The organism is Rhodococcoides fascians A25f, assembly GCF_000760935.2.
Classification (GTDB): domain Bacteria; phylum Actinomycetota; class Actinomycetes; order Mycobacteriales; family Mycobacteriaceae; genus Rhodococcoides.
This window is the reverse complement of sequence record NZ_CP049744.1, coordinates 2,265,686-2,695,000: the sequence shown is the minus strand read 5'-3', so window position 1 is coordinate 2,695,000 and position 429,315 is coordinate 2,265,686. Positions and strand designations below refer to the sequence as shown.

At 64.8% G+C, this 429,315-nt stretch carries 410 protein-coding genes, 6 tRNA genes, 1 other RNA gene, 4 pseudogenes and 1 riboswitch; of the genes and pseudogenes, 169 read left to right on the top strand and 252 right to left on the bottom strand.

The window, feature by feature from the left end:
* Positions 1 to 456: 456 nt before the first annotated feature.
* Together tyrS and BH93_RS12825 are read right to left on the bottom strand one after the other, a co-directional pair.
* The gene (gene tyrS / locus BH93_RS12830; protein ID WP_032379501.1) at positions 457 to 1,731 is read right to left on the bottom strand and encodes a tyrosine--tRNA ligase; all 1,275 of its coding nucleotides are present in this window, start codon (positions 1,729 to 1,731) and stop codon (positions 457 to 459) included.
* 38 nt (positions 1,732 to 1,769) lie between these two features.
* A complete protein-coding gene (locus tag BH93_RS12825; protein ID WP_052065894.1) occupies positions 1,770 to 2,423 on the bottom strand; it encodes a DNA-3-methyladenine glycosylase in 654 nt (217 codons plus the stop codon).
* Positions 2,424 to 2,495: 72 nt separating this feature from the next.
* Here BH93_RS12825 and BH93_RS12820 point away from each other — a divergent pair, with 72 nt between their 5' ends.
* Both BH93_RS12820 and BH93_RS12815 read left to right on the top strand, forming a co-directional pair.
* Positions 2,496 to 3,227, top strand: coding sequence for an ABC transporter ATP-binding protein (locus tag BH93_RS12820; RefSeq protein ID WP_037177627.1), 732 nt, complete (start codon positions 2,496 to 2,498; stop codon positions 3,225 to 3,227).
* Positions 3,224 to 3,979 (top strand): ABC transporter permease, encoded by a 756-nt coding sequence (locus BH93_RS12815; RefSeq protein WP_037177625.1) that lies wholly within the window; start codon positions 3,224 to 3,226, stop codon positions 3,977 to 3,979. The genes BH93_RS12820 and BH93_RS12815 overlap by 4 nt, the downstream gene beginning before the upstream one ends.
* Positions 3,980 to 3,992: 13 nt before the next feature.
* Here BH93_RS12815 and BH93_RS12810 read toward each other — a convergent pair whose 3' ends face one another.
* The 17 genes from BH93_RS12810 to infC form a co-directional block, all read right to left on the bottom strand.
* Positions 3,993 to 4,199, bottom strand: a complete 207-nt coding sequence (locus BH93_RS12810) for a Trm112 family protein (RefSeq protein WP_032378947.1) — start codon at positions 4,197 to 4,199, stop codon at positions 3,993 to 3,995.
* A gap of 106 nt (positions 4,200 to 4,305) precedes the next feature.
* Complete coding sequence (locus tag BH93_RS12805) at positions 4,306 to 7,323, bottom strand: AMP-binding protein (RefSeq protein ID WP_037178009.1); 3,018 nt, start codon at positions 7,321 to 7,323, stop codon at positions 4,306 to 4,308.
* Positions 7,324 to 7,432: 109 nt separating this feature from the next.
* A complete protein-coding gene (gene argH, locus BH93_RS12800; RefSeq protein WP_032378948.1) occupies positions 7,433 to 8,881 on the bottom strand; it encodes an argininosuccinate lyase in 1,449 nt (482 codons plus the stop codon).
* Entirely contained in the window at positions 8,878 to 10,077 is a 1,200-nt protein-coding gene (locus tag BH93_RS12795; RefSeq protein WP_037177624.1) for an argininosuccinate synthase, read from the bottom strand. Before BH93_RS12795 ends, argH begins: the two co-directional genes overlap by 4 nt.
* Positions 10,078 to 10,128: 51 nt before the next feature.
* A complete protein-coding gene (locus BH93_RS12790) occupies positions 10,129 to 10,644 on the bottom strand; it encodes an arginine repressor (protein WP_032378950.1) in 516 nt (171 codons plus the stop codon).
* Positions 10,641 to 11,576, bottom strand: a complete 936-nt coding sequence (gene argF, locus BH93_RS12785) for an ornithine carbamoyltransferase (protein WP_037177622.1) — start codon at positions 11,574 to 11,576, stop codon at positions 10,641 to 10,643. The genes BH93_RS12790 and argF overlap by 4 nt, the downstream gene beginning before the upstream one ends.
* The gene (locus BH93_RS12780) at positions 11,573 to 12,778 is read right to left on the bottom strand and encodes an acetylornithine transaminase (protein WP_032378952.1); all 1,206 of its coding nucleotides are present in this window, start codon (positions 12,776 to 12,778) and stop codon (positions 11,573 to 11,575) included. Before BH93_RS12780 ends, argF begins: the two co-directional genes overlap by 4 nt.
* Positions 12,775 to 13,689, bottom strand: coding sequence for an acetylglutamate kinase (argB, locus tag BH93_RS12775; protein ID WP_032378953.1), 915 nt, complete (start codon positions 13,687 to 13,689; stop codon positions 12,775 to 12,777). The genes BH93_RS12780 and argB overlap by 4 nt, the downstream gene beginning before the upstream one ends.
* Positions 13,686 to 14,924 (bottom strand): bifunctional glutamate N-acetyltransferase/amino-acid acetyltransferase ArgJ, encoded by a 1,239-nt coding sequence (gene argJ / locus BH93_RS12770; protein ID WP_037177620.1) that lies wholly within the window; start codon positions 14,922 to 14,924, stop codon positions 13,686 to 13,688. The genes argB and argJ overlap by 4 nt, the downstream gene beginning before the upstream one ends.
* A complete protein-coding gene (gene argC / locus BH93_RS12765) occupies positions 14,921 to 15,976 on the bottom strand; it encodes an N-acetyl-gamma-glutamyl-phosphate reductase (protein WP_037177618.1) in 1,056 nt (351 codons plus the stop codon). The genes argJ and argC overlap by 4 nt, the downstream gene beginning before the upstream one ends.
* A 52-nt stretch (positions 15,977 to 16,028) precedes the next feature.
* Positions 16,029 to 16,580: a hypothetical protein gene (locus BH93_RS12760; protein ID WP_037177616.1), complete on the bottom strand. Its 552-nt coding sequence runs from the start codon at positions 16,578 to 16,580 to the stop codon at positions 16,029 to 16,031.
* Positions 16,581 to 16,649: 69 nt separating this feature from the next.
* A complete protein-coding gene (pheT, locus tag BH93_RS12755) occupies positions 16,650 to 19,136 on the bottom strand; it encodes a phenylalanine--tRNA ligase subunit beta (RefSeq protein WP_037177614.1) in 2,487 nt (828 codons plus the stop codon).
* A 55-nt stretch (positions 19,137 to 19,191) separates the two neighbouring features.
* Positions 19,192 to 20,259: a phenylalanine--tRNA ligase subunit alpha gene (gene pheS / locus BH93_RS12750; RefSeq protein ID WP_037177610.1), complete on the bottom strand. Its 1,068-nt coding sequence runs from the start codon at positions 20,257 to 20,259 to the stop codon at positions 19,192 to 19,194.
* 73 nt (positions 20,260 to 20,332) lie between these two features.
* Complete coding sequence (locus BH93_RS12745) at positions 20,333 to 21,139, bottom strand: TrmH family RNA methyltransferase (RefSeq protein ID WP_037177608.1); 807 nt, start codon at positions 21,137 to 21,139, stop codon at positions 20,333 to 20,335.
* Between the two features lie 38 nt (positions 21,140 to 21,177).
* Positions 21,178 to 21,567 (bottom strand): 50S ribosomal protein L20, encoded by a 390-nt coding sequence (gene rplT / locus BH93_RS12740; RefSeq protein ID WP_032378959.1) that lies wholly within the window; start codon positions 21,565 to 21,567, stop codon positions 21,178 to 21,180.
* Between the two features lie 86 nt (positions 21,568 to 21,653).
* Positions 21,654 to 21,848 (bottom strand): 50S ribosomal protein L35, encoded by a 195-nt coding sequence (rpmI, locus tag BH93_RS12735; RefSeq protein WP_008715923.1) that lies wholly within the window; start codon positions 21,846 to 21,848, stop codon positions 21,654 to 21,656.
* A gap of 116 nt (positions 21,849 to 21,964) precedes the next feature.
* On the bottom strand, positions 21,965 to 22,705 hold the full coding sequence (infC, locus tag BH93_RS12730) for a translation initiation factor IF-3 (protein WP_052058412.1): 741 nt from the start codon (positions 22,703 to 22,705) through the stop codon (positions 21,965 to 21,967).
* A 382-nt stretch (positions 22,706 to 23,087) separates the two neighbouring features.
* Here infC and BH93_RS12725 point away from each other — a divergent pair, with 382 nt between their 5' ends.
* Positions 23,088 to 23,474, top strand: coding sequence for a DUF1844 domain-containing protein (locus tag BH93_RS12725; protein ID WP_037178006.1), 387 nt, complete (start codon positions 23,088 to 23,090; stop codon positions 23,472 to 23,474).
* Positions 23,475 to 23,553: 79 nt separating this feature from the next.
* Here BH93_RS12725 and uvrA read toward each other — a convergent pair whose 3' ends face one another.
* Positions 23,554 to 26,484 carry an excinuclease ABC subunit UvrA gene (gene uvrA / locus BH93_RS12720; RefSeq protein WP_032379507.1) on the bottom strand — a complete coding sequence of 977 codons (2,931 nt, stop codon included), beginning with the start codon at positions 26,482 to 26,484 and terminating at the stop codon, positions 23,554 to 23,556.
* A gap of 260 nt (positions 26,485 to 26,744) precedes the next feature.
* On the opposite strand from uvrA, the gene BH93_RS12715 reads away from it, so the two are divergent.
* The 3 genes from BH93_RS12715 to BH93_RS12705 all read left to right on the top strand — a co-directional run bounded on the left by BH93_RS12715 (position 26,745) and on the right by BH93_RS12705 (position 31,228).
* Positions 26,745 to 27,434: an MBL fold metallo-hydrolase gene (locus BH93_RS12715; RefSeq protein ID WP_032404076.1), complete on the top strand. Its 690-nt coding sequence runs from the start codon at positions 26,745 to 26,747 to the stop codon at positions 27,432 to 27,434.
* A gap of 133 nt (positions 27,435 to 27,567) precedes the next feature.
* On the top strand, positions 27,568 to 28,758 hold the full coding sequence (locus tag BH93_RS12710) for a DoxX family protein (RefSeq protein WP_032378960.1): 1,191 nt from the start codon (positions 27,568 to 27,570) through the stop codon (positions 28,756 to 28,758).
* Between the two features lie 148 nt (positions 28,759 to 28,906).
* Positions 28,907 to 31,228: a HelD family protein gene (locus BH93_RS12705; RefSeq protein WP_037177606.1), complete on the top strand. Its 2,322-nt coding sequence runs from the start codon at positions 28,907 to 28,909 to the stop codon at positions 31,226 to 31,228.
* 71 nt (positions 31,229 to 31,299) lie between these two features.
* On the opposite strand, the gene BH93_RS12700 is transcribed toward BH93_RS12705, so the two are convergent.
* The gene (locus tag BH93_RS12700; RefSeq protein ID WP_032378962.1) at positions 31,300 to 31,752 is read right to left on the bottom strand and encodes a universal stress protein; all 453 of its coding nucleotides are present in this window, start codon (positions 31,750 to 31,752) and stop codon (positions 31,300 to 31,302) included.
* A 182-nt stretch (positions 31,753 to 31,934) separates the two neighbouring features.
* Here BH93_RS12700 and BH93_RS12695 point away from each other — a divergent pair, with 182 nt between their 5' ends.
* The gene (locus BH93_RS12695; RefSeq protein ID WP_037177597.1) at positions 31,935 to 34,787 is read left to right on the top strand and encodes an alpha/beta fold hydrolase; all 2,853 of its coding nucleotides are present in this window, start codon (positions 31,935 to 31,937) and stop codon (positions 34,785 to 34,787) included.
* On the top strand, positions 34,784 to 35,641 hold the full coding sequence (locus BH93_RS12690) for an ABC transporter permease (RefSeq protein ID WP_037177595.1): 858 nt from the start codon (positions 34,784 to 34,786) through the stop codon (positions 35,639 to 35,641). Before BH93_RS12695 ends, BH93_RS12690 begins: the two co-directional genes overlap by 4 nt.
* A gap of 6 nt (positions 35,642 to 35,647) precedes the next feature.
* Here the strand turns inward: BH93_RS12690 and BH93_RS12685 are convergent, their stop codons facing one another.
* Both BH93_RS12685 and uvrB read right to left on the bottom strand, forming a co-directional pair.
* Positions 35,648 to 36,514 carry an SCO6745 family protein gene (locus BH93_RS12685; protein WP_032378965.1) on the bottom strand — a complete coding sequence of 289 codons (867 nt, stop codon included), beginning with the start codon at positions 36,512 to 36,514 and terminating at the stop codon, positions 35,648 to 35,650.
* A 64-nt stretch (positions 36,515 to 36,578) separates the two neighbouring features.
* Positions 36,579 to 38,741 carry an excinuclease ABC subunit UvrB gene (gene uvrB / locus BH93_RS12680; protein WP_032378966.1) on the bottom strand — a complete coding sequence of 721 codons (2,163 nt, stop codon included), beginning with the start codon at positions 38,739 to 38,741 and terminating at the stop codon, positions 36,579 to 36,581.
* 78 nt (positions 38,742 to 38,819) lie between these two features.
* Between uvrB and BH93_RS12675 the strand changes: the two genes are divergently transcribed.
* Complete coding sequence (locus BH93_RS12675) at positions 38,820 to 39,365, top strand: DUF402 domain-containing protein (protein WP_037177592.1); 546 nt, start codon at positions 38,820 to 38,822, stop codon at positions 39,363 to 39,365.
* A gap of 16 nt (positions 39,366 to 39,381) precedes the next feature.
* Here the strand turns inward: BH93_RS12675 and coaE are convergent, their stop codons facing one another.
* On the bottom strand, positions 39,382 to 40,599 hold the full coding sequence (gene coaE, locus BH93_RS12670; RefSeq protein ID WP_037178003.1) for a dephospho-CoA kinase: 1,218 nt from the start codon (positions 40,597 to 40,599) through the stop codon (positions 39,382 to 39,384).
* A gap of 129 nt (positions 40,600 to 40,728) precedes the next feature.
* On the opposite strand from coaE, the gene BH93_RS12665 reads away from it, so the two are divergent.
* Positions 40,729 to 40,938: a hypothetical protein gene (locus BH93_RS12665; RefSeq protein WP_032378969.1), complete on the top strand. Its 210-nt coding sequence runs from the start codon at positions 40,729 to 40,731 to the stop codon at positions 40,936 to 40,938.
* Positions 40,939 to 41,100: 162 nt separating this feature from the next.
* Here BH93_RS12665 and rpsA read toward each other — a convergent pair whose 3' ends face one another.
* Positions 41,101 to 42,579 carry a 30S ribosomal protein S1 gene (gene rpsA / locus BH93_RS12660; protein ID WP_027497255.1) on the bottom strand — a complete coding sequence of 493 codons (1,479 nt, stop codon included), beginning with the start codon at positions 42,577 to 42,579 and terminating at the stop codon, positions 41,101 to 41,103.
* A 214-nt stretch (positions 42,580 to 42,793) separates the two neighbouring features.
* Here rpsA and BH93_RS12655 point away from each other — a divergent pair, with 214 nt between their 5' ends.
* Complete coding sequence (locus BH93_RS12655; RefSeq protein ID WP_037177589.1) at positions 42,794 to 43,621, top strand: class I SAM-dependent methyltransferase; 828 nt, start codon at positions 42,794 to 42,796, stop codon at positions 43,619 to 43,621.
* A 12-nt stretch (positions 43,622 to 43,633) separates the two neighbouring features.
* On the opposite strand, the gene BH93_RS12650 is transcribed toward BH93_RS12655, so the two are convergent.
* On the bottom strand, positions 43,634 to 44,731 hold the full coding sequence (locus BH93_RS12650; protein WP_037178001.1) for an isocitrate/isopropylmalate dehydrogenase family protein: 1,098 nt from the start codon (positions 44,729 to 44,731) through the stop codon (positions 43,634 to 43,636).
* Positions 44,732 to 44,741: 10 nt separating this feature from the next.
* Here BH93_RS12650 and BH93_RS12645 point away from each other — a divergent pair, with 10 nt between their 5' ends.
* From BH93_RS12645 to trxA, 3 genes are all read left to right on the top strand, one after another.
* Complete coding sequence (locus tag BH93_RS12645; RefSeq protein WP_037177998.1) at positions 44,742 to 45,248, top strand: 2'-5' RNA ligase family protein; 507 nt, start codon at positions 44,742 to 44,744, stop codon at positions 45,246 to 45,248.
* 206 nt (positions 45,249 to 45,454) lie between these two features.
* Entirely contained in the window at positions 45,455 to 46,453 is a 999-nt protein-coding gene (locus BH93_RS12640; protein ID WP_032378971.1) for a helix-turn-helix domain-containing protein, read from the top strand.
* Positions 46,454 to 46,539: 86 nt separating this feature from the next.
* Positions 46,540 to 46,911 (top strand): thioredoxin, encoded by a 372-nt coding sequence (gene trxA, locus BH93_RS12635; RefSeq protein ID WP_032394311.1) that lies wholly within the window; start codon positions 46,540 to 46,542, stop codon positions 46,909 to 46,911.
* Positions 46,912 to 47,021: 110 nt separating this feature from the next.
* Here the strand turns inward: trxA and polA are convergent, their stop codons facing one another.
* Positions 47,022 to 49,763, bottom strand: coding sequence for a DNA polymerase I (polA, locus tag BH93_RS12630; protein ID WP_037177587.1), 2,742 nt, complete (start codon positions 49,761 to 49,763; stop codon positions 47,022 to 47,024).
* Between the two features lie 260 nt (positions 49,764 to 50,023).
* Here polA and BH93_RS12625 point away from each other — a divergent pair, with 260 nt between their 5' ends.
* The 4 genes from BH93_RS12625 to BH93_RS12610 are packed head-to-tail and all read left to right on the top strand — an operon-like array spanning position 50,024 to position 54,251.
* Positions 50,024 to 51,364, top strand: coding sequence for a branched-chain amino acid ABC transporter permease (locus BH93_RS12625; RefSeq protein ID WP_052065943.1), 1,341 nt, complete (start codon positions 50,024 to 50,026; stop codon positions 51,362 to 51,364).
* Between the two features lie 7 nt (positions 51,365 to 51,371).
* Positions 51,372 to 52,361 carry a branched-chain amino acid ABC transporter permease gene (locus tag BH93_RS12620; RefSeq protein WP_032404006.1) on the top strand — a complete coding sequence of 330 codons (990 nt, stop codon included), beginning with the start codon at positions 51,372 to 51,374 and terminating at the stop codon, positions 52,359 to 52,361.
* Positions 52,354 to 53,448, top strand: coding sequence for an ABC transporter ATP-binding protein (locus tag BH93_RS12615; RefSeq protein ID WP_242459193.1), 1,095 nt, complete (start codon positions 52,354 to 52,356; stop codon positions 53,446 to 53,448). Before BH93_RS12620 ends, BH93_RS12615 begins: the two co-directional genes overlap by 8 nt.
* Entirely contained in the window at positions 53,448 to 54,251 is an 804-nt protein-coding gene (locus tag BH93_RS12610) for an ABC transporter ATP-binding protein (protein ID WP_032378975.1), read from the top strand. Before BH93_RS12615 ends, BH93_RS12610 begins: the two co-directional genes overlap by 1 nt.
* A gap of 145 nt (positions 54,252 to 54,396) precedes the next feature.
* Here BH93_RS12610 and BH93_RS12605 read toward each other — a convergent pair whose 3' ends face one another.
* Both BH93_RS12605 and BH93_RS12600 read right to left on the bottom strand, forming a co-directional pair.
* Positions 54,397 to 55,731 (bottom strand): ABC transporter substrate-binding protein, encoded by a 1,335-nt coding sequence (locus tag BH93_RS12605; protein WP_032378976.1) that lies wholly within the window; start codon positions 55,729 to 55,731, stop codon positions 54,397 to 54,399.
* A 173-nt stretch (positions 55,732 to 55,904) separates the two neighbouring features.
* The gene (locus BH93_RS12600; RefSeq protein WP_032378977.1) at positions 55,905 to 56,537 is read right to left on the bottom strand and encodes an ANTAR domain-containing response regulator; all 633 of its coding nucleotides are present in this window, start codon (positions 56,535 to 56,537) and stop codon (positions 55,905 to 55,907) included.
* 120 nt (positions 56,538 to 56,657) lie between these two features.
* On the opposite strand from BH93_RS12600, the gene BH93_RS12595 reads away from it, so the two are divergent.
* The 3 genes from BH93_RS12595 (at position 56,658) to BH93_RS12585 (ending at position 57,708) form a co-directional block, all read left to right on the top strand.
* Positions 56,658 to 56,734 (top strand) — tRNA-Leu (locus tag BH93_RS12595).
* Positions 56,735 to 56,796: 62 nt separating this feature from the next.
* Positions 56,797 to 56,973, top strand: coding sequence for a hypothetical protein (locus tag BH93_RS12590; RefSeq protein ID WP_165430221.1), 177 nt, complete (start codon positions 56,797 to 56,799; stop codon positions 56,971 to 56,973).
* 3 nt (positions 56,974 to 56,976) lie between these two features.
* Positions 56,977 to 57,708, top strand: a complete 732-nt coding sequence (locus BH93_RS12585; protein ID WP_037177584.1) for an AAA family ATPase — start codon at positions 56,977 to 56,979, stop codon at positions 57,706 to 57,708.
* Positions 57,709 to 57,724: 16 nt separating this feature from the next.
* Here BH93_RS12585 and BH93_RS12580 read toward each other — a convergent pair whose 3' ends face one another.
* Positions 57,725 to 58,699, bottom strand: coding sequence for an AraC family transcriptional regulator (locus BH93_RS12580; RefSeq protein WP_032404004.1), 975 nt, complete (start codon positions 58,697 to 58,699; stop codon positions 57,725 to 57,727).
* A gap of 120 nt (positions 58,700 to 58,819) precedes the next feature.
* Here BH93_RS12580 and BH93_RS12575 point away from each other — a divergent pair, with 120 nt between their 5' ends.
* Both BH93_RS12575 and BH93_RS12570 read left to right on the top strand, forming a co-directional pair.
* Positions 58,820 to 59,701 (top strand): NAD(P)H-binding protein, encoded by an 882-nt coding sequence (locus BH93_RS12575; RefSeq protein ID WP_037177581.1) that lies wholly within the window; start codon positions 58,820 to 58,822, stop codon positions 59,699 to 59,701.
* Entirely contained in the window at positions 59,698 to 60,189 is a 492-nt protein-coding gene (locus BH93_RS12570) for an anthrone oxygenase family protein (protein WP_080739277.1), read from the top strand. The genes BH93_RS12575 and BH93_RS12570 overlap by 4 nt, the downstream gene beginning before the upstream one ends.
* Here BH93_RS12570 and BH93_RS12565 read toward each other — a convergent pair.
* The gene (locus BH93_RS12565; RefSeq protein WP_032378984.1) at positions 60,165 to 60,368 is read right to left on the bottom strand and encodes a hypothetical protein; all 204 of its coding nucleotides are present in this window, start codon (positions 60,366 to 60,368) and stop codon (positions 60,165 to 60,167) included. The two genes, BH93_RS12570 and BH93_RS12565, sit on opposite strands and share 25 nt — an antisense overlap.
* A 56-nt stretch (positions 60,369 to 60,424) precedes the next feature.
* Between BH93_RS12565 and BH93_RS12560 the strand changes: the two genes are divergently transcribed.
* Positions 60,425 to 60,949, top strand: coding sequence for a DNA-deoxyinosine glycosylase (locus BH93_RS12560; RefSeq protein ID WP_037177578.1), 525 nt, complete (start codon positions 60,425 to 60,427; stop codon positions 60,947 to 60,949).
* Here the strand turns inward: BH93_RS12560 and BH93_RS12555 are convergent.
* The 12 genes and pseudogenes from BH93_RS12555 to BH93_RS12500 all read right to left on the bottom strand — a co-directional run bounded on the left by BH93_RS12555 (position 60,915) and on the right by BH93_RS12500 (position 77,512).
* Positions 60,915 to 61,841, bottom strand: coding sequence for an acyl-CoA thioesterase (locus BH93_RS12555; RefSeq protein WP_052065892.1), 927 nt, complete (start codon positions 61,839 to 61,841; stop codon positions 60,915 to 60,917). The genes BH93_RS12560 and BH93_RS12555 overlap by 35 nt on opposite strands.
* A complete protein-coding gene (gene pyk, locus BH93_RS12550; protein ID WP_080730620.1) occupies positions 61,842 to 63,260 on the bottom strand; it encodes a pyruvate kinase in 1,419 nt (472 codons plus the stop codon). It lies immediately after the preceding gene.
* A gap of 122 nt (positions 63,261 to 63,382) precedes the next feature.
* Positions 63,383 to 64,888 (bottom strand): glutamate synthase subunit beta, encoded by a 1,506-nt coding sequence (locus tag BH93_RS12545; protein WP_032403999.1) that lies wholly within the window; start codon positions 64,886 to 64,888, stop codon positions 63,383 to 63,385.
* On the bottom strand, positions 64,881 to 69,464 hold the full coding sequence (gltB, locus tag BH93_RS12540) for a glutamate synthase large subunit (RefSeq protein WP_037177988.1): 4,584 nt from the start codon (positions 69,462 to 69,464) through the stop codon (positions 64,881 to 64,883). The genes BH93_RS12545 and gltB overlap by 8 nt, the downstream gene beginning before the upstream one ends.
* Positions 69,465 to 69,732: 268 nt before the next feature.
* Positions 69,733 to 70,305, bottom strand: a pseudogene (locus BH93_RS28285) (TM2 domain-containing protein); the annotation flags it as partial.
* A 41-nt stretch (positions 70,306 to 70,346) separates the two neighbouring features.
* The gene (locus tag BH93_RS12530; RefSeq protein ID WP_037177576.1) at positions 70,347 to 71,189 is read right to left on the bottom strand and encodes a TM2 domain-containing protein; all 843 of its coding nucleotides are present in this window, start codon (positions 71,187 to 71,189) and stop codon (positions 70,347 to 70,349) included.
* The gene (gene lgt, locus BH93_RS12525; protein WP_037177575.1) at positions 71,182 to 72,189 is read right to left on the bottom strand and encodes a prolipoprotein diacylglyceryl transferase; all 1,008 of its coding nucleotides are present in this window, start codon (positions 72,187 to 72,189) and stop codon (positions 71,182 to 71,184) included. Before lgt ends, BH93_RS12530 begins: the two co-directional genes overlap by 8 nt.
* Positions 72,186 to 72,989 (bottom strand): tryptophan synthase subunit alpha, encoded by an 804-nt coding sequence (gene trpA / locus BH93_RS12520; RefSeq protein ID WP_037177573.1) that lies wholly within the window; start codon positions 72,987 to 72,989, stop codon positions 72,186 to 72,188. The genes lgt and trpA overlap by 4 nt, the downstream gene beginning before the upstream one ends.
* Complete coding sequence (trpB, locus tag BH93_RS12515) at positions 72,986 to 74,323, bottom strand: tryptophan synthase subunit beta (RefSeq protein WP_371829185.1); 1,338 nt, start codon at positions 74,321 to 74,323, stop codon at positions 72,986 to 72,988. Before trpB ends, trpA begins: the two co-directional genes overlap by 4 nt.
* Positions 74,324 to 74,392: 69 nt before the next feature.
* A complete protein-coding gene (gene trpC, locus BH93_RS12510; protein WP_032378991.1) occupies positions 74,393 to 75,202 on the bottom strand; it encodes an indole-3-glycerol phosphate synthase TrpC in 810 nt (269 codons plus the stop codon).
* Between the two features lie 82 nt (positions 75,203 to 75,284).
* Positions 75,285 to 75,947, bottom strand: coding sequence for a TIGR02234 family membrane protein (locus tag BH93_RS12505; RefSeq protein ID WP_032378992.1), 663 nt, complete (start codon positions 75,945 to 75,947; stop codon positions 75,285 to 75,287).
* Positions 75,944 to 77,512: an anthranilate synthase component I gene (locus tag BH93_RS12500; protein WP_037177570.1), complete on the bottom strand. Its 1,569-nt coding sequence runs from the start codon at positions 77,510 to 77,512 to the stop codon at positions 75,944 to 75,946. Before BH93_RS12500 ends, BH93_RS12505 begins: the two co-directional genes overlap by 4 nt.
* 88 nt (positions 77,513 to 77,600) lie before the next feature.
* On the opposite strand from BH93_RS12500, the gene BH93_RS12495 reads away from it, so the two are divergent.
* A complete protein-coding gene (locus BH93_RS12495; protein WP_032378994.1) occupies positions 77,601 to 78,062 on the top strand; it encodes a peroxiredoxin in 462 nt (153 codons plus the stop codon).
* A 153-nt stretch (positions 78,063 to 78,215) separates the two neighbouring features.
* Positions 78,216 to 78,737 carry a MarR family winged helix-turn-helix transcriptional regulator gene (locus BH93_RS12490; RefSeq protein WP_230594647.1) on the top strand — a complete coding sequence of 174 codons (522 nt, stop codon included), beginning with the start codon at positions 78,216 to 78,218 and terminating at the stop codon, positions 78,735 to 78,737.
* On the opposite strand, the gene hisI is transcribed toward BH93_RS12490, so the two are convergent.
* The 12 genes from hisI to BH93_RS12430 all read right to left on the bottom strand — a co-directional run bounded on the left by hisI (position 78,728) and on the right by BH93_RS12430 (position 87,703).
* Positions 78,728 to 79,084, bottom strand: coding sequence for a phosphoribosyl-AMP cyclohydrolase (gene hisI, locus BH93_RS12485; RefSeq protein ID WP_032378995.1), 357 nt, complete (start codon positions 79,082 to 79,084; stop codon positions 78,728 to 78,730). The genes BH93_RS12490 and hisI overlap by 10 nt on opposite strands.
* Before the next feature lie 15 nt (positions 79,085 to 79,099).
* Positions 79,100 to 79,873, bottom strand: a complete 774-nt coding sequence (gene hisF / locus BH93_RS12480; RefSeq protein ID WP_032378996.1) for an imidazole glycerol phosphate synthase subunit HisF — start codon at positions 79,871 to 79,873, stop codon at positions 79,100 to 79,102.
* Entirely contained in the window at positions 79,870 to 80,700 is an 831-nt protein-coding gene (locus BH93_RS12475; RefSeq protein WP_037177567.1) for an inositol monophosphatase family protein, read from the bottom strand. Before BH93_RS12475 ends, hisF begins: the two co-directional genes overlap by 4 nt.
* Positions 80,701 to 80,706: 6 nt before the next feature.
* Complete coding sequence (gene priA / locus BH93_RS12470) at positions 80,707 to 81,441, bottom strand: bifunctional 1-(5-phosphoribosyl)-5-((5-phosphoribosylamino)methylideneamino)imidazole-4-carboxamide isomerase/phosphoribosylanthranilate isomerase PriA (protein WP_037177565.1); 735 nt, start codon at positions 81,439 to 81,441, stop codon at positions 80,707 to 80,709.
* Positions 81,442 to 81,497: 56 nt separating this feature from the next.
* On the bottom strand, positions 81,498 to 81,704 hold the full coding sequence (locus BH93_RS12465) for a hypothetical protein (protein WP_037177562.1): 207 nt from the start codon (positions 81,702 to 81,704) through the stop codon (positions 81,498 to 81,500).
* Positions 81,701 to 82,330, bottom strand: a complete 630-nt coding sequence (gene hisH, locus BH93_RS12460; protein ID WP_037177559.1) for an imidazole glycerol phosphate synthase subunit HisH — start codon at positions 82,328 to 82,330, stop codon at positions 81,701 to 81,703. Before hisH ends, BH93_RS12465 begins: the two co-directional genes overlap by 4 nt.
* Positions 82,327 to 83,445, bottom strand: a complete 1,119-nt coding sequence (locus tag BH93_RS12455) for an MFS transporter (protein WP_037177982.1) — start codon at positions 83,443 to 83,445, stop codon at positions 82,327 to 82,329. Before BH93_RS12455 ends, hisH begins: the two co-directional genes overlap by 4 nt.
* A gap of 61 nt (positions 83,446 to 83,506) precedes the next feature.
* Positions 83,507 to 84,130 (bottom strand): imidazoleglycerol-phosphate dehydratase HisB, encoded by a 624-nt coding sequence (gene hisB / locus BH93_RS12450; RefSeq protein WP_032394340.1) that lies wholly within the window; start codon positions 84,128 to 84,130, stop codon positions 83,507 to 83,509.
* Entirely contained in the window at positions 84,127 to 85,257 is a 1,131-nt protein-coding gene (locus BH93_RS12445; protein WP_037177557.1) for a histidinol-phosphate transaminase, read from the bottom strand. The genes hisB and BH93_RS12445 overlap by 4 nt, the downstream gene beginning before the upstream one ends.
* The gene (gene hisD / locus BH93_RS12440; protein ID WP_037177555.1) at positions 85,254 to 86,606 is read right to left on the bottom strand and encodes a histidinol dehydrogenase; all 1,353 of its coding nucleotides are present in this window, start codon (positions 86,604 to 86,606) and stop codon (positions 85,254 to 85,256) included. Before hisD ends, BH93_RS12445 begins: the two co-directional genes overlap by 4 nt.
* An 89-nt stretch (positions 86,607 to 86,695) precedes the next feature.
* The gene (locus BH93_RS12435) at positions 86,696 to 87,214 is read right to left on the bottom strand and encodes a DinB family protein (protein WP_037177552.1); all 519 of its coding nucleotides are present in this window, start codon (positions 87,212 to 87,214) and stop codon (positions 86,696 to 86,698) included.
* 21 nt (positions 87,215 to 87,235) lie between these two features.
* A complete protein-coding gene (locus tag BH93_RS12430; RefSeq protein ID WP_037177550.1) occupies positions 87,236 to 87,703 on the bottom strand; it encodes an SRPBCC family protein in 468 nt (155 codons plus the stop codon).
* 81 nt (positions 87,704 to 87,784) lie between these two features.
* Between BH93_RS12430 and rhtB the strand changes: the two genes are divergently transcribed.
* The 3 genes from rhtB to BH93_RS12415 are packed head-to-tail and all read left to right on the top strand — an operon-like array spanning position 87,785 to position 88,952.
* Positions 87,785 to 88,411: a homoserine/homoserine lactone efflux protein gene (gene rhtB, locus BH93_RS12425; protein WP_032403982.1), complete on the top strand. Its 627-nt coding sequence runs from the start codon at positions 87,785 to 87,787 to the stop codon at positions 88,409 to 88,411.
* Positions 88,412 to 88,422: 11 nt separating this feature from the next.
* Entirely contained in the window at positions 88,423 to 88,572 is a 150-nt protein-coding gene (locus BH93_RS12420; protein ID WP_155289322.1) for a hypothetical protein, read from the top strand.
* The gene (locus BH93_RS12415) at positions 88,569 to 88,952 is read left to right on the top strand and encodes a YchJ family protein (RefSeq protein ID WP_037177547.1); all 384 of its coding nucleotides are present in this window, start codon (positions 88,569 to 88,571) and stop codon (positions 88,950 to 88,952) included. Before BH93_RS12420 ends, BH93_RS12415 begins: the two co-directional genes overlap by 4 nt.
* Here the strand turns inward: BH93_RS12415 and BH93_RS12410 are convergent.
* Complete coding sequence (locus BH93_RS12410; RefSeq protein WP_037177545.1) at positions 88,949 to 89,365, bottom strand: DUF5997 family protein; 417 nt, start codon at positions 89,363 to 89,365, stop codon at positions 88,949 to 88,951. The two genes, BH93_RS12415 and BH93_RS12410, sit on opposite strands and share 4 nt — an antisense overlap.
* A gap of 78 nt (positions 89,366 to 89,443) precedes the next feature.
* Here BH93_RS12410 and BH93_RS12405 point away from each other — a divergent pair, with 78 nt between their 5' ends.
* Together BH93_RS12405 and BH93_RS12400 are read left to right on the top strand one after the other, a co-directional pair.
* Positions 89,444 to 90,427, top strand: a complete 984-nt coding sequence (locus BH93_RS12405) for a LysR family transcriptional regulator (RefSeq protein ID WP_037177542.1) — start codon at positions 89,444 to 89,446, stop codon at positions 90,425 to 90,427.
* Between the two features lie 79 nt (positions 90,428 to 90,506).
* The gene (locus BH93_RS12400; protein ID WP_052065889.1) at positions 90,507 to 92,351 is read left to right on the top strand and encodes a DUF222 domain-containing protein; all 1,845 of its coding nucleotides are present in this window, start codon (positions 90,507 to 90,509) and stop codon (positions 92,349 to 92,351) included.
* Positions 92,352 to 92,404: 53 nt separating this feature from the next.
* Here the strand turns inward: BH93_RS12400 and BH93_RS12395 are convergent, their stop codons facing one another.
* The 5 genes from BH93_RS12395 to nadA form a co-directional block, all read right to left on the bottom strand.
* Positions 92,405 to 92,587 carry a hypothetical protein gene (locus BH93_RS12395; RefSeq protein ID WP_037177539.1) on the bottom strand — a complete coding sequence of 61 codons (183 nt, stop codon included), beginning with the start codon at positions 92,585 to 92,587 and terminating at the stop codon, positions 92,405 to 92,407.
* Between the two features lie 66 nt (positions 92,588 to 92,653).
* Positions 92,654 to 93,028 (bottom strand): RNA-binding S4 domain-containing protein, encoded by a 375-nt coding sequence (locus tag BH93_RS12390; protein ID WP_037177537.1) that lies wholly within the window; start codon positions 93,026 to 93,028, stop codon positions 92,654 to 92,656.
* Between the two features lie 28 nt (positions 93,029 to 93,056).
* Positions 93,057 to 93,932, bottom strand: coding sequence for a carboxylating nicotinate-nucleotide diphosphorylase (nadC, locus tag BH93_RS12385; RefSeq protein ID WP_037177535.1), 876 nt, complete (start codon positions 93,930 to 93,932; stop codon positions 93,057 to 93,059).
* Position 93,933: 1 nt separating this feature from the next.
* Positions 93,934 to 95,502 (bottom strand): L-aspartate oxidase, encoded by a 1,569-nt coding sequence (locus tag BH93_RS12380; RefSeq protein ID WP_037177532.1) that lies wholly within the window; start codon positions 95,500 to 95,502, stop codon positions 93,934 to 93,936.
* Positions 95,499 to 96,557, bottom strand: a complete 1,059-nt coding sequence (nadA, locus tag BH93_RS12375) for a quinolinate synthase NadA (protein WP_052065879.1) — start codon at positions 96,555 to 96,557, stop codon at positions 95,499 to 95,501. Before nadA ends, BH93_RS12380 begins: the two co-directional genes overlap by 4 nt.
* Before the next feature lie 79 nt (positions 96,558 to 96,636).
* On the opposite strand from nadA, the gene BH93_RS12370 reads away from it, so the two are divergent.
* Positions 96,637 to 97,335 (top strand): NUDIX hydrolase, encoded by a 699-nt coding sequence (locus BH93_RS12370; RefSeq protein ID WP_037177973.1) that lies wholly within the window; start codon positions 96,637 to 96,639, stop codon positions 97,333 to 97,335.
* Between the two features lie 14 nt (positions 97,336 to 97,349).
* On the opposite strand, the gene BH93_RS12365 is transcribed toward BH93_RS12370, so the two are convergent.
* The 3 genes from BH93_RS12365 to bioB are packed head-to-tail and all read right to left on the bottom strand — an operon-like array spanning position 97,350 to position 99,183.
* Positions 97,350 to 97,937 (bottom strand): DUF2567 domain-containing protein, encoded by a 588-nt coding sequence (locus BH93_RS12365; RefSeq protein WP_242459192.1) that lies wholly within the window; start codon positions 97,935 to 97,937, stop codon positions 97,350 to 97,352.
* Between the two features lie 6 nt (positions 97,938 to 97,943).
* On the bottom strand, positions 97,944 to 98,168 hold the full coding sequence (gene bsaP / locus BH93_RS12360) for a biotin synthase auxiliary protein BsaP (RefSeq protein ID WP_032379013.1): 225 nt from the start codon (positions 98,166 to 98,168) through the stop codon (positions 97,944 to 97,946).
* A gap of 22 nt (positions 98,169 to 98,190) precedes the next feature.
* Positions 98,191 to 99,183, bottom strand: a complete 993-nt coding sequence (gene bioB, locus BH93_RS12355) for a biotin synthase BioB (protein WP_037177969.1) — start codon at positions 99,181 to 99,183, stop codon at positions 98,191 to 98,193.
* Positions 99,184 to 99,306: 123 nt separating this feature from the next.
* Here bioB and BH93_RS12350 point away from each other — a divergent pair, with 123 nt between their 5' ends.
* Positions 99,307 to 99,894 carry a TetR/AcrR family transcriptional regulator C-terminal domain-containing protein gene (locus BH93_RS12350; RefSeq protein WP_032379524.1) on the top strand — a complete coding sequence of 196 codons (588 nt, stop codon included), beginning with the start codon at positions 99,307 to 99,309 and terminating at the stop codon, positions 99,892 to 99,894.
* A gap of 12 nt (positions 99,895 to 99,906) precedes the next feature.
* Here BH93_RS12350 and BH93_RS12345 read toward each other — a convergent pair whose 3' ends face one another.
* From BH93_RS12345 to BH93_RS12335, 3 genes are all read right to left on the bottom strand, one after another.
* Positions 99,907 to 100,314: an META domain-containing protein gene (locus BH93_RS12345; RefSeq protein ID WP_052065875.1), complete on the bottom strand. Its 408-nt coding sequence runs from the start codon at positions 100,312 to 100,314 to the stop codon at positions 99,907 to 99,909.
* Positions 100,307 to 102,610 carry an accessory Sec system translocase SecA2 gene (secA2, locus tag BH93_RS12340; RefSeq protein WP_037177529.1) on the bottom strand — a complete coding sequence of 768 codons (2,304 nt, stop codon included), beginning with the start codon at positions 102,608 to 102,610 and terminating at the stop codon, positions 100,307 to 100,309. The genes BH93_RS12345 and secA2 overlap by 8 nt, the downstream gene beginning before the upstream one ends.
* 74 nt (positions 102,611 to 102,684) lie before the next feature.
* A complete protein-coding gene (locus BH93_RS12335) occupies positions 102,685 to 103,257 on the bottom strand; it encodes a dihydrofolate reductase family protein (RefSeq protein WP_037177526.1) in 573 nt (190 codons plus the stop codon).
* A 76-nt stretch (positions 103,258 to 103,333) separates the two neighbouring features.
* Between BH93_RS12335 and BH93_RS12330 the strand changes: the two genes are divergently transcribed.
* Positions 103,334 to 103,903 carry a TetR/AcrR family transcriptional regulator gene (locus BH93_RS12330; protein WP_037177523.1) on the top strand — a complete coding sequence of 190 codons (570 nt, stop codon included), beginning with the start codon at positions 103,334 to 103,336 and terminating at the stop codon, positions 103,901 to 103,903.
* A gap of 39 nt (positions 103,904 to 103,942) precedes the next feature.
* On the opposite strand, the gene BH93_RS12325 is transcribed toward BH93_RS12330, so the two are convergent.
* Positions 103,943 to 104,332 carry a hypothetical protein gene (locus BH93_RS12325; protein WP_037177965.1) on the bottom strand — a complete coding sequence of 130 codons (390 nt, stop codon included), beginning with the start codon at positions 104,330 to 104,332 and terminating at the stop codon, positions 103,943 to 103,945.
* A 62-nt stretch (positions 104,333 to 104,394) separates the two neighbouring features.
* Here BH93_RS12325 and BH93_RS12320 point away from each other — a divergent pair, with 62 nt between their 5' ends.
* The 5 genes and pseudogenes from BH93_RS12320 to BH93_RS12305 all read left to right on the top strand — a co-directional run bounded on the left by BH93_RS12320 (position 104,395) and on the right by BH93_RS12305 (position 107,163).
* Positions 104,395 to 104,775, top strand: coding sequence for a helix-turn-helix transcriptional regulator (locus BH93_RS12320; protein WP_080739275.1), 381 nt, complete (start codon positions 104,395 to 104,397; stop codon positions 104,773 to 104,775).
* Positions 104,776 to 104,846: 71 nt separating this feature from the next.
* The gene (locus BH93_RS12315) at positions 104,847 to 105,248 is read left to right on the top strand and encodes a GntR family transcriptional regulator (protein ID WP_032379018.1); all 402 of its coding nucleotides are present in this window, start codon (positions 104,847 to 104,849) and stop codon (positions 105,246 to 105,248) included.
* 86 nt (positions 105,249 to 105,334) lie between these two features.
* Positions 105,335 to 105,658 (top strand): annotated as a pseudogene (locus BH93_RS28360) (ATP-binding cassette domain-containing protein); the annotation flags it as partial.
* Positions 105,659 to 105,667: 9 nt separating this feature from the next.
* Entirely contained in the window at positions 105,668 to 106,105 is a 438-nt protein-coding gene (locus BH93_RS28355) for a hypothetical protein (protein WP_442981236.1), read from the top strand.
* On the top strand, positions 106,102 to 107,163 hold the full coding sequence (locus BH93_RS12305; protein ID WP_037177517.1) for an ABC transporter permease: 1,062 nt from the start codon (positions 106,102 to 106,104) through the stop codon (positions 107,161 to 107,163). The genes BH93_RS28355 and BH93_RS12305 overlap by 4 nt, the downstream gene beginning before the upstream one ends.
* A gap of 47 nt (positions 107,164 to 107,210) precedes the next feature.
* Here the strand turns inward: BH93_RS12305 and BH93_RS12300 are convergent, their stop codons facing one another.
* On the bottom strand, positions 107,211 to 107,942 hold the full coding sequence (locus BH93_RS12300; protein ID WP_165712927.1) for an SIR2 family NAD-dependent protein deacylase: 732 nt from the start codon (positions 107,940 to 107,942) through the stop codon (positions 107,211 to 107,213).
* Between the two features lie 95 nt (positions 107,943 to 108,037).
* Here BH93_RS12300 and BH93_RS12295 point away from each other — a divergent pair, with 95 nt between their 5' ends.
* Entirely contained in the window at positions 108,038 to 108,634 is a 597-nt protein-coding gene (locus BH93_RS12295; RefSeq protein ID WP_037177515.1) for a CHAP domain-containing protein, read from the top strand.
* A gap of 3 nt (positions 108,635 to 108,637) precedes the next feature.
* On the opposite strand, the gene BH93_RS12290 is transcribed toward BH93_RS12295, so the two are convergent.
* Positions 108,638 to 109,585 (bottom strand): sensor domain-containing diguanylate cyclase, encoded by a 948-nt coding sequence (locus BH93_RS12290; protein ID WP_037177513.1) that lies wholly within the window; start codon positions 109,583 to 109,585, stop codon positions 108,638 to 108,640.
* A gap of 68 nt (positions 109,586 to 109,653) precedes the next feature.
* Here BH93_RS12290 and BH93_RS12285 point away from each other — a divergent pair, with 68 nt between their 5' ends.
* A complete protein-coding gene (locus BH93_RS12285; RefSeq protein ID WP_052065873.1) occupies positions 109,654 to 110,457 on the top strand; it encodes a MerR family transcriptional regulator in 804 nt (267 codons plus the stop codon).
* Between the two features lie 529 nt (positions 110,458 to 110,986).
* Here BH93_RS12285 and BH93_RS12280 read toward each other — a convergent pair.
* Positions 110,987 to 112,195 (bottom strand): MFS transporter, encoded by a 1,209-nt coding sequence (locus BH93_RS12280; RefSeq protein WP_037177511.1) that lies wholly within the window; start codon positions 112,193 to 112,195, stop codon positions 110,987 to 110,989.
* A 257-nt stretch (positions 112,196 to 112,452) separates the two neighbouring features.
* On the opposite strand from BH93_RS12280, the gene BH93_RS12275 reads away from it, so the two are divergent.
* Genes BH93_RS12275 through treZ form a run of 4 tightly spaced genes read left to right on the top strand, consistent with a single transcriptional unit; the run spans position 112,453 to position 121,087 of the window.
* On the top strand, positions 112,453 to 114,588 hold the full coding sequence (locus BH93_RS12275; RefSeq protein WP_037177509.1) for an acyltransferase family protein: 2,136 nt from the start codon (positions 112,453 to 112,455) through the stop codon (positions 114,586 to 114,588).
* Between the two features lie 56 nt (positions 114,589 to 114,644).
* Positions 114,645 to 116,936, top strand: coding sequence for a glycogen debranching protein GlgX (gene glgX / locus BH93_RS12270; protein WP_037177506.1), 2,292 nt, complete (start codon positions 114,645 to 114,647; stop codon positions 116,934 to 116,936).
* A 3-nt stretch (positions 116,937 to 116,939) separates the two neighbouring features.
* Complete coding sequence (gene treY / locus BH93_RS12265; RefSeq protein ID WP_037177503.1) at positions 116,940 to 119,315, top strand: malto-oligosyltrehalose synthase; 2,376 nt, start codon at positions 116,940 to 116,942, stop codon at positions 119,313 to 119,315.
* Positions 119,312 to 121,087: a malto-oligosyltrehalose trehalohydrolase gene (gene treZ / locus BH93_RS12260; RefSeq protein WP_080739274.1), complete on the top strand. Its 1,776-nt coding sequence runs from the start codon at positions 119,312 to 119,314 to the stop codon at positions 121,085 to 121,087. The genes treY and treZ overlap by 4 nt, the downstream gene beginning before the upstream one ends.
* Here the strand turns inward: treZ and BH93_RS12255 are convergent.
* Positions 121,060 to 122,607 carry an MFS transporter gene (locus tag BH93_RS12255; protein WP_037177500.1) on the bottom strand — a complete coding sequence of 516 codons (1,548 nt, stop codon included), beginning with the start codon at positions 122,605 to 122,607 and terminating at the stop codon, positions 121,060 to 121,062. The two genes, treZ and BH93_RS12255, sit on opposite strands and share 28 nt — an antisense overlap.
* A 137-nt stretch (positions 122,608 to 122,744) precedes the next feature.
* Between BH93_RS12255 and BH93_RS12250 the strand changes: the two genes are divergently transcribed.
* Positions 122,745 to 123,269 (top strand): TetR/AcrR family transcriptional regulator, encoded by a 525-nt coding sequence (locus BH93_RS12250; protein WP_032379530.1) that lies wholly within the window; start codon positions 122,745 to 122,747, stop codon positions 123,267 to 123,269.
* 1 nt (position 123,270) lies between these two features.
* Here the strand turns inward: BH93_RS12250 and ilvA are convergent, their stop codons facing one another.
* On the bottom strand, positions 123,271 to 124,626 hold the full coding sequence (gene ilvA, locus BH93_RS12245) for a threonine ammonia-lyase IlvA (protein WP_037177946.1): 1,356 nt from the start codon (positions 124,624 to 124,626) through the stop codon (positions 123,271 to 123,273).
* A 70-nt stretch (positions 124,627 to 124,696) separates the two neighbouring features.
* The gene (locus BH93_RS12240; protein WP_032379532.1) at positions 124,697 to 125,131 is read right to left on the bottom strand and encodes a nitroreductase family deazaflavin-dependent oxidoreductase; all 435 of its coding nucleotides are present in this window, start codon (positions 125,129 to 125,131) and stop codon (positions 124,697 to 124,699) included.
* A gap of 165 nt (positions 125,132 to 125,296) precedes the next feature.
* Between BH93_RS12240 and BH93_RS12235 the strand changes: the two genes are divergently transcribed.
* The gene (locus BH93_RS12235; protein ID WP_052065871.1) at positions 125,297 to 125,566 is read left to right on the top strand and encodes a hypothetical protein; all 270 of its coding nucleotides are present in this window, start codon (positions 125,297 to 125,299) and stop codon (positions 125,564 to 125,566) included.
* Here the strand turns inward: BH93_RS12235 and dnaE are convergent.
* The 4 genes from dnaE to lspA form a co-directional block, all read right to left on the bottom strand.
* Positions 125,537 to 129,073, bottom strand: coding sequence for a DNA polymerase III subunit alpha (gene dnaE, locus BH93_RS12230; protein ID WP_037177941.1), 3,537 nt, complete (start codon positions 129,071 to 129,073; stop codon positions 125,537 to 125,539). The genes BH93_RS12235 and dnaE overlap by 30 nt on opposite strands.
* A 146-nt stretch (positions 129,074 to 129,219) precedes the next feature.
* Complete coding sequence (locus BH93_RS12225) at positions 129,220 to 129,879, bottom strand: hypothetical protein (protein ID WP_037177498.1); 660 nt, start codon at positions 129,877 to 129,879, stop codon at positions 129,220 to 129,222.
* Entirely contained in the window at positions 129,879 to 130,805 is a 927-nt protein-coding gene (locus tag BH93_RS12220; RefSeq protein ID WP_037177495.1) for an RluA family pseudouridine synthase, read from the bottom strand. Before BH93_RS12220 ends, BH93_RS12225 begins: the two co-directional genes overlap by 1 nt.
* Complete coding sequence (lspA, locus tag BH93_RS12215) at positions 130,802 to 131,452, bottom strand: signal peptidase II (RefSeq protein ID WP_080739273.1); 651 nt, start codon at positions 131,450 to 131,452, stop codon at positions 130,802 to 130,804. Before lspA ends, BH93_RS12220 begins: the two co-directional genes overlap by 4 nt.
* Before the next feature lie 70 nt (positions 131,453 to 131,522).
* Between lspA and BH93_RS12210 the strand changes: the two genes are divergently transcribed.
* Positions 131,523 to 132,494 carry a hypothetical protein gene (locus BH93_RS12210; protein WP_242459191.1) on the top strand — a complete coding sequence of 324 codons (972 nt, stop codon included), beginning with the start codon at positions 131,523 to 131,525 and terminating at the stop codon, positions 132,492 to 132,494.
* Positions 132,491 to 133,234 carry a sensor domain-containing protein gene (locus BH93_RS12205; protein WP_037177489.1) on the top strand — a complete coding sequence of 248 codons (744 nt, stop codon included), beginning with the start codon at positions 132,491 to 132,493 and terminating at the stop codon, positions 133,232 to 133,234. Before BH93_RS12210 ends, BH93_RS12205 begins: the two co-directional genes overlap by 4 nt.
* A gap of 97 nt (positions 133,235 to 133,331) precedes the next feature.
* Here BH93_RS12205 and BH93_RS12200 read toward each other — a convergent pair whose 3' ends face one another.
* The 25 genes from BH93_RS12200 to BH93_RS12080 all read right to left on the bottom strand — a co-directional run bounded on the left by BH93_RS12200 (position 133,332) and on the right by BH93_RS12080 (position 161,735).
* Complete coding sequence (locus tag BH93_RS12200; protein WP_371828279.1) at positions 133,332 to 133,820, bottom strand: hypothetical protein; 489 nt, start codon at positions 133,818 to 133,820, stop codon at positions 133,332 to 133,334.
* A gap of 199 nt (positions 133,821 to 134,019) precedes the next feature.
* Positions 134,020 to 135,330, bottom strand: coding sequence for a DNA polymerase IV (locus tag BH93_RS12195; RefSeq protein WP_442981235.1), 1,311 nt, complete (start codon positions 135,328 to 135,330; stop codon positions 134,020 to 134,022).
* A 59-nt stretch (positions 135,331 to 135,389) separates the two neighbouring features.
* Positions 135,390 to 136,064, bottom strand: coding sequence for a peptide deformylase (locus BH93_RS12190; RefSeq protein ID WP_242459190.1), 675 nt, complete (start codon positions 136,062 to 136,064; stop codon positions 135,390 to 135,392).
* Positions 136,061 to 139,198 carry an isoleucine--tRNA ligase gene (gene ileS / locus BH93_RS12185; RefSeq protein ID WP_037177936.1) on the bottom strand — a complete coding sequence of 1,046 codons (3,138 nt, stop codon included), beginning with the start codon at positions 139,196 to 139,198 and terminating at the stop codon, positions 136,061 to 136,063. The genes BH93_RS12190 and ileS overlap by 4 nt, the downstream gene beginning before the upstream one ends.
* Before the next feature lie 285 nt (positions 139,199 to 139,483).
* The gene (locus tag BH93_RS12180) at positions 139,484 to 139,660 is read right to left on the bottom strand and encodes a hypothetical protein (protein ID WP_032379034.1); all 177 of its coding nucleotides are present in this window, start codon (positions 139,658 to 139,660) and stop codon (positions 139,484 to 139,486) included.
* A gap of 81 nt (positions 139,661 to 139,741) precedes the next feature.
* Positions 139,742 to 140,593 carry a DivIVA-like cell division protein Wag31 gene (wag31, locus tag BH93_RS12175; protein ID WP_032379035.1) on the bottom strand — a complete coding sequence of 284 codons (852 nt, stop codon included), beginning with the start codon at positions 140,591 to 140,593 and terminating at the stop codon, positions 139,742 to 139,744.
* Positions 140,594 to 140,752: 159 nt separating this feature from the next.
* Positions 140,753 to 141,040 (bottom strand): YggT family protein, encoded by a 288-nt coding sequence (locus BH93_RS12170; protein ID WP_037177485.1) that lies wholly within the window; start codon positions 141,038 to 141,040, stop codon positions 140,753 to 140,755.
* Positions 141,041 to 141,122: 82 nt separating this feature from the next.
* A complete protein-coding gene (locus tag BH93_RS12165; RefSeq protein WP_037150824.1) occupies positions 141,123 to 141,770 on the bottom strand; it encodes a cell division protein SepF in 648 nt (215 codons plus the stop codon).
* Positions 141,771 to 141,852: 82 nt separating this feature from the next.
* Entirely contained in the window at positions 141,853 to 142,611 is a 759-nt protein-coding gene (locus tag BH93_RS12160; RefSeq protein ID WP_052065936.1) for a YggS family pyridoxal phosphate-dependent enzyme, read from the bottom strand.
* Positions 142,612 to 142,630: 19 nt separating this feature from the next.
* On the bottom strand, positions 142,631 to 143,398 hold the full coding sequence (gene pgeF / locus BH93_RS12155) for a peptidoglycan editing factor PgeF (protein WP_037177482.1): 768 nt from the start codon (positions 143,396 to 143,398) through the stop codon (positions 142,631 to 142,633).
* Complete coding sequence (gene ftsZ, locus BH93_RS12150; protein WP_032403952.1) at positions 143,395 to 144,648, bottom strand: cell division protein FtsZ; 1,254 nt, start codon at positions 144,646 to 144,648, stop codon at positions 143,395 to 143,397. The genes pgeF and ftsZ overlap by 4 nt, the downstream gene beginning before the upstream one ends.
* A 172-nt stretch (positions 144,649 to 144,820) precedes the next feature.
* Positions 144,821 to 145,630 carry a cell division protein FtsQ/DivIB gene (locus tag BH93_RS12145; RefSeq protein WP_080739272.1) on the bottom strand — a complete coding sequence of 270 codons (810 nt, stop codon included), beginning with the start codon at positions 145,628 to 145,630 and terminating at the stop codon, positions 144,821 to 144,823.
* Positions 145,627 to 147,132 (bottom strand): UDP-N-acetylmuramate--L-alanine ligase, encoded by a 1,506-nt coding sequence (gene murC, locus BH93_RS12140; RefSeq protein ID WP_052065869.1) that lies wholly within the window; start codon positions 147,130 to 147,132, stop codon positions 145,627 to 145,629. Before murC ends, BH93_RS12145 begins: the two co-directional genes overlap by 4 nt.
* 66 nt (positions 147,133 to 147,198) lie before the next feature.
* Positions 147,199 to 148,341: an undecaprenyldiphospho-muramoylpentapeptide beta-N-acetylglucosaminyltransferase gene (murG, locus tag BH93_RS12135; RefSeq protein WP_197914606.1), complete on the bottom strand. Its 1,143-nt coding sequence runs from the start codon at positions 148,339 to 148,341 to the stop codon at positions 147,199 to 147,201.
* Positions 148,338 to 149,951, bottom strand: a complete 1,614-nt coding sequence (gene ftsW, locus BH93_RS12130; protein ID WP_052065867.1) for a putative lipid II flippase FtsW — start codon at positions 149,949 to 149,951, stop codon at positions 148,338 to 148,340. The genes murG and ftsW overlap by 4 nt, the downstream gene beginning before the upstream one ends.
* Positions 149,948 to 151,408 carry a UDP-N-acetylmuramoyl-L-alanine--D-glutamate ligase gene (gene murD / locus BH93_RS12125; protein ID WP_037177479.1) on the bottom strand — a complete coding sequence of 487 codons (1,461 nt, stop codon included), beginning with the start codon at positions 151,406 to 151,408 and terminating at the stop codon, positions 149,948 to 149,950. The genes ftsW and murD overlap by 4 nt, the downstream gene beginning before the upstream one ends.
* A 3-nt stretch (positions 151,409 to 151,411) precedes the next feature.
* Positions 151,412 to 152,497 carry a phospho-N-acetylmuramoyl-pentapeptide-transferase gene (gene mraY / locus BH93_RS12120; RefSeq protein ID WP_032379042.1) on the bottom strand — a complete coding sequence of 362 codons (1,086 nt, stop codon included), beginning with the start codon at positions 152,495 to 152,497 and terminating at the stop codon, positions 151,412 to 151,414.
* Complete coding sequence (locus BH93_RS12115) at positions 152,494 to 153,999, bottom strand: UDP-N-acetylmuramoyl-tripeptide--D-alanyl-D-alanine ligase (RefSeq protein ID WP_037177474.1); 1,506 nt, start codon at positions 153,997 to 153,999, stop codon at positions 152,494 to 152,496. Before BH93_RS12115 ends, mraY begins: the two co-directional genes overlap by 4 nt.
* Positions 153,996 to 155,597, bottom strand: coding sequence for a UDP-N-acetylmuramoyl-L-alanyl-D-glutamate--2,6-diaminopimelate ligase (locus BH93_RS12110; protein ID WP_037177473.1), 1,602 nt, complete (start codon positions 155,595 to 155,597; stop codon positions 153,996 to 153,998). The genes BH93_RS12115 and BH93_RS12110 overlap by 4 nt, the downstream gene beginning before the upstream one ends.
* A gap of 159 nt (positions 155,598 to 155,756) precedes the next feature.
* Entirely contained in the window at positions 155,757 to 157,613 is a 1,857-nt protein-coding gene (locus BH93_RS12105) for a peptidoglycan D,D-transpeptidase FtsI family protein (protein WP_037177470.1), read from the bottom strand.
* Positions 157,610 to 158,416, bottom strand: a complete 807-nt coding sequence (locus tag BH93_RS12100; protein ID WP_242459189.1) for a hypothetical protein — start codon at positions 158,414 to 158,416, stop codon at positions 157,610 to 157,612. Before BH93_RS12100 ends, BH93_RS12105 begins: the two co-directional genes overlap by 4 nt.
* On the bottom strand, positions 158,413 to 159,444 hold the full coding sequence (gene rsmH, locus BH93_RS12095; protein ID WP_037177468.1) for a 16S rRNA (cytosine(1402)-N(4))-methyltransferase RsmH: 1,032 nt from the start codon (positions 159,442 to 159,444) through the stop codon (positions 158,413 to 158,415). The genes BH93_RS12100 and rsmH overlap by 4 nt, the downstream gene beginning before the upstream one ends.
* A 219-nt stretch (positions 159,445 to 159,663) precedes the next feature.
* Positions 159,664 to 160,095: a division/cell wall cluster transcriptional repressor MraZ gene (mraZ, locus tag BH93_RS12090; protein ID WP_027497352.1), complete on the bottom strand. Its 432-nt coding sequence runs from the start codon at positions 160,093 to 160,095 to the stop codon at positions 159,664 to 159,666.
* Between the two features lie 519 nt (positions 160,096 to 160,614).
* Complete coding sequence (locus tag BH93_RS12085; RefSeq protein ID WP_032379047.1) at positions 160,615 to 161,052, bottom strand: DUF3040 domain-containing protein; 438 nt, start codon at positions 161,050 to 161,052, stop codon at positions 160,615 to 160,617.
* A 227-nt stretch (positions 161,053 to 161,279) separates the two neighbouring features.
* On the bottom strand, positions 161,280 to 161,735 hold the full coding sequence (locus tag BH93_RS12080; protein WP_032379048.1) for an SAV_6107 family HEPN domain-containing protein: 456 nt from the start codon (positions 161,733 to 161,735) through the stop codon (positions 161,280 to 161,282).
* A 197-nt stretch (positions 161,736 to 161,932) separates the two neighbouring features.
* Here BH93_RS12080 and BH93_RS12075 point away from each other — a divergent pair, with 197 nt between their 5' ends.
* Genes BH93_RS12075 through BH93_RS12055 form a run of 5 tightly spaced genes read left to right on the top strand, consistent with a single transcriptional unit; the run spans position 161,933 to position 166,966 of the window.
* Positions 161,933 to 162,550, top strand: coding sequence for a GNAT family N-acetyltransferase (locus BH93_RS12075; protein WP_037177466.1), 618 nt, complete (start codon positions 161,933 to 161,935; stop codon positions 162,548 to 162,550).
* A gap of 5 nt (positions 162,551 to 162,555) precedes the next feature.
* Positions 162,556 to 164,163, top strand: a complete 1,608-nt coding sequence (locus BH93_RS12070; RefSeq protein WP_052065865.1) for a phytoene desaturase family protein — start codon at positions 162,556 to 162,558, stop codon at positions 164,161 to 164,163.
* Positions 164,160 to 165,017, top strand: a complete 858-nt coding sequence (locus BH93_RS12065; RefSeq protein ID WP_037177464.1) for a carotenoid biosynthesis protein — start codon at positions 164,160 to 164,162, stop codon at positions 165,015 to 165,017. Before BH93_RS12070 ends, BH93_RS12065 begins: the two co-directional genes overlap by 4 nt.
* Positions 165,018 to 165,044: 27 nt before the next feature.
* Positions 165,045 to 165,800, top strand: coding sequence for an LppM family (lipo)protein (locus tag BH93_RS12060; protein WP_197914604.1), 756 nt, complete (start codon positions 165,045 to 165,047; stop codon positions 165,798 to 165,800).
* Positions 165,797 to 166,966, top strand: coding sequence for a glycosyltransferase (locus tag BH93_RS12055; RefSeq protein WP_037177462.1), 1,170 nt, complete (start codon positions 165,797 to 165,799; stop codon positions 166,964 to 166,966). The genes BH93_RS12060 and BH93_RS12055 overlap by 4 nt, the downstream gene beginning before the upstream one ends.
* A gap of 5 nt (positions 166,967 to 166,971) precedes the next feature.
* Here the strand turns inward: BH93_RS12055 and metF are convergent, their stop codons facing one another.
* Entirely contained in the window at positions 166,972 to 167,940 is a 969-nt protein-coding gene (gene metF, locus BH93_RS12050; RefSeq protein ID WP_037177914.1) for a methylenetetrahydrofolate reductase [NAD(P)H], read from the bottom strand.
* Between the two features lie 156 nt (positions 167,941 to 168,096).
* On the opposite strand from metF, the gene BH93_RS12045 reads away from it, so the two are divergent.
* Both BH93_RS12045 and crtI read left to right on the top strand, forming a co-directional pair.
* Positions 168,097 to 169,206 (top strand): polyprenyl synthetase family protein, encoded by a 1,110-nt coding sequence (locus BH93_RS12045; protein ID WP_032403940.1) that lies wholly within the window; start codon positions 168,097 to 168,099, stop codon positions 169,204 to 169,206.
* 11 nt (positions 169,207 to 169,217) lie between these two features.
* The gene (gene crtI, locus BH93_RS12040; protein WP_242459188.1) at positions 169,218 to 170,801 is read left to right on the top strand and encodes a phytoene desaturase family protein; all 1,584 of its coding nucleotides are present in this window, start codon (positions 169,218 to 169,220) and stop codon (positions 170,799 to 170,801) included.
* Between the two features lie 108 nt (positions 170,802 to 170,909).
* Here the strand turns inward: crtI and BH93_RS27935 are convergent, their stop codons facing one another.
* Positions 170,910 to 171,059, bottom strand: coding sequence for a hypothetical protein (locus tag BH93_RS27935; RefSeq protein ID WP_242459187.1), 150 nt, complete (start codon positions 171,057 to 171,059; stop codon positions 170,910 to 170,912).
* Here BH93_RS27935 and BH93_RS12035 point away from each other — a divergent pair.
* Both BH93_RS12035 and BH93_RS12030 read left to right on the top strand, forming a co-directional pair.
* Entirely contained in the window at positions 171,049 to 172,605 is a 1,557-nt protein-coding gene (locus tag BH93_RS12035) for an alpha-(1->6)-mannopyranosyltransferase A (RefSeq protein WP_242459186.1), read from the top strand. The genes BH93_RS27935 and BH93_RS12035 overlap by 11 nt on opposite strands.
* 10 nt (positions 172,606 to 172,615) lie before the next feature.
* Entirely contained in the window at positions 172,616 to 173,581 is a 966-nt protein-coding gene (locus BH93_RS12030; protein ID WP_037177455.1) for a phytoene/squalene synthase family protein, read from the top strand.
* Here the strand turns inward: BH93_RS12030 and BH93_RS12025 are convergent.
* Positions 173,578 to 173,949 (bottom strand): Rv2175c family DNA-binding protein, encoded by a 372-nt coding sequence (locus tag BH93_RS12025; protein ID WP_032379055.1) that lies wholly within the window; start codon positions 173,947 to 173,949, stop codon positions 173,578 to 173,580. The two genes, BH93_RS12030 and BH93_RS12025, sit on opposite strands and share 4 nt — an antisense overlap.
* Before the next feature lie 203 nt (positions 173,950 to 174,152).
* Here BH93_RS12025 and pknB point away from each other — a divergent pair, with 203 nt between their 5' ends.
* On the top strand, positions 174,153 to 176,135 hold the full coding sequence (gene pknB, locus BH93_RS12020) for a Stk1 family PASTA domain-containing Ser/Thr kinase (protein ID WP_037177452.1): 1,983 nt from the start codon (positions 174,153 to 174,155) through the stop codon (positions 176,133 to 176,135).
* A gap of 19 nt (positions 176,136 to 176,154) precedes the next feature.
* Here the strand turns inward: pknB and BH93_RS12015 are convergent, their stop codons facing one another.
* Together BH93_RS12015 and BH93_RS12010 are read right to left on the bottom strand one after the other, a co-directional pair.
* Complete coding sequence (locus BH93_RS12015) at positions 176,155 to 177,540, bottom strand: class II 3-deoxy-7-phosphoheptulonate synthase (RefSeq protein ID WP_032379057.1); 1,386 nt, start codon at positions 177,538 to 177,540, stop codon at positions 176,155 to 176,157.
* 45 nt (positions 177,541 to 177,585) lie between these two features.
* Entirely contained in the window at positions 177,586 to 178,077 is a 492-nt protein-coding gene (locus tag BH93_RS12010; protein WP_032379547.1) for a polyadenylate-specific 3'-exoribonuclease AS, read from the bottom strand.
* 80 nt (positions 178,078 to 178,157) lie between these two features.
* Here BH93_RS12010 and BH93_RS12005 point away from each other — a divergent pair, with 80 nt between their 5' ends.
* Positions 178,158 to 179,432: a glycosyltransferase 87 family protein gene (locus BH93_RS12005; protein WP_371832090.1), complete on the top strand. Its 1,275-nt coding sequence runs from the start codon at positions 178,158 to 178,160 to the stop codon at positions 179,430 to 179,432.
* A gap of 26 nt (positions 179,433 to 179,458) precedes the next feature.
* Here the strand turns inward: BH93_RS12005 and BH93_RS12000 are convergent, their stop codons facing one another.
* From BH93_RS12000 to BH93_RS11975, 6 genes are all read right to left on the bottom strand, one after another.
* Positions 179,459 to 180,187: a lysophospholipid acyltransferase family protein gene (locus BH93_RS12000; RefSeq protein ID WP_032379058.1), complete on the bottom strand. Its 729-nt coding sequence runs from the start codon at positions 180,185 to 180,187 to the stop codon at positions 179,459 to 179,461.
* A 178-nt stretch (positions 180,188 to 180,365) separates the two neighbouring features.
* Positions 180,366 to 181,340: an ROK family protein gene (locus BH93_RS11995; protein ID WP_037177907.1), complete on the bottom strand. Its 975-nt coding sequence runs from the start codon at positions 181,338 to 181,340 to the stop codon at positions 180,366 to 180,368.
* A 64-nt stretch (positions 181,341 to 181,404) separates the two neighbouring features.
* Positions 181,405 to 181,857 (bottom strand): hypothetical protein, encoded by a 453-nt coding sequence (locus BH93_RS11990; protein WP_037177450.1) that lies wholly within the window; start codon positions 181,855 to 181,857, stop codon positions 181,405 to 181,407.
* A gap of 73 nt (positions 181,858 to 181,930) precedes the next feature.
* Positions 181,931 to 183,172 carry an ArsA family ATPase gene (locus BH93_RS11985; RefSeq protein ID WP_080739270.1) on the bottom strand — a complete coding sequence of 414 codons (1,242 nt, stop codon included), beginning with the start codon at positions 183,170 to 183,172 and terminating at the stop codon, positions 181,931 to 181,933.
* A 32-nt stretch (positions 183,173 to 183,204) separates the two neighbouring features.
* Positions 183,205 to 183,639, bottom strand: a complete 435-nt coding sequence (locus BH93_RS11980; RefSeq protein WP_032379060.1) for an SRPBCC family protein — start codon at positions 183,637 to 183,639, stop codon at positions 183,205 to 183,207.
* Positions 183,640 to 183,772: 133 nt separating this feature from the next.
* On the bottom strand, positions 183,773 to 184,165 hold the full coding sequence (locus BH93_RS11975) for a hypothetical protein (RefSeq protein ID WP_032379061.1): 393 nt from the start codon (positions 184,163 to 184,165) through the stop codon (positions 183,773 to 183,775).
* A 169-nt stretch (positions 184,166 to 184,334) separates the two neighbouring features.
* Between BH93_RS11975 and BH93_RS11970 the strand changes: the two genes are divergently transcribed.
* Positions 184,335 to 186,143 carry an AMP-dependent synthetase/ligase gene (locus tag BH93_RS11970; RefSeq protein WP_037177447.1) on the top strand — a complete coding sequence of 603 codons (1,809 nt, stop codon included), beginning with the start codon at positions 184,335 to 184,337 and terminating at the stop codon, positions 186,141 to 186,143.
* A gap of 25 nt (positions 186,144 to 186,168) precedes the next feature.
* On the opposite strand, the gene BH93_RS11965 is transcribed toward BH93_RS11970, so the two are convergent.
* The 5 genes from BH93_RS11965 to BH93_RS11945 form a co-directional block, all read right to left on the bottom strand.
* A complete protein-coding gene (locus tag BH93_RS11965; protein ID WP_037177445.1) occupies positions 186,169 to 187,293 on the bottom strand; it encodes a glycosyltransferase family 4 protein in 1,125 nt (374 codons plus the stop codon).
* A 23-nt stretch (positions 187,294 to 187,316) separates the two neighbouring features.
* A complete protein-coding gene (locus BH93_RS11960) occupies positions 187,317 to 188,690 on the bottom strand; it encodes a hypothetical protein (protein ID WP_052065863.1) in 1,374 nt (457 codons plus the stop codon).
* A gap of 30 nt (positions 188,691 to 188,720) precedes the next feature.
* The gene (locus tag BH93_RS11955; RefSeq protein WP_155291132.1) at positions 188,721 to 189,698 is read right to left on the bottom strand and encodes an NlpC/P60 family protein; all 978 of its coding nucleotides are present in this window, start codon (positions 189,696 to 189,698) and stop codon (positions 188,721 to 188,723) included.
* 388 nt (positions 189,699 to 190,086) lie between these two features.
* Positions 190,087 to 190,641 (bottom strand): C40 family peptidase, encoded by a 555-nt coding sequence (locus tag BH93_RS11950; RefSeq protein ID WP_032403931.1) that lies wholly within the window; start codon positions 190,639 to 190,641, stop codon positions 190,087 to 190,089.
* 16 nt (positions 190,642 to 190,657) lie between these two features.
* A riboswitch (cyclic di-AMP (ydaO/yuaA leader) is annotated at positions 190,658 to 190,820 on the bottom strand.
* A gap of 115 nt (positions 190,821 to 190,935) precedes the next feature.
* The gene (locus BH93_RS11945) at positions 190,936 to 191,217 is read right to left on the bottom strand and encodes a hypothetical protein (protein WP_037177441.1); all 282 of its coding nucleotides are present in this window, start codon (positions 191,215 to 191,217) and stop codon (positions 190,936 to 190,938) included.
* 171 nt (positions 191,218 to 191,388) lie between these two features.
* Between BH93_RS11945 and BH93_RS11940 the strand changes: the two genes are divergently transcribed.
* Together BH93_RS11940 and BH93_RS11935 are read left to right on the top strand one after the other, a co-directional pair.
* The gene (locus BH93_RS11940) at positions 191,389 to 193,104 is read left to right on the top strand and encodes a DEDD exonuclease domain-containing protein (RefSeq protein ID WP_037177899.1); all 1,716 of its coding nucleotides are present in this window, start codon (positions 191,389 to 191,391) and stop codon (positions 193,102 to 193,104) included.
* Between the two features lie 154 nt (positions 193,105 to 193,258).
* Positions 193,259 to 193,534 carry an Lrp/AsnC family transcriptional regulator gene (locus BH93_RS11935; protein WP_037177439.1) on the top strand — a complete coding sequence of 92 codons (276 nt, stop codon included), beginning with the start codon at positions 193,259 to 193,261 and terminating at the stop codon, positions 193,532 to 193,534.
* A gap of 11 nt (positions 193,535 to 193,545) precedes the next feature.
* Here the strand turns inward: BH93_RS11935 and trpD are convergent, their stop codons facing one another.
* Together trpD and BH93_RS11925 are read right to left on the bottom strand one after the other, a co-directional pair.
* On the bottom strand, positions 193,546 to 194,607 hold the full coding sequence (trpD, locus tag BH93_RS11930; RefSeq protein ID WP_037177436.1) for an anthranilate phosphoribosyltransferase: 1,062 nt from the start codon (positions 194,605 to 194,607) through the stop codon (positions 193,546 to 193,548).
* Between the two features lie 50 nt (positions 194,608 to 194,657).
* Positions 194,658 to 195,134, bottom strand: a complete 477-nt coding sequence (locus BH93_RS11925; RefSeq protein WP_037177433.1) for a hypothetical protein — start codon at positions 195,132 to 195,134, stop codon at positions 194,658 to 194,660.
* A gap of 151 nt (positions 195,135 to 195,285) precedes the next feature.
* Between BH93_RS11925 and ctaE the strand changes: the two genes are divergently transcribed.
* The 5 genes from ctaE (at position 195,286) to BH93_RS11900 (ending at position 200,281) form a co-directional block, all read left to right on the top strand.
* Positions 195,286 to 195,897 (top strand): aa3-type cytochrome oxidase subunit III, encoded by a 612-nt coding sequence (gene ctaE, locus BH93_RS11920; RefSeq protein WP_032379071.1) that lies wholly within the window; start codon positions 195,286 to 195,288, stop codon positions 195,895 to 195,897.
* A gap of 83 nt (positions 195,898 to 195,980) precedes the next feature.
* Entirely contained in the window at positions 195,981 to 196,829 is an 849-nt protein-coding gene (gene qcrC / locus BH93_RS11915) for a cytochrome bc1 complex diheme cytochrome c subunit (protein WP_032379072.1), read from the top strand.
* The gene (qcrA, locus tag BH93_RS11910; RefSeq protein WP_052065861.1) at positions 196,826 to 198,004 is read left to right on the top strand and encodes a cytochrome bc1 complex Rieske iron-sulfur subunit; all 1,179 of its coding nucleotides are present in this window, start codon (positions 196,826 to 196,828) and stop codon (positions 198,002 to 198,004) included. The genes qcrC and qcrA overlap by 4 nt, the downstream gene beginning before the upstream one ends.
* Entirely contained in the window at positions 198,001 to 199,770 is a 1,770-nt protein-coding gene (gene qcrB / locus BH93_RS11905) for a cytochrome bc1 complex cytochrome b subunit (protein ID WP_037177430.1), read from the top strand. The genes qcrA and qcrB overlap by 4 nt, the downstream gene beginning before the upstream one ends.
* Before the next feature lie 235 nt (positions 199,771 to 200,005).
* Positions 200,006 to 200,281, top strand: a complete 276-nt coding sequence (locus tag BH93_RS11900) for a helix-turn-helix domain-containing protein (protein WP_032379074.1) — start codon at positions 200,006 to 200,008, stop codon at positions 200,279 to 200,281.
* 165 nt (positions 200,282 to 200,446) lie between these two features.
* On the opposite strand, the gene BH93_RS11895 is transcribed toward BH93_RS11900, so the two are convergent.
* Together BH93_RS11895 and ctaC are read right to left on the bottom strand one after the other, a co-directional pair.
* Positions 200,447 to 200,863: a cytochrome c oxidase subunit 4 gene (locus tag BH93_RS11895; protein ID WP_032379075.1), complete on the bottom strand. Its 417-nt coding sequence runs from the start codon at positions 200,861 to 200,863 to the stop codon at positions 200,447 to 200,449.
* Between the two features lie 18 nt (positions 200,864 to 200,881).
* Positions 200,882 to 201,961 carry an aa3-type cytochrome oxidase subunit II gene (gene ctaC, locus BH93_RS11890; protein ID WP_032379552.1) on the bottom strand — a complete coding sequence of 360 codons (1,080 nt, stop codon included), beginning with the start codon at positions 201,959 to 201,961 and terminating at the stop codon, positions 200,882 to 200,884.
* Between the two features lie 224 nt (positions 201,962 to 202,185).
* On the opposite strand from ctaC, the gene asnB reads away from it, so the two are divergent.
* Entirely contained in the window at positions 202,186 to 204,114 is a 1,929-nt protein-coding gene (gene asnB / locus BH93_RS11885) for an asparagine synthase (glutamine-hydrolyzing) (RefSeq protein ID WP_037177427.1), read from the top strand.
* Positions 204,115 to 204,205: 91 nt separating this feature from the next.
* Here asnB and BH93_RS11880 read toward each other — a convergent pair whose 3' ends face one another.
* The 3 genes from BH93_RS11880 to BH93_RS11870 all read right to left on the bottom strand — a co-directional run bounded on the left by BH93_RS11880 (position 204,206) and on the right by BH93_RS11870 (position 206,789).
* Entirely contained in the window at positions 204,206 to 205,180 is a 975-nt protein-coding gene (locus tag BH93_RS11880; protein ID WP_037150890.1) for a carbohydrate kinase family protein, read from the bottom strand.
* Between the two features lie 103 nt (positions 205,181 to 205,283).
* Positions 205,284 to 205,649, bottom strand: coding sequence for a HesB/IscA family protein (locus BH93_RS11875; protein ID WP_032379078.1), 366 nt, complete (start codon positions 205,647 to 205,649; stop codon positions 205,284 to 205,286).
* A 66-nt stretch (positions 205,650 to 205,715) separates the two neighbouring features.
* The gene (locus BH93_RS11870; protein WP_037177424.1) at positions 205,716 to 206,789 is read right to left on the bottom strand and encodes a glycerate kinase family protein; all 1,074 of its coding nucleotides are present in this window, start codon (positions 206,787 to 206,789) and stop codon (positions 205,716 to 205,718) included.
* Positions 206,790 to 206,890: 101 nt separating this feature from the next.
* Between BH93_RS11870 and BH93_RS11865 the strand changes: the two genes are divergently transcribed.
* Genes BH93_RS11865 through BH93_RS11850 form a run of 4 tightly spaced genes read left to right on the top strand, consistent with a single transcriptional unit; the run spans position 206,891 to position 209,986 of the window.
* Positions 206,891 to 207,550, top strand: a complete 660-nt coding sequence (locus BH93_RS11865) for a DUF3043 domain-containing protein (protein ID WP_032379080.1) — start codon at positions 206,891 to 206,893, stop codon at positions 207,548 to 207,550.
* A 5-nt stretch (positions 207,551 to 207,555) separates the two neighbouring features.
* Positions 207,556 to 208,125 carry a bifunctional adenosylcobinamide kinase/adenosylcobinamide-phosphate guanylyltransferase gene (gene cobU / locus BH93_RS11860; protein ID WP_052065859.1) on the top strand — a complete coding sequence of 190 codons (570 nt, stop codon included), beginning with the start codon at positions 207,556 to 207,558 and terminating at the stop codon, positions 208,123 to 208,125.
* Positions 208,122 to 209,222, top strand: a complete 1,101-nt coding sequence (cobT, locus tag BH93_RS11855; protein ID WP_037177421.1) for a nicotinate-nucleotide--dimethylbenzimidazole phosphoribosyltransferase — start codon at positions 208,122 to 208,124, stop codon at positions 209,220 to 209,222. The genes cobU and cobT overlap by 4 nt, the downstream gene beginning before the upstream one ends.
* Positions 209,223 to 209,224: 2 nt before the next feature.
* On the top strand, positions 209,225 to 209,986 hold the full coding sequence (locus BH93_RS11850) for an adenosylcobinamide-GDP ribazoletransferase (protein WP_037177418.1): 762 nt from the start codon (positions 209,225 to 209,227) through the stop codon (positions 209,984 to 209,986).
* Here the strand turns inward: BH93_RS11850 and BH93_RS11845 are convergent.
* Positions 209,983 to 211,086 carry a branched-chain amino acid aminotransferase gene (locus BH93_RS11845; protein WP_032379083.1) on the bottom strand — a complete coding sequence of 368 codons (1,104 nt, stop codon included), beginning with the start codon at positions 211,084 to 211,086 and terminating at the stop codon, positions 209,983 to 209,985. The genes BH93_RS11850 and BH93_RS11845 overlap by 4 nt on opposite strands.
* Positions 211,087 to 211,126: 40 nt before the next feature.
* Positions 211,127 to 212,227 (bottom strand): glycine cleavage system aminomethyltransferase GcvT, encoded by a 1,101-nt coding sequence (gene gcvT / locus BH93_RS11840; RefSeq protein WP_037177415.1) that lies wholly within the window; start codon positions 212,225 to 212,227, stop codon positions 211,127 to 211,129.
* A 129-nt stretch (positions 212,228 to 212,356) separates the two neighbouring features.
* Here gcvT and BH93_RS11835 point away from each other — a divergent pair, with 129 nt between their 5' ends.
* On the top strand, positions 212,357 to 213,880 hold the full coding sequence (locus BH93_RS11835) for a leucyl aminopeptidase (protein ID WP_037177412.1): 1,524 nt from the start codon (positions 212,357 to 212,359) through the stop codon (positions 213,878 to 213,880).
* A 49-nt stretch (positions 213,881 to 213,929) separates the two neighbouring features.
* Here the strand turns inward: BH93_RS11835 and BH93_RS11830 are convergent, their stop codons facing one another.
* On the bottom strand, positions 213,930 to 214,271 hold the full coding sequence (locus BH93_RS11830; RefSeq protein WP_032379085.1) for a hypothetical protein: 342 nt from the start codon (positions 214,269 to 214,271) through the stop codon (positions 213,930 to 213,932).
* 379 nt (positions 214,272 to 214,650) lie between these two features.
* On the opposite strand from BH93_RS11830, the gene sucB reads away from it, so the two are divergent.
* From sucB to BH93_RS11805, 5 genes are all read left to right on the top strand, one after another.
* Complete coding sequence (sucB, locus tag BH93_RS11825) at positions 214,651 to 216,426, top strand: 2-oxoglutarate dehydrogenase, E2 component, dihydrolipoamide succinyltransferase (RefSeq protein ID WP_037177409.1); 1,776 nt, start codon at positions 214,651 to 214,653, stop codon at positions 216,424 to 216,426.
* 150 nt (positions 216,427 to 216,576) lie between these two features.
* Complete coding sequence (locus BH93_RS11820; protein WP_032379087.1) at positions 216,577 to 217,467, top strand: TIGR01777 family oxidoreductase; 891 nt, start codon at positions 216,577 to 216,579, stop codon at positions 217,465 to 217,467.
* Positions 217,468 to 217,488: 21 nt separating this feature from the next.
* The gene (lipB, locus tag BH93_RS11815; RefSeq protein WP_037177406.1) at positions 217,489 to 218,268 is read left to right on the top strand and encodes a lipoyl(octanoyl) transferase LipB; all 780 of its coding nucleotides are present in this window, start codon (positions 217,489 to 217,491) and stop codon (positions 218,266 to 218,268) included.
* A 10-nt stretch (positions 218,269 to 218,278) separates the two neighbouring features.
* Entirely contained in the window at positions 218,279 to 219,292 is a 1,014-nt protein-coding gene (gene lipA / locus BH93_RS11810) for a lipoyl synthase (RefSeq protein WP_170944795.1), read from the top strand.
* A 62-nt stretch (positions 219,293 to 219,354) separates the two neighbouring features.
* Entirely contained in the window at positions 219,355 to 220,110 is a 756-nt protein-coding gene (locus tag BH93_RS11805; protein ID WP_037177403.1) for a DUF4191 domain-containing protein, read from the top strand.
* A 38-nt stretch (positions 220,111 to 220,148) separates the two neighbouring features.
* Here the strand turns inward: BH93_RS11805 and BH93_RS11800 are convergent, their stop codons facing one another.
* Positions 220,149 to 220,613, bottom strand: a complete 465-nt coding sequence (locus BH93_RS11800) for an RDD family protein (RefSeq protein WP_032379091.1) — start codon at positions 220,611 to 220,613, stop codon at positions 220,149 to 220,151.
* Between the two features lie 166 nt (positions 220,614 to 220,779).
* Between BH93_RS11800 and glnA (BH93_RS11795) the strand changes: the two genes are divergently transcribed.
* From glnA (BH93_RS11795) to BH93_RS11770, 6 genes are all read left to right on the top strand, one after another.
* Positions 220,780 to 222,216, top strand: coding sequence for a type I glutamate--ammonia ligase (gene glnA / locus BH93_RS11795; RefSeq protein WP_032368128.1), 1,437 nt, complete (start codon positions 220,780 to 220,782; stop codon positions 222,214 to 222,216).
* Between the two features lie 187 nt (positions 222,217 to 222,403).
* Entirely contained in the window at positions 222,404 to 223,054 is a 651-nt protein-coding gene (locus tag BH93_RS11790) for an ABC transporter permease (RefSeq protein ID WP_032379092.1), read from the top strand.
* Positions 223,047 to 224,246, top strand: a complete 1,200-nt coding sequence (locus BH93_RS11785) for an ABC transporter ATP-binding protein (protein ID WP_032379093.1) — start codon at positions 223,047 to 223,049, stop codon at positions 224,244 to 224,246. Before BH93_RS11790 ends, BH93_RS11785 begins: the two co-directional genes overlap by 8 nt.
* Positions 224,247 to 224,296: 50 nt before the next feature.
* The gene (locus BH93_RS11780; RefSeq protein ID WP_032379555.1) at positions 224,297 to 225,052 is read left to right on the top strand and encodes an ABC transporter permease; all 756 of its coding nucleotides are present in this window, start codon (positions 224,297 to 224,299) and stop codon (positions 225,050 to 225,052) included.
* Positions 225,052 to 226,035, top strand: coding sequence for a glycine betaine ABC transporter substrate-binding protein (locus tag BH93_RS11775; protein WP_037177399.1), 984 nt, complete (start codon positions 225,052 to 225,054; stop codon positions 226,033 to 226,035). Before BH93_RS11780 ends, BH93_RS11775 begins: the two co-directional genes overlap by 1 nt.
* 36 nt (positions 226,036 to 226,071) lie before the next feature.
* Entirely contained in the window at positions 226,072 to 227,055 is a 984-nt protein-coding gene (locus BH93_RS11770; RefSeq protein WP_037177395.1) for a glycine betaine ABC transporter substrate-binding protein, read from the top strand.
* Positions 227,056 to 227,068: 13 nt separating this feature from the next.
* Here BH93_RS11770 and BH93_RS11765 read toward each other — a convergent pair whose 3' ends face one another.
* From BH93_RS11765 to BH93_RS11755, 3 genes are all read right to left on the bottom strand, one after another.
* Positions 227,069 to 230,116 carry a bifunctional [glutamine synthetase] adenylyltransferase/[glutamine synthetase]-adenylyl-L-tyrosine phosphorylase gene (locus tag BH93_RS11765; protein ID WP_037177393.1) on the bottom strand — a complete coding sequence of 1,016 codons (3,048 nt, stop codon included), beginning with the start codon at positions 230,114 to 230,116 and terminating at the stop codon, positions 227,069 to 227,071.
* Between the two features lie 143 nt (positions 230,117 to 230,259).
* Positions 230,260 to 231,600 (bottom strand): type I glutamate--ammonia ligase, encoded by a 1,341-nt coding sequence (gene glnA, locus BH93_RS11760; RefSeq protein WP_032379097.1) that lies wholly within the window; start codon positions 231,598 to 231,600, stop codon positions 230,260 to 230,262.
* 102 nt (positions 231,601 to 231,702) lie between these two features.
* Positions 231,703 to 233,271: an alpha/beta hydrolase gene (locus tag BH93_RS11755; protein WP_037177389.1), complete on the bottom strand. Its 1,569-nt coding sequence runs from the start codon at positions 233,269 to 233,271 to the stop codon at positions 231,703 to 231,705.
* 83 nt (positions 233,272 to 233,354) lie between these two features.
* Here BH93_RS11755 and BH93_RS11750 point away from each other — a divergent pair, with 83 nt between their 5' ends.
* The 4 genes from BH93_RS11750 to pip all read left to right on the top strand — a co-directional run bounded on the left by BH93_RS11750 (position 233,355) and on the right by pip (position 237,494).
* Complete coding sequence (locus tag BH93_RS11750; protein ID WP_155291131.1) at positions 233,355 to 235,070, top strand: NAD+ synthase; 1,716 nt, start codon at positions 233,355 to 233,357, stop codon at positions 235,068 to 235,070.
* 133 nt (positions 235,071 to 235,203) lie between these two features.
* Positions 235,204 to 236,055 (top strand): 3-methyl-2-oxobutanoate hydroxymethyltransferase, encoded by an 852-nt coding sequence (panB, locus tag BH93_RS11745; protein WP_032379100.1) that lies wholly within the window; start codon positions 235,204 to 235,206, stop codon positions 236,053 to 236,055.
* Positions 236,056 to 236,086: 31 nt separating this feature from the next.
* Positions 236,087 to 236,536, top strand: coding sequence for a hypothetical protein (locus tag BH93_RS11740; protein ID WP_037177385.1), 450 nt, complete (start codon positions 236,087 to 236,089; stop codon positions 236,534 to 236,536).
* A gap of 1 nt (position 236,537) precedes the next feature.
* On the top strand, positions 236,538 to 237,494 hold the full coding sequence (gene pip, locus BH93_RS11735) for a prolyl aminopeptidase (RefSeq protein ID WP_037177382.1): 957 nt from the start codon (positions 236,538 to 236,540) through the stop codon (positions 237,492 to 237,494).
* On the opposite strand, the gene BH93_RS11730 is transcribed toward pip, so the two are convergent.
* The 5 genes from BH93_RS11730 to BH93_RS11710 all read right to left on the bottom strand — a co-directional run bounded on the left by BH93_RS11730 (position 237,484) and on the right by BH93_RS11710 (position 241,584).
* On the bottom strand, positions 237,484 to 238,914 hold the full coding sequence (locus tag BH93_RS11730; RefSeq protein ID WP_037177379.1) for an RNB domain-containing ribonuclease: 1,431 nt from the start codon (positions 238,912 to 238,914) through the stop codon (positions 237,484 to 237,486). The two genes, pip and BH93_RS11730, sit on opposite strands and share 11 nt — an antisense overlap.
* Positions 238,915 to 238,916: 2 nt before the next feature.
* A complete protein-coding gene (locus tag BH93_RS11725; protein ID WP_032379104.1) occupies positions 238,917 to 239,099 on the bottom strand; it encodes a hypothetical protein in 183 nt (60 codons plus the stop codon).
* Between the two features lie 57 nt (positions 239,100 to 239,156).
* Positions 239,157 to 239,598: RNase P RNA component class A (gene rnpB, locus BH93_RS11720), an RNA gene on the bottom strand.
* A gap of 25 nt (positions 239,599 to 239,623) precedes the next feature.
* A complete protein-coding gene (locus tag BH93_RS11715) occupies positions 239,624 to 241,027 on the bottom strand; it encodes an MFS transporter (protein WP_037177376.1) in 1,404 nt (467 codons plus the stop codon).
* Complete coding sequence (locus BH93_RS11710) at positions 241,024 to 241,584, bottom strand: TetR/AcrR family transcriptional regulator (RefSeq protein WP_032379106.1); 561 nt, start codon at positions 241,582 to 241,584, stop codon at positions 241,024 to 241,026. The genes BH93_RS11715 and BH93_RS11710 overlap by 4 nt, the downstream gene beginning before the upstream one ends.
* A gap of 89 nt (positions 241,585 to 241,673) precedes the next feature.
* Between BH93_RS11710 and BH93_RS11705 the strand changes: the two genes are divergently transcribed.
* Complete coding sequence (locus BH93_RS11705; RefSeq protein ID WP_037177373.1) at positions 241,674 to 242,198, top strand: DUF1697 domain-containing protein; 525 nt, start codon at positions 241,674 to 241,676, stop codon at positions 242,196 to 242,198.
* Entirely contained in the window at positions 242,195 to 243,445 is a 1,251-nt protein-coding gene (locus tag BH93_RS11700; RefSeq protein WP_037177371.1) for an SLC13 family permease, read from the top strand. Before BH93_RS11705 ends, BH93_RS11700 begins: the two co-directional genes overlap by 4 nt.
* 17 nt (positions 243,446 to 243,462) lie before the next feature.
* Here BH93_RS11700 and BH93_RS11695 read toward each other — a convergent pair whose 3' ends face one another.
* Both BH93_RS11695 and BH93_RS11690 read right to left on the bottom strand, forming a co-directional pair.
* Positions 243,463 to 243,936, bottom strand: coding sequence for a GNAT family N-acetyltransferase (locus BH93_RS11695; protein WP_037177370.1), 474 nt, complete (start codon positions 243,934 to 243,936; stop codon positions 243,463 to 243,465).
* Positions 243,937 to 244,033: 97 nt separating this feature from the next.
* Entirely contained in the window at positions 244,034 to 244,732 is a 699-nt protein-coding gene (locus BH93_RS11690) for an SDR family NAD(P)-dependent oxidoreductase (protein ID WP_037177369.1), read from the bottom strand.
* Positions 244,733 to 244,851: 119 nt separating this feature from the next.
* Between BH93_RS11690 and BH93_RS11685 the strand changes: the two genes are divergently transcribed.
* Positions 244,852 to 245,778: a helix-turn-helix domain-containing protein gene (locus BH93_RS11685; protein ID WP_080739268.1), complete on the top strand. Its 927-nt coding sequence runs from the start codon at positions 244,852 to 244,854 to the stop codon at positions 245,776 to 245,778.
* On the opposite strand, the gene BH93_RS11680 is transcribed toward BH93_RS11685, so the two are convergent.
* The 4 genes from BH93_RS11680 to cobC all read right to left on the bottom strand — a co-directional run bounded on the left by BH93_RS11680 (position 245,712) and on the right by cobC (position 249,887).
* Positions 245,712 to 246,821, bottom strand: a complete 1,110-nt coding sequence (locus BH93_RS11680) for a bifunctional RNase H/acid phosphatase (protein ID WP_037177368.1) — start codon at positions 246,819 to 246,821, stop codon at positions 245,712 to 245,714. The genes BH93_RS11685 and BH93_RS11680 overlap by 67 nt on opposite strands.
* A 5-nt stretch (positions 246,822 to 246,826) precedes the next feature.
* Entirely contained in the window at positions 246,827 to 247,564 is a 738-nt protein-coding gene (locus BH93_RS11675) for a zinc ribbon domain-containing protein (RefSeq protein WP_032379110.1), read from the bottom strand.
* A 125-nt stretch (positions 247,565 to 247,689) separates the two neighbouring features.
* On the bottom strand, positions 247,690 to 248,811 hold the full coding sequence (locus BH93_RS11670) for a Nif3-like dinuclear metal center hexameric protein (protein WP_037177366.1): 1,122 nt from the start codon (positions 248,809 to 248,811) through the stop codon (positions 247,690 to 247,692).
* Between the two features lie 14 nt (positions 248,812 to 248,825).
* Positions 248,826 to 249,887, bottom strand: coding sequence for an Rv2231c family pyridoxal phosphate-dependent protein CobC (gene cobC, locus BH93_RS11665; protein ID WP_052065857.1), 1,062 nt, complete (start codon positions 249,885 to 249,887; stop codon positions 248,826 to 248,828).
* A 56-nt stretch (positions 249,888 to 249,943) separates the two neighbouring features.
* On the opposite strand from cobC, the gene BH93_RS11660 reads away from it, so the two are divergent.
* Genes BH93_RS11660 through BH93_RS11650 form a run of 3 tightly spaced genes read left to right on the top strand, consistent with a single transcriptional unit; the run spans position 249,944 to position 252,042 of the window.
* Entirely contained in the window at positions 249,944 to 250,636 is a 693-nt protein-coding gene (locus tag BH93_RS11660; protein ID WP_032379113.1) for an HAD-IA family hydrolase, read from the top strand.
* Positions 250,637 to 250,689: 53 nt separating this feature from the next.
* On the top strand, positions 250,690 to 251,106 hold the full coding sequence (locus BH93_RS11655; RefSeq protein ID WP_277950845.1) for a low molecular weight protein-tyrosine-phosphatase: 417 nt from the start codon (positions 250,690 to 250,692) through the stop codon (positions 251,104 to 251,106).
* 18 nt (positions 251,107 to 251,124) lie between these two features.
* Positions 251,125 to 252,042 (top strand): SURF1 family cytochrome oxidase biogenesis protein, encoded by a 918-nt coding sequence (locus BH93_RS11650; protein ID WP_037177360.1) that lies wholly within the window; start codon positions 251,125 to 251,127, stop codon positions 252,040 to 252,042.
* Here the strand turns inward: BH93_RS11650 and BH93_RS11645 are convergent.
* The 3 genes from BH93_RS11645 to BH93_RS11640 all read right to left on the bottom strand — a co-directional run bounded on the left by BH93_RS11645 (position 251,983) and on the right by BH93_RS11640 (position 254,211).
* A complete protein-coding gene (locus tag BH93_RS11645) occupies positions 251,983 to 252,951 on the bottom strand; it encodes a cobalamin biosynthesis protein (protein WP_037177357.1) in 969 nt (322 codons plus the stop codon). The genes BH93_RS11650 and BH93_RS11645 overlap by 60 nt on opposite strands.
* Before the next feature lie 46 nt (positions 252,952 to 252,997).
* Positions 252,998 to 253,123, bottom strand: coding sequence for a hypothetical protein (locus BH93_RS28125; RefSeq protein ID WP_254925408.1), 126 nt, complete (start codon positions 253,121 to 253,123; stop codon positions 252,998 to 253,000).
* Positions 253,124 to 253,314: 191 nt separating this feature from the next.
* Positions 253,315 to 254,211 (bottom strand): LysR family transcriptional regulator, encoded by an 897-nt coding sequence (locus tag BH93_RS11640; RefSeq protein WP_032403895.1) that lies wholly within the window; start codon positions 254,209 to 254,211, stop codon positions 253,315 to 253,317.
* Positions 254,212 to 254,324: 113 nt separating this feature from the next.
* Between BH93_RS11640 and BH93_RS11635 the strand changes: the two genes are divergently transcribed.
* Together BH93_RS11635 and BH93_RS11630 are read left to right on the top strand one after the other, a co-directional pair.
* Positions 254,325 to 255,818, top strand: a complete 1,494-nt coding sequence (locus tag BH93_RS11635) for a CoA-acylating methylmalonate-semialdehyde dehydrogenase (protein ID WP_032379117.1) — start codon at positions 254,325 to 254,327, stop codon at positions 255,816 to 255,818.
* Positions 255,819 to 255,868: 50 nt separating this feature from the next.
* Complete coding sequence (locus BH93_RS11630; RefSeq protein ID WP_037177354.1) at positions 255,869 to 257,035, top strand: iron-containing alcohol dehydrogenase; 1,167 nt, start codon at positions 255,869 to 255,871, stop codon at positions 257,033 to 257,035.
* On the opposite strand, the gene BH93_RS11625 is transcribed toward BH93_RS11630, so the two are convergent.
* On the bottom strand, positions 257,032 to 258,441 hold the full coding sequence (locus BH93_RS11625) for an amino acid permease (protein WP_037177352.1): 1,410 nt from the start codon (positions 258,439 to 258,441) through the stop codon (positions 257,032 to 257,034). The genes BH93_RS11630 and BH93_RS11625 overlap by 4 nt on opposite strands.
* A gap of 127 nt (positions 258,442 to 258,568) precedes the next feature.
* On the opposite strand from BH93_RS11625, the gene BH93_RS11620 reads away from it, so the two are divergent.
* The 3 genes from BH93_RS11620 to BH93_RS11610 are packed head-to-tail and all read left to right on the top strand — an operon-like array spanning position 258,569 to position 260,589.
* Positions 258,569 to 259,156 (top strand): winged helix-turn-helix domain-containing protein, encoded by a 588-nt coding sequence (locus BH93_RS11620; RefSeq protein ID WP_037177350.1) that lies wholly within the window; start codon positions 258,569 to 258,571, stop codon positions 259,154 to 259,156.
* Positions 259,157 to 259,174: 18 nt separating this feature from the next.
* Positions 259,175 to 260,116 (top strand): NAD(P)/FAD-dependent oxidoreductase, encoded by a 942-nt coding sequence (locus tag BH93_RS11615; RefSeq protein WP_037177343.1) that lies wholly within the window; start codon positions 259,175 to 259,177, stop codon positions 260,114 to 260,116.
* A 44-nt stretch (positions 260,117 to 260,160) separates the two neighbouring features.
* On the top strand, positions 260,161 to 260,589 hold the full coding sequence (locus BH93_RS11610) for a hypothetical protein (RefSeq protein WP_037177342.1): 429 nt from the start codon (positions 260,161 to 260,163) through the stop codon (positions 260,587 to 260,589).
* Here BH93_RS11610 and BH93_RS11605 read toward each other — a convergent pair.
* The 4 genes from BH93_RS11605 to BH93_RS11590 form a co-directional block, all read right to left on the bottom strand.
* Positions 260,586 to 261,260, bottom strand: a complete 675-nt coding sequence (locus BH93_RS11605; protein ID WP_037177341.1) for a nitroreductase — start codon at positions 261,258 to 261,260, stop codon at positions 260,586 to 260,588. The genes BH93_RS11610 and BH93_RS11605 overlap by 4 nt on opposite strands.
* Before the next feature lie 96 nt (positions 261,261 to 261,356).
* Complete coding sequence (locus tag BH93_RS11600; RefSeq protein WP_032379123.1) at positions 261,357 to 262,244, bottom strand: MetQ/NlpA family ABC transporter substrate-binding protein; 888 nt, start codon at positions 262,242 to 262,244, stop codon at positions 261,357 to 261,359.
* 26 nt (positions 262,245 to 262,270) lie between these two features.
* Positions 262,271 to 262,888, bottom strand: coding sequence for a methionine ABC transporter permease (locus BH93_RS11595; RefSeq protein WP_197914658.1), 618 nt, complete (start codon positions 262,886 to 262,888; stop codon positions 262,271 to 262,273).
* Positions 262,889 to 262,971: 83 nt separating this feature from the next.
* Entirely contained in the window at positions 262,972 to 263,979 is a 1,008-nt protein-coding gene (locus BH93_RS11590) for a methionine ABC transporter ATP-binding protein (RefSeq protein WP_037177340.1), read from the bottom strand.
* Positions 263,980 to 264,149: 170 nt separating this feature from the next.
* Between BH93_RS11590 and BH93_RS11585 the strand changes: the two genes are divergently transcribed.
* Positions 264,150 to 265,541 carry an LLM class flavin-dependent oxidoreductase gene (locus BH93_RS11585; RefSeq protein WP_037177339.1) on the top strand — a complete coding sequence of 464 codons (1,392 nt, stop codon included), beginning with the start codon at positions 264,150 to 264,152 and terminating at the stop codon, positions 265,539 to 265,541.
* 514 nt (positions 265,542 to 266,055) lie between these two features.
* On the opposite strand, the gene BH93_RS11580 is transcribed toward BH93_RS11585, so the two are convergent.
* The 7 genes from BH93_RS11580 to BH93_RS11550 all read right to left on the bottom strand — a co-directional run bounded on the left by BH93_RS11580 (position 266,056) and on the right by BH93_RS11550 (position 270,445).
* Positions 266,056 to 267,189 carry a DUF308 domain-containing protein gene (locus BH93_RS11580; protein ID WP_037177337.1) on the bottom strand — a complete coding sequence of 378 codons (1,134 nt, stop codon included), beginning with the start codon at positions 267,187 to 267,189 and terminating at the stop codon, positions 266,056 to 266,058.
* Between the two features lie 430 nt (positions 267,190 to 267,619).
* Positions 267,620 to 268,099 (bottom strand): hypothetical protein, encoded by a 480-nt coding sequence (locus BH93_RS11575; protein WP_037177333.1) that lies wholly within the window; start codon positions 268,097 to 268,099, stop codon positions 267,620 to 267,622.
* Positions 268,096 to 268,971 carry a hypothetical protein gene (locus BH93_RS11570; protein ID WP_037177332.1) on the bottom strand — a complete coding sequence of 292 codons (876 nt, stop codon included), beginning with the start codon at positions 268,969 to 268,971 and terminating at the stop codon, positions 268,096 to 268,098. Before BH93_RS11570 ends, BH93_RS11575 begins: the two co-directional genes overlap by 4 nt.
* 39 nt (positions 268,972 to 269,010) lie before the next feature.
* A complete protein-coding gene (locus BH93_RS11565) occupies positions 269,011 to 269,208 on the bottom strand; it encodes a hypothetical protein (RefSeq protein ID WP_037177331.1) in 198 nt (65 codons plus the stop codon).
* Positions 269,209 to 269,367: 159 nt separating this feature from the next.
* Positions 269,368 to 269,442: transfer RNA gene (locus BH93_RS11560), tRNA-Val, on the bottom strand.
* Positions 269,443 to 269,529: 87 nt separating this feature from the next.
* Positions 269,530 to 269,991 carry a peroxiredoxin gene (locus tag BH93_RS11555; protein WP_037177329.1) on the bottom strand — a complete coding sequence of 154 codons (462 nt, stop codon included), beginning with the start codon at positions 269,989 to 269,991 and terminating at the stop codon, positions 269,530 to 269,532.
* Positions 269,992 to 270,022: 31 nt separating this feature from the next.
* Positions 270,023 to 270,445 (bottom strand): DUF3052 domain-containing protein, encoded by a 423-nt coding sequence (locus BH93_RS11550; RefSeq protein WP_032379129.1) that lies wholly within the window; start codon positions 270,443 to 270,445, stop codon positions 270,023 to 270,025.
* Positions 270,446 to 270,703: 258 nt separating this feature from the next.
* Here BH93_RS11550 and aceE point away from each other — a divergent pair, with 258 nt between their 5' ends.
* The 6 genes from aceE (at position 270,704) to BH93_RS11520 (ending at position 279,295) form a co-directional block, all read left to right on the top strand.
* Positions 270,704 to 273,523, top strand: a complete 2,820-nt coding sequence (aceE, locus tag BH93_RS11545) for a pyruvate dehydrogenase (acetyl-transferring), homodimeric type (RefSeq protein WP_037177890.1) — start codon at positions 270,704 to 270,706, stop codon at positions 273,521 to 273,523.
* Positions 273,524 to 273,610: 87 nt separating this feature from the next.
* Positions 273,611 to 275,005 carry a PucR family transcriptional regulator gene (locus BH93_RS11540; protein WP_242459185.1) on the top strand — a complete coding sequence of 465 codons (1,395 nt, stop codon included), beginning with the start codon at positions 273,611 to 273,613 and terminating at the stop codon, positions 275,003 to 275,005.
* 128 nt (positions 275,006 to 275,133) lie between these two features.
* Entirely contained in the window at positions 275,134 to 276,042 is a 909-nt protein-coding gene (locus BH93_RS11535; RefSeq protein ID WP_032379130.1) for an ACP S-malonyltransferase, read from the top strand.
* An 85-nt stretch (positions 276,043 to 276,127) separates the two neighbouring features.
* The gene (acpM, locus tag BH93_RS11530; RefSeq protein ID WP_052058428.1) at positions 276,128 to 276,472 is read left to right on the top strand and encodes a meromycolate extension acyl carrier protein AcpM; all 345 of its coding nucleotides are present in this window, start codon (positions 276,128 to 276,130) and stop codon (positions 276,470 to 276,472) included.
* Between the two features lie 8 nt (positions 276,473 to 276,480).
* On the top strand, positions 276,481 to 277,731 hold the full coding sequence (locus tag BH93_RS11525; RefSeq protein WP_032379131.1) for a KasA/KasB family beta-ketoacyl-ACP synthase: 1,251 nt from the start codon (positions 276,481 to 276,483) through the stop codon (positions 277,729 to 277,731).
* Between the two features lie 130 nt (positions 277,732 to 277,861).
* Positions 277,862 to 279,295 (top strand): acyl-CoA carboxylase subunit beta, encoded by a 1,434-nt coding sequence (locus BH93_RS11520; RefSeq protein ID WP_037177328.1) that lies wholly within the window; start codon positions 277,862 to 277,864, stop codon positions 279,293 to 279,295.
* A gap of 32 nt (positions 279,296 to 279,327) precedes the next feature.
* Here BH93_RS11520 and BH93_RS11515 read toward each other — a convergent pair whose 3' ends face one another.
* The 3 genes from BH93_RS11515 to BH93_RS11505 all read right to left on the bottom strand — a co-directional run bounded on the left by BH93_RS11515 (position 279,328) and on the right by BH93_RS11505 (position 281,325).
* Complete coding sequence (locus tag BH93_RS11515) at positions 279,328 to 279,774, bottom strand: cold-shock protein (protein WP_037177889.1); 447 nt, start codon at positions 279,772 to 279,774, stop codon at positions 279,328 to 279,330.
* 90 nt (positions 279,775 to 279,864) lie between these two features.
* The gene (locus BH93_RS11510) at positions 279,865 to 280,377 is read right to left on the bottom strand and encodes a DUF3145 domain-containing protein (protein ID WP_032402504.1); all 513 of its coding nucleotides are present in this window, start codon (positions 280,375 to 280,377) and stop codon (positions 279,865 to 279,867) included.
* A gap of 144 nt (positions 280,378 to 280,521) precedes the next feature.
* A complete protein-coding gene (locus BH93_RS11505; protein WP_037177327.1) occupies positions 280,522 to 281,325 on the bottom strand; it encodes a serine hydrolase domain-containing protein in 804 nt (267 codons plus the stop codon).
* Between the two features lie 83 nt (positions 281,326 to 281,408).
* Between BH93_RS11505 and BH93_RS11500 the strand changes: the two genes are divergently transcribed.
* Together BH93_RS11500 and BH93_RS11495 are read left to right on the top strand one after the other, a co-directional pair.
* Positions 281,409 to 283,544 (top strand): molybdopterin-dependent oxidoreductase, encoded by a 2,136-nt coding sequence (locus BH93_RS11500; protein WP_037177887.1) that lies wholly within the window; start codon positions 281,409 to 281,411, stop codon positions 283,542 to 283,544.
* A 69-nt stretch (positions 283,545 to 283,613) separates the two neighbouring features.
* Positions 283,614 to 283,687, top strand: a tRNA-Ile gene (locus tag BH93_RS11495).
* 43 nt (positions 283,688 to 283,730) lie between these two features.
* Here the strand turns inward: BH93_RS11495 and BH93_RS11490 are convergent.
* Positions 283,731 to 284,753 (bottom strand): site-specific integrase, encoded by a 1,023-nt coding sequence (locus tag BH93_RS11490; RefSeq protein ID WP_242459184.1) that lies wholly within the window; start codon positions 284,751 to 284,753, stop codon positions 283,731 to 283,733.
* A 133-nt stretch (positions 284,754 to 284,886) separates the two neighbouring features.
* Positions 284,887 to 285,513: a helix-turn-helix domain-containing protein gene (locus BH93_RS11485; protein ID WP_155291130.1), complete on the bottom strand. Its 627-nt coding sequence runs from the start codon at positions 285,511 to 285,513 to the stop codon at positions 284,887 to 284,889.
* A 110-nt stretch (positions 285,514 to 285,623) separates the two neighbouring features.
* Between BH93_RS11485 and BH93_RS11480 the strand changes: the two genes are divergently transcribed.
* The 17 genes from BH93_RS11480 (at position 285,624) to BH93_RS11400 (ending at position 293,783) form a co-directional block, all read left to right on the top strand.
* Entirely contained in the window at positions 285,624 to 285,824 is a 201-nt protein-coding gene (locus tag BH93_RS11480; protein ID WP_037177323.1) for a helix-turn-helix transcriptional regulator, read from the top strand.
* 115 nt (positions 285,825 to 285,939) lie between these two features.
* Positions 285,940 to 286,527, top strand: a complete 588-nt coding sequence (locus tag BH93_RS11475; protein ID WP_037177322.1) for a hypothetical protein — start codon at positions 285,940 to 285,942, stop codon at positions 286,525 to 286,527.
* On the top strand, positions 286,527 to 286,850 hold the full coding sequence (locus BH93_RS11470; RefSeq protein WP_037177321.1) for a hypothetical protein: 324 nt from the start codon (positions 286,527 to 286,529) through the stop codon (positions 286,848 to 286,850). Before BH93_RS11475 ends, BH93_RS11470 begins: the two co-directional genes overlap by 1 nt.
* Positions 286,851 to 286,861: 11 nt before the next feature.
* Positions 286,862 to 287,104, top strand: coding sequence for a hypothetical protein (locus BH93_RS11465; RefSeq protein ID WP_155291129.1), 243 nt, complete (start codon positions 286,862 to 286,864; stop codon positions 287,102 to 287,104).
* The gene (locus BH93_RS11460; protein ID WP_037177319.1) at positions 287,101 to 287,544 is read left to right on the top strand and encodes a helix-turn-helix domain-containing protein; all 444 of its coding nucleotides are present in this window, start codon (positions 287,101 to 287,103) and stop codon (positions 287,542 to 287,544) included. The genes BH93_RS11465 and BH93_RS11460 overlap by 4 nt, the downstream gene beginning before the upstream one ends.
* Before the next feature lie 210 nt (positions 287,545 to 287,754).
* On the top strand, positions 287,755 to 287,931 hold the full coding sequence (locus BH93_RS11455; RefSeq protein ID WP_155291128.1) for a hypothetical protein: 177 nt from the start codon (positions 287,755 to 287,757) through the stop codon (positions 287,929 to 287,931).
* Entirely contained in the window at positions 287,928 to 288,263 is a 336-nt protein-coding gene (locus BH93_RS11450) for a WhiB family transcriptional regulator (RefSeq protein WP_052065856.1), read from the top strand. The genes BH93_RS11455 and BH93_RS11450 overlap by 4 nt, the downstream gene beginning before the upstream one ends.
* A gap of 217 nt (positions 288,264 to 288,480) precedes the next feature.
* A complete protein-coding gene (locus BH93_RS11445) occupies positions 288,481 to 288,858 on the top strand; it encodes a hypothetical protein (RefSeq protein WP_037177316.1) in 378 nt (125 codons plus the stop codon).
* Positions 288,855 to 289,247 carry a helix-turn-helix domain-containing protein gene (locus tag BH93_RS11440; RefSeq protein WP_052065854.1) on the top strand — a complete coding sequence of 131 codons (393 nt, stop codon included), beginning with the start codon at positions 288,855 to 288,857 and terminating at the stop codon, positions 289,245 to 289,247. The genes BH93_RS11445 and BH93_RS11440 overlap by 4 nt, the downstream gene beginning before the upstream one ends.
* A gap of 5 nt (positions 289,248 to 289,252) precedes the next feature.
* A complete protein-coding gene (locus BH93_RS11435) occupies positions 289,253 to 289,870 on the top strand; it encodes a hypothetical protein (protein ID WP_052065851.1) in 618 nt (205 codons plus the stop codon).
* Positions 289,867 to 290,232 carry a capsid cement protein gene (locus BH93_RS11430; protein WP_037177312.1) on the top strand — a complete coding sequence of 122 codons (366 nt, stop codon included), beginning with the start codon at positions 289,867 to 289,869 and terminating at the stop codon, positions 290,230 to 290,232. The genes BH93_RS11435 and BH93_RS11430 overlap by 4 nt, the downstream gene beginning before the upstream one ends.
* Positions 290,233 to 290,245: 13 nt before the next feature.
* Positions 290,246 to 291,136: a major capsid protein gene (locus BH93_RS11425; protein WP_037177311.1), complete on the top strand. Its 891-nt coding sequence runs from the start codon at positions 290,246 to 290,248 to the stop codon at positions 291,134 to 291,136.
* Between the two features lie 3 nt (positions 291,137 to 291,139).
* Positions 291,140 to 291,553, top strand: coding sequence for a hypothetical protein (locus BH93_RS11420; protein ID WP_037177309.1), 414 nt, complete (start codon positions 291,140 to 291,142; stop codon positions 291,551 to 291,553).
* A complete protein-coding gene (locus BH93_RS11415; protein ID WP_037177307.1) occupies positions 291,546 to 291,986 on the top strand; it encodes a hypothetical protein in 441 nt (146 codons plus the stop codon). The genes BH93_RS11420 and BH93_RS11415 overlap by 8 nt, the downstream gene beginning before the upstream one ends.
* A 211-nt stretch (positions 291,987 to 292,197) precedes the next feature.
* Positions 292,198 to 292,593, top strand: a complete 396-nt coding sequence (locus BH93_RS11410; RefSeq protein ID WP_052065850.1) for a hypothetical protein — start codon at positions 292,198 to 292,200, stop codon at positions 292,591 to 292,593.
* Positions 292,594 to 292,743: 150 nt separating this feature from the next.
* Complete coding sequence (locus tag BH93_RS11405; protein WP_037177302.1) at positions 292,744 to 293,457, top strand: DUF4417 domain-containing protein; 714 nt, start codon at positions 292,744 to 292,746, stop codon at positions 293,455 to 293,457.
* Positions 293,457 to 293,783 carry a hypothetical protein gene (locus BH93_RS11400; protein WP_037177301.1) on the top strand — a complete coding sequence of 109 codons (327 nt, stop codon included), beginning with the start codon at positions 293,457 to 293,459 and terminating at the stop codon, positions 293,781 to 293,783. Before BH93_RS11405 ends, BH93_RS11400 begins: the two co-directional genes overlap by 1 nt.
* Positions 293,784 to 293,936: 153 nt before the next feature.
* Here the strand turns inward: BH93_RS11400 and BH93_RS11395 are convergent, their stop codons facing one another.
* Positions 293,937 to 294,101: a hypothetical protein gene (locus BH93_RS11395; RefSeq protein WP_155291127.1), complete on the bottom strand. Its 165-nt coding sequence runs from the start codon at positions 294,099 to 294,101 to the stop codon at positions 293,937 to 293,939.
* Positions 294,102 to 294,467: 366 nt separating this feature from the next.
* Here BH93_RS11395 and BH93_RS11390 point away from each other — a divergent pair, with 366 nt between their 5' ends.
* The gene (locus tag BH93_RS11390) at positions 294,468 to 295,088 is read left to right on the top strand and encodes a YdeI/OmpD-associated family protein (RefSeq protein ID WP_037177300.1); all 621 of its coding nucleotides are present in this window, start codon (positions 294,468 to 294,470) and stop codon (positions 295,086 to 295,088) included.
* A 36-nt stretch (positions 295,089 to 295,124) separates the two neighbouring features.
* Here the strand turns inward: BH93_RS11390 and BH93_RS11385 are convergent, their stop codons facing one another.
* The 4 genes from BH93_RS11385 to BH93_RS11370 form a co-directional block, all read right to left on the bottom strand.
* Positions 295,125 to 295,709 carry a hypothetical protein gene (locus BH93_RS11385; RefSeq protein WP_155291126.1) on the bottom strand — a complete coding sequence of 195 codons (585 nt, stop codon included), beginning with the start codon at positions 295,707 to 295,709 and terminating at the stop codon, positions 295,125 to 295,127.
* Positions 295,706 to 296,056, bottom strand: a complete 351-nt coding sequence (locus tag BH93_RS11380) for a hypothetical protein (RefSeq protein ID WP_037177298.1) — start codon at positions 296,054 to 296,056, stop codon at positions 295,706 to 295,708. The genes BH93_RS11385 and BH93_RS11380 overlap by 4 nt, the downstream gene beginning before the upstream one ends.
* Positions 296,053 to 297,843, bottom strand: a complete 1,791-nt coding sequence (locus tag BH93_RS11375) for a TIGR03767 family metallophosphoesterase (RefSeq protein ID WP_037177297.1) — start codon at positions 297,841 to 297,843, stop codon at positions 296,053 to 296,055. Before BH93_RS11375 ends, BH93_RS11380 begins: the two co-directional genes overlap by 4 nt.
* A gap of 104 nt (positions 297,844 to 297,947) precedes the next feature.
* The gene (locus BH93_RS11370; RefSeq protein WP_032379146.1) at positions 297,948 to 298,415 is read right to left on the bottom strand and encodes a universal stress protein; all 468 of its coding nucleotides are present in this window, start codon (positions 298,413 to 298,415) and stop codon (positions 297,948 to 297,950) included.
* A 113-nt stretch (positions 298,416 to 298,528) separates the two neighbouring features.
* Here BH93_RS11370 and BH93_RS11365 point away from each other — a divergent pair, with 113 nt between their 5' ends.
* Entirely contained in the window at positions 298,529 to 299,251 is a 723-nt protein-coding gene (locus BH93_RS11365; protein WP_037177873.1) for a GAF and ANTAR domain-containing protein, read from the top strand.
* Positions 299,252 to 299,261: 10 nt separating this feature from the next.
* On the opposite strand, the gene BH93_RS11360 is transcribed toward BH93_RS11365, so the two are convergent.
* The 3 genes from BH93_RS11360 to BH93_RS11350 all read right to left on the bottom strand — a co-directional run bounded on the left by BH93_RS11360 (position 299,262) and on the right by BH93_RS11350 (position 301,505).
* The gene (locus BH93_RS11360; RefSeq protein WP_032379147.1) at positions 299,262 to 300,728 is read right to left on the bottom strand and encodes an MFS transporter; all 1,467 of its coding nucleotides are present in this window, start codon (positions 300,726 to 300,728) and stop codon (positions 299,262 to 299,264) included.
* Positions 300,729 to 300,783: 55 nt separating this feature from the next.
* Positions 300,784 to 300,963, bottom strand: coding sequence for a hypothetical protein (locus BH93_RS11355; protein ID WP_032379148.1), 180 nt, complete (start codon positions 300,961 to 300,963; stop codon positions 300,784 to 300,786).
* Positions 300,964 to 301,037: 74 nt separating this feature from the next.
* Positions 301,038 to 301,505, bottom strand: a complete 468-nt coding sequence (locus BH93_RS11350; protein WP_032379149.1) for an NUDIX domain-containing protein — start codon at positions 301,503 to 301,505, stop codon at positions 301,038 to 301,040.
* A gap of 98 nt (positions 301,506 to 301,603) precedes the next feature.
* On the opposite strand from BH93_RS11350, the gene BH93_RS11345 reads away from it, so the two are divergent.
* Together BH93_RS11345 and BH93_RS11340 are read left to right on the top strand one after the other, a co-directional pair.
* Positions 301,604 to 302,437: an oxidoreductase gene (locus BH93_RS11345; protein ID WP_037177296.1), complete on the top strand. Its 834-nt coding sequence runs from the start codon at positions 301,604 to 301,606 to the stop codon at positions 302,435 to 302,437.
* A 57-nt stretch (positions 302,438 to 302,494) separates the two neighbouring features.
* A complete protein-coding gene (locus BH93_RS11340) occupies positions 302,495 to 303,136 on the top strand; it encodes a ScbR family autoregulator-binding transcription factor (RefSeq protein ID WP_037177295.1) in 642 nt (213 codons plus the stop codon).
* Here BH93_RS11340 and BH93_RS11335 read toward each other — a convergent pair.
* Together BH93_RS11335 and BH93_RS11330 are read right to left on the bottom strand one after the other, a co-directional pair.
* A complete protein-coding gene (locus BH93_RS11335) occupies positions 303,114 to 304,028 on the bottom strand; it encodes an AfsA-related hotdog domain-containing protein (protein ID WP_037177293.1) in 915 nt (304 codons plus the stop codon). The genes BH93_RS11340 and BH93_RS11335 overlap by 23 nt on opposite strands.
* Positions 304,029 to 304,252: 224 nt before the next feature.
* Positions 304,253 to 304,325: transfer RNA gene (locus BH93_RS11330), tRNA-Asn, on the bottom strand.
* A 149-nt stretch (positions 304,326 to 304,474) separates the two neighbouring features.
* On the opposite strand from BH93_RS11330, the gene BH93_RS11325 reads away from it, so the two are divergent.
* Positions 304,475 to 304,720 (top strand): hypothetical protein, encoded by a 246-nt coding sequence (locus tag BH93_RS11325; RefSeq protein WP_032379567.1) that lies wholly within the window; start codon positions 304,475 to 304,477, stop codon positions 304,718 to 304,720.
* Here the strand turns inward: BH93_RS11325 and dnaG are convergent.
* The 7 genes from dnaG to BH93_RS11290 are packed head-to-tail and all read right to left on the bottom strand — an operon-like array spanning position 304,717 to position 312,214.
* Positions 304,717 to 306,633 (bottom strand): DNA primase, encoded by a 1,917-nt coding sequence (dnaG, locus tag BH93_RS11320; protein ID WP_037177292.1) that lies wholly within the window; start codon positions 306,631 to 306,633, stop codon positions 304,717 to 304,719. The two genes, BH93_RS11325 and dnaG, sit on opposite strands and share 4 nt — an antisense overlap.
* A gap of 42 nt (positions 306,634 to 306,675) precedes the next feature.
* A complete protein-coding gene (locus tag BH93_RS11315; RefSeq protein WP_037177291.1) occupies positions 306,676 to 307,950 on the bottom strand; it encodes a deoxyguanosinetriphosphate triphosphohydrolase in 1,275 nt (424 codons plus the stop codon).
* Between the two features lies 1 nt (position 307,951).
* A complete protein-coding gene (locus BH93_RS11310) occupies positions 307,952 to 308,668 on the bottom strand; it encodes a YdcF family protein (RefSeq protein WP_032402426.1) in 717 nt (238 codons plus the stop codon).
* Between the two features lie 55 nt (positions 308,669 to 308,723).
* Positions 308,724 to 309,332 carry a response regulator transcription factor gene (locus BH93_RS11305; protein WP_032379156.1) on the bottom strand — a complete coding sequence of 203 codons (609 nt, stop codon included), beginning with the start codon at positions 309,330 to 309,332 and terminating at the stop codon, positions 308,724 to 308,726.
* Complete coding sequence (locus tag BH93_RS11300) at positions 309,329 to 310,438, bottom strand: sensor histidine kinase (RefSeq protein WP_037177870.1); 1,110 nt, start codon at positions 310,436 to 310,438, stop codon at positions 309,329 to 309,331. Before BH93_RS11300 ends, BH93_RS11305 begins: the two co-directional genes overlap by 4 nt.
* A gap of 46 nt (positions 310,439 to 310,484) precedes the next feature.
* Positions 310,485 to 311,288, bottom strand: a complete 804-nt coding sequence (locus BH93_RS11295) for an ABC transporter permease (protein WP_037177290.1) — start codon at positions 311,286 to 311,288, stop codon at positions 310,485 to 310,487.
* Entirely contained in the window at positions 311,285 to 312,214 is a 930-nt protein-coding gene (locus BH93_RS11290) for an ABC transporter ATP-binding protein (protein WP_037177289.1), read from the bottom strand. Before BH93_RS11290 ends, BH93_RS11295 begins: the two co-directional genes overlap by 4 nt.
* A gap of 122 nt (positions 312,215 to 312,336) precedes the next feature.
* On the opposite strand from BH93_RS11290, the gene BH93_RS11285 reads away from it, so the two are divergent.
* Positions 312,337 to 314,373 carry a TPM domain-containing protein gene (locus tag BH93_RS11285; RefSeq protein ID WP_037177867.1) on the top strand — a complete coding sequence of 679 codons (2,037 nt, stop codon included), beginning with the start codon at positions 312,337 to 312,339 and terminating at the stop codon, positions 314,371 to 314,373.
* Between the two features lie 65 nt (positions 314,374 to 314,438).
* On the opposite strand, the gene BH93_RS11280 is transcribed toward BH93_RS11285, so the two are convergent.
* On the bottom strand, positions 314,439 to 315,824 hold the full coding sequence (locus tag BH93_RS11280) for a glycine--tRNA ligase (RefSeq protein ID WP_032379159.1): 1,386 nt from the start codon (positions 315,822 to 315,824) through the stop codon (positions 314,439 to 314,441).
* A gap of 341 nt (positions 315,825 to 316,165) precedes the next feature.
* On the opposite strand from BH93_RS11280, the gene BH93_RS11275 reads away from it, so the two are divergent.
* Both BH93_RS11275 and BH93_RS11270 read left to right on the top strand, forming a co-directional pair.
* Positions 316,166 to 316,504, top strand: coding sequence for an ArsR/SmtB family transcription factor (locus BH93_RS11275; protein ID WP_032379570.1), 339 nt, complete (start codon positions 316,166 to 316,168; stop codon positions 316,502 to 316,504).
* Entirely contained in the window at positions 316,501 to 316,941 is a 441-nt protein-coding gene (locus tag BH93_RS11270; protein ID WP_032402421.1) for a Fur family transcriptional regulator, read from the top strand. The genes BH93_RS11275 and BH93_RS11270 overlap by 4 nt, the downstream gene beginning before the upstream one ends.
* A gap of 7 nt (positions 316,942 to 316,948) precedes the next feature.
* On the opposite strand, the gene BH93_RS11265 is transcribed toward BH93_RS11270, so the two are convergent.
* Genes BH93_RS11265 through recO form a run of 4 tightly spaced genes read right to left on the bottom strand, consistent with a single transcriptional unit; the run spans position 316,949 to position 320,014 of the window.
* Positions 316,949 to 317,941, bottom strand: a complete 993-nt coding sequence (locus BH93_RS11265) for an iron-siderophore ABC transporter substrate-binding protein (RefSeq protein WP_155291125.1) — start codon at positions 317,939 to 317,941, stop codon at positions 316,949 to 316,951.
* A 49-nt stretch (positions 317,942 to 317,990) separates the two neighbouring features.
* Complete coding sequence (locus BH93_RS11260) at positions 317,991 to 318,413, bottom strand: hypothetical protein (RefSeq protein ID WP_052065847.1); 423 nt, start codon at positions 318,411 to 318,413, stop codon at positions 317,991 to 317,993.
* Complete coding sequence (locus BH93_RS11255; protein WP_052058432.1) at positions 318,406 to 319,224, bottom strand: isoprenyl transferase; 819 nt, start codon at positions 319,222 to 319,224, stop codon at positions 318,406 to 318,408. Before BH93_RS11255 ends, BH93_RS11260 begins: the two co-directional genes overlap by 8 nt.
* Positions 319,181 to 320,014, bottom strand: coding sequence for a DNA repair protein RecO (gene recO, locus BH93_RS11250; protein WP_008715506.1), 834 nt, complete (start codon positions 320,012 to 320,014; stop codon positions 319,181 to 319,183). Before recO ends, BH93_RS11255 begins: the two co-directional genes overlap by 44 nt.
* 73 nt (positions 320,015 to 320,087) lie before the next feature.
* Here recO and BH93_RS11245 point away from each other — a divergent pair, with 73 nt between their 5' ends.
* Positions 320,088 to 321,509, top strand: a complete 1,422-nt coding sequence (locus BH93_RS11245) for an amidase (protein WP_037177287.1) — start codon at positions 320,088 to 320,090, stop codon at positions 321,507 to 321,509.
* A gap of 18 nt (positions 321,510 to 321,527) precedes the next feature.
* Here BH93_RS11245 and era read toward each other — a convergent pair whose 3' ends face one another.
* The 8 genes from era to hrcA form a co-directional block, all read right to left on the bottom strand.
* Positions 321,528 to 322,442, bottom strand: a complete 915-nt coding sequence (gene era, locus BH93_RS11240) for a GTPase Era (RefSeq protein WP_037177286.1) — start codon at positions 322,440 to 322,442, stop codon at positions 321,528 to 321,530.
* A gap of 17 nt (positions 322,443 to 322,459) precedes the next feature.
* Positions 322,460 to 323,782 carry a hemolysin family protein gene (locus BH93_RS11235; protein WP_032379165.1) on the bottom strand — a complete coding sequence of 441 codons (1,323 nt, stop codon included), beginning with the start codon at positions 323,780 to 323,782 and terminating at the stop codon, positions 322,460 to 322,462.
* 40 nt (positions 323,783 to 323,822) lie between these two features.
* On the bottom strand, positions 323,823 to 324,365 hold the full coding sequence (gene ybeY / locus BH93_RS11230) for an rRNA maturation RNase YbeY (protein ID WP_032379166.1): 543 nt from the start codon (positions 324,363 to 324,365) through the stop codon (positions 323,823 to 323,825).
* Between the two features lie 47 nt (positions 324,366 to 324,412).
* Positions 324,413 to 325,456 carry a PhoH family protein gene (locus tag BH93_RS11225; RefSeq protein WP_032379167.1) on the bottom strand — a complete coding sequence of 348 codons (1,044 nt, stop codon included), beginning with the start codon at positions 325,454 to 325,456 and terminating at the stop codon, positions 324,413 to 324,415.
* 94 nt (positions 325,457 to 325,550) lie between these two features.
* Positions 325,551 to 326,306 (bottom strand): alpha/beta hydrolase family protein, encoded by a 756-nt coding sequence (locus tag BH93_RS11220; protein ID WP_037177285.1) that lies wholly within the window; start codon positions 326,304 to 326,306, stop codon positions 325,551 to 325,553.
* Positions 326,303 to 327,076: a 16S rRNA (uracil(1498)-N(3))-methyltransferase gene (locus BH93_RS11215; protein ID WP_037177284.1), complete on the bottom strand. Its 774-nt coding sequence runs from the start codon at positions 327,074 to 327,076 to the stop codon at positions 326,303 to 326,305. The genes BH93_RS11220 and BH93_RS11215 overlap by 4 nt, the downstream gene beginning before the upstream one ends.
* Before the next feature lie 3 nt (positions 327,077 to 327,079).
* Positions 327,080 to 328,237: a molecular chaperone DnaJ gene (gene dnaJ, locus BH93_RS11210; RefSeq protein ID WP_032402415.1), complete on the bottom strand. Its 1,158-nt coding sequence runs from the start codon at positions 328,235 to 328,237 to the stop codon at positions 327,080 to 327,082.
* A 98-nt stretch (positions 328,238 to 328,335) separates the two neighbouring features.
* Positions 328,336 to 329,379: a heat-inducible transcriptional repressor HrcA gene (gene hrcA / locus BH93_RS11205; protein ID WP_032379171.1), complete on the bottom strand. Its 1,044-nt coding sequence runs from the start codon at positions 329,377 to 329,379 to the stop codon at positions 328,336 to 328,338.
* Between the two features lie 133 nt (positions 329,380 to 329,512).
* Here hrcA and BH93_RS11200 point away from each other — a divergent pair, with 133 nt between their 5' ends.
* Positions 329,513 to 329,818: a type II toxin-antitoxin system VapB family antitoxin gene (locus BH93_RS11200; protein ID WP_032379172.1), complete on the top strand. Its 306-nt coding sequence runs from the start codon at positions 329,513 to 329,515 to the stop codon at positions 329,816 to 329,818.
* Between the two features lie 45 nt (positions 329,819 to 329,863).
* On the opposite strand, the gene hemW is transcribed toward BH93_RS11200, so the two are convergent.
* On the bottom strand, positions 329,864 to 331,075 hold the full coding sequence (gene hemW / locus BH93_RS11195) for a radical SAM family heme chaperone HemW (RefSeq protein WP_037177283.1): 1,212 nt from the start codon (positions 331,073 to 331,075) through the stop codon (positions 329,864 to 329,866).
* Between the two features lie 368 nt (positions 331,076 to 331,443).
* Here hemW and BH93_RS11190 point away from each other — a divergent pair, with 368 nt between their 5' ends.
* From BH93_RS11190 to BH93_RS11170, 5 genes are read left to right on the top strand one after another with little or no spacing between them, the layout of a single operon-like run.
* Positions 331,444 to 333,162, top strand: coding sequence for a nitrite/sulfite reductase (locus BH93_RS11190; protein WP_037177860.1), 1,719 nt, complete (start codon positions 331,444 to 331,446; stop codon positions 333,160 to 333,162).
* Positions 333,159 to 333,869 (top strand): phosphoadenylyl-sulfate reductase, encoded by a 711-nt coding sequence (locus tag BH93_RS11185; protein WP_032379572.1) that lies wholly within the window; start codon positions 333,159 to 333,161, stop codon positions 333,867 to 333,869. The genes BH93_RS11190 and BH93_RS11185 overlap by 4 nt, the downstream gene beginning before the upstream one ends.
* Entirely contained in the window at positions 333,866 to 334,810 is a 945-nt protein-coding gene (gene cysD, locus BH93_RS11180) for a sulfate adenylyltransferase subunit CysD (protein ID WP_032379176.1), read from the top strand. The genes BH93_RS11185 and cysD overlap by 4 nt, the downstream gene beginning before the upstream one ends.
* Positions 334,810 to 336,114 carry a sulfate adenylyltransferase subunit 1 gene (locus BH93_RS11175; RefSeq protein ID WP_165712701.1) on the top strand — a complete coding sequence of 435 codons (1,305 nt, stop codon included), beginning with the start codon at positions 334,810 to 334,812 and terminating at the stop codon, positions 336,112 to 336,114. Before cysD ends, BH93_RS11175 begins: the two co-directional genes overlap by 1 nt.
* The gene (locus BH93_RS11170) at positions 336,111 to 336,884 is read left to right on the top strand and encodes a sirohydrochlorin chelatase (RefSeq protein WP_037177280.1); all 774 of its coding nucleotides are present in this window, start codon (positions 336,111 to 336,113) and stop codon (positions 336,882 to 336,884) included. The genes BH93_RS11175 and BH93_RS11170 overlap by 4 nt, the downstream gene beginning before the upstream one ends.
* On the opposite strand, the gene BH93_RS11165 is transcribed toward BH93_RS11170, so the two are convergent.
* The 6 genes from BH93_RS11165 to BH93_RS11145 all read right to left on the bottom strand — a co-directional run bounded on the left by BH93_RS11165 (position 336,812) and on the right by BH93_RS11145 (position 341,266).
* A complete protein-coding gene (locus BH93_RS11165) occupies positions 336,812 to 337,861 on the bottom strand; it encodes a sulfate/molybdate ABC transporter ATP-binding protein (protein WP_037177279.1) in 1,050 nt (349 codons plus the stop codon). The two genes, BH93_RS11170 and BH93_RS11165, sit on opposite strands and share 73 nt — an antisense overlap.
* On the bottom strand, positions 337,861 to 338,661 hold the full coding sequence (gene cysW, locus BH93_RS11160) for a sulfate ABC transporter permease subunit CysW (protein WP_037177277.1): 801 nt from the start codon (positions 338,659 to 338,661) through the stop codon (positions 337,861 to 337,863). Before cysW ends, BH93_RS11165 begins: the two co-directional genes overlap by 1 nt.
* Entirely contained in the window at positions 338,658 to 339,551 is an 894-nt protein-coding gene (cysT, locus tag BH93_RS11155) for a sulfate ABC transporter permease subunit CysT (protein ID WP_080739266.1), read from the bottom strand. Before cysT ends, cysW begins: the two co-directional genes overlap by 4 nt.
* A gap of 6 nt (positions 339,552 to 339,557) precedes the next feature.
* A complete protein-coding gene (locus BH93_RS11150; protein ID WP_037177855.1) occupies positions 339,558 to 340,580 on the bottom strand; it encodes a sulfate ABC transporter substrate-binding protein in 1,023 nt (340 codons plus the stop codon).
* A 186-nt stretch (positions 340,581 to 340,766) separates the two neighbouring features.
* Entirely contained in the window at positions 340,767 to 340,856 is a 90-nt protein-coding gene (locus tag BH93_RS28225; RefSeq protein WP_310180897.1) for an Ms4533A family Cys-rich leader peptide, read from the bottom strand.
* Between the two features lie 176 nt (positions 340,857 to 341,032).
* Positions 341,033 to 341,266, bottom strand: a complete 234-nt coding sequence (locus tag BH93_RS11145) for a hypothetical protein (RefSeq protein ID WP_032402409.1) — start codon at positions 341,264 to 341,266, stop codon at positions 341,033 to 341,035.
* Between the two features lie 93 nt (positions 341,267 to 341,359).
* Between BH93_RS11145 and BH93_RS11140 the strand changes: the two genes are divergently transcribed.
* Positions 341,360 to 343,405 carry a glycoside hydrolase family 15 protein gene (locus BH93_RS11140; RefSeq protein WP_032402408.1) on the top strand — a complete coding sequence of 682 codons (2,046 nt, stop codon included), beginning with the start codon at positions 341,360 to 341,362 and terminating at the stop codon, positions 343,403 to 343,405.
* 31 nt (positions 343,406 to 343,436) lie between these two features.
* Here BH93_RS11140 and BH93_RS11135 read toward each other — a convergent pair whose 3' ends face one another.
* Complete coding sequence (locus BH93_RS11135; protein ID WP_037177275.1) at positions 343,437 to 344,444, bottom strand: nitronate monooxygenase; 1,008 nt, start codon at positions 344,442 to 344,444, stop codon at positions 343,437 to 343,439.
* 165 nt (positions 344,445 to 344,609) lie between these two features.
* On the opposite strand from BH93_RS11135, the gene BH93_RS11130 reads away from it, so the two are divergent.
* Positions 344,610 to 345,995, top strand: a complete 1,386-nt coding sequence (locus BH93_RS11130) for an HNH endonuclease signature motif containing protein (protein WP_165712698.1) — start codon at positions 344,610 to 344,612, stop codon at positions 345,993 to 345,995.
* Between the two features lie 118 nt (positions 345,996 to 346,113).
* Here the strand turns inward: BH93_RS11130 and lepA are convergent, their stop codons facing one another.
* Positions 346,114 to 347,961: a translation elongation factor 4 gene (gene lepA / locus BH93_RS11125; RefSeq protein ID WP_371829190.1), complete on the bottom strand. Its 1,848-nt coding sequence runs from the start codon at positions 347,959 to 347,961 to the stop codon at positions 346,114 to 346,116.
* 150 nt (positions 347,962 to 348,111) lie between these two features.
* On the opposite strand from lepA, the gene BH93_RS11120 reads away from it, so the two are divergent.
* Positions 348,112 to 348,681, top strand: coding sequence for a type II toxin-antitoxin system PemK/MazF family toxin (locus BH93_RS11120; protein WP_165712695.1), 570 nt, complete (start codon positions 348,112 to 348,114; stop codon positions 348,679 to 348,681).
* Between the two features lie 47 nt (positions 348,682 to 348,728).
* Here the strand turns inward: BH93_RS11120 and BH93_RS11115 are convergent, their stop codons facing one another.
* The 3 genes from BH93_RS11115 to BH93_RS11105 are packed head-to-tail and all read right to left on the bottom strand — an operon-like array spanning position 348,729 to position 352,099.
* A complete protein-coding gene (locus BH93_RS11115) occupies positions 348,729 to 349,559 on the bottom strand; it encodes a transglutaminase family protein (RefSeq protein ID WP_032379187.1) in 831 nt (276 codons plus the stop codon).
* A gap of 8 nt (positions 349,560 to 349,567) precedes the next feature.
* Positions 349,568 to 350,542 carry an alpha-E domain-containing protein gene (locus BH93_RS11110; protein ID WP_032379188.1) on the bottom strand — a complete coding sequence of 325 codons (975 nt, stop codon included), beginning with the start codon at positions 350,540 to 350,542 and terminating at the stop codon, positions 349,568 to 349,570.
* The gene (locus BH93_RS11105; protein ID WP_242459228.1) at positions 350,543 to 352,099 is read right to left on the bottom strand and encodes a circularly permuted type 2 ATP-grasp protein; all 1,557 of its coding nucleotides are present in this window, start codon (positions 352,097 to 352,099) and stop codon (positions 350,543 to 350,545) included.
* A 356-nt stretch (positions 352,100 to 352,455) separates the two neighbouring features.
* Between BH93_RS11105 and rpsT the strand changes: the two genes are divergently transcribed.
* On the top strand, positions 352,456 to 352,716 hold the full coding sequence (rpsT, locus tag BH93_RS11100; RefSeq protein ID WP_027497522.1) for a 30S ribosomal protein S20: 261 nt from the start codon (positions 352,456 to 352,458) through the stop codon (positions 352,714 to 352,716).
* A 110-nt stretch (positions 352,717 to 352,826) separates the two neighbouring features.
* Here rpsT and holA read toward each other — a convergent pair whose 3' ends face one another.
* The 11 genes from holA to BH93_RS11045 all read right to left on the bottom strand — a co-directional run bounded on the left by holA (position 352,827) and on the right by BH93_RS11045 (position 363,527).
* Complete coding sequence (gene holA / locus BH93_RS11095; protein ID WP_197914595.1) at positions 352,827 to 353,834, bottom strand: DNA polymerase III subunit delta; 1,008 nt, start codon at positions 353,832 to 353,834, stop codon at positions 352,827 to 352,829.
* 18 nt (positions 353,835 to 353,852) lie between these two features.
* Positions 353,853 to 355,445 carry a ComEC/Rec2 family competence protein gene (locus BH93_RS11090; RefSeq protein ID WP_052065842.1) on the bottom strand — a complete coding sequence of 531 codons (1,593 nt, stop codon included), beginning with the start codon at positions 355,443 to 355,445 and terminating at the stop codon, positions 353,853 to 353,855.
* The gene (locus BH93_RS11085) at positions 355,442 to 356,335 is read right to left on the bottom strand and encodes a helix-hairpin-helix domain-containing protein (RefSeq protein ID WP_052065840.1); all 894 of its coding nucleotides are present in this window, start codon (positions 356,333 to 356,335) and stop codon (positions 355,442 to 355,444) included. Before BH93_RS11085 ends, BH93_RS11090 begins: the two co-directional genes overlap by 4 nt.
* A gap of 109 nt (positions 356,336 to 356,444) precedes the next feature.
* Positions 356,445 to 357,293, bottom strand: coding sequence for a DegV family protein (locus BH93_RS11080; RefSeq protein ID WP_037177271.1), 849 nt, complete (start codon positions 357,291 to 357,293; stop codon positions 356,445 to 356,447).
* Positions 357,290 to 358,060, bottom strand: a complete 771-nt coding sequence (gene octT, locus BH93_RS11075; RefSeq protein ID WP_037177270.1) for a diglucosylglycerate octanoyltransferase — start codon at positions 358,058 to 358,060, stop codon at positions 357,290 to 357,292. The genes BH93_RS11080 and octT overlap by 4 nt, the downstream gene beginning before the upstream one ends.
* On the bottom strand, positions 358,047 to 358,700 hold the full coding sequence (locus BH93_RS11070; protein WP_037177269.1) for a histidine phosphatase family protein: 654 nt from the start codon (positions 358,698 to 358,700) through the stop codon (positions 358,047 to 358,049). The genes octT and BH93_RS11070 overlap by 14 nt, the downstream gene beginning before the upstream one ends.
* On the bottom strand, positions 358,697 to 359,086 hold the full coding sequence (gene rsfS, locus BH93_RS11065) for a ribosome silencing factor (RefSeq protein WP_032379193.1): 390 nt from the start codon (positions 359,084 to 359,086) through the stop codon (positions 358,697 to 358,699). Before rsfS ends, BH93_RS11070 begins: the two co-directional genes overlap by 4 nt.
* Entirely contained in the window at positions 359,083 to 359,796 is a 714-nt protein-coding gene (nadD, locus tag BH93_RS11060; RefSeq protein ID WP_052058460.1) for a nicotinate-nucleotide adenylyltransferase, read from the bottom strand. The genes rsfS and nadD overlap by 4 nt, the downstream gene beginning before the upstream one ends.
* A 107-nt stretch (positions 359,797 to 359,903) precedes the next feature.
* Entirely contained in the window at positions 359,904 to 361,319 is a 1,416-nt protein-coding gene (locus BH93_RS11055) for a vWA domain-containing protein (RefSeq protein WP_032379194.1), read from the bottom strand.
* A 1-nt stretch (position 361,320) separates the two neighbouring features.
* The gene (locus BH93_RS11050) at positions 361,321 to 362,202 is read right to left on the bottom strand and encodes an AAA family ATPase (RefSeq protein ID WP_037177268.1); all 882 of its coding nucleotides are present in this window, start codon (positions 362,200 to 362,202) and stop codon (positions 361,321 to 361,323) included.
* Positions 362,203 to 362,246: 44 nt separating this feature from the next.
* A complete protein-coding gene (locus BH93_RS11045) occupies positions 362,247 to 363,527 on the bottom strand; it encodes a glutamate-5-semialdehyde dehydrogenase (protein WP_037177266.1) in 1,281 nt (426 codons plus the stop codon).
* A gap of 113 nt (positions 363,528 to 363,640) precedes the next feature.
* Between BH93_RS11045 and BH93_RS11040 the strand changes: the two genes are divergently transcribed.
* Positions 363,641 to 364,759 (top strand): NADH:flavin oxidoreductase/NADH oxidase, encoded by a 1,119-nt coding sequence (locus BH93_RS11040; protein ID WP_037177840.1) that lies wholly within the window; start codon positions 363,641 to 363,643, stop codon positions 364,757 to 364,759.
* 4 nt (positions 364,760 to 364,763) lie between these two features.
* Here the strand turns inward: BH93_RS11040 and BH93_RS11035 are convergent, their stop codons facing one another.
* The 9 genes from BH93_RS11035 to BH93_RS10995 all read right to left on the bottom strand — a co-directional run bounded on the left by BH93_RS11035 (position 364,764) and on the right by BH93_RS10995 (position 377,585).
* Entirely contained in the window at positions 364,764 to 365,720 is a 957-nt protein-coding gene (locus BH93_RS11035) for a D-2-hydroxyacid dehydrogenase (protein ID WP_052065838.1), read from the bottom strand.
* A gap of 2 nt (positions 365,721 to 365,722) precedes the next feature.
* Positions 365,723 to 367,150: an MFS transporter gene (locus tag BH93_RS11030; protein ID WP_230594656.1), complete on the bottom strand. Its 1,428-nt coding sequence runs from the start codon at positions 367,148 to 367,150 to the stop codon at positions 365,723 to 365,725.
* A gap of 114 nt (positions 367,151 to 367,264) precedes the next feature.
* Positions 367,265 to 368,461, bottom strand: a complete 1,197-nt coding sequence (locus tag BH93_RS11025; RefSeq protein WP_037177264.1) for a M20 family metallopeptidase — start codon at positions 368,459 to 368,461, stop codon at positions 367,265 to 367,267.
* Positions 368,458 to 369,816: an aminotransferase-like domain-containing protein gene (locus BH93_RS11020; protein WP_242459183.1), complete on the bottom strand. Its 1,359-nt coding sequence runs from the start codon at positions 369,814 to 369,816 to the stop codon at positions 368,458 to 368,460. The genes BH93_RS11025 and BH93_RS11020 overlap by 4 nt, the downstream gene beginning before the upstream one ends.
* A 2-nt stretch (positions 369,817 to 369,818) precedes the next feature.
* On the bottom strand, positions 369,819 to 370,943 hold the full coding sequence (locus BH93_RS11015; protein ID WP_242459226.1) for a M24 family metallopeptidase: 1,125 nt from the start codon (positions 370,941 to 370,943) through the stop codon (positions 369,819 to 369,821).
* Positions 370,944 to 371,221: 278 nt separating this feature from the next.
* Positions 371,222 to 371,935 (bottom strand): GntR family transcriptional regulator, encoded by a 714-nt coding sequence (locus BH93_RS11010; protein WP_242459182.1) that lies wholly within the window; start codon positions 371,933 to 371,935, stop codon positions 371,222 to 371,224.
* Between the two features lie 15 nt (positions 371,936 to 371,950).
* Positions 371,951 to 373,414, bottom strand: coding sequence for an NAD-dependent succinate-semialdehyde dehydrogenase (locus BH93_RS11005; RefSeq protein ID WP_037177261.1), 1,464 nt, complete (start codon positions 373,412 to 373,414; stop codon positions 371,951 to 371,953).
* On the bottom strand, positions 373,411 to 376,323 hold the full coding sequence (locus tag BH93_RS11000; protein ID WP_080739265.1) for an FAD-binding and (Fe-S)-binding domain-containing protein: 2,913 nt from the start codon (positions 376,321 to 376,323) through the stop codon (positions 373,411 to 373,413). Before BH93_RS11000 ends, BH93_RS11005 begins: the two co-directional genes overlap by 4 nt.
* Complete coding sequence (locus tag BH93_RS10995; RefSeq protein WP_037151288.1) at positions 376,320 to 377,585, bottom strand: aspartate aminotransferase family protein; 1,266 nt, start codon at positions 377,583 to 377,585, stop codon at positions 376,320 to 376,322. Before BH93_RS10995 ends, BH93_RS11000 begins: the two co-directional genes overlap by 4 nt.
* Before the next feature lie 92 nt (positions 377,586 to 377,677).
* Here BH93_RS10995 and BH93_RS10990 point away from each other — a divergent pair, with 92 nt between their 5' ends.
* The 8 genes and pseudogenes from BH93_RS10990 to BH93_RS10960 all read left to right on the top strand — a co-directional run bounded on the left by BH93_RS10990 (position 377,678) and on the right by BH93_RS10960 (position 385,023).
* A complete protein-coding gene (locus BH93_RS10990; protein ID WP_037177260.1) occupies positions 377,678 to 378,550 on the top strand; it encodes a ribokinase in 873 nt (290 codons plus the stop codon).
* A complete protein-coding gene (locus BH93_RS10985) occupies positions 378,547 to 379,014 on the top strand; it encodes a helix-turn-helix transcriptional regulator (protein ID WP_037177259.1) in 468 nt (155 codons plus the stop codon). Before BH93_RS10990 ends, BH93_RS10985 begins: the two co-directional genes overlap by 4 nt.
* A gap of 9 nt (positions 379,015 to 379,023) precedes the next feature.
* The gene (locus BH93_RS10980) at positions 379,024 to 379,428 is read left to right on the top strand and encodes a VOC family protein (RefSeq protein WP_032402394.1); all 405 of its coding nucleotides are present in this window, start codon (positions 379,024 to 379,026) and stop codon (positions 379,426 to 379,428) included.
* A gap of 72 nt (positions 379,429 to 379,500) precedes the next feature.
* A complete protein-coding gene (locus tag BH93_RS10975; RefSeq protein ID WP_037177833.1) occupies positions 379,501 to 381,618 on the top strand; it encodes a RecQ family ATP-dependent DNA helicase in 2,118 nt (705 codons plus the stop codon).
* Between the two features lie 103 nt (positions 381,619 to 381,721).
* Positions 381,722 to 382,246, top strand: a pseudogene (gene ectA, locus BH93_RS27930) (diaminobutyrate acetyltransferase); the annotation flags it as partial.
* Between the two features lie 96 nt (positions 382,247 to 382,342).
* Positions 382,343 to 383,620, top strand: a complete 1,278-nt coding sequence (gene ectB / locus BH93_RS10970) for a diaminobutyrate--2-oxoglutarate transaminase (protein ID WP_052058464.1) — start codon at positions 382,343 to 382,345, stop codon at positions 383,618 to 383,620.
* A gap of 40 nt (positions 383,621 to 383,660) precedes the next feature.
* Positions 383,661 to 384,059, top strand: a complete 399-nt coding sequence (locus BH93_RS10965) for an ectoine synthase (RefSeq protein ID WP_032379201.1) — start codon at positions 383,661 to 383,663, stop codon at positions 384,057 to 384,059.
* 97 nt (positions 384,060 to 384,156) lie between these two features.
* The gene (locus tag BH93_RS10960; protein WP_037177831.1) at positions 384,157 to 385,023 is read left to right on the top strand and encodes a Sir2 family NAD-dependent protein deacetylase; all 867 of its coding nucleotides are present in this window, start codon (positions 384,157 to 384,159) and stop codon (positions 385,021 to 385,023) included.
* Here BH93_RS10960 and proB read toward each other — a convergent pair.
* From proB to BH93_RS10900, 12 genes are all read right to left on the bottom strand, one after another.
* The gene (gene proB, locus BH93_RS10955; RefSeq protein WP_176458292.1) at positions 384,996 to 386,135 is read right to left on the bottom strand and encodes a glutamate 5-kinase; all 1,140 of its coding nucleotides are present in this window, start codon (positions 386,133 to 386,135) and stop codon (positions 384,996 to 384,998) included. The genes BH93_RS10960 and proB overlap by 28 nt on opposite strands.
* Positions 386,136 to 386,137: 2 nt before the next feature.
* Entirely contained in the window at positions 386,138 to 387,589 is a 1,452-nt protein-coding gene (gene obgE / locus BH93_RS10950; RefSeq protein WP_032368196.1) for a GTPase ObgE, read from the bottom strand.
* Between the two features lie 172 nt (positions 387,590 to 387,761).
* Complete coding sequence (gene rpmA / locus BH93_RS10945) at positions 387,762 to 388,025, bottom strand: 50S ribosomal protein L27 (RefSeq protein WP_032379202.1); 264 nt, start codon at positions 388,023 to 388,025, stop codon at positions 387,762 to 387,764.
* Positions 388,026 to 388,084: 59 nt separating this feature from the next.
* Positions 388,085 to 388,396, bottom strand: a complete 312-nt coding sequence (gene rplU, locus BH93_RS10940; RefSeq protein ID WP_027497555.1) for a 50S ribosomal protein L21 — start codon at positions 388,394 to 388,396, stop codon at positions 388,085 to 388,087.
* Positions 388,397 to 388,630: 234 nt separating this feature from the next.
* Positions 388,631 to 392,038: a translation initiation factor IF-2 N-terminal domain-containing protein gene (locus tag BH93_RS10935; protein WP_155291124.1), complete on the bottom strand. Its 3,408-nt coding sequence runs from the start codon at positions 392,036 to 392,038 to the stop codon at positions 388,631 to 388,633.
* A 502-nt stretch (positions 392,039 to 392,540) separates the two neighbouring features.
* Complete coding sequence (ndk, locus tag BH93_RS10930; RefSeq protein ID WP_032379203.1) at positions 392,541 to 392,954, bottom strand: nucleoside-diphosphate kinase; 414 nt, start codon at positions 392,952 to 392,954, stop codon at positions 392,541 to 392,543.
* A 67-nt stretch (positions 392,955 to 393,021) separates the two neighbouring features.
* Positions 393,022 to 393,411 (bottom strand): DUF4233 domain-containing protein, encoded by a 390-nt coding sequence (locus BH93_RS10925; RefSeq protein WP_032379204.1) that lies wholly within the window; start codon positions 393,409 to 393,411, stop codon positions 393,022 to 393,024.
* The gene (gene folC, locus BH93_RS10920; RefSeq protein WP_052065836.1) at positions 393,408 to 394,838 is read right to left on the bottom strand and encodes a bifunctional tetrahydrofolate synthase/dihydrofolate synthase; all 1,431 of its coding nucleotides are present in this window, start codon (positions 394,836 to 394,838) and stop codon (positions 393,408 to 393,410) included. Before folC ends, BH93_RS10925 begins: the two co-directional genes overlap by 4 nt.
* Positions 394,839 to 397,508: a valine--tRNA ligase gene (locus tag BH93_RS10915; protein ID WP_037177258.1), complete on the bottom strand. Its 2,670-nt coding sequence runs from the start codon at positions 397,506 to 397,508 to the stop codon at positions 394,839 to 394,841.
* Positions 397,509 to 397,517: 9 nt separating this feature from the next.
* Positions 397,518 to 399,509, bottom strand: coding sequence for a S9 family peptidase (locus tag BH93_RS10910; protein WP_037177256.1), 1,992 nt, complete (start codon positions 399,507 to 399,509; stop codon positions 397,518 to 397,520).
* 60 nt (positions 399,510 to 399,569) lie between these two features.
* Entirely contained in the window at positions 399,570 to 400,352 is a 783-nt protein-coding gene (locus tag BH93_RS10905; RefSeq protein ID WP_032379207.1) for a SigB/SigF/SigG family RNA polymerase sigma factor, read from the bottom strand.
* The gene (locus BH93_RS10900) at positions 400,352 to 400,783 is read right to left on the bottom strand and encodes an ATP-binding protein (RefSeq protein ID WP_037177254.1); all 432 of its coding nucleotides are present in this window, start codon (positions 400,781 to 400,783) and stop codon (positions 400,352 to 400,354) included. Before BH93_RS10900 ends, BH93_RS10905 begins: the two co-directional genes overlap by 1 nt.
* Positions 400,784 to 400,966: 183 nt before the next feature.
* On the opposite strand from BH93_RS10900, the gene malQ reads away from it, so the two are divergent.
* Complete coding sequence (gene malQ / locus BH93_RS10895) at positions 400,967 to 403,117, top strand: 4-alpha-glucanotransferase (protein WP_037177823.1); 2,151 nt, start codon at positions 400,967 to 400,969, stop codon at positions 403,115 to 403,117.
* A gap of 60 nt (positions 403,118 to 403,177) precedes the next feature.
* Positions 403,178 to 404,023: a formate dehydrogenase accessory sulfurtransferase FdhD gene (gene fdhD, locus BH93_RS10890; protein WP_037177252.1), complete on the top strand. Its 846-nt coding sequence runs from the start codon at positions 403,178 to 403,180 to the stop codon at positions 404,021 to 404,023.
* Here fdhD and BH93_RS10885 read toward each other — a convergent pair.
* Both BH93_RS10885 and BH93_RS10880 read right to left on the bottom strand, forming a co-directional pair.
* The gene (locus BH93_RS10885; protein WP_032379210.1) at positions 404,000 to 404,647 is read right to left on the bottom strand and encodes a CoA transferase subunit B; all 648 of its coding nucleotides are present in this window, start codon (positions 404,645 to 404,647) and stop codon (positions 404,000 to 404,002) included. The two genes, fdhD and BH93_RS10885, sit on opposite strands and share 24 nt — an antisense overlap.
* Positions 404,644 to 405,393, bottom strand: coding sequence for a CoA transferase subunit A (locus BH93_RS10880; RefSeq protein WP_196249160.1), 750 nt, complete (start codon positions 405,391 to 405,393; stop codon positions 404,644 to 404,646). The genes BH93_RS10885 and BH93_RS10880 overlap by 4 nt, the downstream gene beginning before the upstream one ends.
* 108 nt (positions 405,394 to 405,501) lie before the next feature.
* On the opposite strand from BH93_RS10880, the gene pcaH reads away from it, so the two are divergent.
* From pcaH to BH93_RS10850, 6 genes are read left to right on the top strand one after another with little or no spacing between them, the layout of a single operon-like run.
* Positions 405,502 to 406,218, top strand: a complete 717-nt coding sequence (gene pcaH, locus BH93_RS10875) for a protocatechuate 3,4-dioxygenase subunit beta (protein WP_032402390.1) — start codon at positions 405,502 to 405,504, stop codon at positions 406,216 to 406,218.
* Positions 406,211 to 406,849: a protocatechuate 3,4-dioxygenase subunit alpha gene (gene pcaG / locus BH93_RS10870; protein WP_032379212.1), complete on the top strand. Its 639-nt coding sequence runs from the start codon at positions 406,211 to 406,213 to the stop codon at positions 406,847 to 406,849. The genes pcaH and pcaG overlap by 8 nt, the downstream gene beginning before the upstream one ends.
* Before the next feature lie 23 nt (positions 406,850 to 406,872).
* Positions 406,873 to 408,222: a 3-carboxy-cis,cis-muconate cycloisomerase gene (pcaB, locus tag BH93_RS10865; protein WP_037177251.1), complete on the top strand. Its 1,350-nt coding sequence runs from the start codon at positions 406,873 to 406,875 to the stop codon at positions 408,220 to 408,222.
* Positions 408,219 to 409,388, top strand: a complete 1,170-nt coding sequence (gene pcaDC, locus BH93_RS10860; RefSeq protein ID WP_037177250.1) for a bifunctional 3-oxoadipate enol-lactonase/4-carboxymuconolactone decarboxylase PcaDC — start codon at positions 408,219 to 408,221, stop codon at positions 409,386 to 409,388. Before pcaB ends, pcaDC begins: the two co-directional genes overlap by 4 nt.
* On the top strand, positions 409,385 to 410,206 hold the full coding sequence (locus BH93_RS10855) for an IclR family transcriptional regulator (protein WP_037177249.1): 822 nt from the start codon (positions 409,385 to 409,387) through the stop codon (positions 410,204 to 410,206). The genes pcaDC and BH93_RS10855 overlap by 4 nt, the downstream gene beginning before the upstream one ends.
* Positions 410,199 to 411,410 (top strand): acetyl-CoA C-acetyltransferase, encoded by a 1,212-nt coding sequence (locus tag BH93_RS10850; protein ID WP_032379216.1) that lies wholly within the window; start codon positions 410,199 to 410,201, stop codon positions 411,408 to 411,410. The genes BH93_RS10855 and BH93_RS10850 overlap by 8 nt, the downstream gene beginning before the upstream one ends.
* Positions 411,411 to 411,444: 34 nt before the next feature.
* Here the strand turns inward: BH93_RS10850 and BH93_RS10845 are convergent, their stop codons facing one another.
* Complete coding sequence (locus BH93_RS10845) at positions 411,445 to 413,334, bottom strand: sugar phosphate isomerase/epimerase and 4-hydroxyphenylpyruvate domain-containing protein (RefSeq protein ID WP_037177248.1); 1,890 nt, start codon at positions 413,332 to 413,334, stop codon at positions 411,445 to 411,447.
* Positions 413,331 to 414,230, bottom strand: coding sequence for a shikimate dehydrogenase (locus BH93_RS10840; protein WP_037177247.1), 900 nt, complete (start codon positions 414,228 to 414,230; stop codon positions 413,331 to 413,333). Before BH93_RS10840 ends, BH93_RS10845 begins: the two co-directional genes overlap by 4 nt.
* A gap of 110 nt (positions 414,231 to 414,340) precedes the next feature.
* On the opposite strand from BH93_RS10840, the gene BH93_RS10835 reads away from it, so the two are divergent.
* From BH93_RS10835 to BH93_RS10825, 3 genes are all read left to right on the top strand, one after another.
* Positions 414,341 to 415,018: a TetR/AcrR family transcriptional regulator gene (locus tag BH93_RS10835; protein WP_032402382.1), complete on the top strand. Its 678-nt coding sequence runs from the start codon at positions 414,341 to 414,343 to the stop codon at positions 415,016 to 415,018.
* A 174-nt stretch (positions 415,019 to 415,192) separates the two neighbouring features.
* Entirely contained in the window at positions 415,193 to 416,554 is a 1,362-nt protein-coding gene (locus BH93_RS10830) for an MFS transporter (protein ID WP_052065833.1), read from the top strand.
* A gap of 6 nt (positions 416,555 to 416,560) precedes the next feature.
* Positions 416,561 to 417,358, top strand: a complete 798-nt coding sequence (locus tag BH93_RS10825; protein WP_165712689.1) for an N-acyl homoserine lactonase family protein — start codon at positions 416,561 to 416,563, stop codon at positions 417,356 to 417,358.
* Between the two features lie 68 nt (positions 417,359 to 417,426).
* Here the strand turns inward: BH93_RS10825 and clpX are convergent, their stop codons facing one another.
* The 5 genes from clpX to BH93_RS10800 all read right to left on the bottom strand — a co-directional run bounded on the left by clpX (position 417,427) and on the right by BH93_RS10800 (position 421,989).
* On the bottom strand, positions 417,427 to 418,707 hold the full coding sequence (clpX, locus tag BH93_RS10820; protein WP_032379220.1) for an ATP-dependent Clp protease ATP-binding subunit ClpX: 1,281 nt from the start codon (positions 418,705 to 418,707) through the stop codon (positions 417,427 to 417,429).
* Between the two features lie 294 nt (positions 418,708 to 419,001).
* Positions 419,002 to 419,643 carry an ATP-dependent Clp protease proteolytic subunit gene (locus BH93_RS10815; RefSeq protein WP_008715342.1) on the bottom strand — a complete coding sequence of 214 codons (642 nt, stop codon included), beginning with the start codon at positions 419,641 to 419,643 and terminating at the stop codon, positions 419,002 to 419,004.
* A gap of 46 nt (positions 419,644 to 419,689) precedes the next feature.
* Positions 419,690 to 420,277 carry an ATP-dependent Clp protease proteolytic subunit gene (locus BH93_RS10810; RefSeq protein WP_230592414.1) on the bottom strand — a complete coding sequence of 196 codons (588 nt, stop codon included), beginning with the start codon at positions 420,275 to 420,277 and terminating at the stop codon, positions 419,690 to 419,692.
* A gap of 145 nt (positions 420,278 to 420,422) precedes the next feature.
* Positions 420,423 to 421,802 (bottom strand): trigger factor, encoded by a 1,380-nt coding sequence (gene tig / locus BH93_RS10805; RefSeq protein ID WP_032379222.1) that lies wholly within the window; start codon positions 421,800 to 421,802, stop codon positions 420,423 to 420,425.
* Positions 421,803 to 421,915: 113 nt separating this feature from the next.
* Positions 421,916 to 421,989: transfer RNA gene (locus tag BH93_RS10800), tRNA-Pro, on the bottom strand.
* A gap of 170 nt (positions 421,990 to 422,159) precedes the next feature.
* Between BH93_RS10800 and BH93_RS10795 the strand changes: the two genes are divergently transcribed.
* A tRNA-Gly gene (locus tag BH93_RS10795) sits at positions 422,160 to 422,233 on the top strand.
* A gap of 110 nt (positions 422,234 to 422,343) precedes the next feature.
* Positions 422,344 to 423,134: pseudogene (locus BH93_RS10790) on the top strand (DUF1542 domain-containing protein).
* Here BH93_RS10790 and BH93_RS10785 read toward each other — a convergent pair.
* Complete coding sequence (locus BH93_RS10785; RefSeq protein ID WP_037177246.1) at positions 423,131 to 423,925, bottom strand: Fpg/Nei family DNA glycosylase; 795 nt, start codon at positions 423,923 to 423,925, stop codon at positions 423,131 to 423,133. The pseudogene BH93_RS10790 and the gene BH93_RS10785 overlap by 4 nt on opposite strands.
* Positions 423,926 to 424,405 carry a ribose-5-phosphate isomerase gene (locus BH93_RS10780; RefSeq protein WP_037177244.1) on the bottom strand — a complete coding sequence of 160 codons (480 nt, stop codon included), beginning with the start codon at positions 424,403 to 424,405 and terminating at the stop codon, positions 423,926 to 423,928.
* A 16-nt stretch (positions 424,406 to 424,421) separates the two neighbouring features.
* Between BH93_RS10780 and BH93_RS10775 the strand changes: the two genes are divergently transcribed.
* A complete protein-coding gene (locus tag BH93_RS10775; RefSeq protein WP_080739264.1) occupies positions 424,422 to 425,084 on the top strand; it encodes a DUF429 domain-containing protein in 663 nt (220 codons plus the stop codon).
* A gap of 62 nt (positions 425,085 to 425,146) precedes the next feature.
* Here the strand turns inward: BH93_RS10775 and BH93_RS10770 are convergent, their stop codons facing one another.
* Positions 425,147 to 425,764 carry a mycothiol-dependent nitroreductase Rv2466c family protein gene (locus tag BH93_RS10770; protein WP_032379226.1) on the bottom strand — a complete coding sequence of 206 codons (618 nt, stop codon included), beginning with the start codon at positions 425,762 to 425,764 and terminating at the stop codon, positions 425,147 to 425,149.
* A gap of 157 nt (positions 425,765 to 425,921) precedes the next feature.
* On the opposite strand from BH93_RS10770, the gene pepN reads away from it, so the two are divergent.
* A complete protein-coding gene (gene pepN / locus BH93_RS10765; protein WP_037177242.1) occupies positions 425,922 to 428,495 on the top strand; it encodes an aminopeptidase N in 2,574 nt (857 codons plus the stop codon).
* Positions 428,496 to 428,585: 90 nt separating this feature from the next.
* Here the strand turns inward: pepN and BH93_RS10760 are convergent, their stop codons facing one another.
* Together BH93_RS10760 and ctaJ are read right to left on the bottom strand one after the other, a co-directional pair.
* Positions 428,586 to 429,062 carry a DUF5130 family protein gene (locus tag BH93_RS10760; protein WP_037177240.1) on the bottom strand — a complete coding sequence of 159 codons (477 nt, stop codon included), beginning with the start codon at positions 429,060 to 429,062 and terminating at the stop codon, positions 428,586 to 428,588.
* Complete coding sequence (gene ctaJ / locus BH93_RS10755; protein WP_032379229.1) at positions 429,049 to 429,300, bottom strand: aa3-type cytochrome oxidase subunit CtaJ; 252 nt, start codon at positions 429,298 to 429,300, stop codon at positions 429,049 to 429,051. The genes BH93_RS10760 and ctaJ overlap by 14 nt, the downstream gene beginning before the upstream one ends.
* Positions 429,301 to 429,315 lie beyond the last annotated feature (15 nt).

The following is a 429,315-nucleotide window of genomic DNA, read 5'->3' as shown; positions in this document are numbered from 1 at the left end:
ACCACCACAAGCGGATGGCTGATACATCGAATGCTTTCACCAAACAAAAATTCGGCACTGACATTCATCGACACACTGTTGAGTTCTCAAAGAACACGCGCACACCATTCAGCGACGAGCAGATGCTCGTAAATGTCCGGGGCAACCGGTCCAGCTTAGATCAGATGATCGAGCACAGTCAAACTGGCTTCTCATCCAAGGAAGTCGAACCTTGCGGCTCCACTCTCCATGTCGTCGAAAGCAACCTCCGCTTTGCTCAGGCCTTGCGGTCTGGGCTGGCGTCCGTGTCGCTCTGACCTGGACAAAGTTACGCCCCGGATAACAACGCGTCAAATCCCCAGGTCGTTCACACGCGAATCGTGTGAACAGCCTGGTCGCAACTGTTCAACTACCCACCTAACGGGCGTCGTAACCAAATTACATGGATGTGACTCCGACCACTGACAACGCGCGAAGCTAGCTCGAGACCCGCGCGCCGGCGAAGTTCCGCTTTCCGCGTCGAACCACCAGCCACCGTCCGTGCAGTAGATCGTCCGCGGTGGGCGTCCAGTCCTCGTCGGAAATCTTGACGTTGTTGACCGATGCGCCGCCCTCCTTGACCGCACGCCGGGCCGCGCCTTTGCTTTCGCTCAGTCCCGTGGCGACAAGCAGATCCACGATGGTGTTCGGAGCACCGACCTCGATGTCGGCCACAGATGCTTCCTGCAACGCGGCGGCGAGAGTCTTCTCGTCGAGTTCTGCCAGTTCTGCACGTCCGAAAAGTGCCTGACTGGCGAGCTCGACCGATCGCGTCGACTCTTCCCCGTGTACGAGGGTGGTCATTTCTGCGGCCAGACGTTTTTGTGCCTCGCGCGCGTGCGGACGCTCCGAAGTGGCGACTTCGAGTTCGGCCAACTCCTCCTTCGACAGGAAGGTGAACCAACGCAGGTACTTCACGACGTCCGCGTCACCGGTATTGACGAAGTACTGGTACCAGGCGTACGGGCTCGTCATCTCCGGGTCGAGCCACAGGCTGCCACCACCGGTGGATTTGCCGAACTTCTTTCCATCGGCTGCGGTCACCAGCGGAACGGTCATTGCATGGACCGACTCGGCATCCTGGCGTCTGTTCAGTTCGACACCGGCAATGATGTTGCCCCACTGATCGGAGCCACCGATCTGAAGACTGCACCCGTACTCCCGGCGTAGCTGGACGTAGTCGTTGGCCTGCAACAGCATGTAGCTGAACTCGGTGTACGACATTCCGTCGCTCTCGAGCCTGTTCTTGACCGTCTCGCGGGCGAGCATCACGTTGATCGAGAAATGCTTGCCGATGTCGCGTAGAAAATCGATGGCGGACAGCTCGCCCGTCCACGACAGATTGTTCACCACAACCGCACCCGTGGGGCTGTCGTCCAAGTCGACGAAACGCTCGAGCTGACCTCGAATTCGCGTTGCCCACTCGGTGACGACCTCGGGAGAATTCATGGTCCGCTCCCCCACGTCGCGAGGGTCACCGATCAGTCCCGTCGCTCCGCCGGCGAGAATGATCGGCCGATGTCCGGCCCGCTGAAACCGCTTGAGAGCGAGCAACGGCACCAAGTGCCCTGCGTGCAGCGACGGACCGGTCGGATCGAAACCGGAATACAGCGTGATCGGACCCTCGGACGTCGCCTCCCTCAGCGCGTCCACATCGGTGGACTGCGCGATCAGTCCGCGCCAGGTCATTTCGTCGATGATGTTCTCACTCACGACGTCGATCTTCCCGCATGCACGCATCGACCCGTCGGTCAGGCCTCCAGGCCACCGGGCACCGCGGCGCGGGGACTGCGTTTGTAGCTCGATACCGCCGAAGATCCACGAATCCAGAAGCGCCACGGTCGATCGGCTGCCAGACTCACCCCGACGCGTGGGCCGGACGCGACAGCCTGCTCCGGCAGCGGGTGCGAGAGTAGCTGGAGGGTGACAGCGGACGAGGCGTCGAACAGTTCCGTTCCGTTGTCCGCCAGCGAGACGCCCAAGGCTCGACCGAGATTGCCCGGCCCGCGGGCCCAGCCGGCCTCCACTCGTGCAGACCGTGGACTGCGGCCGGCGCGCCTGCCCTCGACGATGTCATGACCGGCCACCACTTCACCTGCCCGGAGTAACACGGCGGCGGCCATCCCGTCCGGACCGCAGCTGACGTTCATGCACAAGTGCATTCCGTAGCTCAGGTAGACGTACAGCCGCCCCGCCGGCCCGAACATCACCTCGTTGCGAGGTGTCGAACCACGGAAGGAATGCGCCGCCGGGTCGGGCCACGGACCGTCGAGTGGACCGCCGTATGCCTCGACTTCCACGATGCGCAAAGACACTTCACCTGCGTGGACGGTTCCCCCGAGAATGCGTCGGGCTGCGTCTTCCGGCTCTCCGCTTTCCAAGTCAGCGACGTTCACCCATCCCATGATGCTGCGCCCTTGACCACGACGCGCCGACAGGGCTATGACTTCACCATCCGATGAAGTCTGGAGGCCCACATGGCGTTCACCGGGCAGCATGCTGTCGAGGTCACAGGGCTGACGGTTCGCCGAGGCAAGCGAACCGTGCTGCGCAATCTGTCCCTGTCAATCCCTCGCGGTGCCATCACCGGACTTCTCGGTCCTTCGGGCTGCGGGAAGACGACGTTGATTCGCGCAATCGTCGGCACCCAGATCGTGGCAAGCGGAACCGTGACGGTTCTCGGATCACCGGCCGGCTCCGCATCGTTGCGTCGCACAGTCGGGTACGTGACCCAGGCACCGAGTGTCTACCGCGACCTCACCGTTCGTGAGAACGTGCAGTACTTCGGGTCGCTGTACGGTCGCGGCCGCGCAGAGGTGGCTTCCGCGATCGAGGCAGTGGGACTCGCCGATCACGCGGCGTCGCGTGCAGGCGAACTCTCCGGTGGACAGTTGGGACGGGTCTCGTTGGCCAGTGTGCTGGTCGCAGAACCAGAACTGCTGGTACTCGACGAGCCGACCGTCGGATTGGATCCGGTGCTTCGTTCGGAGCTGTGGTCGCGTTTCGCCGATCTCGCGAACGCAGGTACGACGGTGTTGGTCTCGAGCCACGTGATGGAGGAGGCGGAGCACTGCAGCCGGCTCGTGCTGATGCGCGACGGCTCCGTGCTGGCTCAATCGAGCCCGGACGCGTTGCTCGAGCAGACGAACGAAACGAATCTCGATCGTGCATTCCTCTCGATCATCAGATCGGCGGGGCAGCAATCGTGAACGCGAGAATCTACGCAGCGGGCACGGGGCGAATTCTTCGTCAGCTCAGAGCCGACCACAGATCGGTTGCCATGGTTCTGCTCGTGCCATCTCTGCTGATGGTGTTGCTGTATTTCCTGTACCGCGACGTTCCCTCACCGCCGAACCAGCAGTCGCTGTTCGACAGGATCGCAATCACGATGCTCGGCATCCTGCCGTTCGTCGTCATGTTTCTGATCACGTCGATCTCGATGCAGCGCGAACGAACCTCGGGAACGCTCGAACGCCTGCTGACGACGCCGATGTCCAAGCTGGACCTGCTGGCGAGTTACGGCTCCGCGTTCTCGCTCGCCGCGGTGGGACAAGCCCTGCTCGCGTGCGCTGTCACGTTCGGATTTCTCGGGCTCGACATCGAGGGCTCCGTTGCCTGGGTTCTGGTGATCGCAGTGCTTGCAGCAATGCTCGGCGTCGCGATCGGCTTGCTGTGCAGCGCATTCGCTCGTACCGAATTTCAGGCCGTCCAGTTCATGCCGGTCGTCGTGATCCCCCAGCTGTTCCTTTGTGGACTCCTGGTACCTCGCGGTCAGATGCCGAGCTGGTTGAGCGCCATCAGCAACGTTCTGCCACTGAGCTACCTGGTGGACGCCCTGCAGGAGATATCCCATCACCCAGGCGTCACCGGCCGCACGTGGACCGATATCGCTGTGGTCGTGGCGTTCATCGTTGCCGCTCTGACCGGGGCGGCCGCGACACTGCGTCGACGAACCCCGTGAGCAACAAGGCGGTCTAGGACGTAGCGCGGGCCAGAATCGACTCGTGCTCGGCGTCGTCGACATCACGCGCATCGTCGGCGAGCAGGACCGGGATGCCGTTCTCTATCGGATATGCGCGACGCAGTCGCGGGTTGTAGAGCAGTTCGCCCTCGACCAGCAACAGCGAACCCTTGTCCACCGGGCACGCGAGAATGGAAAGCAGTGTCGAATCGATTGCCACAAGTGTCCTTCGTTCTGCTCCGACCGAGTCGGAGTGATGTACTCGACCACGCTACCGAACGAGCCGTCCCCGGCAGGCTCCACTCCTCATTTTCGAGTCGTTCCTCCTAGGAGGACTTTTCGGTGGACTCGCCCCCACCCACAAAACGCTCGGCAACAACGGCTTTGGTCAAACGGCGGTAACTGTTGGACTCCGAGTCGTAGAACCACGACCGGGCACTGGGCGTCGGGATGCCCGCTTCCTTCAGCGCCGTCGCATTGGGCCGATACGCGCGACCCACCGGGATTTCGGACACTACGTGCACGATGGCCGGACGCTCGGCAGGGAGCAGCGCACCGAGCGTATCCGTCAATGCACGAGCGGTGATCACTGCTTCGGGTTGCAGAGAGATGGCGCAAACAGCAACCTCGGTGGCAGCCGCATCGACACGAACCGACCGTGGACGATCGACGGCGACGTGTACGCCGTAGACCACAGCCGAATCCACCTGGTCGAGATCGCCGACAGCATCGACGATGGGCTGGGTGTAGACCGGGCCGCACGCCGAACGTACGACGGTGTCCTTGCGGTCGATCAGCCAGTAGTCTCCGTCGGAATCGCGTCGGAAGAGATTCTCGGTGGGAATCCATGCGTCCGTGGGCTCGAAGACACCGCGCATCACATGGCTGGTCGCTTCGCCCTCGCCGCTCGGTCGACCCAAGAGCAGCCCGATCTCGTCGTCGCGGCACTGCCGAACGAAACCGTCGTCGTCCTCTTCGAGTCGGCCGGTGATCGGGTCGTAGGCCGCAAGGGCAACCCGGGCACTGCCGGGCAGGGGGCGGCCTTTCGAGCCGATCTTCAATCCAGCCACGTTGGCCAGAATGACGTCGTTCTCGGTCGATGCGTAGAACTCGAGCACCCGAGCAGGGCTGAATCGTGCCAGCGTGCGGCGCCACAGTCCGACCGGCATGCCGGAGCCGATGAACAGGCGGACCGGATGGCCGGAATCTACCGGGAAACGACCGTCGTCGAGGATCTGCCGCATCATCGTCCACGTGTAACTGACCACGGTCACGCCGTAGCGGTAGACCTCTTCACTGAACCGCTCGGGGTCGAGACCACGGGAGAGCGCAATCCGCGACCCACCCGCGAGCGCGCCACCGATCGTGACCAGAATTCCCGCCGAATGATGCAGCGGAGCAAGGCAATACACGGTATCGCCAGGGCCGAGCGCGGCCGTGGTCGCGGTGCCGAAGGCCGAGAGTGCCCAGCGGTGATTGGTGATGTACCGGGGCTCGAGACCACGATCGGTCGTCGTGAACAGGACCATGGCCAATTCACGCGCGCGGCCCGGATCGGGCTCGTACCACTGAGGCAAGCGCACAGCATCGGGATCGATGGCCTCGAGATCGGTCACCTCGTATCCGTTCGGTATCTCGAGTCGACGCGTCTCACCGCCACCCAGTACCAGCACATTCGGTGTCACCGGGACTGCCGCCGCTACGTTCTCGGGATCTGCGATCACGGTATCGACATCGACCGTCCGCAGTGCTGCAGTCAGGTCGCTGCCCGGCTGCAGCAGAACCGGCACTGCCCCGATCCGCGACAGCGCAGCCATGGCGGCCAACGCACTGGGGCGCGTCTCCATCAGCACTCCGATGCGCGACGCAGGACGCACCCCGACACTGATCAGACCGCGAACGACGTTGTCGATGCGGACGTTTACCGCGTCGTAGGTGTGCACGCGGTCGTCGAACAGGAAGCACTCGCCGTTCGGCGATTTACGTCCCTGCTCGGCGATCAAGCGGCCCAACGAGACTCGACTGTGCGGCTGCATCTGTCCGAGCCGCGCGAGCCGCGGCAGCGTACGCACGGCCTCGGACGAAATCTCACGGGTACCTCGTACCGCGCCGGTCGCCGCCGATGCCAGCCCCCGGCCGACGCCGACACCGACCTCGGCAATGGAGGCTGCCGTGTGGATCAGTCGATTGGTGATCGACACACCGCTGTCGGAATCGCTGTGGTCCTCGCGCTCCATCACGCGGACAGCCTCGGGCTTCGGTCCGAGATCCTCACGCCACCGAATCCAGTTGCCCGTCGTCGGCCACGTCTGTGCAGCTGCCGTACTGCCGACAACGAGGCCGAAATGGCCTGCGCGCAAGGTAGTTTCGAAGACCTGTGCGCGCGGAGCCGCTCGCTGGATGCCGCGTACGGCCAATGGTTGACCGATGTCGTCGACCTCACCGACGAAGGCCAGCACCGGCACCGTCAGTTCGGCCAGAGTCAACAATCTGTCCTTGATGACGAACCCGCCGGTCATCATGCGGTTGTGCACGACGAACTGCTTCAGCAACTCCGCCACGGCCGGGCCGGACCATGCCACCCAGCCGTCCATCGCCAGAAAGCGTCGCTGCGGCTCGCGCGGCAACAATGCCTCACGGTCGTGCAACTGCCGCAGGAAATCCAGGCGGGATCGAACGGTTTTCGCCGGATCGAGGAGTTGAAATCCCGTCCGCGCCATCCAGCCCGAGACGGCCAGCCGGGTGAAGACATGATCGGCGAGAAACTCTGCACCCCGAGTGGCCACGCCGGCCGGGATTCCCAGCGGCAGCCCGGCCAACGTGTCGACGGGAGCCCCGAACGTGATGAGGCTGGCCAAGTTTCGTCCACCCCGGTAGGCAGCAGCCTGGTAGCAGAACATTCCGCCCTGCGAGTAGCCACCGAGGTGAACGTCTCGGCCGGTGTGCTCGTGCACCTTGTCGACGACCTCGCTGATCGCCACGACATGATCGGCGAGAGTACGGCTCCACCCGCCCTCTTCGGTATCGGGTGACCCGAAATCGACCACCCATGGGTCCAGGCCCATGCCGTGCAGAATTCCGGCCGCACCCTGATCGGTCGTGACGTCGTAGACGTCGGCGGACACCATCATCGGCGGAATGAGCACCACAGGAGGACTATCCGCAGGCACGTCGTCGGGGAAGTACCGGCGCAACCGATACATGGGCTCCCGGTCCATCACCCGGAACGGCGACGGGTCCACCTCGGTTTCGAGACCACCGAGACGAATGACCTCGAGACCGTTCTGGGCCGTGGCGATGGCACGGCGCAGTGGACCACGTACGGCGTCTGCATTCAGTCCCACAACTACACTCCTGCGTTCGGCCCCGACGGAAGGACCGGCATCGGTCTTCACGTGACGAAAGCTTCTCACATCACATTCGACGGAACCGGCGTGGATGTCCCTTGCTCACCTAGTGTTGCAACACCGGTTCCTCGGCCCACGCACGAAGCGTCGACGCTGTCGCCCGCACACCACCGAGCTGGTGCGCCACCTGCACCGCGGCGGTACCGCCGCGAGCATCACGCGATGAAATGGAACCCTCCACCGTGAGCACCTCGCGAACAGCCGGAGTGAGCGCCGGATCGATGGCGGCCAGCTCGTCATCGGTCAGATCGACCAGCCCCACGCCCCGCGCTTCCGCCGCCCGGACGCACGCTCCGGCCGCCTCGTGGGCAACGCGGAAGGCAATCCCCTGTCGCACCATCCACTCTGCGATATCGGTGGCGAGTGTGAAACCGGCCGGTGCCAGCTCGGCCATGCGCTCGGTGTGGAACTCGAGCGTCGCGGTCAATCCGGTGAGCGCCGGGAGCAACAACTCCAGCTGCGCCACCGAATCGAACACCGGCTCCTTGTCTTCCTGAAGATCCCGGTTGTAGGCCAACGGTTGAGCTTTGAGCGTGGCCAACAGACCGGTCAGATTGCCGATCAGGCGGCCGGTCTTGCCACGGGTCAGCTCCGCGACGTCCGGGTTCTTCTTCTGAGGCATGATGGAACTGCCCGTCGACCAAGCGTCGGCCAAGGTCACGTATCCGTATTCGGGCGTACTCCACGAGATGACCTCCTCGGCGAACCGAGACAGATCCACGGCCGTCATCGCCAGTACGAACGCCGCCTCCGCAGCGAAATCGCGCGAGGACGTGGCGTCGATCGAGTTCTCGGCGGACGACTCGAACCCGAGCTCGGCCGCGATCTTCTCCGGACTCAGCCCGAGCGACGAACCAGCGAGCGCACCGGAACCGTAGGGCGACACCGCCGCTCGCTTGTCGAAGTCCGCGAAGCGCTGGACGTCACGCAACAGCGGATGAGTGTGCGCGAGCAGATGATGCGCGAGCAGCACCGGTTGCGCCGCCTGCGAATGAGTCTTGCCCGGCATGACGGCCGTTGGATGCGCCGCAGCCTGAGTTGCCAGGGCGTCGACCACGTCGAGAACCCCGACCGAGACCCGGCGGACCGCGTCGCGGAGCCACATTCGGAACAGCGTCGCCACCTGGTCGTTTCGCGATCGGCCCGCACGCAGGCGTCCACCGACCTCGGGTCCGACGCGATCGATCAACCCGCGTTCGAGGGCACCGTGCACGTCCTCGTCGGTCTCGGCTGCCGCGAACGCACCCGAGTCGACGTCGTCGGCGAGGCGTTGCAAACCGTCGAGCATGGTCTCGAGGTCCTGCGGGGTGAGCAGTCCGGCACCGTTCAGCACGCGGGCGTGCGCCATGGATGCGCGGATGTCGTACGGCGCGAGCACCCAGTCGAAGTGCGTCGATTTGCTCAACGCTGCCATGGCGGCGGCCGGTCCGGATGCGAATCTGCCGCCCCAGAGCGAACCTTCGTTGGTTCCGTGCGAGGTCTCCGAATTCGTCACAGGCCCAGGTCCCGCTTCGCGGCGATCTTCGACGAGAGTCCGTGCAGCTGAACGAATCCCTTGGCCGCGGACTGATCGAACGTGTCACCCTCGTCGTAGGTGGCGAGATTGAAGTCGTACAACGACTCCCCGCTGCGACGTCCGTTGACGATGATCCCGCCCGCGTGCAGAACCAGGCGGATGTCACCGGAGACGTGTTCCTGCGTGTGCGCCACGAATGTATCGAGAGCACCCTTGAGCGGGGAGTGCCACAGGCCGTCGTACACCAGCTCGGCCCACTTCTGGTCGGTGTGGCGCTTGTAGCGGCCCAGTTCACGCTCGAGGGTCACGTGCTCGAGCTCCTCGTGCGCGCGGATGAGCACCATGGCGCCCGGTGCCTCGTAGATCTCGCGACTCTTGATGCCGACGAGCCGGTCTTCGACCACATCCAGGCGGCCGACACCCTGCGCTCCCGCGCGAGTGTTGAGCTCTCGAATCGCTTCGAGTACCGAGACCGGACGGCCGTCGATCGCGACGGGACGACCTTTGTCGAAGGAGACGATCAGCTCGTCCGGGGCCTGGAAGTTGACCGTCGGATCCTCGGTGTAGTCGTAGACATCCTTGGTCGGGGCGTTCCACAGGTCTTCGAGGAAACCGGTTTCGACCGCACGCCCCCAGACGTTCTGGTCGATCGAGAACGGCGACTTGGTGGTCACGTTGATCGGGATGTCGTTCTCCTCGGCGAACTTGATCGCCTTCTCGCGCGTCCACGCGTAGTCGCGAACGGGTGCCAGCACCTCGAGCTCGGGGGCGAGCGTGTTGAAGCCGACCTCGAACCGAACCTGATCGTTGCCCTTGCCTGTGCACCCATGTGCAACAACGGTTCCTCCGTGCGCCCGCGCGTTCTCGACGAGGTGCTTGACGATCAACGGACGGCTGATGGCCGACACCAGCGGGTACCGATCCATGTACAGGGCATTGGACTGCACTGTCGGCAGGCAGTACTCGTCCGCGAACTCGTCCCGGGCATCGACAACGACGGATTCGACTGCGCCGCAATCGAGTGCACGCTGACGCACGACGTCCATGTCCTCGCCGCCCTGCCCGAGATCGATGGCGACAGCGACGACCTCCTTGCCGGTCTCCCGCCCGATCCAGCTGATGGCGACAGAGGTGTCGAGTCCGCCGGAATAGGCGAGGATGACGCGTTCGGCCATGGTGTTCAAGCTCCTTCGTTGTTCTGGTTGCGCATGATGGGTAACCGGATCTCAGTTACCGCGTCGAGCAAGCTTTTCGATCTTGTCCGCGACCTGACCACCGGTGTGTGGCTCGCGGGCTATCAACAGAATCGTGTCGTCTCCTGCAATGGTCCCGACGATCTCGGGCATTGCTGCACGATCCAGAGCGCTGGCCAAGTAGTGCGCCGCGCCCGGCGGTGTTCGGAGCACGGCCTGGTTCCCGCTGTGATCGGTGGATACCAACAACTCCCCCAGCAACTTCAGGAGGCGGTCGGTGCCACCGGACACTCCGCGGACCGGACTGCCGTCCTCGGGCACGACGTACACGCCCACTCCGCCGTCAGGGGCACGCAGTTTCACCGCACCCAATTCCTCGAGATCCCGCGAGAGCGTGGCCTGAGTGGTGTCGATCCCCTCGGCTGCGAGCAACGACGCCAGCTGCGGTTGACTGCGTACCTGATGCGTGGCCAGCAGCGCAATGATTCGCGCCTGCCTGCCCGCCCGGGTCGACGCGGTCAACGGCACCGCACTGACGTCCTCGCTCATGGTCGCTGAGCCTTGTCGAGGAGCCAGACCAGCAGTGCCTTCTGCGCGTGCAGACGGTTCTCCGCCTCGTCCCACACGACGCTCTGTGGACCGTCGAGCACCTCGTCGGTGATCTCCTCGCCGCGATGTGCCGGGAGGCAGTGCAGCACAACAGCGTCGGACTGGGCTTTGGACAGGAGATCGGAGTCGATTCGATACGGCCGGAAAGGGGCGACACGATCGAGACCGTCGTTCTCCTGACCCATCGACGTCCAGGTGTCGGTGACCAGCGCGTCGGCACCGGCTGCGGCCTCGGCCGGATCCTCGGTGACGGTGATGGTGGCCCCGGTTTCCTCGGCGCGCGCACGGGCGGCGTCGAGAACGTATCCGAGCGGAACGAAATCCTTGGGCGCGGCGATCCTGACGTTCAGCCCTGCCGTCACTCCGCCGATGAGCAGCGAGTGCGCCATGTTGTTGGCACCGTCACCGAAATATGCCAACGTGCGCCCCTTCAGGTTCCCCTTGTGCTCGATCAGGGTCTGCAGATCGGCGAGTACCTGGCACGGGTGGAATTCGTTCGACAGGGCGTTGACGATGGGAATCGTTGCGCCGGTCGCCATCTGCTCGAGCCGCTTCTGCCCGAAGGTGCGCCACACGACGGCCTCGACGTAGCGCGAGAGCACCCGGCCGGTGTCCTGCAACGTCTCTTCGCGACCGAGTTGCGTATCGCTTCCGGTGACCACGACGGCATGCCCGCCCAGTTGCGCGATGCCCAGTTCGAAGGAGAAGCGAGTCCGGGTGGAGTTCTTCTCGAAGATGACGCCGATTCCCTTCGGCCCCTCGAGCGGGCGCTTCGAGAACGGCGCACGCTTGAGTTCGGCGGCCAGAGCGAGGATCTCGGCCTGCTGCTGTGGGGTGACGTCGTCGTCTCGGAGAAAGTGCTGAACGGTCATGGCTGATGAGCCTCCTGTGCTGCGTCGAGAATTGCCGGTAGTGCCGTCACGAACGACGCGGCTTGCTCTTCGGTGATGATCAGTGGTGGTGCGAGTCTCAACACATCGGGCTGCGCCGCATTGAGAAGAAAGCCTGCGTCTCGCGCGGCCGCCTCGGCCGCCGGTGCGATCGCCGCGGTGAGCACGACTCCCAGGAGGAGCCCCGATCCCCGGACATGGCTGACGAGAGGGTGTTCGAGGGCCTCGATGGAGTGAGCGATGGTCTTGCCGATGCTGTCGGCGTGAGAGAGAAGATCCTCGTCGGCGATGGTGCGCAACACCGCAAGCGCGGCAGCGGCACACACGGGATTACCACCGAACGTGGTGCCGTGCTTACCCGGATGCAGCAGTTCCCCCGCGGCTCCGATACCGATGCATGCACCGATGGGAAGGCCACCGCCCAGGCCCTTCGCGAGTGTGATCACGTCGGGCACGATGCCGACCGACTGATGTGCGTAGAACCATCCCGTTCGACCGATTCCGGTCTGCACCTCGTCGAGCACGAGCAACGCACCGTGTTTCGCGGTGATCTCACGCGCAGCAAGGAGGTATCCCTCGGGTGGTACCACCACACCGCCCTCACCCATGATGGGTTCGAGAAACACTGCGGCGGTATCGGAATCGACGACGGCCTCGAGTGCGGCCACATCGCCGTACGGCACGTGCTGCACGCCCGCGGGCATCGGCTCGAACGGAGTGCGCTTGTCGGGTTGTCCGGTGAGTGCAAGAGCTCCCATCGTCCGCCCGTGGAAGGACTTCTCGGCTGCCACGATGTTGGGACGACCGGTCAGGCGAGCGATCTTGAACGCTGCCTCGTTGGCCTCGGTTCCCGAGTTGCACAGGAACACTCGCCCGGTGGCCCCGGCACCGAGGTGCGCGAGCAATTGCTCGGCCAACGCGATACCGGGTTCTGTGGCATACAGATTCGAGGTGTGTCCCAGAGTGGACAGCTGCGTGTTGACCGCCTCGATCACCGCCGGATGGGCGTGGCCCAGGATGTTCACGGCGATACCGGCGAGAAGGTCGAGGTACTGCTTGCCGTCGGCGTCGGTCACCACTGCACCGTCACCGCGTACGAGCGCCACACGCGGCACACCGTAGTTGTCCATCAGCGAATTCGACCACCGCTGTTGAAGATCGAGCGTGGACTCCGTGCCGGTCATGGCGTGACTCCTGACGTAGAAGTGTGATCGGGGGTGACCATGGTGCCGATCCCCTGGCCGGTGAACAGTTCCACCAGAACCGAATGTTCGACGCGCCCGTCGATGACGTGTGCAGTCGGCACACCTGCTCGAACGGCGCGCAAGCACGCTTCCATCTTCGGCACCATCCCGGCGTCGAGCGAGGGCAGCAACGCATCGAGCGCAGACGCATCGATTTCGGACGTCAGCGAGGTGCGATCGGGCCACGCGGTGTACAGACCCTCGACGTCGGTGAGCACAACCAGTTTTTCGGCACCGATGGCACTCGCCAGTGCGGCGGCGGCGGTGTCGGCGTTGATGTTGTGCACGACGCCGTCGCGGTCGGGAGCGATGGTGGAGACCACCGGAATACGTCCGGCCGCAATGAGATCGAAGATCGCCTTCGGATCCACCGAGGTGACGTCGCCCACCAGACCGATGTCGGTCTGGTCGCCGTCGACGAGCACGGTTCGCCGGGTCGCCGTGAACAGGTGCGCGTCCTCGCCCGAGATGCCGACGGCATACGGCCCGTGACTGTTGATCAAGCCGACCAGTTCACGGCCGACCTGCCCGAACAGCACCATTCGCACGACATCCATGACCTCGGGCGTCGTGACGCGGAATCCGCCGCGGAACTCGCCCGTCAACCCGAGCCTGGTGAGCATCGCCGAAATCTGCGGGCCACCACCGTGTACGACGACGGGATGGATTCCGACGGTACGCAGGAACACCATGTCGGCGGCGAACGCCCGTTTGAGATCATCGTCGATCATGGCGTTTCCGCCGTACTTCACCACGACGGTCTTGCCCGAGAATCGTTGCAACCAGGGCAAAGCCTCGGCGAGAGTGAACGCCTTCTGCGCGGCCGTCAACTGCAGGGCTGCCGAGGTCATGACGAATACGCCGAATTCTCTTCGACGTATGCGTGCGACAGGTCGGTGGTTCGAATGGTGGCCGAACCGGCACCGAGACCGAGATCTATGGTCACGGCGATATCGACACCGGACAGGTCGACCTCACGAGCACCCGGCGCGCCGACGCCGTCGATGCACACGGGATTGCCGTTGAACGACACAGCAATTCGGTCGGGATCGAGTTCGATCGGCGCGATACCGATCGCAGCGAGCACCCGTCCCCAGTTCGGGTCCGAACCGAACATAGCCGTCTTGGTCAAGCTGTCCCTGGCAACGGTCCGTGCGCCGATCAGGGCCTCGTCCTCCGACACCGCACCCGACACGGTGATCTTGACTCGCTTGGTCACGCCCTCCGCGTCGGCCATCATCTGATCGGCCAAGTCGTCGCACACCGCCAGGACCGCGGCGTCGAGGTCTTCCTGAGACGGTGCCACTCCACTGGCCCCGGACGACAGCAGGAGCACCGTGTCGTTGGTCGAGGACGCGCCGTCGACATCGAGCCGATCGTAGGACAACCGAGTGGCCGCTCGCAGGGCCTTGTCGAGCTGTTCCGCGGTGGCGACGGCATCGGTGGTGATGACGCTGAGCATCGTGGCCAGCGAGGGTGCCAGCATGCCGGCACCCTTGGCCATACCGCCGACGTTCCACTTGTCGGCGTGATGAATCGCCGCCTGCTTCGGCACGGTGTCGGTGGTCATGATCGCGTACGCCGCATCGGTACCACCCGAAATGCCGCCTGCGAGTTCGTGCACCACCTCGGTCACACCGGGCAGCAGCTTGTCCATCGGCAGCCGATCGCCGATCAGACCCGTCGAGCACACGGCAACTTCGATGGCACCGGTCTCCGAACCCCAATTGCTCAGTGCGGACGCAACTTCCTCGGCCGTACGATGCGCATCCTGGAACCCGGGCGCACCCGTGCAGGCGTTGGCACCACCGGAGTTCAGAATCACCGCACGCAACCGCCCGGTGGAGAGCACCTGCTGGGACCACAGCACCGGAGCGGCCTTGACCTTGTTTCGGGTGAACACACCCGCTGCCGCGAAGTCGGGTCCTTCGTTGAACACCAGAGCGAGATCCGACCTGCCACTTACCTTGATACCGGCAGGAATTCCGGCCGCGCGGAACCCGGCGGGAGCGGTGACACCTTGGGTGCGGACCAGCTTCCCCGCGACCGTGCCGACGGTATCCGCCTCACTCCGAACGCTGCTCATGGCGCTACTCCTACGGTAGAGAGACCATCGGTCTCGGTGATTCCCAGTGCAAGATTCATGGACTGAACGGCGGCTCCCGCCGTTCCCTTGGCCAAGTTGTCGATGGCCGCAATGACGACGAGCAGGCCTGCGTCGGCATCGACCGACACGCTCATCTGTACGGCGTTCGACCCGATCACCGAACCGGTCTGAGGAAGACGGCCGGCGGGAAGCACGTGCACGAAGGGTTCTGCAGCGTAAGCCTTTTCGTACACCTCGACCGCCTGCTCTGTAGTGGCAGTGGTGATCGCGGTACAGGTGGCCAGAATTCCGCGGGGCATGGGCGCGAGAACGGGCGTGAACGACACCGCAACCGCGCTCCCGGCAACGGCCGACAAGTTCTGCACGATCTCCGGCGTGTGTCGGTGGGCACCCGCCACCGCGTACGCCCGAACCGAGCCCATCACCTCCGAGCCCAGGAGGTCGGCCTTGGGAGCCCGACCGGCACCCGATGTACCGCTCACGGCAACGATATTGACCCGCGGCTCGATGATGCCGGCGGCGACGGCAGGCGCGAGCGCGAGAGACGACACCGTCGGATAACACCCGGGAACCGCGATGCGGGTCGCACCGACCAACCGCTCTCGGAGGCCCGGCAGCTCCGGCAACCCGTACGGCCAGCTGCCTGCATGCGGACTCTTGTAGTACTTCTCCCAGGCCGCACCGTCGGTGAGGCGGAAGTCGGCACCGCAGTCGATGATCACCACCGACTCGGGCAGCGCAAGTGCAAGCTCGGCGGACTTGCCGTGCGGGAGCCCGAGGAACACGACATCGTGGCCGGCCAGCTCATCGACGGTGGTCGGACCGAGAACCCGGTCGGCCAGCGGCAACAGATGCGGATGGAACTCTCCGAGCGTGGACCCGGCATTGCCGCCGGCCGTCAGCGAACCGATGACCAGCGAACCGTCGCGCACCGCTGGGTGTCCGAGCAGAAGCCGAATAATTTCACCGCCGGCGTACCCACTTGCGCCCGCTACCGCAATGCGCCTCGGCACGGCCTCCGAAATAGTCATGCGGTTTATTATGCAGCATCATGCAAGCTCATTCATGAACGGGTCCGGTGTGTCAGCTTCCGCCCATGGACTTGCGGATCTCGTCGAGCTTCTTGCGGCCGGCTTCCTGACGGTCGTTCCACTGCTTGTCCAGATCCCGACCGGCCCGGGACTCCCGGTCCAACTCCTCCGCTCCGACGGCCGTTCCCGAGCGATGGTCCACTTTGTCGCGGACACCGTCCCAGGTGGGCACCCCGGATTCGGTGAAGCCGCCGACTGCGTCGCCCGTATACCCACCGCCTGCGCCGACGGGCATATCGTCGACCAATTCCGCATCGATGATGCCCGGCACCGTGCCGCCCAGTGGAGCCCCGGGCGGCGGATCTCCGAGCGGCTGATCGATCCGAGGCCTGGTGACCTGTGGAACGTCGACATCGGGCACCGTTCCCGGCGGCGCACCCCGATCGGGTCCAGCAGGTTCGGGCTCGACGGTGCCCAACTCCGCGGCCAATGCAGCGGCCGCAGCCGCTACCGGGGCCAGCCGCGGCCGACCGGCCACCGCCGCGAGGACGTCGTGCACAACCTGCAGATCGGACGCCGTGCCGTCTGCTCCGGATTCACTCATTCGTTGCTCCCGTCACCGTGGGCGTTCGTGACTCCACGCTACGGAACCGACGGTCCGGCCGCCGACAGATCAGCTACGCAGCTCGGCTCCGACGGCTTTGGCTGCGGCTTCGACCGCAGCATCGCGCGCAGCAGTGGCCTGATCCTCGGTCAACGTGCCGTCGGTTCCACGGAACCGCAACGCGAACGCCAGAGACTTGCGACCTTCGCCGACTTGTTCACCCTCGTAGACGTCGAACAACCGGATCGATTCGAGCAGATCGCCGCCGCCGATCGTGAGCGCCGCCTCGACGGTCGCCGCAGGCACGGAGGCATCGACCACAACGGCAACGTCCTGGAGCACCGCCGGATACGGCGACACCTCGGGGGCCGGGAGCGATTCGACAACAGGCAGAGCGCTCAGGCTCACCTCCACGGCACAGGTACGCGGAGGCAGGCCTGCCCGCTCGAGGACCGCCGGGTGCAGCTCGCCTGCATATCCCACGACCTCACCGTCGAGCAGTACCTCGGCACATCGACCGGGATGCCACGGAAGATGTTGGGCGGCACGAAGATCGACGTGAACGCCGGCCGCCTCGGCCACTGTGCGTACCGCAGCGAAAGCGTCGGCTGCTTCGGCGGCGCGGCCCGGGCCCCACGGACCCGACAGCTCACGCTGACCGGTGAGCACCACGCCCACATGTACCGGCTGCGCCGGCAACGACCCTCGAAGCATGGCGATCTGGTCGTCGGTGGGACGACGATCCACCGGCAGCGCGTCCACCGCAGCAGTGGCATCGTGCCGAAGCACAACCTGGGCAATTCCGAACAGCGACACGTCACGCTGACCGCGGGCGATGTTTCGGCTCAGCATCTCGAGCAACCCCGGCAACACTGTGGTCGCGAGCTCGGGGCGATCGGCCTCGAGCGGATTGAGGACCGAGGTGGTGGCGCGCCGTGGATCGTCCCTGTCCAGACCCCAGGTGTCGAAGACGCCCTTGGGCAGGAACACCGGGGGCAATACCTCGACGTATCCGGAGAACGCGAGCGCCTTGCCGACCGCTCGTCTGCGCTTCTGCTCAGCGGTGAGGCCACGACCGCCGGGGGCCGACGGCAGTACCGACGGGATCTTCTCGAGGCCCTCCAGTCGCAGCACCTCTTCCACCAGGTCGGCGCGTTGCACCAGGTCCGGTCGCCACGACGGCGGCGTCACGGTCAGTTGACCGTGCCCGGCATCGTCGACCGACACGTCGACTCTGCAGCCGATCTGCGTCAACCGTCGGGCAGCGGTTCCGTTGGGGTACTGCACGCCGGCAATTCGGTCGGGCAGATCGAAGTCCATCGTGACTGCCGGGTACTCGGCGGCCTCGCCGATGTCGGTCAACACCGGCTCGATCCGGCCACCGGCGATCTCGACCAGCAACTGTGCCGCACGATCGAGCGCTGCGACCGGAAGAGCAGAGTCCACGGTCCGTTCGAAACGCTTGCTCGCCTCACTGGACAGCTTGTGGCGGCGGCCCGTTCGGAACACCGCGAGCGGATCGAACGACGCTGCTTCGAGTACGACCTCGGTGGTCGCATCGTCCACTTCGGTGGACTCCCCGCCCATGACGCCGGCCAACGAGATGGCTCCCGACCCGTCGGCGATGACGACGTCCTCGGGATCGAGTGACCGCTCGACTCCGTCCAGTGTCGTCAGCTTCTCCCCCGCGTTCGCACGGCGGACGACGAGATCGCCGTTCAGCTTGGCCGCATCGAACGCGTGCAGCGGCTGGCCGAGCTCGTGGAGCACATAGTTGGTGACGTCGACAGCAGCCGAGATCGGGCGCACGCCGGCCAGAAGCAGGCGACGCTGCATCCACCACGGAGTGGTCGCCGTGGGATCGATGCCGACGATCTTGCGCAACGCGAATCGTGATGCGCCCGAGTTCGATTCGACGGTAACCGACCATGCCTCACCGGTGACCTCGGTAGGCATCGTCCGTGCCGGGTCCACATAGGGCAAGTCGAAGCTGCAAGCAAGCTCACGGGCCAGTCCGCGGACCGAGAAGGCGTAACCGCGATCCGGGGTCACGTTCAGCTCGATGACCGAGTCCTTCAGCCCCAGAACCTCTTTGGCGTCGTCACCCGGTGCGGCCGTGTCTGCAGGCAGCACCAGAATGCCGGAGTGGTCTCGGCCGAGTCCGAGCTCGAGCGTCGAGCAGATCATGCCGTTGGAATTGCGGCCGTACGTCTTGCGCGATGCGATGGCGAATCCGCCGGGCAGAACGCTGCCCGGCAGAGCGGCGACGATCAGGTCACCTTCGGCAAAATTTCGTGCACCACAGACGATTTCCTGTGGCTCGTCGGCCCCGACATCCACCAGGCAGAATCGAATCGGCTTCTTGAACTCGGTCAGTTCCTCGATCGAACTCACCCGGCCCACCACCAGCGGTCCGGTCACGTTGTCCAGCGATTCGAGTTCTTCGACCTCGAAACCGACCCGCACGAAACCGGCGTCGAGCTCCTCGGGCGAGACAGCCCAGTCGGGAGTCCCCGCGTGCAGGACCTCGGTCAGCCAGGATTGTGGGACTCGCACGTGTGCTCAGCTCTTTCTTGTATCCGAGAAGAAGTGGGGCGGGTGTGAAGCGGCGTCAGGCCCGAACACCGAAGGGCAGCGTGAATCTGATGTCGCCTTCGACGATGTCACGCATGTCCGGGATGTCGTTGCGGAACTGAAGCGTGCGTTCGAGGCCCATTCCGAATGCGAATCCGGTGTACACCTCGGGGTCGATGCCGCTGGCCTGCAACACCTTCGGGTTGACCATCCCGCAGCCACCCCACTCGACCCAACCGGCCCCGCCCTTCTTCTTGGGGAACCACACATCGACCTCGGCCGACGGCTCGGTGAACGGGAAGTAGTTCGGCCGCATCCGCGTGCGGGTGTCGTTGCCGAACAACGCTTTGGCGAACGCATCCAGCGTTCCGCGCAGGTGCGCCATGGTCAGACCCTTGTCGATGGCGAGACCCTCGACCTGATGGAAGACCGGAGTGTGCGTCGTGTCGAGTTCGTCCGTGCGGAATGTCCGCCCCGGGCAGACCACGTAGATCGGAAGTTCACGGGATAGCATCGACCGCACCTGCACCGGCGAGGTATGAGTGCGCAACACCTGCCGCGATCCCTCGGGCGCGATGTGGAACGTGTCCTGCATCGTGCGCGCCGGGTGGTCGGGCAGGAAGTTGAGCGCGTCGAAATTGAAGTGTTCGGTCTCGACCTCGGGGCCTTCTTCGACCTCCCAGCCCATTCCGACGAAGACGTCCGCAACCTGTTCGGCGATGATCGTGATGGGATGCCGAGCACCGACCGGAGCCCGGCCGGTCGGTAGCGTCACGTCGATGGTTTCAGCCACCAGGATTGCCGCGTCCCGCTCGGCCGAAAGAATGGCACGTCGCTCGTCGAAGGCCTTCTGCACCCGGTCGCGCGCTGCCTTGACGCGTTTGCCCGCGTCGGCCTTCTGCTCACCCGGTATAGATCCGAGTGCGCGCTGCGCCAGCGCCAACGGAGCCTTGCCCCCCACGTGGTCGATCTTGACCTTGGTCAAGGCATCGAGATTCGTTGCGTCGGCGAACGCCTGCTCCGCCGAGTCCACTGCGGATCCGAGCGCAGATTCCTCCAAAACGCTCGGATCTACCGGCTCGGGTCCGACATCTTTCTTCGCCACGACAGCTGCACTCCTCGAGTAATAGTCGGTGTCTGCACGAGGCAGACAGGTATCGATCCTAGGCGAAAGGTGCTCACGAGGTCTCGGAGCGTCGCTGGGCCCGGGCGCTCGCGTACAGGCAGATCGCTGCGGCAGTTGCCAAATTGAGGCTCTCGGCGCGGCCGTGGATCGGGATCCGGATGCGGTGATCGGCGTCGCGAGCCACCGACTCGGGCAGCCCGTGTGCCTCGTTGCCGAACAACCACGCGGTCGGCCGGCTGAGCAGTTCGTCGGCGTCGTCCAAGTCGACCTCACCGTCGGCGGCCGTCGCCACGATCGACAGACCCGCGCTGCGTAACGCCTCGATTCCGGATTCGATCGAGCGTTCCCGGGCGATCGGGAGATGGAACACACTGCCCGCTGACGCGCGGACGCACTTGCCGTTGTGAGGATCCACCGAGTCACCCAGCAAGACAACCGAATCCGCACCGGCGGCGTCTGCGACGCGGATGACCGTCCCTGCGTTGCCCGGCTCGGCGACCTCTACCGGTACCGCTACCAGACGCGGACCATCGGCCAACGCACGACCGAGCGAGACGTCGACCAGTCCGGTGACCGCGACGAGCCCCTGCGGGGTGACGGTGTCGGACAGCGCTTTCGCGGCTCGGTCGGTGATCGGAAAGACTCGTGCGCCGCCGGCCTCGATGGACGAAATCAAGGCGTGGTGACGCTCGAAGGCATCCGAGGTGAAGAACAGCTCGCGGACGAGCCCGGACTTTGCGGCCTCGGAGACCGCATTGAACCCCTCGGCGAGGAATTGCCCGGTCTTCTTGCGTTCCGCGGCACGCGCGAGCTTGACGGCCGAAACGACCCGCGGTGTTCGCTCGGTCAGCGAATCCACGGGTCGTTTCGGAGTTGAATCGTCGTACGGCGACTCGCTCAGGCTGCTTCTCCGGCAGGAGCGTTGACATCGGCAGGCAGTGCAGCCTTGGCGATGGCGACCAGGCTTGCGAAAGCCGCGGCATCCGACACAGCAAGCTCGGCGAGGATCTTGCGATCGACCTCGACGCCCGCGGCCTTCAGGCCCTGGACGAAGCGGTTGTACGTGATGTCGTTGGCCCGTGCTGCAGCGTTGATACGCGTGATCCACAGCTTGCGGAAATCACCCTTGCGCGCGCGGCGGTCCCGGTACGCGTAGGTGAGCGAGTGGAGCTGCTGCTCCTTGGCCTTGGTGTACAGACGTGAGCGCTGTCCGCGGTAGCCCTTGGACGCTTCGAGAATCGAACGGCGCTTCTTCTGGGCGTTGACGGCCCTTTTTACGCGTGCCACTGGTGAATCCTGTCGATCTGGGGGTGTGTGAAAACCCCGAATGGTAAGGGATGAAGCCGACCGAGATCAGTCGGCGGCGGGCCGGATCAGATACCGAGAAGGCGCTTGATCCGCGGCACGTCGGCCTTCTTGACAACGGCGACACCATCGAGGCGACGAGTCACCTTGGTGGGCTTGTGCTCGAGCAGGTGGCGACGGCCGGCCTTCTGGCGCAGGATCTTGCCGCTGCCGGACACCTTGAATCGCTTCTTGGCACCACTGTGGGTCTTCTGCTTGGGCATGAAATCCTCTTCTTCTGTAATAGCTCTTCGGTGTTGCATGGCACAGCCGTACAGCGCAACGGAAAACCTGTGCACCGAAGCAGTTGTAGGGCTGTCTTACTCGTAGAGCACGAAGCTCAGTTGGTCTGCGCCGGAGTAGCCGGAGCTGCTGCGGCCGGTGCCTCGGCAGCCGGGGCTGCATCGGCGGGCTGTTCCGGCGCGGGAGCCGGTGCGCGTTGCGCGGGCGGTGCCGCTGCGCTCTCCTGTGCCTTGACGCGAGTCTTGGCACCCTTGTGCGGCGCCAACACCATCGTCATGTTGCGGCCGTCCTGCTTGGCCGAGGTCTCCACGAAGCCGAGCTCCGCGACGTCCGCGCCCAAACGCTGCAGCAGACGGAAACCGAGTTCGGGTCGCGACTGCTCGCGACCGCGGAACATGATGGTGACCTTGACCTTCGAGCCGGCTTCGAGGAAGCGAACGACGTTGCGCTTCTTGGTCTCGTAGTCGTGCGCGTCGATCTTGGGGCGAAGCTTCTGCTCCTTGATGACGGTGAGCGTCTGGTTCTTGCGCGATTCGCGCGCCTTCTGCGCAGCCTCGTACTTGAACTTCCCGTAGTCCATGATCTTGCAGACCGGCGGACGTGCGTCGGGAGCTACCTCGACAAGATCGAGGTCGGCTTCGAGAGCCAAGCGGAGTGCATCTTCAACACGCACGATCCCCACCTGTTCACCGCCCGGTCCGACAAGCCGGACCTCGGGAACTCGGATGCGATCGTTGATGCGGGTCTCAGTGCTGATGGGGCCTCCTAGGTAGTGCGGTGTGGTGTGTAACCCGACCGCCTGCCACTGGCACAGCCCGTTGCCGTCGATCCTCGACATTCCCCGGCAGCGATACGAACCGCTACAAAGAAAAAACCCCGCTCTCGGTGTGAACCGATAGCAGGGCCCGATGTCGACCGGTCGACCCGCACGACAACTGTCGTCGTACAGTCTCCTCACTGGGAGGAAGCACGCCGGAAACCTGTGAAGATCTCCATCGTGCGACCGGACCGGAAGTAGCTTGTTGAAGGCTACGTGCCGGTGGGAGTCGGGCTCCACTTGCTGCCTCCGTGCGGTGAACTCCATCGAGGAGCGCACGCCGAAGACGGTCGTCAAATCACACTACCAGCAGATTCGACAAACCGACAATCGAGCCCGATTGCCCCCGAACTCGTCGGCACCCGATTCTCCCGGCCGCAGGCGGCGTGGGATTCTCGTAGGCATGACCAGCTCCCCCACTCCCGCCGATGGCGATCCCGCGGGTGTCGACCCAGTCGGCACCGAGCCCGAAGTCCGTGAACTCGCCGAGGTCCCCGCGGTCGAGGTCATCAGCCGCGCTGCGGTCATGCTGATGAGTTCCGCAGCCGAGAAGTTGGGACTCTCCGAGCCGGATCCCGCCGAGAGCCCCTACCTGGACCTCGACGAGGCACGACGTGTCATCACCGCACTGGCAGGCCTGGTCACCGCGTCGGTCGAGTACCTCGGCCCCCATGCCGGACCCATTCGCGATGGACTGCAAGCACTGCAGCGCGCATTCCGGGAAGCATCGGCCCACCCGGACGAGCCAGGAAAGGGCCCAGGCGAGAAGTACACCGGTCCGGCGCACTGAGCGAGAGCATCGACGACCACCCGAACACGAACGCCGCATCCGGTGCACTATCGGATGCGGCGTTCGTCGTTCGCGGGCGCTACCGGACTGCGGCGACCTTTCGCGGCCTGCGCTTCTTCGGGGCGGCTTTCACCGGCTGCGAAACAACCGACTCACGAGTGAGCGCTTCCTGCAGGAACTTACCCGTGTAGCTTTCCGGCACAGCCGCCACGGCCTCCGGATCACCCTGCGCCACAACCATTCCGCCACCGGAACCGCCCTCGGGCCCCATGTCGATCACCCAGTCGGAGACCTTGATGACATCGAGGTTGTGCTCGATGACTATCACGGTATTGCCCTTGTCCACCAAACCGTTCACCACGCCGAGTAGCTTCCGGATGTCCTCGAAGTGCAAGCCGGTGGTCGGCTCGTCGAGAATGTAGACGGTGCGGCCGGTGGACCGCTTCTGCAATTCAGCGGCCAGTTTGACGCGTTGCGCCTCACCACCGGACAACGTGGTGGCCGGTTGACCGAGCCGCACGTATCCGAGACCGACCTCGACAAGTGTCTTGAGGTATCGATGGATCGAGGTGATGGCCTCGAAGAAGTCCGCGGCCTCCTCGATCGGCATGTCCAGAACCTCGGCGATGGTCTTGCCCTTGTAATGCACCTCGAGTGTCTCGCGGTTGTACCGCGCGCCCTCACAGACCTCGCACGGAACGTAGACGTCCGGGAGGAAGTTCATCTCGATCTTGAGAGTGCCGTCGCCCGAGCATGCCTCGCACCGACCGCCCTTGACGTTGAACGAGAACCGCCCGGGCTGGTAGCCGCGCACCTTGGCCTCGGTGGTGGCTGCGAACAACGTACGAATCTTGTCGAAGACCCCGGTGTAGGTTGCCGCGTTGGAGCGCGGCGTGCGTCCGATGGGCGACTGGTCGACCCGGACGAGTTTGTCGAGTTGATCGAGTCCGTTGATCCGGGTGTGCCGCCCGGGAACCTGGCGGGCACCGTTGAGCTTGTTGGCCATCACGGTCGCGAGGATGTCGTTGACAAGCGTGGATTTGCCCGAACCGGACACTCCGGTGACCGAGGTGAGCACCCCGAGGGGGAAGCTCACGTCGATACCGCGCAGATTGTGTTCGCGGGCACCCACGACGGTCACCAGACGCTTCTTGTCGACGACGCGGCGGGTGTCCGGCAGTGGAATCTCCATCCGCCCGGAAAGGTACGCGCCGGTCAGAGATTCCTCGTTGGTCAACAGGTCCTCGTACGAGCCGCTGTGCACGACGCGGCCGCCGTGCTCACCGGCCAACGGCCCGATGTCGACGATCCAGTCGGAGGTACGAATGGTGTCCTCGTCGTGCTCGACGACGATCAGCGTGTTTCCGAGGTCGCGGAGCCGGGTCAGCGTATCGATCAACCGACGGTTGTCTCGCTGGTGCAGACCGATCGAAGGCTCGTCCAACACATAGAGAACGCCGACGAGGCCCGATCCGATCTGGGTGGCGAGCCGGATTCGCTGGGCCTCGCCGCCGGACAGGGAGCCGGCCGTTCGAGCCAGTGAGAGGTATTCCAGGCCGACGTCGAGCAGGAAGCCGAGGCGCGCCTGCACCTCCTTGAGTACCTGGCCCGCGATCGCCTCCTCACGACGACCGAGGGTGAGGCTGTTCAGGAAGTTCGCGGTATCGGCGATCGACAGCTCGCACACCTCGGCGATCGACTTCGGACCGAAGTCGCCTGCCGCGATCGTGACCGACAAGATCTCGGGCCGCAGCCTGGCACCGTTGCACGTGGGGCACGGCACATCGCGCATGTACCCGTCGTAGCGTTCCTTCATCTGCTCGGACTCGGTCTGCTCGAGACGACGATGCAGGAACGGCATCACTCCCTCGAACTCGGCGTAGTACGAGCGCGTACGGCCGTAACGATTCTTGTACTTCACGTGCACCTGGTGGTCGCTGCCTTCGAGGACCGCTCGCTTGACCTTGGCGGGCAACTTGTTCCACGGTGCATTCAGATCGAACCCCATCGCGTCGGCGAGCCCGGACAGCAGGCGGCCGAAGTACTCCGATGTCTGGCCCATCGACCACGGTGCGATGGCTCCGTCGGCGAGGCTGAGATCGCCGTCGGGAACGACGAGCTCGGGATCGACCTCCTTGCGCACGCCGAGTCCGACGCAGTCGGGGCAGGCACCGTACGGCGAGTTGAACGAGAAGGACCGGGGCTCGAGATCGTCGATGGACAACGGGTGACCGTTGGGGCACGCGAGCTTCTCGGAGAACCGGCGTTCGCGGTCCGGAGCGTTCTCGTCGCGGTCGACGAAGTCCAGAACGACGATGCCGTCCGCAAGTCGAAGGGCGGTTTCGACCGAATCCGTCAACCTCTGCTTCGAGCTGGACTTGACGGTCAGGCGGTCGACGACGACCTCGATGTCGTGCTTTTCCTGCTTCTTGAGAACAGGAGGACTGGTGAGCTGGTGTACGACGCCGTCCACGCGCACACGGGAGTAGCCCTGCGTGTTGAGCGAGTCGAACAGATCGACGAATTCGCCCTTGCGGGTACGGACCACCGGAGCGAGGACCTGAAACTTCAGACCCTCCTCCATGTCCAGCACCTGATCGACGATCTGCTGCGGAGTCTGCTTCGCGATCTGTTCACCACACACCGGGCAGTGCGCCGTGCCGGCACGGGCGTACAGCAGCCGAAGGTAGTCGTAGACCTCGGTGATGGTGCCGACGGTCGACCGTGGATTGCGGTTGGTCGACTTCTGATCGATGGAGACCGCAGGCGAGAGCCCCTCGATGAAATCGACGTCCGGCTTGTCCATCTGGCCGAGGAACTGCCGCGCGTAGGCGGACAGCGACTCCACGTAGCGACGCTGACCTTCGGCGAAGATCGTGTCGAAGGCGAGGGACGACTTGCCCGAGCCGGACAGACCTGTGAACACGATCAGCGCATCGCGAGGCAGGTCGATGTCGACTCCCCGCAGATTGTGCTCCCGTGCACCTCGCACTATCAGGCGATCCGCCACTGTGTTCCCTTCTTTCCGAACGAGCACGTCCAGTCGAGTCGCTGCTCGACGCAGCACTGCGCAACTGTCGAGTCGCATGATGACGTGTGGTGCCGATGCACCGGTTACACGTCGTGTAACCGACGACCCCACGTCGAAAACCTGTCTTGGTGAGGGACGAACCTCACGCAGTAGCAATGGTAGATCCAGGCACCGACACACTTTTCCACGTGCACGACCCCGACGCCCCTCGTCGGGCCGCCGACGGTAGCGTCCTCGAAATGGACGAGCACCTCATGGTCATCGACGACAACTACACCGGCGTCGTCTCTCAGGGTTCGCAGCCGCAGCGGCGCACGATTCCCGGCGCGACGATCACGAAGATGTCGGTCGGCCCCATGGACAACAACACCTACTTGGTCGTCTGTTCCGCAACGGGTCATTCGGTGCTGATCGACGCCGCCAACGAGGCCGAACGCATTTCGCTGCTCATCGACGAGAACGCACCGACGCTCTCGCTCATCGTGACGACGCATCAGCACGCCGACCACTGGCAGGCGCTGGCGGACATCGCCGGTGGCACGGAGTCACCGACGGCCGCTCACGCACTCGATGCCGAGCCGCTGCCCGTCGCTCCGGACCGCCTGCTCGCCGATCGGGACACGGTGACGGTGGGCGAGCTCACGTTCGACGTGGTGCACCTGACCGGACACACCCCCGGTTCCATCGCACTCGCGCTGACCGATACGGACGGCACCCGCACCCATCTCTTCACCGGAGATTCACTCTTCCCCGGGGGCGTCGGAAAAACTGGAAGCCCGGAGGACTTCACCCACCTTCTCGACGACGTGACGGCAAAGTTGTTCGACCGTTTCGGCGACGACACCGTGGTCTACCCGGGCCACGGAAAGGACACCACACTCGGTGCCGAGCGCCCTCACCTGGCCGAATGGCGCGAACGGGGCTGGTGACGATCGGCGCGCTTGAGACCGTCGAACACGGGGTATGAATAGTGTGACAAAAGGACGCACCCCGGTAGGTTTCCCCGACCGCTGTGCGATGTCCTAACGCCGATGACACGAGAAACTACGCAGGAGGCTGTCAATGCTGGTCCGCCGTATCGCCCGTCCGTTGATGTCTACGATCTTCATCGCCGGGGGCGTCGACGCACTCCGTAACCCCAGTGGCAAGGCCAAGGTTGCCGCTCCGCTGATCGAGCAGGGCAAGGACGCGCTGCCGAACGAGGTCACCGCGAATGTGCCCGAGGACCCGGAGACGCTGGTTCGCATCAACGGCGGCATTCAGGTTGCGGGCGGCATTCTGTTGGCGACCGGCAAGGCACCACGCATCGCATCGATCGCACTGGCCGGAAGCCTCGTTCCGACGACGCTGGCGGGTCACGCCTTCTGGAACGAGACCGACCCGGAGACCAAGGCTGCGCAGCGCATCCACTTCTTCAAGAACCTGAGCCTCCTCGGCGGACTGCTCATCGCGGCCGTCGACACCGAGGGCAAGCCGTCCGTCGCATGGCGCAGCAAGCGGGCAGCACGCCGCGCGCAGGAGACCGTCGTCTCGGCACTGCCGGGGCACTCCACCCACGAGACCGGTGAGCGCGTCAAGGAAATCGCAGCCGTCGCCGCGAGCCGCAGCGCCGATCTCGCCGAGGCTGCCCAGCCGAAGCTGGCCAAGTTCGCCGACGCCGCCCAGCCCAAGTTGGCCAAGCTCGCGGACATCGCTACCGATAAGGGCTCGGAGTTGGCCGAGGTTGCTCAGCCGGCACTGAGCCGCTGGGCTCATATCGCAGCCGACAAGGGCTCCGAACTGGCCGAGGAAGCACAGAAGCGCGGGTCCAAGCTCGCCGAGCTCGCCGCCGACCGCGGCAGCGACTTGGCCGACGAGGCCCAGAAGCGCGGGTCCAAGCTCGCCGACAAGGCAGCGCACCGCGGAACCGACCTGGCCGAACTCGCGCAGAAGCGTGGGTCGAAGCTCGTCGACGTAGCCGCGGATCGTCGCGTCGAACTGGCCGACGTCGCGCAGAAGCGGGCATCCAAGCTCGCCGATCTGGCCGCTGAGAAGGGCTCCGTCCTCGCCGACGAGGCTCAGAAGCGCGGAGTCACGTGGGCCGATCTGGCGTCCGATCGCGTGGAGACACTCGGCAAGCGCGCTCGCAAGCGCGCCGAAAAGCAGAGCAAGGAGCTGGAGAAGGTCACCGAGCAGGCCCGCGCCAAGCTCGAAAAGCGAGTCGCCAAGGCTCAGAAGAATCTGGACAAGAAGATTCAGCAGTACGCCAAGTAGTCCTCGCGGACACAACGAGCGCACGCTCGTGCACAGCGGCCCTGCCCCGGAACTCGAGGTTCTGCGGCAGGGCCGTTGTGCGGCGTAGACTGCTCTGGCTGATTTCGAGGCGATATCTTCGCCTCGGCCGAATCCCCGAGGAGACCCTTTGCCGGACGACGGCCACACATCGAGCGGTTCCGACATACCGATCGAAGAAGACCTCGAGCAAGCGCATCTGACGAGGCTGTACACGCAGCTCGACGCGCTGCGCGAATACGCGGCGAACCGATTGCGGGCCGTGCTGTTGGAGACCGGTGGAACACCACAGGCCCGAAGCGAACGCGAATCGTTCAACCAGATGTACACCGAGGACATCGCCAAGTACGACGCCGCAGAGAACGGACTGTGCTTCGGACGTATCGACCTCGATCCGGATTCTCTCGACCCCAAGGTCGACGATCGTCCCGAACGCTACATCGGCCGCGTCGGAATCCTCGACGACAAGAACGACTACGAAACACTGCTGCTGGACTGGCGAGCACCGATGGCCCGGCCGTTCTATCTGGCGACACCGGCCGCACCGGAAAACGTGTTGCGGCGCAGGCACATTCGTACCCGCGGCCGCCGCGTGACGTCGATCGCCGACGAATTCCTGGATCTGAACTCGGCTCGATCGTCGAGCGATGCTGCCGTCGCAGGCGGCGTCGCAAGCGAAGGTGCGCTGCTCTCGGCTCTGGATGCTGCGCGTACCGGCCAGATGAACGACATCGTCGAAACGATCCAGAGCGAACAGGACGCGATCATCCGGTCGCAGCATCGCAGTGTGCTGGTCGTTCAAGGCGGACCGGGCACCGGCAAGACGGCCGTCGCGTTGCACCGCGCCGCGTATCTGCTCTACACCTACCGCCAGCAGCTGGGTAAGAGCGGCGTGCTCATCATCGGACCCAACGCCACGTTCCTCGACTACATCGGACAGGTGCTGCCCTCGCTCGGCGAAACCGGTGTGCTGTTGTCCACGATCGGCGACCTCTACCCGGGAGTCCGTGCGCAACGAGAGGATTCGGCCCTGGCCACCGAGATCAAGGGCAGACTGTCGATGGTCGACGTGCTGACCCGAGCGGTACGCGACCGGCAGGAAGTTCCCGCGCAACCGAGGCGGCTGAAATTCGACACCTACGACATCACGCTCGACCGCAAGATCGTCACCCGAGCTCGCGGACGCGCTCGCTCGTCGCGGCGACCGCACAACCTCGCTCGGCCACTGTTCGTGTCCTCGGTGATCGATCAACTGGCCAACCAACTGGCAGCGAAGCTGGGCCAGAACCTGGTCGACGGATCCAGCCTGCTCAGCGCCGACGACATCGCGGACATGCGCGACGAGATGCGCGAAGACCAGGACGTCATGGCCGCTGTCGACGAGCTGTGGCCGGATCTGTCTCCCCAACAGGTTCTCCACGACCTGTTTGCTTCGCCCGAGAAGATCGCCTCGGCCGCACCGGAACTGGATGCGGAAGAGCGCGACTCGCTGAGCCGTCGGGGCCGGGGTTTCTCCGCCGCCGACGCTCCCCTGCTCGACGAGCTGGCCGAGTTGCTCGGCGTGGACGATGCGGCCGAACGTGAGCAGGCACAACGTCAGTGGCGCGGCCAGATCGCCGACGCCCAGGGCGCACTGGACATCCTGACCGGTTCGGCACCACAGGACCTCGAGGACGAACTCGATCCGGAGATCCTGATGGCCTACGACTTGATCGACGCCGATCAGCTTGCGCGACGGCAGAATTCGGGTCAACGCCTCACCACCGCCGAACGGGCAGCCGGCGACCGGACCTGGACATACGGGCACGTTATCGTCGACGAGGCTCAGGAACTGTCGACCATGGCGTGGCGAATGGTGATGCGGCGCATACCGAATCGGTGGATGACCCTGGTGGGCGATACTGCGCAGACCGGTGATCCCGCCGGAACGTCCTCCTGGAGTTCAGTACTCGAACCGTATGTGGCACAGCGCTGGAAGCGGACCGAACTGACGGTCAACTACCGGACGCCGTCGGAGATCATGGTGGTGGCGCACGACGTGCTGGCCGCGATCGATCCGGAGCAGTCCGAGCCCCGGTCCATCCGCAGCACCGGCGTGACACCGTGGGCGCTACAAGTGCTGGAGGCGGACCTGTTCACCGCAGTGGAGAAGCGGGTCGCAGAGCACCCACGACCTGGACTGAGCGCAGTGCTCGTTCCAGCCGGACGCGTCTCCGACTTCCGACATCTGGCTTCGGACGTGGTGACCGTGTCGTCGGTCAAGGACGCGAAAGGGCTCGAGTTCGACTCGGTTCTCATCGTCGAGCCGAGTGCCATCGTGGCCGAGTCGCCGAAGGGAATGAACGACCTCTACGTGGCACTCACCCGAGCCACCCAGCGACTCGGCGTGGTGCACGTCGACCCGCTACCGAAGGAACTCTCGGCGCTGCAGCCGTTCGAGCCGGAAGCCTAGAGACCTGCACACACCAACGGCCCGCTCCGTCGATTCGATGGAGCGGGCCGAAAGGCGTGCGCAGGGTGAAATCAGCGGACGGTATGCACGATCAGGACATCGCAGGTGGACTTGCGAGCAGCGTCCGACGGAACCGAACCCAACAGGCGCCCGGTCAACGAGTTCAGGCCGCGGTTGCCGACGACGAGCAGATCGCCCTTCACCTCGTCCACGAGTGCCAGCAGCGACTCGACGGGAGCACCGACGATCGCCTTCTCCTCGATGTTCTTCGCACCGGCCTTGGTGGCATGCTCGCGCGCAGTGCGCAGAATTTCACGCGTCGGTGCCGATCCGGTGATCTGGTAGGCGTCCTCGCGCAATGCGTCGGCGGCAGCGGACGTGTCCTTGGGATCGGCCGGGTAGTACGCGCAGGCGATCACCAGGGTGGCATCGGCGTCTCCCGCCAGAGCCGCGGCCTTCTCCACTGCCCGCAGTGACGATTCGGAGCCATCGGTCCCGACGACGACGGTGCGGTAGGCGCTCATTCATTCCTCCATTTGTCGGTCACACACAGATGTGACACTTCTGGTCGATCTCGATTGGTGCAAGTCACAGGACCGAATGACGTGGTCCGGAGACTGATTCGCTGACATTAGCCGGAACCGGCCGATCGGCACGTGAACTTGGGGAACAACACGATCCGCGCCACTCACATACATTGGTTTGCATGCCGATTCCCCGCCCGCCACTGTCGAGACGGGCCATGACTGTCGGTGCCGCTGTGATTGCAGTTCTAGCGGTAGCCGCTCTCGCATTCGTACTCCTCCCCCAGGATTCGAGCGCCGACACATCCACTCGTGATGCGCGCATCACGCTACCGGACAGCCCCGACTCGACGGGCACCGTCGACATCGACGCGCGGCTCTACGCCCCGGCTGTCACACCCGCGCCGACGGTGCTCCTCGCCCACGGTTTCGGCGGCAGCAAGGACTCGGTCGACGGTGAGGCACGCGACCTAGCGGCTCGCGGGTACACCGTCCTCGCCTACAGCGCACGCGGGTTCGGCGACAGCACGGGTTCGATCTCGATCAACGACCCCGACCGCGAGGTCGCCGACGCTCGCGGACTCATCGACTGGCTCGCCGAACAACCGGAGGTGGAACTCGACGCTCCCGGCGACCCGCACATAGGAGTCGCCGGTGGTTCGTACGGCGGCGCGCTGGCACTGAGTGCAGGCGGCACCGACCCCCGCATCGATTCCATCGCCGCCGCGATCACCTGGAACGACCTGGGTCAGGCCCTGTTCCCTAACTACGGCGTCACCTCGACCGAGGGCCGAGAAGCCCTCGGCGACACGACCACTCCCGCCGCGGCGGAGTACGGCGGACCCGGCGTGCTCAAGCGTGGCTGGGCCGGTGTGTTCTTCGGAGCGGGCGCATCGAGCACGCCGCCCGGCGACGGCGGTGATGCAGGGGCCGAAACATCGGGGACCGGCGAGGGCGCGTCTGCATGCGGCAGGTTCTCACCCGAGTTCTGCGACGCCTACGCCCAATCCGCGGTGACAGGAATCCCCAGCCAACAGCTCCTCGATCTGCTGACCGCACACTCACCCGTCGCGGTGGCGTCGAACATCACCGCACCGACTCTGCTGGTGCAGGGCACCCAGGACACACTGTTCGGCCTGGATCAGGCCGACGCGACGGCGCGTCAGATCGCGGCAGCCGGTGGGAACGTCACCGTGCGATGGTTCGACGGCGGCCACGACGCCGGCGGAACGGACGGCACGAGCGATCGGGCCATCGCCGACTTCTTCGACACGACGTTGCGTAACAACGACACTGCCACCGGTGGCCAGCCGTTCGTCTACTCCACTCAGCGGGCAGCCGACGAGCGCGGCGGCGACCGCAACCGCCGGATGACCGCTCCCGACTACCCGGGACTGGCGGCCGACTCCGACGCCACCCGGACCGAAGCCGTCACGTTCACTCCCAAGGCGGAGAACCAGTCGATCATCCGTCCGCCCGGAGCGTCGCCGTCGGCGATCTCGTCGGTACCCGGTTTGGGCTCGGTGCTCTCGACTCTCGGATCGACCGGGGCCGGAGCAGCCCTGACCGCGGACCTGCCGGGCCAGTCGGCAACGTTCACCAGCGATCCCGTCGATTCGTCCGTGACGATCACCGGTGCACCTCGAGTGAACCTACGGGTGGCGTCACTGGCCTCACCGGGTCAAGCCGTTCTGTTCGCGAAGCTCTACGACGTTGCACCGAACGGCACGAGAACACTTCCCGGCGGTGCGGTCTCGGCGATCCGCCTCCCCGACACCGAGGGCATCGATCCCGTCGATGTCACCGTTGCGCTGCCTGGCATCAGCTACACCGTCCAGCAGGGTCATCACCTCGAACTGAGCATTTCCACCACGGATCAGGCCTACGCCGTTCCGCTCGAACCGGCCCAGTTCAGCGTGGCCATGACCGACAACACCATTGCGTTGCCCACCGTCCCCGCAGAGGAGAGCGCCAACAGCACCGTTCCGGTGGGACCGCTGATCGGCATCGGGGTCGTCCTGCTCGCGGTCGCTGGTGCGATCGTGGCCGGAGTCGTGCGGACCAGACGCCGCGCGGTCGCCGAAGTGGACGAGAGTCTGATCGACACTCCGCTGGTGATCACCGATCTGGCCAAGACGTACTCCAACGGCTTCCGCGCGGTCGACGGCGTGAGCTTCGAGGTCAAGCAGGGCCAGGTTCTGGGTCTCCTCGGGCCAAACGGTGCCGGAAAGACCACCACCCTGCGGATGCTGATGGGCCTGATCACTCCCACCGGCGGTGACATCCGCGTCTTCGGCCACAAGGTGACGCCGGGCGCGCCGGTGCTGTCCAGACTCGGCTCGTTCGTCGAGGGATCAGGATTCCTTCCCCACCTGACCGGAACTCAGAACCTACGGTTGTACTGGGAGGCAACCGGGCGGCCGATCGAGGACGCCCACCTGGAAGAGGCACTGGAGATCGCCGACCTCGGCGCCGCAATCGAACGCAAGGTCAAGTCGTACAGCCAAGGCATGCGGCAGCGGCTGGCCATCGCCCAGGCCATGCTGGGGCTGCCGGATCTGATGGTCCTGGACGAACCGACCAACGGACTCGACCCACCGCAGATCAGGACGATGCGCGACGTGCTGATCAACTACGCGAAGACCGGGAGAACGGTGTTGGTGTCGAGCCATCTACTCGCCGAGGTCGAACAGACCTGCACACATGTGGTCGTCATGAACCGCGGATCGGTGATCAGTTCCGGCACGGTCCGCGAACTGACCGCAGCGGGCGGGCAAACGGAGATCAGGGTCGACGACGCCACCCGCGCGCGGTCGGTGCTCGACGCCTCCGGCCACGACGGCGCGGTGATCGTCGACGACGGAACGGTCACCGTCGACCTGACCGACGCCGACTCCGCCGTAGTCATCAGAGAACTCGTCACCGCGGGCGTCTCGGTGCGCGGCTTCTCCCAATCGACCCGCCTCGAGGATGTGTTCCTCGACCTGGTCCACCGAGACACCCCCGGGTTCGACACCAGCAAGGATCGCTCATGAGCACCGCACACGCCGACGGGCGCGCTGCCGGTTACACCGGCGGCAGTACCTTGCCCTTCCGTACCGAGTTACGCAGGCAGCTGGGACGCCGTCGCACTCAGTTGGCCATCGGATTTCTTGCCCTGCTCCCGGTGATTCTTGCGATCGCCTTCACCGTCGGCAGCTCGAGTGCCGACTCGGACGCCGGTGGACTGATCGAACTCGGAACTCGCGGAGGCATGAACTTCACGGTCTTCGCTCTGTTCATGTCCGTGGGGTTCCTGCTGATCGTCGTGGTGGCGCTGTTCTTCGGCGACTCGGTGGCAAGCGAAGCTTCGTGGTCGAGTCTGCGGTACCTGCTGGCCATCCCGGTACCTCGGAGTCGACTGCTGACGCAGAAGGCACTGGTGTCGGCCACGTTGTCGAGTGCGGCGATCGTCGTGCTTGTCGGCGTTTCGCTGTTGATCGGCACCGTGATGTACGGCGCAGAGTCGCTCATCACCCCACTGGGTGAGGGTCTGTCGTACGGAACCTCGCTGGTGCGGTTACTGATCGCAGTCGCCTACATCGGCATCAACCTGCTGTGGGTGGCCGGCCTGGCGATGCTGCTGTCGGTGCTCACCGACGCCCCGCTCGGGGCCGTCGGCGGCGCGGTGATGACGTCGATTCTGATGCAGATTCTCGATCAGATCACCGCACTGGGATCACTTCGCAACTATCTACCCGGGCACTACGCCAATTCGTGGATCGATGCGTTCGGAACGAGCATCGACTGGAACGACATGGTGGTGGGATCGTTCTCGGCCATCACGTACGCCGCCGTGTTCGGGTCGATCGCGTGGCGACGTTTCGCGACCAAGGACATCACCAGCTGAGGCGGCCTACTTCTTCTTGATCGCCGGTCCGAAGACGCCGTCGGGAATGACGCCCTGGCCGACGATCGACTCACGCCACGGCGTCGCGAGCGAGACCAGCCGAGCTGCGCCGTCCTCGCCGAGGGCGGCCCACGGCGCAACAGCGAGGTCGTTGGTGATGTCCTCGACCAACGTGCGGAGATCTTTGCCGTCCTGAGTCAGGGCACCGTCGGACGAGAGCAGTTCTCGGTCGGCCAAAGATGCGACCGCGCCGTCCCACTGCTCGGTCGACCAACCGCGACGCTTACGCGCGAACTCCTTCTCGAAGCCGTAGCCGGTGGCGGTGTGGGTGATCAGCGCTTCGAGACCGCTCAGGCCCGCCGTCTGCAGCGCCGCAATGTGACCGTCGCCGCGGTATTCGCGGATCAGGGTCAGGGCATGCCACAGCACCAGATGCGGCGCAGTGGGCCAGTCGAGCTCGGCGTATGCCGCGTACAGGGGTCGACCGTCGTCGCCGGGGATTCCACGGGCTGCGATCGATGCCAGGTCGGCAGCCTCGGCCATGTCCGCGGACGTCAGAACCTCGGGGCCGAGCAGTCGGCCGAAGGCAGCGTCGAGAGTCGCGTACCGGATGGCCATGATCTCGTCGGGTGACGCGATGTCCCAGGCGGCCGGGATCAGCGGTGCCACCAGTTCACGGTTGAAGTTGTAGAACGTGGCGGTGACGACACCTGCGCCGACCCGTCCCAGAGGCGCTGCCCGACCCGCGAAATAGCACGCCCGCGGCGGCAACCCCGCCGCGACCAGAGCATCCTGTGTCTCCGGAAGGAAATAGGTCATCGAGTGAATCAGTTCGAGCGCGCGAGAGGTGCGGCCGGCGGTGGTTGCGTCCATCGCTGAACCGTATCGCGACGCTTACGGCTCATTCCGCAGGCTCCACTCGCGTCGCCGGCCCGCCCTATTTGAGCCCGGCCGCATCCATCCCGCGCAGTTCCTTCTTCAGATCCTGAATCTCGTCTCGTAGGCGTCCCGCGAGCTCGAACTTCAACTCGCGGGCAGCGTTCATCATCTGGTCGGTCATGTTCTTGATCAGATCGGCCAGTTCTGCACGCGGCATCGACGAGACGTCCTGCCCCTCGTAGACCCCGGAGCTGACCGACCGCCCTGCTTCGCCCTGCGCGCGTCGGCCCCGGCTGGCGTTGCGACCGGACCCGCCGATCTCGACGACGTTGTCGGTGTCCTCGGCTTCCTGATAGACCTGATCGAGGATGTCTGCGATCTTCTTGCGCAGCGGCTGCGGATCGACACCCCGCTCCTTGTTGTACGCGATCTGCTTCTCGCGTCGACGTTCGGTTTCCTCGATCGCATAGGTCATCGAGTCCGTCATCTTGTCGGCGTACATGTGCACTTCGCCGGACACATTTCGGGCGGCACGACCGATGGTCTGGATGAGGCTCGTGCCGCTACGGAGGAAGCCTTCCTTGTCGGCGTCGAGAATCGCCACGAGGGACACTTCCGGTAGGTCCAGGCCCTCACGCAGCAGGTTGATTCCCACAAGAACGTCGTACTCTCCGAGTCGAAGTTGCCGGAGCAGCTCGACTCGGCGCAGCGTGTCGATATCGGAATGCAGGTAACGCACGCGAATGCCCAGTTCGAGAAGGTAGTCGGTGAGATCCTCCGACATCTTCTTGGTCAGAGTGGTCACCAGCACGCGCTCGTCCTTCTCTGCGCGCTCCCGGATCTGGTGCACCAGGTCGTCGATCTGGCCCTTGGTCGGCTTGATGACCACCTGGGGATCGACCAGTCCGGTGGGCCTGATGACCTGCTCGACGAATTCCCCTCCGGTCTGACCCAGCTCGTACTTTCCCGGGGTGGCGGAGAGGTAGACCGTCTGGCCGATCCGCTGCGTGAACTCTTCCCACGTCAAAGGACGGTTGTCGGTCGCCGACGGGAGGCGGAACCCGAAATCGACCAGGTTTCGCTTACGCGACATGTCACCCTCGTACATCGCACCGATCTGCGGCACGGTCACGTGCGACTCGTCGATCACGAGCAAGAAGTCCTCGGGGAAGTAGTCGATCAACGTCGCCGGTGCGGTGCCGGCCCCTCGGCCGTCGATGTGGCGTGAGTAGTTCTCGATTCCCGAGCAGAACCCGACCTGTTTGATCATCTCCAGGTCGTATTGCGTCCGCATCCGCAACCGTTGCGCCTCGAGCAGCTTCCCCTTGCCCTCCAGCTCCGCCAGACGGGCTTCGAGTTCGGCCTCGATGTCCTTGACGGCTCGTTCCATGCGCTCGGGCCCGGCGACGTAGTGAGTGGCCGGGAAGATGCGTACCGAATCGACCTGTCGGACGATGTCCCCGGTCAGCGGATGCAGGTAGTAGAGCGCTTCGATCTCGTCGCCGAAGAACTCGATGCGAATCGCCAGTTCCTCGTAGGACGGAATGATCTCGACGGTATCGCCGCGAACCCGGAACGATCCACGAGTGAAAGCCATGTCGTTGCGGGTGTACTGCACGTCCACCAGCAGCCTGAGCAGTGCATCACGCTGAACTTCGACATTGACCTCCAGCTCGATCGACCGGTCGACGTACGACTGAGGCGTGCCGAGGCCGTAGATGCACGACACAGAGGCCACCACGACCACGTCGCGTCGCGAGAGCAGAGATGCCGTGGCCGAGTGCCGTAGCCGCTCGACGTCGTCGTTGATGGACGAGTCCTTCTCGATGTAGGTGTCGGTCTGCGCGATGTACGCCTCGGGCTGGTAGTAGTCGTAGTACGACACGAAGTACTCGACTGCGTTGTTGGGCAACATGTCTCGCAGCTCGTTCGCCAACTGTGCAGCCAGAGTCTTGTTCGGTGCCATCACCAGGGTGGGGCGCTGCAGCTTCTCGATGAGCCAGGCCGTGGTGGCCGATTTACCGGTACCCGTGGCACCGAGAAGCACGACGTCCTTCTCGTCCGCCTTGATCCGCCGTTCGAGCTCGGCGATGGCGGTCGGCTGATCACCGGCCGGCACGTGTTCGCTGACGACCTCGAACGCCGGTCCGGTGCGCTCGATCGCGCCCACCGGACGGTGTTCGGAGTGCGCGACAACGGGATGTTCGGATGCAAACGCCATTGCACAAGCGTAGACGCGACCACCGACAAGTTCCGTCGGACAGACCCCGAAGGTCTGTTCCCGGTAGCTTCTACAGGCATGGTCGCTCACACGTCAGCCGGTGCGCACACCGTCGTACATGCTCCCAAGCACGAGACGTTCGACCTCGTCGCCAAAACGAACGTGGACCCCAAAGGTTTCGTACGCGTGGTCGACGAATATCGCGTCGAGCCGTGGGGGCTCTACATGGCCCGACCCTCGGACCACGCCCACTTCGACTACCTCGAGTCCTGGCTACTGCCTGCTCTCGGGCTCCGCGCCTCGGTGTTCCATTACCTACCCGCGCACGCACGCGACCAGGACTACTACGTCGACATCGGCGAGTACACGGCCGGCACCACCGAGTGGACATCCGTCGACCACTATCTCGACCTCAGCGTCCGCACCGGCCGTGATTACGACCTACTGGACGTCGACGAGTTGTTCGACGCGAGAGTGGCGCAGCACCTGGACACCCCGACGGCCGAGCGCGCGCTGTCCAGGTCGATCGCGGCCATCGAAGGACTGACGCGGCACGATTACGACCTGAACGCGTGGCTCGCATCCGTCGGAATGCCGACCGAGTGGAACGGCAAGCCGGCCTGATGCGCGCAGCTCTGCGTCAGGCTGTCCAGTTCGTCTCCTCTGCCCACTGCCACGCCCGACGGTAGGCCACGTCGAACCACGGTGCCTTGGCGTTCTCGTACGCGTCGATCGCCGCACGGTAATCCTCGATCCCTGCGGCCGCCTCCGAGGCGCGGCGCTTGATCCCCGAGTACTCGGTCGCAACAGACGAGTCCTCGCGCAGCCAGTCACGGAACAGCAGAGCGAACGTCTGGTTCGGCCAACCGTCGACCCGAATGTGCACGTTGGCCGGACGCCCGGGGTCCGCGTTGCCGTGAAAGCGCTTGCCCCACACCGCAGGATCGGCCTCACCGCCCATTCCGTATGCAGGCTTGGGGTCGTCGAAGTTACTGGTCTCGACTCCGGGGAACCCGGCAAGACGTAACCGATCACCGACCGCGTCCGCGTCGTCGAGAGAACGCACCGTGATCTGAATGTCGATGACGTCCTTGGCATCCAGGCCGGGCACTGCGGTGGATCCCACGTGGTCGATCCGGACGGCCTCGTCCGCACAGGCGAGAGCGAGGCGGCCGATGATCCGGCGGGCCTGCGACTCCCATGCCGGGTCTGCCGTCACCTGTTCCGGATGCGTGCGGGCGACGATGCCCTCTCTGATGTTGCGCTCGAAGGGAATCAGGCGCTCGTTCCACAGGAGTCGAACCTGCTCGTCGACGCTGCCCGGCGCACCGGTGTTGTCGATCCAGACGTCTGCTGCGGCTCGGCGTGCGTCATCGGTTGCCTGCGCGGCGATGCGTGCGCGGGCGTCGGCCTCGGGCATGTTTCGTTGCCCGGTGAGTCGACGTACGCGCTCTTCGGCGTCGACCCAGACGACCACGACCAGGTGGAAGAACGGACCCATAGAACCTTCGACGAGGAGCGGAATATCTTGCACCACAATGGCATCCGAGGCCGCACCGTCGATGATCTCGGCAGTACGCTGACCGACCAACGGGTGGACGATGCCGTTGAGCTTCTTGCGGGATTCCTCGTTCCCGAATGCCACGGCCGCCAACGCCGGACGGTCCAACGAACCGTCCGGTGCGAGAATGTCGGCCCCGAACGTTTCCGTCAGTTGTTGCAGGCCAAGCGTTCCCGGTTCCACGACTTCACGGGCGAGCACATCGGAGTCGACGAGAACTCCACCCAGCTCGGTCAGCACCTTGGCAACGGTCGATTTTCCGGCACCTATTCCACCGGTCAGTCCAAGTCTCAGCATGCACCCAGTCTGACACTCGAACACGCCGAAGCACACCAGCCACAAATGCACCGGTTTCGGAGGTCTGTCGGTTATCTTCGACGAGCGCGACCTCGATGTGCCGACCCACAGCTATTGAAAAGGACACCCATGCGAAGCAATCAGATCCAACCGGGTCGGCACCGCCTTGGCATGGATGCAGGCGTACATTGCGTTCTCATTCCGGAAGTTGCCTCGGCGTTGGCCGACCACCGGCGTAACTGGTTCACCAATCTCCTGACCCCCGCCCGCCACAGCTTCGCCAGCATGCGCAAGCGCACGGAGAGCGTCGGTCAGTGGAGTCCAGCCACTGCCGCGTAGTTCGCACTTCCCCCTCACACATGGGCCCGGTTCATCGGAACCGGGTCCATTGTCGTCTCGCGAGCCGAACGTGTCCGCCCGACTGCTTTCGAACGAGAAAGCCCCGGCTCTCACGAAGAGAACCGGGGCTGCGGTCACACCCTCACGGGTGGACAACTTCTATCAGGCGTTGCCGGACAGCTTCTCGCGAAGTGCAGCGAGCTGCGCATCGCTGGCCAGCGATCCACCGGTCGAGGCCGGAGCCGACGCTGCGGGAGCATCGCCTTCTGCATCGGCGGGGGCCTGACCCGACTCGGAGGAGTAGTTGGTGTTGGCGGCTTCGGCAGCTTCGTCCTTGGCCGTCTTCTCCATCTGAGCAGTGTGCATCTTGTGGCGACGCTCGGCCTCGGCGTAGCGACCTTCCCACTCTTCACGCTGCTTCTCGTAACCTTCGAGCCATTCGTTGGTCTCGGAGTCGAAGCCCTCGGGGAAGATGTAGTTGCCACCCTCGTCGTACGAGTCGGCCATGCCGTACTTGGACGGATCGAACTCTTCTGCGTAGTCCTCGTTGGCCTGCTTGAGGCTCAACGAAATCCGGCGACGCTCGAGATCGATGTCGATGACCTTGACGAGCGCGTCGTCGCCGACACCCACGACCTGGTCCGGAACCTCCACGTGGCGCTCGGCCAGCTCGGAGATGTGCACGAGGCCCTCGATGCCCTCTTCGACGCGAACGAACGCACCGAAGGGAACCAGCTTGGTGACCTTTCCGGGCACGATCTGGCCGATCGCGTGCGTGCGAGCGAACTGGCGCCACGGATCTTCCTGAGTTGCCTTGAGCGACAGCGACACACGCTCGCGGTCCAGGTCGACGTCGAGAACCTCGACGGTGACCTCGGTGCCGACCTCGACAACCTCGGACGGGTGATCGATGTGCTTCCAGGACAGCTCGGAGACGTGCACCAGGCCGTCGACGCCACCCAGGTCCACGAAGGCACCGAAGTTGACGATGGAGGACACGACGCCCTTGCGGACCTGGCCCTTCTGGAGCTGGTGCAGGAACTCGCTGCGGACCTCGGACTGGGTCTGCTCGAGCCATGCGCGGCGCGACAAGACCACGTTGTTGCGGTTCTTGTCGAGCTCGATGATCTTGGCCTCGATCTCCTTGCCGACGTACGGCTGGAGGTCGCGGACGCGACGCATCTCGACGAGCGAGGCAGGCAGGAAGCCGCGGAGACCGATGTCCAGGATGAGTCCACCCTTGACGACCTCGATGACGGTGCCCTTGACGGCCTCGTCCTTCTCCTTGAGCTCCTCGATCGTGCCCCAAGCGCGCTCGTACTGAGCTCGCTTCTTGGACAGGATCAGGCGGCCTTCCTTGTCCTCCTTGGTGAGGACGAGTGCTTCGATCTCATCTCCCACGGAGACGACCTCGTTGGGGTCGACGTCGTGCTTGATGGAGAGCTCGCGAGAAGGGATGACGCCTTCGGTCTTGTAACCGATGTCGAGTAGAACCTCGTCGCGATCGACCTTGACGATGGTGCCTTCGACGATGTCACCATCGTTGAAGTACTTGATCGTCGCGTCGATGGCTGCGAGAAAATCCTCTGCGGAGCCGATATCGTTTACGGCCACCTGCGGTGAGGTTGTGGTTGAGGGCATGTGTTGAGTTGCTCCGGACGGGTTGGGTATCGGTTGATGGATGTTCGGTCGGACTTGTAGAACATGTGCAGCACGAGTGTCGACGGCGATATTCCTGCCGACTCCGCGAACACCGAGGACGGGCGGACCCGACCTGAGCGCAGCATGAACACACTCGCGCTGATCAGGGTACGCGATGCCGCAGTACCAGCACAAACCCGGTTAGAGTCGGCGTGTGAGCGATCTTCCTGAGCCATCGTCCACTCCCGGCCGCAGCCGTGTCGATTCGGCCGCGAGCGACCGCGCCAGCAGACTTTGGTGGGACTCCGACGCCGACAACTACCACCGTACGCACGGCGCGTTTCTCGGTGTGTCGACCGACACCGGCGAGTTCGTCTGGTGCCCCGAGGGACTGCACGAGGGCGATGTGCACCTGTTGGGCGACGTCGCAGACAAGGACGTCCTCGAAGTGGGCTGCGGCAGCGCACCGTGCGCCCGCTGGCTCGGCGCTCAGGGTGCTCGCGCGATCGGTCTCGACATCTCGATGGGCATGTTGCAACGAGGCGTCGACGCCATGGCCGCGGGTGGTTCGACGGTTCCGCTGGTCCAGGCCAGTGCCGAGTCGTTGCCGTTCGGCGACGAACGATTCGACATCGTCTGCTCGGCCTTCGGCGCAGTTCCGTTCGTCGCGGACTCCGCCAACGTCATGAAGGAGGTCGCGCGAGTGCTCCGGCCGGGCGGCATCTGGGTGTTCGCCGTCAATCACCCGATGCGCTGGGTGTTCCCCGACGATCCAGGGGTCGGTGGGCTGACCGCGACGATTCCGTACTTCGATCGAACCCCGTACGTCGAATACGACGCCGATGGAGTCCCGAACTACGTGGAGCATCACCGCACGATCGGTGACCGAGTACGCGAACTGGTCGCTGCAGGCCTCGAGGTGCGAGACATCGTCGAGCCGGACTGGCCGGAGTGGCTGGACCGGGAATGGGGGCAGTGGAGCCCGCTGCGTGGGCAGCTCTTTCCCGGCACCGCGATCTTCAGCAGTCGAAAGCCGCGCTGAGTCCGTCGTCGATCAGCGCCGGTGCACCCGCGCCTCGACGGTCTCGGTGAAAGCGCTGGTAGACGCCTGCCCACCGAGGTCTGCTGTCGCCACGCCGGATTCGACGGTGTCGTCGACCGCGTGTCGGATCCGGCCGGCAGCTGCGGCGAGCCGGTCGTGCCCGTGCCGGTCGGCGAGCCACTCGAGCAGCATCGCTGCCGACAGGAACAGCGCCGTCGGGTTGGCGCGATTCTTGCCGGCGATGTCCGGGGCAGAACCGTGTGACGCCTGCGCCATGGCCTGTGATTGCGAGGAATTGATCGACGGGGCGGTACCGAGCGAGCCGGACAACTCTCCCGTCAGATCCGACAGGATGTCGCCGAACATGTTCTCGGCCACGATGACGTCGTAGTCCTCACCGCGTCGAACCAGGTGTGCGGCCAGCGCGTCGACATGTTCCTCGGTGACCTCGACGTGCGGGAACTGCTCGCCCACGGCGCGGCACGCATCGCGGAACAATCCCGTCGTCATCGACAGCACGTTGGTCTTGTGGACGATGGTGAGCTTGCGGCGGCGCCTGTCTGCAAGCAGGAAGGCCTCGCGCGCAATGCGTTCGCATGCCCTGCGGGTGAACACCCCGACCGCGAGTGCCACGTCGGGAGTCGGCATGAATTCTCCGCTGCCGACGAACATGTTGCGATCGGCATAGAACCCCTCGGTGTTCTCCCGCACCACTACCAAGTCCATGTTCGGCGACATCGCTCGCACGCCGGCAAGGGCTTTGGCAGGCCTGATGTTGGCGAACAGGTCGAAATCCTTCCGAATCCGTCCGCCTGGGGTCAGCTGTGAACGAAACGGCTCCGGATACGAGGCACTGTCGTGTGGCCCCAGAATCCAACTCTCGAGCTCGCCCAGTTCCTGCAACGTGCTCTCGGGTATCGGCGTGCCGTACTCGTCGATGGCACCGCGACCGAGCGGGAGGTGCACCCACTCGACCGCCGATCCCCCGACTGCCGCGATCGCCGCGTCGACCACTCGGATCGTGGCAGGCACGATCTCGTGACCGATTCCGTCGCCGGTCATCGCCCCGATCCGTAGCGTCGTTGCATTCCGGCCGTCCGTCTGCGACATCATGGCCTCCATGGTGCAGTCCGCAGAACTTCTACTCGACTCCGGCCTCGATGCTGCGGTTCGCCGCGAGTGGGCGGCGCTGTCGGATGCCGGCCTCCCGAGCCAGAATCGGCACCGAGGTGAATCGAACCGACCGCACATCACCGTCGCGGTGGCAGCGTCGATGCCCGTCGCGGTGGACGACGGCGCAGCCGTTCGTTTCGATCCGTTCGATGTGCGCCTCGGCGGCCTCGTCGTGTTCGGCGGTCGGGCGATCACCCTGGCACGCCTGGTCGTTCCGACCAGCGAGTTGCTCGATCTGCACGCCCGCATGCACGAGGCCGTGGGCGACGATTCGCTCGATCACCTCGACCCCGGCCGATGGACACCCCACGTGACACTGGCCCGGCGATTGACGTCCGAGGAGGCGGGAACCGCCGTACGGCTGCTGTCGACGAGCATCGAGGACCTGGTGGGCTCTGCCGTGGCCCTGCGTCGCTGGGACGGCGAGGCCAAGCGCGAGTGGCGAATCGGCTGACCGCAACATCAGAAGGTGAAGTCACCGAACTGTGTCACCTCCGCGTGGGTGTCGGGAGCAAAGCCTGCGACCACGAGAGCATCGATGGCCAGGAACGACAGCACAACTACCAATACAATTGTCATGCACCTAGCGTCCTACCTGCGGAGAGTCTCCACGAGTGGCAGTAACGCCACATATCCTCGAATTTCTGCCATACTCGTCGCATGCTGAAACGAGTGGTCGTTGCGCTGATGCCGTTGACCGAACAGTTCGAGCTCGGCGTCGCATGCGAGGTGTTCGGGTTCGACCGCTCGGACGAGGGCCTCCCGACCTACGACTTCTCCCTGATCGCGGGTGTCCCCCAACCGATCCGCACCCGCGTCGGCTACACCATCGACGTGCCACACGATCTCGACAGTCTCGACAGCGCCGACCTGATCATCATTCCGGCCGGCGGCACCGAGGCGGCGGACGACGGCAGCTATGTGTGCGGCATCGGATACAACTCGTCCATCGAGCCCTTGCTGGCCAAACTCCGTGCGGCGGTGGACCGAGGTGCCATGGTCGCCAGCCTGTGCAACGGTGCGTTCGTGCTGGGCCAGGCAGGGCTGCTCGACAATCGGCCGTGCACGACGCATTGGCGGCATTCGGCCTCGCTGGCCGCGAAATACCCGCTGGCTCAGGTGGATCCGAACGTCCTCTACGTGGACGCAGGCAACGTCCTCACCAGCGCAGGCACGGCCGCCGGAATCGACCTGTGCCTGCACATCGTGCGCAAGTACCAGGGCAGTGTCGTGGCCAACGGGATCGCCCGCAGAATGGTCGTCCCGCCGCATCGCGACGGTGGCCAGGCTCAGTTCGTCACCAGTCCCCTGCCCGCCACGCACACCGAGACATTGGCACCGCTGCTGGACTGGATGACCGAGAATCTCGACTCCGAGCTGACGATCGGGCGACTGGCAGCACGAGTGAACATGTCGGCACGCACCTTTGCGCGTAGGTTCGCGGCCGAAACCGGAACGACGCCCGCGCGGTGGCTCAACGATCAACGCGTGCTGGCCGCGCAGCAGTTGTTGGAGAACTCCGATCTGCCGATGGATTCGATCGCCGAGGTGGTCGGCTTCGGAAACGCCGCCGCTCTGAGGCAGCACTTCGTGAGATTGCGATGCACCACCCCGAACTCGTACCGCCGGACGTTCCGCGCCGCACCCCAGCCCGCCTGACAGGCCGCGCTCCGACGCAGCCGGGAAGATTCAGGCGAGTACCTGCGTTGAGACACACCAGAAGGCAATCAATCGAAAGGGACCGCGTGGCCACTCAGACTTTGACTCAGCAGAATTTCGACGAGATCGTCACCAGCAACGACGTGGTGTTGGTCGATTTCTGGGCATCCTGGTGCGGCCCCTGCCGCCAGTTCGCCCCGACATTCGAGAAGTCGTCGGATGCTCACCCCGACGTCGTGCACGCCAAGGTCGACACCGAGGCCGAGCAGGGTCTCGCTGCGGCAGCGCAGATCCAGTCGATCCCGACGATCATGGCGTTCCGCGAGGGAATCCTCGTCTACGCACAGCCCGGTGCATTGCCCGCACCGGCGCTGGAAGACCTCGTCGGACAGATCAAGGCACTCGACATGGACGTCGTACGCCAGCAGATCGCCGAGCAGGCTCCCGCAGCGGAGTAGTTCTGCACTCAGCACGACGCGAAGGGCCGCTCACCGAGTTCGGTGAGCGGCCCTTCGCTGTGCCATGGGTTGGATCAGTGAGCCGGCCCGATTCAGTGAGCTGGCCCGATTCAGTGGGCTGCGGCATCCCAGCTTCGGCCGGTACCGACCGACACTTCGAGCGGCACCGACAGTTCGATCGCCGACGACATCTTGTTCCGCACGAGCGCTTCGACTTCCTCGCGCTCGGAGTCGACGACCTCGAGCACCAGTTCGTCGTGTACCTGCAACAGCATGCGCGACTTCAGAGTCGACTCGGCGAGTGAGCGGTGCACATCGATCATCGCGACCTTGATGATGTCGGCGGCGGTGCCCTGGATCGGAGCATTGAGTGCAGCGCGCTCGGCTACCTCTCGACGCTGACGGTTGTCGCTGTTGAGATCCGGTAGGTACCGACGCCTGCCGTACAGGGTCGAGGTGTACCCCACCTTGCGCGCTTCCTCGACGGCGTTGCGCAGGTAGTCGCGGACACCGCCGAACCGCGCGAAGTACGCCTCCATCTGCTGCTTCGCCTCCTCGGTGGAGATCTTGAGCTGCGCGGCGAGGCCGAATGCGCTGAGCCCGTAGGCCAATCCGTAGGACATCGCCTTCACCCGACGACGCAGTTCGGGGGTGACCTCCTCGATCGGCACCCCGAACGCGCGGGAACCGACGAAACTGTGGAGGTCCTCACCGGTGTTGAACGCCTCGATCAGACCCTCGTCGCCGGACACGTGCGCCATGATGCGCATCTCGATCTGGCTGTAGTCGGCGGTGAGCAGAGTGTCGTAACCCGCCCCGACGACAAAACCGTCCCGGATGTGGCGTCCTGCCTCGTTGCGCACCGGGATGTTCTGCAGGTTGGGTTCGGTGGACGACAACCGGCCGGTGGCCGCAACGGTCTGGTTGAAGGTGGTGTGAATGCGTCCGTCGTCGGCAACGGACTTGAGCAGGCCGTCGACCGTCACCTTCATGCGTGTCGCGTCTCGGTGATCGAGCAGGAATTTCAGGAAGGGATGCTCGGTCTTCTCGAACAACCCCTGCAGCGCATCGGCATCGGTGGTGTAACCGGTCTTGGTCTTCTTGGTCTTGGGCATGTCGAGTTCCTCGAACAGCACCACCTGCAACTGCTTCGGTGACCCGAGGTTGATCTGCTTGTCGATCACGCCGTACGCGGAGTTCGCGGCCTCGTCGACCTGCGCGGCGAAACCGGACTGCAGCGAACGCAGGTGGTCGCTGTCGACGGCGATGCCGGTTGCTTCGACATCGGCCAAGACCGTCAGCAACGGCAGCTCCATCTCGGAGAGCAAGGTGGTCGATTCGATGGCAGCGAGCTCGGCGTCCAGGGCCTCGGCCAGGTCGATGACGGCCCGTGCTTTGAGGATCTCGCCCTCGGCGAATGCCGCGTCAGCGGTGTCCTCGGCATCGAGCAACGACATCTGGCCTTCACCCGCATCCTCGACACGGAGCTCTCGCTTGAGGTAGCGCAACGACAGGTCGTCGAGGTTGAACGAACGCTGACCGGGCCGAACGAGATACGCGGCCAGGGCGGTGTCGGTGGTCAACCCCCCGAGGGTCCAGCCACGCCCCCGCACGGCGTGCAACGCCCACTTGGCCTCGTGCAGCGCCTTGGGTTGCGCCGGATCGGCGAGCCAGGCCGCGAGCGCGCGCTCGTCGGATTCGTCGAGGGCTGTTGTCGTCACGAACGCGCCTTCCCCGTCGGCCGCGGCGATGGCCAGGGAAGTCGCGTCACTGTCGAAGGGCCTGCGCGGACCGAGAATGGACAGGCCGCTGCGGCGGCCGTCGGACGCGTGGTCTTCCAACCACTCGGCCAGCTCACCCGGGGCGACGATGCCACCGCGGACGTCGAAGCCTTCCTCGGCTTCGGGCTCGACCGACGCGAGCGTCTCGAACAGTCGGTCCCGAAGAATGCGGAATTCCAGATCGTCGAACAGCGCGTGGATCTTCTCGCGGTCCCACGGGGCAAGTTCGAGCTGATCGGGGGTGTACGGCAACGGCACATCACGCACCATTTCGGTGAGCTCACGATTGAGCACCACACTCGACAGGTTGGCGCGCAGCGCGTCTCCCACTTTGCCCTTCACCTTGTCCACGTTGTCGACGAGGGCAGTGAGCGAACCGTATTCGATGATCCACTTGGTTGCCGTCTTCTCGCCCACACCGGGAATGCCGGGCAGGTTGTCACTCGGATCTCCGCGCAGAGCAGCAAAATCCGGATACTGCGACGGCGTCAACCCGTACTTGCCGGCGACCTCCTCGGGGGTGAACCGGGTCAGGTCCGAAACCCCCTTGCGCGGGTACAACACCGTCACGTTGTCGGTCACCAACTGCAATGCATCGCGGTCGCCGGTGACCACGAGAACGCGGTAGCCGAGCGCCTCCGCCTGCGTCACCAGGGTGGCGATGATGTCGTCCGCTTCGAATCCGGCCTCTGCCATCACCGGGATGCCCATGGCCCCGAGCACATCCTTGGTGATGTCGACCTGGCCGGCGAACTCGTCGGGGGTCTTGCTCCGGTTGGCCTTGTACTCCGGGAACCGCTCGGCGCGGAAGGTCTGCCGCGAGACGTCGAAGGCCGCGGCGATGTGCGTCGGCTTCTCGTCTCGCAGCAGATTGATCAGCATCGAGGTGAATCCGTACACGGCGTTGGTGGACTGACCGCTGGTGGTCTTGAAGTTGTCCGCAGGCAGCGCGAAGAACGCGCGAAACGCCATGGAGTGGCCGTCGATGAGGAGCAGAGTGGGTCGCTCCCCGCCTGCTTTCGCATCGGTCTCGGCCGCGGGCGCTGCGCTTTTCTCGGTTACTGGGCTCACGGTTGACCAGTCTAGGTAGCGGGTCCGACAACGCGTACCCGGATGCTCGCTCGGCGACGCGCTCGCCCTCACGACGCGCGTCGTGCACCGCGAAACACAACCGATACTTTCCGGAAATCTCAGTCGCCGATTTTGCGTCGTTTCAACGGATAGAGTCCGACAATTGCAGTAAATCCCCAACCCGTGACTCAACGACAACCGTCCGGAGGACGTGCGTGGCTCCAAATGTTCGATGGACCAGAAAGGTGCAACCGCCGAGGTTGCGCGCAAGATCTGCCGTTCGGCTACTTCAGCGAACACTCCTACTCGCCGTTCTGAGTTCGATCGCCGCGCTGCTGTTCAGTGCGCCGGCGTTGGCCCAGGAACCTACGCCCACTCCCCCGGCTGCGCCGGGGACGAGTGCCGAGCAGGCACCGCCCGCAGACGCCGTCAGCGTCGCGGGATCTCTCAACAACGCCGGCGAGCGACTCGTCGGCGTCGATGTCGCGGCGCTCGACGCGAGCGGCACCGAAGTCGCTCGAACCACCAGTGAAACCGGCGGCCGCTGGACTCTCGAATTGTCTCCCGGGACATACACATTCCAGGTGGTCCAGGAAACGCTTCCCGACGGGGTGAGCGTCCAGGCAGAAGTCCAGCGTGACGTTCAGGCCGGGCGTTCGAACACCGTCATCTTCTCGTTCGGTGAAGCCAGAACTGCCACCAGCATTCCGTTCTACGAGAAGTTCGTTCGCACCACGGTCGACGGTTTCCGTTTCGGCCTGGTCATCGCTCTGGCTGCGGTAGGGCTGAGCCTGATCTTCGGCACCACCGGCCTGACCAACTTCGCGCACGGCGAACTCGTCACCCTCGGAGCCGTCGCGGCGTGGTTCTTCAACGTGAGCCTCGGAATACAGCTGATTCCGGCCACGGTGCTGGCAATCATCGTCGGAGTCGCGATCGGATGGCTCAACAATGCCTTGATCTGGCGACCACTGCGCAAGCGTCGAACCGGCCTGATCGCACAGCTCGTGGTGACGATCGGACTTGCGATCGCACTGCGCTACCTCATCCTGATCTTCTTCTCGGATCGCTCCGAGCCCTTCGACGACTACCAGGCCCAGACCGAGAACAACTGGGGCCCGCTGTCGATCACCAACGTCAATCTGGCGTGCATCATCATCAGCGTCGTCGTCCTGGTCGGCGTTGCACTGATGTTGCAGCGCACCAAGATCGGTAAGGCCATGCGAGCGGTGGCCGACAACCGTGATCTCGCCGCGTCCTCGGGCATCAATGTCGAGCGTGTCGTCACGTTCGTCTGGTGCCTCGGTGGCGGCCTGGCCGCGCTCGGCGGCGTGCTCTTCGGACTTTCCGAACTCGGCGGACGCGTCCAGTGGGAGATGGGCTTCAAGCTCCTGCTGCTGATGTTCGCAGGAATCACGCTCGGCGGACTGGGAACGGCCTACGGCGCATTCCTCGGTTGCGTCATCGTGGGTCTGCTCGTCCAGTGGTCGACGTTGGTCATCAATCCCGATCTCAAATACATCGGAGGGTTGCTCGTCTTGATTCTCATCCTCGTCGTCCGACCACAGGGCATCCTCGGCTCGCGACAAAGGATCGGGTGACCACCACATGGATATCATCGGCGCACTTCAGATCTCACTCGCTCAGCTGGTCGGACCGTCGGCCATCTTCTACGCTCTGCTCGCCATCGGCCTGAACCTGCACTTCGGCTACGCCGGGCTGCTCAACTTCGGGCAGATCGGCTTCGCACTGCTCGGCGGCTACGGCGTCGGCATCACCACGATCACCTACGAGCAGCCACTGTGGCTCGGCATTCTGGTCGGTCTCGCCGCGGCAGGCTTGCTTGCTCTGGTTCTCGGTATTCCGACTCTGCGACTGCGAGCCGACTATCTCGCGATCGTCACCATCGCAGCCTCGGAGATCCTGCGATTGGTGTTCCGTTCGACCGCAACGGATTCGGTGACCAAGTCGACCAACGGCATCACCGGCTTCGCCGGCCCGTTCACCAGCATGAGCCCGTTCGAGGGCGGTAAGTCGTACAGCTTCCTCGGCGTGCGCTTCCTGGGTAACGACCTGTGGGCCATGCTCGTCGGCTGGACACTGGTGCTGCTCCTGTGCGGAGTGATCTACCTGCTGACCCACAGCCCGTGGGGGCGTGTACTCAAGGCCGTCCGTGAAGACGAGGACGCCGCCCGCTCACTGGGCAAGAACGTCTTCGTCTACAAGATGCAGGCGCTGGTTCTCGGCGGCGTCATCGGCGGTATGGGCGGTGTGTTCAACGCACTGCAGACTCAGTCCATCAACCCCGATTTCTACTCGACGGCGCAGACGTTCTTCGCCTTCGGCGCACTGATTCTCGGTGGGGCGGCAACAGTGTTCGGCCCGGTACTGGGCGCGATGCTCTTCTGGTTCCTGCTGTCCATTCCCGATGCGATTCTGCGGCAATTGATCTCCGGCGACGACCCGGTGCTCAACCTCACCGGTGCCCAGGTCGGTGCCACGCGATTCGTGCTCCTGGGAATCCTGATCGCCGTGTTGATGGTGTTCAGACCTCAGGGCATTCTCGGCAACAAGCGAGAGGTTCAACTCAATGCCTGACCTGAGCAAGGATGCGGCTGCAACGGCTGCACCGAGCAAGAAAGCCAGCACACTCGAATCACGCGCTGCCCAGGCGTTGTCGAGCGATCAACGCGCCGCCCTGTTCGCCGGTGTGCCCAACGAACCCGGCGCACCGAAACCCGACGCCACCATGGTGGTCGACGGCGTGTCCCGCACCTTCGGCGGTCTCAAAGCCGTCGACGTGGCGCACCTCGAAATCCAGCGCGGCTGCATCACCGGTCTCATCGGTCCGAACGGTGCGGGTAAGACCACGCTGTTCAACCTGCTCACCGGATTCGATCGCCCCGACACCGGGACCTGGTCGATGGATGGCCAGGAGCTGGGCCGAATGCACCCGCACCAGGTGGCCCGCAAGGGCGTGGTGCGCACGTTCCAGTTGACCAAAGCGCTGTCGAAACTGACTGTGCTGGACAATGTTCGGTTGGGCGCAACAGGTCAGCGCGGCGAGCGCATGATCAACACGTTCATGCCGTGGACGTGGAAGGCCCAGGAGCGTCAGATCACCGAACGCGCCTACGAACTGCTGGGGCGCTTCAAGCTCGACGCCAAGGCCGACGACCTGGCCGGATCACTGTCGGGCGGTCAACGCAAACTGCTGGAGATGGCACGTGCGCTGATGACCGATCCGTCGGTGGTCATGCTCGACGAGCCGATGGCCGGGGTCAATCCGGCTCTGACGCAATCGCTTCTGGGGCACATCAAGTCGCTGCGCGACGACGGTATGACCGTGGTGTTCGTCGAACACGACATGGACGTCATCCGCGACATCAGTGACTGGGTGGTGGTGATGGCTCAGGGCAGCATCATCGCCGAGTCCACGCCGGAGGAACTCTCCAACAACGGCGCTGTGGTCGACGCCTACCTCGGCAGCCACCACGATCAGGCTCTCGAGTTCGACGCCGACGGCAATCCGGTCGGGGCAACCGCCGAACTGGCGGAGGCACTCAAACAGGCCGAGAAGGAAGAACTCGAAGCGGGAGGCGATCTTTCGGAACCGGAGTTCGTCAGCCCAGTGACGCCCGACGTCGCCGAGGGCGGCTCGCACCGGGCCAAGGAGGACAACTGATGAGCGAACAGACATTGACGCCGGCCGAATTCGCCGCCACACCCGAGGAGCACGCTCGCCTGGCCGAAGGCGCACTGTTGCGCGCCGACGGATTGGTCGCCGGTTACATCCCCGGCGTCAACATCCTCAGCGAATGCAACTTCTTCCTCAACGACGGCGAGATCGTCGGCATCATCGGGCCCAACGGTGCCGGTAAGTCGACATTGCTCAAAACGCTCTTCGGGCTCGTTGCCGTGCGCGAGGGCAGCGTGAAGCTACGCGGTGACAACATCACCTCTGCCGAGGCGCACGTGCTGGTCACTAAGGGCGTCGGATACGTTCCGCAGACCCAGAACGTGTTTCCGTCGCTGACCATCGAGGAGAACCTCGAAATGGGAATCTATCTGCGTCCCAAGAAGTTCGGCGAGCGCTTCGAGTTCGTCAGCGAGTTGTTCCCCCTGCTCGGAGAGCGCAAGAAGGTCAAGGCAGGCGCACTGTCCGGTGGCGAACGACAGATGGTCGCCATGGGACGCGCACTGATGATGGAGCCCTCGGTACTGCTGCTCGACGAACCGTCGGCCGGACTGTCGCCGATGTTCCAGGACGAGGTGTTCATCCGCTGCAAGAAGATCAACGCGGCGGGGGTCTCGATCATCATGGTCGAGCAGAACGCCCGTCGCTGCCTTCAGATCTGCGACCGCGGCTACGTTCTCGATCAGGGCCGCAACGCGTACACCGATACCGGTCCTGCGTTGATGAACGATCCGAAGGTGATCGAGCTGTATCTCGGCACACTGGCCGGAAGCAAGGAGAAGAAGACGTAGATCTTCTTCGTCGACGACGAAGCCCCGGTTCGACTCGATGTCGAGCCGGGGCTTTGTCTTTGCACGCGCGTCGACGGGTACACACAACACTGGGCCCGAGTCCTGATCGAGGACTCGGGCCCAGTGCCTGTGTGTCGGTTACAGATCACTCACCGACGACGATGTATCCGTCCGTCGTCAGCTTGTTGTCCGGCCCGAAGACCAGGTTGCCGTAGGAACCGGTGGCGGGCTCACCTGCGTCACTGAAGTTCAGCGCGCCCGTGATTCCGTCGTAGTCGATATCCGTTCCGGCCTTGACGAGCGGAAGGCACTCAGCGTAGCTGGTGCACTTGGTGCCGTCCTTGGTGATGCTGTTGATGTTGGCAGCTATATCGGTGCCTGCCGTCGACTTCGCCTGCTCGGCCGCGAGTGCCGAGATGACCACTGCGTCGTAGGACTCACCGGCGTAGTTGAAGTCCACCAGCGCCGGGTCGACTCCCTTGAGGCGGTCCTGGAAGGCCGTTCCGACATCGGTCAACGGGGTGGTTCCGCGCATGGTGTCCAGCAGACCTGCTGCCACAGACTCACCGAGCGCATTACCCATGTTGCCGTCGACGCCGAACACTGCCGTGCCGTCGGACGGTCCGATGCCGATCTCGTGCATACGGGTGATGATCTTCGCGGACTCCTCGAAGCCGATGATGGCAACGGCATCCGGGTTGAAGTTCTTCACGCCGTCGACCTCGGCGTTGAACGACTGTGCGTTCGGGTCGTAGATGGTCGTCTGAATCTGGTCTGCCGCGATGCCTGCCTCTTCGAGGTTGTCCGCGGTGTTCTTGGCCAGACCCGTGCCGTAGGGATCGTTGAGCGCGAGGATGGATACGCGCTGCGCGCCGTCCTCGGCGATCAGCTGTGAAAGGGCCTGTGCCTGCAGCACGTCGGTGGGAGCGGTACGGAAGTACTGTCCCTTGTCCGGGTAGCAGACGAACTGGTCCGAGGTGTTGGCAGGCGAGAACTCCACAACGCCTGCGCTGGCGATCTTGTCGATCACCTTGAGGGAGACCGAGGACGATGCTGCACCGACGATGACGTTCGCGCCGCCGGCGAGCAGGCGGTCGACCGTGGTGTTGGCGGTGTCCGTCGTCGTATCGCCGGAGTCACCGGGGATGAGGGTGACGGGCTGATCGAGGACGCCACCGGCACCGTTGACGTCGTTGACGGCCAACTGAACGCCGGCAACCTCGGGCGGTCCGAGGAAGGCCAGGGTTCCGGTCTCGGGGAGAAGGGTTCCCACCACCAGAGGCGACGTGTCGGGGGTTGCCCCGGCAGTGGCCTGCTCGGGCGTGCAGTCGGTGGAGACGGTCGTTTCCGCGGCTGCAGTGCCGCCGCTGGCACTGGTGGTATCGGTCGAGCCGGAGTCGTCGCTCGACGAACAGCCGAACAGTGCGAGCGAGGTGACGCTCAGCACCGCAGCCGTGCGGACATAGGTCCGAATTGCCATCTAGGTTCTCCTTGAAATTGCTCGTCGTTGAAGCGCACCTGAGTTACATGTGGCTCACGTGTGGATCAGACGCTAATGCTCGGAGTCGATTCGCAAGGCCTAGAACGACGCTCGTGACCTGACTGTGACCTAGAGAGACGAAGTTTTACGTGGCCGTAGCTTTCGCGAGCCGATCAGCCCTCTGCCGCAGGCTTGTTCGCAGGAGTACCGAGTGTCTCGATCACAACCTCTGCGACAGCCTTCATCGTCGTTCTGCGATCCATCGCTGCGCGTTGAATCCACTTGAACGCCTGCGGTTCTGTGAGCGATTGCGACTCCATCAGAATGCCCTTGGCCTTCTCGATCAACTTCCGCGTTTCCAGTCGATCCTGCAGATCGGCTATCTCGGATTCGAGTGCAGAGATCTCGCTGAAACGACTGGCTGCCAACTCCACCGCGGGCATCAGATCTGCTTTGGTGAACGGCTTGACCAGATACGCCATCGCTCCGGCGTCGCGTGCCTTCTCGACCAGCTCACGCTGACTGAACGCGGTGAGAATGACGACGGGGGCGATGCGCTTCTCGGCGATCTCCGACGCCGCATCTATCCCGTCTCGACGCGGCATCTTGACGTCCATGATGACCAGATCGGGACGCAGTTCGACGGCCAAGTCCACCGCCTGCTGACCGTCCGCGGCCTCCCCGACCACGTCGTAGCCCTCTTCGCGGAGCATCTCCACGAGATCCAATCGAATCAGGGATTCGTCCTCTGCCACCACCACCCGAAGCGGGGGCTTGCCAGTACCGTGCGCACCAGGAGCGTTCATCTGTATCGGTCTCCTTTGACAGTCATCGCCCATCAGGGCCGTCGAGCATCTGAAGGGTACCGGTGCGCGCCCCCGAAAGCGCATCTTCTAAACTCGTCAATCGTTGCTTGAAAGACGCCAGCCCTCGTATCCCAATTGGCAGAGGAAACGGATTCAAAACCCGTCCAGTGTGAGTTCGAGTCTCACCGAGGGCACCACAGCACAGCGTTCGATCGTCACGCCGGTAAAGACCGCCCACGATCGCGCCTACAGTGGAGTCATGTACATACCCAGCAGTCTTCGATGCCATGACACCAGCGCGGGCAAATTGTGCGCGCAGAAGGTCGACCACCGTTTCGGAGATTCCGCGGACCAGTCCGCTCAGTGGGTGTACTACACCTGCAGCGCGGACTCCGCTCACGAGACCGGTTACGTCGACCGCCTGGTCACCGCCTGAATCATGTTCGTAGAGCGCGCCTACGTCGATGCCGACGACGTCGGATCGAATTGGCCCTTCACTGTGCCTGCAGTCGCCGACCTCGCTCGCGACGGACTCGAATTCCTGGCACCGGTCACAATTCTGGTCGGCGACAACGGTTCCGGTAAATCGACCCTTGTCGAGGCGATCGCCGAGGGTTTCGGAATCGATGCCCGCGGTGGGCGGGCGGCGCAGCAGTCGCGTCGACTCGACGAGGTGACCAGCGCCCTCGGCGAGGTGCTCGAGTTGGAAACCACACCGCGGGGTTCTCGAATGCTTCGTGGCCCACGACTGCAGAAACGCGGCTTCTTCCTCCGCGCCGAAACCGCATTCGACATGGCCGAACATCTCGGTGGTATGCCGGGTTTCTGGGAAGAGAACACAGCCGAGATGAGTCACGGCGAAGGCTTCCTCGCCATGTTCGGTGCGATGTTGTCCGAACCCGGCTTCTATGTCCTGGACGAGCCCGAGTCGGCTCTGTCGTTCACCGCAAGCCTGCAGCTCGTCGCGCTGATGTCCGAACTGGGCGACGAGGGGGCACAGATCGTCTGTGCCACGCACTCTCCGATCCTGGCCTCGACACCGGGCGCTGACATCGTGGAAGTGGGCGAACACGGTCTGCGCCGAAGTACCTGGGACGAACTGGAATTGGTGCAGCACTGGCGTCGATACCTCGACGATCCGAACAGCTACCTCCGCCACCTGCTCGGCTGACCTGCAGCCCCGTCGCTCACCCTGCCGTCAGCGAGACCTCCTGACGACGACGCACGCTCCCCGGTGACACCCCCGTCGCGCGTTTGAACGCCTTACCGAACGCCGCCTCCGAGAGATAGCCACTGCGCCGGGCCAATTCGGCTACCGAGACATCTCCCGACCGAAGACTGTCGTGGGCGATCTGCATCCGCCACATCGAGAGGTAGCGCATCACCGATTCACCGACCAACTCGGTGAATCGGGCAGAGAACGCCGAACGAGACATCTTCACCTCGGCAGCCAATGCGGCAACCGTCCACTGCGCGTCGGGGTTTCGATGAATGAGGGCGAGCGCCGCGCCGACCTGAGAATCCGCGAGTGCGCCGAGCCATCCGGACCGTGCCCGCTCGTCGTCCGCCATCCACGACCGCAGAGCCTGGATCACCAGCACGTCGGACAGCCTGGTGATGACCGCTTCTCCCCCAGGCTCCAGCGAGGTTGCCTCGTCGGCGACCATGGCCAAGAGCGAGTGCATCCGAGACTGCCGCGGGCCCGAATCCGCATCGATGACGACGAGCGCAGGCAACACACCGATGAGTTGCTGCGCCGCCGGATGATCCAGTCGCACTGCGCCGCACATGAGCGTCGCGCTCGCTTCCCCACTGCCGCTTCGGATGACCGCGTATCGATCGCTGACGTAGTCGTGCGGAAGGTCGTAGACAACAGGCGCACTCACTGCTGCGTCGTCATCGCTGGCGAGCACGTGCCCGCGGCCGTGCGGAACCAGAGCGAAGTCACCGGGAAGCAGGTCGCGAGTGGGGACGCCCGGCACCGACAACCGACATCGCCCGCTGACGACGGTGTGGAACCAGAGCGCGTCTTCCATGGACGGCAACTCCAAACCCCACGACCCGGACAGCTCGGATCTGCAGTAGAAGGATCCTGTCATTCGCAGAAAGTGCAGCGCCTCCCCGAGTGGATCGGGCGACTTCCACGGGTCGAGTCCACGCATTGATCGATCGTCTCACAGCGTGGACGATCGGACATCTTTTCGAGCCGATAAGTCATTGTCCATCCAGCTCTGGACGTCCAGAGTGGATGCAGTGACAACGGACTCAACGGAAGGAACACCATGATCACGATTCTGGGAGCGACCGGTCAGGTCGGATATCGCGTCGCCGAGAGACTGCTGAAGGAGGGCAGGCACGTGCGCGCAATCGGCCGGAACACCGATCGCCTCGACGCGCTGGCGGCCGGTGGCGCGCACACCGTCCAGGCGGACCTGACGCCCGCGCCGGCCGCATCCTTCGACGGGAGCGAGGCCGTCTTCGCGATGCTGCCGAGCAATCCCTACGCCGAGGACTTCTCCGCCGAGCAGGCAATGTGGGGTGCCTCGATCGTCGATGCCCTCCGCGTGTCCGAGGTGGAGAGGATCGTGGCGCTGAGCAGCCTCGGTGCCGATCGACTCGACGCACCCGGCGTCATCGGCTGCCTCGCCGAACAGGAGGAACGCCTCAGGACATTGACCGATCGGAGCCTGCACCTGCTGCGTCCGGTCTCGTTCTTCGAGAACTTACTTCCGGCGGCGCAACAGCTGACCGACAGTGGTACACACGTGGACTCGGTGGACCCGCACCTTCCGATTCCGATGATCGCCACCTCGGACATCGCCGACGCCGCCGTACGGGCACTGACCGATTCGCCGTGGGACGGCGTACGCACCCAGGTTCTGCTGGGCGAGCGAGACCTCAGCTACACCGAGGCCACGGCAATTCTGGGTGACCGACTGGCAATCACAGCGGCGCGTTACGAGCGCCTGCCGTACGAGGCCATGGCAGACCTGCTCGTCTCGATTGGATTCTCGCGATCGTATGCACAGTTGTACGTCGACATGACCAGGGCATTCAACACCGAAGAACTGACCCGAGACGTTCGCCGGTCACCCGACAACAGCACCGAGACCTCCTTCGAAGAATTCGCGGACTCGATTCCGGCACCGGCAGCCGTGTCATGATCGACCGAATAGCTTCCGCATCAACACTTGTGGGCGCAATCGGATCAGCATTGATGGCGGGAGTGCTGCTGGCGTTCTCGATCAGCGTGCTGCCCGGACTGAAGACCCTTCCGGTTCCGGTCGCGATCTCCTCGATGCAGAGTGCCAATACGGCGATCCTCAATCCGCTGTTTCTCATCCTGTTCATGGGCACGGCGCTGTCCTGCGTGATCGCAGCCGTGTCGACTCCGTTCACCGACCGCGGCCACTCCGCACTGATCATCGCTGGGGCAGTGCTGTACGTGATCGGGTGCTTCGCGGTCACGGTCACACTGAATGTGCCCCTCAACGACGCGTTGGCTGCAGCCGACTCGACCACCGCGGCAGGAGCGGCGACGTGGGAAGAGTTCACGACGAAGTGGGTGCTGTGGAACAACATTCGTACCGCGGCCGCGACCGCCGCATGCGCGGTCCTGATTCTGGGTCAGGGCAGATCGGTACTGGGCTGATCGGACGTCGAATCCTGGTGTCGCTTGCGAATTTCTTCCTCGAACCGCGCGATGAGGTGGTCGGTGTCGGCGGTCGAGACGTCGCGTGCGCCCTCGTCCATCGCTGCGTCACGCCCCCGGCGCAGTGCGGCGAGTTCGGCTTCGAGTTCGTTGTTGTCGAGTACACGTGGATCCAACATCTCTCCATTGTGGTCCCCACTCCCGCACCCCCGCGGGGATTTGCTTCAATCGCGCCATGAACGTCGTGCACAGTTTCGAGCCGATCGTCGGCCCGGGCGCAACCACCCTGGTGCTGGGCTCCATGCCCGGCGTCGCATCGCTGGCGGCGCAGCAGTACTACGCCCATCCACGAAATGCGTTCTGGCCGATCATGGGAACGTTGTTCGGTGCCGGACCCGAACTGGCGTACGACGCACGCACCGAGCGTCTCCGAGGCCACGGAATTGCCGTCTGGGATGTACTGAAGCTGTGCACGCGCGCGGGCAGTCTCGACTCGGCAATTGTCGAATCATCCATCGTTGCAAACGATTTCGAGACACTGTTCGCACAGCAGCCGAATATCGACAGGGTGTTCTTCAACGGAGCCAAGGCGGCCGAGAGCTACCGACGTCACGTGGCGACGGGACTGCCACTCCCCCGCGTCGAATTCACCCGGTTGCCCTCTACCAGTCCGGCGCACGCCTCACTGGACCTTGCAGCCAAGACTCGGGCCTGGGCGAGCGCGTTCAGTCGCGGACCCGCTTCGGAAAATGTCGAATGAGGCCTTCTTGCACGACCGTTGCCAGCAACTGGCCGTCCATCGAGAAGAAACGACCGGTGGCCAGGCCACGCGAGCCGGCGGCGACGGGTGATTCGGTGGCGTACAGGGCCCATTCGTCGAACCTGAACGGTCGGTGGAACCAGATGGAGTGGTTCACCGTGGCGGCGACGATCCGATCGAGTCCCCACGACAGGCCGTGAGTGGTGATGATCGAATCGAGCACGGTGGTGTCCGACGCGTAGCCCATGGTCGCGGCGTGAAATATCGAGGCGTCGGGCAGATCTCCGTCGGCCTTCATCCAGACTCGATTGTGATTGAGCTTCTCACCGGTGCCGTGCATGATCCAGGCCGGATCGTTCGCGTAGCGCATGTCGATCGGCTTGAGAGCATCCACGAACATCTGAAGTCGATCCTCGTACCCGACGAAATGATCGCCCAGGGGTGGCAGCGCGTCGGGGTACGGAACCTCGGGAACTTCGACGCTGTGTTCCAGGCCTTTTCCGAAATCTTGGAACGCTGCGAGCATGACGAACAGCTCGTTGCCGTCCTGGACAGCAGTCACCTGACGGTTGGCGAAGGCGCGGCCGTCGCGCTGGCGCGAGACCCGGTATTCGATGGGCTTCTTGACGTCACCACCGCGGATGAAGTGGGCGTTGATCGCGTGTACGTCCCGCGACGTGCCGGACACGGTGCGACCCGCAGCGATCAGGCCCTGTGCGACCAGTTGTCCCCCGAACGTACGGCTCCCCACCTGCTCGGGGTGAACACCGACGAACACGTCCTCCTCGATCTCCTCCAGTGCGAGGAGATCGAGGAGCGTCTCGAGATCGGTCTTCACCGCTGTACTGCTCGGCGCGCTTTCGCTGACGCCGGTTCCCCCCGCTTCGACCACTTACCGGTCCTCTTCTCCGATTCGGTGCACATGGATCAAGTTGGTCGAGCCTACTGTGCCGGGAGGGGCACCGGCCACGATCACGACCTGATCGCCCTTGTTGTACCGACCGAGTTCGAGCAGCGCCTTGTCGACCTCTTTGACCATCGCGTCCGTGGATCCCACGTCGGGTACCAGGAACGTCTCGGTTCCCCAGCTCAACGACAGCTGGCTGCGTACCTCGGAGATCGAGGTGAAGGCGAGCAGAGGAAGCTTGGTGTGCAGACGGGCCAACCGTCGAACGGTGTCACCCGACTGCGTGAAGGCCACGAGAGCTTTGGCATCCAGCCGCTCGCCGATGTCGCGGGCGGCGTAGGAGATCACGCCACGCTTGGTGCGCGGCACATGCGTCAGCGGCGGAACGCTGTCGCCCTCGGTCTCGACCGTCTCGACGATGCGCGCCATGGTCCGCACCGTCTCCATCACGTACTTGCCGACCGAGGTCTCACCGGACAGCATCACTGCATCGGTGCCGTCGAGCACCGCGTTGGCCACGTCGGAGGCCTCGGCGCGCGTCGGACGGGAATTCTCGATCATCGATTCGAGCATCTGAGTCGCGACGATGACGGGCTTGGCGTTGGCGCGAGCGATCTGAATGGCGCGCTTCTGCACCAGCGGGACCTGCTCGAGCGGCAACTCGACGCCGAGGTCACCGCGGGCAACCATGATGGCGTCGAACGCGAGCACGATGGCTTCGAGGTTGTCGACAGCCTCGGGCTTCTCCAGCTTGGCGATGACGGGAACTCGGCGGCCGACACGATCCATGACGGCATGGACCAGTTCGACGTCCGCGGGCGAACGGACGAACGAGAGCGCGATGAAGTCGCATCCCAGAGCGAGTGCGAATTCGAGGTCCGCGATGTCCTTCTCGCTCATGGCCGGAACGGACACGTCCATGCCGGGCAGGGAGACGCCCTTGTTGTTGCTGACCGGTCCACCTTCGGTGACACGACACAGCACGTCGTTGCCTTCGACTCCGGTGACCACGAGGCCGACCTTGCCGTCGTCCACGAGGAGGCGGTCGCCTTCCTTCGCATCCTGAGCCAGTTCCTTGTAGGTGGTCGACACCCGGTCGTGGGTGCCTTCGCACTCCTCGACGGTGATCCGGATCAGCTCACCGCTGGCCCAGGTGGTCGAGCCCTCGGCGAAGCGGCCGAGACGAATCTTCGGTCCCTGCAGGTCGGCCAGAATGCCCACGGCTTTGCCGGTGGCATCCGACGCTGCGCGGACCCTCTCGTAGTTGGCCTGGTGATCGGGGTGATCTCCATGGCTGAAGTTCAGTCGTGCGACATCCATTCCACTCTCTACGAGTTCACGGATTCGCTCTGTGGTTGCGGTTGCGGGTCCAAGGGTGCAGACAATCTTCGTACGTCGGCTCACGAAAGCGAGCCTAGCCGCTGGACGCCACGTTCTCTATCGCAGACGTTCCCACTCGGATACTACCGATGGGTAGCCTCGCTACGCCGCTGCTGGGACGGTCTGCACCGATTCAGAGACGAGCGTCACACCACCGCGAGAGGCAGTGCCGTGGGGTGTACCGGAGACGGCAATTCCGAGTGCCCGGTGAGGAAAGCGTCGACTCCATGAGCCGCCGATCGTCCCTCTGCGATCGCCCACACGACCAACGACGCACCTCGATGCGCATCTCCGCAGACGAACACCCCAGGCGCGGTGGTCTGCCAATCGGGACCACACGACAACGCACCACGCTTGGTGAGCGCGAGGCCGTACTCGTCGAGCAACGGACCGTGCTCGACACCCTCGAAACCGATGGCGAACAGCGCCAGATCACAGGGCAGTTCGACCTCTTCACCGATCGGTGTGACGACGCGTCGACCGTCCGCGTCACGCTGCACCTCCACCTCGGCCAGCACCATGGCACGCACGTGTCCGCGCTCGTCACCGAGGAAGCGCTGCACGGCCACCTGATGACGCACAACGCCACCCTCGGCGTGCGCAGGCGAGGTGCGCAGCACCAACGGCCACGACGGCCAGGGCGACAGGCTGTCGTCACGGGCACCCGGCAGGGCGGGGTTGTAGTCCAGTTGGGTGACCGACGCGGCACCCTGGCGGTGCGCCGTACCCAGACAGTCGGCCCCGGTGTCGCCGCCGCCGATGATCACCACATGCTTGTCCGCGGCCGAGATCGACGTGGGACCGTCGCCCTCACATTCCTTGTTCGACGGCACCAGGTGCTCCATCGCCAGGTGGATACCGTCGAGTTCGCGACCGATCACCTCGGTGTTGTCTCGGGCCCGCAGAGCGCCGACCGCCAGGACGACGGCATCGAAGGATTCGCGGAGCTGCTCGACCGTGAAGTCGATCCCCACCTCGCAGTCGGTCACGAAATGCGTTCCCTCGGCCCTCATCTGCATCAGGCGCTGATCCAGCACCGACTTCTCGAGCTTGAACTCGGGGATGCCGTACCGGAGCAGCCCGCCCAGGCGGTCATCCCGCTCGTACACCGTGACGTCGTGTCCGGCACGTGTGAGCTGTTGTGCCGCAGCCAATCCCGCAGGACCGGATCCCACGACGGCGACTCGCTTCCCGGTGGTGATCGTCGGCGGCTGCGGAACGATGCTGCCCTCTTCCCAGGCCAGATCCGCGATGGTCTGCTCGACCCGCTTGATCGTGACGCTACCGCCGGTGGCCGCCTCGGAAATCGAAAGCACACAGGCCGATTCGCACGGTGCCGGGCACACCCGACCGGTGAACTCCGGGAAGTTGTTGGTCGCGTGCAGTCGGTCGCTCGCTGCATCCCACCGGTCACGACGAACCAGATCGTTCCATTCGGGAATCAGATTGCCCAGCGGACAACCCGCAGTTCCGGAGTGGCAGAACGGAATTCCGCAGTCCATACAACGACGTGCCTGATCGGAGACCTCCGCGGCCCGTTCGCTCGTGGGCTGGTGCGAATACACCTCATTCCAGTCCTTGACGCGCTCGCCGATCGGACGCTTGACAGCCTCGCGCTTGACGACTTTCAGAAATCCCTGTGGATCAGCCACGTGCAGCCTCCATGATCGCAGCATCGACGTCGCGCCCTTCGGCACGCGCCATTCGAGTCGCTTCCAGCACCCGCTGGTAGTCGACGGGCATGACTTTGGTGAACAGCGCAGACCGGCGTGGCCAGTCGGCCAGCAACGAGGTCGCGACGGTGGACCCGGTCCAGCGCTGGTGATTCTCGACGGTCTCGCGCAGCCACACCAGATCGTCCGGGTTGGGGACCTGCAGTTCGACCATGGCCATGTTCACGTCGGCCGGATCGAGACCGAGAACGAAGGCGATACCGCCGGACATTCCCGCGGCCATGTTGCGACCGGTCGGGCCCAGCACGACGACCCGGCCACCGGTCATGTACTCGAACGCGTGGTCACCCACGCCCTCGTTCACCGCGACCGCACCCGAGTTGCGGACCGCGAAGCGCTCCCCTGCCTTGCCCCGCAGGTACACCTCGCCCGAGGTTGCGCCGTACAGAATGGTGTTGCCGGCGATCACGTTGTCCTCGGCGACGAAGGGCGCATCGTCGGCCGGGCGCACCACGATGCGACCACCCGACAGTCCCTTGCCGACATAGTCGTTCGCGTCACCGACCAGATCGATCGTGATACCCGGCGGCAGGAAGGCACCGAGCGACTGCCCTGCCGATCCGGTGAACGCAACGCGAATGGTGTCGTCCGGGAGTCCACCCGCGCCGTAGCGTCGGGTGACCTCGGACCCCAGAAGCGTTCCGACAGTGCGGTTGACGTTACGTACCGGCAGCTCCAGCTTCACCGGATGCGCGTCCTCCAGCGCTCCCTCCGCCAACTGGATCAGCGTCCGATCCAGTGCGAGATCGAGACCGTGGTCTTGCCCGCGAAGGCGTCGACGCTGCGACATCGGGGCACCGTGCCGGTCGACGGGCATCGCGAAGATCGGAGCCAGATCCAGGCCCTTGCTCTTCCAGTGTGCGACGCCTGCCGCTGTCTCCAGTACGTCGGCGTGGCCCACTGCCTCGTCGATACTGCGGAAGCCGAGCTGCGCGAGGTACTTTCGCACGTCCTCGGCGATGAACTTGAAGAAGTCCTCGAGAAACTCCGGCTTCCCGGTGAACCGCTTGCGCAGCTCCGGGTTCTGGGTCGCGACCCCGACCGGGCACGTATCGAGGTGGCAGACACGCATCATGATGCATCCCGCCACGATCAGCGGAGCCGTCGAGAATCCGAATTCCTCCGCACCGAGAAGTGCCGCGACGATGACGTCGCGACCGGTGCGCATTCCACCGTCGCACTGCACGGTGATGCGGTCACGCAGGCCGTTGAGCACCAGCGTCTGCTGAGCGTCGGCCAGGCCGATCTCCCACGGAGCGCCGGCATGCTTGAGCGAGGTCAACGGTGCCGCCCCGGTTCCGCCGTCGTATCCCGAGATGAGGACGACGTCGGCGTGCGCCTTACTGACGCCGGTCGCCACCGTGCCGACGCCGACGGAACTGACGAGTTTGACGTGCACGCGCGCATTCTCGTTGGCGTTCTTGAGGTCGTGGATCAGCTGCGCGAGATCCTCGATCGAATAGATGTCGTGGTGCGGGGGCGGCGAGATCAAGCCGACGCCCGGCGTGGAATGTCGCGTCTTCGCGACCCACGGATACACCTTGTAGCCGGGCAACTGACCGCCCTCGCCCGGCTTTGCTCCCTGCGCCATCTTGATCTGAATATCGGTGGCGTTGACCAGGTAGTCGCTGGTCACCCCGAAGCGGCCACTGGCCACCTGCTTGACGGCACTGCGGCGCTTCGGGTCGTAGAGGCGATCGACGTCCTCACCGCCCTCACCCGAGTTGGACCGGCCGCCGAGGTTGTTCATCGCCACGGCCATCGTCTCGTGCGCTTCGGCGGAAATGGATCCGTAGCTCATCGCTCCGGTGTTGAACCGCGTCACGATCGATTCGACCGACTCCACTTCGTCGAGCGGAACCGGTGGCCGCACACCATCTTTGAACTCGAACAAACCACGCAGGGCACCGCCTTCACGGGCGAGCCGGTCCACCTCGTCGGTGTACTTCTGGAACACGTCGTAGCGCCCGGTGCGGGTCGCATGCTGCAACAGGAACACCGTTTCGGGCGTGAACAGGTGCAGTTCACCTTCCCGCCGGAACTGGTACTCACCGCCGATATCCAACCGACGGTGAACACGGTCGGTGGGGTTCTCGGGGTACGCCCGACGGTGGCGCAGCTTGACCTCCTCGGCGAGCACGTCCAGACCGACGCCGCCGAGCTTGCTGACCGTGCCCTTGAAGTACTCGCGCACCACCTCGCGATCGAGACCGACCGCCTCGAAAACCTGTGCGCCGGTGTAGGACCCGACGGTCGAGATGCCCATCTTGGACATCACCTTGAGCACACCCTTGCCGAGACCGTACAGATAGTTCCGTACTGCGACCGTCGGTTCGACGCCGGTCAGCTCACCCTCGCCGACGAGATCCTCGATCGATTCCATCGCCAGATACGGGTTGACCGCGGCGGCACCGAATCCGATGAGCAGCGCGAGATGATGGACTTCGCGTGCATCGCCGGATTCCACGACGAGTGCGATCTTGGTGCGCTCCTTGGTGCGCACCAGATGGTGGTGTACGGCCGAGGTGGCCAGCAACGACGGAATCGGAGCGCGGGTGTGGTCCGAGTCGCGATCGGAGATGATCAGCGTCGTGTACCCGGCAGCGATGGCTTCCGATGCCCGAGCACGCAGTTCCTCGATGGCCTCGGCGAGACCTTCGCCGCCGCGCTCGACCTCGTAGAGGCCACGCAACACCGTCGCCGACAATCCGGGGTGGTCGCCGTCGTCGTTGATGTGGATGATCTTGTTCAACTCGTCGTTGTCGAGCACCGGCCACGGCAACACGATCTGCCTGCACGACGCCGCGGTGGGCTCGAGCAGGTTCTGCTCGGGACCCATCACCCGCGCGAGCGAGGTCACGATCTCCTCCCGGATCGAATCCAGCGGCGGGTTGGTGACCTGGGCGAACAGCTCGATGAAGTAGTCGTAGAGCTGACGCGAGCGCTGCGACATGACTGCCGCAGGGGTGTCGGTGCCCATGGACCCCAGTGGCTCTCCCCCGGATGCGGCCATCGGCGTCAGTACGACGCGCAGGTCTTCCTCGGTGTAACCGAACGCGACCTGCCTGCGCACCACGGAGTCGTGGTTGTACTGAATGTGCGCGCGCTCGGGCAGGCTCTTGATCTCGAGCAGTCCGGCATGCAGCCACTCCTGATACGGATGTTCGGTGGCCAGTCGGAGCTTGATCTCCTCGTCGGGTACCAGTCGTCCGGCGACGGTGTCGATCAGGAACATCTTGCCCGGCTCGAGTCGGCCCTTGGCGACGACCTCGGATTGCGGCACATCGAGCACGCCGGCCTCGCTGGCGAGGATCACGCGACCGTCGGCCGTTTGCCACCAGCGACCGGGGCGAAGCCCGTTGCGATCGAGCACGGCCCCGACGTAGCTGCCGTCGGTGAACGTCACACAAGCCGGGCCGTCCCAGGCCTCCATCATCGACGAGTGGAACTGATAGAACGCCCGCACTCGCGGATCCATCGTGCGGTGGTTCTCCCACGGCTCCGGCACCATCATCATCACCACATGCGGAACACTGCGTCCACCGAGGTGCAGCAGTTCGAGCACCTCGTCCAAGGACACCGAGTCCGACGCATCGGGATTGCAGATCGGGAACAACCGCTCGAGGTCACCGGGGATCAGGTCGCTCGAGAGCAGCGCTTCCCGAGCCCGCATTCGGTTTCGGTTGCCCTTGACGGTGTTGATCTCACCGTTGTGGGCCACGTAGCGATGCGGGTGCGCCAGCGGCCACGACGGAAACGTGTTGGTGGAGAATCGACTGTGAACGATGGCAATAGCACTCGTGCACAACGGGTTCCGCAACTCCGGGAAGTAGAGCGGCAACTGCATCGTGGTGAGCATGCCCTTGTAGACGATGGTGCGCGAGGACAGCGACGGAAAGAACAACCCGGAGCCCTCGGCCTCGATCTCGGGGGTGACCCGTTCGGAACGCTTACGTAGCGCGTACACCAGCCGATCGAGCGCCAGACCGGCCGGCCGCACGCCGTCGACCTCGGGGGCGGTGACGAAGAGGTAGCTCATGTACGGCATACAGCCCAGAGCGGTGACTCCCACGTCGGCTCGATCGGGATCGACCTCGACCGGCACCCAACCCAGGATCTCCAGACCTTCCTCGGTCGCAACGGATTCGACACGTTCGACGGCGACCGCACGCTCCCGGATTCCCTGCGGCAGAAAACACACGCCGGCTGCAAAAGTATTGTCACCGTCGGCTGATGCCGTAGGTAGATCGAACGGCGCGAGAGAGACCAGAAGTTCGACCGGGAGCTGGATCAGAATGCCCGCGCCGTCGCCGCTGTTCGGCTCGGCCCCGGCAGCGCCACGATGTTCCAGATTCTCCAGTGCCAGAACGCCGTCGGCCACAATGGCATGAGACCGTCGTCCCGCGATGTCGGCGATCATCGCCACGCCGCAGGAATCCTTCTCCAAGCTCGGGTCGTACAGACCCTGCTCCGCAGGCATCCGAGAAAACAGCACCACGATCACCTCCACGTAGGCCGGTGGGTGCGTGAGGGCGAAGCAGCGACCTCGACCGCTGCGCCGTGAGTCTCGGCAACCCCGCCGGCTGGTTCGCCTCATGTCGACCGGAACGGTCTCACAAGCCGAAATCGAAACGCCTGTCGGGAATTCACCGGGACAGCCCTGGCCCGCGAAAGAATCCGAGATTGCTCCCGGATGGCGAAATCGTAGCAGTTGGAATTCGCAACGATGCAATCGCGAATGCCGGTGGCCGTCGAAACGGTCGTCAGTCGCGCAGCGGTCGACCGTGCTCGTCGCGCACGCTGCCGGTGAGCATCATGATCCCGTCGATCAACGGCCAGATGCCACCGATACCGCAGGTGAGCCACGTGACGGCAATCTGGGCCACTGCAATACCCGGCTGGTTGAGATAGAAGCGACCGGCTCCGAATGCGCCGAGGAGGATGTTGAGCAGGCCTGCCGTCAGCTTCTGCTTGTCGGAGAAGGGTTCGCCGGTGACCGGGTGCCGACCGTAGGGAGCCATCGGGTCCATGAAACCAGGCCCACCCGCGTACTGCGGCCCACCGTACTGACCACCCGCGTACGGCGGCGGCGGCGCGAAGTACTGACCCGAACCATCGGCGGGCGGTGGATAACCGACGCCGGGAGGAGGTCCGAACTGCTGACCTTGATCAGCGCCGCCCGGGGTGCCGTAGTTCGGTGTCGTGTAATTGGGATCGGGTGCGCCGTAGACGGGACCCGAGCCTGAAGGGGTGCCCTTCTCGAACGAGATCGTCGGTTCCGTGGAACCGGATGCGTCGCCCGGTGATCCGTCGGACGACGATGTACCTGAGTCACTCACTTCGGGCTCCCTTGTTCGAGTGCAGTGCGAACGAGGGCTCAGTCTCTCAGTTTTCGCCCCTGAGCGTCCGTTACATTGCCCACCAAAATGAGCACGCCGTCGACGACGTGCCAGACGAAAAGCCCGAACAGCAGAATCAGCCCGAGGCCGAACACTGCGGTGAGCAGAACACCGAAGAAGAACAGGAGCAACTGGGCGACACCGATCCCGGTACTGCCGAGGTAGAAGCGACCGACACCCAACCAACCGAGAAATATCTGCAGCAGGCCGCCGACGATCTTGGACTTGTCCGACAACGGCTCGCCGGTGACCGGATCGCGACCGTACGGAGCGTCTGGGCCGACGCCGAGCGGGTGTCCGCCCGCATAGCCCATGGGCGCACCGAAACCCTGCGACTGACCGAACCCTTGTTGCGGGTAGCCCTGCTGTGGGTAGCTCGGTTGCTGGCCGTACCCCGGCTGCGGGTAGCCCTGCGGCTGGCCGTACCCCTGCTGCGGGTAGCCCTGCTGCTGGCCGTACCCCGGCTGCGGGTAGTTCTGGGGCGGGTAATTCTGGGCCGGGTAGTTCTGGGGCGGCGGGAATCCTCCCACGGGATTGTCGATACTGCCGTCCGGGCTCGGAGCCGGGTAGCTCGGTGTGCTGGACCAACCTGGGCCGTTTCCGATACCCGAATACGTATCCCAGCCCGGCCCCGTGGGCCCGGTGGGACCGTGCGACGGTGCGGATTCCGAGGTTGCCGGAGGCTCCGAGAGCGACGCCTCGGCGGTGGCACCGTAGTCGAACGGAGTGCCGAACGGCGTGGTCGGCTTGGCGTCACCGTCACTGGAATCGCCTGTGCCGGAACCGGATTCGGGGCCGTGGGTCTTGTCGAAATCAACCACGTGTACTGCCTTCTTCCTCGGCTTTCTTGTCGGACGTCTGCACGTCCAGAGCATCGGCGGTTCGGTCGTTCACGTCGGTCTCGTCCGCATCGCCGGAGGCATCGCCGTCTGCGGCGTCGCTACCGCCGTCCACGTCGTCGTTCGATTTCAGAGTCGCTGGATCTTCGCGACCCTTTGTCGCGATCACGAAGTAGGCGACCGCCAGGACGAAGACGATGGCGGATGTGAAGGTGTTGACGCGAAGTCCCGCGATCTTCGTCGCGAAATCGTCACGCATGAGTTCCACCCAGAAACGTCCGACGCAGTATCCGGCGACGTACAACGCGAACAATCGTCCGTGACCGATCGTGTACTTCCGGTCGATCAGCACCAGCAGGGCGACGATCGCGAGGCTCCACAGCAACTCGTAGAGGAACGTCGGGTGGACGACCTTCTCCACGAACCCGGTCGATACGCCGTTCAGAGGGTCCAGTCGACCGTTCGAGTCGACTCGCTCGTAGATTTCCAGACCCCACGGCTGCGTGGTTGCGCGACCGTACAGCTCTTGGTTGAAGTAGTTGCCGATGCGGCCGATCGCCTGGGCCAGCAGAATCGGGGGCCCCACCGCGTCACCGAATGCAGGCAAGGGGATCCCTCGTCGACGGCAGGCAATCCAAGCACCGACTCCGCCGAGGAACACCGCTCCCCAGATTCCGAGACCGCCGTTCCAGACGTACAGAGCTTCGACCGGATTTCCGCCGGGACCGAAGTACGTCTTCCAGTCTGTTGCCACGTGGTAGAGACGTCCACCGAGCAAACCGAACGGAACGGCCCAGACTGCGACGTCGAGGACGGTGCCCTTGGTTCCCCCTCGAGCGACCCAACGGCGATCGCCCCACACCACCGATACGACGATGCCGATGATGATGAACAGGGCGTAGGCCCGCAGAGCAAGCGGTCCGACGTGCCACACTCCCTGCGCAGGGCTGGGAATGTAGGCCAGAATCTCGGTCGAGGTCACGACGCTACGTTAGCGGAACGGACACCCTCGGCGAGTTCCGTCGTCAGGTCACGCACCGCGTCGAGTCCGTTGTCCACGGCACTGACCAAGGCCGATCCGACGATGACTGCGTCGGCGTAGCGGGCGATCTCGGCGGCCTGAGCGCCAGAGCGAACACCGAGGCCGACGCCGATGGGGATATCGGAGTGCTTACGGATGCGAGCCGACAGTTCGGGGGCCATCGAGGACACCGCGTCGCGGGCACCGGTCACGCCCATCGTCGAGGCGGCATAGACGAAACCGCTGCTGGCCTCGACGGTGCTGACGAGCCGTTCCTCGGTGGACGACGGAGCTACGAGGAAAATGCGGTCGAGTCCGTACCTGTCGGAAACCTCGATCCATTCCTGCGCCTCGTCCGGAATGAGATCGGGGGTGATGATTCCGAGCCCGCCCGCACCGGCGAGATCGCGGGCGAAGTTCTCGATGCCGTATTTGAGGACCAGATTCCAGTAGGTCATGACGACTGCTTTTCCGCCCGCGGCAGAGACCTGCTCGGTCACTGAGAACACGTCCTTGACCCGAGCACCGGCTCGCAGCGCGACGTCGGCTGCGGCCTGAATCGTGGGTCCGTCCATCACCGGATCGGAATACGGAATGCCGACCTCGACGATGTCGCATCCGGCGTCGACCATGGTCTTGAACACCTCGACCGAGCGCGGCACTGTCGGAAAGCCCGCCGGGAGGTATCCGACGAGTGCTGCGCGACCTTCGGCGCGGCACTGCGCGAAGGTTCCCGACAGGCGAGAGTCGTTGTTGCTCATGGCTTGATACCCACTTCTTCGTCCACGTTCGCGTCGCCGTCTCCGTCGATCAGCCCGAACCACTCGGCCGCGGTGTCGACGTCCTTGTCGCCGCGTCCGGACAGGTTGACCAGAATGATCGCACCTTCGCCCAGCTCCTTGCCGAGGGTCAGTGCGCCTGCGATGGCATGTGAGGACTCGATGGCCGGAATGATGCCCTCGGTACGGCACAGCAGCTTGAACGCATTCATCGCCTCGGTATCGGTGATGCCCCGGTACTCTGCGCGCCCGATGTCATGCAGGTAGGAATGCTCGGGGCCGACGCCCGGGTAGTCCAATCCTGCTGAGATCGAGTGGGATTCGACGGTCTGGCCGTCCTCGTCCTGCAGCAGGTACGAGTACGCCCCGTGCAACGCTCCCGGAGTTCCACCGCTGATCGTCGCAGCGTGACGGCCCGTCTCGACGCCGTCGCCCGCCGCCTCGAGGCCGATCAGCCGAACGTCGGCGTCGTCGATGAACGCATGGAAGATTCCGATCGCGTTGGACCCACCGCCGACGCAGGCGGCGATGGCGTCGGGCAGCCTCCCCGTGGAGGCGAGCACCTGCTGCCGCGCCTCGAGGCCGATGATGCGCTGGAAGTCGCGCACCATGACCGGGAACGGGTGCGGCCCGGCGACGGTGCCGAAGCAGTAGTACGTGTTGTCCGCGTTGGTGACCCAATCGCGTAGCGCCTCGTTGATGGCGTCCTTGAGGGTGCGCGATCCCGACTTCACGGCCACGACGCTCGATCCGAGCAAGCGCATCCGAGCGACGTTGAGTGCCTGGCGTTCGGTGTCGACCTCACCCATGTACACAACGCATTCGAGCCCCATAAGGGCACAGGCCGTGGCGGTCGCGACGCCGTGTTGACCGGCACCGGTCTCTGCAATGACACGAGTCTTGCCCATTCGCTTCGCGAGCAGCACCTGTCCGAGAACGTTGTTGATCTTGTGAGAACCTGTGTGGTTCAGGTCTTCTCGCTTGAGCAGGATGCGAGCGCCACCTGCGTGCGCGGACAGCCGAGTCGCCTCGAAGACCGGCGAGGGTCGACCGGTGTAGTCGCGCTGCAGTCGATCGAGTTCGCCGAGGAATTCGTTGTCGCTGCGCACCTTCTCGTACTCGGCGGTGACTTCCTCGATCACACCCATCAGTGCCTCGGGTACGAACCTGCCGCCGTAGACGCCGAAATGCCCGCCCACATCGGGCTCGTGCGCGCTGCGATCGGTGAGGCCGATGCTGCTCTGCGGCAGATCAGCGCCCTTGAAGCGGACTACCTGCGGGGCGTCCGCGATGCCTGGAGAATTGCTGGTGCTCACCGGTCCAGTGTGCCCCAACGGCGGACTGCCGCCGCGCTCGGGTCGGGTGCCCGAGTCAACTCTGCAGGGTCAGCGTGCAGGCTTGGGGCACGACGGATGCGTTCCCGCCGTCACCAGGTCCGAGACGGCCGTCCGAGGATCGCCTGCGGTGACCAAGCCCTCGCCGACGAGCACTGCGTCGGCACCGGCACCGGCGTAGGCCAGCAGGTCGGCAGTTCCTCGTACACCGGACTCTGCGACACGAATGACCTCGCTGGGCAGACCGGGCGCAATTCGGCCGAAGCTGTCGCGGTCGATTTCGAGTGTCTTGAGGTTACGTGCGTTGATGCCGATGACGCGGGCACCGGCCTCGAGAGCACGATCCGCCTCGGCTTCGGTGTGCACCTCGACCAGTGCCGTCATGCCCAGCGACTCCGTGCGATCGAGCAACGACGCTAGCGCATCCTGTTCGAGTGCCGCGACGATCAGCAGGATGACATCGGCACCGTGGGCCCGAGCCTCGTGGATCTGATACGGACCGACGATGAAATCCTTGCGCAACACCGGAATCGAGACTGCGGCACGAACCGCGTCGAGGTCTGCGAGAGATCCGTGGAAGCGACGCTCTTCGGTGAGGACGCTGATGATGCGGGCACCGCCCTGCTCGTATGCACGGGCCAGAACCGCTGGATCACCGATGTCTGCCAACGCACCCTTGGACGGGCTGGCACGCTTGACCTCGGCGATGACGCCGATCCCGTCCTCACGAAGGGCTGCCGCTGCGTCGAGAGGTGCCGGGGCTGCTTTCGCTGCTGCTTTGACGGCGGCGAAATCGACCACCGATTCACGCGCGGCCACGTCGGCCCGCACACCGTCGAGAATCGAGTCGAGAACAGTCATGGTGCCCCCAGTCCTTTCTGAGCGTCGACTTCCGATGTGAGGAATCTCATCGGGGTCGGACCTAGCGTAGAGGGCGGTTTCATCACGACGAACGCGGGGTACCGGACTCGTCGGTAGGATCTTCGCCCGCGTCGAGCGCGTCCCACATCATGCGTTCGGTGAGGTCCTCGCCTTCGTCCTGCACGCCGTTGTCGGACGAGGAACTGCGAACGCGTCGAGCCACCTCGTCACGTCGCACCGCCGGAGCGTCGTACTTGGACGAGAGTACCTGCGAGGCAGCTGTTTTCCGAATCGACACCACCGCCGCAACAAGGGCGCACAACGCACCGATCAGGGTGACGATCGCCGGGAGAATCGACACCTCCGTCATCGAGACCTGAGCCCTGGCGGGGAGTTCGGCAAGGGCCGCCGACTCCGAGTCGGATGCTCCCGCGGTGAGCAGTCGAACGGCCGGAACAGCGGCCGACACGGCCACCACCGCGATCAACACAGCCAGCACCCGAGAGGCCCACCCGCGCACCGCGAACGACGCGGCCACCGCCGCCAGCAGCACCAGCGCGAGCGGTGTGGTGGCAGCGGCCCAGGTGCCACCGAGAAGGTCGTCCGTTCGACTTTCCCCGAGACCGTCGGAGGACGTCACCCGAACCCACGTCATTCGCGACGCTCCCCACAGGCATGCCGCAGCCACGATCAGCAGCGCGACCGGCACAGCGGCCGACGCGCGACGACCGGATCGCTCGGTCATCGCCCACCGACCTCGCGGAGCGATTCTGCGGCCGCAACTGCACCCAGTACGGCCATGGCTTTGTTTCGTGCCTCGTCGTCCTCGTATTGCGCGACCGAATCCGCCACGACTCCCGCACCGGCCTGAACGTAGGCGGTCCCGTCCTTGATCAGAGCGGTCCGAATCGAGATGGCGGTATCGGCGTCACCCGCGAAATCGAGGTAGCCGACGATGCCGCCGTAGATACCGCGTCGCGTCGGTTCCAGCTCGTCGATCAGTTCCATGGCGCGCACCTTCGGCGCGCCCGACAAGGTCCCCGCCGGGAAGCAGGCCTTGACCGCGTCGAGGGCACGCTTGCCCTCGGCCAGACGGCCCGTCACCGTCGAGACCAGATGCATGACATGGCTGTATCGCTCGATGTGGCGGTAGTCGCTCACCCGGACCGTGCCGGGGGCACAGACGCGCCCGAGATCGTTACGACCGAGGTCCACGAGCATCAGGTGCTCCGCGTTCTCCTTCTCGTCGGCGAGTAGATCCTTCTCGAGCAGCACGTCCTCTTCCTCGGAGGTACCGCGCCACCGCGTGCCCGCGATCGGATGCGTGGTGGCGAGGCCGTCGACCACGGTCACCAGGGCCTCGGGGCTCGATCCGACGATCGAGAACGCAGTCTCGTCGTTGTCTCCCGGAACGTGCATCAGGTACATGTACGGACTGGGGTTGGAGGCCCGCAGCATGCGGTACACGTCGAGCGGCGACGCATCGGTGTCCATCTCGAAACGTTGCGAGAGAACCACCTGGAACGCTTCGCCGGCTTCGATCTCCTCCACCAGGCGGGCGACGTCGGCACCGAATCCCTCGGAGGTTCGCTGCCGACGAAACTGCGGTGCAGGCTTGGAGACGGTGGAGACGGTGGAATCAGCCGGCTTGGACAGGTCGGCGCACATGCGGTCCAGTCGGCGCACGGCGTCGTCGTAGGCCTCGTCGACGTTGTCGTCGGTTCCGTCCCAGTTGACCGCGTTCGCGATCAGAGTGATCGCACCCTCGTGGTGGTCGACGGCCGCCAGATCGGTCGCGAGCAGCATGACCAGCTCGGGCACACCGAGGTCGTCCTGTGCATGTTCGGGTAGCTTCTCGATGCGCCGTACCGAGTCGTATCCCAGGTAGCCGACCATGCCGCCGGTCAACGGGGGCAGACCTGGCACCCGCTCCGAGTGCAACAGCTCCAGAGTCCTGGCCAGGACCTCGAGTGGATCGCCCCCGCTGGGCACCCCTGCCGGAACGTTGCCGCGCCAGGCCGCCTGGCCGTCGATTACCGTCAGCGACGCCGGAGCGCCTGCACCGATGAACGACCACCTCGACCACGAACGGCCGTTCTCCGCGGACTCGAGCAGAAAGGTACCGGGCCGGTCCGCACCGAGCTTGCGGTACGCCGACAACGGAGTCTCGGAGTCGGCGAGCACCTTTCGTGTCACCGGAACCACTCGGTGCTCGGCTGCGAGGTGCCGGAACACCTCGCGGGAGGTGGTGGAGTCCGAGTTCTCGGTACCGGAGGTGGGACTGGGGTCGGTGGTCGTCTCGCCGCGCATTGCCCCATCCTCCCAGGTTCGGCACAACGGGTCACTCCGCAGGCTCCGCTCCGGCGACAAGGCCGGCGCTCGCGGTAACCTGCCGAGCATGAAACCAGGCGAACTCGTTCCCGACTTTTCCCTACCGGACCAGACCGGACAGATCCGAACCCTGACCGAACTGCTGACGAACGGTCCGATCGTGCTGTTCTTCTACCCGGCTGCCTTCACCCCCGGGTGCACGGCCGAAGCCTGCCATTTCCGGGACCTGGCCTCGGAGTTCGCCGAGATCGGAGCCACCCGAGTCGGTATCAGTGCCGATGCCGTCGCCAAGCAGGCTGAATTCGCCGCGGCCAAGTCTTTCGACTACCCCCTGCTGTCCGACGAAGACGGTGCCGTCGCCACCGCGTTCGGCGTCAAGCGCGGTCTGCTCGCCAAGCTCTCTCCGGTCAAGCGGGCGACGTTCGTCATCGGCACCGACCGGAAGGTACTCGAGACCTTCTCGAGCGAAGTACGGTTCGAGGCTCATGCGGACAAGGCGCTCGAATACCTGCGCGCGCATCGCACGTAGAACATCTGTCCGACGTGGTGCCTCGGGTGGGGGGACCCTCGAGGCATCATGTGCAGACCACAACTATCTGGGCAGGAGTGAAGCCTGCAGGAACGACCCAGAGATAGGAGTGGAGCCTGCAGGAACGACCCAGAGATCGAGAGGTTCCCCGCGATGGACATGTCGGCGACACCGATGGAGGCGACACCGAGTGATGCGGTGGATCCCCAGTGGCTCACCGAGAGTCAACAGGAGGCCTGGCGGTCGCTCGTCGCCCTCGTCACTCGACTTCCGGCCGCGCTGGACGCGCAGCTGCAGCGCGATTCTCAGCTGACCCACTTCGACTACTTCGTTCTCGCCACCGTCAGCGAGAGCCCACAGCGGCGAATCCAACTTCGGGATCTGGCAGAGTTCGCAAATGCGTCGCTCTCGCGGCTCTCACATGTGGTGACCAAGCTCGAGAAGGCCGGATGGGTTCGCCGAGAGTCCATCCCGGGCAGCCGTGGTTCCTACGCGGTGCTGACAGACTCGGGTATGGCGAAGGTCGTGGAATCGGCTCCCGGGCACGTCGGCACGGTACAGGCGCTGGTGTTCGAGGGGCTCTCGGATGCCGAGGTCGAGCAGCTCTCGACCTTGAGCGCAACCCTGTTGGCCCAGTTGGACAAGGGAATCGCTGCGGGCACAGGTCACGCCTGAGAGTTCTCGGGCCCCATCAGCACGTCGGCGTCGAAGCAGGTGTGCGTGCCGGTGTGACATGCCGCACCGACCTGATCGACGACCAGAAGCACGGTGTCACCGTCGCAGTCGAGCCTGACCTCGTGCACGTACTGCGTGTGCCCCGACGTCTCACCCTTCACCCAGTACTGCTGCCGGGACCTGGAATAGTAAGTGCCCTTGCGGGTTTCGAGGGTTCGAGAGAGTGCCTCGTCGTCCATCCAAGCGACCATCAGCACCTGCCCGGTCGATCGTTCCTGCACGACCGCACTGAACAGTCCGGCCTCGTTGCGCTTGAGTCTCGCGGACAGACTCGAGTCGAGTGTCATCGGAAAACCTCTTTGCTATCGGACGACGATGCGCTCGACGCGCATCGCATCTTTGACCTGACCGATGGTGAGGTCACCGAAATGGAAGACGCTGGCGGCGAGAACGGCGTCCGCCCCGGCCTGCACTGCTGGTGCGAAATGCTCCACCCGTCCCGCTCCCCCGCTGGCGATGACCGGCACGTGCACCGCAGCCCGGACAGCCGCGATCATCGGTAGATCGAACCCGGCCTTCGTGCCGTCGGCATCCATCGAATTGAGCAGAATTTCTCCCACGCCCAGTTCCGCACCACGAACCGCCCATTCGACGGCGTCGATGCCGGTTCCACGTTTGCCGCCGTGGGTGGTGACCTCCCAGCCCGATGGGGTGTCCTGCTGCCCCTGAGGAACGGTACGAGCGTCGACCGAGAGCACGATGCACTGAGACCCGAACCGCTCACTGAGCTCGCGCAGCAACTCGGGTCGGGCGATCGCGGCGGTATTGACACTGACCTTGTCCGCTCCGGCCCGCAACAGACGATCGACGTCTGCGACGGTGCGTACTCCCCCGCCGACAGTGAGCGGAATGAACACCTGCTCGGCTGTACGGCTGACGACGTCCAGCATCGTGCCTCGATCCGAGGTGGACGCGGTGACGTCCAGAAAGGTCAGCTCGTCGGCTCCCTGTGCGTCGTAGGCAGCCGCTAGTTCGACGGGATCACCTGCGTCGCGGAGGTTTTCGAAGTTGACGCCCTTGACGACACGTCCGGCATCGACGTCGAGGCACGGAATCACTCTGACCGCGACGCTCATCGCGCAGGTCCTTCCAGGTAGTCGGCGGGGTCACCGAGTTCGGTGATCACCTTCAGTAGCTCCTCGTGCACCCCTGGCCCGGCCGCGAGCACCGACGTCGAATCGACCGTCCAGGGGTCGCCCGCGAGGTCGGTGACGATTCCGCCTGCGGCGCGCACCAGCAACGCACCGGCAGCGTTGTCCCAGGCCCGGTGGCCGAAGACCACAGCGCCGCCCAGTACACCGCTGGCCGTGTAGGCCAGGTCCACTCCGGTGGCACCGTGCATCCGCAGACGAGAGGACTGCATCGACAGTTCTTCGAGGATGCGGAACCTGAACCGTCCGGGCAGCGAGCCACGACTGGCGACGTTGAAGGCACCGAAGCCGATCATGGACTCGCGCAACACCTTCGGCTGCAGCGTCGGGAGCGCAACACCGTTCAGCAGAAGCGGACCGCCCGCCACCGCAGCGAAACGCTGGTCCACCAGCGGCAGCCACGTCAGGCCGAGGACGGGCACACCGTCGTCGAGCAACGCCAACAACGTTCCTGCCGAAGGCAACCCCGACGAGTAGTTGAACGTGCCGTCGATGGGGTCGAGCACCCAGACGAGCCCGGAGCTCAGATCCGGTCCGCCGAATTCTTCACCGTGAACTGCAATTCCGGTCGAATCGAACAGTTCCGCACCGAGCCGACGCTCGAGTTCCAGATCCACCGCGGTGGCGAAATCGTCGGGTCCCTTCTGCACTGCACTCGGTGCGCCGACGCCCGCGACGAACCGATCGTGGACGCCGTCGAGCAATCCACCGGCGATCTCGAGCAGACGAGTCGGTTCCTCGGGAAGGGTCATTCGTTGCTACCGAGACACCGCGGCGAGGGCGTCGGGCAGCGTGAAACGTCCGGCGTACAACGCCTTTCCGACAATGGAACCTTCCACGCCGCGATCGACCAGACCGGCAATCGCTTCGAGATCTGCGATGGTGGACACGCCGCCCGACGCGATGACCGGCTTGTCGGTCTTGGCACACACGTCGGCGAGCAGTTCGAGGTTGGGCCCCGTCAACGTGCCGTCCTTGGTCACGTCGGTGACCACGTAGCGCGAACACCCATCGCGCTCGAGCCGCTCGAGCACCTCCCACAGATCGCCGCCGTCGCTGACCCAGCCGCGGCCGCGTAGTCGCGGAGCTCCGTCGACGATCAGCACGTCCAGGCCGACCGCTACGCGATCACCGAACTCTCCGATCGCACGGGAGCACCACTGCGGATCCTCGAGGGCTGCGGTACCGAGATTGACTCGCGCACAACCGGTCGCCAGCGCCGCGCGCAGCGACTCGTCGTCGCGAATGCCGCCCGACAGCTCTACCTCGACGTCGAGTTCGCCGACGACCGACGCGAGCAACTCCCGGTTGGAACCCCGCCCGAACGCAGCGTCGAGATCCACGAGATGGACCCATTCCGCGCCGTCGTTCTGCCACGCGAGGGCGGCATCACGAGGCGACCCGTACTTGGTCTCGCTTCCGGCTTCTCCTTGAACGAGACGAACAGCTTCGCCGCCTGCGACATCGACAGCAGGCAATAAGACCAGGCTCACGTGCGGTTATGCTACGGGCCGAGCGGGCGTGAACTCAAAACGGGTCGTCTGTGGTCCTACCGGAGGTCCCTGCGCGTCATGCGCGTGGACACCACTCCCATTGCTGCGATCGCTCCGACCACACCGGCCAAGGCAATGAACAGCGCTATGCCGGCGCTCGGCTGCAGGACGGCGATCAGGCCAGTGACGAGAGCCAGCACCGCGACGGCGGCACCGAGTGCCCGGAAGGCCAACCTGCCCAGCGAGAACTCGCGGTCGCTCACACCGATCGAACCCAGTTCTCGAGTAGCGCGGCACCGGCGTCACCGGATTTCTCCGGGTGGAACTGAGTGGCCGAGAGTGCGCCGTTCTCCACGGCAGCGAGGAATCGGCCACCGTGATCGGCCCACGTGAGCAACGGCGCGGCGATGGTGTCGCTGGGTTCGAGCTCCCACTGCTGCGCAGCGTAGGAGTGGACGAAATAGAAGCGGGTCTCGGGATCGATGCCGTCGAACAGCACGCTTTTCTCCGGTGCCTCGACGGTGTTCCAGCCCATGTGGGGCAACACGTCGGCCTGCAGGCGCTCGACCGTTCCCGGCCATTCACCACATCCGTTGGCCGCGACACCGAATTCGACGCCACGATCGAACAGAATCTGCATTCCGACGCAGATTCCCAACACCGGGCGTCCGCCGGCCAGGCGACGCCCGATGATGCGGTCACCGCGCACCCCCAGCAGACCCTCCATGCACGCAGCGAACGCGCCGACACCGGGAACGACCAATGCCTCTGCATCGAGGGCTTCGTCGAAATCCGAGGTCACCGTCACGTCGGCACCGACCCGGGCCAACGCCCTCTTCGCCGAGTGCAGATTGCCCGAGCCGTAATCGAGCAACACCACAGAAGTCATGAAGGAAGTCTATCGGGGCGTGGTCGGGCGATGAGCGCCACCGCCGCAACGACGACCACCGTGATTGCGGCCGCGGTGAATCCCGCGGTGTACCCCACGCTCGTGGCGAGAACGCCCAACGCGAGCGCACCCGCACCGGTGCCCGCGTCGAAGCTGATGTTCCACACGGCGCTGGCGCTGCTGTAGCGAGCGGGCCCGGCCGCGTCGAACGCCATCACCAGACTGTCGTTCTGGCATGCGCCGTACCCGATTCCGAACAGAACGGCGGCGACGAAGAACAGTGCAGCGGGCATGTTGCCCAGCGCTGCGATCGCGAACAGCGCGATGCCGATTGCAGCCGAGACCAGCGCGGGAACGACGGAGCGTCCGATGCCGATTCGATCTGCAACCGATCCTGCGGTGTACCGGCCGACGAGCATCGCGGCACTGACGACGGCCAAGGCAAGACCGATCATGGCGGCTCGGTTCGATTCAGCGATCGGCAACAGACTGGTGATTCCGCCGTACGCCGCGGACACCGAGGCCACGACGAGACACGGCACGAGGAATTGCCGTACGTCGAGGCGAACCCGTTCGATTCTGGGCGGCTGCGGTGCGGGTCTGGTGGGCGGTAACAGTGCCACGCCGATCAAGCCTGCTGCAGGCACGAGAGCGCCGAGCACGAACACGGCCGTCGGATTCGCCGCAAAGATCACCAAACCCAGTGGCAGCGTGATCATCTGAGCCAACGCGACGGCGATCCCCTGCGCGCCCGTCGCACGGCCGAGCAGAGCAGTGGGGGCCAGCTCGGCGACGATGGCAGCACCGGCCACCGTCAGCATGCCGAAGCCTGTTCCTCTCAGGGCCGACACGGCCAGTGCCGGTACGGCATCGACCGACACGATGAACAGCAGAGACGGAACACCCAGCAGCAAGCACCCCGCGGCAAGTACCGCGCGGTGGCCGACGCGCATCAGCATCCGCGGCACGAACAGCTGCGTGATCACCGTGGTGGTCATGAAGATCGCGGTGCTGGCCGCTGCCACCGCGTCGGATGCCCCGGATTGCGACACTGCCAGGGGTATGACCGGAAGCAGCAAGCCCCAGCCACCGAACGACGCTGCCCCCATTGCCATCGCGGCCGGAAGCCCGCGAATCGCCAGCAGACCGCTCAAAGTACGAGCGCCGGTCGATCGATCACAGACTTCCCTTGGTGGACAGAACTCCGGTGACCCGCGGGTCGTACTCGGTGGCCTGACGCAGTGCCCGCGCGACCGCTTTGAACTCCGCCTCCGTGATGTGATGCTGGTCGCGGCCGTAGATCACTCGGACGTGCAACGCGATCCGAGCGTTCGAGGCCAGCGTCTCGAACACGTGCTTGTTGATCACAGTGGAATACGGAACACCGGGGTAGCCGCCGATCACCGAATGCACCATGTAGTCCGGCTCGCCGGTGTGCACGCAGTACGGACGACCGGACACATCGACGGCCGCGTGCACGAGCGTTTCGTCCATCGGAATGAACGAGTCGCCGAACCGGGTGATCCCCGCCTTGTCGCCGAGGGCCTGCCCGAGGGCTTGACCGAGCACGATGGCGGTGTCCTCGACGGTGTGATGTGCCTCGATCTCGATGTCGCCCTTCGCCCGAACCGTGAGGTCGAAACGAGCATGGGTGCCCAGCGCGGTGAGCATGTGGTCGTAGAACGGAACGCCGGTGGAGATGTCGACGATGCCCGTGCCATCGAGGTTCAGCTCGACCGAGATGTCGGATTCCTTGGTGGTGCGCTCGATCTTGGCGATGCGGGGAGCGGGTGTGGTCACTTCGGTGCCTCTGCTGTTTCGGTCGATGCGAGTGCTGCGCTGACGGTGAGGAATCGGTCGTTCTCGTGCGCCAGTCCGATGGTGACGCGTAGATATTCAGGAATTCCGACGTCCCGGATGAGGACGCCTTCGTCCAGGTACCGCGTCCAGGTTGCGGCCGCATCGGAGAACCGGCCGAAGAGCAGGAAGTTGGCGTCGGACGGGACCACGTCGTATCCCTGGCCGGCGAGTGCACGTGCAACCCGATCACGCTCGGCCGAGAGCTCGGCCACGCTGCCGAGGGTGTCCGAGGCATGCCGCAGTGCCGCGCGAGCGGCGGCCTGGGTGACCACAGACAGGTGATAGGGCAAGCGCACCAACAACATTGCGTCGACGACGGCCGGGGCCGCAACGAGGTATCCCAGCCGACCACCGGCGAACGCGAACGCTTTGCTCATGGTTCGGCTGACCACGATCTTGCTGGGATAGCTCTCGATCAGTCCGATTGCGCTTGTCGCGGAGGAGAATTCGGCGTAGGCCTCGTCGACCACCACGATTCCCGGTGCGGCGTCGAGGATCCGCCGCAGATCCTGCTCGTCGATGCTGTGCCCCGTCGGATTGTTGGGGCTGGTGACGAACACGACGTCGGGCTTACGCTCCTCGATCGCGTGCACCGCATAGTCGACGTCGAGCGAGAAGTCTGCCCGACGCTTCGCCGGAATCCATTCGGTCTGAGTTCCCGATGAGATGATCGGGTGCATCGAGTACGACGGCACGAAACCCAGCGCGGTGCGGTCCGGTCCGCCGAACGCCTGCAGAAGCTGCTGCAGAATTTCGTTCGATCCGTTGGCTGCCCACACGTTGGCGGTGGCGACTGCGAAGCCGGTCTGGTCGGTGAGGTAGCGCGCGAGGTCGGCACGCAACTCGTCGGCATCGCGGTCCGGGTAGCGGTGCAGTTGCGCAGCCGCGATCCGCACCGATTCGGCGACGTCGTCGATCAACGCCTGCGTCGGCGGATGCGGATTCTCGTTGGTGTTCAACTGAACCGGAACGGTGAGCTGCGGCGCGCCGTACGGCGACTTGCCGATCAGCGCCTCGCGCAGAGGTAAGTCTTCCAGCGAAACCGACTGTCCCAGAGCATCACTCATGACGCATCACCGGTGCGCAACCCTTCGAACCGCAGCCGCACCGCTTCGCCGTGGGCCGGCAGATCCTCCGCATCGGCCAGGGCAATGACATGCGCAGCAACATCTTTGAGCGCGGCTTCGCTGTAGTCCACCACGTGGATGCCCCGCAGGAACGTCTGCACGCTCAGGCCGGACGAGTGCCGAGCGCACCCGGCCGTCGGGAGCACGTGATTGGACCCGGCGCAGTAGTCACCGAGGCTCACCGGCGACCAGGCTCCGACGAACACGGCACCGGCGCTGCGCACCCGAGCCGCGACGTCGGACGCGTCCTTCGTCTGAATCTCGAGGTGTTCGGCGGCGTACGCGTTGACCACCGCCAACCCTTGCGTGACGTCGTCGACCAGCACGATGCCGGACTGGCTGCCGTTCAGTGCCGTGGTGACGCGTTCCGCGTGCCGGGTGAACGCGATCTGCGCATTGACAGCCTCGTCCACGGCCTCGGCGAGCTCCATACTGTCGGTCACCAGCACACTGGCGGCCATGACGTCGTGTTCGGCCTGGCTGATCAAGTCTGCTGCCACATGTATCGGGTCAGCGGTGCCGTCGGCGAGAATCGCGATCTCGGTGGGGCCTGCCTCGGAGTCGATTCCGATGAGCGAGCGGCACAGCCGCTTGGCGGCGGTGACGTAGATGTTGCCGGGACCGGTGATCAGATCGACCGGTGCCAGTTCGCCCCCATCGGTATCCACACCGCCGTAGGTGAGCAGCGCAACGCCCTGGCCGCCGCCGACAGCCCAGACCTCGTCGACGCCGAGGAGCTGCGCGGCCGCGAGGATGGTCGGGTGGGGCAGGCCACCGAAGTTCTTCTGCGGCGGTGACGCCACCACCAGCGAACCGACACCTGCAATCTGGGCCGGAACGACATTCATCACGACCGACGACGGGTACACGGCGTTGCCACCGGGCACGTAGAGCCCTACGCGATCGACCGGAATCCAGCGCTCGGTCACGGTGCCGCCGGGTACCACCTGAGTGGTGTGGTCGGTTCGGCGCTGATCAGAGTGCACCAGACGGGTTCGTTCGATGGCAACCTCGAGCGCGGCCCGGACGGCCGGATCCAGCTCCTCGAGTGCACGAACCAATTCCTGCTGAGGAACTCGAATGCGGTCCGGTCGGACTCCGTCGAACTTCTCGCTGAACTCGAGGGCCGCGTCGGTACCGCGCTCCTTGACCGCGTCGACGACGGGGCGAACCTGATGCAGCACCGAATCGACATCCACTCCGCCTCGGGGAAGTGCGCCGCGTAGTTCGGCAGTGGATGGAGTTCGTCCGCGTAGATCGACGCGGGCGAGCTCGATGCGGGCAGGCATAGTGGGCCCCTTCGTGAAGTCGGTTCGGTGCCGGGGTTCGGTCGAATCAGTGTTGTCCGAACTCCCAGGATAGTTCCACCGAATTCGGCTCAGCCCCGCACGTCCCACAGATGGTGAATCGGATCGTGGATGTAGTACGCGGCGAGTGATTCGACGGAGAAGTTCGACCCGTCGCTGCGTCGACCCGTCCGGTGGCGCTTCTCCGGCGGCACGGCGGCGAAATCGTCGGCGAGGGCCCGGGCAGCATCGCCGAGCTCCGCCGCCACCGCCGCAGGGTTCTGATCGTTGTAGTTCTCGGACACCGCGGTGGCGTCCTGGTCCCAGTTCGCGAACTCAGGATCGTCCTCGGTGAGCACCAGCTCCAGGCGGGTACGAAAAATCCGATGCGCGTCACGGACATGAGCGGCGTATTCGAGCGCAGACCACGTCGCGTCGTCGGGGCGCAGCGCTACGTCGTCGCGCCGAAGAACTGCATCCCAACGCTCGACGTCGGCGCGGATCAGGTCCGGGATGTCGTCGTAATCGACGGCACTCGAGTCGAACCCGCAATCCGGGCACGCTCGCTCCAGTACCCAGGTCCAGTTCTTGGTGTCGGGATCGATCGGCATGCCGGTCAGAATAGATTCAGGTCAGGCGTAGCGGGCAGCCAGGTTGTGCAACGTGCTCTTGATGCCCTGCGCGTTCTTCTGCGGCATCTTGAACAGCTCGAGCATCTTCGGGACCTTGGCGGTGCCGTACTTGAAGCTTTCGGTCACCGTGGTCAGGCCCGGCTGCGTCTCCACGAATTCCCAGCGCCAGCTGTGACCCATCGGGTGCTGCCACTCGACGACCTTGTGCCGATCGGCGTCGACGAATTCGGTGACGGTGCTGGTGATCTTGTACGGCACGCCGTACTGCTTCATGCCGACGGAGAACTTCGCGCCGGTGCTGAGGCGATCGGGACCGCGGACGGTGTCCTTGACCGTGCCCGATCCGTCGAGCTCGCCGTGCCGAGTGGGATCGGCGACGATGTCGAACAATTCGGTCGCCGACGCCCGCACCTCGGTCTGACGGGTGACTTGCTGCGGACCTGTGTCGATAGTTCTGATGTCTGCCATTCCCACGGCCTACCCCACAGCGCCTCGTTCGACACACCGGTCGAGACGAAAGCGAATTGACGGGCATAGTTCAATGAACACATGTCCTGGTCAGTGTGGCTCGCGTTTCTCGGCGCGAGCATCGTCATCAGTCTGTCCCCCGGTGCCGGTGCCATCGCATCGATGTCCACCGGGCTTCGCTACGGCCTGCGCCGCGGGTACTGGAACATCTTCGGTCTGCAGATCGGCTTGCTTTTGCAGATCGGCATCGTCGCCGTCGGACTGGGTGCAGTCCTCGCCAGCTCGGCGCTGGCGTTCACCGCGATCAAGTGGTTCGGTGTTGCGTACCTGGTCTACCTGGGTGTTCGTCAGTGGCGTGCAGCTCCCACCGACGTCGCCGACGCCCCCGCGGTGGCCGATCGCGGAACGACGATGCTGGCACGAGGATTCCTGGTCAACGCCAGTAACCCGAAGGCCGTCGTGTTCATGGTCGCCGTCCTTCCCCAGTTCCTCGATCCGGCGCGGCCCCTGCTCGCTCAGTACCTGGTCATCGCGGCCACGATGGTCGCGGTCGACATGCTGGTGATGACCGGATACACCTCGCTGGCATCTCGGGTGCTGCGGCTGATGCGCTCACAGCGCCAACAGAAGACGATGAATCGCACGTTCGCCGGGATGTTCTTCGCTGCCGCAACGTTTCTCGCGACTGTCCGTCGGGTGACACCGTGAGGAAGTACCGCGTGATCATGAAGAACGCGCTCGGCGGAGACCCGATCCCGTTGGGATTGTTCGACACTCTCCTCGAAGCCAACACGTGGATTCAGGATGTCGGTAAGCGCGACGAGCACGAACTCGGTACTTACACAGTGGAAGTGGAAGCAGCGGAGTGAGTCGACGGTGTCCATGTTCGAGTGGTGACACGTTCGACGCGTGTTGCGAGCCGTATCTGCGCGGCGATGCGAGCGCGCCGACAGCCGAGAAGCTGATGCGGTCTCGATTCACCGCGTTCGCTGTCGAAGACGTCGACTATCTGCGCGCGTCGTGGCATCCCGATACTGCGCCCACCGAATTGGAACTGGACCCCGATCAGCGGTGGTACCGACTCGACATCGTCGGGGTCGACGCGGGCGGCCTGTTCGACGACGGGGGAACAGTCGAGTTCCGAGCGCACTACAAGCACCCCGAGGGTGCGGGCACGATGAGCGAGGTAAGTCGATTCGTCCGCGTGGGCGGCCGCTGGCTCTACCTCGACGGAGTGGTCTCGCGCTAGAGGTTGCGCAGCTTGGTCGGCCGGTTCCCTGCAGTACGACGCGCTTCCTGCTTCTCCTTGATTCGTTCGGCATCCTTGCGAACCTGGATCTGCGTGCGGCGCTCACGAACGAGCCACTGCGGCGGGCTGGCGACGAGCTCGTCGATGGCTTCACTGGTCAATGCTTCGGTGACTCCGCCGCGGGCAAGGCCTGCGATGGACACGCCGAGCTTCTTCGCGATGACGTCGCGCGGGAACGGTCCGTTGGTCTGCAGTTCGGTCAGCCACTGCGGCGGATCGTTGCGCAACGCGTCGAGGTCGGACCTGCTGACCATCGAGTTCCGAAACTCTTCGGGCGCTGCGGGAAGGTAGATGCCGAGCTTGTTCGCCGCGGTCAATGGCTTCATGGTCTGCTGTTTGTTCTCCGGGCTCACCCGACCAGCTTATCCGGCATTCCGCGGTCTCGACGCCACCGTCCCGCACGGTGCGCGCCGTCCCATAGGCTCGACTCCGTGAACATCGACGTGCAGACACTGCGCTGGTACGCCGCAGTGGCGCAACAACTGCATTTCGCCCGCGCTGCTCAGTCGCTCGGAATATCGCGAATCCGCCTGAGCAAGACCATCGTGGAACTCGAGGAGCAACTCGGCGTCGACCTGTTCGTGCCGGGCGTCTCCCCCACCGAACTCACCGAGGACGGCCGCGCTCTGCTCGAGCGGGCTCTGGTGGAGATTGCCGAGGACGATCGGCGCTCGGAGCTCGCGCAGGCCGCCGCTACCCAGCCGACGACGTTCACCATCGGCTACGCCGAAGGTGTGACGCTGACGAAGTGGACGCGAATCTGGGCGGATCGGTTCCCGGACGTCACGCTGTCCGTAACGGCTACGACGCCGGAGACTCAGGTGTCGGCCCTGCACGACGGAACGGTCGACGTGAGCTTCGTACGACCGCCGTTGGATCGGGAGGGCCTCAATGCGATCGGCCTGTATCAGGAAGTCCAGGTTGTGGTGGTCCCGAAAGACCATGCCGTCGCAGCATTCGATTCTGTCACCGCGAGCGATCTCGCCGACGAGCATCTGCTGGCCGATCCCGCGACGGTGCCCGAATGGGCAGCTGTGGCAACGGAACTCGAAGCCGGCAACCGCCCTGCCCTGCCCCCGATGAATTCCACTGCCGAGACGTTCGAGTACGTGGCGGCCGGGCTGGGGGTGGCGATCGTGCCGCACTCGGTGGCCCGATTCAACGCTCGCAAAGATCTGGTCTACCGCCCGGTGACCGACATCGAGCACTCCCAGATTGCATTGGCGTGGGTCGCCGAACACGAGGACGACCGCATCGAGGAGTTCATCGGCATCGTTCGAGGACGGTCGACCCGAAGTTCACGAGGCTCGGCAGACGATGCGCCGGTCAAGAAGAAGAAGGCGCACCCCTCCAAGCCGGCCCGTCCGGTTGCGAAGACGAAAACGAACGCCCGCCGCAGCGGCAAGCGTCGCTGAGTCGGTCTCCCCACGTCGCTTCCGGTCCGCGGGAACGTGTGTTCGAAAACTTGTCGGTGGGTCGCGATAGATTCTGTTCATGCTTTCGGGGGACGGCGGATCAGGGGTGGACGGCATCGAAACGGTGCCGCCCGCCCCTGAGGTGTCCGATCCCGAGTTGTCGGTGTTGGTGAACCGTGTCGAGTCCGCGGTCGCCGAGTTGGCCGGGCAGGGGTCGGTGTCGTGGACGAACGCCGACCGGCGTGCGGTGATCCAACGCATGGAAACACTCACCCGATCGGTGACGGCCTACTCGTACACCTGGCTCAACGAGCTGATCCCCCAGCGCGGCCTCGATGTGTATCCGGGGTCGGTGCCGTGCTCGGTGGCATGGATGCTGCGGATCACCCCACGCGCAGCAGGCGCGCGAGTTCGACTGGCTGCGGAGTTGGGAGATCGGACGGCATTGTCCGGTGAGGTTCTGCCTCCGTTGCTGCCGCATACCGCGGAAGCATTGCGGGCGGGGTTGCTCGATGCCAAGCATGTGCAGATGATCCGCGAATTCTTCAAGCACTTGTCTGCCAGTGTCGATCTGCAGACCCGCGATCTCGCAGAACAGCAGTTGGTGGGCTACGCCTCGACCAGACGCCCCGACGATTTCGCGCCGTTGGTGGCGCACCTGGACTCCATCCTCAACCCCGACGGCGACTACGACGAGGACGAGGACGAGGACGGTAAGCCCAAGCCCCGGAAGCGACGCGATGCGTTCTTCTATCTCGGTGAGCAGGGTGCCGACGGTATGTCGGAAGGCAACTTCTGCGTCGATTCCGAACTACGCGCCTACCTCGAGGCCCTGTTCTCCAAAGCCGCGAAACCCGGCGTGAACAATCCGGCCGACCCGACATCGGTCGTCCACGACGATGGAGATGGCGAGAACGGCAGCGACGACGAGGGCGACGGGAGCGGCAGCGACGACGAGGGCGACGGGAGCGGCAGCGACGACGAGGGCGACAGGAGCGGCGGAGCCACAGCGCCGAAGCCCGAGCCGGCCGCCCACGAAGCAGGTGCCAGCGATGCGGGGTCCGGCGATGCAGGCCTGTGGGATGAGACGAACAACGACAGTGACGACGATTGCGGCATTGGTGTCGACTGTCGTTGTAGCACAACGCACGACGGCACAGCGGCACCCAAGGACCCAGCGGCACCCAAGGACGCTGCTGACCCGGACGGCATAACCGATACCGAGGGCGCACCCGACACCGCTACGCGGGATGCTGCCGCCGCGCGGGATCGACGCACCCAGAACGAACGCCGTCACGACGCCCTGAAAATGGCACTACGGCACACACTCGCCTCCGGGAACCTCGGCACCCACCGCGGCCTCCCCGTCACCGCCATCGTCACCATGAGTTTGAAAGATCTCGACGCCGGTTGTGGTTACGCGATGACCGGCACCGGATCCCGCGTGTCCATCCGCGATGCGATCCGTATGGCCTCCCACGCCCACCACTACCTGACCATCTTCGACGACCACGGCCGAGCCCTGTACCTCGGTCGGTCCAAACGCATCGCCTCCGCCGACCAACGCATCGTGCTCATCGCCCGCGACCGCGGCTGCAGCTTCCCCTCCTGCACCCGCCCCGCGACCTGGCGCCAAGCCCACCACCTCGACGACTGGACAGACGGCGGACCCACCGACATCGACTCCCTGACCTTCGGCTGCGACATGCACCACGCCCTCGTCGGCACCGGACCAGGAAAATGGGCAACCACCAAAACCACAGCAGCACATCGATATCCGGGCCGCACCCTATGGCACCCACCCACAGGAATGGACCCCAAGCGCCGCGGGCTCATCAATCACGCACACCACCCCGAAGAAGTCCTGTACCCACCCGACCAGCACGACGACACAGGCGACGAGGAACCACGACAACCCGCATGACGACCTACACCAGCATCACGGCACAGCTCTGCCTGGGCAGGCCCTCAAGCGCCTCAGCGAACAGGGTGACGCTTTCGATTGCGAATCAGAACTGCGATTCCGAGTCCCACCGACAGCAACAGAAGCGGTGCGGCAATGGCGAGGGACGCATCGATAGCCAGAAACAGAATGAGCAGCAACGCTGCTGCCACAAAGTACACAGCCGCGAAACGTGACGTCCACTGGACGGAGTCCATGCCACACCTCCTTGCGCGTACGAGCCTCTTGTCGTTACCTAAGGTAACTGAATAGGTTCGCGCGCACTAGAGACCCAGGCCCCGCAGTCGGTCGATCTCACGACGATCGCGCTTGGTCGGTCTACCTGCTCCTCGATCACGACGCGGTACGGAGGCCAGAACTTCCTTCGGAGGCGGCGGCGGACTCTGATCGATCAGGCACTCGGGGACGACAGCTGCACCGACACGCTTGGTGATCGCCCGCACGACCACGACGATCTTCTCGACTCCGTCGACCCGCAGCCGAACCTCGTCGTTCGGGCCGATTCGCAGACCAGGCTTGGCGGGGGTTCCGTTGACGCGGACGTGCCCACCGCGGCAGGCAGCGGCGGCCGCGGACCGCGTCTTGAACAACCGCACCGCCCAGATCCAGCTGTCGAGGCGGGCACTCTGTACTTCCATCTTCGAACGAATTCCTCACATCGCCTGACTACATGTCCAGACCGAGATCGAGCACTGTCACCGAGTGTGTCAGACCGCCCACGGCAAGAAAGTCGACCCCCGTCCGCGCGTAATCCCGTGCCACGTCGACCGTCAACCCACCCGAGGATTCCAGCTTGGTCTCGGGAGCGAACTTGTCACGACGCTGGACCGCCATCTGTGTCTGCCACAGCGCAAAGTTGTCCAGCAGAACGAGTTCGACGTTCTCTGCAAGCACCTGGTCGAGTTGTTCGAGGCTGTCGACCTCCACTTCACAGGCGATGTTCGGTGCAGCGGCCCGCACCGCGTTCAACGCAGCGACGACCGAACCGGCAGCCGCAACGTGATTGTCCTTGATGAGCGCAGCATCGCCCAACCCCATTCGATGATTGACGCCACCGCCGGCGCGCACCGCGTACTTCTGCAACGAACGCATGCCCGGCAACGTCTTTCGACTGTCTCGAATCTTGCACTCGGTGTCTGCAACCTCGGCGACCCAGCCGGCAGTCGCGGTGGCGATCCCCGAGAGATGGCACACGATGTTGAGCATCGTGCGCTCGGCCGTGAGCAACCCTCGAGTCGGGGCCTGAACCGTCAGAACGGCCTGTCCTGGTTCCACATTCGCCCCGTCCTCGACGCGATGCACGATGGAATACCCCTCGTGACCGATCACCTCGTCGAGAACCAGAAGGCCGACGTCGAGGCCCGCGATCGTGCCGAACTGGCGTGACACGACCGAGGCCGTCGCCACCGCGTCCTCGGAAACCGTTGCCGTGGTGGTGATGTCGGGCCCGTACCGCAAGTCCTCGTCCAGCGCCGTCCGGATCAGTGCGAGCACCTCCGCTCGGTCGACACCCGGGTTCACCTCGGTCGAGATTTCGGACATGTCAGCTCGCTCCCGTCATCACGTCGTCGTTCACGATCCCCAGCCGTCCGTCGGGATCTCGTTCGATGTGCAGGCTTCGGCGTTGCGCCGGCGCACTCTCGGGGAAATCGCGTCGGGTGTGGCACCCTCTGCTTTCGCGGCGGTGGTTCGCGGCCAGGACGATGACCTCCGCCGCGGCCGTCAACGCAGCATCCTCGACTGCACGTGCATCGACCGGCGGTTCCGATACGACACCCTGAGCCAGGACACGTTGTGCCGCAGCGAGTCCCACCGCATCGCGAACCACACCGACCTCGGCAGTCATCGTGCGCTGCAGCACGCCGCGGTCGATGCGGCGATAGGTGGGTAGCGCGAGGTCCGTGACCTCGACTCTCCTGCCGACCCGTTCGGCAGCCACAATTGCCGCACGCTCACCCACGACAAGACCTTCGAGCAGACTGTTCGACGCCAACCTGTTCGCGCCGTGCAAGCCCGTGCGTGCCACTTCACCCGCGGCGAGCAGGCCCGGAACCGAGGTGCGTCCAGCCGTGTCCGTCACCACTCCTCCGCATGAATAGTGCGCTGCGGGTGCCACCGGAATCAGGTTGGTCGCCGGATCGATGCCGGCCTCGAGGCACGAGGCGGTCACGGTCGGGAATCGCTCGTGGAAGTGCTCCACGCGGCGGGCGTCCAGCAGCACGTGGTCGTCGCCGCTGTCGTGCAGCAGTTCGGCAATGGCCCGGGACACCACGTCGCGCGGGGCAAGATCACCGAGCGGGTGCACTCCGGCCATGAACGCGCGGCCTGTGACATCGACGAGGTGGGCACCCTCGCCGCGTACCGCCTCGCTGATCAACGGACGGCGTCCCGTCGTCCCGGCAGCGAACAGCACCGTGGGATGGAACTGCACGAATTCGAGATCGGCCACGCGGGCACCTGCATCGAGGGCGAGTGCGATGCCGTCTGCCGTCGCGCCGGCCGGATTGGTGCTGCACGAGTACAGCTGTCCCAGTCCGCCGGTGGCCAGGAGAACCGTCGGGCAATGAACGATTCCGAGGCCGTCGGGCCCGCGGACGAGCAGACCGACAACCTCGCCCTCGGTGGTCAGCACCCGCAACGCGGTCGTGTCGAACTGCACCGTCGGCACTGCACCGTCGAGCGTGCGCTGCACCTCCGCACCGGTGGCGTCGCCCCCGGCATGGATGATGCGGCGCACACTGTGGCCGCCTTCCCTGGTGCGTGCGACGGAGCCGTCGGCAGCACGATCGAATTCTGCTCCCGCAGCTTCGAGCGAAGCGATCGCCGCACGCCCGCCCGCAACGATGGAGCGCACGGCGTCCTCGTCGCACAGTCCGGCACCGGCAGCACACGTATCGGCCACGTGCGATTCGATCGAATCGCCGAATTCTGCTCCGACGACCGCGATTCCGCCCTGGGCATACTGCGTCGCGGTGTCGGTGGAGCTGCCCTTGCTCACGGTCAGCACCCTGAGGCCGCGGGCGGCAGCGGTACGAGCCGCAGTGAGTCCGGCGATACCGCCGCCTACGACGACCAGATCAGCTCCCGTTTCCCACGCGACGGACGGATTCACTCTCCGCCGCCGGGGGTACCGATTTCGATCATCCGCTGCACCGACTTGCTGGCGATGTTCGCAGTTTCGAGGTCGACATGTACCTCGTCTCGCCCTTCGACAAGGCAACGAAGCAGCGCGGCAGGGGTGATCATCTTCATGTAGCCGCACGATGCACGGTCGTTGACAGCGAGGAAGTCGACGTCGGGTGCGGCCATGCGCAGTTGGTGCAGCATGCCGATCTCGGTGGCGACCAGAACCTGCTTCGACGCGGTGGTGCGGGCAGCGTCGAGCATGCCGCCGGTGGAGAGGATCTTGACCTTCTCGGCCGGAACGAACCCTTCGCCGGCGAGGTAGAGAGCCGACGTGGCGCAACCGCATTCGGGGTGCACGTACAGCTCTGCATCGGGATGGGTGCGAGACTTCTCGGCCAACTCGTCGCCGTTGATGCCGGCGTGCACGTGGCATTCTCCGGCCCAGATGTGCAGGTTCTCGCGTCCTGTCACGCGCTTGACGTGTGCGCCGAGGAACTGATCGGGCAGGAACAGGATGTCGCGGCTGGGGTCGATGGACTGCACGACCTCCACAGCGTTGGACGATGTGCAGCAGATATCGGTCAGTGCTTTGATCTCGGCGGTGGTGTTGACGTACGAGACGACGACAGCGTCGGGAAAATCTGCCTTCCATTCGCGGAGCTGGTCTGCGGTGATGGAATCGGCCAGCGAGCAGCCGGCGCGCTGGTCCGGGATCAGGATCGTTTTCTGCGGGCTCAGGATCTTGGCGGTCTCGGCCATGAAATGAACTCCGCAGAACACGATCGTGTCCTCGGAGACCTCGGCCGCCATACGCGAGAGCGCTAGGGAGTCGCCGACATGGTCCGCGACGTCCTGAATCGCGGGCAGCTGGTAGTTGTGCGCGAGCAGCGTCGCGCCGCGCAGATCGGCGAGCCGTCGTACTTCGGCCGCCCATTCCGGAGTTGCCTCCACTCCCCCGTAGCCACCTGCTCCGTCGACGATGTCGCGAACTCCGGCGAATGCCGAGTCCAGGATGTTCACCCGGGTAGCGCTGCTGGTCATGACGGTTCTCCTTCACCGATCATCCGGTCGTCGGTGACCGAATTTCCTCCGAGGGAGTTTTCGACCTATGATCGAAAACATGATTCATCGTAGCACCGTCCACGAAGTACTCATCGCGGTGTTCCAAGTTCGATTCTTTTCCGACCCGGATAGCCCCGAACTGGCGGTGCTGCTGTGGCAGCGCGCTCTCGACCCCGAGGTCGGCACCTGGTCGCTTCCCGGTGGGACCCTGCGCGACGACGAGAATCTCGCCGCGTCCGCGCGCCGTCAGCTCGCCGAGAAGGTCGATGTGCGCTCGGTTGCGCACCTCGAACAGCTGTCCATCTTCAGCGAACCCGACCGCGTACCGGGAGATCGGCGGATCGCGTCGACGTTCCTCGGCCTGGTGCCGATATCGGCCGAGCCGACACTCCCCTCGGACACCGCATGGCACCCGGTTTCCGCGCTGCCCGACATGTCGTTCGACCACGGAACCGTCGTCGCTCACGCCCGACACCGCTTGGTAGCGAAGCTGTCGTACACCAATATCGGCTTCGCACTGGCTCCGGTCGACTTCGCGATCTCGTCGCTGCGCGAAATCTACGGTGCGGCACTGGGGTATCAGGTGGATGCCACCAACCTGCAGCGGGTGCTGAGCCGTCGGGGCGTCATCGAACCCACCGGCCGTCGGGCACCGTCCGGCAAAGCCGGCGGCAGGCCGCCGGCTCTGTTTCGCTTTGCCGACAACAGCATTCGGGTCACCGACGAGTTCGCTGCGTTGCGTCCTCCGCAGGCGTGAACCTGGCCGACGTGTCAGTCGGCCCGATTCGAATCGAACGATGGCGGCGGGAACGGCTCGGCGTCCACGTCCTCGGGTTCGGGATCGGTATGTCGCAGATTGTCGTTGGGGTTCATTGCTGCCAACAGCAGGACGACCAACGACGCCGTCAGCGCCTGGACGATCAGCACCAGTGGAGTCTCGATGCTCGGTGCCACCGTGACGATCGAGCCCACTGCAGGGTCGGTGGCCTTCGGAAATCGCAGGGCGGCAATAGCATTGCCGACCACGATCGCAGCGATCGAACCGGCGAGCGCACCCACGAAGATTGCCACGAAAAGGCGTGGACCCCGCTCCGACTTCCACAGCCACCAACCGACCGGGAGGACGAGACCGAGCGCGAACGAGACGAGGGAGAAGATCGCGATGGCGTCGAATCGGTGCAGACTTTCACCGGTCAGAGCCGCCCCGCGGTCCTGCGCCACCACGAGCAACTGCTGCGCAGGCGCCAACAGGCCCCACAGCATGCCGCCCAGTGCGGACAGCGCCACCGATATCGCTACCACGACCGCCAGAACCCGGCGGGTGCTGTGTCGCGGCGGACTTTCGAGCAGTTCCGACATGGACACCTAGCGCCTGCCCGTCGCTGCCGAGTCGATCAGGCCGTGCCGCGAGCACACCGAGGACCACCCGTCGGGGACTATCTGCACCACCATGCGGCGACCGCATTCTGCGCAGAACCGCGGCGGCTCCAACCCGAGCCGGACGGCGACCGACAACGAATCCGCACCCACCTCGGCTCCGGCGTCGACAGGCCGACCGGTGTACGGGTCGTAGCGGGTCTCACTCGTCATTCGACCCACCCTAATACGCCCATCAGATAGTCGAGTTGAGCGCTTTGATCGGCATCTGCAGCTCGCCGAGAAGATCGAGATCCTGCTCGGCCGGACGACCGAGCGTCGTCAGGTAGTTACCGACGATGACGGCATTGATGCCGCCGAGAATTCCCTGCTTGGCACCCAGATCACCGAGAGTGATCTCGCGCCCGCCCGCGAATCGCAGAATCGTCCGCGGCAGCGCGAGACGGAACGCGGCGACGGCGCGCAGAGCGTCGGATGCCGGCAGCACGTCGAGGTCTCCGAACGGGGTTCCCGGTCTCGGATTGAGGAAGTTCAAGGGCACTTCGTCGGGCTCGAGTGCGGTGAGATCGGCCGCGAACTCGGCTCGCTGCTCGAGTGTCTCCCCCATCCCGAGGATGCCGCCGCAGCACACCTCCATGCCTGCCTCCCGCACCATCCGAAGCGTGTTCCACCGTTCCTCCCAGGTATGCGTGGTCACGACATTCGGAAAGTACGAGCGAGAGGTCTCCAGGTTGTGGTTGTAGCGGTGCACACCCATCCCTGCGAGCTGATCGACCTGATCCTGCTCGAGCATGCCCAGCGAACACGCGATGTCGATGTCCACCTCGCCTCGAATGGCTTCGATTCCCGCAGCGACTTGGGCGAGCAGCCTGGCGTCGGGTCCGCGGACCGCCGCGACGATGCAGAATTCTGTCGCCCCTGTCTTCGCGGTCTGCTTGGCCGCCTCGACCAGAGACGGGATGTCGAGCCAGGCAGCGCGCACCGGAGATGCGAAAAGTCCCGATTGCGAACAGAAGTGGCAGTCCTCGGGGCATCCACCGGTCTTGAGGCTGACGATTCCCTCGACCTCGACCTCGGGGCCGCACCACTTCATCCGTACCTCGTGCGCGAGCAGCATCGCCTCCTCGAGACGGTCGTCGCCGAGCTGGAGGACCTCGAGAACCTGAGATCGTTCGAGTGCAATGCCGTCGCCGAGCACCTGTGTACGCGCCGTGCGCAAAATGTCCATTCCGGTCCCCTCGTAGTCGAACGGCGACACATTGAACACCGTTCAAGTTGAACGGTGTTCACGTTAGGCACCGCGCTCGGCTACTGTCAAAGCGACGAGGCGTCGATCGACATGGGGGAAGCAGTGCAACTCAACAGGCAAGACGTCCTGGACGGCGCGATCGCCATTCTCGACGAGTACGGCCTTGCCGACCTGACCATGCGACGGCTTGCGACGTCCCTGCACGTGCAGCCCGGTGCGCTGTACTGGCACTTCCCCAACAAACAGACCCTGCTCGGCGCGATCGCCGACCATCTGCTGTCCAGCGCCGATGCACCACCGGCCGAGGGAGCGTGGGACACGCAGATCGAGCAGATCGCGCATCGGCTGCGCGACGCGCTTCTCTCCCGTCGAGACGGGGCCGAACTCGTCGCCGCGACCTACGCGTCGAGGATGACCACCAATCGAATTCGCGAACGCATTGCCGCCGTCTGCATTCGCGCGGGACTACCGCGACGCGACGCGGAACTGACCGCCGACACCCTGCTGTACTACGTTCTCGGCCAGACAGTGGACGAACAATCGCGTCTACAGATGGACTCCGCGGGAGCCCTCACCCCCGAGGCGTCCCCGATCTTCGAGAGTCCGGACCCGACCAGCAGATTCGATTTCGGATTGCGGCTCTTCGTCGACGGAGTACGCCACTCGACAACCGATCGGATCCGGCGCTAGAGATCCGGCCGATCAGGACTCCGCGAAGACGATCCGTTCGCTTCCGTTGTCCAGGGTCATGGTGCCGTCGTTCCGAGACCACCGCGGCGTGGACGTCAAGAATGCCGAGAGCCACGCGTCCTGATCCATCAATGCCTGTGGGCAGCCCATACGGGTAGAACCGAGAGAGTCGGTGGTGATCCTGCCCTGCGAGGTGTCGACCGTGCCGAACAATCTGTTGCACCCGGCCTCCGCCGAGATTCGGTCGTCGGCGAATTCGAGCCTGATCGTGGTTCCGTCCACCGGCGCATAGGAGTCGGAAGCGTCGATGGACGTGTAGATCTTGTCGGCCGGGAATTCGCCGTACGAGTCGGCACACCCGGAGGCCACCGCGCTCACGCCCAACGCGAGAGCGACCAACGCGCGCCGCGCGTCAGCCACCGAAGATCGGCCCCAGGCCGGCCGCACCGGCATTTCCGCGGGACGCGAACGGGTTGTCGTGCACCATGTACGTCCAGGTCGACGTCGGTCGACGCAAACCGGCATCGTCGAGATCGATTCCGTCGGAAGTGATGTCGGCCGACTCGAAGGTGGCGTGCGAGAGATCCATCGCCTTCGACGACACCGTCTTGAACGCTTCGACCGCAATGCGGTGATACTCGTCCAGCGGATTCTCGCGGCCCAATGCCCGAAGGTGGATGCTCTCACGCACGTCTGCGAGGTGCGCGAGGTAATCGGACCACGATCGATCGAGGTGGTACAGAACTATCTGGCGAGCGACCTCGATCAGCGTCTCCTCCGAGACTGTGTCGCGAAGCTCCTTCGAGCGCTTCGGCGAGTGCGCCTCGAGCAGGGTCAACGCCTCGTCCGAGTTGAGCAACGTCGCGCGGCTGCGATCCAGAATCTCACGATGCTGAGCCGTCAACTGGTTGTAACGCCAAGTGCGAGAATGTATTTCGAGCATCTGGCCCTCGGCGATGCGTTGTGCGTGATCGACACGGTCGGCCGCTGCCGGCGAGGTGAACATTCCGCTGTCGTCGATACCCTTCGGTGCGTCCTTTTCGCCGATGTTGTTCTTGACGACGTCGTCCTCCCAGCTGCCGAAGAACAGCGAACGACCCGGATCTCCTTGTCGACCTGCGCGTCCCCGGAGCTGGTTGTCGAGTCGCTCGGTCGTGTGGCGGCCGGTGCCGAGAACGAACAGTCCGCCGAGCTCGGCAATACGTTCGCGATCGGCACCGTCGGGACCACCGAGCTTGATATCGGTTCCGCGACCGGCGATCTGAGTCGACACCGTCACCGCGCCGTGCACTCCGGCCGCGGCGATGACCGCTGCCTCCTCAGCATCGTTCTTTGCATTGAGCACCACCACGTCCACGCCCGAGGCCGTGAGAGTCGCCGCCAACGCCTCGGACTCGGCGACATCATGGGTTCCGATGAGAATCGGCTGCCCGGTCTCGTGAATCTCCTTCACCTGCAAAGCAATTGCAGCGTTCTTGTGCTCGATCGTGTCGTACACACGGTCGTTTTCGTCGACGCGCACCGTCGGCACGTTGGGCTCGATGACCGAGACGCCGAGGCTGTAGAACGTCCGAAGCTGCTCCCCCGCCGCCATGGCCGTTCCGGTCATGCCGCACACCGTGGCGTACCGATTGATCAATGCCTGCACGGTGATCGTGTCGAGAATCTCGCCGGTCTCGGTGGGAGCAAGCCCCTCCTTGATCTCGACCGCCGCCTGCAGCCCGTCCGGCCAGCGCTGAAGTTCGGCGACACGTCCACGCGAGGCGTTGATCAGCTGAACCCGTCCGTCACGAACGATGTAATCGACATCGCGCTGCACCAGCACCTGGGCGTGCAGGGCCACGTTGACCGCCACCAGGGTCGATCCGACATGCTGTTCCGAGTACAGATCGATTCCGCCGAGCTCCTTCTCGATCCGCAGGGCACCCTCGTCGGTGAGGAACACGTTCCGCCCTTCGGCATCGGTGTCGTAGTGAACACCCTTGTCCAACAATCGGACTGCGTCCATCACGGTCGAGGTCGAGACGTCACCCGATACCGAACCGGCCAACACCAGCGGGACGAGCGCCTCGTCCACCAGCACGGAGTCGGCCTCGTCGATCAGTGCGACGTCCGGGACGGGCAAGACCAGATCCTGTCGATCGTTCACCAGATGATCACGCAGGACGTCGAAGCCGACCTCGTTGACCGAGGCGTACGTGATGTCGCAGGCATAGGCGGTGCGACGCTCCTGCGCGCTCGACGCCTCACCGATGGAACCGACCGTGATACCCAGAACCTCGAACAACGGCTTCATCCACTGTGCATCGCGTTGCGCAAGGAAGTCGTTGACCGAGATGACGTGCACCGCGCGCCCGGACAAGACGTACCCGACGGCAGCGATGGCGCCGGCCAACGTCTTGCCCTCACCGGTCGCCATCTCCACCACGTCGCCGGCGAGAAGTCGAACGGCACCGTGGAGTTGTACATCGAAGGGCCGCATGGACAGTGTTCGCTCACTCGCCTCGCGCACCAACGCGAGGTACCGCGGAACATCGAGCCGCGCTGCGTTGTCGACGCGAAGTGCGGTCGCCTCTGTCGCCAAGTCGCTGTCGTCCAGAGCAGCCGCCCACTCCGCGTGCTCCTGGGCTCGGTCGACGCGCTGACGGGACGTGCTCTGCGCCTTCTGCGCGGAGCGTCCGAGTACACGCCAGAACCGGTCGGAGCCCAAAGCCATGTGCAATCCCTACCTGAGAAAGAAAGAACGTTCCTTTCCACAGTACCGAGTGCGACGTCGTCCTCGGTTCCACATCATCGATCGACCGTGTACTCGTTCACCACCACGCCGGACTCGAAGGGGGTACTGGCCACGAGGCGACTTCGGATCGGTGAGTACGCACGCTCGGCGAAGAGACGCTTACCCGAGCCGAGGAGGATCGGGTTCACCTTGAGGATCAGCCTGTCAATTTCGCCCGCGACAGCCGACGCCAACATCCCTCCACCTGCCAGCCAGATCCCACTCCCCCTCTCGCTCTTCAGCTTTCGCACGACCGCTACGGGATCTTCATCGGTGAGAGTCACGGCCGCTTCCACGCCCGAGTGTTTGCGCGAGAAAACGTACTGCTTCAGGTGGCCGTACGGACCCTCCGGGGGATGGATTCCACCGGCCTTGTACGTGTTCCACCCCATGAGCACGGTGTCGAAACGACTCAGGTCGGGGGTCAGTCCCGTCGCCCGAAGTCCCAGCGTCGGAATGGTGTCGGTGTACTCACGCAGAATCATGTCGATGTGGTCGCCGTGCATCGGGAAGTCGGCGAAGGAGTCGTCGGGGGCAGCGATGTAGCCGTCGAGACTGACGGCGACGTAATAGACCAGTTCACGCATGAGTTTCTCCGATCACGACGGGTGTAGTGGTTGCCTCAGACTACGACATCCGTAGTGGTTCCGCTAGTCTGTTTCCATGGCTCGCAACCCGCTCCGACGCTCCGAACTGGCCGACGCCGGACTTCGCCTGCTCGCAGCGGAAGGAGCGCGCGGACTGACCCACCGCGCGATCGACGAGGAAGCAGCTGTGCCCAAGGGAACGGCATCGAACTATTTCAAGACCCGCGCCGACGTCATTGCCGGATTGATCGAGCGGATCGGCGAGAGACTCGCACCCGACGCGGAGGTCCACGAACCACTCGCCGCGCAACCTCCCAGCCCCGACCTGTTCGGCGCGTACATCCGCGACATCGTCGCCCGACTGCTCGCGAACAGCGACGTGACACTCGCCTTGTTCGAGTTGCGGCTCGAGGCATCGAGACGACCGGAGATCAGGGAGATGCTCGGCAGCTGGCAGCGCTCGAACTTCTCTGCCGACGTCGAATTCAACCTCGCCGCAGGATTACCCGGGGGTCGCAAGGAAGTCGCACTCTTCCACTACGCGATCGACGGACTTCTGCTCGACCGCCTGACCTACCCGATCGATCCGAACACCTCGACGGACGAGGTTGTCGACGCCCTGGTTGCGGGCCTCCTGCACCCCTGATCGCACGACTTCGACGCACGCGACCTCCACCTGCAGTTACTACGCGTCGAGGGGCGTCGTCACCGCGATCCGTCGTGTGCCGTCCTCGGCCGTCACGACCTGATAGGCATTGCGCTCGGTTCCCACCGGCGAGCCGTCGGAGTCGAGGTTCTCCAGCAGCAGATGACCGACCCACACCCCCGGCACCTCGATCTCGGTGACGATGTCGCGCGCTCGCACGCCCTGTATTCCGCGCGATCGATAGTAGGCCTGCCCCTGCTCGAAGAACTCTCGGGTTTGCTGAGGCGCGACGATAGCTGCGCAGCCCCGCGCCGTCACAGCCAGCGCAGGATAGTTGTAGATCTCTGCCAGATTGTCGAGATCACCCGAGGTCAGATACCCCGTGTAGCGAGCGAAGAAGCGGTCGATCGTTTCCGTTTCGGAGGTCATACCGAGAACGGTACGACTCATTCCCGTCAGGGCGGTGTCGGGAATCGGGAAGAATTCGGACAGTGCCCAAGGAGACCTCGCCCCACTCGCTCGACAGCGCCCTCACCCTGCGTCGCGTCGTGCGCCAGCACCGGATCGTCGAGTGGCTGAGTTCGGCAGCGACGCCGCTGACCTCACCCGAACTTGCGCAGCGATTGCGAGTGAGCGTGCGCACGGTCGAGCGCGATCTCGCCCGATTGCGTGAATCCGGCGTACCCATCGATGCGGCCTCGGGTGTGCACGGCGGATCACGGCTGGCGAGTGTGGCCGGTCCACGTCCTGTGCGTCTGACCGTCCCGGAGATAGCAGCCCTCATCGCCAGTCTCGCCGCCCTGGGACCCACCGAAACCGACAGTGCCGCATCGGCAATGAGCGCACTCATCGATGCCCTGACCATCCACTGACCGCAAAAACCTGGACAAACAGACGAGTCCGCATTACCGTCTTCCACTAATCAACTAGTGAAAGGGTCCTGGTGATCGCTTACCGTATCGATCGTCAGTCCGGCATCCCCACATATGTCCAACTGATACTGCAGACCAAACAGGCCCTGCGCCTCGGATCACTCACTGTCGGCGACAAGCTCCCGACGGCAAAAGACGTGGTCACGGCGCTCGCCATCAACCCGAACACCGTGCTCAAGGCCTACCGCGAACTCGAGCGAGAAGGCCTGGTCGAACCACGGACCGGATCGGGAACCTTCGTCGTCGCCTCCCTGGCGAAACCCGGCATGGCCGAACGATCGGCTCTCGAGAACGAACTGAGCCGCTGGATTCGCCATTGCCTGGCAGCAGGACTGGACAGACCGGACCTCGAGGCCATCGTCACCGCTGCCCTCGACACCCACTTCGACCGACCGGAAAGAGACGGATCATGACCGACGCAGTGCTCACCATGGACGAGGTGGTCAAGTCGTTCCGCCGAAAGACCGTCCTCGACCACTGCTCGTTTGCCATCGAAAGAGGAAGCGTCACAGCGTTGGTCGGCTCCAACGGCGCAGGCAAGTCGACTCTGATGTCGTTGGCGGTCGGACTGCTCACACCGGACTCCGGGAACATTCGAGTACTGGGCGAAGCCGTAGGCCAACGCGGCATCGCGCCCGGCCTCTCCTACCTCGCTCAGCACAAACCTCTCTATCCACACTTCACCGTCGCCGATACGCTCCGCTTCGGCCGAAACACCAACGTGCACTGGGACGATGCGTATGCGGCAGAACTCGTGGACGCAGCGGGGATCGCGGTCTCGGCACGCGTCAAGTCACTCTCCCCCGGCCACCGCACCCGGGTCGCGCTGGCCTTGGCCCTGGGTCGGCGACCGGAGGTACTGCTGCTCGACGAGCCTCTCGCAGATCTGGATCCGGTTGCCCGCCGTGCTGTGGCCCGGACATTGATGCGCGACGCGGCCGAGAACGGCACGAGCATCGTGCTGTCGTCGCATGTGTTGTCCGAACTCGTCGACGTCGCCGACCGACTACTCCTGTTGCGCGACGGACGCATTCGACTCGACGGTGAACTGGATACCATCACCGCCGAGCACTACCTGCTCGTCGGTAGCACCGAGGCCGAACCCACCGTTGACAACGGAACCATCATCTCCGACGTATCCGGTTCCAGTGCAGCAGTATTCGTCGTCCACGGCACTCGACCGGAGACAGCGCGACCGGGCTGGACCGTCGAGGACGCCACCGTGGACGACGTTGTACTCGCACACCTCGGCGCGGAGGTAGCGGCATGATCTGGGTGACATGGAGACAATTCCGCGCGACAATTCTGTTCGGGGTCCTGACTCCACTTCTGTTGGCGGCCATCATAATTGCCATCACACTGATCGACGGGGGTGTGGCACCCGTACCCGTACTCCAGCGCTGCCTCGGGATCGGTGAGGACTATTGCACGGCGGAGACCGCGCAGACCATGGCGATTCTTCTGACGATCGCCCTCCCCGTCGTGCTCGGCGCTTTTGTCGGGGTCACCGTGTTCTCCCGCGATCTCGAACGTCGAACTCACGTACTCGGTTTGACCCAATCGGTGAGCAGACGACGGTGGTACGGCGTGCGCGTACTGGTCGTGTTCGTTCCGACGATCCTCGCCATGGCGTTGCTCGGATGCGCCCTCTACTGGGCGAAATATCGCACCTCGCCTGGGTCGTTCACTTTCATGAGCACCGGCGAGTCCCGCCTGGACTTCCCCATTTTCGGCGCAACGGGATTCGTTTCGGGCGGGTATACGGCTGCCGGACTGATGCTCGGCGCAGCATGCGCACTGGCCATGCGGAACACCGTCGCCGCGATGATCACCACTGTCGTGCTGTCCACTGCCTTCCTGGCGCTGCTGCCGACGCAGATTCGCGAACACTACGCGACTCCCGCGGTCGAGACCCGAACACTCGAGCAGAAGATGAACGACATGTACGGCGGCACACCGGACTACTACCGGCCGTTGGATTCGATCTCGATGTATCCGCGATGGAACGTCTCGGCGGACTACGTCGACGGCCAAGGAACACCCGTAGCGATCGACCTGCTGAAGTGCACGTGGCCCGACAACTACCGGGACATGAGCGAATTCGAGACGGTCGCGCAATACGAGGAATACGCCGATCTCCGTGCCGCGGAGGACGCTCGCACACAGATCGACTGCACCCGAGCTCAGGGTGCCGAAGCCTTCGAGACGAAGTACCACGAGGATCGATTGTTCTGGCGGTTCCAGGCGATCGAGACAGCTCTGACGCTGCTGATCGCCGGTCTACTCGGAGGACTGTCGCTGCTACTGGTCAAGAGACTGCGGCCCTGAGGTCGAGCGGTCGGTGCAACGGCCACGGCGACAGCGTGTTTCGGCGTTCACAGTCGCGCAACGAGGGCCGGTAATCCCACCGCAGCACTGGTGCGCCACCGGTGATCGGCCATGTCCGAGACCTCGGTCTCGACCGGGTTGATCTCCACTACCGTGGCTCCGGCGCTACGAGCGATCGCAGGCAGTCCCGCGAACGGGTACACGACTCCCGACGTGCCGACAACGAGAACGAGGTCGGCACGTCGGACGGCGTCCTCGGCCGCGTCCCACGGGGCCTCGGGCAGCGATTCGCCGAACCACACCGCGCCCGGCCGAATCAGCCCACCGCACAACGGGCATTCCGGCGGCGGAACCCGCTGATCCGCCTCGGCCGGTGCGTCGGCGGAACCGGCGTCGAGTGCTGCTCGTGTCCCACAGTCGCTGCAGTACGGCTCGAACAGGGACCCGTGCACATGCGACAACACCGTGGCTCCGGCTCTCTCGTGGAGATCGTCGACATTCTGGGTTGCGATGTCGACGTGCGCCCGCTGCTGCCATTGCGCGAGAGCCACGTGACCGGCGTTGGGCTCGGAGCGTCGGACCAATTCCGCTCGCCATCGATACCAGCCCCACACCAGATCGCTGTCGGCCGTCCAGCCCTCGGGACTGGCGAGATCCTTGGGGTCGAAGTCCTTCCACAACCCGGTCTGGGCGTCCCGGAAGGTGGCGATCCCCGACTCGGCGGACATGCCTGCGCCCGTGAGTACGGCGATGCGCGACGCTCCGCGGGCAGCGTCCACCACAGGTTCCGGAACAGCATGGGCCGGCAGGTCACGAGGGAAGGTCACGGCCTCATTGTGCCAAGCTGTGTGTCCGGTCGCGCTACCGTGGTGGCATGAGCATCGACACCAGCGCGCGTACTCGACGACGGTGGCCACTGTGGGTGGCGGCGTGCACGGCGGTCGTCGTGGTTGCGGTCGTTGGTGTTCTGTGGCTGGCCCCGAGCCGGTACCTCCCGTGGGACACCGAGGCATTTCCCGAGGTGAACACCGGTGAGCTGACCGCCGATCAGGCCCGGGTGGTGGAACTGTTGCGCGCCGAGCACAAGCAGCAGCGCCCGGGAACGTTCTATGCCGAGGGTGTGGACGAAGCCTGGTGTGCCGACTTCGTCAGTTGGATCATGAAGGAAGCGGATATGCCGCTGTCGAACCCCAATTCGGGTTCGTGGCGCATACCCGGCGTCTACACCCTGCAGGAGTACTACCAGGAGCAGGGTCGGTTCGAGGCTGTCGGCAGCTACACGCCGTCGGTGGGCGACGTGGTGCTCTACGACAACAGCAGCTGGATCGGCCAGCACACCAACGTGATCGTGGCGGTCGACGGCGACGAGGCCGTCACCGTCGGTGGGAACGAGGCCGGCAAGATCCGAGTTCACACCCTGCACTACGGATCCGACTCCGGCGTGGTCGGATTCGGCCGACTGGCGAGCTGACGCTCACTCGCCGGATCGGCGGCTTCCGTCGCTGTACGATCGCGCGCCACCATCTCGCTTGGCCTGAAAGAGCAACATGTCTGCGCGATCGAAACAGTCGTCCACGGACTCGCCTCGCCGCAACGTCGTGTGCCCCGCGGAGAACGTCTGCCGGTCGGGAACGACGGCGGCAAGCTCGGTCAGCACGGCCGCCATCGTCGTCGATCCCACTCCCGGCATCGCGAGAGCGAACTCCTCCCCACCCCATCTCGCGATCGAGGCTCGGCCACCGAGCAGATCTGCCGCAGCAGCGGAGAACCGAACCAACAGTTGATCACCGCGGCCGTGGCCGTACTTGTCGTTGTACAGCTTGAAGCGGTCGAAATCGATCATGGCGAGCGCTACCACGCCCTCGGCCCCCGGCGGTGTGGTCAACTGGTGCAACCGATCTCGCCATCCGCGCCGATTGAGCAGTCCGGTGAGGGCGTCGGTCTGTGCGGCTACGCGCAGGTCTTCCTCGACGCGCCTTCGATCGGTGATGTCGTGCACAACGGCCATCGTCCACCGTTGTCCCTCCGGCCCAGGAACCTCGCTGGCCGAGATCCAACCCCACCGGACTGTGCCGTCGGCATGCAAGTATCGCTTCTCGACGTGAACCGATTCCCCTCGAGTCTTCGCGTCGTCCATGATCTGCTCCATGGCGGCGTGTTGGGCCAGGTCGTCGGGATGGGTGAATTCACGAGAAGATCTGCCGGGCAGGCGCTCACGAGGACATCCGACGATGGCTGCGTAGGCCTCGTTGGCGAGAACGAGCAGTCCGTCTTCGTCGGCGAGCGCCAATCCGACCGTGCTGGCCTCGAACATCTCCCGGTACCAACGATCGGCGTCGACCATCTTCAGCCAGGTCTCTTCCTCGAACGGTGCGAGCCACGACGACTCACACGACGACCCGACGATACGCCGCGCTGCCACGCCCGGCCCTGGGAAGGCGAGGCAGACGGTCTTGACGTTGACGTAGCGTCAAGGTTCACACTGAACACATGAGAATCGGATCTCTGGCGGAGGCCGTTGGAACGACACCGCGAACGGTGCGTCATTACCACCGCCTCGGCCTGCTCGACGAGCCGCGCCGTCTGTCCAACGGATATCGCGAGTACACGATCGACGACGTGGTTCGTCTGATGAGAATCCGGTGGCTGGCCGACTGCGGGATGCCACTCGGCGAGATAGCCGCCGCCCTCGGTGAGTCTCCGGCGGGCGAGACCGATGTGGTCGCTGATCTCAGGGCGCTTCTCGTCGGTTTGGAACGGGAGCAGTCCGCGCTCGCGCGCAAGCACATCCGCCTGTCGGCACTGCTGAACGACGCAGTCGAGCATCGTCAGCTGACCGCTCTTCCGCGCGAGGTTGCCGACGCCCTGAGCGCGCTGATCGACGCTTCCGCGGAGCCGGACCGAGAAGCATTGATCCGTGAACGCGATCTACTCGAGGTGATGGCGATATCGGGCGCCGTTCCCGCATCGTTCTTCGAGACGGTGACCACCACACTCGGCGACCACGGCCTTCGTCAGAGGTACCTCGGACTTCTCCGCAGGTTCAGCGCACTGGAGGGCCGAAATCCGGCCGAGGCCGAGAGCGATATCGCGTCGCTGGCCGCAGAACTGGAGTCGATGTTCGATCTCGATTCACTCGCCTCCGATCCGTCCGATACCACTGTGGACACCGAGGAGATCGGTTCGCTGAGTATCGACGACATCCTGCCCGATCCGGCCCAGCGCACCGTGATCGTCCGCGCCACCGCGCGCCTGCAGACGACCGAACACCCACGCTCCGGAGGCACCCGATGACGGTCGACTTCCCTGTCCAGGTCGGTAGATGGCACTCGTTGGCGCTCTGGACGCGCGGGCAGCACGCGCCGATCGCTGCGGACGCGACCGTGTTCACTGCTACCCGCGGAACACTCGGATTACCCCTGATGTTCGGTGCTGCCACCGTGATCGAGATGGTCGTTCTGCACCTGCTGATTCCGTGGCTGTGGCTCAGTGCGCTGGTCGCAGCCGCGTCGGTGGCGTCCCTGGTGCTACTCGCATCATCGGTCGCCCTGGCTCGGGCGCACCCGCATGTTCTCTCACCCGAAGCCCTCGTTATGCGCATGTCGGGCACGGTCGTAGCGAGGGTCGACCGTGCGAACATCGTGTCGGTTCGTATCCACCGTCGCTACGGCGTCGTGTCGCCCGCTCTCGACGGAGGCCGGCTCGTCCTACCGAACCAGGACGGCACCACGGTCGATATCGAGCTGTCCAGTGCCGCAGAGGTGGTGGTTCCCGCACTCCTGCCGCGATGGCGGATATCCGGCTTCGCTCACTCGTTCGGTGTTCAGGTGGACGATCCCGCAGCACTGGTTGCTGCGCTCACTCCGTCCACTGCGGCACCCGAAGCGGAGCGGCGCAGCAGACGAGTTGCGAACAACAGGACCAGCAACGCAAGCACGGTGATACCGGATCCGGCCCAGATGGGCGAGGTGTAGCCGAGGCCGGCCGAGATCGTCACGCCGCCGAGCCACGCGCCCAACGCATTTCCGAGATTGAACGCGGCGATGTTCGCACCGGACGCCATCGTCGGAGCGTCGGGCGCAAACGACATCACCCGCATCTGCAGCCCCGGCACCGTCGCGAAACCGAAAGCGCCCATGAGGACGAGAGAGGCAACAGTCGCCGGTCGACTCTCTGCGGTGAGCGCGAAGAAGACGAGAACGACGGTCAACGCGCCGAGCAACGTCAGCAACGTGGCGGTGAGGTTGCGGTCGGCGGCCCTGCCGCCGAGGTAATTTCCGATGAAGAGGCCTCCACCGAACAGCACGAGCAGCCAGGGCACCGAGCTCGACGCGAACCCGCTGACGTCGGTGAGGGTGAACGCGATATACGTGAACGCGCCGAACATACCGCCGAACCCGAGCACCGTCGTGGCGATGGAGAGCCACACCTGGGGAGACCGGAACGCACGCAATTCGCGGCGCAGATCGCTCTCCTCACCGATCCCGGTTTCCCGAGGAACGAGGGCCGCGATGCCGATCAGCGCAACGATGCCGATCACCGTGATGGCCCAGAACGCCGACCGCCATCCGTAACTCTGACCGAGGAACGTTCCGAACGGAACGCCGAGAACGTTGGCGGCGGTGAGGCCGGCGAACATCATGGCAATCGCTCCCGCCTTCTTTGCGGGCTCGACCAGACCTGCCGCGACCACGGCACCGATTCCGAAGAAGGCTCCGTGGCACAGTGCGGCGACCACACGACCGAGCAGCATCGTGTCGTAGCTGCCCGAGAGTGCAGAAATCAGGTTGCCTGCGATGAACAGGCACATCAGTGCAAGCAAGACGGTCTTGCGGGGAAGTCGCGTCACCGCAGCGGTGACCACCAGCGCTCCGACGACGACGGACAACGCATATCCGGTGATGAGCCAGCCGGCAGTGGCTTCGGCAACCGAGAAGTCGGCCGCGACCTCCGGTAGTAGGCCCATGATGACGAATTCGGTCAAACCGATGCCGAATCCTCCGATTGCGAGGGCGAGCAGGCCGAGAGGCATGTCGAATCTCCTGAGACGAAGTGGCGTAGGTAAATATCTGGCTATCGCGTGTAGTTGCACGCGCTTGGCAAATAGTTGCACACGCGCTCTATCCGCGCAAGAAGACAATGCGCCGGATCAGCCTCTACGCTCCCGAACTGGGACTATTGCCCCGAAGCAGACTCCGAGAAGTGCTTCACCTCGCGTACACGTATTGTTTGCCCGGTATCGCACATCCGACCGAGTAGTCGATCGACAGCCGGAGCCACTTCTCCTTCATGCATGTACACCCGACCGACAGCGACTCGGCCACCGATTTCTCGACACCGGTCCAGGGCGCTTCCGCTCCGGCACCCGGCCCACAGGGTCGACCACCGCAACGGCGAGATCTCAACGGCTTGCGCGGCGTCGCGATCGCACTCGTCGTCGTGTTCCACATCTGGATGGGTCGCGTGTCGGGTGGCGTCGACGTCTTCCTGACGCTGTCCGGGTTCTTCTTCACCGCATCCCTACTGCGATCGGCCGAGGCCGGGGCAAGCCTGAATCCGATCACCCGCATCACGCGCGTGCTGCGCAGGCTGGGTCCACCGCTGTTGATCACGCTGCTCGCAGTCGCCGTCGCATCGGTGTTCCTGCTGCCGCGCACCCGCTGGGCAGACCTGGGTGATCAACTCGTATCCGGTGTTTTCTACTACGTGAACTGGCAGCTGGCGACAACAGCGAACGACTACTTGGCGGCCGATCCCTCGGTGAGCCCCGTTCAGCATCTGTGGTCGGTCGCCGTGCAGTTCCAGTTCTATCTGCTGGCCATTGCCGTCGTGTTCGGTCTCGCATGGCTCCGACGCATCGCCCGACCCAAGGGGCCACGAAGTCTGCGACCACGCACCTTTGCCGTGATCTTCGCCATGATCGCTGTGGTGTCCTTCGTGTACGCGGCGGACGGTGTTCGACGGCATCAGGCCTGGAACTACTACGACACCGGTGCGCGCCTTTGGGAGATCATGCTCGGTGCGGCACTGGCGGCAGTGCTCGCCTCGCGATCCAACAGCGCGGTGGCCGCCGCCTCGCCCGGACGTGCCCGCTTGTCGTCGACGGCACGCGGAGTCCTTGCCGTTCTCGGCATGACCGTCATCGTCGCGTGCGGTTTCGTCGTCGACGGAGTGACTGCGTTTCCCGGTCCCCTGGCTTCGATTCCGGTGCTCGCGACCCTCGCGTTGATCGTCGCCGGGTCCGAGACCGCCGTAGCGGCAACGCTCTCCAACCGGTTCTTCGCCTGGGTCGGATCGATCGCATTTCCGCTGTACCTGTGGCACTGGCCGCTGCTGATCTTCTACTTGTCGGCCACCGGCAGATCCCATGCCGACGCGCTCGGGGGTCTCGGCATCGTCGGGGCGTCGGTCGCACTCGCATGGCTGACCGTGCGCCTGGTCGAGCGCCCCACGCAGTCGAACACGTTCACGCCGGGACGCATCGCGGTCACTGCCTGCGCGGGGATCGCCGCGCTCGCCGTCACGGCCGGTTCGGTCGGATGGAACGTCTACATCGACCGGTCGATCACCGCGGTGCAGGCCGATGAATCGGTCGACGAACTGACTCACCCGGGGGCGCTCGAACTGACCGACGGAATTCGCGCCGAACCGGCCGCCGTCCGTCCCCCGCTGTATTCGGCTCCCGAGGACCTCCCCGCCACTACCCTCGAAGGCTGCATCGCCGACTTCGAAACACGCGATGCGGTCTCGTGTAGCTACGGCGACCTCGACGCGAACCGAACCATCGTGCTGGCGGGCAGCTCGCACGCCGAGCACTGGGTGACGGCCCTCGACGCGCTCGGACTCCAGCACGGGTTCAAGGTCGTCACATTCCTGAAGATGGGCTGCCCGTTGAGCATCGACACGATGCCGATGCTCGGCCCCAACGAATACCCGGATTGCCTCGACTGGACGCAGACCGTGCTCGCCGACGTCGCAGCGATGGAACCTGCCTACGTGTTCACCACCGCCACCCGCCCGCGGGAGGACTTCCCCGGCGATTACACCCCCACCTGGTACGCCGCGGTGTGGCAGCAACTCGCTGCGGACGGTGTCGGAATTCTGGGCGTTCGGGACACCCCGTGGCTCGCGTACCGGGCGATCGATTGCCTGGCCGACGGCGGCGATGCCACCTCGTGCGGCATTCCCAGGGACGAAGCACTCGACCCCGTCAATCCGGCGCTTGCGGCCTCGTTTCGGCTCCCCGGGTTCTCCGCTCTCGACCTGTCCGATGCAGTCTGCGACGCCACCGTGTGCCGCGTCGAGCAAGGCAACGTACTCGTCTACCGTGACGAGCATCATCTCACTGCGACCTACGTGCGAACTCTGACCACCGAGCTGGGACGGCAGGTCGGATCGGCCACCGGGTGGTGGGCCGGACCGTGAGCCGAGCGCCTCGCGCTCGGTAAGCCCGGGCCCACCGGCCACAGTAGGGTTGATCCATGCTGCACGAAGCCTCCGACGACACGCCTGCCATCGCAGTATGGCCGGGATCCGCCTATCCGCTCGGCGCGACCTACGACGGAGCAGGAACCAATTTCGCACTGTTTTCCGAGGTCGCGGAGGCCGTGGATCTGTGCTTGATCGCCGACGACGGAACCGAGACCCGCATCCGCTTCGAGGAGTCCGACGGCTACGTCTGGCACGCATATCTGCCCACCGTGGTACCGGGTCAGCGCTACGGCTACCGCGTTCACGGCCCGTGGGATCCGGCAGCCGGGCATCGCTGCGACCCGAGCAAGCTGCTCGTGGATCCGTACGGCAAGGCGTTCGAGGGATCGTTCGACGGCGACCGATCGCTGTTCTCGTACAACATGGACGCGCCCGCTCCCGAACCCGAACCCGAGGTACAGATCGACGACGAATCCGCGGATTCACTCGACGCCGAGGCCCCGTTCGAGGACGCCACCGATCTTGCCGATCCCGACGACGAGATCATCGAGGAAGCTCCCATCGCGCACGACGACGTGCCGAACAACGATTTCCCGCAGCATGATTCGCTCGGTCACACGATGACCACCGTCGTGATCAACCCGTTCTTCGATTGGCAGGCGGATCGCGCCCCCAAACGCCCGTACCACGAGACCGTGATCTACGAGGCCCATGTCAAGGGCATGACGATCAACCACCCCGACATTCCCGAGGCCGAGCGCGGCACCTACGCCGGGCTGGCGCATCCGGCGATCATCGATCACCTCAACCACCTCGGAGTCACGGCCATCGAACTGATGCCGGTGCACCAGTTCATGCAGGATCAGGTTCTGCTGGACAAGGGACTGCGAAACTACTGGGGCTACAACACATTCGGCTTCCTGGCCCCGCACGCGGAATATTCCTCACTGCAGTCCCCCGGTGCGGCGGTCACCGAGTTCAAGGCCATGGTTCGCTCGTTCCACGCCGCCGGCATCGAGGTGATACTCGACGTGGTCTACAACCACACCGCCGAGGGCAATCACATGGGCCCGACCATCAGCTTCCGCGGCATCGACAACGCGGCGTACTACCGGCTCGTCGACGGCGATCTCGAGCACTACATGGACTACACCGGTACCGGCAACAGTCTCAACGCCCGGCACCCGCACACGCTGCAGCTGATCATGGACTCGTTGCGCTACTGGGTGACCGAGATGCACGTCGACGGGTTCCGATTCGACCTCGCATCCACGTTGGCTCGCGAACTGCACGACGTCGATCGCCTCAGTGCATTCTTCGATCTCGTTCAGCAGGACCCGGTCGTCAGCCAGGTGAAGCTGATCGCCGAGCCCTGGGACATCGGTGAGGGTGGCTACCAGGTCGGCAACTTCCCCGGCCTGTGGACGGAGTGGAACGGCAAGTACCGCGACACCGTGCGTGACTACTGGCGCGGGGAGCCCGCGACGCTGGGCGAGTTCGCGTCGAGGCTGACCGGATCCTCGGATCTGTACGAGTCGAACGGTCGTCGCCCCGGAGCCAGCATCAACTTCGTCATTGCCCACGACGGATTCACCCTCAACGACCTGGTCTCGTACAACGACAAGCACAACGAGGCCAACGGTGAGGGCAACAACGACGGCGAGAGTCACAACCGGTCCTGGAACTGCGGCGTCGAGGGACCGACCGACGATCCGGAAATTCTGGACCTCCGAGCCCGCCAGATTCGCAACATCATGGCGACCTTGCTGCTCAGCCAAGGTACGCCGATGATCGCTCACGGCGACGAGATGGCACGAACACAGCAGGGCAACAACAACGTCTACTGCCAGGACTCCGAACTGGCATGGATGGACTGGTCGTTGGCCGAGACCAATGCGGAACTGATCGAGTTCACGCGCAACGCCATCGCATTGCGCGCCGAACACCCGGTGTTCCGCCGGCGCCGGTTCTTCGAGGGCCGTCCCATCCGAACCGGTGAGCAGGCACGAGACATCGCCTGGCTGACCCCTGCGGGCGAAGAGATGACGCCCGAGGACTGGGACAGCGGCTTCGGCAAGTCGCTGACCGTGTTCCTCAACGGCGAAGGAATTCCGGAACCGAATCAGCGCGGTGAGCGAGTGGTGGACGACTCGTTCCTGTTGTGCTTCAACGCACATCACGAGACGCTCGAGTTCGTGACCCCGGACGGGAACTACGCCAAGGAGTGGACGGTCGCCTTGGACACAGCAGCCCGAACGGGAGCGGGTGAGAAATCGATAGAAGCGGGTACACCGGTGGAAGTCACCGCTCGTTCCTTGCTCGTTCTACGAAAGACTGCCTGACACATGCCGCTGCCCACCAGTACATACCGGTTACAACTGCGGGGCGATGCCTTCACCCTGGCCGACGCCTCCGACGTGGTCGATTACCTCCACGACCTCGGGGTCACTCACCTGTATCTGTCACCGATCCTGACAGCGACCGACGGATCGACACACGGATACGACGTCACCGACACCTCGACGGTGTCGGCCGCCCTGGGCGGCCGAGAAGCGTTGACGCAGTTGCATTCTCGTGCCGCAGAGCTGGGCATGGGGATAATCGTCGACATCGTCCCCAACCACGTCGGAGTGGAGGACCCGCGCCAGAACGCGTGGTGGTGGGACGTGCTGCGACGCGGTCGCGACTCCGAGTACGCGACGTACTTCGACATCGACTTCGGAGCCGACAACGGCGTCGACGGCAAGATCGCGATCCCCGTGCTCGGCAGCGCGAGCGACGTCGGCGAGCTGACCGTCGACCGCTCGGAGGAGCAGCCTCTGCTCGCGTTCTACGAGCACCGCTTCCCCATCGCAGACGGCACCGACGGTGACGATGCGCAGGCCGTACACGACCGCCAGGCCTACCGATTGGTGAGCTGGTCCGACGGGCTGATCGGATACCGACGGTTCTTCTCCGTGAACGGCCTGGCGGGAATCCGGCAGGAAGACCTCGACGTCTTCACCGACTCCCATCGTCAGGTGGCCGGTTGGATCGACGACGGACTGATCGACGGATTGCGGGTCGACCATCCCGACGGCCTGGCCGACCCCGCCGGCTACCTCACCGAACTGCGCGGACTTCTCGGGCCCGACCGGTGGCTCGTCATCGAGAAGATTCTGGCCGACGGTGAACCGCTGGACGAGTCGCTTCCCGTCGACGGAACGACCGGGTACGACGCGTTGGCCGCGGTCGGCGGAGTGTTCGTCGACCCTGAGGGCGTTCATGCACTCACTGCTCTGTCTCAGGTGCGCTCGGGCATCGCCTACGACGCCGAGACGTTGCACGAGACAGAGTTGGATCTCAAGACCGGCGTTGCGCGCGGCGACCTCTCCCCCGAGGTGCGACGCCTCGCTCGGGCCGTGGTTCGCGAGTCCGGCACCACCGTCGACCTCGAGTCCGTCATCGACGCGATCGTTGCCGTCGTCGCGGCCGTACCGGTCTACCGGACCGACTACGCGCCGCTCGCAGGCGTGCTGCCGGGCGTGATCGCTGCTGTCGGCGAGGAGCAGCCGGACCTGGCCGGCGGTCTGGGCGCACTGGCGACCGCCCTCGTCACCGGTGCAGAATCGCCGGTCCGCTTCGACCAGGTCTGCGGTGCCGTCACGGCCAAAGGCGTAGAGGACTGCCTGTTCTACCGCGCCAACCGGTTGATCTCCCTGCAGGAGGTGGGCGGCGACCCGAGCCGATTCGGTTGCAGCACAGCGTATTTCCATCTGACCAACGCCGATCGAGCGCAACGCTGGCCGGCTGCGATGACCACCCTGTCGACTCACGACACCAAACGCGGCGAGGATGTACGGGCGCGAATCGGCGTGCTGTCACAGACTCCCGAACTGTGGGCTCGCTGCATCACGGACTGGGAAGAACTGACCCCGAGTCCCGACGGTACAACAGGAATGTTTTTGTGGCAGAACCTTTTCGGCATCTGGCCGGTCGACGGAGTGATCACGTCCACGCTGCGTGAGCGCGTTCACGCCTACGCGGAGAAGGCAATCCGCGAGGCCGCCCTCCGCACGACGTGGACTGCTCCGGACGAGGAGTTCGAGTCCGCGGTACACAGCTGGCTCGACGCCATCTTCGACGGTGCCGTCGCTCGATCGATGACGATGCTGGTCGACAAGCTCGCTCCCCACGGCCATTCCGACGCACTGGGTCAGAAACTGTTGAATCTGGCCGGGCCCGGCATCCCCGATGTGTACCAGGGCACCGAGTTGTGGGAAGACTCGCTCGTCGACCCCGACAACCGCAGACCCGTCGACTACTCCGTCCGTCGATCGATGCTCGCCGCGTCGAACACCGATGCACTCTCGATCGATACGGGTGCTGCCAAGCTGGCCGTGGTTCGCTCCGCGCTGCACGTGCGCCGCGAGCGGCCGGAGAGCTTCGTCGGTGGCACCTACGCGCCGATCGTCGCGGACGGATCCGCGGCCGAGCACCTCGTCGGATTCGCACGCGGACCGGTTCCCGGAAACGCCGACGTGATCGCACTGGCGACCAGACTCTCGCTCGGCGTGTCCGAGACGGGCTGGGGCGAGACATCCGTGACGCTGCCCGACGGCCGATGGCGCGATCGCATCACCGGCTCCGAACACACGGGCACCGTCTCGGTAGCCGAGATGTTCGCCTCACTCCCGGTCGCACTCCTGGTGCGCGACAACGAAGAAGCGGTGACACAGTGACATCGACATCAGCGACATCGACGGCAGCGACCTCTTCGGCGACGACACGACGATTCCAGGTCTGGGCACCGTCCCCCGAGACGGTCCGATTGCAACTCGACGACACGGTGCATCCGATGCAGCGTTCCTCGGACGGGTGGTGGCACGCCGACGTCGATGCCGCACCGAACTCTCGATACGGCTACCTGCTCGACGACGCAGACAAGGCACTGCCCGATCCGCGATCACCGAGGCAGCCCGACGGCGTGCACGAGCTGTCCCAGGTGTTCGACGTCGATCCCACGCTGTGGACCGATTCGGCATGGACCGGGCGTCAACTACCCGGCTCCTCGATCTACGAACTGCACATAGGGACGTTCACCGAGGAGGGCACCTTCGAGGCGGCCATCGGCAAGCTCGATCACCTCGTCGATCTCGGCGTCTCGTTCATCGAGATCATGCCGGTCAACGGGTTCAACGGTGTGCACAACTGGGGGTACGACGGCGTGCTCTGGTACACCGTGCACGAGGCGTACGGCGGCCCGGAAGGGTTGCAGCGCTTGGTCGACGCATGCCACGGCCGCGGCATCGGCGTCGTCCTCGATGTGGTCTACAACCACCTCGGCCCGTCCGGCAACTATCTCGAACGTTTCGGCCCCTACATGACCGAAGGGGCCAACAGCTGGGGCCAGGCAATCAACTACGCCGATGCAGACTCGGGCGAGGTTCGGCGATACGCCCTGGACAACGCTCTGCGTTGGTTCTCCGAGTTCCACATCGACGCGTTGCGACTGGATGCAGTTCACGCGATAGTCGACCACACCGCGGTGCATCTGCTCGAGCAGCTCTCGATCGAAACCCGCACTCTGTCAGCGCATCTCGGTCGTCCACTGACCCTGATCGCCGAGAGCGACCTCAACGATCCTTCGCTGATCACGGCACGGTCGGGTGGCGGCTACGGACTCGACGCGCAATGGGACGACGACATTCACCACGCGATCCACGCGGCTGTCTCCGGTGAGCGGCAGGGCTACTACGGCGATTTCGGTTCCCTCCGGGGCTTGGCGAACACGCTGCGGCAGGGGTTCTTTCATGCCGGAACGTATTCGAGCTTCCGCGGTCGGATCCACGGCCGCCCGCTGGACACGCGCCGAATTCCGGCCAGTTCGCTGGTGACCTACACGACCACACACGATCAGGTCGGTAACCGCGCAATCGGCGATCGACCGGGTTTCTACCTCTCCCCCGGCCAGCTCGCTATCAAGGCTGCTCTGGTGTTGACCTCGCCCTACACACCGATGTTGTTCATGGGAGAGGAGTGGGGAGCGTCCACGCCGTTCCAGTTCTTCACCTCTCATCCAGAGCCCGAGCTCGGTAAGGCGACCGCCGAGGGACGCAAGGCGGAATTCGCCGAACATGGCTGGGACAAGAGCGATATCCCGGACCCACAGGATCCCGAGACCTTCACGCGGTCGAAGCTGAACTGGTCGGAACTGGGCGACGGCGACCATGCACGACTGTTGGCCGTCTACCGCGATCTGTTGACGCTGCGCCGCGACCGGACCGAACTGACCGACCCGTGGCTGGACCACGTGAAGGTGGACTACGACGAGGACGCGAAATGGATCGTCGTTCGCCGTAGCCGACTCAGCGTGGTGTGCAACCTGTCCGAATCCGCTGTGACCGTGCCGGTCGGCGGCTCACCACTGCTCGAGTGGGAGCCGACGACATCGGACGAAACTGGCTCTGCCACAACGGTTCCCGGTCACTCCGTCGTGGTACTGGAATCCTGACGCCTGCGTAGATTGACCAGGACGAACACGGCGGTGATCGCCAGCACCACCGCGGTGGCGACGGCCGCGACATGCATGCCCGAGACGAAGGCAGCATGCGCGGAGTCCAGTAGACCCGTCGCCACCGAGTCCGGCAGCTCACGGGCTACCGAATCGGCACCGCCGAGAGTCTCACCGGCCCTTGCCCCCAGTTCGGGGGTCAGCTGCGTGACGTCGATGCCGCGACGGAAGGTCGCCATGACAACGGTGCCGAGAAGTGCGACGCCCAGTGCGATACCCAGTTCGTATGCGGTTTCCGACACTGCCGAGGCAGCTCCCGCCCGTTCGGGTTCGACGGCGCTGACCACCAGCTCCGAGGTCAGCGTCAGCGCGACACCGACACCGGCCCCCACGAGGACGAACCCGGCAATGAACAGGGCCGGACCGCTGTCGGTTGCGAGGCCGACCAGGATCCCGGCACCCGCGGCGGCGACGAACATTGCGACCCCGAGAACCGTTCCCGCACTGAAGTATCGAACCAGGACCGCAACCAGCAGTGAGGTGACGATGCTGGCGGCGGTACCGGGAAGCAGCAACAGACCCGCCTCGAGCGGGCTGTTGCCGAGCACGAGCTGCAGATACTGCGAACCGAAGAACAGGACCCCGGCGAGGGCGAACACCGACAGGAAGTTCGTTGCGACGCCCGTCGAGAAGGCCCGGTTGGCAAACAGTCTCAGGTCGATCATCGGTGCCGCGAGGGTGCGCTGACGGCGGACGAACACGTATCCGGCGATCACACCGACCACCGCCGACAGCAGGTAGACCACTTCGAAGCCGTGTGCCGCGGTCTCCTTCACCGCGAATACCAGCGGCACGATGGCGAGCATCGACAGCGCCGAACTCGTCAGGTCGAACCGACCCGGGTTCGGGTCCTTCGACTCGGGAATCACCAGCGGTCCCAGCGCGATCAGCACGAGCATCACGGGGATGTTGATGAGAAACACCGATCCCCACCAGAAGTGCTCGAGCAGCCAACCGCCCACGAGCGGACCGGCAGCGGCACCGCCACCGGCCATCGCGCCCCATACTCCGATCGCGGCGACGCGTTGACGCGGGTTCAGGAAGATGGTTCGAATCAAGCCCAGGGTCGCGGGCATCAGTGTCGCACCGGAAATACCCTGCAACACGCGGGCCGCGATCAGCATCTCCGCGCTGGTCGACACGGCCGCTACGAGTGAGGCGATGCCGAAGCCCGCAGCACCGATCAGTAGCAATCGGCGACGGCCGATTCGGTCGCCGAGCGTGCCCATGGTGATGAGCAGGCCGGCCAGCACGAACGAGTAGACATCGATGATCCACAGCAACTGGTTGCTGGTCGGTGCCAAGTCCGAACTGATGAAAGGCAATGCCAGGTCGAGGACAGTGCCATCGACAGCGATGAGCAACACGGCGAACGCCAGTACCACCAGACCGAGCCAGTCCCGCGGGGTCGCCCGGTGCTCGGATCCCCCGGCTACCTCGTGCACCGAACCGGTGCGCATGTCACTCACTACATCTCCTACGTTCTGCGCCCGGTGCGCCGGCGATCGCCGGGTCCGAAACGCTCCACAGCACCAACCGTCCAGCCGGTACAGTGATTGAGAGTACCGCGAACCGTCCAGCCGGTAAAGTGGATTCCATGTCATCGGACACCCGCGACCGAATTTTGGACTCACTCGAGACGCTGCTCCTCGAACACGGCATGACAAAAGTGACTCTGGACAGCGTCGCCGCCGCCGCCGGGGTATCGAAGGGCGGCTTGCTGTATCACTTCAAGACAAAGGACGCGCTGGTTGCTGCCATGGTCCGGCGGCTCGCCGTTCAGGCCGATCTACAGCGTGCCGACGCTGCGGAGGGTGGCACCTCTGTGGCGGAGTGGTATCTGCAGCCACCCGATTCCATTTCGGACAAGGAAATCGCCCTGTATCGCTCCACGCTGGCGGCACTGCGCAGCGTCGACGGGAACTCGGGCGAGGTGCAGGATGCCGTCACCGACATGATGCAGCAGTGGGACGAGGGTCTACGCACAGAGATAGACGATCCGGTCCAGGCCGAAATCATCCGGCTCGTCGGCGACGGAATCTACCTCGGTGCCGTGCTCGACCTGCCGGCCGTGGACCCCGAACTGCACAAACGCGTCGTCGACCGCCTGCTCGGTCGCTGACTCAGGTCAGGTACCGGTACACCGGCGAACCCGGCTCCAACTGCTCCACCTGCAGGTGCGATGACCGCATACGTTCGAGGAGGGAAGAGAGGCCGTCCGCATCGCCGAGTTGAATGCCGACGAGCGCGGCACCCGTCTCCCGGTTGTTGCGCTTGACGTACTCGAACAGGGTGATGTCGTCCTCGGGCCCGAGCACCTCGTCGAGAAAACGACGCAGTGCGCCGGGCTCCTGCGGAAAGTCCACGAGGAAGTAGTGCTTCAGGCCCAGGTGAACGAGCGATCGCTCGAGAATTTCGCCGTAGCGAGAGACGTCGTTGTTGCCGCCGGACACCAAACACACGACTGTGCTTCCCGGCGCGATGTCGAGATGCTCGAGCGCCGCAACGGCCAACGCGCCTGCAGGCTCTGCGATGACGCCTTCGTTCTGGTACAGCTCGAGCATCGCGGTACAGACCGCGCCCTCGTCGATCTGGGTGATCAGGAATGCACCGGGGCCGGAACTGTCGAACACGGGCGCGGTGATCAGCGGCAACGAAGCATGGGACACCACCGTGGCACCGAGCGACTGCAACGCTGCGTACGGCACGTCGCCGATGCGGCGGACGGCGGCCCCGTCGACGAACGGATCGATCTCGGAGAGCGTCACCGGACCGCCGGCGATCAGCGCAGCGGTCATCGACGCCGCGCCGGACGGTTCGACACCCACCAGTGACGTCTGCGGTGCGCGCTCACGGAGGTAGCTGGAGATGCCTGCGATGCATCCGCCTCCGCCGACGGGCATCACGACGACATCGGGTGCCCCACCGAGCTGATCGATCATCTCGGCGGCAATGGTGCCCTGCCCGGCCACGGTTCGCGGATCGTCGAACGGCGGCACCATGGTGGCACCGGTGCGGGCGACATCTGCGGCTGCGGCAGCTGCCGCGGCATCGAACGTATCGCCGATGACGATGAGCTCCACGAAGTCACCGCCGTGCACTCGGATTCGGTCGCGCTTCTGCTTGGGGGTGTTCGCGGGAACGTAGATGCGACCGTGCACCTGCATCGAGCGACACGCGAACGCCACTCCCTGAGCATGGTTGCCTGCGCTCGCGGTGACCACGCCGACAGCCCGCTCCGCATCGGTCAGCTGGTCCATCAGGTTGTAGGCACCACGAATTTTGTACGACCGCACGATCTGCAGGTCTTCGCGCTTGAGGTAGACCCTCGCGCCGGTCTCGGCCGACAATCGCTCGCACAACTGCAGGGGTGTCGCGGCCACCACCGACGAAATCCGCACCGCAGCGGCATCGATATCGGCAGCGGTGACGGCTACCGACGATGGGTGCTGGGAGGCGAGGTCAGGGGATGAAGACACCAGCACATGCTGCCACCAGAGTGGAACGGTCACCCACTCGGGACCGTTCCACTCCTCTGACGGCTCGCGATCAGACGCGCGCGAGGACGAACACCGGGATCTCGCGATCGGTCTTCTTCTGGTAGTCCGCGTAATCGGGGTAGGCAGCGACCGAGCGTTCCCACCACACGGCTTTCTCGTCGCCGGTCACCTCGCGAGCGACGTAGTCGTGCTTCTCGGTTCCGTCCTGCAGCTCGACGAGCGGCTCGGCTTTGACGTTGTGGTACCAGACGGGGTGCTTCGGCGCTCCGCCCAGCGAGGCCACGATGGCGTACTCGCCGTCGTGTTCGACTCTCATCAACGGCGACTTGCGCAGCTTGCCGCTCTTGTTCCCCTTGGTGGTCAGCAGCACGACCGGCATCCCGTTCATGGTCGTGCCCTCGGTTCCGCCGGAGTTCTCGTATCGCTCGGCCTGCTCACGGGCCCAGTCGGATGAACTCGGTTCGTATTCTCCTGTCAATGGCATGACTTTCAGTGAACACCTCTCGTACGCGTGACGCCACAAGATCGGCCACATTGCCTGGTCCGGATGCCAAGTTCGGTGGACCGAATCTTTCGGTGGGTATAGTCTGAACTTCGCGCGCCGGACAGCCGAATCGTCACCACACCGGGCGCAGCAGAGGAGAACGCGATGACCTTCACGAGCACCCGGGTGAGCCACCGACCCACCGCTGCCCTGCGCAGCGTCGACGTCGCAGGCATCGCGTGGCCGGTCTACAAACTGGAAGCCCTCGCGCTGGGATCATTCGTGTTCGTCGCGACGCTCGTCATCGCCGGCTCCCTGCACGCCGCAGTACTCGCCGGTGCCGCGATCGCGGTCGCGGCCTGGTGGACGCTGCGCCTCACCGAGCTACACCCGACCGCGCCTGCATCACCCCGTCAAGCAGCCGGGTCCCAGTAGCGCCTTCAGGTCTCCCATCAACGCCGATGTCGGCGTGACGCGCAGACTGTCGTCCAGCTTCATCGTGGTGATCTTGTCACCGCTCACCAGCCGAAGGTGCACATCCGAGGTTCCCGGGTGGCTGGACAGGACTCGTTTGAGAGCACCGACCTTGTCCGCCGTGCACAGCCGCGTCGGCAGACTGACCGCGAGAGGCTTGTCGATACCGATCGCCGAAAGATCTGGTACCGCAAGGTCGTTCGCGATCAAGGAGACCCGGTCGTCGCGCACCGACACCCGACCCTTGACGAGTACCACCGAGTCCTCGGTGACATCGGCACCGAACACCGAGTACGCCTGTGGGAAGAACAGCACTTCGATACCACCGGCCAGATCCTCGAGCTGAGCCGACGCCCACGTCAGACCGTTCTTGTTGATCCTCCGGTTGACCGAGGCCAGAATTCCGCCGACGGTGACCTGAGTTCCGTCCTTGATGTCACCTTCGAGAATGGTCGGGATATTGCAGTCGGACTTCGCGACCAACATGTGCTCGACGCCCAGGAGCGGGTGGCCGGAGACGTACAGGCCGAGCATCTCGCGTTCGAGGGCGAGCCGATGCTTGGATTCCCACTCCTCGTCCGGCACCCGAACGTTGAACACCGCGGAGATGGACTCGTCGGCGTCCTCACCGCCGAACAGATCGAACTGACCTATCGCCTCGGCCTTCTTGGTGCCCATCACCGCGTCGATCGCGTCGGCGTGAATGAGCATCAGGCCCTTGCGCGGATGGTCGAGCGAGTCGAAAGCGCCTGCCTTGATGAGGGATTCGGTGACCTTCTTGCTGCAGGCAATTGCGTCGATCTTGCCCAGGTAGTCCGAGAAATCGGTGTACTTCGACTTCTCCGATCGCGCCCTGATGATCGAGGCGACCACATTGGTGCCCACGTTGCGCACTGCACCGAGACCGAACCGGATGTCCTTGCCGACCGACGCGAAGTTCAGCTCGGATTCGTTGACGTCGGGAGGCAGCACGGTGATGCCGAGCTTGCGGCAGTCGGCAAGATAGATCGCGGCCTTGTCCTTGTCGTCGCCGACGCTGGTGAGCAGGCCGGCCATGTACTCGGCCGGGTAGTTCGCCTTGAGATACGCGGTCCAGTACGACACCAGCCCGTAGCCCGCCGAGTGCGACTTGTTGAACGCGTAGCCCGCGAACGGCAGCACGGTGTCCCACAGCGCCTTGATGGCCGCCTCGGAGAAACCGTTGTCCAACATGCCCTGGCGGAACCCGGCGTACGCCTTCTCGAGCTCGGAGAGCTTCTTCTTACCCATGGCGCGGCGCAGCAGGTCGGCTTGGCCGAGGGTGTACCCGGCGACCTTCTGCGCGAGCTGCATGATCTGCTCCTGGTAGACCACCAGGCCGTACGTTTCACCGAGAATCACCTTGAGTGGCTCTTCGAGCTCGGGGTGAATCGGCTTGACCTCTTGCCTACCGTTCTTGCGGTCGGCGTAATCGTTGTGGGAGTTCATGCCCATCGGACCGGGGCGGTACAGAGCCAGAACGGCGACGATGTCCTCGAAGCCGGTGGGCTGCATGCGGCGTAGCAGGTCTCGCATGGCACTGCCGTCGAGCTGGAACACGCCGAGTGTGTCTCCGCGCGAGAGCAGATCGAACGTGGCCGGATCGTCGAGCGGCAGTGCGTCGAGGTCGATCTCGATCCCGCGGTTGGCCTTGATGTTGTCGATCGCGTCACCGATGACGGTGAGGTTGCGCAGACCGAGGAAGTCCATCTTGAGCAGACCGATGGCCTCGCACGACGGGTAATCCCAGCCGGTGATGATCGCGCCGTCCTGCGCGCGCTTCCACACCGGAATGGCGTCGGTGAGCGGTTCAGAGGACATGATGACCGCGCAGGCGTGCACGCCTGCGTTGCGGATCAGGCCCTCGAGGCCCTTGGCCGTCTTGTAGATCGTCGCGACGTCGGGGTTGGAGTCGATGAGCGCACGGACTTCGACGGCCTCCTTGTAGCGCTCGTGGGACGGATCGGTGATGCCGGCCACCGAGATGTCCTTGGCCATGATGGGCGGCGGCAGCGCCTTGGTGATCTGATCGGCGATCCCGAAACCCGGCTGCCCGAACTGCACTCGTGCGGAGTCCTTGATGGCCGCCTTGGTCTTGATGGTGCCGAAGGTGATGACCTGAGCAACGCGATCGCTGCCCCACTTCTCGGTGGCGTAACGCACCATCTCACCGCGGCGACGATCGTCGAAGTCGATATCGATATCGGGCATCGACACGCGCTCGGGGTTGAGGAATCGCTCGAACAGCAGACCGTGTGGCAACGGATCGATGTTGGTGATGCCCATGGCATAGGCCACCAGCGATCCGGCCGCGGAGCCTCGGCCGGGCCCGACGCGGATGCCGACGGCCTTGGCATGGTTGATCAGGTCGCCGACCACGAGAAAGTAGGCCGGGAAGCCCATTTCCAGGATGACCTTGATCTCGTACTCGGCCCGCGCGAGGTAGTCCTCGGCCGGGCCGTCGGGGAACCGACGCTCGAGCCCGGTCATGACCTCGTGGCGCAGCCAGGTGCCCTGGGTGTGGCCCTCGGGAACCGGGAAGATGGGCATCCGGTCTCGGTGCGCCCACACTTCGTCGTACGGCTGGACTCGCTCGGCGATGAGCAGCGTGCTGTCGCAGGCACCGGGCACCTGGTCGTCCCACAGTGCACGCATCTCGGCGGCCGACTTGAGGTAGTAACCGTCGCCGTCGAACTTGAAGCGGGTGGGGTCACTCAGAGTTTTACCGGTCTGAATGCACAGCAGCGCCTCGTGGTTCTCGGCAGCATCCTTGGTGACGTAGTGGCAGTCGTTGGTAGCGAGCGGCGGGATGGAGAGCTTCTTACCGATGTCGAGCAGACCCTCGCGGACGCGCCGCTCGATGGACAGGCCGTGGTCCATCAGTTCCAGGAAGAAGTTGTCCGGTCCCCAGATCTCCTGCCACTTGGCTGCAGCTTCGAGCGCCTCACGCTCCTGGCCGAGCCGGAGCCGAGTCTGTACCTCGCCGGACGGGCAGCCGGTGGTGGCGATGATGCCTTCCGCATGCGAGGCAATGATCTCCTCGTCCATGCGGGCCCACTTGCCCAGCTGGCCCTCGATGGATGCCAGCGAGGACAGCTTGAACAGGTTTCGGACGCCGGTGGCGTTCTCGGCGACCATCGTCATGTGCGTGTACGCACCACTACCGGAGACGTCGTCGGACTTCTGGCTCCGATCGCCCCACAGCACGCGCTTCTTGTTGAACCGAGACTCCGGGGCGATGTAGGCCTCGATACCGATGATCGGTTTGATACCGGCCTTCTTGGCCTCGTTGTAGAACTCGCTGGCTCCGTACATGTTGCCGTGGTCGGTCATCCCGACCGCCGTCATCTCCAACCGCGCCGCCTCGGCGAACATGGCCCCGATCTTGGCGGCACCGTCGAGCATCGAATATTCGGTGTGGTTGTGCAGATGAACGAACGAATCGGCCACGAAGGTTCTCTCCTGAAGGTCGTGCGTTTTCGAAATACGAGCCGCGAATGCACCCACTCTAAGCGGTGGAACCGACAGAATTTTCGTAGCTGTCGGTGTGTCCTGGGAGGACGTGACGCGTGTGACGAACGAGACTGGAGTTGCCCTCATTCCGCCGGAATCGGCCCGTCGTCCGGCAGCGGCCCGACGATGTCGACGTACTCCGGAAGCAACGGCTCGACGGCGAACTTCCCTGACACCGCGTCGGGCGGAAGCGCCTCCACAGCCCGTACGCCGTCGCGGCCGGCCACCTCGCTCAACTCGGCCGCGGTGCCCCGCACCACCAATGTCACCACGCACGCACACCCGCCCAGCAACCGGCGCTGCGACACCGCCTCTATCTGCGCCTGCCGGTCCCCTGCGCCGAACGATTCCTGTATCTGTCCGGCAGCGCGTGCGGTCGAGTTCAGTACCGACCGTTCACTGCCGGGAACACCGACCGTGAGTATCGGGGTTTGCACGCGATCGAGCGGTACTCGGAAGAGCACCAGCGAGATGCGCACACCGTTCGCCGCGGCGTAGGCCTGTTCGGCGGTGAGTTCGCGATCGAACGACACAGAGCCCCAGCGGGGTTCGGCACCATCGGCGAGCAGGCTCGTCTCGGCGCGAGCCAGGTAGTCGGTCACCTGCTCACCGCTGTCCGGGCCGAGCCGGTCGGTACCCACACCCAGTTGCCGTTGCGGGTTCAGGTTCCCGACGACGGCCAGGCCCCCGACCACCAGAGTGGCAGCGGCGACGAGACCGACCACGCCCGAGAATCCGCGCATCACGCCTTCCGGAGCACCTCGAGGGCGTGCTCGAGGTCGGCCGGATATTTACTCTCGATCTCCACCCAACGGCCGTCGGACGGATGCGCGAAGCCGAGCGAACGTGCATGCAACCACTGGCGTTCGAGGCCCAACCGTTCGGCCAGGCGCGGATCGGCCCCGTAGGTCAGATCCCCGCAGCACGGGTGGCGCAGGGCCGAAAAGTGCACTCGAATCTGGTGTGTGCGACCGGTTTCCAGGTGTACGTCCAGCAAACTCGCGGCCTGGAACGCCTCGACCGTGTCGTAGTGGGTCACGCTCGGCTTGCCGTCCGCGCGCACCGCGAACTTCCAGTCGTTGCTGCCGTGTCGCCCGATCGGGGCATCGATGGTTCCACTGCTCGGATCCGGATGTCCTTGCACCAGAGCGTGATAACGCTTGTCGATGGTCCGCGCTTTGAACGCACGCTTGAGCACGGTGTACGCCCGCTCGGACGTCGCGACCACCATCACCCCGGACGTTCCGACGTCGAGACGGTGCACGATTCCCTGACGCTCGTGTGCACCGGAGGTGGAAATTCGGAAGCCGGCAGCAGCCAGACCGCCGATCACCGTCGGGCCGGTCCAGCCCACGCTGGCATGAGCAGCGACACCGACGGGCTTGTCCACGGCCACGACATCGTCGTCGGCGTAGAGAATCTCCATCCCCTCGACCGGTTCGGCTTCGATCGTCAACTCACGGGCGGGCTCGGGCAGTGTCACTTCGAGCCACGAGCCTGCGGCCAAACGATCGGACTTGCCCACGGCCCCGTGATCGACCAGAACCGAACCCTCTTCGGCCAGTGAGGCGGCGACGGTACGCGAGAGCCCCAGCAATCGCGCGAGCCCGGCATCGACCCGCATTCCGTCCAAACCGTCGGGCACCGGCATGGAACGCGATTCCCTCACGAGTCGGCCTTCTCCGGGGCATCGGACGTGGACTTGGTCACGCGTTCGCCGTTCGGCTCGAAGCCGAACAGACTCAGCACGACGAGCAGAATCGCCCCGCAGACGATGGACGAGTCGGCGACATTGAACACCGGCCACCAGCCCACCGACACGAAGTCGACGACGTGGCCCTGGAACGGACCGGGAGCGCGAAAGAAGCGGTCGATCAAGTTGCCCAGTGCGCCGCCGAGAACCAGACCCAATCCCAGTGCCCACCACGGTGATCGCAGCGTCCGGCCGATCTTGATCACACCGATGACGACAGCGACGGCCACCACCGTCAGCAGCCACGTCATGCCGGTGGCCATGGAGAACGCCGCACCGGGGTTGCGCACCAATCGCAGCGTCACCACGTTGCCGACGATCTCGATCGGATTTCCGGGCTTCACGAAGTGCACGACCAGAATCTTGGTCACCAGATCGAACAGCAGAATCACCGCCGCGATGGCGATCAGCAGTCGAGTTTTCAGTGGCTTCACGGGCCTGGCGACAGCGCTGTCGGAATCGGTCCCCTTCGGGTCCGCGGTCTCGTTCGGTGCCGAGACACCGCTGCTCTCGGGTGTCGGGTCGTCGGCGCGGTCTTCACTCACCTGTCCATCATGGCGCATCGGCGGCGGCGGACACTCATCCGTGCCGCGCGGTACGGCTACCGGCAGGGCTGTCAGTAGCCTGGTGGCCGTGAAGTCGACCGATCGCGCCAGCACTGTCCACTCCAGCACCGTCCGTGCCGGTTTCCTCGCTGCATGCTGCGCGGTGGCTCTGGTGGCGGGATGTTCGAGCACCGACACCGAACCCGCAGCCGAGCAGACAGCGTCCACGAACGAGGTGACGATCGCGGTGACGCCGACGACCACCACCGTCGTCGACCCCGGGGCCGAGCCACGCCGCGTACTGGCTTTCGACACAGCCGACACCGACTCGCAGAACATCGACCTCACGACCACGTCCACCGTCCAGCAACAGATCGACGTCGGGGCGGCGCAGGACTTCTCCAGTCCCGAGTTGACGGTGCCGCTGAGCGCGTCGACGGCCGATGCCGTGCCGGAAGACGACGCCTCGACCGGGGCGACGCGGTCGATCGACCTGACCATCGGGGCCGCCACCTCACCCGACGAGGGCCTGACCGACGCACTGTCCGCGTCGGAAGGCTCCACGGCGCGGCTGGCGGCCACCGAGTCCGGAGCGATCACTGCGTTGCACATCACTCCGGCCGATGCCGCGCTCGATACCGCCAGGGCAGCCATCGAACGCTCGTTCAACGCCGCGGTGTACCGCTCCGTCGCCTTTCCCGACGCAGAAGTCGGTGTCGGTGCCGTGTGGACAATCGATCAGCAGGTGCTGAGCGGAATCACCCTGAACCAGCGCACGATGGTCACGCTGCGAGCACTCGACGGCGACCGGGCGACCGTGGATATCGCCATCACACAGACACCCGAATCACCGGTGTGGGACCTCCCCGACAATTCCGGCACGCTAAACATCGCGTCGTACACCTATACAGGCGCGGGAACCCTCGACATCGACCTGACGCAGCCGCTTCCCGTCGGTGGGACGATCACCGCGGGTGGCGATCAGATGTACACCGATCCCGACAGCACGACCGTGTTGCGGCAGACGGTCGGAGATTCGATCACCTGGGGTGACCGATGACACGAACCACCACGCGTCTGCTGGCCGGGCTGTCGTTGGTCGGACTCGCCGCAGCCGCCGGATGCAGCTCGGACGAACCGTCGCAGGCCACCGCGCCGGCACCCACTGCCGTCGCGGCTCCCGATCCCCTGCTCGGTGTGCCCATCACCGACAGCGCCGTTCTGACGGCATCGATGCTGGGGCTGGGCGATTTGCCGGACGGCTTCTCCTCGATTCCGGACCCGGTCCGAGATCTGGGATTGGACCCGGCCCCCGACTACGACTCACCCGACAAGTCCAGTACCGACCCGTCTGCGTGCGCGGCCGTACTGGCACCGGTCTCGGAACAACTCGGCGGTGCGGCGTCGTCCGCGGTGGCTCGCTTCTCGGGGCCGAACTTCTCGTCGATCGACGAGGACGCGGCGAGCTACACCGGGACCGGAACAGCAGAGGCATTCGCATCGGTGCAGCAGGCGTGGACCGGGTGCGCCGAGTTCACCGGCACGGATGCGGACGGGGTGAGCGTCGAGTACGCGCTGGCGGGCCGCGAGCAGCCGCAGATCGGTGACGCGTCCGCCTCCATTCGTCTGACCACCAGCAGCGAGGGATTCACGTTGATCTCCGACGTCGTGGTGGCCGTGGTCGATTCGACCGTCCTGCAGATCGTCGTCTCGGATCAGAGCGGACTCGAACCCGCGACTGTCACGGCCGTGGCCGAGGCCGCCGCCGACCGTATCCGAACGGCCACGCCCAGCGCCTGAGTCGGTACGAGCCTCCGAACGAAGAACTGCCGGTGACATGTCCCCGCGAGGAGATGTCACCGGCAGTTCAGGTGCGGTCAGAGACGATCGGCAGGACTCAGGGTGCGGGGCACGCCGGGCTGGTCAGCTGCGCGAGCGAAACGATGCCGCAGGCGTTCTCCTTGGAGAGCTTCCACACGCCGTCCTCGGGGACGAACTGGAACGTGCCGGGGTTGGCCTGCCCGTTGAGGGTGATGGTGATGCCCGCGTTGAGAACTCCGGTACCGAGGTCGTCGATGCTGGTGATCTCGATCTGAGCGTTGTTGGCCACAGCAGCGGCCGCAACCTGGTTGATCAGATCCGGGTCCTCGGACGCGCCCTGGATCAGAGCCGCCTTCTCCTCGACCGGGACGTTGGGATCGAGTCCGCGCATGAGCTGAGTGTTGAGCTCCTCGACCGTGGGTGCAGGCGGGTACGCGCCGCCCTCGGGAGCGGTGGAGGCCGAGGTGGTGACAGCCGTGGTCGTCGTCGCGGTGGGCGTTTCGTCGCCGCCGGAGCTGCAGGCGGTCATGGTCAGTGCACCGGCGATGGCGATACCGGCAACCATTGCCCGTCGGGTGTTGCGAAGCTTCAAGTGCTTGTCCTTTTCACTCTGAGTCACGTCTCGATCGTTCTGTGACTCGTCGGTCGTTGCGGGTAGTGGTCGTCTCGGACCGGAGTCCACTATGTCAGCTCGGATCGGTCGAGACACAACCCGTAACGCCTACCTGTGAAACCTCACAGAGTTTCCTCAGCTCTGCCACAACTCACTTCAGGCTGTCGAGAACATCGGCGACGACCAGGTTCTCGTCCGATTCGGCAAAGGTACGCGCGGTCCCGGGCCCGGTGGTGCGGGTCTCGAATCGCACGGTCACCACCGCGTGCCCGGCACCCTGCACCCAGCCGTGACCGAATTCGGGATGCCTGACGTCCATACCGGGCTGCCACCGCGGACCGTCCGGAACGACGACGTCCGCGGCGGCCGCCACCGGCACGGCCGACTCCTCCGTTGCGTCTGCCGCATCCACGACCGGTTCGTGTTCGAGTTCGGGAAACAGAGATCCCTGCCGAACGGCCGACAGCCCGGCCAGGCCGACCCCGACCAGCCGGATCGGTCCGACGTCGACGGGATCGACCGCCAGTCGCTGTGCGGTGGCCACGATCGTCTGCTTGTCCACGGTCGCGTAGGGCAACGTCGCCGATCGGGTGATGATGCTCATGTCGGACTTGCGCAGTTTGAGCACCACGGTTCTGGCACCCCGGCCGTCCTTCAGCAACCGGCGATGAGTCGATTCGACGATGGCTTCGATGGCAGGGCGTAGCTGAGCGAGGGAGATGACGTCCTGCGCGAACGTCGTTTCGGCGCTGACCTGCTTGGCCTCGGCCCGCTCGGCCACCACGCGATTGTCGATGCCGCGCGCCAGCTGATGCAGACTCGGCCCCATCGTGGCCCCGAGTATCGACGCCACCTCGGACTCAGGGGTGGCCACGAACTTGCCGATGGTATCGATTCCCAAGCGCCGCAACCGTTCTCCTGCCACCGGTCCGATACCCCACAGCTTCCGCACCGGCAGGGCCGCCATCAGCTCTGCTTGTATTCCAGGGGCGACGACGGTGATGCCATCGGGCTTCGCCAGGCCCGACGCGATCTTGGCGATCTGCTTTCCCGATCCGGCACCGATCGAGGCGACCAAACCGGTCTCGGCGAGTATCAGCGCGCGCAGCCCAGCGCAGAATTGCTCGACCTCACCGACCGAAGCTCCGGCCAATTCGAGCGGCTCGCCGAAGGCCTCGTCGATCGAGAGCTGTTCGAGAACGGGCATCGGTCCCCGTAGTGCCTCGAACCCCCGCCGACTCAACTCCGAGTACAGCGGGAAACGCGGCGGCAGCACCACCGCACTCGCACCGACCAGTCGACGTGCCTGATGCATCGGCATCGCCGATCGGGCTCCGAACGCACGCGCCTGATAGCTGCAGCCCGCCACCACACCTCGCCCGCCGGCTCCGCCGACGAGAACCGGGCGGCCCCGCAGCGTGGGCCGAGTCAGTTGCTCGGCGGAGGCGAAGAACGCATCCATGTCCAGGTGCAGCACCCATCGGCGACTCCGCAGGGTGTCGTCGGCGATGTTCGGCACAGTCAGCGAGGATCGACGGTGAAGCCGAGCGCCTGACCAGCGCGTTCGGGTGTCGGATCCGACCACAGTGCACCGTAGTTCTCGGTCGTGGTCAACGATCGGGTGTGCGCGATGTCGATGTACAGCGTTCCGCCGAGGTGGTCGGTCTCGTGAGCAACGATTCGGGCCGGCCAGCCGCGGACCACCTCGTCGACCTTTCGACCGAATTCGTCGGTGCACGCGAGCCGTACCTCGGCTGCCCGGCTCACGACGGCCTGGTAGCCGGGAACGCTGAGGCACCCCTCGTAGAAACCTGCCGTCCTCGACCCCACCGGCGCGTACCGGGGATTGACCAACACTCGGAACGGCAGCGGCGTGCGCTCTCTCGCACGAGCGACAGCCTCACCGACGTCGAACAGATCCTCGATCACCGCAATCTGCAGCGGAATACCGATCTGCGGCGCAGCGAGACCGACGCCCGGTGCGGCGTGCATCGTCGCCCGCATCACCTCGACCAACTCCGCGAACGTGTCGGCGTCGAGTTGCCCGTCGTACGCCGCTGCCCGCGACCGTAGAACCGGGTCGCCGGCCGCGACGATCGGCACTACGCCACCGCGAGCTCCGGCGAGGAGCTCGTGAACGGCACCGACCACCGCCTCCTCGGTCACATGCCCTTCACTCACATGCCCTTCACTCACGACGACTTCGTGACCGCTGCCCGAACTCCTTCACCGAGATCGCTGCCGTCGTCTCCGACGCGTCCGTCGACGAGGGAGTGTGCGAGCACCTCGCGCGCGATCAGATCCCGGTGAGTGTCCAGCCATGCCTGTCGGTGCTCGGGCACCTCGATGACGATGTCGATACGGTCCGAGACGTCGAGTCCGTGATTACGACGCGCGTCCTGTAGTTCTCGGATGCGATCCTTGGCCCAGCCCTCCGCCTCCAGCTCCTCGGTGACGGCGGAATCGAGCACCACCAGACCGGCGTTACCGGGCAGTGGTGCCGTCGATTCCGGCTCGGCCGCAACGAGTTTGCGGGTGTACTCCTCGGGCAGCAGCACTGTTCCTGCTGCGCTCACGACACCGTCGGCATCCTCTTCCCAATCGCCTGCCTTGACGGCCTTGATCACCTTCTGGACGTCCTTGCCCATACGCGGGCCCGCAGCACGCGCGTTGACGACGAGCTCGAACTTTCCGTGTACGGCAACGTCTTCGGTGAGGTCGACCTTCTTGACGTTGACCTCGTCGGCGATGATGTCGACGAACGGACGCAGGCGCTCCGCATCGGCGGCGGCAACCGTCACCTCGGGCAGCGGCAACCGCACTCGCAGGTTCTGCGCCTTACGCAGACCCAGCACGGTGGAGCACACGGTACGAACCTCGTCCATGCTCTCGACGAGTTCCGGATCCGACGGCAGTTCGTCGGCCTCGGGCCAATCCGTCAGGTGCACCGAGCGGCCACCGGTCAAGCCCCGCCACACCACTTCGCTGATCAGCGGAAGCAACGGAGCTGCGATGCGCGTGAGCACCTCGAGCACGGTGTGCAGGGTGTCGATCGCGTCGGCGTCCTCGCTCCAGAACCGCGAACGAGACCGTCGCACATACCAATTGGTCAGTGCATCGCAGAACGTGCGCAGCTCGTCGCAGGCACCGGCGATGTCGTTGCCCTCGAGCGCATCGGTGATCGCGTCGCGGGTGGCCGACAGCTTGGCGAGAACGTAGCGATCGAGCACGTGCGGCGAATCGGTACGCCACTGGCCGGGCGTCGAGGCGTAGAGCTGAAGGAAGCTCCACGCATTCCAGATCGGCAGCAGTGCCTGCCGCACGCCCTCGCGGATGCCCTGCTCGGTGACGATCAGGTTGCCGCCGCGCAGGATGGGTGACGACATCAGGAACCACCGCATTGCGTCGGAGCCGTCGCGGTCGAAGACCTCCTTGACGTCCGGGTAGTTACCCTTGGACTTGCTCATCTTCAGACCGTCGTCGCCGAGCACGATGCCGTGTGCGGCAACAGTTTTGAACGCAGGCCGATCGAAGAGCGCGGTCGCCAGCACGTGCAGCGTGTAGAACCAGCCGCGGGTCTGCCCGTTGTACTCGACGATGAAATCGCCCGGGTTGTGCGTGGAGAACCATTCCTCGTTCTCGAACGGGAAATGCACCTGTGCGTACGGCATCGAGCCCGACTCGAACCAGCAGTCCAGCACCTCGGGAACGCGACGCATCGTGGACTTGCCGGTCGGGTCGTCCGGGTTGGGTCGCGTCAGGTCGTCGATGTACGGACGATGCAGATCCGTCGGACGCACACCGAAGTCACGCTCGAGCTCGTCCAGGCTGCCGTACACGTCGAGACGAGGGTAGGCGGGGTCGTCGGACGTCCAGGCCGGAATGGGGCTGCCCCAGTATCGGTTTCGGCTGATGTTCCAGTCTCGTGCACCTTCGAGCCACTTGCCGAACTGGCCGTCCTTGATGTGCTCGGGCACCCAGGTGATCTCCTGGTTGAGCTCGACCATTCGATCACGGAACTTGGTGACCGCGACGAACCACGACGGAACCGCCATGTAGATCAGCGGCTGACCGCTGCGCCAGCTGTGCGGGTACGAGTGCTCGATGGTCTCGTGCCGCAGCAGGCGGCCCGAGGCCTTGAGGTCCTTGATGATCACCGGGTTGGCATCGAACACCATCAGACCCTCGTACGGCGGCACCAGCGAGGTGAACTTTCCGCCCGCGTCGAGGGGTTGCACCACCTCGATACCGTTCGCGGTGGCGACGTCCATGTCCTCTTCACCGAAAGCGGGTGCGAGGTGCACGATTCCGGTGCCCGAATCGGTGGTGACGTAGTCGGCCTGCAGCACGCGGTGCGCGTTCTCGTGGCCGAGAAAGAAGTCGTACGGCGGTGCGTAGGCGAGTCCGACCAACTCGGTGCCGGTGTGCTCCGAGAGCACCTCCGGCTCCTCCCCCAGTTCCTTCGCGTAGTGCGGAAGACGCGCAGCGGCAAGCACGTAACGCTCACCGTCCGTGCCTCGCACCTGCACGTAATGCACATCGGGGTGCACCGCGATCGCCAAGTTGGACGGAAGGGTCCACGGAGTGGTGGTCCAGATCAGTGCGTTCGCGCCGTCCAGCGGTGAGCCGGGAGCCGTCAACGGCATCGTGACGGTGACCGCGGGATCCTGACGCATCTTGTATGCGTCGTCCAGGCGGGTCTCCTGATTGGACAAGGGCGTCTGCTCGTACCAGCTGTACGGCAGAACTCGGTAGCCCTGGTAGATCAAGCCTTTGTCGTGCAGCGTCTTGAACGCCCACATGACGGACTCCATGAAGTCGACGTCGAGGGTCTTGTAGTCGTTGTCGAAATCGACCCACCGCGCCTGCCGGGTGACGTAGTCGCGCCACTCGTCGGTGTACTGCAGTACCGACTGCTTGCAGTAGGCGTTGAACTTCGCCAGGCCCATTTCGTCGATCTCGGACTTGTCCTTGATGCCGAGCTGCTTCTCCGCTTCCAGCTCTGCGGGCAGACCGTGGCAGTCCCAACCGAACCGACGCTCGACCTTCTTGCCGCGCATGGTCTGGAAACGCGGAACGAGATCCTTGACGTACCCGGTGAGCAGATGTCCGTAGTGGGGCAGGCCGTTCGCGAACGGAGGGCCATCGTAGAAGACGAATTCCTCGGCATCCGCGCGGTTGTCGATGCTCGCCCGGAACGTACCGTCCTCGGCCCACTCGTGCAGCACCATGCGCTCCAGATCAGGGAACGGAACACTTCCCGATCGACCCTCGGCCAGATCCACCAGCGGGTACGACGCGCTCGTGGGACGTGAGCTCGAATCTGTCATATCTGTCTCCTCCGTGCCGGACGCGTACGAGACGCGACATCTGTTGGCACGGGGACGACATTCGACGATCTGGACGCCGATACCGCGGTACCACCCCGCTTGCTCGCACTCGACGTTCCTGCCGTCGGAGCGAGCCACTCCACGTGAGCTGTGACGGGCTCACCCGTTCGGTTCTACTGAACGTCCATCCGAAACACCTCGGCGCTTCGCATCGACGTCGTTCTTCCGAAGGCTCCCCGGTGATGGCCGGATCGACGCCTGAACATACCTGTCCTGAAAGAGATGCTACCTGTCGAGTTCCGGCGGTGGTCGACGGCCGGTGAGCGCGCCGACCAGAAGCAGAATCGCTCCGAGGATGCACACCACTATGCACGCCCAGGCCCACACGACGGACCCCGTCATCAGGGCGAGAACCAAGAATCCGAAACCGATCGCCGCTGCGCCGAGAGTCAGGACCAACACGGGATTCCTCGCTCACCATTCGCCATGACAGCCGGGTCCGACGCTGCCGTCATCGGCAGCGTCGGCGGACGCAGTGGAGCGTCAGTTGCCCTTGGCGTACGACTGGCTGTAACCGGACGACTGGTTGTCCTGGTTGAAGTTGTCCTGGCCGTTGTCGACAGGCAGAGCCGACGAACGATTCTCGAGCTCTTCGAGCTGAGATTCGAGGTACGACTTGAGGCGCACCCGGTATTCGCGCTCGAACGTCTTGAGCTGCTCGATGCGGCCTTCGAGAACGGAGCGCTGCTGGTTGATCGTCGCCATGATCTCGGTGTGCTTGCGCTCGGCGTCGGCCTGCAGTGCGTCGGCCTTCTCCTTGGCCTGACGAAGCTGGGTCTCGGAGCGCGTCTGTGCATCGGAGAGCAGCGACTCGGACTTCTGCCGAGCCTCGGACATCATCGACTCGGAACGCGTGCGGGCATCGGACACCAGACGCTCGGCGTTGGTGCGAGCGTTGCCGAGCAGCTGCTCGGACTCCGACTTGGCATCACCGGTGAGACGATCGGCCATCTCCTGAGCGAGGCCGAGGATCTTGGCGGCCTGCATGTTGGAGTCGCCACTCTGCTGCGGGGCTGCGGCAACGGGTGCGACCGGTGCAGGCTGCTGAACCACAGGCGCGGGCTTCGGGGGATCCACCGGGCGCGGCGGCTCGACCTTCGGTGCCGCGACCTGAGCGGGCTGCGGGTTCTGCCGAACCGAGCTCTTGGCGTCCGCGAGCTCCTGATCGAGCTCACCGACTCGCTGGCGGAGGTCGGCGTTCTCCTCGATCAGTCGCGACAACTCTTGCTCGACGAGGTCGAGGAAAGCGTCGACCTCGTCTTCGTTGTAACCACGCTTACCGATAGGCGGCTTGCTGAACGCTACGTTGTGCACATCAGCTGGAGTCAGCGGCATGGAAGGATCCCTTCACGCGTCTTGGGGCGGTAGAGCAAGCATTCAGTTATATGCCATTCCGCGCGAGTGCAGAACAATCAAACTGTAACTGGCGTCCATTCTGTCACACAGGACACGCAGCTTGCGCGCGTCCTACGTTCTAACATTCCATCTTCGGCCTCAGGCCGCGAGACTGCTGGTCACATTCCACGCGATGAAGACGACGAACAGCAGGACCATGATGGACAGATCCAGCCGAACTCCACCGAGGTTGAGCGGCGGAATGATCCTGCGGAGAAGCTTCACCGGCGGGTCGGTAACCGTGAAGATCGCCTCGAGCAAGATGACGACCACTCCCGTCGGTTGCCAATCTCTCGCAAAAGTCCTGATGAACTCGACGATGATTCGACCGATGAGAAGGAGCCAGAAAAGAAACAATACGATGTTGATCACCGTGAACACGATCACGGCTATACTCTGCCTGACTTCGCCAGGCTGAGCAAAGTGCGCTGGTCACAGCCTCGAACTACCGCTCCGAACAGAGAAACTCTCACTGCTGACTGTAGAAACCGGTCTCAGCGATGCGCCTGCGCTCCTGCGGCGATACATCGACGTCGGCGGGCGACAGCAGAAAGACCTTCGTCGCTACCTTGTCGAACGAACCACGGAGCGCAAAGGCCAGACCGGCAGCAAAATCGACCAGTCGCTTGGCGTCCGCGTTGCTCATCTCCACCAGGTCCATGATCACCGGAGTGCCGTCGCGGAAACGCTCGCCGATGGTGCGGGCCTCGCTGTAGTCGCGCGGACGCAGCGTGGTGATCTTCGACAGCGGACCACCGTCGTCGACGATCGGGCTGCGCCGAGTTTCCGCCCGCACATCCATACGGGTGTCCATGGCCAGTGCTCCGCGAGTGGCCGTACCTCGGGTCGACGGTGCCGATGTACGTCCTCGGCCACCGATCGGGGCCAGGGTGGCCGCCGGCCGAGGAGCCTCGTAATCGTCGTAGTCGTCGTCGAGTTGAGCGTGCCGAGATCCACCGAACGACGGCTTCACGAACTCACGCTCGTCGATGTCGTCGTAGCTGTCACGCCCACCACGGGAGCTGCGCCGCGCGTCCGGATCGTCGAGGTAGTCGTCCTCGTAGTCGGCGAGCGGAACCATGCCGAAGTACGCCTTGAACTTGTGCAGGGTGCTCATCGTTCTGCCTTCCGTGGAGTGTGTCTACCGTCGATCCCCAGGTTCGCAAGTGTCTGTTGTGACTGATGTGATCCGTGGACTGTTATTGCGAGGTTATCGGCCGGGCCCCGAGTATTGCGGTACCGACACGCACGCACGTCGATCCGTGGCGCACAGCAGCTTCCAGGTCTCCAGTCATACCGGCAGACAGCTCGAGCGCCTCGGGATGATCGAGCAACAGACGATGGTGGAGATTCTCGAGGTCGGCGAACGCGGCCTCCGGTTCGGCGTCGAGAGGCGGCACCGCCATCAACCCCACCAGACGCAACCCTGCTGCGTTCGACACAGCCTCGGCCAGCTCGTGGAGTTCGTCACGTTCGACGCCTCCGCGGTGCACATCGCCGTCGAGACTGACCTGAAGAAGCACGTCGAGTTCCGACCGACGCACACCCTCGTCGAGCGCGGATACGGTCGCTTTCGACAGCGCCGCCACGAGCCTCGCACTGTCCACCGAATGGATGGAATGGGCCCAGGCCGCGACGGACTTCGCCTTGTTTCGCTGCAGGTGCCCGATCATGTGCCACCGCGGCGGATCGGGGAGAAAATCCTCGGCCGTCTCGGCAACCGTCGGCGATGCGTCCTGCTCTCGGGATTCGCCGAAGTCGCGGCAACCGAGCCGGTACAGGGTGCGCACGTCCGACGCCGGAAAGAACTTGGTCACAGGCAGCAGGGCCACGTCAGCGGGCGTCCGGCCTGCATCGACACAGGCGCGGCGCAACCGCTCGCGCACCGACGTCAACGCTGTCTCGATCTCGACCGCACGGTCCGCGACCGGCCCGCCATCATCGATGGGTTCGCTCATGACATCCCCTTCTGCCGTCTCAGCGATCGACCGCTGCGGGCCGATCGTCCGTCGATGCACTGTCCATCCACACCACGCTGGCGATCCGGCCGGTCGACCCTTCCCGGCGGTGGCTGAACAGAGTTCTGTCCTCGATGGTGCAGCGCGGATCCTGCGCCACTGCGGACACTCCCGCCGCGAGCAGTTGGGCCCGGACACCGGCGGGGATGTCGAGTCCCGGTGTGTTGCGAACCGTCGTCGTCGCGCTGCCGGGGAGATGCTTGTCGACGTCCGCGCGCATCGCTGCGGGCACCTCGTACTGGCGTCCACTCGCGGCCGGGCCGAGAAATGCACCGATCCTCGCGGGCACTGCACCGAGCTCGACCATGGCCTCCACGACCCGAGGAACGATGCCGATACGCGCACCGACCCGGCCTGCGTGCACAGCGGCGATCACTCCGGCCTCCTCGTCGGAGAGCAGGATCGGTACACAATCGGCGGTCAACACGACCAGCCCGAGGTCACGCTGCGTCGTCACCAATGCATCGGTCATCGCCACCGGCTCGGCTACGGGACCGTCGACCACCGTGACGGTGCGTCCGTGAACCTGTTCCATGAAGACGAGCCGCTCGACTCCCATTCCCAATCTCTCGCCGAGACGACGGCGGTTGGCCTCGACGGCCGACGGATCGTCGCCGACGTGATCGCCGAGATTGAAAGTGTCGAACGGGGGTGCCGAGACACCGCCCGCTCTCGTGGTCGAGACGCGTCGAACGCGGAACGGAACAGCGGATGCGGTACCGCTCACCGCCGCATGAAGGACGGCACGTCGACTTCGTCTTCGCCCTCGTCCTCGGCGATCGGCACTCGACGGCCGGAGCCGACACCCTCGCGGCCCTGCCCGCCGCCGGATTCCCGGCTGGACGACTCGCGGTTGGACGAGCTCGACGAGTTCAGCGGCGGCAGGCTGCTGCCACTCGGTGCACCGACCGGGTCACGGAACACAGCACCTTCGGAGCTCTCGTTCGTGCGCGAGGACACCTCACCGGAGCGGGCCGATCCGATCGGACCGCGTGTGGACGTTGCCGCTTCGACCGGGCGGCGCGTCGGGGTGCCGCCGTCGAAGCCTGCGGCGATGACGGTCACCCGAACCTCGTCGCCGAGCGAATCGTCGATGACCGTTCCGAAGATGATGTTGGCGTCGATGTGGGCTGCTTCCTGCACCAGCGACGCAGCCTCGTTGATCTCGAACAGACCGAGGTCCGAGCCGCCGGCGATGGACAGGAGCACTCCGCGTGCGCCTTCCATCGAAGCCTCGAGCAGCGGCGAGTTGATCGCCGATTCGGCGGCCTTGATCGCGCGACCTTCGCCGCGGGAGGAGCCGATGCCCATCAGCGCACTGCCTGCGCCGGACATGACGCCCTTGACGTCGGCGAAGTCGACGTTGATCAGGCCCGGGGTGGTGATGAGGTCGGTGATGCCCTGGACGCCGTTGAGCAGAACCTCGTCGGCGCTGCGGAATGCATCCATGAGGCTCACCGCTGCATCGCCGAGCTGGAGCAAGCGGTCGTTGGGGATGACGATGAGCGTGTCGCAGGACTCACGAAGCTGCTGGATGCCGGTATCGGCCTGTCCGCCGCGACGCTTGCCCTCGAAAGAGAACGGCCGAGTGACGACGCCGACGGTCAGTGCGCCGAGCTTGCGAGCGATGTTGGCTACGACGGGAGCGCCGCCGGTACCGGTGCCGCCGCCCTCTCCTGCGGTGACGAAGACCATGTCGGCACCCTTGAGCACCTCTTCGATCTCGTCCTTGTGATCGTCTGCTGCGCGGCGACCCACCTCGGGATCGGCACCTGCGCCGAGTCCGCGGGTCAGCTCGCGGCCCACGTCGAGCTTGACGTCTGCGTCACTCATCAGCAAGGCCTGAGCGTCGGTGTTGACCGCGATGAACTCGACTCCCTTGAGTCCCTGTTCGATCATGCGGTTGACCGCGTTCACGCCGCCGCCGCCGATGCCGACGACCTTGATTACGGCGAGGTAGTTGTGCGGGGGCGTCATGGGCTCTCGCCTTCCGTGGGTTGTTGCGTGAAATGTGGAAAACCCTCAACCTAAACCACAGGCTTAGAGTTATGTCAAGTACTGAACTGCCCGGAACGCTATTCATCCCCGACGGCTATCGCCATTAGGCGCGCCGACGCCGCGCCGGAAATATGCGTCACTCGCGCCGAAACTACTTCGTGGTGGGTAGATCCGGACTCGACACGTCGAAAATCTGGCCGGGCTGCGACAGCAACGCGATCGCCACCGCGGCCTTGCGTTCGGAGTTGTCCTTGCTACCCCACACCACGGTTCGCCCGTCGAGCAACAGAATCGAGATGTCGGACAAGGTGCTCGCGCGCAGCTCTCCCACTTGATCTCGCAACAGTGGCGGCAGCGTATCGAGCACCGCCAGAGCATCTTTCGTCACCGCATCACCGAACACCGGATTCTCGGTCACCAGCCGCACAACCCCGGGCGGCGGAGATGCGATCGCAAAATCCACGCCGGTGGAATCGAGCAGATGAGTGCCATCCGGAGAATCGAAGAACGCCACCGGCGTTCGCTCCTCGACAGTCACCTGCACGGTCGACGGGTACTTACGCTGCACGCGCACCGTCGCCAACGCCGGAATCGTCGCCACCCGCTGCGCCGCCGCAGCCGTGTCCACCCGAACCAGCGGAAGACCGGCGGGAACGTCGAGCAGATCCAGGATCTCCTGCTCGGACACCGAGGACTCCCCCGCGACCGTGACGCTCCGAACCGAGAGCAGCGGCGTGAAGTACACCAGCGCAGCCGATCCCACCACCACGACCACGACGGCAAGCGCAATCAGCACCGCCTTGCGACGCGACCGCTTCACCCGAGCGCGCTCGTGTTCCCTGGCCAGGGCGCGCACCTGCTTGTCGCTCAGATGCTTGTCACCGACCTGGGATGGCGAATCATCCTCTGCTGCAGCTGTTCCCGACCTCGAAGAACGAACTCGATCGGAGCGGCGGTTCACTGCGCCGGCCGATCCTTCGGTACGCCGCGGCCGGTCGCAGCACCGAAATCGGTTTTCGAGCGAAGTGCGTCCAGAATCGGACCACCGAGCATCGTCACGTCACCGGCACCCATGGTGATGACCACGTCGCCCGGCCTGCTCAGATGAGCGACCTGCTTGGCCACCAACGACAGATCCGGTTGATAGTTCACCGGTTTGGTCACCGAGGCGGCAACCAGTGCCCCCGTCACACCGGGCAACGGCTCCTCGCGCGCACCGTAGACATCGAGCACCACGATCTCGTCCGCCAACGACAACGCAGCACCGAACTCCTCGGCGAACGTCGCGGTCCGTGAATACAGGTGCGGTTGGAACACCACCACGACCCGCCCCCGCTCGAGACCTGCGCGGTCCTGGCCGGCGACGAGAGCCTGCGCTGCCGTCAACACCGCACGTACCTCGGTGGGATGGTGTGCGTAATCGTCGAACACTCGGACGCCGTGCTCTCGACCGGTGAACTGGAAACGTCGGTGAACCCCGCCGAAGCCGGTGAGCCCGGCCAGCAGTTCCTCCGTACCGGCACCCACCTGACGCGCCGCGACGAACGCCGCAAGCGCATTGAGCGCGGTGTGCCGTCCAGGAACACCGAGCCGAACCGTGCGCGCCGCATCCTCACCGGCGATCTGCAGCTGCGCGACGCCGCCGATGTCCTCGGGCTCCCACGCCAACAGACGGACGGCCATCTCGACCGGTCCGGCGTCTACGTCGGCCGACCCGTAGCCGAGCACGGTCACGCCGGGCAGGTTCTTCTCGACCACTCGGCGTGCCAGCGCTGCCGAACCCGGATCGTCCATGCATGCCACGAGCACGCCGCCGGGGCGCAGCACGGCGGCGAAGTCGTCGAACACCTGCACGTAGGCCTCGGTGGTGCCGAAGTGGTCCAGGTGATCGGCCTCGATGTTGGTCACGATGATCACGTCGGCCGTGTACTGCAGCAGCGAACCGTCGCTCTCGTCCGCCTCGGCCACGAACACGTCGCCGCTTCCGTGGTGCGCATTGGTCCCGGCCTCGTTGAGCTCTCCCCCGACGGCGAACGACGGATCGAACCCGCAATGCTGGAGCGCGACCACCAGCATGGAGGTGGTCGACGTCTTCCCGTGGGTGCCCGAGACCAGCAATGTGCGGTAGCCCTGCATGAGAGAGGACAGCACGGCCGGCCGCAGAACCACCGGAATTCCGCGCATCCGGGCCTCGACCAGCTCCGGATTGGTCTTGGGAATCGCGGCATGGGTCGTCACCACGACGGTGGGACCGCCGTCGATCATGTCGAGCGCACTGGCGTCGTGACCGATACGAACCTGCGCACCACGTGCACGGAGCGCGAGCACACCACGTGATTCCTTGGCGTCCGATCCCGATACCTGCCCGCCGCGAGCCAGCAGGATGCGTGCGATACCGGACATTCCGGCACCACCGATACCCACCATGTGTACTCGTTCGAGCTCTGCCGGCAATTCCGACATCGCCGCACCGTCAATTGTCACGCGGACGTCTCCCTCGTTCTCTTCGCATGCGCGACACCGCCCGGGTCAGCGTCTCGCCGCGTGCGCGGTATCGAGCACGATCTGCGCTACGGCCGCTGCTGCTCCTTTGTGCCCGGCACCGGCCGCGGCCCTGGACATAGCAGCAATCTTTTCCGTGTCGTTCAGCAGCGCGATCACCGTGTCGGTCACGTACTGCTCGGTCAGTGTCGCATCGGACACCAGGATGCCACCTCCGGCGTCGACGACCGGACGGGCGTTGAGCTCCTGCTCACCGTTTCCGTGTGGCAGGGGGACGTACACCGCGGGCAGACCGGTCGCGGACACCTCGGCGACCGTCATGGCACCGGAACGACAGATGGCCAGGTCCGCGGCCGCGTACGCCAGATCCATCCGGTCGATGTACGGCAACGCTACGTACGGAGCGTTCGGGTTGCGCTGCTCGACGTCCAGCGAGTTCTTCGGTCCGTGCGCGTGCAGAACCGAAATGCCCGCCTCGGCGAGCGCAGACGAGGCACCGGAGACTGCGTCGTTGAGTGATCGGGCTCCCTGCGAACCACCGAACACCAGCAGCACCGGGCCGTTCTCCGGCAGACCGAAGTGTTCGCAGGCCTGTGCGCGCACCGCCGCGCGGTCGAGTTCGGTGATGGTGGGGCGCACCGGAATTCCGATCACTTCAGCGTCGGCTGCACCGCGCGCTGCGATACCCGATCCGGCGACGGCCGCAAGCACCCGTCGAGCGGACCGAGCCCCGACCTTGTTGGCGATGCCTGCCCTGGCATTGGCTTCGTGAATGACGACGGGAAGTCGTCCACCACGACCGAGCAGCCGTCCACGCGCGGCGAGATAGGCGGGCAACGCGACGTAACCACCGAATCCGACGAGCACGTCGGCCTCGACGGCCGCGAATATCTCCCTGGTTCGACGTACCGATCGCACGACGCGGACTGGCAGCTTCAACAGGTCGATGGTGGGCTTACGCGGCAGCGGCACCGGCGGGATCAGTTCGAGGGCGTACCCACGGGCCGGAACGAGCGTCGTCTCCAGGCCGCGGCTGCTGCCGAGAGCGGTGACGGTGACGGTGGGGTCGAGGACGCGGAGGGCATCGGCCACGGCGAGCGCCGGCTCGATGTGCCCGGCGGTTCCGCCTCCGGCGACCACGACTGAGATCGGTCGAGAGGTCTGCTTCACCGTCGATATCCTCGCTCACCCGAGCGAACGGGTGGGCGACCGGGTTGTGGTTCCGGACGCGGACGGTACGAAGTCTGAGCTTCGGGACGGGGCCGGGGGGACGTCCGGGACCCTGCGGGGTACCCGGCCGACGGCTCACGACGCGGTTCGGCGCGGCGAGGCCGGCCGCGGAGCGAATCGCCGCGTCGGTCGGTCGATGCGGGCGACATCGTGTCGGCCCGAGAGCTCGATACTCGGGTACGACCTGGCTCGGGTGCCCGCGCTCCTCGTCCGTCTTTGCCCCTGCGGGCCTCGAGACGCTTGCGGTCCTGAGCGGCCAGGGTGGGGCGAGTGGACTTCGAGCGAGCCATCGCGGCGCGTTGGGGCGAGAACACCGCGGGCAGCGGAAGCTTGAGGGCCCGCGCGATCCGGCCCTCCTGGCCGGCGTGCAGGGCCGCGATCGCTTCCGGCTCGTGGCGGGCAGCGCTGGCGATGATGCCGAACATCAACAGCGTGATCGCTGTCGACGTGCCGCCGTAGGACACGAGTGGAAGCTGCAGACCGGTCACCGGCAGCAGGCCCACGACGTAGCTGATGTTGATCATGGCCTGCCCGAACACCCAGCAGGTGGCACCGGCCGTCAACAGGCGCAGAAAGGGATCGACCGAGCGCATGGCGATGCGCAGGCCCGTGTAGACGAACAGTCCGAACAAGCCGATGACCGCAAGGCAGCCGATCGTGCCGAGTTCTTCGCCGATGATGGCGAAGATGAAGTCGTTGTGCGCGTTGGGAAGATAGCTCCACTTCGCACGACTCTGCCCCAACCCGCGGCCGAACAAACCGCCGTCGGCCAGCGAGTATTTCGCCTGGGTCGACTGATAGGACAGTCCCGAGGTGTCTTCTCCCGGGTTGAGCCAGGCCTTCACGCGGTTGGAGCGGTAGCCGGCGGTGAACGCGAGCACAGTCGCCAGCGCCAGACCCGTCATCAGCACCGCACCGAACAACCGGGCGTTGAGGCCGGCGAACCACAGCAGCGCCACCAGGATGATGCCGAGGGCGATGGCCGTACTCAGGTTCGGCTGCAACACCACCAGCAGACACATCAGCAGACCAGCAGGCAGCAGCGGCACCAGCAACGACTTGATGTTGCCGTGTTCGCTGCGACGCGAGGCCAGCAGGTGCGCACCCCACAGCACCAGTGCCACCTTGGCCAGCTCGGACGGCTGGAACGAGACGACGCCGAAGTCGAACCAACGCCGCGCACCCTGACGCTCGGCACCGATTCCCGGAATCAGCACGAGCATCAACATCGTGATCGAGACCAGGAACAGCGTAAAAGACAGCTTCCTGAGGTACCGAACCGGGAGTCGGAGAGCGACGTAGAACGCGACGACTCCCAGTGCCACGCCGATCAACTGCTGAGTGAACAGCGCGTAGCCGGACTCGTCGGCCGCGAAGGACTCGGCGGACGACGCCGACAGAACCATCACCAGGCCCAGCACCGTCAGCAGTACGGCGATCGTGACGATGAGGTGGAACGACGCCAACGGACGGCCGAACCACAGGCCGATTCGAGTGCGGGGCGGCGAGGTGCGACGAGAAGAGCGCGGCGGCCGAGCAGCGGTGGTCACGAGCGCAGCGATCCGATGTCGGTGGCATCGAGGTGCTGGACCGACTCGGCGAAGCTGCGGCCGCGATGGCCGTAGTCGGCGAACATGTCCAGCGATGCAGCCGCGGGAGCCAACAGGACGGTATCCCCCGGCGCAGCGCGTCCGGCCGCATGGGCAACCACCGCCCGCATCACCGCATCAGCATCTTCAGCACCATGAGTCACACCAGCATCGTCTCCCGAAGGGAGCCTGACGACCGGAACATCGGGCGCGTGTCGCGCCAAAGCCTGTGCGATCTGCATCCCATCGCGGCCGAGCACCACCGCAGCAACGAGTCGATCGGCGATCTCCACGACCAGATCGTCGATCACGGCACCCTTGAGCAACCCGCCCGCGATCCATACGACGCGCTCGTGGGCCAGGATCGACGAACGAGCGGCATGCGGATTCGTCGCCTTCGAATCGTCGATGAACGTCACTCCGCCGAGGTCGCGCACCACCGCCGCGCGATGCGGTCCCACCCGATAGCTCTGCAGACCGGTACGAACCGCATCTGCCTGCACCCCTATCGAGCGAGCCAGCGCGGCGGCCGCCAGCGCATCGAGAATGCCGGAGGGTCCACTCGGCTCGACGTCCTCGGCTGCGAGGAGTTCGACGTTCTCACCGAAGGCGTTGTCCACGAGTACGCCCGACCGCACTCCCAGCTCGCCCGAGGCGGGTTCGCCCAACCGGAAACCGACGACGTCGACCGCAGGCGAGCCCGCGGCCAGACTCGCCGCTCGCTCATCGTCGAGGCCGACGACAGCGACGGTGCCGGACAGCGCTCGAGCCTTGGCGTGGACATATCCGTCCATGCCGCCGTGCCAATCGAGGTGATCCTCGGCGATGTTGAGCACCACCCCGCCCGCCGGATGCACCGACGGAGCCCAGAACAACTGGAACGACGACAGTTCCACGGCGAGAACACTCGGATGGGGGGTGCGACGCAACGCGTCGGCGATGGGGAGCCCGATGTTTCCGCAGGCCACCGACTCGATCGCGGCCGCCTCCAGAATCGACGCCAGCATCGAAGTGGTGGTCGTCTTCCCGTTGGTTCCGGTGACCACCAGCCAGCGAGTTCTGGGGCCGTACAGCTCGGCCCGGTCCACGTGCCAGGACAATTCGACATCGCCCCACACCGGAATGCTCTGTTCTGCGGCAGCGGCCAACACCGGAGAATCGGGACGGAAGCCGGGACTGGTGACGACGAGTGAAAACGCTGCCAGCGCCGCGGGATTGCCGAGCAGGTCGTCCTGCAGCACCACCGCGGCACCGATGCTCGACGCCCCGTCGAGCGCACCGCGATCGGAGTCGGTGACAGTGACGACGGCCCCGAGATCCAGCAATGGGCGCACCACGGCGAGGCCGGACACGCGGGCACCGGTCACCAGCACCGACTTACCGCGCAACCACGTCAGGTCATTCGAAGATTCGTTCATGCCCTATCCGCCGACGGCAGCGAGGTACTCGCTGTAGAACAGGGCGAGTCCGACGGCCGACGCGATGGCGGCCAGCAACCAGAACCGGATGATCACCGTCGTCTCGGCCCATCCCGCCAACTCGAAGTGATGATGGAACGGGGCCATGCGGAACACGCGTCGGCGACTGGAACGGAACACCGCGACCTGAATGACGACCGATGCAGCCTCGGCGACGAACAGCGCCCCGATGACGACCATGATCAGTTCGGTCTTGGTGACCACCGACAGACCTGCGATCAGGCCGCCGAGGGCGAGAGATCCGGTGTCACCCATGAAAATCTTGGCCGGCGCCGCGTTCCACCACAGGAAACCGATGCATGCGCCCGCAGCGGAGGCGCAGACCAGAGCCAGGTCGAGGGGGTCTCGTACGTCGTAGCATCCGGGGGCAGGCCCGGCGGGGCCTGCGCAGGCTTGCCGATACTGCCAGAACGTGATGACGGTGTAGGCACCGAGCACCAGCGTCATCGACCCGGCGGCGAGGCCGTCGAGGCCGTCGGTGAGGTTGACCGAATTGGACCACGCGATCACCAGTAGGCAGACGAAGAACACGAACACGACAGCGGACATCGACCAGGTGGCGATGTCTCGGACGTAGGAAAGTTGAGTACTGCCGGGAGTGAGACCGCTGTCGCTGCGGAACTGCAGTACCAGAATCGCGAACAGCACGGCCGCCGTTATCTGACCGACGTACTTGCCGGTGGCGTTCAGGCCAAGGTTGCGCTGCTTGCGGATCTTGATGAAGTCGTCGAGGAAACCGACGAGCCCGAGCACCGTCGTCAGTCCGAGGACCAGCAGAGCAGAGGCCGACGGACCGTCGGCGTCGTACCCGATCCCGATCAGGTGAGAGCCCCAGTAGCCGGCCCAGATTCCGACCAGAATTGCCACGCCGCCCATCGTGGGCGTACCACGCTTGGACTGGTGACTCGCCGGACCTTCCACTCGAATCTCTTGACCGAAGCCCTGTTTCGAGAAGGTCTTGATCAGAATCGGGGTCAGCAGAATTGCGACGGCGAGCGCGATGCCACCGGCGAACAGGATCTGCCTCACTGCTCGCCCTCCGCGACGGCGTTCGACTCGGCCAGGACGGCGTCGGCAACTGTCCACATGGCCCCGGACTGTGACGCCTTCACCAGAACGATGTCGCCGGGACGCACCTCGTCGAGGAGCACCGCGATCGCCGACTCGCGGTCGGGTACGAGCATCGACTCCTCGCCCCACGAACCTTCCATGACCGCACCTTGATGCAGCGCCCGAGTGGGACGTCCCGAGTCGACGATGATCAACCGATCGACGTCGAGTCGTACGGCCAGCCTGCCGATCGCGTCGTGCTCGACCACCGAGTCGGCACCCAGTTCGCCCATCTCTCCGAGAACCGCCCAGCTACGACGCTTGGGCCCGTCGTCACGGCGCGACATCGACACCAGGGCCTTGAGTGCGGCGCGCATCGAATCGGGATTGGCGTTGTAGGAATCGTTGACCACCGTGACCCCGTCGGCACGAGTACGCACGTCCATCCGCCTGATGGACGTCGGAGCAGCGGTCGACAACGCGTCGGCCACCTGCGCCAACGTTGCTCCGCATTCGAGCGCGACGGCCGCTGCCGCGAGCGCGTTGCCGACCTGATGCTCACCGTGCACCGCGAGGGTGATCGCTACCGTGCCCGCCGCGCATTCGAGCGTGAACGACGCGCGAGCGTCGGTATCGACCTGCACGTCGACCGCCCTGACGTCTGCATCGGCGCTGCGCCCTACCGTGACGACGGATGCCGTTGTGCGCGTTGCCATCTCGGCAACCAGACGATCGTCGATGTTGAGAATCGCCACTCCTCCGTCGGCGGCACCGGGCAGCGCTTCGACGAGTTCACCCTTTGCCAACGCGATGGCGGCACGCGACCCGAACTCGCCCAGGTGCGCCGTGCCCACATTGAGCACCACCCCGATCCGCGGAGGCGCGAGCTCGGCGAGCTCGGCGATGTGGCCGATTCCCCTGGCCGACAATTCGAGACACAGGAAGTCGGTATCGGCGTCGGCCCGCAGAGCCGTCCACGGGTGGCCGAGTTCGTTGTTGAACGATCCGGGCGGGGCCACCACCGAGCCGAGCGGTTCGAGTACCGCGGAGATCAGATCCTTGGTTGAGGTCTTTCCCGACGATCCCGTCACGCCGACGACGGTCAGGCCGTGCTCGGCGGTCAACTCGAGCACCGAGGCCCGGGCCAGAGCTCCGAGTGCGGTCAACACGGCCGAACCGGAACCGTCCGGGTCGTTCTCGAGCGCCATCGCACGACTGTCGTGCGGGACCGGACTGACGACCACGGCCGGTACGCCCACCGGACGCGCGGCCAACACCAGCGCCGCACCTGCGGCGACCGCGTCGGCGGCGTGGTCGTGCCCGTCCACCTTGGCTCCGGGGAGGGCGAGGAAGATACTGCCGGGGGTCACCTTGCGGGAATCGAACTCCACCGGCCCCGGCACCACGACGGTCGGATCCGACACGTCGTGCAGTGTGCCTCCGACGATCTCGGCGATACGGCCCATCGTCAGCGGAATCACCGTGCGCCCGCGCTCGTGCCGACCAACCGCGCGTCGATAGCCGAGGCGAGTACCACTCTGTCGTCGAACGGGTGTTTCACCCCTGCGATCTCCTGGCCTGTCTCGTGCCCTTTTCCTGCGATCAACACAACGTCCCCTTCGCGCGCCCACACCACGGCCTGTTCGATCGCCGCCGCGCGGCCTGCCACATTTCTCACTTCACCACGAACATCGTCCGGCACCGACAGCGCTCCGTCTTCCACGGCCCGCCGAATGGCGGCCGGGTCCTCGCTGCGCGGGTTGTCGTCGGTCACCACGAGGAGATCGGCTCCCCGAGCCCCGGCTGCACCCATCAGCGGGCGCTTGGCGGTGTCGCGGTCTCCGCCCGCCCCGAGCACCACCGCGATCCGGCCACGGGAGGATTCACGCAACGTCGCCAGCACGGCCTCGACGGCCGCGGGCTTGTGCGCGTAGTCCACCACGGCCAGGAAGTTCTGACCTCGATCGATGCGCTGTACGCGTCCCGGCACGTCGACCGTCGCGAGCCCCGCCGCCGCTGTCGGCGCGTCCACACCGGCCGCCGCGCAGGTCGCCAGCGCGAGCACGGCATTGGCCACGTTGTAGCGACCCGGCAGTCGGACCGAGACCGGCACCGACAGACCGTTCGGATCCGCGACGACGAACGACTGCGTGCCGTCGTCGTGCTTGGCCCAGTCCGACACCGTCCATTGCGAGTCGTCACCGGTCGATGCGGTCACCACCGTCGAACCGGCAGCGCGAGCGATGTCTGCCATCCGCACACCCCACGCATCGTCGACACAGACGACCGCGGTGTCGGCGCGGACAGCAGAGTCGGCCGCGAACAGACGACTCTTGGCCAGAAAGTAATCCTCGAGCGAGTCGTGGAAATCGAGATGGTCCTGAGAAAGATTGGTGAACGCTCCGACCGCGAAGCGGGTTCCGTCGACTCGGCCCAGAGACAACGCGTGCGAGGACACTTCCATCACCACTGTGTCGACGCCCTCCTCCACCATCACCGCGAAGAGCGCGTGCAACTGTGGTGCCTCGGGCGTGGTGAGTGCGCTCGGTACGTACCGACCTGCGACGCGTGTCTCGATGGTGCCGATCAACCCGCACCGACGACCGGCGGCCGTCAGGCCTGCCTCGACCAGATACGACGTCGTCGTCTTTCCCGATGTACCGGTGATCCCGACGACGGTCATCCTCGACGAGGGATTGCCGTAGATCAGCGCGGACACCCCACCCAACACCTGACGAGGACGATCGTGCACGAGCACCGGAACCTGACGGTCGACGCCGGCGAGGGCGCGCACCACGATGTCGAGTCCGGCGGGGTCGGTGAGAACCGCCACGGCACCGCGACCGACCGCGTCCGCTGCGAATTCGGCTCCATGGCGAGACGAACCGGGCAGCGCGGCGAAGAGATCGCCGGACAGGACGGACTGTGCTCGCAGATCGATGCCGGTCACACGCACGCCTGCGGGGTCTCCGGCACCGATCGTGGCTCCGGCCGCGGACGCCACCTCGGACACCTCGGTGTGCGGTGGATGCGCCGGACGTGAACCCGGAGCCGGTTGTGAATCCGCTGAGACAGTCACTCCTGCTCCCTTCCTCTCTACTGCAGGGCGCGCGCCTGCCCCGGCTCGATCACGCCGCGGCGGCGGCCGAACGAACGCGCCCGAACCGATGTGTCAGATTACCGGCGACCGGGATCGCGATGTTGCCGCCCCGACTCGAAGAACCGGCGGGTTCGGAACTCAGTCTGCCTGCAGAACCAGCTTGGGTCCGGGGTCTGCCGACATGGGCACGCTGTCCCGTTGCAGCATCCAGCTGGCGATGTTGTGGAACAGAGGGGCTGCCGACTGACCGCCCGAGCCGTCGGCGCTGCGTGTCGGGGCGTCGAGCATGATGCCGATCACGTAGCGAGGATCGTCGGCGGGTGCGATACCCGCGAACGTGATCCAGTAGTTCGAGTTGGAGTAGCACTTGCATTCCGGATCGACCTGCTGCGCCGTACCGGTCTTGCCACTGATCTGGTATCCCTCGACGCCTGCGGCGACACCAGTCCCGCGCTGGTTACCCGTGTCGTCCTGGGTGACGGAACGGAACATGTTGCGAACCGTCTTCGCGGTATCGGGGCTGACGACGTACACCCCGTCCGGCCGCTCGGTCTCGGTCCGCTGGCCGTTCGCGTCCACCGTCGCCTCGACGATGCGTGGGGGGATGCGCACGCCGTCGTTGGCGATCGCCTGGTACATCCCGGTCATCTGCAGCAGCGTCATCGACAGGCCCTGACCGATGGGAAGGTTGGCGAACGTGCCGCCCGACCACTGATCCCGACTGGGCACGCTTCCGGCGCTCTCGTTGGGCAGACCGACATCACTGCGTTGGCCGAGGCCGAACCTGCTGAGCATGTCGGCGTATCGGTCCTCGCCGACGCGTTGCGCCAGCATCAGCGTGCCGACGTTGGAGGACTTACCGAACACGCCGGTCGTGGTGTACGGCGCGACACCGTGGTCCCACGCATCCTTGACCGACACCCCGGACATGAAGATGCTGCCCGGAACCTGCAACACCTCGTCCGGCGTGGTGAGTCCGTATTCGATGGCCGCAGCCGCCGTGATGATCTTGTTCACCGAACCCGGCTCGAACGGAGTGGTGACCGGGAGATTGCCCATCTCCTTGGTGCGCTCGTTGTTACCGACACCGATCCCGGCATTGAAGGTGTTGTCGTTCGACATCGCCAGTACTTCACCGGTGCGTGAATCCTGCACGTAGGCAGACGCATTCTTGGCTCCGGACAGGTCCTTCGCCAACTGCACCTGCTGCTGCACGTAGTACTGAAGATCTGCGTCGATGGTCAGTTCGACGCTGGAACCGTTGACTGCAGGCTGCTTGTCACGCCAGCTGCCGGGAATGACGGCACCGTCGGACCCACGGTCGTAGGTCTGCGAACCGTCGGTTCCGGCCAAAGTCGCGTCGAGCGAATCCTCCAGGCCGAGCAGACCGTGTCCGTCCCAACCGGTGGCACCGACGATGTTGGCGGCCAGAGATCCGCCCGGATACTCCCGAATGTCCTGACGCTCCAGCCCGACCTGCTTGAAATCCGCACTGATCTTCGACGCCACGGAGGCGTCCACACCCCGTGCCAGGTAGGTGAATTCGTCGTTGCTCTTCAGTTTCGCGAGCAGATCCTTCTCGCTGATCACGTCGCCGAGATCGTTGTGGATGCGCGCGGCGATGTCCTCGAGGTACTGCTCGGTCTCCGGCGCAGTGGGATCTTTCGCCCTCGCCTCGTCGAGTTCCTTACGAACCCGAACCGGCTGGAACGTCAGCGCTTTCGCCTCCATCGTGAAGGCGATCGGATTGCCGTTGCGATCGAGAATCGACCCGCGCATCGCGGGATCGACAACTGTGGTGGTGCGCTGCGACGCCGACTCGGCCGACAGTCTCGGACCGTCGAAACCCTGAATCCACAGCAACTGCGCTGCCGCGACGGCCAGCGCCACGTACATCAGAATTCTGCCGGTTCCGTGACGGAACCGAAAGGTGGACGAGTCGAGACGCTTTCGGCTCGGTGGCCGTCGACTCGGAGCAGGCGTAGGCCTGGTCACTGCCCGTCACCCGCGGCTTCTTCGGTGGCCGGAGCCACAGCGGTAGCGGACGACGGTGCTTCGGCTGGCGGTGTCTCGAGCGAGGGGATGCTCATGGGAATGAATTGTTCAGGAAGAGCTACGTTTCCAGCGCCATTGCTTGCACTCGGCGTGGCGGCACGAGTATCGACCGTGCCCGAGGTCCGGTTGGGCTGCGACGCGCTGCGCGGCGTCTGTTGCTGCGACTGTGATCCCACTGTGGGGACGGTGCCCTCGCCTGCAGCGGCGGCTGCCACCGGATCGAGCGGAGCAACCGGCGCACCGTCGGCCGGAGCCGGGGTACCCACGACCTGCACGCCACCGTCGGGCGCGACGATCAGGCGCGCAGGATTCTTGGCCGGAACCATTCCGAGCTCGGCGGCTTTACGTGCCAACTCGGGCGCGGATTCCGCCAACTCGACGTCCTTCTGCAGCGAGGCCCGTTGCTGGGCAAGCTCGGTGTTGACGGCCTTGGCGGCGCTGAGGTCGTAGGAGTCGCCGGCAGACCGTGTGGTCAGCAACAGCGTCAAACCGAGCCCGAGGGCGAGCAAGCCGATGATCAAGGCGACGAACGGAATTCGCGCAGCGATAGCGCCTCCGTCGATCGACCGACGAGAGCCGGAACCACGAGCGGAGTCCGACGTGTGAATCGAGGCGCGCTGCTGCCTGCGCTCGTACGCACGAAGAGCGGCACCGGATCGTCCACCGCCCTTACCCGTACGTTCAGGGCGTACCAGGGGAACCCGATTGCGCTGTGTTCCAACGGTTGTGCCTGGAACCGTCATTCCGCTCTCCTTGCAATCCGTTCGGCGGCGCGCAATCTCACCGGGGCCGAGCGTGGGTTGACGTCGATTTCTTCATCCGAGGCGCGCTCGGCACCTCTGGTCAGGAGCCGAAACTCCGGACCCATTCCGGGAAGCTCGACCGGCAGCCCCTCGGGGCTACGGGACTTGATCCGAGGGGCCAACTCCTGCTTGACGACTCGGTCTTCGAGCGACTGATACGACATGAAGACCACCCGGCCCCCCACAGCCAAGGCCTCGAGCCCGGCAGGCACCGCAGACTTCAGCGAGTCCAGCTCGCCGTTGACCTCGATACGCAGGGCCTGAAACGTGCGCTTGGCCGGGTGTCCACCGGTGCGCCGCGTCGCGGCCGGGATTGCGGCGTAGAGCAGCTCGACCAACGGACCACTCGTGGTGAACGGCGTGTGCTCACGTCGTCGCAGAACAGCGGAGGCGATCTTGCCGGCGAACCGCTCCTCGCCGTAGGTGCTGAGCACCCGCGCGATGTCACCGTGCGAGTAGGTATTGAGCACGTCGGCAGCAGTGATGCCCACCGTCGGATTCATCCGCATGTCCAGTGGCGCATCGACGGAGTAGGCGAACCCGCGATCGGACTCGTCCAGCTGCATCGACGACACTCCGAGATCGAACAGAATGGCGTGCACGGAATCGAGTGCCGGCAAGCCGGCTTGGTCGAGTGCCTCGGCGATACCGTCGTACGTTGTGTGTACCAACGTGATTCGATCGGCGAACGGGGCCAACCGGGATCCGGCGAGTCGAAGTGCATCGGGATCGCGATCGAGTCCGATGAGGTGCAGGTGTGGATAGGTTCGGAGGAAGTGTTCGGCATGACCGCCGAGTCCCAGGGTCGCGTCGATCATGACGCGGGTGCCGTCTGCGGAATCGAGTGCGGGGCCGAGTAATTCGTCGGCGCGGCCGAGTCGAACCGGTACGTGCAGCGGACCTGCGGATCGACGATCGGGTCGGTCTGCGGACGATGCGCTCTCGTCCTGCCCGTCGCCCTCCGTCATGGTTCCTCCCGGTCGTGCGTACGTACGTCTCGCCCGGGTCCGGGCCGTGCGGGTTGCCCACGGACGCCGGTGCGAATGCTTCGAGGTCCCTGTCCGATAGGGAACCTGGCGTTGGGGAAGAACGTCAGGGTCCTGATCTGCGAAACCTGGCGTTGGGGAAGAACGTCAGGGTTCTGATCGGGCAGAGGCCTCGCTGCACTCGCAGGCGACCTGGGCGGGCTACAAGATTCCTCCGAGGGATTCGTCGAATGCGTCGGAGAAGTCCTGCTCGTTTTCAGCGGAGTAACGGGCCCATGCTTCGTCGTTCCAGATTTCGATGAAATCCATCGAACCGATCACGACGCAGTTACGTTCGAGTCCCGCGTAGCGACGGTGCTCTGGGCTGATGGTGATGCGCCCCTGTCCGTCCGGCCGCTGCTCGTCGGTTCCCGAAAAGAACTGACGAACGTAGGCGCGGGCTTTCGGGTTGGCACGAGACGCCGCCGTCAGCTTCCGAGACCGCTCCGCGAAGTCTGCCGCGGTGTAGACCGCGAGGCTGAAATCCTGCCCCTTGCTCACCATGACACCTCCTGCAAGCGCGTCCCGAAACTTGGCCGGCAACGTCAGTCGACCCTTGTCGTCGAGCTTCGGCGTGTAGGTACCGAGAAACACTCGCCACCTCCAGCCTCGACTCTCCGCTGCGGACCACTTTACCCCACTCTCCCCCACTTCGAACCATTCGCAGCGTGAAAACTTTGGGCAGTTACACATTTCCGCAGCTCAGCTACAGCAAGACTGCTGGAATTACCGGTCAGCACCCGAACTTGGAAAGTCGCCACGATCCGACGCCGGGCACCCAGACTCCTCCGGTCCAGAGGCATGACCAGGCCCTTCACACCACAGGGCGGCGGAGAAGCATCGCCTCGAGGCCCCCAGTGGGGCTCAGGTGGGGAAAAGTGGGGACTTTTGCTGACCGTGGGGCGAAGTGGGGAGGCGGCCCGCCATGCGCCCGGCTACGACCATCCACACCGGGCGTCCCACGTCGGCTCGGCCGAGGCGGCCGCGGCACGTGGTCCGATCACGGCGGAAACGACAACAGCACCCCACCCGAAGGTGAGGTGCTGCTGTGCGTGACGCGTGAAGTTGTGGGAGCGAACCGATCTCGGGCGGGTTGCTCGGAACCCGGACGACTCAGTCCTGCTCGAACCTCTTACGGAACCGGTCTTCCATGCGAGAGGTGAAGCTGCCGCCTTTGCGGCCACCCTTCGACTTCTGTCCGGAACCACGACCGGAGGCCTCGGCAGCACTGTTGGTTGTGCCACCTTCGTCCGGCGTCGCTGCGGCTCCCTTCTTGGAACCGCCGAACAGGAACAGTGCCCCGGCACCGAACATGAACAAAAAGCCGATGAGACTGACGACGAGAAAAGCCAAGCTGTTCGTCGACAAAGCAACACCGGCGACGAGCAACACGAGTCCCACGACGAACAGCGCGGCAGCCTGAAAGCGCCTCCTGCTCGACGCCGCGCGAACGCGGCCGCCCCTCACATGAGACGCGAACTTGGGATCCTCGGCGTAGAGAGCGCTCTCGATCTGATCGAGCATGCGCTGCTCGTGCTCGGAGAGTGGCACGGTACCTCCCCCTGCACTGATATTGAAGGTCGTTTCTGTTGCGAAACGACGGGAAGCTGACCTTGGCGGCTACCTAGTGACGATGATACGAGCTGAATCCGCTGCTTACCACCTACTCGCACGATGTGTTCCTGAGAAACGCCGAAGTTTTCGAGACGGGCGTCCCGGAAACTGCGGTCGAACACCGTGTGACGTGGCAGTTCACACCCGTCGACCAGCTCGTTGAGCTACGCCGACAACGGTGTGGCCATCGGATCGACGGAGGCGAACCGCGACTGACCGCCGAGTCGATCGTCGACCGAGTTCAAGAAACGACTCACGTGCCGATAGAAATCGTCGGCATCGAGATCGGCGATCGTGCTCGACGCGCCCGCTTCGACCGCGGCGCGGGTGGCCGAGAACGATGCGAAGTAATCCGACCAGGCTGCGAGTTCGGGTGCCGCCTTCGCCATCAACACCCACGCGTTGCGCGAGCGCGGGCGCGCACCGATCGAGTTCGGCAACGACGCCAGTACTGCCGCCGCGCCTTTGAGCGCCGCGGCATAGCTTCCGAGAAACCGATCACCCGCATCGCTCTCCCCGATGGACTCGGACAACAGAGCATCGGCCCGACCGAGCAGAACCCGGGCCTGACGCGGCACCGGCGACCGCACGCCGGCATCGAATGCCTTCGTGATCGTCATACTCGAACACCTCCAGTTCGAATCTCCGGTGCGTACCTGACGCGCCCGGAACCGTGACGAAGCCTTACAGTCGAACTCCGGAGTATTCGACCCCCTGATTCGAGTCGAAACCACCGGCGCACTCGGCCCCGATCGTCGAACACCCGTTCGACGCTTTTCAATATAGCTGTGCCCACCGACAAGTTTCCGAAGAAAGGTTGAGGACAGTCGTCACCGATGCGCGGACAACGCCGTACCTGGTCGATCTGACGCCCCCGGAATTCCGCCTGCGGCTGCTCGAAGCACTGTCGATCTACGTCGAAGCCATGGGTTACCCACGCGGAACCGAGCAGAGCCGGGCACCGATGTGGAGCGAACATCTGCATCGTCCGGGTTGGCGAGCGGTGGGAGCGCTGCTCCCGAACTCCGACCCGAACCAGCCCGATTCACTGGTCGCAGTTGCCTACGGCTACCACGGTGCACCCCATCAGTGGTGGCATCAACAGGTTCGTGACGGATTGCGCCGCTCGGGGCACCCTCCGCACAGCGTCGAGAACGCGTTGGGGAACTACTTCGAGCTGACCGAGCTCCACGTCCTCCCGAGCGCTCAGGGATATGGCCTCGGCGGGCAACTGTGCCATCGGTTGCTCGACGGTGTGAGCGCGGACAACGTGATGTTGTCCACACCCGAGGTGGCGCGGGAGGACAACCGAGCCTGGCGGCTCTATCGGCGGCTGGGCTTTTCGGACGTGCTGCGGGACTTCAGGTTCGCGGGCGATCGACGCCCGTTCGCCGTCCTGGGTCGCCGGTTGCCACTGGACGGGCCAGTAGCCTGAAAGATGTGATCGACGCTGTGGTGGTGGGCTCCGGCCACAATGCCCTGACCTCCGCCTGCTACCTGACCGATGCCGGGTGGTCTGTCGAGGTTCTCGAACGCGACACCGTTGCCGGTGGCGCAGTATCCACCGTGGAGCGCTTTCCCGGACATCGAGTGGATCGCGGTTCGTCGGCACACATCATGATTCGCCACACCGGCATCGTCGAGGAGCTCGACCTCGCACAGTTCGGCCTGCGCTACATCGACTGCGATCCCTGGGCGTTCGCACCGGGAGCCGTCGACACCGACGAGCGCGCCCTCGTCTTCCATCGCGATCTCGATCGCACCTGCGACTCCATCGCCGCCGCGTGCGGGGCCGCGGACGCCCGCGCCTACCGCACGTTCGTCTCGGTCTGGGGTCCCCGTAGCGAACGAACCATGCGCGCGTTCGGCGGGCCGCCGACCGGGGCGAAGCTGCTCCGCTCCTTCTGGGGTCTCGGGGCTCCGGACGGGGGCAGCATGCTCTCCCGCGAATTTCTCGCCACCGGTGATTCGTTGCTGGACGAGATGTTCTCGAGCGAACGCCTCAAGGCCGCGCTGGCATGGTTCGGCGCGCAGTCGGGGCCGCCGATGTCCGAGCCGGGTACCGCCCCGATGGTCGGTTTCGCCGCTCTCATGCACACCCTTCCACCCGGCCGCGCCGTCGGCGGCAGTGGTGCGCTGACCGAGGCGATGATCGCCCGGTTGCAGCGGGACGGGGCCGAACTCACTCTCGGCGACGCCGTGACCTCGCTCGTACGCCGGCCCCACGGCTGGACCACCAGGACCGCGTCGGGTCGGGAGATCGACAGCCGTGTGGTCGTTGCCGGTTGTCATATCCTGACCACGCTCGACCTGCTCGCCGACGGTGGGCACGACGCGGCGCAGATCGCTCGGTGGCGCAGCACGATTCGGGTGGGTCCGGGACTCGGTACTGCGGTCCGGTTGGCCACCGACGCCCTTCCGGTGTATCCCAGTGCCGACCGAATCGAGGACGGCACCCACGGCCTTGCACTGCTGGTGCGCGATCGCGGCCAGCTGCGCCTGGCGCACGGCCATGCACTCGCCGGTGATCTGCCGCCGACTCCGGCCGTGCTGGGAATGTCGTTCAGCGCCATCGACCCCACCATCGCGCCGCCGGGACAGCATCAGATCTCGCTGTGGTCGCAGTGGCATCCGCACACTCTCGCCGACGGCAGAAAATGGCGTTCGGACGTTCCGGGCGAACGCTCGTTGGCCGAGTTCGAGGCGGACCGGATCGTGGCCGAAATGGATCGGTACGCACCCGGGTTCGCCGGTGCAGTGCTGGATCGACACGTCCAATCTCCGCCCGACATCGAGCGTGAGCTCGGGCTGATCGGAGGCAACATCATGCACCTGGACATGTCACTCGACCAGATGATGATGTGGCGGCCGCACCCACAACTGGCGGGTCATCGAGTCCCGGGCGCGGACGGGCTCTATCTCACCGGCGCATCCACCCACCCCGGTGGCGGGGTGACCGCAGCCAGTGGTCGGTCGGCCGCACGAATCGCGATCGCCGACGCCCGCGCCGGACGCCGTCGCGAGTTCTTTCGGAGGAGGCGAGTATGAGGATCGCACCGATCGTCGTAGCGGTCGCTGCTGTCGGCTGCCAGATCGTCTATCCACTGGTGTCGGGCTCGACCCGAGACGCGGTGACTGTTGCTGTGGTCGCGTTGCTGGCACTCGCATCGATCCTGCATGCCGTGCTGCACCGAGGAGCGGTGTGGGCCACCGTTCTGGTCCTCGTCACGGCAGGCACCGGTTTCGCCTCCGAACTGGTGGGCACCGCCACCGGCATCCCTTTCGGCGAATACTTCTACGCACAGAATCGCTTGGGTCCCAGTCTGTTCGAGGTGCCCGTGGTGGTCCCGCTGGCCTGGACGGCCGGTTTCTACCCGATCTGGTGCGCGGTAACCTACGTCGTTCGCCGTCTCGGCACGACACAGGTCCGCGCCGCCGGCCTCCGGATCGCGGCGGTAGCGGTGGGCATGGTCGGCTGGGACCTCTATCTCGATCCGCAGATGGTCACCGACGGCCAATGGACGTGGACGGCCGGTGCCGTCGGCCTGCCAGGGGTGCCGTCCATCCCGCTGACCAACTACCTCGGCTGGCTCGTGGTGGCCACGCTGATGGCGGCGGTCGTGGAGTCACTCGACCGTGCCATCGGAGGCGTTCGCCCGTCCGACACCCGGCTGCAACCGCTCGACGATGCGGTACCGATCGGGCTGTTCCTGTGGACTTGGCTCGGGTCGGCGCTCGCGCATGCCGTATTCCTCGACGGTCCGGAACTTCGATTCTCGGCGGTGTACGGGTTCCTGGTGATGGGCGCGGTCGGCGTACCGCTGGTGTGGATCGGTGGCCGCGAGCGTCGCCCACGATCGCGCGCAGCAGTCTCCGGTCTCGGTACCGACACGCCTCGCTGACAACCCCTGCCGACTGACATCGGCTCGATGCCCTGGCACGATGTCGCTGTGCAGTCGACATCGCGAACATCTCACCGAACCCACCGCCGCAGAATTCTCTCGGTGGTCGCACTGGCGCTGCTGGTCGCGCCGCTGCTGGCCGGGTGCCTGCGGGTACAGGTCACGATGGGGGTGTCGGCGAACGACCGGGTGGCGGGCCAGATCGTGGCGGCCAGCGTGCCGACCTCGGACTCCGATACCGGCCCGGAGCTGGTGGTTCCGTCCTCGATCGAGGACAAGGTGCGCGTCGAGCCGTACAACCAGGACGGATATGTCGGCTCACAGGCCATTTTCGACGATCTCTCGTTCGGCGATGTGCAGACGCTCGGCTCCATCTTCCAGAACGCCGCCGGATCGTTCCAGCTGGAGCTGCAGCGATCGGGTGACACCGTCACCCTGGCGGGCAACGCGGACCTGTCCTCGGTTCCGGCTCAGGGTTCGGACGTGCAGTTCACCATTGCATTCCCTGCCCGCATCGGAACCACGAACGGCACCCGCGAGAGCGACAACTCCATCTCCTGGAAGTTGCCAGCAGGCGAAGTGACGTCGGTGCGCGCCGAGGTCAACTACCCCGATCCCAACACCAGGAGCTTCGCCGGCTGGGCGGGCATCGTCGGTGGTGTCACCGTCGGCGTCGCGGCCATCATCGGAGCCATGGCCTGGGTCTCGCGCAACCCACCGCTGCGCAATCGGCAGCCTCGAGGACCCGAGGCGGACAGTTCGACCGACAGAACGTCGGTGTGACCGACCGACTCCTCGCACGAACGACGGCGACCGCTACCGTCCTGGCAACGGCGTCGGCCGCAGTGTCGCTGCTCAATGCGCGCTTCACGCCCGGCTTGCGCACTCCGGATCGGGACATCGCCGAACGCATCGTCGTCTGCATTCCCGCCCGCAACGAGGTAGCGACACTGCCCTTGTTGATCGGCGATCTCACCCGTCAGCGATCGTGCACCGATCTGCACGTCATCGTCCTCGACGACGACTCGAGCGATGGAACGGCGTCGGCTGCCCGCGCGGCCGCCACCGGTGACCCGAGGATTCGCGTCGTGACCTCCGATGCCGCTCCCCCGGCCGGCTGGACCGGCAAGGCCGCCGCCTGCGCCGAGCTGGCGAGACTGGCCGACGACGGCGACGCACAGGCGTCGCTGATCGTGTTCGTCGACGCCGATGTGCGACTCGCGCCCGATGCCGTGGCGGCCGCGGCTGGGACGCTACGACAGCACGCTGCGGCACTGCTGTGCCCGTGGCCCGAACAGCTGGTCGGCAGTGTCGCCGAGCGACTCGTTCAACCGCTGCTCGCCTGGTCCTGGATGTCCACTCTTCCCGTGCCGTTGGCCAACTCGACGCTGCTGCCCTCGATGGCGGTGGCGTGTGGTCAGTTCATGGCGTTCGACGCCGCCGCTTATCGCGCGATCGGGGGCCACGGCTGCGTCGCGGCCAGCGCAACGGAGGATCTCGATCTGGCACGCACCCTGCGCCGGCAAGGCATGCCGACGGTGGTGGTGTCGGGAGCAGGGTTCGTCAGCTGCCGGATGTACCAGTCGGTTGTCGACCTGCGGTCCGGGTACAGCCGGTGGCTGTGGAACGAGTTCGGCGGCCCGATCGGTTCGGCCACCGCAACAGTGGCGTCGGCCGCGATCTACCTGGTGCCGCCGATAGCGGCACTCACGGCTTCGGGATCGGTGCGTCGCCTCGGCTGGGCCGGATACCTCGCGGGCACCGTGTCTCGAATGGCCGCGCGTCGACGCGAATCGGGACCGCGGTTCGGCGTCGACGACGTGGTCGACGCGGCACTGCATCCGGTGTCGATTCTCGCCTTCACCGGGCTCGTCGCGGAATCCCACGTTCGTAGGCGACGAGGATCGTTGACGTGGAAGTCACGTCCGTCGCCCTCACCGCACCGCTGACGCGGCTACACCCGCGCGGGCGCGAGACCCAGGTTGCACAACACCTCACGGGTGGCGCGGGCAAAGTTCAACGTGATGAAGTGCAAACCGGGTGCACCTTCGGAGATCAGCCGCTCGCCGATGTTCGTGGCAAGTTCGATGCCTACCTCTCGGACGGCGGCGCGATCCTCTTCGGGCCCGGATCCGGCTGCGCGAGTGAACTTCTCGTCCAGGGAGGACGGCAGCGTGGTGCCCGAGAGCTCGAGCATCCGGCGAACCGACCGGAGCGAGGTGATGGGCATGATCTCGGGAATGATCGGCTTGGCACCTTGCTCGGCGTCGTACGCAGAGACGCGATCGCGCAGACGCAGATAGTCGTCCACATCGAAGAACATCTGGGTGATCGAGTACTCGGCCCCTGCACGGAGCTTGCCGACCAGGCACCTGGTGTCCTGTTCGAGGTCGTCGGCGCGGTGGTGTCCTTCAGGGAACGACGCCACTCCGACATGGAAGTCACCGAGATCGCGCACCAACCGAACGAGTTCCTCCGCGTACTCGACGCCGTCCGGATGCTTCTCCCAGTCACCGAGCGGATCTCCCGGCGGATCTCCGCGCAGCACGAGGATGTTGGTGATGCCGCGGTCGGCGTAGGACCCGACCATCGACCGCAACTCGTCGACACTGTGCGAGACAGCAGTGAGATGCGCCACAGGGAGCAGTGTGGTCTCTTCCGCAATCTGTCCGGTGACACGCACCGTTCGATCTCGGGTCGAGCCTCCGGCACCGTACGTCATCGACACGAACGCCGGTTGCAGTTGCTCGAACTCACGAACTGCGCGCCACAACTTGGCCTCGGCTGCAGCATCGCGCGGCGGCGAGAACTCGACAGAAAACGGGATTCTGGCGTCCGGTTCACTGCGCAGTCGGTCGACGATGGACGGCGTGCTCGACGCGTTCCCTCGGCTCGCCCGCCCCCGGACTGATTCTTCGCTCACCCGAAGATCATAGGTTGCGCGTCGGAACAGCCCGTCGGGCATCCCGGGCGTCGGTGTTCGCTGCACGTCGGCGCACGGGTGTGGGCGACTACTAGTCTGGGAACCACATTCCGACGCACCCACCGCACACCTTGGAGGATCGTCCTGTCCGGAGACTTGTCCTCGCCCGTCGTCGACACCCCCACCGCTGCAATCGGACCGGAGGCGCTGCGTGCTGCCGTGGACGCGAAGCTCGCCGAGTTCTTCGCCACGCGACGCGAGGTCGTCGACACCGTCGGCGGTGGCTACCCCGCAGCCGTGGCAGATCTCGAAGCGTTCGTACTGCGCGGCGGCAAGCGCATGCGCCCCGCGTTCGCTTGGACGGCATGGCTCGGTGCGGGTGGCGAACCCACCGGTCCGCGATCCGACGCAGTGCTTCGCGCCTGCTCGGCGCTCGAACTGATCCAGGCCTGTGCCCTGATCCACGACGACATCATCGATTCGTCCAACACCCGGCGAGGCTTTCCGACCGTGCACGTCGGCTTTGCCCAACGGCATCGGGACGCGGGCTGGTCCGGCTCCTCGAACCACTTCGGCGAGTCGGCGGCCATTCTCGTCGGTGATCTCGCCCTGTGCTGGGCCGACGATCTACTCCGCGAATCGGGCATCGACAACGACGCGGCACGCCGGGTCCAGCCGGTGTGGTCGGCCATGCGCACCGAGGTCCTGGGTGGCCAACTCCTCGACATCGAGGCCGAAGCAGGCACCGACGAGGGGGTGGCGGCGGCAATGCGGGTCAATCGCTTCAAGACCGCCGCGTACACGGTGGAACGACCGCTGCACCTCGGCGCAGTTCTGGCGGATGCCGACGAGGACCTGATTGCCGCCTATCGCAGCTTCGGGGCCGATATCGGGATCGCGTTCCAGTTGCGCGACGACCTGCTCGGAGTGTTCGGCGATCCCGAGGTGACCGGCAAACCGTCGGGCGACGACATCACCGAAGGTAAGCGCACCGTGCTCATCGCGTCGGCGCTGAAGCACGCCGACGAGAACCGGCCCGATCTGGCAGCCACGATCCGGGCCAGCCTCGGAACCGAACTGGACGCCGAGGCAGTGGCCGACATTCGTTCGATTCTGGTCGAACTCGGAGCAGTCGACGCCGTCGAACGGCAGATCGACGAGCTCGGCGCTCGGGCGGTGGCGACCCTCGACAACAGTTCGATCGAGCCGGCTGCCGCCGCGCATCTGCGCGCCATGGCAACCGCCGCAATCAAGCGGCAGTACTGAAAGTGAGCGTCATGTCTTCGATTCGCACGGTCGCCGGACCCACCGACCGGGTCGTGGTGGTGGGAGCCGGATTGGCTGGATTGGCTGCCGGTCTGCATCTGCTCGGAGCAGGCAAGAAGGTCACCATCGTCGAACGAGACGAGACCGTGGGCGGCCGGGTCGGGGTGTATCCGGTGTCCGACACCGACGGCTCGCATCTGTACGACATCGACAACGGCGCAAGCGTGTTGACCATGCCGAACCTGGTGCTCGAGGCTCTGGCCGCGGTGGGTGCCGATTTCGAGTCGACGACGCCGCAGATCCGGCTCAGGGCGCTGTCGCCGTCGTACCACACGCGGTACGCCGACGGTACGTCGATCGATGTCTACTCGGACCCGGAGGCGATGGCGGCCGAGGTCGAACGGACCTGCGGGCCCGCCGAGGCGCAGGGATACCGCAACCTGCGTCGGTGGCTGGCCGACATCTTCGATGCCGAGTTCGACCGGTACATCGACTCGAACTTCGATTCCCCGCTCGATCTCGTGGGCTCGAAGGCCGCCGTTCGCGACACCGCCACACTGATCAAGTTGGGCGGCTTCGGCAGACTCGGACCGCGCGTCGACAGTTTCCTCGAAGACACCCGGCTGCGCCGCGTCTTCACTTTTCAGGCGCTCTACGCCGGCATGGCACCGCAGAAGGCTCTCGCGGTCTACGGGGCCATCGCACACATGGACACCTCGCTCGGCGTCTTCTTCCCCGACGGCGGAATGGCGGCCATCGCCAGGGCCATGGCCGACGCGTTCGTCACCGCGGGCGGAACACTCGACCTCGGCACCGAGATCGTCGACATCACCGTCGACCGCGGGCGTGCCGACTCCGTGCTGACCGCAACCGGCCATCGAATCGCCTGCGACGCACTCGTTCTCACCGCCGACCTGCCCGTGGTCGATCGACTACTGGACCGGGCGTCGGTGTCGAAGAAGGGCAGGCACAACGGCTACGGCGTCGTCTCACCGTCGGCGGTCGTCGCGCACGGAACCGTTCCCGTCGAACAGACCGCGAAGTGGCCCGCTCGCGCGCACCACACCATCGACTTCGGTGACGAATGGGCCGAGACGTTCCGAAGGATCACCGCCAAGGCGGGCAAGGGATCGTTGATGGCCGATCCCTCGTTGCTCATCACCCGGCCGTCGGTGAGCGATCCGAACCTCGAAGTGGTGCGTAGCGGTGTTCGCAGTGAGCCGGTGTCGATATTGGCACCGTGCCCCAATCTGGACAGCGCCCCGCTGGCGTGGGCGGAATTGGCGCACCCCTATCTCCGCGAAATACTGACGACGATGGAGGGTCGCGGGTACACGGGACTCCTGGACGGATTCGTTCTCGACCACATCGACACACCCGAGACCTGGGCGCGGAAGGGCATGATCGAAGGATCGCCGTTCTCGTCCGCTCACGTGTTCCGGCAGACCGGGCCGTTCCGACGCAAGAACATGGTCGCCGGACTCGACAACGTGGTTCTCGCCGGCTCCGGTACGACGCCCGGTGTGGGCGTTCCGACGGTTCTGGTGTCGGGAAAGCTCGCCGCCGAGCGGGTGGCAGGACGCTCGGGGCGGTAGCTTCGTTCGATTCACTGCACGGACCAACTAAGCTGAACGCGATCGTTTGCCGGTCGCGTTCATTGCTGCGACCATGATCGTTCGGCGTCGGGCGAAAACGCATCGGCTTCAGATGTAGATCGCGAACAACAAATTCGTTGCAGAGGAGGAGTAGGCGGCAATGTCTTCGATTTCGTCGCACTCCACCTCCGAGGATCGATCGTCGGACGACGCCTCTGCGTCCTCGACCTCACCACGACCGTCGAGAATGACCGCCACGGGAAACTTTCTCCGCAGCCCGGAGGGCAAAGCGGCAATCCTCGGTGTTGTCGGGGCCGTCTGCATCACGTTCGGCGGGTTCGGCGCAGGTAGCGTCCGCCGACGCGATCCGCTGCTCGAGGAGATGCACCTGTCGTGGCTGCGATTCGGCCACGGATTCGTTCTGTCGACCATCATCGTCTGGGTCGGCGTACTGCTGATGATCACCGCCTGGGTCCGGCTCGGGCGAGCGACCCTGCACGGACGCACCACGGTCGGCGAGCTCAGGTGGATCGTTCCGGCATGGACGGCACCGCTGTTGCTGTCGGTACCGATGTTCAGCCGCGACGCCTACTCCTACCTGGCTCAGGGTGCCCTGCTCCGTGACGGTTTCGATCCGTACGGCGTTGGCCCCGTTGCCAATCCGGGGGTTCTGCTCGACAACGTCAGCAATGTCTGGACCACGACGACGGCCCCCTACGGCCCCCTGTTCCTGCTACTCGGGCGCGGTATCACCACGTTGACGGGCGACAACGTCATCGCGGGGACCATGCTCCTGCGCCTGACCATGCTCCCCGGTCTGGCGCTGATGATGTGGGCGGTTCCGCGGCTGGCCAAGCACCTCGGCGGCCGCGCGACCACGGCTGTGTGGCTCGCGGTTCTCAACCCCTTGGTCCTGATCCACCTGATCGGCGGGGTGCACAACGAGTTGCTCATGGTCGGCCTGATGACGGCCGGCATCGTGTTGGCCCTCGAACATCGCCACGTGGCCGGCATCGCGCTGGTGGCGATCGCGGTGGCGATCAAGGCGACCGCGGGCCTGGCACTGCCCTTCCTGGTCTGGATCTGGATGTTGCACGTACGGGACAAGGCCCGCGCGGAAGGTCGAACGCCGCCCTCGCCGGTGCTGGTGTTCACGAAGACCGCGGGGATCGGAGCCGCGGTCTTCGTTGCGGTGTTCGCGGTCTCTTCGCTGGTCGCCGGAGTCGGAATCGGGTGGCTGACAGCACTCTCGGGATCGGCGAAGATCATCAACTGGCTTTCGCTGCCCACGATTCTCGCGCACCTGGTGACCGTCGGTACCTCCTGGTTCCTCGATCTTCGACTGGACCCGGTTCTCTACGTCATGCGGCTGCTGTGCTCGATCGCCCTGGTGGTCATTCTCGCTGCAGCCTGGTGGTGGGGCCGTAAGTCCGAGCGAAACGCCGTCAAGGGCATCCTGGTTGCCCTCGTCGCCACGGTCGTTCTCTCCCCCGCCGCCCTGCCCTGGTACTACTCGTGGCCGCTGGCGATCGCCGCCGGCTTCGCACTGTCTCGAACGACGCTCATGGTCCTGACCGGTCTGTCGACATGGCTCATGCTCGTCTTCCAACCCGACGGTGCCATCGGCCTGTACAACATCGTGCACGTGGCACTGGCCGTCATCGCGGCCGTGGTTGCCGCCCTCGCGTTGACGCGCGTCGACCCGCTGCGTTTACGATCGGACCGATCCAGGGAACACCGTGCCGTGCCGAACGCGCCCAAGAACACCGCACCCGAACCAGCCGGAGACGAGTCCACGTCATGAGACTCCCGTGATGAAGGAGCTGGACGGCATCGATCCGGCGCTGCACGAGGCGTACCGAATCTGTCGCGAGCTCAACGCCCAGCACGGTAAGACCTACTTCCTCGCCACCCGCCTGCTGCCGACAGACAAGCGCGCAGCAGTGCACGCGCTGTACGGATTCGCCCGCATGGTCGACGACATCGTCGACCTCGAAGGCACCGACATCGCCGTCGGATCGGACGAGCTCAACGCTCGCCGCATCGTCGAGCTCGACGCGATCGAATCCCGAGTGCGCGACGCCTTGGCCGGAAAGCCGTTGCCGCACAGCGTGACCGACCAGGTACTGAGCGCACTGTGCGACACCGTGTTGCGGTACGACATTCCACACGACTACTTCTTCGCGTTCATGCACTCGATGCGCATGGACATTCCTGGCAGCGATGTGTTCGTCTCGCGCTACCGAACGATGAAGCAACTGCGCGAGTACATGTACGGCTCCGCTGCGGTCATCGGACTGCAGATGTTGCCGATCCTGGGAACCGTCGTCGAACGGTCCGAGGCCGAGCCTCCTGCCGCAGCACTGGGCGAGGCGTTCCAGCTGACGAACTTCATTCGGGACATGGGCGAGGACCTCGATCGCGATCGAATCTATCTCCCCACCGACGAGCTGGCTGCCTTCGGAGTCGACGAAGAACTGCTCCGGTGGTGTCGCACGACCGGCAGCGTCGATGCCCGGGTCACCCGAGCTCTCGCCCACCTCATCGCCGTCACCCGCTCGATCTATCGCACGTCCGATGCCGGTATCGACATGCTCGACCCGCGAGTGCGTCCGTCGATGCGTACGGCGTCGATCCTCTACGGCCGGATTCTGGACGAGGTCGAGTCGCAGGGCTACCGCGTGCTCTCCCAGCGGGCGACGGTGCCGCAGTGGACTCGAGCTCGAATCGCACTTCCACAGTTCGCGGTCACCGGCTTCAAGCGTGCGACCGTTCGCTAGAAGGCCATGGCCTGTGCGCGCCTGATCACTTCGCGCATCAGATCACCGTGCAGTGCGGCCACGGGCGCACCGGGCAAGCTCTCGTCTTCGGTGAACAGCCACCGCAGGATCTCTTCGTCCTCGTAGCCGCCGTCGTGCAGCACGGCCAACAAGCCGGGCAGACCCTTGACGATGGTGCCCGTCCTCGCGTCGAGGAACTGCTCGGGAACGCCGGGCACACGCGAACGCTTCAGAGCCAGCAGCTGGCGATCTCGAACGAGCTGCTCGACGCGGGTCTTGGGAACGTCGAGGATCTTCGCGACGTCGGCGAACTGCAGCAAAGACACCGACGGATCGAGCACGTCGTCGGCATAGGGAATGGCACTCACGCAGGTAACGTTAACGGGTCCGGCGTCCAGACTTCAAAAACGGCAGACCCGGCAGGGACAGCACGACACGATCGCCGATGGCCGGTCGACACACCGATACGATCGGCGTCGTAGTTCCGCACAGAAGAGGTCCGGTACCGAAGCGGACAGCACAGCAGCCAGAGCAGTGGACGACGAGAGGAGGTTCGGTGAGACCGGGTTCGATGCTCGATCGTCGGTACCGTATCGACGGACCGATCGCACGGGGCGGTATGTCGACGGTCTATCGTGGCCTCGACACCAGGCTCGATCGCCCGGTCGCGGTGAAGATCATGGATCCGAAGTTCGCCGAGGATCCGCAGTTCGTCCAGCGATTCGAGTTCGAGGCGCGGGCCGTGGCCAGGCTCAGCCATCCAGGCCTCGTCGCCGTCTACGACCACGGGCGGGACGGCGAGCACGCCTTCCTGGTCATGGAACTCGTCGAGGGTGGAACCCTCCGCGAGCTCCTGCGTGAGCGTGGCCCCATGCCACCGCACGCGGCAGTCGCCGTCGTTCGGCCGGTTCTCGAGGCGCTCGCGGTCGCCCACCGAGCAGGATTGGTGCACCGCGACATCAAACCCGAGAACATTCTGATCAGCGACGACGGCGACGTGAAGATCGCCGATTTCGGACTCGTGCGTGCCATCGCAGCCTCCACGGTGACGTCCAGCAGTGTGATTCTGGGCACCGCCGCGTACCTGTCTCCCGAACAGGTCACCACCGGCTCGGCGTCCGCGAGCAGCGACGTCTACGGCGTCGGGATCGTGCTGTTCGAGCTGCTGACCGGACGCACCCCGTTCACCGGCGACACCTCGCTGTCCATCGCCTACCAGCGCATCGACAACGACGTACCGCTTCCCTCCACCTTCATCGCGGGCGTTCCGCCGCAATTCGACGAGGTGGTCCAGCACGCGACCGTCCGCGCCCCGGAACACCGGTATCGCAACGCCGACGACATGGCGCGTGCGCTGCGCGGGGCCGCGTCGGCGCTGGCGCTGCCCGACTACCGAGTACCCGCGCCGAAGCGGTCGGCCGAGCATCTGAGCTCCGCGGCCGCAGGAGCACCGACGACGGTGGCCGGTGATCGTGCGCCGTCCGCTCGCACCCAGGTGGTCCAGGATTCCCCGCCCCCGCCCCCGCAACACGGGGTGCAGCACACCCGAGTGGTGACGTCACCGACCTCCCGCGGTGTCGAGTACGCCCCGGAAGACGACGATGCGCCGCCCGCCGAGCCACCTGGGACAGGCCGAGGGCAGTACCGTTTCCCGGACTTCGAGGCGGATCGACAGCGCTCGCGTCGAGCGATCGTCATCTGGCTCCTCGTCGTCGCCCTCCTCGCCGTGCTGGTCGGCTTCGGCGGCTGGTGGATGGGGTCAGGTCGTTACACCGCCGTCCCGATGGTCGACGGGCTCGACACCACCGGTGCCACCAGCGCCGTCGAGGCCGCCGGGCTGGAGGCGGCGGTGCGCGGAACCTACTCCGATTCGGTGGACACCGACCGTCTCATCGGCACCGACCCCACCGGCGGATCACGAATCGCCAAGGGCGACACAGTGTTTTTGCTGGTGTCACTGGGCAGCCCGAGCGTTCCCTCGATCGACGCGAGCGCGTCCGTCGCCGATATGGAACAGCAATTGAGAGACCGGACCTTCACTCCCGTCGACGGCGGCGAGGCCTTCAGTACCACCGCTCCCATCGGCGGGGTCGCAGCACTGGACCCACCACCGGGCACCGTTCTGACCACCGGAAGCTCGGTGACGGTACTGCGCAGCAAAGGCGCACCGCCGGTCGAGGTGCCCGACGTACGCGGCCAGAGCGTCGACCAGGCCCGCACAACGCTCGAATCGGTGGGAATCACCGTAGGCGAGGTTCGGGAGACGTTCGACGACGAGACCGACGGCGGCAAGGCAATCGGAACGACGCCGGAAGCCGGGCAGACCGTCAGATCGGGAACCACCGCCGTGCTCGAGGTGTCCAACGCCGTCACCGTGCCCTCGCTGCTCGGGCGTTCGGTCGGTTCGGCGCGCACCACGCTCGCAGCCCTCGGCCTGACCATCGACGTCCGTCAGGTGGTCGACACGGACGGCTCGCTGGTGATCACCCAGAGCCCCGGAGCCGGTTCCCACGTGGAACCGGGCTCCGAGGTGATGGTCGTCTCGCTGCCCTGAGCCGGATGTAGGGACCGAATCAGTCGCGGAGCATCTCGGCTACGAGGAAGGCCAGTTCGATGCTCTGCTGCGTGTTCAGCCGCGGGTCGCAGGCCGTTTCGTAGCGGCCGGCGAGGTCCAGATCGGAGATGTCCTGTGCGCCGCCGAGGCACTCGGTGACGTCGTCGCCGGTCAGCTCGACATGGATTCCGCCCGGATGCGTACCGAGGCCGTTGTGTACCTCGAAGAAGCCCTGCACCTCGTCGACGATGCGATCGAAGTGCCGCGTCTTGTATCCGGTCGACGCCTCGTGGGTGTTGCCGTGCATCGGGTCGCACTGCCAGATGACCTGGTGTCCGGTGGCCTGCACCTTTTCGATGATGGCAGGCAGGATGTCGCGAACCTTGCCGTTGCCCATGCGTGAGATCAGCGTCAGACGGCCCGGCTTGTTGGTCGGGTCGAGGCGCTCGACGTACTCGACGGCCATCTCGGGGGTCGTCGTAGGCCCGATCTTGAGACCGATCGGGTTCGAGATCAGCTCGGCCAGGGCAATGTGTGCCCCGTCGAGCTGGCGGGTGCGGTCGCCGATCCACAGGAAGTGAGCCGACAGGTCGTACAGCTTGGGGTGATCGTCGGTGTTGTCCAGGCGCAGCATTGCCCGCTCGTAGTCGAGAACGAGCGCTTCGTGGCTCGCGAAGATCTGCGCGGTGTGCAGGTTGGGGTCGGAGACGCCGCAGGCATCCATGAACCGCAGCCCGCGGTCGATCTCACCCGCGAGCGCCTCGTAGCGCGCACCGGCAGGCGATTGCGCGACGAACTCTCGGTTCCAATCGTGCACCTTGTGCAGATCCGCCATGCCCGCGCCGGTGAGTGCGCGAACCAGGTTCATCGCGGCACTGGCGTTGGCGTAGGCGCGCACCAGTCGCGACGGGTCGTGGCCGCGGACGCTCTCGTCGGCCACCAGCGAGTTGATCATGTCGCCGCGGTACGACTGGAGACCGAGCGCATCGATGTTCGACGAGCGCGGCTTGGCGTACTGTCCGGCGATCCGCGCCACCTTCACCACCGGCATGCTCGCTCCGTAGGTGAGCACCACTGCCATCTGCAACAGCGTGCGGATGTTGCCCTTGATGTGCGGTTCGGTGTTGTCCACGAACGTCTCGGCGCAGTCGCCGCCCTGCAGCAGGAAGGCCTCACCGCGCGCAACGGCAGCAAGCTTGTCCGACAACGCCTCCACTTCACCGGCGACGGTGATGGGCGGAACGCTCTCGAGCACCTTGCGCATGTCCGCTGCGTGCTCGGGGTCCCATTGCGGCTGCTGCGCAGCCGGCTTGGCCAACGCATCGTCCAATCGAGTGCGCATCGTCGGCGACAACGGCGGCAGGTCGGGCAAGCGATCGATGGGTACGTCGACAGTCCAGTTCACGGGTACAGGATATTCGCACCACTGTCATCGCAGGACAACGGGTGTTCACCCGCGGTGCGAGTACTCCTCGATCGCCTGGAACTTCGCCAGATTGTGCCGTGCATCGGCCAGTGCATCGTGCGCATCGTCGGGAACCGACGGCAGCTCGGGGCTGCCTCGATCCTCCCAGTGCTGGCGCAACTCCCGGGTGAACCGCGGCAGAGAACGGGGCAGCTCGGTCATCGAACCCCACAGCTGACACAGCGCTACGTGGTCGTACGCAGCCACCCACGCCCACAATTCGACCTCGGCACCGTAGTGCGGCACCAGGAACTCGAGTAGTTCGTCCCGGATTCGAGACCGACTCATCCACAGCGGTGACGAGTACGGTGGCAGCTTGGGCAGCACGTTGCGCCGAACCCAGCGGCCTGCGCGCTCGGGATCGAACTCGGAGGACACCGCATAGAATTCGCGACCGTCCTCCGAAACCACACCGATCGAGACCAACTCGATTGTGCGACCATCCTCGATGAACTCTGTGTCGTAGAAGTAGCGCACGCGGCTCACCCTAGCGCGTGCCCCGACACCTCCCCACGTACCGGTAGTCCGAATCCGAACAGCCCCGAAAGGCCCACGTTGTGACATCGCCCGACACCAACCGTCCGATCGCCGAGGCATCGGAGCCGGCCGGGCCGACGCCACGTCGGTGGCCGCGATGGGCCGTCGTGTCGAGCAGGATCGTCGTCCTGATCGCCGCCGCGGTCGGCGTCTTGTTCCACCTCAACGGCTTTCCGGGTCTGCGGGCTCTCGGCGAGCACTACCGACTGGATCTGGACGTGTATCGACTCGGCGGTCAGGTGTTCGCCGAGGGCGGGGACCTCTACGGGCAGTTGCCGCCGATCGCGACCGGTACGACCCTGCCGTTCACCTATCCCCCGATCGCCGCGGCGATCTTCAGCCCGTTGTCGTCGGTGTCGCTGTACGCCGCGTCGATCGCGGTCACGGTGCTGTCCATGCTGCTGCTGCTGGTCACCGTCGTAGTCACCCTCACCTCGCTCGGACTTCGTCCTCGCACACTCGTGTGGTGGTCTGCCGGAGCAGTGTTCGCGTTGTCGGTGCTCGTACTGGAGCCGGTCACCTCGACGCTGAACTACGGACAGATCAACATCGTGCTGATGGCGTTCGTGGCCCTCGACTGCCTGCCGAAGAAGACTCCGTGGCCGCGAGGGGTTCTGATCGGTCTCGTGGCCGCCGTCAAGCTCACTCCCGCCGTGTTCGTGTTGTTCTTTCTGTTGCGCAAGGACTTTCGTGCTGCAGTGGTCTCGGTTCTGAGTTTTGCCGTGTTCACCGCAATCGGCTTCGCGCTGACGTGGTCGGACTCGGTGAAGTACTGGACCGAGACCATCGTCGATTCCGACCGGATCGGTGGCCCGGCCTACCCGCCGAACCAGTCGATCACCGGCGTACTCGCGCGCCTGGGGTTGGACGAGCTGCCCCGGTCGATCCTGTGGATCGCATTGTCGGTGGTGGTACTCGGCATAGCGGCGGTCGCAATGCGAAAGGCGTTCGCGGCCGGGCAGATTGCGCTGGCCCTGACGATCAACGCCATGTTCGGCCTGCTGGTCTCGCCGGTATCCTGGTCGCATCACTGGGTATGGGCGGTCCCGTTCACCATCGTGCTGGCCGTCCTCGGCTATCGCCGCCGCAGTGCATTGCTGCTGACTCTGGTTGCGGTAGGACTGGCGCTGATGGTGTACCCACCACATTGGAAGCTCGGCGAGGGACGATGGAGCGGGCTCGGCTGGCCGTTGTTGGACCAGTTCGCGGCCTCCGCCTATGTGTGGTGGGCTCTGGCTTCGATCGTTGCCCTGGCCGCGATCAGCTTCTCCGACCGCTCGAACACATCGAACTAAGCCGCTGCGGTTCAGCGATAGCGGGTTCAGCTGGCCTTGGAGTCGGGGATGCGGCGCGCCGCGGGAGCCGAATCTTCCACCGGTGCAGCCTTCTTCAGAGACGCGGCGTACACGTCCACGTACTCCTGACCGGACAGCAGCATCAGGTCGTACATCACCTCGTCGGTGACGGCACGCTCGACGAACCGATTGCCTGCCATTCCCTCGAAACGTGAGAAGTCGATGGGCTTCCCGACGCGGATGGTGACCTTGGCGGGCCGCCAGACGCGCGAACCGATGGGGTTCATCTTCTCGGTACCGACCATCGCGACCGGTACGACCTGAACTCCGGTCTGCAGAGCCAGACGCGCCATGCCGGTCTTGCCCTTGTACAACCGGCCGTCGGGAGAGCGCGTGCCCTCGGGGTAGATGCCGAGAACCTTGCCCGCTTCGATCACGCGGACACCGGCGTTGAGAGCGTCTTGTGCCGCGTCGGCTCCGGTGCGATCGATCGGCACCTGTCCCACCGCAGTGAAGAACCACTTCTGAAAGGCACCTTTGAGTCCGGGACCGGTGAAGTATTCGCTCTTGGCGAGAAAGGTGATGCGGCGAGGCGTTTTCAGCGGGAGGTAGAAAGAATCGAGAACGGCTTTGTGGTTACTCGCCAGAATGACCGGACCGTGCGTCGGAATGTTCTCCGCACCCTCGATCGTGGGCCGACCCAAGGCGATGAGCAGGGGCCCGACGATGACGAATTTGAACAGCCAGTACCACATTGACGCGCTCCCTGATGATGGTCCGGAAATCATTTGGTGCCGGCTCCCGCGAGCGAGAATCGACCGCGGCCGTGCGTCCTGGAACCGTGCCGCGTAGTGAACTGTACCCACGGTTTATGACACCAGCCACATCATCTGCGACTCCGGGACCGAGCTCACACGATATGGGTCGATTCAGTCAGCGCACACCGGTGACGAACTGGGCCCGGGCCAGCTCCGCGGCCCCGATCATGCCCGCCGCTTCGCCCAGTTGCGTACTCCGAATACGAGCCAACGGTCGATGGCCTGTACCGGTCACCAGCTCCGCGTACTTGTCGGTCGCACGGGCGAGAAACTGGCTCGACGACGTGGCCACTCCCCCGGCCAGCACGATCAGATCGGGGTCGTACACGTCACTGACCATCGACAGTCCGACCCCGAGCCACTGCGCGAAATCCTCCATCGTCCGTCGCGCGATCGAATCACCGTCATGCGCGGCAGTGGCGATCCGACGACCTGTCAACGAGCCTGGATCGAGGAACACCTCACGGGCCAGAGTCGTCGACGACGACGGGTCGGCGGCAAGAAACTCGACGGCGGTATCCACCAGCGCAGTACCACTGCAGTACCGCTCCCAGCAGCCACGCTTGCCGCAGGGGCACGCCCGGCCGTCGGGAACCACCTGAATGTGACCGAGTTCCGGTGCCACGCCGTGGCTGCCGCGGTAGATCCTGCCATCGATCAGCAGCGCAGCGCCGATTCCGGTACCTATGGCCACCATCACCACGTTGCGACCACCGGATGCGGCTCCGAATCGATATTCGGCCCACGCCGCCGAGTTGGCATCGTGTTCGAGCAGCACCGGCAGTCCGATGCGCTTGCTCATCTCGGTTGCGACGGGGGTGTTCACCCACGGCAGATGCGGAGCGAACCGAACTGTCGTGCGCTCGGAATCGATGAATCCTGCAACCGCGAGCCCGACGGCGGCGATATCGTGTCGCCCGGCCAACTCCTGCACGGCACGGTCGAGCCCGCGCTCGAGTGCCCGCGCGGTGTGCGGAGTGGGAGCAGCCGTCGAATCCAGCACTTGCCCCTCGGCGTCGACGACGGAGGCCCGCAGGCTCGTCCCGCCCACGTCGATGCCGACCGTCAGTCGCTGCTGGTGTCGTTTCATTCGTTGATGCCTTTCTCCGCCGTCCCCCACACGGCTGTCACCGGTCGATCCGCGCGCTCACCCGTCACGGACGATCCTGCGTGTCCGATCGTGAATTTTTCACTCGAACGGTAATCGGAACGAACGCCGCCCGACGTTCGCCCGGGATATTCGTGTCGACCGACACGTTCGAAAGGTCGACCGGTTCGGTCGACGTCGGGTCCGGCCCGGGCTCTGGCGGCGAGGCTTCCGCAGGAGCCGCGGCGGTGTGACCGGTTCCGGTGTTCGTGTGGTCGGCGAGCAGTTGACGCAGCAACGCGATGATCACCGTCCCCTCGGAGGCCACGAGTTCGACCAGATCGTGCCGCTCGCCGCGCACCAGTGCAGCAAGTGCACATACCGGACACCAACTGCAGCTCTGTTGATCACGTTCCTGCTGAGTCTCTGCAACCCGGCGCAGGATGGGGTCGAGCCGAGTGAGCACGGTGTCGGCCAGGGCCAACAGATCGGCCCCCAGCTCGGAATGCCCGGAGGTCATCGCTGCACCCCGAACGTAGTGAGCGCAGTCGTTACTGTGGCCGCACGTCTTGTCACCGTGGCCGCACTTTCTGTCACAGTGGCCACACGTCGGGATTCGGGCGGAAGCGCACCACCAGGCAGGGCCCGTCGAGCTCGGCGGAGTCTGCGATGCACCGACGAAGCACCGACGCCAACCTGATGCGTCGTCGCCTCCCGTCGGCAGTGACTATCAAGTCGTCCTCCACTCGCCCCACACCCAAGGTCGTCGAATCCACTACCGGCAGCAGCATTCTCATCGCATATACGGATTCGAGTCCGCTCCCGGACTCGAGTACCACGGAGGGCTGCTCACCCCGCTCCGGCGCGCGCCGTTCGAGCAAGCTCGGTTCCAGGCGATCGGCCACGTCCTGCAAGGGCCCCAACCCTACCGGTTCACCAGGAACTCGCTCCACCTCCACTATCGGTACGGTGCCGATGCGTCGGCGCAGCTCGGCGACGGCGGACAGCTGCGTGGCCCGCCAGCTCTCGAACCAGAACACGGCCGGATTGGCACCGACCAGACCGATCGACGAGGAGTTGAGCCCCGGCAGAATCTTGTTGACGAGAACCCGATCGATTCTGATTCCGAGCAGTGCCGCGGCCGACAGTGTTCGCTCGGCATCGACGACCGAGAGCTGTTCGGCAGTGACGACCACGGTTGCGCCGGCGCGCGCAGGGTCGGTGATCAGCGATCGAACCGAATCGACCTGGGCAAGCACTCGCTCGATCATCGCCACCACGAGCGTGAGCCGCACATCGGAACCGGTGCCGGCCACCATCCGATCGTGGTGCGGCCAGATCCGCTCCACATACGCGGCCACGGTGTCGGGCAACTGCAGAGTTCTCAACGCATCGGCCGATGCAGGCATGTCCACTATCACTGTGTCCCAGCGACCTTCGTCCACCAGACGACAGATCTCGTGCATCCCCAGCAACTCTTCGATTCCCGGAAAGCCCAGTAGTTCCTCCGGCTCTATCGCCCCGAAGCTCACCCCGTGCTCGTGGCCCGCCGACGCCATGGCCACCACGGAACCGAGGCTTCGATACCGCGCCTCGAGCAGTCTCAGCGTGTCGATCTCGACGATGTCGAGGCCCGCCGTGACGGATCGGACTCGGGACAGCTCCACGGACTCGTCGTCGACAGCGCCGTCGGGCAGGCCCGAAAACGCGTCGACGAGCGACTGTGCCTGATCCACGGAGGCAATCAACACCCGCTGGCCGGCCTTCGCCAGTCGCAGGCCCGACGCCGCCGCCAGCGTGGTTTTCCCCGCACCACCTTTGCCGAGGAACAGCATCACCGTGGTGCGGGGTTCGGTGCGAGCTTCGCTCAGCCTTCGACCCGCTTCTTCAATTCCTTGAGTGCAGTGTCGGTGATGACCTTCTCTGCCTTGCGCTTGAACAGGCCGATCATCGGGATGTTCAGGTCCACGGTGAGCTCGTACGTCACGTCGGTGCCGCTGCCGGTTTCGCGCAGCGTGTACGAGCCCTTCTGCGACTTCTGCATTTCACCCGATACGAGGTTCCACGACACGGAGCTGCCGTCGGCGGCCCAGTCGTACTCGAGTTCGTAGGTGTCCTTCACCATCCCGGCGTCGAGCACGAACTTCACGCGCTTACCGCGTCCGTCCGCATCGACGTCCAGTACCTCGACGGACTTCGCGGCCGAGACCCACGTGGGGTACGCGTCGAAATCGGCGATGACGTCCATGACCTGGTTCGGCGGGGCTTCGACGACGATCGATCTCTGGGTTTTCTCCGCCATGACTTCTCGTCCGCTTCCTCTCGGGTACTTCGATCGATTCGTTCGCTGTTGAGCCGTGGAACAGGGGCAGATCTATCTCACACGATCGATCCGCGGACGCACAATCGCGAACCGGCCGACCGTACCGCGCGGTTCAATCGCGAGCTGAACTCGACGCTACGTGGCTCGGTGCCTCACCCGCAGACCGACCGGCCTCCAGCTCGCGTTTGAGCTCGAAGGTCATGGCACGGCCCGCCACCCGACGAGCATGCTGCTGCGACGCGATCTCGCCGGAACCGGAGGGCTCCGCATGCAAGAAGTAGTGCACGACGACTCCGTCCAGCGCGGGCTCGAGCCACAGTTCCATCGTTCCGACAACACCGCCGCGCACCGCCCAGCGGATCCCCTTCTCACCCCGGTCCTCGGTGATGGTCAGGTTCAGATCCGGCCACCACCGACGCCACCGCTCGGGTGAGGCGAACGCCTGCGCCACCCGTTCCCCGGGGGCGGCCACGAATGTCTGGTCCGCAACTTGAATACTGCTCATCGACAGAGCTTCACATATCCGGTCGCAGGCCGCGCACGTCACCTCTTTTACGGCTCGTTCCTGCAGGCTCCACTCGAGGCGCATTCACGCGTCCTCGAGCCGGGTCTAGAGTATCTGTGAAGCCGAGCTATCGACTTTCGTTCTCCCAGTTCTATCCGGAGGTAATCCCGTGCGCGAGTACACCGCCGCCGCAAAGTACGCCATCGAGGACACCGACTCGGCTGTCGACACCGTCTTCCTCCGTGCTCGCAACACGCCCGATGCCGTCGTGTTCCGCCGCCTCGTGGACGGCAGTTGGACCGACGTCACCGCGGCCGAGTTCGAGCGACTGGTCGTGGGGGTGGCGCGAGGTCTGATTGCGGCAGGCATCGAACAGGGTGATCGAGTTGCATTGATGTCGTCGACGCGATTCGAGTGGTCTGTCGTCGACTATGCGATCTGGGCCGCGGGCGGGGTGACCGTGCCGATCTACGAGACATCCTCCGCCGGGCAGGTCGAGTGGATTCTCGAAGATGCCGAGCCGGTACTGCTCGTGCTCGAGAACGACGCGCACGTGCAGGAATCGAAAGATGTTGTGGCAGCGGCACAGTCCGTGCGTCGGACGTTCGTGATCGAGTCGGCCGACACCGAAACCGACGCGGTGCAGGCACTGATCGACGGGGGCGCAGATGTCACCGAGGACTCTGTGCACCGACGGGTTTCGGCATTGAGCTCGTCCGATCCGGCTACGTTGATCTACACCTCGGGCACCACCGGTCGCCCCAAAGGCGTCCAACTGACCCACGCCAATCTGCTGGCGGAGTCTCTCGGTATTCGCGAGACGTCGCTGAAGTCCCTGATGACGCAGGGCCGAAGCACCCTGATGTTCCTACCGCTGGCCCATGTACTCGCACGGGCGGTGAGTATCGCGTCGTTCGACGCCGGGGTCACGCTCGGTCACACCAACGACATCCCGAATCTCGTCGCGACGTTCGGAACGTTCCAGCCGGATTTCATCCTCTCGGTGCCGCGAGTGTTCGAGAAGGTCTTCAACACCGCGAAGCAGAAGGCGCATGCCGACGGCAAGGGCAAGATCTTCGATCTGGCCACCGAATGCGCGGTGGAATGGAGCGAGGCGCAGGACACCGGCGGGCCAGGAATCGTGTTGCGCGCCAAGCACACCGTGTTCGACAAGTTGGTCTACGGCAAGCTGCGTGCGGCGCTCGGAGGCAAATGCGAACTGGCCATCTCCGGTGGCGCTCCACTCGGTAGCCGGCTCGGCCACTTCTACCGGGGCATCGGCGTGACGATCTACGAGGGCTACGGGCTGACCGAAACCACCGCTGCCTTCGCCGTCAACACCATCGGCTTCCAACGCGTGGGCAGTGTCGGGCGTCCGTTGCCCGGCAACACCGTTCGCATCGCTGAAGACGGAGAAATTCAACTACGCGGGCCGGTGGTGTTCGACGGTTACTGGCGCAACGAGGAGGCAACCGCCGAATCACTGGACGACGGTTGGTTCCGCACTGGAGATCTCGGCAGCGTCGACGACGACGGGTACATCACGATCTCCGGACGCAAGAAGGAATTGATCGTCACGGCCGGCGGCAAGAACGTCTCGCCCGCCGGTTTGGAGGACCGACTTCGTGCGGGCGCTCTGATCAGCCAGGCTGTTGTCGTAGGCGATCAGAAACCGTTCATCGGGGCGCTCATCACTCTCGACCCGGAGGCGTTCGATCGGTGGAAGTCCGCGCACGGCAAGGCCGCCGACGCCACGGCGGCGGATCTGCAGAAGGACCCCGATCTCGTCGCCGAGATCGACGCTGCCGTCGCCGACGCCAACAAGTCCGTCTCGCACGCGGAGTCCATCAAGAAATATCGACTGCTCCCCCAGGATTTCTCGGAGGAAAGTGGCGAGCTGACCCCGACGATGAAGCTCAAGCGCAACGTCATCACCAAGACGTACGCCGACGAGATCGAATCCATCTACGCCCGGTGAGGCCAACGGCCTCGAACTACGGACGCTAGATCAACGATCGCAACTTCTCCGTCAGCACGTCCCAACGCCACTCGGCGTCGACCCATGCACGGCCGGCGTTGCCCATCTGCGTTGCCAGCGCGCGATCGGACAGGATTCGCACGATCGCATCGGTGATGCACGAGACCGACGTTCCGTCGACCACGAGCCCGGTCTTGTTGTGCTGCACAGCTTCCGGCGCACCCCCGGACGTTCCGGCTACGACGGGCACACCGCAGGAAGACGCTTCGAGGTAGACGATTCCGAGGCCCTCCACGTCGAGACCCGCGCCACGGGTGCGGCTCGGCATGGCGAACACGTCGGCGATGGTGTGGTGGGCGGCGAGCTCCGCGGACGGCACCGTGCCGGTGAACACCACGTGCTGCTCCATTCCGGTGGATCGAACGAGCTCGCGCAGAGTCTTCTCGTACGGCCCTCCTCCGACGATCACCAGAACGGCACCGTCGACGGCTCGCCGAATTCCCGGGAGCGCTCGGATCAGGAAGTCCTGTCCCTTACGGGGTACGAGCCGCGAGAGACACAGAACGGTGGGGCGGTCGCCGAGGCCGTAGCGCGCGCGAAGTTCCGCTCGCGCGGCGTCGTCGGGGACGAAACGATCCGTATCGACACCGGGCGGCAGGTGCTCGAGGGCTGCGGTCCGACCGAACGCAGAGCTGAACCGACCCCGGGTGTACTTGCTGACGTAGGTCACCACATCGGTGTTCTCGCCGATCGTGCGTAGGGTCGCCCGCCCGCCCGGCACCATCGACCAGCCGACCTCGTGACCGTGCGTACTGGCCACGATGCGCTCTGCCCCAGCCTTGCGCAGGTGCGACGACATCACGGCCAACGGAGCCGACGCCCCGAACCACACCGAGTCGCACCGATGCGACTTCAGGATTCGAGCTGCCCGGCGCGCCACGAGCGGAGTCGGCAGCATCAGCGTCGTCGGATGCCGGATCACCTCGAACGGCTGCCTGGCATCGAACTTCTCGTGCGAGTCTCCGCGCCACCGCGGTGCATAGACCACGAGTTCGTCTGCGGGTAGTTGCGAGGCGAAGCTGTGCAGATAGGACTGGATTCCACCCGGGCGAGGCGGAAAGTCGTTCGTCACGAGAAGAGTACGACGCATGGCGTCAACCGTAGCGCTCGAGGTCAGCGCGCCCGATCAGCCACCCAGTTGCCCCACGAGGCGACGAACTGGGTGCGGTCCAATCCCAGTACCGACGCGAAGGCGGCTTCGGTGGAGCCGTCCGAGGCAGGTCCAGCCGCCAACGCCTCGTACAGCCTGCGCAGTGTCGGCTCGCCGTACCGATCGGCCACGAAAGCGAACACCGACCACGCCGACTCGTAGGCCACACTCGACCGTGCCCCTCCGGCACCGAAATCCTCGTCCTTCGGCAGCACCGTCGGCGGTCCACCCGACGCCACGATCGCGGCGAGGGTAGGAGCGAGCTGCGAAAAATCGGCACCGGAATTGCGGTACCCGGAGTAGTCGGCGAACCCCTCCGCCACCCACAAGGCCGTACCGTCCGCCGTCCGCGCCCTGGCCGCCACGTGGGTCAACTCGTGCCGCAGAACCGAGCGAACGGTGAACGGCGTCAATCGGGCCGCGGCATCGGGACCGAACACCACCCGCTGGCCGGTCGGACGCGAACCGTCCCCTGCCACCGCGTCGGACACGGTCACCGCAGCCACGTCCGTCGACGGATCGGATCCGGTCAGCTCGGCGAACTCCTCCGCGGAGGATGCGACGAATACCAAACCGTCTCGCGCCCAGTCGTCTCCCCAGAAGTCGGTGACTGCATCGATTGCCGACGGGAGCTCGGCCGCCAGGGCAGCGACGAACTGCTCCCGGTCCGGATGCCCCATGACCACCGATGTCCCCGAAGCCGTCGGAACCGATCGTGTTGTCAACGATCCGAAGTCCCACGGCCCACGCCAGGTGTGGCGTCGATACTCGGGCAGGTCCGCATCGTCGACGAGCCGCCATCGACCGTCCCGCTCGGCTACGACGAGCGAGACCGGCCGACTCGTCGGCGACGCGTCCGGCCCCGCCACGGCGTAGCGCAGATACACCGGCGGTGCCCAGATGTCGGTGGCGTCCAGTGGCTCTGCAATCGAAGGAGGAACCGGTGTTTCCGGGTCGTCGCCGAGGACGTAGCCGAATTCGGAGAACGGTACGCCCGGAACCGACGCGGCCCGACGTACTTGCGCCTCGACGAAATCAGGATCGGCCCGCGGATCCATCAATGCCCGCAGACCGTCGACGTCTCCAGCGCGAACTGCGTCGGCCCATCGGTCGAGAAGGACGGTCACATCGGCGCGGCGCTGCTGATCGTAGGTCGGCGGGGCCTGGCCGACAGAAGTGTCGATCGACGCAGCTCGGGATTCACCGTCGGTGCTGTAGACGTTGTGAAGGACGACCACCGAGAGCGATACTGCGGCGACGAGAACAAGTGCCGTCCACCGAAGCCGCGCCGATCGGACCAAGAGGCGGATGCCCGCGGGCTGGCTCGGCCCGCTCATACGCGCATGCGTCGATCGTCGAGGCACACCTCAGTATCGACGCGCCCCGTAGTACGGGAACGATGCCATCGACTGCACCTTGACGGGGACCCCGAACGTCGACGCGTGCAACACGTTGCCGTTACCTGCATAGATACCGACGTGCGAAGCGTCCGGATAGAACAGCACCACATCTCCCGGCTGCAGATCTTTCTGATCCACCGGGGTACCGCCTTCGGCCTGAGCCTGACTCGACCGAGGGAGCGTCTTTCCCACCTGCTTGTACGCCCACACCACCAGTCCCGAGCAATCGAAGCCGTCCGGACCTGTTCCACCCCAGACGTACGGCTTACCGATCTGCGTCAGACCTGCTTGCAACGCGCTGGTACCCGACCCTGGCGTCAGATTCTGCAGAATCGTCGTGGGATCGAAACCGTCGGGCAATGCCGATCCAGCGAGAGAGAGCTGCTCGGACGACGACAGCGCGCTGTAGGCGGCCATCACCTCGGCTATCTGGCCCTGCAGTTCGCTCTGTTTGGCCTGGAGATCGTCACTGACCGCCTTGGCCTGCTCGGCCGCGACACGAGCTTGGTCCGCGGCCGTTGTTGCCGCCTGTTCGGCCGCTGCGGCATCCGAACTCGCCTGCTGGAACTGGGCGACCTGGCCGGCGGTCTCGGCCGAGATCACATCGAGAGCCGACATCTGGTCGAGCAGTTGCTGAGGTGAGTCGCTGACCATGACAGCGAAGAGGCGGTTCGTACGCGCGCCCTGATAGTTGACGTTGGCTACCTTGTCCATGGCCGGCTTGAGCTGAGTCAACTGCGCCTGCGCTGCGTCGAGAGCGGCGCGGCTCCGATCGACGGCGGCCTGGGCATCGAGCTGCTGCGCAGTCTTGGCATCGAGGTCGATCTGAGCGTTGTGCAGAGATTCGTTCGTCTGCTCGGAATCTCGGGAGAGCTCCGCAAGCTTGGTCTGGGCGTCGGACGCCGAGTCGAATCCCGGTTGAGCGATCGCAGTCTGCGTCGGCATTACGGCGATGCTTGCGGCCAACGCGACAGCAACCACCGAGTTACGGGCCAGCCGCCACACTCGGTTTGATCTCGATATCGCCACGGAAAGCGACTCTCCGTCCTTACATCTGTCGCCTTCACGAGGCGACGGTTGGATTAGCAGTCCGGAAACGAACCATACCCATGCTCTTGCGGGCGCGGAGGTGAACACCGTCTGAAATCGATGGGGTTCGTCGGTGACAGGTCACAAAGTAAACATCGACCAGGTCTCGATCAGATTACGAACTGGGGCGTCCGCTGTCCACCGGACCGGCGTGTCGCATGCCGTGTCCGGAGACGACGACAGGGTCGAGCCGGGGTACGGCTCGACCCTGTCGGTCGATCACAGCGAACGTCTGCGGCTCGAATCAGTAACGACGAGCACCGTCGAACGGCATCGAGTCCACGGGAGCAACCTTGACCGGCACGCCGGACGTGGAGGCGTGCACGACGTTGCCGTCGCCGATGTACATACCCGAGTGCGAGCCGCCGTAGAACGAGACGACGTCGCCGGGCATCAGGCTGTCACGCGAGACCGGTGTGCCCGCGGCTGCCTGGTCGTAGCTCGTGCGCGGCAGGCTGACGCCGGCCTGCTTGTATGCCCACTGGATCAGACCCGAGCAGTCGAACGAATCCGGACCCGAGGCGCCGTACACGTACGGAGCGCCGATCTTGGACTCAGCAGCCTGAACGGCCTTCGCTGCGGGCGTGACCTGGGGAGCCAGCGGCGCACCCGGTGCGGGGATACCCGGAATGTTGAGGGGAGGGAGGCCCGGGATGTCGGGAATCTCGAAGGTTCCGACGCCGGGGATGGTGAGGGGGGCCGCCATCGCGGGTGCAGCGGGAAGAATGACCACGCCTGCCGTGAGCGCTCCGGCTACGAGAACTCGCCGCAATGATCGGTTGGAAAGTTGTGACGCCACGAAAGATGGTGCTCCGTTTCTTCCTATCGTCCGCCGACCGAGTTAGCTGACGGGTTCGGGCTGGGAAGAGCAGCCCTACCCACCGGCCACTGTGGGTGGCTCAGCGGGATTCACCCCAGTAGATATCGGGTTCCCGGTACGAACACTCTCGCGAGTGATCGATTAGGCGGTGACTTGCGACGCCACTCCGGTTTGGACTGGCGAGACTCCGCAAGGTCTCAGGAAGGTTACGAAATGGCATACCCCTGTGTCGACCCCAACGCGCCGACGCAACCGAAATCGACCCGAATTTCGCTAACCAGCGCGCTGATCCCCCGTTGCGTCACGAGTCGGTAACGACGGAACTTCGGCGGTCTCGTCCGCGTTCGTCACGAGCTTGAGCGTAGGGACGAGACCGACATCCGCGAGCACACCCATCGCACCCAGTTCCTCCTGCTCGAGCGTTATCGGCGAGGGTGGTCCGACCCACCGTCCGTCCGACCTCGATGGCATTCCCGGCGGCCCCAGAAGCACCGTCACGACGCAGTCCGCGCAGGCGATGTCACGGACCAGGCAGTCACTGCAGTCGATGATCATTGTGATCCTTGTCTCTTTGCTGTTTCAGGCGGCCGAATCAGCCGATCGAGCGAAAGGTAGCGCGCGCCACCGACAGGTTTCGTGACACTTCACGGTCCGGGCGCGACGACACGGTCACCGACGACGCCGCCATGCGCGTTCTTGTCGGACGTCGGACCTACCGTCGTCCCGGTGAGCCTGCCCATCCAGCTGACGTTCGACGAACTGGACACCCCACTGCACGAGACCACGTTCGTCGTCGTCGACCTCGAAACCACCGGTGGCAGCGCAGACACGGAGGCCATCACCGAGATCGGTGCGGTCAAGGTTCGAGGAGGCGAAATTCTCGGCGAATTCGCCACCCTCGTCGATCCGGGCAGGTCCATTCCCCCGTACATCGTCGAACTCACCGGAATCACGTCGGCGATGCTGATCGGCGCGCCTCGGATAGAACGAGTGCTACCCGGTTTCCTCGAGTTCGCCCGCGGCTCGGTGCTGGTGGCCCACAACGCGGGCTTCGACACCGGGTTCCTCAAGGCCGCCGCCAGTCGTCTCGACATAGCGTGGCCCCGGTTTCAGGTGTTGTGCACCGTCAAGCTGGCTCGACGGGTACTCACGCGCGACGAGGCACCCTCGGTCAAACTCTCCGCGCTGTCCACACTGTTCCGATCCGGCACCCGGCCGACTCACCGGGCGCTCGACGACGCCCGTGCAACGGTCGACGTTCTGCACGGCCTCATCGAACGAGTGGGCAATCAGGGCGTTCACAGTTATGCCGAGTTGGTCGACTACCTTCCTGCGGTGTCGGCCGGCCAACGCGCCAAACGCGGGCTGGCCGCTCACCTGCCCGGCACGCCCGGCGTCTATCTCTTCCGCGGCCCGTCCGACGAGGTCTTGTACGTCGGCACCTCGAACAACCTCAAGCGCCGAGTACGCAACTACTTCACCGGGTCCGAGACCAGGGGCCGGATGAAAGAGATGGTCTCCCTGGCCACGCGTGTCGACCACGTCGAGTGCGCGCACGCACTCGAAGCCGGTGTCAGAGAGCTGCGCCTGCTCTCGGCGCACATCCCGCCGTACAACCGCCGGTCGAAGTTTCCCAAGAAGGGCTGGTGGATCACCCTCACCGACGAGGCGTTCCCACGACTGTCGATAGTCCGGACGCCGACGCCCAACAGTCTCGGACCGTTCCCGGTTCGCGGTGACGCCGCAGAGGCTTCGGCGCTCGTGGCGGAGTTCTGCCGTCTGCGCACGTGCACCCGCCGGCTGGCTCGTTCGGTTCGGCACGGTGACGACTGCCCGGCAACCGACGTCGGCGGCTGCCCAGCGGCGATCTCCGGGCCGATGACGGCCGACGAGTACTCCGGCGCACCGGCGCAGTTTCTTGCGCTCGTGTGTGGCCAGGACGACGCGATCCTCTATTCCATGCGCCGGCGGGTCGCCGAACTCGCGGACAGGGAGCTCTACGAGACTGCCGCGCGCCTGCGCGACCGGATCGCGATCACCGTGGAGGCGCTACGCCGGATGCATCGGTCGGCGGCCGTGGCCGCCATCGCCGAACTGGTGGCCGCGCGGCGGACCGCGGACGGAGGATGGGAGTTGATCGTGGTGCGATTCGGCCGTCTGGCCGGTGCTGCGGTCGCTCCCCGCGGAGTGCACCCGATGCCCGTCGTCGATGCCATCACCGCGTCCGCCGAGACGGTGATGCCCGATCCCACGCCGCTTCGGGGTGCACCGCCGGAGGAGGTCGGCCTCATCGCATCCTGGCTACGCACCGATGGGGTTCGCATCGTGCGCACCAGCAGCGGTTACTGCAGCCCGGCACGCTCTGCGGGTTCGTGGGAGGACTGGTGCCGAACGGCGAGAGAAGCCGCGCGGCAGGAGTGGAGCCCGCGGAATGACCGGTAGCGCAGGAGTGGAGCCCGCGGAACGACCGGTAGTGCAGGAGTGGAGCCCGCGGAACGACCGGTAGTGCAGGAGTGGAGCCCGCGGAGAGACCGGTGGAACTAGGGTTGGGTGGGAGCTCGTCGTACATCGGGCTCGAGATGCATGAGGAGCAGAGATGATCAATGCCATCGTCTTGATCGACGCCGAGGCCGATTTGATTCCGGAGGCGGCGCAGGCCGTTGCCGATGTCGATGGTGTGACGGAGGTCTATTCGTGCGCTGGGGATGTCGATCTGATCGCCATCGTCAAAGTGCGTGACCATGCCTCGATCGCCGACGTCGTCACCAAACACATCAATCGTGTGCGTGGCGTTCGGAGCACCACGACTCACATTGCGTTCCAGTCGTATTCGAGCGCCGACGTCGATGCAGGGTTCTCGATCGGCGAGTAGGGCACAATTCGTCAGTCGGCCAATGCAGTGGTGCAGCGAGCCCAGTCGGCGAGTAGCCGCGACGCGGAACCGTTGTCGACAACCGTTGCAGCAGTTGCCAATCCGGCTTCGATGCGCTCGTGTAGGTTCCCGGAGACGCCCTGATGCGCGGCAATGGCCGCGGCGGCATTGAGCAGCACGGCATCACGGACCGGTCCGTGTTCGCCGGCGAACACGCGATGCGCCACTGCGGCATTGAACTCCGCATCGCCGCCTCTGAGGGCCTCGATAGGTGCCCGGTCGATGCCGTAGTCGAGTGGATCGATCATCTCGACGGTCACCGAGCCGCCGGACACCACGTGCACCGTTGTCGTGGTGGACAGGGTGATCTCGTCCAGTCCGTCGTCGCCGCGCACGACGAGCACCGAGCTGCCACGGCCCGCGAACACGTCGGCCATCACGGGAGCCAAACTTTCGAAGGCGCAGCCGATCAGACCTGCGCGCGGGCGGCCCGGATTGGTGAGAGGCCCCAGGACGTTGAAGACCGTCGGGATGCCTATCTCCTTGCGCGGTGCCGCGGCGAAGCGCAGTGCGGGGTGGTGCATCGGCGCGAAGCAGAACCCGATTCCCACCTGCTCGACGCTCGCCGCGACCGCGTCGGCTCCCAGAGTCACCCGGACGCCCAGCGCTTCGAGTACGTCGGTCGTGCCGCTCTTGGACGACGCCGCGCGGTTGCCGTGCTTGACCACCCGGATGCCACTGGCCGCTACGACGATGGCGGCCATGGTGGAGATATTGACGGTGTCGGCTCCGTCACCACCGGTCCCGACGACGTCGACGGCGTCGGTATCGGTGTCCACCAGCACCGCGTGCGAAAGCATGGATTCGGCGAGACCGCTCACCTCCGCCGGAGTCGGCCCCTTCATCCTGAGGGCCACTCCGAACGCTGCGATCTGTGCCGCCGTCGCGTTGTCGGCCATGATCTCGTCCATCGCCCAGCCGGTGTCTGCGCTGGAAAGGTCGGTACGAGTCGTCAACGCGCCGAGAATTCGACGCCAGGTTCGTGGCTGCTCGTCTGCGGTCGGTGCGTTCATGGCTGGTTCCGTTCGTCGATCCGTGGCCGCGGCCTTGGTGCGGTGGAAGCTTAGCCAGACGCTTGGTCGGCCTGTGCCGGCTGCAGCGCATCCCACCCGAGCACAGCGCCACCCCGGCGTTGGGCGAGGCCCGCCATCCGAGATCGCTCCTGCGAACAATGCAGCGCGTCGAGCACCTGCACGCGCTGCAGAACCAGTGGAACGCCGTCGTCCACGTGCGGGCGGTATCCGTCGCTGTCCGAGAATTCGGCCGCGGGCCCCACTTCGTAATCGTCCTGGGCCGCGACCGCGGCCGCATCCTCTACTTCGTGTGCAGGCAGCAGCAGATGATGCCGAAGCAACACATCCGACGCCGCCGTCCACACCGGCGAAGTTCGGGCTGCGTCGTCGAGCACAGCCGAACACGCCTGTGCGTCGTCGAAGCAACTCGCCACTATCACCAGATCCTCGCGCGTGGGGTCCAGACGTTCTGCGGTCGACCGCGAGAACAGCCGCCGAAACCACCCACCTTCGGTGCTCTTTGCCATGAGGCCAGCCTTGCACGACTGGACCCTACCGGCCCGTACGGCCGTCCTGACCAGCGTGGGAACAAGGACGCTCCTGGATTCGTTGTGTTGCGACGCGCCCAGAGCGGACCCGGATATGCCTTCCGTACTACGACGGGTCATACTTCTTTCTGTGACGAGCGCTGTAGGGACTCAAGGATCGGCAATCACCCAACGCGTGCACTCGCTGAACCGTCCCAATATGGTCAGCGTCGGCACGATCGTGTGGCTGTCGAGTGAACTCATGTTCTTCGCCGGGCTGTTTGCGATGTACTTCGTCGCGCGAGCCCAGGCGAACGGAAATTGGCCGCCGGAACCGACCGAGTTGAACCTCACTCTGGCCGTACCGGTGACGGCCGTGCTGATCGCGTCGTCGTTCACGTGCCAGCTGGGCGTGTTCGCCGCTGAGCGCGGAGACGTCTTCGGTCTTCGACGGTGGTACATCATCACGCTGGCCATGGGCGCGTTCTTCGTGTCCGGCCAGGCGTACGAGTACTACCACCTGGTGCACGAGGGCACGACGTTGTCGAGCAGCGTGTACGGATCGGTCTTCTACATCACGACCGGCTTCCACGGACTGCACGTGATCGGCGGACTCATCGCGTTCGTCTTCCTGATCACCAGAACTCTGGTCAGCAAGTTCACTCCCGCGCAGGCCACCGCCGCCATCGTCGTCTCGTATTACTGGCACTTCGTCGACATCGTCTGGATTGCCCTCTTCGCGACTATCTACTTCATCCGCTAGTGACAGTCAGCACGCCAAAGATAACGAACGAACGGATTCAGCCCCCGACGTTCGGTCCGTCCCGACACGACAAGGGATAGAAGATGAGTACATCTCCCCCAGCAGCATCCGTCGACAAGGCCGCCGCCAAGACGCGACGGCAGCGTAAGACGCGCCGACGCATCACAGGTGCTCTCGTTCTGATGATGGGCCTTCTGAGCGCGGGTTTCCTCGCTTCGGCCCTGACCCCGACTCCGCAGGTCGCTACCGCCGACACCGACTCGGCTGCGCTCATTCGCGAAGGCAAGCAGCTCTACGACACGTCGTGCGTGACGTGCCACGGTGCCAACCTGCAGGGCGTTCAGGATCGCGGACCGAGCCTCATCGGCGTCGGCGAAGCGGCTGTCTACTTCCAGGTGTCCAGTGGCCGCATGCCTGCCGCGCGTAACGAGGCGCAGGCACTCCGCAAGCCACCGAAGTTCGACGACAAGCAGATCGACGCCCTCGGTGCCTACATTCAGGCCAACGGCGGCGGACCCACGGTCATCCTCGACGACAACGGCGAGGTTGCCCAGGAATCTCTGCGCGGCGACGACATCGCACGTGGCAGTGAGCTGTTCCGGTTGAACTGCGCGTCCTGCCACAACTTCACCGGCCAGGGCGGTGCCCTGTCCTCAGGCAAGTTCGCGCCCGACCTCGGTCCTGCGAACGAGCAGGAGATCTACACCGCGATGGTCACCGGTCCCCAGAACATGCCCAAGTTCTCCGACCGTCAGCTGACGATCGAGGAGAAGTCGGACATCATCGCGTACGTCAAGTCAGCTCAAGAAACCAAGGCCGCGGGCGGTTGGGGTCTCGCGGGCTTCGGTCCCGGTACCGAGATGGTTGCACTCTGGGTTGTCGGAATCGCCGCAGTCGTCGGCGCAACACTGTGGATCGGAGCTAGGTCATGAGCGACGGCGATTCCGGCCGCAAGGACGCGGCAAACACCAGTGGTGTGGATGCCGACAAGAAGTACACCGACGAGGAACTGGCTTCACTGAGCCGCGACCAGCTGGTCGAGCTCGGTACCAACCTCGATGGCGTCGACGTCGCTTTCCGCAGAAACCGCTGGGCCGTCGAGGGCACCCGGGCGGAGAAGCGCGCCGAGCGCAGTGTGGCGATCTGGTTCGCCATCGCCGGTCTCTCGGCTGTCGCGTTCATCGGTGTCTACCTGTTCTGGCCCTGGCAGTACGCCGGAATCGGCGACGAGAACTACCACCTCTACTCGCTGTACACGCCGTTGATCGGCGGCACGATGGGTCTGGCAATCCTCGCCGTCGGCGTCGGTGCGGTGCAGTTCACCAAGAAGTTCATTCCCGAAGAGGTCTCCATTCAGGATCGCCACGACGGAAGTTCGTCGGAGACGGACCGCAAGACGTTGGTGGCCGAACTGGGCGACTCTCTCGACACTTCGACCATCGGTCGCCGCAAGGTGATCAAGCGTTCCCTGTTCTTCGGCGGTGGCGCACTCGGCATCATGGCACTGCTCCCGCTCGGCGGCCTGATCAAGAACCCTTGGGCCAAGGGCGAAGATTCTCCGTTGTGGGTATCCGGTTGGACTCCTCGCTACGATGGAGAGACCATCTACCTCCGACGAGACACCGGGCGACCGGAAGATGTCGTTCTCGTTCGGCCCGAGGACTTGGACGCTGGTGCCATGGAGACTGTCTTCCCGTTCCGCGAATCGGACCGCGAGAGCGAGCACGAACTTCTCGTGTCACTGCGCGGAATTCGCAACGCCGTCATGCTCATCCGCCTGCGTCCCGACGATGCCAGCACGGTCGTCAAGCGCAAGGGTCAGGAAAGCTACAACTACGGCGACTACTACGCCTACTCCAAGATCTGCACGCACTTGGGTTGCCCGACATCGTTGTTCGAGCAGCAGACAAACCGCATTCTCTGCCCTTGCCATCAGTCGCAGTTCAACGCGCTCGAGTACGCCAAGCCGATCTTCGGACCGGCCGCGCGCGCGCTGCCCCAGCTTCCCATCACAGTCAACGAGGAGGGATACCTAGTGGCACAAGCCGATTTCCACGAAGCACTGGGTCCCGCCTTCTGGGAACGTCGACCGGAGCGTGATTCATGAGTCCTTCACTGCAAACTCTCGCAGCCAAGCAGGCCGACGACGTAGACAGTCGTTACCACTTGGCACCGGGACTGCGCCGTCAGATCAACAAGGTGTTCCCCACCCACTGGTCGTTCCTGCTCGGTGAGATCGCGCTCTACAGCTTCGTGATCCTGCTGATCTCCGGCGTCTTCCTGACCCTGTTCTTCGATCCGTCGCTCAGCGAGGTCGTCTACGACGGTTCGTACCTCCCACTCAACGGTGTGACGATGTCTCGTGCGTACGCCACTGCCCTCGACATCTCGTTCGAGGTCCGCGGTGGTCTGTTCATGCGACAGATCCACCACTGGGCTGCACTGATGTTCGCCGCGTCGATCATCGTGCACATGGCCCGCATCTTCTTCACGGGTGCGTTCCGTCGCCCCCGCGAGGCCAACTGGGTCATCGGCTGCCTGCTTCTGATCCTGGCGATGTTCGAGGGCTTCTTCGGATACTCCCTCCCCGACGACCTGCTCTCGGGCACCGGTCTTCGCGCCGCCTTCTCCGGCATCACGATGAGCATCCCGATCGTCGGAACGTGGATGCACTGGCTGATCTTCGACGGCGACTTCCCGGGCACCATCATCATTCCTCGCCTGTACGTGGCTCACGTCCTGCTGCTGCCGGCAATCATCCTGGCGTTGATCGCAGCTCACCTCGCCCTGGTCTGGTACCAGAAGCACACGCAGTTCCCCGGACCGGGACGTACCGAGAAGAACGTCGTCGGCGTTCGTATTCTCCCGGTCTTCGCGGTCAAGTCCGGCGCATTCTTCGCCGTGACGTTCGGTGTCCTCGCAGCAATGGGTGGTCTGCTTCAGGTCAACCCGATCTGGAACCTGGGTCCGTACAACCCGTCCCAGGTCTCGGCAGGTTCGCAGCCCGACTTCTACATGATGTGGACCGACGGCCTGGCTCGACTCTGGCCCGCATGGGACATCTACATCGCCGGTCGCTACACCATCCCGGCCGTGTTCTGGGTGGCAGTGATCATGGGTCTCGTATTCACGGTCATGATCGCCTACCCGTGGATCGAGAAGCGCCTCACCGGCGACACTGCACACCACAACCTGCTGCAGCGTCCCCGCGACGTGCCGGTCCGTACGGCCATCGGCGCGATGTCCATCGCGTTCTACGTCGTCCTGACGCTCTCCTGCGTCAACGACCTGATCGCGTACAAGTTCGACATCTCGCTCAACGCCATGACCTGGATCGGTCGAATCGGTGTACTGATCCTGCCTCCGATCGCCTACTTCGTTGCCTACCGGTTCTGCATCGGTCTGCAGCGCAGCGACCGGGCGGTACTCGAGCACGGAATCGAAACCGGAATCATCAAGCGCCTCCCGCACGGCCAGTACGTGGAAATCCACCAGCCGCTGGGACCGGTCGACGATCACGGACATCCGGTTCCTCTCGACTACCAGGGCGCACCGGTACCCAAGAAGATGAACAAGCTCGGCTCGGCCGGTAAGCCCGGCTCCGGATCGTTGTTCACCCCGGACCCTGTGGCTCAGAGCAAGGCACTCGAAGATGCACTGCACAAGGGCGAACACGAGCAGCTCGCGATGCTCCGCAACTACCAGGCGGGAATTCTCGGCAACGGCTCGAACGGCCACTCGAACGGCAACGGCAACGGCCACGCAAATGGCAACGGCCACTCGAACGGCAACGGCAACGGCCACGCGAATGGCAACGGGCACGAAGACGCGGCGATCACGTCGGGTCGTCAGGACAGCGACAGCGATCGCTGATATCTGACACAGCACGAAAGAAGGGCGGCACCGGCAACGGTGCCGCCCTTCTTTGCGTCCACTGCACTTGGACAAGACGAAGCGTCCACACCGACGGACAGGGACCTTCGTGCCTCTCCCCTCCCCCGGCCTCCGGCGTCCCCACACGCCGAGCTCGAACGGTCGGCGGACCGTCTCAGTGCGAGTGCACCACTGGGTCGCAACAGATCGGCCTCACCGGTATTACTATCGGCACATGGTCCGAATCCCCCTCACCCCCGGCGAACTCGCTCGCGGTGCCAGGCTCGGCGCAACACTGCGTCGTTACCGAGGCAGCCGCACCATGACCGATGTCGCCGACGCTGCCGGCATCTCGGTCGAGACGCTCAGAAAGATCGAGACCGGACGCATACCGACTCCAGCATTCTTCACCGTCGCGGCCCTGTGCGAGGCGCTGAGCATCTCGTTGGACGCCTTGGCGGACTCGACCTCGGACTCGATAGCGAGACACTCCGAGGCCGACGCCTCCTGACGTCGCGGACGCCCACTCCTGGTCGCCCCCCACTCCTCGTCGCGCACCTCTCTTGGGCCGTCATCGCTACACGTGCCGTCGCGGAGGCTCTTGAACTCACACGGGTACAAAAAAGGGCCCCGATCGTTCTCGCGAACGATCGGGGCCCTTTTCTGATGAAGGCAATCAGTGGCGCTCGGCTCCGACGTGGTACTCGAACACCAAACCAGCGGCCGCTGCGATGACGCAGACGACGCCCACAGCGATGAGCCACGGCTGGAAGAAAGCGAATCCGAGAGCCGTGATGGACGCAGCGCCGGCGAGCACGATCGGCCAGAAGCTGCCGGGGCTGAAGAAGCCCAGATCGCCTGCGCCGTCGCTGACCTCGGCATCGTCGAAGTCTTCGGGGCGGGTGTCGAGGCGTCGGGCGACGAACCGGAAGTACGTACCGACGATCAACGTCAGACCTACCGACAGGAAGATCGCGGTGACGCCGGCCCATTCCACTCCGGTGCGGCTCAGGCCCGTGAACAACGCGTACACGATGCCGACCAGGAGGAAGAAGACAGTGAGGATCTCGAAGATCTTGGCTTCGATTTTCATATCAGCATGCTTCCTTGGTCAGTTGCCTTCGGCGACAGTGGCGGTACGGACGGTGCGATCGGTCTCGAACGGCGAGGTACTGGTTGCGAGTGGGCTCTCACCGATGGCGTCGAGCGCCTGCGCATTGGTGAGCGCTTCGCCGCCCTCGGACACCGGCTTGCGCAGCTCGATGTACTGCTCGAACTTGTCCGGTGACACCGCGCGAACCTCGAAGTTCATCATCGAGTGGAAGGTGCCACACATTTCGGTGCACCGACCGACGAACGATCCTTCGCGTTCGATCTCGCTGATCTGGAACACGTTGTCGGAGTGGTTCTCCTCGGGGTTGGGAAGAACGTCACGCTTGAACAGGAACTCCGGCACCCAGAAGCCGTGGATGACGTCCGAGGACGCGAGCACGAACTCGATGCGCTTACCGGTCGGAAGAACCAGTACCGGGATCTCGTCGCTGGATCCGACCGTTTCGATCTTGTTGTAGTGCAGGTAGGACAGGTCCTGCGGGATCGCTCCATGGATCGCTCCTGGAACGAACTCGCCGTCCTCGCTTCCCTCGGCACCTTCGCCGGGAGTAGCGGCGGCTTCCGCCGCGGCCTGCTGCTCTTCGTCGGTGCCCTCGTACTTGGCGGCACCGTCCTTGAGGTCGATAGTCCGGTAGCCGAACTTCCAGTTCCACTGGTACGCAGTGACGTCGACCTGCACGTCGGGGTCGGCCTGCTTCTCGTCGACGTAGTTCTGCACCACGACGGTGAAGTAGAACAGGACGGCGATGATGACGAACGGCACGGCCGTGTAGAACAGCTCGAGCGGAACGTTGTACGCCGTCTGGCGGGGGAACTCCGGTGAGCTCTTCTTCTTACGGTGGAAGAGCACCACCCAGAAGATCAGGACCCACACGACGATGCCCATGACCAAGGCGGCAATGACCGACCAGGTCCACAGGTCGCCGATACGTCGTCCCTGAGGAGTGACGCCAGAGGCGAAACCGAAATTGAGTACGTTGTCGCTGCTGATGGAACAGCCCGACAGCATCAACGCGGCTACACCGAGAAATGCTGTCAGCCCCGCTCGCCGAAGGATCCGACTATGCGCCACGTTCACGCCTTCCTGATTGCCCACCACTGAAGAATAAGGGCTTCCACATGGAGATGCCCGAGTACTACGCAGCGTAGACCAAAGCCGACGGATAGCCATCCTTGGGTCGTTACCTACGCTCGTGCGTGTCTGCGGCATACTCGGTTCCTGATCTGCCGTCCCGCTGACGCCACTCGCGGAGACTCGGACCGCTGCATTGTCCCCAACTGCGAGAAGAGGTAGCAGACGCTGTGTGTGGACTGCTCGGAGTACTCACGTCTCACGGAACGACCGCCGCCGGAGTCGAGCTGGTGAGCTCGGCAACCCACTGCATGCGACACCGGGGCCCGGACGAGCCCGGCGGCACCTGGCACGACGACGACGTCGTCTACGGCTTCAACCGGTTGTCGTTCATCGACATCGAACACTCGCATCAGCCGATGCGATGGGGACCGCCCGAGTCCCCGAACCGGTACGCGCTCGTCTTCAACGGCGAGATCTACAACTACCTCGAGTTGCGCGCGGAGTTGGCGCGCGATCATGGAGCGGAGTTCGCCACACAGGGCGACAGCGAATCGATTGTCGCCGCATTCCACTACTGGGGTCCTGCCGCAGTGCAGCGACTGCGGGGCATGTTCGCGTTCGCGGTCTGGGACACCGAGACCCGCCAGATGTTCATCGCACGCGATCCCTTCGGCATCAAGCCGTTGTTCCTGGCCACCGGCCCGGGAGGCACCGCATTCGGCAGTGAGAAGAAGAGCGTGCTCGAGTTGATGGACCTGGTCGGGGTCGACGACGATCTCGATCAGCGCGCCATCGAGCACTACACCGTGCTGCAGTACGTCCCCGAGCCCGAGACCCTCCACGCGGGGATCCGTCGGCTCGAATCCGGCTGCTACGCCACCCTCTCCCCCGGTACCGCGCCGAAGGTCACCCGATACTTCACGCCGAAGTTTCCGGTCCGACCTTTCGCGCCCGGCAGCGAGAAGGCTCGTTACCAGGAGATCGCCGAGGCGCTCGAAGATTCGGTCGCCAAGCACATGCGCGCCGATGTGACAGTCGGGTCCTTCCTGTCGGGCGGTATCGATTCGACGGCCATCGCGGCGCTGGCAATCCGCCACAATCCTGATCTGATCACCTTCACCACCGGTTTCGAGCGTGATGGGTACTCCGAGGTCGACGTCGCCGCGGAGTCGGCGGCTGCCATCGGTGCTCGCCACATCGTCAAGGTCGTCGGGCCGGAGGAGTTCGCAGCATCCATCCCCGAGATCGTCTGGTACCTGGACGACCCGGTGGCGGATCCGGCCCTCGTACCACTGTACTTCGTCGCCAAGGAGGCGCGCAAGCACGTGAAGGTCGTGCTCTCCGGCGAGGGCGCGGACGAGTTGTTCGGCGGGTACACCATCTATCGCGAGCCGCTGTCACTGAAGCCGTTCGAGTCTCTTCCGGCATTCCTCAGACGCGCTGCCGGGTCGTTGAGCGAGCGGATCCCGGAAGGTACCCGCGGAAAAAGCCTGCTGAACCGCGGATCGATGACTCTCGAAGAGCGGTACTACGGAAACGCTCGTAGCTTCAACGACGCACAACTGCGGTCCGTACTGCGCGAATTCCGACCGGAATGGACCCACCAGGACGTCACTGCGCCGATCTATGCGCAGTCGCAGGGCTGGGATCCGGTGGCCCGCATGCAGCACCTGGACCTGTTCACGTGGTTGCGCGGCGACATCCTGGTCAAGGCCGACAAGATCACCATGGCGAACTCGCTCGAGCTGCGAGTCCCGTTCCTGGACTCCGAGGTCTACAAGGTCGCCGAGAAGCTACCGCTCGAGCAGAAGATCACCAAGAGCACCACGAAGTACGCTCTGCGCCAGGCGCTCGAGGGAATTGTTCCCGGTCACGTACTGCATCGCGCCAAGCTGGGATTCCCTGTGCCACTGCGCCATTGGCTGCGCGGCACGGAACTCTTCGACTGGGCGCACCAGCAGATCGCCGATTCGCAGACCGATCACCTGCTGAACAAGCCGGCGATCGTCGCCATGCTCGAGGACCATCGCGCCGGAAAATCCGATCACAGCCGACGTCTGTGGACGCTGCTGATCTTCATGGTGTGGCACGGCATCTTCGTCGAGAAGCGCATCGTGCCGCAGATCGCCGAACCGGAATACCCGGTCAACATCTGACCGGTACACCCGTCTCCCCCCGGGATCAATGTGGATTTCAGTCGCTCAGATTGCAACAGAGCCGCATTGATCCCGCTGAGGGAGGCCGATCTCAGGCCGGCAACAGCGCGCCGATCTCCTCGCCTGCCTCGGTGCCGTAGGCCGCGCTCAGACGCTTGATCGCGTCGTCGCGGTTCAGGCTCCACTCCTGCGTTCCGGTGGTTTCGAGCACCAGAACGGCGACGAGCGAGCCGAGCTGCGCTGCCCGTTCGATGCTTGCGCCGGCCAGATGCGCGGTGAGGAAACCGGCCCGGAAGCCGTCGCCGACGCCGGTCGGGTCGACCTTGCTGGTTTCCGGTACGACACCGATGTGGGTATGCGCACCGTCCTTGGTGACGATGTCCACGCCGCGCTTGCCCAATGTGGTGACACGCAGATCCACCTTCGCGGCGATGTCTTCGTCGGACATGCCGGTCTTCTGCTTGAGCAGAGCCCATTCGTACTCGTTGGTGAACAGGTACGCGGCGCCGTCGATCATCTCCATTGCCTGTGCAGCATCGAGGCGAGCGAGCTGCTGAGACGGGTCGGCCGCGAACGGGATGCCCGCAGCGCGGCACTGGGCGGTGTGCGCTGTCATCGCATCGGGGTCGTTGGCACCGATCAGAACCAGATCCAGGTCGTGCTGGGTCGCCAGCGCTTCGATGGAAATATCGCGAGCCTCACTCATGGCCCCAGGGTAGAACGATGCGATCTGCGCCATGTCCTGGTCCGTGGTGCAGACGAAACGCGCCGTGTGGGCGGTGGCGGAGATGCTCACGCCACTGCAGTCGACGCCGTGTTCTTCGAGCCAGCTGCGGTATTCGGCGAAGTCCGGTCCGACAGCTCCCACGAGCAGCGGCGAGCCGCCGAGGACTCCGAGCGCGTAGGCGATGTTGCCGCCTACTCCTCCTTTGCGGATGACCAGGTCGTCGACCAGAAAGCTCAACGAGATGTTCGAGATCTGGTCGGCGACGATCTGCTCGGCGAACCGTCCGGAGAATCGCATCAGATGGTCGGTCGCTATCGAGCCGGATACCGCGAGAGTCACGAAGGAGAGCCTTTCGAATGGAGGTGCTGGTTTGCTGACAGGCAGACACGACTGTGACCGATACACGCATGCGTGTATCGGTCACAGTCGAAAACGGGTCAGCTCAGTTGAACGAGTCGCCGCACGCGCACGAACCCGTGGCGTTCGGGTTGTCGATCGTGAAGCCCTGCTTCTCGATCGTGTCCACGAAGTCGATGGATGCACCCTCCACGTAGGGGGCGCTCATCCGGTCCACTGCGAGGGTGACGCCGTTGAAGTCGACCGCGAGGTCGCCGTCGAGGCTTCGATCGTCGAAGAAGAGCTGGTAACGCAATCCTGCACAACCACCCGGCTGCACCGCGATGCGCAGCGCGAGGTCGTCGCGGCCTTCTTGATCCAGCAACGCCTTGGCCTTGGCCGACGCGGTCTCGGTCATGGTGACCTTGTGCGCCGTGGTTTCGGTTGTTGTGGTCTCGCTTGAAACGGTCATGGGCTCTCCCTATCAGTCGTACAAAACCCGTGAACTACTCAACCGTACTCTCGGTGCCTCTATTCCTCACGCTCGCCGCCTCGGATTCACGGCAGAGTCTGCAACCTCGTCGGCGATACGTGCGGCGAGCAGTTCGAGCTGGTTCGCCGCATCGGACATCGCCAACTCCACCGATCCTGCGAACTCGCTGATCGAATGTGCGGCATCGATACCGGCCGAGGCCAGTTCGTCCTCGGTCAACGTGACCTGCCCCGCGAGCACGATCGTCTCCACCCCGGTCGCGCCACCGGCGGCCGCGATTCTGGTCACCAGCTTGCCGCGCAGCGATTGTGAATCGAACTTTCCCTCGCCGGTCAACACCAGATCGACGGTCTCGAGCAGTTCCTGCTGCCCGGTTCGCTCGGCCACCACCACGGCCCCCGGCTGCTGTGTGCCGCCGAGTGCGAACAGGGCGGCACCGAGGCCGCCCGCGGCTCCTGCACCCGGCCGGTTCGCCACGTCGTGACCCGCTGCGGACAGAACGGCGGCCCAGTCGGTGTTCAGCTCCTCCAGTCTTTCGACCGTCTCGGTGTCGGCACCCTTCTGCGGGCCGAACACCCGAGCCGCACCCCACTCGCCCAACAACGGATTCTCCACGTCCGACGCGGCAACGAGGTTGATTCCCGCCAATCGAGCGACCGCAGATCCAAGTCCACCCAACGCGCGAATCAGTGCACGGCCGCCGTCGGTGCAACTGCTGCCGCCGAGCCCGACGAAGATCGTTCGAGCCCCGCTGCCGATCGCTGCATCGATCAGTTGCCCGACGCCGTAACTGCTGGCTTTCAGTGCGGACAGGGGGCTCGGCGGACCGTCGAGCAGATGCAGACCGCACGCCTGCGCTGATTCGATGTATGCCGCGGTGCCGTCGAGCAGCCAGCGTGCTTGAACCGGGGTGCCGAGCGGTCCGTCGACGTCGGCGACCTGCACAGTGCCGATTCGCGAGGCCAGCACCTCGACGAATCCGGGCCCGCCGTCGGATTGGGGGGCCAGCTCGAGTTCGTCCTGCTGTCGAACCGACGCCCATCCCTTCGCGATTGCATGGGCCGCGTCCGCGGCGGTCAGGGTGTCTCCGAAGGAATCCGGCGCAATCATCACTCGCATCGTGGAAAGTCTAGGGCCGCACCATGCGAACGGCATCTGCTGATCTGCGAGCTGACCTGGCCGGTGTTCGAGATCGATACGTCATCCCATACTCTGGATGCGTGAAGCTGCTACGCCGTGGAAACTCCGACAATTCGGACGAACAGAACTCGAACGAATCCGAGTCGACTGCGTCCGGGAACGAGGCCGCATCTCCGGTGTCCCTCGGCAAGGGCCGGCCGACACCCAAGCGCCGTGACGCCGAGTCCCGTCGGCGTGGTCCGGTCGCTCCGGCTCCCCTGACGAGCAAAGAAGCTCGCGAGCGCCGCAAGGCGAACAAGGGCAGCAAGGAAGACCGCAAGGCCGCGTCCAACGAGCGCCGCGCCGCGGCAGCCGAGCGCCGTGCGCGCATGCTGGCCGGTGACGACAAGTACCTACTCCCCCGCGACAAGGGTCCGGTTCGCGCGTACGTTCGCGACATCGTCGATGCGCGGCGCAATCTCGTCGGGTTGTTCATGCCGCTCGCACTGATCCTGATCTTCGCGCTGTTCCTGCAGCCTGCGGTGCAGCAGTACGTCACTCTCGGCATGTTCGTGATGATGCTGTTCATGGTCGGCGAGGGCATCTACCTCGGCAAGATGATCAACAACAAGATCCGAGTCCGATTCCCCGAGACCACGGACGGCGGCTTCAAGATCGGGTGGTACGCCTTCGTCCGCGCGTCCCAGATTCGCAAGATGCGCGCACCCAAGCCGCGAGTCAGCGCCGGCGCGGCTGTCTGACGTCGGTGGGTGAACCGACTCGAACCCTCGTACTCGGTGGTGCCCGATCCGGTAAGTCCGCGCACGCCGAGTCGTGTGCCGTCACCGAGCCGGTTCGCTACCTCGCTACCGGTAGGCGCGACCACACCGACGAGGATTGGCAGCGTCGCATCGACCTCCATCGGGCGTCGAGACCGCAGCATTGGTCCACCGTCGAGACGGTGACCGCGCTGGCTTCATCGATTTCGGAGCCCTGGGACGGCACTACCTTGGTCGACGACCTCGGAACATGGCTGACGGGGATGCTCGACGACGCTCGGGCGTGGGAGCGACCGCGCGGCACGATCACGCCGGCCGTCGACGATCTCGTCGGGGCGGTTGCGGAATGCACCTCCACCCTTGTGCTGGTCAGTCCCGAGGTAGGTCTGTCCGTGGTTCCCGAATCGCATTCCGGACGCCTCTTCCGAGACGAGCTCGGACTGCTGAACTCTCGACTCGCTGCAGTGTGTGACAGGGTTCTGCTGGTCGTCGCAGGACTCGCGATGACCCTCAAGGAACCACCGGCAGACTTCATCACCGCGAAAGGCGAAGTGTGACAACTCTTTCGGCAGAAGACTCGACGTCGTCGCCGTTTCGTCCGGTGACCGCTCCGTCCGATTCGGCACGCTCGGCCGCAGAGGATCGCCAACGTGAACTCACCAAGCCCGCCGGCAGCCTCGGGCGCCTGGAGAAGCTCGGTGAATGGATCGCGGCGTGCCAGGACAGCTGCCCGCCACGCTCGCTCGATCGGGTGCGCGTCGTCGTCTTCGCCGGCGATCACGGGATCGCAGCGCATGGAGTTTCTGCGTACCCGCCGGAGGTGACAGCTCAGATGGTCGAGAACATTCGCGGCGGCGGGGCGGCGGTCAATGTGCTCGCTGACATCGCCGGCGCCACGGTGCGGGTAGTCGATATCGCGGTGGACGCCGAGACCGATTCGTCGGTGTCGGCGTTCAAGATACGACGTTCCAGCGGATCGATCGACCGCGAGGATGCACTGAGCGAAGCCGAGGTTCGAGCGGCGCTCGCCGCGGGAGCAGCCATCGCAGACGAGGAGGTCGACGGTGGGGCGGATCTGCTCATCGCGGGCGATCTGGGCATCGGAAACACCACTCCCGCAACAGTATTGACCGCGATCCTCACCGACACCGAACCTGTTGCGGCCGTGGGCCGAGGCACCGGAATCGACGACGCGGGGTGGATCAGGAAGACCGCCGCAATCCGGGATGCCATGCGTCGAGCGCGACCGGTCGCCAAGAACCCGACCGATCTGCTCCGGGTAGCGGGCGGTGCCGACTTCGCGGCGCTGGCCGGGTTTCTCGCACAGGCCGCGCATCGGCGCACCCCGGTGATTCTCGACGGCCTCGTGGTGACCGCGGCCGCGTTGGTGGCAGAGGACGGCGCGGCCGGGGCACGGGACTGGTGGGTTGCCGGGCACCGCTCGGCCGAGCCCGCTCACACACTTGCGTTGCGTCATCTGCGTCTCGAACCGATCGTCGAGTTGGCCATGAGACTGGGTGAAGGGTCCGGTGCCCTCGCGGCACTGCCTCTGGTTCGTGCGGGCGTCGGCACGTTGAACTCGATGGCGACTTTCGCCGACTCCGGTGTCAGCACCGGTGACAGCGAAGTCCACAGCACTACCGAAGACCACTGACGGTGCGCGGGCGAGCCGATGGACTGTTGCTCGCGTTCTCCTGGCTGACCGTACTGCCCGTACGCGGCCCCGAGCACGTCGATCGACACGCGGCCGGACGGGCGATAGCTCGTGCTCCGATCGTCGGTCTCGCTCTCGGCGGCACCTGCGCGGCGCTGGTGTGGGTGTCGATCACCGTCGGACTGTCGCCGCTGCTCAGCGGACTGATCGGCGTCGCGGCTACTGCATTGCTGACCAGGGGGATGCACCTGGACGGCCTGGCCGACACCGCAGACGGACTCGGTTGCTACGGCCCGCCCGAGCGCGCGAGAGAAGTCATGAAGTCCGGCAGCGCAGGCCCGTTCGGAGTGGCAGCGCTAGCTCTGGTGTTGGGGATACAGGCTGCAAGCGTGGGCCAGCTCGCCCAGTTGCACATGTGGTGGGCAATCGTGTTCGTCTCGGTGATCGGACGTGTGTCGGTGGTGCTCGCGTGCCGCCGAGGGATCGACGCGGCGGCACCGACCGGCTTCGGCGCGCTGGTGGCAGGCACTCAGTCGACCGCACTCGTGGCGTTGTGGACGGGCGTGGCAACGGCCATGTCCGTATACATCAGGCCCGACCGCTCGTGGCACGGACCTCTGGTGGTCGTCGTCGTGCTCGCCCTTGCCGTGATTCTGACTCGGCACTGCGTCCGACGCTTCGGCGGTCTCTCCGGCGACGTACTCGGAGCCGGAATCGAGACCACCACCGCCCTGGCCGCGATCGGCATCCTCGTCGGGAGCTAGCGGAGTGTGGTCATCCATCCGTGCGTATCGGCGAACGTGCCGCGCTGAATGCCGGTGAGCGTATCTCGCAGTGCGAGCGTGATCTCGCCGGGCTCGCCGCCTGCGATCTCGAATGCTCCCTCGGTGGACTTGACGCTGCCCACCGGGGTGATGACGGCTGCGGTGCCACAGGCGAACACCTCGGTGATCTCGCCCGAGTCGGCACCCTTGCGCCACTCCTCGGTGGAGATTCGGCGTTCTTCGACGGGGATGCCCGCGTCCGTCGCCAGCGCCAGCAGCGAGTCACGCGTGATGCCGGGGAGGAGTGATCCGGACAACGATGGCGTCACCAGTCGCGCATCGGAGCCCGAGCCGAAGACGAAGAACAGGTTCATCCCGCCCATCTCCTCGACGTAGCGGCGCTCGGTGGCGTCGAGCCAGACCACCTGATCGCATCCTTCGTCGCTGGCCTGCGCCTGGGCGAGGAGTGACGCGGCATAGTTGCCTGCGAACTTCGCGGCTCCGGTACCGCCCGGTGCCGCCCGGACGTACTCGGTGGACAGCCAGACGCTCACCGGCTTGACTCCCCTGGGGAAGTAAGCGCCCGCAGGCGAGGCGATCAGCATGTACCGGTAGGAGTCGGCGGGGCGCACACCCAGCCCGGCTTCGGTGGAGAACATGTACGGCCGGACGTACAACGCGTCCTCACCGCCGGCCGCGGGCACCCACTCGTGGTCGAGTTCGAGCAGCTTCTCGATCGATCCGACGAAGAGCTCGTCCGAGAGTTCCGGCATCGCGAGCCGGCGAGCCGAGGACCGGAACCGCTCGGCGTTGGACTCCACCCGGAACGTCGAGAGGTCACCGTTCGGCTGACGGTAGATCTTGAGGCCCTCGAAGATGGCCTGTCCGTAATGCAGCACCATCGCCGCCGGGTCGAGCTCGATCGGGCCGTACGGAGCGATCGTCGCGTCGTGCCAGCCACGGTCTCGGGTGTAGTCGATGTACACCATGTGGTCTGTGAAGTGCTTTCCGAATCCTGGTGCGGCAAGCACGGCGTCGCGCTCCGCCGGTGTAGCGGGCGAGGGATGCTGCACGTACGTGAATTCGGAAACACCTGTCATGCCCGAGATCCTATCGTGGAGGTCACCCGCTCTCGCGCGGTCACCTGGTCTTGGCAGCGACGAACGGTGGCGCGACCACTTCGCAGCGCAACGCACGCCCACGAACGTCGACCTCGACCTCCGAACCGACAGCCGGAGCCGCCTCGGCGTCGAGCAAAGCCAGGGCGATACCCACCTTGAGCGAGGGTGAGAACGTTCCGGAGGTCGTCGTCCCGATGTCCTGACCCGACGCCCGCACGGTGAGACCGGGGCGGAGTACGCCGCGGTCGAGAGCCTTCAGTCCGCGCAGCGTTCGCGTCGGCCCGTCGGCCTTCTCCGCAGTCAGTGCCTCCTTGCCCCAGAACGCGTCCTTCTTCCAGCCGATCGCCCAACCGCACCGAGCCTGCAGGGGCGAAATGTCCAGTGACAGTTCGTGTCCGTGCAGCGGGTATCCCATCTCGGTGCGCAGAGTGTCGCGTGCTCCGAGCCCGCACACCTGTCCCCCACGTGACCGCACGGCGGCCAGCAGTGCGCGGAAGAGCGGTTCCGCATCGCCCGCCGGTGGAACCAGTTCGTAGCCGTGCTCGCCGGTGTAACCGGTTCGGCACACCCGCACTGCCACCGAATTCCAGGTTGCGTCCTCGAACGCCATGTAGTCCATATCGGTCGGCAGACCCAGTTCCTGCAGCACCTCGGCCGCTTTCGGCCCCTGCACGGCCAACACTCCGAACTCGCGGTGCTGGTTCACCACCGACACGCCATCGGGTGCCTGCGCTGCCATCGCGGCAACGACATCGGCCGTGTTGGCTGCGTTCGGCACCAGGAATACGTCGTCATCGGAGACGTAGTAGGCGATCAGGTCGTCGACCACGCCGCCGGATTCCGTGCAGCACAGGGTGTACTGCGCTTTACCCGGCTCGATGCGGCCGAGATCGTTGGTCAGAACAGAGTTCACGAAGGCGGCAGCGCCGGGTCCGGTGACCGACGCTTTGCCCAGGTGGCCGACGTCGAACAGACCTACGGTTTCCCGCACCGCGGTGTGCTCGACGACCACTCCGGCGTACGACACCGGCATGGTCCAACCGCCGAAAGGCGCGAATGTCGCACCCAATTCGGTGTGTACGGCGTGCAGCGGTCCCTCGATCAGGTCGGTGTCGGTCATGGCGGTCACGCTAGCTCACATCACGGCTCGTGCGGGCCCTGCGGACCGAGTTCGTCCCTCGGTCCGCTGCGCCATCGATCGTCATTAGGATCGAGGTACCTACACGTCAACCCCTACAGGAGCAGCCACGTGCCTTCACCTTCGACGCTATCCCGCACTCTCGGACCCGACCTGGTCCTCGCGGGCAAGCTCGGCAAGAAAGTCGACGTTCTCGTCGTCGCGCTGAGTACCAGTGACGACGGCCTCGAGCTCGCCATCACCGATGACATTTCGGATGACGCCGTTGCTTCCGAACTCCTGGACGCCTTCGAATCCGTCGGTGCCACCGGCAAAGCCGATGAGCTCGTTCGGATCCCGGCTCCGTCCGGACTGCCCGTCTCCAGTGTCCTGGCAGTGGGCCTCGGCAACGCTGCCGACATCGACAGCGAACGCATTCGTCAGTCGGCCGGTACCGCGGCACGCTCGCTCAAGGGTGTCGATACGGTCGCGACGACGTTGTCGGCACTCGATCTCGGTGCGGCCGCTGAAGGCTTCTTTCTCGGCGCGTACCAGTTCACCGAGTTCAAGTCGGCCTTGTCGGCACCGAAGGCCGATGGTCTTCCCCTCGCCCGCGTCGAGTTGCTCGTGCCCGACACCCGCTCCAAGGACGCCAAGACCGAGCTGGCACGATCGCTCGCCATTGCCGAATCCGTCGCCGTGGCGCGCGATTTCGTCAACACCCCGCCGAGCCACCTCTACCCCGAGGAGTTCGCGGCGCAGGCCAAGGCTCTGGGTACGGCAGCGGGCCTGAAGGTCGAGATCCTCGACGACAAGACACTGGAGAAGGACGGCTACGGCGGTATTCACGGCGTCGGCAAGGGTTCTTCACGCCTGCCGCGACTGGTTCGCCTGACGCACTCGGGCGGTAAGCGGGGTGCGAAGAAGGTTGCCCTGGTGGGCAAGGGAATCACCTTCGACACCGGCGGCATCTCCATCAAACCCGCTGCGGGCATGGAGAACATGACCTCGGACATGGGCGGCGCGGCTGCGGTCATCGCGACGGTGATCCTCGCCGCGAAGGTCGGCCTGCCACTCGATGTGATCGCGACGGTGCCGATGGCCGAGAACATGCCGTCGGGCACCGCGCAGCGTCCCGGCGATGTGTTGACGCAATACGGCGGCATCACCGTCGAAGTCATCAACACCGACGCCGAAGGTCGATTGGTGCTGGCCGACGCGATAGTGCGTGCCTGCGAGGACGATCCGGATTACCTCATCGACACCGCAACGCTCACCGGGGCTCAGGTCGTAGCGCTCGGCAACAGAACGCCGGGCGTGATGGGTACCGACAACTTCCGCGACCGGGTTGCCGAAATCTCCCAGGCCATCGGCGAGAACGGCTGGGCCATGCCGCTTCCGAAGGAGATTCGACGCGAACTCGACTCCAAGGTGGCCGATCTGGCGAACGTCACCAACGGCCGGGCCGGAGGAATGCTGGCAGCAGCTCTGTTCCTGAAGGAATTCGTGGCCGACGGCGTCGAATGGGCTCACATCGATGTCGCGGGCCCGGCCTACAACACCGGAGGCCCCTTCGGCTACACCGGCAAGGGCGGCACCGGAGTTCCCGTGCGGACCATGTTCGCGGTTCTCGAAGACATAGTCGAGAACGGCTGATTCGGACCGTCCGTGCGCGGGGAGCAACGTCCTCGCGCACGGACGTCGATCACACGTCGCGCTGCTGCTGTTCGCGCTTCTTGATGATCTTCTGGCGCGCGTCGTGGTCGCGCATTCGTTGGGGATACCCGGTCTTGCGGACGTCGTACACCGGGATCTTCAGGTCGGGTCCGATCTTTCGTGCATATTTTTCATCCAGCGGCCGCCGAGTCCATTCGCCGTCGTTCGCGACCAGTACGACGGTCAGCGGGGTCACCGTCGTCTTGGGCTCGACGTAGGCCTCGACACCGATTCGCGCGGCGGTCCAATCGGCCAGGTACTGGGCGACCGACCCTTCGGGGCCACGTTTTGCGGCCCCGCCGCTTCGTTTGAGTCGATCGAACAATCCCACGAGAACATCCTTTTCGTACGGCCTATGGATCGCCGGCACGGATGCCGGAAATGTTGTTACCCGCCAGTTTGCCAGGCGTGTTGTGCGCCCTAGGGGAACGGCGAGGCGACAACAATGGAAGGATGACTGTAGAGGGTTCAGCTCTCTTGATAGTGAACCAAGGCTCGTGAAGTGAGTAAGTGAGTTGCCGAGAGGGAGTGTCGACGTGGGCGCTGGATCGAGCCGAACATGCTCGGTGAGTGTCGATCGCACCGGTGCCTCCGTCGAATCGAATCACCCAACTCTCGTCCATGAACCCTGTTCCGCCAGCACAATGGTCTGCGACCACAAGTCGTAAGAACTACATCACCCGCATACAACTGTCGAGGAGTCAACAGACATGGCCTTCTCCGTCCAGATGCCAGCTCTCGGTGAGAGTGTCACCGAGGGAACTGTCACGAGGTGGCTCAAACAAGAAGGCGACACCGTCGAAGTCGACGAGCCATTGCTCGAAGTCTCCACGGACAAGGTCGATACCGAGATCCCGTCGCCTGCTGCCGGTGTTCTCACCAAGATCGTCGCTCAGGAAGACGACACCGTCGAGATCGGTGGCGAGCTCGCCCAGATCGGTGACGCAGGCGAGGCCCCCTCGTCCGACGCACCGGCCGAGGACGCTGCCCCCGCCGAGGAATCGGCACCCGAGGAAGCTGCCGAGGAGCCCACTCCCGCAGCCGAGCCCGAGCCACAGGCAGAGGAGGAGGCACCCGCAGCGAGTGCATCGTCCGACTCGTCAGGATCCGGTACGCCCGTGACGATGCCCGAGTTGGGTGAGTCCGTCACCGAGGGCACCGTGACCCGATGGCTCAAGGCCGTCGGCGACGAGGTTGCAGTCGACGAGCCGCTGCTCGAGGTCTCTACCGACAAGGTCGATACCGAGATCCCGTCTCCCGTCGCCGGAACGCTGCTCGAAATCTCCGCCGAGGAAGACGACACGGTTGCCGTCGGTGGCCAGCTCGCCGTCATCGGATCCGGATCGCCCGCCGAAAAGGCTCCCGAGCCCGAGGCCACACCGGAGCCCGAGGCCCCGAAGGCCGAAGAGCCGAAGAAGGAAGAGCCGAAGAAGGAGGCTCCCAAGCAGGAAGCCCCGAAGGCCGAACCCAAGCCCGAGCCGAAGCAGGAGGCTCCCAAGGCCGCTCCCGCCAAGGAGTCGGCACCGTCGGGTGATTCCAGCCCGTACGTCACACCGCTCGTGCGGAAGCTGGCGTCGGACAACGACGTCGATCTCTCCACGGTCAAGGGCACCGGTGTCGGTGGACGCATCCGCAAGCAGGACGTGCTCGCGGCTGCCGAAGCCAAGAAGGCTCCGGCAGCTCCGGCCGCCGAGGCTGCGCCCGCCGCTGCCGCCAAGCCTGCTGCGCCGGCTACTGCCGGTGTTCGCCCGGAGCTCGCACATCTGCGTGGCACCACGCAGAAGATCAACCGGATCCGTCAGATCACCGCGAAGAAGACGCGCGAGTCGCTGCAGACCTCTGCACAGCTCACGCAGACCTTCGAGGTGGATGTCACCAAGATCGCCGGTCTGCGGACGAAGGCGAAGGCGAAGTTCGCCGAGAACGAGGGCGTCAACCTGACGTACCTGCCGTTCTTCGCGAAGGCCGTCGTGGAGGCTCTCAAGGCGCATCCCAACGTCAACGCGAGCATCAACGAGGACGCCAAGGAGATCACCTACCACGCCGATGTCCACCTCGGCATTGCCGTGGACACCGAGCAGGGTCTGCTCTCCCCCGTCATCCACAACGCCGGTGACCTGTCGCTGGCCGGGTTGGCTCGGGCGATCAACGACATCGCGACCCGCGCACGTTCGGGTGGGCTGAAGCCGGACGAGCTGTCCGGTGGCACGTTCACGATCACCAACATCGGCAGCCAGGGTGCGCTGTTCGACACCCCGATCCTGGTTCCGCCGCAGGCGGCCATGCTGGGTACGGGTGCAATCGTCAAGCGTCCCGTGGTCGTCAAGGACGACTCGGGCAACGAGTCGATCGGTGTTCGCTCGATGTGCTACCTGCCGCTCACCTACGACCACCGGTTGGTGGACGGAGCCGACGCAGGGCGCTTCCTGACGACGATCAAGCAGCGTCTCGAAGTAGCGTCGTTCGAGGCCGATCTCGGCCTGTAGACAACCGGCGAATTTCGCGCCTCACGTATTCTCGTAGGAGCGCGACACATTCGCATCGGAGTCTCGACAAGTGGGGCACGAACCGAGCATCCGGGGCATCATTCGTTCGCGAATGATGCCCCGGACTGCGTCAAGGAGGCTTTCGTTCATATGCGCGTAGTCATTGCAGGTTCATCGGGATTGATCGGCACAGCTCTGGTCGCAGCACTGCGAGGCCGGAGCCACGACGTCACCCGCCTCGTACGGCGTTCACCGGCGGGCCCGGACGAGTCGCAGTGGGACCCGTCGCGCGGGAGCATCGACGCGGCCACCCTCGACGGTGCCGACGCGATCGTCAACCTGTGTGGTGTCGGAATCGGCGACAAGAGATGGTCCGGTGCCTACAAGCAATTGGTGCGCGACAGTCGAATCGCTCCCACCGAGGTGCTCGCCGGAGCTGCTGCCGATGCGGGAGTACCGACATTGATCAACGCCAGCGGCGTCAACTTCTACGGCGACACGGGCGATCGAGTGGTCGACGAGACCGCTCCCGTCGGTGAGGGTTTTCTGGCCGAGGTGTGTCGCGATTGGGAGAACGCCACGTCTGCGGCGTCCGATGCGGGCGTACGCACGATCATGCTGCGCAGCGGCGTCGTGCTGTCGCAGCGCGGCGGAATGCTGGGCAAGCTTCGTCCGCTCTATTTGTTCGCCCTCGGCGGGCGGCTCGGCAGTGGACGTCAGTACTTCCCGTGGATTTCTCTGGAGGACGAGATCGGTGCCATCGTCCACGGCATCGAGAGCGATTCCTTGCGTGGACCGGTCAACATGGTGGGTCCGACCCCCGTGACGAACGCACAGTTCAACAGTGCGATGTCCCGTGCGGTGCACCGCCCAGCCCCGTGGGTCGTCCCCGGCTTCGCCCTCAAGGCCGTGATCGGCGAATTCGCCGAGGAAGCCATTCTCACCGGTCCGCGCGCCATTCCGAAGGCTCTGGAGGACGCGGGGTACTCGTTCGAGCACAACACCGTGGGAGAGGCACTGCGAGTAGCTGTGGGCAGCTGACGCGGCGTACCGTTCCGAATCATGAGTGACGCGAACTCTTCGTCGGTCCGAGCATCGGCACGCGCGAGCACCGAGCCTGTCGAGGTGCGCCAGTTGGGCACCGTCGAGTACACCGAGGCGTGGGCTCTGCAGCGCGATCTCGCGGGTGCCCGGGCCGACGGCGTCGGCTCCGACACACTGCTGCTGCTCGAGCATCCGTCCGTCTACACCGCGGGCCGACGCACAGCCGAGGAAGACATGCCCCGGGACGGCACTCCCGTCGTCGAGGTGGACCGCGGCGGCAAGATCACCTGGCACGGTCCTGGCCAGTTGGTCGGATATCCCATCGTGAAGCTCGCGCAGCCTATCGACGTCGTCAAGTACGTGCGCCGTATCGAAGAAGCGCTGATCTCCGTCGTATCCGGATACGGCATCGTGTGCGGACGCGTCGACGGCCGCTCAGGGGTGTGGCTTGCAGCCGAAATGCGCGACGGCGTCTGGCTTCCCGAGCGCAAGATCGCCGCAATTGGGGTCCGCGTCCAGCGCGGGGTGACACTGCACGGCTTCTCGCTCAACTGCAATGCGGCCATGACCGGGTTCGATGCGATCGTGCCGTGCGGCATCGCCGATGCGGGCGTCACATCACTGTCGCTCGAACTGGGACGTGACGTGACGACCGACGACGTCCTCGCGGCCGTCACCACTGCGATACTGGCTGCCCTCGACGGTTCGATGCCGGTGCAGGACCATGACATCGAGCATCCGGCGACAGTCGGCGCGTCGATCAACCCGCAGTTCACCACCGTTCGGTTCGGCGCGTAACATCGAATCTGTGACTGTGGCCCCAGAAGGACGCAAGCTGCTCCGCCTCGAGATCCGAAACGCGGAGACCCCCATCGAACGCAAACCCAACTGGATCAAGACCAAAGCCAAGATGGGCCCGGAATACACCGAGCTCAAAGGTCTTGTGAAGCGTGAGGGTCTGCACACGGTGTGCGAGGAAGCCGGCTGCCCGAATATCTACGAATGCTGGGAAGATCGCGAAGCGACCTTCCTCATCGGCGGTGAGCAATGCACCCGCCGTTGCGATTTCTGCCAGATCGACACCGGCAAGCCGGACGACCTCGATCGAGACGAGCCGCGCCGTGTGGCGGAGTCCGTGCAGGCCATGGGTCTGCGCTACTCCACGATCACCGGCGTCGCCCGTGACGATCTCGAGGACGGCGGGGCATGGCTGTACGCCGAGACGGTGCGCTTCATCAAGAAGCTGAACCCGAACACCGGTGTCGAGCTGCTCATCCCCGATTTCAACGCCAAGCCCGATCAGCTGGCCGAGGTCTTCTCCTCGCGACCGGAGGTCCTGGCCCACAACGTCGAGACCGTGCCGCGCATCTTCAAGCGCATTCGTCCGGCGTTTCGCTACCAGCGGTCGATGGACGTCATCACTGCGGCGCGCGATGACGGCTTGGTCACCAAGTCCAACCTCATCCTCGGTATGGGCGAGACGCCCGAAGAGGTGCAGGAAGCGATTCGCGACCTGCACGAGGCGGGCTGCGACATCCTGACCATCACCCAATACCTGCGGCCTTCACCGCGGCACCACCCCGTCGAGCGGTGGGTGAAGCCGGAGGAGTTCGTCGAGCACTCCGACTACGCAACCGAGGTCGGCTTCGCCGGTGTGCTGGCCGGGCCGTTGGTCCGCTCGTCCTACCGTGCCGGGCGCCTGTACGCGCAGGCCATGGCGCACCACGGTCGCGAACTGCCTGAGAGCATGAGCCATCTGACCGACGGCGGCGAAGCCTCGCAGGAGGCCAGTTCGTTGATGGCACGTCTGGCCGCTCGCTGATCCTCGTTCCCAATCCGGAAGCGGTGCAAGTGAGCGTCGGCACAGGACGTATCCTGTGAGGTATGGCGAACGGCAGTAAGGCTGGCAAAGCAGCGAAGCCCAGCAAGGAAGCAAAAGCAGCCGCGAAAGCGGCCCGCAAGAAGGCATCGAAGGAACGCCGCAGTCAGCTGTGGCAGGCGTTCCAGATGCAGCGCAAGGACGACAAGGCTCTCCTTCCGCTGATGATCGGGGCGGTGGTAGGGCTCGGGCTCGTCGGCTTCCTCATCGGCCTTGCCTTCGGCTTCCAGTGGTTCTTGCTCCCCATCGGCTTGCTGCTCGGCGTGTTGGTCGCCTTCATCATCTTCGGTCGCCGGGTGCAGAAGTCGGTGTACAAGAAGGCCGACGGCCAGGCCGGCGCTGCAGCCTGGGCCCTGGACAACCTGCAGGGTTCGTGGCGGGTGACCAACGCGATCGCCGGCACCACTCACCTCGACGCCGTGCACCGGGTGATCGGCAAGCCCGGGGTCATCCTCGTTGCCGAGGGTGCACCGCAGCGCGTGAAAGCACTGCTGGCACAAGAGAAGAAGAAGACCGCCCGCCTGGTGGGTGACACCCCCATCTACGACGTGATCGTCGGAAACGAAGAGAACCAGATTCCTCTGTCGGGTCTGCAGAAGTATCTGTCGAAGTTGCCCAAGAACATCGACGGCAAGCGCATGGACACCATAGAGTCACGGCTCTCCGCGCTCGGCACGAAGGGCGGCCCGGCGATGCCGAAGGGACCCGTTCCCGGCGGGGCCAAGATGAAGGGCGTCCAGCGGACCATGAAGCGCCGCTAGATCCCGATCGACACTCCCAGCAGCCCTGGTGCGCGCCCTCAGCGGGTCCGCAGCAGGGCTGTTCCCGTTGCGCGGTCGTGCATTCCGCGTCCGTCCATATCGGTGATGACGGCCGGGACGACGAACAGCAGAATCAGCTGACGAACCAGCGCCCGAACGAAGCCGACTCGGGCATGGGCGTCGATGCGACCTACCTGGATACCGACCACGAACTGCCCAGGGGTGAACGAGAACAGCGAGACGGTCACCAGTCCAACTACGAACCACACCGCAAGCACGATCGTCGAGATCAGTCCACTCGTGGTGTAACCGCCGAGTATCAGCGACGCGACGCCGGTCGCCATGGTCCAGTCCAGAATCAGGGCCAGAATTCTGCGGCCCGCACCTGCCAGTGCGCCGACCCCCTGCTGAGGCAGGCCCAGTTCTTCGCCGCGAAAGTTCTGTGGTTGCCGTGGGTTCGCGGCCGCCGGTCCGGACAACCAGGACCCTGTCATTCGTGCCATGATTTCCAGGATAGGCGCGACCGGACACACGGGAAACACGCGGACGTACTGTTGTTCGTGCCACTCGTGAACCAGGACGCGTAACACGGGCGAAACACGACCTTGACGGGCGGGCAACACCAAGTCCATACCGTCAGTTCGACGGACTCAACAAAGGAGCAAAAGCGTGGCGTTTTCCACGGCCCAAGAGGTCATCAAGTTCATCGCAGATGAAGGAATCGAATACGTCGACATCCGATTCACGGATCTGCCGGGTGCACAGCAGCACTTCTCGATCGCCGCGAAGGCGTTCACGGCGGATACCCTGGAAGACGGTCTCGCGTTCGACGGCTCGTCCGTCCGCGGCTTCCAGTCCATCCACGAGTCCGACATGATCTTGCTTCCGGACTACGCCACCGCTCAGGTCGACCCGTTCCGCAACGCCAAGACGCTGAACATCGACTTCTTCGTCCACGATCCGTTCACGCGTGAGGCATACAGCCGCGACCCGCGCAACGTCGCTCGCAAGGCCGAGGAGTACTTGGCCAGCACCGGCATCGCCGACACCGCCTACTTCGGTGCCGAGGCCGAGTTCTACATCTTCGATTCCGTCCGCTTCGATTCGCAGGCCAACGGCGCGTTCTACGAGGTCGACTCGTCCTCGGGTTGGTGGAACACCGGAGCCGAGACCGAGGCAGACGGCAGCCCGAACCTCGGCTACAAGGTTCGATTCAAGGGTGGCTACTTCCCCGTCGCTCCGTACGACCACTACGTGGACCTGCGCGACCAGATCTCCACCAACCTGCAGAACGCGGGCTTCGAGCTCGAGCGTGCCCACCACGAGGTCGGCACCGGCGGGCAGCAGGAGATCAACTACAAGTTCAACACGCTGCTCCGCGCCGCCGACGATCTGCAGCTGTTCAAGTACATCGTCAAGAACACCGCGTGGCAGAACGGCAAGTCGGCAACCTTCATGCCGAAGCCGCTCTTCGGTGACAACGGCTCGGGCATGCACGTGCACCAGTCGCTGTGGAAGGACGGAAAGCCCCTCTTCCACGACGAGGCCGGATACGCCGGACTGTCGGATCTCGCACGCCACTACATCGGCGGCATCCTGCACCACGCGCCGTCGCTGTTGGCCTTCACCAACCCGACGATCAACTCCTACCACCGCTTGGTGCCGGGCTACGAAGCCCCCATCAACCTGGTCTACAGCCAGCGCAATCGCTCCGCTGCAGTGCGCATCCCGATCACCGGCAACAACCCGAAGGCCAAGCGCCTCGAGTTCCGCGCGCCGGACTCCTCGGGCAACCCGTACCTGAACTTCGCTGCTCAGATGATGGCGGGCCTGGACGGAATCAAGAACAAGATCGAGCCGATGGCTCCGGTCGACAAGGACCTCTACGAGTTGCCGCCCGAGGAAGCCAAGAACATTCCTCAGGCGCCCACCTCGCTCAATGCGGTCATCGACCGTCTCGAGGCCGATCACGATTACCTCACCGAGGGTGGCGTGTTCACGACCGACCTGATCGAGACCTGGATCTCGCTCAAGCGTGAACAGGAAATCGCTCCTGTGAACCTGCGTCCGCACCCGTACGAGTTCTCGCTGTACTACGACGTGTGAGTCGATAAATTTCACACCGAAAACGCCCGGCCGAATCTTTTCGGCCGGGCGTTTTCTCGTTCTCGATGGTTTCCGATCGGCAACTTTTGCGGCAATCCGCACAGAATTCAGACCGGTCGGCGTTTGATAAGTCGTACGCGGGGTAAAGGTATTTATCCGCTACCGGCGAACAGAGGACGACAACTGCATGGATGCACTGTGGGAATTCATCGTCGGACGGCGAAGGCAGTTGGCAATCGACTCCTATCTACACGTGTCGGCCGTCATCCAATGCGTCGTCATCGCTACCGTCATCGGCGTCGCCATCGGCGTGCTCGTCTATCGCAGTCCGGCCGGCTCCGCCATCGCGACGGCCCTGGCGAGCACCGTCCTCACGATTCCGTCGTTTGCTCTGTTGGGTCTGCTGATCCCCATTTTAGGACTCGGTGTTCGACCGACAGTGACCGCTCTGGTCCTGTACTCACTGCTCCCGATCATCCGAAATACGGTGGTCGGCCTGGATGCGGTCAATCCGGCAGTAACCGATGCCGCCCGCGGAATCGGCATGAGCCGCATTCTTGTGTTGCGGCGCATCGAGATTCCACTTGCGTGGCCCTCGATTCTGACCGGTATGCGAGTCAGTACACAGCTGGCCATGGGCATTCTGGCCATCGCTGCGTACGCCAAAGGCCCTGGCCTGGGCAATCTTCTGTTCTCCGGGCTCGCACGGGTCGGCAGCCCCACCGCCGTTCCACAGGCACTGACCGGCACCATCCTCATCGTCCTGCTGGCGTTGATCCTCGATGGGATCTACGTCGTGATCGGCAAACTGACCACCTCGAGGGGTATCCGTGAGTGAGAAAACGACCGTATCCGGCGCAGAAATCGTGCTGGAGAACGTGACCAAGAGTTACTCGGGCCAGAAGGACGCCGCCGTCGACAACGTGTCGATGACGATCCCGGCCGGCGAAGTGGTCGTATTGGTCGGACCGTCGGGCTGCGGCAAGACGACGACCATGCGAATGATCAACCGATTGATCGAACCGACGTCGGGCCGCATCACCATCGGCGGCAAGGACGCATTGTCGATCAATCCGAACGAGCTCCGCCGCACCATCGGATACTCCATCCAGCAAGCAGGGCTGTTCCCGCACATGACCATTGCCGAAAACGTCGGCATGGTTCCAGGGCTGATCGGCTGGAAGAAGAAGAGGATCTCGGACCGTACGGACGAAATGCTCGATCTCGTCGGTCTCGATCCAGCGTTGTACCGCGAACGCTACCCACGCCAGCTGTCCGGAGGTCAGCAGCAACGTGTCGGTGTTGCGCGCGCTCTGGCCGCTGATCCGCCGGTTCTGTTGATGGACGAGCCTTTCGGTGCCGTCGACCCCATCACTCGCGGTTTGCTTCAGGACGAATTGATGCGTCTACAGGCCGAACTGGGCAAGACGATCGTCTTCGTCACGCACGACTTCGACGAAGCCGTCAAACTCGGTGATCGAATCGCCGTGCTGGGCAATCAGTCCCGAATCCTGCAGTTCGATACCCCCGAAGCGGTGCTGGCCAACCCAGCCGACGAGACGGTCGCCGGATTCGTCGGTGCCGGTGCAGCTCTCAAGCAACTGACACTGATGAGAGTGCGCGACATCGAGTTGTCCGATGTTCCGGTCATGGGCGAAGACCAGCCGGTCGAGTCGATGAACGCGGCTCTCGGCAACGACCCGGAGGCATGGGGAATCATTCTCGATGCGCGTAAGCGGCCCATTCGTTGGACCGATCGCCGTCATCTCGCCGGGGTAGGCAGCCTGCGCGACGTCGGTGTTCCGATGGGCGAGATGGTCTCGACGCAGTCGACGCTGCAGGACGCACTCGAAGCGCTTCTCGCCGAGGGCAACGCGACCGCCACAGTTACCGGTCAGCGCGGCGAATACGCCGGCACGATCACCATCGAGCAACTGATCGACACCATCAAGACCATCCGTTCGCAGCATGCTCATGACCACGACAAGGACACCTCAGCGGAAGACGTGACGGCAGGAAGTCCGTCGTGACGACCGCTGCGGATTCGTCGGTCGTCGATGCAGCAGGGGACGACAGCGGCGTGCAGGCGGCGAAGCAGGCTGCCAAGCGAGCGGAACGTGTTCGGCTACTGGTGCAACCGGCCCTCATCGCGATAGTGGTTGTCGCACTTCTTGCCTATACGTTCACTCGCGATCTGACTGCTACACAAGCGGAGACGTTGAACGCGGCCACGCTGTTCCAGGCGTTGAAAGAGCACGTCTTGATCACGATCGTCGTCACGGCGCTCGTGCTGGCCATAGCGGTTCCTCTGGGAATCCTGTTGACCCGCAACGGCTACCGAAAGTTGGCACCGATCTTCATCGGTATCGCCAACATCGGTCAGGCCGCTCCGGCGGTAGGCCTGTTGGTGTTGCTGTTCCTCGCGACCGGCAAGACCGGTTTCTGGATCGGCGTACTGCCCATCGCGTTCTACTCGCTGCTTCCCGTTCTCCGAAACACGATGCTCGGTTTTCAGCAGGTCGACCCGAGCTACATCGATGCTGCACGCGGACAGGGCATGTCGAGTAGCGGCATCCTCTGGCGTATCGAGTTTCCACTCGCCGTGCCGTACATGCTGGCCGGTCTACGAACGTCGCTGGTGCTCGCCGTCGGTACCGCCACCTTGAGCTTCCTCGTGGGAGCGGGCGGTCTCGGAGTTCTGATCGATACCGGTTACAAGCTCTACCAGCCACTCATCCTCGTCGTCGGAGGCGTTCTCGCCGTGGCCCTCGCGTTGTTCGTGGACTGGCTCGGGGCACTCGCCGAGGCCTATCTCGGCCCGAAAGGACTCCGCTGATGCGGCGCTCGACACAACAACTCATAGCTCTGTGCGCGGTCAGCACGATCGCACTGGCAGGTTGCGGTTTGCAATCTGGCAGCGCCGTGCCGCTGTCGGTGGAGCCCGGCAGCATCGAAGCGATGCCAGGTCTCGAGGGCGCGGAACTGACCGTCGGCTCCAAAGACTTCACCGAGCAGATCGTATTGGGCTACATCCTCGAATTCGCGTTGTCGGCTGCAGGCGCGGACGTTCGCGACCTGACGAACATTTCGGGGTCGAACAGCACCCGCCAGGCCATGGTCTCCGGGCAGGTCGATCTCACCTACGAGTACACCGGGACCGGCTGGATCAACTACCTCGGCAACGAAAGTCCCATCACGGATGCCACCGAGCAGTTCGATGCGATCCGCGATGCCGATGTCGCCAATGGACTGACGTGGGTCAATCCCGCGCCGATGGACAACACGTACGCCCTGGCGATGAACCAGGCAACAGCCGACCAGACCGGAGTGAAGACTCTGTCGGACTACGCAGCTCTCGTGGCGCGCGATCCGGCTGCGTCGGCGTTGTGCGTGGAGACCGAGTTCAATTCACGACAGGACGGATTTCCCGGCCTGGCGGCAGCGTACGGTTTCGACCCCAATGCCGTTCCCCGTCAGATTCTGCAGACCGGAATCATCTATCAGGCGACGGCCGAGGGTTCGCAATGCAAGTTCGGTGAGGTGTTCACCACCGACGGCCGAATCAAGGGTCTGAATCTCGTCGTTGTCGAGGACGACAAGAGCTTCTTTCCCCGGTACAACGCCACCGTCGTGATCCGCTCGTCGATCGCCGAGCAGTATCCGGAAATTGCCGAGGTGACTGCGCCGATTTCGGCGAAGCTGACCAACGACGAGATCACCGAACTGAACAAACAGGTCGACGTCGACGGCCGCGAACCGGCCGACGTCGCACGTGACTGGATGGTCAAAGAGGGTTTCGTCACCGCAGGCGCGGATTAGCCGTCTCTTACATCGAGCCGTGAGGACCGAAAGCTGATGCGGCACACGACACGAGGGTTTATTGCCCTCTGCGCCGTCATGATGACGGCAGTGACGAGTTGCGGTCTGCAGTCGGGCAGCGCAGTGCCGCTGTCCGTGGAACCCGGCAGCATTCAACCTGTACCGGGTCTCGAAGGCGCACAATTGATCGTCGGCTCGAAGGAATTCACCGAGCAGGTGATCCTGGGTTACATACTCGAATTCGGGCTGGTGGCAGCCGGAGCCGACGTCCGAGACCTCACCAACATTTCGGGGTCCAACAGCACCCGCCAAGCCATGGTTTCCGGCCAGGTGGACGTCACCTACGAATACACGGGTACGGCCTGGATCAACTTCCTGGGAAACGAAACCGCCATCCCGGACGCCACCGGGCAGTTCGAGGCCTTGCGCGACCAGGACGCAGCCAACGGACTCACCTGGGTCAACCCTGCACCGATGGACAACACGTACGCACTCGCGATGAATCAGACGACGGCAGACGCGACCGGCATCACGACGCTCTCGGACTACGCCGCGCTCGCCACCACCGATCCGGCCGCGGCACAGACCTGCGTGGAGACCGAGTTCAATTCACGACAGGACGGGTTTCCGGGTATGGCCGCTGCCTACGGCTTCGACCCCAACGTCGTTCCGCGGCAGGTGTTGCAGGGCGGCATCATCTATCAGGCAACGGCCGACGGTTCGCAGTGCAAGTTCGGTGAGGTGTTCACCACCGACGGCCGTATCAAAGGTCTGAACCTGGTCGTGATTCAAGATGACAAGAGCTTCTTTCCCCGCTACAACGCCACGGTCGTGATTCGCACGCCCATTGCCGAGCAATACCCGGAGATCGCCGAGGTCACCGCTCCTATTTCCGCGGCGCTGACCAACGACGAGATCACCGAGCTCAACCGGCAGGTGGACATAGACGGACGCGAGCCCGCGGATGTCGCGCGCGACTGGATGGTGAAGCAGGGATTCGTCACCGTCGGCAGTGACTAGAGGGAGACAGTGATCAGCTGCCGCCGAAGGTCCGCTCCACCACTGCCTTTGCCCGACGCGTGACACGCAGGTAGTTGTCGAGGAACGCACCGGCGTCGCCGTTCTCCCAGCCCGCGACCTGCGCCACGGCGGAGAGCACCGCGCCCGGTGCCGGTAGCTGGTCGGTCGGCTTGCCGCGCACCAGAACCAGTGCGTTGCGGGCCTTCGTCGCGAGGATCCACGCCTCGCGCAGCAACTCCACGTCGGTTTCGCTCATGAGCTCGGCCGCACCGATCGCGTCCAGCGACTGCAGGGTCGAGGTGTTGTGCAGCGAAAGAACCTTGTGCGCATACCGGAGCTGAATCAGCTGGACGGTCCACTCGATGTCGGCCAATCCCCCGCGCCCGAGCTTGGTGTGGGTGGAGGGGTCGGCCCCCTTGGGCAGACGCTCGGAGTCGATGCGCGCCTTGATGCGTCTGATCTCACGGACCGCGTCGGCGGACACCCCACCCTCGGGATAGCGCACCTTGTCTGCCATCAACAGGAACCGAATGCCGAGATCCTGGTCGCCGGCCACCTGGTGGGCCCGCAGCAGAGCCTGGACTTCCCAGGCCTGGGCCCACTGCGAGTAGTACGCGGCGTAGGACGACAGCGTGCGCACCACCGGTCCGCTGCGGCCTTCCGGACGCAGCCCGGTGTCGACTTCGAGGGGCGGGTCGGTGCTGGGCGCGCCGAGCAGTTTGCGGATGCGGTCGGCAATGGTGTTGGCCCACTTGACCGCAACGGTCTCGTCGACCCCGTCGACCGGCTCGCACACGAACAGCACGTCGGCGTCGCTGCCGTATCCGAGCTCGCCGCCGCCGAGTCTTCCCATGCCGATGACGGCCAGAGTTGCCGGTGCCGGTTCGCCGCGCTCGATCTCGCTGGCCCGGATGGCAGCTGCGAGAGCGGCATTGATGACGGCGGCCCAGACCGACGACAGCGCTCTGCACACCGCAGGCACGTCGAGCATGCCGAGGATGTCTGCCGAGGCCACTCGGGCCAGTTCGTGGCGTCGCAGCGCCCGAGCCGCGTTGATCGCCCGTACCGGATCCTCGTAGCGGGCCGAGGAAGACAGGATGGCGCGATAGGTCTCTTCGGGCTCGACATCGAGCAGGCGCGGGCCGGTGGGGCCGTCGGCGAACAACCGAATCACCTCGGGGGCCTTGATCAACAGATCCGGTACGTAGGCCGAGGATCCGAGCACGATCATCAGCCGCTGAGCCACTGCGCCCTCGTCGCGCAACACGCGCAGGAACCACGTCTGCTCCCCCGCCGATTCCGACAGTCGGCGGTAGTTGAGGAGACCGGCGTCCGGATCGGGGGTGTCGGCGAGCCACTCCAGCAGCGTCGGGAGCAGCACGGCCTGAATCTGGCCGCGCCGAGTGCCCGAGCCGACGAGCGCCCGCAAGTGACCCAGTGCGTTCTGCGGGGTGGCGTAGCCGAGGGCCGCGAGCTGACGCGTCGCCGCGTCGGGTGTCAGACGTACTGTCTCGGAGTCGAACTTGACCACCGAGTCCAGCAGCGGCCGGTAGAAGAGCTTGGCGTGCAGTCGTCTGATGCGCTGGGCATTCCTCTTGATCTCGGCGTTCAGCACCCCGAGAGCGTCGCGATTGCCGTCGGGTCGCATGTGCGCCGAACGGGCCAACCACCGCAGCGCTTCCTCGTCGTCCTGCGGAGGCAGGGTGTGTGTGCGCCGCATTCGCTGCATCTGCAGGCGGTGCTCGATCAACCGGAGGAACTCGTAGGACGCCGTCAGATTCGCGGCGTCGTCGCGGCCGACGTACCCGCCCTCGGTGAGCGCGGTCAGTGCGTCGGTCGTACCGAGCACGCGCAGCGACTCGTCGGTTCGACCGTGCACCAATTGCAGTAGCTGGACGGCGAATTCGACGTCTCGCAGACTGCCGCGTCCGAGTTTGATCTCGCGTTCGCGGAGCTCCGGCGGCACCATCTCTTCGACGCGACGACGCATTGCGCGCACTTCCGGAACGAAGTCCTCGCGCTGACTCGCCAGCCACACCATCGGGTTGACCGCGTCGACGTAATCGTTGCCCAGTGCGATGTCACCGGTCATCGGCCTGGCCTTGAGCAGAGCCTGGAACTCCCAGGTCTTGGCCCACCGCTTGTAGTACGCCACATGCGAATCCAGGGTGCGGACCAGTTCGCCGCGCTTGCCCTCGGGTCGCAGCGCGGCATCCACCTCGAAGAAGGCCGAGGATCCGATGCGCATCATCTCACCCGCGATGCGGCTCGCCTGCGAGTCTGCGGGTTCGGCGACGAACACGACATCGACGTCGGAGACGTAATTGAGTTCGCGCGCACCACATTTGCCCATCGCGACGACGGCCAAGCGCGTCGGACACGGCGCATCGGGGCACACGGTTGCGACGGCGACGGCCAATGCTGCGGTGAGGGCCGCGTCGGCCATGTCGGAGAGCTGCGATCCGACCACCGTGTACGGCAGGACGGGCTCGTTCTCGACAGTCGCGGCGAGGTCGTACGCGGCCAACACCATGATCTGGTCGCGGTACTTCTTGCGCAGAGCGATCACGGCGGGTGGTCCGGTGATCGACGCACGGTACAGATCGGGTGCGGCATGGGGTCCGAACTCGGGCTCGGCCCCGACCACCTCGAGAAGTTCCGCAACCAGGGTCGCCTTGCTGGGGAGTTCGATCTTCGCCGAGACCCCGGTGCCCTGACCTTCCTTGGTCACCAGCAAACGCCAGGTGCTGTCGTCTGCAACGAGGTGATCGGCGAGCGCACTCGATGCGCCGACGAGCCCGAGGATGCGCCCGCGGAATCCCTTGTCCGTGCGCAGCGCCGTGTCGAACTCCGACCAACCGGCACCGAGCGACTCGTACAAGCGCACCAGGGTGCGGAGCGCGAGGTCGGCGTTGGGCGCGCGGGACAGCGACCAGAGCAGCTCGAGGCTGTCCTCATCGGTCCAACCGAGAGTGCGCAGATCGGACGGCGCAGTTTCTTCGACCAAACCGAGGCGGCCCGGTCCGGGAACGACGGATCTGGAAGTCGGAGGACGCACCATCAGAATCCACCTCGGCGTGCCACAGTTTTACCCCGTCGTCGGTAATGCGACGCGAGGGTGCCCGCGCCGGCATCGGAACTACATTCACGATCGACTAGAACGTAGCCCATGACGACGCCGGTCTGTCAAAAGACCCCGCTGCTCTACAGACCCAGGTAGGCCTTCAGCTCGTACGGCGTGACGTGGCTGCGGTATTCCTCCCACTCACGACGCTTGTTGCGCAGGAAGAAGTCGAACACGTGCTCGCCCAGTGCTTCTGCGACCAGTTCGGACCCTTCCATCGCGTTCAACGCCTGATCGAGATTGCCCGGCAGTTCCTTGTATCCCATGGCGCGACGCTCGGCGGACGTCAGTGCCCACACGTCTTCCTCGGCCTCGGGCGGCAGGGTGTACCCCTTCTCGATTCCGCGAAGACCGGCCGCGAGCAGCACCGCGAAGGCGAGGTACGGGTTGCAGGCCGAGTCGGGGCTGCGAATCTCGACGCGCCGAGACGACGCCTTGTTCGGGGTGTACATCGGCACGCGGATCAAGGCCGAGCGGTTGGCCGGTCCCCACGATGCGGCGGTCGGTGCCTCGCCGCCGCGCACCAGCCGCTTGTAGGAGTTGACCCACTGGTTGGTCACGGCGCTGATCTCGTTGGCGTGCTCGAGGATGCCGGCGATGAAAGACTTGCCGGTTTCCGAGAGCTGCATCGGGTCGTCCGGGTTGTGGAAGGCGTTGGCGTCGCCCTCGAACAGGCTCATGTGTGTGTGCATCGCCGAGCCGGCCTGGTCGCTGAACGGTTTGGGCATGAACGTCGCACGCACACCCTCTTCGATGGCGACTTCCTTGACCACGTAGCGGAAGGTCATGATGTTGTCGGCCATCGACAGCGCGTCGGCGTACCGCAGATCGATCTCCTGCTGTCCCGGCGCGGCCTCGTGGTGGCTGAATTCGACCGAGATGCCCATCGACTCGAGCGCGTCGATGGCGTGCCTGCGGAAGTTCGGGGCCGAATCGTGCACGGCCTGGTCGAAGTAACCGCCGTTGTCGGCAGGGGTGGGCGGTGAGCCGTCCTGCGGGGCATCTTTGAGCAGAAAGAACTCGATCTCAGGGTGCACGTAGCAGCTGAATCCGAGGTCTGCGGCTTTGCTCAACTGGCGACGCAGCACGTGGCGAGAGTCGGCCCAGGACGGCGAACCGTCGGGCATGGCGATGTCGCAGAACATGCGCGCCGAGTGCTGGTGGCCCTTGCTGGTGGACCACGGCAGGATCTGGAACGTCGAGGGATCGGGCTTGGCGACGGTGTCGGCCTCGGAAACTCGAGCGAACCCTTCGATGGCGCTACCGTCGAAGCCGATCCCCTCGTCGAACGCCCCTTCGAGCTCCGCGGGGGCGATGGCCACCGATTTCAGATACCCGAGGACGTCGGTGAACCAGAGGCGGACGAAACGAATGTCGCGCTCTTCGAGAGTCCGGAGCACGAATTCCTTTTGACGATCCATGAACGCGAGAGTAAGCAAACGGAGTTAAATCTGTGTTACATCGTGAATTCAGTCTCACTTCGTGAAACTCTCTGCCCACATCGCGGCTGGTGAGGTAGCAGGTCAGCAGCGCAATCCGTCACCCGGCGGGACCAGATCGACGAGGTAGTTCACCAGCGGATCGTCGATGCAGCCCACGCCCGAGAACGCCACCGTGTGCTGGGTGCCGTCGTAGGTCACGAGGTTGCCTCGCAGCTGCGCAGCCAGTTCCACTCCGGCCTGATACGGAGTGGCCGGATCGTTGGTCGTCGACACCACCACCAGCGTCGGCAGGCCCTCGACATCGACGATGTGCGGGTCGCTCGTGTTCGGCACCGGCCAGAACGCGCACAGGTCGAGCGGCGCGTTGCCCGTGGCTCGGCCGTCGTCCAGATACGGCGCGGCGGCGCGGAACCGGGCGTCGGCCTCGTCGGCCGCTGCTCGGTCCGTGGTCGGCGGTCCGTCCACACATCGGACGGCATTGAACGCGTCGTCGATGTTGGTGTAGCTACCGTCCTCCAGCCGTCCGGAGTAGGTGTCGGCGAGACGGAGCAAGGTATCGCCTCGACCGTCGCGTAGTTCGTTCAATCCCGCCCGCAGCAGCCGCCACAGCTGCTGCGAGTACAGGGCCTGCTGAGCCCCGGTGATCGCGTCGTCGTAACTGAGGCCACGTGGATCGGTCGTCTCGGCGGGCTGGTCGATCAGTGGGTCGACCAGGGATCGAAACTGTGCGACGGCTCGAGCCGGATCGGTTCCGAGCGGGCAGGTGTCGGTCTGTGCGCAGTCGGCGGCGAACTGATCGAACGCGGTCTGGAACGCCGCGCCCTGGGCGACTGCCTCGTCGACGGGTGACTGATCGGGGTCGAGCGCACCGTCGAGCACCATCGCCCGAACGTTCGACGGGAATTCCTCGGCGTACGCGGTGCCGATGCGGGTGCCGTAGGAGTAGCCGACGTAGGTCAGCTTCTCGTCCCCCAGAACTGCCCGGATGACGTCCATGTCGCGCACCACTTCCCTGGTGCCGACGTGCTCGAGCACATCGGCTCCGGTGCGGTCGACGCACTGGGCCGCATAGTCCCGATGCTCGGCCTCGGTGGCCGCGATGCCCTCGGGGCTGACGTCGACGTCCGGCTCGCGGCGTTCCTCGTCGACCTCCTCGGACGTCAGACAGCGCACTTCGGGTTCGGAGGCCCCGATCCCGCGAGGATCGAACCCGACGCGATCGAAGCGGTCCGCAACGGCGGTGCCGTCGGCCTGCGTGGCCAGATACAAACCCGACGAGCCGGGACCGCCGGGGTTCATCAGGATCGATCCGATCTTCTCGCCTGCCGCCCGGGTCCGGGATATGGCGACCTCGATGGTCGTGCCCGCGGGATCGGCGTAGTCGAGCGGCACGGTGACCATCGCGCACTCGACGGAGTCGCCCAGCTCGCTGCCGTCGGTGTTGTACCGATCGCAGGACTCCCACTGGAGAGTCTGGTTGTAGAACGCCTCGAGACCCGCGGGAACCGGACCGGCAACCGATGCCGGCGATGATGCCTCGGGCTCAGCGGATGACTCCGGTGCGGCGGTGGGCTCGGAGCCGGAGCAGCCTGCGAGCAACACGGCAACTGCGGACAGCGCCACGGCCGTGTTCCTGGTGCGCGTTCTCATGGCACGATCGTGCCAGGTCTGTCCGACCGCACTCCATTCTCGCTGCCCGGCAGGGATGGCCGCCGAGCACTAGCGTCTACGTGGTGCAGGCCCTCCGACTCGCCCTTGCCCAGACGAACTCCGTCGTCGGCGATCTCGCGGCGAACTCCGCCGCAATCGTCGAGTGGACGGTCCGCGCCGCTCACGACGGTGCCAACGTGGTGTTGTTTCCCGAGATGGCTCTGACGGGATACCCGGTCGAGGATCTGGCTCTTCGGCCGTCGTTCGCCGCCGCATCCGCCCGAGCACTGACCGAATTGGCCACTGCGCTCGATGCCGCCGGATGCGGCGACCGCATCGTGGTGGTGGGCTACCTCGATCGCGATGCCGAGGGCTCGCGGAACAGCGCCGCGGTGATCGTCGACGGACGGGTGACAACTCGCTACGACAAGCACTCCCTTCCCACCTACCGAGTGTTCGACGAGGCCCGCTACTTCGCTCCCGGATCGCGCTTGAGCATCGCCCGGGTGAACGAGCTCAGGCTCGGAGTTGTTGTCTGCGAGGATATCTGGCAGTCGGGCGGGTCGGTAGCGGCCTACGGGGCAGCGGGTGTCGACATGTTGCTCTGCCTCAATGCCAGCCCTTTCGAGCAGGGCAAGAACGAGGTACGGCACTCCATCGCCGCGCGCCGGGCCAACGAGATCGGCGTCCCGATCGCCTACGTGAACGTGGTCGGCGGACAGGACGAGCTGGTGTTCGACGGGGCGAGCTTCGTGATCGGTCCCGACGGTTCCATGTGGGGACGCTCCCCGCAATTTGTCGAGCATCTGCTGATCGTCGACGTGGACGCGCCCACCGATCCACGTCCGAATGCCGAAGCTGTACCCGGTTGGAGCATCGATCGGGTACCGCTGCCCGACGTCGCGATCACCGGCTGGCAGCGAGCCGAGCCGTTTCTCTCCGACGTTGCCTGCGCGGAGGAACAGGTGTGGGGCGCTCTGGTGACAGGCTTGCGAGACTATGTGCACAAGAACGGCTTTCGTTCGGTGACTCTGGGACTGTCGGGTGGAATCGACTCGGCGGTGGTTGCGGCCATCGCCGTCGACGCCCTCGGTAGCGATGCAGTGCACGCAGTGTCGATGCCGTCGACGTACTCCTCGGGCCACTCCCGCACCGATGCAGAAGATCTTGCGTCGCGCACCGGTATCCACTTCAGCGTCGAGCCCATTGCCGACATGGTCGCCTCCTTCGTCGACCAGCTGCACCTGACCGGACTGGCCGAGGAGAACATTCAGGCGCGCTGCCGCGGCATGACGCTGATGGCACTGTCGAACACATTCGGCCATCTGGTTCTGGCCACCGGCAACAAGTCCGAACTGGCCGTTGGCTATTCGACCATCTACGGCGATGCGGTCGGCGGCTTCGCGCCGATCAAGGACGTACCGAAGTCGCTCGTGTGGGAGTTGGCGCGGTGGCGGAACAAGTCCGCTGCCGACCGCGGAGACATTCCTCCGATCCCCGATTCCAGCATCGACAAGCCGCCGTCCGCCGAGCTCAGACCGGGACAGCTCGACACCGACTCGTTGCCCGACTACGACGAACTCGACGCGATCCTGTTCAGGTACGTCGACAACGATCAGGGGTTCGACGACATCGTCGCGGCCGGCTTCGACGCAGTGGTGGTCGCGGACATTCTCCGCAAGGTCGATGCGTCGGAGTACAAGCGGCGTCAGTATCCGATCGGCAGCAAGGTCACCTCGCGCGCCTTCGGGCGCGATCGCCGGATGCCGATCACCAACGGATGGCGGGACTACGCGTAACCCGATCGAGTGTGACGAATTGCACTGCTCGGAGCGCTCCGGCATGTCGTGCGCGGTGGCAGACTTCTCGATGTCATCACACCCCATCCCGGGGACCCGCCGAGCGGGCCTCGAGGACCAGAAAGGGACAAAGATGTCCGAAACTGCTGTGTACGGCGGCTCTTCCCAGGACGTACCCGCCACCGGTTTGACCCGCAAGACCCGCACCCATCACCTGCTGCAGATGAAGGCAGAGGGTGAGCGCTGGGGAATGCTGACCGCCTACGACTACTCCAGTGCGCGCATTTTCGAGGAAGCCGGTGTTCCGGTGCTCCTCGTCGGCGATTCCGCAGCGAACGTCGTCTACGGCTACGACACCACCGTCCCGATCACGGTCGACGAGCTGCTTCCGCTGGTCCGTGGAGTGGTACGCGGTGCGCCGCACGCTCTCGTTGTCGCAGACCTGCCCTTCGGCACCTACGAGGCCTCACCGCAGCAGGCTCTCGAGACGGCAGTCCGGTTCATGAAGGAAGGCCTCGCAGGCGCGGTCAAGCTCGAAGGCGGCGAGCGCGTCGCCGGGCAGATCGCCGCCATCACCGCTGCAGGCATTCCGGTGATGGCCCACGTGGGCTTCACCCCGCAGAGTGTCAATACCCTCGGCGGCTTCCGGGTGCAGGGCCGCGGCGACGCGTCCGAGCAGCTGGTGGCCGACGCCATCGCGGTTCAGGAGGCAGGTGCGTTCGCCGTCGTCATGGAAATGGTTCCCGCCGACATCGCCGGTCAGGTCACCCGAAAGCTGACGATTCCCACGGTCGGCATCGGCGCGGGCAACGAATGCGACGCACAGGTCCTGGTGTGGCAGGACATGGCCGGATACACCAACGGCAAAACCGCGAAGTTCGTCAAGAAGTTCGCCGACGTCGGCGACTCACTGCGCACTGCGGCAACCACGTACCTGTCCGAGGTGCGCTCGGGCGTGTTCCCCGGACCCGAACACAGCTACTGATCTTTCCGGTTCGGATGGCACACTCGAGGCCATGACAACCAGACGGGGTACTACGTCCATCGCAGGTAGAAGCGCAGTCGCACTGGCCGGTGCGGCTGCGCTGCTCACTCTCGTGGGCGCCTGCAGCACCGATACCACCAACACCGGTTCGTCGTCCTCGACGACGACGGTCGCGCCGACCACTACGGTCACCACGACTTCCGCGGAAGCGGTGATCACCGATGCCCAGAAGCAGCAGTTGTGCACCGATCTGGAAGCGCAGCTGTCCAATTGGCGCGTGCAGGGGCCCACGCTCGGCCGCGGCGGGTTGAACATTCTGGTGCAGACCTGGGCGGCGCAGAGTGGCGTCATCAACCTGCAGGTGGTGCAGAACCGAGCGATCGTCGACGACGTCACGAAGGAAACGTGTTCGGACGTTCGAGACGAGGCCATCCGTTCGCTCGACATTCCGGACCTGGCGTCGGGTCTGGTGGGCTTCTAGGATGCGTTCTCTCTACCCCGAGATCGACCCCACCGAGACCGGCCACCTCGATGTCGGCGACGGCCAACGGATCTACTGGGAAACCTCGGGCAATCCCGACGGTGCGCCGGTGGTGTTCGTGCACGGTGGTCCGGGCGGTGCCACCAATCCGTTGCAGCGGCGCTACTTCGACCCGCAGGCCTATCGGATCGTGTTGTTCGATCAGCGGGGCTGCGGGCAGTCGACCCCGCACATCGCCGACGGTGCCGATCTGTCGGTCAACACCACCGATCGGTTGATCTCGGACATGGAGAAGCTCCGGGAGCATCTGGGTATCGACACGTGGTTGGTGTTCGGCGGTTCGTGGGGCTCGACGCTGTCACTGGCGTACGCCCAGTCGCACCGCGACCGCGTGCGCGGACTGATCCTCCGAGGAATCTTTCTCGTACGGCCGTCGGAGATCGACTGGTACTACGGCGGCGGTGCCGGCAACATCTTCCCCGATCTGTGGGAGCAGTTCCTCGCGCCCATTCCGGAGAGCGAGCGCGACGGCAATCTCGTCGAGGCGTATCACCGGCAGCTGATGTCCGAGGACACGGAGGTAGCGACGAGGGCCGCGGTGGCGTGGTCCTCCTGGGAGGCAGCTACCAGCTACTTACTGCCGAAACCGGATGCAGTGCAGGACAATTCGGACCCCCGATTTGCGCGTGCATTCGCGGGCATCGAGAACCACTACTTCCGCAACCATGCTTTTCTCGACGAAGATCAATTGCTGCGCGACGCGCATCTGCTCGACGGCATTCCGGGCGTCATCGTGCAGGGCCGCTACGACGTCGTGTGCCCCGCAACGAGTGCGTGGGCCCTGCACAAGGCATGGCCCGGCGCGGATCTGGTGGTCGTAGACGACGCAGGGCACTCAGCGGCCGAGCCGGGCATCGTGCACCACCTCGTCGAGGCGACCGACCGCTTCAGTCCGTGACGGGCGCGTAGCCGAAAGCGATCCTGCGCGAGTCGGTGTCGGCCTGGGTCAACCGGACCGCCACCGACTCCCCCGCAGGAGGTTCGCCGTCGCACTTGCCGATGACGATGGGATCCGACACGAGTACCTCGGCGTCTCGCTTGCCCTCGGCACCGCGAAGTACGACCGCATCGAACGTCTCGCCCACTCGTTCTTTCAGTACGTGTGCCTCGGTGAGGTCGACGCATGCACGGTCGACCTTCGATGCTGCAGAATCGGATCCACGCATGATCGCCGGTAGCTCGGGTAAGGCCTGCGTCGCCCAGTCCGGCACCGCCGATCCGGCTACGACCGACAGGCACACTTCGGTGGCGAAGCGGTCCGACAGCCGACGCAGTGGCGCTGTCACATGGGCGTACGGCGCACCGATTCCCGAATGCTCCACCGTTGCGTCACCGGCGGCAGCGCTGGTCGTGCGATCGAACGCGAGATAGTCCGCTCCGCGCAGCAAGCCGGTCGCCTGGCTCATCATCGCCAGTGTCGACGGTTCGTCGGCGGGCAGGTCTGCCAGCACCGCTCCGGCGGACGCACCTGCGGGCCAATCGATTCCGAGAGCAGCGGCGGTCCTCTTCAAGGTTTCGACGGCCTCGCCCGGGGCAGGTGGAAGGGTACGAACGATGCCGATTCCGGCGTCGAGCATGATCCTGGCAGCGCACATTCCCGTCAGCAGCGACACCTCCGCGTTCCAACCGTCCACCGCAGTGCGTGGTTGCAGGACGATGCGCCAGCCCGGCCCGTTCGGCACCACTTCCTGCTCGGGCAGCGTGATGTCGATGGCTCCGCGGCGTCTGGCCGCGTTCGCCCGTTGCGATCCGAATTCTGCCAAGGCGGCGATCGAGGGATGCGGAGTTCCCGCGTCGACGCCGGCTTGCACTCCGGCGTAATCCAGCCGTGCGACAGATCGCACCAGCGCGCGGGTGACCGTCCAGGCAGCTGCTTCGCCGACGTCGTCGAGTTCGATGGTCCACAACGCGGCGCAGCGAGTCTGTCCCTCCAACAGGCTTCCGGAGCCCTCCGACAATTCGCGTGGGTGCAGCGGAACAGATCCGTCGGGCAGATAGAACGTCTGGCCGCGTCGGCGGGTTTCCACGTCGAGCGCTCCCCCCGGCATCACCAGCGCACCCACGTCGGCGATCGCGTAGTGCACCACCAATCCGTTGGACGTCTTCTCGATGTGGACAGCTTGATCGAGGTCCTTCGAGCCGGGCGGGTCGATGGTGACGAAGGGAATGTCGGTGCGGTCGATCCTGTTGTCGGCGTGCAGATCTCGGGCGTTCTGCGCTTCGCGCAACACCGCTGCGTCGAAGACATCGGACAGACCGAACTCGGATCTGATGGCCTCGAAATCGAAATTCGGAGCCCTCAGCCGGGTGAGCAGCACCGTCAGTTGTTCCAGTCGTCGTCGGAGTCGGCGGCCTTGTTGCGCGCGGCTGCGATCTTCAGCGCCTGCTCTGCGGTGGCCTTGTCCGGATACGGGCCCATGCGGTCGAGGGCGTTGGTCTCCTTGCCCTGCACAACCTGCTTGGTGCTGATGTCGTAGTACCAGGAGGTGTCGTCGTCGGTCATGACTTCCAGTGTGCCCCATGGAGCACCGCCGCAGGAGAACTGCGAGAAAAGTGAGTGCGAACGAGTCGGCCTGTAAGCCGGATCCTGTCTGCCGTTCCTGCTTTCGCAGGTTCGACTTCGACGACCATCCATCTGGGCACACCGTTGCCGGGTACCTCGAGCAGTCCACCCGCAGGCTCGGGCGAGCAGCCCTCGAGCACCTGCGCAGCTGCACCCCTTGCGCGGTGCAGCCTTCGACCTTGCTCCGGGCGGGGTTTACCTAGCCACCCCAGTCACCTGGGGTGCTGGTGCGCTCTTACCGCACCGTTTCACCCTGACCTGCAGTTCGATTCCGAAGAACCGATCCGCAGGCGGTCTGTTTTCTGTGGCACTGTCCCGCGAGTCACCTCGGGTTGCCGTTAACAACCGCCCTGCTCTGTGGAGTCCGGACTTTCCTCGGCCCGAAGCGCGACGGAAGCGATCCGCCGGTCCTCCGAGCCGCAGCCGTCCGGCCAACTCGTTCGCGGTTGCGTACTCTACCCGGCTCACGTCGGATGTCCGGCGACTGCCCGGCCACGAAGAACAGTGGCACTCACGACGGCCGCGGCAGCGGTGACGGCTGCGCCCACCCAGGCCGCCGACGTGTAGGCCCCCTCCGAGGGAAAGGTGGACCCTGCACTGGTCCCCGTGGCCAACACGAGCCCACCGATCGCACTACCGAAGGCAAATCCGACGCTGCGCACCACCTGGGTGATACTCATGGCACTCGACGTCTCCTCGGGAGGGACGACCGACAGAACGACGGCAGGCAGCGCAGCCGAGAAACTCCCCACTCCGACGCCGAGGATGCCCATCACCACGCAGAGTTGCGCGATGTCGGTGCGGGTGGAGGCGAACAGGACCAGGGCCGCCAGAACGACGAGTGCGCTGACCGACAGTGCGCTACCCGGCCCCACTCGACGCAGTGCACGAGGCACGAGCTTGCCCGCGAGAAACCCGAACACCGAGAACGGAACCAGAACCAGCCCGGCGGCGAAGACGTCGAGACCGAAGCCGTAACCGGCCGCGGAGGGTGTCTGCGCGTAACGCGTGGTGATGGCCAGCAACAAATACATGCCGATGCCGCCCAAGAACATCGCGCCGTTCGCGCCGACCACAGCTCGACGGCGGAGCAATCGGAGATCGACGAGCGGTGCCGGGCTGGAAAGTTCGACGCGTACCCAGATGGCGGTCGCGACAACTGCACCTGTACCGAGTACCACCGCCGTCCAGGCGTGGCTCGCCCACAGCGCGGTCTCACTCACGAGAATCAAGACGAACGACAGGGCGAACGCGAGCAGCACTGCACCGGGAACGTCCAGTGGAGTCGCCCGCTTCTGGGTCGAGGGTGGAATCGCCTTCAGAGCAACCACCACCGCCATGACCGTCAGAGCGGCACCGAATCCGTAGGCGGCGCGAATCCCACCGTGGTCGGTCAAAAACCCTGACAACGGGTATCCCACTCCGACACCCGCCGTCGACGCAACCGACAGCAGCGCGATGGTGGAACCAGACCGACTGCTGAACAAATGATCTCGTGCAACCCCCATCAGCATCGAGGTCAGGGCCAGCCCCACTCCCTGGGCCGCGCGGCCCAGGAGCAACCAGGCGAAGGACAGCGGCAGTGCGGTCAGAACTCCGCCGACCGACACGACGGCGAGCGTGACGAGGATGGCCGCACGTCGATGCGGACCGGAACCCAGCCGACCTAGCAGCGGCGTGGTCACGGCGCCTGTCAACAGGGCCAGCGTCAACGTCCACTGCGCACTCGACAGTGAGACGTCGAATGTGGTTGCGACACTGGTGATCAGCGGTGCACCGAGGCTACCGACGGCAGCGACGACCACTCCGACGAACACCAGCGCGGGTACCAACAGGCGCTCCCCGCTGACCTCGGCGTCGGCGGTCACCGGTTCGTATCGCTGGTGATGTGATCGAACAATCCGGCGTGGATGCGAGTGCCCACTCCGTTCGCCCAGGGTTGGTCGACCTCATGAATCTGCATGGCTGCGCCACTGTTGAGCAGCATGCCGAACGCGAGAAACGCCTTGACGGTCACGGCGTCGAGCCCGGTGACCTCTACGACGGTGTTCCACATCCGGGCGAAGGCCTCTCGAACGGCGTCCCGCACCTCGGAGTCGCCACACGCGGCGATCCCCTGCAGCTGGAGCAGGAGTGAGGTTCGATCCTCGAGCATGGAGTAATAGCGCTCCCCCATCGCGGCCAACGCTTGGTGCCCGGTGGCTGCGCCTGCCGCCTCGCGCATCCCATCCGCCACACGATCGAAGGACGCGACGACCAGTTCGGAGAACAGTGCCTTCTTGGTTCCGAATATTCGAAAGATGTAGGCCTGGGTGATCCCTGCTTCGCGGGCGATCCTGTCGGTCGAACCGCCGTGCAGTCCGGACGAAGCGAATTCGTCTGCCGCTATCCGCAGTATTTGCTGCCGTCGGTCCGAGCCTGTCATCCGTCCACGCTGCGCCATGGGTTCAAGTTACTGGTTACTAACTACTGACTTCAATGGTTGTTCTCGAGCGCTTCACTACAGTTCTGTCCATGAGTGAATGGGTCGTGCTGCTGCGCGGCATCAACGTCGGCGGCATCAACATCAAGATGGTCGATCTCCGTGCTGCTTTGGCCTCGGCCGGCTTCACGAATGTCCGCACGATTCTGGCGACCGGCAATGTACTGCTGCAGTCGCCGCTGACCGCCGCCGCCCTGAAAGCACAGGTGGAAAGCACGCTCGCCGAGGCGTTCGGCTACCGAGCCTGGGTTGTCGTGCTCGACGCCCCGGCACTGGGGGCGATAGTGGAGTCCTACCCGTTCGACGCCGAACGGGAAGGCTGGCATCCTTATGTGGTGTTCGGTAGCGACGATAGCCATTTGACCGAATTGTCCGCTCTTGCAGAAGAACTCGACCCCGAGCTCGAGAGGATTGCCGAGGGGAAAAGCGTGCTCTACTGGGAGGTGCGCAAGGGCAACACCACCGACAGCACGTTCGGGAAAGCCACGGCGAAGGCGAAGTACAAGGCCACGACCACCACGCGGAACGTTCGCACTCTCGTGAAGATTCTCGCGTGACCGTTCTCGCTGCGGCATTGGTCGCCGCCGTTCTCGTCTTCGCCATCGTTCGCCCGCGCGGTCTCCCCGAGATCGTCGCCGCGCTTCCAGCGGCAGCAGTTGTTCTTCTCGTCGGCCTGGTCAGCCTCGACGCCGCTCGGGAGCAGGTACTCGAACTCGCTCCCACCGTGGTATTTCTGGCGTTCATCCTGATCCTGGCGCATCTGTCGGATGCCCTCGGTGTGTTCACCTGGATCGCCGCGAAGCTACGACGCGGATCCAAGGGCAGCCCCCGCAGACTGCTCACCCTCGTGTTCGCAGCGGCAGCGGCAACCACAGCCGTACTGAGCCTCGACGCGACCGTGGTTCTGCTGACACCGGCCATCATCGGTGCAGCTCGCATCCTGGGGATGTCGCCGCGTCCACACAGTTACGCCACTGCGCACCTGTCCAATTCGGCGTCGACTCTGCTGCCGGTGTCCAATCTGACCAACCTGCTGGCCTTCGCTGCGACCGGACTGACCTTCCTGCATTTCACGGCCCTGATGGCACTTCCGTGGATCTTCGCGGTCGCCATCGAACTGGCGGTGTTCCTGATCTTCTTCCGCAAGGATCTGACCCGCACCGCGACACCAACGCAAACCCCGACCGAACACAGAACCGACGACGTGCCCGCACCTCGCAGCACGCTGCTCATCCTCGGTGCGACACTCGTCGGCTTTGCGGTGGCGGGACTGTTCGATATCGAACCGTTCTGGGTGGCGGCCGTGGGGTCGATTGCGCTCGCGATCCCGGCACTTCGAGCTCGGCACACCACACCTCGCGCCATTCTGCGCGGCGCCGATCTGCCCTTCTGTGGATTCGTCTTTCTTCTCGGCATCGTCGTTCTCGGCGTGACGACGGGCCCGATCGGCGACTGGCTGGCGCGAATCCTGCCGTCCGACACCACCTTCGCGTCCCTGCTGGCCGCGGCTGCCATTGCGGCGGTGGCGTCGAACATCGTCAACAACCTGCCCGCCACCCTGCTATTACTGGCCGCGTTCGGCGCCGACGCTCCCCCAGCGCTGTTGTTGGCCATGGTGATCGGGGTCAACCTCGGCCCCAACCTCACCTACGTCGGGTCGCTGGCAATCATGCTGTGGCGACGCGTCGCATCGGCCAACGACGAGCCGGCAGACCTGCGCACCTTCACCGTGTTGGGCGTCATCACCACTCCACTGACCATCGTCGGGGCCGTGGCGGGCTTGTGGCTCGCGTTGCAGTTCTAGGCCTCATCGGGCCCTCGTCACAAGACAATCTCGAGCCGTGGCAGTTCTCGCCCGGCGATCGACCCACTCACAGCAGTACCGATGCGGACGGCACCGAAGTGGAGATAGAACGGTTCGGCTCCGGGATCCGCGTCGAGCGTCAGACGCTCGAATCCCTGCGCGCGAGCCTCACTGATCGTGTGCTCGAGCAATTTTCGACCACAGCCGGTTCCGATGGAACTCGCGTCCACGAAGAGTGCCGTCAGTTCACCCGCAGGCGCTTCACCCCCGAGCACGCTGAAACCGACGACGGAGCTTTCCGGCCCGGACGAACCGACGACGGCGACCCACATCCGACCCGATCCGCATACAGCCGAGTCGTACGTCAACTCCACACGACATGCCTGCAGGAAATCCTCGGAGTATCCCCAGTAAGCCTTCGACCGAAGTGCGAGTTCCGAGATCGTCTCGTTTTCGTCGGACCTCGCCAACCGGATTTCGACATCGCCCATGCCTCGACCATAGAGCGAATGTCCGCAACGCCACGAGCACTACCGCGGTGGCAACCGTGTGCGGCGAGCAGCGGCACCGTGCCCTGTCGGTCGATGGTCACCAGCGGAGCAGACCCTGACTGTTTCCCACGGTGCCGGTAGGTCCGTCGTCGGCAATCGTGGCGAGTCGGACGATTTCGTCGGTGCCCTGCGTGACGTCGTGTGCACCCTTGCCTGCGTTGAGATCAGTGCGGGTGTAGCCGGGGTCGGCGGCATTGACTCGCATCATCGGCAGGGCGCGCGCGTACTTCACCGTGAGCATGTTGAGGGCGGTCTTGGACGACGCGTAGATCGGCGGTACCACCTGCCAGTCGAAGTAGTCGTGCTCGATGGTGTCCTGAATGGATCCGACACCCGAGGAGATGTTGACGATTCGTGGATGGTTCGAGATCTTCAGCAGTGGCACGAATGCGTTGGTCACTCGAACGACGCCGAAGACGTTGGTGTCGAAGACGTCTCGGGCGTCATCCGCCGATCCTTGTTCGAGCGGAACGAACGCGCCGGTGATTCCTGCGTTGTTGATCAGGACGTCGAGGCGTCCATGGTCCGCACGCACCTGGCGCGCAGCAGCGTCGACGCTGCCCTGATCGGTCACGTCCAGTTGGACGAACGTGACGCCGAGGTCGGCGGCCGCAGCACGACCCAGCTCACGGTTGCGGGCACCGATGACCACGGTGTGGCCGGCACGCTGTAAGCGCCGCGCCGTCTCGTGGCCGATTCCCTTGTTGCCGCCGGTGATCATCGTGATTGTGCTCATGACGTCGACGCTAAGGCGCGGCGGCCCGCTCGAGAAGATGCCGCTTGTCGGTAGGTCTGCCGGTACCACCCAGATCGTCATCGAGAAGATGCCCGTGGCCGAGGTGGCACAGTGGTGAGATGACCGTAGAGCAGCAGGGACGCCGGCCGGCGGGTTTCTCGTCGGTGCTCCGTGGCTGGCGCGACCGCAGCGCACCCGTCCCCTCCGACTCGGCCGTCAGGCCTCGGAGATCGTCGGGGTTACGCCGCGAGGAACTCGCCACACTCGCCGGAATCTCGGTGGACTACCTGGTCCAGCTGGAGCAGGGTCGCGCGTCGAATCCGTCGGCGGCGGTGGTCGCTGCTCTCGTTCGGGCCTTGGGCCTCGACCTCGCCGATGCCGGAGTGTTGTATCGAGCTGCCGGACTCGCGGCACCGTCGTCGGCCGTCGATCGATCGGTACCGGACAGCGTCGATCGGCTGCTGGCCCGAGCCGAGAACTGGCCTACGGCGGTGTACGCGGCCGATTGGTGGCTGCTGAGATGGAACGCGGCATGGTCCGCTCTGATGGGCAATCCGATGGACCTGTCCGGACATTCACGCAACCAGGTCTGGTTCGAGATGACCGAGGACATGTCGACCATGTGGGTCGACCCCGGGCAACGGGAACAGTATCGAGACGCGCTGGTCGGCGACCTCCGCGTGGCACAAATTTCGCATCCCGACGACGCCGAGCTCGACAACCTCGTCCATGACCTTCGAGCGCGCAGCGACGAATTCTCCGATCGTTGGCACCACGCTCGGCCGGCCGTCTACCGGGGAGCACGCAAGAACATCGACCATCCTCTGGTGGGGTCGATGGTCCTCGATGGGGACGTGTTCCAGCCGGCAGGCTCCGATGTTCGGGTGATCGTCTACACCGCAGCACCCGGCTCGCGAGACGAGTCCAGACTGTTGTCACTGTTGTCGCCCGGATCCCGTGCACGGAACCGAGCCTCGGTTCAGGCCGGTGAAGCCAGGTGCGAGGTGTCGTTCACCAATCGCACCGAGGCCCCGCCGTCGGGGTAGAACTCGGCGATACTCAGCGACGCGAGATCGAGGTGCAGTCGATACAGCAGCGACGGGCCGACGTCGAGCGCAAGTTGCAGCAGCATCTTGATCGGGGTGACATGGGTGACCACCAGAAGGGTCTTTCCGGCGTACTCGGTGAGCAACTGGTCACGGGTCGCTTCGATGCGTACACGTACGGCGTCGAAACTCTCCCCGTTCGGTGGTGCCACGGAGGTGTCGCCGCGCCACGCCTTGTGGACCTCGGGGTGACGTTCCATGGCCTCGGTGAACGTCAGTCCTTCCCAGTCGCCGAAGTCGGTCTCGATGAGACCGTCGACAGTGGTGACGGGCAATCCCAGGCGGTCGGCGGTCGCTGAGGCCGTCTGTTGGGCGCGCGCGAGCGGCGAGGCCACGATGGCGTCGATGTCTGTCCGTGAACCGAGAACCGTTGCGGCAGAATCTGCTTGGCGTTGACCCAGTTCCGTCAAGTCAGGATTGCCGCGGCCGGAGTATCGCCGATCGACCGACATGGGGGTCTGCCCGTGCCGCAACAGCAGCAGGCGCGTGGGCTCCCCCATCGCACCGGTCCACCCGGGCGACTCGGCCTTCTTCGTGGCCGGCTCGGCATCGGGCAGTTCCGACAGGTCCACACCCTCGGCCGCGGCGTCCATCGCCTCGTTGGCGAGCGCATCGGCGTGCGAGTTCTGTGCGCGCGGAATCCACTCGTAGGTGACGGAATCGAAGCCGCGAGCCAGTTCGGCCGCTTTCCGCTGAAGCGGAATCATGTCCGGGTGCTTCACTTTCCAGCGCCCGGACATCTGCTCGACGACGAGTTTGGAGTCCATGCGGACGGCAACCTCGCGGGCCCCGACGTCACGTGCGGCACTGAGTGCGGCGATCAGGCCGTTGTACTCGGCGACGTTGTTGGTGGCCACCCCCAACGAAGCCCGACGCTCGGCGAGCACCTGCGAGCGATCGGCGCTGAACACCACTGCGCCGTATCCAGCGGGCCCGGGGTTCCCCCGCGATCCTCCATCGGCCTCGGCGACAACCCGCGACATCTGGCTCAAATTCCGGATTCCTTGGTGCGCACCAGGATTGCGTTGCATTCCGAGCAACGAATCAGAGCGTCTGCCGGCTTGTTGGCAATGCTCGCGATCTCGTTGCGGTCGAGCTCGATCCGGCAGGCACCGCAGCGGCGAGCCTGCAGCAATGCCGCACCGCGGCCGGTGAGAGCTCGCTGCTTCTCGTAAACAGCAAGCAGATCCGCGGGCAACCCCGATGCCAGGGACTCGCGGCGCTCGGCGCTGCGCTTCTCGGCGGTGTCGAGGTCTGCAACGGCGTCGTCGCGGCGGCGGCCGGCGTCGACGAGTTCGTCCTCGATCTGCGTCAGCTGCGCACCGGCGTGCTCGTAGTCCCGCTCGCTGGCCTCACGCTGCTCCATGACCTCGAGCAGTTCCTCCTCGAGGATGCCCTGGCGACGTTCGAGGCTGCCGAGCTCGTGCTGCAACTCCGTCATCTGCTTCGGTGCGATGGTGCCACTCTCGAGCATCTTCTTGTCGCGAGCCTCGCGTTGACGAACCGCGTCGACCTCGCCCTCGAGTTTGCGAATGTCCCGATCGAGGTCGTCCATCGAGATCTGCACCGTCACGGCCGCGTCCTTGCGGGTGGTGCGCTCGGTCTCGAGCTTGTCCACCTCCTGCTGCTCGGGGAGGCTTTTGCGGCGGTGGGCGATCTGCGAGAGTTCGGTATCCACACCGGCCAATTCGAGCAGCGAGGCCTGGACTTTGGGATCGACGTTCACGCTTGATGACTCCTGCGACTATGGAAGTTGGTAAGAGATCACCCTACCGGCTGCTCGAAACCGAGAGAGCCGGATCGGCTTCGACCGCCTGTCGCCAGGGGTTCACAAGTCACGATCGTCACCGATCACAGCGTCCAGGGGTCGGTGCGCACATCGGTGACCCTGCTGCTCCACCCGTCCGTGTCACCGAACGCGGTGTCGACGATGGTGCGCGCCTGTTCACACCACGGGAACTCCGACGCCCAGTGCGCGGTGTCGATCACCGCGGGCCCACCCGCGCGCAGATGTTCGTCGACAGGGTGGTGCCGCAGATCCGAGGTGACGTACACGTCGGCGTCCGTTCGCGCGACGGCAGACAGGAACGAATCGCCTGCTCCCCCGCACATCGCCACCACCGAGACCGTGGCCTCGGGATTTCCTGCAGCGCGTACTCCCCACGTCGTGGCAGGTAGCGCTTCGCGGACGACGTCGGTGAACTCGGCGAGGGTCATCGGATTCGGCAGTCGACCGATGCGTCCCAAGCCGGTGCACGACGGCAATGCCGCGGACTCGAAGACATCGAACGCGGGCTCCTCGTAGGGGTGGGCGTGACGTAGAGCCGAAAGCAACTGCGCACGTTCTGCTTTGGGGGCAACAACCTCGATTCGATCCTCGGTCTCCGTGTGCACCTCACCGAGAATGCCCAGTGTCGGGTGCGCATTCGGGCCGGGACGGAATTGGCCGAGACCGGTCGCCTGCCAGCTGGCTTCGCTGTAGTCGCCGATCTGTCCGGCTCCGGCGTCGAACAGGGCCTGCCGTACCGCGGCCGAGTCGGAGGTCGGTACGAAGACCACCCACTTGTCGTGTGCAGGAGCAGGAATGGGGTCGAGGGGCCTGGTGTCGATCACGCCGAGGGCGGCTGCGAGTGCGTCGGATACACCCGGATCGGCGGAGTCGGCATTGGTGTGGGCGGTGAACAGTGCGCAGTCGGCCTTGATCAAACGGTGGATCACCGACCCCTTCGCGGTGTCGGCCGCCACGGTGTCCACGCCTTTGAGCAGCAATGGGTGGTGGGCCACGATCAGATCGGCGCCCCAGGCAATGGCTTCGTCGACCACTGCATCGGTGACGTCGACTGTGTACAGAACCTGCTGCACAACAGCTTTGGGATCTCCACACACCAGGCCCACCGAGTCCCAGCTCTCGGCCAGGCGTGGTGGGTAGGCATTGTCGAGAACCTCGATGACGTCCGCCAGTGTCACTGTCATGTTCGTTGCTCTCCTCACAGAACGGTGCTCAACGCATTCACCAGTATGTCGACCTGCTGCGAGTCCCGTACCGCGACGCGCAGGTAGTGACGGTCGAGCCCCGGGAACGTGTCGCCGCGGCGGACCGCAATACCCATCGTGCGCAGGCGTTCTCGAACCAGATCGGCACCCTCGAAGCGCACCAGCAGAAACGGCGCTCGGGCCGGGCCGGTGACGTCCAAACCGAGAACGCTCAGTCGGCCGATCATCGCAGATCGTTCGCGGTCGATGCGTTCGGATTCGGCGCGTGCCTGATCGATGGCAAACGGTTCTGTGCAGGCGCGGATTGCTTCGATTTGCAGACTCCCCAGCGGCCAGTGCGCGCGGCCGCGCTGCATCCTCGCGAGAACGTCAGGGTGCCCCAGCGCATATCCGCACCGCAACCCCGCCAACGCCCACGTCTTCGTCAGGCTGCGCAGGACCACCACGTCATCCGAGCGCTGTAACGAAACCGATTCTCCGGCACCGAGCACTGCGTCGGCGAAGGCCTCGTCGACCACCACCGTTCGGCCGGGCCGACGCAGGTTCAGGACCGCTTCGCATAGATGCAGAACCGACGTCGGATTGGTGGGGTTGCCGATGATCACCATGTCGGCGGCATCGGGCACGAGCATCGGATCGAGCTCGAAAGGCGGCGGCAAAATAACCCGATGCACCGGTACACCCGCCTGTTCCAGCACCCAATCGGGCTCGGTGAAGGACGGATGAATCGTTGCCGCGAGGGAGGGCTCCAAGCGCGGCAGCATCGAGAAGCCCTCGGCGCCGCCGCTGAGCAGCAGCACCTCGTCCGGGGAGCGGCCGTGGTGTGCGGCCACTTGCTCTCGTGCGGCGTACTCGGCCGCAGCGCTCGGGTACGAACCCAGCGAACTCAGTGCAGTGGCCAGCCGGTCCCGAAGCCATGCAGGCGGGCCGTCGCCGCGCACGTTGACGGCGAAGTCGACGAATCCGGACTCGACCTCCACGTCACCATGGTGACGAAGGAGCTCATCCGGCCTGTGACGGCGGAGCGCGTCGGGTTCGGCAGTTGTATCGGACATCGCGACGAGCGTAGCCGCAGGCTTTCCCGAGCAGGCCGCACCGATAGGCTTCGAACATGTCTGCCGTTACCCCCGCGTCCGTTGTCCTGTTCGATCTCGATGGGACGTTGACCGATTCCGCACCGGGAATTCATGCCGGTTTTCGCCATGCGTTGGCCTCCGTGGACGCCCCCGAGCCGACCGAGGAGCAGCTGTCGCTGGTCGTCGGGCCGCCGCTGATCGACACCTTGCGCGGGCTGGGTCTGGACGAGGACGCCGCACAGCGCGCGTTGGCGGCGTACTTCGAGCGGTACGACGAGCGGGGCTGGGCCGAGAACACCGCGTTCGACGGCATCGAGACGGTGCTGACTCGATTGCAGGACCGAGGAGTGCGCCTCGGGGTGGCGACGTCGAAATCGGAGCGCTTCGCCGTTCGCATTCTCGACCACTTCGGTCTGTCTCGATACTTCGAGTTCATCGGAGGTGCCAGCAACGACGGCACCCGACGAGCGAAGTCCGATGTCATCGCACACTCGTTGTCCAATCTCGGCATCGACCCGGTGGAACACGCGGACGGCGGCACCGACGGGGTGATCATGATCGGTGACCGTGACCACGATGTGCACGGTGCAGCACGATTCGGCATTCCCACGGTGTACGTGGAGTGGGGCTACGGCGTCGACGGCGAGAGCGACGACGCCGCGTTCACCGCATCGAACATGGACGAGTTGGCTGCGGTGCTCGAGCAGAACACGGTGGCAGGCCAGTGAACGAGCCACTGCATGTGACATTCGTGTGCACCGGCAACATCTGCCGATCGCCGATGGCCGAGAAGGTCTTCGCCGCGCATCTGCGCGATGCCGGTCTCGCCGATGAAGTGCGGGTGTCGAGTGCGGGCACCGGCGGCTGGCACGTGGGCGACGGTGCCGATCCCCGCACCGTAGCCGAGCTCGTTGCCCACGGCTACGACGGTGAGCACGAGGCCGCGCAGGTCGGACCGGACCATCTGGAGGCAGACCTGATCGTCGCGCTCGACACCGGCCATGCGAAGGCGCTGCTGCAGCTCGGCGCGCCGGCCGATCGAGTGGCCCTGCTGCGATCGTTCGATCCCGACGCCGACGACTCGTCGGTCGCCGACCCGTACTACTCGTCCGACTCCGCGTTCACCGAGGTGCGCGAGCAGATCGAAGGTGCGGTTCCCGGACTGTTGAACTGGGCACGGTCTCAGCTCTCCGGCTGACCCCGCTACCGTGGTGGGGTGGAGAAGTTAGGGTTCTTGCTGCGTCCGAAGTGGTTGGTGCTGGCCGCCGTCGCGCTGGCGTTCGCATTTCTGTGCTTCAGTGTGCTCGCTCCGTGGCAGCTCGGTAAGAACACCTCGACCTCTGCGCGGAACGACCTGATCACCCGGTCGGTCGATGCAGATCCGGTACCCATCTCGGACATCCTCACCGCCAACGGCTTCCCGGCCGACGACGAATGGCGCCGCGTCATCGCGACGGGTTCCTACGATGTCGATTCCGAGGCACTGGTGCGGCTGCGCAGCATTCGTGAACAGCCCGCGTACGAGGTCATCACCCCGTTCGAGATCGACGGTGGGCCCACCGTACTGGTCAACCGCGGGTACGTGCTGCCGGTGGAGGGCACAAGACCACCCGACTTCGCGCCCGCACCTACGGGACAGGTGACGCTCAACGCCCGAGTGCGTCAGGCCGAGGGCACGTCGCGGGAACCGATCGAGGAAGACGGTCACCTGCAGGTCTACAACATCAATCCGGAGCAGATCGGCGCGGCGGTCGGCGTCGATGCGATCGACGGGTACCTCCAGCTCGACGACGATCAACCGGGCGGGCTGGGCCTGATCGAATTGCCTCAGACCGATGCAGGGCCCTACCTCTCCTACGGTCTGCAGTGGCTGGCGTTCGGCATCATGGCACCGCTGGGTCTGGCGTACTTCGTTCGCGCCGAGATCAGGGAGCGTCGCATGTCTCGTGCCGAGATGGCCGACGCGATGTCCGGCGAGCCAGACCCCGCTCCCGACAACGAGCCCGTACCCGACGAAGAAGAAGAATTCACACTTCCCACCCGACGCGAGAAGCGCGCCAGAGCGCGCGCTGCGTCACGTCCCACGGTGCCGTCGGATCCTCGCCTGGCCGATCGCTACGGCAAGAATCGCTGACGCGATCACCGACAGTTCTTGCACCCGGGTCGACAGCGTGACCGCTCGGCGAAGGTCGCGCGCCGTGGGCGAGGCCCCGTCCCCCAGGGTCGGGCGGTTCTCGACGCCGTGTCGATACTGAGTTCTGCCTCCGAGTTGCAGTCCCAGCGCGCCTGCAGCCGAGGCCTCGGCAACACCGGCATTGGGGCTTGGGTGCTTCGACGCGTCGCGACGCCATATCTTTGCTGCCTCGACGGGCGAGCCGTGTACCAGGGGCGCTGCCAGTACCGTCGCCAGTCCGGTGACCCGGGCGGGCACCAGATTGAGGACGTCGTCGATTCGCGCTGCGGCCCAACCGAAGCGCAGATACTTCTCGGACCGATAGCCGACCATGGCGTCGAGCGTGTTGCTCGCGCGGTAGGCCAGAATGCCGGGCACTCCGGCACACGCGCCCCACACCAGGACACCCACGGCGGCATCGGATGTGTTCTCTGCGATGGATTCGAGGGCGGCTCGCGCCAGTCCGTCGGAGTCGAGTGATTCCGGATCGCGGCCACACAGCGACGGGAGCAATGCACGCCCACCCGCCAGGTCTCCGCTGTCGAGGCAGTCCGCCACCTGCCCACCCACCCTGGACAGCGACGTTCCACCCAGCGCTGCCCAGGTGGCGGCCGCGACCAGAACCGTCTCGGCAGGTGCACCCATGCGGGCGGCGGCGCGGCTCGAGGCGACACCGATAGCGGCCGTCGAACCGATCAGCGTCGCCGCATGTATGACTCCGACGGTTCTGCTGTCACGGTAGAGAACTCGTTCCACGTGCAGTGCCGTCGTGCCGAACCCTGCGACCGGATGCCAGCGCTTCGGGTCTGCGAACACGCGATCGAGGCCGTAGCCGATCAGTAAGCCGATCGCTCGGGGGTGCGTCCACATCCCACGAATCTTGCCAACTGCCCATCCGGTACCGAGAACCGGTGTGTCAGGCCCAGCGCTGGCGGTATGCGCTTGCGAGTTGACGGTTGCGGAAGTCGATGTCGCTTCCGTCGTTGAGCAGGGCGATTGCCATTCCTACGAAGCCGACGGCTGCCATTACGAACATTGTCATGATTCCCCCAGAATCTCGAGTGGATCCGCAGTGCGGACTTGGCTGTACCCGATTGTTACCCGCCAGTAGGCCAATTCCTACTCGATTGAGGTGGCCGTCACGTGTGTCGGTCGTCACGAGACGCCCGTCTCATCCGAACGTCCAAAATCGAACGGCCACCGGCTATCTCGCGCTGTGCAGTTCTCCCGTAGTTACTGCGGCACAGGAAAGAGATGCTGCTCGTCGGTCACGACCGAGCGCAGAAATTCGTCGACGGCCTTCACCCGCGCCAAACCGGTCAGCTCTCGCGGCACCACGGTCCAATACGTCCGCTCGACCGAGACGACGCCGGGCAGCACCGACGTGAGCGCCACGTCCGGCTCGCCGATGTAGCTGGGCAACGGCGCAATTCCCACACCGGATCTCGCCGCGATCCACTGCCCGGTGATGTTGTTGGTCTGAATCTGCGCGCGCCCCTCGGGCAGGATCGAGTCCAGGATTCGCAGGGGCGCAACATCGAGTAGAGCATCGACGTACGAAATCAGCGTGTGGCCCCGGAGGTCGTCGACGGTGTGGATCGGCGACGTCGCCGCAAGATACTCCTCGGCGGCATAGAGCTCGAGCGAGTACGTCGCCAACCTGCGCGTGACGACGAATCTCGGCGACGGCCGTTCCAGCGTGATGGCGATGTCGAATTCCCTTGTCGCCAAGGAGTTGTGCTCAGTGGCGGTGACCAACTCGATATCGAGATCAGGGTGCTTGTCCCGCAGTACGCCGAGTTTCGGTGTCAGGACGAAGGCTCCGAAGCCGTCCGGAGCCGCGATACGCACGGTGCCACGCAGCGATCCGGTGTCGGACGTCTGATCCTCGAACGCCGCGATGAGCGTCGACTCCACGGTTTCGGCGTATCCGACGAGCCGCCGCCCCGCCTCGGTCAATCGCCAACCCGACGGGGTTCGGTCGAAAAGCCGCTGTCCGGCCGACTTTTCGAGGGCCGTGATACGACGGCCGACGGTGGTGTGGTCCACGCCGAGAGTGCGAGACGCGTCGGTCAGGCGTCCCGTTCTCGACACTTCGAGAAAGTAGCGGAGGTGGTCTGGGTTGAACACTCGTCCAGCTTATCCCTGCCGTGCATTTATGCACGGCAATCTGCGACTTTGGCCTTTGACATGTGCATCGATACCAGTGAGACTCGAGACACACCGATGGAAAGGACCGAACGTTGACCGACGTCATTGCGCACTGGATCGATGGCAAGACCTACTCCGGCAAGTCCGACCGGACTTCCCCCGTCACCAACCCCGCGACCGGCGAGGTCACCGGCACACTTGCCCTGGCAGACACCGGCGACGCTCGGGCGGTCATCGACGCTGCCGCCGCCGCATTCCCGGCGTGGCGCGACACCTCTCTGGCCAAGCGAACCTCCATCCTTTTCTCGTTCCGAGAGCTGCTGAACGCCAAGAAGAACGAGCTCGCCGAGATCATCACAGCCGAGCACGGAAAGGTTCTCTCCGATGCCCTCGGTGAGATCTCGCGTGGCCAGGAAGTCGTCGAATTCGCCTGCGGCATCGCACATCTACTCAAGGGCGGATACACAGAGAACGCGTCGACCGGGGTCGACGTCTACTCGATCCGTCAGCCGCTCGGGCCCGTCGGCATCATCTCCCCCTTCAACTTCCCCGCCATGGTCCCCATGTGGTTCTTCCCCATCGCCATCGCGGCCGGTAACACCGTGGTCCTCAAGCCCTCCGAGAAGGATCCCAGTGCCAGCATCTGGTTGGCGAAGCTGTGGGCCGAGGCGGGCCTGCCCGACGGCGTGTTCAACGTGCTGCAGGGCGACAAGGTGGCCGTCGACGAGCTGCTCGAGAACAAGAAGATCAAGTCGATCTCCTTCGTCGGTTCGACCCCCATCGCCCAATACGTGTACTCCACCGGCACCGCCAACGGAAAGCGCGTCCAGGCCCTCGGCGGTGCCAAGAACCACGCCGTCGTCCTCCCCGATGCCGATCTCGACCTCGCCGCCGACGCCATGGTCAACGCCGGCTTCGGCTCTGCAGGCGAACGATGCATGGCCATCTCCGCACTCGTCGCCGTCGGCAATATCGCCGACGAACTCGTGGCCAAGATCGCCGAACGCACCACGCCGCTGGTCACCGGCGACGGCACCCGCGGGGCAGACATGGGACCGCTCGTCACCAAGGCCCACCGAGACAAGGTTGCCTCCTACGTCGATGCAGGCGAAGCGGCCGGAGCCACTCTCGTCGTCGACGGCCGCGGCGTGAAGGCCGATGGCGGGGAGAACGGATTCTGGCTCGGCCCCACGCTCATCGACCACGTCACCCCCGAGATGAGCGTCTACACCGACGAGATCTTCGGACCGGTTCTCTCGGTCGTCCGCGTCGACACCTACGACGACGCGCTCGAGCTGATCAACGACAATCCCTACGGCAACGGCACTGCCATCTTCACCAACGACGGCGGCGCAGCACGACGCTTCCAGAACGAGGTGGAGGTCGGCATGGTCGGCATCAACGTGCCGATCCCGGTTCCCATGGCGTACTACAGCTTCGGTGGTTGGAAGAACTCCCTCTTCGGCGACAGCCACGCACACGGCACCGAAGGAGTGCATTTCTTCACCCGAGGAAAGGCCGTCACCAGCCGCTGGCTCGACCCCAGCCACGGCGGCATCAATCTCGGCTTCCCTGAAAACAGCTGAGCCCTGAAAATAGCTGAGCCCTGAAAACAGCTGAGCGGAAGGAGCACACCATGGTTGCCAATATTTCGTTTCCTCGGTTTCTCAAGCTGGGCGGCGGTGCAGTCGAAGAGCTGGGCACGGTCCTGACCGACCTGAATGTCTCGCGTCCGTTGCTCGTCACCGATGCGTTCATGGCGGGCAACGGTTCTGCCGATCGCTTGATGCAGATCATGACCGAGGCCGGAAAGACGCCCGCACTGTTCTCGGGCACCGTCCCGGATCCGACCACCGACTCGTTGGTCGCCGGCCTCGAGGCGGTGCAGCAGCATTCGGCCGACTCGATCATCGGGTTCGGTGGTGGCAGTCCCATGGACACGGCCAAGGCGCTGGCCATTCTCGCGGTGCAGGGCGGGACGATGCGGGACTTCAAGGCACCCGTACTCTCGACCGGCCCGGCCCTGCCGATCATCGCCATTCCCACCACAGCCGGAAGTGGTTCGGAGGCAACCCAGTTCACCATCATCACCGATGTTGCCTCGGACGAGAAGATGTTGTGCCCCGGCCTGTCCTTTCTGCCGATCGCATCGATCATCGACTTCGAGCTGACGATGTCGATGCCGGCACGCCTGACCGCCGATACCGGCGTCGACGCTTTGACGCATGCCATCGAGGGATACGTCAGCAAGAAGGCCAACCCCATCTCCGACGGTTTGGCGCTCAGCGCGATTCGCACGATCGGCACGTCGTTGCTGCGGGCGTATCGAGACGGTGACGACAGACAAGCGCGGGAAGCGATGATGCACGCCTCGACCCAGGCCGGCATGGCGTTCTCCAACGCAAGCGTCTGTCTGGTGCACGGTATGAGCCGGCCAATCGGTGCCCATTTTCATGTGGCACACGGGCTGTCGAACGCAATGCTGTTGCCCGCCGTCACGGCGTTCTCGATCACGGGGGCACCGTCTCGCTACGCCGACTGTGCTCGCGCGCTCGGTGCGGCATCGGAAAGCGATTCGGATCAGGTCGCCGGGGGCAAGTTGCAGGACGCGATCGTCACCCTCTGCCGTGAGGTCGAGGTTCCGACACCGGAAACGTTCGGGATCGACAAGTCGAAGTGGGACGACCTGTTGCCACTGATGGCCGAGCAGGCTCTCGCCTCCGGCAGCCCGGGTAACAATCCGGTCGTCCCGACGGCGGAGCAGATCGTCGATCTGTACCGCCAGGTGTACGCCGGGATCTAGGCCGAGTCACCGGGCACGCGGGCGGCCACAGTGTCGCGCCGCGTGTTTCGGCGTTGAACGAGGACTCCACCGATCACCGTCACTGCTGCAAGCACGGCCGACAGCAGGATCGAAGAACGCTGCTCCGGCCGTACCACCATCATGACCAGGACGAAGACGATGAACCCGATGGCCAAGTAGGTGAGCCACGGGTACAGCCACATTCGAACGGCAGGGCGTTCTCCGTCGCGGTCGAGTTGACGTCGCAGCACCAATTGACTGCTGGCGATGGCGAGGTAGACGAACAGTGCGACGGCACCGGTGGTTGCCAGCAGGTAGGTGAAGAGCTTCTCGGGCAGGATGTAGTTACCGACAACGGCGAGGAACCCGAGCACCATCGACGCAATCACTGCGATCCATGGCACTCCGTTGGACGTGATCTTCTTGACCGCCCGAGGTGCATCCCCTCGATCACCGAGCGAATACAACATACGCGACGCGGTGTAGAGCGCCGAATTCAGGCAGGACGCGACGGCGGTCAGGATGACGATGTCCATGATGGTCTCTGCATGGGAAATTCCCATCTTGGACAGCACGTACTGGTATGAGCCCGTTGCTGGATCCAGTTCGTTCCACGGCACCAACGCGACGATGATGAAGATCGACCCGAAGTAGAAGATCGAGATACGCCAGATCACCGAGTTCGTCGCGCGGGTGATTCCCTTCGCCGGGTCCTTGGATTCGGCGGCGGCAATGGTGACGATCTCCGATCCCATGAACGAGAACATCGTGGTGAGCATGGCGGCTATCACCGCGCCGAAGCCGAGCGGCATGAAGCCACCCGAAGCCCAGAGTTGGTCCACGCCACTGACTTCGGAGTTCGGCAGCCATCCCAGGATGGCTGCGATGCCGAGGCCGATGAAGGCGATGATTGCCACCACCTTCACCAGCGCGAACCAGAACTCGAATTCACCGTAGTTGCCGACGCTGATCAGATTGGTCGCGGTGAGGGCAACGACGATGATCAGTGCCCACATCCACTGCGCGCCGCCCAACCAGTTGGTCAGGATGGCGGCTGCGGCGGTCGCCTCGACGGGGATCACCAGTACCCAGAACCACCAATACAGCCAGCCGACGGAGAAGCCGGCCCAATGCCCCAGTGCGCGTGTGGCATACGTGGAGAACGATCCTGTGTCGGGGTTGGCGGTGGCCATTTCCCCGAGCATGCGCATCACCAGGATCACCAGGAGTCCGGCGAAGAAGTAGGCCAACAGCACCGCAGGTCCTGCGGTTGCGATGGCATTGGCGGAGCCGACGAACAATCCGGCGCCGATCACTCCGGCTATAGAGATCATCGTTACGTGCCGCGGTTTGAGACTGGTGCCGAGTCCGTGCTCTCCGGTATCTGGCTTATCTGTAATTGCCATCCAGATAGTCCAACACAAGGTCTGGCATACCGCAGCAGGTGACCGAATTGTCCAGACAACCGATGGTACAGAACTTTCCGTGGATCACTCGGCAGATTGATATCGTCTCGTCCGTGAAAGCAGGCTCATGATTTTCTCGGTCGCTGTTGCGCACGCCATCGCCGACGGTTCCGTTCGGCGCGTGTACCGACGATGGGCGAGCCCGAACGTGACGGTCGGATCCGTGCTGCGCTCGCCGTCGGGGATGATTCGCATCGACTCCGTCCGCGAGGTGGATCCCGCCGGTTTGACCGACGCGGAAGCACGTGCGGCAGGCGAAGGTACTCGTGCGCGCCTCGAGAAGTCCTTCTTCGGTCCCGCCGCCAATCCCACCTTTGTCATCGAGGTGTCCTACGTCGGCCCGGATCCGCGCGATGCTCTCGCCGACGACGATGCCGTCGACGACGAGGCAGCCAACACCCTCACCACCACCCTCGCGGGTATGGATTCGCGATCCGAAAGCCCCTGGACCAGAACTACATTGATGGCAATAGTCGCCGATCCTGGACGTCGCGCAGCGGATCTTGCCGAACAGGCCGGCCTGGACACGAAGACGTTCAAGGCCCGAGTGCGTCGACTGAAGAACTTGGGTTTGACGCTCAGCCTCGAGACCGGATACCGAATTTCTCCACGCGGTGCCGCGTACCTTCGCCTCACCGACAACACGACGGACTGACCCCGGCATACTGGACCGATGAACTCCGAAGAGGGCTCCTCCACCGGTCCAGTCACCATTGTCGGTGCGGGTATTGCAGGCGTGGCATGTGCCCGGGTTCTCCACGACGCAGCCGTGCCGTTTCGCATCGTCGACAGAGGACGCGCTCCCGGCGGACGGATGTCCTCCCCCGAGTTGCACGGACGACGCGTCGATCTGGGTGCCGGCTACTTCACCGTTCGCGATCAGGAATTCTCGACGGTGGTGGCCGACTGGGAGTCGAGGGGCCTGGCGCGCCAGTGGGCCAACACGTTCGGCATTCTCAAGCCCGAGACGGCACCGTGCACCACCACCGGCCCGGTTCGATGGGCCACCCCGAACGGGCTTCGTTCTCTGGTACGAGACTTGCTGGGCGACTTCGACATCGAAGGATCCTCCGAGTTGACCGACCTACCCGACGGCCACATCGTAGTGGCGATGCCCGATCCTCAAGCGACGCGACTGACCGCAGTCCCCGACGCCGTCGAGTACGAACCGGTCATCGCGGTGGCATGCGGATTCGACGGGTTGGATGTGCCGTTCCGCGACGCGGCCTTCGTCAACGATCATCCCGATATCGCGTTCGTCGTCGACGACGGTGCCCGGCGGGGTGACGGTGCACCCGTATTGGTGGTGCACACGACCTCGGAGCGTGCACAACAGCATCTCGGCGATCCCGACGCGGTGATCGCCCCGGTTCTCGACGCGCTGCGCGAACTGTCGGTCGTTTCCACGGCACCCAGCTGGACGCACGCCCATCGATGGACGTTCGCAAAGCCTGCGTCGCAGCACGATTCCACTTTTGCGCTCGAGCAGCGCGACGGACGACTCGTCGGGTTCGCCGGCGATCAATGGTGTGCGTCCGGAGCGCCCCGGGTGGAAAGCGCGTGGCGCTCGGGCACGGATGTCGGTACCGAGCTGGTTCGTCGCCTTCGGGGCTGACGTTTGCCCTGCGTCCACCTACGACGCCGATTAACATCTCCCCCGTGCTGTCCGTGAAGTCGTACCCACGCGAATACATCGACGCCTGCCGTGCGCGCCTCGATTCTCAGCTGTCTGCCTATCGTGCGGTCGCATCCGGCCGCGCGGAGACGACCGCCGCGGACAAGGCATTCGACGTCGCTTTCTTGAACAATCTCGTGCTGACGCTCGAGGTGTATTTCTTGCACCGGATGCGTGGGCAGGAGAAGAAGAACGGCAATCCGCTCAACGAGGTCCGCGTGCTCGCCGCGTCGATGACAGCAGCCGAGGACATCATGACCAGCGATCCGACCATAAACTTGGATCCCGCCAAGAGCATTCTGGGATACGCCGTCGGCGATCGAATCGCGCTCGACGAGGAGCGGTTCGTTGCGTTGGCCGACGCCTACTTCGCCGAGATCGAAGTCAAGTTCGGGCCACACCTCGCGCCCTAGCTGCTGACGAATCTCACCGTCTCGTCCAAAGGCGCTCGGCTGGTGCGAAATCCGTTGATCGAGTGGGTCTCGTCCGGGTAGCCGAAGGAAATGCCGGCCACCACGCGGCGGGTGTCCGGGATGTCGAACCACTCGTGCAGAAACGGTGAGTAGGCGGCCAATGCTGCCTGCGCGATGGCTCCGAGACCGAGACTCTGGGCGGCAAGCAGGAACGTCTGCAGATACAACCCGCAATCGACGGCCCCGTAGACACCCAGATCGGCATCGGTGGTGATGATGGCCGCGTGCGGGGCGTCGAACAGCTCGTAGTTGCGAATGAACTGACGCGTCGTCGCCTCGGTGTCGGACTTGACCACACCGATGCTCTCGTACAGTGCTCCGCCGCATTCGCGTCGCCGCGCGCGGTGCAGGGCGTTGTAGCTGGCCGGGAACGGAAAGTCCGGTTGTGGGACGCCGGATGCGACGTGCTCGACCAGTGCCTCGGAAAACTTCCGGGTGGCATCGCCCTCGGTGACGATGACCTGCCACGACTGAGTGTTCGACCACGATGGAGTGCGCTGAGCGGCCGCCAACAACTGCTCGAGCACTTCACGAGATACCTGCTTCGGCAGGAACTGCCGGCACGAATATCTCTCGTCGAGTAGTTCTGTCAGCGCGTCGTACCGGGTCACGTCGTCCGCCTCGTGTCAGTGCTGTCGGGTGCGGATCGAAGGTAACACCACGGCCACGCCCGACGGTCATGCGCTGGACCGTCGGGCGGGCACTGCTCACTGCAGAGGAAGCAGGATGTCCTTCACCCGCGGGTCGGTCGCCAGAAATTCCTGCACCGCAGGGTCCTTGAACGCAGCGACGAGGTTCTTGATGTTGTCGGTATCTGCCCAACGGCTACCGATCGTGAGCTGTCCGGCGAACTCGTCCGGTGCCGGCGGTGCGAAGATCTGCTTCTCGACGGGGATACCGGCCGCCAGGTAGTACTCGGTATAGCCCACTGCTGCATCGAGATCCGGCAATGCCCGTGACTGCGCCGCGAAGTCCAGCAGCGTGAACTTCAGGTTTTTCGGGTTTCCTACGATGTCCTTTTGCGTGGCCGTCGACTTGTCGACGGCGGGGTCGAGGGTGATCAGACCGGCTCGTTCGAGTACCCACAGACCCTGCGCTTCGTTGGCCGGATCGGAGTAGAGCGAGACCGTTGCGCCGTCCGGCAGTTGAGCTGGGTCGGAGTACTTGTCGGACCACAATCCGAAGCCCCACCGGAACACCGGGGTTGCGGCTTCTTCCTGGAAGTCGGGGTTGGACTCGAGTACCTGGCCGAGCCACAGCTTGTGCTGGTAGACGGTTGCCGCTACTTCCCCTTCGCTGACGGCGCGGTTGATGGTGTTGCTGTCTGCGAGTCCGCGGAACTCGACCGAGATGCCGTACTTGGGGGCGACCTGCTCTGCAACGAAATTCACGAGGGCCTGCTCGGACGCGTTCCCCTCGGCCGTGGCAACGACAAGCGTTGCGCCCTCGGTGTCGTTGGCCGAGGCCGTGTCGCCGAAGAACGCGATGCGGACGATCACGGCGAGTGCGATCAGCAGCACGACGGCACCGATGATCCAGGGCGCTTTTCGACGGTTCTTCAGCTCGAAGCCGTGCGCTTCGGTGGACGTTGTCATGATGGGTTGGACCTCTCGAATGCGGTTCAGGCAGTGCGCAAGGCACGCTGATGAGGTGTGGTGTAGCGAACAAGGGCATCGCCGACGAGCTGGACGGCGGCGACGGTGAGAATCAGAATGACGATCGTCGCGATCATCACGGTGTGATCGAATCGTTGATAGCCGTATGTGACTGCAACATAACCGATTCCGCCTGCACCGATGGTTCCGGCGATAGCCGAGTACTCGATCATGGCAATGACGTTGATCGTCAGTCCACCGATGATCGACGGCACCGCCTCGGACAGCTGCGTGGTGGTGACCTGCAGTGTGGAGCCACCCGACGCCCGAGCGACGTCGACCACCGACGTCGGAACCGAGCGCAGTGAGTTCTCGACGATGCGGGTGAAGAATGCGATGCCCGCCAACGACATCGGCACCACAGCGGCTGCGATACCGATGTTCGTTCCGGTGATCCATCGCGTGACCGGAACCAGTGCAGCCATCAAGATCAGAAACGGTAACGACCGACCGATACTGACGATCCAGCTGATCGGAGCATGGAGCACCGGGTTCTCGAACAACCCGCCATGGCCGAGGTTGAACAACACCGCACCGAGGGGCACACCGACGAGAACCACGATGAACATCACGATCCCGACCATCGTGAGGGTGTCGCCCAACGCGGGCAACAGCAGAGCCGGCAGTTCGTCTACCGGAACCTTGTTGCCTGCCGCGAGTACCGCGATCACGACGCGACCTCCAGGATCGGCTGCTCGGTATTCGTAGATCCGGACAATCCGAGAGCCGTGAGCGCACCGGGGACACGTCCACTCAGGTGGGCACCGATGCCGAGCGAGGCGCTGCCGACAGCCACTCCGGCTACTACTTGCACAGAGGCTCCCAACAGCGCGACCGGTGCGCCCAGATCCTGGCCCAGCCGCCCGATCCAGTCCTGCGGAACATCGGGCGAATCGTAGGTGACGTTCCATTGCACGTCGCCGGTCGCTGCCTGTGCGTCGTCACGCCTGGGGCGCAGCTCGTTGCCGAGCGCCGACGTGTGGTCGGTCAGCAGATCGATAAGCTTCCCGGATTCGACGATGCGGCCGTGGTCGAGCCTGGCCACCGAGTCAGCAGCTCGCAGAACGGTATCCATTTCGTGAGTGATGAACACGATGGCGAGGTCGAGATCGCGACGAAGTTCGCGCAGCAACTCGACCACCGACTCGGTGGTCTGCGGATCCAACCCGGAGGTGGCCTCGTCGGAGAGCAACACCGACGGCCGAAGTGCCAATGCTCGCGCAATTCCCACTCGTTGACGCTGTCCGCCCGAGAGCTGAAACGGATAGCGAGCGGCTTTGTCGGACAGCCCTACTCGGTCGAGAAGCTCTCCCACTCGCCTGGCCGTCTCGGCCTTCGTGACTCCGAGGAACTCCAGGGGCAATGCGACGTTCTCCGCCACCGTTCGACGCGAGAGCAGGCTCGACGACTGAAAAACGGTACCGATGCGGCGGCGCGCCACCCGAAGTTGCTTGGCATTCAACTGCGCCAGGTCGTCTCCGTTGACGATCACCGAGCCCGAGGTGGGCCGAGTCAGCAAGTTGATACATTGGGCCAGCGTGCTTTTGCCGGCACCACTGGGACCGACGACGGCCAGGATCTCGCCGGACTGCACCGTGAAATCCAGCCGGTCGAGGACGACGGTCGTGTTCTCCCCCGTCCCGTATGTCTTGGTCAATTGCGCTATTTCGATCATGCTCCGACGCTCTTTTCGCTGATGTGACTGCGCAACACTGAGGTATCGAAGCGCTGCTGACCAGCTATCGACTCATCACGATCCGAACTGTTCCCATCGGTTTGGGTCGTCGGTAGCGTCGCACCGCTGTCGATATCGAAGACAGGTCGTCCCGCCGAAGGAGTTCCCCCGTGTCACGTGAGATTCGCTTCAATGCCTTCGACATGAATTGCGTCGCGCATCAGTCTCCCGGTCTGTGGCGTCATCCACTCGATCAGTCGTGGCGCTACAAGGAACTCGGCTACTGGACCGATCTGGCGAAGCTGTTGGAACGAGGCCTGTTCGACGGTTTGTTCATCGCCGACGTCCTCGGCACGTACGACGTGTATGGCGGCAATCATGACGCCGCCATCCGGCACGGTGCGCAAATTCCCGTATCGGACCCACTGTTGCTCGTCAGCGCGCAGGCCGCGGTCACCGAGCATCTGGGCTTCGGGATCACTGCGGGTACCGGCTTCGAGCATCCGTATCCGTTCGCGCGACGGCTCTCCACGCTCGACCATCTGACCAATGGCCGCATCGGGTGGAACGTCGTCACCGGGTATCTACCGTCGGCGGCGCAGAACATGGGCCACGACGATCAGCTGAAGCACGACGATCGTTACGACCACGCCGACGAGTACCTCGAGGTGCTCTACAAGTTGTGGGAGGCGTCGTGGGACGAGGACGCGGTGGTCCGCGATCGCGAGACCGGTGTGTTCACCGACCCAACCAAGGTGCATCGAATCGGCCACCGCGGCAAGCACTTCACGGTGCCGGGTATCCATCTGGCCGAGCCGTCACCGCAGCGGACGCCGGTGATCTTCCAGGCCGGCGCGTCGCCGCGTGGCGTACGGTTCGCGGCGCAGAATGCCGAAGCGATCTTCGTCGGAGCACCCACCAAGGAGATTCTGGCGCAGACGGTTTCGAATATTCGTCGGGCGCTGCGCGATGCCGGCCGTGATCCATATTCGGCGCGGATCTATCAGCTGCTCACCATCGTCACCGACGAGACATCCGAGCTCGCCCATGCCAAACACGACGAGTATCGGTCGTATGCCAGTGCCGAGGGTGCGTTGGTGTTCATGTCGGGCTGGATGGGCGTCGACCTGTCGCGGTATGCGCTCGACGAGCCACTCGGCAATGTCGAGAGCAATGCGATTCAGTCGTTCGTCGCATCGTTCCAGTCGATCGGGGCCGACGGTAAGGAATGGACGGTGCGCGATATCGCCGAGTGGGGCGGTATCGGCGGTGCCGGTCCGCGCATCGTCGGGTCCCCCGGCGAAGTCGCAGACCAATTGCAGGAGTGGGTGGACGAGACCGACGTGGACGGCTTCAATCTCGCGTATGCCATCACCCCGGGAACGTTCGAGGACGTCGTGCGATTCGTCGTCCCCGAATTGCAGCGGCGGGGTGCCTATCGCACCGAGTACACGCCGGGCACATTGCGTCACAAGCTCTTCGGCAAAGGTGATCGACTGCCCGAGGAACACCGGGCGCAGCAGATCGTGCGGGAGGTTCGGTCAAGCCGAGAATCGGCTTGATGGTGGGCGCAGAGGGGTTCGAACCCCCAACCGCTGGTATGTAAAACCGGTACACGGACCCCGTTAGTTCGTTGGCGGACCTCTGAACTAGGCCGAGGAGCATGAGGTCACCGGATTCAGCGAAGGCAGTCAGATCATCCGTTTGATTGACGCCCTCACCGCACAGTCGTTTGTTCAATGGAACTTGCGCGCGACCTTGGTTCGCCGCTCACACCTCTCCCGCCGGATCGTATATGAACAAGGCAATGCGTATTGAGTCCGCGAACTCGACGACCTGCCTTCTGAACGATGACGCGGCGAGGATGAAAGTGCCTTCGAGATGTCGTCGCCGCGTGCCCCGAAGAGGCGATAGAGACTAGGCCGAACAGCGACTCCGCCTCTCCAGTTTCCCTGCCAAGGCACCGGACGCCTTGATGTAGACATCCGTCAGCACCACCGGTCTTCGCCACCGCGTACGTGAAACCCCAAGACGCATTTTCTCAGTTGCGTTCAACTCTGCCAGGTGCAGTACCAATCAATCACTCACGATCTTAATTTCCAAACGCGAGGTGACTGGAGTTTCTTCTTTCTCAGATACAGAATCGGGAGCGGCTGGATCTTCCGTTTTCTCATCCTTCTCAGCTTTCGCATCGTCCTCGACTTTGCCGCCTGGCGACCAATGGTCTAATCCCCGGAGAGGCCTCTCAAGAAGCAAAAGCACCGAGGGCGATACTGCAATGAGCGCAAGAACGAACAGCACCAGCGGGAGTTGGTATCCGTCGATGTGGTGATCTCTTGTTAAAAGGAACGCAATGATCGACAGAATCCCGGAAAAAATCAGCGAAACGCCTAGGAAAGGGGGGACGAAATTCGATAACTCAGTCCACCGAACGCGCTGCGCGACAACAGACTTAGCAAGCTTGACGTTCTCTTTGAGAAAATCATTGGACAAGTTGGCACGCTTCTGATCGTTCAAAGAAATTGCCTTCTCACGATCGGCCGCAGCTGCGGTTGGAAGCCCATTCCTTACGCGCAGAACATCCCGCGCAATTAGCGCCAGATCGGAATCAGCGGAGGTTCCAAGAACTTTGACAAGTCGCTGGTCAGTAGCCAACCTCCAGGTGTTCGCTGCGAGAACAGGTAAAGAGATCGCTTCTAGGTAGTCAGCTGCAGACTTCGCTGATTTCGCTTCCCCGAGCGCAGCGAAGAGAAGTTTGAACAGTTCAGCGTTGTCAGTCTCGTCGTGTTCAGTGACATCCGTTTTCGGTTGCTCGTCTACCGGCCCAGATCGATCTGGGCCGGCCGCAGCAGTCGGCTTCACAACTACGGACGGGCCGGTCCAGTCGAACTTGCCCTCAAAGCGACCAGCAATTTCTCGCATTGTGTCGTTTGATTGATCCGGATTATTCAGGAAGACCATGCCGCCGTCGTAGTTATTATCGCGTACGATATAACCCGTTAAATCGTCACCGAGTATTGCCACGCCAAAGGCAGCGTCGTCCTGCGTGTCGAACGGTTTAGAAAAGATTGTAACTGGTTCTGAGCCGCCCTCATTTTCTGTGTAGCTTTCCAATACGACCCAGCCTGCAGACGTCGCCTTCTGGTACAACTTGATCGCGTCGACTTTTCCCGGGACTGAGTCAAGCGTGATCGCCGCAATAGCTGCCATTTCGAACTCCCAAGCTTGTTGGAGAGAGCACCCTTGGATAGGATCGTAGCCTTCTCGCGGAGCGTATACAGGATTTTCGATGTTTAACACGCTCACACACTTTTATCTAGCGCAAGCAATTAATTCGCGTACCGTTACGCGTAGAACCCGGTCACGTCAACGGTGAACATATAGATAGAAGCTACCGTACCGAGTGACACGTTCGCGTCAATCGCAGTGTCCCCCTGCGAGCGGGGTCGAGGTGTTGCATTCTGCCGGGAGGCGAAAGCTCTGGCGTGTCGACGGTTGTGTTCGGCGCTTAGACAGTTCCAAGTTTTTGCGTCGACCCGGGGTGTCGGGCACTACAGATCCCAACACCGCGGGCTGCAGCTACGCGATGTTTGTGGAAAGGCCCCGCCCTTGATCTCCCGGTTGAGGCGGGGCCGTTCTGCTACTCGTACACGTGCCATTGGCGAGCGATTCGAGTGATCTCATCCGACAAGGCCTTGGACTTCTGTTCGTCGATCTCAACGAAAACCGGCTGAAGAAAGTCGACCGCAATCTGAAGATTGGTTTCGTCCAGATGCGGCCGAAGGGTTTCGAACCAGGGGACGCCAGCAAGCGGCCTCAAGTGCACGCTCGCCCGTCGGCTCGCGTCATGGTAGTTCGTCGTCGCTTCTGCGACACCCTCCCGCCACTGTGCGATCCATACACGTTTCGCCTCGAGCTCGGAGGCTTCAGCCTCGCGCTGGATCCGCGAGAGGTCGAGTGTGTGTTGGTGATCCGCGAGCTCCTTCGCGTTATCTTTCTCGACGCCAAGGCGCTTCTTCTCGGTTCGCCAGTTGATTAGCGGAGCGAGTAGGGACGCTGCACTACCCGCAACAGCGCCTACCGCGGTACCCACGACGCCAGCCCATACGGGGTCGATCATGCCGTCCTCATCGTGTAAGTGACGCTCTTGTTCTCGTGCTGGTCGTTCCAAGCGAAGTTAATGCGCTTTTCGACCCCGTCGCGCACCCACGCAATGTACTTCGGCTTCTGGACCGTTCCTCGCGCAGGATTCCGCGGATCGTCGAAGCGGCGTCTCAGTCCCACAGCACGATGCAGCCGGTTCCGGCGTCCCGGATTAAACAAACTCAAGCCGAAACCAACACCCGCCAGCTCGACGAGTCCTCCCCGCATGGCGTTGCCTTCGTTGCCGAACATTGGGTACGCGTTACACCAGTCGGTGGTTACGGTCTCGACCCGCGAGAAGGGGTCGAACTTGAGATGCTGGTGACCGGTGTCAGCGGCGACGTAAAGTCCCCAGGTCCGAGGCCATGCTGCGCGGTCGAGCAGGAGATGGATAGAGTCATCGATAATCGGGCTTTCGACCGCGACTCCGTCGGAGCCGAAGGCATTCCCCGCAGCGTGCGTAAGGAGTAATTTCAGCACCCACCGCTGAAAATCATCGCCGGAGATCTCGACCGACTCGACTTCTCCCCAATCGCCTGCGCCGCCCCGGTAGCGCAAAGCAATTGCGCGGAGGAATGTCGCAAGCTTGATAGCTGCTTTGTCGGCATCCGATAAACCGTTGTTGTGCGTCTCGCACAGGACATTCGCGACGAACTTCTTCGGCTGGACGAACCGCCGGACGCCTAGGCCGTTGTCATGCCGGATCGTCGCGTTGGGATCATCGAAGCTGTAGAGCTTGATCAGGCCATGAGAGATGTAGTGCTCGCCCGAGATCTTGGTCGAGCATCCTCCCCCAGTGTTGGCGTAGCACTTGGGGTGTCGGTAGTCCGCTGCGGCAATTTCGGTCACGAAACCAGACTAGTTGCGACCACCGACAAACTCTTGCAGCTATCGCGTCCTGGTCCTTCCCTGTTCGGTTCGCCGCATCGCGCAGTTGGTCGCGTCGCCGATCGCGGTAGTCACTTCGTTCTTGCTCATGCCCGTGTTGACAGTGCCGATGAGCGGATCGGCTGCCTCGCCGGTGCCGTTGACGATCTGCTGCGCGATGTGCGGGTTACCGCTCGACTCTGTGTCGATCTTGCGCACCCACGCGTCGATCTAGGCCGGCTCGATGCGGCATTCGAATGAACGTGGGCGAACACATCGGTAGCGGACAGATACGAACCGTAGGGATTCTCACTGCGGACTGCACGGATTGCCGGACTGGCTTTAATCCTGCCGCGAGCCTCTAACCTGGGGAAACATTGGTGGGCGCAGAGGGGTTCGAACCCCCGACCGCTGGTGTGTAAAACCAGAGCTCTACCGCTGAGCTATACGCCCGAGTACCGGTGGCCTGGGGACAACCCCGGGCCACCGGAACGCTTGGAGAAATTTATCGTGTCTGATCTCTAACTACAATTCCGCAGGTCAGTTCACCTGTGCGAGTGCCTCGGACCACGATGAACTGTCTCGGGCTTCCCCGGGACCGTTCATTTCGGCGAATCTGATGATTCCGGACTTGTCGACGACGAACGTTCCGCGATTGGCGAATCCTGCGCTGTCGTTGAACACGCCGTACGCCTGAGCCACTTCACCGTGTGGCCAGAAGTCGGACAGCAGCGGAAAGGTGTAACCCTGTTCTGCAGCCCAGATCTTGTGGGTCGGAGGCGGACCCACCGAGATCGCCAGGATCGCGGTGTCGTCGTTCTCGAACGTCGGTAGCTCGTCGCGCACTTTGCACAGCTCGCCCTGGCACGTGCCGGTGAAAGCCAGTGGATAGAACACGAGCAGAACGTTTTTCACGTTCCTGTACGACGACAACGTGACCAGTTGGTTGTTCTGGTCCTTGAGGGTGAAGTCGGGCGCAACCGCGCCAACCTCGATCGGCATCTAGAACCGTCTTCCTGTGTCGAGCATCGGCCTACCGCTTGGTGGCAGGAGTCTTGGGCTGAACCAATCGACTTCCGATCCAGTCGCCGAGATTTGCCGCAGAGGTCTGCGTCAATCCTGCGGTCGGGGCGGATTCGGCAATCTCGCTGGGTTCGACATGACCGGACATGCCGGTCTTGGGGCTGAGGACCCACACGATGCCATCGTCCGAGAGCGGACCGATTGCATCCATGAGTGCATCGACCAGGTCACCGTCTCCGTCGCGCCACCACAGCAGCACAACATCGATCACCTCGTCGGAATCCTCGTCGAGGGTCTCCCCACCGATCGCATCTTCTACGTCGGCGCGCAGATCATCGTCGGTGTCCTCGTCCCAGCCCAGCTCCTGTACGACCATGTCGCGAGTTATGCCAAGTTTCTGAGCGTAGTTCTGAGCGTCCGCCGCGGCGACCACGGTGGTGACCTCCTTGAATTGTGGGTGCAGTAGACAAAGCGAACAGTGTTGAAGCCGTTCGCGCAAGCTGACCGCGCCGAAATTGAGTACATAAATTTCTACTGGTGGGTATTGGACCTCTGTACTACCAGAACCAACAAGATGTAGCAGGATTGGGGAGGAATCACGAGAACGAGGAAAGTAGACCGCCGTCACAGGGGCGGGTCTACCGGGACCGGGCGCCACACCGAGCGTCCGCCACATTGAGGAGTGCACACGTTGTCCGAAGTGAACAGCGGCGAACGGCAGAACACATCGTCTGCAGGCAAGAAGGGCTCGGACGGCCGGGTCCGCGTCATCCGTGAGGGTGTCGCGTCGTACCTGCCCGATATCGACAACGACGAGACCAACGAGTGGATCGAATCGTTCGACGGCTTGTTGGAGAGGTCCGGCCCCAACCGCGCTCGCTACCTGATGCTCAGGTTGCTCGAGCGCGCCGGCGAGCGCCGGGTTGCGCTGCCGTCCTTGACGTCTACGGATTACGTCAACACGATCCCCACCGAGAACGAGCCGTGGTTTCCCGGCGACGAGTCGATGGAACGCCGCTACCGTGCCTGGATCCGCTGGAACGCGGCCATCATGGTGCACCGCGCGCAGCGTCCCGGCGTCGGCGTCGGCGGACACATCTCCACCTACGCGTCCTCCGCAGCGCTCTACGAGGTCGGCTTCAACCACTTCTTCCGCGGCAAGGATCACCCGGGCGGCGGCGACCACATCTTCATCCAGGGTCACGCCTCCCCCGGCATCTATGCCCGCGCGTTCCTCGAGGGCCGTATCCCGGCCGAGCGCATGGACGGCTTCCGTCAGGAGGCCAGCCACGAGTCCGAGGGCGGTGGACTGCCGTCGTACCCGCACCCGCGTCTGATGCAGGATTTCTGGGAGTTCCCGACGGTGTCGATGGGCCTCGGCCCGATGAACGCCATCTACCAGGCTCGCTTCAACCATTACCTGAACGACCGCGGCATCAAGGACACCTCCGATCAGCACGTGTGGGCGTACCTCGGCGACGGCGAGATGGACGAGCCGGAATCACGTGGACTTGCGCACGTCGCTGCGACCGAGGGTCTGGACAACCTCACGTTCGTCGTCAACTGCAACCTGCAGCGTCTCGACGGCCCGGTGCGCGGTAACGGCAAGATCATCCAGGAACTGGAGTCGTTCTTCCGCGGAGCCGGCTGGAACGTCATCAAGGTCGTCTGGGGCCGCGAGTGGGACTCGCTGCTGCACAAGGACCGCGACGGCGCGCTCGTCAACCTCATGAACACCACCCCCGACGGTGACTTCCAGACGTACAAGGCCAACGACGGCAGCTACGTCCGCGACAACTTCTTCGGCCGCGATCCCCGCACCAAAGAGCTCGTAGCGGATCTGTCCGACGCCGAGATCTGGAATCTCAAGCGCGGCGGCCACGACTACCGCAAGGTGCACGCTGCCTACGCGGCAGCGATGGCACACAAGGGCCAGCCGACGGTCATCCTGGCGCACACCATCAAGGGCTACACCCTCGGCAAGCACTTCGAGGGTCGCAATGCCACGCACCAGATGAAGAAGCTGACGCTGGACGATCTCAAGACGTTCCGCGACATTCAGCACATCCCGATCTCCGACGAGGAGCTCGAGAAGGATCCCTACATGCCGCCGTACTACCACCCCGGTGCGGACGCTCCCGAGATCCAGTACATGCTCGATCGGCGTGCCAAGCTCGGCGGATTCGTCCCTGAGCGGCGCGTCGACGTCAAGCCGCTGCCGCAGCCGAGCGACGACACGTACAAGACACTCCGCAAGGGCTCCGGCAAGCAGGAAGTCGCCACCACCATGGCGCTCGTGCGCGTCATGAAAGAGCTGTTGCGAGACAAGGAGATCGGCCACCGAATCGTGCCGATTATCCCCGACGAGGCCCGCACGTTCGGCATGGACTCGTGGTTCCCGTCGCTGAAGATCTACAACCGCAACGGCCAGCTGTACACCTCGGTGGACTCGGAGCTGATGCTCGCCTACAAGGAGAGCTCGGTCGGTCAGATCCTGCACGAGGGCATCAACGAGGCCGGCTCGACATCGTCGTTCACCGCGGTCGGTACCTCGTACGCCACGCACGGCGAGGTCATGATCCCGCTGTACATCTTCTACTCGATGTTCGGTTTCCAGCGCACCGGCGACGGCCTGTGGGCTGCCGCGGACCAGATGGCTCGTGGGTTCGTCCTCGGTGCCACCGCCGGCCGCACCACCCTGACCGGTGAGGGTCTGCAGCACGCCGATGGTCATTCGCTGCTGCTGGCGTCGACCAACCCGGCGGCTGTGGCCTACGACCCGGCGTTCTCCTACGAAATCGCACACATCGTCAAGGACGGTCTGCGACGGATGTACGGCGGCACCGAAGGTGTCGAGGGCTTCGGCGGCGAGAACATCTTCTACTACATCACCCTGTACAACGAGCCGTACGTGCAGCCGGCCGAGCCGGAGAACCTCGACGTCGAGGGCTTGCTCAAGGGCATCTACCGGTTCGCTGCTCCGCAGGAAGGCGACGGACCCGAGGCGCAGTTGCTGGCGTCGGGCGTCGGCATGGTCTCGGCCCGCAAGGCCCGAGAGTTGCTGTTCGAGGAGTGGGGCGTGCGCTCGGCCGTCTGGTCGGTGACGTCCTGGGGCGAACTGCGGCGCGACGGCGTCGATGCCGAGCGGGAGTCGCTGCGCAATCCCGGTGCAGACAAGCGTGTTCCGTTCGTCACCTCGGCGCTCGCCGACGCCAACGGCCCGGTCGTCGCGTCCTCGGATTGGATGCGTGCAGTGCCGGACCAGATTCGCCAGTGGGTTCCGGGCGATTACGTCACTCTCGGCACCGACGGCTTCGGGTTCTCCGATACCCGTCCGGCCGCGCGTCGGGTGTTCAACGTCGACGCCGAGTCGATCGTCGTCGCCACGCTGTCGGCCCTTGCAGCATCCGGTGAGATCGACAAGTCCAAGGCTGTCGAGGCCGCGGAGAAGTACAAGATCGACGACGTGACTGCAGCTCCGACGTCGTTCGCCGACACCGGTTCGGCGTAGGTTCCACGCCTGTTCGGCCGACCCCCGTCCCACGTCGCGAAGCATGTCCGTCGCGATAGGGGCGGGGGTCGGGCGTAGGTTCTCCCTATGTCCGATGCGAAACCCGAACCTCCGGGCAGCGCGTCCGCACGCGATGTGTCCCGACGCGACGCCTATCGCGAAGCGTTGCGCGATTCGTTGACTCGCGATTCCCTGACGTCGGACAACGAGGTGCACCTCCCGGTCGCCTCACTTGCACCCTCCCGCCAGAAGCGCGATCCTCTGCCCGACGCCCTTCTGCGACGGGTCAAACAGTTCTCCGGCCGACTCTCGACCGAGGCCGTGACGACGATGCAGGGCCAGCTGCCGTTCTTCGGCGATCTGGACGCGGCCCAACGCGCGAGCGTGCAGTTGTTGATTCAGACAGCCGTCGACAACTTTCTCGAGTGGCTGAAGAATCCCCACAGCGACATTCGCTTCTCTCTCGATGCCTTTCAGGTCATCCCCCAAGACCTCGCCCGACGCCTCACTCTGCGCCAGACGGTCGACATGGTCCGCGTGGCGATGGAGTTCTTCGAGCAGTGGCTTCCGGCTCTGGCACGCAACGATCAGCAGTTGGTGGCCCTGACCGAGGCCGTGTTGCGGTACGGACGCGAGCTCGGCTTCGCGGCCGCATCGGTCTACGCCAGCGCCGCCGAGTCCCGTGGAGCCTGGGACACCCGCCTCGAAGCCCTCGTGGTCGACGCCGTCGTGCGCGGAGACACCGGCTCGGACATGCTGTCCCGCGCCGCCACGTTGAACTGGGACGCCACCGCGCCCGCCACTGTGCTGGTCGGCACTCCCCCGGACGATCGGGGTGTGTCCGTCGTCGGAACCGTGCACGCGGTGGCGCAGAAGCACGGGCGCGCAGCACTGGCCGTTGTTCAGGGGACGCGGTTGGTCATGGTGGTCAGCGGCCAGATCACCGATTCGTCTGCCCACCACGCATTCATCGACGACATGCTGCAGAACTTCTCCGACGGGCCCGTCGTCATCGGTCCCACCACCCGCACTCTGGGAGCGGCGCACTCGAGCGCCCTCGAGGCGTTCGCCGGGATGCAGGCCGTGGCTGGTTGGCGAGGCGCACCGCGTCCGGTGCATGCGGGCGAGCTGCTACCCGAGCGTGCGCTGCTGAACGACGGTGCGGCGATATCGGCGCTGAACGATCATGTGGTCGTTCCGTTGGCTGCGGCGGGTTCCGGATTGGCCGACACGCTCGACGCCTATCTGGACTGCGGCGGCGCCGTCGAAACCTGCGCACGGCAGCTGTTTGTTCATCCAAATACCGTCCGTTATCGCCTCAAGCGCATTGCCGAGGTAACCGGGCGCGATCCCACCAACCCGCGCGATGCGTACGTGCTCCGAGTTGCAGCAACAGTAGGAAGGTTGGCTCGAACCCATCACGAACCGCCCCATCCTGCCCCATTTGTCACACAGGTCACATTCGGAGAAGTAGTCACGTAACGAGCAACCACCCTCCGGCGATGGCGGATCCCCACGAGGCAATTTGTAGGGTTCCCACAAATTGCTTGTCGAGAGTTCATCGAGCGCGACATCACTCAGACGGGCCCCGACAGTGTTCTCTTAACCCTGTGATTGCGTTGCTTGCGCCCGGTCAGGGCTCCCAGACTCCCGGCATGCTGCTGCCTTGGCTCGAATTGCCGGGTGCGGCAGACCGCCTCGCACTGTGGTCGAAGGCTTCCGGCCTGGACCTCGTTCGCCTCGGCACCACGGCCACAGCCGAGGAGATCACCGATACCGCGGTGACACAGCCGCTGGTCGTGGCGTCCGCTTTGCTCGCTTTCGAGGAGATCGCAGCCCGCGGCCTGTTCCCCGAGGATGCCGTCATCGCCGGACACTCCGTGGGCGAGCTTGCTGCCGCGGCCATCGCCGGCGTCATCTCCTCCGACGACGCAGTCTCCCTCGCCGCGGTCCGTGGCGCTGCTATGGCCAAGGCCTGTGCGCTCGAACCGACCGGCATGTCTGCCGTCCTGGGCGGCGACGAGGCCGCCGTGCTCGCCCGACTCGAAGAACTCGACCTCGCCCCGGCCAATGTCAACGCCGCCGGACAGATCGTCGCAGCCGGACTGCTGACCAAGCTCGCCGAGCTGGCCGAGAGCGCGCCCGAGAAGGCCCGGGTTCGCGCACTGCCGGTCGCAGGCGCGTTCCACACCAAATACATGGCGTCGGCGGGCGACACCGTTGCCGCGGCCGCTGCTGCCATCACGCCATCGGAGCCGTCGCGGACGCTGCTGTCCAACTCGGACGGTCAGCCGGTCACCTCGGGTGCCGACGCACTGAACAAACTCGCCGCTCAGGTCACTCGCCCCGTGCGGTGGGATCTGTGCAACGCCTACCTGCGCACCGCGCAGGTCACCGGACTTGTGGAACTGCCCCCGGCAGGCGCACTGGTCGGCATCGCCAAGCGTGAACTGCGCGGCGTCGCCAACCTCGGCCTGAAGACACCGGCGGACATTTCCGCACTGGCCGAGCTCGGATAGCTCGGTAACCACACCGCAGTCTCAGCACTGCGGATCTACTTCCACTCCCCGAGTGGCAGAAATGCACAACCGCGTCTCGAAGCACATGACTTCGGCGTTCGACACAGAAGAGAAGGGACCCACAACAGTGGCCAGCCAGGAAGACCTCATCGCCGGACTTGCAGAGATCATCGAAGAGGTCACGGGCATCGAACCGTCCGAGGTGACCATCGAGAAGTCCTTCGTGGACGACCTCGACATCGACTCGCTCTCCATGGTCGAGATCGCAGTGCAGACCGAGGACAAGTACGGCGTGAAGATCCCCGACGAGGACCTCGCAGGTCTGCGCACCGTCGGTGACGCCGTCAACTACATCCAGAAGCTCGAAGCGGAGAACCCCGAAGCCGCAGAAGCTATCAAGGCCAAGCTCGACGACTCCGCGAGCGAGTGACAGGGCCCATGACCAACCCATCCACCGCCAGCGGACGCTTCCCCAGTGTCGTCGTCACCAGCCTCGCTGCGACCACGTCACTTGCGGGTGACGTCGATGCCACGTGGAAGGGTCTGCTGAACGGCGACAGCGGGATTGCAACTCTGGAAGACGATTTCGTCGCCGAGTACGACCTGCCCGTGCGGATCGGCGGACACCTCGCGGTGAACCCGCAGAGCCTGCTCTCACGGGTCGAGATTCGTCGCCTGAGCTACGTGGAGCAGCTGGCCACCGTGCTCGGTCGCGAGGTGTGGAAGAACGCCGGTACCCCCGACGTCGATCCCCTCCGCCTCGGCGTGTCGATCGGTACCGGCCTCGGTGGCGGCGATTCTCTGATCGACGCCAACGACAAGATGAAGGCCGGCGGCTACCGCAAGGTGTCTCCGCTCGCCGTTCAGATGGTCATGCCGAACGGCCCCGCAGCGGTCGTCGGACTCGAACTCAAAGCGCAGGCCGGCGTCATCACTCCCGTCTCGGCCTGCTCCTCGGGATCGGAAGCCATCGCTCACGCATGGCGAATGATCGTGATGGGCGACGCGGACATGGTCGTCACCGGTGGCGTCGAGGGTTACATCGACGCGGTTCCGATCGCCAGCTTCTCCATGATGCGGGCGATGAGCACCAACAACGACAATCCGAAGGGTGCCTCACGTCCGTTCGACAAGGATCGTGACGGCTTCGTCTTCGGTGAAGCGGGTGCGCTCATGGTCATCGAGACCGAGGAGCATGCCAAGGCTCGCGGCGCAACGATTCACGCCCGCCTGCTCGGTGCCGGAATCACCTCCGACGGGTTCCACCTCGTGGCTCCCGACCCGGAGGGCAAGGGTGCCGCGCGTGCGATGCAGCGCGCCATCGAGACCGCAGGCCTGCAGAAGTCCGACATCACCCACGTGAACGCCCACGCAACGGCAACTCCCATCGGAGACACTGCCGAAGCGCTGGCGATCAACAAGGCCGTCGGAAATCACGCAGCGGTGTACGCACCGAAATCCGCTCTCGGCCACTCGATCGGTGCCGTCGGTGCCCTCGAGTCGGTTCTGACGGTGCTGGCAGTGCGTGAGGGAATCATCCCTCCCACACTGAATTTGGAGAATCAGGATCCCGAGATCGATCTCGACGTCGTCAAGGGCGAGCCCCGCGTCGGACAGATCGATTACGCGATCAACAACTCGTTCGGATTCGGTGGGCACAACGTAGCGCTCGCCTTCGGAAAGGCGTGATGCACTGAGTCGATCGTTTCGACTCAGCGAATCCCGCTCTCGCAGTGCATGATCCGAACCGGGGACCGTTCCTCGTGAACGGCCCCGGTTCGGGCCTCGCCCCCACGGGGGCCCTGAAGAAGGACAAGCGATGACAATTCTGGCTCCCGTCACTCGATCCGGTACTTCTACCGATCCCCGCGATCCACTCGCCCGCCTCGAGAACCTATTCGACACCGGAACCACTGTGCCCCTGCACGATCGGGACAAGTCCGGCATTCTCGCGGCCTCCGGTGAGATCGACGGAGTCCACACCATCGCGTATTGCTCCGACGCCACCGTAATGGGCGGTGCCATGGGCGTCGACGGCTGCAAGCACATCGTCGCCGCCATCGATACCGCCATCGAACAGCGCGCTCCGCTCGTCGGCGTGTGGCACTCCGGTGGCGCTCGCCTGGCCGAGGGCGTCGAAGCTCTCCATGCCGTAGGACTCGTCTTCGAGGCCATGGTTCGAGCATCCGGCCTCGTCCCCCAGATTTCCGTCGTCCTCGGCTTCGCGGCCGGCGGCGCCGCCTACGGTCCTGCGTTGACCGACGTCGTCATCATGGCTCCCGAGGGACGCGTGTTCGTCACCGGTCCCGACGTCGTCCGCAGCGTCACCGGCGAGCAGGTCGACATGGCCTCGCTCGGTGGCCCCGACACACACCACAAGAAGTCCGGTGTCTGCCACATCGTCGCCGACAGCGAGATGGACGCGTTCACCCGCGCCCGCCGTCTGGTGTCCATGTTCTGCGAGCAGGGCGAATTCGACATCGCCGCCGCCGAGCACGGCGACACCGATCTCCGGGCTCTGATGCCCGAATCCAACCGTCGCGCATACGATGTGCACCCGATCGTCCACGAGCTGCTCGACAACGTCGAAGGCGAATCGACCTTCGAGGAGTTCCAGGGCGGCTGGGCCCGCAGCATCGTCATCGGTCTCGGACGCATCAGCGGCCGCACCGTCGGCGTCATCGCCAACAATCCCATTCGCCTCGGCGGCTGCCTCAACTCCGAAAGTGCAGAGAAGGCAGCCCGTTTCGTGCGCCTGTGCGACGCATTCGGCATCCCGCTCATCGTGGTCGTCGACGTTCCCGGATACCTGCCCGGTGTCAGCATGGAATGGGAAGGCGTCGTCCGCCGCGGCGCAAAGCTGTTGCACGCCTTCGCCGAAGCGACCGTTCCTCGCGTCACCCTGGTCACGCGCAAGATCTACGGCGGTGCGTACATCGCCATGAACGCTCGCGCACTCGGTGCCACTGCCGTGTACGCCTGGCCCGGCTCCGAGGTCGCCGTCATGGGCGCCAAGGCAGCCGTCGGCATCCTGCACAAGAAGGCACTCGCCGCCGCGCCCGACGAAGAGCGTGAGGCACTGCACGATCGCCTCACCGTCGAACACGAGAGCATCGCCGGTGGCGTCGAGCGCGCAGTGGCCATCGGCGTCGTCGACGAGGTCATCGAGCCGAGCAAGACTCGCAGCACGGTCACGAAAGCACTCGCGGATGCCCCCGCGGCGCGGGGCAACCACAAGAACATTCCACTCTGATCACTCGGGAGGCTCTCCGCCGCCTCGTGTAGTCAGCTCTCGATCCACTTGTGATCGTGAGCCAGTTGCAGAATCGCTGATCGAATGTCGAGAATCTGCGTGGCCGACAAGGTGCCGTTGGCGGTCAGGAGAGCCTCGGTCAGTTCCGCGGTGAAGTCCCCTTCGGACAGCACGTCGCAGATGACGTCTTCGAGTTGTTGGTGTTCGCTGACCGGAATGTCGTGGAACGGCACGTCGGGCTTGCGTCGGGTGACCAGCGCGGTCGATGCCGGACCGTCGATGATCTGTACCTGAGTGGCTTTGAGGCCTCGGTCGCCTTCCACGGCGACGTACTCGACTCGAACCCCGGGTGCCAACAGTCTCTTGTCGAAGTCCAGATCGTTGACGTGAATGAACACGTCCTCGCCGCCCTCGTCCGGCGCTACGAATCCGTACCCCTTGAACTCGTCGAATCGAATCACTTTTCCAGTCGACAGCATCGAACTCACCACTCCACGGTCGTTCCCACATGCCTACCCAGGCACGCCCGCGAAACTACCGCGACACCCAGGCCCCAGCAACCCGGTCAGCTAACCGACGTCGCGGCTCAACCACGTCACTTCCGCTCCGGCACCACCGGTGCGGAACGGCTCGAGGGCAGCATCCCAGTCCGAGCCGAGAGCATGCTCCACGGCTGCAGTGAAATTCCCCTGGTTGTTTTCCATCAAGGCGCGCAGTCGCATCTCGCCGAGTACCACGTCACCGTTCGCGCTCGTCGTTCCGCGCCACAGGCCCAATCCGGGTACGTGCGAGAACCGTTCGCCGTCGACGCCTTCACTGGCGTCCTCGGTCACCTCGAACCGCAGCATCTGCCACGAGCGCAGGATGCCGGCGAGCTTGGCTCCGGTACCGACCGGGCCCACCCAGTCGGTGGTGGCGCGGAGCTGACCATCGGAGGCAGGCTGCGCAGACCACTTCAAATTCGCACGGCAATCGAGGGCGTCGGTCAACGCCCATTCGACGTGCGGGCACAGAGCAGCGGGCGACGAGTGGATGTACACAACACCCGACGTCGCTTCTGCGAACTGATTCGATCCACGCATTGCACTACCTCCAGCTTCGACGAGGGACGTCTTCCCCAACGACCTCGACATGCTTCGGCGGGCTGCAGTGAATCAACGCGTGTGTGTACTAGTGTGCCCCGAGTTGCCCCTGTTGCGCCAGTGCAATCTGGGAACAGCCGAGTTTCACCCTGCCAGCACTGCGTCGGACAGCTCCGGCCACAGCGGTTTGGCCCAGTCTCCGAACGCCCTGTCGGTCAACACCACGCATGCAGTGCATACTGCGGGATCCACCCACAGGAACGTTCCGGCCTGCCCGAAGTGACCGAACGTGGACGGCGAGTTGTTGCTGCCGGTCCAGTGCGGGGTCTTCTCACCGCGCAGCTCGAACCCGAGCCCCCAGTCGCAGGGCTTGTGTGATCCGTAGCCGGGCACGATTCCGTTGAGACCGGGAAACTGCACCTCTGTCGCCGACGCCAGTGTCTGCGACGCCAGGAGCGTCGGCGCGAGCAACTCGGTCGCGAACCTCGTCAGATCGGCGAGTGTGGAGCGGCCGCCGTGACCGGCCGACCCCGGCAGCGACGTGTTCGTCATCTGCAGCGGCGTGCACACGGCCTCGTCCAAGTAGTCGGGGAAGGCGATGCCTGATTCGGCTTCGATCAGCTCGGCCAACACCTCGAACCCGGCACTCGAATAGATCCGTTTGGTGCCGGCCGGTGCCTGGACTGTGCGGTCGCCGAACGCCAACCCCGACGCGTGTGCCAGCAGATGACGCACCGTCGAACCCTCCGGCCCTGCGGGCTGATCGAGTTCCACCGCGCCTTCCTCGACGGCAACGAGGACCGCGTACGCACTGAGCAGCTTGGTCACCGAGGCGAGTTCGTAGACACTGTCGGCGTCGCCGACTTCCTCCCGAACACCGGAGTCGGTGACGACTGCGGCACTAACATGATCGACGGGCCACGAGGCTGTGAGATCGAGGGTAGGCACAACTCCAGAGCCTAATTGTCGGCCGATGACGGTGCCCCGGTCCCCCGCCGGGCTACTCTCGGTCCACAGGAATGGGAGATGCGATGTCGGTTGTGTATGGATCGTGCAATTTGTGCGAGGCGATCTGCGGGCTCGAGTTCACCGTGGAGAACGACGCAGTGGTGTCGATCCGGGGTGACGAGAAGGATCCACTCTCACGCGGCCACATCTGCCCCAAGGCACTGTCGTTGATCGATCTTCATGCCGATACCGATCGACTCACCACACCGGTCAAGCGGGTGGGCGACAAGTGGGAGAAGATCGGGTGGAGCGAGGCATACGACCTCGTCGTCGAGGGTCTCGTCTCGACGCGCAAGAAGTACGGGCGCAACGCGGTCGGCGTCTATCAGGGAAACCCCAACGTGCATTCGATGGGCGCGATGACGCACGGAATTCCGTTCACCTCGCTACTACGGACGCGCAATCGCTACTCCGCCACCTCGCTGGATCAGCTGCCACATCAGCTCGTCGACCATCTGCTGTACGGCCATCAGCTGCTGCTACCGATCCCCGACATCGATCGAACCGATTTCTTTCTCGTCCTCGGCGGTAATCCGATGGCGTCCAACGGCAGCATGATGACGGTGCCAGATTTCGCCAAGAGAGCGCGGGCACTGCGCAAACGGGGTGGCCGCCTGGTCGTGGTCGATCCGCGCAAGACCGAGACCGCCGACATCGCCGACACACACTTCTTCGTTCGCCCCGGCAGCGACGCACTGCTGCTGCTCGCGATGATTCACACCATCGTTGTCGACGGAGCGATGAAGGTGGCCGACTACATCGACGGGGCCGATCGACTCGCGGATCTCGTCGCGGAGTTCACCCCGGCGGCCGTCGCCCCCGTGGTCGGAATCTCGGCGGACGAGATCTCGACTCTCGCTCGTGATTTCGCCGCAGCGAAATCTGCTGTGGCCTACGGCCGAATGGGAGTGTCGACCCAGCAATTCGGCACCGTGTGTCAGTGGGCCATTCAGGTGCTCAACATCGTGACCGGCAATCTCGACCGCCCTGGCGGTGCCATGGTGACCGATCCCGCGATCGATCTGATCAAGCAGGGCATCGTCGGCCGCGGTCACTTCGACAAGTGGCGCAGTCGCGTTCGGAATCTGCCCGAGTTCGCAGGCGAATACCCCTGTTCGACGCTTGTCGACGAGATCACCACCGAAGGTAAAGACCAGATCCGCGCGATGGCGGTTCTGTCCGGAAATCCGGTGTTGTCGATGCCCGGCGGCACCACCCTGAACGACGCCTTCGCGGCCCTGGATTTCATGGTGTCGTTCGACTTCTACATCAACGAGACCTCGCGTCACGCACACGTGATTCTGCCGCCGACGATGTCGCTGGAACGCGACCACTACGATCTGATCTTCAATTCTTTCGCGGTACACAACACCGCGAAATACATGCCCGCGGTTCTGCCCAAGCAGGCTGACGCCAAGCATGATTGGGAGATCTTCCGGGATCTCTCGCTGCGCTACAAGAACCGGATGGCTGGTTCGACGATCGATCGACTGAAAGCACGAGTGAGCCCGAAGAGCATCATCGGTGAGGCACGCCTGCGCCTGTCCCCTGCTCGCACTCTGGACATCCTGCTCCGTAGCCGACGAAAAGGCTTGTCGCTACGCAAGCTTCGGGCAAATCCGCACGGCATCGATCTCGGTCCACTGCGTCCCGGCTTTCCGCAGAAGTTGAAGACGCGGGACAAGCGTGTCCAGTTGATTCAGGACGTCGTGGTCACCGAACTTCCCGCGTTGGTGGATCTGATGCATTCCAGCGCAGTTCCGAGTGGTGACGAGTTGTTGATGATCGGACGGCGGCACCTACGGAGCAACAACTCGTGGATGCACAACACCGCCCGGCTCACCAAAGGCAAAGCGCGACATCAGCTTCTGGCACATCCGGACGATCTTGCGCACCGCGGCATCGAGGACGGGTCGATGGTGTCGGTCACCTCCGCCGCCGGAACCGTCGATATCGAGGTGGCGGCATCGGAGAAGATGATGCCGGGCGTGGTGAGCATGCCGCACGGCTTCGGTCATCAGCGCCCCGGTGTCCAGTTGTCCGTCGCGACGACGGTGCAAGGACCGAGTGTCAACGACATCACCGACCCGGGCCGCGTCGACGCCGTCTCGGCCAATGCGATCCTCAACGGCGTCCCGGTGCAGGTCCGGGCGAAATAGCTCCCCCGATGCACCGACGAGGCGGCGTGATTCTGTACGATTCTGCAGGCTCGTACCTAGTACGCGCTTGGGGCGGTAGCTCAGTCGGTTAGAGCCGTGGACTCATAATCCATTGGTCGCGGGTTCGAGCCCCGCCCGCCCCACGTCAGATGGCCTTTTCGGTGGCAACACTGAGAAGGCCATCGTTTATTCATCACTTATGGCAACGGTCCGATCGAGGAGATCCGCGACCTCGGTATGGATCCGGCCTCGGGTCATGTACTTGTCCTGGGTCATCGACACGTTGCGGTGCCCGAGGTGATCGGCCCCCATCCGCGCCGGTAGCCGCTCGTCATCTATCAGCGTAGCGAGTGCCTTTCGGAAACTGTGTGACGTCGTGTCGGGTACGCCGAGTAGCTCACGCGCGTTCCGCCATTCTTTGCCGAAGTTGTTCGGGTCTCGCAAAGTCCCGGCTGTCGACGGGAAGATGACGCCCTGATCGGTGGGGTGCAGCTCCCCCGCTCGCCGCTCAAGCATCTCGATCGCAAAGCGAGGCAGTGGGATTGTCCGCTCCCCCGCATCAGATTTCGTCGTCGGGCTGCGAACCAGACCAACACCCCTGACCCGCACCACCTTGCCTGTGACTTTAATTGTGGCACCGTCGAATTCGTCGATCAGCAGGCCCAGCAATTCCGACCGACGCAGACCCGTGGCAATGAGCATTGTGACTGGGTCGACCAGGTCGTGCCTTCGGCAATACTCGGACGCCCCGAGGTCGGCGAACAGCTTACGGAGCTCAGCCGCGGTGAAAGCGCGAGAGCCCTTGGTGCCGGCCTTCCCCCTGATCGCGGTGACATCCCTGAGCGGGTTCGTCGGGAGAGCGCCGGCGAGAACAGCCATTCCGAGCGCGCCGCGCAAGACCGTCTTGGCCTGGCGGGCCATTGTTGCGCCGTGCGTCTTGCTCATGGCGCGAAGAACCGTATCCATCCGGCCCGGCGTCGCCTCGGACACCCTCAGTCCTGCAGTCCACGTTTGCAGCTTGGCGAGCGCGAACTGGTAGGTGTCCGTTGTGGCGGTCGATCGGCCCTCGTCGGCGAGCCGCAATAGATACGTCTTGCACAGCGCGGCCACGAGTGTCGCGCCGGTGATCTCCTCCTCATTCGGCGCGTGACGCGACTCGAGCGCAGTCAGCAGTTCCTGCTCTGCATGCTTGCCGTGCTGATCCCGCACGCCTGCAGGTGTGCGGCGTTCGACGATCCGGACTACCCCGTCATCGTCGCGGTAACGACACTTTGCCAACCAAAGTCCCCCACCCAGATCCGTCCGCGTGATCTTGCCGTGCTGGCCAATGCGAAGAGGCGGTCTACCTGCCATCGTCTACGACCGCGCCCGGCGTCATACGTATCTCCTTGTCCAAATACGCGAGGTAGGCCTGCTTTCCAGCGATCTCGTTTACGAAAGTGGACGCCAGCTCCGGCTGGTCCGACGCCTGCATTCTGTTGGCAACAGCGGTCAGCCGCTCAATCTCGGACTCCGTGTGCTTCTGCTGACGCGCCAAATCAACCAGCTTCGCCCCGTCGGTGACAGATCGCACCTCGGCGAGATCTTCCATCCGCTCCGCCTCCGGTTTCTCATCCCAACCGGCCTTGAGGATGTCAGGCTGAAAGGTTGTTTCACCCGAAAACCACATCATTGCTGTGGCCGATTCGTAGGTTTCTCCAGACACAATTTCGACCCGACCACCAGGTAGGTCAGGAAACAGAAGGCGGACCGGCGGAACTTTCAAAGACCATGCAAGAGCGGTTAATTCAGCGGTCGTAACAGTCTTTCGACGAGCAGTCTCAATCTCGGAGATGGTGCTGCGTGAGACGCGGTGACCCAGCTCGGCGGTTCGGTCCGACAGCCATTGCGCTGATTGTTTACCCCGAAGCGACTTCACTGTTTCGCCAATGCGTCGCGCCTGAGCGTCCGCCCATGGTTCTGATGTCATACCCGCAACTATAGAGGGTCTTGCGGTATCCACAACACTCATGTAGTAATTGATGAGACCTCGACGCTCAAGATCCAAATTGACGAGATCTCATCAACGAAAGGTTCTCGATGGAAACCACTGAGCACTACTGGCTCACACGCGACGAGACCGCAACTCGACTGAAGATTCCACGTAAGACGCTGGCGCAGTGGGCAAGTCAGGGACGAGGCCCGCGGTTCTCGAAGATTGGCCGTTTCGCTCGCTACAAGCTCGTCGATGTCATCGCATGGGAAGACGCCCAGGCGACCGGCGGAGAAGGCGCGGCCTGATGCCTTTGACGCCCGACCCATACGAACTGCCGGACGAAAGCGCCCCCGACGCGGCGGCAACCGCGATCGAGGGCGAGATAACCAATCCCAACATCCCGGAAGGAACTGATCGATCATGACCACTATACCCAACGCCCCCACAAGCGCAGAGGTGCTGGCGGAGCTCGCGCCGAACGGCGGCCAGGACACAATCCTTGCGCAGGTCACCAAGGGCGCGTTCGTCGCTCAGGTGGTGCGCTACGACGGACACGACGGTGACGAGACCTTCACCGAGAAGCCGAACATCGTGATCGACTGCGCTGACCAGGACGGCGGCCAGTCCTTCCATGACCTCACGGTGCTGCCGCGCAACATCGACGCGTTCGTGGAGATGGTCATCGAGGCCGTCGTCGACTACCGCGCGCTCAACCCCGGCGAGATCGAGACCGAGAGTCAAGACGGTGCGTTCGAGGGCGAGTGGCACCGATCGGAAGGAACAGTCGGCACCCCGAGCATGTACATCGGTCCCGACAGAAACGAGGTTTACGCCTCAACGACCTGGCAGGCCAACGACCGTGGTCAGATCACTCAGCCGTACCTGTCGATGAACTGCGGTGCCAACGTGGCGTTCCTGCCTCGCGAGGCCCTGGCATTCGCTGCACAGCTTTTGCAGGAGGCTAGCCGCGCGGTCGCCATCGAGGCTCGATCGGATGTGGTGGCCTGATGGACGAGAAATTCTGGCACCGACCGCAGCCGCCGATCGAGACCGCGCCCGAGCCGTGGAGCGAGCTGCCACCGGACACTCGGTATCCCGTACTGGACGACGCGCCACGGCTGTTCATCGAACGGCACCACCACAAGCTCTGCAATGCCGCCGCCGACTCGTGGGACGACGTACCGATCACTGCGGTATTTCACGACAACGGGCTCGGCGGCCCGCAAATCGAGTTCGGCCCGTGGTCGATCGAACCACACGACGCACGCCGACTCGCAGCCTCCCTCACCATGCTCGCGGATGCCGCAGAGCCAACCAGAACGGGCAAATGATCATGGCTTTCATGACAATTGACGAACTCACAAACGCCCCTGTCGTCGTCACGCGCGACGTCGAGGGTAAACGCCTCAGGATTGTGTACGGGTCATCGAGTATCTCGCTGGACCTCACCGAGGCGGTCGATCTCGTCGACGCCTTGGCTACCGTCCTGGCGACGATTCCTACCCCGGAGGAGTGGACCTCCAAGGAGCTGGCCCGTGACGAGCAGCGAGTCCGGGCCGACGCGGAGGTCCGCGAGTCACTATGACAGCAGCGCCAGTTCTCGACGGCGAGGACGGCCCGCAATCTATCGGCAGGTTCGACTGGGAGCGCGTCGTCAAGCGAACCCGCATGCCGGGGTCGGCCAAGTTCCTCGCGCTCACTCTCGCAACGTTCGGCTCGTCGAAAGACGGGACCGGTGTGCGACCGAGTGTCGAGCGCCTGGCGCGCGAAATGGAGGTCACTGTTCGGACCGTCAACCGCGGCATGGTGTGGCTCCGGAACAACGGTTGGATCGTCCGAACTCGACCGGCGAACAACTGGAAAGGAACTCCCGCCGAGTACCGGCTGGCAGTCCCGCCGGACGTCCTCGATCGACTATGGCTCGACCCCGATGGCAGGCCTGTAGGCGACATGGGTGTCGCTTCGAATGTCGATTCGGAAACGACACCCATGTCGCCTCGACTGCTCCGAGATACCCATGTCTAAGCGACATTTGAGACATTTCAAAGCGACATTTGCGCAAGTCGAAACGACATTTGCGCAAGTCGAAACGACATTGGTGGCAGTTCAAAGCGACACCAGTGTCGCTAAATCATGCAAATCACGTACTGATCAACCAGAGATCAAGGGTGGTCGCTTTCGAACTCGGCTTACGACCGCACATGCGCGCGTACCGGAAAGGAGTCTCTGATTCACGTGAAGGATCGAACCGGCGAAGAGATCGACGAGCGACACCTGTCGGTCGTGCAATCGCACCACTGCTCGAACGGGTGGATCGGCTACGACGACGAGGCGCGCCCGATCCCGTGCCTTCGATGCCGCCCGCACCTCGCACAGACAGCCACCATCAACGACTCAGGGAAGAACCTGTGAGAACTCGCCGCAGCCGGAACATCAACAGCGGGGCCGACCCGCGATCGCCACTCGAGATGATCCTGACCGACGTGCTTCGGGAGACGGTGCGGCTGCCCGACGCGGCCTGTGTCGGTCGTGGCGAGCTGTTCGACCCGATGGGTGAGGGTGAGTCTCGCGATGACGTCGAAGAGCGCCACAGAGCAGCCGTGCGGCTGTGCTGGGAGTGCCCGGCAATCGGGCCGTGCCGGGATTGGTCGATCGACGAACCCGCATCGGACGGTGTGCTCGCCGGACGACTTCCCGAATTCCGCCGGCCACCAGGTCGACCTCGCAGCGATGACGTTGCGTGATGGCCCGCCAGAACGCAATCACGTGCGAAGCCGAGGGGTGCGACGCGCGTACTCGCTCACGCTCCAAGCGGTGCGGCGACCATCGCGAGCAGATCCCCGTCGCGCTCGGATCGCCCGGCATCGTCGCCATCGGCGGCCGACCTCACACATTCACCGAAGCGGTCAGGCTCGCTGACAGAATCATCGACACGATCGAAACAGCAAGGGAGACAGTGGAATGACGAAGAAACGACGCCCGACCATGGCCATGTACTGGGCCGACCGACGACGAGCCTCGATCGCGTGGGAGGTGTTCTTGACATCGGAACAGCGACCGGACCGCTCGTACGATGTGCTCACCGAATTGATCGACAGCGCGAAGGAAGAAGATCGCCTCGACCGGCTCATGCTGGCCCTGATGCACGTCGCGCGAGACATCGTCCCGCAGCTTGGAACCGCCATGCTCAGCGAGGTATTCAACGCTCATGCGATGCGAGCCGCGCGGCTGGAGGCGGAGGCCAGGATTCCGGCCGTCACCGACGATCCACCCGGGGACTCGACCGACCTTGCCGCGTGGATGAAGCAGTTTCGTCGAGACCTCGGTGCCGACGAGTGAGTGACATCCGCCGCGTCGTCGGCGTGATCCTCACGGCCGAGGATGCGCGCACACTCGCGGAGGCGATGAACCTGTTCGTCAACCTGCTCCGACGCAACGGTTCTCGGCCGACACCGAAGCTCGAACTATTGCGCTCACAGCTCGAATCCGCCGCAGACGTAAGAGAATCTGACGCCAACGTAAGACTTTCGGGGGAAATCGGCCCTGAGGGTGCATCATCGGGGCGTGACCTCGATACCGCCACCGCCGCAGCGATTCTCGGCAGCACACCGGCTGCCGTCCGCGACCTCGCGCGCCGTGGCAGCATCCGCGGCCGACGTGTTGGTGGCCGTTGGTTTCTCAGTGCAGCGGCCGTGCACGAACGGGCCGCTCGTCAACCACGGTGTTGAGCGCTGTGGTTGAAACGAAGACAATTGCAAGCGTCGAGCTGGTGAAGGTCGGCAAGTGGTCGGTGTCGACCGGAACGTTCAACGCCACTCCGCACCTGCTCCGCGCCGCTCAGAAAGCGCACGCATCCGGCGCGGTGCCTCGCCCGATAATCAAGCTGGGCCACGTCGATCCACGGTTCGACGGCGAACCCGCCCTCGGCCAGGTGGAGAACATCCGTCTGGCAGATAGCGACCAGACCCTCGTCGGCGATCTCGTCGGAGTTCCTGCCTGGTTGAGCGACATCGCCGCCAGCGCCTTCCCTCGACGCTCCATCGAAGCCGTGCATGACGTCGTCATGCCAGATGGCACGAAGTATCCCCTGGTCCTCACCGCCGTCTCGCTACTCGGCGTCACACGCCCGGGAATCTCCACCCTGGCCGACATTGGAGACCTCTTCGGCGTCGCCGTCGCAGCATCGGCTGGCACGCCGGTCACGCTCACTCGAGCATCGGCCGCACCGCGTGGAACGGACACCCTCACCGCCCGCCAGCGGGCCCAGATCAAAGTGGCCGCGACCCGCCGCCGCCACCGCACTGCCACCGCAGCACTGAAGCTGCACGAATCTCGGAAGGACAACACATGAACGTCTCCGTCTACCAGCCCGGTGCCGATGTCACCGTCCGTGCCACCTCGGCCGTCCTGGCGAAGCGACTCGTCGCCGTCAGCGGCAACCGAGTAGGCGGCAACATCGCCGTAGCTCCCGCGCCAGCCGCAGCCCGCGCATTCGGTGTGGCCAAGGAGGACGCCGGATCCGGTGAACTCGTTGCCGTCAGCCGAGGCGCATCACGGGTGGTGCTCATCCGTGCAGCGGGCACGATCGCCGCCAACGCCGAGGTCGAGGTCGGTGCTGCAGGCCAGGTCGTCACCAAGACCTCCGGCATCGCGGTCGGGTTTGCAGTAACAGGTGCCGCATCCGGCGCTGACGCCGAAATCAGCTTGTACTGAAAGGAATTCACCCATGGCAAACTCCCTCATTCCCGAACTGAACGGGCGTCGGCTCACCGTCGACGTCGCGCTCAAGCAGCAGAGCGTCATCCGCAATCGCATTGCCGCGCTGGCCGATCCGCAGCTCGTGCTCGACAAGTTCTTCACTTCTCTCGGGGCTCCCGTCGAAGGCGGCGGCCTGCTTTATTCGGTAATCAAGGCCAGCGACTTTTACACGTCGAAGCCGATCGAGCAGCGCGTTCCCGAGACCGAATACGCCATCGTCGAGGGCGTCGACCCCGAGTCGAAGCTGGCAAAGCCCGAGGATTGGGGAGGGAAATTCTCGATCTCCGACGAGCGGGTCAAGCGCAACGACGCGAGTTACTTGGACCAGCAGACGACGCAGCTCACGAACACAATCGTCCGAAAGTTGAACGATTCGGCTCTGGCCGTCGTCGATGCAGGTATCGGTGCCGAGAACACCATCGCCGGGCATAACTGGAACACCGTGATCACCACCGGACCCGAGGCAAACCTGACGCCGAACGCAGCACGGCCCGCCGCTGACTTCGCCGACGCACAGCTCGCGAACGACCTGCAGGAACTCGGCGTGCAGAACGACCTGCTGGTGCTGCACCCGAACCAGGAGCGCGCACTCAAGGTCGCCTACGGCGAGAACCTCGACGACGTGCTCAAGTCGGCCGGACTGACCGCGGGCATCTTCTCGACACCGCGCCTGACGCCGGGCATCGGCTACGCCCTGCAGAAGGGACAGGCCGGAACGGTCGGATTCGAGTTCCCCCTGACCGTCGACACCTGGGACGACCGCTCGATCCGCTCGAAGTGGGTCCAGGGCTTCGCAGTCCCCGCGTTCGCGCTCGAAAGGCCCTATGCGGTGAAGAAGCTCGTCGGATTGGCAGGCTGAGCCATGGCCCTGGTGACCATCGCACACGCACTGTTCTCGTGGACCGAGGACGGCACCGCGCGCCTGGCGACACACGGCCAGACCGTCGACATCGACGACAGCATCGTCGCCGAATTCGAGCACCTCGGCGTGTTCGAGCCCGCAGGAGACCTGCACGATGCAGGCGACCTCGACGCGGCAACAGGGGTTCAGGACGAACCGCTCTCGGCAGGCGAACCCGGCACTACCGAGGGCACGTCCATCCCGAACGTCACCTCGACGCCCCCGGCGCTCGATCGCCCGAAGACGGCGGCCACGAAAGCCGTGTGGGCGGCCTACGCGCAGAAGAGAGGCATCGATGCCGACGCGCTCGACAAAGACGAAATCATCGCTGCCGTAACGCAACTCGACACCCCGAAGGAGAACACGAATGGCTGACACCACCGTTCCCGAAGCCACATGGACCGCACTGCTCGAGGCACTAGCCCTGCCCGCCGACGCCGCGGTCGATACCGTGCTCGCGGCCGTCGAGGAACTGGTCACCGCGCCGGAACCGACCCCCGAGCAGGTCGCAGCCGCCGCAGGGCTCGACCCGACCGCACTCGCACAGCTCCGCCACGACGCAGAGCAGGGCAAGGTCATCGCGGCCGCCGAGCAGACCCGTCAGGTGCGCGCCAAGGTCGAGGATGCCGTGGCACGCGGCGCGATCGCCCCCTCGCGCATCCAGCACTGGGTCACAGCGATCACCGCCGACCCGACGATGGCCGACACGCTCGCCTCGATCCCGAACGAGCTCGCAGTGCCGCTCAGCGAGGCCGGACACGGTCAGGAGCACGAAGAGGTCGTGCAAGAGGCTGCCTGGTTCCGCTGACCCCCGATCTTCGGCGTCAAACTCACCGCTCCCGATCTTTCGAGGCCTTCCATGGGAAGCGGAATGCATGGCGGCACGCGGGCACTCGGTGGCACCCCTGAGGGTGTCTGCCCGTCACCTAAGCCCGCCAGCGCCGAACCCTCGAAGCCCCTGACCTCGCTACGGGGTCGGGGGCTTCGTTCATCACTCACACCTCATCAGGAGCGCCGATATGACCGGAACGAGCAAATCAAGGCACGAGCGTGGCTACGGCTATGACCATGTGACGGTGCGCAAGAACCTGCTGTACCGGCACATCGACGGCAGCCCCTGCTTTTGGTGCGATCTGCCACTTTTCAAGGATCCGGAATCGAACTGGGACGAGAAGCCGCTGGCCGCTGATCACTCAGGCGCGAACGCACGGTCCGGCGGCAGGGCCGATCGTCTTCTGCACGGCCGCTGTAACTCGCAGCGTCAGGATGGTTCTCGCGACGCCGAGCGACCGGCCGTGACCGACGTACCACCTTGGGAGTGGGCGGATGGGACGAGCGTCAGGAAGGAGCCGCGACTGGGCGAGGAGGAGCTCGCACTCGGTACGCGTTTCATGGACTGGCCGGACATGAAGTGACCCCCTCGATTATTACGAAGCCCACCCCGCCCTCATGGGGACTGCCCGGTCCCCATGGATTTTTACAGCGGGCCCCAAAACGTCCCGGCAAGTAGCCCCACCAGCCACGATGCCGACACCGGCACCCTGTTTTCCGAAAGGTCACCAGCCATGACGACGATCACCGGCATTCACGGCACTCGCTCGAGTACTCGGTGGCAGACCAACCCGGGCCGCCTCGATGCGCTCAACCTCCGGACGCTGTTTCCGTCGAGCAACGAGCACGGCATCCCAGACCTCGCGCCATCGCACGCGATGCCGGCCAATCTCGCGGCATGGCACGTCGAGCGCCAGCGCCAGCACGCCGCCGAGACCGGTGGCGCGGTGCATTTCTTCCTCGACGACTACCGTTTCGAGACGGTCTGGTCCTCGCCCGAGCGGTCTGCTCGTCGTGCGATCGCTGTCGGCTGTGCACTGTCGCCCGACTTCTCGCTGTGGCGAGGAATGCCGCGGGCCGCGTCGGTGTGGAACGTCTACCGCTCCCGGTGGGTGGCCGCGTACTGGCAGGCCCTCGGCGTCGACGTCATCCCCACGGTGTCCTGGTCCGATCGAGCGAGCTACGACTACGCATTCGCAGGACTGGAGGCCGGAGCGACGGTCGCCGTGTCCAGCGTCGGGGTGCGATCGGGAGACACCGACAGCATTCGTGCATTCCGTGACGGACTCGAGCAGGTTATCGAGCGGTTGCGGCCGTCGATACTGCTCGCCTACGGCCGACTGCGGCACGTCGACGGGCTTGAATTGCCGCCCGTGGTCGAATATCCGACCCACTGGGATCGTCGCAAGCGAGACGCGACCGACGCCGCGACGGTCGGTGGTCTGTGATGGGCGGGCGTGGCTCGACGGGCCGCACCGTCGCAATCCCTCCGAGCGTCACCCCGCCCTCGGCCACACCGAAACGTGCCCAGTCGGTGGCCGACCTCGCTCAGATCGCACGAGGCCTCGAAAACAGCGCCGGGGTGGTCAAGGTGATCGACCTCTACGACGCATCAGGCATGTCGATGGATGAGTTCGCGGACATGCTCCGCGCTGGCCGCCGCGCTGACGTGTGGGTGGTCTACGAGCACGCCTACAGCGGAGACCTGACAGACCGAGAGCGCAAACTGCCGGTGATCGGCGGCAACCAGATGCACCGGCTCGAACTGATCTAGCAACGTAGCGAACCTGAGCAGGTATTACGTATGTGAGGGCGACAGTGCGTCATGCTCAATGTCAGCCCCCCAACCGTGTTGGAAATTTACACAGTTGGGGTCCGTCTGCCGCACCCCCTTCTCACGGCCAACCGCGAGAAGGGGTGGTCGACCCTAGTCCGGTTTGCGGGTGATTACGTGCACTCGGCCGGTCGGGCATGCCAACACCTGATCACCACTGCCGTCGTAGAAGATTACGAACGACCCCGCCTCTGCAAACTGGTGCGCCTCGATTTCACGTGCACCGTCGTATCCCTCATTCAGAATGAACGTAGCCATGCTTGTCCCTTTCGCTCCAGATCCGACCTTGACGACCGGACTCTACAGCCAGGCAATACGACCATCGTTTATTCATCGATAATGAACGGGAACTTGCGAGAACAGGCCGGAATGGATGGGCACTCTGCCACCCGAGTCGTGTTGCCTAACAACACTGTAGGGCATCCAGTGGGACCTAACGGGCCGCCCCTACCGCTAGTCCATTGGTCGCGGGTTCGAGCCCCGCCCGCCCCACCACGGTGTCGAAGTCCGGTGTTCGGGAACTTCACCCAACAATGCGGCAGCACACGCCCTCGACAACGAGCACACTGAAGAAATGCGGAACTGCAGCAGGGCAACACCGGCACGAGTCGATTGCGCGAGCACGTGACTGCGTCGGAATCTTCTTCGTCTGCATCCGACCACCCGGCAACGTGGAAATTCGACTACCCGATTTTTCACGCCGAAACTCGGGCACAGTGGCGCACCTGGCTGGCACACAATCACACCTCGACCCGAGGCATGTGGCTGTGTTCGTGGCGCAACACCACCGACCGACCGCGCTGCCCGTACCCCGATGCCGTCGAGGAAGCAATCTGCTTCGGTTGGATCGATTCCACCGGCAGCAACCTCGACGAGGAGCGCAGCCTGCAGCTGTTCACGCCGCGCAGGCCCAAGAGCCCGTGGACGCGTCTGAACCGACAACGCGCAGCCGATATGGAAGACAGCGGCCTCATGACCGAAGCAGGTCGCCGTGCCATCGCTGCCGCGAAGTCCAACGGCTGGTGGACGATTGCCGATCAGGTCGAAGACCTCCAGGAACCTCTCGAACTGACCACGGCGCTGGACCGAAACCCGAGCGCTCGGAGCACCTGGGACGGCTTTCCACCAAGCGCTCGCAAGCAGATGCTCTGGTGGATTGTCAGCGCCGTGCGAGACGACACTCGTGCAGGTCGAATCACTCAGGTCGTCGCCGAGGCCGCGGCCGGTCGACGAGCTCGCGGCTGAATCCCGGTCCGAGCGGCCGAGTGCCGTCGACCGCGGTCAAAGCGGTGTTGCCCTTCGGTACAGCCGCGACCAATAGACCAGCAGCACAGCGGCAGTGGTGCCGAACCACAGCCACGTCACGAATGCCGCCACTACACCGGTGACGAAGAAACCCAGGACCAGTGCCACCACCCAGCCGAGGATGTAGGCCAGGATCGTGACGACAGCCGCGACTGCGCACCGCCCTGGAGACCTCCGGACAATAGCCAAGACTGCGTGGAACGGATTTCGGTGCCCGTCGACCGCGGCCGGAAGCACCAGCAACGCAACCAGAATCACGATAGCCGGGAGCAGCGGGAAGAGGATTGCGAGCGCAACGGCCACCCCGGTCAGCACCACGCACCACACCAGCACGACCGGCCGTCGCCAGGCCCGACCCAGCGCACCGGATGCGTTGCCGTCCACCACATCGAGTGCCGTCGACGCGGTGATCCACAGTGCAAGTACCACCGCGGCAACAGAAGCCAGCACCAATCCCGCGAAACCGAGAGACGACGTCGGAACCGGATCCCCCAGCACAGTCAGCGCCTGAATCAGTGCCGACACGACCACCACGGCAGCCAGAACCACACTCCCCCTCACGGCGCACCGACCGTCGAGTTGCGATCGAGCACGTCCTGCACGGAGCCCGAGTAGAGAACCTTCGTACCGACCTTGATCTCGACGGTGCTCGCGTCGTCCGAGGTAGCCGAACCGGTAATCGCCTCGTTACCGGTTGTCTTTCCGGCACATTCGATATCGGCACCTGTACCCGAGCACACCGGCGCGACCAGTATCTCGATACCCTGCTCGAGCAGGACGTCGTTGACTGCGTAACGCAGGTTTCCGAGCTCGGCTCCGCCGACCGGCGCAAGCGCTGCGGTCTGCGAGCACCCCGCGCAGACCATCACCGCGGACAGGGCAAGGATCTTCCTGCGAACACTGTTCATCGGCCCTGCCTCGTCTCGTAGGCGATCAGTCGCGCATGCTCGTCGAGGTGCTGTTGCTCGAGCGCCGCGTCGGTGATGGTGCTCAGGTCGAACGGCGCGGGAAGCAGCAGTTCGGTGTTGCGATCCAGACGCGATCCTCGTCGCATCAGCGGATTCTCGGCCCAGTCGTTGGCCGCCAGTTCACGGCTACGCGACGCCAGATCCAGGTAACTGCCGCTGTTTCCGGGCGTGACCGGAGATGCGTGATCGAGCACAGTCGTGAACAGCGACAGAGTCCCGTCCCGGTTGTCGACGATCTCGACCACTTGCTGCTGCTGCGGGAAATCGATGCACGACGCGGTGGTGATCTCCCAAAATCCGCGTCCGTCTCGCGAGTGCGCCAGGATCTGATTCTGGTGGGTGTGGCCGTTGAGCCAGCCGATCACCACCGGGTATTTCAACAGCAGGTCGATGAATTCGTCTGCACCATAAAGCTTTACCGACTGCCCTGGCCGCTGCGCTCGGTTCTCCAATGTCAGGCTGTTGTGGTGGGTGTAGATCAACACCAACTTGTTCTCGGCCTGTGCTTGCTCCAACTGGCCGGTGAGCCAGTCGAATTGATTCTCGGGTACTGCACCGTCGGGTCCGGCGACTGCGTTGCAGGTGTCGAGTCCGAACGTGCGAATGTTCGGGGTGGGGTCTGCCGTCCACCAGGTCTCGCCGGAATCGAGGTTGTGTTGGGTGAAGCCGTGGCCGATCGGACCCGGCGTCGGGGTGGTCTCGAAGTGCTCCTCCATGAACTCGCGTTGCTCGAACAGGTATCGCGCCGGATCGGCCGACACCGCCCGAAAGCCGGGTCGCGCACCGGATCCGACGCCGAGCGCATCGATCATCCGCTGCAACGGACTGGCGGTCGACGCATAGCCGGCGAGTGCCGAGGTGGCCGTCGCCTCCAGGGTGTACGCCTTGCGACCACCGACGGCGAGGGCGTGCAGTTGCGAGGACAGATCGAACGTGCCGAGCAAGAGGGTGTCGTGATTTCCGTAGACCGAGTACCACGGCACGGGGAGCCCCACCGACTCGACGGTTCCCGACATCGCCTGAGTGAGAAGGTCGGGAAGCGTCGGGAATCCGTAGTCGCCGAACGACCCTCCCGACGGATCGCCCGGCCGATAGGCCCACTGCGCCTCTGGCCACGCCTGAACACCCTCGAAGACGTCCGCAGCGCCGCTCGTGGGCCTCACCGGGACACCGTCGAGAACATCTATGTACCAGCGCAATTCGAGATGGGAATGCATGTCGGCGCTGTCTCCGGTGACCACCGCGGCTCCCATCGGCGCCCCGGTGACCGGACTGATCCGTGCATCGGCAAAAGCCTTCACCATCGCGGCGGTGACGTGCACGGTCAGCGGATCCTGCGGATGGAATGCCGACCCCCACGCAGCGTGATCGGAGACGATCATGGGCTCGATCCGGCCTGGCGATTGGGCATCGATGACATGCATGTCCGACAGGTGCCCGAGGTAGAGCAACGACCGCCGCGACTGCACCCGTGACGGCTGGGGTGCTCGGCCCAGAATGTCCAGCCGAGGCACGTACGGCTCCCCGGGCCCGGCACCCAGGACGCGATACTGCCCCGGCCCGCTCGAGGATCGAAGAATCGTCTGCGCCAGCGTTCCGGTCGCGGCAGCACCCGCAGGCTGAGCGCGGGCAACCAGAGCCTGACCCAACACGTGGGGTGCGATTCCCCACACCGCCGCGAGAGTCCCCACGCGCGCCACGAATTGTCTACGCGAAAGCCCGGTCATGGAACTCCTCGGATCCGAAAACGGCACCACGTGCGCCTCGCATCCGACGAGGTGACTGCCTATTTTTACAGGGCAGGCCGCAGATCGGCTCGATTTCGCCCCGTTCAGGGCACCACGGTCACCGGCCACCGGCCTGCTTTTACCAACCGCACCGCCACCGAGCCTGCTATTCGATGTCCCGCATTCTCCGATGCCCCCACGACGACGGCGTCGGTGCGCAATTGTTCTGCCACGGCGATCAGCCCGTTGTACGGATCTCCCTGCGCGGTACGAAACTCCCAGCGCACGTGCTCCCGATCTCCGAACCGGGCAGCCGACGTTCTGATGTAGTCGAGCAACTCGTCGGCGATCTGCTGACCCGTTTCGACGAGTGAGATGCCGGCCTGGCCCCAGGACGCCGTGGCGATGGGTTGTACGTACACCAGTACCAGCAGCGATCGTTGTCTTCGGGCGAGTCCTGCGGCGTAGGCGGCGGCACGCCAGGACGAATCGGACCCATCGACGCCCACCACGATCGATTTCGGTCCGTCGTGGCCGTACTCGAACCCGGTGGACTCCTGCGCATCGCTCACGACCTGAGGCTACTGCCGGTACCCGCCCGTTCGAACACCCCATGCGGTGGCGGTACGGTTGCTTCACATCGAGTACCGGTTGCTCGAACGATCACACAGGACGGGAGTTGCAAGTGAACGACGTCTCGCAGCACGACAGCCCGTCGACCGACCCGGCAACTGTGTTCGCCGCTCTGGCCGACATCGTGTACCGAGGCAGCAGCGCCGAGGCGATCTACACCGCGATCTGCAACGCCGCCGTACTGATCGTTCCGCATTGCGATCACGCCAGCCTGATGCTGATGCGCCACGGAAAGCCCGTCACTGTCGCAGCCTCGGACGACATCGCTCGCGTTGTCGACGATATCGAGCGCGCTACCGGCGAGGGCCCGTGCCTGGACGCGATCACCAGCGAGGCGGCCCAGCTCGAAGCCGACTTCCGCACTCCTACCCAATGGCCTGCGATGGCTCGCGGTGTGTTGAACCGCACGCCGGTGCGAGGTGCCATGGGATTTCGGCTCAAGGTGGACGATCAGAAGGTGGGCGCGCTCAACCTGTTCACCGACCAGCCAGGCGTGTTCGACACCGACAGCGCGAGCAAGGCGATCATTCTGACGGCGTTCACAGCGGTCACCGTTGCCGCGGTCATGAACGGGCAGGAAGCGTCGACGCTTCGTGACGGGCTCGAAAGCAACAGGGAGATCGGCAAGGCCATCGGTTTGATCATGGCACTGCACGACGTGTCCGGTGACGAGGCCTTCGCTTTGCTGCGCAAGTCTTCCCAGGACCTGAACGTCAAGATTGCCGACCTTGCAGCGTCTGTCGTCGATCGGCACAGCAAGGGCTTGACCAGCTGAGCAAGTCGGTTCAGCGCGCGCCCTGAACCTTCTTGGGGAGCGCGAAGACCAGCGCCAGCGCCACCACACTGAATGCTGCACTGACTGCCATCGCCATGGCTGCCCCGTGCAGAAAACCCGATCCGACAGTATCGGGACCGGTGATGTTCAACGACCCGAACAGCACGCTGCCGATCACGGCGATCCCGATCGCGGAGCCGACACGCTGCATCGTGGAGATCACCCCGCTCGCCGCTCCCGCGTCATCGCGATCCACCGTCGCGACGATGAACTGCGCGTTGGGTGCAATGAAGGCTCCGTTGCCCAGGCCTGCGACGAACAGCGGAACCATCAGCGTCCAGTGCGAGATGGTGTCGGCCGAACTTGTGGCCAGGATGACCCACAGCCAGATCAGTCCGATCGAGACCAGTGACGCTCCGAGCACCAGAACGGTGCGACCGAGACGGATGGTCAGCCTGTTGCTCTGCGAGGAGGCGATGATGCTGCCGATCGCGAACGGTATCGACACCAGTCCCGACGACAGCGCCGTATTGCCGAGCCCGGTCTGCCACAGCAGCGAGATGGTGAAGAAGATACTGGTGAAGGCCGCGAAATAGACGAGGGCGAGGATCACTCCACCGGTGAACGCCGGGCGGGTGAACAGCCGCGGTGGCACCAGCGGACTGTGTCCACGGCCGGTGTGGATCACCTCCCACCACCCGAACGCCGCGATCAGGCCCAGACCAGCAGCGATCGTCACGTAAGTCCACAGCGGCCAGCCCAGTTCTTGGCCCTCGATCAACGGAACGAGCAGGGCTATCAGTCCTGCGGAGATGAGAACCAGTCCGAGCCAATCGATTCCGGGGCGGGACGTGGGAGCGGAATCATCCTTGTTCGGTAGCAATACAGCGGCAGCGACCAGACCGACGATTCCGATGGGCAGATTGACCCAGAAGACCAACCGCCACCCGTTCTCGTCGCCGAACGCCTGAATGATCAGGCCGCCGACGATGGGTCCCAGCGCCGTCGACACTCCGATGACGGCACCCATGATGGCAAAAGCCTTACCTCGCACAGGCCCCGGAAACAGCAACTGTATGAATGCGGTGACCGCGGGTACGAACATGCCGCCCGCCAGGCCTTGTACGACCCTGGCGACGACCAACTGCAGGTCGTCCTGAGCGAGACCACACGCGAAGCTCGCGACGGTGAACAACGCGAGGCCGGTGAAGAACACCCATTTGTGACCGACGCGGTCGCCTACCTTGCCCGCTGGAATCAGAGCCAGGCCGAATGCCAGTGCGTACCCCGAGATGATCCAAGACAGAACCGATTCCGACGCATCCAACGTGGTGCTGATGGTCGGTAGAGCCACGTTCACGATGGTGGTGTCGAGCAGTGCCATGAACATACCCAGCAACAGAACCACCAGCGCCTGCCAGGCGCGCTTGGGTACCTCGATTGCCGGTGGTGTTGCGGAGACACTGCGGTCGGTCACTGTGCTGCCCTTCGTAGTCGTAGCTGAGCAGTATCGGCCAACCGACCGATGGTCGCTAGCCGATCATGGCAGTTGCCGCGAACACCCACGACAGTCCCGCGGCCAACACGACGAACGCCGACGCGACGACGCGTCCGCCCCACCGTGTCTCCAGGAGTGAGGTATCCACCACGGACGTTTCGACCGGAGACGTTTCCACCATGGTCTGTGCGCTGGACGAATCCGTCGGCATCATGATTCACTTCCCACCCTGCATCTGCGAATCTCGTCATTTCCGGCCGCTGGATACCCCGGGCCCGCGTGCCGAAACTATCGCGATGCGACGACCGTCTCCACAGCGTCGAGGAACGGGTGCTGCGCCGGCAGCAGCTTGGCTCTGGCCTGTTCGAGCGGGAACCATTCGATGCGGTCGACCTCGGGGAACGACTCCAAACGACCGGACTTCGGTGGCCACTCGATCTCGAATGTGTTGCTCACCGCATTCGAGACATCGAGATCGGCTTCGATGCCAAATCCGATGACGATCTTCCCGCTGCGCTGCGTAACGGTGCCGAGCTCCACGGACTCTCCGGCCGGGACGTCGATACCGACTTCCTCTCGAAACTCCCGCCGGGCCGCAGTCCACGGGTCTTCTCCGTCGGTGAGCAGCCCTTTGACGATCGACCATGCTCCCTCGTCCTTGCGTGCCCAGAACGGTCCGCCGGGGTGAGCGATCAGAACATCCGGTCCGTCGGCACCGACGCGGTACAACAGAATTCCTGCACTCGTATCGACCATCGGCTCAGCGTGCCATCAATTCGGTTACCGACCGTCATCTCTCGTCATTACCGTTATCGCCGCTCACGACCACACCTCTCTCGAAAGGTGCCGACGACATGGACACGACGCGACCGAACCGGGTCTGGTTGATCACCGGGGCCAGTTCGGGTTTCGGCCGCGAATTCGTTCGTGCCGCACTCGACGCGGGCGATCGGGTGGTCGCGACCGCCCGCGACGTTGCCGATCTCGAGGGGCCGGAAAGCGAGCGGTTGCTCCACGCTCGACTCGACGTGACCGACCAGGAATCGATCGATTCTGCGGTGGCCCACGCTCTCGGACGGTTCGGACGTATCGACGTCCTGGTCAACAATGCGGGCTACGGCCTGCTCGGCGCGTTCGAGGAGATCGACGACCGTCGGTTCCGCGACAACGTCGACGTCAATTTCTTCGGCCCGCTCGCCGTCACTCGCGCGGTGCTGCCCTCGATGCGGGCGCGACGACGCGGCCACATCGTGCAGATGTCCTCGGTCATCGGCGTGGTACCCGGTCCCGGTGGAACCGCTTATGCCGGCAGCAAATTCGCGCTGGAAGGATTTTCGGAAGCGCTTGCCGGCGAGGTGCGTCATCTCGGCATCGGTGTCACCATCGTCGAACCCGGCCCGTTCCGGACCGACGCAAGCGGCCGATCGATGCAGTGGGGAACGCCGCTGGCCGACTACGCCGGACTGATCGGACCCGCTCGATCCGCATTCGAGGCCACCCACGGCACGCAGACCGGAGACCCGCGCCGTGGAGCCGATGCCGTCCTGGCTGCAATTTCGTCCGACGCTCCTCCGCTTCGCCTACCGCTGGGGGCGACGTCCTTCGAGTGGATCGAGACCTACCTTCAGGATCGACTCGATCAGGTGCGCGCCGTTCGCCCCATGGGTTCCGACACCGACTACCGGTGAATCGCCGGTAACTCCACACGCCGTGCCGTGAACCGGCGTAACAGCTATTGTCTACCGATGCAAGAGCGTGCAGCGTCCACCAGGCAGGCCGTACTCGAAGGAGCGGCCGCCAGCTTCGAGAAGTTCGGTTACGGCACAGCCAGTTTGAGCACCATTATCGCTCACGCCGGGGTGAGCAAAGGCGCTATGTACTTCCATTTCTCGTCCAAGGAAGAGTTGGCGCAGGCAGTGATCGACGCGCAACTGACGATGGCGGCAACTGCCACTGCCGTCATTGTCGACCGCACCCCCAAGGCGCTCGATGCGTTGATTCTCGTCACCAAGGAGCTGGGTCGTCAGCTGCAGACCGAGTCGATTTCGCGTGGGGGTATGCGGTTGACACTGGAATCGGCCATCGCCGACGGTCCACACGCGGGGGCGTTCGAGGAGTGGATCGTCAAGATCGGCGATCTGATCGAGCGTGCCCAGGCCGAGGGGGACATCGTCGACGGCGTCGACCCGACCGCAGTGGGTCGGTACATCGTGTCGTCGTTCACCGGTGTGCACACTGTCTCGGAAATGGTGACCGGGCGCGCCGATCTCCAGCAGCGACTGACCGAGATGTGGCAGATATTGCTCCCCGCCGTCGTCCCGCGTCGACGCCTGCCGCGACTTCTCGCGCTCGCAGAGGACCCCGTTATCGACTGGAGCGATCGGTAGGAGCCAGCCACGGTTCGGACGTTGCCGTGACCGACATCGCCGACAGCACAGCACCGTCGTGCTCGAACTGGATGCGGTGCACGCCATCCGTGGAGTCGGTGTCGACGATGACCGAGCACGGATTCGCCCACTCGGCGAACCCCATGAAGCGCACCTCGCACGACGTGAAGTCCAGCGTCGGTGTTCCGGTTGCCAGACGCAAGGCCTGACGCGCGGCCTCGAGCATGGTCACGCCGGGAAGATATTCGACGGAATGGTCGAACATCGCCAGATTACGAGGATCCGGTGCCACGACGATGGAGCCGTCGGAGGTGTGCCGTGCCAACACGACATCGGAGGGATCGAGCCGTCCGACCGCAGGGGCCTCGACCACTTCGGTCCCGGCCGGCAGATACCGGAAGTGGGGGTCGGCCATCGACGAGGTGCGAAACTGCGAGTACACCTCGGGGCCGAGCGACCGTACCGACGCCGTTCCGAACGCAACGAGTCGGTCGCCGTTCAACAACCTGGCCGACAACTTCATGTTGTCCATCGACGTGTCGTCGAACGTCACGTCGGTCGTGATCGACTCGGCAACGAGCGAATCGTCGATCTCGTCGACCGACAGCGGATCGAGAATCTCGAAGCGCGAGTGCTCGATGAAGACGATGTGGTCGAGTGGCACTCCGTGATTGACGTGGCAGAAGAGGCTGATCGCTTGGCGCAGAGCCTCGGCCACCATCAACGAGTCGTGGGTGCGACGAACCGGAGCGAACATCCGATGGGAAGTCGGGAACTGAACAGCTGCCCGATGGGTTCCGTCCACCGTTTCGTAATCGGTCAACAACACGTCGGCCGGAGAACGCCGATGCACGAGGTGACGTGGAACGGTTGCTGCGTAACTCAAACTCATGAAGCCCCTTAAAACCGACCGATCCGGTTTTTTATAGCACTGTTGAGCCTCCCGGACCGCTCGTTCAGTATGTCGCGAACGACCGACAAAACCGGCATCGGTCGAATGGATTCATTCAATTGATATACAGCCAGGAGAGTCACGATCTGATAACCGACCGAGACCCTGGTACCACCGACCCGGACGACAAAAATCCCCGCCCGGAGAACCGGACGGGGATTGCGCTCCCCCACCTGGACTCGAACCAGGAACCCTTCGATTAACAGTCGAATGCTCTGCCAATTGAGCTATGGGGGATTACCTCGCGGCGTCACACTCTCGTGCGAGCCGTTGGAAACAATAGCGCACACACCCTGGTGAGTACCAAATCGCCCTGCTCGAGCGTCGCCGGAGCTCCGTCGGGCAAGATGGACCTACAGCCGCACGCTCTACGGAAGGACCCACTGATGATTCGTTTGGTACTGGCGGCTGGAGCTGCATATGTGCTCGGTGCCAAGGCCGGCCGGGGCCGGTACGAGCAGATTCGCAAGACGGCAAGCGCCGTTGCGTCGTCTCCGGCGACCAAGAAGGCGATCGAGGTCGGCCGTCAGAAGCTCTCCGATTCCCTCAACACCCAGCCCCGGCTCGAGCCGATGCAGCCGATCGACGACGAGACCCAGGTCTACGTTCCCCGCGATCAGCTACGTCGCTAACCGACCTCGGCGACACTTCCGACGGCGAGCTCGAGCAGACTGCGGCGGTACTGCTCGAGGGCGATGAGATCGCCGAACAGCGCGTTGTAGTCGTCGGGCTTCTCGACCGGTGACATGCGCTGCAGCTTCGACTTGAGTTCTGCCACCTGCTGGCCGACCCACACTTCCTGCAGCCTCGCGAGTACACCCGAGATGTAGCGCGTGAGTGCGTCGTCGGCCACGCGCATCGGGTCGACGGCCAGCTCGGTCACCAACGAAACCACTACGGCGTCCTTGGCCTGCTTGGCCACGGCGTCGACCCACTCCCCTCCGCCCAGTCCCGCGGCTGTACCTCCGGCAGCAGCCACCGCGTCACGCACGGCCGCATATGCCGGGTGATGAAAGCTCTCCGGCGGGAGCGAGTCGAACACCGTGCCCGCCATCGCAGGCATCTGCAGTACCGCCTTGAGAGCCTCCCGCTGCGGCCACAGAGACGGATCGGTGGGGTTGGGACGCGGCGGCCCGGCCGGAGCCTCGGTCGGCGCCGTCTGACGCTTCTCGAACGGCACACGCTTACCGCTGGTGTCGCCCCGAGCGCCCTTCTTCGCCTCGTCGCGCACGCGGGCGAGCACCATCGCGGTGTCGTCCCAGCCGGTCCAGCCGGCCAACTGCCGTGCGTACTCGTCCCGCAGTGACGCGTCCTTGATGCGCGCGACCACGGGCACGGTTCTCTTCAAGGCTTCGACGCGTCCCTCGGGGGTATCCAGATCATGTTCTCGCAGTAGCGATTTGACCACGAAGGCAAACATCGGGGTACGCCGGGCGACCAGATCGCGAACAGCGTTGTCGCCGGACTTCAAACGCAGGTCGCACGGGTCCATGCCGTCGGGCGCAACGGCGACGAAGGTCTGTCCGGCAATCTTCTGATCACCCTCGAATGCCTTCATGGCGGCGGCCTGCCCGGCATCGTCTCCGTCGAAGGTGTAGATCACTTCGCCGCGAAAGTAGCTGTCGTCCATCATCAATCGGCGCAGCATGGCCAGGTGGTCCTCGCCGAATGCGGTGCCGCACGACGCCACTGCCGTCTTGACGCCGGCCAGATGCATCGCCATCACGTCGGTGTAGCCCTCGACGATGACGGCCTGGTGCGACTTCGCGATCTCCTTGCGCGCCAGGTCCAGACCGAACAACACCTGAGACTTCTTGTACAGCATGGTTTCCGGGGTGTTGATGTACTTACCCGGCATCGTGTCGTCGTCGAACAGTTTGCGGGCACCGAAACCGATGACGTCGCCGCTCTGACTGCGAATGGGCCACACCAATCGGCGTCGGAAACGGTCGATGGGCGTGCCGCGCTTACCGGGTGTCGCCAGGCCCGCGTCCACGATCTCCTTGGCCTCGAAGCCCTTGCCCAGCAGGTGTTTGGTGAGAGTGTCCCAACCGTCGGGTGCGTATCCGCAGCCGTAAGCCAACGCAGCGTGGCCGTCGAAGTTGCGTTCGGTGAGGTAGTCACGTGCGGTCTGAGCGTCGGGGCCGCTGAGCCTGCCCGCATAGAACTCCTGCGCTGCCGCATTGGCAGCGATCAGGCGCGCTCGGGTGCCGCGGTCACGTTGAACCGATGGCCCTCCGCCCTCGTAGGAGATCGAATAGTTCAGCCGGTCGGCAAGTTGCTCGACGGCCTCGACGAAGGAAATGTGTTCGATCTTCTGGAGGAAGGAGTAGGCATCACCTCCCTCGCCGCAACCGAAGCAGTGGTAATGCCCGTGATTGGGTCGAACATGGAACGACGGCGATTTTTCGTCGTGGAAGGGGCACAACCCCTTCATGGAGTCGCCGCCCGCGCGCTTGAGAGAGACGTAGTCGCCGACGATGTCTTCGATCCGTGTGCGTTCGCGAATGGCGGCGATGTCGCGTTCAGGAATTCGGCCGGCCACGTGTGCAGTCTAGCGTCGAACCCGACACCCGACACCCGCCGATCAACCCCAGCTGGCCTGAGCTCCCAGCGAGCGCTTGTCGATCAGTTCGAGTCGACTTTCGGTGTACGAGGCGATCTGATCGACGACAACTCGGGTTCGTTCGCCGTCGCTTTCTGCGCGCTGCCAGGCCGGGACCAGGATGGGGTCCAGCTCCCCTGGAGCCGAGCGCAGCAGCCACTCGGCGACGCGGTGGATTCGATCACGTTGGCGCTCCTGGCGGATCTTGTGTCCGGCGTCGGACATCACGTACCTCAGCGCCATGGTTTTGAGCAATGCAACTTCCGAGCCGACGATCGACGGCACCACCAGGTCGGCGTCGTACCGGCTCAACGGCGCGGTGCCGTATCTCTCGTGGGTGCCCTCGATGGCAGCTGTCGCGAAGCGCCCGACCAGCTCGCTCGTCATGTGCTTGAGTGCGACGGATGCTTCGAGGGTGCCGTCGTAGCGTCCGACGGCGATCACCACGGGCATCCTCGACAACCGGCTCGCAGCTTCGATCAACTCGTCGACATCGAGTCCGCGAAATTCCGAGACACCGAGTTCGGCGAGTGCGCGCTGCTCGATCGGGTCGGACAGCGCGCGTAGGTCGATGCGGGCGTCGATGACGCCGTCCTCGACATCGTGTACCGAGTAGGCAACGTCGTCGGACCAATCCATGGTCTGCGCTTCGAGGCACTTGTGCTTGTCCGGTGCAGTGTCACGTACCCAGCCCAGAATCGCGGAGTCGTCGTCGTAGGCACCGAATTTCGCGCCTGGTGCCGGCCGGATCCATGGATACTTGGTCGCGGCATCGAGAGATGCTCGGGTCAGGTTCAATCCCGCGCTGCGCCCGTCTGCGTCGAGGATCTTCGGCTCGAGTCCGGTGAGAATGCGGAGGTTCTGCGCGTTGCCCTCGAACCCACCACAGTCCGTGGCCACTTCGTCGAGGGCCCGTTCACCGTTGTGGCCGTAGGGCGGATGGCCGATGTCGTGGGCCAAGCCTGCGAGATCGACCAGATCGGGGTCGCTGCCGAGGCCTTCGGCGATGCTGCGGCCGATCTGCGCGACTTCGAGCGAGTGCGTGAGCCGAGTTCGCGGAGTGTCGCCGTCCCGAGGCCCGGTCACCTGTGTCTTGTCTGCGAGACGGCGCAGTGCGGCGCAGTGCAGCACCCGCGCCCGGTCGCGCGCGAAAGCACTTCTATGCGAGGCGTTGTTCGTCCCCGGTTTCAGTCCGGCGGTTTTCGGGGGTTCGGTGACGAATCGTTCGACGTCGTGCGCCGAGTAGGTGCCGGTCATGTCACTGGCCTGCCGTGTAGGAGAAGTCTGCCGTGAAGTGAGTGAGCTGGTACCACAGCAGTGCGCCTGTCTCCCTGGCAATTCCGTGCGCCTGTGACTCTCTGGTGTAGACGGCCGGGCCGGTACGCGTCGGTGAGGTCCATGCATCGAGCCCGGCGTCACGCGCCATGGTTCGAGTGCGCAGCGAATGCCACGGATCACTGACCAGCACCACCGACGACTTGCCCTCGTCGCGGAGTGTGTCGCTCACGGCCTCGATGCTCTCGAGCGTGTCCGAGCCGGTCTCGACGGCCACGATGGCGTCCGCCGGCACTCCCTGCTCGATCAGATAGTTGCGCCCCGATGCAGCCTCGGTGAACAGGTCGCCTTCTTGCTTGCCGCCGACGGTGACGATCTCGGGGGCGATGCCTCGCTCGTACAGCGCTGCAGCCTGGGACAGTCGGGCCTCGAACACCGTCGAGGGTGTCCCGCTGTACTGCGCCGCACCCAGTACGACGATCGCGTCGGCCTTGGAGTAGTCGTCGATGCGAGCAACCTGCCACACCCGGACCGCAGTCCCTGCGACCAGCACCACCGCCATCAGGACCACTCCCGCGACCAGCCGACCGGTCCAGCGTCCCAGCGTCCCGAAGAAGCCGAGGCGCTCGGGACCGGGGTCCGAGGCATACCGATCGTCGTACGGGTCGCCGTACGGGTCTCGGTCGAGAGTTGAATTCACCCCTCGAGTTTGCCAGGCCCGCGCATCGGCTCGGTCACGGCGCGCCTCGTAGGAGCTACAGCCACCCGCGGTCCTCGGCCACTCGGACCGCTTCCGCACGAGTAGTGGTACCGGTCTTGCCTATCGCGGACGACAGGTGGTTGCGCACCGTTCCCTCCGACAGGTGCACCGCGGCAGCGATGGAGCCGGCCGTCCCACCCTGCGCTGCTGCGCGGAGAACCTCCTGCTCACGGGCGGTCAGAGGCGAGACGCCATCGGTCAACGTCTCGGTCGCCAGCGCCGGATCGACGACGCGCAGCCCCATGTGCACCCGCCGAACCGCGTCGGCCAGCTGCTTGGCGGGAGTGTCCTTGACCACGAAACCCGACGCACCCGCATCTATGGCGCGGCGGAGGTATCCCGGGCGGCCGAACGTGGTGACGATCAGCACTCTCGACTCGGGTGCCACCAGGGTCAGCTCGGCGGCTACGTCGATTCCGTTCTTGCCCGGCATCTCGACGTCGAGCAGTACGACGTCGGGTCGATGTTCCAGCACGGCAGAGACCACCTCGTCCCCTCGCCCCACCTCCGCCACGACGTCGAGATCGTGCTCGAGCCCGAGCAGTGCTGCGAGCGCGCCTCGCACCAATGCCTGATCGTCGGCGAGCAACAGCTTGATACTCATGGTGCCGCGACCTCCACCTTGAATCCTCCGGTCGGAACCCGGGCGACCGTCAGTGAACCACCAGCGGCGCTCACGCGTTCACCCAACCCGCGAAGCCCGTTTCCCCCGCAGGTGTCCTCGGCAGGTCCGCGTCCGTCGTCGACGATGGAAATGCTCGACGGCGTCAGCGTCACTCGGCAGTGTTGCGCGTGCGAGTGTCGAACCACGTTGGTCACTGCTTCACGCAGGACCCAGCCGAAGAGTTCTCGGTGTCGCAGTGGCACCATATCGGCATCAGCGGGCAGGTCGACATCGATGGCTGCGGCGACCAGAGCTGTTCGCGCACTGACCAATTCGGTGCCGATGTCGATCTGGCGCATGCCGCCGACGGTGCTGCGAACATCGGCGAGTGCTTGCCGGGCAAGGGTTTCCACCTCCGCGATCTCGACTGCCGCTCGGGCGGCGTCGATCTCGAGCAGCCGTCCGGCGAGTTCGCTCTTGACGGTGATGACCGTCAACGAGTGCCCGAGAATGTCGTGTACGTCCCGGCTCATCCGCTCACGTTCGGCGACGATCGCCAGATCAGCCAATTGCTGCCTGGCGACGGCCAATTCGTGGTTGCGCTGAAATACCTGAGTGATGCCCCAGGCAGCGGCCGAGCTGATCAGCAACTGGAACGCGAAGAAGTTGTCGGGCTCCCAGGAAGAGATGAAACGAGGCACCACTTCGACGATCACCACCATCACCGCGACCAACGACCATGCTTGTCGGACCGGCAACGTCATCATTGCCAGGACCGCGATGTAGACGGTCGCGCCGAAGCCGGTGGTTCCGACCAATGCACTCATCGCGACGGTCAGGGCGACCATCGCACCGAGTGCGATCCACGCCTGGGACGTGGGCAGCGGGTTTCCGCGGCGGTGGCCGTTGCGGAACCGCCAGAAGGTGGTCGTGAACACCGCACCGAAACCGACGATCGCAATGATCCCGGCAGCCCTGGCCGCGATCGACGGCAGAGCGAGAATCTCGTTCAACGGGTAGATCAGGTAGATCAGCCAGATGGATCCGAACATCCAGCCGTATCGCCAGACCCGCCCCTCCGGCAGATCGGCGGTGAACGTGGTCATGTCGCCCACGGTATCCCCGTGGGCGACACGATCAGCAGTTTCGGCGTCAGGCACGCTTGGTGTCTTTTCGGAACAGCAGGGCCGCTCCGGCTACGAACACCGCGGCCCACACCACCAGGTTCACCACGGCGATCGCCAGAGTGCCCGCGTCGGCTGACGTGAACGGCGCTCTGGCCACCGTGGCCAGGCCGTAGAGCGGGGTGAACTTGGCCAGCATCGGGAACCAGCCGCTGTCGCCGAGCGGGACGAACAATCCGCCGGCCAGGGCGAGGAAGGCCAGCACCGGTCCGAGGATCTGCATGACGTTCTCCGACGGCAGCAGGTAGCCCATGAACAACCCGAATGCGGCGAACACCGCAGATCCGAGCCACGCGATCACACCGCAGGCGAGCCACACCCAGATCGGCATATCGGCTCCGAAGAACTTGGCGACGACGAATACCACGACGATTGCTGCAGCACCCATCGTCATGGCCACGAGGACCTTGGTGATGATGTAGGCCACGGGCTTGAGCGGGGTCAACCGCAGCTGCCTGCTCCACCCCTGCGCCCGCTCGACCGACACCATCGCTCCCCCGCTGGTCGTGGCGAGCATCGCTCCGTACACGGCCATGCTGATAGCGATGTAGCCCGTGACGTTGCCGTGCGCGAAGGAGTAGTCGGTCTTGAAGTCCGACTGCGTACCGAAGATGACGAAGAACACCGGCGGCATCACCAACGTGAAGATCAGCGTCCGCTTGTTTCGAAACAGTCTGCGGACTTCGAGTCCGAGGAAGGTGGGCGAGAATCCGCCCCAGGCAACGGCTCTGGCGGATGTGCGGGCGGTTGCGGACGGCGTGGTCGTGGTCATCGGATGCTCCCGGCGAGGTTGTTTTCGGCTGGGTCGTTTTCAGAATCGGTGGTCAGGGCGAGGAATGCGTCCTCGAGGTTCCGCGAGACGATCTCCAGATCGGTCGCATGCGCGTCGTTCAGTAGGTACCGGGCCACGGAGTCGGAGTCTCGGCCGTGCACGATCACCCGGTCGCCGCGAGTCTCCACGCGGTCGACCCCGGGCAGAGCGAGCAACATCGACCGATCGACGCCGGGCAAGGTCGCGGTGACGGTCCGTCCAGCAGCCAGGTTCTTCACCTCGGCGGCGCTACCGTCGGCGACGATCTTGCCGTGCCGCACCAGCACGATCCGGTCGGCGTAGGCATCGGCCTCATCGAGATAGTGCGTCGCGAACAGCACCGTTCGGCCGGTACTCGCGTCCTGGCGAATGGCGTTCCAGAAATCGCGACGACCCTCGACGTCCATGCCGGTGGTCGGCTCGTCCAGCACCAACAGATCCGGGTCGGGCAACAGTGCGAGTGCGAATCGCAGTCGCTGTTGCTGGCCGCCGGAGCATTTCTCCACTCGACGGTCGCCGATGTCGGCGATGCCGGCCCGGGTCAGCACCTCTTTCACCGAACGGGTGTGGGCGAACAGTGCCGATGTCAGCTCGACGGTTTCGCGGACGGTCAGGTCGCGGAGCAACCCACCGGTCTGCATGACGGCCGAGACTCGCCCCTGGGCGATGGCGTCGGCGGGCGTTCCTCCGAACACCGACACCGACCCGGTGGTGGGTGTTGCCAGCCCGAGCATCATGTCGATGGTCGTCGTCTTTCCCGCTCCGTTGGGTCCGAGGAATGCGACGACCTCGCCCGGTTCGATCGACAGGCTCAGCCCGTCCACCGCACGGACAGATCCGTATGTCTTGGTGACGCCTCGCAGTTCGACTGCCTTCGTTGTGGTCATGACAGTTACTCTGCTGCGGCCCGAGCCCATGCACCTCGACCGAGCGTCACGATTGCACGATGACAACTGTCATGGATCGACCTGCTCGATTCGGACACGACCCAGCCGGTAGATTTCATCGCATGGCAGTCCAGCACCGGCGGCACTCCAGCGCCACAGTCCGTAGGTCGGTCCATCGATTTCGTCGTCTCGCCGCTACGGGTGCTCTGACCCTGTTCGCCGCGGTCCTGCTCGCACCGGGGGTTGCATCCGCCGAGGCTCCCTCGCGGCTGGCCACCCAGATCACCGACAACGTCCAGGCTCTGGACCCCGATTCGCTGGCCGAGGTGCAGACCTCCATCGACGACCTCTACAGCAGCAGTCAGCTCAGGTTGTGGGTCACCTACGTTGCGGATTTCGACAACATGTCGGCAACGAACTGGGCCCAGCAGACATATGAACGAAGCGACCTCGGTCAGCGTGACGTCCTGCTCGCAGTCGCGACCGTCGATCGCTCGTACTACCTCGCCGTCAACACCGGACTCTCGCAGATCACCACGGCCGAGCAGGACGACATTCGCGTCAACGACGTCGAACCCGCACTGGGCGAAGAGGATTGGTCGGGAGCTGCCATAGCGGCCGCAGGCGCTCTCGGCGAGGCCTATGCGTCGAGCGGCGACGGTGGTTCGTCGGCACCGCTGCTGATCGGTGTCGGTGTGTTGGCGGTTGCAGGCGGCGGCGCTGTCGTCTACTCCTCACGGCGCAAGAAGGCCAGGGTGGCCGCCGAGGTGGACGCCGTGGCAAAGATCGACCCGAGTGATCCGGCCGCACTGGCTCGGTTCCCGATCGACGTTCTCGACACCCGCGCCAAGGAAATTCTGATCGAGACCGACAACGCCGTGCGGGCGAGCGAAGAGGAATTGACCCTCGCCCGAGGCGAATTCGGCGATTCGGCAGCCGCACCGTTCATCACCGCGTACGACAACGCCAAGAAGGCTCTGGCCTCCGCCTTCGAGATCCGTCAGCGCCTCGACGACGCCATTCCAGAGACCCCCGATCAGCGGCGGGCGATGCTCGTCGAGATCATCTCCTCGTGCGGTCAGGCAGATCGCGAGCTCGACTCTCGGGTCGAGGAGTTCGACGGATTCCGCGACCTCGTGATGAATGCCGGCTCGCATCTCGACGAGCTCACCCAGGCCATCATCGGCTTGACGGTGCGCATTCCGCAGTCCGAAACCGTACTCGCTCAGCTGCATTCGGAATTCTCCGAGACCGCACTGAAATCGATCGCCGACAACGTCACGATGGCCAAGGATCGAGTTGCGCTGGCCGAGGAGAACATCGAAGCCGGCCGCAAGGCCGCAGCACTGCCGCCGGGAAAGCAGGGTCCGGCCGTCACCGCGATTCGGACCGCAGAACGAGCCCTCGATCAGGCGAAGTCCCTGCTCGACGGAGTCGACCACGCCCGCGATGACATCGGGCACGCCATAGCCACCCTGCCCGACGCCATCGCGGACGTCCGACGCGACATCGAGCAGGCTCGCGGACTGGCCGAACACGGCGGTGCCGAACTGCAGGCGGCGATGGCCGCGGCACAGACGGCGTTGAAGAACGCGGAGACAGCGCAGTCGAGCGATCCGCTCGGCAGCTACACAGCCCTTGCCGCAGCAGATTCCGAACTCGAGAAGATCGTCGACGAAGCGTCGGCGGAGAAGGCGGCCGAAGATCAGCTGCGGGCGCGTCTGGAACGCGATATCGCGGCTGCTCAGGCGCAGATCACCGCTGCAGCGGACTACATCTCGACGCGGCGCGGCGGCGTGGGTGCCGATGCCCGAACGCGGTTGTCCGAAGCCGAACGGCATCTCGGTGCGGCTCGTCAGCTCGAACCGGAGAACCCTGACGAGGCCCTCAAGCACGCGCATGCCGCCAGCCAGTTGGCCTCGCGCGCGTCGCAGATCGCCCAGTCCGACGTGCAGAACTGGGAAAACCGTCACGGTCCACGCGGCGGCGGTAGCGGCGGCAACGTTGCAGGCGCTGTGCTCGGCGGAATCCTGATCAACAGCGTGCTGCGCGGAGGTGGCGGAGGTGGCTTCGGCGGCGGCTTCGGTGGAGGCGGGGGCTTCGGCGGTGGAGGCGGCGGAGGCGGCGGCGGCTTCGGCGGTGGCGGCGGCCGCTTCTGATTCGACCCCGATATGTCACAGGGCCCGATCTCACGAGGAGATCGGGCCCTGTCGTGTGGTGAGCTCTATGCGCCGATCAACCGGGACGCGATGTAGCCCTCGACCTGATCGAGAGCCACGCGCTCCTGCGCCATCGTGTCGCGTTCGCGGATGGTGACTGCGTGGTCGTCGAGCGTGTCGAAGTCGACGGTGATGCAGAACGGGGTACCGATCTCGTCCTGACGACGGTAGCGGCGACCGATCGCTCCGGCGTCGTCGAATTCGACGTTCCAGTACTGACGCAGTTGCTGCGCAAGATCTTTCGCCTTCGGCGTCAGATCGGCGTTACGCGAGAGCGGGAGCACCGCTACCTTCACCGGGGCAAGACGGCGATCGAGCTTGAGCACGACACGCTTGTCGACACCGCCCTTGGCGTTGGGAGCCTCGTCCTCGGTGTACGCGTCGACGAGGAACGCCATCAGCGAACGCGTCAGGCCTGCCGCCGGCTCGATGACATACGGGGTGTAGCGAGTGTCGGTGGCCTGCTCGTAGTAGCTCAGGTCCTGGCCCGACGCCTTCGAGTGCACCGACAGGTCGTAATCCGTGCGGTTCGCGACACCCTCGAGCTCACCCCACGCACTGCCCTGGAAACCGAACTTGTACTCGATGTCCACGGTGCGCTTGGAGTAGTGCGACAGCTTCTCCTTGGCGTGCTCGTAGAGCCGCAGGTTCTCCGGATCGATACCGAGATCGGTGTACCACTTCATGCGGTAGTCGATCCAGTACTGATGCCACTCGTCGTCCTCGCCGGGCTTGACGAAGAATTCCATCTCCATCTGCTCGAACTCGCGGGTGCGGAAGATGAAGTTTCCGGGAGTGATCTCGTTACGGAAGCTCTTGCCGATCTGGCCGATACCGAACGGCGGCTTCTTGCGCGAGGTGGTCAACACGTTGGCGAAGTTGACGAAGATGCCCTGCGCAGTCTCTGGACGCAGGTAATGCAGGCCCTCTTCGTTGTCGACCGGGCCGAGGAAGGTCTTGAGCAGGCCCGAGAACGCACGCGGCTCGGTCCACGAACCGGGCTCACCGGTCTCGGGGTCGCGGATATCGGCCAGGCCGTTCTCCGGCGGATGGCCGTGCTTCTCTTCGTAGGCCTCGATGAGGTGATCGGCGCGGTACCGCTTGTGTGTGTGCAGCGACTCCACCAGCGGGTCCGAGAACGTCTCGACGTGACCGGACGCCTCCCACACCTGGCGGGGCAGGATCACCGACGAGTCGAGCCCGACGGTGTCGTCCCGGCTGGTGATCATGTTGCGCCACCACTGCTTCTTGATGTTCTCCTTGAGCTCGACGCCCAACGGGCCGTAATCCCAGGCCGACTTGGTACCGCCGTAGATCTCGCCGCACGGGTAGACGAGGCCTCTGCGCTTGGCGAGGTTGGCGACGGTTTCGACTTTGGACTTGGGTGCCACTGGCGGAGCTCTCCATCTTCGGTTACATCGTGCGCGGGTTCATCGTGATTGTCGGTTACATCGCACGAGGGGGTGACGCGGGCGGTTTTCGCCCTGATCAGACTATCTGGCTCGACGGGCGAATCCGAACACCGGTCGAGTTCGGAATTGACATGCGTACTTGTGCATATCACAATGAATACGATTTGCAATAGCGATAACTGCACTAACCTGATGCCATGACATCGATTGTGCAGAGAGAGTTCGCCGAGAACGAGTCGGCAACCGAAGGAGCCGCAACCGTGTCCACCGAGCAGGCCGTTCACACAGATTCGTCGGATCGGCAGGACCCCGAGCATCCGATGCACGAGAACGACCCGTTCGCCGCCGCTCCCCCGGCCCACATTCCACCGAAGGAGACCCTGGCCGCGGCCGGCGACATTCTGCGCGCGCTTGCGGCCCCGGTGCGGATCGCGATCGTGCTGCAGCTGCGCGAGTCCGAGCGATGCGTCCACGAACTCGTGGTCGCCCTCGGTGTCACGCAGCCGTTGATCAGCCAGCACCTCCGGGTACTCAAGGCCGCGGGTGTGGTGCGTGGAGAACGCAACGGCCGCGAAGTCCTGTACCGACTCGTCGACGATCACCTCTCCCACATCGTCGTCGACGCCGTGGCCCACGCCGAGGAAGGCCGGAACCTGTGACCGAGAAGTCCACCGATACCGCAACACCGAGACGACCCGTCGTAGTCGGAGTACGAGCCACGAAGCAACGCAGTGCGATCTCGGACTTGCTCGATACCATCGAGGAATTCAAATCTGCACAAGACCTGCACGACGAATTACGTAAGCGCGGTGAGGGAATCGGCCTGACAACCGTCTATCGCACGCTCCAGACGCTGGCCGACGCCGGCACGGTGGACGTGCTTCGCACCGACAACGGCGAGTCGGTCTACCGGCGGTGCTCCTCGGGCCACCATCACCACCTGGTGTGCCGAGCATGCGGATTCACCGTCGAGGTCGAGGGGCCCACCGTCGAGAAGTGGTCCCAGACTGTCGCCGAGTCCAATGGGTTCACCGACGTGAGCCACACCATCGAAATTTTCGGCACCTGCAGTCAGTGCAGCGCGGCGGGTCGCTGAACCTCGCTTACGTCAGGGCGTCGGCCACGCGAGGCACCACCGCGTCGATGGCGAACGGTATCGACAGAACCGAGTTGTACGTGATCGCGCCGCGCTGATCGGTGGACAGCGGAAGGATCGCATCGTTGCGCGCTGCCTTCAATGTCCCGAAGATCGGATTTTCCGCCACGACGTCGATGGGCTCACCCGTGCCGAGGTACAGCACCACATCGGCGTCGAGCATCGAGATGTTCTCCAGCGAGACCGGTACGAAGAAGTTCGTACCGTCGTCCTGAGCGAGAATGGGCTCCGGAACCGTCAATCCCAACGAGGTGACGAACGTACCGCGGGCATCGCCAGGTAGGAACGCACCGAACTGCCCGTCGTAGGGAAGCACCACGGCGGCAGTCCTGCCCGCGAACTCGGGGTGTTCCGTGCGAACCTGCTCGAGCAACGCGGTCGTCTGCGCATTGAGCTCCTCGCCACGCTCGGATTCGCCCATCGCGCGCGAGATGGTGTCGGTGGCCACCTCTCGATCGACGGCATAGGCCGCCGATCCCGCCGGTCGAGCGATCGTCGGGGCGATGTCACTGAGTTTTGTGTAGGTGGCCTCGTCGAAGCCGGCGTTCAGGCCGGTGATCAAATCCGGTGCCAGAGAGGCGATCAGCTCGAAGTTCGGTTCGGACTCCGAGCCCAGCAGTGTCAGTGGTGCGTCGCCCACCAACTCGTCGGTCCACGGACCGAGTCCGGTCTCGTAGAAGGTGTACCCGGTGTTCCCGACCGGCACAGTGCCGAGGGCAATGACGGCGTCGGCGTCGGACACTCCGAGTGTGACGATGCGAGTGGGCTTCTCCGGAACGGTCGTGCTGCCGTAGATGTGGTCGATGACGACCGGGAAGACACCGTCGGCCGACGGGGTACCCGATTCGCCGGTATCTGCGGTCGAGCAGGCCGTCAGGGATACACCGAGGACGATCACCGCCACCACTGCCGTCAGCATTCGGGTCGACCGCATTGTCATTGCATCCGCCTCTACTCGAAGTAAGTACAGGCATACCTTAGCTGACAGATTAGGGCAGCAGGCCTTCGCGTGCTTTCTCGACGCCGGCAAGCACCAGGATGAGCATCGTCAGCATGGCCTCGTCGTCCAGCCCGTTCGCCGGAAAGGTGTAGCGCAGCAACACATCTGCGAGCTTGTCGTGAGCATTGACAGAGATCGCGCCGAATTGCGAATCCGCATTGCGGTCCGAGACCTTCTTGTGCAGAGCCGCCTTGAGCGGCCTGTCCCACGCCAACACCGCGGTGAGCGAGAGCACCTCGAGTTCGGGCGAGAGCTGTACGGCTCGCAACGAGCACAGGGCACCGGCGTAGTCGAAACCGAGCGACCCTTCCTCGCCGACGGTCACCGTGGCGAACTGCGACAGCGCCAGCCGAGCCCGCGTCTGCAACGTCAACTCACCGGAGCTGTCGATACCCTGTACTTCGTCACTCATATTTCACTCCGCCGAATCGTCGATCACGCGAAGCGAATTCGATACACGCCTCCCACAGGTCCCGGCGGTCGAAATCCGGGAAGAGCTTCTTCTGGAACACGAACTCCGCATACGCGGATTGCCACAGCAGGAAGTTCGACGTTCGCTGCTCCCCCGACGGTCGCAGGAACAAGTCCACGTCCGGCATATCCGCTTCGTCGAGGTACTTCGCGACGGTTGCCTCGGTGATCTTCTCGGGGTTCAGCTTGCCTGCGGCAACCTGTCGGGCAATTTCCCTTGTCGCATCGGCAATCTCGGCACGCCCACCGTAATTGACGCACATCGTCAACGTCATCACGGTGTTGTGCTTCGTCAGCTCCTCGGCCACTTCGAGTTCCTTGATGACGCTGCCCCACAACCTGGGTCGCCGACCGGCCCAGCGGACCCGGACGCCCATCTCGTTCATCTCGTCGCGTCGACGACGAATGACGTCACGGTTGAAGCCCATCAGAAACTTGACCTCGTCGGGGCTGCGCTTCCAGTTCTCCGTCGAGAAGGCGTACGCGGACAACCACTGCACACCGATCTCGATACATCCGCAGACGGTGTCCATGAGCACCGCTTCGCCCTGCTCGTGCCCCGCGGTGCGCGGTAGACCGCGATCCTGCGCCCATCGACCGTTGCCGTCCATCACCAAGGCGACGTGGCGAGGTATCAGTTCCGGCTGCAGAATCGGCGGCCGAGCGCCCGACGGGTGCGGATCGGGAGGGCGCACTGCCGACTGTCCGTCAGGCCGGGGTTGCGGCTCTCGTCGTCGAATCACGGTCCCCATCCTGCCCGACGGTATCGGCGAACACGGAGTCAGGTTGCGCCAGCGGCACCTGATGCGGGTGCGAGCGTTCGATGAGTGGAAGTGTGCGCAATTGCCGTTCCAGATGCCATTGCAGATGCGCCGCCACCAGTCCACTGGCCTGCTTGCGAACCGCATCGGAGGTGGTGACGGTGTAGTCCCACTCGCCTCGTTCGAGCGCGACCATCAGATCCAGGACCCCGGTCGACGGCGTCGCCGATCCCGGCGGGCGGCAGTGCACACACACCGCTCCACCGGCGGCGACATGAAATGCGCGATGTGGCCCGACTGCGGCGCAGCGCGCACAATCGGTCAGTGCGGGCGCCCATCCGGCGAAGCCCATGGCGCGCAGCAGATAAGCGTCGAGCACCAGCTCGGGAGGGCGGACGTGCTGGGCAAGCGCTCGAAGCGCTCCGACGGTCAGCTGATGCAGTCGCTGCGCCGGTGCATGCTCCTCGCCCGCCAGCCGTTCGGCGGTCTCGAGAACGGCACAACCGGTGGTGTAGCGACCGTAATCGGCGACGATGTCTCCGCCGAACGCGTCGACGGTGTGCACTTGGGTGACGATGTCGAGGTTGCGTCCCGGATAGAGCAGTACGTCGATGTGCGCGAACGGTTCCAGCCGTGCGCCGAACTTGGACTTGGTACGACGCACCCCTTTGGCGACGGCCCGTACGATACCGTTCTCCCTGGTCAACAACGTGACGATGCGGTCGGCCTCACCCAGCTTGTGCTGGCGCAGGACGACTGCGTTGTCACGGTATGGCCTCACGGCTTCCAGTCTCCCACGGGTGCCGCATCGGTGGCCGCTTCCCGCGCTGGAGAGAAGTCGATACTGTGCCAACGTGGATTTTCATCGGTCGACTCTCGTTGCCCAGGCCGCCGCACTCGCGTCGGGTCGCATCACCTCGGTACAGGCGGTCACCGAATCACTCGACCGGATCGAGAAGAGCCAACCCACTCTCAACGCCTTCCGAATCGTGCGTCGCGACGCCGCACTCACCGAGGCCGCCGAGGCGGATCGACTGCGCGCCGCAGGTGGAACCGCGCCCCTGCTCGGCGTTCCGATCGCCGTCAAGGACGATGTGGATGTCACCGGCGAGCCCACCGCCTTCGGCTGCGCCGGGCACTTTCCGCCTGCCACCGCAGACTCGGAGGTGGTGCGCAGGCTGCGCGCGGCAGGAGCGGTGATCGTGGGCAAGACCAACAGCCCCGAGCTGGGCCAATGGCCGTTCACCGGCGGCACCTTCGGACACACCCGCAATCCGTGGGACCGCGAGCGCACCCCCGGTGGCTCCTCCGGTGGCAGTTCTGCAGCGGTGGCTGCCGAATTGGTCTCGGCTGCACTGGGTTCCGACGGTGCCGGCTCGGTCCGGATCCCGGCATCGTGGACCAATCTCGTGGGCATCAAGCCGCAACGGGGACGGATATCGACGTGGCCGGACGCCGAGGCCTTCAACGGCATCACCGTCATCGGCCCGCTCGCACGCACGGTGGCCGACGCCGCACTTCTCCTCGACGTGGTCTCCGGTGGCCACGACGGCGATCTGCACCGCCCGGCTCCGTTGACCGTCTCGGACGCTGTGGGACGCAACCCCGGCTCGCTCCGAATAGCGCTGAGCCTGCGCAAGCCGTTCATCCCGACGCCTGCCCCGCTGGACCCGGAGATCGCGGCTGCGGCGTACGAGATGGCCGCAGTGCTGCGATTGCTCGGACACCAGGTGGTCGTCGACGATCCCGCATACGGAATGTTGCTGGGGCTCAACTTCTTACCGCGATCACTGGCAGGCGTTGCCACGTGGCTCGATCGCCTTCCCGATCCGGCCCTCGCCGACCCGCGCACCCGAGCCAACGCCAAGAGCGGCCGGGCCCTCGCCGGAGCCCCGTTGCGCGCGGCCCGCGCGGCCGAACCACGCATCGGACGCCGCATCGGCCGGTTCTTCGACGACTACGACATCGTGCTCGCCCCGACCACGGCAACTCCCCCGCCGCGCGTCGACGCCATCGACGGCATCTCCAACGCCGACACCGATCGGGTCATCACCGAGCACTGCCCCTACACGTGGCCCTGGAACGTCCTGGGCTGGCCGAGCGTGAACGTGCCCGCGGGTCTGACGAAGAGCGGCCTTCCCATCGGACTGCAGTTGATGGGACACGAATCATCGGAGCCACTGCTGGTGTCGGTTGCCGCTCAACTCGAGAACGTGCTGCAGTGGCACCGCAAGCGCCCCGAACCGTGGTGGACCCAGGTGAGTGAAACTTCGTAGCCTGCTCACCTGGGAAGGTCAGAAGCCGAGCTTGCCCATCTGCTTGGGGTCGGTTTGCCAGTCCTTGGCGATTTTCACGTGCAGGTCCAGGTAGATCCTGGTGCCGAGCAACTTCTCGATCTGCAATCGCGACGCCGTGCCGACCTCTTTGAGTCGCGAGCCGCCCTTGCCGATGATGATGGCCTTCTGACTCGACCGCTCGACGTAGAGAATCGCGTGCACGTCGAGCATGTTGTCATGACCCTCGCGGGGCACGACCTCGTCGATGACGACGGCCAGCGAGTGGGGTAGCTCATCGCGGACGCCTTCGAGCGCGGCCTCCCGAATGAGCTCGGCCATGAGGATTTCCTCCGGCTCGTCGGTCAGCTCACCGTCGGGGTAGAACGCCGGTCCCGGTGGGAGTTCCGACGCCAGCAGATCGACCAGCTTCTCCACCTGCTCACCGGATTCGGCCGATACCGGAATCACATGGCTGGAGTCGCCGAGGAGCTTCGACAGCGCCATCAGCTGCTGCACGACGCGTTCCTTCTTGACCTTGTCGATCTTGGTGACGATGCCGATCAAGGTGGTCTTGGGGGCGATGTGGCGAACCTGCTCGAGGATCCATCGGTCCCCCGGTCCGATCTTCTCGTCGGCCGGGATGCACAGGCCGATGACGTCGACCTCGGAGTACGTGTCCTGCACCAGATCGTTGAGTCGCTGCCCCAGAAGCGTTCTGGGGCGGTGCAATCCAGGGGTGTCGACAAGGATCAACTGCGCGTGCTCGCGGTGCACGATTCCGCGGATGGTGTGCCGCGTCGTCTGCGGACGCGAGGACGTGATGGCGATCTTCGACCCCACCAACGCATTGGTCAGGGTGGACTTGCCGGTGTTGGGTCGGCCTACGAAACAGACGAATCCGGATCGGAACTCACCGTTGTTCTGCTCGGACAAAAGAGCACCTCCAGATTTCAGTGTTGGTGAGTGACGTCCGACGAGTCGTCGTCCTCGGTGGATTCTTCGTCGGGTTCGATCTTTTCGACCAGCACGGTGGTGATGCGGACGCGCCCCTTGGGGTCGGCCCCACCTTCACCGCGCAGCAGCAGTCCGTGGGTCATCACCTGAGCACCGGGCAGCGGCACGCGGCCCAGCTCGTGTCCGAGCAGTCCGCCGACGGTGTCGACCTCCTCGGATTCGATCTCGATCCCGAAGATCTCGCCGAGGTCTTCGAGCGGCACTCGCGAGGACACCCGATACCGTCCGTCGTCGAGCTCCTCGATGGGCGCAACTTCGTCGGAGTCGTATTCGTCGGCGATCTCACCGACGATTTCCTCGATGACGTCCTCGATGGTCACCAGGCCTGCGATGCCTCCGTATTCGTCGACCAACAGGGCCATGTGGTTTCGATCGCGCTGCATCTCGGCGAGCAGACTGTCGAGTGCCTTGGAGTCGGGAACGAACACGGCCGGACGCATCAGCTCGGACACCTGCACCCCGCGGCCACCATCGGTGGAGTAATACGTTTGCTGCACAAGGTCTTTGAGGTAGACGACGCCGACCACGTCGTCCACATTCTCGCCGATCACCGGGATGCGCGAGTGTCCACTGCGTACGGCCAACGACGTGGCCTGGCCGGCCGACTTGTCCGACTCGATCCACACCATCTCGGGCCGCGGGACCATGACCTCACGGGCGGAGGTGTCCCCCAACTCGAACACGGATTGAATCATCCGCCGCTCGTCGTCGGCCACGACGCCGCGCTCGCGGGCCATGTCCACCAACTCGCGCAGTTCGATCTCGGATGCGAACGGGCCGTTGCGAAATCCCTTACCCGGGGTGATCGCGTTACCGATGAGAATGAGCAGCCTGCTGATCGGTCCGAGGAGCCACCCGAGCGCGCGCAGCGGAAACGCTGCCGCAAGAGCGATCGAGTACGCGTTCTGCCGGCCGAGGGTTCGCGGTCCGACACCGATCACGACGTAGCTGACCAGCACCATGACCACTGCGGTGATGACCAGGGCCGTCGTCGAATCGATCAGCTGAGTCAGGCCGCCCGCGAGCAGGACGGTGCCGCCGATTTCGCACAGGATGCGCAGCAACACCATCAAGTTGACGTAGCGCGGGCGGTCGGCGACCACGACGACGAGGCCGGTGGCACCCGGTCGCTCGTCCTTGACCATGTCGTCGATCCGCGCACGCGACACAGTGTTCAGCGCGGAATCGACGGCGGCGAACAGCCCACCGAGAGGCACCAGAAGGACAGCAAAAACGATGAGTGCAACAGCACTGCTCACGCGTGAGAACCCCGCACTTCGACCGGTCCCAACAGGCACATCACCGATCGACACCGTCGACGAAACCGGCTTTGCCGAGCAACCGTGCATCGCGGGCAGCCTGTTCTGCAGCCTGCTCGGCCCGCCTGGCATCCTCGTACCATTCGGCGAGCAGACGGTTCTGCAGCTCGAACATTTCTTTTTCTTCGTCCGGCTCGGCGTGGTCGTAGCCGAGCAGATGCAGCACTCCGTGCACCGTCAGCAATGCGAGCTCGTGCTCGAGCGAATGGCCCGCAGCAGCAGCCTGATCCGCAGCGAACGACGGGCACAGCACGATGTCGCCGAGCATCGCCGGTCCGGGTTCGGGCGCATCGGGACGACCGCCCGGCTCGAGCTCGTCCATCGGAAACGACATCACGTCGGTGGGGCCGGGCAGATCCATCCACCGCATGTGCAGGTCCGCCATCGTGGCCGAATCCACCAGCACCATCGACAGTTCTGCGGCGGGATGCACGTCCATGCCGGCGATCGCGAACCGTGCGACCGAGACCAGCTCGGGTTCGGAGATGTCCATCCCCGACTCGTTGGACACTTCGATACTCATCTAGCCACTACCCACGCTCTCGTTGCCTGTCGTTTCGTACACCTGAATCATCTTCTCGCCGAACGCGGTCCACCGCTGCGGCGTTGCTCGCGGTTGGGAATCACACCTTCCGATGCCGACTCGAAGCGCTCGTATGCGTCGACGATTTCCGAGACCAGGCGATGCCGCACCACGTCGCTGCTGGTGAGCTGCGCGAAGTGGATGTCGTCGAGGTCGGTGAGAATCTCGGATGCGGCACGCAATCCCGATTTTGCGCCACCCGGAAGGTCGACCTGGGTGACGTCGCCGGTGACCACGATCTTCGAGCCGAACCCCAGACGCGTCAGAAACATCTTCATCTGCTCGGCCGTGGTGTTCTGCGCCTCGTCGAGAATGATGAACGCGTCGTTGAGCGTACGACCGCGCATGTACGCGAGCGGGGCGACCTCGATGACCCCTGCTTGCATCAGCTTGGGGATCGCTTCGTCGTCCATCATGTCGTGCAACGCGTCGTGCAGCGGGCGCAGGTACGGGTCGATCTTCTCGTGCAAGGTACCGGGCAGAAAGCCGAGGCGCTCGCCCGCTTCCACTGCCGGACGCGTCAGGATGATGCGGCTGACCTGTTTGGTCTGCAATGCCTGAACGGCCTTGGCCATCGCGAGGTATGTCTTGCCGGTACCGGCAGGTCCGATGCCGAACACGATGGTGTTGGCGTCGATCGCGTCCACGTACCGCTTCTGGTTCAGCGTTTTGGGCCGGATCGTCTTGCCGCGACGCGAGAGAATGTCCAAGCTCAGGACCTCGGCGGGCGAATCGGACACGCCCTCGGTGAGCATGGCGATCGAGCGGCGGACGGCGTCGGGAGTCAGCGGCTGGGCGCGCTTGGCGAGCGCGGCCAACTCGGAGATCACCCGTTCGGCCAGCGCCACGTCGGCCACTTTTCCGGTGAGCGTCACGGCGTTTCCTCGTACGTGGATGTCTGCCGTCAGCATCTGCTCGAGCGCCCGCAGGTTCTCGTCGGACTGTCCCAGCAGTGGCATCACTGCTTCGGGGGCGAGCTCCAAGGTGGACCGAACATCACGCTCGGCGGGAAATTCGCTGTGTTCACTCACGTGGTGGCTATGGCCTGCTCTCTTGTTTCGGTTGTGGAGACATGGATCGGTGTTCGAATGAAGTTTAACGCCGCAGCATCGATGCGCATTCCTATTACTCGCCGCTTCGGCCCAGCACGGCGTCGAGCGAGAGTGCCCAACACCGCGAATCCGGGTTCAGGAACGCGAAGTGGTCCTCGCCGGGGACCATCGTCAGCAGCGCGTCGTCTCCGGCTGCTCTCGCCGTCTCGACGTACCGCTCGCTCTGCACCGCCGGGACCTGGACGTCCTCGGACCCGTGCAGGCAGATCGTCCGGATACCGATGGGTGCACGGGCAGCAGGCGAGGCCGATCGGTACAGCGCGGGGTCGTCCTCGTATCGAGCCTGCAGCAACGCCTCGACCGCCGGATTGGTTCGACCCGACGCACCACGCGGCTCCAGGTCGAGGACACCGGCCTGCGAGACGATGCGCGACGGCCGCACTGTCGTACTCGTTTCGCCGCCGAGCCACACTGCCAGGTGCCCGCCTGCGGAGTGTCCGATGACGCGAACGTCGTCGATGCCGGCCGGGGCGTGGTGTTGCACCGCACCGGCGACGACGTCGAGAGCTGCGAGGACGTCGGACTGCATCTCCGGCCAGTGCCCGCCCGCGCCGACACGTCTGTACTCGATGTTCCACGCCACCGCGCCGGCTCCCGCGACAGCGCGCGCGAATTGGGTGCCGAGGTTCGATCCGTACTGCCCGCTCCAGAATCCGCCGTGTATCACCACGACGACCGGCGTCGACGCATCGACGGGCTCGGGCGGCAGGTAGAGATGGCCGAATTGCTCAGCATGATCGCCGTACGCAATCTTGATCCGTGCGCTCATGCGTTCCGAAAATCCGGGGGAAGTTGCGTCCAGCGAGAGGTGAGCACCCCCAGCGCGCCGAGTGCCACGGCTCCTGCCGTCGACGTCCTCAGCACCGTCGGTCCCAGCACGACCGGGGTTGCCCCGGCTTCGGTGAGGGCAGCAACTTCGCGGTCGTCGAGGCCACCTTCGGGGCCGACCACGAGCGCGACCTCGGGAACCGAATCGAACGGCAGGTCCCGAAACGCCGAGGTGGCACCCTCGTGCAGCACGGCAACAACCCCGCCGCGCGCGACGATCGAGCCGACCAGGGCATACACGGCACGCGAATCGTGCAGGTCGGAGACCTCGGGGATGAATGCCCGACGCGACTGCTTGGCTGCCTCCGCTGCGGTGCTCCGCCATTTTGCGACGCCCTTCGTCGCCTTCGGGCCCTCCCACCGTGCGACGCAGCGCGCGGACTGCCAGGGCACAACAGCGTCGACGCCTGCCTCGGTGGCCAGCTCGATGGCGAGTTCCGATCGGTCCGCCTTCGGCAATGCCTGCACGAGCGTCACCACCGGAGTGGGACGCGGCATCTCGCTGCGCGACTGCACGGTCAGTTCCAGTCGGTTCTTCTCCGCTGCGGCGACGACCGTATCGGCCAAGCCGCCCGCTCCGTCACCGAGCAGCACCCGCTCTCCGACGCGAATGCGTCGCACCGTCGCGGCGTGATGCCCCTCCTTACCGTCGAGGACGGCGATGTCGCCGACCTTCGGCAGCGGCGAGAGATAGAAGACCGTGGGGGCCATGGATCAACGACCGCTGAACGCTTCCCGCAACCGCGAGAACAGTCCACCGCTGTGTGCGGAACCGGTGGTGACGACCTCGGCCGAGTCGCGATCTCTCATCGACTTGAGCTGTTCGAGCAGTTGGGTCTGCTTGCTGTCCAGCTTGGTCGGCACGATGACCTCGAGGTGGGCATGCAGGTCACCGCGAATACCGGAACGTAGCTTGGGCATACCGTGCCCGCGCAACACGGTCGTCGAATTCGGTTGTGTGCCTTGTTCTATCGAAATCTCGGTGGGCCCATCGATGATCGCATCGATGTTCACCGAGGTGCCGAGTGCGGCGTCGACCATCGGAACGCGGACGGTGCAGTGCAGATCGTCGCCGTCGCGGACGAACACCTCGTGCTGCTGTTCGACGATTTCCACGTACAGATCTCCCGCGGGGCCACCGCCCGGGCCGACCTCACCCTGCGAAGCAAGACGGATCCGCATGCCGTTGCTCACGCCGACGGGAACCTTGACCGAGATGTCGCGACGCGAGCGCACCCGCCCGTCGCCGCCACACTTGCGGCAAGGATCGGGAATGGTCTCGCCTGCACCGCGGCAGGTGGGGCACGGACGGCTGGTCATGACCTGGCCGAGGAACGAGCGCTGCACCGACTGCACCTCACCGGCACCGCCGCAGGTTTCGCACCGAACCGGCTTGGAGTCGCCGTTGGTGCCCGAGCCGGTGCACAGGTCGCACAGAATCGCGGTGTCGACGGTGATGTGCTTGGTCACGCCGGTGGCGCACTCGTCGAGGGTCAGCTTGGTCCGTAGCAGCGAATCGGCTCCCGGCTGCACACGCCCCTTGGGCCCGCGCTGGGCCCCACCGGCACCGCCGCCGAAGAATGCCTCGAACACATCCCCCAGGCCACCGCCGAATCCGGCTCCACCGAACCCACCGCCGCCGCCTCCGCCGCCCTGCTGCAGCGGGTCGCCGCCGAGGTCGACGATGCGACGCTTCTCCGGATCGGAGAGCACCTCGTAGGCGGTGGAGATGTCCTTGAACCGGGCCTGTGCGGCCTCGTCCGGGTTGACGTCCGGGTGCAGTTCTCGCGCCAACTTTCGGTAGGCGCGCTTGATCTCCTGGTCAGTCGCCTGTTGGCCGACGCCCAAAGTCCCGTAATAATCCCGTGCCACGTCGTCTCTTTCGTCCTAGAAGATGAATCTCGTTCGTTGATGCTGCGTGCCGGCGGCCCGTGCCCCCGCTGCCGGTCTTCGATCGGTTCTCGCTCGTCTCAGCGCTCGGCCAGGACCTCGCCGATGTACCTGGCAACCGCGGCGACCGACGCAATTGTTCCTGGGTAGTCCATCCGGGTCGGCCCCAGAACACCCATTCCTCCGAGGACCATGCCAGCCGACCCGTAGCCGGTGGAAATCACCGACGTTCCACGCATCTCCTCGACCTGCGTTTCCTCACCGATCCGCACGGTCACGGTGCGGGTGTCCTGCGTCACTGCGAGCAGTTTGAGCACCACCACTTGCTCTTCCAACGCCTCGAGTACCGCTCGGAGCGATCCGGGAAACCCCGCGTCGCCGGCGAAGTCCGCGGCGTTGCGCGTCAGGTTCGCCGTTCCGCCGAGTACCAGGCGTTCCTCGGGGTGCTCGACCAGCGATTCCACCAGCACCGTGGCCGAACGGATCATGGCGTCCCGGAGCCCGGCCGGAGCGTTCTCGGCGAGTTCGGCCACCGCGACGGACGCGGCTGCCAGTCGCTTTCCTTCCAACGCGCTGCCGAGCAGGCGACGCAGCTGCGACAGATTCTCGTCGTCGAGGACGTCACCGAGCTCGACGATGCGCTGATCGACCCGCCCCGAGTCGGTGATCAGCACCAGCAGCAACCGAGCCGGGGTGAGCGCCACCACCTCGAGATGCCGAACCGACGACGCCGACAGTGTGGGGTACTGCACCACGGCAACCTGACGGGTCAACTGAGCCAACAGTCGGACGCCGCGCCGCAGAACATCGTCCAGGTCGACGCCGTTCTCGAGGAATTCCAGGATGGCCCGGCGTTCGGCCGCCGACAGCGGCTTGACGTCGGCGATCCGATCGACGAACTGGCGATACCCCTTGTCGGTCGGTACCCGACCGGAGCTGGTGTGCGGTTGAGCGATGTACCCCTCGGCCTCGAGAACAGCCATGTCGTTGCGCACGGTGGCACTCGACACGCCGAGGTTGTGTCGCTCGACCAACGCCCGTGAACCGACGGGTTCCTGGGTGGACACGTAGTCCGCCACGATCGCTCGTAGAACCTCGAACCGCCTGTCGTCGGTGCTCGACATCGGTGCCCACCTCCGTTCTCGTTTCCAATCGTCGCTCGAGTCTAGTAGCCGAGGCACGCATGCTCGTGCAAGGCCTTACTGTGGTCCGGGTGGAAACGTTCTTTCGATTCGATCCAGCGGCTCAGGCCTCGCGATGATCTTCAAGGGTGTTCGTGACGGCAAGCCGTACCCCGAGCACGGTCTGTCCATCCGCGACTGGTCGAGAATCCCGCCACGCCAGCTACGTTTGGACGAGATCGTCACCACGACAAAGGTGCTCGAACTCGACCGATTGCTGTCCGAGGACTCCACCTTCTACGGCGATCTCTTCCCCCACGCCGTGCAGTTCCGCGGCGTCATCTATCTCGAAGACGGTCTGCACCGAGCCGTGCGTGCAGCACTGCGGAACCGAACAGTGTTGCACGCCAGAGTGTTCGATTACGACGCCCTGAGTGCCTGAGGGTACGAAGGTCCTGGAAACGCTGAGTGCCTGAGTAGGTCTGCGCTACGCCGCTGCGATGCTGCGCACTACCGCGTCGGCGAGCAATCGTCCTCGGTCGGTCAGCACGAGACGGTCACCCTGCGCCGACATCAACCCGTCTACGACCGCCTGTTCGGCAGCGGTGCGCTCGGCCGGCCCGAGCACACTCACCGGCACTCCCGTGCGGAGTCGGACGGTCAACATCAGCTCCTCCAGGTGTCGATCCTCGGCGCTGAGTAATTCGCTGCCGTGCACCGGCAGTACCCCGGTGGCCAGGCGATCGGCGTATGCCGCCGGGTGTTTGACGTTCCAGAACCGGGTGCCGCCGATGTGGCTGTGTGCGCCCGGACCCGCGCCCCACCAGTCGCCGCCGTCCCAGTAGCCGATGTTGTGGCGGCACTGCGCGTCGGCATCGGTGGCCCAGTTCGACACCTCGTACCAGGAAAGGCCTGCTGCGTTCAGAGCCGTGTCGATACGTTCGTATCGACTCGCCAGCACGTCGTCGTCCGGGGCGGGCAGCTCACCGCGGCGCACTTTGCGGGCCATGGCCGTGCCGTCCTCGACGATCAGCGCGTACGCCGAGACGTGGTCGACGCCTGCCGCGAGCACGGCGGCAAGAGACTGATCGAGGTCGCTGTCTCGCTCGCCCGGAGTGCCGTAGATGAGGTCGAGGTTGACGTGCTCGAACCCGGCCGCGCGAGCCTCCTTCGCCGCAGCGACCGCTCGACCCGGTGTGTGGGTGCGATCGAGAACTGCGAGCACATGCGGTGCGGCGGACTGCATTCCGAGCGAGACCCGGGTGAAACCTGCGGCGCGGAGTCGGTCGAAGAACTCCGGAGACGTCGATTCCGGGTTCGATTCGGTGGTCACCTCGCCGCCGTCGGTCAGACCGAAACTGGACCTGACCGCACCCAGGACGTCGGCCAATCCGTCGCCCCCGAGCAGTGACGGTGTGCCGCCGCCGACGAAGACGGTGTCGGCCGTCGGGACGCGACCGGTTTCCGCTCCGATCAGCCCCGCGGCGATGTCGAGTTCCCGGCGTAGGCCCTCCAACCACGACTGCGGCGACGCCGACGTACCGAGCTCCCCCGCCGTGTAGGTATTGAAGTCGCAGTAGCCGCATCGCGTGGCGCAGAACGGAACGTGCACGTAGATCCCGAACGCCCGGTCCCCCACGCCGTCGAACGCCTCGGTCGGCAACTCGAAGGTGGACGGGACGGGTACGACGGTATTCACGGTCTCCAGTCTCCCAGAGAGTGCGGGGCCTTCTCCCCACCCGCCGCCGAGAGCAATCGCAGCAGCCCTGCCAGCCTATTTACCCCGAAATCGGGGTAAATAGCCGCCGCGGTCTTCCGTCGCCCCGATGACGTGGCACAATGGCACCCGTGACCGACTCAGGAATTCGACTCGTGGCGCGCCGCCATGTCGATCTCGGCCGTGTCTGCAGCGCGTCGTGTCGACACACGACCGGCTGCTGACCCAGCCTCCTTCGAGCACGTCCATTCGATCCACCGGCTTCCCACTCGTGTCGCGAGCGCCTCGCGCGACGACCCGAAGAATGCCAGCACGGAAGCCGGCCAGCACAGAAGATGCAGGAGCAATGCATGTCGTCGACCAGCGACGCGACCACCGACGCTGCCTCCGCCACACCACGGGAGCGCACACCGCGGCCGACCAAGCGTCGAGCCGAGGGCCAGTGGGCACTGGGTTACCGGGAGCCACTGAACGCCAACGAGCAGTCCAAGAAGGACGACAACCCGCTCAACGTGCGTGCCCGCATCGAGAACATCTACTCCAAGCAGGGCTTCGACAGCATCGACAAGGGCGACCTTCGCGGCCGCTTCCGCTGGTGGGGCCTCTACACCCAGCGTGAACAGGGGTACGACGGCACCTTCACCGGTGACGACAACATCGACCTGCTCGAGGCCAAGTACTTCATGATGCGCATCCGCTGCGACGCGGGCGCACTGAACCTCGAGCAACTGCGTGTGCTCGCGGGAATCTCTCGAGAGTTCGGTCGCGACACCGCCGACCTGTCCGATCGAGAGAACGTGCAGTTCCATTGGATCGAGGTCGAGAACGTCCCCGAGATCTGGCGTCGGATCGAAGCGGTCGGCCTGAAGACCACCGAGGCGTGCGGCGACTGCCCACGCGTGGTGCTCGGTTCCCCGCTCGCGGGCGAGGCCGTCGACGAGATCCTCGACCCCACCTCCGCCATCGACGAGATCGTCGAGCGCTACATCGGCAAGCCGGAGTACTCCAACCTGCCGCGCAAGTTCAAGACGGCGATCTCGGGCCTGCAGGACGTGGTGCACGAGATCAACGACTGCGCATTCGTCGGCGTCGTACATCCCGAGCACGGGCCCGGACTCGACCTGTGGGTCGGCGGCGGACTGTCCACCAACCCCATGCTCGCGCAGCGAGTCGGCGTCTGGGTTCCGCTCGCGGACGTTCCCGACGTGTGGGAAGGCGTCGTCTCGATCTTCCGTGACTACGGCTACCGCCGGCTTCGCACCAAGGCGCGCCTGAAGTTCCTCATCAAGGACTGGGGCATCGAGAAGTTCCGCCAGGTCCTCGAGGACGAGTACCTGCACCGCAAGCTCATCGACGGCCCGGCGCCCGAGAAGCCCGCTCGGCCCCGTGATCATGTCGGGATCCAGAAGCTCAAGAACGGCCTCAACGCCGTCGGTGTTGCACCCATCGCGGGCCGCGTGTCCGGCACCATCCTCGCTGCCGTCGCCGACGCCGCCGAGAAGGCCGGGTCGGATCGCGTCCGGTTCACGCCGTACCAGAAGCTGATCGTCCTCGATGTTCCGGACGAGACGCTCGAGCAGCTGATCTCCGACCTCGATGCACTGGGCCTGCCTGCCCGGCCCTCGCACTGGCGTAAGAACCTGATGGCGTGCAGCGGCATCGAGTTCTGCAAGCTCTCGTTCGCCGAAACCCGCAAGCGTTCACAGGTTCTCGTCCCGGAGCTCGAAGAGCGCTTGTCCGACATCAACAGCAAGCTCGACGTGCCGATCACGATCAACATCAACGGCTGCCCCAATTCGTGCGCGCGGTCGCAGATCGCCGACATCGGCTTCAAGGGCCTTCTGGTCGACGACGGAGCCGGGAATCAGATCGAGGGTTTCCAGGTTCATCTCGGAGGCAGCCTCGGTCTGGACAGTGCGTTCGGCCGGAAGTTGCGCCAGCACAAGGTGAACAGCTCCGAGCTGGGAGATTACATCGACAGAGTGGTGCGCAATTTCGACAAGCACCGCGAGGACGGCGAACGGTTCGCTCAGTGGGCCGTGCGAGCAGACGAGGCGGATTTGCGATGAGTACCAGGCTGAATTTGACGGTAGAGGAATTGAAGGACATCGCCGAGCGCGGTGCCCGCGAACTCGACGGGGCCAGCCCACTGGAGCTGCTGCAGTGGACCGAGGACAACTTCGGTAACGACTTCATCGTTGCCTCCAACATGCAGGACGGGGTTCTCGTTCACCTCGCTGCACAGGTTCACCCGGGTGTGGACGTGCTGTTCCTCGACACCGGCTACCACTTCGCCGAGACCATCGGAACGCGCGACGCCGTCGAGGCCGTCTACGGTGTTCATGTCGTCAACGCCCGCGCCGAGAAGACTGTCGCAGAACAGGATTCGATCGAGGGCAAGGACCTGTTCGCCCGCGAGCCCAATCGCTGCTGCGCGATGCGCAAGGTCGCGCCCTTGAAGAAGGAGCTGGCCAACTACAGCGCGTGGGTCACCGGCATCCGTCGGGTCGAGGCCCCCACCCGGGCCAACGCCCCGCTCATCTCTTTCGACGACGCCTTCGGCCTGGTGAAGATCAACCCGATCGCACCGTGGTCGGACGAGCAGATGCAGGCCTACATCGACGAACATTCGATACTGGTCAATCCCCTCGTCGACGAGGGATATCCGTCCATCGGGTGCGCACCGTGCACCGTCAAACCAGCCCCCGGCGCCGACCCACGTAGCGGTCGATGGGCCGGCAAGGCCAAGACCGAATGCGGGTTGCACGCCTCATGACACTCGACCTCACCTCGGCCACCGTCGGTCGGACCCATCTCGATGCAGATCGGTTCGACACCCTCGACGCACTCGAATCCGAAGCCATCCACATCTTCCGTGAGGTGGCGGGCGAGTTCGAGCGCCCCGTCATTCTGTTCTCCGGCGGCAAGGACTCGACCGTACTGCTGCACCTGGCGATCAAGGCGTTCTGGCCCGCTCCCCTACCGTTCGCGCTGCTGCACGTCGACACCGGTCACAACCTGCAGGAGGTGCTGGACTTCCGCGATCACGTCGTCGCGAAGTACAACCTGCGCCTGCACGTGGCCAGCGTCGAGGAGTACCTCGCCGACGGCCGCCTCACCGAGCGCCCCGACGGCATCCGCAACCCGCTGCAGACCGTGCCGCTTCTCGACGCGATCTCCGAGAACAGATTCGACGCAGTCTTCGGCGGTGCGCGACGCGACGAGGAACGAGCCCGCGCCAAGGAGCGAATCTTCTCGCTGCGCAACGCATTCGGTCAGTGGGAGCCGAAGAAGCAGCGCCCCGAACTGTGGAATCTGTACAACGGCAGGCATTCCCCCGGCGAGCAGGTGCGCGTGTTCCCGCTCAGCAACTTCACCGAGCTCGACATCTGGCGCTACATCGCGCGTGACGACGTGGAACTGGCGAGCATCTACTACGCGCACCAGCGCCCCGTGTACCAACGCGACGGCATGTGGATGACGCCGGGCGTATGGGGCGGACCGGCCGAGAACGAGGAGCTGCAGACGCTCTCGGTGCGCTACCGCACCGTCGGCGACGGATCCACTACCGGTGCCGTGTTGTCCGAAGCCGCCGACAATCAGGCGATCCTCGCCGAGGTCGCCGCGTCCAGGCTGACCGAGCGCGGAGCCACTCGCGGCGACGACCGCGTGTCCGAGGCTGCCATGGAAGATCGCAAACGAGAAGGATACTTCTGATGAGCAGCACAGGAACTCAGCTCCTTCGCCTCGCCACCGCAGGTAGCGTCGACGACGGTAAGTCCACCCTCGTCGGACGGCTGTTGTACGACACCAAATCCGTTCTGGCAGACCAGATCGACGCCGTCACTCGCGCGTCGGTGGACAAGGGCCTGGCCACACCGGATCTGTCCCTCCTGGTCGACGGTTTGCGTGCCGAGCGTGAACAGGGCATCACGATCGACGTTGCCTACCGCTACTTCGCGACGCCCAATCGCTCCTTCGTACTGGCCGATACTCCCGGCCATGTGCAGTACACCCGCAACACCGTCTCGGGCGCGTCGACGGCTCAGCTGGTCATCCTGCTCGTCGATGCCCGCAAAGGTGTGATCACCCAGACCCGCAGGCATGCAGCGGTTCTGGCCCTCCTGGGCGTTCCGCGCCTGGTGCTGGCCGTCAACAAGATCGATCTGGTCGAGGACCCCGCGACCGTCTTCGCCGAAATCTCGGCAGAGTTCAATTCGCTGACCTCCTCGCTCGGCTGGTCCACCGAGGACGTCATCGAAATTCCGGTGTCCGCACTGCACGGCGACAACGTCGCGGTGAAGTCCGACAAGACCCCGTACTACGACGGACCCACCCTCATCGAACACCTCGAGTCGGTTCCGGTCGACGCCGAACCGCACCGCGTCGGTCTTCGTTTCCCTGTGCAGTACGTCATCCGGCCTCGCACAGCCGACTTCCCCGACTATCGCGGGTACGCCGGGCAGGTGGCGGCCGGCACCGTGGACGTCGGCGACGAGGTCGTCATTCTGCCCTCCGGCACCAGAACCACGGTCGAGCGCATCGATACCGCGGATGGTGAACTGCGCACAGCTCACGCTGGACGCAGTGTCACACTCGTCCTCGCCGACGACGTCGACGTCTCGCGCGGCGATACCATCGCCTCCCCGCAGGACGCACCCGAGCCGATCGGCGATTTCGAGGCCACCGTGTGCTGGCTCGCGGAGAAGCCGCTTCGCCCAGGCGCTCGCCTGTTGCTCAAGCACGGAACCCGCACCACCCAGGCCATCGTCGGGGCTCTGATCGAGCGGTTCGACGAACAGCAGCTCACCGCACAGGAAAGCCCGGAATCGTTGGAGCTCAACGAGATCGGCCGCATCTCGGTGCGGGTCGCCGAACCGATCGTGGCAGACGACTACGCCGTCAACCGGCACACGGGCAGCTTCTTGCTGATCGATCCTGCGGGCGGCAACACACTGGCCGCCGGGCTCGTCGGCAACGCTCTGGCTGCAGTCGAGCTGGGGTCGGCAGTTCCGGCGTGACCGCACTGATCGCGGTTGCCCACGGCAGTCGTGACCCGCGCTCCGGCGCAGCGATCCACCGCGCCGTCGACGTCCTACGTCGGCGGCGACCGGATCTGGACGTACGCGTCGCGTTCCTGGACCTCACCGAGCCCGGCGTCGGGCATGTCGTGGACGCCGTGGTCGACGCTGGACACACCCGCATCGTCAGCGTCCCGTTGTTGCTGGGCAAGGCCTTTCACGCCAAGGTCGACCTGCCGGAGCTGCTGGCCGACGCACGCACCCGGCATCGGCACGTGTCGATCGTGCAGGCCGACGTGCTGGGCGACGACCGCCTCCTGATCGAAGCAGTGCGTGACCGCATCCTCGATACCGGTGTCGCACCGAACGATCCGACTGTGGGCATCGCATTGGCTGCGGTCGGATCCTCTGCGTCACCGGCGAATCAGCGCACCCGAGTGGTCGCCCAGAAATTGCTCGCCGGGACCGGCTGGGCCGGTGCCGTGACCTGTTTTGCCACGTCCGTCGAGCCGTCCCCCGAGGACGCCGTCGCGCACCTGCGCACGATGGGTGCCACTCGCATTGTCGTGGCACCCTGGTTCCTTGCCCCGGGACTGCTCACTGATCGGATCGAAGCATCACTGTCGGACCGACCGGATGTGATGCACGCCGACGTGATCGGAGCGCACCCAGCTCTGGCCGAACTGGTATCGCGGCGCTACGACTCGGCAGTTGCCCGCGCCGCATCGGTGGCGTCGGCGATCGTCGGCACCCGAGTCGCTCGCACGTAGACGGTCTCGCCCTCACGAAGACCGAGGGCCTCACTGTCACCGCGCGTGATCTGCGCGGCGAACAGTTCACCCGTGGCCGCGTTCTCGAGCTCGACCTTCACCTCGAAGCCGAGATGCACCACACGCTGGACGACGGCGCGCGTCACGCCGGCCGATTCTGCGGTTCCGCTGGCTTGGGCCTGCGCCAACGACGGATCACGCCCGACGCGAATATCGTGTGGCCGCACCAGAAGTCCGTTCAGCTTCGCGACCTGGCCCAGGAACGACATGACGAAGTTATTGGCCGGACGGTCGTACAGATCCTCCGGGGTGCCGACCTGCTCTATCCGGCCCTTGTTGAGCACCGCGATCCGGTCCGCGACGTCGAGCGCCTCCTCCTGGTCGTGCGTCACCAGAACAGTGGTGACGTGCACCTCGTCGTGCAGGCGGCGTAGCCACGTCCGTAGATCGGCGCGCACCTTGGCGTCGAGCGCGCCGAAGGGCTCGTCGAGGAGGAGCACCTGTGGGTCGACTGCGAGGGCGCGAGCAAGCGCCATGCGCTGACGCTGGCCACCGGAGAGCTGCGCCGGGTAGCGACTCTGAAACCCGGCCAGCCCGACGATCTCGAGCAGCTCGTCTACCTTCTTGGCGATCTCGGCCTTGGGCCGTTTGCGGATCTGCAGACCGAACGCGACGTTGTCTCGCACCGTGAGGTGTTTGAACGCCGCATAGTGCTGAAAGACGAATCCGATCTCGCGTCGCTGCGGACTGACCCACGTCACGTCCTGGCCTGCGAGCACCACCCGACCGGAGTCGAGTTGTTCGAGGCCTGCGATCGAGCGCAGCAGAGTGGACTTGCCCGAGCCGCTGGGGCCGAGAAGCGCTGTCAACGATCCCTTGGGGATGTCGATGCTGACGTTGTCGAGAGCTGCGAAATCGCCGTAGTGCTTGTTGGCACCGACAACGGAGATCTCGATCTCGGAGGATTTCTCGGTCATTACTTCGTCCTCTTCTTGTCGAGAACCGTCATCAGCAACAGCACGACGACGGCGATCGCCATCAGCAGCGTGGACGCGGCGTACGCGCCCTGTTGATTGAAGTCCTCATAGCGTGAATTGACCAGCAACGTCAGTGTTTGCGAAATGCCGGGCAGGTTGGTCGAGACCATGATGACGGCACCGAACTCGCCGAGCGAACGCGCGACGGTGAGTACGACACCGTAGGTCAGGCCCCACCGGATCGCCGGAAGGGTGATGCGCCAGAACGTCTGCCAGGAGCTTGCACCCAGGGTCGATGCTGCTTCTTCCTGCTCTTCGCCTATCTCGTACAGGACCGGTTCCACTTCGCGCACGACGAACGGCAGCGTCACGAAGATGGTCGCTATCACCATGCCGGGAAGTGCGAAAATCACCTTGAAGCCGAGACTTTCGATTCCTCCGAACCACCCGTTGGCACCCCAGAGCAGAATCAGCGCGACACCGGTGATGATCGGCGACACCGCGAAAGGCAGATCGACGATTGCCTCGAGTACGCCTTTACCGCGGAACCGCCCTCGTACCAACGCCAGCGCGGTGACCACACCGAAGACGACGTTGATCGGTACCACGATGGCAACGATCAGCAGTGACAGTTGCAAGGCCGATTGTGCCGCAGGAGTGGTGATCTGCTCGAAGAACGACACGACGCCGTCTTCGAACGTTCGATACAGGATGGCAGCGAGCGGAAAGAGCACGAGTACCGCGAGATAGATCAACGCAATCGTGCGCAGGGACAGTTTGACCGGCAGGCTGATCTTCACGAGAGCTGCTCCTCGCGTCTGGCAAGCCGGTTTCCGATGATACGAAGTACGAACAGCACTGCAAACGCAATGGCCAACAGCACCACCGAGATAGCTGCGGCGTCGATCGGGCGGTCGTACTCGATCAGCTCGCGAATGTACTGCGAGGCGACCTGGGTGTCGTCGGGGATATTGCCGCCGATGAGCACCACCGAACCGAATTCGCCGATGGCGCGGGCGAACGCGAGGCCCCCACCCGACAGCACCGCGGGGAGCAGCACCGGCAGAACGATGCGCCGGAAGATGGTCCAGTTGTTCGCGCCGAGCGAGGCGGCCGCCTCCTCGACGTCCTGGTCGAGTTCGATGAGCACCGGCTGCACCGCACGCACCACGAACGGCAACGTGACGAACAACAGCGCAACGATGACTGCGGGCTTGGTTGCATTGAACACCAAACCGATCGGACTCGCCGGGCCGTAGAGCGAGAGCAGCACCAAGCTGGCGACGATGGTGGGCAGAGCGAAGGGCAGATCGATCAGTGCGTTGACGAATCTCTTACCGGGGAACTCGTCCCGCACCAGAACCCATGCGATGAGTGTGCCGAGAAAGAGGTTGATCACCGCGGCTGCGATGGAGACGACGAGCGTCACCTTGAACGTGGCGATGGCGCGGGATTCGGTGATCGCGTCCCAGAATCCGGAGAGGCCGGCGTCGAAGGACTGTACGGTCAACGCGGCCAACGGAAGCAGCACGATGACGCTGAGCCACAACACAGCGACCCCGAGACCGAGTGGCCCCACCGATCCTGGTCCCCTGAACTTTCGGCCTTCCCGCCCGGCACGAAACCGGGGTCTCGTACCGGGCGGGACTGGCGAACCCGCAGTTGCGGTTTCGGTGGTCGAAGATGGCATCGATCTCTACCGAGTACTTTCCTGATAGATCGTCGTGATTGCGCCGTTGTCGCCGAACAGGTCGGCGTCGACCTGCGTCCAGCCACCGAGATCGTCGATGGTGTAGAGCTTTTCGGGGGTGAAGAACTTGTCGGAGTACTCCGAGGCGATGTCCGGGTTGGTCGGCCGGAAGCCTGCCTCGGCCCAGATCTTCTGCCCCTCGTCGGTGTAGATGAAATCGTTCAGAGCATTGGCTCGATCGAGGTTGGCACTGCTGTTGATCACTGCCACGGGATTGTCGATGCGGAACGTGACGGGAACGTCGACGTGCTCCACCTTCTGTCCTTGTTCCTCGATCAGCAGCGCCTCGTTCTCGTAGCTCAGCAGTGCGTCACCCTGGCCCTGCAGGAAGGCTTCGGTTGCCGCGCGGCCGGATTCGGGCTGAACCGGAAAATGGTCGGAGACGAGGGTGCGGACGAAATCGAGACCGGCCTGCTTGTCCTGGCCGCCGTTGCTCTTCGCCGCATACGGAGCAAGGAGATTCCACTTGGCCGAGCCCGAGCTGAGCGGACTGGGACTGATGACCTGTACGTCGGGCTTGATCAGGTCGTCCCAGGTACGAATGTTCTTCGGGTTGCCCTCGCGCACGACGATGGTCACCACGGAGCCGAACGGCACTCCGCCGTAGGCGTTCTGGTTCCAGTCCTCGTCGACCTTGCCGGCCTTGACGAGTCGGGTGACATCGGGTTCGACCGAGAAGTTGACGATGTCGGCGGGTGCACCGTCGGCCACCTTGCGAGACTGGTTGCCCGAGGCACCGTAGTCGGCGTTGATGGCGGTTCCCTCGCCGTCCTCGGTGGCTGCGAAAGCGGGACCGATTGCGTCCCAACCATTCTTGGGGACGGCGTATCCCACCAGGGTCAGGGCGGGACCGCTGGCGGTGTCCGATCCGCCGCCGACGACGTCACTCGATCCACCGCCGCACGCGGTGAGAAGAAGTGCTCCCACGGCGGCGAACGTTGTCAGCAGGTAACGAGAGCTATGACTCATCGAAGGATGGCCTTTCATGAATGGCGTGTACTGAGAACGAACTGGGCAGAAGTCGTCACTCCCCGAGTCGAACCGGACACCACCTCGGCAGCGCGAGATCACCATGAGCGGCAGCGGGAACATCTACGACCCACGTCACGCGAGGCGGACGCACGGATCGAGGAAACCGATTCGACGGAGGGAAAATCAACAACAGTCGATATCGGCGACTGCCAACATGCCGACAGCAATCAACGCCAACTGATGGCGGACGCGGTACTCGGCGGCAGAAGACACGGTCAGAAATCTAGCAGAGGTTTCGGACGGACTCTAATTCAGCGGACGCGCCCGGTGACTCGACGGCGCAGCCGTCGGCCGAGCCGTGTCGACGAGGCCCTACCGAGTGAGCAGCCAGGCGATGACAACCAGCACCAGCAGCGCGATGAGCGCCAGCGTTACCCGAGACCGTGGCATTACTGTCCATCCTTCGTCGTGGTGGAGGCACCAGCCGTCGACTCCGCCTCGCGAGCAGCGCGGGCGTCGCGACCGAGCAGGCGTAGGACCACCGCAAGAAGGCGATCGAACACCCGCGCCAGCAGGAACGCAGTCGGCACGATGACCAGCAGCACGACGATCGCCTGCGGTACGAACGGCAGACCCGTCACCCACAGTTCGACGCCGTCCCACCAACGCGCAACCGGTTCCACCCTCGCAGCTTAAACCAGCGCGTCCGGTGCCCACGCCACGCCGATCGACGACCAGCAGTGGACGACTGCCACCGATGAGTCGATGATTACGCCATGACGGCATTCGAAGATGTTTCGCCCGTGCCTCCGGTGGCCGACGAGCCCGCGATGGGATCTGGGCACCCAGAGTTGGGCGGGATCGAAGTTCAGGGAGTATTGGGCAGTACCGACGCACCGGTGTCCACCCTGACGTCCTACCGCAGCGCCTTTCCGCCGATCGACGACTACGCATTCCTTTCGGACTGCGAGACCACCTGTCTGATCGCGCGAAACGGATCCGTCGAGTGGATGTGCGTGCCCCGGCCGGACTCCCCCAGCATCTTCGGAGCGATTCTCGATCGCAGTGCCGGCCACTTTCGCGTCGGCCCGTACGGTCAGTCGGTCCCCGCGGCGCGGCGCTATCTGCCCGGCGGTCTGATCGTCGAGACCACGTGGCAGACCGAGACCGGCTGGTTGATCGTGCGCGACGCCCTCATCATGGGACCGTGGCACAACACCGATCAACGCTCTCGCACCCACAAGCGCGCACCGAGCGACTGGGATGCCGAACATATACTGCTGCGCACCATCAAATGTGTCAGCGGCACAGTCGAATTGGAGATGAGCTGCGAGCCGGCCTTCGATTACCACCGGGCACCCGCGAACTGGGAGTACACCGGCAAGGTGTACGAGGAGACCACCGCAACCTGCGAGGCGAGCGCGGACGGTGACCAGCCCACGCTGAAGTTGACCACCAATCTTCGGATCGGCATCGAGGGCCGTGAGGCTCGGGCCCGAACCCGAATGACCGAGGGCGACAATGTTTTCGTCGCTCTGTCCTGGTCCGACCTTCCTGCGCCGCAAACCTTCGAGGAAGCAGCGGAGAAGATGTGGCGCACCTCCGAATGTTGGCGGCAGTGGATCACCATCGGCCGGTTCCCCGACCACCCGTGGCGGGGCTACCTGCAGCGCAGCGCGTTGACACTCAAGGGCCTGACCTACGCGCCCACCGGTGCCCTGCTGGCGGCATCGACCACGTCGCTCCCGGAAACACCGGGCGGAGAACGTAACTGGGACTACCGCTACACCTGGGTCCGCGATTCGACGTTCGCACTGTGGGGCCTCTACACGCTCGGACTGGACCGTGAAGCCAACGACTTCTTCGCGTTCATGTCGGACGTGGCGACGACGGCGAACGGGGAGGTCAATCCGCTGCAGGTGATGTACGGCATCGGCGGCGAGAAGACCCTCGACGAGAGCGAGCTACCGCACCTGTCCGGATACGACGGCGCGCGGCCGGTACGCATCGGCAACGGGGCCTACGACCAAGAGCAGCACGACATCTGGGGCACCATGCTCGACTCGGTGTACCTGCACGTGAAGTCACGTGAGCACGTCCCGGAATTCCTGTGGCCGCTACTCAAACGTCAGGTCGAGGAAGCGATCGCCAACTGGCGCAAACCGGACCGTGGCATCTGGGAGGTGCGCGGCGAACCGCAGCACTTCACGTCCTCGAAGCTCATGTGTTGGGTCGCGCTCGATCGCGGTGCCAAGCTCGCCGACATCCATGGCGAGCAGGACTACTCGGACCAGTGGAACGAGATCGCGGACGAGATCAAGGCCGACATTCTCGAAAACGGCACCGACTCACGCGGAGTGCTGACGCAGCGCTACGGCGACCCGTCGCTGGACGCGTCGTTGCTGCTGGCACCGCTGCTGCGATTCCTGCCGGCCGACGACGAGCGAATCCGTGCCACGGTGCTCGCCATCGCCGACGAGTTGACCGAGGACGGATTGGTTCTGCGCTACCGAACCGACACCACCGACGACGGCTTGGCCGGCGAGGAAGGAACGTTCACGATCTGCTCGTTCTGGCTGGTCTCTGCCCTGGTGGAAATCGGCGAACTGCCCCGCGCGAAGCACCTCTGCGAACGTCTACTCGGCTACGCGAGCCCGCTCAAGCTCTACGCCGAGGAGATCGACCACCGCACCGGCCGTCACCTCGGCAACTTCCCGCAGGCGTTCACCCACCTTGCCCTCATCAACGCAGTAGTGCACGTCATCCGGGCCGAAGAAGCCCAGGCGTCCGGACACTTCCAGCCCGCCCACGCCAACCCCTGACCGGGAAGTTCGGTAGTCGCTGCGTGTGGTTTCAGCGGCCGAGTTGTCTCGCCCATTCGGCGATCAACTCGGCCGCGGGCTTGGCCTGAGCGCGGCGATGGCCGGTCCCGGCCCACATCGACAGTCCCGACGGGTCGCCCGCTGCTGCGGCCTTCGCGCGCATCGGCGCGGTCAGGTAGTGCAGATCGGGATACGCCAGCGGAGCGGCATCGGAGTTCGCGTGCATGAACTCGTTCACCAGACCCCGCGCGGGACGGCCGGAGAAGGCCCTCGTCACTGCCGTGTTCGGAGCCAGTGTCAGCTGTTCGCGGTGCACTGGTTTGGTGCCGGCCTCAGGCGTGTTCAGTAAGGCCGTCCCGAGCTGCGCGGCATGGGCTGCACCCGAATCCAGCAGTGGCGCAATGTCATTGCCGTCCATCAATCCGCCGGCTGCGATGCGAGGGAGTTCCGAGATCTCGCGGACCGCAACGAGCAGTTCGGCCAACGGCTCGTCCGGGGCCGACCCGTCGAACGTACCTCGATGCCCACCGGCTTCGGGCCCCTGCACAACGAGAGCGTCGACGCCGTTGGCGGTGGCCACCGACGCGTCGGACGCGGTGGCGACGGTGGCCCACACCTCCGTCCCGACTGCGTGCAGTTGGGCTACCTCGTCCGCATCGAACGTCGCGAATGTGCTCGAGACCAGCGGTACCGGATGCTCGAGCAGCCAAGCGAACTTCTCGGCGTAGAAGTCGTCTCGTCGCAGCAGCTCCCCTGGTTCGGCATCGAACCGCTCGAACCAGGACGCCAGGTGTTCGGCATAGGACGCCACGTCGGCACCGGACGGCTCCTCCGGCAGAAAGAGGTTGACACCGAACGGCAGTCCTCGAACCGAATCGATCTGCGCTGCAAAGGCTTCAGGTGTCAGTAATGCGCCCGCGATCATGCCGAGCCCACCCGCCTCCGAGACCGCGCGAGCCAGTTCGGGAGTACTCGGGCCACCCGCCATGGGCGCACCGACGACGGGCACACGGAGCTGCTTCAAGATCGGCGTAGTCACAGGTTCGAAATGTACTCGCCGGCCACGGCCTCGTCTGTCGCACCCGACATGCGTCCGCTACCACACGCCACCGACAGAATCGCGATATCGAATCTTTTTGCAGGGCAATAGTTTTCGATTCGACTATCATTGCTAGTCGAACGCATGTTCGATACACTAACCCCCATGACCACCGCGATCTGGCAACTGAGCGAGAGCGAACTCCTCGCCGACGCCACCGCGGCCTCCCACCAAATCCAACTCCTCGAAGCCCGACGTATCGCCCTCGTCGCGGAAATCGACACCCGCGTGAGCCGCGAGAAACTCGGATTCCCCGGCCCCGCCGGCTGGCTGACCTCCACCACCCTGCTCACCCCCAGCAAAGCCACCAAGATCGTCGCCCTCGCCCGCGGACTGAAAAACTTCCCCGACATCGCCGACGCCGTGAACACCGCCAGCATCTCCGTCGACCATGCCGCCCTGATCCTCACCTTCGCCGAAACACCACCGAAGAACCTCCCGCAAGAAGGCCAGGACGTTGCCAGAGCAGCATTGCTGACCGCCGCCACCGGACCCGACGCCCGCACCGGGCCACTGCGCGCAGCGATCACCAAACTCGAGGACACCTACGGCAGCAAGAAACCACCCGACGACACCGACCGCAACGAACTCTTCGCCTCCACAACCCTCAACGGGCGATTGGTGCTCAAGGCCGACTTCGACGCTGTCACCGGAGAAAAACTGCTCACCGCACTCTCACCCCTGACCGAACCCCAGCCCGCCGCCGACGGCACCCAAGACGAACGCAGCCCCGCCCGGCGGCGAGCCGACGCCTTCGGACACATCCTCGACCGCTACCTCGCCTCCAGCAACCGACCCACCGAAGGCGGCGAAAAGCCGCACGTCAACCTGCACATCAGCCTGCGCGACCTCACCAACCTCCGCCGAGGCCAGGACGACGGCAACGGCAACGGCAGCACTGCAACCGAATCCGACTGCAGCAGTGGTAATGGCGACGGCGTCGACAGCAGCGGCAGCGATGGTTGTGCCAGTGGCAGCGGCGATGGTTGCGACAACGACAGCCGGTCAGCCACCACCGATCGCGGCGCGTATCGCGACTTGTTCGGCGACGGCACCACCGTCGGGTGGCTGCCCTGGATGGGACCGCTCACCCGCGAGACCTCCCGGCAACTGGCCTGCGACTGCATCCTCACCGCCATCGTCATGGACGAGAACGGTTCCCCGATCAACCTTGCCCGCACCGCCCGCACCGTCACCGCCAAACAGAAACGCGCCCTCACCGCCCGCGATCACGGCTGCGCGTTCCCCGGCTGCGGCAAACCCGCAGCCTGGACCGAAGGCCACCACATCTGGCACTGGACCGACGGTGGACCCACCGACATGAACAATCTCGTCCTCCTGTGCGGTTTCCATCACCGACTGATCCACCACAGCGATTGGGAAGTGTTCATCGGCACCGACAACCACCCCTGGTTCATCCCACCCGCCACCGTCGACCCCTACCGACAACCCCGACAATCCCACGCCCGAGCCGGCCCCCACATCACATAACCACCGACAACAAGACCAGCCCCGCACCGAGAACACGGTGCGGGGCTGGAAAAGGTTGTGTCGCAGCTACTTCGATACGAGCGAAGGCACCTCGAAGCTGCCAGAGCGCGTGCCTGCGCTACTTCTTGGGCTTGTCCGACGAAGATTCCGAGGACAGTGCGGCGACGAAGGCTTCCTGCGGCACCTCGACGCGACCGATCGTCTTCATGCGCTTCTTGCCCTCTTTCTGCTTCTCGAGCAGCTTGCGCTTACGGCTGATGTCGCCGCCGTAGCACTTGGCCAGCACGTCCTTTCGGATCGCACGGATGTTCTCGCGCGCGATGATGCGCGATCCGATGGCGGCCTGGATCGGCACCTCGAACTGCTGACGCGGAATCAGTTCTTTGAGCTTGGTCGTCATCTTGTTGCCGTAGGCCGCGGCATTGTCCTTGTGCACGATCGCCGAGAACGCGTCCACGGCCTCCCCTTGCAGCAGGATGTCGACCTTGACCAGCGCACCGGCCTGCTCGCCGATCTCCTCGTAATCGAGGCTCGCGTATCCGCGGGTGCGGGACTTGAGGATGTCGAAGAAGTCGAAGATGATCTCGGCCATCGGAATCGTGTAGCGAAGCTCCACGCGGGTCTCGGACAGGTAGTCCATGCCGCCGAGTTCGCCACGTCGTCCCTGGCACAGCTCCATGATGGAGCCGATGAATTCGCTGGGCGAGATGATGGTGCACTTGACCATCGGCTCGAACACTTCCCGCGCCTTGCCCTCGGGCCAGTACGACGGATTGGTGACGATGTGCTCGGCACCGTCTTCCATTTCGACGCGGTAGACCACGTTGGGCGAGGTCGAGATCAGGTCCAGGTTGAACTCCCGCTCGAGCCGCTCGCGGGTGATCTCCATGTGCAGCAGCCCGAGGAATCCGCAGCGGAAGCCGAAGCCGAGAGCAACGGAGGTCTCCGGCTCGTAGGTCAGGGCCGCGTCGTTCAGTTGCAGCTTCTCGAGAGCATCACGCAGGTCCGGGTAGTCCGAGCCGTCGAGCGGGTAGAGACCGGAGTACACCATCGGCCGAGGCTCGCGGTAGCCGGTCAACGGCTCGGTTGCACCCTTCCGGAAGGTCGTGACGGTATCGCCCACCTTGGACTGACGGACGTCCTTGACTCCGGTGATGAGGTAACCGACCTCGCCGACGCCCAAGCCCTTGGTGGCCTTTGGATCGGGCGAGACGATGCCGACCTCGAGCAACTCGTGCGTCGAGCCGGTCGACATCATCGTGACCTTCTCGCGCGGGTTGAGCGCGCCGTCGACCACTCGCACGTAGGTGACGACGCCGCGGTAGGTGTCGTAGACCGAGTCGAAGATCATCGCCCGGGCCGGGCCGTCCGGGTTGCCGACCGGAGCCGGGACCAGCTTGACGACCTCGTTGAGCAGTTCTTCCACGCCCACACCGGTCTTACCGGATACGCGCAGTACGTCGTCGGCCTCGCACCCGATGATGTGCGCGATCTCGGCGGCGTAGCGATCCGGGTCGGCAGCGGGAAGGTCGATCTTGTTGAGCACCGGAATGATGGTGAGCTCTTTGTCGAGAGCCAGATACAGGTTGGCCAGCGTCTGCGCCTCGATGCCCTGAGCGGCGTCGACGAGCAGCACTGCCCCTTCGCAGGCTTCGAGGGCACGGGAGACCTCGTAGGTGAAGTCGACGTGGCCGGGAGTGTCGATGAGGTGCAGCACGAATTCTTCGCCGTCGACGACCCACGGCAGCCGCACGTTCTGCGCCTTGATGGTGATGCCGCGCTCGCGCTCGATATCCATCCGGTCCAGGTACTGCGCGCGCATCGACCGGTCGTCGACAACGCCCGTGAGCTGCAACATCCGGTCCGCCAACGTCGACTTACCGTGGTCGATGTGGGCAATGATGCAGAAGTTCCTGATCCTGGACGGATCGGTGAACGTCGTGTCGGCGAAGCTGGGCACTCGTATCCTTCGGCTGGCGTGTTCGAAATGAGCGAACGGGTGTGTCCATCGTCCCACGCCGAGAACGATGCGCCGTCCCCGGCTGTCCGACTCCGGCTTCGACGTCGCCACAGTCTGGGCTGTGAGCAGCAACGTCAGGGTGGCTACACTCGCCGCATGGCTGGCAATTGGAGCAGATTCGGGAAAGAACTGGGCAAGATCGCGATGCGTGAAGGCCCGCGACTGCTGCGTCAACTGCAGAAGTCCGGCGCCCTGCAGAAGGGCAAGGACGCAATCAGTGGAACGACAGCGAACACGTCCGCTCCGGCTCCGCGTCCCGGCCGCCCCGTCGCGTCACAGACGAGGCCGACGGCCCAGCGGGCCCGCACCATCGAGTATTCCCCCGATCTGGACGGCAAGGCCGATCCGGGTGAGATCGTCTGGACCTGGGTGACCTACGAAGAAGACGCCAGTCAGGGCAAGGATCGCCCGGTGTTGGTCATCGGGCGCGAGGGCAACGATCTACTCGGTCTGATGCTGTCGAGCCAGAGCAGTCGCGACGGCGACCGCGACTGGCAGTCGATCGGATCCGGTTCCTGGGACGCCGAGGGCCGACCGAGCTGGATTCGTCTGGATCGCGTTCTCGACGTGCCCGAGGACGGCATCCGCCGCGAGGGCGCGATTCTGAGCAAACCCCAATTCGACTCCGTCGCAGCTCGATTGCGTCGAGACTTCGGCTGGAACTGAGTCGTGCGCGTTGTGCGTAGCCACAGCTACGCACAACGCGCACGACGCTAGGCCAGTCGCGTGATTTCGACGACAACGTCGAGAGCCGTCGAACCGCCGCCGGAGAAGATGCCCTTGAGTGGAGGCACGTCGGCGTAGTCGCGGCCGAGTCCCACCGAGACGTGCTGCTCGTTGACCGCGATCGCGTTGGTCGGGTCGTAACCCCACCAGGCACCCGTCCACGCCTCGATCCACGCGTGGCTCTGGCCCTCGACGGTCGCGCCGATCGCCGCCTGCTTCTTCGGGTGCAGGTATCCCGAGACGTACCGGCTGGGGATACCGATGCTGCGCAGCATCAACAGAGTCAGGTGGGCGTAGTCCTGGCAGACGCCCTTCTTCTCCGACCACGCCTCGACGGCCGAGGTGTGCACCCCGGTGGTCCCCGGGACGTACGACATCTCCTGGTTGACCCAGTTCGAGATCTCGACCACCGATTCCTGCGGCGGCAATCCCTTCGAGAGCTTTTTCGCCACCGACGCAAGCTGACGGTTCTTCGGCACGTAGACCGTGTTGTCGAGCACCTCGTTGAAACGGTCGGTCACCGGATCGCTGGCCAGCTCTTCCCAGGACGCGTTCTCGTCGGGGTAGACGAAAGGATCGGTCTCGACCACCGAGGATCCGGTGACCTCGAGCTCGGTGTGCGGTGCGTGCAGATCGAACGCCGTCACCGCCGTACCCCAGTAGTCGGTGTAGCGGTAGGACCGCGTCACCGGGTTCGTCTCGACTCGGTTCAGAATCACGTTCTGCCGGTTGTCACTTCGCGGCGTCAGCCGAGCTTCGTTGTAGGACGAGGTCACCGGTGCGTCGTACTGATAGCCCGTGGTGTGTACGACACGCATACGCCAGCTCACAGTTCACCTTCCAATTGATCTTCGAATGTTCCGGAGCCGGCGTCCGTCCACGCAACCCACGGAGCGGCGTGAAAGTACTGCTTGGAGATCGCCTCACCGAGTTCACGGCAGGTTTCCTGCAGAGAGAGCAGGCGCTCCTGCAGATCGTCGAGAATTTCACCGGGACGGAGGAATTCGAGTTCGCTACGCGCGCGACCCAGTAGCCGCTGAGCCTCGGCCCGTGCACCGACTCGACTGTTGGGCTGATGGTCGAGCTGATCGAGCGACCGTTCCGCCTCGTTGAGTGCATAGAACACCGAGCGCGGAAAGAGCCTGTCCAACAACATGAATTCGAGAACTCGCTGAGCGTCGAGCGCGCCGCGGTAGGTGCGCAGGTAGGTGTCGTGAGCACCGGCGGATCGGAGCACAGTGACCCACGCGGGCGACGACGGCCGGTCACCGGCGCGCGAGAGCAGCAGCCGAACGATCATGTCGATGCGCTCGACCGAGCGACCGAGCAACAGGAAGCGGTAGCCGTCGTCGTGACTGAGGGTGGAATCCGCGAGACCGGCGAACATCGCGGCCCGCTCTTCGATGTAGCTGAAGAACTCGGCCGGGCCGGTGCGCTTGGATGCCCTGATGCGCTCGTTCAGTCCGTTGTACGTGGTGTTGAGGCACTCCCACATCTCACTCGACGTGACTTCGCGAGCGCCACGGGCATTTTCGCGTGCGCTGGACAGCGAGTCCACGATGGAGCCGAGCCCGTCACGGCTGAAGGCCACCAACTCGGTGAGCGACCACACGTCGAGCGAGACGTCCGGCTCGTGCTTGAAACCGAGTACTCGCAACAACACTCGCGAGATGTGGTCGGGATCGACCGTGGCGTCTTCGAGAAGCTGGTGGACGGTGACGTCGAGAATGCGGGCCGTGTCGTCCGCTCTCTCGACGTACCGTCCGATCCAGTAGAGCGACTCTGCGTTGCGCGCGAGCATTTACTGTCCACCGCCGTTCGAGTCCGAGTTCATTGCCTGCTGTTGCTGTTGCTGTTGCTGCTGCTGATTCATCTGCTGGTCCATGGTCAGCTCCGGGCCCTGTTCGACCATGGGCGACTCCGGCGGAACGCTGACGATCTCCTCGCCTGCCAGTTCCTGCTCCTCCTGCGAGGTTCGGGTGGCGAGCACCCAGGTGTCCTTGCTGCCGCCGCCCTGGCTCGAGTTGACCACCAACGAACCCTCCGGCAGGGCTACTCGGGTCAAGCCTCCGGGCAACACCCAGACGTCGTCGCCGTCGTTGACCGCGAACGGCCGCAGGTCCACGTGCCGGGGAACCAACCGGTCACCGATCTTGGTGGGCACCGTCGAGAGCTGCACGACGGGCTGCGCGATCCAGCCGCGCGGATCCGCGCGAACCTTCTTGCTGATGGTCGCCAATTCCTTCGGCGAGGCGTCGGGGCCGAAGACGATGCCGTAACCACCCGACCCTTCGACCGGCTTGATCACCAATTCGTCGATGCGGTCGAGGACTTCCTCGCACTCGTCGTCCAGCCAGCACCGGAACGTGTCGACGTTGGCGAGCAACGGCTTCTCGCCCATGTAGTAGTCGATGATCGTGGGCACGTACGTGTAGACCAGCTTGTCGTCGCCGACGCCGTTTCCGACGGCGCTGGAGATCACGACGTTGCCTGCGCGGGCGGCGTTGACGAGGCCTGCCACGCCCAGGACCGAATCCGGCCGGAACTGCATGGGGTCGAGGTAGTCGTCGTCGATGCGTCGGTAGATGACGTCGACCTGGCGCTCACCCTCGGTGGTGCGCATGTAGACGATGTTGTCCCGGCAGAACAGATCGCGTCCCTCGACGAGTTCGACGCCCATCAGCCGAGCGAGCAACGAATGCTCGAAGTACGCGGAGTTGGCCACACCGGGGGTCAGCACCACCACAGTGGGGTCGGCCTCGTTGAGAGCTGCGGCGGAGCGCAATGCGCGCAACAGGTGCGAGGCGTAATCGCCGACGGCACGCACGCGGTGACTGGCGAACAGATCCGGGAACACCCGGGCCATGGTGCGCCGGTTCTCCATGACATACGACACACCGGAGGGCGAACGCAGATTGTCTTCGAGGACGCGGAACGTGCCCTGTGCATCACGGACCAAATCGATTCCGGCGACATGGATGCGCACGCCGTTGGGCGGTGTGATGCCGACCGCCTCACGGTGGAAGTGCTCGCAGGAGGTGATCAGTCGCTTCGGCACCACGCCGTCGCGGAGGATTTCCTGATCGCCGTAGATGTCGGCGAGAAACATCTCGAGCGCTTTGACGCGCTGCTTGATGCCGCGTTCGAGCCGTGACCACTCCCCGGCGGCGATGACGCGGGGAACCTGGTCGAGCGGGAACGGGCGCTCCTGGCCGGACAGCGAGAACGTGATGCCCTGGTCGACGAATGCGCGTCCCAGTGCATCGGATCTCGCGTCCAGGTCGGACGCGTTCGCCGGGGCAAGGGCTGTATGAATGCCCTTGTAGGGAGTCCTGGTTCGTCCGTCCGCGTCGAACATCTCGTCGAAGGCGAGACTGTACTTTCCGACGTCGGAATAACCCCCGAACACCCCGTCGACCTCGGGTTCGACGCGATCCGCTGACTTGGTTTTGGTCGCTTTGGCCTTGGTGGCGGCATGCGTTGCCGATCGCGGACTCATTCTGGTCATGTTGCTACAGAGACTGGAGTTAGGCGCGGTAGAAGCGTTAAATTCTTGAAACGCATCGTCACGGGTGCACCCAATTGGGTTCTGCCCTGCCGGGCTGGTATTCTCGATCTTCGGCGCAGGGCTCCAAAGCTCTGCAGCAGACTTCGGGCATTCCAGCATGGATCGCCCTGACCGGAATACCGACGAAGACAAGAAGGATTTTACGCGTGGCCAATATCAAGTCCCAGAAGAAGCGGATTCTCACCAACGAGCGTGCACGCCTGCGCAACCAGTCGGTGAAGTCCTCCCTTCGTACCGTCATCCGCTCGTTCCGCGAGGCACAGGCTGCGGGCGACAAGGACAAGGCTTCCGAGATTCTCCTCGACGCAGGCCGCAAGCTCGACAAGGCCGCCAGCAAGGGCGTCATCCACAAGAACCAGGCTGCCAACAAGAAGTCGGCACTGGCTCTCGCAGTCAACAAGCTCTGATTCACCGCTGAGCTCGACCGAGCCCGCTGCATCCGACACGGAGGCAGCGGGCTTTCTCGTGCCCTGGGTTTTTCGTGCCCTGGACTTGTCACAACGCTGGGGCCCGAGCGCTACCGGCCCAGCCCCGCGACCTCCGCGACCGCCTTTTCCACGGCGTAGTCCGCATCCGCGGCTTGACCTTTGACGTCGGCGTTCAGTTGCGCCACAACCCGTAACGCCTGCGCGATGGATCGACCGTTCCAGCCTCGGGCCTGACCCTGCGCCTTCTTGATCTTCCACGGCGGCATGCCCAATTCACCTGCCATTCGGAACGGGTCGCCGCGACCGGCCGAACCCACCAGCGCAATGGTGCGGACGGCATCGGCCAAGGCGTCGGCCAACAGCACATGCGCCACTCCCCTGTGCATCGCCCAGCGAACAGCCTCGAGCGCGCCGGCTCTGTCTCCGATCACCGCTTTGTCGGCGACGTCGAATCCGGAGACTTCCGCCTTGCCCGAGTAATACCGGCGCACTGCAGCCAGATCGACCTTGCCGCCGGTATCGGAGACCAGCTGCGAACAGGCCGAGGCCAATTCGCGCAGTTCGTTGCCGACCGACTCGACGACAGCCTCGATCACCTCGCCGCTCACGCGCACGTCGGCCGCACGGAATTCACCGCGCACGAAGTCGATGCGTTCGGCGGGCTTGGTGAGCTTGACGCACTCGTGCACCTGAGCGCCGCACTTCTGCAGAGCACCGACCATGGCCTTGGCCCGACCGCCGCCGGAATGCATGACCACCACGACCGCGCCCTCGGGCGGATCGGTTGCGGCGTCGAGCACCAGAGCCGCAGCATCCTTGCCTGCCTCGGCCGCTGCCTCGAGCACAACCACGCGGTCCTCCGCGAACAGCGACGGACTGAGCAGTTCGGCAAGTTCCGGGGCACTGGCGTCGCCGGTGCGCAACCGTGTGACCGGCAGATCCTCCCCCGGAATCGCCGCATTGGCACGCACCTGCGCCACGATCGACGCCACCGCGCGATCCATCAGAAGTTCCTCGTCGCCGAGAACCAGATGCAGAGGAGCCACACTCGAAGTCACACCCGTGATCGTGCCATGTGGGGCCGACAGCTCGGGCATCCGCTTCCTTTCGAGCGATCACCACAGCACATGCGCAGTCCACATGGCCAGTGCCGTTATCGCCACCACTGCAGCAACCCACCGCAGCACCCGCAACCGCAACGCCACGAGCAGCGTGGCCGTACCGAAGCCCGCCAGCGCTGCACCCAGGAGACCGTCGGGGACGACGATCCCGGCAACAGGCACCGATGCGGCACGCTGCGCCACCGTGATCAACCACCACAACGGGGCCGACGCCAGATGCGCCGTCAGCTCGGCGACCGACGTGCTGACGGTGGCGATCACGGCCGTCACGATGCCCACCACCGTGATCGGAGCGACGACCGGTGCCACCAACACGTTCGCAACGACGCCCACCACACTGATCGTTCCCGTCATCGCCGCGACCACCGGTGCCGTCACCGCGTGCGCGGCTGCAGCGACGGCCGATACCTCCGCGGCTGCCCTCGGCCAGCCGCGGGCACGGAGCCAGTCGACCCAGATCGGTGCGACCAGGACGAGTCCGGCGGTGGCGAACACCGACAGGACGAACCCGACGTCCACCGCCAGCCTCGGCCACCATGCGAGCAAGCCCAGCACCGCGCCGCACAGGGCCGGAACGGCCTGCCGCCGCCTGCCGGTGACGAGGGCCAACAGCCCGATCGAACCCATCACCGCCGCACGAAGCACACTCGGCGACGGTCGAGCCACGATCACGAACGCGACGAGCACGAAAAACGCAACTGCGACTGTCGCTCGGGGGCCGATCCCGATGCTGCGCAACACCAGCAGAACCGCACCGATCACGATGGAAAAGTTTGCGCCCGACACAGCTGTCAAATGCGTCAGTCCGGCCGCCCGGAAGTTCTCGGTGACCGTCTCGTCCAATCGGGACACATCCCCGACCACGAGACCGGGTAGCAGACCTGCACGATCCGGTGGCATCGAATTCTGCGCCACCGCAGCCAAATTCGACCGGAAGGTGCCGGCTGCGGCCGAGATCGCCCCGGGGTCACCGACGGTGACGGGTGGTCCCGATACGCGGATCACCGCCACAGTCATGTCTGGTCGAATCGGTTCGCCGAGCCTGCCCCGGACGGTGATCTGTTGACCCGGCAGCAGCGTGGACCAACTCGACTCCGGGGCGATGATCGAGACGCGTCCGCCGACGTACAGCGCCTCACCTCCGACGTCCACGCGAATCAACTCGGCCTTCGTCATCACCATCGAGGGTCCTGCGGACGTCAGTCGGCGTGGGTCCTCCTCCAGCCGAACCGACGCGGTGATCCACGCGCGTTTCTCCGCGGCAGCAGCCACGGGATGATCTGCTACTGCGCACATCTGAAGCCAGATCGCTCCGCCGAAGCACAGCGCGAGTGCAATCACCGTGGCCACTCCCGCCCAGCTGGGACCGGACGCGGCGCATCGTGCCGCCAGCCGTCGCAGCGCCAGCGAACCGAGCAGCACCATCAGCGAGGTCGACGCCGTGGCCGCTACCGCCGCGCCGGGGCCGCCGAGTATTCCGACCGCGGTGATCGACCAGCACACCACCACGGCCGGAACCAGACGTATATCGAACGGCAGAAACTCCTCGGCCTGCGCAGTGGCGGTCGATACGGCGTCGGTGCTCATCCGATGTGCACGAGATCGCGGATCTTCGCCAGCCTCCCGGGCCCGATTCCGTCCACTTCGGCGAGCTGATCGACAGAGACGAAGCGGCCGTTGGTCTCTCGCCAACTCACGATCGAGGTTGCGGTCACCGGCCCGACCCCGGGTAACGCGTCCAACTCGGCCACGGTGGCGGCATTGAGGTCCACCGTCCCGCCGAGCGGCGAACCCCCAGGCGGATCGGCCGGGACACCACCGTCCGCCATTCCACCGCTCGATGCCACACCCTGCGTCGAGGTCGTACTACTCAACGGCGGGGCAGCCTGTGGCGGCACGACACCGACGACGATCTGATCACCGTCGGCCACTCGCGCGGCCATGTTGAGCGCAAACAGATCGGCACCCTCGACAGGTCCACCCGCCGCGGCGACCGCGTCGGCGATTCGCGAACCCGGTTGCAGCCGAACCAGTCCGGGCTGTACCACCAGGCCGACGACGCTCACGACCAGCTCGGCTTCCACTGCCGGTACCGGTTCGGCCGGGACGTCCGAATTCTTCGTATCGGATGCAACCACAGCCAGCGGTGGAGCGGGTGCAGGCGTCGGCGCATCTCGAAACACCGCGAATGCCGCGACGAGCACGACAAAGACTCCGGCTGCTGCCAGGGCGATGGCACCCTGCCTTCCCGGGTCCACCCGAGCGGAACGCCATCGCTGTGGAAGTACGGACGACCACGGGGAACCGAGCCTCGGCGAACTCGAGATCAGCCAATCCGGTTCCGGGGTCGTCACGTCAGGGCTGGATTCCTGCGTCTCGACGCGCGCGGGTATCCCATCCGGGCGTGCGGAATCAGGTTGTCTGCGCACGGCATTCAGTCGCGCCACCGTGTGCGCCCGATCGTCGTCACCGCCCATGCACCAGGACGCTAGTTTCGGCGGTCGGGCCCACACGCCACGAGACGCTGGTCGCGAATTGCCCTGTGCACAACTCGCTACCTGTGGATGATCAATGAGATCGGCGCGACTATCGGTGTCCCGGCGCCACGACGACGCCGACGGCACCGGGCCCGACATGCGCCCCGAGCACGGCACCGAAGGGATACACGTCGATGCTGGTGAAGCCCGAAATTCGGGAGGCCAACATCGCAGCGACATCGTCGGCACGCTCCGCGCACAACATATGGTGCACGGCGAGCGCAACCCCCGAATCGTCACCGACCTCGGATGCGGCGGCGACGGCTGCGTCGACCAGCTTGTGCAACGCCTTGGACGAGGTCCGCGTCTTCTCCCGCAGCACGAGTGCGCCGCCGCTGATGTGCAACACCGGCTTCATGGCCAGTGCAGTGCCGAGGAGGGCTGCGGCGGTGCCGATTCGACCTCCGCGTCGCAGATGGTCGAGGCGATCGACGACGATGAAGCACCTCGAGGTCGTCGACGCAGCGACGGCGCAGTGGTAAACCGTGTCCAGGTCCGCTCCCCCGGCAGCCGAACCGGCAGCCGTCAGCACGGCAAAGCCCAATCCCATTCCTGCAGAACCGGAATCGACCACTCGAACGGCAGGGCCGACCTCGTCCGCGGCCTGGCGCGCTGCTTCCCACGTGCTCGAGAGTCCCCGGGAGATGTGCAGCGCAACGACACCGTCCCCTCGACTGCGTTCGAGAGCCGCGGCGTACACCTCGGCCAGCTCGCCCGGTGACGCGCCGGCGGTGGTCACCGGATTTCCCGAGGCGGAGTGCTCGGGGATCTCGTCCACACCCTCACGATGGTCGATTCCGTCCACCAGTACGTGCAAGGGCACCAGCGAGATTCCCCGCTCGGCCGCAAGCGTGGCAGGCAGGCAGGACGAAGAGTCGGTGACGACGGCGACGGTCATGGCTTCGGGGTCGCTGCAGGGTTCATGGTCGACGCCGAGGCAGCCACCGGTCGCAACGCCTCGAGCATGGCCGCGGCCACCGCACGATGGGCGTCCCACCCCCAGTGGATGCCGTCGGGGTTCGCGTTCTCGGATTCGATGTTCGGGCGCACCGCGTCGGCGAGATCGACCATCGGAACGTTCTTGTCCGTACTCCACGCCCGCAACGCCCGTACCGCGGGCTCGCGGCCCGAGTGCACCCGCCCGTAGGCATCGCAGCGGTGCACCGACGGATAGGTGCCGACGACGGGAAGCTCGGGACGTACGTAGGCCAAGGCCGCGCGGGCCTGCTCCAGGTAATCGACACTGAGCCGCGGCGGCAGTGCAACCGGCCAACCCAGATGCGACAGAACCGGTTGCACCGCTTGATATCCCGCGCGAACGACGCGTCGCAAAGCAGGTGGTCTGATGTACCGGATCTGCTCCCGCAGCGCGGTAGGCAACGGCGACGGAAGCGAATCCATACCGCCGATGGCGAACACGACGGCACCGGCACGGGGAATCGCGGCCCACACTCGCGGATCCTGAGTCAGAGCCCACCATGCGTCACGACTCGTCCAGCCGATGCGCGCAACCAAATCCACTGTCCAACCGAGCTCGGCTGCAACCAGATTGGGCCAGAGCCGCGGATCGTCCACCGGCAACCCGCCCTCGGGCCCGTAGTAACTCAGCGAGTCCGCGAGCACGAGCAGCGTGGGACGCACCGCCGTCTCGTCAGAGGACGTCACTGGCCACTCGCGCCGAGGCGTTCCACACGTCCAAACGCCAGGACGGCTGAGCGCCCGCTCCGTGCGCGCCGAGCTGCACCCAGCTGGTGTTGGCGAGCCCGCCGAGCACCGGCCACCGATCCGTCGGCAAATCGAGCAACGCTGCCGTCAGTGCCGCGATCAGGCCGCCGTGCGCCACGAGTACCAGTGGCCGTTGGTCGCCATCGGCACCCCACTCGGGGACGCCGCTCAGTAGCTCGCGAACCAGCGGAACACTGCGACGGGCGACGTCGATACGGCTCTCCCCGCCCGGTGGAGCGATGGTGGCATCGGCTCGCCACGCCGGCCGAGCGCCGGGTGCGATGTCGTCGACCTCGGTGTGGGTGAGACCCTGCCACTCGCCGAGATGGGTTTCGCGCAGGCGCTCGTCCTGCGTCACCGAAACCCCGGCAGCGTCGCCCAGGGCAACGGCAGTGTCGAGAGCCCGGCGGAGGTCGGAAGAGACGATCCGAATCGGCTCACGCGTCGCCAGCTCGGCAGCGGCCGTCTTGGCTTGGGTGCGACCGAGCTCGGACAGATCGGTATCGAGCTGACCCTGCATGCGGTCGGTGGCGTTGTATTCCGTCTGACCGTGCCGAAGCAGGATGAGCCGTCGGATCATTGCTCCGATTCCGCAGCCGGGTGCTGTCCGAGACCGGGGACCTCGATGGTCGGGCAGTCCTTCCACAACCGCTCGAGGGCATAGAAGTTGCGCTCTTCGTTGTGCTGGACGTGGACGACGATGTCGGAGTAGTCCAACAGCGCCCAGCGACCTTCCTTGGTGCCCTCGCGGCGGACCGGCTTGTGTCCGGCTTCACGCAGCTGATCCTCGATGTTGTCCACGATCGAGTTGACCTGACGCTCGTTGGGCGCAGAGGCGATCACGAAGCAATCGGTGATGTAGAGCTGGTCGGAGACGTCGAGGATCACCACGTCGCTGGCCAGTTTGTCGTCGGCTGCGAGCGCGGCGATACGCGCCATCTCGGCGGCTTCGGCTGTTGCAGTCACTTGGGTGTACTCCCACTCGTATGGTTCGGGTTCGCGGTCATTGCGCTGGTGACCGGCCCTTCCGGTTGCTTCTTCTGGGGTGCCGGCTCCGACATGGTGACGGATCCGTCGAGGCGCAGCGCGCCTCGTGGTCTGTAGAGATTTCTCTTCGAGATGTATTGCACGACGCCGTCCGGTACGAGGTACCAGACCGGCCGATTCTCACCGGCTCGAAGTCGACAGTCCGTCGACGATATCGCGAGTGCCGGGATTTCCATCAATGTGAGGGTGCCGGCAGGCAACGACCGGAGGTGGTTGGCCAGATGTTCGACGCCCAGCTCGAACCCCGGGCGCGAGACTCCGACGAACTTGGCGAGCTCGAACAGCTCCTCCCAGTTCTGCCACGTCAGGATCGACTCGAGGGCGTCCGCGCCGGTGATGAAGAACAGCTCGGCATTGGGGTGCTGCGCCCGCAGATCGCGCAGGGTGTCGACGGTGTAGGTCGACTTCTCGCGATCGACGTCCACGCGGCTGACGGAGAATCGGGGGTTGGACGCGGTCGCGATCACGGTCATCAGGTAGCGGTCTTCCGCTGGGCTGACCGAAGTCCCTTCCTTCTGCCAGGGGTTTCCGGTGGGGACGAAGATGACCTCGTCCAGACCGAACTTGTTCGCCACTTCGCTGGCAGCGACGAGGTGCCCGTGGTGTATCGGGTCGAAGGTGCCACCCATCACGCCCAAACGGCGAACGGACTGCTTCCCTGTGTCGTCACCGGGGTCGTATTCGTGCTGCACAACCGTCGATTCTACGTCCGCGGCGCTACCGGGCGTCACACGCCTCACACCGGCAGCAGACGTGAGACCACGGTGGCGAGCTGCTGGGCGGATCGGCACTCGTGCATGGCGATCACGTCTGCGTACACCTTGGCCGCCGAATCGCCGGATCCCCACTGCGCTTTCGGTTCGGGATTGAGCCAATACGCATGCTTGGCCACCGAGACGATGTGGGCCAACGCGGGCAGCTTGGGTTCGCGGTAATTGGTGCGGGCGTCGCCGAGAATCAACACCGAACTGCGACTGGTGACCGCATGCGCGTACTTCTCGTCGAACGTCGTCAGCGCGTGGCCGTAGTCCGAGTGGCCGTCGTACGTCACCAGATCGGACTCCCGGATGATGCGGCTCATCGCGGCACCGAGGTCGGAGCCGGAGTCGAAGAATCGCGTCACCTCGTCGGTGGAATCGATGAAGGCAAAGATTCGAACGCGCGAGAACTGCTCTCGCAGTGCGTGTACCAACAACAGGGTGAAGTTACTGAATCCCGCCACCGAGCCCGAGACATCGCACAGCACAACCAATTCGGGGCGTGCTCGACGCGGCTTGCGCTCCACCAAGTCGATCGGAATGCCGCCGGTGGACATCGACTTGCGCAGGGTGCGTCGCAGATCGATCGAGCCGTGCCTGCTTCTGCTGCGCCGCACCGCAAGTCGTGAGGCAAGCAGCCGGGCCAGCGGGGTGACGTTGCGTCGCAGCGCCGCCATCTCCGTATCCGAGGCCCGCAGGAAGTCGACCTCCTCGGCCAGCTTGGGCACACCGTAACTCGCCACCCGCTCGCGGCCCAGCTTCTCGGCCGACCGCCGCCTCGTCTCGTTCTCGACCATCTTGCGAAGGTCTGCGATTCGTTGCGCTGCAGTACGTTTGGCCACTTCCGATTCGTAGTCGTCGGTCGGCCGATCCGGTGTGTCGTCGGCGCGGCCGAGTAGCCCGTCGAGGATCTTGCGCAACAACGTATCGGGGGCAACATCGCGCAGGGCTTGATAGGCCGAGAACGACGGCCCGTTCGAGGATTTGTACTGACCGAGTTCCTCCACCATCTGCGCCGCCAGCATCTGGGTCAACTCCGCGGCCTCGGCCGAATCGTCGGACAGCAGATCCACCAGCAACTCTCGGAGCGCATCGATGTCGACCTCGCCGCCGTCCGTGCGGGGCAGCGCAGTGTCGATCTGTCCCGAGTCCCTCGTGCCCGACGCCACCGGAAACCACAGGTCGAACAAGGCATCGAACACCCCGCGATGCGTCGGTCGTCGCAACAACGAGCAGGCCAGCCCCTCGCGCACGGCTTCGCGGTCGAGTAGATCCAGGACCGACAGGACGCGTCCGGCATCGACGGTTTCCGACGGCCCCACCGAGATTCCGCGCTTTCTCAAAGCCTCGACGAAGCCGACCAGATGCCCGGGAATTCCGTGCGGGGCCAACATGTCAGTTCAGCCGCAGTTCGGCGGCAGCACGCACCTGATCGGACTGATGCTTGAGTATCACTCCCAGCGTCGACCGGACCGCATCGTCGTCGAGGGTGTCCATACCGAGGGCCAACAGCGTACGACCCCAGTCGATCGTCTCGGCCACGGAAGGCAACTTCTTGAGTTGCATACCCCGAAGCACACGGACGGTCTTGACCATCTGCTCGGCGATCGCCTCGGGCAGTTCCGGAACCCGACTGGCCAGGATGCGACGCTCGAGTTCCGCGTCGGGGAAATCGAGGTGCAGGAAGAGGCAGCGGCGCTTGAGGGCCTCCGACAGTTCGCGAGTGGCGTTGGAGGTCAGCACCACGAACGGAGTGCGCTCCGCAGTGATGGTGCCGAGCTCGGGAATGGTGATCGCGAAGTCGCTGAGCACCTCGAGCAGCAGTCCTTCGATCTCGACGTCGGCCTTGTCGGTCTCGTCGATGAGCAGCACGGTGGGGTCGCTACGCCGAATGGCCTGCAGCAGCGGCCGCGCCAGCAGGAACTCCTCCGAGAAGACGTCCAGCTTGGTCGAATCCCAATCGCCACCGGTTCCCGACTGGATCCGCAGGATCTGCTTTGCGTGATTCCACTCGTACAGGGCGCGGGCCTCGTCGACGCCCTCGTAGCACTGCAACCGCACCAGCTCGGCACCCGTCGTCTGGGCCACGGCACGAGCGAGTTCGGTCTTGCCCACACCCGCCGGACCCTCGATCAGCAGCGGCTTGCCGAGGCGGTCGGCGAGAAAGACCGAGGTTGCCGTGGCCTTGTCGGCCAGATAGCCCGTTTCTGCCAGACGCTCGAGGACGTCGTTCACACTCGCGAACAGCGGGGGTGTCGTCGGTAGGGCACGATCCACGTCACAACTCCTGATGATCGGATTTGACCGGTACGGCAGAGGCGTCAGACATCTCGGACGTGTCCGTCGCCCCACACGGTCCATTTGGTCGAGGTCAGTTCGGGCAATCCCATGGGCCCTCGGGCGTGCAGCTTCTGGGTGGAGATGCCGATCTCGGCACCGAAGCCGAATTGCTCGCCGTCGGTGAAGGCGGTGGAGGCATTGACCATCACGGCAGCCGCATCGACGCGTTGAGTGAACTCGCGCGCGGCACCGATATCGGATGCGACGATCGCCTCGGTGTGTCCGGTTCCGTAGCGATCGATGTGCTCGATCGCCTCGTCGATGCCGCCCACGACCTTCAGCGCGATGTCGAGTGAGAGGTACTCCTGCGACCAGTCCTCGTCATGAGCGGGGACCAGTCCGGGCAGGTCGCCGTGCACCGTGACGCTGTGCATCTGGAACGCCTGCAGCAGCCGCGGCACCATGGTGTCGGCGATCGCAGCGTCGACCAGCACGGTCTCGGCGGCGTTGCAGACACTGACTCGGCGGGTCTTGGCGTTGAGCACGATCTTCTCGGCGATGTCAGGATCGGCCGAGGAGTGGACGTACACGTGGCAGTTTCCGACTCCGGTCTCGATGGTCGGGACCGTGGCATCGCGAACGACGGCAGCGATCAGCCCCGCGCCCCCGCGGGGGATCACCACGTCCACCAGACCGCGCGCCTGGATCAGGTGGGTGACCGTGGCACGGTCCGCACTGCCCAGCAGTTGCACGGCGGCCTCGGGCAGACCGTGTTCGCGCAACGCCCCTTGCAGGGCGCCGACCAATGCTGCGTTGGACTGTGCCGCCGAGGACGAACCGCGCAGCAACACCGCGTTGCCGGACTTGAACGCGAGACCGAACGCATCGACGGTGACGTTGGGGCGCGCCTCGTAGACCATGCCCACCACCCCGAGCGGGACACGCACCTGCCGAATCTCGAGCCCGTTGGGGAGCGTCGAACCGCGGATGACCCCGCCGATCGGATCCGGCAGCGCGGCCACCTGTCGCAGGCCCGCCGCGATGCCGTCGATGCGCGATCCGGTCAAACGCAGTCGATCCAGCAACCCCTCGTCGGTACCTGCTGCCCGCGCGATCTCGATGTCGGCCGCGTTCGCAGCCAGGACCGAATCCGCAGCAGCAACCACGGCATCGGCGGCGGTATGCAGCAACGAATCCTTCTCCGCGGTCGTCAGCAACGCCAGCGCACGCGAGGCGATCCGTGCCCGACGAGCGGCCGCATGCACGCTCTCACGCTCGTCGAGCGTCGTGGGCACCGATTCGGCCGAGACGGAAGCAGTCATGAACTACACACTAATGGGGCCGGGAATGAAGCGGTGTCGCCGTGTCGTTGCAGCACGACGTGGAGATCACCGACGTCGTCGACGTCGACACCGACAGACCGGAGGAACCACCTGTGAGTGCCTTGTTCGAGCCTCTGACCCTGCGCGAGGTCACCTTTCCCAACCGGGTATGGATGGCACCGATGTGCCAGTACTCCGCCGACGACGCCGGCCAGTACGTCGGCGTTGCGGGTGACTGGCACCGCACCCATCTGGTCAGCCGCGCGGTCGGCGGGGCAGGCCTGATCATCACCGAGGCCACCGCAGTCAGCCCGGAAGGTCGCATCAGCCCGTCGGACCTCGGCATCTGGAACGACACCCAGGCCGATGCATTGGCGAAGATCGTCGCCGAGATCGCGTCCTTCGGAAGCGTTCCTGGCATCCAGCTGGCACACGCGGGCCGCAAGGGTTCCACAGCTGCTCCCTGGCTCGGCGGCAAGTCGCTACCCGCGGAGGATCCCCGTAGCTGGGAGACCGTCGGTCCGAGCGCAGTCGCCTTCGGTGATTACGCGACGCCCCGCGAGGCAACCGACGACGACATCGCGAAGATCGTGGACGACTTTCGCTCTGCGGCGCAGCGCGCACTGAAGGCCGGGTTCAAGGTGGCCGAAGTTCACGGCGCGCACGGATACCTGTTACACCAGTTCCTGTCGCCCGCGAGCAACACCCGCACCGACGCCTACGGCGGCGACTTCGCCGGCCGTACCCGGCTATTGATCGAGGTGGTCGACGCGGTCCGTGAGGTGTGGCCGGCCGAGCTTCCGGTGTTCGTCCGGCTGTCGGCGACGGATTGGCTCGACGAGCCGGAGAGTACCGAGGGTGCAGCCGAACTGGAGGCTCCGAGTTGGACCTCTGATCAGACCGTCGCGTTGTCCCAGATCCTCACCGAACACGGGGTGGATCTGGTCGATACCTCCACCGGAGGAAACGTGCACGCCAAGATTCCGGTCGGTCCCGGCTACCAGGTTCCGTTCGCACGGCGAATCCAGAACGAGACCACGATGCCCGCCGCCGCGGTCGGCATGATCACCGAACCCAAGCAGGCGGAGGACATCGTCTCGCTGGGCGAGGCGACGGCCGTGCTGCTTGCGCGCGAGCTACTGCGTGATCCGTACTGGCCACGGCGCGCTGCCCGCGAACTCGGTGTGGAGATGTCTCCCGCCGTGGCACCGCAGTACGAGCGGGCCTACTGAGGTCTCACACCACGAAGCCGAGCTTCTTGTCCACGACATTGAGCAGGGGTTCGCCCCGGAAGTATCGACGTGCGTTGTGGGCGAACACCTCTGCGAGTCGCTGCTTCCACCCCGACGCGTCGCCGCTCATGTGCGGGGTGAGAATCACGTTCTCGGCCGTCCACAACGGATGGTCGGCCGAGAGCGGCTCGGTCTCGAACACGTCCAGCGCGGCACCGGTGATGTGTCCGCTGCCGAGATGCTTCAACAGTGCCTCGGTATCGAGCAGCTCGCCGCGGCCCACGTTGATCACCCGCGCGCCGGGCTTCATTGCGGTCAACACCGAATCGTCGACCAAACCCCTCGTCTGTTCGGTCAACGGGGCAACCAGAACCAGGAAGTCGGCCCGCGCTACTTCGTCCGCCAGATCATCACTGGCGTAGACGGTACCGAAGTCTCGGTCGCCTTCTCGTGCTGTTCGACCCACGCCCGAGACCGACATTCCCACAGCACTCAGCAGAGTCGCGATGGCGCGACCGATCGCTCCGGTGCCCACGATCATCGCGTGTGCACCGTCGATGCGTTCGGTCTCACGGTGTCGCCAGATCTTCGAATGCTGCAGTGCACGTGAACGTTCGGAGTCCTTGGCGAACGCGAGGATCTGAGCCAGCACGAACTCGGCGATCGGTCGATCGAAGACGCCACGTGAATTGGTCACGACCACATCGGATTCCACCAACTGGCCGAACATCAACGAGTCCACGCCGGCAGCGGCGATATGGATCCACTTCAGCGACCCGCAGCGCGGCCACGCGGATTCGACTGCAGGCGAGAAGAAATCCCACAGCAGCAATGCGTCGGCACCGTCGACTGCATCCGCGAGGGTGTCGGCCGTGGCGTACCTGACGTCGGCGACCTCCGCGACGGACTCGAGTCCGTCGGGAAGATCGCCGGCGTGCAGAACGACGAGAACCGGTGCCACTTCTACTTCTTGTAACCGACGAGCTCGACGCCGGACGCAGCGACCTCGTCGTCGTTGTCACCAGGGCACTGAGTTCCGCGCAGTGATCGCCCTGCCGTCTCGGGCATCAACAGAATCGGAACGAACGCGATGGCAGCCGCGATCATCATGTACCAACCCGGGATCAGGTTGGACCCCGTCCGGTCGATCAGGAACGTCAGAATCAGCGGTGCCGTACCGCCGAAGAGCGCCGTCGAGACGTTGTATCCGATGGCGAACGCTCCGTAGCGCACCTGGGTGGGGAACAGTGCGGGCAGTGTCGACGACACGCACGAGCACATGATGACCAGCAACACTCCGAGGCCCAGGAGGCCGATGCTCTGGCCGATCAGTCCGGTGTTGATGATCAACAGGAACAGCGGAACGCTGAACACGAAGTACCCGACGCAGGCCGCCAGCAGCAACGGCTTTCGGCCCACCCGGTCGGACAGAGCACCGATCGGGTTGATGATCAACATCATGATGATCATGATCGCCACGAGGGTGAAGTTGGACTGAGTCGTGCTGTGCCCCAACGTGTCGCTCAGGTACGAGGGCAAGAACGTCAGCACCGTGTAGTACGCGATGTTGAGTAGCAGCACGAATCCCATCAGAATCAGGATCCGCTGCCAGTACGTCATGGTGGCCTTGAGTGAGGTGACGGCTCCGCCTGCACCCTCTTCGACCGTGCCGCCGTCTTCCTTCGCTTCGGCGAACACCGGAGAATCCTCGAGCCGGGTCCGCAACCACAGCGCAACGATGCCCAACGGAAGCGTCACCAGGAACGGGATTCGCCAGCCCCAGGCCTCCATGGTCTCGTCGCCGAGCCCGACGTTGAGCAGGGTGCACAGGGTGGCACCGCCCACCGTGCCTGCGAGGGTGCCGAATTCGAGGAACGATCCGAAGAATCCGCGCCGCTTGTCGGGCGCGTACTCGGCCATGAACACAGCTGCGCCGCCGTACTCACCGCCGGTGGAGAAGCCCTGCACCAATCGGCAGACGAGCAGCAGCAACGGTGCGGCGATGCCGATGGTGTCGAATGTCGGCAATATACCGATCGCCGCCGTGGCCAATGTCATCATCGAGACGGTCAGCACGAGGACCTTCTGACGACCGATGCGGTCGCCGAGTGGGCCGAGCACGATGCCGCCGATGGGACGAATGATGAACGACGCAGCCAGCACGGCGAACGTGGAGAGCAGGCTCGCTCCCCCGTCCTCGGACGGGAAGAAGTTGGCGGCGATGTAGACGGCGAGATAGCCGTACACCGCGTAGTCGAACCACTCGACTGCGTTGCCGAGTGCAGATCCGCCGATGGCGCGGTGGAGAATCTTGGTCTCGTCCGGGCTCAGGGTGTCGGTACTGGGGGGATATCCGGTCGGCGATGCTGCCGACCCTGAATTTTCGGTCACGGTCGAAATACCTCTCGCTTTTGTGGACAAAGTGGAGCGTCGGTGTGGTACTTCGCAGCGTTCGACATTACGGCGATGCAGAACATACGTTTCGGCCAACCCCCTCGTGCAGCGCTAAAGTCCTGGTAGTGCAGCAATTCTGGTGGCGATCAACGCGTACGCCCTTGCGCTGTCGGTCAATTGCCGCACGGCGACGGACTCGTCCGGCCGATGTGCTTGTTTTTCGATCTCCCCGGGACCGAGCACGACGGTGGGTATTCCCATCTGCTGTGCCACAAAACCACCATCGCACGATGCCGTCCAGATGTCAGTGGAACGGCCAAATCCGTTGTCGATAACCGATTGCACTGCGGTAGTGACCAATCCGTTGTTTACGCTGGTCAGAAAGCCTGGCATTTCCATTGCGATACCGATCTCGACATCGATACCCGACCCGGTGAGTTCCGCAGATTCGATGCGGGATCGCAGATCTCCGACGACCCCGGCGGCGCTCTCGCCCGGTAACAGACGTCGGTCGACGGTGACGACACACCGGTCGGCGACCATCGAGGTGCCCGTACCTCCCGCTATCGTCCCCACGTTCCAGGTGGCCGGCCCCAGTTCGGGGTCGGGGTTCGCGTCCAGTTCGGCCTGGGAGCCCTCGATGATTCCGATGATGCGTGCTGCAGCAGAAATGGCATTGGCTCCGTTGCGCGGCTGCCCCGCATGCGCGGAACGGCCCCGAACCTCGATCTCCAGGTTCGCCGCCCCTCTGCAGCCGTAGATGGTGACCAGATCCGTAGGCTCCGCCACCACGCAACAGCTGTACGTGCGGTGCTGCGGTTCAGCGACGAAAGCTCGGATACCGAGTCCAGTGTCCTCCTCGTCGACCAGGCACGCCAACGTCATGGGGTGCTCGTCCGCGAGACCGGAACGCAGCACGGCGGCCATGGCCGCCACCACCGCGGCCAGGCCGCCCTTCATGTCGCAGGACCCGCGGCCGACGATGCGGCCGTCCCGAACCACGGCGGAAAAGGGATCGGTGGTCCAGCCCGTACCAGCGGGGACCACATCGGAGTGGCCCACGAACAGCACCCCTGGCCGCTCGTCGGATCCGATGGACACGAAGACGTTGGGCCGACCAGGAGCGACCTCGACGGTCCGAACATCGAAACCCAGTGCGCGACAGTGTTCGGCGAGGACCTTCGCGGTCTTCTCCTCGGTGTCCCCGGGATTCTCACCGCCCGCATCGATCAAAGCGGTTGTCAGACCGACAATTTCGTGCTCGTCGATCGAGTCGAGGAGGGCACGTTCGGAACTCGTGACCGTCATCGAGTGGGATCGGAGGCGAGCAGGTGCTTGGACTTCTCCACTGCCACCGCCAGTCTTCTGATTCCCTCGTCGATGCGTTCGGGAGTCGACGAGGCGAAGCACAGGCGCAGCGAATCGTGGAATTTGCCGCCCACCGACAGTGCCGGTCCCGGGATGTAGGCCACTCCTTCGGCGAGCGCCGTCTCGAACAGGTCCTGAGTGGAGAAGTCGACGTCGTTGCCGCGCAACGTCGCCCAGAGAAAGAATCCGCCCTCGGGGTCGGTCGTCGACATCGAGTCACCGAAGTGTCTGGCGATGCTGTTCTGCATCGCGACCTTGCGCGGTAGGTACACCGACGCCAACGAACGAAGGTGCTCGTCGAGCAGTCCACGCCGGATGTACTCGGCGACCATCCGCTGCGCAGGCAGGTTGGTGCACGTGTCCATTGCCTGCTTGGCGTTGACGATCAGTTGCCGCGCCTCGGGGGCGGCGTCCACCCATCCCACCCGTAGGCCGGGCGCGATCATCTTCGAGAACGTGCGCACGGAGAAGATCAACGGGTCGTTGGGACTGAGTGTGCCGAAACTGGGGATCGACTCACCCGAGAACCGGAGCAGACCGTAGGGATCGTCGTCGAGAATCACCGATCCCCAACGGTGTGCCAATTCGATGAGCAACCGACGGCGCTCGAGCGACAGGGTCACCCCGGACGGGTTCTGAAAGTTGGGGATCACGTAGATCATCTTCGGCAACCGCCCCGCGCGCTCGACGAGCTCGGGCAATGCCTCGACGATGAGACCGTTGCTGTCCATCGGGGCCTCGAGGATGTCGCCCCCGTAACTGAGTACGGTGGCGGTTCCGTTGGTGTAAGTGGGGCTTTCGACGATCACCAGGTCGCCCGGATCGACGAACAACTTGCACGCGATGTCGAGGCCTTGCATCCCGCCCGAGGTGATCACCACTCGCTCTTCGGACGTGGGCTCGCCCACCGACTCGAGGTATGCGAGCAATGCGTCGAGCAGGCCGGGGTCACCCTCGGTGGCACCGTAATCGAATGCGTCCGCGGTGAGCACGCTGGAGGCGATCTCGGTGAATGCAGCAGCCGGAACCGTCTCGGCGGCAGGAGATCCCATCGCGAAGCGCACGATGTCGTGTTTCTGCGCCGCGAGGAGCGATGTCGACGAATCGATCACCGATCCCACCAGCTTGTCGGTTCGCAGGGCCCAGGGAATGCTGGGAGTGGAGCCTGCGGAACGACCTTGTGTGGCAGGAGTGGAGCCTGCGGAATGACCTTGTGTGGCAGGAGTGGAGCCTGCGGAACGACCTTGTGTGGCAGAAGTGGAGCCTGTGAATTGACCTCGGGTGGATGCGGTCATGCTCACTCCTTCGTCAGTAGTTCTCGGGGGTATGCGGTGAAGGTTTCGAGGCCGGTCTCAGTGACGCGAACGGCCTCGGATACCTCGTATCCGTAGTCGTCCATCCACATTCCGCCGATGATGTGGAACGTCATGTTCTCGGCGAGCACCGTCTCGTCGTCGGTGCGCAGGCTCACGGTGCGCTCACCCCAGTCGGGTGCGTAGGCGATGCCGATCGAGTAGCCGATGCGCGACGGTTTGTGCAGTCCGTGCTTGGCCAGGCTGGTGTTCCACACCTGCGCCAGCTCGGTGGCGGTGACGCCTGCCCGCACGGTTGCGAGCACGTCGTTCAATGCTTCCCCGGTGGACTTGGCGAGGTAATCCAAACGCGGACTGGGCTTTCCGAGCACGATCGTGCGTGCCATCGGGATGTGGTAGCGCCGAAACACTCCGGCCAGTTCGACGACGGTGGTCTCGCCCCGCACGAAGGGTTGATGCGACCAGGTCAGGTGCGGGGTGTCGGCCCCGGCACCGGTGGGCAGCATCGGCACGATTGCCGGATGATCGCCGCCGAAGTCTGCGGTGCCCCGCACCTGTGCGTTCATGATGGCCGCGGCCGCGTCGCACTGCCGCTCACCCACCGAGATCGACTGGTAGGCCGCCGACATCGCCGATTCACACACCTGTGCAGCACCGCGCATCAGGGCGATCTCCGCGGGCGACTTGACCACTCGCACCCAGTTGATGAGCTCGTAGGAGTCGGTGAATCGGTACTCGGGCAGCGACTTCACCAGAGCCTCGAATGCCTTGGGACTGAAGTAGTACGAGTCCATCTCCAGACCCACTTGGCCGTGCTCGAAGTTGTTCACCAGCCCCAGTTCGCGCAGCTTCGCGGCGACCCAGACGAAGGGATGAGTGTCCTTGCGCTGCACGAACGTTTCGGGGTAGCCGAACGTCCGATCCTGCGGCAGCCACGACGTGCGAAACGCGCCGTTGGCGTCCATTTCGCGGGCGAAGAAATACATGTCGCCCTCGAGCGGGACGTACAACATCTGCGGGGTGTAGAACGAGAGCGCGTTGTACCCGAGCAGGTAGTAGAGGTTGGCGGGATCGGTGACGATGAGTGCGGTGAGGTTCTGCGCTGCCATCCGCTCACGGACGGCAGCGAGCCGGGCGGCGTACTCCTCGTCGGTGAACGTGATCGGCGTGCTGTTCGGAACATCGGGGTACCGCGCCAGGCCGGGAGCGGCCCGTCCTGCGGTGTCTTCGGGTCCGATTGCGGTGACGTATGCGGAGTCGGATGAGTCGTTCACGGGCACCCCCTTCGATCGTGGAGATTTAGTAGATTGTTGACAATCAGGCTAGGCGCTTACGCCGGAGGTACGCAAGACTTCAGATGTAAATGCTGTGTTGCACGCCGAGCGATCTATCCCGGAGTGGCCAGAACCGAGTTTTCGGCGTGCTCCTCGACCATCGCCCGCGTCAAGTCGTGGATGGCGGTGTCCATGTGCTCGTGTACGCCCTTTTCCAGTGCGTCCCAATCGGTTCCGAGCAGTAGATCGACAATCAGTTGATGCTCCTCCACCAATGCCTCAGGCCGGTAGTAGGCAGTTTCGAGGTTGGCCATACAGATCCGCGCCTCCGCAGCGAGCGTCGCGTACATCCGCGACATTCGGCTGTTGCGCGTCGCTGCGACCAGGGCGGTGTGAAATGCGAGGTCTCGTTCGGCCAGACCTCGCCAGTCCGCCCGGTCGATGAACGGCTGCATCTGCATCACGATGGCCGAGAGCTCGTCGGCAGCGGTGATCAGTCGGCCGCGATCACCGTGTACCAACGTCCACGCAGCACCGACCTCGATCGCCGCGCGGGACTCGTAGATCTCGGTGACGTCGTCGCTGCTGAGCTCCACGACGAACACGCCCCGGTTGCGGTAGCTGACCAGCAGACCCTCTTGATTGAGGCGCTGCAGCGCCTCACGCACCGGGCCGCGCGAGATTTCGAGTTCGGCCGCCACGTTCGCCTCGTTGATCTGCTCCCCCGGGGCATAGGACCCGTCGATGATGCGATCGCGAATCTGGTCGGCAATCACCATCGACGTGTTGCGTGCGTCGATGGGCGTCAGTCTTCTCGAACTGGGCATGATCGAAAGCCTCCTTCAGCCTCGGGGAATGGCAAAGTATTTGTACTCCAGGAACTCGTCGATTCCGACTTTTCCGCCCTCGCGGCCCAGCCCGGACTGTTTGACGCCACCGAACGGTGCCGCGGGGTTGGAGACCAGACCGGTGTTGAGACCGGCCATGCCCACCTCGAGCCGCTCCCCCATCCGTAGCGCCCGATCGATGTCCTGAGTGAAGACGTATCCGACGAGTCCCCATTCGGTGTCGTTCGCGAGGGCGATCACCTCGTCCTCGGTGTCGAACGGCACGATCGCCGCCACCGGCCCGAAGATTTCCTGCGACATCAGATCCGAATTCGAGTCGACGTCCGTCAGCACCGTCGGCGGGTAGAAGTAGCCGGGTCCGTCCGGTGCCGCTCCCCCGACGATCGCACACGCGCCACGACCGAGAGCGTCGTCGACGAGTCTCTGCACCTTCGACCGGCCCGCATCGTCGATCAGCGGCCCCACCTCCGTGCCGTGTGCACTACCTGCCCCCACCGTCAACGCACCCATGCGCTCGGCGAGCTCGTCCGCGAACTGCGCTGCGACACTACGGTGTACGAAGAATCGATTGGCTGCGGTGCAGGCCTCGCCCATGTTGCGCATCTTCGCAACCATCGCTCCGTCCACGGCGCGGCCGAGGTCCGCGTCGTCCATGACGATGAAGGGTGCGTTGCCACCGAGCTCCATCGAGGCGCGCATCACCGTCGATGCAGCTTGCTCGAGCAGGATCTTTCCCACTGCAGTCGATCCGGTGAAACTGATCTTGCGGGCCGCACCGCTGCTCATCCACGAGCCCACGACACCCGCTGCATCGGTGGTGGTCACGACATTGACGACGCCCGCCGGGACACCCGCGTCGTGCAGAATCCCGGCCAGAGCCAGCGCAGTGAGCGGAGTCTGTTCGGCCGGCTTGAACACCACAGTGCAGCCCGCCGCCAACGCGGGGCCGATCTTCCGGGTTCCCATGGCCAGCGGGAAGTTCCACGGAGTGACGAGGATGCACGGTCCCACGGGCGCACGGGTGACCACGATGCGGTTCTTACCGTCTCCGGTGAGGGTGTGATCACCCGAGATACGCACTGCTTCCTCGGAGAACCACCGGAAGAACTCCGCGCCGTACGCCACTTCACCTCGCGCGTCGGCCAGCGGTTTCCCCATTTCCGCGGTGATAATCGCGGCGAGTTCCTCCGACCGCGCCATGATCAATTCGTAAGCCTTACGGAGGATTTCACTGCGGGCACGGGGCGCAGTCGCGGCCCACTCGGCAGCAGCATCGACTGCCGAAGCCATCGCACTCTCGGCATCGGTGATGCCACCGTCGGCCACCGTGGAAATCACGTCACCGCTGGCGGGATCGATCACATCGAACCGGGCAGCCGAGGCTGCGGCTGTCCAGACACCTCCGATGAACAGGTCGGTGGGGGTCGTCATGGGGGGTCGAGTGAGGCTGGTCGTCATTGCCGCGGTCCTTTCGTCGAACGTGGATCGAGTATTTGAGCCAGGTGCACGGACGCATCACTGGTCAGCTCACCGGTGAGTTGTCGCACCTGCATGTGGCAGCTGAATCCGTCGGTCAGAATCGGAGTGTCGGGCTCGGTGGCACGAACAGCCGGTGCGAGAGCCTGTTCGGCGACTTTCATGCTGAGCTCGTAGTGACTGCTCTCGAAGCCGAAATTGCCTGCCACTCCGCAGCATCCGGTGGCTTCCCGCACTGCATCGACACCGACGGAGGCCAAAGCGTTGCGTTGGGTCGCGTTGCCGAACACGGCATATTCGTGGCAGTGGGTCTGGACCGTCACCGACGCAGGAACCTGCGCCGAGGGCACCCAGCCCGCCGCGGCTTGATCGATCACCGCTCCCGCGAAGCTCTGTACACGCGCCGCAACCCTTCTCGCGGCAGCCGTCGGTACCAACTCGGGCATGTCCTTTCGGAATGCCGCGGCACAGCTCGGCTCGGTGACGACGATCGGCCGATCGGTACCGTCGTCGAGCGCAGCAACGGCTTTCGTGAGGTGTTTGCGGGCGGCCTTCAACTGGCCCGTCGAGATCCACGTCAGACCACAACACACGTCGGTCCGGCATTCGGTGCTGCGGCCGGAATCCTCGAGCACGCGCTGCGCCGCGCCCGCGACCTCGGGGCGAAAGCCCTGAGTGAAGGTGTCGACGACAAGCACCACGTCGGCGGTGCGGCCTGCGCCCATCCGTATTTCGTGAGCCAGTTCCTTCGCCGACGCGAAGCGCGGCAACGGCCGCTCGGTGGTCAGCCCACCGAGTCGAGCCGCCAGTGCCGCGATGCGCGGGGTGAGCAGACGGTTGAGCAGCGGTGCCGTTCGCTGCGTCACCTTCAGCCAGCGGGGCAACCATCCCAGCGAGTAGTGCGAGAGCGGTCGCAACCGACCCGCATAGTGATGGTCGAGAAACTCCGATTTGTACGTCGCCATGTCCACCCCGACCGGGCAGTCCGAGGAACAGGCCTTGCACGACAAGCACAGGTCCAACGACTCTGCCACGTCTTTCGAGGCCCACCCGTCGGCGACGGTCGGCGAGCTGCGCACCATCTCCTGCAGCACCCGGGCGCGGCCCCGAGTGGAATCCTTCTCGTCGCCCGTCGCGCGGAAGCTCGGGCACATGACGCCTCCGGAGGTGGTGCGGCACTTACCGACACCGACACACGATTGGGTGGCGTGAACGAAAGGATCCAGATCCTCTCGCGTTCCGATCTGGTGCAGATCGAACGTTGTCTTCCACTCTCGTTGCGGAATACCCTGCAGCATAAGGTTGTCCATCATCGGCTCGGGCTCGGTGATCGATCCCGGGTTGAGAATGCCGCTGGGGTCCCAGATGCGCTTGAATCGCGCGAACGCGTCCAGCATGCGCGGCGAGTACATCACCGGCAGTAGTTCCGAGCGTGCCCGGCCGTCTCCGTGTTCGCCCGACAGGCTGCCGCCGTGCTTGACGACGACCCGCGCTGCGGCGCGCAGGAAGTCGTACATCACCCGTCGCCCGGCGTCGGTGCGTTGATCGAACGTGATGCGCACGTGCATGCAGCCGGCACCGAAGTGGCCGTACATCACTCCGGTCAGTTCGTGCTCGGCCAGTAGCGAATTCAGGTCGGCGAGATAGGCCGACAGGTTTTCCGGTGCCACGGCGGCGTCCTCCCACCCGCCCCAGGACTCGACTCCACTGGCCATCCGCGTGGCCAGGCCCGCGCCGTCTTCACGTACCCGCCACAGCGCTGTTCGATCGGCCGGGTCGGAGACGATGCGACCTTCCTTCAACCGTCCGAGCCGGCCGAGTTCCCCGAGCAGCCTTGCCGCTTTGTCCTCGACCTCGGCCGCGTCGGCCCCGTCGAGGTCGACGTACAGCCAGGCATTTCCTGCCGGCAAGCCGCGTACGGAGTCCGGCCCACGCCGGTACTCCATCGTCCGCACGATGTTGTCGTCGATCCCCTCCACCGCGGCCGGCGAAAATTCCAGAATCGCCATGACGTCGGCTGCAGCTGCGACCACGTCCTGATAGCCGAGGCAGAGCAGCAACGCAGCAGGCGGTACGGGCACGACCGTGACGGTGACCGAGACGATCACCGCACAGGTGCCCTCGCTGCCGACGAGCGCACGCGCGACGTCGAATCCGTTCTCGGGCAGCAGATGCGACAGGTGAAAACCGGACACCTGTCGCGGAATGCGGCCCAGCTCGACCCTGAACAGCGCCAGATTATCGGCCGCAAGTGTGCGCAACTCGTGCGAAATACGTTCGGCCGCAATGCTTGCTGCCGCATCTTCGGCGTGCACGGCCGACACGCCACTACGGGTGACCCGCAGTAGATGCCCCTCGGCTGTCACCACGTCCATCGCCACCGTGTGGTCCGAGGTGCGACCGTAGCGAACCGAGTGGTTACCGCATGCGTCGTTGCCGACTGCACCGCCCACCGTGGCGCGTGTTTTGCTGGACGGGTCGGGGGCGAACGTGAAGGCCCCCGACGTGCGTGCCACCAGTTCACGCTGCAACTCCGAAATCACGATGCCCGGTTCCACGACGGCGGTCCGCGAATCCGTGTCGACCGAGATCACCCGATTCATGTGACGAGAGAAGTCGAGCACGATTCCGCGGCCGATGGCGTTGCCCGCCATCGACGTTCCGCCGCCGCGGCCGACAACAGCGACTCCGGCCTCGGTGCACAGCGACACCACGGTGGACACGTCGTCGGCACTGCGCGGGAACACGACCGCTGCAGGCGGAATTCGGTAGTTCGAGGCGTCGTAGGAATACTCGGCCACGCGCCGAGACGAGTCGTCGATATCGATCCCCGTCTCCCGCACTCGATGCACGAGTGCGGGGACATCGGATCGGATGGGCGCAGACGTCACAGCACGTTCTTCAGCGTTCGCGACAGCGCGTCGATGCCCTGCCGCATCTCGTCGTCGTTCACGATCAGCGCGGGAATGATCCGGACCACGTTGCCGAGCGCCCCGCACGTGAGCAGCAACAGCCCTTCGTCGATCGCGCCCTGCTGTACGCGGAGGGCGGCGGCAGCATCGGGATTGCCTGCACTGTCGACGAATTCGAGCGCCTGCATCAGGCCCAGTCCACGTGCATCACCGATGGCCGAGTGCTCTGCCTTCAGTGCGAGCAGGCCGTCGAGCAGAACCTTGCCCTGGACGGCTGCATTGGCGACAAGACCCTCGTCGCGCACGACATCGAGGGTGGCGACGCCGGCAGCGGCGGCGACGGCATTGCCGCCGTAGGTTCCGCCCTGAGAACCCGGCCATGCCTTGCTCATCAGCTCGGTCGATGCCGCGATGGCAGAGATCGGAAATCCGCTGGCGAGCCCTTTCGCGGTGATGACGATGTCCGGTGTGATCGACGAGTGCTGGTGCCCCCAGAACTTTCCGGTACGCCCGACACCTGCTTGCACCTCGTCGACGATCAGCACGATGCCGTGCGTGTCGGCGCGTTCCCGCAGCCCTTCGAGAAATTCGGGCGGCGTGGGCAGGTATCCACCGTCACCGAGAACCGGTTCGATGATGAACGCGGCGGTGTCGGCGGGGCTCGACATCGTCATCAGCAGGTAGTCGAGTTCCTTCAGCGCGAAGGCGACCGCGGTGTCCATGTCCCAGCCGTACCGGAACGCGTACGGGAACGGTGCGATGTGCACTCCCCCCATGATCGGCGAGAAGCCGGAGCGAAATTTGGTTCCAGCGGTGGTCAACGATGCGGCCGCTACCGTGCGTCCGTGAAATCCTCCGTGGAAGGCGATGATGTTGGGTCGCCCGGTTGCCATGCGTGCCAATCGAATCGACGCCTCGACGGCCTCGGAGCCGGAGTTGGCGTAGAACACGCTGTCGAGCCCGGCCGGCAGTACCTCGCCGAGCTTGTCGGTCAACTCCAGTAGCGGTTGGTGCATGACGGTCGTGTACTGCGCGTGGATGATCTTGCCCACCTGCTCGCGCGCGGCCTCGACCACGCGCGGATGGCAGTGCCCGGTACTGGTGACACCGATTCCAGTGGTGAAGTCGAGGTACTTGCGCCCGTCCGTACCGATGATCCAGCTGCCCTTTCCGTGATCGACGACGATCGGGGTCGCCTGCTTGAGTGCCGGGCTGAGGTGGGTACGAGTCGACGCTGTCATGACTGCCATCGTCACTCACGCGTTTCCGATTGTCAACAATCTGCAATTCGCATTTCCATCGAGTCGGGCTCGGGGAGAGATACAGTTCGTTCGTGTCCGCCTCGAACCCCCGCATCGTCGTTCTCGGCAGCATCAACATGGACCTGATCACTCGCACTCCGTCCCTGCCCGATCCGGGCGAAACCGTGATGGGGACGTCCTTCACCACCACCCCGGGCGGTAAAGGTGCCAATCAGGCCATTGCTGCTGCGAAAGCCGGATCGTCGGTCGCCTTCCTCGGAGCCGTCGGAGACGACGAATTCGGAGTAACGCTGCGCCACACGCTCACGGCCGCAGGCATCGACGACACTGCAGTGCGTACCGCTGCTGGTTCGAGTGGGATCGCCACCATCACCGTCGACGACAGTGCCGAGAACAGCATCGTCGTCGTCCCCGGCGCCAACGACACCGTCCGCGATCTCGACGACGACGACCGCACCGCCATCGCAGACGCCGATATCCTACTGTGCCAGTTGGAGATTCCCATCGATACCGTGGTCGCCGCATTCGAGTTCGCGCACTCTCGCGGTGTGATCACGATGCTCAATCCCTCACCGGTACAGGACTTACCCGACGCCCTGATTGCGGCCACCGACGTCCTCGTGGTCAACGAGGCCGAGGAAGCTCGCATCGGACACCGAGCGGACGAGGTGGAACAAGTGGTGACCACCCTGGGGGCCAAGGGTGCCCGGTACCGCGGATCCGAATCGTTCGAGGTGTCGGCACCACGAATCGAGGCAGTCGATACCACCGGTGCCGGAGATGCGTTCGCCGGGGCGCTCGCTGCATCGTGGTCCGCCGGACCACGCGCGGCAGTCGAATGGGCAACCACTGCAGGTTCTTTCGCCGCCACGAGACCCGGGGCGAGCGCTTCCTCGGGAACCCGGACCGAGATAGACGCACTTCGCGATGCGGCCGCTCGATGAACGCTCCGGACGTGAACGAACTCCGACTGTTGCGTCGCGCACGTGATCGGATGGACCGCGACTTCGCCGAACCTCTCGACGTGCCGACCCTCGCCCGCACGGCACTGATGTCCACCGCGCACTTCAGCCGCCGCTTCCGCGAGGCATACGGGGAGACGCCGTACGCCCATCTGATGACCCGAAGAATCGAGCGCGCCAAGGCCCTGCTGCGCCGGGGAGATATGACCGTCACCGAAGCATGCTTCGCGGTGGGTTGCACCAGCCTCGGTTCCTTCAGTTCACGGTTCACCGAGATCGTCGGCGAGACGCCCAGCGCATATCGCGCCCGTGATCACCGCGACAGCCGAGCGGTACCGAGTTGCCGAGCCATGGTTCTAGGTCGGCCGATGCGTGGCACCGCTGCAGCCGACACCGCCACCGAACCGAGCAGAATCGGAGAAGCAACGACGACCGGGGCGTTCTAGCCTTGCGTCATGACACTCTCACTGAGCCACGTACACATCTACACCGACGACCCCGATGCCTCCTTGGCCTTCTATCGCGACGCCCTCGGACTCGAGGTGAAGAGCGAGGTCGCCAACGACGGCTATCGCTGGATCACGTTGTCTCCCAGCGATCAACCCGAGATCGAGATCGTGTTGTCGCAGCCGCACGCGGGCCGCTCGCAGGAGCTCGGCGATCAGATCGCGGCTCTGCTCGCCAAGGGCGAGATGCCGGGCTTGCTCTTCCGTGCCGATGACCTCGACGGAGCGTTCGAAAAGATCCGAGCGGCAGGTACCGCCGAGATTCTGCAGGAACCGACGAGTCAGCCGTGGGGTGCGCGCGACGCAGCCTTCCGCGATCCGGCCGGAAACATGGTGCGCGTCAGCCAAGCCTGACTGGAGCTTGCGGAACGAACGAGGAGCACGCAGCACGGTCCCTTGTCGTACCGATGCTGCACGATGGACGGTATGACGACAGCGACGCACGCGACCGTGGGCAACTTGCGCGATGACGCCGAAAGGTTGTTGCGCGAGCTCGCCGGCCCCGACGCTGTGCTGCGGGACGACCAGTGGACGGCGATCGAGGCCCTGGTGGTGCACCGTCGACGTGCTCTGGTGGTGCAGCGAACAGGCTGGGGAAAGTCTGCCGTGTACTTCATCGCCGCGAAGCTTCTACGCGCTCAGGGCCTGGGTCCTACGGTCATCGTCTCCCCCTTGTTGGCTTTGATGCGTAATCAGGTGGCCTCCGCAGAGCGCGCAGGCGTTCGGGCAGCCACGATCAACTCGGGGAACATGACCGAATGGGACGACATTCACCAGCAGGTCAACTCCGGTGAGCTCGATGTGTTGCTGGTCAGTCCCGAGCGTTTGAACAACCCCGATTTCCGCGATCAGGTGCTGCCGTCCCTGGCCGGGGACGCCGGCCTGGTTGTGGTCGACGAGGCGCACTGCGTCTCGGATTGGGGCCACGATTTCAGGCCGGACTACCGGCGTATCCGCACCCTGATCGCCGAGCTGCGCGACGGTATTCCCGTACTCGCGACCACCGCAACGGCCAACGACCGCGTGGTGGACGACGTTGCGGCACAGCTGGGTGTCGGCGGTGGCGACACGCTCGTACTGCGCGGCGGGCTCGCCCGCGATTCGCTGCGCATGGCGGTGGTGAAGATCGACAACGCCACCGAACGGGCCGCCTGGCTCGGCGATCACCTGAAGACTCTGCCCGGGTCCGGAATCATCTACACCCTGACGGTGTCGGCGGCCAAGGACCTCGCGGCTCTGTTGACCGATCAGGGCCACGTCGTTGCGTCGTACACCGGTCAAACGGACCCCACGGAGCGCGAATCGCTCGAAGGTGATCTGCTCGCCAACCGAGTCAAGGCACTCGTCGCCACGTCCGCGCTCGGCATGGGGTTCGACAAGCCCGATCTCGGTTTCGTGGTGCACATGGGGGCTCCATCGTCTCCGATTTCGTACTACCAGCAGGTCGGCCGTGCCGGGCGCGCCACGGAACGAGCCGACGTGGTGCTGCTTCCCGGCCACGAGGATCGGCAGATCTGGAGCTACTTCGCCTCGGTCGCCTTCCCCCGCGAACATCTGGTGCGGCAGGTCATAGAGGCCTTGAACACCGAGAAGGCTCAATCGACGCAGGCACTGGAGCCGCTGGTCGAGCTGAACCGCAGCAGGCTCGAGATGGTCCTCAAGGTCCTCGACGTCGACGGAGCGGTCAGACGCGTTCGTGGCGGCTGGATGGCCACCGGGGAACAGTGGACGTACGACGCGGACCGTTACGAGCGCCTCGAACAAGCGAGGGACCGCGAACAGCAGGCCATGCTCGACTACCAGAGCACCGACGGGTGCCGGATGGAGTTCCTGCGTCGGCAGCTCGACGATCCCGACCTCGGCGCACCGGGCAGCGAGTCCGATCGCTGCGGACGGTGTGACAACTGCACGGGTGAGCACCTGTCCGCTTCCGTCGACGCGGCCTCGGTCGATTCGGCAAGAGCACGGCTGGATCGGCCGGGCATCGACCTGCAGCCGAGAAAGCAGTGGCCGAGCGGCATGAAGAAGCTGGGTGTATCCCTCTCGGGCAAGATCGCAGATCCGCACGAGCCGGGACGTGTGTTGGGTCGCTTGACCGACCTGGGTTGGGGTAGCCGCTTGCGGGCTCTGCTGGACGCGCCCGATGCCCCTGCCACCGATGCTCTCGAGAAAGCCTGCATCACAGTGCTGGCCAATTGGGACTGGAAGCAGCGGCCCGCTGCCGTTCTCGCCCTCGACTCCCCCACTCACCCGCTGCTGGTGCGGTCGATCGCCGCGCGATTGGCAGCCGTCGGCAAGTTGCAGGATCTGGGGATGATGCAGGTCAGGCCCGGTCACCCGCCGGTATCGGCCGCTAATTCCGCGTTTCGGGTCGCCGGCCTGGTGGACTCGTGGGAGGTTCCGGACGTATCGTCCGTGCCAGGGCCGATTCTGTTGATCGATCTGCTGACCGACACCGGGTGGACGTTCACCTGTGCCACGTCTGCTCTGACGTCAGCGGGTGCTCTGGCGGTGTTGCCGTTCGCGCTCGCAACACCGAAATGAAGATTCTCGGCAAACCGGGGTTTATACCGCGCATTTCTGGGTAACGCCTGCCGGGCGCCGATCGTGTGAGCACCATCACATTCGTCGGTTAACCTGGGGAAGCATGTCCGTTTCCGGGGTCGATTTCCCGGCGCAGTCGATATGCCTGGGCAACGTTGTTACGTTTGTATTTCCTATGAAGCCCGCATTGCTGAGAGGTACCCCGCTCACTGCGCCGGACGCAGTGAAGTTTCGTAAGCCACAGATCTCCGACGGAGTCCGGCTCTGGGAGATCGCAAGAGATTCGCGAGTTCTGGATCTCAATTCCAGCTACTCGTACGTGTTGTGGTGCCGTGATTTCGCGGCCACCACCGTCGTATCCGATATCGACGGCCGCGCAGTCGGTTTCGTCACCGGATACATCCGCCAGGACGCCCCGCGCACACTGTTCGTGTGGCAGGTCGCCGTGGATGCGGACCAGCGTGGCAAGGGACTTGCCGGTCGCATGCTGATGGAGCTGCTCGACCGCCTCGAACCACAGGGCATCACGCATCTGGAAACGACGATCAGCCCGGACAACGAAGCGTCCATCGCAACCTTCACGAGCCTCGCACGTAAGCGAGGCACCGACATCGTCAGGTCGGATTTGTTCGCGCCCAACGATTTCCCTGATAGCCACGAAGCCGAAGAGCTCTACACAGTGGGCCCCGACGCATCGCGGAATTACGAAAGGAACAAGCAGAACATGACCGAAAAGAACACAGTGACAACAGAGAAGCCCGATGTATTCGAGACCGTCGAGTCCGGCGTGCGTAGCTACAGTCGCCAGTGGCCCGCCGTGTTCACCACCGCGAAGAACTCGGTCATCACCGACGAGAACGGTAACGACTACCTCGATTTCTTCGGTGGCGCAGGCGCACTCAACTACGGCCACAACAACGACATGATCAAGAGCGCGTTGGTGGACTACATCACCAGCGATGGCATCACCCACGGACTCGACATGTCCACCGTCGCCAAGCGTGAGTTCCTCGAGTCGTTCAAGAAGAACATCCTCGACCCCCGCGGCCTGGACTACAAAGTTCAGTTCCCCGGCCCGACAGGCACCAACACCGTCGAGGCAGCGCTCAAGCTCGCTCGCAAGGTCACCGGCCGCGAGGCGATCATCAACTTCACCAACGCATTCCACGGCATGACACTCGGCGCGTTGTCGGTCACCGGCAACTCGATGAAGCGAGCTGGCGCCGGAATTCCATTGGTGCACACCACTCCGATGCCGTACGACAACTACTTCGGCGGCGTCACCGAGGACTTCCAGTGGTTCGAGCGCGTTCTCGACGACTCGGGCAGTGGATTCAACCGTCCGGCCGCGGTGATCGTGGAGACCATTCAGGGCGAGGGCGGAATCAACGTCGCACGTCCGGAGTGGTTGCGCGCGTTGGCCGAACTGTGCTCGCGACGCGAAATTCTGCTGATCGTCGACGACGTGCAGATGGGCTGCGGCCGCACCGGCCAGTTCTTCTCGTTCGAGGAAGCCGGCATCACCCCGGACATCGTCACCCTGTCGAAGTCCATCGGCGGCTACGGCATGCCGCTGGCGCTGACACTGTTCAAGCCCGAGCTGGACGTCTGGGCACCGGGTGAGCACAACGGCACCTTCCGCGGCTTCAACCCGTCGTTCGTCACGGCGAAGGCAGCCATCGACCACTACTGGTCCGACGACAAGTTCGAGAAGGAAACCCTCGCCAAGGGCGAGCACATCCAGGATCGGTTCATCAAGCTGTGCGCCAAGTTCGACGGCATCTCGACCCGCGGTCGCGGCATGGTCCAGGCCTTGGTGTTCGACGACGCCGAGTTGGCCGGCAAGGTGTCTCAGCTCTGCTACGACGAGCGTCTGCTCGTCGAGACCGCAGGCCCCAAGGACGAGGTCGTCAAGCTTCTTCCCCCGTTGACCACAACGATCGACGAGCTCGACCGCGGCCTGGACATCATCGAAAGTGCAGTGGCGAAGGTCCTCTCCTAGAGACCCTTTCGCACACACCGATATCGAAGGAGGACATCGTATGATCGTTCGCACCACACAGGAGATCACCGGCACCGACCGTGACATCTCGAGTGAAGACGGCAACTGGCGCAGCAAGAGAATCATTCTCGGCGGCGACAAAGTCGGATTCTCGTTCCACGAGACCACGATCCAAGCCGGCACGGTGAACAACTTCCACTACGCCAACCACGTCGAGGCCGTGTGGCTGATCGAAGGCGAAGGAACGCTCACCGACCGCGAGACCGGAGAGACCTACGAGCTCGGGGCAGGATCGATGTACCTGCTCAACGGACACGAGCGCCACACGGTCGAGCCGCGTACCCAGATGCGCATGCTGTGCGTGTTCAATCCTCCCGTCGTCGGCAACGAGACCCACGACGAGAACGGCGTGTACCCCCTCGTCGAGGTACCTGCGTAACCCTCACTCGTACATCGGCCCGCACCGACGCACCCGCGTCCGTGCGGGCCGTTCGTGTCGGTAGCCCGTAGTGCGATCGGTCGCTACCCTGGACGAAGTGAATGCACCCACCGCGTCCGCGACTACGTACGAGCAACTCACCTCGCTACTCGGCGGTCGGACGATCACCGTCGTCAGCGGTGCAGGCATGTCCACCGACTCGGGTATTCCCGACTATCGCGGCCCGCAGTCGCCGCCCCGCAACCCGATGACGTTCCAGCAGTTCATCGGCGACGCCGAGTTCCGTCGTCATTACTGGGCTCGCAACCACGTCGGATGGCGGCACATGGACGCTGCAATGCCCAACGACGGACATCGAGCCCTCGCCCGGCTCGAACGTGCAGGCGTCGTCACCGGAATCATCACCCAGAACGTCGACATGCTGCACACCAAGGCCGGCAGCCGGAACGTCATCGACCTGCACGGCGTCTACGCCCGGGTGCGCTGTCTGAACTGCGAGCGGTTGATCTCGCGGTTCGAGTTGGCCCGAAGGCTCGATCGCGCCAATCCCGGCTTTCTCGAATCCGTCGCACCTGCGGATGGTGTCGAGATCGCTCCCGACGCCGACGCCATCATCTCCTCGACCGCACACTTCCGGATGGTCGATTGCGAAACATGTTGCGGCATACTCAAACCCGACATCGTCTACTTCGGCGAAAGCGTACCCAAGCCGCGCGTTGCCGAGGCCTACGATCTGGTGGACCGGAGTGATGCACTACTGGTGCTCGGCTCCTCGCTGACCGTCATGTCCGGCCTACGTTTCGTCCGGCACGCGTCCAAGACCGGAAAGCCGATCGTCATCGTCAATCGCGGGACCACTCGGGGCGACGAATTCGCCTCTCTCACAGTGCATGCGGGTTGCTCCGAGACCGCGACGGCGCTGGCCGACACTCTCGATCAGGCGGGAACCAGATCGTCGGCGTGAACCACCGGCCGCTGTAGCTCCGCGGCCAACTCACCCGTCGAGCGGCCGAGCATTCCGGCCAGCTCTCCGGAGTCGTATGCGACGACCCCGCGGGCCACCAGTGTGCCGTCCGGGTCCATCAGTGAGACCACGTCTCCACCGTGAAAGGCACCCGTCACCGACGTGACCCCAGCGGACAGCAACGACCGTCGACGCTCCACGACCGCTCGCACGGCCCCAGCGTCCAGGTGCAGTTCGCCGGCTGCATCGGCGGCATGCCGCACCCAGAACTTGCGAGCGGACAACCGTGTCGGCCGAGCTGCGAATGCGGTACCCACCTCGGACGTCGTCAGCGCCTGGGCAGCATCGGACGCCGCGGCCAGCAGCACGGGCACACCTGCGTCGGCCGCCAGGCGGGCAGCGGACAGCTTGGAGGCCATTCCGCCGGTACCGAGCGCTCCTCCGGACCCCGCGACCACGCCGTCGAGATCCTCCGGGCTCGAGACGTCCGGAATCAACGTGGCGGAACCCTTGCGGGGATCGCCGTCGTACAACCCGTCGACGTCCGAGAGCAGGAACAGTGCGTCCGCACCGACGAGATGGGCCACCAGAGCTGCGAGCCGATCGTTGTCGCCGAAACGAATTTCCGCGGTGGCGACGGTGTCGTTCTCGTTGACGATGGCGACCGCACCGAGCGAGCGCAGTCGATCCAACGTGCGCTGCGCATTGCGGTGATTGGTTCGACGCGCGATGTCCTCGGCTGTCAGCAGCACCTGCCCCACCGTGCGGCCGTACCGGTGGAACGACGAACTCCAGGCGTTGACCAGAGCAAGCTGTCCTACGCTCGCCGCGGCCTGCTTCGTTGCGAGATCGCGCGGGCGTCTGGTGAGGCCGAGCGGTGCCATGCCTGCACCGATCGCGCCGGACGAGACGACCACCACGTCGGTGCCGCTACGCATCCGCGACTCGATGGCATCGGCGAGCAGATCGAGTCGGCCCAGATCGAGACCGGTGTCGAGACTGGTGAGCGCCGAGGATCCGATCTTGACCACGATGCGCTTGGCGTCGGCAATCGTGCGACGGGTATCGGTGAGAGCCGTTACGGGCGAATCGGATTCACGCACCGACACCACGTCTACTCCTGTTCGGTATCGAGCCCGCGGCGTACCTGGCGGGCATGCTTACGTTCGGATGCGCCGATGCGCTCGACCTGATCGAGTCGAGCATCGGTGCCGCGGCCGGTCATGGTGATCTCGACACCGGCCGGTGTCTGCGGCTCCCAGTCGAACGAGACATCGCCGATGGTGACCGAGGCACCCGGTTGAGCACCGGCCTTGATCAACGCGTCCTCGACGCCGAGGCGCGCGAGCCGGTCCGCGAGGTATCCGACGGCCTCGTCGTTGGTGAACTGCGTCTGGCGAACCCACCGCTCGGGGCGCGTACCCCGAACGATGAAGCCGTCCGGGATGTCCGGATCCTTGACGACCTTGAAGCTGTCGTCGTTTCGAGCGACGGGGCGCAGCACCTGACGCCGCGGCTCGGGGGCCGGGTGAGCTGTGCGGTAGTCCTCGACGAGCTTCGCCAGCGCGAACGTCAGCGGCTTGAGGCCGGCGCGCGTCACCGCCGAGATGGTGAACACCGGCCAGCCGCGGGACTCGAACTCGGCGGTCACCATCTCCGCGAGCTCGGCACCCTCTGGAATGTCCGCCTTGTTCAGTACGACGATGCGCGGCCGGTCGGCGAGGTCGCCGAGGCTGGCATCGCCGGACAGTGCCGGCTTGTATGCCGCCAACTCGGCTTCGAGGGCGTCGACGTCGGAGATCGGGTCGCGGCCCGGATCCAGTGTCGCGCAGTCGACTACGTGTGCGAGCACAGCGCAACGCTCGAGGTGCCGCAGGAAGTCGAGCCCGAGACCGCGGCCCTGACTCGCTCCGGGGATCAGCCCGGGTACGTCGGCGACGGTGAACGTGGTGTCTCCGCTGGAGACCACTCCGAGATTCGGTACCAGTGTGGTGAAGGGGTAGTCGGCGATCTTCGGCTTCGCTGCGGAGAGCACCGAGACCAGCGACGACTTGCCGGCCGACGGGAAACCGACGAGACCGACATCGGCGACGGACTTCAGCTCGAGCACCAGCTCGCGCTCGATGCCTTCTTCGCCGAGTAGCGCGAAGCCGGGTGCCCGGCGAGCCTTGGACGCGAGTGCAGCGTTGCCGAGGCCACCACGTCCGCCCGGTGCGGCGTCGAAACGTGTTCCCTCACCGATCATGTCGGCGAGGACGTTGCCTTTCTTGTCGAGAACGACAGTGCCGTCGGGGACCTTGAGAATCAGGTCCTCGCCGTTGGCACCCTCTCGGTTGCCACCCATGCCCTGAGTTCCGTTGCCCGCCTTGGCATGGCTGGAGAAGTGGAAGTCGAGCAGAGTGTGAACGTTGCTGTCGACGACGAAGATGACACCGCCACCCTGCCCGCCGTTTCCACCGTCCGGGCCACCGAGAGGCTTGAACTTTTCGCGGTGAACCGAAGAGCAGCCGTTGCCACCTTTGCCGGCGCTGACGTGCAGCACCACGCGGTCGATGAATCGTGACATAGCTGTCTTCGATCCTTTCTGAGAAAAAGCGGGAGAAAAAAAGCGATAGGGGCGGACCGGTCTCGTGACCCTGGTCCGCCCCTATCGGGAGCTGTGAACGTACGCCGTGAATGTTCGATCGAGCAGTTGCTGCTCGAGTCGATCATCTACGAGCGCGAGCGCTGCAGAAGGACTAGGCCTCTACAGCGACCGGAACGATGTTCACGGTCTTGCGTCCGCGCTTGGCACCGAATTCGACTGCGCCGGGAGCGAGTGCGAACAAGGTGTCGTCGCCGCCACGACCGACGTTGACGCCGGGGTGGAAGTGCGTGCCGCGCTGGCGGACCAGGATCTCGCCTGCGCCTACGGTCTGGCCGCCGAAGCGCTTGACGCCGAGGCGCTGTGCATTCGAGTCGCGACCGTTACGGGAGCTTGATGCACCCTTCTTATGTGCCATGTTGCATACCCTCCTCGGGGTGAATCAGCTGAAAAGAACTCGGGTCCGGTGAGACCTGGTTACTTGATGCCGGTGACCTTGAGGACAGTCAGCTTCTGCCTGTGTCCCTGACGCTTGTGGTATCCGGTCTTGTTCTTGAACTTGTGGATGCGGATCTTCGGGCCCTTGGTGTGCTCGACGATCTCACTGGCGACCGAGATCTTCGCCAGCTTGTCTGCATCTGTGGTCAGGTCGGATCCGTCTACGACGAGGACCGGAGCAAGCGAGACAGCAGTGCCGGGCGCTCCCTCGATCTTCTCGACCTTGACGAGGTCACCAACAGCGACCTTGTACTGCTTTCCGCCGGTCTTGACGATCGCGTACGTTGCCATCGGAGGGCTACCCCTTGCTTCTTCGAACTTGCTCGCGTTGCACATGGCAACACGACTGGTCTGGTAAAACGTGTTTGCTTGCTCCCTATCGGCCGGCCGGGATGATGATCATCTCGACCCGCTCGAGAACCGTTGTTTCCTGCAGGACCACTACGGCACAGCAGAACGGTGTCACCGGGAGCGACTTATCAAGGCTACGGCAGAGAGACGGCCAGGGTCAAACTGCCTGAACTGCTAGGCATCGATGTCCACCGGAGGACCTGCAGGCCGCGCTGCTGCGCGCCGTCTGCGAGGACGTGCCGTCGGCACCTCCACCGGCTCGACGGGCTGCTCGGCCGCCGACGTCAGTGGTTCCGACACCTCGGCTTCGGTGGCCTCTGCCCCACCGGCAGGGGCGGCGTCGCCCGAAACCGGCACCACGAGAACCACACCGGCGTCCGGTGCCGCACTGGTCGGAGCAGCCGCCTTCCGCGCAACCCGGCGTCCACGCCGAGCCTTCGGTGCTGCTGGTTCGACCTCGACGGGCGGCTCGGCGGCAGGCTGGTCGGCTGTCGACTCGGTGGTCTCGGCAACGAGAGCGCCGTTCGACTCCGCATCGGCGACCGACGCGGCGGCAACGTCGACACCCTCGACGGAGACAACCGTCACTACAGCACCTGCGTCCGAAGTCTCACTCGCAGGCGATGTCTCGACGTCGGCGGGGCTGACGTCGGCCACCACGTCGTCGTGGTGTGCCGCCATCGCCAGGGCGACAGGGTGCGCCCTCTTGATCGACGGATCGACTGCGGGATGATCGGCCCCGTCCGCGGCTCCCGACTGGGAATTCGAGGTGGTGCGCTCGCTGCCGTCGTTCCCGTCGGCCTTGTTGTCCTTGCCGCGTCGCCGCCTGCTGCTCGTGCCCGAGCTGCTCGACTCCGAGCGCGACGAACTGGAGCGGCCGTCGTTGTCCGGCTTGGCGTCGATGGGGAACGGATGCACGATGATGCCGCGTCCCTGGCAGTGCTCGCAGGTCGTGGAGAACGCCTCGACGAGCCCGGTACCGAGCTTCTTTCGAGTCATCTGCACCAACCCGAGCGAGGTCACCTCGGAGACCTGGTGGCGCGTGCGGTCGCGACCCAGCGCCTCGGTCAGTCGGCGCAGCACCAGATCGCGATTGGATTCGAGCACCATGTCGATGAAGTCGACCACGATCATTCCGCCGATGTCGCGCAGACGCATCTGCCGGACGACTTCCTCGGCCGCCTCGATGTTGTTGCGTGTGACCGTCTCTTCGAGGTTGCCGCCCGAACCGGTGAACTTGCCGGTGTTGACGTCGACGACGGTCATCGCCTCGGTGCGATCGATCACCAGGGTGCCGCCGGAAGGCAGCCAGACCTTGCGATCGAGCGCTTTGGCCAGCTGCTCGTCGATACGATGCGCGGCGAAGACGTCGACAGAACTGCCGTCGGCCTCGTAGCGCTGCAGCCGCTCCACCATGTCCGGTGCGACGGTCTCGACGTAGTTCGACGTCGTCGTCCACGCCTTGTCACCCTCGATGACGAGCTTCGAGAAGTCCTCGTTGAACAAGTCACGAATGACCTTGACGAGCATGTCGGGCTCTTCGTAGAGGGTCTGCGGCTGCACACCCTTTCCGGTCTCGGCATTGGCCGAGCGCTCCTCGATGCTCGCCCACTGCGCCTGCAGTCGCGTCACATCGCGGGCGAGCTCTTCCTCGCTGACGCCCTCGGCCGCGGTGCGGATGATGACGCCCGCCTCGGGAGGAACGATGTCTCGGAGAATGTCCTTCAGACGCTTGCGTTCGGTGTCGGGCAGCTTGCGGCTGATGCCGGTGGAACTACCGCCGGGCACGTACACGAGAAAGCGTCCCGCGAGCGAGAGCTGCGTCGTCAGGCGAGCACCCTTGTGCCCCACGGGGTCCTTGCTCACCTGGACGAGAACTTGATCGCCCGGCTTGAGGGCCTGCTCGATCTTCCGCGAATTGCCACCCAGGCCCGCGGCGTCCCAGTTGACCTCACCGGCGTACAGCACACCGTTGCGGCCACGGCCGATGTCGATGAATGCTGCTTCCATGCTCGGCAACACGTTCTGGACGCGCCCGAGATAGACATTTCCGACCATGGACGCGGTCGCGCTGCTGGTGACGAAGTGCTCCACGAGCACGCCGTCTTCGAGCACGGCAACCTGTGTGGTCAACGGGTGGTCAGGGGTGGCCTTCTCGCGCACGACCATGACCCGGTCCACGGACTCACGCCGCGCCAGGAACTCGGACTCGGTCAGAATCGGCGGTCGACGACGACCGGCATCGCGGCCGTCGCGCCGTCGCTGACGCTTGGCCTCGAGACGTGTCGAACCGGTGATCCCCTGGACCTCGTCCCTGGGGGCGCGGCTCTTGTTCCGCGGCTCCCGCTCGTGCACGACCGTGTTCGGCGGGTCGTCCTCGGACGCTGCAGCCTCGGCCGCTACCTCGGCTCCGGTCTTACGACGGCGACGACGGCGGCGACGGCGGCTGGAGCCGTCTCCCTCCGTACCACCGTTGTCGGAGTCGTCGAAGTTGTCCTGCGCATCCGAATCCGACTCGTCGTCCTTGTCCTCGGCCGAGGAGTCCGCTGCGCGGGTGTCGTCCGAGGCATCGTTCGAGTCGGAGTTCTGCCGGTCCGAGGATCGGTTTCGGGTGCGCGACCGACGCGAACGCCTGCTCGAGCCCGACTGCTGGTCGTCACCGGCGGAGGACTCGTCCGAGTCCGTGTCGGTCCCGTCGGACGACTCTGCGTCGGCAGAATCGGTGCTGTCCGAGTCACTCGTGGAATCGTCGTCCGAATTCTCGTCGGTCGAGTTCTCGTCCGAGGACTGTTCCCCGCGACCCCGACCCCGGCCGCGACGCCCTCGCCTGCGGCGTCGTGGCTGGGACTGATCGTCGTCGCCGTCATCGTCGGTAGAGCCGTCGGACGCAGTCGACTCGTCGACCGCGGGTACCACGGACTCTGTCTCGTCGGCTCGAGGTGCGGTGGTCTCGGTGGCTGTGGTCTCGGTGCTGTCGGCGTTCGCAGCCTCGTCCTTCGGCGCTGCCTTGCGACTGCGTCGACGGCGGGCCGGGGGCTCTGCCGGTGACTCCGTGGACTCCGGAGCAGCAGCATCCACGGCGGCGGGCTGCAGGAAGAGCGGAGTGGCAAACGTGGTCGCCGTGGCCTGGTCGGTCGTTGCCGCGGGCTGGGCAGGCTCGGGTTCCGCCGCGGGTGCACTGGTGAACAGCTGCGGGTCGGACCACGAGGTCTCGGCCGACGGTACGTCCGCGGAGGGCACCTCGGACGGAGCGCTCGGCTCGGACTGTTCGGCGGGCGAATCGACCACCGGTGCAGCAGGCGCATTCACCGAGTCGCGGACGGACTCCGCAACGTCGCGGCTCAAGCTCGACTGGGCACTGCGCGCTTCGATGCCGAGCTCACCCAGTGTGACGAGCAATTGCTTGCTGGTGACACCGAGGATCTTGGCCAGTGCGTGTACGCGCAGCCTGGTGGGCAGTTCGATGGTGTCGGGTTGCGCCTGGGACACCGCACCTGTTTCCACAGGGGGCACCGCGTCGTCGCGCTCCGGACCTCCCACGTTCTCGTTCTGTACATCTTCGGGCGGGCTTTGATCGGCCACGTAGTCTCCTCGGGCCCCCGGGCGCGTTCATCCGATGTCGGGTGTGACGCGGCCACGCGAGGGCAATCCTTGTGTACTCACGTCGGGTTGGACGTCAGCTGTTCTGTCTCGCTCCGCACTCGAGCCGATGACCACGTCGGAGTTCTCGATGGTCGACGACAGCGCGTGCAGTGCCTGGCTGGATGGTGGTGTCTCGGCGATCCGAGCGCCTGATCATCAAGCAAGAACGCGAACGAGCCTGTCTCTCGTTCGAGCATCTGCGATGACGGGCAGCGGATAGACGACAGTCATCCGATCGAATCCACAACACCGGTCTAGCGAACTTCGGTGAAGCCTTGACTTCGGTGGAGCGTGAAACCTGTACGTACTCGTGCAGTGGAGTCGATCTCCGTCGAGTATCCCACACGCGATGATGCGTACTCGCCACGCCGCACCGATCGAGTACCGAGCGGCTGCGGCGTGGCTGCGTGGATGCGTTGCTGTAGTGCCGAGGATGGAACAGTCAGGCCAGGCCGGGGAACCAGAGCGCGATCTCGCGTTCGGCCGACTCCACGGAATCCGACCCGTGCACCAGGTTCTGCTGACCGTCGAGCGCGAGGTCACCTCGGATGGTGCCGGGGACCGCCTTGGCCACCGGGTCGGTGCCACCGGCGATCTGCCGGAAGGCGGCGATGGCACGGGGGCCCTCGAGAACCGCGGCCACGACCGGTCCGGACGTGATGAACTCGAGGAGGTCGGGGAAGAACGGCTTGCTCTCGTGCTCCGCGTAGTGAGCCGAGGCCAGTTCACGGGAGACGGTCTTGAGCTCGAGTGCGACGATGCTCAGACCTTTCTTCTCCACGCGGCCGAGGATCTCTCCTACGTAACGCCGGGCAACTCCGTCGGGCTTGATCAGTACAAGGGTGCGGTCGGTCACGTCGACGACAGTAATGGACGCGAGCGCAGGCGCGCGCGTCGCATCGCCGAAGCAGGCGCGTCCTCTGTCAGTCCCGTTGCCCCGGCAGCATTCCGCGCCGGATCCGTTCGGTGATGTCCCGGCGCAGGTAGAGCAGATACAGCCAGACCGCGATGAAGATCAGGCCGACCGCCCCGATGGAGAGGTGGAACACGGCCCCGGCCAGCACGAACAGCTGGAGAATCAGATTGAGCTTCATCGCCCACGGCTCTCCCTGCTTGCCTGCGGCGAGAATCATCACGACGGCCAGCGCCACGATGTACGTCGTCGAGAACCAGGTCGCACCGCCGCCGAGGGTCGCCACCACCGGCAGTGCCAGCAGGGTCACGATGGCTTCGAGGACGAGGGTTCCCGCCACGACCCCGCGGAAGCCCTTCCACGGGTCGTTCGTGGGCGGTCGGAACTCTGGCTCGCTCACGCGGGGTCCTTTCCGAACAGAGTGCGAGCTGCGCCGACGGTCACCACGGATCCGGTGACGACGACTCCGGCACCGGAGACTGCTTCTCCCGGCTCGGCGACTTCCTCGGCCAGGCCTATGGCTGTCTCGAGGGCATCGGGCAGGGTCGACGCCACCACGACGCGTTCGTCGCCGAACTTGGCCACGGCGATGTCGGCCAAAGCGTCCACATCCATCGCCCGTGCCGACCCGTTGTGGGTGACGACGATGTCGTCGAAGACCGGCTCCAGTTCGTCGAGGATGGCTCCGACATCTTTGTCCGCCATGACGCTGACGACGCCGACCAGTTTGCGGAAGTCGAACTCGTCGTTGAGGGCGGCAGCGAGCGCTGCGGCTCCGTGCGGGTTGTGTGCGGCATCGAGGAACACGGTGGGGGCATTGCGGACCCGCTCGAGTCGCCCTGGATTGACGATCGTCGCGAATGCGGCGCGGACGGTGTCCTGATCGAGTTGACGATCCGGGCCGGCACCGAAGAACGCCTCGACCGCCGCCAGCGCCAGGGACGCATTGTAAGCCTGATGTTCGCCGTGCAACGGAAGAAAGATGTCGGTGTAGACCCCGCCGAGTCCCTGCAGTTCCAGTTGCTGACCGCCCACCGCGATCTGCCTGCCGAGCACGGTGAATTCCGATCCCGCCCGCGCCACCGCAGCGTCTGCTTGCACCGCCGCCCGCAGCAGAACATCCGATACCTCGGGCTTCTGCTGCGCCAGGATCGCTACGGTGTCCCGCGGCACGAGCGATTCCGGTGCCTTCTTGATGATCCCCGCCTTCTCCCCTGCGATCGTCGCGAGGTCGTCGCCGAGGAATTCGACGTGATCGAGCCCGATCGGGGTGATCACAGCGACCTCACCGTCGACGACGTTGGTGGCGTCCCAACGACCACCGAGCCCCACCTCGATCACAGCGACCTCCACCGGCGCCTCGGCGAACGCTGCGAACGCCATTGCCGTGACCACCTCGAACTTGCTCATTCGCGGTCCGCCCGCGGCCTCGGACTGCGCGTCGATCATCTCGACGAACGGTGCGATCTCGTTGTAGGTGTCGACGTAGAGCCGCGGAGAAATGGGCCGCCCGTCGATGCTGATCCGCTCGGTCGCCATCTGCAGGTGCGGGCTGGTGGTGCGGCCCGTGCGTCGGTGGAAGGCAGTGAGCAGAGCATCGATCATGCGCGTGACCGAGGTCTTGCCGTTGGTGCCGGCCACATGAATCGACGGGTACGCCTTCTGCGGAGAACCGAGAAGGTCCATCAGCGCCGAGATTCGATCCGTCGACGGCTCGATCTTCGTTTCTCCCCAACGCTTGTCGAGCTCGGCCTCGACCAGCGCCAGTTCGGCGAGATCGACCGGACTCGGCGGCGGCGTCGGCAGTGCGGCGTCGGGCTCGGTCACTTAGTTCCCCATCGATTCGATGCGCGCGGTGATCCGGGCGATTTCTTCCTGCGCGATGGACTGTCGCGTTCTGATCTTGTCCACCACAGCATCCGGAGCCTTCGCGAGGAACGCCTCGTTACCGAGCTTGCCGGTGGTCTGCGCCAACTCCTTCTCGGCGGCGGCGAGATCCTTGACGAGTCGAGCTCGTTCGGCGACCAGGTCGACGGTACCCGAGGTGTCCAGTTCGACGACCACGGTCGCTTTGCTCAGTCGCACCTCCACCGACGCCGTGGCGGCGAAGTCCTCGGCCGGCTCGGTCAGTCGGGCCAGAGCGGTGACCGCCGAAATCTGTCCGTCCAGATCCGCCTCGGATACTCCGACGATGCGGGCCGCGACCTTCTGCGAGGGCTTGAGTCCCTGATCGCTGCGGAATCGGCGGACTTCGGTGATCAGTCGCTGCATGTCCACGATCCGTTGTGCCGCAACGTGATCGAGAGGCTCAGCGGCAGGGGCAGGCCACGTCGCGATCACCAGGGACTCGCCGCCGGTGAGCACCTTCCACAGTGTCTCGGTCACGAACGGAATGACCGGATGCAGCAGGCGCAGCAACGCGTCGAGCACGTTTCCGAGCACTCCGCGCGTGGTGGCGGCGATGGCCTCGTCGGCGAACTGCACCTTGGCGATCTCGAGGTACCAATCGCAGACCTCGTCCCAGGCGAAGTGGTAGAGCGCCTCACAGGCCTTACTGAACTCGTAGCGGTCGAAGGCCGAATCCACCTCTGCCCGAACCTGTTCGAGTCGATCCAGGATCCACCGGTCGGCGTCGGTCAGCTGGGCACGCGGGGGTAGGTCTGCCGGTGCCGCACCGTTCATCAGGGCGAACTTGGTGGCGTTGAACAGCTTGTTCGCGAAGTTGCGCGAGGACTGCGCGTGGTCCTCACCGACCGACATGTCCGCACCCGGGTTGGCACCGCGAGCGAGCGTGAAGCGCAGCGCATCTGCACCGAACCGGTCGACCCAATCGAGCGGATCGACTCCGTTGCCGCGCGACTTCGACATCTTCTTGCCGTACTGATCGCGAATCAATCCGTGCAGGAACACATCTCGGAACGGAACCTGCGGCCCTTGCTTGCCCGCGGTGATCGCGTCGTCGGCTCCGACGTAGGTGCCGAACATCATCATGCGGGCGACCCAGAAGAAGAGGATGTCGTACCCGGTGACGAGAACGCCGGTGGGATAGAACTTCTCGAGATCAGCCGTGGCTTCCGGCCACCCCATCGTCGAGAACGGCCAGAGGCCGGACGAGAACCAGGTGTCGAGGACGTCGGGATCCTGCTCCCAGCCCTCGGGCGCACTCTCTCCCGGCCCGAGGCAGACGGTCTCACCGTCGGGTCCGTACCAGATCGGAATCCGATGTCCCCACCACAACTGGCGCGAGATGCACCAATCGTGCATGTTGTCGACCCAGGCGAACCAGCGTGGCTCCTGGCTCTTGGGGTGAATGACGGTATCGCCGTTGCGCACTGCGTCACCGGCAGCTTTCGCGAGGCCGTCGACTTTGACCCACCACTGCAGGGACAGCCGCGGTTCGATCGGCTCGCCGCTGCGCTCGGAATGGCCGACGCTGTGCAGATACGGACGCTTCTCGGCGACCACGCGGCCCTGTTCGGCGAGAGCTTCACGAACCTTGACGCGCGCCTCGAAGCGGTCCATCCCTTCGAATTGTGTTCCGGTGTCCGTGATTCGGCCGGCCTTGTCCATGATCGACGGCATCGGCAGCGAGTGCCGCACACCCATCTCGAAGTCGTTGGGGTCGTGCGCCGGGGTGATCTTCACTGCGCCCGTGCCGAATTCGGGATCGACGTAGTCGTCGGCGATGATGGGGATCTGTCGACCGGTGAACGGGTGCTCGAGGGTGGTGCCGACCAGAGCCTTGTATCGCTCGTCGTCGGGATGCACCGCCACTGCGGTGTCGCCGAGCATCGTTTCCACTCGCGTGGTCGCGACGATCACGTGCGGCTCGGAATCGTCGAGGGAGCCGTAACGGAGCGAGACGAGTTCGCCTTCGACATCCTCGAACTTGACCTCGATGTCGGAAATGGCAGTCTGCAGCACCGGGGACCAGTTGACGAGCCGCTCCGCGCGGTAGATCAAGCCGTCGTCGAACATCCGCTTGAACATGGTCTGCACGGCCTCGGACAGACCGTCGTCCATGGTGAACCGCTCGCGGCTCCAATCGACACCGTCGCCGATCCGTCGCATCTGGCCGCCGATGGTTCCGCCGGATTCGCGCTTCCAGTCCCAGACCTTGTCGATGAACAGCTCGCGGCCGAACTCTTCCTTGGTCTTGCCGTCTGCAGCGAGCTGCTTTTCCACCACGGTCTGCGTGGCGATGCCCGCGTGGTCCATGCCCGGTAGCCACAGCACCTCGTACCCGAGCATCCTCTTGCGGCGACTCAGCGCGTCCATCAGCGTGTGGTCCAGAGCGTGCCCCATGTGCAGGCTGCCGGTGACGTTCGGCGGAGGCAGCACGATGGAGTACGGCGGCTTGTCGCTGGTGGCGTCGGCCTCGAAGTACCCGGCGTCGACCCAGGAACGGTACAGCTCGGCCTCTACCTCGCTCGGGTCCCAGTTCTTGGGCAAGCGGTCTGCTGGATTGTCGGGTGTCTCTGGCACGGAACTGGTCACGCGGCGATTCTAGTGGCCGAGGATTCGCGGCATCGACGCGCTCTCGCCCAGCACGTGCTGCGCCAGGAATGCCAGCACGACCTCGTACCAGACCTTGGCGTGCTGGGGACTCAGGATCCAGTGGTTCTCAGCGGGGAAGTAGAGGAATCGATGCTCGGTGTTGCCCTCGTCGTCGGCCGGCAGACCCGACTCGCTGAGCAGCTCGTACCACAGCCGCAGGCCCTCGCCGATCGGCACGCGATAGTCCTTGTCGCCGTGGATCACCAGCATCGGCGTTGCTATGTCCGCCACGAACAGGTGTGGGGAATTCTCCACGGCCATCTCCGGAGACATCTCCCGCGCCCAGTACCACGGCGCGTCCGTCGTCGGTCCGAACTGATCGAGTGCCCACAGACTCGCATGGGTGACCACGGCGTCGAACCGATCGGTGTGGCCCGCTATCCAGTTGGCCATGTACCCGCCGAAGGACCCGCCCATGGCAGCGGTGCGGGTGTCGTCGATATCCGGCCGTGCGACGGCAACGTCGGTCAACGCCATCAGATCGGTGAACGGGGCCTTGCCCCACGCCCCCCAACCTCGCTGCACGAACTCCTGGCCGTAACCGGTGGACAGCGCCGGATCGGGCAGCAACACCGCGTACCCACGAGCGACCATCAGCCACGGATTCCAACGCCACGACCACGTGTTCCACGAACTCAGCGGGCCACCGTGCACCCACAGCAACAAAGGAGCGGGCTCGAGCTCGGATGCCCCGACCGGCAGTGCCAGCCAACCGCGTACCCGGGCACCGTCGGCGACGATCGTGTCCATCTCGGTGAGAGTTCCGGGCAACGGACTGTGGTCGATGCCGGTGTCCAATGCAGTGACGGCACCGTCGGACAGCTCGATCGACACCGGATGCGGCGCAGCCAGATACGAGGCGGCGAGCGCCAGCACCCTGGTGCCGTCCGAGGACACGTGCACATGTGTGTAGGCGTCGCTGGTCTGTGTGAGCCGACGCGGTTCCGCACCGTCGCGGACGACGAAGATCGGCGACCGGCCGTCGTCGTCTGCGGTCACCAGCAATCCTGATCCGTCCGGCAGCCACACCGGGTCGCTCGGCCACCGATCCCAACCGGCCGCGAGATCGGAGACCGACGAGTCGCCGAAGTCGTACCGCTGCAATGTCATTCGCGGCGCGTCCTCGGGGGTGGAGATCGACTCGCGCACGAACGCCACGGACCCGCCGTCGGGTGAAATCGCCGGGGCTCCCAGATCGGCATCGGCATCGTCGACGATCGTGGTCCGCTCCCCCGTCTCGATCTCGATGCGCACCAGCACTGTCCGCACCGTCCCGAGCGGGCCGGGAACGACCCAGGTGGACACGACGAACGAACCGTCGGCGCTGACATCGAAGGCTGCTTCGTGCAGCCCTGTGCGCGCATCCGGGGTGAGGTCACGCAGTCCTGTCGAACCGTCCGCCGATCCCACGAACAGATGTGGAGTCGCCGGACCCAGATCGTGATCCCAGTAGCGCACCGGAACACCGGTGTGCAGAATCGCATTCACCTTGTTGGCCGTGCGCTCGGTGCGCAGAGCGTCGTCGTCCTCCTCGGTGCTCGACGAGCCGAATACCGGGGAGAATCCGACGAGTACGGCCTCCGAACCAGCGGCCCTGATCCCGCTCAGCCCGGCGGATCGGGTCTCGAGCAGTCGCGCTTCGCCGCCCGCGGCAGGCAGAATCCACAGCCTGGCCGGATCGTCCTTGTTCGATCGACGCGAGAACAACAGATCACCGGAAGCGGTGAACACCGGCGCACTCTCACCCCACTCGCCGTGGGTGATGCGCCGGGCAGGTGACCTGCCGTCGACGTCGAGCTCCCACAACGACGTTCGGTACTCGGTCCGCGAATCATCGAGTGCAGCAATGGAAAACACCGCTCGCGAAAAGTCGGCGGTCACGGCCACATCGGTCACTCGCCGGGCTCCGATGTACTCGTCGACGTCGTCGTAGATACTCATACACCGAGCCTAGCCAAAAGCCCGTCCACTCTGGTCGTTCCGCGGGCTCCACTCCTGCCCTCAGTCCTCGCCGAGATCCTCTCGGAGTTGGGCGAGAGTACGAGCCAGGATCCGCGAGACGTGCATCTGCGAGATTCCCACCTTCTCCGCGATCTGAGTCTGGGTCATCGACCCGAAGAAGCGGAGCACCACGATGCGCCGCTCCCGTTCGGGCAGCTTCTCCAGCGCAGGGCGGACGGCGAGGTAGCTCTCCATCTTTTCCAGTTCGGGATCGTCGGCACCGAGGGTGTCCATCAGCGGGAGGCGATCCTCACTGACCACCGAGTCGACCGACACGGTTTGGTACGCGCTGCGCGCAAGCAGCGCCTGCGACGCTTCCTTGACGTCGATTCCGAGTTCGACGGCGATCTCGCTGGCTGTGGGAGCTCGGCCCAACTTCTGCGACAACGAGCCCACCGCCTGCGAGATCATCGAGTTCAGTTCCTTCATGCGCCGCGGCACCCGAACCGACCATCCCGCGTCGCGGAAGTAGCGGCGAGCTTCGCCCATGATCGTGGGCACGGCGAACGAGACGAAGTCCGATCCGCGCTCGATGTCGAATCGGTCGACTGCGTTCACCAAGCCCAGACGGGAGACCTGCAGCAGGTCCTCGTGGGCTTCGCCACGACCGCCGAATCGGCGTGCGATGTGTTCGGCGAGCGGGAGGCAACGGGTGATGATGCGATCGCGCAGCACTCGGCGCTGCGGTGAATTCTCGTCGAGCGCCTGCATCTGCTGAATCAGCGCGACAACGTCGCTGTAGTCGTCGGACTCTCGCCGCGTGCTTCGTTCGTGCACCGGCACTAGATCGTGCTCCTCCGCTTGACCACGTCGATGGCAACCGTGCGAACCGCATCGCTGTCGTGGGCGTCGTCTGCGCGCAGCTCGATGGAGTCGGTCAGGGTTTGCAGAACGTGCCAGCCGAAGCTGTCCTTCTTCGGCACGGACGTGGCAGCCAACGTGGACGTGACGACGATCCGGATTCCGGAGTCACTCACCGAGAACAGGCACGAGAGCTCCGAGTCCGCCACCGAGCCCTTGATCAGTTGCGAACACACTTCGTCGACGACCAGTTTGACGTCGGCGATGTCGTCGAGCGTGAAGTCGCTCAGAACCACGAGGGTTTCTGCGACGGCGCGTACCACCGGAAGCTGGTCTGCCTCGGCGCGCACCCTCAGCTCGACCGGTGCACCGGAACCTCGCTCCAGTTCTTCGATCTTGCTGACCCCAGCCATCCGCACTTCCCATCGTCGCCGCGCACTGAATTACCGTTTGCCGAGCAAGACTACCCAGCCGACCACGTTTCAATCCTCACAGTTCGGGACCCGGGTCTACCGGCACCGCAGCCGGACGAACGATCGATGAACGACCCGGCGGCCCGGATGACGCACGGGCGGCGAACTGGCACGATCGACACCGTGGATCACTCGCAGGCACTTCGCACTCTCGCCCGACGTCTCGGCACTTCGACCTCGTATCGGGGCTGGGACGACACCGAACACGAAGTGAGCGACGACACCTTGCAACAGGTGCTCACCGCACGCGGCTACGCCACCGAGTCGGCCGAGGACGTCGACCGAGCACTGGCCGACATCGAGAACGCGCCCTGGCGGCGGCTGTTACCACCGGTGGTCGTGGCCACGCAGGGCACCGATTCCGCGGTGTGGGTGCATGTGCCGCACGGCAATCCGGTGGAGGTCTCGATGGTCTCCGAGGACGGTGAGTCGATCGACGTCACCCAGGCCGACGTCTGGGTCGATCCACGGGAAGTCGACGGCCACCTGATCGGTCGCGCCACCTTCGTCGTTCCCGGCAACGCCCCGCTCGGCTGGCACAGTCTGACCGCGACGACGATCAGCGAGGACAACACGGTCCGTACATCGGAAGCGGTCGTGGTGGTCACACCGAAGTCGTTGTCGCCCAACGCGGAACTGGCTGATCGACAGCGGACCGGACTGCTCACCCAGCTGTACTCGGTGCGATCGCGACGATCGTGGGGAATCGGCGATCTCGCCGATCTCGAGGACATGGCCGACATCGCCGGCCGCGAGCACGGATTCGACTACCTTCTCGTCAATCCACTGCACGCCGACCGACCGACCACCCCGGTCGAGGCATCCCCGTACCTGCCGACCACGCGTCGATTCTTCAACTCGCTCTACATTCGAGTCGAGAACATTCGCGAGACCGCACAACTCTCGCCGAAACAATTCGGCAAGGTCCGCGACGCAGCGAGACGGTTCGACAAGGCGAACACGCGAACCAAGAAGCTGGATCGGGACCGGACGTTCACGGCGAAACTTCGTGCCCTCGAACGCGTTCACAAGGTCGAACGCAGCCCGGCTCGCGAATCCGCGTACCGCGCATTCGTCGAGCGTGAGGGCACCGGACTGCGCGACTTCGCGGTATGGAGTGCGCTTGCAGAGAAATTCGGCCCTCAGGATCCGGTCTGGACCGATCGGGCGGCGCATCCACGAACCGACTTCGTCCGCGAGCAACGCGCGAAACTGGCCGATCGCATCGACTTCCACATGTGGCTGCAGTGGATCTGCGACGAGCAACTCGCCGCCGCGCAACGCGGTGCACTCGAGGCGGGGATGGACATCGGCATCATGCACGACCTTGCGGTCGGTGTGGCCCGGGGCGGAGCCGACGCGTGGGCGCTCGGCGACGTGTTGGCTTCGGGGGTCACGGTGGGCGCGCCGCCGGACAATTTCAACCAGCAGGGCCAGAACTGGAATCAGCCACCGTGGGACCCCGACCGCCTCCGAGAAATGGCGTACATCCCGTATCGAGACATGCTGCGCACGATCCTTCGTCACGCCGGCGGAATCCGCGTCGACCACATTCTGGGCCTGTTCCGTCTGTGGTGGATTCCACAGGAGGCCGAACATGCCGGCGGCGGAACGTATGTCGAGTACGACCACGAAGCATTGATCGGCATCCTGGCGCTGGAGGCCGAGCGTGCGGGCGCGGTGGTGGTCGGTGAGGATCTCGGGGTCTTCGAACCGATGGTGCAGGAGTACCTCACCGAACGCGGCATTTTCGGCACCTCGATCCTGTGGTTCGAGGCCGACGAATCCGGGCCGATCGCGCCCGAGGAGTACCGCAGTCTCTGCCTGACTTCGGTGACCACGCACGACCTACCACCCACAGCCGGGTATCTCCGTGGTGAGCACATCGACCTGCGTTCACGTCTCGGCCTGCTCGAACGCGACATCGACGCCGAGAAGGAGGTCGATGCACGCAAGCGCGAGGCGGTTCTCGACCTGGCGCGTGAACGCGGGTTGCTCGATACCGACACCGCCGCCGACGATCATCGGACGGTGGAAGCTCTGCATCGTCTCGTGCAGCGGAGTCCGTCTCTGCTGATCGGTGTCGCTCTCGTGGACGCTGTCGGAGAACACCGCATTCAGAACCAGCCAGGAACCGACGAAACCCAGTACGAGAACTGGAAGGTTCCGTTGGCCGACGCAGACGGCAGGCGTGTGCTGGTCGAGGATCTCGTCGACCATCCCCGGATGGTGTCGTTGGCAGCGGCTATGGCCACCGAGTCGACGGACCGGTGACACGGAGGTCCACAATCGAAGGATGAACTACCGCATTCGCCGTGAAGACAGCCGGTACTGATGGGCCGCATCACTGCTCGCAGACCGGTGGTCCGCCTCCGGGCTGGGCACCGCGTCGAGCGCCCGGACACCCTGGTGGTGGAAGAGCCGCTCGAATTGCGGGTCGACGGCAAGGCATTGGCCGTGACCATGCGCACTCCCGGACACGATGTGGAGCTGGCACACGGCTTCCTGCTGACCGAAGGCGTGATCGCCTCGGGAGCAGACATCGCTGCAGCTCGTTACTGCGACGGGGTCGACGACGAGGGTGCGAACACGTACAACGTCTTGGATCTCACGCTGGCCCAGGGCGTCGCTCCCCCGGAGACGGGCGTCGAACGGAACTTCTACACGACGTCGTCGTGCGGGGTGTGCGGTAAGGGATCCTTGGATGCAATTCGACTGCGCACCAAGCACTCCCCCGCGGCCGACACGGTCGTCGTCACCTCGGAGACTCTTGCCGGGTTGCCGGATACCCTGCGCGCTGCGCAGAAAGTCTTCGATGCGACGGGCGGTCTGCACGCCGCGGCACTGTTCACCGCCGACGGTGAGATGCTGGTGTTGCGCGAGGACATCGGACGCCACAATGCCGTCGACAAGGTCGTCGGCTGGGCCGTGACCAACGATCGAATTCCGCTGCGCGGCATGGTGTTGATGGTCAGTGGCCGCGCCTCGTTCGAGCTTGCGCAGAAGGCCGTGATGGCCGGCATACCGATCCTCGCGGCAGTCTCTGCACCGTCGTCTCTGGCGGTGGATCTGGCGACCGAGTCGGGTCTGACGGTCATCGGATTCCTTCGCGGTCGGTCGATGAACCTCTACTCCTGCACCGACCGCGTACTGGTGTCAGGCGATCACGTCGACCAGTAGTTCGGCTGCAGTCGCGTTCACGACGTCGTCCACGGACACACCCGGTGCGGTCTCCACGAGACGGAGACCGTTCTCGGTGACGTCGAGTACGGCCATGTCGGAGATGATCCTGTGCACGCAGCCCTTGCCGGTCAACGGCAGGGTGCACTGTTCGAGAATCTTCGGCTCACCCTTGCGCGAGACGTGCTCCATCATGACGATCACGCGCCGCGCTCCGTGCACCAGATCCATCGCGCCGCCCATGCCCTTGACCATGTGTCCGGGGATCATCCAGTTCGCCAGATCACCGGTGGCACTGACCTGCATCGCACCCAGGACTGCCACGTCGACCTGGCCGCCACGGATCATTCCGAACGACTGGGCGGAGTCGAAGTAGGAGGCACCAGGAAGGACTGTGATGGTTTCCTTGCCTGCATTGATGACCTCGGGATCGAGCTCGTCCTCGGTGGGGTACGGGCCGACTCCGAGGACTCCGTTCTCGGAATGCAGGATCACCGAGATGTCGGTGGCGATGTAGTTGGGCACGAGCGTGGGCATTCCGATGCCCAGGTTCACGTACTGTCCGTCACCGAGTTCCTGTGCCACCCGAGCAGCCATCTGTTCGCGGGTCATCTTCTCGCTCATGCTCGTACCGTCCTCTGCTCGATGCCGACCTGAACCGGTCCGACGTGGACCACCCGCTGCACGTGGATGCCCGGAGTGTGCACTTCGTCCGGCCCGATCTCGCCGGGCTCCACGAGATGCTCGACCTGCGCGATGGTGATCCGCCCCGACTCCGCCGCAGGTGGATTGAAGTTTCGCGCACTGGCGTGGAACACCAGGTTCCCGTGTCGATCGCCCTTCCACGCGTGCACGAGTGCGTAGTCGGCGACGATGCCGCGCTCGAGCACATAGGTCAGGCCGTCGAACTCGCGTGTCTCTTTCGGCGGACTGGCCAGGGCGATTCCGCCGCTGCCGTCGTAGCGCAACGGGAGTCCACCGTCCGCAACCTGCGTCCCGACACCTGCCGGAGTGAAGAAGGCAGGGATACCGGCGCCGCCGGCGCGCAGTCGTTCGGCAAGAGTGCCCTGGGGCGTGAGTTCGACTTCGAGTTCGCCGGACAGGTACTGCCTCGCGAACTCCTTGTTCGACCCGACGTACGAGCTGATCGTTCTACGAATGCGGTGCTGTGCCAACAGCACTCCCAGACCGAATCCGTCGGTTCCACAGTTGTTGCTGATGGTTTCGAGATCGGTGGCGCCCTGCGCGAGTACTGCGTCGATCAGGATTTCCGGCACTCCGACCAGTCCGAATCCCCCCACGGCGAGCGAGGATCCGTCCGGGATGTCCGATACGGCTTCGGTGGCGCTGGCCACGACTTTGTCCAACATGAGATCCACGCTACCCGAATTCGTGCGTTATGTGAACACCTTGCCACTATGCGAACACTTCCGTAGGGTAGCTATTGCGTAGATCACCACGATCGTGAGGAACCTTCGATGCTTCATCTCCCGCCCGACTATCGGGATCAAGCGGGCACCAACGCCCCGCGAGACTTCGCCGAGTACCGCACCACGGCTCTGCGACACCCAGCGCAGCCATTGACGCTGCTTCCCCAGCGACTCACCGAGATCACCGGACCGGTACTGGGCGAGGGGCGGATCACCGCCGCCGATGCCGATCTGACTCTGGCGAACGGCGGTGAAGCACAGGGTCAGCGCATCATCGTGCACGGCCGAGTACTCGACAGCGACGGCAAGGCAATCCCCAACACGCTCGTCGAGGTGTGGCAGGCCAACGCGGGCGGGCGATACCGACACACCGGTGACCGCTGGCCGGCACCACTGGATCCGCACTTCGACGGAGTCGGCCGAGTGCTCACCGACCAGCAGGGGCGTTACCGATTCACCACGATCAAGCCGGGCGCATACCCCTGGGGCAATCATCACAATGCGTGGCGTCCCGCCCATATTCACTTCTCGTTGTTCGGACAGGCGTTCACCCAACGGTTGGTGACCCAGATGTACTTCCCGGACGATCCCATGTTCTTCCAGGATCCGATCTACAACGCCGCACCGGAAGACGCTCGCGCTCGCATGATCAGCACGTTCGATTACGAAGCAACACAGGAGAACTGGGCACTCGGCTTCAGGTTCGACATCGTGCTGCGCGGCCGAAACGCCACCCCCTTCGAGGAAGACGACCACGATGACTGACCCAGAATTCGCGCCGCGCTACCCCGTGGTCACCGGAGCCGACTTCACCACCGCCCCCTTCGGACAGACCCCGTCACAGACGGTGGGCCCGTACGTCCACATCGGACTGTTGTGGCCCGACGGCGAACATGTGGTGCCGCCGGGCACGGACGGTGCCGTCACGGTGACGTTCACGTTGATCGACGGCTCGCGAACCCCTATGTCCGACGCCATGATCGAGACCTGGCAAGCCGATGCCGACGGCCGGTTCGATCATGCCGACGACCCACGGGGCGCAGTTGCGCCACGAGTCGAGGGCTTTCGCGGATTCGGGCGCGCGTTCGCCGACGAGACCGGGACGATGACGATCACGACGATCAAGCCGGGCCCGCTACCCGCCGAGAACGACGCCGTCGAGGCTCCGCACATCGACGTCGGCATCTTCGCCCGTGGAATGCTCGAACGAATCGTGACGCGGGTGTACTTCCCCGACGAGGCCGAGGCCAACGCCGTCGATCCGGTGTTGTCCGCATTGCCCGAGCACAAGCGTGCCAGACTCGTCGCACGGTCGGTCGACGGCGGCTATCACCTCGATATCGTGCTGCAGAACACCGACCCGGACGGCGACGAGACTCCGTTCTTCGAGCTGTGACGAACGATTCGCGAAGGAGGACAATGGCATCCGAACGAGGTGCACTGTTCGATCCCACGTTCGGCAGCGACTCCATCGCACCACTCGTGGGCGACCGCGCCTGGGTGACAGCGATGTTCGACGTGGAAGCTGCACTCTCGCGTGCCGCGGCCTCGGTCGGACTGGTCGATGCCGACCACGCGAACGCCGTCGCCGCTGCAGCCGCGGAGCTCGGCTCGTCGCTCGACATCACGCAGCTCGGGCTCGATGCGGCCGCCGGCGGAAACCCCGTCATCGCGCTGGTGAAGATGCTGCGGACCGCGGTGTCGCCGTCCGCAGTTCCCGGGAGTGCAGTGCATCCCGGTGCCACCAGCCAGGACATCATGGACACGGCACTGATGCTGATCTCGCGCGATGCGCTCGCCACCATCGAAGCCTCGCTCGACGACGCGTGCCGCGCTGCACGCGATCTCGCCCTGAAGCATCGCACCACGCCCATGGCGGCGCGCACGCTCGGCCAGCAGGCGCTGCCCACCACGTTCGGCCTCGTCGCCGCGAACTGGGGGGCGGGGCTGCATCGTGCGCGCACCCGCCTGACAGCCGTTCGGCGAGCATGTTCGGTTCAATACGGAGGAGCCGCAGGCACTCTCGCGGCCGTACACCCACACGGCCCGGCCATCGCCGCCGCGCTGGCCGCCGAACTGTCACTGGCTCCGCAGGTCGCGCCTTGGCACACCGAGCGCACGCCGATCGCGGATCTCGCCTGCGCGTTGGGCACGGCCGCCGGGGCGATCGGGAAGATCGCCGGGGACATCGTGTCGATGTCCGCCACCGAGCTCGGCGAGCTGTCCGAGGACGCGCCGGGGGGATCCTCGGCCATGCCGCACAAGCGAAACCCTGTTGCGGCCATCATGGCTCGCGCCGCGGCCCGCCGGGTGCCGGGGGCAGTATCGACGGTGCTCTCGAACATGGATCACGAGTACCAACGCGCCGCGGGAGCATGGCACGCCGAGTGGGAGACGATCACCGACCTGCTGCGCCTCACCGGGGGCGCAGCACACCGCATCGCCACCAGCCTCGGCGGCGTGCACGTACATCCCGAGATGATGGCCCGTAATCTCGACGCGACGGGCGGAGCGCTTCTCGCCGAACGTGTCACGGCAGCCCTGTCGCACCATACGAACGATGCCCGGGACATCGTGACCGCTCGATGTGCTGCCGGAGCACCGTTGGACACCGACCCTGCGATCACCGAATTTCTCGCACCGTCGACGGTGCGCGAGTTGCTCGAACCGGCCGGGTATCTCGGCCACGCATCCGATCTGGTCGACACCATCTTGGCCGAGCTCGCTCTCGACACCGACAACACCTCAGACTCGAAGGACTCACGATGACCGTCGCACTGGCTCACCGACTCGTCGAAGGACCGGGCACCGACGCCGAGACAGTCGTGCTGATCGGCTCCCTCGGCTCCGATCGATCGATGTGGAACCCGCAGGTCGGCCCGCTCTCCGCGTCGCTGCGAGTACTCGCCGTCGATCTGCGTGGGCACGGGGCATCCCCGGTGCCCCCTGGCCCGTACTCCGTCGCGGATCTGGCCGAAGACGTCGTGGCCCTGCTGGATTCATTGGATCTGCAGCGCGTTCACATAGTCGGCCTCTCGCTCGGCGGTGCCGTCTCGCAGTGGATCGCCATCCATCGACCGGAGCGAGTGCGGACTCTGACGTTGCTGTGCACCTCCGCCAAGTTCGGTGAGCCCGCGCAGTGGCTCGATCGCGCGGCCACGGTCCGCGCGGGCGGAACGGCCTCGGTGGCCGACGCAGTACTCGACCGGTGGTTCACTCCCGAACTCGCCGGTCGCGACGCCGATCTCGTCGAACGGCATCGGCGGATGATCGTCGACACCTCCGACGAGGGCTACGCGGCATGCTGTGAGGCGTTGTCCGACTGGGATTCTCGCGCAGACCTCGGTCGAATCAGCTCCCCGACCCTCGTGATCGCAGGCCGTCAGGACCCCTCGACCACCCCCGAGGATCTGAAGATCATCGCCGACGGTGTCACCGGATCGACGTTCCGAGTACTCGACCCTGCAGCACACTTGGCCAACGTCGAGCAGGCCGGACCCGTCACCGCAGCGATTGCCGCGCACATCGGATCGGATCCGTACGCAGCCGGCCGGGCCGCGGCCCACGACACCGGCATGGCGGTGCGGCGCAGCGTCCTCGGCGATGCACATGTCGACCGCAGCATCTCCGCGCGAACCGAATTCACCGCGCCGTTCCAGGATTTCATCACCCGCACCGCATGGGGCGACATCTGGAATCGTCCCGGACTCGATCATCACACTCGCAGACTTCTGACCCTGGCGATCCTGACGGCCGTGGGCAACCAGCACGAGCTGGATATGCACATTCGCGCAGCGCTCCGCGCAGGACTGGCACCGGACGAACTGGCCGAGGTGTTCCTGCACACCGCGGTGTACGCGGGAGTTCCGAACAGCAACAGCGCCTTTGGCCTGGCGAACGCGGCCATCGCCGAGACCGATTCGGGTAGCTCGTGAACTCCGGGGATTCGCCGGCACCGTCCTCGGACTACGTTCAATCACTCGGCCGCGGTCTTGCGGTGATTCGAGCGTTCGACGCCGAGCATCCGCGTCGAACGCTCTCCGATGTCGCGAGAGCAACCGAACTCACTCGCGCCACTGCTCGACGGTTTCTGCTCACGCTCGTCGAGCTCGGATATGTCCGAACCGATGGTTCCATGTTCTGGCTCACCCCGCGCGTGCTCGAACTGGGGTACAGCTACCTGTCGAGCCTGTCCCTACCGGAAGTCTCCGGACCTCATCTGGAGGCTCTCGCAGAACGGGTACGCGAATCGTCCTCCGTGTCGATTCTCGACGGTGACGACGTCGTGTACGTCGCCCGAGTTCCGGTGAGCCGCATCATGACTGTCGGAATCAACATCGGTACGCGATTCCCCGCGTTCGCCACCTCGATGGGACGCGTGTTGCTGGCCGGTCTACCGGCCGACGAGCGCGCGGCATACCTCGACCGAATCCAGCTGACTGCACTGACCGGTAAGACGCTCACCTCGGCGGCTGCCCTCGGACGCGAACTCGAGCGAGTACGGACCGAGGGCTTCTGTCTGGTGGATCAGGAACTCGAAGAGGGCCTGCGATCGATCGCCGCACCCATCCACGACAGCAACGGCGTGGTTGTCGCGGCGGCGAACGTCTCGACGCAAGCTGCGCGTCATTCCGCAGACGAAGTCCGCACCGAACTACTCCCGGCCTTGCTCGACGCCACCCGCGCCATCGAGACCGACCTGCTCCGGGTGAGTACCGGACCCAACGACAAGCGAGGAAACAGCCATGCCTGACGCCGTGATCTGCGAGCCCCTTCGAACCCCGGTCGGACGTTTCGGGGGTCAGTTCCGCGATATCTCCGCCCAAGCCCTGGCCGGCACGGTCATCGCGGAACTCGTTGTCCGGACCGGCATTTCCGGTGCCGACATCGATGACGTGATCCTGGGCCAGGCGTCGCCCAACGGCGATGCGCCGGCGATCGGACGTATCGCAGCACTCGACGCCGACCTGGGTATCGACGTCCCCGGCATGCAGGTCGACCGGCGCTGCGGCTCTGGCCTGCAAGCGATTCTGCAAGCGTGCATGCAGGTTCAGTCGGGCGGGAACGATCTGGTTCTGGCGGGCGGCGTCGAGAGCATGAGCCAGACCGAGTTCTATGCCACCGGCATGCGCTGGGGCGTCAAAGCCGAGGCGGTGGCCCTGTCCGACCGACTCGCTCGCGCACGAGTGACCGCAGGCGGCAAGAACTTTCCGGTGCCCGGCGGCATGATCGAGACCGCAGAGAACCTACGCGCCGAGTTCTCGATCAGCCGTGCCGATCAGGATGCGCTGGCAGTCCAGTCCCACCGTCGCGCAGTGGCCGCTCAGAACAGCGGGGTGTTCGCCGAAGAGATCGTCGGAGTGTCTGTCCCCCAACGTAAGTCGGATCCACTCCTCGTCACCACCGACGAACATCCCCGTGCCGACACCACTGTGGAGTCACTCGCGAAGCTGAAGGCTATTCGCGCGTCGATCGATCCCGAGTCGACGGTGACGGCGGGAAATGCCAGCGGTCAGAACGACGGTGCCGCGATTGCGATCGTCACCACCCCGGACAAGGCTGCCGCACTGGGTCTTCGGCCCCTCGCCAGACTCGCCGGATGGGGTGTCGCCGGAGTTGCTCCGCGCACCATGGGGATCGGGCCGGTCCCCGCCAGCGAGAAGGCACTCGGACGGCTCGGCCTGAGCCTCGACGACATGGGAATCATCGAACTCAACGAGGCATTTGCTGCCCAGGCCCTCGCCGTCACCCGTTCCTGGGGCATCGAATCCGACGACCCTCGACTGAACCCGCACGGTTCCGGCATCTCGCTCGGACACCCTGTCGGTGCAACCGGAGCTCGCATTCTCGCCACCCTGCTTCGCGAGATGGATCGCCGCGAGGTCCGCTACGGACTCGAGACGATGTGCATCGGCGGTGGCCAGGGTCTGGCTGCGGTGTTCGAGCGCCTCACCTGATCCACGGCGACGGGCGGCCGGCTGCCTGCGGGCGTCACTCCTGCAGCTGAGCCGCCAGTCGCACCGCGGAGTTGGTCTCCCCGTAGCCCTCGTAGCCACCCGTTCGCTGGACCACCTCGAAGAACAGATCGTCGCCTACGGTTCCGGTGAAGAAGTGGAAGAACTCCCCGCCGGACGCGTCCGCGTCGTACAGAATTCCCAGGCGTTGCATCGCGTCCAAGGTGTCGGATCCGAGTTCGAATCGCGCGTCGAGATCGCGGTAGTAGTTGGGAGAGATACGCAACGGGGTGAGGCCGCGGTCGACCATCGCCGACGCCGCAGCGTAGATGTCCTCGCATCCGAACGCCACGTGTCCGACGCCTCCGCGGCGGGCGGCGGGCAGCGGGTCCGAGTCGGACGGACGGCCGGGAACCATGTTGAGCGAGAGCCGAATCGTGCCGCCTGCGGTGTCCAGCGTGAGGGCCTGGCTCCGCACCAGGCCGATCGCGTCGACGACGTCCTGCCCGTCGCGGGGCACCATGCCGAACACGGAACGCAGCAAGAGCATCACGCCGTCCCAGCTCTCGGCGGGTACGGCCAGAGCGATGTGGTCGACGTGGGAGACACAGGCGTCATGGCGTTCCATCACCCGAGGTGCCAGGTCGAACGCCGACTGCCAGGCACCCGCACTGTCTCGGGTGCGCAGGTCGAGCGAGGTTGCGCCGGTCACCGCAAGGCGCACCACCGCGTCGGTCGCGTCAGCAACACCCGGCATGGTGACGGTGGATGCGGTGACGCCGAGAGCGCGGGCCCGAGTGAGCCACAGATCGGGGCGCTCACTACGGACGCCGATCTGAGCCAACGCGGGCAGGTGGGCCGGGACGCCGGGCGCAGTCCACAAAGTGTCCACGGTCGTGTCGACCGCCACCGCCAGTGGCCCCTGGGTGAACAACGACAGTCCGTGTTCGCTGTGCGCGGCCGTCAGGTCGAAACCCAACTGGCGCAGAACGGTCCCCAGCTGCGCTGCCTTCGCCGGCCCCGCCGCTATCCGCAGGGATACGACGTTCTCGATCGGACCGGGCGGCGGAGGCGAGAAGAGATCTGTTTCTGCAGAGGGTGTTTCGATGCCGCGCACCTGCTCCTGCAGGTACAGCAGCGAGCGATGGGCGTCGGATGCCGTCCGCCCGGTGTCGGAGTGCCGGAAGACGTCGTTGAAGATCTCGAGCGACCATGGTCCGGTATAGCCGGAGGCCACCACGTCCGCTCCGAAGCGAGCAAGATCGAAGTTGCCCTGCCCGGGGAAACACCGATGGTGGCGGCTCCATTGCAACACGTCCATCACCAGGTGAGGTGCGTCGGCCAGTTGGAGGAAGAAGATCTTCTCGCCCGGTATGTCGCGAATTCCCGCGGGATCGTCACCGCGGGAGAGAATGTGGAAACTGTCCAGGCAGGTGCCGAGTGCCGGATGGTCGACCTGTCGAACGATGTCCCAGGCATGACCGTAGGTATCGACGTGGGTGCCCCAGGCCAGCGCCTCGTACGCCAATCGCATTCCGCGCCGGTGCGCACGCTCGGCCAGAATCGCCATCTGTTCGATCAGCAGGTCGTCCTCGCGCACGGCCCCGGCCAGCGGCGAGGAACACACCAGCAGTAGATCGCATCCCAATTGCTCCATCACGTCGAACTTGCGCTCGATGCGAACGAGGTTGCGGGCGAACTGATCCGGGTCTGCCGAGTCTGCGTCCCGAAACGGTTGATAGAGATCGAGAGTCAGGCCGAGATCGGCGGCCTTCTTCGCGATGTCCTCGGGGAGGTCGGGCGAGCTGATGAGATCCGGCTCGAACACCTCGAAGCCGTCGAACCCGGCATCGGCGATGGCGCGCATCTTCTCGTCGAGCGATCCGCTGAGCGAGACCGTGGCGACGGACGTCGCGACGGCGCTCATGCGAGCGCTCCGGCTACCGCAGTGGCAGCGAGGCGATCCTCCAGCTCGATCAACGAGCTCATGTGGGCGATCATGCGGTCCGCATCGGCGGTGCGGCCGGTGAAGATCTCGAATGCATCGGCGGCCTGGAATACGGCCATCCCGGTTCCGCTGAGCGTTCGACAACCGACTCTCGCTGCGGCCGAGAGCAACTCGGTCTCCGCCGGACGATAGACCACCTCGGCCACCCACATGCGCGGATCCAAGAGGTGCTCGGGCACGGCCGATCCCGGGTGCTCCACCATTCCGATCGGAGTCGCGTGCACCAGCCCGGTCGCGGTTTCGAGGACGCCGCCGAGCCGATCGAGGCCGGCCGAGAGAATCTCGACATCGGGGAACATCGCCGCAAGGGAATCTCGAAGTTGCTGCGCTCGAACAGGATCGGCGTCCACCAAGGTGAGTGTGGCTGCGCCGCGGCGCGCCATGGCGTACGCGACGGCTGCGCCTGCTCCCCCTGCACCGAGTTGGACCACATCGGCGAGGTCGGCACCGGGCAACCCGCGGCCGAAGTTGCGATCGAATCCGGACCAGTCGGTGTTGTGCCCGACGGCTCGGCCGTCCGCGAACACCACCGTGTTGACGGCCCCGAGTCGGGCCGCGTCGTCGGAGAGCTCGTCGAGGCAACCGATGACGCGTTGTTTGCACGGGTGAGTGATGTTCAGTCCACGAAATCCGAGGTCGGCGGCCGTCGCTACCAGGCGGGGCAGATCCTCGACAGTCAGCCCACGTCGGTCGAGATCGATGATGCGGTAGAGATAGTTCAGCCCCTGCTCGACACCTTCCTTCTCGTGCATGGCGGGCGTGAGCGACTTGCCGATACCCGTCCCGATCAGTCCACAGAGCACGGATTCCGGCATCTCGATCTCCTAGCAATTTAATGTACTAATTGGTGAGTTAGATCGACGGTACTACGCCGTCGCCCCGCGCCCAACCTTTTCCGCACAATCGACGGCGATAGAGTTGATCCATGCCTCCGCGCGCAACCGCCTCGTCCGACGACAGCAGCGGACCGGCCGTCAAACGTCGCCGCAACAGCGACCTGACCCGGCACAACATCCTCGAGGTAGCTACCGAAGAGTTCGCGGACAAGGGGTTCGCCGGTGCCCGCATCGACGAGATCGCCGAGCGGACGCACACGACGAAACGAATGTTGTACTACTACTTCACCGACAAGGAAGGCCTGTACAAGGCCGTTCTGGAACGGTCCTACCTGCGCATTCGCGAGCGAGAACGAGCCGTGGACGTCGAAGGACTCGGACCGGTCGAGGCCATTCGCGCCATCGCGTCCCTCACCTTCGATCACCACGAACAAAATCCCGATTTCATCCGATTGGTGTCCACCGAGAACATCCTGCGCGGCGAGCACATCGGCACCTCGGAGGCACTGAGCAATCTCGGCAACCCCGCGGCCGAGCTGTTGGCCAGCATTCTCGAGCGCGGTCAGGCCGACGGGCTGTTTCGTACCGACGTCGACGCGTTGGACATCCACATGGCCATCAGCAGTTTCTGTGTGTTCCGGCTGTCCAATCGCTACACATTCGAGGCCCTGTTCGGTCGCGACCTCACCGACCCGGCACACCGAGAACGACTGCGCTCCATGCTCGGCGACATGATCATCGCGTTTCTCACCAAACCGGCCCCCTGACGGGCTCGCCGAGTCCTTCGAATCTCATCCGGGGTTGACACGTGGCATGGATCACGTTCAGTATCTAGGAGCGCCTCGTTTTAACTATTTCGTACATTAGCGATCCGGTCGGCTGGATCGCAGTGTCGAAGGGCACCTCAGCTCCCCCCGTCACACGAAGAGAGACGAACGACGATGGATCCCGTTACAGCCGGACCGACCCCCACACCCCTTCGACCGGGTGCGAACCCGCGCAAAGCCGCCACCGCAGCATGGGTGGGCAGCGCGCTCGAGTACTACGACTTCTTCATCTACGGCACGGCGGCAGCCCTGGTATTCGGCCGTGTGTTCTTCCCCGGATCGAATCCCGCCACCGGCACACTGTTGGCCCTGGCGACATTCGGCGTCGGCTACCTTGCGCGTCCGCTCGGAGCATTGGTGCTCGGACACATCGGTGATCGCTACGGCCGCAAGAAGGTCATGGTCGCCACCGTCCTGCTGATGGGTGTCGCGACCCTCGGGGTCGGTGTTCTCCCGTCCTACGAGTCCATCGGAATCGCTGCGCCGATCATCCTCGTTCTGCTTCGACTCGCGCAGGGATTCTCTGCCGGCGGTGAGCAGGCGGGCGCAAACTCGATGACACTCGAGCACGCCCCGGACAACCGCCGCGCGTTCTTCACCAGCTTCACGCTCAGCGGCACCCAGGGCGGTCAGATTCTCGCCACCGCCGTATTCCTCCCCGTCGCGATGCTTCCCGAAGAGCAGCTGCTCAGCTGGGGCTGGCGAATCCCGTTCTTCCTCAGCGCATTCGTCGTCGTCGCCGCGTTCCTCATCCGCCGTTCGCTCGACGAGACCCCGGTGTTCGAGGAAGAGGTTGCGTCCAACGAACCGCAGCGCCTGCCCTTGGCCGAACTGCTGGCCGACCACTGGCGCGCAGTTCTTCGGGTCATGTTCGCCGCTGTCATCGCCTCGGTCAGCACCATCTTCACCGTCTACGCCCTGTCGTATGCCGTCAATACCGTTGGCCTCGAACGCACTCCGATGCTCTGGGTCGGCGTGCTCGCCAACGTCGTCGCACTGTTCTCGCTGCCCTTCTTCGGTTCGCTCTCCGACCGCGTCGGCCGCAAGCCGGTGTTCCTGTTCGGATCGATCGGCTGCGCCATCCTCATGTTCGGTTACCTCTGGTCCATCTCGATCGGTAGCTACGCGCTGATCTTCGTCTTCGGCATCGTGATGTTCGGATTCGTCCACAGTGCCACCGGCGGAGTCTGGCCCTCGTTCTACGGCGAGATGTTCCCGGCTCGGGTGCGTCTGACCGGCACCGCCCTCGGTACCCAGATCGGCTTCGCCATCGCCGGATTCGCACCCACCATCGCCGGAGCGATCGCCGGTGCCGAGATCGGTGCCTGGCTACCGGTCGCCATCGTCACCGCCGTCTTCTGCGCGATCAACGTCGCCATCGTCTCCACCTCCAAAGAAACGTTCCGCACGCCCACCGACGAGCTCGGCACGAAGCCTCGTACCGTCGATGCAACCGCCACCGCGAACTCGCAGTGACCGTCGATGATCAATGCAGAACGTCCGGATACCCCGGGGCAGTGGCGAGTGTTCGCCGTGCAGTATGCAACTCGAACTGCACTGCGCAGCACACACTTCCACTATCCCGATAACCGTGGCGGCGAGCCACACCCCACTGCCTACTACGTGTGGCTCGCCCTCTCGCAGACCGACACCGTTCTGATCGACGCCGGGCTCGCCCCCTCCACCGCCGAAGGAATGCAGGGACTGGACTACTTCGGCTCCCCGCTCCAGATCATCGGCGGTCTGGGTATCGCGCCCGGCGACATCGATCTCTGTGTGTTGACGCACCTGCACTACGACCACACCGGGGTCGTGGCAGATCTACCCCGAGCCCGCTACGTCGTACAGCGGCGCGAGCTCGAGTACTGGAACGGTCCGTGGGCAACGCGCATCGAACAGGAGCGATGGTTGCATTCCAGACCGGACATCGATCACGTGGCCGCGAGCACGCGACTCGACCTCGTCGACGGAGATCGTGAACTGCTGGACGGTCTGTCGGTGCACTCCGTCGGCGGCCATACCGCCGGCATGCAGGTTGTCCGAGTACGCACAGCGCGGGGAAACATCGTGCTGGCGTCGGACGCGAGCCACTTCTACGAGAACATCGAGTCCGACAACCTGTTCGCGATCCTGCATTACCTCCCGGACATGTTCGGAGCCTTCGACCGAATCCAGGAACTGGCCGACGGTCCCGATCACATCGTGCCCGGTCACGACCCGCTGGTGTCCGAACGATTCAGGGCAGTCGATCGACAGCCCCACGTGGTGAGCCTCGGCTGACCTTCCGAACGACGAAAGAGCCCCGATCATCTCGATGATCGGGGCTCTTTCGTCGAATCGGCGACTGGTCAGGCCGACTTGTCGCGGCGTTCCGGCCGCTCGGGCTTACGCGGCACGATGGTCGGCAGCACGTTGTCGTTGACCGTTTCTGCAGTGACGACAACCTTCTCCACGTCATCGCGGCTGGGGATGTCGTACATCACCGGCAACAGCACTTCTTCCATGATCGCGCGAAGTCCACGAGCACCGGTACCACGGAGAATTGCCTGATCGGCAATTGCGTCCAAGGCCTCGGCAGTGAACTCGAGCTCCACACCGTCCATGTCGAACAGACGACGGTACTGCTTGACGAGCGCGTTCTTCGGCTCGGACAGAATCGTGACGAGCGATTCCTTGTCCAGGTTCGTGACCGACGCGATCATCGGCAGCCGGCCGATGAACTCGGGGATCAGGCCGAACTTGATCAGATCCTCCGGCATGACCTCGGCGAAGTGATCCTGGGTGTCGATCTCGGCCTTCGAGCGAACCTCGGCCCCGAAGCCCAGACCACGCTTGCCGACGCGATCGGACACGATCTTCTCGAGACCTGCGAAGGCACCGGCGACGATGAAGAGCACGTTGGTCGTGTCGATCTGGATGAACTCCTGATGCGGATGCTTACGACCGCCCTGCGGCGGCACGCTGGCCTGAGTTCCTTCCAGAATCTTCAGCAATGCCTGCTGGACGCCTTCACCGGAGACATCTCGCGTGATCGACGGGTTCTCGCTCTTGCGGGCGATCTTGTCGACCTCGTCGATGTAGATGATGCCGGTCTCGGCGCGCTTGACGTCGTAATCGGCGGCCTGGATCAGCTTGAGCAGGATGTTCTCGACGTCCTCGCCCACGTATCCGGCCTCGGTGAGCGCGGTGGCGTCGGCGATGGCGAACGGCACGTTGAGCATCTTGGCCAACGTTTGCGCGAGATACGTCTTTCCGCAGCCCGTCGGTCCGAGCATCAGAATGTTGGACTTCGCCAGTTCGACCGACTCGCCCCGCACATCACGGGCCTTGTCACCGGCCTGGATTCGCTTGTAGTGGTTGTAGACCGCAACGGCCAGCGTGCGCTTGGCAGCGTCCTGACCGATCACGTAATTCTCGAGAAAATCCTTGATCTCGGAGGGCTTGGGTAGGTCGTCGAGCTTGACTTCGCTCGATTCGGCCAACTCCTCCTCGATGATCTCGTTGCACAGGTCGATGCACTCATCGCAGATGTACACCCCTGGTCCAGCAATGAGCTTCTTGACCTGCTTCTGGCTCTTGCCGCAGAACGAGCACTTCAGCAGATCGCCACCGTCACCGATGCGTGCCATTCGGAGGTTCCTACTTCCTTGTCCGCGTACGCCCCACGCCGTCCGACTGTGCCGAGACACCGTGGGCTACTTCCCGGGCTTTCGTCGTGCCGATATCGACCGCCCGAGTTCTTGGGTGCGACGCTACCCGTGTTCGCCGAACATGGGCGGGTTGTTTCCGGTGATTCGCCACCCGATTTCGTCTGTTGCAGAAATCGGGCCGTCGATCGCGATCGCCGGGCGGAGTTTCTCACTCGCGCCCGGCGCCGGAACTCGAGCCGGACCGCTACGGCCCGACCGGTGGTACTCGCTGTGCTACTTCTGTGCGGAAAGCTTGCGGTACTCGAACACGGTGTCGATGATGCCGTAGTCCTTGGCCTGCTCCGCGGTGAGAATCTTGTCGCGATCGGTGTCCTTGCGGATGACGTCGGGATCCTTGCCGGTGTGGCGACCGAGAGTGGTCTCCATGAGACGACGCATGCGCTCGATCTCCGCAGCCTGGATCTCGAGGTCCGAGACCTGGCCCTGGATTCCACCGCTGGAAGGCTGGTGGATCAGCACCCGTGCGTTCGGCAGAGCCGCACGCTTGCCGGGCGTACCGGCGGCGAGCAGAACTGCCGCGGCAGAGGCGGCCTGGCCGAGGCAGACGGTCGCGACGTCGGCGCGGACGTACTGCATGGTGTCGTAGATCGCCATCAGCGATGTGAACGATCCGCCGGGCGAGTTGATGTACATGGTGATGTCTCGGTCGGGGTCGAGCCCCTCGAGCACCAACAGCTGCGCCATGACGTCGTTGGCCGACGCGTCGTCGACCTGCACGCCGAGGAAGATGATGCGCTCCTCGAACAGCTTGTTGTACGGGTTCGATTCCTTGACGCCGTAGCTGGAGTGCTCGACGAAGGACGGGAGGATGTACCGCGAGGACGGCAACTGGTTGGGATCGAACAGGTTTGTCATCGTTTCTCCAAGATGTGAGTGATCGAGGTCGCCGGTACAGGCCGATTTACTCGCCGATTCCGCCGGCCTGCTGCGCGCGGCTGACGACGTGATCCACGAACCCGTATTCCTTGGCGGCCTGGGCGGTGAACCACCGGTCGCGATCGGAGTCCTCGGTGATCTGCTCGACGGTCTGGCCGGTGTGCTGAGCGATGAGCTCGGCCATCTCACGCTTGGTGTGCGCGAACTGCTCGGCCATGATGGCGATGTCGGATGCGCTGCCGCCGATACCGGCCGAGGGCTGGTGCATCATGATGCGCGCGTGCGGCAGGGCGTACCGCTTGCCCTTGGCACCGGCCGAGAGCAGGAACTGACCCATCGAAGCGGCCAGACCCATGCCGTAGGTCGCGATGTCGCACTCGGCGAATTCCATGGTGTCGAAGATGGCCATGCCCGCGGTGACCGAGCCACCGGGCGAGTTGATGTACAGCGAAATGTCGCGAGTGGCATCCTCGGCGGAGAGCAACAGGATCTGGGCGCACAACTTGTTGGCGATGTCGTCGTCGACCTGGGTACCGAGGAAAATGATGCGGTTTTGAAGCAGACGCTCGTACACGGAGTCGCTGAGATTCAACCCTGCTGCGGCCGAAGTCATGACGGGACTCTGCTCGTGCGAAGCCGCCGGATTCTGAACAGTCACGGTACCTGCCTTTTCATAACAAATCGTTGGTTCCTGACACAGACACTAACGAAAGACGGCGGCTCCGGAGTCCCGGAACCGCCGTCGTTCGCTGTGAGCGTTACTTCTCTTGTTCGCCCTCGGAAGAATCAGCTGCTTCGACCTCGTCGGGAGCATCGGCGGGGCTGCCGAACAGCTCGGCCGTGTCGACGCTCGCGCCGTTGGTGTCGGTCACGGTGACGCGCTCGACGACCGAAGCGAGGGCCTTACCGCGCTTGACGTCGGCGAACACCGCACCGAGCTGGTTGGCCTGCTGCACCTGCTGGATGAACTGCTCGGGCGGCATGCCGTAGCGCTGCGCCTGGAAGATGATCCGCTCGGTGAGCTCTTCCTGCCCGACCTGCGTGTTCTCGGCCTCGGCGATCGCATCGAGAAGGAGCTGGGTACGCACCGACTTCTCGGCACCTTCCTTGACGTCCTTGTCGAATTCCTCGCGGCTCGAACCCTGCGATTCGAGCAGCTCGGCGAGTGCTTCCTCGTTGTGATCGAGGCCGTGGATGGCCTCGTGCACCTGAGAATCGACCTCGGCCTTGACGACGGCCTCGGGAGCCGGAATCTCGAGCGTCTCGAGCAACGTCTCGAGCACCTTGTCGCGGATCTGACCGGCCTGCTCGACCTTCGCGACTCGCTCGACGCGCGTCTTCAGGTCGGCGAGCAGCTCGTCGAAGGTGTCGAACTCGCTGGCGAGCTGGGCGAACTCGTCGTCGGCCTCGGGCAGCTCGCGCTCCTTGACGGACACGACCTTGACCGTGACGACAGCTTCCTTGCCTGCGTACTCGCCGGCGACCAGAGTCGAGGTGAACTCCTTCGACTCGTCCGCGGAAACGCCGATGATCGCATCGTCGAGTCCCTCGATGAGCTGGCCGGAGCCGACCTCGTGGGACAGTCCGCTCGCGGTTGCCTCTTCCACGTTCTCGCCGTCGACAGTGGCCGAGAGGTCGATCGAGACGAAGTCACCGGACTGAACCGGGCGATCGACGCCGGTCAGGGTGCCGAAACGCTGGCGCAGCGACTGCAGCTGCTCGTCGACGGCCTCGTCCTTGATCTCGAGCGGATCGACGACGACGCTGATGGTCGAGTAGTCCGGCAGCGCGATCTCGGGACGAACGTCGACCTCGGCGGTGAACGTGAGCTCCGTACCGTCTTCGATCTTGGTGATCTCGATCTCGGGCTGGCCGATGACCTTGACCTTTTCGTTCGTCACGGCCTCGGAGTAACGGGCGGGAAGAGCGTCGTTGACGACCTGCTCGAGCACCGCACCACGGCCGACGCGAGCTTCGAGCAACTTGGCCGGAGCCTTACCGGGACGGAATCCGGGGAGGCGGATCTGCTGAGCCAAAGCCTTGTACGCGCGGTCGAAATCAGGCTTGAGCTCCTCGAAGGGCACCTCAACGTTGATACGGACTCGCGTCGGGCTCAGCTGCTCGACGGTGCTCTTCACGGGACATGCTCCTTCTGGTAATTCTTGCTTGCTGGTGGTGCTTACGGTGCTGGCTTGCGGTCTTACCTCGCTCGCCGCGAAACACGGCGAACCGTGCCTGCGGCCCTCATTTGTCGGGGTGACAGGAATTGAACCTGCGACCCTCCGCTCCCAAAGCGGATGCGCTACCAAGCTGCGCCACACCCCGTCGTACCCACACCATTGAACAGCAACCGATAGTAGCCCCTCATCGGCGCCCCACCGATGCCGTTCGGGCGAACCCGGCGCGGCATGCCGGTTTGGAATCCGGCGACGGCTTTGGGTACAGTCTTGAAACGCAGGCGACGGAACTGGCGATCCCACGACTGTTGTTTGCACGCCGATGTAGCTCAATGGTAGAGCCCCTGTCTTCCAAACAGGCTACGCGAGTTCGATTCTCGTCATCGGCTCCATCGGAAAGCCCCGTACTTTCAGTGCGGGGCTTTTTCGTGTCCGCGTACCCTGAAACGGAGTCCGAATTGTCCGAACGAACCGGACATGCACCGTCGGCGGAAGGCCCGAAGTGGAGATAGTCCTGATCGTCCTCGTCATCGCCGCAGTGGCCCTGTTGGTGCTGCGAAGCAAGAAGAACTCGGCTGCGGCGGCCGAAACTGCGCTGGCCGACGCCAAGGCCGACGCCCGCCAGTCGATCGAACGCCTCGGCGGTCACAGGTCTACAACCTGATCGGCACCGACACACCGTCCAAGCAGGCCCTGGCCGACGCGTCCGAGCGCAATATCGCCGCCGGGTCGCAGATCGACCAGGCCACCACCCCCGAACAAGCCCGACTGGCCAAGCAGACGGCGCTGGAAGGGCTCTACTACATCCGCGCCGCGCGGTTGGCCATGGGCATGGATCCAGGCCCGGAGGTACAGGGCATCGACGGCCAGCAGCAGGCAGGACGAGTCACCGAGGAGCGCAAGGTCGACTTCGAGGGCCGCGAAATCGCAGCGTCACCCGATCCGTCGGACCGCACCCCGAACTACTACCCGGGCGGCCGCGTAGCAGGCCGTCCGGTCCCTGCGGGCTGGTACTCCGAGCCGTGGTGGCGGCCTGCGCTGGTCGCCGGCGCGTGGGGAATGGGTTCGATGTTCCTGTTCTCGGCGATGTTCTCCGGCATGGCGGGAGTGCCGGACGAGACGGCGGCGGGCGGAGACATGGGAGCCGACGGCTCGGGTGATGGTTCCGGCGGTGACGACTACAACGGGGACGGTTCCGGCGGCGACGACTACAGCGGAGGCGACACCGACTTCGGTGCCATGGACGGCGGCGGGGGCATGTTCGACGGTGGAGGCGACTTCGGCGGGTTCTAGGCTGCCTGACAGACGGGGCACCAGAACAGGTTTCGGGCCTGCATTGTCGAGTGCAGGATTTCGGTGCCGCACACGCGGCACGGAAGGCCTTCCCTGCGGTAGACGTACGAGCGTGGTCGGCGGGCACCGTAGGTGTCGCCGTGGTCGTCCTCGGGCCGGATGGTGATGATGCGACCGCGTCGAACACCGATCTTCATCAGCTCGACGAGGTCGAACCAGATCGCGTCCCACTCTGCTCGATCGAGATCCTTGCCGGGACGCATCGGATTGATCTCGTGCCGGAACAGGATCTCGGCGCGGTAGACATTTCCGACGCCGGCCAGCACCTTCTGATCCATCAGTAGTGTCCCGACCGCGGTGCGCGACTTGGAGATTCGCATCCAGGCCGCGTCCGGATCCGCATCCTTGCGGAGCGGGTCCGGCCCGAGCCGCGCCAGAAGGGCGTCGACCTGCTGTTCGGTGTAGATCTCACACGCGGTGGGGCCGCGCAGGTCGGCACCGTACTTCTCCCCCACCATGCGCAGACGTACTGCGCCCACCGGATCGTCCAGTGGCACTGCCTGTTCGGTGAACTTTCCGTACAGGCCCAGGTGAATGTGCACGATCAGATCGGTCTCGTAACGGTGCAGCAGATGCTTGCCCCAGGCCTCCGCACTTTCGAGCACGAGCCCGTCGATCAGCGCGGCACCGGAGGTGAACCGTCCCTGGGGACTGCTCGCCTCGACCGGTGCCCCGCCGAACCGTCGTTGATGCAGCCGAGCGAGTCGGTGCAGGGTGTGGCCTTCGGGCACCTACGCGGGCTTTCCCGGCACCTCGGGTGCCTCGCCACTGCGCTCGTACTCGGACAGGATGTCGATGCGGCGCTGGTGGCGCTCCTCGCCCGAGAACGGAGTGCCGAGAAACGCGTCGAGGATGGCGAGGGCTTCGGGCAACGTGTGCATACGGCCACCGATGCCGATGAGCTGAGCATCGTTGTGCTCGCGGGCCAGCTTTGCGGTCTCGACGCTCCATGCCAGTGCGCAGCGAGCGCCCGGCACCTTGTTCGCGGCGATCTGCTCGCCGTTTCCGGAGCCGCCGAGCACCAGTCCGCGGCTGCCCGGATCGGCGACGACGCGGCGTGCTGCGTCGATGCAGAAGGCCGGGTAGTCGTCGACGGGGTCGTAGTCGAAGGCACCGCAGTCGACGGGCTCGTGCCCGGTTGCCGTCAGGTGTTCGATGATCTGATTCTTGAACTCGAGGCCGGCGTGGTCGGCACCCAGGTATACGCGCATGCCTAGAGTCTGACAGGTGAACTCACGAGCCGAGAAATTCGCCGGTGTCGACGGCGCGAAGGGTGCGTGGGTGGTTGCAGTCTTCGACGGTTCGAGATTGGCGTGGACCGGCTGCTCCTCCGTGGCCGAGGTGTTGGAGCACACCCGAGACTGCTCGCGAGTGGGCGTCGACATGCCACTGTCTCTGCCGGTGGACGGCTATCGCATCAGCGAACTCGAGGCGAAGGCGTTTCTCGGCCGGGCGCGAAGCTCCATATTCCACACGCCCGTTGTCGACGTTCTCGACGCCTCGACGTACGAGCAGGCCTGCGCACTCTCGCGGAGCATCACCGGCAAAGCGATCAGTAAGCAGACGTGGCACATCCTGCCTGCTGTGCAGGCATGGCGTGAGGCGGGTTTCGATCCGGACATCTACGTCGAGGTACATCCCGAATGTTCTTTCCGGGCAATGTCACCGACGACGCCGTTCGCATCGAAGAAGAGCGGCCGCGGCGTCGGACAGCGGTTGGCTGCGCTGGGACGGTGGAGCGAGCATCTCGACCTGGGCGACCTCCCTGACGGGCCGGTCGTCGACGACTTTCTCGACGCCGCCGCAGCGGCGTGGTCGGCGAGGCGATTCCACGTCGGCGAGCACCGAACTTTCGGCACCGCCGACGCGTCGGATCGCATTGTTGCGTAGTCACCCCGCGCGTGAAAGTTCTTCTCCTGCTATGAATTTCCACGCGCGAGGTGCTCGCGCGATCAGTCGAACTGTGGATCCTCGTCCCGCGTGCGCTTGAGCTCGAAGAAGTGCGGGTACGACGCGAAGATCACCGACGCGTCCCACAGCTTGCCCGCCTCTTCGCCACGCGGGATTCGCGAGATCACCGGGCCGAAGAACGCGACTCCGTTGACGTGGATGGTCGGGGTGCCCACGTCCGGGCCCACCTTGTCCATTCCTGCGTGATGGCTGGTGCGCAGGTCCTCGTCGTAGTCGGTGCTCTCGGCTGCCTTGGCGAGATCGGCAGGCAGGTCCAGTTCAGCCAAGGACTCTCGGATGACGACGTCGAAATCCTTGTTGCCCTCGTTGTGGATTCGCGTACCCATGGCGCTGTACAGCGGCGAAAGGATCTCGTCACCCTTCAGCTTCGCGGCGGCGATCGCCACCCGAACCGGACCCCACGCCTTCTTCATCATCGTGGCGTATTCCTCGGGCAGATCGCGGCCCTCGTTGAGTACGGCCAGGCTCATCACATGGAAGTTCACGTCGATATCTCGCACCTGCTGCACCTCGAGAATCCAGCGCGAGGTTATCCAGCACCACGGGCACAGTGGGTCGAACCAAAAATCCGCAGTGTCTTTCTGTCCTGAACCGGCCACTGTCTACTCCTTGGAAGTCGAGGTCAACATCTCTTCTTGCGATAACAACCGCCCACCGCGCATACATTCCGCACTACCGGTCGGCCAGCGCGAGCCACTCGTGACGTGATGGGATGGACAGCACTACCCATAACTACACGAAGAGGTGTCGACTGAAGTGGTTGCTCCCAACCTGACGCGTGACCAAGCCTCCGAACGTTCGGCGATCATCGGGGAAACGAAGTACGCGATCGTTCTCGACCTCACCGACGGCGAAGGCAATCCGGGCGAGAAGACGTTCCGCTCGCTCACCACCATCACGTTCGCGGCCACCGCCGGATCGTCGACTTTCGTGGACATCATTGCGAGCACGATTCGCTCCGCGACGCTCAACGGCACCGCCCTCGACACTGCGAACTACGACGAGTCGACGGGTATTGCACTCGAGAATCTGGCCGAACACAACGAGCTCGTCATCGACGCGGACTGCATCTACTCGCACACCGGCGAGGGCCTGCACCGATTCGTCGACCCGTCCGACGGTTCGGTGTACCTGTACTCGCAGTTCGAGACCGCCGACGCCAAGCGCATGTTCGCCTGCTTCGATCAGCCCGATCTCAAGGCCACCTTCGACCTGAAGGTCACCGCTCCCGAGAGCTGGACCGTGATCTCCAACGCCGCGCACGGTGCCGAGCCTGCCGCGGGAGAGCACGTGTTCGACACGACCCCGCTGATGAGTACCTATCTCGTCGCACTGATCGCCGGTCCGTACGCGGAGTGGACCGATTCCTACACCGATGACCACGGCACCATTCCGCTCGGAATCTACTGCCGCGCAACGCTTGCGGAGCACATGGACGCGGAGCGCCTGTTCACCGAGACCAAGCAGGGCTTCGGTTTCTACCACGAGAACTTCGGCACCCCGTACGCCTTCGGCAAGTACGACCAGCTCTTCGTACCGGAGTTCAACGCCGGTGCGATGGAGAACGCCGGTGCCGTCACGTACCTCGAGGACTACGTCTTCCGGTCCAAGGTGACACGGGCCTCGTACGAGCGTCGCGCCGAGACGGTGCTGCACGAGATGGCGCACATGTGGTTCGGCGACCTGGTGACCATGACGTGGTGGGACGACCTGTGGCTCAACGAATCGTTCGCCACGTTCGCCTCGGTTCTCTGCCAGTCCGAGGCCACCGAGTACTCGAACGCATGGACCACGTTCGCGAACGTCGAGAAGGCATGGGCGTACCGCCAGGACCAGTTGCCCTCGACGCATCCCATCGCAGCGGACATCCCCGACCTGGCCGCGGTGGAGGTCAACTTCGACGGCATCACCTACGCCAAGGGCGCGAGTGTGCTCAAGCAGCTGGTGGCCTACGTGGGCAAGGAAGACTTCCTGGCCGGGCTGCGCGCCTACTTCGTCGACCACGCCTTCGCCAATGCCACCTTCTCGGATCTGCTTGCTGCCCTGGAGAAGTCGTCGGGTCGCGACCTGTCCGACTGGGGCACGCAGTGGCTGCGCACCACCGGCCTGAACACCCTGAGCCCGGACTTCGACGTCGATGCCGACGGTAAGTTCACACGCTTCGCGGTTCGGCAGAGCGGTGCCGCACCGGGTGCAGGCGAGCATCGAGTACACCGTATCGCCGTCGGCATCTACGACGACGTCGACGGCAAGCTCGTGCGCACCGACAGAGTGGAGCTCGATCTCGATGCAGCCGAATCGACGAATGTCGATGCGCTGGTCGGCGTCTCGCGAGGCAAGCTGGTGCTGGTCAACGACGACGACCTGACGTACTGCGCGGTGCGTCTGGACCCGGACTCGCTCGAGACGCTCCTGTCTCGGATCGGCGACATCGCCGAACCACTCCCCCGCACCCTCGCGTGGTCGGCAGCGTGGGAGATGACTCGATCGGCCGAGATGAAGGCCCGAGATTTTGTTGCCCTCGTCCAGCGAGGCATCGGCGGCGAGACCGAAGTGGGTGTGGTGCAGCGTCTTCTGCTGCAGGCGGAGACCGCCATCACCAGCTACGCCGACCCCGCCTGGGCGGCCGAGCACGGCTCCCCCGAGTTCGCCGACGCACTGCTGGAACTGGCACGCGGTGCCGAGGCGGGCTCGGATCACCAGCTGGCGTTCGTCAACGCCCTCACCGGTACCGAACTCCACGACCGCCACATCGACGTGCTGCGGGCCCTGCTCGACGGTGATGCAGACGGTCAGTCCCTGTCCGGCCTCGGCGTCGATACCGACCTGCGGTGGCGAATCGTCACGGCGCTGGCCGCGGCCGGCGCGATCGACTCCGACGGGCTCGATTCGCCGGTCATCGATGCAGAAGCGAGCGCGGACAACACCGCCGCCGGGGCAAGGTCGGCCGCGGCTGCGCGGGCCGCTCGACCGAGCGCCGAGGTAAAAGAGCAGGCCTGGACAACTGTCGTCGACGACGACTCGGTGCCGAACATCACGGCACGCTCGATCATCGGCGGCTTCGCGGGGCCCGGCCAGGGCGAGTTGCTCGAGCCCTACGTCGCCCGCTACTTCGATGCCATCGAGGGTGTCTGGTCCCGTCGATCCAGCGAGGTGGCGCAGACCGTCGTGATCGGGCTGTACCCCTCCTGGTCGATCAGTGAACAGTCACTCGCGGCCGCGGACGGGTTCTTGGAGGGCGAACTGCCTCCGGCACTCCGTCGCCTGGTGATCGAGGGACGGGCCGGCGTCGTCCGGGCTCTCGCAGCACGGGAGTTCGACGCGAGCTGACCGCTCCCGTACATACGACCAGGGCCGGTTGCCCCACCGCGAGGTGGAACAACCGGCCCTGGTCGTGAAAGCGCGCTCAGGTGGTGAAGGCTAGGGACTGAGGATGGACGCAGCCATCACCCGCACGGAGGCGACGAGACCGTCGATCAGGTTGCCGTCGCGGAACGGGCCGAGGGCGGCCGTCACACCCAACTGCGCGACGCGGTCGGTCGCTCGGTTCGATACTCGCTTACCGCTGCGAATCTCCAGGGCGTGCCGATTGGGGTCGACGGCGATCAGAATCGATCGAACAGCGTCGGGCGTGCCCGGAAACACCGATTCGACACCAGCGGACGGATCGTCTCCGAGATCACCGATGTAGATGTTGAACCGAATCTTGGTCTGCCGAGTCGCCTCGGTCAGCGCGTCGTCGAGGGCCACCAGTTCCTGCGTCGCAAAAGGCAGGTGCTCCGGATTGACCGTCCCGAACTCGTGAGCGGCCGAGACGCGACCACTCGCCGTCACAGCAGCCCCGAACGGCAGGTCTTCTTCCTTGATGTCGCTGCGGACGAGTTCACCACTTGCCACTTGCAGCACCTCCGATCGAGTCGGCTGCGTCGGCATCGTGCGATCCGTGGCCTCCGAAGGGAGTCACCTCGTCCGTTGCGCTCCACAGCAATGGCTCGCGTGTCCACTCGTCCGTCAGTCGGTAGGGAGGAACATCCATACCGGGCTGCTTGTCGGTCAGGTAGGACAACGCGCCGATGAGTCCGATCACCGCAACCGGAATCACCCCGAAAATCAGCGTGGTCTCAAAAATGCTCACAGGGTGTGACGTTAG

Bases quoted from the DNA above. Each gene is read 5' to 3' on its own strand.
- BH93_RS12825 (WP_052065894.1), bottom strand. From the start codon at position 2,423: ATGGGATGGGTGAACGTCGCTGACTTGGAAAGCGGAGAGCCGGAAGAC.
- BH93_RS12820 (WP_037177627.1), top strand. From the start codon at position 2,496: ATGGCGTTCACCGGGCAGCATGCTGTCGAGGTCACAGGGCTGACGGTT.
- BH93_RS12795 (WP_037177624.1), bottom strand. From the start codon at position 10,077: ATGGCCGAACGCGTCATCCTCGCCTATTCCGGCGGACTCGACACCTCT.
- BH93_RS12790 (WP_032378950.1), bottom strand. From the start codon at position 10,644: ATGAGCGAGGACGTCAGTGCGGTGCCGTTGACCGCGTCGACCCGGGCG.
- argF (WP_037177622.1), bottom strand. From the start codon at position 11,576: ATGACCGTTCAGCACTTTCTCCGAGACGACGACGTCACCCCACAGCAG.
- BH93_RS12780 (WP_032378952.1), bottom strand. From the start codon at position 12,778: ATGACCGGCACGGAGTCCACGCTCGATCTTCAACAGCGGTGGTCGAAT.
- argB (WP_032378953.1), bottom strand. From the start codon at position 13,689: ATGACCTCGGCAGCCCTGCAGTTGACGGCCGCGCAGAAGGCGTTCACT.
- argJ (WP_037177620.1), bottom strand. From the start codon at position 14,924: ATGAGCAGCGTTCGGAGTGAGGCGGATACCGTCGGCACGGTCGCGGGG.
- argC (WP_037177618.1), bottom strand. From the start codon at position 15,976: ATGACTATTTCGGAGGCCGTGCCGAGGCGCATTGCGGTAGCGGGCGCA.
- BH93_RS12760 (WP_037177616.1), bottom strand. From the start codon at position 16,580: ATGAGTGAATCCGGAGCAGACGGCACGGCGTCCGATCTGCAGGTTGTG.
- rpmI (WP_008715923.1), bottom strand. From the start codon at position 21,848: ATGCCCAAGCAGAAGACCCACAGTGGTGCCAAGAAGCGATTCAAGGTG.
- infC (WP_052058412.1), bottom strand. From the start codon at position 22,705: ATGTCGAGGATCGACGGCAACGGGCTGTGCCAGTGGCAGGCGGTCGGG.
- BH93_RS12725 (WP_037178006.1), top strand. From the start codon at position 23,088: ATGACCAGCTCCCCCACTCCCGCCGATGGCGATCCCGCGGGTGTCGAC.
- BH93_RS12715 (WP_032404076.1), top strand. From the start codon at position 26,745: ATGGACGAGCACCTCATGGTCATCGACGACAACTACACCGGCGTCGTC.
- BH93_RS12710 (WP_032378960.1), top strand. From the start codon at position 27,568: ATGCTGGTCCGCCGTATCGCCCGTCCGTTGATGTCTACGATCTTCATC.
- BH93_RS12700 (WP_032378962.1), bottom strand. From the start codon at position 31,752: ATGAGCGCCTACCGCACCGTCGTCGTCGGGACCGATGGCTCCGAATCG.
- BH93_RS12695 (WP_037177597.1), top strand. From the start codon at position 31,935: ATGCCGATTCCCCGCCCGCCACTGTCGAGACGGGCCATGACTGTCGGT.
- BH93_RS12690 (WP_037177595.1), top strand. From the start codon at position 34,784: ATGAGCACCGCACACGCCGACGGGCGCGCTGCCGGTTACACCGGCGGC.
- BH93_RS12685 (WP_032378965.1), bottom strand. From the start codon at position 36,514: ATGGACGCAACCACCGCCGGCCGCACCTCTCGCGCGCTCGAACTGATT.
- uvrB (WP_032378966.1), bottom strand. From the start codon at position 38,741: ATGGCGTTTGCATCCGAACATCCCGTTGTCGCGCACTCCGAACACCGT.
- BH93_RS12675 (WP_037177592.1), top strand. From the start codon at position 38,820: ATGGTCGCTCACACGTCAGCCGGTGCGCACACCGTCGTACATGCTCCC.
- coaE (WP_037178003.1), bottom strand. From the start codon at position 40,599: ATGCTGAGACTTGGACTGACCGGTGGAATAGGTGCCGGAAAATCGACC.
- BH93_RS12665 (WP_032378969.1), top strand. From the start codon at position 40,729: ATGCGAAGCAATCAGATCCAACCGGGTCGGCACCGCCTTGGCATGGAT.
- rpsA (WP_027497255.1), bottom strand. From the start codon at position 42,579: ATGCCCTCAACCACAACCTCACCGCAGGTGGCCGTAAACGATATCGGC.
- BH93_RS12650 (WP_037178001.1), bottom strand. From the start codon at position 44,731: ATGTCGCAGACGGACGGCCGGAATGCAACGACGCTACGGATCGGGGCG.
- BH93_RS12645 (WP_037177998.1), top strand. From the start codon at position 44,742: ATGGTGCAGTCCGCAGAACTTCTACTCGACTCCGGCCTCGATGCTGCG.
- BH93_RS12640 (WP_032378971.1), top strand. From the start codon at position 45,455: ATGCTGAAACGAGTGGTCGTTGCGCTGATGCCGTTGACCGAACAGTTC.
- BH93_RS12620 (WP_032404006.1), top strand. From the start codon at position 51,372: ATGGATATCATCGGCGCACTTCAGATCTCACTCGCTCAGCTGGTCGGA.
- BH93_RS12615 (WP_242459193.1), top strand. From the start codon at position 52,354: ATGCCTGACCTGAGCAAGGATGCGGCTGCAACGGCTGCACCGAGCAAG.
- BH93_RS12610 (WP_032378975.1), top strand. From the start codon at position 53,448: ATGAGCGAACAGACATTGACGCCGGCCGAATTCGCCGCCACACCCGAG.
- BH93_RS12605 (WP_032378976.1), bottom strand. From the start codon at position 55,731: ATGGCAATTCGGACCTATGTCCGCACGGCTGCGGTGCTGAGCGTCACC.
- BH93_RS12600 (WP_032378977.1), bottom strand. From the start codon at position 56,537: ATGAACGCTCCTGGTGCGCACGGTACTGGCAAGCCCCCGCTTCGGGTG.
- BH93_RS12590 (WP_165430221.1), top strand. From the start codon at position 56,797: ATGTACATACCCAGCAGTCTTCGATGCCATGACACCAGCGCGGGCAAA.
- BH93_RS12585 (WP_037177584.1), top strand. From the start codon at position 56,977: ATGTTCGTAGAGCGCGCCTACGTCGATGCCGACGACGTCGGATCGAAT.
- BH93_RS12580 (WP_032404004.1), bottom strand. From the start codon at position 58,699: ATGCGTGGACTCGACCCGTGGAAGTCGCCCGATCCACTCGGGGAGGCG.
- BH93_RS12575 (WP_037177581.1), top strand. From the start codon at position 58,820: ATGATCACGATTCTGGGAGCGACCGGTCAGGTCGGATATCGCGTCGCC.
- BH93_RS12570 (WP_080739277.1), top strand. From the start codon at position 59,698: ATGATCGACCGAATAGCTTCCGCATCAACACTTGTGGGCGCAATCGGA.
- BH93_RS12565 (WP_032378984.1), bottom strand. From the start codon at position 60,368: ATGTTGGATCCACGTGTACTCGACAACAACGAACTCGAAGCCGAACTC.
- BH93_RS12560 (WP_037177578.1), top strand. From the start codon at position 60,425: ATGAACGTCGTGCACAGTTTCGAGCCGATCGTCGGCCCGGGCGCAACC.
- trpA (WP_037177573.1), bottom strand. From the start codon at position 72,989: ATGAGCAACAACGACTCTCGCCTGTCGGGAACCTTCGCGCAGTGCCGC.
- trpC (WP_032378991.1), bottom strand. From the start codon at position 75,202: ATGACTGTTCTCGACTCGATTCTCGACGGTGTGCGGGCCGACGTGGCC.
- BH93_RS12505 (WP_032378992.1), bottom strand. From the start codon at position 75,947: ATGACCGAGCGATCCGGTCGTCGCGCGTCGGCCGCTGTGCCGGTCGCG.
- BH93_RS12500 (WP_037177570.1), bottom strand. From the start codon at position 77,512: ATGCGCGGCGAGACGACCACCGACCCCAGTCCCACCTCCGGTACCGAG.
- BH93_RS12495 (WP_032378994.1), top strand. From the start codon at position 77,601: ATGAAACCAGGCGAACTCGTTCCCGACTTTTCCCTACCGGACCAGACC.
- BH93_RS12490 (WP_230594647.1), top strand. From the start codon at position 78,216: ATGGACATGTCGGCGACACCGATGGAGGCGACACCGAGTGATGCGGTG.
- hisI (WP_032378995.1), bottom strand. From the start codon at position 79,084: ATGACACTCGACTCGAGTCTGTCCGCGAGACTCAAGCGCAACGAGGCC.
- hisF (WP_032378996.1), bottom strand. From the start codon at position 79,873: ATGAGCGTCGCGGTCAGAGTGATTCCGTGCCTCGACGTCGATGCCGGA.
- BH93_RS12475 (WP_037177567.1), bottom strand. From the start codon at position 80,700: ATGACCCTTCCCGAGGAACCGACTCGTCTGCTCGAGATCGCCGGTGGA.
- hisH (WP_037177559.1), bottom strand. From the start codon at position 82,330: ATGACTTCTGTGGTGTTGCTCGATTACGGCTCGGGCAATCTGCACTCG.
- BH93_RS12455 (WP_037177982.1), bottom strand. From the start codon at position 83,445: ATGGCAATGGGGGCAGCGTCGTTCGGTGGCTGGGGCTTGCTGCTTCCG.
- BH93_RS12445 (WP_037177557.1), bottom strand. From the start codon at position 85,257: ATGAGTGATGCTCTGGGACAGTCGGTTTCGCTGGAAGACTTACCTCTG.
- hisD (WP_037177555.1), bottom strand. From the start codon at position 86,606: ATGCCTGCCCGCATCGAGCTCGCCCGCGTCGATCTACGCGGACGAACT.
- BH93_RS12435 (WP_037177552.1), bottom strand. From the start codon at position 87,214: ATGCCGATCGATCCCGACACCAAGAACTGGACCTGGGTACTGGAGCGA.
- BH93_RS12430 (WP_037177550.1), bottom strand. From the start codon at position 87,703: ATGGCAGACATCAGAACTATCGACACAGGTCCGCAGCAAGTCACCCGT.
- rhtB (WP_032403982.1), top strand. From the start codon at position 87,785: ATGTCCTGGTCAGTGTGGCTCGCGTTTCTCGGCGCGAGCATCGTCATC.
- BH93_RS12400 (WP_052065889.1), top strand. From the start codon at position 90,507: ATGCTTTCGGGGGACGGCGGATCAGGGGTGGACGGCATCGAAACGGTG.
- BH93_RS12395 (WP_037177539.1), bottom strand. From the start codon at position 92,587: ATGGACTCCGTCCAGTGGACGTCACGTTTCGCGGCTGTGTACTTTGTG.
- BH93_RS12390 (WP_037177537.1), bottom strand. From the start codon at position 93,028: ATGGAAGTACAGAGTGCCCGCCTCGACAGCTGGATCTGGGCGGTGCGG.
- nadC (WP_037177535.1), bottom strand. From the start codon at position 93,932: ATGTCCGAAATCTCGACCGAGGTGAACCCGGGTGTCGACCGAGCGGAG.
- nadA (WP_052065879.1), bottom strand. From the start codon at position 96,557: ATGACCAGCAGCGCTACCCGGGTGAACATCCTGGACTCGGCATTCGCC.
- BH93_RS12370 (WP_037177973.1), top strand. From the start codon at position 96,637: ATGATTCATCGTAGCACCGTCCACGAAGTACTCATCGCGGTGTTCCAA.
- BH93_RS12365 (WP_242459192.1), bottom strand. From the start codon at position 97,937: ATGTCGGAACTGCTCGAAAGTCCGCCGCGACACAGCACCCGCCGGGTT.
- bsaP (WP_032379013.1), bottom strand. From the start codon at position 98,168: ATGACGAGTGAGACCCGCTACGACCCGTACACCGGTCGGCCTGTCGAC.
- bioB (WP_037177969.1), bottom strand. From the start codon at position 99,183: ATGGACATTTTGCGCACGGCGCGTACACAGGTGCTCGGCGACGGCATT.
- secA2 (WP_037177529.1), bottom strand. From the start codon at position 102,610: ATGGCTTTGGGCTCCGACCGGTTCTGGCGTGTACTCGGACGCTCCGCG.
- BH93_RS12335 (WP_037177526.1), bottom strand. From the start codon at position 103,257: ATGCGTGAACTGGTCTATTACGTCGCCGTCAGTCTCGACGGCTACATC.
- BH93_RS12330 (WP_037177523.1), top strand. From the start codon at position 103,334: ATGGCTCGCAACCCGCTCCGACGCTCCGAACTGGCCGACGCCGGACTT.
- BH93_RS12325 (WP_037177965.1), bottom strand. From the start codon at position 104,332: ATGACCTCCGAAACGGAAACGATCGACCGCTTCTTCGCTCGCTACACG.
- BH93_RS12305 (WP_037177517.1), top strand. From the start codon at position 106,102: ATGATCTGGGTGACATGGAGACAATTCCGCGCGACAATTCTGTTCGGG.
- BH93_RS12295 (WP_037177515.1), top strand. From the start codon at position 108,038: ATGAGCATCGACACCAGCGCGCGTACTCGACGACGGTGGCCACTGTGG.
- BH93_RS12285 (WP_052065873.1), top strand. From the start codon at position 109,654: ATGAGAATCGGATCTCTGGCGGAGGCCGTTGGAACGACACCGCGAACG.
- BH93_RS12280 (WP_037177511.1), bottom strand. From the start codon at position 112,195: ATGCCTCTCGGCCTGCTCGCCCTCGCAATCGGAGGATTCGGCATCGGT.
- BH93_RS12275 (WP_037177509.1), top strand. From the start codon at position 112,453: ATGCATGTACACCCGACCGACAGCGACTCGGCCACCGATTTCTCGACA.
- glgX (WP_037177506.1), top strand. From the start codon at position 114,645: ATGCTGCACGAAGCCTCCGACGACACGCCTGCCATCGCAGTATGGCCG.
- treY (WP_037177503.1), top strand. From the start codon at position 116,940: ATGCCGCTGCCCACCAGTACATACCGGTTACAACTGCGGGGCGATGCC.
- BH93_RS12255 (WP_037177500.1), bottom strand. From the start codon at position 122,607: ATGCGCACCGGTTCGGTGCACGAGGTAGCCGGGGGATCCGAGCACCGG.
- BH93_RS12250 (WP_032379530.1), top strand. From the start codon at position 122,745: ATGTCATCGGACACCCGCGACCGAATTTTGGACTCACTCGAGACGCTG.
- BH93_RS12240 (WP_032379532.1), bottom strand. From the start codon at position 125,131: ATGCCATTGACAGGAGAATACGAACCGAGTTCATCCGACTGGGCCCGT.
- BH93_RS12235 (WP_052065871.1), top strand. From the start codon at position 125,297: ATGACCTTCACGAGCACCCGGGTGAGCCACCGACCCACCGCTGCCCTG.
- BH93_RS12225 (WP_037177498.1), bottom strand. From the start codon at position 129,879: ATGCGCGGATTCTCGGGCGTGGTCGGTCTCGTCGCCGCTGCCACTCTG.
- lspA (WP_080739273.1), bottom strand. From the start codon at position 131,452: ATGCGCCATGATGGACAGGTGAGTGAAGACCGCGCCGACGACCCGACA.
- BH93_RS12205 (WP_037177489.1), top strand. From the start codon at position 132,491: ATGACACGAACCACCACGCGTCTGCTGGCCGGGCTGTCGTTGGTCGGA.
- BH93_RS12200 (WP_371828279.1), bottom strand. From the start codon at position 133,820: ATGGTTGCCGGTATCGCCATCGCCGGTGCACTGACCATGACCGCCTGC.
- BH93_RS12195 (WP_442981235.1), bottom strand. From the start codon at position 135,330: ATGGATGCGTTCTTCGCCTCCGCCGAGCAACTGACTCGGCCCACGCTG.
- ileS (WP_037177936.1), bottom strand. From the start codon at position 139,198: ATGACAGATTCGAGCTCACGTCCCACGAGCGCGTCGTACCCGCTGGTG.
- wag31 (WP_032379035.1), bottom strand. From the start codon at position 140,593: ATGCCGCTGACTCCAGCTGATGTGCACAACGTAGCGTTCAGCAAGCCG.
- BH93_RS12165 (WP_037150824.1), bottom strand. From the start codon at position 141,770: ATGAGCACCCTGCACAAGTTCAAGGCGTACTTCGGCATGGTTCCGCTC.
- BH93_RS12160 (WP_052065936.1), bottom strand. From the start codon at position 142,611: ATGAGCGAACCCATCGATGATGGCGGGCCGGTCGCGGACCGTGCGGTC.
- ftsZ (WP_032403952.1), bottom strand. From the start codon at position 144,648: ATGACGCCCCCGCACAACTACCTCGCCGTAATCAAGGTCGTCGGCATC.
- murC (WP_052065869.1), bottom strand. From the start codon at position 147,132: ATGTCGGAATTGCCGGCAGAGCTCGAACGAGTACACATGGTGGGTATC.
- murD (WP_037177479.1), bottom strand. From the start codon at position 151,408: ATGAACGAATCTTCGAATGACCTGACGTGGTTGCGCGGTAAGTCGGTG.
- BH93_RS12100 (WP_242459189.1), bottom strand. From the start codon at position 158,416: ATGACGGTTCCAGGCACAACCGTTGGAACACAGCGCAATCGGGTTCCC.
- rsmH (WP_037177468.1), bottom strand. From the start codon at position 159,444: ATGACGGAGGGCGACGGGCAGGACGAGAGCGCATCGTCCGCAGACCGA.
- BH93_RS12080 (WP_032379048.1), bottom strand. From the start codon at position 161,735: ATGACGATCACGAAGGCATTCGATGCCGGCGTGCGGTCGCCGGTGCCG.
- BH93_RS12065 (WP_037177464.1), top strand. From the start codon at position 164,160: ATGAGGATCGCACCGATCGTCGTAGCGGTCGCTGCTGTCGGCTGCCAG.
- BH93_RS12060 (WP_197914604.1), top strand. From the start codon at position 165,045: ATGCCCTGGCACGATGTCGCTGTGCAGTCGACATCGCGAACATCTCAC.
- crtI (WP_242459188.1), top strand. From the start codon at position 169,218: ATGTCTTCGATTCGCACGGTCGCCGGACCCACCGACCGGGTCGTGGTG.
- BH93_RS12035 (WP_242459186.1), top strand. From the start codon at position 171,049: ATGACCGCCACGGGAAACTTTCTCCGCAGCCCGGAGGGCAAAGCGGCA.
- BH93_RS12030 (WP_037177455.1), top strand. From the start codon at position 172,616: ATGAAGGAGCTGGACGGCATCGATCCGGCGCTGCACGAGGCGTACCGA.
- pknB (WP_037177452.1), top strand. From the start codon at position 174,153: ATGCTCGATCGTCGGTACCGTATCGACGGACCGATCGCACGGGGCGGT.
- BH93_RS12000 (WP_032379058.1), bottom strand. From the start codon at position 180,187: ATGTGGTACTGGCTGTTCAAATTCGTCATCGTCGGGCCCCTGCTCATC.
- BH93_RS11995 (WP_037177907.1), bottom strand. From the start codon at position 181,340: ATGAAACGACACCAGCAGCGACTGACGGTCGGCATCGACGTGGGCGGG.
- BH93_RS11990 (WP_037177450.1), bottom strand. From the start codon at position 181,857: ATGACCTCCGGGCATTCCGAGCTGGGGGCCGATCTGTTGGCCCTGGCC.
- BH93_RS11985 (WP_080739270.1), bottom strand. From the start codon at position 183,172: ATGCTGTTCCTCGGCAAAGGTGGTGCGGGGAAAACCACGCTGGCGGCG.
- BH93_RS11980 (WP_032379060.1), bottom strand. From the start codon at position 183,639: ATGGCGGAGAAAACCCAGAGATCGATCGTCGTCGAAGCCCCGCCGAAC.
- BH93_RS11975 (WP_032379061.1), bottom strand. From the start codon at position 184,165: ATGAGCAGTATTCAAGTTGCGGACCAGACATTCGTGGCCGCCCCCGGG.
- BH93_RS11965 (WP_037177445.1), bottom strand. From the start codon at position 187,293: ATGCGTCGTACTCTTCTCGTGACGAACGACTTTCCGCCTCGCCCGGGT.
- BH93_RS11960 (WP_052065863.1), bottom strand. From the start codon at position 188,690: ATGAGCGGGCCGAGCCAGCCCGCGGGCATCCGCCTCTTGGTCCGATCG.
- BH93_RS11955 (WP_155291132.1), bottom strand. From the start codon at position 189,698: ATGCCGACGCAGACTGCGATCGCTCAACCGGGATTCGACTCGGCGTCC.
- BH93_RS11945 (WP_037177441.1), bottom strand. From the start codon at position 191,217: ATGATCATCGACTGCAGTGACTGCCTGGTCCGTGACATCGCCTGCGCG.
- BH93_RS11935 (WP_037177439.1), top strand. From the start codon at position 193,259: ATGATCAATGCCATCGTCTTGATCGACGCCGAGGCCGATTTGATTCCG.
- trpD (WP_037177436.1), bottom strand. From the start codon at position 194,607: ATGAACGCACCGACCGCAGACGAGCAGCCACGAACCTGGCGTCGAATT.
- BH93_RS11925 (WP_037177433.1), bottom strand. From the start codon at position 195,134: ATGGCAAAGAGCACCGAAGGTGGGTGGTTTCGGCGGCTGTTCTCGCGG.
- qcrC (WP_032379072.1), top strand. From the start codon at position 195,981: ATGAGTACATCTCCCCCAGCAGCATCCGTCGACAAGGCCGCCGCCAAG.
- qcrA (WP_052065861.1), top strand. From the start codon at position 196,826: ATGAGCGACGGCGATTCCGGCCGCAAGGACGCGGCAAACACCAGTGGT.
- qcrB (WP_037177430.1), top strand. From the start codon at position 198,001: ATGAGTCCTTCACTGCAAACTCTCGCAGCCAAGCAGGCCGACGACGTA.
- BH93_RS11900 (WP_032379074.1), top strand. From the start codon at position 200,006: ATGGTCCGAATCCCCCTCACCCCCGGCGAACTCGCTCGCGGTGCCAGG.
- BH93_RS11895 (WP_032379075.1), bottom strand. From the start codon at position 200,863: ATGAAAATCGAAGCCAAGATCTTCGAGATCCTCACTGTCTTCTTCCTC.
- BH93_RS11875 (WP_032379078.1), bottom strand. From the start codon at position 205,649: ATGACCGTTTCAAGCGAGACCACAACAACCGAAACCACGGCGCACAAG.
- BH93_RS11870 (WP_037177424.1), bottom strand. From the start codon at position 206,789: ATGCGAGTGATGATTGCGCCGGATTCCTTCGGAGACACCCTGACCGCC.
- BH93_RS11845 (WP_032379083.1), bottom strand. From the start codon at position 211,086: ATGACAGGTGTTTCCGAATTCACGTACGTGCAGCATCCCTCGCCCGCT.
- gcvT (WP_037177415.1), bottom strand. From the start codon at position 212,227: ATGACCGACACCGACCTGATCGAGGGACCGCTGCACGCCGTACACACC.
- sucB (WP_037177409.1), top strand. From the start codon at position 214,651: ATGGCCTTCTCCGTCCAGATGCCAGCTCTCGGTGAGAGTGTCACCGAG.
- BH93_RS11820 (WP_032379087.1), top strand. From the start codon at position 216,577: ATGCGCGTAGTCATTGCAGGTTCATCGGGATTGATCGGCACAGCTCTG.
- lipB (WP_037177406.1), top strand. From the start codon at position 217,489: ATGAGTGACGCGAACTCTTCGTCGGTCCGAGCATCGGCACGCGCGAGC.
- BH93_RS11805 (WP_037177403.1), top strand. From the start codon at position 219,355: ATGGCGAACGGCAGTAAGGCTGGCAAAGCAGCGAAGCCCAGCAAGGAA.
- BH93_RS11800 (WP_032379091.1), bottom strand. From the start codon at position 220,613: ATGGCACGAATGACAGGGTCCTGGTTGTCCGGACCGGCGGCCGCGAAC.
- BH93_RS11790 (WP_032379092.1), top strand. From the start codon at position 222,404: ATGGATGCACTGTGGGAATTCATCGTCGGACGGCGAAGGCAGTTGGCA.
- BH93_RS11775 (WP_037177399.1), top strand. From the start codon at position 225,052: ATGCGGCGCTCGACACAACAACTCATAGCTCTGTGCGCGGTCAGCACG.
- BH93_RS11770 (WP_037177395.1), top strand. From the start codon at position 226,072: ATGCGGCACACGACACGAGGGTTTATTGCCCTCTGCGCCGTCATGATG.
- BH93_RS11765 (WP_037177393.1), bottom strand. From the start codon at position 230,116: ATGGTGCGTCCTCCGACTTCCAGATCCGTCGTTCCCGGACCGGGCCGC.
- glnA (WP_032379097.1), bottom strand. From the start codon at position 231,600: ATGGATCGTCAAAAGGAATTCGTGCTCCGGACTCTCGAAGAGCGCGAC.
- BH93_RS11755 (WP_037177389.1), bottom strand. From the start codon at position 233,271: ATGAGAACGCGCACCAGGAACACGGCCGTGGCGCTGTCCGCAGTTGCC.
- panB (WP_032379100.1), top strand. From the start codon at position 235,204: ATGTCCGAAACTGCTGTGTACGGCGGCTCTTCCCAGGACGTACCCGCC.
- BH93_RS11740 (WP_037177385.1), top strand. From the start codon at position 236,087: ATGACAACCAGACGGGGTACTACGTCCATCGCAGGTAGAAGCGCAGTC.
- pip (WP_037177382.1), top strand. From the start codon at position 236,538: ATGCGTTCTCTCTACCCCGAGATCGACCCCACCGAGACCGGCCACCTC.
- BH93_RS11725 (WP_032379104.1), bottom strand. From the start codon at position 239,099: ATGACCGACGACGACACCTCCTGGTACTACGACATCAGCACCAAGCAG.
- BH93_RS11710 (WP_032379106.1), bottom strand. From the start codon at position 241,584: ATGACAGGCTCGGACCGACGGCAGCAAATACTGCGGATAGCGGCAGAC.
- BH93_RS11705 (WP_037177373.1), top strand. From the start codon at position 241,674: ATGAGTGAATGGGTCGTGCTGCTGCGCGGCATCAACGTCGGCGGCATC.
- BH93_RS11695 (WP_037177370.1), bottom strand. From the start codon at position 243,936: ATGGGCGATGTCGAAATCCGGTTGGCGAGGTCCGACGAAAACGAGACG.
- BH93_RS11690 (WP_037177369.1), bottom strand. From the start codon at position 244,732: ATGAGCACAATCACGATGATCACCGGCGGCAACAAGGGAATCGGCCAC.
- BH93_RS11685 (WP_080739268.1), top strand. From the start codon at position 244,852: ATGACCGTAGAGCAGCAGGGACGCCGGCCGGCGGGTTTCTCGTCGGTG.
- BH93_RS11680 (WP_037177368.1), bottom strand. From the start codon at position 246,821: ATGTCGCGGGTTGTCGCCGAGGCCGATGGAGGATCGCGGGGGAACCCC.
- BH93_RS11670 (WP_037177366.1), bottom strand. From the start codon at position 248,811: ATGACAGTGACACTGGCGGACGTCATCGAGGTTCTCGACAATGCCTAC.
- cobC (WP_052065857.1), bottom strand. From the start codon at position 249,887: ATGTCCGATACAACTGCCGAACCCGACGCGCTCCGCCGTCACAGGCCG.
- BH93_RS11660 (WP_032379113.1), top strand. From the start codon at position 249,944: ATGTCTGCCGTTACCCCCGCGTCCGTTGTCCTGTTCGATCTCGATGGG.
- BH93_RS11655 (WP_277950845.1), top strand. From the start codon at position 250,690: ATGGCCGAGAAGGTCTTCGCCGCGCATCTGCGCGATGCCGGTCTCGCC.
- BH93_RS11645 (WP_037177357.1), bottom strand. From the start codon at position 252,951: ATGTGGACGCACCCCCGAGCGATCGGCTTACTGATCGGCTACGGCCTC.
- BH93_RS28125 (WP_254925408.1), bottom strand. From the start codon at position 253,123: ATGACAATGTTCGTAATGGCAGCCGTCGGCTTCGTAGGAATGGCAATC.
- BH93_RS11630 (WP_037177354.1), top strand. From the start codon at position 255,869: ATGGTTGCCAATATTTCGTTTCCTCGGTTTCTCAAGCTGGGCGGCGGT.
- BH93_RS11625 (WP_037177352.1), bottom strand. From the start codon at position 258,441: ATGGCAATTACAGATAAGCCAGATACCGGAGAGCACGGACTCGGCACC.
- BH93_RS11620 (WP_037177350.1), top strand. From the start codon at position 258,569: ATGATTTTCTCGGTCGCTGTTGCGCACGCCATCGCCGACGGTTCCGTT.
- BH93_RS11615 (WP_037177343.1), top strand. From the start codon at position 259,175: ATGAACTCCGAAGAGGGCTCCTCCACCGGTCCAGTCACCATTGTCGGT.
- BH93_RS11600 (WP_032379123.1), bottom strand. From the start codon at position 262,244: ATGACAACGTCCACCGAAGCGCACGGCTTCGAGCTGAAGAACCGTCGA.
- BH93_RS11595 (WP_197914658.1), bottom strand. From the start codon at position 262,888: ATGGTCGGGATCGTGATGTTCATCGTGGTTCTCGTCGGTGTGCCCCTC.
- BH93_RS11590 (WP_037177340.1), bottom strand. From the start codon at position 263,979: ATGATCGAAATAGCGCAATTGACCAAGACATACGGGACGGGGGAGAAC.
- BH93_RS11580 (WP_037177337.1), bottom strand. From the start codon at position 267,189: ATGGCAGCTATTGCGGCGATCACGCTTGACTCAGTCCCGGGAAAAGTC.
- BH93_RS11575 (WP_037177333.1), bottom strand. From the start codon at position 268,099: ATGATCGACCCCGTATGGGCTGGCGTCGTGGGTACCGCGGTAGGCGCT.
- BH93_RS11555 (WP_037177329.1), bottom strand. From the start codon at position 269,991: ATGCCGATCGAGGTTGGCGCGGTTGCGCCCGACTTCACCCTCAAGGAC.
- BH93_RS11540 (WP_242459185.1), top strand. From the start codon at position 273,611: ATGTCCGATGCGAAACCCGAACCTCCGGGCAGCGCGTCCGCACGCGAT.
- acpM (WP_052058428.1), top strand. From the start codon at position 276,128: ATGACTTCGGCGTTCGACACAGAAGAGAAGGGACCCACAACAGTGGCC.
- BH93_RS11525 (WP_032379131.1), top strand. From the start codon at position 276,481: ATGACCAACCCATCCACCGCCAGCGGACGCTTCCCCAGTGTCGTCGTC.
- BH93_RS11520 (WP_037177328.1), top strand. From the start codon at position 277,862: ATGACAATTCTGGCTCCCGTCACTCGATCCGGTACTTCTACCGATCCC.
- BH93_RS11515 (WP_037177889.1), bottom strand. From the start codon at position 279,774: ATGCTGTCGACTGGAAAAGTGATTCGATTCGACGAGTTCAAGGGGTAC.
- BH93_RS11510 (WP_032402504.1), bottom strand. From the start codon at position 280,377: ATGCGTGGATCGAATCAGTTCGCAGAAGCGACGTCGGGTGTTGTGTAC.
- BH93_RS11500 (WP_037177887.1), top strand. From the start codon at position 281,409: ATGTCGGTTGTGTATGGATCGTGCAATTTGTGCGAGGCGATCTGCGGG.
- BH93_RS11485 (WP_155291130.1), bottom strand. From the start codon at position 285,513: ATGACATCAGAACCATGGGCGGACGCTCAGGCGCGACGCATTGGCGAA.
- BH93_RS11480 (WP_037177323.1), top strand. From the start codon at position 285,624: ATGGAAACCACTGAGCACTACTGGCTCACACGCGACGAGACCGCAACT.
- BH93_RS11475 (WP_037177322.1), top strand. From the start codon at position 285,940: ATGACCACTATACCCAACGCCCCCACAAGCGCAGAGGTGCTGGCGGAG.
- BH93_RS11470 (WP_037177321.1), top strand. From the start codon at position 286,527: ATGGACGAGAAATTCTGGCACCGACCGCAGCCGCCGATCGAGACCGCG.
- BH93_RS11465 (WP_155291129.1), top strand. From the start codon at position 286,862: ATGACAATTGACGAACTCACAAACGCCCCTGTCGTCGTCACGCGCGAC.
- BH93_RS11460 (WP_037177319.1), top strand. From the start codon at position 287,101: ATGACAGCAGCGCCAGTTCTCGACGGCGAGGACGGCCCGCAATCTATC.
- BH93_RS11445 (WP_037177316.1), top strand. From the start codon at position 288,481: ATGACGAAGAAACGACGCCCGACCATGGCCATGTACTGGGCCGACCGA.
- BH93_RS11430 (WP_037177312.1), top strand. From the start codon at position 289,867: ATGAACGTCTCCGTCTACCAGCCCGGTGCCGATGTCACCGTCCGTGCC.
- BH93_RS11425 (WP_037177311.1), top strand. From the start codon at position 290,246: ATGGCAAACTCCCTCATTCCCGAACTGAACGGGCGTCGGCTCACCGTC.
- BH93_RS11420 (WP_037177309.1), top strand. From the start codon at position 291,140: ATGGCCCTGGTGACCATCGCACACGCACTGTTCTCGTGGACCGAGGAC.
- BH93_RS11415 (WP_037177307.1), top strand. From the start codon at position 291,546: ATGGCTGACACCACCGTTCCCGAAGCCACATGGACCGCACTGCTCGAG.
- BH93_RS11410 (WP_052065850.1), top strand. From the start codon at position 292,198: ATGACCGGAACGAGCAAATCAAGGCACGAGCGTGGCTACGGCTATGAC.
- BH93_RS11405 (WP_037177302.1), top strand. From the start codon at position 292,744: ATGACGACGATCACCGGCATTCACGGCACTCGCTCGAGTACTCGGTGG.
- BH93_RS11400 (WP_037177301.1), top strand. From the start codon at position 293,457: ATGGGCGGGCGTGGCTCGACGGGCCGCACCGTCGCAATCCCTCCGAGC.
- BH93_RS11395 (WP_155291127.1), bottom strand. From the start codon at position 294,101: ATGGCTACGTTCATTCTGAATGAGGGATACGACGGTGCACGTGAAATC.
- BH93_RS11380 (WP_037177298.1), bottom strand. From the start codon at position 296,056: ATGAACAGTGTTCGCAGGAAGATCCTTGCCCTGTCCGCGGTGATGGTC.
- BH93_RS11375 (WP_037177297.1), bottom strand. From the start codon at position 297,843: ATGACCGGGCTTTCGCGTAGACAATTCGTGGCGCGCGTGGGGACTCTC.
- BH93_RS11355 (WP_032379148.1), bottom strand. From the start codon at position 300,963: ATGATGCCGACGGATTCGTCCAGCGCACAGACCATGGTGGAAACGTCT.
- BH93_RS11350 (WP_032379149.1), bottom strand. From the start codon at position 301,505: ATGGTCGATACGAGTGCAGGAATTCTGTTGTACCGCGTCGGTGCCGAC.
- BH93_RS11345 (WP_037177296.1), top strand. From the start codon at position 301,604: ATGGACACGACGCGACCGAACCGGGTCTGGTTGATCACCGGGGCCAGT.
- BH93_RS11340 (WP_037177295.1), top strand. From the start codon at position 302,495: ATGCAAGAGCGTGCAGCGTCCACCAGGCAGGCCGTACTCGAAGGAGCG.
- BH93_RS11335 (WP_037177293.1), bottom strand. From the start codon at position 304,028: ATGAGTTTGAGTTACGCAGCAACCGTTCCACGTCACCTCGTGCATCGG.
- BH93_RS11325 (WP_032379567.1), top strand. From the start codon at position 304,475: ATGATTCGTTTGGTACTGGCGGCTGGAGCTGCATATGTGCTCGGTGCC.
- BH93_RS11315 (WP_037177291.1), bottom strand. From the start codon at position 307,950: ATGACCGGCACCTACTCGGCGCACGACGTCGAACGATTCGTCACCGAA.
- BH93_RS11305 (WP_032379156.1), bottom strand. From the start codon at position 309,332: ATGAGTATCAAGCTGTTGCTCGCCGACGATCAGGCATTGGTGCGAGGC.
- BH93_RS11300 (WP_037177870.1), bottom strand. From the start codon at position 310,438: ATGACCACGTTCACCGCCGATCTGCCGGAGGGGCGGGTCTGGCGATAC.
- BH93_RS11295 (WP_037177290.1), bottom strand. From the start codon at position 311,288: ATGACCACGACCACGCCGTCCGCAACCGCCCGCACATCCGCCAGAGCC.
- BH93_RS11290 (WP_037177289.1), bottom strand. From the start codon at position 312,214: ATGACCACAACGAAGGCAGTCGAACTGCGAGGCGTCACCAAGACATAC.
- BH93_RS11285 (WP_037177867.1), top strand. From the start codon at position 312,337: ATGGCAGTCCAGCACCGGCGGCACTCCAGCGCCACAGTCCGTAGGTCG.
- BH93_RS11275 (WP_032379570.1), top strand. From the start codon at position 316,166: ATGCACGAGAACGACCCGTTCGCCGCCGCTCCCCCGGCCCACATTCCA.
- BH93_RS11265 (WP_155291125.1), bottom strand. From the start codon at position 317,941: ATGACAATGCGGTCGACCCGAATGCTGACGGCAGTGGTGGCGGTGATC.
- BH93_RS11260 (WP_052065847.1), bottom strand. From the start codon at position 318,413: ATGAGTGACGAAGTACAGGGTATCGACAGCTCCGGTGAGTTGACGTTG.
- BH93_RS11255 (WP_052058432.1), bottom strand. From the start codon at position 319,224: ATGGGGACCGTGATTCGACGACGAGAGCCGCAACCCCGGCCTGACGGA.
- ybeY (WP_032379166.1), bottom strand. From the start codon at position 324,365: ATGAGTATCGAAGTGTCCAACGAGTCGGGGATGGACATCTCCGAACCC.
- BH93_RS11220 (WP_037177285.1), bottom strand. From the start codon at position 326,306: ATGAGCGCACGGATCAAGATTGCGTACGGCGATCATGCTGAGCAATTC.
- BH93_RS11215 (WP_037177284.1), bottom strand. From the start codon at position 327,076: ATGGCCCCCACGGTCTTCTATCTCTCGCCGCTGCCGAAGGTCGGCGAC.
- hrcA (WP_032379171.1), bottom strand. From the start codon at position 329,379: ATGTCGAGCACCGACGACAGGCGGTTCGAGGTTCTACGAGCGATCGTG.
- BH93_RS11200 (WP_032379172.1), top strand. From the start codon at position 329,513: ATGATCTTCAAGGGTGTTCGTGACGGCAAGCCGTACCCCGAGCACGGT.
- BH93_RS11190 (WP_037177860.1), top strand. From the start codon at position 331,444: ATGTCGTCGACCAGCGACGCGACCACCGACGCTGCCTCCGCCACACCA.
- BH93_RS11185 (WP_032379572.1), top strand. From the start codon at position 333,159: ATGAGTACCAGGCTGAATTTGACGGTAGAGGAATTGAAGGACATCGCC.
- cysD (WP_032379176.1), top strand. From the start codon at position 333,866: ATGACACTCGACCTCACCTCGGCCACCGTCGGTCGGACCCATCTCGAT.
- BH93_RS11175 (WP_165712701.1), top strand. From the start codon at position 334,810: ATGAGCAGCACAGGAACTCAGCTCCTTCGCCTCGCCACCGCAGGTAGC.
- BH93_RS11165 (WP_037177279.1), bottom strand. From the start codon at position 337,861: ATGACCGAGAAATCCTCCGAGATCGAGATCTCCGTTGTCGGTGCCAAC.
- cysT (WP_080739266.1), bottom strand. From the start codon at position 339,551: ATGCCATCTTCGACCACCGAAACCGCAACTGCGGGTTCGCCAGTCCCG.
- BH93_RS11150 (WP_037177855.1), bottom strand. From the start codon at position 340,580: ATGAGTCATAGCTCTCGTTACCTGCTGACAACGTTCGCCGCCGTGGGA.
- BH93_RS11140 (WP_032402408.1), top strand. From the start codon at position 341,360: ATGACGGCATTCGAAGATGTTTCGCCCGTGCCTCCGGTGGCCGACGAG.
- BH93_RS11130 (WP_165712698.1), top strand. From the start codon at position 344,610: ATGACCACCGCGATCTGGCAACTGAGCGAGAGCGAACTCCTCGCCGAC.
- BH93_RS11120 (WP_165712695.1), top strand. From the start codon at position 348,112: ATGGCTGGCAATTGGAGCAGATTCGGGAAAGAACTGGGCAAGATCGCG.
- BH93_RS11115 (WP_032379187.1), bottom strand. From the start codon at position 349,559: ATGCGTGTCGTACACACCACGGGCTATCAGTACGACGCACCGGTGACC.
- BH93_RS11110 (WP_032379188.1), bottom strand. From the start codon at position 350,542: ATGCTCGCGCGCAACGCAGAGTCGCTCTACTGGATCGGACGGTACGTC.
- BH93_RS11105 (WP_242459228.1), bottom strand. From the start codon at position 352,099: ATGTTCGACGCGGACGGACGAACCAGGACTCCCTACAAGGGCATTCAT.
- holA (WP_197914595.1), bottom strand. From the start codon at position 353,834: ATGCCCGAGCTGTCGGCCCCACATGGCACGATCACGGGTGTGACTTCG.
- BH93_RS11090 (WP_052065842.1), bottom strand. From the start codon at position 355,445: ATGAGCACCGACGCCGTATCGACCGCCACTGCGCAGGCCGAGGAGTTT.
- BH93_RS11085 (WP_052065840.1), bottom strand. From the start codon at position 356,335: ATGGGCGGTGACGACGATCGGGCGCACACGGTGGCGCGACTGAATGCC.
- BH93_RS11080 (WP_037177271.1), bottom strand. From the start codon at position 357,293: ATGACCGTCGCCGTCGTCACCGACTCTTCGTCCTGCCTGCCTGCCACG.
- BH93_RS11070 (WP_037177269.1), bottom strand. From the start codon at position 358,700: ATGATCCGACGGCTCATCCTGCTTCGGCACGGTCAGACGGAATACAAC.
- nadD (WP_052058460.1), bottom strand. From the start codon at position 359,796: ATGGGTGGCACCTTCGACCCGATACACCACGGGCACCTCGTCGCTGCC.
- BH93_RS11055 (WP_032379194.1), bottom strand. From the start codon at position 361,319: ATGTTGGCCCCGCACGGAATTCCCGGGCATCTGGTCGGCTTCGTCGAG.
- BH93_RS11045 (WP_037177266.1), bottom strand. From the start codon at position 363,527: ATGACTGCTTCCGTCTCGGCCGAATCGGTGCCCACGACGCTCGACGAG.
- BH93_RS11025 (WP_037177264.1), bottom strand. From the start codon at position 368,461: ATGACGGTCACGAGTTCCGAACGTGCCCTCCTCGACTCGATCGACGAG.
- BH93_RS11020 (WP_242459183.1), bottom strand. From the start codon at position 369,816: ATGACCGCATCCACCCGAGGTCAATTCACAGGCTCCACTTCTGCCACA.
- BH93_RS11015 (WP_242459226.1), bottom strand. From the start codon at position 370,943: ATGGCAGCGCAGAACCTCACCGCACTCATCGTCACCGATCCCGCCAAC.
- BH93_RS11010 (WP_242459182.1), bottom strand. From the start codon at position 371,935: ATGCCCAGTTCGAGAAGACTGACGCCCATCGACGCACGCAACACGTCG.
- BH93_RS11005 (WP_037177261.1), bottom strand. From the start codon at position 373,414: ATGACGACCAGCCTCACTCGACCCCCCATGACGACCCCCACCGACCTG.
- BH93_RS10995 (WP_037151288.1), bottom strand. From the start codon at position 377,585: ATGACAGCGTCGACTCGTACCCACCTCAGCCCGGCACTCAAGCAGGCG.
- BH93_RS10985 (WP_037177259.1), top strand. From the start codon at position 378,547: ATGAACGCTCCGGACGTGAACGAACTCCGACTGTTGCGTCGCGCACGT.
- BH93_RS10980 (WP_032402394.1), top strand. From the start codon at position 379,024: ATGACACTCTCACTGAGCCACGTACACATCTACACCGACGACCCCGAT.
- BH93_RS10975 (WP_037177833.1), top strand. From the start codon at position 379,501: ATGACGACAGCGACGCACGCGACCGTGGGCAACTTGCGCGATGACGCC.
- ectB (WP_052058464.1), top strand. From the start codon at position 382,343: ATGACCGAAAAGAACACAGTGACAACAGAGAAGCCCGATGTATTCGAG.
- BH93_RS10965 (WP_032379201.1), top strand. From the start codon at position 383,661: ATGATCGTTCGCACCACACAGGAGATCACCGGCACCGACCGTGACATC.
- obgE (WP_032368196.1), bottom strand. From the start codon at position 387,589: ATGTCACGATTCATCGACCGCGTGGTGCTGCACGTCAGCGCCGGCAAA.
- rpmA (WP_032379202.1), bottom strand. From the start codon at position 388,025: ATGGCACATAAGAAGGGTGCATCAAGCTCCCGTAACGGTCGCGACTCG.
- rplU (WP_027497555.1), bottom strand. From the start codon at position 388,396: ATGGCAACGTACGCGATCGTCAAGACCGGCGGAAAGCAGTACAAGGTC.
- BH93_RS10910 (WP_037177256.1), bottom strand. From the start codon at position 399,509: ATGAGTATCTACGACGACGTCGACGAGTACATCGGAGCCCGGCGAGTG.
- BH93_RS10900 (WP_037177254.1), bottom strand. From the start codon at position 400,783: ATGGCTGGGGTCAGCAAGATCGAAGAACTGGAGCGAGGTTCCGGTGCA.
- fdhD (WP_037177252.1), top strand. From the start codon at position 403,178: ATGGGCCGCATCACTGCTCGCAGACCGGTGGTCCGCCTCCGGGCTGGG.
- BH93_RS10885 (WP_032379210.1), bottom strand. From the start codon at position 404,647: ATGAGCGAGAAGATGACCCGCGAACAGATGGCTGCTCGGGTGGCACAG.
- BH93_RS10880 (WP_196249160.1), bottom strand. From the start codon at position 405,393: ATGTTGGACAAAGTCGTGGCCAGCGCCACCGAAGCCGTATCGGACATC.
- pcaH (WP_032402390.1), top strand. From the start codon at position 405,502: ATGCTTCATCTCCCGCCCGACTATCGGGATCAAGCGGGCACCAACGCC.
- pcaG (WP_032379212.1), top strand. From the start codon at position 406,211: ATGACTGACCCAGAATTCGCGCCGCGCTACCCCGTGGTCACCGGAGCC.
- pcaB (WP_037177251.1), top strand. From the start codon at position 406,873: ATGGCATCCGAACGAGGTGCACTGTTCGATCCCACGTTCGGCAGCGAC.
- pcaDC (WP_037177250.1), top strand. From the start codon at position 408,219: ATGACCGTCGCACTGGCTCACCGACTCGTCGAAGGACCGGGCACCGAC.
- BH93_RS10850 (WP_032379216.1), top strand. From the start codon at position 410,199: ATGCCTGACGCCGTGATCTGCGAGCCCCTTCGAACCCCGGTCGGACGT.
- BH93_RS10845 (WP_037177248.1), bottom strand. From the start codon at position 413,334: ATGAGCGCCGTCGCGACGTCCGTCGCCACGGTCTCGCTCAGCGGATCG.
- BH93_RS10840 (WP_037177247.1), bottom strand. From the start codon at position 414,230: ATGCCGGAATCCGTGCTCTGTGGACTGATCGGGACGGGTATCGGCAAG.
- BH93_RS10835 (WP_032402382.1), top strand. From the start codon at position 414,341: ATGCCTCCGCGCGCAACCGCCTCGTCCGACGACAGCAGCGGACCGGCC.
- BH93_RS10830 (WP_052065833.1), top strand. From the start codon at position 415,193: ATGGATCCCGTTACAGCCGGACCGACCCCCACACCCCTTCGACCGGGT.
- BH93_RS10825 (WP_165712689.1), top strand. From the start codon at position 416,561: ATGATCAATGCAGAACGTCCGGATACCCCGGGGCAGTGGCGAGTGTTC.
- clpX (WP_032379220.1), bottom strand. From the start codon at position 418,707: ATGGCACGCATCGGTGACGGTGGCGATCTGCTGAAGTGCTCGTTCTGC.
- BH93_RS10815 (WP_008715342.1), bottom strand. From the start codon at position 419,643: ATGACAAACCTGTTCGATCCCAACCAGTTGCCGTCCTCGCGGTACATC.
- BH93_RS10810 (WP_230592414.1), bottom strand. From the start codon at position 420,277: ATGACTTCGGCCGCAGCAGGGTTGAATCTCAGCGACTCCGTGTACGAG.
- BH93_RS10780 (WP_037177244.1), bottom strand. From the start codon at position 424,405: ATGCGCGTATACCTGGGTGCCGACCACGCCGGCCTCGAGTTCAAGAAT.